The sequence below is a fragment of the Pseudoduganella aquatica genome, assembly GCF_020865585.1.
In the GTDB taxonomy this organism is placed as follows: domain Bacteria; phylum Pseudomonadota; class Gammaproteobacteria; order Burkholderiales; family Burkholderiaceae_D; genus Rugamonas; species Rugamonas aquatica_A.
This window is the reverse complement of sequence record NZ_CP086370.1, coordinates 287,129-740,909: the sequence shown is the minus strand read 5'-3', so window position 1 is coordinate 740,909 and position 453,781 is coordinate 287,129. Positions and strand designations below refer to the sequence as shown.

The window sequence follows — 453,781 nt, the reverse complement described above, 5'->3', positions numbered from 1 at the left end:
CATCACCTTGCCGTTCGGCAGCTTGGCCCAGGCGTCGGCGCCATGCTCGCGGTGGTCCGGCGGCCCCCAGCGTTCAAACTGCACGCCATGCACGGCCGACATCAGGCTGCGGCTCAGGCAGTCGAAGTCCTGCCAGCTGGCAGGCTTGGCAAATTCAGCGGCGATACGGCCCATGTTAATCCCTGGAAGAAACTGTCATTTTTATCATGTGAAAATGACATTTTTCCTACAGGAAGTCAAGAATGGCCGGGCACCGCCGGCCTGCGGCGTCGCTTATTTGTCTATCTTCACCAGCGGCTGGTCTTTCGCCACCAGGTAGGTGGCCAGTTCGCCGGCGTTGCCCTTGCCGACATTGGTGGCCACATGCATGGCGCCGGCCGGGATGAAGACCGCGTCGCCGGCCTTCAGCGTGACGTTCGGGCGGCCTTCGATCTCGTATTCCAGCGTGCCTTCCAGCACAAACGCGATTTCCTCGCCCGGATGCGCATGGCGGGGCGAGCGCGCGCCCTCGGCGAAGTCCACGCGCACCTGCAGCACTTCGCGGCCGGGAACGCTCAGGTCGCTTTTCAGGATGTCGCTGCGTTTCAAGCCCTGCATCTGCGCCTGCGCCGGCAGCGCCAGCAGCGCGCTGCCGGCGATCATTGCTGCGGCCATCATGGTTGGTAAGGTTTTCATTTGACTGTCCTTTTGCGGTTGACTGGATCGGAATCGATGCCATGCCGCATTAGACCGCTGCCGTGTATCGGCCTTGTGTCGCGAAAAGAGGCCGGAGAAGTCGCAGTGTATCAATGGCCGTGGCCGACACACGGCGATACACTGCGGGACGAAATGCGATCAAGGCTGCTTGTTTGAGCAAGGTCCGGAATGCAAAAAGCCCAGCCATATAGGCTGGGCTTTTTCGTTTATGGTGCCGACTGCCGGTTTCGAACTGGCCACCTGATGATTACAAATCAACTGCTCTACCAAATGAGCTAAGTCGGCGTTGCGCGAGGATTATACGCTATTTGATACGCGTGAGGGTGGGGCGTCCGCCGCCTTTTTTGGGCGGTTCGCCGCCGTCGTCGGGACCGTCTTCGCCATCAAGCGCAGCCGGGCGGGCCTGCGGCGCCGGGGTCGGCACCGGGGCCAGCGTGGGCACGCTGGAGACCGGCGCCAGCGGCGCCGGCGCCGGTGCGGCCGGGGCCGCTGGCGCGTCGTCGTAGCCGCCCAGTTGCGGCTCGAAGGCCATGCCCTGGCCGTTTTCGTTGGCGTAGATGGCCATCACGTTGTTGACCGGCACGTAGATCTCGCGCGACACGCCGCCGAAGCGGGCGTGGAAGCGGATGCTGTCATTGTCCATCTTCAGCCCGGAGGTGGCGCCGAAGCTGATGTTGAGCACAATCTCGCCCTTCTTGACGTATTCCATCGGCACCGTGGTGGTGGCGTCGACTTTTACCGCCAGGTAGGGCGTGTAGCCGCTGTCGGTGCACCATTCGTAAATGGCGCGCAGCATGTAGGGCTTGGTGGAAATCTCGGACATGATCAGCGGCGCATCACCTTCTCGGACGGCGTCAGCGCTTCGATGTAGGCCGGACGCGAGAAGATGCGCTCGGCGTACTTCATCAGCGGCGCGGCGGTCTTCGACAGCTCGATGCCGTAGTGGTCCAGGCGCCACAGCAGCGGGGCCACGGCAACGTCCAGCATGGAGAACTCGTCGCCCAGCATGTACTTGTTCTTCAGGAACAGCGGCGCCAGTGTGGTCAGGCGGTCGCGGATTTCCGCGCGCGCCTTGTCGTGGCTCTTGTCGTTGGCCTTGGCGCGCTCGCTTTCCAGCGTGTGCACGTGCACGAACAGTTCTTTTTCGAAGTTGAACAGCATCAGGCGGGCGCGCGCGCGCATCAGCGGATCGGCCGGCATCAGCTGCGGGTGCGGGAAGCGCTCGTCGATGTACTCGTTGATGATGTTCGATTCGTACAGGATCAGTTCGCGTTCGACCAGGATGGGCACCTGGCCGTAGGGGTTCATGGTCGAAATGTCTTCCGGCTTGTTGAACAGGTCGACGTCGCGCACTTCGAAGTCCATGCCTTTTTCAAACAGGACCAGGCGGCAGCGTTGCGAGAATGGGCAGGTAGTACCCGAGTAGAGAACCATCATTTTTGTAGTTCCTTAGAAACAAAATGGGATGCAGCCGAAAACGGCTCACCCCAGAACGCGCCCGCCACGCGGGCGGCGCACAAAACACATAGCCGGCCCAGGGCCGGCATGCTCACTTATTTGACTTCCTTCCAGTACGATGCGTTCAGTCGCCAGGCCAGCAGCGCGAAGCCCGTCAGGAAAATCAGCACCCACACGCCGAGGCGTTTGCGGGTCTGCGCGGCAGGCTCGGCCATCCACTCCATGTAACCGACCAGGTCCGCCACTTGCGTGTCGAACTCCAGTTTGTTCAGAGTGCCGGGCTTGACCTGCTCGAAGCCGACGAATTTATGCACGCTCTTGCTTGGATCGTGCGGATCTTTTTCTTCCGCGAACTTGGCCACCTGCACGCCTTGCAATTCATGCAATACGTGCGGCATCGCCACGTTGGCCACCATCAGGTTGTTCCAGCCGTTCGGGCGGGTGTCATCCTTGTAGAAGGTGCGCAGATAGGTGTACAGATAGTCGCCGCCGGTGCCGCCCGGGCCGGCTTTGGCCCGCGCGATGACCGACAAATCAGGCGGCACCACGCCGAACCAGGCCTTGGCATCCTTGGCCGGCATGGCCGTGGTCATCATTTCGCCCACTTTTTCGCCGGTAAACAACAGGTTGCCCTTGATCTGCTCCTCCGTCAGGCCGAGGTCCTTCAGGCGGTTGTAACGCATCGAAGACGCATTATGGCAGTTCAGGCAGTAGTTCACAAACAGCTTGGCGCCATTTTGCAGCGCCGCCATGTTGGTGGAGCGGTCCGGCGCCTTGTCCAGCGGGTGGCCGCCTTCGTTGGCCAGGGCCAGGCCTGGCACCAGCGCCAGGATCGCGAGCAGTTTCTTTGCAAAATTCATATTCTTGTCCTTTTGTGCTGTGGTCGGCGGATCAGTGCGGATGGAAAGTCACGCGGGATGGCACAGTCTTGAACTGGCCCATCGCGCTCCACCACGGCATCAGCAGGAAGAAGGCAAAGTAGTACAGGGTGCAGCACTGGGACACAATGGTGCCGACCGTGCTGGGCGGCTGGGTGCCCAGATAGCCCAGGGTGATGAAGGACAGGCCGAACACCAGGTACACGTATTTGTGCCAGTCCGGACGGTAGCGGATGGACTTCACCGGCGAGTGGTCCAGCCACGGCAGGAAGGCCAGGATCACGACGGAACCGCCGAAGAACACCACGCCCCAGAATTTCGCGTCCAGCACCGACGGCAGCATGCCGACGATGGCCACCAGCGCAATCACGGCGATAACCGCCTTGGTCATGAAGGCCAGGCGCGATTTCAGCCACAGGAAGGCCACGTAGGCGGCCACGGCCACCATCAGCACCCACATGAAGTCGGCCGTGGTGGCGCGCAGCACCGAGTAGAACGGCGTGAAGTACCAGGTCGGCGCGATGTGCAGCGGGGTCTTCAGCGAGTCGCCCGGCAGGAAGTTGTTGTATTCCAGGAAATAGCCGCCCATCTCAGGCGCGAAGAACACCACGGTCGAGAAGATCAGCAGGAAGACCGACACGCCGAACAGGTCGTGCACGGTGTAGTAAGGGTGCGATGGAATCGAGTCGACCGGGTGGCCGTCCGGACCCAGGTTCTCTTTGACTTCGATGCCGTCCGGATTGGACGAGCCCACTTCGTGCAGCGCGATCAGGTGGGCGGCAACCAGGCCCAGCAGGACCAGCGGAATGGCGATCACGTGGAAGGCGAAGAAGCGGTTCAGGGTGGCGTCGGACACCACGTAGTCGCCGCGTATCCACAGCGACAGGTCGGGGCCGATCAGCGGAATGGCGCCGAACAGGTTGACGATCACCTGCGCGCCCCAGTAGGACATCTGGCCCCATGGCAGCAGGTAGCCGAAGAAGGCCTCGGCCATCAGGCACAGGAAGATGGCGAAACCGAACAGCCAGATCAGTTCGCGGGGCTTGCGGTAGGAACCGTACAGCAGGCCGCGCGTCATGTGCAGGTAGACGATGATGAAGAAGGCGGAGGCGCCGGTCGAGTGCATATAGCGCACCAGCCAGCCCCACGGCACTTCGCGCATGATGTATTCCACCGAGCCGAAGGCCAGGTTGGCGTCCGGCTTGTAGTGCATGGTCAGGAAGATGCCGGTGACGATCTGCAGCACCAGCACCAGCATGGCCAGCGAGCCGAAGATGTACCAGAAGTTGAAGTTTTTCGGGGCGTAGTACTTGCCCCACTGGTCATTCCACAGCTTGCTCAGCGGAAAGCGGTCATCGACCCAGCCCAGCGCTTTTTGCGCGGCCGGAGCGTTGGCGGGGAGTTTCGTCTCTTTGAAAGCAGCCATGGTTTATGCCTCGCCTTTCTCGTCTTTGCCGATCACCAGCTTGGTGTCGCCCATATACATATGGCGTGGAACCTGCAGATTGTCCGGCGCCGGCTTGTTCTTGTAGACGCGGCCGGCCATGTCGAAGGTCGAACCGTGGCATGGGCACAGGAAGCCGCCTTCCCAGTCGTCCGGCAGCGAAGGCTGCGGTCCCGGGGTGAATTTCGACGACGGCGAGCAGCCGAGGTGGGTGCAAATGCCCACGGCGACCAGGATTTCGGGTTTGATGGAGCGGTGTTCGTTGCGGCAGTATTCCGGGGTGAACTCCTCGGGATTGCGCTTGGAGTCGGCGTCGGCCACTTTGCCGTCGGTCTTTTTCAGCGACGCCACCATTTCCGGCGTGCGCTTGAGGATCCAGACCGGCTTGCCGCGCCACTCGACAGTGCGCATTTCGCCCGGCTGCAGCGTGGAGATATCGACTTCGACAGGTGCGCCGGCCGCTTTCGCTCGCTCGGACGGCTGGAAAGTGCTTACCAGTACACCGGCGGTGGACAGTCCAACCACGCCACCTGCCGCGCATGTTGCGGCGATCAAGCCACGACGGCCAGAATCGACCTGCTTATCGTTACTCATACCAAACCCCAATCATCAAATTGCGAAATAGTTATTATGCGTTAACCAAGCTTCCAGCAACCTTCGATTATAGGTGAAGCCAAAACCGTTTTAAAGCGAAACGTTGCATTTGTCTAAATTCCGCCCCAACACGATCGCCTTAGACTATCGACCAGTTGCTAAAAAACACGTTATGATCAGCCACACAACATAGCAAGGAGTACACCATGGGCATGATGCAGGAATTCAAAGACTTCGCCATGAAGGGCAATGTGGTCGACCTGGCGGTCGGCGTGATCGTCGGCGCGGCCTTCAGCAAGATCGTCGACTCGCTGGTGCAGGACATCATCATGCCGCCGATCGGCAAGCTGATCGGCGGACTGGACTTCGCCAACTACTACCTGCCGCTGAACGGCCAGGCCGCCAGCCTGAGCCTGGCCGAAGCCAAGAAACTGGGCGCCGTGCTGGCGTACGGTAACTTTCTGACCATCCTGTTAAACTTTGTCATCCTGGCGTTCATCATCTTCCAGATGGTGCGCCTGCTGCAGAAAGCCCGCAAAGCCGAACCCGTCGCGGTGGAGGCGCCGGCGCCGACCGCCGAGGACATCCTGCTGCTGCGCGAAATCCGCGACGCACTGAAAAAATAAGCCGGACGGCACGCAGACCGTCCCGGCGGCAACCCCAAGGGCGGTGACATGCGACGACTGTGGTTATTGTTTGCTCAGGTGGTGACCGTGGTCCTGGCGCTGTACTTCGTGCACAGCGCCATGCGGCCGGACTGGCCCGGCCTGCCCGGATGGTCCGGACTATCCGGCGGCGCGGCCCCGGCGCCGCAGTCTGGCGCCGCCCGCAGCGCCTTACTCGGCGGCAATTCCCCGCCCTCCCCCGGTTCCTACCGCGCGGCCGCCGCGCTGGCCATGCCGGCGGTGGTCAACGTGCTCACCACCAAGGCCCCGCGCCGCAAGCATCCGCTGACGCGCGACCCCTTCTTCAAAAAATTCTTCGGCGACCGCGACCGTGACGGCGACGAGGACGACCAGTCCAGCCTGGGCTCGGGCGTCATCGTCAGCGCCCAGGGCTACATCCTCACCAACAACCACGTGGTGGACGCCGCCGACGAGATCCAGGTGGTGCTGGCCGACGGCCGCAAGGCCGCCGCCAAGGTGGTGGGCACCGACCCGGAAACCGACCTGGCCGTGATCAAGGTGGACCTCGACAAGCTGCCGGTAATCGTACTGGGCCAGGCCGACCAGGCACGCGTGGGCGACGTGGTGCTGGCCATCGGCAACCCCTTCGGCGTGGGCCAGACCGTGACCATGGGCATTATTTCCGCCCTGGGGCGCAACAATCTGCACATCAACAACTTTGAAAACTTCATCCAGACCGACGCCGCCATCAATTTCGGCAACTCGGGCGGCGCGCTGATCGACACCAGCGGCAAGCTGCTGGGCATCAACTCGGCGATTTACTCGCAGACCGGCGGCTCGGTCGGCATCGGCTTCGCCATCCCGGTCTCCACCGCGAAAACCGTGATGGATGCCATCATCGCCTCCGGCCACGTGGTGCGCGGCTGGATAGGGGTGGAGTCGCAGGAGATCACACCCGAGCTGGCCGACAGCTTCGGCCTCAAGGTGCAGACCGGCGCCATCATCGCCGGCGTGGTGCGCAACGGCCCGGCCGACAAGGGCGGCATGAAGCCGGGCGACATCCTGCTGTCGGTCGAAGGCAAGACCGTGGCCGACACCAACGACATGCTGAACCTGATCGCCCAGCTGCCGCCGGGCGAAAAAGCTACAATGCGGGTGCTGCGCAAGAGCCGCGAGACGGAGCTTGCCATCACCGTGGGCAAGCGCCCTGTTTCACGCTAACCATCCCTATCCCCTATGCACCTGCGCGACCTGAAGAACTACCTCACCGAACTGGCCGACAACAACAACCGCCCCTGGTTCATCATGAACAAGCCGCGCTACGACATCCTGCGCGAAGAATTCCTGGAGGTGGTCACCCAGGTCATCGCCGAGCTGGGCAAGTTCGACCCGGCGGTGAAGTTCTGCAATCCGAAGAAGGCCATGTTCCGCATCAACCGCGACGTGCGCTTCGCCCACGACAAGAGCCCGTACAAGACGCGCTTCTCGGCCGCCATCGCGCCCAACGACATGCGCCGCCCGTCCAAGGCGGGCGGCCCGACCTATTACTTCCAGCTGGACGGCGAAGGCCGTTTGCTGTTCGGCGCCGGCGAGTACATGCCGCCGCCGGAGCGCACCAAGGCGCTGCGCCGCCACATGGTGGAAGACGCGGCCGGCTTTTCCAAGGCGCTGAAGAACAAGGCGCTGAAGGCGCGCTACGGCACCATCCAGGACGAAGGCAAGCTGCAGCGCCCGCCCAAGGGCTTCGACGCGGACCATGAGCACATCGAGTTCATCAAGCTGAAAAGCTTCTTCGTGTGGACCGAGATGCAGCTGGACCTGAACAAGCCGGACCTGCTGCTGCCACTGATCGCCAACGGCCTGAAGGACGCCTACCCCCTGGTGACCTGGATGCGCTCGGCCAAGGTGGAAGAAGAAGAAACCGAAGCCTGAGCGGCTTCCCGCGCCAGCCACTGCTCGATAAACTCCACGCACACCCGCACCTTGGCCGAGGTGGACAGCCGCGACGCGAACACGGCCCACACGTCGGCCGGCTGCGCGTAGGCCGGCAGCACCCGTTGCAGCTCGCCGCGCGCCAGCGCCGGCCCCACGTCCCACACCGAACGCAGGATGATGCCGTGGCCGTCCAGCGCCCACTGGTGCACGATCTCGCCGTTATTGGCCGATAGCGCCCCCGCCACCTTCACCGCTTCCACGCCGTCCGGGCCGGCCAGCAGCCAGCGTCCAACGTCCTGGTCGCGCTCGCGGATGACGATGCAGCGGTGCTGCGCCAGCTCGGCCAGCGTGGCCGGCGCGCCGTGCCGCGCCAGGTAGGACGGCGCCGCGCACAGCACCCGCTGGTTGGCGGCGATGCGGCGCGCCATCAGGTGGGGCTCGTGCGCCTCGCCCACGCGGATATCAAGATGGAAGCCTTCGCCTATCAGGTCCACCGGACGGTCCAGCAGTTCCAGTTGCACCTCCAGCGCAGGATAGCGCAGCGCCAGCGCCGAGATGGCGGGCGCCACGCGGTTGCGGCCGAAACCGGAGCTGGTGCAGATGCGCAGCAGGCCGCTGGGCGCGCTCTGCCCGCTCGAGACCGCGTCGCGCATCTGGTCCACGTCCTCCAGTATCCGCAGCGCCCACTGCAGCACCACGCCGCCCTGCTCCGTCACGGCCACGCTGCGCGTGGTCCGGTGCAGCAGCTTCACCTGCAGCGACTGCTCCAGCAGCGCGATGCGCTTGCTGACATAGGCATTCGACACGCCCAGGGAGCGGGCGGCGGCGGCAAAGCCGCGCTCGCGCACCAAGGTGGAAAACAGGCGCAGATCGGCCAGCAGGGGTTGATTGTTCACGATGTGTGCACGCCGGGATTACGAATCAGCCGATTATAGCGCTGCCGATTAACGCTATGCTGGATCCCACATCAACCGGAGGATCCATGAAAACGCACCGCATCGCAGTCATCGCCGGCGACGGCATAGGCCAGGAAGTCATGCCGGAAGGCCTGCGCGCCGTCCAGGCCGCAGCGCGCAAGCACAAGCTCGCGCTGGAATTCACCACCTTTGAATGGGCCGACTGCAGCTACTACGCCCGGCACGGCAAGATGATGCCGGACGACTGGTTCGCCCAGCTGAAGGACTTCGACGCCATCTACTTCGGCGCCGTCGGCTGGCCGGACACGGTGCCCGACCATGTTTCGCTGTGGGGCTCGCTCATCAAGTTCCGCCGCGAGTTCGACCAGTATGTGAACCTGCGCCCGGTGCGCCTGATGCCGGGCGTGCCCTGCCCGCTGGCCAACAAGCAGCCCGGCGACATCGATTTCTACGTGGTGCGCGAGAACACCGAGGGCGAATACTCGTCCGTGGGCGGCCGCATCTTCGAAGGCACGGAGCGCGAAACGGTGCTGCAGGAGGCGGTGTTCACGCGCAAGGGCGTGGACCGCATCCTGAAGTACGCCTTCGAGCTGGCGCAGAGCCGCCCGAAAAAACACCTGACCTCGGCCACCAAGTCCAACGGCATCGCCATCAGCATGCCTTACTGGGACGAGCGGGTGAAGAAAATGGCGGGCGAGTACCCCGAGGTGCGCTGGGACCAGTACCACATCGACATCCTGGCGGCGCGCTTCGTGCTCAGCCCCGAGCGCTTCGACGTGGTGGTGGCCTCCAACCTGTTCGGCGACATCCTGTCCGACCTGGGGCCGGCCTGCACCGGCACCATAGGCATAGCGCCGTCGGCCAACCTGAACCCGGAGCGCGTGTTCCCCTCGCTGTTCGAGCCGGTGCACGGCTCGGCGCCCGACATCGCGGGCAAGAACATCGCCAACCCCGTGGCCATGATCTGGTCCGGCGCGCTGATGCTGGACTTCCTCGGCCAAGGCGACGCCGCCCAGCAGGCCACCTTCCAGGCCGCGCAGGGCGACATCATGCGCGCCATCGAGACCGTGCTGGTGGATGGCCCGCGCACGCCCGACATGGGCGGCACGGCCAGCACCACCGACATGGGAAAGGCGGTGGCCGCGCTGATTTAAGTGCCTTAATTTGCAGTTCATGTCGCCGAATTGGCAGTTCGTCGCACTCCGGTGGAGTGCCGCCGTGTGTTTATCTATAGTTCACTCAACGCAAACGCAAACACACACGCAGCACCCACCAGACAAGGAGAAACATCATGAACATCGCTAAAAACATGGAAGCCATCTTCATCGCCGCAGTAGCCCTGGCCAGCGTCGCCAGCTTCGCTACCGCCGCCGTGCCGGTGACCGCACCGGCCGCTCCCGCCGCCGTGGTGGCCAAGGCTCCCGCCGCCGCCATGCCCGTGGTGACGATTACCGCCAAACGGCTGAGCGCCGCCGAAAAAGCAGCGCTCGCCAACTAACGCAGTATCTGCCCAGCAGGCAGCACACCACTTCCACGGAGCACGCAATGAACAACTTTATCAGCGCAACGATGATGGCAGCCACCCTGTACGCGGCGCACGGCGCCACCATCGCACAGGAGATGGCCAGCGAAAGCCGCCGCATCGATGCGCGTGCCGTGAAGGTGGTGCTCGACGGCGTCATCAGCCTCAATGTCAAGCAGGGCGCGACCGCCTCGCTGGTGGTCAGCGGCGACAAGCGCTACCTGACCAAGGTGACTGTGGTGCAGAACGGCGACACGCTGCGCATCGGCACGGAACTGAACGGCGTGCAGCTGCACAACCACCAGCTGCGCGCTGAACTGACGCTGCCCAATCTGCGCGAACTGGTGTCGGCCGGCGTGGGCTCGGCCGACGTGAGCGGCTTCACCGGCGACGAAATGCGCCTGGCGCTCGAAGGCGCGGGCGCCGTCAACGTCACCTCGCGCTACCGCAACGTGAACGCCAGACTGACCGGCGTGGGCAGCATGCACCTGAACGCCGGCGAGGCTGAAACAGTCGGCCTGGATTTGCGCGGCGCGGGGCAGATCGTGGTCAGCGGCCAAAGCAAAAGCCTGAACGCCAAGCTGGGCGGCATCGGCAGCCTGGACGCGCAGCAGCTGCGCGCCGACAGCGTGGACGTGGACCTGAGCGGCCTGGGCGGCGCCACGGTGTACGCCAAGACCAGCGCCAATCTGCGCCTGACCGGCCTGGGTTCGGCCACCGTGTACGGCAAGCCCGCCAACCGCAGCGCCAGCGCGCGCGGCCTGGGCAGCGTGGCCTGGAACTAGTGCGCGCCGGCGGCCGGCAGCATCACTTTACCCAGCTGTATCAGGGCCGGCCCGAGCAGCACCATCATCAGCGTGGGGAAGATGCAGAAGATCAGCGGGAACAGCATCTTCAGCGCGATCTTCGCCGCCGCCTCTTCCGCCATCATGCTGCGCTTGCCGCGCAAATTCTCCGCATGCACCCGCAGCGAGTCGCCCATGCTGGTGCCGAAGCGCTCGGACTGGATCAGCATGGCCACCAGCGTGTCCACGTCCTCCACGCCGCTGCGCAGCGCCAGGTTGCGCAAGGCCCGCTCCTTGCTGAAGCCGGCCCGCATTTCCATCAGCACCAGCTGCAGCTCCTGCGCCAGCACCACGCTCTTGAGGTGCACCTCGCCGGCCACCTTGGCCAGCGCGCGCTCCAGGCTCAGGCCCGCCTCCACGCACACCGTCAGCAAGTCCAGCGCGTCCGGCAGATGCTCGAAGATGTCGCGCTGGCGCGCGGCGGCGGTGCGCGCCAGCAGCACGTTGGGCAGGTAGTAGCCCAGCGCCGCTGAACCCAGCAGCGCGGCCAGCCAGCCGCGCCCCACGGCGCCGCCCGGCGCGTCCGCCGACAAGGCCCAGGCCAGCACGGCCAGCAGCGCCGGCAACAGCAGCGACAGCAGCGTCTTGGCCGCGAAGTACAGCGTGGGCGCCGAGGCGTGGCGCCAGCCTGCCGTCATGAAGCGGGTGCGCAGCGGCGAACGCTCCCAGCCCTCCTCCGGCAGCGACAGCCGCACAAAGGGCTGCGCCACCTTGGCCGCCTTCTCCACCCAGCCGGACGGCGCGTCCACGCGGCTCTCCGGCAGCGCGTGCGCAGCCAGGCGCTGGCGCAGCGCGCCGGGGACCAGCAGCGCCATGGCCGCCAGCGCCACCAGCGCCACCACCACGAAGACCACCAGCAGGAACAGCAGGTGGTTCAGGTCCAGTGCCGGCGCGTTCACAGGCGTATCCTGATCAGCTGGCGCATCCACAGCAGCCCGGCCAGCATGGCCCCGGCGCCGTACCACAGCATTTTCACGCCGCCCGGGTCGGTCCACAGCACGCTGATGTACTCGTAGCTGGTGAGCGACATCATGGCGATGGCGCCCAGCGGCAGCAAGCCCAGTATCCAGGCCGACATGCGGCCCTCGGCCGTGAGCACGCGGATCTGCCCCAGCAGGCGCAGGCGGGCGCGCACCATGCGCGCGATATTGCCCAGCAATTCAGCCAGATTGCCGCCCGACTCGCGCTGGATCAGCACCGCGATCACCAGGTAGCGCAGATCGGTCAGCGGAATGCGCGCGCCCAGGTTGTGCAAGGCTTCGTTCATCGGCACGCCGTAGTTGATCTCCTCGTAGGCGGTGCGGAATTCGCTGCCTATGGGCTCCGGCATCTCGTTGCCCACCATGTGCAGCACGTTGGCGAAGGAGTGGCCGGCGCGCAGAGCGCGGCTGAGGAAGTCCGCCGCCTCGGGCAACTGCTCCTGCAGCCTGGCCAGGCGCGCGCTGCGCGCCCGGTATAGCAGCAGCGCCGGCGCCAGCAAGGCCGCCGCGAGGGCCAGCAGGTGCGCGGGGCGCGGCAGGCCGGCCAGCGGCGGCGCCACGGCGGCGGCCAGCAGCAGCCCGGCCTGCACACCCAGCAGGCGCGCCACGCTCCAGCCCATTCCCGCCTGCAGCAGCAGCCGGTCCAGCAGCACCGCCAGCGGCAGCAGCCGGGGACGCCGCAGCAGCGCTTCCAGCCAGGGCGCGGCGCTGTAGCGGCGCTGCTTGAGGATGGTGACGCGCGGCGCCAGGGCGCCGTCCTCGCCGCGCGCGGCCATCAGCTCCAGGCGGCGCGCTATGCGGCGCGCGCCGCCGCCGTGCGTGCCGGACCACCAGAGCCAGGCGCCCTCGATCAGCAGGATCACGGCGGCGAACAGCAGCACGGCAAATGCGGAAAAGACCAGGTCCATGGCAGCTCCTGTGAAGGGACGGACGGCGTGCTTACTCGTAAATCTTGTCCGGGTCGAAGGCGCTGTCCGGCACGGCCGCGCCGAACATGCGCAGCCGGTCCGCAAAGCGCGGCCGCACGCCGGTGGCGCGGAACTGGCCCTGCACCTTGCCCTCGGCGTCCACGCCGGTTTGCTCGTAGCGGAAAATCTCGTGCATGGCGATCATGTCGCCCTCCATGCCGGTGATCTCCTGCAGGCTGACCAGCTTGCGCGCGCCGTCGGTCAGGCGCGACACCTGCATCACCACCGTCAACGCCGAGCAGATCTGCTGGCGGGTGGCGCGCGGCGTGAGCGTGAGCCCCGCCATGCCGACCATATTCTCCAGCCGCGACAAGGCGTCGCGCGGCGAATTGGAGTGGATGGTGGCCAGCGAGCCCTCGTGGCCGGTGTTCATGGCCTGCAGCATGTCGACCGCCTCGGCGCCGCGCACCTCTCCCAGGACGATGCGGTCCGGCCGCATGCGCAGCGCGTTGCGCACCAGCGCGCGCTGCGTGACCTCGCCCTTGCCCTCGATATTGGGCGGCCGCGTTTCCAGCCGCACCACGTGCGGCTGGCGCAGCTGCAGCTCGGCCGCGTCCTCGATGGTGACCACGCGCTCGCTGCCGGGAATGAAGCCGGACAGCACGTTGAGCAAGGTGGTCTTGCCGCTGCCGGTGCCGCCCGAAATAAGGATGTTGATCTTGGCGTGGCCCAGCGCCTCCAGCACCTGGACCATGGGCGGGGTGACGCTCTTGTAGGCCAGCAGATTGGCCATCGTCAGCGGCTGCACGGCGAAGCGGCGGATCGACAGCATGGGACCGTCGATCGCCAGCGGCGGGATGATGGCGTTCACGCGCGAGCCGTCCGGCAGGCGCGCGTCCACCATGGGGCTCGATTCGTCGATGCGGCGCCCCACGCGCGAGACGATCTTCTCGATGATCTTCATCAGGTGGGCGTTGTCGTGGAAGGTCACGCCGCTCAGTTCAAGCCGGCCTCCCCGCTCCACATACACTTTGGCCCAGGTGTTGACCAGGATGTCGGACACGCCGGCGTCCGCCAGCAGCGGCTCGAGCGGGCCGAAGCCCAGCATCTCGTGCTGGATGTCGAGCACCAGGCGGTGCCGCTCCTGCTGGTTCAGAACGATGCGCTCGTCCTCGATCACGCGCTGCACCAGCAGCGCCAGCTCGTGCTTGAACTGCTCCGGCGTGAGCCGCTTCAGGCGCTCCAGGTCGATGCGGTCCAGGATGGTCTGGTGCATGGTCTTGCGCAGCGCCTGGTAGGCCGCGTCGGGCAGGCTGCCCATGGCCCCCGGATGCAGGCCGACCACGCCGGCGCTGCCCCTTGTTTCGTCGCCACTGGCCAGGCGTTCGCGCAAACTCATGATCTTCTCCTCGTATGGGTTACAGGTCGAACTAGAGTTCAGACTCGCTGCGGCCGAACAGGCGGTCGAACAGGCCCTTGCTTTCCGGGACGCGGCGCGCCGTCACCACTTCCACCAGGTCGGCCAGGCTGCGCGCCACCGGGCTGCTGCGCGAGAGCTGCAGCAGCGGCACGCCCTGGTTGACCGAATCGGTGGCGGACAGGTAGTCGTTCGGCACCGTGTGCATCACCTCCGCGCCCAGCGCCTGTTCCAGGTCGGCCAGGCGCAGCTTGCCGCCGCGCTCGTAGCGGTTGACGATCAGGCGGATGCGTTCGCCCGGATAGCCGAGCGAGCGGAAGATGTCGAGCAGGCGGCGGCCGTCGCGGATGTCCGGCAGCGCCAGTTGCAGCACCGGATAGATGGCGTCCGCGCTGTCGAGCGCGCGCAGCGAGATGGCGTCGATCTGGCGCCCCACGTCCAGCACGATGTAGTCGTAGTGCTGGCGCGCCACGCGCATGATGGCGTCCATGTGCTCCGGCTTCATGGTCCCGGCCTGGTGCGGATCGTCGGCCGCCGCCAGCACGCCGAAATTGGGCGTGACGTGCACCAGGCAGGAATCGAGGAAGGCGCCGTCCATGCGCGCGATCTGCGCGCAGATGTCGGACAGCGTCATGGCCGGCTTCTGGTCCGACACGTACAGGGTGGCGTCGCCGAACTGGCCGTGCAGGTCGATCAGCAGCACCTTGCGCTCGGCCAGCACCGCCAGCGCGTAGCCGAAATTGGTGGCCAGGAAGGTGGCGCCGCTGCCGCCCTTGCAGGAGATGAAGGCCAGCGCCTTGCCGTCGCGCATATGGGCCACGCCGGTCTCCACCTCGATGCGGTCCATCGCCTCGTGGAAGGCGCGGTGCACCAGCGGCAGCGGCAGCACCTCGCGCATGCCGGCGCGCATGGCGCGTATCAGCAGCTCCTGCTGCGGCCCGCGCGTGAGCAGCATGCAGCAGGCGCGCGGATAGTGCTTGACCAGGCGCTCGACCAGCTCGGCCTCCTCCGGCTGCACCTCGCTGGCGTCGAGTATCACCAGTTCGGGCGCCTCGGCCAGCACGCGCTCGACCGCGTCGCGCAGGCCCAGGCGCGAGGCCACCAGCTGCACCGCTGGCATGCGCGCCGATCCCTGCGCCGCCACTTCGGCGTGCAGCAGATTGTCGCGGCTTATGATCAAGGCTTTCATGGTCATTCCTTCCTCAAATGGTGCGCCGTGTCAGGGAGGCGGCGGGGCAGGCGCGGCGCACAGCGCGCTGCCCGGCTGGTATCCCAGCGCGCCGGCGCGCGCCGTGGAATCCGAGGGCGGCAAGGCCAGGCCTTGCCAGTCCATGCGCGGCAAAGGCGGCAGCAGCGGCTGGAACGGCACCGGCTGGCAGCTGGCTGCGTCGGCCGGGCTGCAGATGCGGGCGCGCACAAAGCGGATGCAGTCGCTGCCGTTCGGGTTGCGCAGGCAGTACAGCAGGTTCAGCGCCGGGCACGGCGCGCGCGCGCCCTGCGCTACCGGCTGCAGCGCGCCGGCTGCGTCCTGCCACAGGTACTCGATGCGCAGATAGCTGCCGTCGACCGGCGCTCCCATCGCCAGCGCACCGGCGCCGGCGCGCAGCAGCGCGCGCTGGCGCAGCTGTTCCATCGCCGCCGCGTCGTTGTAGTCGGTGACGGCGGCGGCGCGCACGGCGGCGCGCGTGACTGCCTGCAGCGTGTTCCACAGATAGACCAGGCGGGCGCACTCCAGCAGACCGTACATCACCACCAGGAACAGCGGCAGCGCGAGCACCAGCTCGACCAGCACGGCGCCGGCCGCACGGCGTTCAGTTTTCATAGCGCAGCACCACGTCCGTCCGCAGCAGCAAGCCGTCGTGGCCCAGCAGAAAGCCGCTCAGGCCATCCCACTGGGCGGCGCGCACGGTCAGCAGCATGCTCACCCTGATACGCTGCGGCAAACTGGCGGCGACGCCGCAGGCGGCATCGCACACCACGGCCAGGCTCAGATCCGAGGTGTCGACATGCTCGCTCTCCAGCTGCGCCAGGACCTGGGCGCGCACCGCCGCCTCCGCCTGCTGATAACTGGCCACCTTGCCCATCTGCAGGCGCGGCAGCGACGCCATCCGGCTCGCCGCCGCGTAGGCCGCTTTTTCCAGCAGCATCTGCTGGCGCATGGCGCGCCCCACCGTCAGCACGCAAGGCGCGACCCAATACGTCAGCAGCAGGATCAGCGCCAGCTCCACCAGGATGGCGCCGCGCGCGCGGCCCCTGCGCAGCGCCGTCTTCATCGGTACAGCTCCACACTGCCGCCCAGATCGTTTTCATCGGCCACGCCGATAAATTCGCCGTACACGCCGGCCGGGCCGGCTTGCGCCGTCATCAGGAAGCGGCCCAGCGCCAGGGCCGGCGCCTGCGTGTCGGCGCCGGGCGCCACCGGGCATTGCAGCAGCGGGATCGTCAGCACGCGCCGCCCAGCGAGGGCCGGCTGGGACGGCGCCAGGAAATAGCTGCCGCTGGTGCGGAAATACGGCGCCGTCGCCGTGTATGCGGGGGCCGAGGGCACCGGGCCGGCAGTCACCGGATACAGGAAGGGCCACTGGCTGCGGAGGATGGCCGCGCCGCCCGCAGCCTGTTTGGCGGGGCCGTATGTCCACAGCGGGCCATACGCGGCCGCATCGGCCGGGCCGGTGGCGCGGTCGGCCACGGTGTTGTATTTCTGGCCGGCCGCTGCCACGGCCGGCTGCGCGCTGGGGCCGGTGGGCGCCGGCACCATCCAGGTCGCGGCGCTGGCCGTGCCGAATTCGCGCACATTGGTGTCCGGCGGCGCGCTGGCCGGCACGCAGGCCAGCGCGCCGCCGCCATACACGCCGAAGCGCGAATTGAGCTGCTCGCCCAGCGTGAAGCCGGCCGGCCGGCGCAGCCTGAGCGTGGCGCCCGTGACGCGCGGCAACTGCACCGTGCCGCTGCACATAAAAGGCGCCAGCACCGCGTCGCCGGTCTGCTGCACCGGCCCCGGTGCGGGGCCGGCATATTGGAAAGGATCGACCAGGAAGTATTCCGCCGTGGTGGTGTTCGCCTCGGCGTTCAGCTTGAGCAGGTTGTAGGACACGCCGTAGCGAAAGCCGTATGTCAGCAGCTCCTGCGCGCCGGCGCCCGCACCGCTGGAGGCGGCGCCGGGATTGATGCGCGTGGTGCTGGCGCCCCCCATGGCGCAGATGGCCAGCGGCGTCACCTGCGCCCGCGCGCGCCCGGCCACGGCGCGGCCCGCCATGGTCAGCTGCCCGGCAACGCCGGCCATGCGCAGGAAGACGGTACCGACCGCGCCAGCGTCCAGCTCCCTGGTGTCCACCTTGGCGTAGGCCACGCCGGCCGGCGCGGCGGCGGCGCCGGCCGCGTCCAGCCAGGCCGCGTCCGGCGCATCCGGGGTGGCGCTGAATCTGAGCGCGGCCGGCTTCCATGACAGCGCCCCTCCCTGATAGCTCTGCTGTTCGGCCACGATGCGGGCCTGGTCGGCGGCAGTGTCCACGCCGGCCGCCGTGCCGTCCAGCGAGCGCGCGGCGGCCAGCGCCGCCGCATCCGCCAGATTTTGCAGGCGGCTCTTCTGCTGGTACAGCAAGGACAGGTCCAGCGCCATGCCGATCACGCACAGCAGTACCGGCAGCAGCAGCGCGAACAGCATGGACAGCACGCCGCGCTGACGCGCCTGGCTGCAGTGGACGGCGCGGCGCATCACTTGGCTCCGCTCACGCCGATGGTGAAGCTGCCCTGCTGCGGCGCCGCTTCGGTGAAACTCTTTTGGTAGCGTCCCTGCGCGTGGGCGGCGGCGCCACCGTCCATGCCGGCCGCCGCCTGGCCGCGCGCGTGGGCCTGGCGGGCCGCGTCCGGGTTGGCGATCTGCAGCGCCAGCGTGGCGCGAGTGGCCTCGCCGAACGGCAGCGGCGCCGCGCCAGCGCCGGACTGCTGCGTGCGCCCGGCCGCACAGCCCGACAGCAGCACGGACAGCAGCACGGACAGCAGCAGCGGCAGCGCGGACCGCTGGCCTGGCAGGAATCGGCGTGGCGTCATGGTTGTCCTCCTTGCGGGCGCGCGCCCAGAAACAGTTCGCCGCGCGCCGGCGGCGCCATGCTGCCGGTGGGCAGCGCCGGTTCGCCCGGCGGCAAGGGCTTGACCAGGTGGGCGGTGATAACAAACAGCAGTTCGCTGCGGTCATGCTGGAAGTCGGTGCTGCGGAACAGCGCACCCAGCACCGGCAGTTCGCCCAGCAGCGGCAAGCCCTTGACGGTGGTGTTCTGGGTGTTGCGTATCAGGCCGCCGATGGCGAAGCTCTGGCCGTCGTACAGCTGCACCGTGGTGGTGGCGCGGCGCGTGGTGATCAGCGGCAGGATGGCGCTGCCGGCAAAGCCGGTGGCGGAAATGCCTATGCCCTCGCGCGCCAGCTCCGACACTTCCGGCGCCACCTTCAGGTTGATGCGCCCGCCGGCCAGCACCGTGGGCGTGAAGCGCAGGCCCACGCCGAACTCCTTTTCCTCCAGCGTGACCTTGTCCTTGTCCTGCGCCACCGGGATGAAGATCTTGCCGCCGGCCAGGAAGCTGCCCTCCTGGCCGCTGATGGCCATCACCGTGGGCTCGGCCAGGATGCGCACCAGGCCGTCCTTGCGCTCGGCGTCCAGCGTGATGCGCTTGCTGTCGCCCTTGCTCAGGTCGAGCCGGCCGCCCGGCAGGCCGGACAGGAAATTGGACAGCACGGTGGCGGCCCAGCCGCCGCCGGCGTAGTGCAGCATCACGCCCGCCTCCAGTTTGTCGAGCAGGTTCTTGGACACCTCGGCGATTTTCACTTCCAGCATCACCTGCTGCGGCGCCGTCACGGCCAGCAGGTTGACCACGCGGCTCAGGTTCGGGCCGGCCGCCGCTGCGGGAGCGCCCGGCGCGGCGGCCGGCGCGGACTGCGCCCCCTTTTCCTCAGCCGCGCGCGCGACGGCCAGCGGCTGCACCGGCCGGCGCACATAGGCCTGCGCCAGCTCCAGCACCTGCACCAGCGTGGCGCCGTCGTCCACCGTGCCGCTCAGCACCAGCGCGTCGCCGGCCGCCGTCACGCGGATGTATTTCTCCTGCGGCAGCAGCTCGGCAAGCGCGCCTTTCAGGCCGGCCACGTCCATGCCCACCACCAGGTCGATCAGGCTGCATTTGCCGCTCTTGCCCTGCACCACCATATTGGTGCTGCCGATATCCACGCCGGCCAGGTAGAGCGTGTCCGGCGCCACCAGCATGGCTTGCGCCACCGCCGGGTTGCCTATGCTGCGGCTGGCCACCGGCTCGGGCAGGCGCAGCAGGGTGGACTTGCCCGGCTGCAGCGCCAGGCTGTGCTGGGCCGGCGTCTCGCCCGAGCAGCGCGGCCCTTCGCCGGCGGGCGCCGCCAGCGCCTGCTGGAAGCAGCAGGCCAGCGTCAGGATGGACAAGGTCTTCATGGCGGGCCTCACAGGCATTCCCGGCTGCTGTGCAGGCCGTTGATGACGCTGATGCAATGGCGCGCCGGCGCGGCCGACGCCAGCTGCGGGCGCGGCGCGGCGGCGGCCGGGCGGGCCGGCGCGGCCGGCGCGGCGGTCTCGGCGGCCGGCTCGTGCAGGCCCAGCAGCGTGCCCTTGGTGGCGCCGCCGGTCACGCCCGGCCGCGGGTCGATCTGGTTGCGCAGCGCCAGCGACAGGCTGCCCACGCTGCGCGCCAGGTCCAAATGCTCGGCCTGCTCCGGCGTCACCTCCAGCGTGACGGCGTTCACCACGCGCGGCTTGGTGTCGTCGCGGCTCACTTCCTGCGCCACCGCCAGCACCAGGATGCGCTCGAGCACGATCTTGGAAATGTCGCGCTGCTGTTGCTGCTCGCCGGCCTGGGTGTGCACGATGATGTCGACAAAATTTCCCGGCAGCGCAAAGCCTGCCACGCCCACCACGTCGTTCACACGCACGGTGATGGCGCGCTTGCCCTCGGCGATCAGCGCCGACAGGCCGCCCAGCGTGCCGGCCGGGGCCAGCTTGGCCTCGCTCAGCGGTTCGCCGCGCAGCACGCTGGTCTTCAGCACCCGGCCGCTGAGCCGGGCCGGATCGCGCAGCGCGCCCGGCGGCAGCGCGTCGGCCGGCCAGTCCGCCAGCTTGAACATGTCCGGCGCCAGGCGCTGGCCCAGGTTGACGTCGGCGGCGGCCACCACGATGCGGCCGGCCGCGCCCGGCGTTTGCCGCAGCAGCCAGCGCGAGGCCAGCAGCACCGCCGCCAGCCCCAGCACTGCCGCCAGCCCCAGCATCAGGTAAGCGCGCCGGTTTTTCATGCCGCCCTCGCCCGCAAGCAGGCCTGCTCCGCATCCGCCTGGGCCTGCACTTCGGCCGGCCAGCAGGCGGCGAACATGCTGGACCAGGCCTGGTCCAGCGCCGCCACCGACAGGCGCGGCGCCTGGCCCGCGTAGCCGGCGAAGTCGGCGATGCGGCCCAAGATCTCGCGCGGATAGCTGGCCAGCAGCGGCTGGCCGCTGCCCCGGTGCAGCTCCTCGATCAGGTAGCGCAGGCCGGCGTCGTCCAGCGCCACGCCGGCGGCGCGGCACTGCAGGCGGAACAGGCTGCGGTAGCTGGCCTCGCTGAGCGCGCCCACATGGATCTTGTAGCCCAGCCGGCGCAGCGCCGAGCCGTCCAGCAGCGCCTGCGGCGCCAGGTTGGTGGCGAACACCAGCATGGCCTGGAAAGGCATGGAGAATTTGTGGCCGCCCTGCAGCGACAGCTGGTCCTGGCCCGCGTCCAGCGGCTGGATCAGGCGGTTCAGCAGGGCCGGCGCGCTCAGGCGCTGGCGGCCCAGGTCGTCGATAATGAACAGGCCGTGGCTGGCCTTGCAATGCGGCGGCGCCTGGTAGCAGCCGGAAAAGGCGTCATGGCGCAGCTCCAGCATGGACTCGTCCAGCTCCGCGCCCAGCTGCACCACCGGCCGCTGGCACAGCACCCAGCGCGCGTCGGTGCTGCGCCGTTCCAGCGGCTGGCGCCCCGCCGCGCCCGGCGGCAGCGACGGCGGCAGGTGCACCGCCGGATCGTACAGCTGGATAATCTCCTGCCCCACCGCCACCGCGTGCGGCACCAGCACCGTGCCCTGCAGCAGCCGGCCCAGCCTGCGCGCCAGCGTGCTCTTGCCGCTGCCGGGCGGACCGTACAGCAGCATCGAGCGCCCGGCGTGCATGGCCGCGCCGATCAGGTTGCGCACCGCCGGCTCCAGCCCGGCCTCGCCGAACACCGCCTCCACGTCCTCGGCGCTGGGCACGGGCAGCTGGGCCGCCTGGCGCGCGGCCATGGCGCGCCAGGCCTCCAGCGTCACCGGCGCCGGCCCCTGGTAGGGCGAGCGCTCCAGCCAGCCGGCCGCGCGCAGCTTGCCGGCCGCCGTCAGCTGGTATTGCACATCGATGTCGGCGTCGCCGCGCCAGGCCACTTCGGCCAGCTGCTCGGCCACCATGAAATCGAGCGCCTCGCGCAAGACATTGATCGACAGCCGCAACCGCGTGGCCAGGATGGGCAAATGGGTGCGCCCGGCCACATAAATGGCCTTGGCGGCCAGCTCGACGATCAGCTGCAGCTCCAGTCCCGTCTCGCGCACGCACTTGGGCTGCGGCGGCAGCAGCGCGCCTTGGATGTCCTCCTCGCTACGGCTAGCGGGCAGTGCGGTGGCAAACTCCATCATGCGATTCTCCTGATAAATGTTGCGATGAGGAATCGATACTAGCAAGGGCGAACGGGGACGATATTGAGCTACAGCAAAGGCTAAGCGCGGCAGTGCGGCGCCAGCACCACGCCCGCCGTACCCAGCGCCACGGCCACGCCGTAAGGCATGCCGCCGACGCTGTGGCCAGGCTGCAAGGGCACCGGCTGCAGGGGTACGCCCGCCAGGCGCAGCAGGGCCGGCAGCAGCATGGCGCGCAGATTGGCCAGGCCGCGCCGCCACTGGCCGCTGGCCGCCATCAGCAGCAAGCCCAGCACGCCGCCGGCCGCAAAGCTCAGCAAGGCGATATCGACCGCCTGCAGCGGACCGCTGAAAGCGCCCACCATGGCCATCAGCTTGACGTCGCCGGCGGCCATGCCGCGCAGCAAGTACAGCGGCAGAAAGAGAAAGAAGCCGGCCAGCAGCCCCGCCAGCCACTGCGTCAGCAGCGCGTGCGGCGGCCCGGCCAGGCCGTGCAGCACCAGCGCCAGCAGCAAACCGCCGAGCACCAGGGCGTTGGGAATCTTGCGCAGCGCCAGATCAGTGGCGGCCGCTTGCAGCACCAGCCACAGCAACAGCACCTCGGTCGCGGTCCACATCGGGTCCTCCCAGTGGTAGTGGGCGCGCCGCACCGGATCAGCGGCGCGCCCGGCAGCGCGTCAGACCACGTTCATGGCGGTGATGATCTCGCCGAACGCCGCCACGATGGCCGCCCTGAGCGGCGTGAACGCGACCGCGATCACGCCGGCCATGGCCGCCGCGATCAGGCCATACTCGATCGCGGTAATCCCTTCTTCATCCCTGGCAAAGTCCCGGGCTGCCTGCATAAAACTGTTCATGATGGTCCCCTTGAAAAGAAATCAAAGCTACGCCCTGGCGCAGCCGGTCTGCAGTCCGGCGGCCATTGAATGCACTATATTCCTGCCAGTTTCGGCGGCGTTGATTGAGCGCAAGTTTTCCGCACGGAATCATTCGAAACGCGCGTGCAGGGCCAGTGTGGTAAGAAGGAAACTGTTTTAAATCAAACTTTCGAGGGATGGTGGCGCTAGCACGCGCTTGTGTCCGTCATTGAGGGGTAGAATCGTGGCGTTTCAGCAGAAATATCGCACGCTGGAATTGCCTATCTTACAAAAAGCGATTATTCTGCTTAGCTGTCTTTTGGAAAGGCCTCGTGCTTATGAGCACTGTGCGCCTTGGTGCCGTGATCAGAGAACGACGATGGATTCCCTACTGAAACACATGGTGGATATGACTGGCCACCGCGACCACACGATGCTGGACGTCTCGGTGATATCGGCCGTCCAGGAGCTAGCCGGTGCGCGCCAGACCCGCGTGCTGACGCTGACGTCGGTGCGCGGCCAGCTGTTCGTGCGTCCGCGCGCCATCATCGTGTGCGGCAGCCCGGCGCGCATGGAGGATCACGCCGATCCGTCCTGCGCCGGCGATCCCATCAGCCTGTTCCCCGCGCTCGCGGCCTGCATCGCGCGCCACGAACAGTCGGCCGACCAGGTCGACGCCGACGGCAACCACACGCTCTGGCTGCCCATATGGCTGGGCGACAAGGCCAACACCTGCCTGGAAATCGTCAATCCCACGCCCTACACCAGCGAAACCATCCACGTGGTGGGCGGCATCGTCAGCGTGTACCGCAACTTCCAGAACCTGCTCGACTACAGCGAGCGCGACTCGCTGACCGGCCTGCTCAACCGCAAGACCTTCGACGACCAGCTGGCCAAGATGCTGCAGGCCAGCACCGCCGAGCAGGACGCGCTGGCGCTGCCGCCGGGCGAGCTGGAGCGGCGCCGCCACAACGACGAGGAACGGCAATGGCTGGCCGTGGTCGACGTGGACCACTTCAAGCACGTCAACGACAAATTCGGCCACCTGTACGGCGACGAAGTGCTGATTCTGATCGCCAACCTGCTGACCTCCTCCTTCCGCGCGCAGGACCGCGTGTTCCGCTTCGGCGGCGAGGAGTTCGTGGTGCTGCTGCGCTCGACCTCGCAGGCCAACGCGGCGCGCATCATCGACCGCTTCCGCAGCAATGTGGAAACGCACGAATTCCCGCAGGTGGGCAAGGTGACGGTCAGCATAGGCTATGTCAGCATCAGCGCCTACCAGGCGCCGGTAATCATCCTCGGCCAGGCCGACCAGGCGCTGTACTACGCCAAAAGCCATGGCCGCAACAAGGTCTGCCACTATGACGAACTGGTCAGCGGCGGCCTGCTGCAGCTGATCGAATCGAACGACGAGGCCGAGTTCTTCTAGCCCGCCAGGGTGAGGAAACGCATCGGATCGACATTCCACTTGGCGGGCGATTCGTGGCCGACGATCTTGTCGCCGCCGCCAAAGCCCACCCCGCGCGCCAGATCCACCGTCTCCGGCTTGATGTAGACATTCTTCTTGGTGTGGAAGAACACATTCACCTTGGGCGCCAGCAGATTGGTCTCGTGCGGCTCGATCACCACGCCCAGGCGGCCCGACTCCAGCATCACCATGGTGCCCACCGGATAGATGCCCACGCAGCGCATGAATTCCTGCGCATACTGCGGATTGAAGTGGAACTTGCTCCACTCGTAGATCTTGCGCAGCGCGGCCGCCGCCGACATGCCCTTGTGGTAGCAGCGATCGGCGGTGATGGCGTCATATACGTCCACGATGGCGGCCATTTGCGCCAGTTCGCTGATGGCGTCGCCGGACAGCTTGTTCGGGTAGCCGCTGCCGTCGCGCCGCTCGTGGTGGTGCAGCGTGATGTCGAGCGCGATGTCGTTCACCTCCGGCGACTGGCGCAGGATGTCGAAACCGTCCTGCGGATGCTTGCGGATAATGGCGAACTCCTCGTCCGTCAGCGCGGCCGGCTTGTTCAGCACCTCGTCCGGCACCAGCGCCTTGCCGGTATCGTGCAGCAGGCCGCCCAGGCCGGCCTGGCGCGTGATTTCCGCGTCCATGCCGCGCGAATTGCAGAATGCCACCAGCAGCGCGCACACGCTGACCGAATGCAGAAAGGTGTAGTCGTCCTTGTTCTTGATGCGCAACAGCCCCACCAGCGCGCCCGGATTGCGCAGGATGGATTCGGTGATGTTTTGCACCACCGGCTGAACCTGGCCGATCTCGATGGCCTTGCCCAGGCGCGCGTCGCGCATCACCGTGCGCACCAGCGTGGAGGCCTGGTGGCGGATCTGCGCCGCGCGCGACAGCTCCTCGCCCAGCGACACCCGGGTCACCACCACCGGCTTGGCGGCCAGCTCGGTCAGCTCGCGCTCGGTGGCCTGGTTGGCTTCCTCCAGCGTGGGCGCGTCCTGCACGTCCAGGCCCTTCGAGCTGTCGATTACCACGTCGTGGATGCCGGCCTTGAGAATCTTGCGGATCTCGTCTTCGCTTGTAATGACGAAGCGGTTGCGGATAAACGGATGGGTCATCCAATCGCAACTCAGGTCATGAATGAACATACCCACGGTCAACTGGGACGAATCAACTTTCTTGAGCATACGCGGGCCTGCGGGAGCTGGAGAGATCGGGAGGGGTTAGAATCAGTATAACAAATAGTTTCTCCCCGGATTCATACTTTTGTCCTAAACATTGCACCCGAGCCACATGGAATTACGCCAACTCCGCTATTTCGTCGCCATCGTCGACCACGGTTCGCTGTCGCGCGCGGCCACGGTGCTGCACGTGGCGCAGCCGGCGCTGACCCAGCAGCTGCGCCAGCTGGAAGAAGAACTGGGCGCCCAGCTGCTGCACCGCTCCGCCCAAGGCGTGCTCAGCACGGACGCCGGAAAAGTCTTTTACGAACACGCGCAAGCCATCCTCAAGCAGGTGGCGGACGCCAAATCGGCCGTTACCCAGTCGGCCGAGCGTCCCAGCGGCAGCGTCACGCTGGGCCTGCCCCACAGCATATCGGGCGCCTTGGCGCTGCCGCTGCTGTCGGCCGCGCGCGCGCAGTTCCCCGAAATTACGCTGCAATTGACCGAAGAACTGACCGGCAACCTGGCCGAGCAGCTCAAATCCGGGCGCGTCAACCTGGCGGTGCTGTTCGACGACGGCCAGCTCTCGCCCTTCGTCTGCACCCCGCTGGTGGAAGAAGAACTGCGCTTCATCTGCCGCGCCGGCTCGTCCTGGGCCGAAGGACGCACCAGCGTCACGCTGGAACAGGCGCTGGCGGCGCAATTGATACTGCCCGGCCCGCAGCATGGCGTGCGGCCGCGGATTGAAAGCGTGGCCCGCAGCGCCGGCCTGGCCACCGCCAACGTCATCGAAATCAACTCCATCGCCATACTAAAATCCGCCATCCTCGCCGACATGGGCGCCACCATCCTGCCGGTGGCGCCGGTGCTGGCCGAAATCGAGCGTGGCGCCATGGTGGCGCTGCCGATAGAACAGCCCGCGATCTCGCGCACGGTGGTGCTGTGCGGCTCCAAAAATATCCCCCTCACCAACGCCGGCGCCGCCGTCAGCCGCCTCGCCTGCCAGGTCGCCGCCGACCTCTGCCACAGCCACTACTGGCTAGGCGCCCGCCTGCTCTAACCCTGCCCCCTTTTTTGATGGGGGCCATCATTTTTTCTTATACCTCCATTGGCATTCCGTATTTCCGTATACGTCAACTAAGCCCTACACTGAAATATTGGTAATGCCGCCCACCGGCGGCATTACGGCTGGACCTGCTTGCGCTTACCCGGCGCGGCGATGGAACGGCAAACCACCCGAACACCATTTGGAGACATCACCATGGCCGAAAATACGGCACTCGCGCCCTCGCGCCTCAGCACCGTCACGCTCGACGACAAATACACCGCCACCTCCGGCAGCATCTTCCTCTCCGGCATCCAGGCCCTGGTACGCCTGCCCATGGTGCAGCAGATCCGCGACGCCGCCGCCGGCCTGGACACCGCCGGCTTTATCTCCGGCTACCGCGGCTCGCCGCTGGGCGGCCTGGACGAGACGCTGTGGAAGGCCCAGCCGCATCTGCAGGCGCACAAGGTGCAGTTCATCCCCGGCGTGAACGAGGACCTGGCCGCGACCGCCGTGTGGGGCTCGCAGCAGGTGGACCTGATCGGCGAGGCCAAGTACGACGGCGTGTTCGCCATGTGGTACGGCAAGGGCCCCGGCGTGGACCGCTGCGGCGATGTCTTCAAGCATATGAACCATGCCGGCACCGCCAAGCACGGCGGCGTGCTGCTGGTGGCCGGCGACGACCACGGCGCCTATTCGTCCACCCTGCCGCACCAGTCCGACCATATCTTCTCGGCCTGCATGATCCCCGTGCTCTATCCCTGCAATGTGCAGGAATACCTGGACCTGGGCGTGCACGGCTGGGCCATGTCGCGCTTCTCCGGCTGCGCGGTGGCCTTCAAGGCGCTGGCCGACACCGTCGAGTCCTCCGCCTCGGTCGACGCCAACCCCTTCCGCGTGGAAGTGAAGCTGCCGAAGGAATTCGTCATGCCGGAAGGCGGCCTGAACGCCCGCCTGTCGTCCATTCCGCTGGGCCAGCAGGCGCGCAACCAGGAAGCGCTGATGCAGGACTATAAGATCTACGCCGCCCTGGCCTATGCCCGCGAAAACAAGCTGAACCACACCACCATCGACTCCAAGGACGCCAAGCTGGGCATCATCGCCTCCGGCAAGTCCTACCTGGACGTGCTGGAAGCGCTGGAGGAGCTGGGCATCGACGAAGCCATGGCCGCCACCGTCGGCCTGCGCCTGTTCAAGGTGGCCATGCCGTGGCCGCTGGAGCCGGACAGCGTGCGCGAATTCGCGCAGGGCCTGGACGAGATCCTGGTGGTGGAGGAAAAACGCCAGTTCGTGGAATACCAGCTCAAGGAGCAACTGTACAACTGGCGCGACGACGTGCGCCCGCGCGTGATCGGCAAGTTCGACGACAAGGGCGAATGGGTGGCCCCGCGCGGCGAATGGCTGCTGCCGCCCAAGGCCGACTTCTCGGTCTCGCAGGTGGCGCGCGTGATCGCTTCCCGCGTCAAGCAGTACATCACCGACACCAATATCCAGGACCAGATCAAGGCCCGCCTGACCTTCCTGGACGCCAAGGACGCCGTGCTGAAGAAAGCCATCAGCACCCCGTTCCGCCCGGCCTTCTACTGCTCCGGCTGCCCGCACAACACCTCCACCAAAGTGCCGGACGGCAGCTTCGCGCTGGCCGGCATCGGCTGCCACGTGATGGCCACCTCGATCTACCCCGAGTACAACAAGCTGACCACCCACATGGGCGGCGAAGGCGCGCCGTGGATAGGCCAGGCCGCGTTCTCGAAAGTGCCGCACGTGTTCCAGAACCTGGGCGACGGCACCTATTTCCACTCCGGCTACCTGGCCATCCGCGCCGCCGTCGCGGCCAAGGTCAACATCACCTACAAGATCCTGTACAACGACGCCGTGGCCATGACGGGCGGCCAGCCGGTGGACGGCACCGTGTCCGTGCCGATGATCGCGCAGCAGATGGCCGCCGAAGGCATCAAGCGCATCGCCCTGGTGACCGAAGACCTGAGCCGCTACACCGACCGCTCCGCCCTGCCGTCCATCGTCTCCCTGCATGACCGCAAGGAGATCGACGCGGTGCAGCGCGAACTGCGCGAGATCGAAGGCGCGACGGTGCTGATCTACGACCAGACCTGCGCCGCCGAGAAGCGCCGCCGCCGCAAGAAAAACGAATTCCCGGACCCGGCCAAGCGCATGGTCATCAACGAAGCCGTGTGCGAAGGCTGCGGCGACTGCGGCATCCAGTCCAACTGCGTGTCCATCCTGCCGAAGGAGACCGATTTCGGCCGCAAGCGCACCATCGACCAGTCGTCCTGCAATAAGGACTACTCCTGCGTGAAAGGCTTCTGCCCGTCCTTCGTGACGGTGGAAGGCGGCGCGCTGAAGAAATCGAAAACCGGCGTCAGCAAGGACAAATCAGCCGACGGCTGGGACGCGCTGCCGCAGCCTGTGCTGCCGGCATGCGAGCAGCCGTACAACATCCTGATCAACGGCATCGGCGGCACCGGCGTGATCACCGTCGGCGCGCTGATGGGCATGGCCGCGCACCTGGAAGGCAAAGGCGCGTCGGTGCTGGACATGACGGGCATGTCGCAGAAGAACGGCTCCGTCACCTCGCACGTGAAGGTGGCCAGCTCGCCGGCCCACCTGCGCGCGCAGCGCATCGCCACCGGCGAGGCGGACCTGGTCCTGGGCTGCGACATGCTGACCGCCGGCGCCGCCGACGCGGTGTCGAAGATGCGCCCGGGCCGCACGCTGGCCGTGGTCAATCTGCACGAGCAGCCGCCCGGCACCTTCGCGCAGCAGGCCGACTGGCAGTACCCGGCCGCCGAAGTGCGCGCGCTGATCGAGGAGTCGGTGGGCGCCGCGCAATACGGCAGCGCCGACTTCATCGACGCCACCAAGCTGGCCACCGCGCTGATGGGCGACTCCATCGCCGCCAACCTGTTCATGCTGGGCTACGCGTGGCAGAAGGGCCGCATCCCGCTGACCGAAGCGTCGCTGCTGCGCGCCATTGAGCTGAACGGCGTGGGCGTGGAAGCGAACAAGAAGAGCTTCCTGTGGGGCCGCCGCGCCGCTGTGGACCTGAAGCGCGTGGAGAAGACCGCCATTCCGGGCCAGGCCATCGTGGTGCAGATGCCGCAAAGCCTGGAGTCGGTGATCAAGAAGCGCGTCGAGTTCCTGACCGGCTATCAGGACGCCGCCTACGCCGCTTCCTACGAGGAGCTGGTGCAGCAGGTGCGCGCCAAGGATGCGGGCCTCAACCTGGGCAACAAGCTGTCGATGGCGGTGGCCAAGTCGCTGTCCAAGCTGATGGCCTACAAGGACGAATATGAAGTGGCGCGCCTGTACACCGACGGCCGCTTCGTCGAGCAGCTGCAGTCCCAGTTCGAGGGCAACTTCTCGCTGAAGTTCAACCTGGCGCCGCCGCTGCTGGCCAAGAAGGACGCCAAGGGCCATCTGGTGAAAGCCGAATTCGGTTCGTGGATGTGGAGCGCGTTCAAGATGCTGGCCAAGCTGAAAGGCCTGCGCGGCGGCGCGTTCGACATCTTCGGCTACACGGATGAGCGTAAGATGGAACGCGCACTGATAGTCGAATACCGCGAGCTGGTGGGCGCCGTGCTGGCGCAGTTGAATGCCGGCAACTACGACACGGCAGTGGCGCTGGCGCAACTGCCGGAGAAGATCCGCGGCTTCGGCCATGTGAAGGAAAAAGCCGTGGCCGAGTTCCACGCCGAGAAGGCGCGCCTGCTGGCGGCGCTGGGCGGCGGGCACCAGCACGCCGCGTAAAGCTGGCGGGTTACGCGGGGCACGCCCCGCTAACCCGCCCTACGCAAGGACGCAACGCCTGCGGCGTGGCCGCAATTTCGCTTGACTTGACGTTAACGTAAACGTCATATAATCAGCTACTCCCGTTCCAGAACGACAAGGACACCCATGAACGACCTCTCCGCTCCGAAACTCGCCGCCGTGCCCGAGCAGGCCAAGCTGGCCAACAAGGTACGCTTCGTCACCGCCGCCTCCCTGTTCGACGGCCATGACGCCTCGATCAACATCATGCGCCGCATCCTGCAGTCGAACGGCGTGGAAGTGGTCCACCTGGGCCACAACCGTTCGGTGGACGAAGTGGTCACCGCCGCGCTGGCAGAGGACGTGCAAGGCATCGCCATCTCCAGCTACCAGGGCGGCCACGTTGAATACTTCAAATACATGCTGGACCTGCTGCGCCAGCGCGGCGGCGCGCACATCAAGGTGTTCGGCGGCGGCGGCGGCGTGATCGTGCCGGAAGAGATCGCGGACCTGCATGCCTACGGCGTGACGCGCATCTTCAGCCCCGAAGACGGCCAGCGCATGGGCCTGGCCGGCATGATCCAGTGGATGGTGCAGCAGTGCGATATCGACCTGTCCACCTACTCCCCCACCACCCTGGCGCCGCTGCGCGAGGGCAGCATGGCCGACCGCCACCGCCCGCTGGCGCAGCTGGTCACCGCGCTGGAGAACGAGAAAGCATCCCCGGAGCTGCGCGCCGAACTGCGCGCCGCCGCCGAGAACCTGCCGGTGCCCACGCTGGGCATCACCGGCACCGGTGGCGCGGGCAAATCCTCGCTGACCGATGAACTGATACGCCGCATCCGCCTGGACCAGGGCGACGCGCTCAACATCGCCGTCATCTCCATCGACCCGTCGCGCCGCAAATCCGGCGGCGCGCTGCTGGGCGACCGCATCCGCATGAACGCCATCGCGCCGTGGGCCGGCCAAAGCCGCGTGTTCATGCGCTCGCTGGCCACGCGCGAAGCGGGCTCCGAAATCTCGCAGGCGCTGCCGGACGTGATCGCCGCCTGCAAAGTGGCGGGCTTTGACCTGGTGATCGTCGAGACCTCCGGCATCGGCCAGGGCGACGCGGCCATCGTGCCGCACGTGGACGTGTCCATGTATGTGATGACGCCCGAATTCGGCGCCGCCTCGCAGCTGGAAAAAATCGACATGCTCGATTTCGCCGACTTCATCGCCATCAACAAATTCGACCGCAAGGGCGCGCTCGATGCGCTGCGCGACGTGGCCAAGCAATACCAGCGCAACCGCGAACTGTGGAGCAAGCGTCCGGAAGAAATGCCGGTGTACGGCACACAGGCCTCGCGCTTCAACGACGACGGCGTGACCTCGCTGTACCAGGGCCTGGTGGGCAAGCTGGCCGAATTCGGCATGAAGACCGTGGCGGGCAAGCTGCCGGCTGTGGACGTGCGTTTCAGCAGCGGCAAGAACGTGATCGTGCCGCCGGCCCGCGCGCGCTACCTGGCCGAGATTTCGGACACCGTGCGCGGCTACCACAAGAACACCGCCAAGCAGGTCAAGCTGGCGCGCGAACGCCAGCAGCTGCGAGAGTCCAAGCGCATGCTGGCCGAAGCTAAAGGTATGGACCTGGGCGCCGACTTCGACACCCTGATCGCGGACCGCGACAGCGCCATGGAAGCGGGCGCCAAGAAGCTGCTGGCGCAATGGCCGGACATGCAGGCCGCCTACGCGGGCGACGACTATGTGGTGAAAATCCGCGACAAGGAAATCCGCACCCGTTTGATCTCGCACACGCTGTCCGGCACCAAGGTGCGCAAGGTGGCGCTGCCGCGCTATGAAGACGACGGCGAAGTGCTGCGCTTCCTGATGTCCGAGAACGTGCCGGGCTCCTTCCCCTTCACCGCCGGCGTGTTCGCCTTCAAGCGCGAGGGCGAGGATCCAACCCGCATGTTCGCCGGCGAAGGCGACGCCTTCCGCACCAACCGCCGCTTCAAGCTGGTCTCCACCGGCATGGACGCCAAGCGCTTGTCCACCGCCTTCGACTCGGTCACGCTGTACGGCGCCGACCCGGCCATCCGTCCCGACATCTACGGCAAGGTGGGCAACTCCGGCGTGTCGATTGCCACGCTGGACGACATGAAAGTGCTGTACGACGGCTTCAACCTGTGCAGCCCGAGCACCTCGGTATCGATGACCATCAACGGCCCGGCGCCGACCATCCTGGCCATGTTCATGAACACCGCCATCGACCAGCAGGTGGAAAAATTCGTTGAAGAAAACCACCGCCAGCCCAGCGCCGACGAAGCGGCCAAGATCAAGGACTGGGTGCTGCAGAACGTGCGCGGCACCGTGCAGGCCGACATCCTGAAGGAAGACCAGGGCCAGAACACCTGCATCTTCTCGACCGAGTTCTCGCTCAAGGTGATGGGCGACATCCAGGAGTACTTCGTGCACCACCAGGTGCGCAATTTCTACTCCGTGTCCATCTCCGGCTACCACATCGCCGAAGCGGGCGCGAACCCGATCTCGCAGCTGGCGTTCACGCTGTCGAACGGCTTCACCTTCGTGGAAGCCTACCTGGCGCGCGGCATGCACATCGACGACTTCGCGCCCAACCTGTCCTTCTTCTTCTCGAACGGCATGGACCCGGAATACACGGTGCTGGGCCGCGTCGCCCGCCGCATCTGGGCCGTGGCGATGCGCGACAAGTACGGCGCGAACGACCGCTCGCAGAAGCTGAAGTACCACGTGCAGACCTCGGGCCGTTCGCTGCACGCGCAGGAGATCGACTTCAACGACATCCGCACTACCTTGCAGGCGCTGATCGCGATCTACGACAACTGCAACTCGCTGCACACCAACGCCTACGACGAAGCCATCACCACGCCGACCGACGAATCCGTGCGCAGGGCTTTGGCAATTCAATTGATCATCAACCGCGAATGGGGCCTGGCCAAGAACGAGAACCCGAACCAGGGCTCCTTCATCATGGACGAGCTGACCGACATGGTGGAAGAAGCGGTGCTGCAGGAGTTCGAGCGCATCGCCGAGCGCGGCGGCGTGCTGGGCGCGATGGAGACCGGCTACCAGCGCGGCAAGATCCAGGAAGAGTCCATGCTGTACGAGCACCAGAAGCACGACGGCACGCTGCCCATCATCGGCGTGAACACCTTCCGCAATCCGAAGGCCACCGACGTGCCGGCGCCGATCGAACTGGCGCGCTCCACCGACGACGAGAAGCAGTCGCAGCTCAAGCGCCTGGAAGACTTCCACACGCGCCACGCAGCGGAAGCCCCGGCCGCACTGGCCGCACTGCAAAAAGCCGCCATCGACAACGAGAACGTGTTCGGCAAGCTGATGGACGCGGTGCGCGTCTGCTCGCTGGGCCAGATCACGGCCGCGCTGTTCGAAGTCGGCGGCCAGTACCGCCGCAATATGTAATACTCCCCTGGCGCCGCAGCAACCCGCTGCGGTGCCATCCAGTCAAGGGAGCATCATGCAACTCTCTGCAGCCATCCCCATCCTGCGCAGTTTTTCCGAGGCCAAGGCCAAGGAGTTCTATGTCGATTTTCTCGGCTTTGACATCGCGTGGGAGCACCGCTTCGAGCCGGACACACCGCTCTACATGGAACTTCGGCTCGGGGCGCTAACGCTGCACTTGAGCGAGCATCACGGCGACGGCTCGCCTGGCATGGCGCTGATGGTGCATGTGGACGACCTGGATGCGCTGCATGCCGAGCTGAACGCCAAGCAGTACCGGCACATGCGGCCCGGCATCGAGGCGCGCGACTGGGGGCGCGAGATGACGGTGTGGGATCCTTTCGGCAACCGCATCCGCTTCACGGCGCTGTCGGCCTGAACGGCTAAGTGAGCTCAGCTGAAGAAAAATCAATATCTCCGCCATGCCTTCCCCTATGCTGGGTCAAACCGGAGGGACCATGACGACCATACACATCTCCTTGCCCGACCAGCTGGTGCACGACGCCGGTGAACTCGGCCTGCTCGATCCTGTCACCCTGGCCGAGCTGCTGCAAAACGAAATCCGCCGCCGCACCTTCACGGACATCTTCGCCGTCTCGCACCGGCTGGCAACGGAATCCGAACCCGAACAAGACCCCGAACCGCCACAGCGCCACCGCAAGTAGTGGGCTGCCTTAGGCGGGGCAGCGGCCGACTGTGGCGCCTGGGAGGAGGATGGGCTGCCACAGCACTTGCAGTTCGCCGGCCGGGGTGCCGGTGGACAGGGCCAGCAGCATTTCTATCATCTTCTTGCCGGCGCCCGCCGGGTCGGGCTGGTCTATCGTGGTGACGTTGGCGCCGGCCAGCGTGTCGGCCAGGCTGCCCCAGACGATAATCGACATCTCCTTGCCGATCTCCACACCCGCGTCGAGCAGCGCACGCACCGCCCCCACGCCGGACAAATGGTTGTCCACGATGACGGCGGTAGGGCGCGGCGAGCAGGCCAGCAGCTGCTGCATGGCCTGGTAGCCGCTGCGGCGGTCTATGGTGTCCGAAATCAGGTAGCGCGGATCGGCACGCAAGCCGGCGCCCGACAGCGCGGCCAGGAAGGCGTCCTTGCGCTGGCAGGCGAAGTTCATTTCCAGCGGGGCGCTCAGCAGCGCGATGCGCTGATGCCCCTGCTCCAGCAAACAGGCCGCCGCCATGCGGATGCCCGCCTCGTTGTCGTAGTCGAACCAGGCATACGGCGTGTCCAGCGCGGTGCGGCCGTGCGCCACGAAGGGAAAGCCCGCCTTGCTCAGAAAGGCGATGCGCTCGTCGCGCACCAGCGTGCGGCTGACCACCAGGCCGTCCACGCGCCGTCCGCGCACGATCTGCTCGTAGGAGGCCAGCTCGTTGCCGGCCGATACGGGGCCGATGATGAAGTTCATCTTGCGCGCCTCCAGCGCCTCCGTCATGCCGCCCACCGTGTGCAGGAACATGGGGTCGCCCAGGTCCGCCGGCAACAGCGGGTAGATAATGCCGAACACATTGGTGCGCCCCACCGCCAGCCCGCGCGCCATGGGATTGGCTTCGTAGCCCGCCTCGCGCGCAGCCGCCAGCACGCGCTCGCGCGTGCGCACGTTCACTTCCGGGTACCCGTTCAGTGCCCGGCTCACGGTGGTTTTGGACATGCCGAGCAAGTCGGCAAGACTCTTGAGGTTCATGGCGGAAGCTTCAATGCTGACCGCTGATTATAGCCGAGCCGTCATAGCCGTCCGCCCCGGCATCCACCGATTTTTTGAAAAAATACAACATAATCAAGATGATAGAGATGGGCGCCAGCGTCAGATAGAAGGCAAAGTGGCCGCTGAAATTGCCGAACACATAGCCGGTGATCAGCGAGCCGGTGGTGCCGCCCAGCGCGGAAAAAATCACCAGCAGGCCGGTCATGGCCGAGTGCTGGTTCTTGGGCAGGGAGCTGAGCATGACGGAGTTGATGCCGGGGTAGATGGGCGCCATGAACAGGCCGATCAGCGGGAACAAGAAGGCCGCCACCGGCGCGGTGGACCAGCTGACGTTGGGGTTGTGCGCAATGTCGTGCGTGAGCGGCAGGGCCAGCAGCACCATGGCGCCCATGCCCAGCACGCAGGCGTTCATCACCGGATACCAGTTCAGGCGCCGCATCAGCACGCCCGCCGACAAGCGCCCCACCGCCAGGCAGGCCGCGTAGATGCTGGTCACCTGTACGCTCATGGCGGCCGGCAGCTTGAGGATTTCGTTGTTGAAGGTGGGCAGCCAGGTGCCCACGCTCTGCTCGATCAACACGTACAGGAAGGCGGTGATGACGAACACGCACACCAGCGGCTTGAAGAACAGCTTGAGCATGGCGGCGAAGTCCTGCGCCAGGCTGCGCTCGGCCGGCAGCGCGGCGGTGCTTTCGTCGAACTCCGTGGTGAGCACCAGCGCGAAGGTCATGGCGCACAAGGCGGCCAGCACCCAGTAGACCTGCAGCCAGCTTTGCGACTGCGGATTGTCGGAGTCGATGAAGTAGCCGAACACCCAGTAGGCACTGAGCACGCCCACCATGAAGAAGCCCTCCAGCGTGTTCATGATGCTGGCGTGCTGCTTGCGGTCCGCCGCGATCAGGCCCAGCGTGGAATACACCGACACCTTCACCAGCGCAAAGGCCACGCCCACGCACAGGAACAGCAGCTTGGTGGTGAGGAAGGCGGGCGACAGCGGCATGGCCACGCAGGCCAGGGTCACCAGCGCCAGCCCGGCCAGCATGGCCTTCTTGTAGCCGATGCGCGGCAGGAAGGACGCCACCAGGAAGGACACGATGGCGATGGGCAGGTCCTTGAAGCCTTCCAGCACGCTGGCGCCGGATTTGCTCACGCCGTAGTTGGCGATGACCTGCAGGATCACCGTGCCCACGCTGTTGAGCAGGATGGCGAAAACGAAGTAAATCAAAAACAGGGCGAACAGGATGCGCTGCTTGTTCATGTTGTCTCCGGTATTTTTATGATTGTAGTTTTATACGGCGAGGCTGAAGCGGTCCAGGCCGGGTATCACGCGGTCGGCCTGGGTAAGCACCGCCGGATCGCCCACGCCCAGCGCCGTCATGCCCGCCGCCTTGATGGAGGCCACGCCGGCCACCGCGTCCTCCACGCCCAGGCAGCGCTCCGGCGCCACGCCCAGTTCCGACGCGGCCTTCAGGAAGATTTCCGGGTCCGGCTTGCCTTTCGCGATCTTCGCCGCGTCCACCACGTAGTCGAACTTGCCGGTAATGCCCAGCATCTCCAGCACGGCAAAGGCATTCTTGCTCACGGAGGCCAGGCCTATCTTCAGGCCGGCGGCGCGGCAGGCGTCCAGCGCGGGCACGGCGCCGGGCAGCAGGTCGGCCGGGGACATGGTGGAAATCAGCTGCACGTAGTGGCGGTTCTTCTCGTCGGCCAGCGCCAGCCTCTCCTCCTGCGTGTAGCTGCGCGCGGCCGACGCCAGGATCAGGTCCAGCGATCCCATGCGGTCTATGCCTTTCAGGTGCTCGTTGAAGGCTTCGTCGAAGGGCACGCCCTGCGTCTCGGCCAGGCGCTTCCAGGCCAGGTAATGGTAGCGCGCGGTGTCGGTGATGACGCCGTCCAGGTCGAAGATCACTGCGTCGAACTTGTTCATGCGAGTTCCTTTACGTTGGCGGCGGCGCTGAGCGCGACCGGCTGGCCGCGGTGGCTGAAGGCCAGCGCGTCCCCTTGCAGCAGGGTGTACTCCGTACGGCCGGCCTCCACGCGCACCTGCAGCAGGCAGCCTTGCAGGTGCAGCTTGAACTGGTAGTGCCGCCACTGCTTCGGCAGCGTGGGGGCGAAACGCACCGCGCCGTCCACCACGCGCATGCCGGCAAAGCCGTAGGCCACGCCCATCCAGGTGCCGGCCATGGCGGCGGTGTGCACGCCGTAGTGCGTGTTGCCGTGCGTGTCGTCCAGGTCCAGGCGCGCGGTCTCCATGAAGTAATCGTAGGCCTTGTCCTGGTAGCCCACTTCCGCCGCGATGATGCTGAAGATGCAGGACGACAGCGAAGAATCGTGCGTGGTCACCTTCTCGTAGTAGTCGAAGTCGCGCCGCTTGTCTTCCGGCTTGAACTCGTCGCTCAGCAGCAGCAGGGCCAGCACCACGTCGGCCTGCTTGCATACCTGGTGACGGTAGATCACCAGCGGGTGGTAGTTCAGCAGCAGCGGATAGTGCTCCTTCGGCGTGCCGGCGAAGTCCCATACTTTCTTGTCGAGGAAGCTGTCGTCCTGCGCGTGGATCTGCAGCGCTTCGTCATATGGCAGCAGCATCTGCGCGGCGGCGCGGCGCCATTGCGGTACTTCGTCCGCATCCAGCTGCACCAGCGCGGCGATGCGCGCGAACGCCTCCGGCTGTTCCTGCGCCAGGCGCTCGGCGATGGAGGCGGCGAAATTCAGATGCATGCGCGCCATGGCGTTGGTGTAGTAGTTGTTGTTGACCAGCGCCGTGTATTCGTCCGGCCCCGTCACCTCGTTGATGCAGTAGCGGCCGGCGCGGTCGTAGGCGCCTATGCCCATCCAGATGCGCGCCGTCTCCAGCACGATCTCGGCGCCGTACTGCAGCAGGTAGTCCTCGTCACGCGTCGCTTCCATGTACAGCTTGATGGAGTAGGCGATGTCCGCATTGATGTGATATTGCGCGGTGCCCGCCGGATAGTAGGCCGAGCATTCCACGCCGGCGATGGTGCGCCACGGGTACAGCGCGCCTTTGGCGTGCGACATCTGGCGCGCCCGCTCGCGCGCCAGCGGCAGGCCGGCGTAGCGGTACTCCAGCAGCTTCTTGGCGATCTCCGGCTTGGAGTACAGGAAGAAGGGGAAGATGTAGATTTCCGTGTCCCAGAAATAGTGGCCCTCGTAGCCTTCGCCGGTCACGCCCTTGGCCGAGATATTGGTCTTGCCGTCGCGCCCCGCCGATTGCAGCAGGTGGAACTGGTTGAAGCGCATGCCCTGCTGCAGCGCGTCGTCGCCGCTGATCTCCACGTCGGCGTGCTGCCAGAAGTCGGCCAGGTAGTGCTCCTGTTCCTGCGCCAGCGCGCGGAAGCCTTTGTCCGCAGCGGCGACCAGCGTGGCCCTGGCGCGCGGCAGCAGCTCGGCTTCCGGATAGTCGCGCGAGCTGTGGTAGCTGCCGTATTTTTTCAGGCGGATGGCTTCGCCCTGCATGGCGGCCACGGTGTAGACCTGTTCCAGGCGCTGATCCTGCCTGCGCTGCGCCAGCTCGAACACGCCGCGCATCTCGGTCTGCACCGCGCTCACCAGGTGGAAGCCGCTGTTGACGGTGCGCTGCGTGAGCACGGAGAAATGCGGCGCCTGTTCGGCGTCCACCAGCGCCAGCGACTGGCCGCTGATGGCCGAGCCCACGCGCGGGTCGTCGCCCGCCTCCAGGTTCTTCACCGCGCCGTCCACGCTGGACACCAGCACCACCTTGCCGGAGAAGTTCAGCGGCGTCACTTCGTATTCGATGGCGAACAAGTGCTTGTCCGTCATGCTGACCAGGCGGCGGCTGGCGATGGCCACCCGGCGGCCCTGCGGCGAGGTCCATTCCAGCACGCGGCGCAGCACGCCGGTGCGGAAATCCAGCATGCGTTCGTAACTGTTGAGGGTGCCTTGCAGCGGATCGAAGCGCTCGTCCTCCAGCCACAGCGCAATGCCCTTGGCGTTGGGCACGTTCAGCATGAACTGGTTGGTCTTAGCCAGGCCGTAGGCCGCTTCCGGATAGTGGATGGCTTCCGATTCGTAGAAGCCGTTGAGGTAAGTGCCGTCCAGCGAGGTGCCGGCCGGCCCGGTGTAGCCCTCTTCGTGCGTGCCGCGCAGGCCGATATAGCCATTGCCCAGCGCGAACAGGGTCTCGTCCAGGAAATGGGAGCCGGTGTCGAAGGCGGTCTCGCGGATGCACCACGGTTCCAGCGGGTAAGTGTGTTTAGAGGGCACGATACTCGTCCTTTCGATGATTCAAACCGGTTTGGATTTCGGTTTTTAAAAAACCAGCGGCTAAGGCTGGGGTCGGACCCGCCGGGGTCCGACCCCGGCGGGTTATCACTGCTCTTAAGTCTGCCGCACCATCAGCATGGTCGGCAGCATTTCGGACTGCACAGGCTGGGACTCGATCAGGCCCAGCATTTTTTTCGCCAGCAGCACGCCGCCGTCGCGCAGGTACTGGTGCACGCTGGTCAGCGGCGGCACGAAGCTGGCGGCGCTGGGCGTGTCGTCGTAGCCGATGACGGACACCGACTCCGGCACCCGCATATTCTTTTCCGCCAGCGCCCGGATGGCGCCCATGGCCAGCGAGTCGCTGGCGGCAAACACGCCGTCGAACACCGGCCCCTTCTTCTTCAGCAGCGAGGAAATGCAGTCAAAGCCGGCCTCGAAAGTGAAGGCCTTGGGCCGCATGATGTGCACCGTGCCCTGCCCGCCCAGCGCGTCGATAAAGCCGGCGCAGCGCTCCTGCACCTCGGCGTGGTCCACGTCGCCCAGGAACACCAGCTTGCGGCGGCCCAGGTCGATAAAACGCTGCGCGGCGCTGACGCCGCCGGCCCGGTTGTCCGAGCCGACCACGATATAGTCGCCACCCGGCTCCGGCGCGCCCCATACCACCAGCGGCAGGCCGGTCTTCTGCAGCGCGTGCACCGCCTCGCCGTGCGAGCCCTGGCCCAGCAATATCATGCCGTCCGCGCCCTGCACCGGCGCCGTGTCCAACAGCTGCTTGGAGGTCAGCACCACGCTGTAGCCGGCCGTCGTCAATTCCTGCGTAATGCCGCCCAGCAGCTCCAGCGGATATGGGTCCGACATCGGCCGCCCCTTCACGGGCGTCATTTCCACCACCACCGCCACCGAATAGCTGCGGCGCATGCGCAGGTTGCGCGCGCTCACGTTCAAGCGGTAGCCCTGCTCGCTGGCAATCTGGCGCACCTTGTCGCGGGTCTCCTGCGTGACCAGCGGGCTGTCGCGCAGCGCACGCGACACGGTAATCTTCGATACCCCCGCCAGCTTGGCCAGGTCCTCCATGGTCTTAGGTGCAGGCATGCATTACTTTCTTGTCTTCTTTTCAGTACTTGCGACGCATTATGACAGATTTTTTGACACGCAACACACCAAATGACATCGATAACAATTTTATTGACATCGATATCATTTGTGGATTTAATGGCTACACTGTCGCAGCAATGACCTCTGCGAAGCGTGTGGACAGTGGCATCATGTCCGTGAGACAGCACGATTACCTCGATAAGAAAGAGAAGCATATGAACAGCTCGAAACAGTTTCTGTTGTCGTCAGTGACGCTGGCCGTCCTGACCCTGATGAACCAGGCGGCACAGGCGCAGGACGCCACACCGCCCGCCGCCCCGGCCAAGGACTCCGTGGCCGCCGAACTGCAGCAAGTGGTGGTGACCGGCGTGGCCGCCTCGCGCGGCGTGCGCAAGCTCGACTCGGCGTTTTCCATCACCACCGCCAGCGAAGAACAGCTGAAACAGGCCTCGCCCAGCAGCACCGCCGACGTGATGAAGCTGGTGCCCGGCGTGTACGCCGAAGCCACCGGCGGCCAGTCCGGCGCCAATATCGAAGTGCGCGGCTTCCCCTCCGGCTCCGATTCGCCCTTCGTCTCGGTGCAAATGCAGGGCAACCCCATCTATCCGGTGCCCACCCTGTCCTTCTTCGAGGGCTCGTCCGCCTTCCGCCTGGACGACACCATCGAGCGCGTGGAAGTGCTGCGCGGCGGCCCGAGCACCATCTTCTCCAGCGGCCAGCCGGGCGCGACCATGAACTTCATCCTGAAAAAGGGCACGGACACGCCGGAAGGCAGCATCCGCTTCACGGCCGGCACCGGCGAACTGCGCCGCGTGGACCTGTACTACGGCGGCAAGATCGGCGACGGCTGGTACGGCAGCGTGGGCGGCTTCTACCGCACCGCGCACGGCGTGCGCGACGCCGGCTTCCCGGCCGACGACGGCCACCAGATCACCGCCACGCTGACCCGCAAGCTGGACCAGGGCGAACTGACCCTGTACACCCGCAGCACCAGCGACAAGAACGCCTTCTACACCGGCGTGCCGCTGATCTCGGCCAACGAAGGCCGCAGCATCAGCGCCTTCCCCGGCTTCGACCCGCTCAAGGGCACCTTGATGAGCGGCGAAATGCGCCGCTTCACGCTGGAAGCGGCGCCCGGCAAGACCCTGACCTACGACCTGGGCGACGGGCGCGGCCTGAAAGGCAACGTCTTCGGCGCCGAGTTCGACCAGACCTTCAGCGGCTGGACCGTATCGAACAAGTTCAACCGCTTCGACGCGGACATGAACACCATCGCCATGTTCACCGGCAACAATCCGCTCACCATGGGCGCCTACAAGGCGGCGGCCATCGCCTCGGCCAACGGCAACGCGGCCACGCTGGCGGCGGCGGGACGTCCGGCCACGTCGGCCACGGCCACCTTCACCAACGGCGGCGGCGCGGTGTCGGACAGCACCCAGGTGGTGCAGGCCGGCCTGTGGGCGGTGGAGAAAAAGCTGAAATCGTTCACGGACGAGCTGCGCGTCAGCCGCGAATGGATGCAGGGCAACACCGTCACCGTGGGCGCCTATTTCGCCAGCTACTCCTCGGACGACGTCTGGTACCTGGGCAACAGCCATCTGATGACGGCCGTGCCAAACGCCAGCCTGATCAACGTCAAGCTCAACAACGGCGTGGTGGTGTCCAACAACGGCACCGACGGCAATGTGTTCTACGCGCCGAACGCGTCCTACGACGGCAGCAACACCGCCTTCTACGTGAGCAATGAATGGAAGGTGAACGAGCGCATCAAGGTCGACGCCGGCGCGCGCCGCGAGCGGCAGAAGATCGACGGCTCGGTCTCCAACCTGGTCTCGGCCGACACCGACAACAACCCGCTCACCGTGTACAACAACGGCACCTCGATGCCCAACGGCGCCTACACCGCGCTGGGCCGCAAGGACACGGCCAGCTCCTTCACCATCGGCGGCAACTACAAGCTGAGCAAGGACGCCAGCGTGTTCGCGCGCGCCAACACCGGCCACACCTTCATCACCTTCGACGACCTGCGCAACGCAGGCAGCCAGAAGGCGGTGGACGACCGCAGCGGCCTGCCGACGCCGAAAATCAAGCAGCTGGAAGTGGGCTTCAAGACGGTGGGCGAGCTGTACAGCGCTTACATCAACGCCTTCCACACCGAGTTCGACGGCATCGCCTTCCAGCAAATCCTGTCCAACGGCAGCATTCTGAATTCCACCAGCGGCTCCAAGGGCAACGGCCTGGAGTGGGAAGTATCGGTACGCCCGGTGCGCAACCTGACGCTGACCTTGACGGGCGACTACCAGAAGTCCGAATACAAGGACAATCCGGCCACCGAAGGCAAGACGGTGCAGCGCCAGCCCAAGCTGCAGTTCCGCTTCACGCCGACGTACAAGATTCCGCTGGGCGAGGACAACTCGGTCAAGCTGTATGGCACCTACACCAAGATCGGCGAGCGCTGGGCCGACCAGGCCAATCTGCAATACCTGCCGTCCTACCGCACGCTGGACCTGGGCGCGCTGTTCTCGCTGGGCGACAAGATCGAGCTGCGGCTGGCCGCCACCAACGTCAACAACGAGCTGGGGCTAACGGAAGGCAACTCGCGCCTGAGCAGTGGCAACAGCGGCCCGATCAATGCGCGTCCGCTGTTCGGCCGGGCGGTGGAAGGATCGCTGCTGTACCGTTTCTAAACGGAACTCCCCTGTAGGCTTGGGCAAGGCCGTCCCCTTCCGGCCTTGCCTTTTTTTGTATTGCAACCTCGCCAATTTTGGCCTACGCTTGAGATACAGTCCGCTCTGAGGGTGCACCGTGGTTACCGTCACGTCCGTCAATACGCTGCGCAATGCGGTTGCGATTGCTGAACGTAAAGTCCAGCAGGACCAGACGCGTGTGGACCAGGACGCCAGCCGGCTGCAGGACAGCCGCGCGCAGCTGGCAAAAGACCAGGAGCAGCTCAGCACCCGGCAAAAAGCAAGCCGCGCGGCCGAGAGCGCCAACACCCCCACGCCGGCCCCCGTCCGGCTCGACAGCACGATCACGAAACCAGTCCCCGCCAGCCTCGACGGCCTGCCCCGCGCCCCCCAAGTCAACGCCCAAGGCCAGACGGTCGGCCGCCTCATCAACGTCACAGTCTGACACGCCTCACCCGCCTCTTACAAGCGCTCCCAGCCGCATTCCCCTCCCCCCGGGGTCAGACCCCGAAATGCTTACAGTGCGGCTCAGTTTGCTTTGTTCCCAGAGCCTAGCCGCCACCAAATCGCCTTCAATTAGGACAAATCCTCTATGCCCCATCCCGAAAGCCGAAGCACTCAGCGGACTCCTACAAGCGAGCTGAGCCGCATTTTTCCGCATTCGGGGTCTGACCCCGGTGTGGGGGGAATGCGGCTCGGCTTGCTTTGCCTTAGAGGGATTGCAGCCACCATTTGCCGGTGGCGGGGATGTGGCGCAGGTTGAGCTGCTGGCCGATCTCGGGGGTGGCGAGCACTTGGCCGCGCTGCTCGGCCAGGGCGCTGATGCGGTCGAACGGTTCGTTCCACGCATGCATGGCCAGGTCGAAGGTGCCGTTGTGGATCGGCATGAGCAGCTTGCCACGCAGGTCGATATGGGCCTGCATCGTTTCTTCGGGCTGCATGTGGATGTCCGGCCATTGCGGGTCGTACGCGCCCGTCTCCAGCATCGTCAGGTCGAAGGGGCCGTATTTGTCGCCGATCTCTTTAAAACCCTTGAAGTAGCCGGTGTCGCCGCTGAAGAAGATGCGCTGCCCGCCGGCCCGGATCACCCACGAGGCCCACAGCGTCTTGTTGCCGTCGCTTAGCCCCCGGCCCGAAAAATGCTGCGCCGGCGTCGCCGTCAGGCGCACGCCGTCCACGGCGGTCGATTGCCACCAGTCCAGCTGCTGCATCTTGGCGGCTGGCACGCCCCACTTGACCAGCGTGTCGCCCACGCCCAGCGGGGCGAGGAAGTGCTCGGTCTTGGCCGCCAGCGCCAGCACGGCGGCGTGGTCCAGGTGGTCGTAGTGGTCGTGCGACAGGATCACGCCCTTCAGCGCCGGCAATTCCTCTATGCTGATCGGCGGCTGGTGGAAACGCTGCGGTCCCAGCCATTGGAACGGCGAAGCACGCTCGGAGAACACCGGGTCGGTCAGCCAGAACCCGCCGTCGAGCTTGAGCAGGATGGTCGAGTGGCCCAGCCGGAATACGCTGTTGTTGGGCGCCACCAGCAGCTGCTCGCGCGTGATGGCGTGCACCGGCACCGCCTTGGCCGGCGCGGTATCGGCGGGCTTTTCGAAGGCTATGCGGTACAGGATGCGCAGCGTGCCCATGAAGCCGGCCTTGTGCATCTGCACCGGGTTGCGGAATTTGCCGTCGCGGTACTGCGGCGAGGCGTGGTCGAGTTCTTGCGGGGACAGGGTGCAGTAAGCCATGGTCAGGATTCCCATTAGAAAGGTGAGCGATGCGAGGCGTTTCATCGGCAGGCCAAAAAGTACACTGCACAGTGTAGTTTCATTTTTTGAGAAAGTAAACTACCCGGTGTAAAATACCTGCATGGACACTACCCGCCTCACCGACCGCAAGCACCAGGCCATCGTCGGCGCCGCCGTGGCCGAATTCCGCGCCAACGGCTTCGACGCCACCAGCATGGACAAGATCGCCGCCACTGCCGGCGTGTCCAAGCGCACCGTCTACAACCATTTCCCCAGCAAGGACGCGCTGTTCGCCCATATCCTGCAGCAGCTGTGGGACAGCAGCGCGGCCCTGCAGGCCTTGCGCTACCGCGCGGACCAGCCGCTGCGCGCGCAACTGCTGGAGCTGATGGGAACCAAGATGGCGCTGCTGCGCGACGGCTATTTCCTCGACCTGGCGCGGGTCGCCATCGCCGAGGGCATCCACCACCCGGAGCGGGCGCAGGAAATGGTGGCCAGGCTGGCCGACAAGGAGGAAGGCGTGGCGGCCTGGCTGCGCGCGGCGCAGGCCGACGGCAAGCTCAAGCCGCTGGACCCGGTGTTCGCCTCGCATCTGCTGCAAGGCCAGCTGAAGGCCTTCGCCTTCTGGCCGCAGGTGACCATGGGCCAGCCGGTGCTGGAGCCGGCCGCCGAAGCCGCCCTGATCGCGACGGCGGCCGATATATTCCTGGCCTATTACGCGGCGTAGCCGGCCAACTCAGCCAAACCGGACCGCGTACACCGGCGGCATATTGCTGGAGATGGTCTGCCAGTAGTCGCCGCCGTTGGCCGACAGCCACACGCCGCCGGTGGTGGAGCCCATCAGCAGCGTTTTGCCGTCCTCGGCCACCGCCAGCCCGTGCCGGTAGACCAGGTCGTAGCAGTGTTCCTGCGGCAGGCCGTTGCGCTGCGCCGTGAAGCTGGCGCCGCCGTCGGTGCTGCGCGTGGTGGCCATGGCCGCGTCCACCGGGATGCGCTGCTGGTCGGCCACGCCGGGCGCGAACCAGGCCGTGTCGCCGTCGCGCGGGTGCACCGCCACCGCGAAGCCGAAGCTGGACGGCTGCACGTCCTTCACTTCCGTCCAGCGCGCGCCGTTGTCCACGCTGCGCCAGATGCCGCTGTGGTGCTGGCACCATAATTTATCCGGCTCGCCTTCGCAGCGCACGATGCGGTGCGGGTCCTGGGCCACGCCGTCTTCGGCCAGCTCGGGCGGCATATAGCCGGCCACCATGCCGCTGGCGCGCAGGCGCCAGCTGGCGCCGCCGTCCGTGGTGAGCCACACGCCGCCCACCGACACGCCGACCAGGATGCTGCGGCTGTCGCGCGGATCGACGCAGATGCTGTGGATGCCCGCCACGTCGTAGCCGCCGCCCATCCACTGCCGGCGCTCGGGCAGGTTCCACAGGGATTCCACCAGCTGCCAGCTGTCGCCCCGGTCGCTGGACTTGAACAGGCCGCCCGGCAAGGTGCCGGCCCACAGCACGCCCGGCTCGTCCTTGCCGCCCGCTTCCAGGCACCAGATCTGGCGCAGCGTCCAGTCCACCGTGTCGTCGCTGCCTTCCGGCTTGGGCGGATAGACCGGCACGCCCACTTCGGTCCAGCCGTCGCTGCCGGCGTCGCGCCGGTGCAGCTTGGTGCCGAAGTGGCCCAGGTTGAGCGCGGCGTACAGCGTGCCGTCGCGCTCGTCCGCCAGCACCTGGCTGACCGGCTCGCCAAGGAAATGGTGGCCCTCCAGCTGCCACACGCCGTTCCGCGGCGCCAGTTCGAACAGGCCCTTGCGGGTTGCGAGGTATGCGCGGTCTGCCATGGTCAGCCTCCTGAAAGTGCTTGCAAGATATAGATCTGGGAATCGGGCCGCAGCGGGTCGTCCAGCCGCTTGCGGTCGCGGCTGCGCTGGCCGTCGATGAAGATGACGACGTTTTCGCGCAGGCAGCCCTGGTCGTCGAGCACGTAGCCGCGCAGGCGCTCCTTGCCCTCGAAGGCGGCGGCCAGCGCGGCGCGCAGGTCGGCGGCCTGCACCTCGATCCGGGGTACGGGCAGGAAGCGGGCTAGTTGCTGCGTAAAGATAATCTGCGCCATGCGTGGCTCCACCAGGCTCCTGGACCGGAAATTCTAGCGCGTATCGGGGGCGCTTGGGACTAAAATGCAATCAGGGCAACCACAGGAGCAACACATGTCGATCACGCGTGCGGAACTGGAAACGCTGATGCTGGAGGTGGAGCAGGAGGACCCGATCGATTTCGCCGACCTGCCTTTCGACGAACAGGATTTGCGCGGCCTGGTGGCCAGCCACCTGGTCGACATGGCCGACGCCATGGAGTCGTTCAGCGAGGAGGACCGCCGCCTGACCTTGATGGCGGTGGCGGCCAAGCTGGTGCTGGAGAATCTGGTGCTGCACATCCAGATGCTGCGCCAGCACGGCTTGCCGCTGAGCGGCACGGCCGATGCGCTGCTGGGCAGGCTGCGCCGGGGCGATCTGGGCGATATGGGCGGCGGCGAGCCCGATTGACCCCGCCTTAGGCCGCGTCGATGCGGCGCGCGGCCGGCACCGCCAGTTCCAGGTCGGACTGGGCCACGGCCACGCAGGGCAGGATGTGGCCTTCGCGCTTTTCGTCGGCGCTCAGGCCCGGCCATTCGACCAGGTAGCGCACGCTGCCGCTGCCCATGTGGCAGATGCAGGTGCGGCAGGTGCCGTTGCGGCAGGAGCTGGGCAGGCGGATGCCGGCCTGCTGCGCCGCCATCAGCACGGTGGCGGCGCCGTCGGTCTCGAACTGCCAGCCCTGCATGCTCAGGCTGACCTTCATTTCACCTGGCAGGCGCTGCGCGCGGCGGCCAGGCGCTCGTCCTTCTTGCGGTCGATGGCGGCGGACTGGCCGTTGTTCATCAGTTCTTCCACTTCGGCTTGCGGCACGCTGTCCCAGTAGTGGCTGGACACGCACTCGCAGTATTTCGGCACCAGCTTGAGGTTGCGCGGCGCGCCCGGCCCCGTGTTGCCGGCGCGTACGCAGGCGTTGCGCTCGATTTGCTTCACGCCGTCCAGGCGCGGGTTGGCGGCGGGCGCGCTGGAAGCCGGCGCGGCGGCGGCATGGGCGGCGGCCAGCAGGGCCGCCAGGATGATGGTCAGACGCATAAAAGTTTCCCGGATGAATTACTCCGTGCATCTTACACCGACTTGGCCCGCGCCCCTTGCCCGCTGCGCCGTCAGGCCAGCTGGCGCACCCTGGCGGCGCCGGCCAGTTCCTTGAGCTTGAACACCGCCATCGCCTGCGCCACGCATTCGGTCTGGTGGGCCAGGCTGGTGGCGGCGGCCGCCGCCTGCTCCACCAGCGCCGCGTTCTGCTGCGTGATGTCGTCTATCTGTATCACCGCCTGGTTGACCTGCACGATGCCGTTGCCCTGCTCCTTGGTGGCGGTGGAGATCTCGTCCATCACGCTGGTCACGCGGCTGACGGACTTGATCACCTCGCTCATGGTGGCGCCCGCGCTGCCGGTCAGCACCGATCCGGCGCTCACCTTCTCGATCGACAAATCGATCAGCTCCTTGACCTCCTTGGCCGCGCTGGCCGAGCGGTGCGCCAGGTTGCGCACCTCGCTGGCCACCACGGCGAAGCCCCGCCCCTGCTCGCCGGCCCGCGCCGCCTCCACCGCCGCGTTCAGGGCCAGGATATTGGTCTGGAAGGCGATGCCGTCGATCAGGCCGATAATGTCCAGGATCTTGCGCGAGGAGCTGCTGATGTCGTCCATCGTCGTCACCACTTGCGACACGATGTTGCCGCCCTGCTCGGCGATGTGCGAGGCCGCTTCGGCCAGTTCGTTGGCGCTGGCCACGCTGGTGGCGCTCTGCTGCACATTGGTGGTGAGCTGCTCCATGCTGGCGGCGGTCTGCTGCAGGCTGCTGGCCTGCGACTCGGTGCGGCCGGACAGGTCCTGGTTGCCGCTGGCGATCTCGGTGGTGGCCTGCTTGATCTCGTCGAAATTGCTGCGCACGTCGCCGATAATGCTGTGCAGGTTCACATTCATCTGGCGCAGCGCGGCCAGCAGCTGGCCCATGTCGTCGTCGCGCGGCACGTCGATCACGCCGGTCAGGTCGCCGCCCGCCATCTTGCGCGCCGCCGCCGTGGCGCGCGCCAGCGGCGCGACGATGGCGCGGTGCAGGCTGTACCAGAAATACAGCACGATGGCCGCCGCCAGCAGCGCGGCGCCGCCCAGCCAGCCGCCGTAGGCGCCGTCCATGCTCCAGAAGGCCGCCGCGAACACCAGCATGCTGGCGCTGAGCCAGGCGCAGTTGATGCCGAGGTGGCTGGCCACGGACAGCTTGCGCAGTTCATTGAAGCGCGCCAGCACGCCGCTGCGCAGCACGCGGCCGTTGCGGATGCGCAGGCCGTTCGGGTTGCCGTTGCGGATCTCGCGGTACAGCTCGGATGCCTGCGCCACCTGCTCGCGGCTGGGCTTGGTGCGCACCGACATATAGCCCACCGGGCGGCCGTTTTCCACCACCGGCGTCACATTCGCCAGCACCCAGTAGTAGTCGCCGTTCTTGCAGCGGTTCTTCACCATGCCGGTCCACGGCATGCCGCCCTTGATGGTGGTCCACAGGTCGGCGAAGGCTTCGGCCGGCATGTCCGGGTGGCGCAGGATGTTCTGCGGCGCGCCCAGCAGCTCGGCTTCCAGGAAGCCGCTTACTTCGATGAAATAGGGATTCGCATAGTTGATATTGCCCTGCAAATCGGTGGTCGAGACGATGGTCTTGCCGTCCTCGAGGACGTATTCGTTCTGGGTGACAGGGGTGTTCTGGCGCATCGCATATCCTCGCTGGAGTGGGGCGGTCGATACGCGAGGCGGGGTCAGGGGCTCGCTGGGGAAGTTTCAGTATAGCCAGCGATTTGCCCCGAATTATCTCCAATTGTTGCAATCGTGAATTTTTTTAGCGCCCGGCGTCGATGCTGCGGTTGATGATGGGCAGGTCCAGCTTGCGCGGCCCGGCGCGGCGGCCGGACGGCGCCGTGTTGCGGTAGACCACCAGTTCCTTCTCGTAGGCCTTGACGTTGTTCGGCGTGGGGATGCGCGCCACCACCTCGAACCGGGCCTGCGCCAGCACGCGCTCGAAACGCTGCATCACGGCCAGGTCGTTCCAGAAGCCGGGCTGCACCACCAGGTAGCTCACGTTCAGGTCCTGGATCTGGCGCAGGATGTCGTCCTCGCTCAGGTCGTGCTCCGTCACGCCCAGCTCGCGCCGCACGGCCACGTTCAGCAGGATCTTGTCCGCGCGCACCACGGTCAGGTCGCGGCGCTCCTCGTGGGTGCGCATATTGAACACGAAGGAACCGTCGCGGTAGCCGGAGAAGAGCACGCTGCTGTCCCTGGGCGCCTGCGCGGCGACCAGGCGCGCGGCCTCGGCGAAGCCGCGCACATAGGGCACGGGACGCAGCAGCGTGGTCTGCAGCAGCGCCGCGCCGGCCAGCGCGGCCAGCGCAGCCAGCTGCCAGGACGGCCGTGGCAGGCGCGCCAGCAGCAGCGCGGCGGCCAGCACCAGCGGCGGCAGGATGAAGACGCTATGGCGCGCTTCCTTCAGGTCGATGGCGGAGAAGAACAGATAGCCTGCCAGCAGCCAGAGCAGCCAGAACACCAGGTCGCCACGGCTCAGGCCGCCCTCCCCTCCGGCACTGTCCAGGCCGCGCCGGCGCACTGCCGCCACGGCGCCGGCCAGCAGTCCGGCGGCGGCGGCCGCCAGCACGGCCCAGCCCATCTGGCCGGGGAACTGGCGCAGATACCACAGCCAGCCGCCCAGCGAATTGCGCGACACCAGCGAGTCGTTGATGCCGGACGCGGACTGGATGTTGGCCTGGCCGAACTTCACCGTCAGCACCAGCAGCGGCACCAGGCCGATGCAGGCCAGCAGCGCGGCCAGCCACAGGTGGCGGTCTTTCAGCATGGCGGCGCGGCGTTCGTACAGCAGGGTGCCGGCGTAGGCCAGCGCCAGGAAGCCGGCCGTCAGCTTGGTGTACATGGCCAGCAGCAGCAAGGCGGCCGCGCAGTACAGCAGCAGCGGACGCGCCGTGCGCCGGTAGCGCGTAAACAGCACCGCGCTCCAGATGAAGAAGGCCAGGCTGGGCACTTCCAGCATCACCTGGCGGCCCCAGAAGGCGATCTCCGGCAGCGCCGCCAGCGCGGCGGCGGCCAGCGCCGCGTGCCAGGCCGGCAGCCAGTTGCGGAACAGCGCCCACGCGCCCCAGGCGAAGGCCACGTAGTGCAGCGCCACCACCAGCAGCGCGGTCGCTTCGGACACGCCGAACAGGGCGTAGAACGGCGCGCTGATGGCGTAGAACAGCGGCGGGTAGAACAGGATGGTGAGCGCCGGGTACTGGGCGTAGTAGTCGTAGGCGTAGCGCGACGGGTCGGACCAGGGTGCAGCGGCCACCAGGTCCTTGACGAAGACGCCGTTCAGGGCGTGGCGCGGCGCGTCGCTCCACCAGTAGGAGCCGTCCGCGTGCGCGCCCATGAACAGCAGGCCCACCAGCGCGGCCAGCAGCAGGTGGATGGCCAGGGTGCTGCGCGGGCTGCTGCTCGAGATGCTGCGCGGCGCCGTCATGCGCGCTTCCCGGCGCTGTCGTACACCGCCATATAGTTGTTGACCATGGCAGCCATGCTGAATTCCTCCACTGCGATATGGCGCGCCGCCGCGCCGTGCGCGCCGCGCAGCCCGGCGTCGCCGCCGTAGGCCGCCAGCAGGCCGCTCAGCGCGTCCACGTCGCCGGGGGGGAAGAAGCGGCCGCATACGCCGTCCTTCACCAGTTCCAGGTTGCCGCCCACGCCGGTGGCCAGCACCGGCAGGCCGCAGGCCATGGCTTCCAGGATGGTGTTGGAGATGCCCTCGGACAGCGAGGGCAGCACGAACACGTCGAAGCTGGCAAGGATGGCGGGCACGTCGTCGCGCGCGCCGGACAGCCACACTTGCGCGCCCACGTCCAGTTCCGCCACCAGCGCCTGCAGCTCCGCTTCCAGCGGTCCGCCGCCGACGATGGCCAGGCGCAGGCGCGGCCACAGCGCCGGCTGCGTTTCGCGCAGGCGGGCGAAGGCGCGCAGCAGCGTGGCCTGGTCCTTCACCGGCTGCAGGCGGCCGACGGTGCCGATCAAAATATCGTCCGGGCCGGCAAAGCCGTCCGGCAGTGCGGGGCGCGGCGCGCCGGGCGTGCGCGGGGCGAAGCGCGCGGTGTCCACGCCGTTGTAGACCTGGCGGATGCGCGGCTGCGCCACGCCGACGCGGCGCGCCAGGTAGCGCGCCAGGTCCTGCGACACGGTGATGTAGCGGTCCACCAGCGGCGCGTGCAGGCGGCGCAGCAGCGCCGGCTTCCACTGGCTGCCGTCCAGGTCGCCCACGTCCCAGCCGTGCTCGCCGTGCACGCAGGTGCGCACCCCGGCCAGGCGCGCCGGCAGCAGCGCGTCCAGTCCCGACATATTGCGCGAATGGACGATGGCCGGCCGCAGGCGGCGGAACAGGCGCAGCATTTCCAGCCGCATGCGCCAGATGCCGATGCGCGAGCGGTGCAGCGCAATCACTTCCACGTCGGCGCGCGCGATGCGCAGGCGGAAGTCGTTGTAGTTCTCCACGCACACAATGGCGTGGCGGTAGCGTTCCGGCGGCATGGTGTTGATCAGGTTGACCAGGCCGTTCTCCAGCCCGCCCATCACCAGGTGGTGGATCACGTGCAGCACCAGCGGACGGGTATCGGCCTGCGCGCCCGGCGGCGGGCTCAACGGTGCGCTCAAGGACGCACTCCGCTCGGCTGCCACACGGGCGAGCTGCGGCCCTGCAGGATGTCGCGGAACAGGCGCAGCTGGCCCTCGGTGGTGGCGTCCCAGCTGAACAGCTCGGCGTAGCGGCGGGTGTCGGCGCGCTCGGGCGGGGCGGCGCGCAGCGCCTTGACCGCGTCGGCCACGCCCAGCGGCGTGCGTTCGCGCATCAGCACGCCGGCCGCCGGCGCGGCCACCACTTCCGGCGTGCCCCACACATTGCTGGCCACCACCGGCGTGCCGCAGGCCATGGCCTCCAGCAGCACATTGGCCCAGCCTTCGCGGCTGGAGGCCAGCACCATGGCGTCGGCCGCGTTGTAATAGCGCTTCAGTTCCGGCTGCGCCACCGGGCCGAGGAAGCGCACCCGGTCGGACACGCCCAGCTGCGCCGCCAGCGCTTCCAGCTTGGCCCGGTCCGGGCCGCTGCCGGCGATCAGCAGTTCCGCGTCCGGCAAGGCCGGCAAGGCCGCGATAATCAGTTCGTGGCCCTTGCGCTCGATCAGGTAGCCGACCGACAGCAGGGTGTAGCGGTCCAGGCCCAGTTCGCTGCGCACCGCGTCGCGTTCCGGCAACGGTGCGAAACGCTGCAAATCCACGCCGTTGCGCAGCGGCGTCACGCGGTCCGCCGCCACCCCGAGCTGCACCATTTCATCTTTTAAGGCCTGGCACACGGTAATCATGCCCTGGGCGTTGCGCGCAGCCCACAAAATCATGCGTTTAGGCAAAGAATATTGCGGGATCAAATTAATGTCCGTGCCGCGCGCGGTGATCACCACCGGCTTGTTGAAGTACTTGCCCAGCATGACCGCCGCCACGCCGTCCGGATAAAAATAGTGCGCGTCGATCAAATCGAAGTCATAGCCTTCGTCCAGGATGCGGCCGATCTCGGCTTTGGCGGCGCGCGCCAGCAGCAGCGGCGCCACCCGCATGCCCACCTTGGGCAGGCTGACATAGCGCGGATGGCTCACCTGTATGCCGTGCCGCTCCTCGTGCCGCGGCACTTTGGCATAGGTGGCGTACTGGCCGAAACGCGGATTGCTGGACGGGAACCACGGCACCGGCGCGACCACGCGCGAGGTGGCCTGGCCGCTGGCCAGCAGATAGCGCAGCCGGGTTTCGACAAAGATACCGTGGCCGGGTTGTTGCTCGTTGGGAAATAAGGTGCTGAAGGTAAGTAGCTTCATTTTATGGGTAGCGGACGGTGGGCAGACGGTGGGCGTTTACGCCGCACTGCGGCACGTTTACTGATAATAAAATTGAAAGTACAATTACGCAAGAGCTACGCTTGGACGGCCAAGCACATTCCTCCCCTCGCCTCCCCCGGCGTTCCAGTCTACGGGCACACTATATGAATATTTCTGTGATAGGTTCGGGCTATGTCGGTCTCGTGACCGGCGCCTGTTTCGCCGATGTTGGCAACACTGTGCTGTGCCTGGACGTGGACGAGCGCAAGATCGCTCTCCTGAACAGCGGCGGCATCCCCATCCATGAACCCGGCCTCGATACGCTGGTGGCGCGCAACGCCGCCGCCGGCCGGCTGCTGTTCTCCACCAGCTACGACGACGCGGTGGCGCATGCCGACGTGATCTTCCTGGCGGTGGGCACGCCGCCGGACGAGGACGGCAGCGCCGACCTGCAGTACATCCTGGCCGCCGCGCGCAGCATAGGCCAGCGCATCACCCGCCCGGTGATCGTGGTCGACAAGTCCACCGTGCCGGTCGGCACCGGCGACAAGGTGCGCGACGCCATCGCCGGCGAGCTGGCCAAGCGCGGCGCCGAGGTGCAGTTCGACGTGGTGAGCAATCCCGAGTTCCTGAAGGAAGGCGCGGCGCTGGAGGACTTCACGCGCCCGGACCGCATTATCGTCGGCAGCGACAACCCGGCCGCGCTCAAGCAGATGCGCCTGCTGTACGCGCCGTTCAGCCGCCAGCACGAGAAATTCATCGAGATGGACGTGCGCAGCGCCGAGCTGACCAAGTACGCCGCCAACGCCATGCTGGCCACCCGCATCAGCTTTATGAACGAGCTGGCCAACCTGGCCGAGCTGCTGGGCGCGGACATCGAGTCGGTGCGCCTGGGCATGGGCAAGGACCCGCGCATCGGCCCGCAGTTCCTGTACGCCGGCATGGGCTACGGCGGCTCCTGCTTCCCGAAAGACGTGAAGGCGCTGATACGCACCGGCGCCGACCATGACCAGCCGCTGCGCATCCTGCAGGCCACCGAGGACGTCAACGAGCGCCAGAAGAATGTGCTGTTCGACAAGCTGGTGCGCCATTACGGCAGCGCCGGCGCGCTGCACGGCAAGACCATCGCGCTGTGGGGCCTGGCCTTCAAGCCCAACACCGACGACATGCGCGAAGCGCCCAGCCTGGTGCTGATACGCGCGCTGTTCGCGGCCGGCTGCAAGGTGCGCGCCTACGATCCGGTGGCCAGCGCCGAGGCCGAGCGCCTGCTGCTGGCCGAGCACGGCCAGGCGCGCTGCGCCGACCTGCTGTTCCTGGCCGCCTCGGCCAAGGAGGCGGCCGCCGGCGCCGACGCGCTGGTGCTGGTGACCGAGTGGAAGGAATTCCGTTCGCCGGACTTCCGCTACCTGGCCGAGCAGCTGCGCGACAAGGCGGTGTTCGACGGCCGCAACATCTACGACCTGGAAGCGGTCAGCGCTGCCGGCCTGTCCTATGAAGGCATAGGACGCATCAACCACGCCGTCCATCCATGAACGCCCCGCAAAAAGTGCTGGTGACCGGCGCGGCCGGCTTTGTCGGCAGCGCCGTGGCGGCGCGCCTGGCCGCCATGGGCCACGCCGTGGTCGGCTGCGACAACTTCAACGACTATTACGATCCGCGCCTGAAAACCGGCCGCGTGCAAACGCTGCTGGCCCCGGCCGGCGTGGCCTGCCACAACGTGGAGCTGGCCGACGGCGTGCAGGTGCAGGCGCTGTTCGAGCGCGAGCAGCCGGCGCTGGTGGTGCACCTGGCCGCGCAGGCCGGCGTGCGCTACTCGCTGGACAATCCGGCCGCCTATGTGCAGTCCAACCTGGTGGCCTTCGGCCATATGCTGGAAGCGTGCCGCCACCACAAGGTGCAGCACCTGCTGTACGCCAGCAGCAGCAGCGTGTACGGCGCCAACGCCAGCCTGCCGTTCAGCGAGGACGACCGCTGCGACGGCCCGGTGTCCATGTACGCCGCCACCAAGAAGGCCAACGAGCTGATGGCGCATTCCTACAGCCACCTGTTTGGCCTGCCCGCCACCGGCCTGCGCTTCTTCACCGTCTACGGACCCTGGGGCCGGCCGGACATGGCCTACTTCAGCTTTGCCGAGAAGATGATGCGCGGCGAAGCGATACCCGTGTTCGCCGAAGGCAAATTGAGCCGCGACTTCACCTATATCGACGACATCGTGGAAGGCGTGGTGCGGCTGCTGCACAAGCCGCAGCCGGCCGGCGAAGGCGCGGTGCCGCACGCCGTGTTCAACATCGGCAACCACCAGCCGGTGCGCGTGCTGGAGTTCATCCAGACGCTGGAGAAGGTGCTGGGCGTGGAAGCGAAAATGAATTTCCTGCCGATGCAGCCGGGCGACGTGCCCGCCACCTATGCCGCCATCGACAAGCTGCGCGGCTGGGTGGGCTTCGCGCCCACCACCACGCTGGAAACGGGCTTGTCCCGCTTCCGCGACTGGTATCTGCCGTGGCGCGCGCAGCGCGACGCGGCAGCGCCAACGACAGCCGGCTGACGCGCCGGCTGCGTCAACCCCGCTGGCTCAGCGCGGCGTAGACCGGCTTGTAGCGCGCCACGCTGGCGCGCCAGTTGCGTTCCGTTTCCACGTAATTGCGTCCGCTGGCGCGCAGCGCGGCCCAGCGCTGCGGCTCGGCCAGCAGCGCCAGCACCTTCTGCGCCAGCGCCTGCGGATCGCCGGCGCGGAACAGCACCCCGGTCTCGCCGTCGATAATCAGCTCCTTGTGGCCGCCCACGTCGGACGCGGCCAGCAGCCTGCCCTGCGCCATGGCTTCGAGCGGCTTGAGCGGCGTGACCAGGTCGGTCAGCCGCATTTTCAGGCGCGGATACACCAGCACGTCGATCAGGTCATAGTAGCGCTGCACTTCGCTGTGCGGCACGCGCCCGGTGAACACCACCTGGCCGGATATGCCCAGCGCCTCGGCCTGCGCCTTGAGCGCGGCGTCCTGCGGGCCGCCGCCCACCAGCAGCACGCGGATGTCCGGATTGGCCGCCAGCATGGCCGGCACGGCCTGCAGCAGCACGTCCAGCCCCTCGTAGGCGTAGAAGGAGCCGATGAAGCCCAGCACCACCTTGCCGTCCATGCCCAGCGACGCGGCCAGCGCGGCATCGCGCTGCCCGCCTATGCTGAAGTCCTCGATGTTGACGGCGTTCGGTATCACGGTCAGCTTCTGCGCCGGGATGCCGCGCGTGATGATTTCGCCGCGCAGGCCTTCGCAGATGGTGGTGGCCGCGTCCACCCGCTTGAGCGCATAGGTTTCCATGGCGCGCGTGAAGCGGTAGCGCATGCCCCATTCGCTGGCCGTGCCGTGGTCCACCGCCGCGTCCTCCCAGAAGGCGCGGATCTCGTACACCACGGGGATGCCCAGCTTCTTGCCCACCCTGAGCGCCGCCACCGCGTTCAGCGCCGGCGAATGCGCGTGCAGGATGTCCGGCCGCACCTGGCGCGCCACCTCCAGCAGGCGCGCGGCCAGCGTGTCGATCACGGCCAGCTGGCTGAACACCGGCAGGCGCGCCAGCATGCCGGTGGACGGCGCGGTGCGGTAGAACTCCAGCCCGTCCACGCTTTCCTTGGCGGGGCCGGCGGCGCCCTGCTTGGAACTGGTGATGTGGCAGGTTTCCCAGCCCAGCGCGCGCTGCTGCTGCAGGATGGAGCGGGTGCGGAAGGTGTAGCCGCTGTGCAGCGGAATGGAATGGTCCAGCACATGCAGGATGCGCAGCGGTGCGCCGTCGGCGGCGGCCGTGGCGGTGGTGGTGGTAGCTTGGTTCACAGTTGCATTCATGGTTAAGCCGCCATTTCCTTGCGCAGGAAGGCCTCGAACATCAGCACGGTCCAGATGGAGGCGCTGTAGTCGCGGCGGCCGGACTGGTGGTGTTCCACCAGCTCGTGCAGGAAGGCTTTGTTGAAGATGCCGGTGTCGGCCAGCAGGGGGCCGAGCAGCGCGTCGCGCACGCGCTGGGCCAGCGGTCCGCGGAACCAGGCCGCCAGCGGCACGGAGAAGCCCATCTTCTTGCGGTACAGGATGTCGTGCGGCAGATGGGCCTCCAGGCTTTTCTTGAACACGTATTTGCCCTCGCTGCCGCGCAGCTTCATGTCGGACGGCAGGCCGGAGATCCATTCCACCAGCTGGTGGTCCAGCAGCGGCACGCGCACTTCCAGCGCATGCGCCATCGAGGCGCGGTCCACCTTGGTCAGGATGTCGCCCGGCAGATAGGTCTTCATGTCGATGTACTGTATCAGCGACAGCGGATCGTCGGTCGGCGACTTGGCCGCGTGGCCGCGCATCACGTCGATGGCGCGGTAGCCTTGCAGGCCGGCGCGGAAGCCGGGGCTGAACAGCTTGTCGCGCATGGCGTCCGACATCACCGTCACGCCGTGGAAATAGCCTTCCACCGTGTCGCGCGCCAGCGCCTCGAAGGTGGTCTTGGCGCGGAACACGCGCGGCGCCCAGTCGGCCTTGGGATACAGGCGGCCCAGCGTGCCGAACACCGGCTTGCGCAGACTGAGCGGAATGCGGCCGCGCACGTTCTGCTCGGCCATGGCGTAGCGGTAGCGGCGGTAGCCGGCCAGGTTCTCGTCGCCGCCGTCGCCCGACAGCGCCACCGTGACGCGCTTGCGCGCCAGCTGGCACACGCGGTAGGTCGGAATCGCCGAGCTGTCGGCGAAGGGCTCGTCGTACAGGTGGGCCAGGGTGTCGATCAGGCCGTAGTCGTCGGTGTCCACGGTCTCGGTGTAGTGGTCGGTCTTGTACTGCGCGGCCACCATGGAGGCGTATTCGGATTCGTCGTAGGCCTTGTCGTTGAAGGCGATCGAGCAGGTGTGCACCGGGCCTTCATTCAGGCCGGCCATCATGGCCACCACCGCGCTCGAGTCCACGCCGCCGGACAGGAAGGCGCCCAGCGGCACCTCGGCCACCAGGCGTATCTTCACCGCTTCGCGGATGCGGGTCAGCAGCTCTTCCTGCGCGTCCTGCTCCGACATGGCGCCGTGCAGCTTGAACGGCACGTCCCAGAACTGCTTGGGCACGGCCTGCGGCGCGCCCACTTTCTGCAGCAGCGTGAAGCCGGGCGAGAGCTTGAGCGCGCCCTTGAAGATGGTCTTCGGCTCCGGCACGTAGCCGTAGGCGAAATAATCCTCCACCGCCTGCGGGTCGATCTCGCGGTTCAGCTGCGGCAGGGTGCGCAGCGCTTTCAGCTCGGAGCTGAAGGCGAAGAAGCCGTCCGGCAGCATGGCGTAGTACAGCGGCTTGACGCCCATGCGGTCGCGGCCCAGGAACATCACCTGCTGGTTGCGGTCCCACAGGCCGAAGGCAAACATGCCGCGGAAGCGGTGCACGCAGGCCTCGCCCCACTCCTCCCACGCGTGCACGATCACTTCGGTGTCGCAGCGGGTGCGGAAGGTGTGGCCTAGGGCTTTCAGCTCCTCGGTCAGCTCGCGGTAGTTGTAGATCTCGCCGTTGTAGCAGACCATCACGCTGCCGTCCTCGTTGCCGAGCGGCTGCAGGCCGGCCGCCACGTCGATCACCGACAGGCGGCGGTGGCCGAAGCCCACGCCCGGCTCGATGTACAGGTCGGCCTCGTCGGGGCCGCGATGGTGCTGTGTTTCGTTCATGCGCGACAGCAGCGCGCGGTCGATTTCGCGCGTGCCGCGCGTATCAAAGATTCCGACTATTCCACACATGATGTCCCGCGCTTTCCCAGTTTCAGTATTTATTTATGCCGATTCGCATCGAGCGCGGCATCCACCCGCGCCAGGTTCTCCGCCAGGAAGGCGCGCATGGCGGCGCGCGCCACTTCCGGCTTCTCCTCGTAGGGCGAGAAGACCATGACGGCGGCGCCGTCGTCGCTGCCCTGGAGCGCCTTCTGCTTCACCTGCAGCACCTTGCCCAGATAGTCGTTGGCGGTGTAGCGCCCGTCCACCCAGTACCAGTTCCACACCAGCATGCGGCTGCCGGCGCCGGACAGCGTGCTTTCGCGCACGGCCAGCACGCGCCCGCCCAGGTTTTCCTCGCGCAGCTCGGACGCCACGCTGCGCCAGTTCGGGTCTTTTTCCGCCGCCATGCGGTTCACCGAGCTGATCAGCTTGGTGTTGTGGTCCTGCTTGCGGTAGTAGAGCAGATTCAGGCCGACCGGATGGCCGGCTTGGCCGGCGTAGAACTGCTGCAGCTCGGCATTGGCGGCCGGGTAGCTCGGCTTCCACTGCGCGAACGGCGCGGCCGGCTGCCAGGTGCTGGCGAAGCCGGACAGGCTGGCCGGCGCCGCCGCGCTTTCGCGCTGCTCCAGCCAGGCCGCATAGGCCGGCCAGGCGCCCACGCATACGGCGATCGCCAGCAGGGCGGCGGCGAAGCTGCGCATGGGCGCATTGCCCGCCGAGGCGGCCGCTTCGGCGGCGGCGCGGTCCGGCGCGGCCTGCTCGTCGGCCGGCGCGTCCTCGCGCCACAGGCTGCCCAGCCAGAACAGCAAGAACATCACCAGGCCGAAAAACAGCCAGCCGTAGATCAGGTGGTCGACGCCGACCGCCAGCGTCATGCCGCTCAGATGGCCCAGCATGACAATCATATAGGCGCGCAGGCCGTTGGCGACAATCGGCACCAGCATGGAGGCTACGATGAACAGCGCGCGCCGCCGGGTGCTGCGGAAAGTGAGGTAGGCGTACAGGCAGCCCAGCGTGATGGAGGCGATCAGGTAGCGCACGCCGCTGCATGCTTCCACCACCGACCAGTTGCCGGTCGGGATGGAGAAGCTGGTGCCGTCGCGCAGCACCGGGATGCCGGTGGCACGCAGCGCCCACACCGTGAAGTCGGCGGTGACGCCGATCAGCGGATTGATGAAGACGTCGCCGAAGGGCACGGCAAACAGCACGAAGGCCAGCGGGAAGGCCAGCGCCCAGGCGATGCGTTTGCCCAGCAGCGCCAGGACCACCAGCGGCAGCATCGCGACGAAGGCGTAATGGCGCACGATCTGCACGTCGCCGAATTCGCCCAGCAGCCAGGCGGCCCCGCAGGCGGCCAGCGCCAGCAGCGCGGGCCAGCAGGGCGCGGCGCTCAGCTGCGCGATGGCGGCGCGGCGCTGCCAAGCCAGCCACAGGCTGATGGGCAGGATCACGTAGCCGTGGGTGAAGGTGCCGGAGCTGTCCCAGATCTCGACGATGGAGCGCGCCGTGGAAAAATAGGCGAGCACGGGTAGCAGCAGCGCCGCCACGGCCAGCAGCAGCAAGGCCTTCTGGCTCTTGCCGGCCTTGGGTGCAGGGCCGGGAGGGGATGCGGTTGCAGATGCAGGTGCGGATGCGGGCGCGCCGGCATCGGCCGCTGGCAGGGAACTGGATGTCATGCTTCTTTCCTCACGGGGCGGCCGGCCTCCAGCAGGGCGCAGACCTGGGCCAGATGGCTGTTCCAGCCATACAGGTGTTCGACGGTGGCGCGCGCGGCGCGGCCGATGGCGGCATCGGGCTGGTCCAGCGCGGCGTTGACGGTGGCGATGAAGGCCGGCGCATCGGCCGCCAGCAGCAGCGAGCGGCCCGGTTCGGCCTCGATGCCCTCCAGCGCCTGCGGCGACACCACCACGGTGCGCGCCATGGCCATCGCTTCCAATACTTTGTTCTGGATGCCGCGCGCGATGCGCAGCGGCGCCACGCACAGCGCGGCGTGCGCCACATAGGGCCGCACGTCCGGCACGGTGCCGGTGACCACCACGCCGGGCAAGCCGGCCAGTTCCTGCACCTCGGACGCGGGCCGCGCGCCGACGATGTAGAACACCGCCTGCGGATGGCGCGCGCGCACCGCCGGCAGCACGTCCCGCGCGAACCAGGTCACGGCGTCGATATTCGGCCAGTAGTCCATGGCGCCGGTGAACACCAGCGGCAGCTCCTGCGCCGTATACGGATGGTCATGCGGCTGGCCCTGCGGGCCTTCGGGCGAAAAATAGGCCGTGTCCACGCCGTTGCTGAAGTGGCCGGTGCGCGCCGCGCTCTCCGGCGCCAGCGTACGAAACAGCTCAGCCTCGGGCGCGGACACGAACAGCGCCGCGTCGCACTCCAGCGCCACGCGGCGCTCGTAGGCCAGCAGCTGGCGCGCCTCGTGCGCGTACAGCATGCTCATGGGCCAGGACTTCTTCTCGGCGTACTGGCGCCACTTGTCGGAATCGACGTCGACGAAATCGACCACCCGGGTGGCGTCCGGATAGGCCTCGGCGTACTGCGCCATGGCCGACGAGAACACCACGATGCGCGTGATGCCCTCGCGCCGCACGGTCTCGTCCACCCAGCGCCGCAGGCCGGCGTCGCGGTAGTAGTCCAGCGACAGCGAACGGTTGCCCAGCAGCGCGCCCAGGCTGCGCACGCGCGCCTTCTTTGGATTCAGTGGCGCGAAGTGCGCGCTGGCCGTCATGGCCTGCAGGCGCGGCACGTGCTGCCAGTCGTCCTGGTCGTCCACAAAGGTGGCCAGGTGCACGCGGTAATGTTCGGCCAGGTGTTTCAGCAAATGGTAGGAGCGGATCTTGTCGCCCTTGTTGGGCGGGTACGGTATCCGGTGCACCAGCAGCAGCAAGTTGTCCATGGCGCTATCCCAGGCTGCGGACGATGTGCGGCCCAAGCAGATTGGCCAGCGGCAGCGGCAGTCGCTTCCACAGCTTGATGAACAGCTGGTACTTGGGATTGAGCGGATTGTTGTCCGGAAGCTCGGTAGCCGCGTGCATCTGGTACTCGTAGGCGAGCGGCGTGGCGGTGAAGCCCCAGTTCTTCTTGAAGTCGTAGGCGCCGGTGCCGATCTTGCTGCGGCCGAAGTCGAACAGGCGCACGCCGCGTTCGACCGACGCTTCCATCAGGTTCCAGTACATGAAGTCGTTGCCGGCCACGTCGCGCGCGATGGGCATGCTGCCGCCGTAGTAGGGCAGCACTTCGTCGCGCCAGAAGAAGCTCATCACGCCGGCCACCGGCTCGCCGTCCTTGACGATGATGCGGATTTCGCACTGCTCGCCGAACAGCTCCTTGATCAGCGCGAAGTATTTTTTCGGGAACACCGGCGTGCCCAGGCGCAGCACGCTGGTGGCGTAGATGTGGAAGAAACGGTCCACGGTCTGGTCGATTTCCGCCGCGAGGCCGCACTTGATGCCCTTGCGTACCATGGCGCGCTGCTTGCGCGGGATGGCGTTCATGTTTTCTTCGTGGTTCTCGCTGATGGCCTTGCGGAAGGTGACGTACAAGTCCTTCACGTGCCAGCCCGGCTTGCCGGTCGGCTCGATGTTGCGGTATTCCAGGTGGCCCGCGCCGAGGTCATCGGCCAGCTTGCTCGCGGCCGCGTCCAGCATGGCGCGCGCGCCGTCGTTCAGCGCCACCACGCCGCCGTGCACGCAGAACGGCAGGGAACTGAGCGAGTGGCCGAACAGGCGGCTCTTGATTTCGCACAGGCCCAGGATGCCCTGGATCCGGCCGTCCTGCTCCACGTAGTAGAACCAGGTCTTGTGGCCGTAGCAGCGCTGTATCAGCGTCTGCCAGGCGGCCAGGTGGAAAAAGGTGGCCTGCGGCGCGGCGCGCACGAAGGCGTCCCAGCGGCCGTGGTCGGCCGGCGTGAGCAGCTTCAGGGTGGCCACGGCAGGCGCCGCATCGACGACGGAGCTCATGCCTTGCCCAGGAAAATGCGGTCCATACGGTCCCACGCGAAGTCGCGCGTGAGCGCCTGGATGCGGCCGTCCATGCGCGCCAGGTTGACATAGTGGCGGAAGCGCGTCTTCAGGTTGATGCCGTCCGGACGGGGCTGGCCGGGGTCGATCTCCCAAGGGTGGAAGTAGAAGATCGCGGGCTGGCCGTCGTCCTGGTTCACCTTGCGCATCATCCAGCGCGACAGCGAATACGGCAGCAGACGGAAATAGCCGCCGCCGCCGGCCGGCAGGTTGCGCGCGCCCATGCGCACGGTGGTGATGGGCACTTCCAGAAGGCCGCCGGCGTTTTCCGGATGCCAGGCGAAGCGCGGCGCGTCCGGCATGCCGTAGTGGTCGTGCTGCACCGGGTAGATGCTGGAACTGTAGCGGTAGCCCGCCTCGCTCAGCGCGTCCAGCGCCCACAGGTTGCCGTGGCCGATGGAGAAGCTGGGCGCGCGGTAGCCCAGCACGGCCTGGCCGCCCAGGTCTTCCAGGATGGCCTTGCTGCTGCTGATGTCCTGCATGAAGGCGGCGCGGTCCTGGTCGGAGGCGCGCAGGTGGCCGTAGCCGTGGCTGGCCAGCTCATGGCCGCCGGCCACGATGCGCTTGACCATGGCCGGATAGCGCTCGGCGATCCAGCCCAGCGTGAAGAAGGTGGCGTGCACATTGCCCGCCTCCAGGATGGCCAGGATGCGGTCGATATTCGCTTCGACGCGGCACTCGCGCTCGGGCCAGCTGTCGCGCGCGATATAGGGCGCGAAGGCGGAGACCTGGAAGTAGTCTTCCACGTCGATGGTCATGGCGTTGCGGATGGCGCTGCCGGGTACGGCCGGATGGTTCATGATGTCTGGCATCCGTTCTGCATCCAGGCCTGCAGCGCGGCGGCGATGCGCACGGCGGCCTGGCCGTCCCAGAAGCGCGGCACGCGGCCGGCCTTGCCGCCGCCGCCCATCACTTCCTCGTAGATGGCGAGGATGCGGGCCGGATCCTGTCCGGCGATGGTGTTGGTGCCCTGCTCCACGGTGATGGGGCGTTCGGTATTGTTGCGCAGGGTGATGCAGGGCACGCCCAGCGCGGTGGTCTCTTCCTGGATGCCGCCGGAATCGGTCAGCACCACGCGCGCCTGCTTCATCAGTCCCAGCATCTCCAGGTAGCCCATGGGCGGCAGCAGCAGCACGTTGGGGCCTTCCACCAGGTGGTTCAGGCCGGCCTTCTCTATCATGCCGCGCGTGCGCGGATGCAGCGGGAAGATCACCGGCGTGCGCCGGGCAATGGCGGCCGCCGTTTCCAGCAGCGTGCGCAGCACGGCCGGGTCGTCCACATTGGACGGACGGTGCAGGGTCAGCACGGCGTAGCCTTGGGCGCCGTCGGCCAGGCCGGGACGGCCCGCGTCGGCAACGATGGTGGCGGCCGGAATGGCGCGCGGCAGGTTGCGCACCAGCGTGTCGATCATCACATTGCCGACGAACTGGATGCGGTGCGCCGCCACGCCTTCGCGCAGCAGGTTTTCCTCGCCGCTTTCCTCGGTGGTGAACAGCAGGTCCGAGATCTGGTCGGTCAGCACGCGGTTGATTTCTTCCGGCATGGCGCGGTCGAAGCTGCGCAGGCCCGCCTCCACGTGGATCACCGGCACGCCCTTCTTGGCCGCCACCAGCGCGCAGGCGATGGTGGAGTTGACGTCGCCCACCACCAGCACGGCGGTCGGCTGCACCTCGTCCAGCGCGGGCTCGAACTTCTTCATCACCTCGGCGGTCTGCTGCGCGTGGCTGCCGGAGCCGACTTCCAGGTTGATGTCCGGCGACGGAATGCCCAGCGCTTCGAAGTACTGGTGGTTCATGGCCACGTCGTAGTGCTGGCCGGTGTGCACCAGCTTGACGTCGACGTGCGGGCGCAGCGCGGACAGCGCCGCCATGATGGGCGCCATCTTCATGAAATTGGGCCGGGCGCCCACTACGCACAGGATGCGGAAAGCGGAACTCATTCTATATTGTCCTGTTTGGCATTGTTGTTGGCCGTGGCGGGGGCCGGCGCGGCGACGATTTTCTTCAGTATATTGAGCACGGACACCACGGATTTCTCCAGGCGCATCATGCGCTCGTCCATGCCGTCCGGGTAGGCGGCGTTGACGGCGGCCATGTCGGCCTCGTCCACCACCACCTTGGCCGGACCGGCCGGCTCCTGGAACTCGGTGGCGATGTCCTTGACCACCTCTTCGACGTGCTCGCCGGTGAATTCATGCAGCTCTTCGAGGAAACCCATCAGCAGCAGGCGGTCGCACAGCGCGTTGGTCATGCGCGGAATGCCGCCGCTGTAGGCGTAGATGCCGGCGTGCGCCTCGGGCGTGAAGGCCGGGTCGTTGTTCCAGCCCACCGTGTGCAGGCGGTGTTCGATATAGGCCTGGGTTTCCTGCGCGTCCATCGGCCCCAGGTGGTAGGTGGCGATCACGCGCTGGCGCAGCTGCTGCATGTCCTGGCTGTGCAGCGTGGCGCGGAACTCCGGCTGGCCCAGCAGGAAAGTCTGCAGCAGCGACTTGTCGTCGGTCTGGAAGTTCGACAGCATGCGCAGCTCTTCCACCGTGCGCGGCGTGAGGTTCTGCGCCTCGTCCACCACCAGCAGCGCGCGGCGGCCCTGCTGGTCGCAGGCGCGCAGGAAGGCTTCGAGCCGCGTCAGCAGCGTGCTCTTGCTGGCGTCCTCGCTGGGCAGGCCGAAGGCCGACAGCACCATGCGCAGCGTGTCTTCCGAATTGAGCGCGGTGTTGACGATGTGCGCCGCCACGATCTGCTGCGACGACAGGGTGTTGAGCATATTGCGCACCAGCGTGGTCTTGCCCGCCCCCACTTCGCCGGTGATGACGATAAAGCCCTCGCCCTGCGACAGGCCGTACTCCAGGTAAGCCATGGCCCGCTTGTGGCCCTTGCTGCCGAAGAAGAAATGCGGATCCGGCCGCAGCCGGAACGGTTTGGCGCTAAGGCCGTAGTAACTTTCGTACATCCTTGCCAGACTCCACTAGAACTGCTTGCTCAAGGACGCCGATATGGCGTTCTCGGTGTAGTCGCGTCCGGCGACCGCGGTGGCTCCCTTGGTACGGCGCAGCTCCAGATTGCCGTTCAGCTTGCGGGCGAACTGGCGCGTCAGGTTCAGCCGCACGGAGCGGTTGTTGTCGCGGCGGGCCAGCGACAGGGATTCGGAGCGGTTGTAGTTGGCCGACAGGTTCATGCTGGTGAACGGCGATATGCGCCAGTTGTAGGTGGCGGTGCCGCCGCTCTGGCGCGTATTGTCGTTCAGCGCGCTGGAGCTGCCGCCCAGCAGGCCGGCGTCCACGTCCAGCAGCGACAGGCCGCTGCGGCGCGAGCTGGTCAGGGCCAGGATCAGCGTGCTGCGCACGCCGTTGAAGGCGGCCGTGGCCTGCAGCTGCTTCTGCAGCATGTAGCGGTTGCTCAGGTAGTTGATGCTGTTGGCCAGCGTCGGCGGCAGCCCGGCCGCGATGATGTAGGCCTCCACCGCCTGGCGGCGCGCCACCGGATCGGGAATCTGGGCCTGGAACAGCTGGTCCAGCATGGACGCCGTGTTGACGGCGGACGGCAGCTGGAACTGCGCGCGCGTGGTGGTCACCGCGTCGCTGTAGTTCAGGCTCCAGACGCTGAGCCTGGTGCGGTGCGAGGCGGCCAGGAAGTAGCTGTCGCCGAAGTAGCGCTTGCCCACGTTGAGCTGGACCGAGGTGCGGTTGCTGGGGCGCCAGCTGCCGCCCACCGACCAGTTCGCGCCCTTGGTCACGCCGCCGGGCGACTGGTAGTCGTAGCTGTCGTAGCCGCCCGTCACGGTCAGGGTCAGCTGCGGCGAATACAGGTAGTTCAGCGTGCCCATCATATTCTGGCTGCTGGAGCTTTGCGAGATCGTGTCCTGCAGGTTCTGGCGCATGTAGTACAGGTTCCAGCCTATGGTGCGGTAGGCCGGGCCGCTGGCCAGGTTGACCGAGAACTGGTCGCTGGTGCTGCTGCCGAAGTTGAGCTGGTCGGAACTGACCTTGTCGCGCGCGTAGCGCACTTCGGCGCTGGCCTGCTCGCCGAAGCGGTGCAGCAGATAGGGGCTGACGCGCCAGGTCTTGACCTCGCTGGTCAGGCCCGGGGCGAAGGGGTTGGACGGATTGACGGTGGCCGACGGGCCGAAGGCGGACACGCCCTGCTCGCTGATGCTGGCGGTGCTGTCCAGGAACAGCTTCTCGCTGATCAGCTTGGCGTGCAGCTGGGCCTGCAGATTCTGGTGGCCGCTGTTGGCGGCCTGGCCGTCCGGTCCGCGCACGTCGTTGTCGGCGTACTTGTAGAAATTCTTGGTGTAGTTCAGGCTGAAGTCCACGCGCGGGCCGTGGTTGCGCACCACCAGGCCGGGCGTGGCCTCGGAAATGAACTGGCCCTGCTCCAGGCCCTTGGGGGCCAGCACCACGTTGTCGGACCAGGTTTCGCGCAGGCTCAGGCTGGGCGTCACGCTCCAGTCGGCGCGGCTGGGTTGCGCCAGCGCCAGCGCCGCCAGGCCCACCGCCGCCGCCAAGGCTTTGCGGCGCGGTTTAGCCATAGTGATAATCATAGGTTTCAGTGCCGGGGAATTCGCGGGTCTTGTTGTAGATCAGGTTAACATTGCTCAGGCCCTCGAGCTGGGACAGCGCTTCCTTGACCGCGTGCTGCGTGGTGCGCTCGGCTTCCACCACCACCACGATCTGGCCCATGTGGGCCGCCAGCACATGCGCTTCGCTGGTCAGCAGCAGCGGCGGCGAGTCGAAGATGACGATACGGTCCGGATAGCGGTTGGCGATCTCGTAGACCAAGGTGGTCATGGTCTGGCTGGCCAGCAGTTCGGTGGCGCGCGGGTTGCTGGTGCCGGCCGGCAGCAGGGTCAGCGTGTCGACGTTGGTGCGCAGCATCACGTCGGCCATGTCGATCTTCTCGTCCAGCAGCAAGTCCATCAGGCCGCGCTGGGCCGGCAGGCCCAGGGTGCGCAGCACCGACGGGCGCGCCACGTCGGCGTCCACCAGCAGCACCGTGTGGTCCAGCTCCATGGCGATGCTCATGGCCAGGTTGATCGAGCAGAAGGTCTTGCCTTCTCCCGGCAGCGAACTGGTGATCATGATCAGGTTGCCCGGCTTTTCGTCGGGCGGGCGCGGACCGAAGGCGCGCTTGATCAGCGGGCGCTTGATGACGCGGAAGTCCTCCACCAGCGTGGTGCGGCCGCCGGCGGCGGTAACCAGGCCGATGTCCTGCATATGCTTGAGGTCCAGCTCCACCCGGCGCGGACCGCGGCGCTGCGCACCGCCGTCGGCTTCAGCGGGGGCGGCCTGGCCATAGTCGGCCGGCGCGGCAGCGGGGGCCGCCACGGCGGCGGCGGCGACGGTCGCGGCGGCAGCCTCGACGGGCGCGGCGGCCATGGCGGCGGCCACCGCGGCCGCGTGCCCGGCGTCGGCCACCGGCGGCGCGCTCTCGGCGGCGTGCGCGTCCGGCTGCGTGGTCTCGGTTTCAGCGCCGGCCGGCGCGTCCTTCGGATGCTCTATGCGGCTGGCCGCGCGTTCAATAATGCTCATCGGATTCCCCGTGAATCGGTCAGGTAGGTTTTATCAGCAAGGCGGCCATCACGCCGCCGTAGGCGGTGAACAGCACGGCCACGGCGGCGCTGAAGGCGTACAGGCGGCGCCGGCGGCGGATTTTCTGCTGGTCGGTCCAGTTCATGCTGATGGTGCCCAGGATAGGGAAACCGGTGGCGCTGCGCAGCGAGGCCTGGCTGACAAAGGTCGGGCGGATCTGGCTCATCAGCAGCGCCACGCCCAGGCCCAGCGCCAGCGCGGCGCCGAACACCACGGACATCAGGCGCGGCCGGTTCGGACCGATAGGCGCGTTGGACGCGGTGGGCGGATCGATCACGCGGAAACTCAGCATGTCGGTGGCCGAGGTCAGGTCGCCGGACAGGCGGGCCGCTTCGCGGCGCTCCACCAGCTTGCCGTAGTTTTCCTTGTTGACCTGGTAGTCGCGGTTCAGCTGGGACAGCTGGGCCTCCACTTCCGGCGCCGCCGTGCTCTGGCTGCGCAAGCGCCCCAGGCGCGCATTGTATTCATCCACGCGCGCCTTGAGCGAGGCCACGCGCGCCTCCTCCACCGACAAGGCCACATTCATCTGCTGCATCATGGGGCTGTAGTTGATGCCGGGATCGGCGCTGCGCACCCGCTTCTTGGCTTCTTCCTTCTTGCGCTGCTGCAGCTGGCCCAGCAGGCGCTTGTTGGACACGATGTCCGGATGCTCCTCGGTGAACTGCAGGCGCAGCGCGTCCAGGCTCTTCTCGACCGCCTGGATGCGGCCGTCCAGCTCGGGGTTGATGCTGTCATCCTGCTGCGGCGCGGCCTGGGTCAGCGGGGCCGGCTCCTCGCCGCCCATCTGGCGCTTGATGGCGTTGCGGGCCTGCTCGGCCTCGGCCAGCTCCAGGCGCGCCTGGCTCAGCTTGTCGGCCATGTCGGCCAGCGTGGTGCTGTAGTCGGCGCCCTGGCGCGGCAGCAAGCCCATGTTCTGGATCTTGAAGTCCTTCAGCGCGTTTTCGCCGGCGGCCAGCTTTTCCTCGTAGCTCTTGATCTGCTCCTCGATGAACTGCACCGCCTTGTCCGACTCCTGCTTCTTGCCGCCGAAGCTGCCCTCGACGAAGATGGTCAGCAGCGACTGCACGATCTGCTTGCCCAGCTTGGGATTCGGGTTGTTATACGAGATGGTGTAGATGTCGTCGCGCTCGGTGCCGGTGACCTTGATCTGCGCGGTCAGCTCGTCGACCAGCTTCTCGTGCTCCTGCACCGACTTGGTCTTGATGTCCAGGTCGACCATGCGCATGACGGTTTCGACGTTGGGCCGGCTGATCAGCGTGCGGCGCATGAACTGCACCTGCTGCTCGACGTTGGGCACGGTGGTCATGCCCGACAGCAAGGGCCGCAATATGCTCTGGGTGTCGACATAGACGCGCGCCGACGCCTGGTAATCGTCCGGCAGCTTGTACACCACTGCCCAGCCGACCACCGCTACCACCCAGGAAATGGCCACGGCGTACCAGCGGTACTTGCCGATGGCTTTTAGAAAGGTTAAGAGCAGTGCCTGTAATTCCGCCATATCGTCTATCTCGCCTATGAATTGGTGCGCGCTTTGAACTTGCTTAAAATGCATCAATCGCAACTATGATACATGAGTTTGCAAGCCATGTTACTACTAAATGGCGGCAGCTCCGCCCCTCTGATGCAGCCGTGGACAGCCCGTGTCGCGTATTTAACTCTGTGAAATAATTATTTCCAAAGATGCAAGCATAATTGTGACACATGCGCGTTGATATTTGTTGTGCGAAAGACAGCTAATTCCCGCAAAAATCTGCTATCGTTGTTGCGCCGAGACTACAAGCACCGCTATGCATTTCCGCCTGTCACTAATATTGCTTTTCAGCATGCTCTGCGGCGGTGCCGCCGCCGCCGACCTGCCCGCCGTGATTGCGGCCGTCAAGCCCTCGGTGGTGGGCATCGGCAGCTACCAGCGCCTGCGCAGCCCCTCCACCGTCTTCAACGGCACCGGGGTGGTGCTGGGCGACGGCCTGAGCGTGATCACCAACGCCCACGTGGTGCCCGACTTCGCCGACAGCGAGCAAACCCTGGGCGTGCTGGTGGCCGGCGAAGGCACGGCCTTCACCTTCCGCCCGGCCACCGTGGCGGCCATCGACAAGGAACACGACCTGGCCCACCTGCGCCTGAGCGGCGCGCCGCTGCCGGCGCTGCGCCTGGGCGACTCGGGCACGCTGCGCGAGGGGCGCGACCTGGCCTTCACCGGCTTCCCGCTGGGCATGGTGCTGGGCCTGCACCACGCCACCCACCGCGCCACGCTGGCCGCCGTCACGCCCATCATCCTGCCCTCGGCCAGCGCGCGCCAGCTGGACGCGCGCGCGGTGGCGGCGCTGCAGCGCCCGCCCTTCAACATCTTCCAGCTCGACGGCACCGCCTATCCGGGCAACAGCGGCAGCCCGGTGTACGACCCGGCCGACGGCGTCGTCTACGCCATCATCAATATGGTGTTTGTCAAGGGCCTGAAGGAAACCGCGATCACCGCCCCCAGCGGCATCACCTACGCGATTCCGGGGCGTTACGTGCAGGAATTGTTGCAAAGAAAAGTGCCAGAATAAAAATATTCCCCCTGCCCCGGCTCCCGCCAGCGGGGGCTGGTATACAATTGGGCATGCAAAAATGCTACATAAAATGCCATGCATATTGCCTAGAAGAATTTCACCCTAACAAGAGGACATGCACGTGAATACTCCCCTGATGAAATGGCTGGCCTGCGGCGCGCTGGCGCTGGGCGCGCTGACCCTGGGCGGCTGCGCCACCAAGCAGGTGCTGCCGCAAGAGGCGGCGCCGGCCACCGACTACCTGATCGGCCCGGGCGACAACCTGAGCATCGTGGTGTGGCGTAATCCGGAAGTGTCCCAGGGCGTGCCGGTGCGGCCGGACGGCAAGATCACCACCCCGCTGGTGGAAGACCTGCAGGCCAGCGGCAAGACCTCGACCGAACTGGCGCGCGACATTGAAAAAGCGCTGTCCAAATTCATCCAGCAGCCGGTGGTGACGGTCATCGTGACCGGCTTTGTCGGCGTGTACAGCGAGCAGATCAAGGTGATCGGCCAGGCCGCGCGGCCGCAGGCGCTGCCCTACCGCCGCGACATGTCGCTGCTGGACGTGATGATCGCCGTCGGCGGCGTCACCGACTTCGCCGCCGGCAACCGCGCCATCCTGCTGCGCACCGTGGACGGCAAGCAGCAGAAGCTGACCGTGCGCCTGAACGACCTGATCAAGGACGGCGACATCTCGGCCAACCTGCCGATGCGCCCGGGCGATGTGCTGGTGGTGCCGGAGAGCTACTTCTAAACAATGTCGAGAATTCTTACAGTTTTTGCGCTAGACTAATCTAGTGAGCAAAAGATGCGCAGAAAGTTCCGCTAAGTCCTTGATTTTTATCAAGGCTCCTGCGCCCTGCACGGATGGGAACGAATATTGCTTCGTTTCCATTCATCACTAAAGATTACGGCCACCGGCCGAGCGCTAACCGAGGATACAGACGTGGCCAACCAAGACCAGCACGACGGGGACAACGGCACCCCGCAGCTGCCCCCCGCAGCCCCCAGCACGGCCGTCGATGGCGCTGCCAAGCCGGCCTTCGCCGGCGCCGCGCGCCGCCGCTTCGCCACCAAGGGCGCGGCGGCTGTCGGCGCCATCCTGACCGTCAAGAGCCAGCCCGGCATGGCGTGCAGCATCTGCCATTCGCCGTCCGGCTTCGCGTCCGGCAACCTGAACAGCCACAACCCGCACGTGGTGGTGTGCCAGGGCCTGTCGCCCGGCTACTGGAAGACCCACACCAGCGCCTGGCATAGCAGCTGCGTCAGCACCACCAAGTTCAACAAGAAGTTCAACTGCTCGACCACCAGCGGCTTCTACGGCAAGGAGATGCAGTTCTTGCTGGACCACCAGAGCTACGACCAGGACAACGTCGCCATGCATTGCATCGCGGCCTACCAGAACGCGCTCAAGGGCTACACCTCCTTCCTCAAGCCGGACCGCGTGCAGGCGATCTGGAACGAGTATTGGCGCACCGGCGGCTCCGGGCGGGGCTACTACACCCCCATGGCCGGCAAAAAATGGTATGGCGCGGAAATCGTCGAGTACCTCAAAGGCACCATGGACTGACACGGGCCGTATGCTGACTGAAGCCGTTTTGCCATGTGGCGCCTGAGGCCGGGCCAGCGGCTGCGTAGCCGCAGCTGGGACGGCGAGGACTTTGTGCTCTATAACAACCTGTCGGGCGATACCCATCTGCTCGACGCCGCCGCCATCGAAATCCTGAGCGCGCTGCAGCGCGGCGCGGCCACCACGGCCGGGCTGGCGGCCGCCTTGCAGATAGCCGACGGCGCCCCCGCCGAGCCGGACCAGCTGGCCGAACTGGAGGAGTTGCTCGGCCAGCTGCGCGCCATGGCCCTGGTCGACACGCAAGCCGCCTCCGCATGCTGAGCCCGCAGACGACCGTGTCCTCGCTGGCGCCGGCCGAGCTGGCGCGGCGCCTGGCGCGCGGCGGCATCGTGCTGCAGACCGGCGCCTACACCACCCACCTCGAAAGCAGCGTGCCCAGCGTGGCGCAAGGACTGGCCCTGCTGTACGGCGGCTACGCGCTGCGCGGCGCGGACGCCTTTGCCGACTTCCACCTGCGCGTGGTGCAGCCGGCCGGCCTGCGGCGCTGGTGGCGGCCGCAAGTGATGCTGATGCACAACGGCGCCAGCATGTTCAAGCCGCTGCCGCTGGCGCAAGCCTTCCCCATGTTCGAATGGGGCTTGAACTGGTGCGTGTCGAGCCGCGCGCACGACTGCCTGATCGTCCACGCGGCGGTGCTGGAACGCCACGGCCGCGCGCTGATCCTGCCGGCCCCGCCCGGCTCGGGCAAGAGCACCCTGTGCGCGGCGCTGGCGCACCGCGGCTGGCGTTTGCTGTCGGACGAACTGGCGCTGATACAGCTGGCCGACGGCCGGCTGCAGCCGCTGCCGCGCCCCATCAGCCTGAAGAACGCCTCCATCCCGCTGATGCAGCGCTACCTGGCGGCGGATGGCGCCGTGTTCAGCCCGCCCGTGGCCGACACCGTCAAAGGCACGGTGGCGCATCTGCAGGCGCCGCCCGCCAGCGTGGCGCGCAGCGCCGAGACCGCCGCGCCGGGCTGGATCGTGTTCCCGCGCTACCAGGCCGGCGCCGCCACCGAGCTGGCGCCGCTGCCGAAAGCCGGCACCGTGCTGCGCGTGGCGGAAAACTCCTTCAACTACAGCCTGCTGGCCGAGCGCGGCTTCGACGCCCTGGCCGGCCTGGTGGACGCCGCGCACTGCCACAGCTTCGTGTACAGCCAGCTGGACGAGGCGGTCGCGCTGTTCGAGCGCCTGGCGCAGCAGCCATGAGCGGCGCCGCCCTGTCCGCCCCCGCCACCGCCTCGGCGCCGCCCGGCGTGCCGCTGGCCGTGCTGGCCTTCCGCCAGCCGGCGCTGCTGGCCGGCTTCAGCGAGGCCGAGTGGAATGTGCTGCTGCGCCAGTGCGCCAGCGCCAATCTGCAGCCGCGCCTGTACTACCTGCTGCGCGAACGCGGCGAACTCGAGCGCATACCGGCGCCGGCCCGGCGCCATCTCGACTGGTCGCGCACGGTGGCCGAGCGGCACAGCCAGGCGGTGCGCTGGGAAGTGGCGCAGATCCAGCAGGCGCTGGCCGGCCTGGACGCGCCGCTGATACTGCTCAAGGGCGCGGCCTATGCGCTGGCCGGGCTGCCGCCGGCCAGCGGCCGGCTGTTCTCGGACATCGACATCCTGGTGCCCAGGGAAAAACTGGACGACGCCGAGGCGGCGCTGATGCTGCACGGCTGGGCCAGCACCCACCTGGACGCCTACGACCAGCGCTACTACCGCGAGTGGATGCACGAGCTGCCGCCGATGGAGCACGTCAAGCGCCGCACCGCCATCGATGTGCACCACGCCATCCTGCCGCTGACGGCGCCGGTCCACCCCGACCCGGCCCAGCTGCGCGCGTCCGCGCGCGCCATTCCCGGCCAGCCCGGCCTGCATGTGCTGGCGCCGCCCGACCTGGTGCTGCACAGCGCCACGCATTTATTCTTCGACGGCGAACTGGAGCACGGCCTGCGCGACCTGGTGGACCTGGACGGCCTGCTGCGCCACTACGGCGGCCAGCCCGGCTTCTGGGACGCGCTGCGCGCGCACGCGGCGCGTTTGCAGCTGCAGCGTCCGCTGTTCTACGCGCTGCGCTACACGGCGCTGCTGCTGCACACGCCGCTGCCGCCGGAGGCCCACGCCGCCGCCGCAGAAGGCCGTCCCGGCGCGCCGCTGCTGCGGCTGATGGACGCGCTGTACCGCCGCGCCCTGCTGCCGGTCCACGCCAGCTGCGGCGACGCCTACACGCCGGCCGCCCGCTTTGCGCTCTACATCCGCGCCAACTGGCTGCGCATGCCGCCGCTGCTGCTGGCGCGCCACCTGTTCCACAAAGCTTTCCTCTCGCCCAAAGACAAAGATCAGGCCGAACAGCCCTGACTGCTCTACAATTAAGCATCGTCGGGCAGCGCAAAGGTGCAGCATGCAGCGATCCATTTTCCGGCATACCAGGGCCGCGCGCGCAGGCGCGCTGGCGGCGCTGCTGTCGGCCCAGCTGGCGGCGCTGGCGGCCGAGCCGGCCGCCGAACTGCTGGCCGCCGCCGCGCGCCTCGAGCATGGCGAAGGCGTGCCGCGCGACCTGCCGCAGGCGCTGGCCCTGTATTGCCGCGCCGCCCGCCTGGGCGACGCGCAAGCGCAGTACGCGCTGGGCTGGATGCTGGCCAACGGGCGCGGCGCGCCGCGCGACGACGGCGCGGCATCCCAGCTGTTCGCGCTGGCCGCCGCGCAAGGCCATCCGCAGGCGCAGGCCATGCTGCACATGACCAATACCGCGCCAGGCACGCCGCTGCCCGCCTGCCTGCTGCCGGACACGCCCCTGGTCGCCATGCCGCCCGAACCGCGCGTGCTCTACACCCATGCCGCCAGCAAGCAGATCGGCGCGCTGGTGGAGGTGCTGGCGCCGCAGTTCGACGTCGATCCCCGGCTGGCGATGGCCATCATCGCCATCGAGTCCGGTTTCAACGCGCGCGCCGTCTCACCCAAGAACGCGCAGGGATTGATGCAGCTGATACCGGAAACGGCCGAGCGCTTCCGCGTCAAGGACGCCTTCGATCCGGAACAGAACATCCGCGGCGGCCTGGCCTATCTGCGCTGGCTGCTGGCCTACTTCCGCGGCGACGTGCAGCTGGTGGCGGCGGCCTACAACGCCGGCGAGAAGGCGGTCGACCAGTACAAGGGCGTGCCGCCGTATGCGGAAACGCAGGAATACGTGAAACGGCTGGCGCGCCTGTACAAGCACGCCGTCCATCCCTATCCGGCCGGCTCCGCCGCAAGCGGTGCGCTGCGCAAACCTTGAGACGAAAAAAAACCGCCTGGCTGGCGCCAGGCGGCTGATCGCTGAACTGCTGTATCAAGCCTGACGGCGGCGGCGCAGACCAGCCAGGCCGGCCAGGCCCAGGCCGAAGATGGCCAAGGTGCCAGGTTCTGGAATCTTGTTTGCGCGGATCGGATCGTTGATCAGGCCGGTGAAGCACACGCCGGTGGTGACCTCTACGTCGGTGCAAGTGCCGGAGCCCTGCGAGGCGCCGTTGGTGCTCAGCGTGAACTTGCCGTCGAAATCGTGGCCGAACAGGCCGTTGGTGTTCCACTGCGTGGCACTGGTGCCGCCAGTCACATCGGCGAAGAAGGAGCCTTTACCGTCAGCTGGCAGGTTGGTGTTGGTCACTTGCTGGACCAGCGTGGCCTGGGTTTCGTCGGCGCTGGCGTCGCATACATACGGCTCCAAGCCGGTGCACGAGTTGGCCACGTCTACCAGCTGCTTGCCGGTGCCGAAGGTCACGGTCAGGTAAGCCGGGCCCAGGCTGCTCAGCAGCGAGTGCATGGCGTAGCCGGTGCGGCCGGAGGGGGCGGCGTCGAAGTTCGAATCCAGCGCGGCGATCGGGGTGTTGGTGCGGTAGATGTCCAGATGGATCTTGTTGTCGGCCACGCCGCCGCTGGCGCCGATATTGTAGATGTCGAAGTTCGAACCGTTCTGCACGATGTTTTGGTCGGCGATACCGTAGATCATATAGTACAGGTAGCTGCCGTCCGACAGGCCGGCCGACCAGCTCGCGCCGCCCGTGCCCTGGATCTGGGTAATCGCACCCAGGCCCCAGGTGCTTTCATTGGTGCCGGCTTGCGTGTTGGTTTCGGTGGTCAGACCAACCAGTTTGATGTTCAGGTTGCCGACCAGGGCATCCAGCGGCGTGGCGGATGCGCTGAACGCTGCCAGACCCAGGGAGGTTGCTGCCAGCAATTTTTTGAGTTTCATGTTCGATCTCCAGTATGTTGAGGGCGCTGTCAGTGTTAGCGTCACATCCCTATTAAGCAAGCGGTGTGCCAGGCGCGGGAAAATGGGGCGGATTACCCCGTTCCTCCTGCAACGGCTGGACATGCGGGCTTTGCTGACCGCCATAAACTTTGGCCATTTTTACCTAAGCTGTAAAGAATCTCGACAGCTTGTGTGACAATTGTTGCCGTGTGGTTAGTACGTGCGGCGCAAAGGCGGGGCTGGCACATTCCGGCGCTGTTTTGGGCTCCTCCGTGGGCGCGAACGGTCGATTTCCCGCAGCAAAGCGGTCCCGGTTGTAAAATATTCCGACAAGCGGCCTCCTGTGCAGCGGCGGCAGTTTGCGCTACTATAGTCTTGCCAATCTGGAATTAATTCAGCCGCACCGGCCGCCTGCGGGCGCCACCTTCTCCTCCACACTTGCTAAGGTTTTGCTATGACTACAGAATTCGACTATGACCGCTTCGTCATGCGCAATGATGGCTATATCAACAAGGCCACCCAGGCCAAGATCCGCAACACGCGGGTGGTGGTGGTCGGGGCAGGCCTGGGCAGCGCGCTGCCGGTGGCGGCCACGCGCATGGGCTTCCAGCACTTCGTGCTGGTGGATGGCGACACCGTGGACATGCACAACCTGAACCGCCAGTTCTTCGATTTCGAGGACATCGGGCGTCCCAAGGTGGAAGCGCTGAAGAAGCAGATTCTGCGCATCAACCCGACCGCCCAGGTGGAAACCATCCAGGCCAATCTGGACAAGGACAATGTGGCCGACTTGGTGGCCAAAGCAGACTTCATCTTCGACACCATCGACTTCCTCGACCTGGAAGCGATCCTGCACCTGCACGCCACCGCCAAGGCGATGGGCAAGCACATCTTCACCGCGCTATCCATCGGCCCGGGGGGCGGGGTGCTGTACTTCCCGCCGGACGCGCCGGAGTCGCTGGCCGACATCATCCAAAAGGACGTGGCGAGCGCCACGGCGGAGGGCGACGTCAGCTATTCCAACGTGTTCGGCAAGATCATGGGGCGCATCGGCGTGCACCTCGATGCGCAGGTGGTGGAGCAGGTCGCGCGCGCGCTGACCATCATGGAAGACGGCCGGCCCTGCCCTGCCTCGCAGATTTCGGTCGGCAGCTTCACGGTCGGCTCGATGGGCTTGTCCATGATGCACGACGTACTGGCCGGCCTGGAGGTGCCGACCGCGCCTTACATGGTGGTGCACAGCTTCCGCAACCACACCAGCAAAAAGATCAAGATCAGCGCCGACTAGTTCAGGACCTGGCGCGCGTGAGCGCGCGCGTCAGGCCGCGCGCCGGATTCTGCTGCCAGGACAGGCGCGGCAACAGCGCGTGCGGCCGCTCCTGCATCCAGGCCGACAGCGCCGGATTCTCGGCCGCCAGCTTGGCCTCCATGGCGTGCAGGTCCAGCACATAAGGCATCACCGCACCGTAGTAGTCCGCCTGCGGCCCGATCGCCTGGAAGCCGAAGCCCATCCGCGTCAGCGACTGTGCCAGCGCACGCTCCATGGCGGCAAACCAATACCGGATGCCGGCCTGGCGGCTGTGGCGGTACATCTCGCGGTACATGCCGAACAGCAGCATGGGCGACTCGCGGCGGCGCTCGCCATGCCGGCGCTCGGCCTCGGGCACCTGGGCCGGCAGGCCGGGAACGCCGGCCAGGCTGTCGGCGCGGCGGCGGCGATGCTCCTTGCGCACCACCAGGCGCGAAATTTCGCAGGACAGCGCCCGCGGCGGCAGCTCGACATGCTCGAACACGGCGCAGTGGCGCTCGAACGGATAGGGCTGCTCGGCCTGCGGCTGCACCAGGCGAACGGTCCCGATCAGCGTCTCGTCCATCGAATAGGCGGCGATATGCACGGCATTGGTCTCGTACTCGTCGACCTCCATGCCGCCAGCCTGCTCGGTGTGCGGCAGGAAGGCGCATTCGATGCAGTACACGTCGTAACGCAGCTTGAAAATATCGTGCGGCACCTTGCCATGCTGGTCGCCGCGGAAGGAGCGGAAAATATTGCGGTTGGCGCGGTCCACGGTTTCGAAATGGGCCTGGTATTCCTGGCAGGTGAGCACGCTGCGGTAACCGGGATTGTCAAATACGTGCGCCATACAGCCAATTCTCCTACGAGGTTTATTTCTTCCTGCTGCGCCCTATCATGAACGTGCCGACCATGGTTTTCACCACGACCCAGAACGGGATGGGTTCATCGTTGAACCATGCAGCCAGGAAACGGTTTTCTTGCTTTAATCGGTCGTTCAATTCGTACAGGTCGACCATATGGGGCGTGACCGGTCCATAGTAGTCCACCTGCGGCCCGATGGGGACGAAGCGGAACCCCATCTTTTCCAGGGAGCGCGCCAGCGAGCGCTCCATGGCGGCATACCAGTAACGGATGCCGTTCTTGCGGCTGTAGCGGTACATCTCGCGGTACAGCCCCAGCAGCAGCAACGGGCTGTTGGTGCGCTGCTCCTTGCCGCTGGGCGGCTTGATCATGGCCGGGCCGCCCTTTTGCTCCATAAAATCCTTCGACACGCCTTCCATCGAATCGCCGCGCCGGCGGCGGTGCGTCTTCTTCACCACCAGCCGCGACACCTCGCCGGCCTGCGCGCGCGCCGGCATGGTGAAGTCCTCGAACACCGTGCAGTGCGACTCGAAGGGATAGACCTGCCCATCCTTGGGCTGCACCAGGCGCACCGTGCCCACCATGGCCTGGTCCCGCGTGGCGTAGGCGGCGAAGTGGATGGAGCAGTCGTCGTACTCGTCGGTCTCCTTGCCTTCGTCAAACTCGGCCGCGTCCAGGTAATGGCACTCCAGGCAGTACACCTCGTAGCGCAGGCGATAAATCTCGGCCAGCACGGCCGAATCCATCATGCCCTTCATCACACTGGCGAAGTCGAAATATGGGATCAGAATGTCGCGTTTGCCGAAAAAACGCTCGAACAGATCGAACAGCATGTCGCGTTCCTTGTCTGTACATCAGTCGGGCGCCGGCACTGGCTCACGTCATGCAAGCCAGCACACAGGCGCAAAGATAACCTATTTCCGGTCAGCACGCACAGGCGAATTCAACCGTGCGCGGCTCCGCAAGCCGCTGTCCATGCGGCTTGGCGGCCGGAGCGTAGCCGGATCAGAGCTGTTTCAGCAGCGCGCGGGCGTCGTCCTGCTGCGGGAAAGAATTTCCCTTTGCCAACAACTGTTCCAGTTCCTTGCGCGCGCCGGCCTTGTCGCCCGACTTGCTCAGCGCGGCGGCATAATGGTAGCGGATCTCGCCGTTGCCTTCGGCCGCCGCGGCCGCCTTTTGCAGCAGCGGCAAGCCGCGCGCCACATCGCCCTGCTCCACCAGCACCCAGCCCAGCGTATCCATAATGGCCGGATGGTTGGGCACCAGCTTGGCGGCCTGCTCCGCCGATGCCAGTGCGCGCTTGTCCTTCAGCTGCAAATACGCTTGCGCCAGATTGTTGTGGGCCACCGCGTTTTTCGGGTTGGCTTTTAGAATAGCCTCGAATTGCTCAATTGCAATGGGGTATTGCTTGGCCGCCAGGCTGGACTCGGCCTGGTACATGGCCACCATCGGTTCGGCCGGGTTCTCCTTGCGCCACTGCGCCACGCGCTGCTCGGCTTCTTTTGCCTTGCCGCCGCGCCGCATCGCGTCCACCAGCTTGAGCAGCGCGCCGGGCGCCTTGGACAGCGCCAGCGCCTTCTCGTATGCCGGCACGGCCTGCGCCGGCTTGCCCTGCAGGCTCAGGATGTCGCCTTCCAGCAAATAGCCGGCCGGCATCTTGTCATGCTGCTTCTGCAACTGGCGCGCTTGCGCCAGCGCGGCGTCCGGCTTGCCCTGGCGTACAGACAACTCGGCCTGCAGCAGCTGCGCCTGGGCCAAGTCCGGTTGCAACTGCAAGGCTTTTTTCAGATCCTCGGCGGCGGCGGCCTCGTTTTTCAGCTGCAGATGCACTTCCGCCAGGTGCAGTTGCGCCAGGCCGGACTTGGGCAGCAGGCCGGCGATCTTGCTGTACGACTCCAGCGCGCCGCCGGGGTCCTTGGCGGCCAGCTGGCTTTGCGCCTGCAGTTCCAGCAGATCGGTGTTGGATGGCAACGCCACCAGCATCTTGCGGGCCAGTGCCAGCGCTTGCGGGGCCTTGCTGCTGCGCAAATATTGTATGCCCAAGCGCATGGCCGGCAGCACCGCGTCGGGCTGCTCGGCGTGCGCTTTTTCCAGCCAGGTCAGCGCCTCGTCGGGCTGCTCTCGCACCACCGCCAGGCCGGCCAGCGCGGTCATCGCGTCCACGCTCTTTTTGTCCTTCTCCAGGAAGGCCAGCAGGCGCGCGCGCGCGGCGTCCGTTTTTTTCTCGTACACGTCCAGCTGCACCAGGCTGGAGACGGCGGGGAAATAGGTGGCCTGCTGCGACAGCGCGCGTTCGAAGCTGGCGCGCGCGGCCGCGGCGTCGCCCTTGCCGAGCGCGGCCACGCCGGCCAGTTGCGACAGCTCCGGATTGGTCGGCTGGCTCTTGGCCAGCTGCGCCGCCGCCGCCAGCGCCTTGTCGAAGTTGCGCTGGCCGATTTCGGCGCGGATCAGCGCGATGCCGGACTGCAGCGACTTGCTGTCGAGCGCGGTGGCCGCCTCCAGGTCGCTCAGGCCCTGCGCCTTGTCGCCCTTGCCCAGCTTGCTCAGGCCGAGCGAGGTGCGCAGCGAGGCCGCTTTCGGCTCCAGCGCGGTGGCCTTCTCGAAGTATTCGGTGGCCTTGTTGAAGTCGCGCGCCTGCATGTAGGACTCGCCGGCCAGCGCCAGCAGCTGCACGTCGGCCGGTTCGCCGCCCTTGAGCGCGGGCGCCAGCACCGCCAGCGCGTCCGGCGTCTGGCCGCCGCGCAGCAGGCTGGTGGCCAGCATCTTGCGGGCGTACAGATTGTCCGGGTTTTTCTCCAGGTATTTGCGCAAATGCTGTCCGGCCTGCTGGGTCGAGCCCAGGTTCAGGTTGACCGCGCCGGCCAGCAGGATGCTGGGCATGTGCTCGGGCGCGGCGCGCAGCACTTTCTGCAGCGACTCCAGCGCGGCGGCGTTCTTGCCCTGGGTGAAGTCCAGCAAGGCCTGGGTGTAAGTCACCATCATGCTGCCCGGCGTGATCTTCTTGGCCGCCACCAGATCGGCCTGGGCCAGCTCATACTTGCCCGAGGCGATTTCCAGATAGGCTTTCTCGATATGGGCCGAACGGTGCGCCGGATTGGCCACCAGCACCTGGGCATAGGCTTCCAGCGCCTGCTCCGGCTTGCCCTGGGCGCGCAGCAGGTCGGCCTTGAACATCAGCGCGTCGGCGTCCTTGGGGCCGGCCGCCACGGCCTGGTCGGCATAGCTCATGGCGGCAGCGGCATTGCGCTCCAGGAAGGCCACGCGGCCCAGGCCCACCAGCGCGGCGGCATGCTGGGGCTGGGCTTGCAGCACGGAGGTGAACAAGGCCTTGGCCTCGTCGCGCTTGTTCAGCGCCAGCAGGGCGTCGGCGCGCGCGCACAGCAGCTCGGCGCCGCCGGCCTTGGCGGCGGCCTCGGTGTCGTCCAGCGCGTTCTGGAATTTGCCCTGCATCAACAGCGCGCGCGCCAGCACCGGCATGGTCTGCGCGTCCGGATACTTGAGCGAGATGGCCTTGCGGATTTCCTTGTCGGCCGCCAGCACGTCGCCGCCTTCGAGCGACAGCTTGGCCAACAAATAACGCGCCTCGGCGTCCTCCGGATTGGCCGCCAGCGCGTTCTTCAGTTGTATCATGGCGGCGGTGCTGTCGCCTTTTTGCTGGAACTGCTTGGCCTGCGCCACCAGGGTGGCCGCCGACTCCTCTTTCTTGCATCCGCCCAGCACCGCCAGCAACAGGACGCTGCTTGCCATTGCAACGCCCACCAAGCGCTTACTTCCTTTACCAGCCATCGCGAGGACTTCCTTATGATTGTGTCGACTTGAACGGGCCGCCTGCGCATGCGGCAGCGGCCCCCGTTACTACCCGATAATATACTAAGACGGTTCCATTTCGTTAACAAAATGCCGCGCAGAGCCCGGCGGCCGTCCAGCACCGAGATATCCTGCAACATTCCCTTTCAGGAGGTCGAAATGAAGCCAGCGCATACCATTCTTGTGGACAGCTACCGCGTGGCGGCCAGCCATACCGGCGCCGACAGCCTGGCCTACAAAGGCCTGCACATCCACGCCCTGCCCGGCCTGCACGAGTTCACGTTTTCCGTGCTGCAGCAACATTGCCGGGCCGGCGCCGCCGTGCTGGACCTGGCGGCCGGCAGCGGGGCCATGAGCATGCGCCTGCACGACGCCGGCTACCGCGTGGCCGCCACCGACTACGTCACGGAAAACTTCCGCCTGCACGGCCAGATCGACTTCTTCCAAAGCGACCTGAACGACGATTTTTCCCAGGGGCGCGAGGGCAGTTTCGACACCGTGTTCGCCTCGGAAATCATCGAGCACCTGGAAAACCCGCGCCATTTCGCGCGCCAGTGCCATGCGCTGCTCAAGCCGGGCGGCAGCGTCGTCCTGTCGACCCCGAATGTGGACTCCTCCGCCTCGGTCGCCAGCCTGCTGCGCGACGGCACCTTCCAGTGGTTCAACGACGCGCATTACCGGTCCGACGGCCACATCACGCCGCTGACCCAGTGGCAGCTGAAAAAATGCTGGCAGGAGGCCGGTTTCAGCATCGCCTGGCAGGGCTCCTACGGCGACCGCTACGGCATGGTGGCCGGCTCGCCGCGCATGCGCTGGCTGGCGCGCCTGCTCGATCGGCTGAGCGGATTGGACCCGGCGCTGCGCAACCAGATCTATGTGGCCGTGCTGCGCAAGCCGGACCAGGCCGGCGCGGCCGGCGCTTAGCGCTTCAGCAGCACGCCCACCGCCAGCAGCGGCGCGTACAGGAAGGACTGCGGGTCGATGCGCCACTGCCCGCGCAGCACCGCGCCGTCCAGCCGCTTGCGGTGCGACAGCCGGTGCAGCAGGTCGGCCACGAAACTGCGGCGCAGGCCGCGCACGTCGGCGCCGTTCTGGCGCAGCTGGGCGGGCGACAGGCTGAACAGGCGTGGCAGCGCCTTCTTGAACTTCATCTCGTAGTGCAGCCGTATCAGCGAATTCTCCGTGCCCCAGCCCGAGCCGGCGAAAATATTCACGCCCTCGCCGTAAGTGCATTCGCACAGCGCGGAAAACGCCACCCGGCCCGAGCGCTGCGCCAGCTCCAGCCAGAACAGGTAGTCCTCGCCGGCGTACACGAACTCTTCGCGGAAACGCAGCTCGGGGCCGGCCGCGTGGCGGTACACCACGGTCGAGGTGCCGACGATGTTGCCGGTCAGGATCTGGTTGAACATGTCGCCGCGGTAGCTGTGCAGGTAGGGGCTGGCGCCGATGGCGGGATGGTCGCCCACCTCGATGCGGCGCGCGCGCTTGAAGGCGGTGACGGTCTGGTTCAGCTGGTAATGGTCGGAGAAATAGAAGTCGTGGCCGGCCTCCAGCGCGGCGACCGCGTTGGCCACGTGGGCCGGTATCCACTCGTCGTCCGAATCGAGGAAGGCCACGTACTCGGTGCCGGGCGCCACCAGGCCCAGCGCGCGGTTGCGCGCCGCCGCCGGGCCGGCGTTGGGCTGCTCGACGATGCGCAGCGCGTGCGGCGCCGGGATGTCGATGCCGGCCAGCTCGCCGCGCGCCGGCACCGGCGAGCTGTCGTCGATCACGATGATGTCGAGCGCCACGCCGCCCTCCTGGGCCAGCGCCGAACGGATCGCCTTGGCCAGGATGCCGGGCCGCTTCTGGTAGTAGGGAATGACCACCGCCACTGTCTTGTTCATGCCGTCTCTCCTGTGCAGCTCAATGCGCGCGCTGGCGGAACCACTGCTCCAGCATCATCAGCACCCACACCATGGTGCCGTGGTAGCTGGCGTGCTCGGCCAGGTGCTGGCCCAGCAGCAGGTCGATGAAGTCGGCGCGCACGATGCCGCGCCGCTTCAGGTCGCTCAAGCTGTCGGCCGCCAGCGCCTGCAGCTGCGGTGTCTGCTGCAGCCACACGCCGAAGGGCAGGCCGAAGCCGTGCTTCTGCTTGGTGATGATCTCGTTGGGCAGGAAGTCGCGCAGCGCCTCCTTGAAGAAGTAGCGCAGCTGGGTGCCGTTCAGCTTCTGCTGCGGCGTCAGGCCGGCCGAGAAGGCCACCATCTGCTCGCTCAGGAAGGGAAACGCCACTTCCATGCCGGCCAGTTCGCAGGCCCGCATCACTTTCGGCAAGTCGTTGTCGGCCAGCGTCACTTTCAGGTCCAGCGCCAGCATGCGGTTGATCAGGCTGGGCGCGTCGCTCAGGCCGTAGGTGGCGCTCAGGCCGGCCAGCGGCTGGCCGGTGTCGGCGCCGGCCAGGAAATCGTCGGTGAAGACCTGGGCGGGGCCGTAGCGGCCCAGCAGGTTGTAGGTTTCCAGCCGCGCCGGCATGGGCACCGAGGCCTGCTCGATATAGCTGCGCGCCTTGCGCAGCAGCTGGACCCGGCCGCCGCCGGGGAAGTTGAACACGGCCGGCTCGAGCAGCGCCTTGCGCAGCAGCTCGGGCACGCGCTCGTACAGCGCAAACACCTGCTGCTTGGAATAGCGCTCGTTGCCGCCGAACAGTTCGTCGCCGCCGTCGCCGCCGAACATGCGCGCCACGCCGTCGGCGCGCGCCATCCTGGCGCAGTAGTAGGCCGGCACCGCCGAGGCGTTGCCGAAGGGCTGGTCGAAGGCCTGCGCCATGTGCGGAATGGCGTCGGCCACGTCGGCCGGCGTCACATAGTATTCATGGTGCTCGGTGCCGAAATGGCGCGAGGCGATGCGCGCGTATTCCATCTCGTCGTAGCCCTGGGCCTCGAAGCCGATCGAATACGTCTTGGCCGGTTTGCCGCCCACTTCGCACAGGATGCCGGCCAGGGTCGAGCTGTCGGTGCCGCCGGACAGGAAGGCGCCCACCGGCTGCGTGCCGCAGGCGTCGCGCACGCTGCTGCGCAGCACCTCGCGGAATTCGTCCTTCAGCTCGGCGAACGGGCGCTTGCCGTCTTCCTGGAACTGCATGCGCCAGTAGGTCTGCTGCTCGACGCGGCCCTGCCGGTAACGCAGATAAGTGCCCGGCAGCAGCCGCTGCTGGCCCTGGTAGACCGTGCCCGGCGCCGGCACCATGTGGAAGTACACATAGTTGTACAGGCCTTGCGGGTCCAGCCTGGCTGGCGTGAGCGGGTGGCGCACCAGGCTGTCGGCCGAGGAGCCGAACACCAGGGTTTCGCCGGCCAGCTGCCAGGCCAGCGGATGCGTGCCCATGCGGTCGATGGCCAGCAGCGCCTCGCCTGCGCGCTCGTCCACCACGGCCAGCGCGAAAGCGCCCACCAGGCCGTTGCACAGCGCCTCGGCGCCCTGCTTCCACAGGGACAGCAAGGCCGCGCCCATGCCCTCGGCCGCGGCCTGCTCGCGCCGCGCCGCGTCGCGCAGGCGCACATCGCCCCACAGCGCGATGGCCACGCCGTCGCGCTGCAGGCTGTGGGCGCAATCGACGCCCGCCGCCAGCGCCAGCGCGCTGGCGTTGCCCGCCATGGCCTGCACGGCGCTGCCGTCGAAGCGCGCCAGCGGCGCCGCCATGGCCTCGACCAGGGCGCGGTTTTCCGCCGCGCCGTGGCCATGCCCTATCCAACCGCAAATACCGCTCATACACCGCCTCCTGCTGGTTCATCACTGCCGACTAAGACTTCCACCGCGCCGGGATGGCTGAGGAAGGCGCCGGGGCTGGCCGTGAGGCCGTAGGCGCCCGACTGGAACACCACCGCCAGGTCGCCCGGGCCGGCTTGCGCCAGCTCCATCTGGTCGGCCAGCAGGTCCAGCGGCGTGCACAGCGGCCCCACCACGGACGCCGTCTCGCGTTCGCCACCGCGCACGCGGTTGCCGATCACGACGGGATAATTCTTGCGTATCACCTGGCCGAAGTTGCCCGAGGCCGACAGGTGGTGGTGCAGGCCGCCGTCCGTCACCAGGTAGACCTGGCCGCGCGAGACCTTGCGCTCGATCACCTTGCTGACGTAGACGCCGGCCTCGCCCACCAGGTAGCGGCCCAGCTCGATCACGATATGGGCTTCCGGCAGCGCGCGCTTGACGTCGGGCAGCAAGCGCTTCAGGTTCTCGCCCACGGCCGCCAGGTCCAGCCTGCCTTCGCCGGGGAAATACGGAATGCCGAAGCCGCCGCCGATATTGAGCATGCGCAGCGGACGCGGCGCGTGCGCGGCCAGGCGCAGCGCCAGCGCGAAGGTCTTTTCATGCGCTTCCTGGATCGCCTCGGCCTTCAGGTTCTGCGAGCCGCTGAAGATGTGGAAGCCGTGGAAGTCCAGCGCCAGCCGGCCCAGGCGCGCCAGCAGTTCCGGCACCTGTTCGGCGTCCACGCCGAACTGCTTGGGGCCGCCGCCCATCTTCATGCCGGACGATTTCAGCTCGAAGTCCGGGTTGACGCGCACCGCCACCTGCGGCCGCACGCCGAGCCGTTCGCCGATGGCGGCGATGCGCTCCATCTCGCCGGCCGACTCCATGTTCAGCACGATGCCGGCCGCCACCGCGCAGGCCAGGTCGGCGTCGCTCTTGCCGGGGCCGGCGAAGCTGATGTTGAGCGGCGCCATGGTGGTGTCCAGCGCCACCCGCAGCTCGCCGCCGGAGGCCACGTCGATGCCGTCCACCAGGCCGGCCATATGCTGCACCACGGCCGGCATGGGATTGGCCTTCATGGCGTAGTGCAGCTCGATTTCCGGCGGCAGGTGGCGGCGCAGCTCGGCCACGCGGGCCGTCATGGCGGCGCGGTCGTAGGCGTAGAACGGGGTCTGGCCGACGCGCGCGGCCAGCCGGGTCAGCGGCATGCCGCCTATCTGCAGGCAGTCGTCGACGACGGGAAATTGCACCAGGGGCGCATGCTGGGGGCGCACTGCGCTCATAGTGTGTTCTCCGTAAAACAGTGTTCGTATTGCTGGCTGAGCAGCTTGCGGTCTATCTTGCCGTTCGGATTGCGCGGCAGGCCGGCCTCGGCCATGATGATTTTCTGCGGCAGCATATAGGCCGGCAGGTGGGGCTTGCAGGCGGCCAGCAGTTCGGCCGCCGTCAGTTCCCGGCCGGGTTTGCACAGCGCCACCACCACGATGGCCTGGCCCAGCGCCGGATGCGCCACGCCCAGCGCGGCCGCCTCGGCCACCTGCTCGCGCGCGTAGACCACTTCCTCGACCTCGCTCGGGCTGACGCGGTAGCCGGAGGTCTTGATCATCTCGTCGTTGCGGCTGATAAAGTAGAGATAGCCCTCCTCGTCCCGGCGCACGGTGTCGCCCGACCACACGGCCATCTCGGCCAGCACGATGCCGGACTCGGCGCGGTAAGGCTTGAAGCGCTCTGCCGTCTTGGCCGGGTCGTTCCAGTAGCCCAGCGAGACCAGTGCGCCGCGGTGCACCAGCTCGCCCGGCTCGTGCGCGTCGCATTCCGTGCCGTCCGGGCGCAGCACCATCACTTCCGCGTTGGGAATGGCCTTGCCCATGGAATCGGGACGGCGCTCGAGCTGATCGGGCGGCAGATAGGTGGAGCGGAAAGCCTCGGTCAGGCCGTACATCAGGAAGGGGCGCGCGTTCGGCAGCGCCTTGCGCAGCGCGTCCAGCGTGGGGCGCTGCATGGCGCCGCCGGAATTGGTCAGATAGCGCAGGGTGCAGTCGGCCGGCCAGTCCAGGCCGGCGATCTGCAGCCACAGCGGCGGCACGGCGGCCAGGCCGGTGATGCGCTCGGCCAGCACGGCTTTCAGGATGTCGCGCGGCAGCAGGTGGTTGATCAGCACGGCGGTGGCGCCCACGCGGAAGGCAGTCGACAGCTGGCTCAGGCCGTAGTCGAAGGACAGCGGCAGCACCGCCAGCAGGCGGTCGGCCGCCGTGTTTTCCAGATAAGTGGAGACGCTGACGGCGCCGGCCACCATGTTGCGGTGCGATAAAACAACACCTTTGGGCTTGCCGGTGCTGCCCGAGGTGTACAGGATGGCGGCCACGTCGGTGTCGATGGCGCCGGACGGGGCCGCATGCGGCGCCGCGGCGCCGTCCCAGGCCAGCACCGCCACGCCCGGCACGTCGGGCAGCGCCTGCTCGCCGGGGTTGACCGCGAACACCACGCGCAGGTCCGGGCACTGCGCCAGGCTGGCCGCCAGCAGGCGCAGGCGGTCGGCCGAGGTGACCAGCACGCGCACATTGCAGTCGGCCATGATATAGGCCACCTGCTCCGGTTTCAGCAGCGGATTGACCGGCACGAACACGCCGCCGGCGGCCGCCGCGCCATACATGGCGGCCACATTCTCCACATTCTTTTCCATGTACACGGCGACGCGCTCGCCCCGCCCCAGGCCGGCCGCCAGCAGCGCGCCGGCCGCGCCGCGCACGGCCTGCGCCAGCGCCGCGTAGTCGAGCCGGCGCTGGCCGTACACCAGGGCCTCGGCGCCGGGCGTGCGCGCCGCGCTGGCGAAAATGAATTCGTGGAGAAGGTCGCTCATGATTTCCAACAATATGTTTGAATTAACAATGTGACACAATGCAACATGGTACGCGCGGCCCCCCGCCGTGTCTATCGCCGGGGCCGCAACAATTGACCGTCAAAAAGCTTGCCCAGGCGGACTACAATGGTCCAGGCCGGGTTATACTACGGCGATATATAAATGGAAACAAGCAATTGCAGTATTACAACAGTATTTGCTTGATAATGCCACCCCTACAGGACGCTGCATGAGAGATATCGTCATTACGCTGATCGTGTTCGCTTCGCTGCCGTACACTTTCAAGAAACCGTATATCGGCGCCCTGATGTGGATCTGGATCAGCGTGATGAACCCCCACCGCCTGAGCTGGGGCTTCGCCTACGATTTTCCCTTCGCCGCCATCATCGCCGCCACCACCCTGCTGGCCCTGCTGGTCGCGCCCGGCCAGAAGCGGCCGCCGTCCTCGCCGGCCGTGGCCGTCATGATCATGTTCACGGTGTGGATGGCGATTTCCACCCTGTTCGCCATCCACCCCGGCGAATCCACGGTGATGCTGCAGCGCGTCATAAAAATCATGCTGATGAATCTGGTGGTCATGATGGCGGTGCGCAACAAGGAGCAGCTGCACTGGATGCTGTGGGCGCTGGCCGGCTCGCTGGGCTACTACGGCATCAAAGGCGGCCTGTTCACCATCGCCACCGGCGGCAGCTTCCGCGTCTGGGGCCCCGAGGGCAGCTTTATTTTCGGCAATAACGAAGTGGCGCTGGCCTTCGTGGTGATTATCCCCATCTTCTACTACCTGTACCTGATCTCGGACAAGAAATGGCTGAAATACGGCATGGTGGGCGCCATCGGCCTGTGCGCGCTGGCCTCGCTGGGCTCGTATTCGCGCGGCGCCCTGCTGGCCCTGCTGGGCATGTTCGGCTTCCTGTGGCTGAAAAGCCCGAAGAAAGCCGCGCTCGGCGTCGGCATGGCGCTGCTGCTGCCCATGATTATCCTGTTTATGCCGGCCAAGTGGACCGAGCGCATGGACACCATCGACAACTACCAGGAAGACGGTTCGGCCATGGGCCGCATCAATGCCTGGCAGATGGCCACCAATCTGGCGATCGACCGCCCGCTGACGGGCGGCGGCTTTGAAATCTACGACGCCTATGTGTTCGCGCGCTACGCGCCGGTGCCGAACGACATCCACGCCGCCCACAGCATTTATTTCCAGTGTCTGGGCGAGCACGGCTTCGTCGGCCTGGGGCTGTACCTGACCTTCGCCATCCTGTGCTGGCGGCGCGCCAACTGGATTATCAGGCAGACCAAGAAGCGCGCCGACCTGAAATGGGCCGGCCAGCTGGCCGGCATGATACAGGTGAGCATGATAGGTTTCGGCGTGGGCGGCGCCTTCCTCAGCCTGCTGTATTTCGACATGCCGTACTACCTGATGGGCGCGCTGCTGATCACCGGCCAGATCGTGCAGGACAGCCTGCGGCAGCCGGCCGCCGGCCAGCCCGGCGCAACGCCGGCCGAAGCGGCCGATCCTGCCGCCACCGCCGCCGCGCAGGCGCCGCGGAACGGCGCGCGCGCCGCCAAGCAAGGGTCCATATGAATGCACAACACCATCCCCGTCCCACCCTGGCCACGCTGGCGCGCCGCGCCCTGCTGCGCCTGGGCGCGCTGGGCCGCGCGCGCCGCAGCCTGAGCATCCTGATCTACCACCGCGTGCTGCCGCAGGCCGACCCGCTATTCCCGGACGAGGTGGACGCGGCGCGCTTCGAGCAGCAAATGGCCTGGCTCAAGCAGGGCTTCCACGTGATGCCGCTGGCCGAGGCGGCGCGCCGCCTGCGCGCCGGCACCCTGCCGCCGCGCGCGGCCTGCGTGACCTTCGACGACGGCTATGCCGACAATGCCGAGATCGCGCTGCCCATCCTGCAGCGCCACGGCCTGGCGGCCACCTTCTTTGTCGCCACCGGCTTCCTGAACGGCGGGCGCATGTGGAACGACACCGTGATCGAGCTGGTGCGGCGCGCGCCCGGCCCGCGCCTGGAGCTGGCCGCGCTGGGCTATGGCAGCCACGCCATCGGCAGCGACGCCGAGCGCAGCGCCGCCATCCACGCGCTGCTGGACCAGCTCAAATACCTGGAACCCGAGCTGCGCCTGGCCGAGGTCGACAAGCTGCGCGGCGCGCTGGGCCTGGCGCTGCCGGACGACCTGATGATGAACACCGAGCAGGTGCGCCAGCTGCACGCGGCCGGCATGGAAATCGGCGCGCACACGGTGCACCACCCCATCCTGGCCAGCATGGACGAGCATGGCGCGCGGCAGGAGATCGCGCGCGGCAAGGCGGTGCTGGAGGAAATGACCGGCGCGCCGGTGCGCCTGTTCGCCTACCCGAACGGCAAGCCGGGGCGCGACTACCACGCCGCCCACGTGGCGCTGGCGCGCGAGCTCGGTTTCGAGGCGGCCGTGTGCACCGCCTGGGGCGCGGCCGGGCCGGAAACCGACCCGTTCCAGCTGCCGCGCTTCACGCCCTGGGACCGCAAGCCGCTCGGTTTCACGCTGCGCCTGCTGCACAATTTGTACCGGCCGGGCCAGACTGTGTGAATCCGGCCATAAATCGGCGCCGGCGCGATTGTGTGAAATTGTTGCAACAGTTATACTACTTGATGTATTAATTGAAACAAGCGGAGATTCACCCCGATGGCCCAGAGCGCAGACCGCGTGCAGCACTTCCCCCCGGCCCCGGCCGGCCAGCAGGCCGCGCCCGGTACGCCGCAGGCCGGCCATCCGCCGCCCCTGCCGGACTACCCGCGCGCGCGCATTCCGACCAAGCCGGTGTTGTCGCGCGCCACCTTCCGCGCCGGCGGCGGCCACGCGCCGTCCATCCTGGACGTGCGCGAAGCGCGCCTGGTCACCAGCGGCCGGGTCGCCATCGCGCTGGCGCTGCGCCAGATGGGCGTGGGTCCGGGCGACCGCGTGCTGGTGCCGTCCTACCATTGCGCCTCGATGATAGAGCCGGTGGTGTGGCTGGGCGCCACGCCGGTGTTCTACCGCATCCACCGCGACACCCAGGTCGACCTGGACGACGTGGCGGCCAAGCTGGCCGGCGCCAAGGTATTGCTGGCCACCAACTATTTCGGCTTTCCGCAGAACCTGTCGCGCCTGCGCGCGTTCTGCGACCAGCACGGCCTGATGCTGCTGGAAGACTGCGCGCACTGCTTCCTGGGCGAGCACGAGGGCCAGCCGGTGGGCTCCTTCGGCGACTACGCCATCGCCAGCACCATGAAATTCTTCCCCATCTACGAAGGCGGCTGCCTGGTGTCGGCGCGCCACTCGCTGGCGCCGGTGCGGCTCGAGGCGGGCGGCTTCCGCTTCGAAGCCAAGATGGCCGTCAACGCGCTCGAGGATGGCTTTGAATACCAGCGCCTGCGCACCGTGCAGCGCCTGCTGGCGCTGCCGCTGGGGCTGAAGAATTTCCTGCTGCGCCAGCTCAAGCGCAGCGGCAACGCGCCGCAGCCCATGGCGCCGCGCTCGTCCGAAGGCGGGTTCGGCTTCGATCCGGACTGGCTGGGCAAGCGCGGTTCGCTGTTCTCGCGCCTGACCTTGCGCCTGGTCTCGCGCGGCCGCATGGGCGCGCTGCGCCGCAGCCACTACCAGCGCCTGCAGGCCGCGCTGGACGGCATGCCCGGCTGCCGCCCGCTGCACGCGGTGCTGCCGGAACGGGTCTACCCCTGGGTCTTCCCGCTGTATGTGGAGCAGCCCGAAGCGGTATTCGATACGCTCAAGCGGGATGGCGTGCCCATCATCCGCTTTGCCGAATATCTGTGGGAAGGCGTGGATGCCACCGTCTGCGGCGCCAGCGCGGAGCTGTCGCGCCATGTGCTGCAGTTTCCCTGCCATCAGGAACTACAAGAACAGGAACTGGACTGGATGATAGACAAGATCAAGACCGCCTTGCTGGCGGCGCGCGCGCCATGAAGTGGACCCTGCTGCCGGCCAGCGACTATCCCGCCCACGCCACGCGCTGGCATGAACTGAACCACGCCAGCGTCGATTCGCCGCTGCTGGAACCGGCCTTTGTGCAGCCGCTGCTGACCGAATTCGGCGAAGGCCGCGAATGGCTGGCCGTGTGCGAGGACGGCGGGCGCACGCTGGCCATGGCGCTGCTGCAAAAGAGCCGCCAGGGAGCCTGGCAGACCTTCCAGCCCTCGCAGCAGCCGCTGGGCATGTGGCTGCACCTGCCGGGCGAGAACCTGCCGGCGCTGATGGACAGCCTGCTGCGCAGCCTGCCCGGCATGCCGCTGGTGCTGGGCCTGACCCAGTTCGACAGCTGGCTGCATCCGCGCCCGGCCGACGGCGCCCAGCTGCGCACGGCCGACTACATCAACACGGCCCGCATCACCATTGCCGGCACCTTCGACGAATACTGGGCCTCGCGCGGCAAAAACCTGCGCGCCAACCTGAAGAAACAGCGCGCCAAGCTGGCCAAGGAAGGCATCGCTACCCGCATGGACGTGCTGCGCGCGCCGGCCGACATGGCGCAGGCGGTGGCCGACTACGGCGTGATGGAAAGCGCCGGCTGGAAGGCCGGCGGCGGCACCGCCATCCACCCGGACAACGACCAGGGCCGCTTCTACCGCAGCATGCTGGAGAACTTCGCCCAGCGCGGCGAAGCCAGCGTATACCGCTACTGGTTCGACGACCGGCTGGTGGCGCTGAACCTGTGCATCGAAGGCGGCGGCGCCAAGATCGTGCTGAAAACCACCTATGACGAGAGCCTGAGCAGCCAGTATTCGCCGGCCTTCCTGATGCGCGAGGAGACCTGCCACGTCATGTTCCGCGAACGCCTGTTCGAGCGCCTGGAGTTCTACGGCAAGGTGATGGAGTGGCACCTGCGATGGACTGACGAGGTGCGCAGCATGTACCATATCACCCACTACCGGTGGCCGGCCCTGAAAAGCCTGCACACCCTGGTCAATAAGCTCAGGCGCGGCAGCGCGGGCCAGCCGGCGCCCGCCGCCGAGCCGGTCCCGTCCGCCGCCGCCCGCCATACCGAACCATCCACGGAGTAAGCAATGTATCTGCAAGAAGTAAAAACCATCCTGGCCGACGTCCTCGGCCTGGGCGCCGGCGCCGACGCGCTGACCGAACAGTCCGCGCTGCTGGGCGCCATCCCCGAACTCGATTCCATGGCCGTGGTGCAGCTGATCGCCGCCATGGAGGAACAATTCGGCTTCAGCGTGGACGACGACGAGATCGACGCCGCCACCTTCGCCAGCGTCGGCAGCCTGACCGCCTTCGTGGCGCGCAAGCTGACCGCCTGAGGCGCCCTCCGAGCATGAGCTTGTTCTCCCTTGCCGCGCACGCCCAGCCCTTCTTCCTGAAGGCCGCTGCGGGGGAGCGCTACTGCCTGTTCCACCCGGCCGTCGGCGCCTGCCGCGGCGGCCTGGTCTATGTCCCGCCGTTCGGCGAGGAAATGAATAAAGCCCGCCGCATGGCCGCGCTGCAGGCGCGCTCGCTGGCCGCGCAAGGCATCGCCGTGCTGCAGATCGACCTGCACGGCACCGGCGACAGCAGCGGCGACTTCGCCGACGCGCGCTGGGAGCAGTGGCTGGCCGACGTGGCGCTGGGCTGCCAGTGGCTGTCCGCCCGCCTGGGCCGCCCGGTCGGCCTGTGGGGCTTGCGCCTGGGCGCGCTGCTCGCGCTCGACTACGCGCGCTCGCCCTACGCCCAGGGCGCGGCCGCGCCCACCCGCATGCTGCTGTGGCAGCCGGTGCACAGCGGCGGCGCCCACCTGACCCAGTTCCTGCGCCTGCGCATGGCCAACGACATGCTGGGCGCCGGTGGCGGCCAGAAAACCGGCACCGCCGCGCTGCGCGAGCAGCTGCACGGCGGCGCGGCGCTGGAAGTGGCCGGCTACGAGCTGGCGCCCGAGCTGGCCAACGCGCTCGACGCGCTCGACCTGGCCAAGATGGCGCCCCCGGCCTGCCCGCTGCACTGGATAGACGTAGTGGCGGCGGAAGGCCGGCCGCTCACGCCGGCCTCGGCCAAGCTGGTGGCGGCCTGGCGCGCGCAAGGCGCCGAGCTGGACGCGCAAGTGGTGGCCGGCCCGCAATTCTGGGGCACCCAGGAAATTGCCACCTGCCCGGCGCTGCTGGCAGCGAGCAGCGCCCTGTTCCAGGAGGCCGCCCATGCAGTTTGAAGAACGCGCCCTCAGTTTCGACTGCGGCGGCGACTGCCTGTTCGGCGTGGCCAGCGTGCCGGCCCAGCCGGCCGAGCGCGGCGTGGTGGTGGTGGTGGGCGGCCCGCAATACCGGGGCGGCAGCCACCGCCAGTTCACCCTGCTGGCGCGCCACCTGGCCGCGCAGGGCATCGCGGTGCTGCGCTTCGACTACCGCGGCATGGGCGACGCCGAGGGCGAGCAGCGCGACTTTGAAATGGTGGCCGAGGATTTGCGCAGCGCCATCGGCCAGTTCCAGGCCACGGTGCCGGCCGTGCGCGAGGTGGTGCTGTGGGGCTTGTGCGACGGCGCCTCGGCGGCCCTGTTCTACGCCGCGCACGACGCGCGCGTGCAGGGCGTGGTGCTGCTCAATCCCTGGGTGCGCACCGAAGGCGGACTGGCCAAGGCCACGCTGAAGCACTACTACCGCGACCGCCTGCTGCAGCCGGCGCTGTGGAAGAAGATCTTCACCGGGCAGTTCAACTACGGCGCCGCGCTGCGCTCCTTCACCGGCCTGCTGGGCGCCGCGTCCGGCAAGCCGGCGCCGCAGCACGCCGCGGCCGCGCCCACGGCCGCGCCGTCCAGCCCCCCGCCTGTGGTGCACGCCGAACCGAAGCCGCGCATCTCGGACCCGGACCTGCCGCCCCTGCCCGGGCGCATGCACGACAGCCTGGCCGCCTTCCAGGGCAAGGTGCTGCTGATACTGAGCGGCGCCGACCTGACGGCGCAGGAATTCCGCGACGCGGTGAAAGCGTCGCGCCCGTGGCAAAAACTGCTGGCCGCGCCGCGCGTGACCCACAGGGAACTGGCGCAAGCCGACCACACTTTCTCGCGCCGTGCCTGGCGCGACCAAGTAGCAGACTGGACCGGAGAATGGATGCGTTCATGGTAAACAAACGCGTGCTGATGATCGCCTACCACTACCCGCCCATGCGCGGCAGCAGCGGCATCCAGCGCACCCTGAAGTTTTCGCAATACCTGCCGCAGTCGGGCTGGGGCCCGGTCATGCTGTCGGCCCATCCGCGCGCCTACAGCAATCCGGGCGACGACCAGATGGCCGACATTCCGGCCAGCGTGCCGGTCACGCGCGCCTTCGCGCTCGACACCGCGCGCCACCTGTCCGTGGGCGGGCGCTACGCCGGCTTCATGGCGCTGCCGGACCGCTGGGCCAGCTGGTGCCTGGGCGCCATCCCGGCCGGCTGGCGGCTGATACGCCGCCACCGCCCGGCCGTGATCTGGTCCACCTACCCCATCGCCAGCGCCCACCTGATCGGCCTGGTGCTGCGGCGCCTGACCGGCCTGCCCTGGGTGGCCGACCTGCGCGACCCGATGACCGACGTCAGCTATCCGGAAGACCCGCGCACGCGCCGCGTGTTCCAGTGGATAGAACGCAAGACCATCGAGCACTGCACGGTGGCCGTGTGCACCACGCCGGGCGCCATCAAGACCTACGAGGCGCGCTTCCCGGCCATCCCGCGCGAGCGCTACCGCCTGATCGAGAACGCCTACGACGAGGAAAACTTCGCCGACGCCGAACGCGGCGGCGCGGCGGCCGCGCCGGGCGCGCACGGCGGCCCGCTGACCTTGGTGCACAGCGGCATCATCTACCCCTCCGAGCGCGACCCGGTGCCGCTGTTCCAGGCGCTGGCCGCGCTCAAGCGGCAGGGCGCCGTCAGCGCCGCCAGCGTGCGCGTGGTGCTGCGCGCCACCGCCCACGACGACTACCTGGGCGACCTGATCGCCGAGCACGGCATTGCCGACCTGGTGCAGCTGGCGCCGCACGTGCCCTACCGCGACGCCCTGGCCGAGATGCTGAACGCCGACGGCCTGCTGATCTTGCAGGCGAGCAACTGCAACCACCAGGTGCCGGCCAAGCTGTACGAATACCTGCGCGCGCGCCGTCCCATCCTGGCCCTGACCGACAGCGACGGCGACACCGCCGCCACCTTGCGCCAGGCCGGCATCGACAGCATCGCCCCGCTGGACCAGAAAGATGCGATCATCGCCATACTGCCGCGCTTCCTGGAGCAGGTGCGCAGCGGCACCGCGCCGCTGGCCTCGGCCGCCGTGATCGCCGCCCATTCGCGCCGCGCGCGCACCGAACAACTGGCGCTGCTGCTGGACCAGGTCAGCGCCAGCCACGCTCAATGAAGATGGGGAGATGGACAACATGAAGCACAAGCAACGCATCCTGGCGGCCGGCCTGCTGGCCGTGGCCGCCGCCGCCGCCGCGCTGCCCGCGCGCGCCGCCGAACGCAAGGCCACGCCGTTCTGCGGCAACCTGGCCAACGCCTACGGTCCCTACGACTACCGCAAGGGCACCACCGAGTTCGCGCACCACCTGAAGCTGGTGGAAGGCGCCCACTTCACCGACGAGGTGGAAAACGGCATCAAAGGCAACGCCAGCACGCTGGGCGGCGACATCGACTACACGCTGCGCGCCTTCCCCAACCACCCCGGCGCGCTCAACACCGTGATACGGGTGGCGGCGCGCAACCCGAAAAACCTCTATCTGCCGGGTGGCAACCGGCCGGTGGAATGCTTTTTCGACCGCGCGGTGCGTTTCGCGCCGGACGATCCGGCCGCCCACACACTGTACGGCAGCTACCTGCTGTCGGTCGGCCGCGAGGCCGACGCCCGGCCCCATTATCTGATGGCGGTGGAGCTGGACCCGGACAATCCCAGCACCAACTACAACATGGGCCTGGTTTATTTCAAGAACAAGGACATGGTCAACGCCAACAAATACGCGCAGAAAGCCTATGCGCTGGGCTTCCCGCTGCCGGGCCTGAAGAATATGCTGGTCCAGGCCGGCAAATGGGACGTGTCCGCCGCGCCGCCGCCTGAGGCCGCCAGGAAGAAACCGGCCGACGGCGAGCCGGCGGAAGCCGGCGAGGCCGCGCCCGCCGCACCCGCCGCCAGCCAGGATGCGCCGCCGCCGGCCAAGCCGGACGCCGGCACGGCCGGACGCTGATACGCTAAGCGGTGGCCGGCTGCGGGTGCGCCAGCACCCACTCCTCCACCAGCCACGGCGCGCACCAGCCGGCGCAGGCCAGCATCACCTGGGTGATGTCGGCCGAACGGCCCGGCAGGGAAAGCTGCGCCCACTCCAGCGCGAACATGGCCGCGCCCACCGCCACCCCGCCCGCCAGGGCGATGCGGTGGTGGCGCGCCGGCGCCGACACCTGCCGCGCCAGCCAGGCCATGGCCATGAAGGGCCACAGGAATTCCAGGATATTGGTATAGCCCTGCAGGCTGCGCATATGGCCGCGGAACGGTATCCAGTTGAAGCCGCCGCCCAGCCAGCCGCCGCGCACCGGGGTCAGCTCGCCCAGCGCCATCGCCAGGGCCAGCAGCACGATGGCGGCGCAGGCGGACGGACCGGCCGCGCTGGTGGAGGGGGAACGGCACAGCCGCGCCAGCAGCGGCAGCGACAGCGCCGCGCCCGCCACCTCCTCCAGCCGTAGCGTGTGGCCGTCGATCAGCACCTGGCAGGCCAGCACCGCCAGCAGCAGCGCGCCGTACAGCCGCCACCACGGCCGCCCCGGCCGTATCAGCGCGCGCAGCAGCAGGCCCAGCGCGGCGAACTGGCAGGCCAGGCAGATCATGGCAGGCAGGCTCACCGGCATGGCCGCCTGCAGCTGGAAATACAGCGGCGCCAGCGCGCGCCGCCAGCGCCACAGGCCGAACACCGGCATGAGCGGACTGGTCTGGGATAAAAACCACAGCGCCACCACCACCAGGCCGGTGTTGGCGATGGCCCCGCGCGCAAACCAGCCGTCGCGCCAGGCTTGCAGGCGGGCGCCGCTGAAGGTGTCGCGCCGCAGCAGGCCGGCCATCAGGGCGCCGCACAGCGTGCCCAGCACATTCATGGCCACATCCGCCGCCGACGAGACCCGCGCTGGCAGCCATTCCTGCGCCACCTCGGCGGCCACGCTGAAACCGGCGCCCACCAGCACCGCCAGCGGCAGCGCCAGCCAGTAGCGGTGGCGCCGCGCCCACCAGGCCGCCAGCAGCAGGCCGAAGGGCATGTACACCAGCACGTTCTGCAGCAGGTCGCCGCGCTCCAGGTAGGCCGCGCCCGGATGCAGCAGGAAGCCGAACAGCGGCTCGGTGCGCGCCGCCCACTGGAAGGGATAGAGGCTGCCGTAAAACAGCAGCAAGACGTAGACGGCGACGGCCTGGCGCATGGCGCGCCCCGGTCAGGAACCGGATTTGATGGCGTGCCGGCTCATCAGGTCGTACAGCGTGGGGCGGCTCACGCCCAGCAGCTCGGAGGCCTTGACGATGTTGCCGTCGACCCGGGCCAGCACCTTGACGATGGCCTTGTACTCGGCCTCGTCGCGCACCTGGCGCAAATTCAGCGGCTCCTCCGGCAGCAGCGCGCCGGACAGGCCCAGGTCCTCGGCCACGATGTGCGGCCCGTCGGCCATGATGACGGCGCGCTTGATGCAGTTTTCCATCTCGCGCACATTGCCCGGCCAGGGGTAGGCCTCGATCACATTCATGGCCTCCTGGCTGAAATGCAGCGCGGGGCGCGACTCGGCGGCGCAGAATTTGTTCTTGAAGTGGTGCGCCAGCAGCGCCGCGTCGCCCACGCGGTTGCGCAGCGGCGGAATGGTGACCACGATTTCGGACAGGCGGTAGTACAAGTCCTCGCGGAAGCGGCCGGCCACCGCCAGCTCCTTCAGGTTCTGGTGGGTGGCGCAGACGATGCGCACGTCGACCGGGATTTCCTCGTGGCCGCCGATGCGCTCGATCACGCGCTCCTGCAGGAAGCGCAGCAGCTTGGCCTGCAGCGGCATGGGCAGGTCGCCCACCTCGTCGAGGAAGAAGGTGCCGCCGTGCGCCAGCTCGACCTTGCCCTTGGTCTGCTTGGCCGCGCCGGTGAACGCGCCCTTCTCGTAGCCGAACAGCTCGGACTCGAGCAGGTTTTCCGGGATGGCGGCGCAGTTGATGGCCATGAAGCGCTCTTTCGAGCGCGGGCTGAGCTGGTGCAGCGCGCGCGCCAGCACTTCCTTGCCGGTGCCGCTCTCGCCCAGCAGCATCACCGAGGCCGAGGTGGGCGCCACTTTTTCGATGCTGCGGCAGATCTTCTGCAAGCCGGCGTCGCGGCTGATCACGCCGGCCAGCGGCGAATCGGCCTGGGCCTGCTGCATGCGGCGGTTCTCGCGCTGCAGCGCGTGCAGGTAGAAGGCGCGCTGCACCACCAGGCCCAGCAGGTCGGGGTCGGCCGGCTTCTGGTGGAAGTCGTAGGCGCCCAGGCCGATGGCCGACACCGCGTGCGCATGGTCCTGGTTGCCGGTCAGCACCACCACCTTGGTTTCCGGCGCCAGCGCCAGGATCTGCTGCAAGGTGGCCAGGCCCTCGGTGGCGCCGTCCGGATCGGGCGGCAGGCCCAGGTCGGTGATCACCACTTCCGGCTCGTGGCGGCGCACCTGCGCCAGCGCCGCCTCGCGGTCGCCCGCCACCAGCACTTCGTATTGGTCAAAGCTCCAGCGCAGCTGCTTTTGCAGGCCGGGGTCGTCTTCGATAATCAGCAGCTTCGCTTTGCTCACGGTATTCCTCTATGTTCAGTCTGGCGGCCGGAAATCTCAGGCCGCGCGCTCCACGGAACCGGCGTCCTGCCGGTACAGCGGCAGGGTGACGCGGAAGGTCGTGCCCTGCCGCGGACTGCTGCTGACCTCCAGCTCGCCGCCCAGTTCATGGATGTATTCCCGGCTCTCGAACGCGCCTATGCCCATGCCGGCCGGCTTGGTCGATTCGAAGGGCTTGTACAGCCGCTCGCGGATGAATTCCTCGGTCATGCCGGCGCCGCTGTCGCTGATCTCCACCAGCACCGCGTCATGCTCGCCGCGCAGCGCGATGCGCACCTGGCCGTCCAGCGGCGTGGCCTCGATCGCGTTCTGTATCAAATGCCCCAGCACCCGCTCCAGCCGTTCCCAGTCGGCCAGCACCCGCAGGCCGGGCGTTTCCACCCGCAATTGCGGACGCGGTTCGAACGCCGCCTTCAAGGATACGGCCTGTTGCAACAGTTGGTCAATAAACAATGGCAGCGGACGGGCCGGCGCGTCGTTGCGGCTCAGCTTTTGCAGCATCAGCTTCATTTTCTGCACCGAATGGGTGACGGTGTCGAGCATGTCCTGCTGGAATTCCGGGTTGTTGCGGTGCTTGTGCGCGTTGGGGATCAGCAGCGACAGCTGGGCCACCAGGTTTTTCAGGTCGTGCACCACGAAGGTGGACATGCGGTTGAAGGACTCGAACTGGCGCGCCACCATCAGGGCCATGGCGGCGTCCTGCTGCGCCAGATAGCTGGCGGCCTGGCTGCAGGCGATCTTCAGCAGGTCGATCACCTCCCAGTTCAGCTGGATGGCGCTGCGCGGCTGCTGCAGCAGCATGAAGCCGGACAGGCGGCCCTGCATAATCAGCGGCAGCACCAGCCACACGCGCGGGTAGCGGCAGATCCAGTCCGGCATGGCGATGTCGCCGTACAGGCCGGGGTTGCGCTGGTACTCCTGCATGTCGATGACCCACTGCTTGCTCTCGAGAAACTGGCAGAGTTCCGAGTCGGCCGCCTCCGACTCGCTGGCCAGCGGCACGTGCCACTGCGCCACCGGCTCGTGGCGGCCGGACTCGCGCAGCAGCCACAGCGCGCCGCCCGGGCTTTCCACCAGCCCGGCCACGGCCTGCACCGCGCGCTCGGCCAGCTTGGGGCCGTCGGCCGACAGCATGCGGGTAAAGCCCATCCATTCTTCGCGGTAGTCGTAGTTGTAGCTGTAGAAATGCTTGCTGATAAAGACCTTGAGCCAGGCGCGGAAGGTGCCGGAGAACAGCACCCCGGCCAGCAGCACGGTGGCGCCGAACAGGAAGGCCACCTGCATCACCGAGCCCCAGCTGCCGCCGAAGAAGCGCAGATAGTAGCCGGCCGAGCTCATCACCAGCAGATAGCCGGCCGAGCCGGCCAGCGCGGCCGAATGGAACAGCACCCGGCGCGACACCGACAGCTGGTTGGACCAGGCCGCGCTGCGCGACACCGCCAGCGCGATCAGCGGCATGGTCAGCGCCTGCACGAAGCCGCGCGCGGCCCAGATGTCGCCGTTGACCTGGCGGAACAGCATGGTGTCGCTGTACAGGTAGAAGTCGTAGGCGTACATGCCGCCTATGCCCAGGCAGGCGTATTTCAGCGCCCAGCGCTCCTGCAGCGGCTTGTTGCGGTAGAGCTGCTCGACCAGGATCATGCCCAGCACCGCCGCGCCGGCGCGCAGCATGGCCAGCGGCAGCAGGCCGCCCAGGCTGGCCAGCACGCCCGGCGCCCAGTTGGCCAGCAGCTCGGCCGCGAGCAGCAGGGCGTAGAAGCCGGCCACCAGGCGCAGCAGGCGGTTGTGGCGCAGCAAGCGCCAGCCGGCGCCCTGCTGGAACAGGCCCATCAGGAACAACAGAAAGGCCGACCAGGCCGCGTTGCGGGCAATGTCGAGCGCGTCGTTCAGGGTGGACGGGCCAGGCGCGTGGACCGCCTCCCAGGCGTTCAGGCCGGCCCACAGCGCCGTCACGAGCGCGGCCGCCGCCAGCACGGCAGCGTGCGCGCGGGCGCGCCATATGCTCAGCAGCAAGCCGCACAGCAGCGCAAAGGCCAGCGCGGCGGCGCCGTAGCTGTACGCGGCGACGCTGCTCAGCATGGCAGCTCCGGCACCCTGGCCAAGGGCAGCGCCATCAGCGGCCGCTGCCGAACAACACCACCTTGAGGGTATCGATCAGCACCAGCAGGTCGAGGAACAGGCTGTTGTTCTTCACGTAATACAGGTCGTACTGCAGCTTCTGCACCGCGTCCTCCACCGAGGCGCCGTAGCCGTAGCGCACCTGCGCCCAGCCGGTGATGCCCGGCTTGATGCTGTGGCGCACGTTGTAGTAGGGGATGTCTGCGCTCAGCTGCTCGACGAAATAGGGCCGCTCCGGGCGCGGGCCGACAAAGCTCATCTCGCCCTTGAACACATTCCACAGCTGCGGCAGCTCGTCGACGCGCAGCTTGCGGATAATGCCGCCCACGCGCGTCACGCGCGGGTCGTTCTGCGCGGCCCACTGCGGCTTGCCGCCTTTTTCCGCGTCCGTGCCCATGCTGCGGAATTTCAGCACCTTGAAGCTGCGCCCGCCCTTGCCCACCCGTTCCTGGCTGTAGATCAGCGCGCCGCCGTCCTCGAGCTTGATGCACACCGCCGTAAACAGCATGACCGGCAGCGCCAGCAGCAGGATGATGATGGACACGATCAGGTCGAAGCCGCGCTTCATGAAGGTGCGCATAAAGCTCTGGTCGAAGCCGCCGCCGAAGACCAGCCAGCTCGGCTGCAGGGACTCGACCCGGATCTGGCAGGTTTCGCGCTCGAAGAAGGTGGCGGCGTCGGTCACCTTGATGCCGAACAATTTGCACTCGAGCAACTCCCGGATCGGGAAGGTGCCGCCGCGCCGGTTCTGCACCGACACCACGATTTCGCGCACATTGTATTTCTGCGCCAGGGCCACCAGCGACATGCCGGGCTCCATGGCCAGCACCGAATTGGCGGCCACGCGCGACTCCTCCTCCGGCATGGCCACATAGCCGGCCACGTCGTACTTGTGGTAGCTGTTCGAATGCAGGGCCAGGTCGCCGCACTCCTTGGCCAGCGCGCCGTTGCCCAGGAAGATGATGCGCGACTCCAGGAAGCGGAACTTGGAGCTGGTGAAGAAGATGGCGCGCGCCATCAGGATGCCGGCCGCCGAGATGGCGAACACCAGCAGCAGGATGCCGCGCCCGAAATACAGCTCCGGCGCCACGTAGAACACCAGCGTCAGGATGCCGAAGGCCATGGCGAACGAGGGCACCAGCTGCAGGAAGAAGGGATTGCGCAGGCCTTCGCTGAAATTGAGCTGGTACATGCCCAGCGCGCTCATCGAGAACACGATGGCGGCGGTGAACACGCAGGCCGACATCAGGAAATGGTCGAGCCGGGGCAGCAGGAAGTCGTCGCCGTCGAAAAAGCGGATGGCCGAACCGGCGTAGAAGGCGCCGATCAGGATGAGGATTTCCACGAACAGCAAGCTGAACGCGACCTTGGACACGTAGTGATTGGCAATTTTTAACATGTTGTTGTTCCTTCCCCAGTGCGCGCACCTCGCGGCGATGGATGACGGCGCCGGCCGCGCGCAGGCCGGGCTCGTTCTATTTGTGCTACCTGGCTGTCAGGCTACCGACATACCAGTCCATCGCCACGGCCAAGCCTTCTTCTATGCGGTGCGTGGGCGCATACCCGAGCAGCTGCGCCGCCTTGCCGATGTCCGCCTGCGAGTGGCGCACATCGCCGGCCCGGAAGCCGGCATACTGCGGCCGGTGCTGGTCCAGGTGCGGGAAACGCTCCCGCAGCAGGGCCACCATCAAGCCGTACAGCTGGTTCAAACTGGTGCGCTGGTTCAGCGCCACGTTGTAGACCTGGTTGACCGCGTCCGGCGCGGTGGCGGTGGCGGCCAGCACATTGGCTTGCACCACATTGTCGATAAAGCAGAAATCGCGGCTGGTCTCGCCGTCGCCGTTGATGAACAGCGGCCGGTCGGCGATCAGCGCGGCCACCCACTGCGGGATCACGGCGGCGTAGGCGCCGTTCGGATCCTGGCGCGGGCCGAACACATTGAAATAGCGCAGCCCGACCGACTCGGCGCCGTAGCAGCGCGCGTACACGCCGGCGTACAGCTCGTTGACGTATTTGGTGACCGCGTAGGGCGACAGCGGATTGCCGATCTGGCCCTCCACCTTGGGCAGGTCCGGATGGTCGCCATAGGTGGAGCTGGAGGCGGCGTACACGAAGCGGCGCACCTTGGCGTCGCGCGCGGCCGTCAGCATGTTCAGGAAGCCGGTGATGTTGACGTCGTTGGTGGTGTGCGGGTCTTCGATCGAGCGCGACACCGAACCGAGCGCGGCCTGGTGCAGCGCGTAGTCCACGCCCTCGCAGGCCTGGGCGCAGTCGGCCGGCTGGCGGATGTCGCCGCGCAGGAAGCGGAATTGCGCCCACTGCGCCTCGCCCACCGCGGCGCGCACCTGGTCCAGATTGTGCTGGTGGCCGGTGGCGAAGTTGTCCAGCCCGGTAACCCGCTGGCCCAGCTTGAGCAGCGCCTCGACCAGGTTGGAACCGATGAAGCCGGCCGCGCCGGTCACCAGCCAGTGGCGCGGCTGGGCGCGCAGCTGCCGCTGCCGCTCCAGGTAGGCCGCCGGCGCCGGCGTCATCACAGCCTCCAAACCGCGTGGCCGGCGGCGCTGATGGGCGCCAGGTCGAAGGCCGACTTGACGTCGATAAAGCAGCCCATCGGGGTCAGCTTGGCGCACAGCTCGCCGAACGGGATCGCCAGCAGTTCCTTGTGCGGCACCGCCGCCACGATGGCGTCGGCGCGCGGCAGGTCTTCCCAGCGCTCCAGTTCCACGCCGTATTCATGCAGGGCCTCGTCCGCTTCGGCCACCGGATCGTGCACATGCACTTCCACGCCGTAGGATTTCAGCTCGGCGATAATGTCGGCCACCTTGGAATTGCGCAGGTCGGGGCAGTTTTCCTTGAAGGTCAGGCCGATCACGTTGACGCGCGAGCCCTTCACGTGGCAGCCGGCCGCGATCATGGTCTTCACGGTTTTCTCGGCCACGAACTTGGCCATGCCGTCGTTGATGCGGCGCCCGGCCAGGATCACCTGCGGGTGGTAGCCGACCATGTCGGCCTTGTGCGTCAGGTAGTAGGGGTCGACGCCGATGCAGTGGCCGCCCACCAGGCCCGGACGGAAGGGCAGGAAGTTCCACTTGGTGCCGGCCGCCTGCAGCACTTCCAGCGTGTCGATGCCGATCTTGTCGAAGATCAGCGCCAGCTCGTTCATCAGGGCGATGTTCAGGTCGCGCTGGGTGTTCTCGATCACCTTGGCGGCCTCGGCCACCTTGACGCTGGAGGCGCGGTACACGCCGGCGGTGACGATGGATTCGTACAGCGCGGCCACCTCGTCCAGCGTGGCGGCGTCGTCGCCGGACACCACTTTCAGGATGGTGGTCAGGGTGTGCAGCTTGTCGCCCGGGTTGATGCGCTCGGGCGAATAGCCGACGTGGAAGTCTTCCTTCCATTTCAGGCCCGATTCGCGCTCCAGGATGGGCACACACACTTCCTCGGTGGCGCCCGGGTAGACGGTGGACTCGAACACCACGATGGCGCCCTTTTTCAGGTTGCGGCCGACCGTGATGCTGGCGCCGATCAGCGGCGTGAAATCGGGATTGTGGGCCTGGTCGACCGGGGTCGGCACGGCCACCACCAGGTAGTCGGCGCCGGCCAGGTCGGCCGGGTCGCTGGTGACGCGCAGCTGGGTGGCGGCAGCCAGTTGCTCGGACGACACTTCACCGGTCGGATCGCAATGGCGCCGGTAGCTGTCGATCTTGCGTTCGGACAAGTCAAAACCGATGGTGGGCCGCTTCTTCCCGAATTCCACCGCCAGCGGCAAGCCCACATAGCCCAAACCGACAACCGCAACTACCTTGGCATTGTTCATTTCAATTCCATACTAGAAATAAAATTCATTGCAAAAAAATCAGCATGCTTCACTACAATTCTTGCAACATCGTGTCGCGGCGCGCGGGCCAGCCAGGGCGGGCATCCATTTTAGCGCTACTGCGCGGCCGTGGTTCATGCCGCCGCTGGATGCGGCCTGAACTGTTGGGCACGCACCACAGAGTTTCAATCGAGAATTAACAATTGAAAACTATGGCGAATCGTGTACTAGAATACAATACATGTTGCAATTTTCATAGCGATATTTCCTCATGATAGCACCTGTCGGCCCATATCGACAGGAAATAAATCACGGCAAAAACCGGTCCCGGGCGTGGCGGGCGGGAGCCCTAGCGCGGCAGGAAGCGCGCCGCCAGCGCCAGCGCCACGATGGCCAGGATGGCCACCCGGCTGCCGTTGTCGCGCATGGCGTAGACCACCGGATCGTCGTGCATCTCGCCGCGCGAGGTCTTGATCCACAGCCGGCCCAGCCAGTAGATCATGCCGAAGGCGGCCAGCCACAGCAGGTCCGGACTGCGGTAGCGCGCCTGCGTCTCGGGCGCGCTGATGAACAGCCCCAGCACCACCACCGCGCTCAGCGCCGCCCCCACGCCCAGCGGCCACAGCACCACCAGGTCGTCCACCCGGTAGTCGCGCCCGCGCGTGGCGGTGCGGCCGTCCTGCTGCAGCGACACCAGCTCGGAGCAGCGCTTGATCAGCGCCAGGCTGAGGAAGACGAACACCGAGAAGGCCAGCAGCCAGGAGCTGGCCGTGATGCCGGTGGCCACCGCGCCGGCCTGGATGCGCAGGGTGTAGAGCAGCGACAGCATCAGCACGTCGACCAGCATGTACTCCTTGAGCACCCAGCTGTAGGCGCTGGTCAGCGCCAGGTAGAGCAGCAGCGCCAGGAAAAAGCCGGGCGACACCAGCGCGGCCAGCGCCAGCGCCGTGGCCAGCGCCGCGCCGGCCACGGCCAGCCCGTGCAGGATGGGCAGCTGGGCGCTGGCGAAGGGCCGCAGCCGCTTGCGCGGATGGGCGCGGTCCGACTCCAGGTCCCACAAATCGTTCACCACATAGGTGGCCGAGGCGGCCAGCGAGAAGGCCACGAAAGCCAGCGCAAGGTGGCCCAGCTTGGCCAGGTCCAGGAAGGAGAAGGCGGCGAACAGGGGCACGAACAGCAGCAGGTTCTTGAGCCACTGGTGGACCCGCAGCGCGCGCAGCCAGACCTTGAGCGAGCGGCTGTGGCCGGGGAACTCGCGCTCCACCGGCACCGCGCCGGCGCGCACGATGCCGCTGGTGCGCGCGCTGGCGCCCACCAGGATGGCCCCGCGCGCGCCCTGCCACACCGGCAGGTCGGCCCGGCTGTCGCCGGCGTAGACGAAGTCGGCGCCCACTTCGCGCCGGATGGCGTCCAGTTTGGCCGCGCCCTTCAGGTTGCCGGCGTCGCCGGTGGCCAGCACCTGGTCGAACAGCTGCAGGTGGCCGGCCACTTCGGCGGCGATGCTGCCGTGGGCGGCGGTGGCCAGCACAATGCGGCGACCGCGCGCCTTTTCCGCGCGCAGGTAGTCCAGCAGCGGCTGGTGGTAGGGCAGGCTGGGCGCGGCCACGCCGCAGCGCGCGGCGATGGCGCGCTTGAAGCCGGCGCGTCCGGACAGCAGCCAGAACGGCATGCTCAGCAGCGCGGCCGGCGAACGCCGGATCAGCTTGAGGCCGGATTCAACCAGGGTGTCGGTCGGCGTCAGCGTGCCGTCCAGATCGACCACCAGCGTATGGTTTACAGGGTCCATTAAACTTCCATGCGTGTATCACAGTTTGTCATTATATTAAAGTTTTCCAGCCCGGCCGCATACGGAAACCAATAATAAAAAGTAATTGAAAATTTACACACATGGCGTTTTATAATGTCCGGGCAACAAGCCGGAGCCCGCAGGGCTCCTTGTGATAAGAGGAATGTATTGGCCACCCTACCCGAACGCGGCGCCGTCCCCGTCTATCTTTTTGTACTGCCCTGGTCGCTCTCCGGCGTGGGCGGGGTGAACCAGGTGGTCATCAACCTGGCGCGCGAGATGCAGCAGCAAGGCCATTTCCAGCCCCTGATCCTGGTCACCGAGTGGAACGCCACCGAAGCGGCCGAGACCGTCGAGTGCGGCCTGCCCACGCTGCGCTGGCGCGTGCGCCCCTACCATGCCGGCATGGGCCTGCGCGAAAAGCTCGCCTACCGGCTGTGGGAGCGCCGCTTCCGCGTGCAGTTCGAGCAGCTGTGCCGCGCGCGCGGCGTGGCCGCCGTCAATGTGCACTACCCGGGCGCGGGCGCGCTGGCCCTGCAGCGTTGCGTGGCCGCCATGGCGCGGCCGGTGCCGCTGATCCTGTCCTTCCACGGCGCCGACCTGGGCGCGCTGCGGCGCGCGCCGGCGCCGGAGCGCGCGCTGTGGAGCGCCGCCCTGCCGCGCATGGACGCGCTGGTGACCTGCTCGCGCGACCTGCGGCGCGAACTGCTCGACATTTTCGGCGCGCAGCTGCGCGTGACCGTGATCCACAACGGCCTGGACGCGGCCGGCTTCGCCGCCATGGCCGGCCGCGCGGACCGGCCGGCCGGGCGCAGCATCCTGAACGTGGCCAAGTTCGAGCACAAGAAGGGCCAGGATGTGCTGCTGGACGCCTTCGCCAGCCTGGCCGCCGACTTCCCCGACCTGACCCTGACGCTGGCCGGCGCCAGCGACCACGCGCTGCCCGGACTGGAGCAGCAGGCGGCGCGGCTGGGCGTGGCCGGACGGGTGCGCCTGCTGCGCGACGTGCCGCACGCCCAGGTTGCCGCGCTGTTCGGCGCCGCCACCGTGTTCGCGCTGCCCAGCCGCCAGGAACCCTTCGGCATCGTGCTGCTGGAAGCGGGCGCGCTGGGCCTGCCCGTGGTGGCCTCGGCGGTCGGCGGGGTGCCCGAAATCCTGGACGACGGCGTGACCGCGCACCTGGTGCCGCCGGACGACGCGGCCAGCCTGGCCCGGGCGCTGCGCGCCGTGCTGAGCGACGCCGGCGGGGCGCAGGCCATGGGCGCGCGCCTGCGCGAGCATGTCAGCCGCCATTTTTCCTGGCACGCCAGCACCGCCGGCTATGCCGCGCTGCTGCCGTCCGCCCCCCTTTCCCCTCCACTGAGAACAGGCTGATCTTGTGCCGCATACGCAAACCGGGCTGCCCATGCCCACGCTGAACCGCCGCATGGCCAATGGCATCGTCTGGATGGTGCTGGCGCGCCTGATCGACCGCGGCATCGGCATCGTCAGCACCCTGATCCTGGCGCGCCTGCTGGTGCCGGGCGACTTCGGCCTGGTGGCCATGGCCACCGCCGTGGGCGGCGTGCTGGACCTGATGAGCGCCTTCAGCTTCGACCTGGCGCTGATCCAGAACGCCAACGCCACCCGCCGCCACTACGACACGGTGTGGACCTTCAACGTCATCTTCGGCCTGGTGTGCGGCTGCGCGCTGCTGGCCCTGGCCGGGCCGGCCGCCGCCTTCTACAGCGAACCGCGGCTGGCCATGGTGATGTGCGTGCTGTCGCTGTCCTACTTCGTGGGCGGCTTCGGCAACGTGGGCGTGGTGGCCTTCCGCAAGGAGCTCAACTTCCGCCAGGAATTCAACTTCGTGCTGGCGCGCCGCGTGGTCACCTTCGTGGTCACCATAGGCGCGGCCTTCGTGCTGTACTCCTACTGGGCGCTGCTGATCGGCATGACGGTGGGCCGCATCGTCGGCGTGGCCATCAGCTACCGCATGAACAGCTACCGGCCGCGCCTGGACCTGTCGGCGGCCAGCGAGCTGTTCCATTTTTCCAAGTGGCTGCTGGTCAACAACGTGCTGTTTTTCCTGCTGCACGACGGCTGCACCTTTATTATCGGCCGCCTGTTCGGCGCCAACGAGCTGGGCATCTACGCCATCTCCTACGAGATTTCCAACCTGCCCTCGACCGAGCTGGTGGCGCCCATCAACCGCGCCACCCTGCCCGGCTTTTCCAAGATGCAGGACGCGGCCGAAATCAGCCTGTCCTACCTCAAGCTGCTGGGCACCATCTCGACCATCATCCTGCCGGTCGGCTTGGGCATCGCGGCGGTGGCGCAGCCGCTGGTGCTGGCCCTGCTGGGCGCCAAGTGGATGGACGCGATACCGCTGATACAGCTGATGGCCATCCACGGCGCCATCGGCGCCACCCAGGGCAACAACAGCACCGTCTGGATGGCGCTGGGCAAGCCGCGCAACACCACGCTGCTGGCCGGCGGCTTCCTGCTGGTGCTGTTCCCGGCGCTGTATTTCCTGCTCAAGGCGGTGGGCATCGTCGGCGCCGGCTACGCCTACCTGCTGGCCACGGCCTGCACGCTGCCCTACACCATCGTGGTGACCAAGCGTTTGCTGGGCTTTTCCTGGTCCGCCTGGCTGACCCGGCTGTGGCGTCCGGCCGCCAGCGTGGCGCTGATGTACGCCGGCGTGCAGCTGCTCGACAGCACGCTGCACGCCGCCGCGCCCCTGCTGCGCCTGATGATAGACGCCGGCGCCGGCGCGCTGCTGTACGTGCTGCTGCTGCTGGCCATGTGGCAACTGGCCGGACGGCCTGACGGCGCCGAGCGCTACCTGCTGGACAAGGCCCTGCGCCGCTAGCGGCCCAGCAGCTGCAGCAGCCAGCTCTTGCCGATGCCGCGCAGCGCGCGCAGCGACGGGCCGGCGCGCAGCATGTCGCGGTACACCGTGCGGGCGTCGGCATAGCGGCCGGCCCGGTTCAGGCCATAGGCCAGGGAATTGCGGTAGGACAGGATTTTTTTCCGGTAGGCCGCCATCTCCGGCTTGCGCAGCCGGGCGCGCGCGCGCAGGTAATTATCCTCGTGCAGCTCGACGGCGTTCTGCGTCATCGCCACATTGTCCGAACTGAGGTTGGAGCCGTGCTGGCGGTAAAAAGCCAGCACCTGGTCCAGATAGCCCAGCCGGCCCTGGAAGCCCACGCGCAGCCACAGGTCGGTATCGTCCGAGCCGCGGAAGCGCGCGCGGAAGCTCACCGGATCCTGCAGCAAACGGCCCGGCGCCAGTATCACCGAGATGGTGTGGATGGCGGCGTAGCGCAGCGACATGAATTCATAGAACCGTTCGCCGCAGTCATACCAGTCCTGCCCCAGCGGCGCGAGGTGGGCCGCCGCGATCTGCTTGAAGTCGGCGTTCGACAGATAGGTGCCGCTGTGCGGCTTGCCGTCCTCCTCCACCAGCTGCACGTCGTGGAAGGCGCCCACCCATTCCGGGTGCGCGTCCATGCCCGCGCACAGCTGCGCCAGTTTCTCAGGATGAAAATAGTCGTCGTGGTCCAGAAAGCAGACATAGGGCGCGCTGGCCATGGCCAGCGCCAGGTTCTTGGGCACCGTCGGCCCGCCGGACGCGGTGGGGCGGTGCACCAGGCGGATGCGCGGATCGCGCGCGGCATACTCCTGCAGCAAGGCCGCGGTGCCGTCGGTCGAGCCGTCATTGATGATGATGTACTCGAAATCGGCCAGCGACTGGGCCAGCACGGAATCGATGGCGGCGCTGAGATAGCGGGTGCCGTTGTAAGTGGCGGTGATGACGGTGACGCGCGGCATGGCTGCTCTATCCTTGAAGGAGTGGTTTCCTGCCAGAGCCTAGTTGATATAAAACCAAGTGTCAACGCGCAGCGCTGATTGCACAAGGTTTGACGCAGGCCAGAACGGCCGCGCCGCCCCCTTGCTATGGTGGTTTTTTGTAGCCACGCGAGGGAGTAGCCATGAGCGACGCCGCACCCGGCCCCGGCCATCCTGCGCCCTACGCCTGCCCGGTGCACAAGACCGCGCTGGCCGACTGGCACTGCGCGCAATGCGGCCGCAGCTACCCCACGGTGGACGGCATCCCGATCCTGCTGCATCACAGCAACAGCGTGTTCCGCGAGGCCGATTACCTGCCGCGGCAGGGCCGGGGCGGCTACGACGGCGCCAGCGGCTACGCCGGCAGCCTGGACCGCAGCAGCGGGCTGCGCCGCCTGTACCGCCGCGCCGTGATCCGCCTGATGGACGCCGGCGCCCCACGGCGCGACTTCGGCCTGGCCGACGCGCTGGCCGCCATCCTGCGCGAGCAGCCGCAGGCGCGCATCCTGGTGATCGGCGCCGGCGAGCGCACGGTGGCCGGCGGCGCGGTCTACACCGACGTGGCCTTCGGCAAGCACGTCAGCTGCATCGCCGACGCGCACGACCTGCCCTTCGAGGCCGCCAGCTTCGACGCCTGCGTGGCCTGCGCCGTGCTCGAGCATGTGCTCGACCCCTACCGCTGCGTGGACGAAATCCGCCGCGTGCTGCGCCCGGGCGGCTACGTCTACGCCGAGACGCCCTTCATGCAGCCGGTGCATATGCGCGAATACGACTTCACCCGCTTCACCCACCTGGGCCACCGCCGCCTGTTCCGCCACTTCGCCGAACTGCGCAGCGGCACCACCGCCGGCACCGGCGTCAGCGCCGGCCAGATGCTGCGCTACGCGCTGGCCGCGCTGTCGGACCGGCCCGGCCCGCGCCGCTGGCTCAAGCTGGCCGGCCTGCTGGCGGCCTGGCCGCTGCGCTGGCTGGACTACGCGGTGCACGCCAAGCGCGGCAACTACGACGCCGCCTCCGGCTTTTATTTCTTCGGCCGGCTGCAGGGCGAGCCCCTGTCCGACCGGGAATTGCTGCGCGGCTTCCGGGGCTCGGTTTGCTAAAAAAACCGTATCAATTTATTATCGCCGCTGGAAAGCACTCATCCCGGGCATGTTATGAAAATTCTGGTTACTGGCGGACTCGGCTATATCGGCTCGCACACCTGTGTCGAACTGCTGGCCGAAGGCCACGACATCGTCGTCTACGACAACCTGAGCAACGCGCAGCTGGCGGTGCAGCAGCGCGTCGAGCGCATCGCCGGGCGCAGCTTTCCCGTGGTGCAGGCCGACATCCGCGACCGCGCCGCGCTGCGCGCCGTGTTCCGCGAGCACGCCATCGGCGCGGTGATCCATTTCGCCGGCCTGAAGGCGGTGGGCGAATCGGTCGGCAAGCCGCTGGCGTATTACGACAACAACGTGGCCGGCAGCCTGGTGCTGTTCGAGACCATGGCCGAGGCCGGCGTGCGCACGCTGGTGTTCAGCTCGTCCGCCACGGTCTACGGCGACCCGGCCAGCGTGCCCATCACCGAGGACTTCCCGCTGTCGGCCACCAATCCCTACGGCCGCAGCAAGCTCATCATTGAAGACATGCTGCGCGACCTGTGCCATGCCGAGCCGCAGTGGCGGGTGGCGCTGCTGCGCTATTTCAACCCGGTGGGCGCGCACGAAAGCGGGCTGATAGGCGAAACGCCGAACGGCGTCCCCAACAATCTGCTGCCCTATGTGGCGCAGGTGGCGGCCGGGCAGCGCGCGCAGCTGGCGGTGCACGGCAACGACTATCCCACTCCGGACGGCACCGGCGTGCGCGACTACATCCACGTCACCGACCTGGCGCTGGGCCATGTGCGCACGCTGGCGCGGCTGGCGCAAGGGCCGGGCCTGCTGACCTACAACCTGGGCACCGGGCGCGGCTACAGCGTGCTGGAAATGGTGCGGGCCTTCGCCGCCGCCAGCGGCCGTCCCGTGCCCTACCAGATCGGCCCGCGCCGCGCGGGCGACGTGGCGCAGTGCTACGCCGACCCCACGCGCGCCGAGCGCGAGCTGGGCTGGAAAGCCGAGCGCGCCATCGACCAGATGTGCCGCGACGCCTGGCGCTACCAGAGCGCCGATTCGTGAGCAGGGCGGATTAGCGGGGGGCGCCGAGCCAGCGTAATCCGCCGTGCGGGGCCGCTGGACTCAAGCGCCGTAAAAGGTCTTGCCCGACTGCGCCATGGCGCGCAGCAGCGCGGGCGGCGCAAAGCGCTCGCCGTGGCTGGCGGCCAGCCGTTCGCAGCGCGCCAGGAAGGCCGCCGCGCCGTCCCTGTCCACCTCGCTCAGCGGACCGCCCCGGAAAGCCGGGAAGCCCCAGCCCAGTATCGCGCCCACGTCCGCGTCGCGCGCGGTGGTCAGCACGCCCTCCTCCATGCAGCGCACGGCTTCCACCGCCTGCACCGCGATCAGGCGCTCCACCAGCTGCGCCGGGTCCGGCTGCGCGGCCGCGCGCGGGAAGTGCTCGGCCAGCCCCGGCCACAAGCGCTTCTTGCCCGCCTCCGGATAATCGTAGTACCCCTGCCCCGCCTTCTTGCCGATGCGCCCCAGCTCCACCATGCGCGCCGCCACCGCGTGGCCGGGACGGCCCTGGTAGGCCGCGCCCAGGTCCAGCCGCGTCTGGCGGTCGATCTTGTGTATCAGCTCGCTCGACACCTCGTCCGTCAGCGCCAGCGGCCCCACCGGCATGCCCGCCTGCAGGCCGGCGTTGTCGATCAGCGCCGGCGCCACGCCCTCGGCCAGCATGGCCAGGCCTTCCAGCACATAGGTGGAAAACACGCGGCTGGTGTAGAAGCCGCGCGCGTCGTTGACGACGATGGGCGTCATGCCCAGCGCCTGCACCAGGTCCAGCGAGCGGGCCAAGGTGGCCGCGCTGGTCTGCTTGCCGACGATGACTTCCACCAGCGGCATCTTGTCCACCGGCGAGAAGAAATGCAGGCCGATAAACTGCGCCGGCCGCGCGCTCGCCTCCGCCAGTCCGCTGATCGGCAGGGTGGACGTGTTGGACGCATAGATGGCGTCCGCCCCCAGCACCGCCTCCGCCCGCGCGTTGACGGCCGCTTTCAGCGCGCGGTCCTCGAACACGGCTTCGATGACGATATCGCAGCCCGCCAGCTGCGCGTAATCCGTGGTGGGGGTAATGCGCGCCAATAACGCCGCGGCCTGCTCCGGCGTGCCCTGCCCGTGCGCCGCCTGCTTCTCCAGCAGCGCCTGCGAGTAAGCCTTGCCCTTGTCCGCATCGGCCTGCGCGCGGTCGATCAGCACCACCTGCAAGCCCGCCTGCGCCGCCTTGTAAGCAATGCCCGCGCCCATCATGCCCGCGCCCAGCACGCCCACCTTGGTGTACTTCTGCTGCGGCACGCCGGCCGGGCGCGCGGCCAGTTTATTCGCCTCGCCCATGCTGAAGAACAGGGTGCGTATCATGGCTTTCGCTTCCGGCGACAGCACCGTCTGCACAAAGTAGCGCGCCTCCGTCATCAGGCCGGTGTCGATATCGGTGATCAGGCCCTCGTAGACGCAGGACAGGATGTTGTGCGGCGCCGGGTAATTGCCCCAGGTCCTGGCGTGCACCAGGGCGTTGGCCGCCATGATGGCCTGCTGCACCGCCGGCGACGCCACCGCGCCGCCCGGCACCTTGTAGCCCTTCACGTCCCACGGCTGCTGCACGCGCTCGGACGGCGCGGCCAGCATCGCGTCGTGCAGCCAGGCGCGCGCGGCCTCCTGTTCGCCGCCCGGCGCCACCACGGCGTGCAGGATGCCGGCCTTGAGCGTGTCCGCCGCCTTCAGGCGCTTGCCCTCCAGCAGCAGCGGCAAGGCCTTCTGGATGCCGATCAAACGCGGCAAACGCTGCGTGCCGCCGCCGCCCGGCAGCAGGCCCAGCGTCACTTCCGGCAGGCCGAAGCGCGCCTTGGGATTGTCCGCCGCCACCCGGTAGTGGCCCGCCAGCGCCAGCTCCAGGCCGCCGCCCAGCGCCGAGCCGGGCAAGGCCATGGCCACCGGCTTGCCGCAGTTCTCCAGCTTGCGCAGCGCGCGGTGCAAGCGCATCACGCGTTCGAACAGCACCGCCGCGTCGTCCGTAGCGCTCAGCCATTCCAGGTCGCCGCCGGCGATGAAGTCCCGCTTGGCCGACGTCATCAATATGCCTTTCACGGCGCCGTCCGCCGCCGCCTCGTCTATCAGGTCGCACAGCATCTGGCAGCTTTCGGCGTTCAGCACATTCTGGCTGCGGCCCGCCATGTCCCAGCTCAGCACCGCGATGCCGCTGGCCTCTACAGTTACGCTTATCATGCGCAGCTCCTCAAATGCGTTCAATAATGGTGGCCGTGCCCATGCCCGCGCCCACGCACAGCGTGGCCAGGCCGGTGGACACGCCGCGGCGTTCCATTTCGTCCAGCAGCGTGCCCAGTATCATGGCGCCGGTCGCGCCCAGCGGGTGGCCCATGGCGATGGCGCCGCCGTTCACATTGATCCTGTCGTGCGGCACCGACAGCACGTCCATAAAGCGCAGCACCACCGAGGCGAAGGCTTCGTTCAGTTCCCACAGATCGATGTCGGCCGCTGTCATGCCGGCGCGCCTGAGCGCCTTCTCGGCCGCGTAGCTCGGGCCGGTGAGCATGATGGACGGCTCTGAGCCGATGGACGCGAAGGCACGGATGCGCGCGCGCGGCTTCAGGCCCGCCCGCTCGCCCGCCGCGCGGCTGCCGATCAACACCGCCGCCGCGCCGTCCACGATGCCGGAACTGTTGCCCGCATGGTGGATGTGCTGCATCTGTTCGATTTCCGGATAGCGCTTGCGGATCACGGCGTCGAAGCCGAACTGCTCGCCCATGTCGGCAAAGGCGGGCTTGAGCGCGGCCAGCGTGGCGGCCGTGGTGTCCGGCTTGATGAATTCGTCGCGCGCCAGGATGGTCAGGCCGTTGCGGTCCACTACCGGCACCACGCTGCCGTTGAACCAGCCCTGCTGCTGCGCGTGGTGGGCGCGGCGCTGGCTTTCGGCGGCGTAGGCGTCCGCGTCGGCGCGGCTGTAGCCGTGCAGGGTGGCGATGGCGTCCGCCGAGATCCCCTGCGGCACGAAGTGGGTCTTGAACGCCACTTGCGGGTCCACCGGCCAGGCCCAGCCGCTCGCGCCCATGGGCACGCGCGACATGGCTTCCACGCCGCCGCCAATGGCCATGTCGGACTGGCCCGCCATCACCTGCGCGGCGGCCATGTTGACCGCCTCCAGGCCGGAGGCGCAGAAGCGGTTGATCTGCACGCCCGCCACGCTCTGCGCGTAGTCCGCCGCCAGCACCGCGATGCGGCCTATGCAGGCGCCCTGCTCGCCCACCGGCTCCACGCAGCCCAGCACCACGTCGTCCACCAGCGCGGTGTCGAGCGCGTTGCGCGCCGCGATAGCGCGCAGCGCCGTTTCGGCCAGCCGTATCGGCGTCACGCCGTGCAGCGAGCCGTCCTTCTTGCCCTTGCCGCGCGGCGTGCGCACGGCGTCGTAGATGTATGCTTCCATGCTGGTCTCCAGTGCTGGTATCTTGCTTACAGGCTGCGGCTGATCAGCTCTTTCATGATCTCGCTGGTGCCGCCGTAGACGCGCTGCACGCGGGCGTCGGCCCAGGCGCGCGTGATCGGGTATTCCCACATATAGCCGTAGCCGCCGTGCAGCTGCACGCAGCGGTCCAGCACCTTGAACTGCATCTCGGTGGCGGCCAGCTTGGCCATGGAGGCGGTGGCCGCGTCCAGCTGCTTCTCCAGCAGCAGCTCGATGCAGCGGTCCACGAACACGCGCATGCAGCTGATCTCGGTCTTGATCTCGGCCAGCGTGTGCGCCACGGTCTGGAACTCGGCCAGCGCGCGCTTGAAGGCCTTGCGCTCGCGCGTGTACTGCAGCGTCCAGTCCAGGCCCGCCTCGGCCGACGTCACCGCCATGATGGCGATCTGCAGGCGCTCCCACGGCAGCTCCTGCATCAGGTAGGCGAAGCCGCGCCCCTCCTCGCCCAGCAGCCTGGCGGCCGGCACGCGCAGATTGTCGAAGAACAGTTCGGAGGTGTCCTGCGCCTTCATGCCGGCCTTCTTCAGGCGCTTGCCTTTCGAGAAGCCCGCCATGCCGGTATCGACCACGAACAGGCTGATGCCTTTCGCGCCGGCCGCCGGGTCGGTCTTGGCCACCACGATCACCACGTCCGCATGCCAGCCGTTGGTGATAAAGGTCTTGGAGCCGTTCAGGATGTAATGGTCGCCGTCGCGGATCGCCGTGCTCTGCACGCCCTGCAGGTCGGAGCCGGTGCCCGGCTCCGTCATGGCGATGGCGCCCACCATCTCGCCGCTGGCCAGCCTGGGCAGGTAGTGCGACTTCAGCTGCTCGCTGCCGTAGTGCAGGAGGTAGGGCGCCACGATTTCCGAATGCAGGCCGAAGCCCAGGCCGGTGGCGTTGACGCGCGCCTGCTCCTCGATCAGCACCACGCTGTAGAGCTGGTCCGCGCCGGCGCCGCCGTACTGCTCCGGCATGCTGGCGCACAGGAAGCCGGCGGCGCCCGCCTTGCGCCACACTTCGCGGTCCACATAGCCCTGCTCCTCCCAGCGCTCGTGGTGGGGCAGCACCTCGGTTTCCATAAAGCGGCGCGCGGACTGGCGCAGCATCTCGTGTTCTTCCGTGAACAGGGTGCGGGGAATCACTGTCGTCTCCTTTGTTTTAGGTCATATGACCTATATTTTCAGCTATGTTGACCTGTTTTCAGGAAAAGCGCAATCCGGCGTGGCCCGGCCTGCCTTCGCAGGCCTGGAGGGAAATGATATATTGATAATTTTGAATTCAAGAGGCAAAGATGAGAGAAGAACCGAGCTTGGGCTCCGTGGAAGGGCTGGCTGCCAGCCAGCGCTGGCCGGCAGCGGCGGCCTGGCTGCGCGGCGGCGCCTTCACCTGGAAGGAGCTGCTGGTGCTGCTCGTGCTCGGGGCGATTGCCAACCTGTATTTCCTGTCCACGCTGTCGGTGTCCATCGACGACGAGCTGGCCGCCGTGCGCAGCAACCACGGGGTCTGGCTGGCGCAAGGCCGCTACACCATCTATCTCATCGAATCCTGGCTGGTGCCGCAGCCGGCCGTGCCGTTTTCGCCCTACTTGCTGCTGGTGCTATGCCTCGCCCTCAGCCATATGCTGCTGGTGCGGGCGCACGGCTACGCGGTCTCGTGGAAGACTTACGCCGCATTTCCGGCCTTCGTCACCTCGCCGGTGCTGTGGCTGATCTCCGAATTCGCCGCCAATGTACCGGCCCTCGGCCTGGGGCTGCTGGCCGTGGCGCTGGCCGTCCATGTGCTGTGCGACCACTCCCCGCGCATCTTCGCGCCGGCCGGCTGGCGCCGCACGGCATGCGCTGCCTTGCTGCTGACCTTTGCCGCCGGCGCCTACCAGTCGCTGCTGGTCCTGTTCGTCACCGCCATGGCCGGCGTCGCCCTGGTGCATTGCCAGCGCTCGGAACTGGCCAGCCGGGAGCTGCTGCGGCCGCTGCTGCGGGGCGCGGTGCAAACCGTGCTGTGCGCCTGCGTGGCCGGCGTGCTCTACCTGCTGATCAACAAGACCGCCCTGGCGCTGCTCGATACCGGCTCCAGCAAGTATGTGGAAAAATTCTTCCAGCCGCACAACCTGACCGCCCCCTTGTGGCTGGCGCACGCGCTGCTCATGTCGGCGCTGAAAATCTATGCCGGCTCGGCCACCGTGTTTGGCGCCACGCTGTGGGCGGCCGGCCCCTTGCTGGCGGTGGCCTGCGCCTGCGTGCTGGCCACCGCGCGCCGCAAGCTCCTGCCGCTGGCCGCCCTGCTGGTGCTGGTGCTGGGCGCGCCCTTCCTGCTGCACCTGGCCGCCGCCACGCCGGACCTGCCCATGCGCACCGTGGTCGCCCTGCCCTACATCGCCTGGCTCACCGCCCTGCTGGTGCTGCACGCCCGGCAATCCCAGCTGGCGGCGGCCGGCGCCCTCCTGCTCGCGCTGTACCAGCTGCAGGTCATCAACCTGACGTCCCAGTACACCGCCGCCGCCACCATCGCCCAGGCGGCCGAACGCCACACCGCGCTGGCGCTGGGCGCGCGCCTGGCCGAACTCGCCCCTCCCGGCGAGACGCCGCCCGCCATCATCCTCGACACCTACGGCCATCTGCTGGAATCGCACCAGACCGTTTATGCGACGGCGCCCACCAACACCACCGCCGGCTCGCACTTCGGCTGGGACAAGGGCAATCTGCAGCGTGTGGTCGCCTTCATGAAGATCATGGGCCATCCCGGCATCCAGGCCATGCCGCCGGAGCAGCGCGGCGCCAACACCGCGCAGTTCGAGCAAATGCCGGTGTGGCCGCGCGCGGGCTCGGTCGTGCGCGACGGCGACCGCTACCTGGTCAAGCTTGGCCCGTCGGCGGACGCGGCCCATGGCGGCCCGGCCACGCCTCCGCACTGAAGGCTAAGGGGCGGCGCGGTCCTTCCAAACTGCCGCTTGCGTTTCTAGGTCATATGACCTATATTTCCCGGTAGGCAAAACCACCCAGGAAAAGCGCAAGCGGCCATGACCATGCAACGCAAGGAATCGAACACCACCACCAAGGGCCAGGAACGGGCCAGCGCCATCCTGTCGGCCGCCCACGAGATCCTCGGCACCGAGGGCTATGCGGCGCTGTCCATGCGCAGCGTGGCGCTGCGGGTGGGCGTCAGCCTGTCCAATGTGCAGCACTACTATCCCAGCCGCGAAGTGCTGCTGGAAGCGCTGCTGAACCAGACTTTCAACGGCTACCAGGCCGCCGTCGATGAACGCCTGTCGCAGCAAGGCGACAAGTCCGGCATGGCCGTGTTCCAGTCCATCATCGATTACTTCCTGGACGACTTGCGCGACCAGATTTCCAGCGGCCTGTTCTTCGAAATCGCCGCGCTGGCCAACCGCCATCCTTATGCCGCGCAGATGTTCGACGGCATGCTCACGCGCGCGCGCCGCACCACGCGCAACCTGATCCGCGACATTGCGCCCCAGCTCACGCCGGCCCAGGCCGAGATCCGCGGCGCGCTGATCGTGTCGCAAATTATCGGGCTGATGATCTTCCTGTCCGACACCCGCCCCAAGCATGAGGAACTGGCCGAGCTGCAAAGGGAAGCCACTGCCGCCATCATGCGCATCGCCTTCAACTAAACCACGGAGTCCCCATGAGCACTGCCCCGCGCCGCAAACTCAGCGAGCTGTTCAGCCGCGACGACATCGCCGCGCTCACCGCGCGTTCCGACTGGGCCGGCGCGCGCGCCGTGCTGTTCACCTGGGGCGTGATCGCGCTGTGCTTCGCGCTGCTGGCCTGGCAGCCGCATCCGCTGATGTGGCTGGCGGTGCTGGTGGTGCTGGGCGGACGCCAGCTCAGCCTGGCCATCCTGATGCACGACGCCGCGCACGGCACGCTGTTCCAGCGCCGCTGGCTCAACGAGGTGCTGGCGGACTACCTGTGCGGCAGCCCGGTCGGCGTGGATATCCAGCGCTACAAGCGCCACCACCTGGTCCACCACGGCAAGACCGGCACCGGGGAGGATCCGGACCGCAGCCTGTCCGCGCCCTTCCCCGCCACGCGCGCCTCGCTGGCGCGCAAATTCCTGCGCGACCTGAGCGGCGTGTCCGGCCTGAAGCGCGAATACGGCCTGCTGCTGATGAACCTGGGCCTGCTGCGCTGGACCGTGGCCAGCGACGTGCAATGGCTGCCGCGGCAAGGCCGCCGCTGGCGCGACTATGCGCGCGACGGCGTCCGCAACAGCTGGAAATACCTGGCCTTCCACGCCCTGCTGCTGGGCCTGCTGGCCGCCGCCGGCCACGCCTGGCTCTACCAGGCCTGGCTGGGCGCCTACCTCAGCACCTACAGCCTGTTCATGCGCATCCGCTCGATGGCCGAACACGCGTGCACCGCGCCCGGCAGCGACATGCTGCGCAACACGCGCACCACCCGCGCCGGCCTGCTGGCGCGCGCCACGGTGGCGCCGCTGCGCGTGAACTTCCATATCGAGCACCACCTGATGCCGGCCGTGCCCTACCACCGCCTGCCCGCCATGCACGCCATGCTGCGCGCGCGCGGCGCGGTGGACGCGCCGCCCGGCTACCTGGACGTGCTGCGCCTGGTGTCCACACCGGGCCGCGCCGCGGGCGCCTGAACCGGGCGCGCTAAGGCTGGGCCGGCGGGGCCAGCGCGATGCAGTTCTTGCCTTGCCGCTTGGCGCCGTACATGGCGTGGTCGGCGCGCGACAGCAGGCCCTCCAGGGTCTCCGTGTCGTGCGGCTGGTGCAGCGCCACGCCGATGCTGGCGCTGAGCGCGACCTCGGTGGTCCGCAGCGTGTACGGCGCGCGCAGCAGCGGCATGATCTTGGCCGCCGTTTCCTCCGCGTCCGGCGGATAGGCCAGCAGTTCAAGCAGCACCACGAATTCATCGCCGGCCAGGCGGGCCACCATGTCGGTCTTGCGCACGCAGGCCAGGATGCGCGCGCCGACCTGGCGCAGCAGCTCGTCGCCTTCGTCGTGGCCGTGGGTATCGTTGACGCCCTTGAAGCCGTCCAGGTCCAGGAACAGCACCGCGCAGGCCTTGCCGGTGCGGCGGGAACGGTTGAGGGCGGCCTGCAGCGCCGCCATCAGCGCGCGCCGGTTCGGCAGGCCGGTCAGCATGTCGCGCATGGCGATCGCCTCCAGTTCGGCGGTGCGCGCCGCCACCTTGGCCTCCAGTTCCTCGTTCATGGTCTGCAGCGCGGACAGATGCTGCTCCTCGGCTTGCAGCAGGTGGCGCATGGCGCGCGACAGCACGCCGGCCTCGCGGAAGCCGTCCAGCACCGGCACGTCGGCAGCGGCGGTGCCGCCGGCGCCGGCCGCGCGCGCCTCCATCAGTTCGCTCAAGGCATTCATGGGCCGCGCCAGGCGGCGCGCCAGCCAGGCCGCCGTGCCCGCCAGCGCCAGGCCCAGCGCCAGGCTGAGCCACAAAATGCGGCGCTCCAGCTTGTGCCAGTCCGCCATCGCGGCATGCTCCGGCTGGCGCACCAGCACCACCCATTGCAGCGAAGCCAGATCCTGCGCGCGGCCGGTGCGGCTGTAGCCGGTCACGTAGCGGCGCCCGTCCGGCCACACCTCCTGCAGGAAGCCGGTCTGGCCGTCCAGCGCCAGCGCCAGGCTGGCGGTGGCCAGCTTCTGCTCCTCCATGCCTTGCGGGCCGAGCAGCACGGTGCCGTCGTCGCGCAGCACGATGATTTCCGCGCCGTACTCGCGCAGCGCCGGCGTGATCAGGGTGCGGGCCAGGCGGCGCGCCCAGTCCCAGCTCAGGTGCACGCCCAGCACGCCGCGCGCGTCGCCGTTGGCCTGCGTGACGGGCGCGGCCACGTCGACAAAGCGCCAGGGATCGGCGGACTGCGGCAGCAGTTTGCCCAGCAGCACGGCCGGGTGGTAGTCGGCGGCGCGCAGGCCCGCCTTGCCCTTCTGGAACCAGGGCCGTGCGCTGACGTTGGCGCCCTCCAGCATGCCGCCGGTGGCGGCGTACACCACGCCGCCGTTGTCGGCCATGCCTATCCAGGCATAGTCGGGGAAGGTCTTCTGCAGGCTGTCGAGCGCCGCGCGCACCTCGGCCGGCGCGCGCGCCTCGCGCACCTGCTGCAGTTCGGACAGCTGCTGCACGTCGCCGGCGGCCTGGGCCACCACGCGGTCGAGCGAATCGCGCATCTGCCAGGACAGCTGCTGCAGCCGCAGCCCGGCTTCCTTGCCGGCATAGCGGATGGCGTAGTGGTTGATCAGCCCCAGCAGCAGCAACACGGTCGCCGCCACAATGGCGGCCGTGCCCAGGGTAACCAGGGTGGCCAAACGGGGCGGCGCCATCTTGCTTGGCTCGGGCATGCCTGCGTCCTTATTCCGATAAACGTGCCCGACAGCTTACACCTTGCAAGCCTCTGCTGGCCAGCGCCTCAGCAGCAGCAGGCAAATAATGGCCAGCAGCGCGAAAATGGCGCCGCTCAGCAAGGTGAGGCGGTAGTCGTGGCCGGACAGGTCCAGGATCGGGCCTTGCGCGCTGCTGACCAGGATATTGCCGAACACCACCATCAAATCCTTGGTGGAGTTGTACTGCACGAAGCGGGCGCGCGGAAACAGCGCCATCGGCATGGACGAGGCCGCCGTAAAATAGGCGCCGGAAATAATGATATGCGCCATGTAGAACACGCGGAAGCTGTCTGCGCCGCGCACGGCCAGGTAGCCCAGCGCGGCGGCGGCGCAGTACAGGCCCATGAACACGGCCGACACGCGCACCGCGCCGTAGCGGTCCGCCAGCCAGCCCACGCCGAAGGCGGAGGCGATGGAGAAGGCGTAGCCGTAGGCCGTCATGCCGCCCAGCGCGGCCTTGGAGATGCCCATCATCTGCGCGTAGTACTGGCAGAAGGTGTTGAAGGGGCTGAAGGTGACGCAGGCGAATATGAAGGCCGCCACCATCCAAAGATAGGGCCGGTAGCTAAAGCATTCCAGGATATGGGCGCGCGGCACGAGCAGCGTGCAGCGGCCGCGCGGCCCGCCCGGAGGCGGCGCCGCCTGGCCCGGCGGGCACACTTCCTTGACGGTGGCGCACATGACCAGGATGGCCAGCGCGAACACCACGCCGATGGCGGCCAGGATCTCGGCCAGGTAGTGGTCGGTCAGCGCGAACACCCAGGTGTTGTAGACGATGCCCAGGCTGAGCCCGACGATGCGGAAGCCGGCGAAGAAGCGCCCCAGCAGCCCCTGCGGCACCACGTCGTTGACCAGGCCGGTAAACAGCGAGGCGGCGCTGATGGCGGCGCATTCGAACACGGTCCAGAACAGGCAGAACCAGCCCAGGTTGCACACCCGCGCGCCGGGCGAGGCGGCGCCCAGCGCGGCGTCGGTCCAGGCGCCCAGCACGGGCGAGAGCGCCAGGCCCAGCATGGCCGCGCAGCCTATCGGCGCGATCGCCAGCAGGAAGGGACGGCGCCGGCCCCAGGCGCTGCGGAAGCGGTCCGAGTGGTAGCCGATAAAGGGCACCAGCAGCACGCTCAGCACGGCCGGAATGGTGGCCAGCAGCAACGAGGTGGTGGTGTCCGAGGCGGCGTTGCGGCGCAGCAGCTCCAGGCCGCTGGGCAAGGCCACGCGCTCGCGCATGGCGATGCCCAGGTCGCCCAGCATCAACCAGCAGCCGATGGCGAACAGGCCGGCGGCGGTCAGCGGCAAGGCGGCGGAAGCCCTGCCACTGGACAGCGCGGCGCCGTCGGCGGACATCAGGCCGCCGGGGCCGGGCCGGTGGAATTGCGCACCACCAGCTCCATCGGGAAGGCCAGCTTCTTGGAAGCCACGGGCGCGCCGTCTATCATCGCCACCAGCTCGTCCACCGCGCAGGCCGCCATCTGGGCCAGCGGCTGGCGCATGGTGCTCAAGGTGGGGAACACGCCGCTGGCGGTGGGGATGTCGTCGAAGCCGATGACCGAGATCTGGGCCGGCACTTCCAGCCCCCGGCTGTGGATGGCGTCGATGGCGCCGAAGGCCATTTCGTCGTTGGCGGCGAAGATGGCGGTGGGCAGCTGCTCCAGCGCCAGCAGCTGCTCGGTGGCCGCGTAGCCGCCGGCCTGCACGAAGCGGCCTTCCACCATCAGCTCCGGCAGCACCGGCAGGCCGGCGGCGGCCAGCGCGTCGGCATAGCCCTTCTGGCGCTGCCCGCTCTGGCCGGTGGCGCGCGAGCCGCCGATAAAGGCGATGCGCCGGTGGCCCAGGCCGATCAGGTGCTCGACGGCGGCGCGCGCCGCCTCGCGGTTCTCCACCGCCACCACGGGCACGCTCACGTCGCGCGCGTCGAAGCTGAAGAACACGGCCGGGATGCGCTGCCGCTCGATCACCTCCAGGTAGCCGTCCTCGCCGTTGGGCAGCAGCAGCACCAGCCCGTCGCACAGCTTGCTCAGCATGTCGCAGGTGGGCGCGCGGCCGGGGCCGTCGAAACGCTCGGCGTTGAAGATCAGGATGTCGTAGCCGATGTTGCGCGCTTCCTGGCTGATGGCCTTGGCGATCTCGTGCACCACCAGCGAGCCGTAATTGTTGACGAACACGCCGATCAGCTTGCTCTTGTCGCCGCGCATGCGGCGCGCCAGCATGTCGGGCGTGTAGTTGAGCTGGGCCGCCGCCGCCAGCACGCGCTCGCGCGCCGCCTCGGACACATAGCCGTTGCCCCGGATCGCGCGCGAGGCCGTGATCGGCGACACGCCGGCGATCTTGGCCACTTCACTCAGTTTGCTGGCTTTGCCCATGCTTGTTTCCACCGCTGATATGCAATGTGGTCACGATACCACATCCACCGCCGTCCTTCCAATAATCAATTCGTCATAAAAATCAACGGCTTAAAAGATTGCTCAAAAAGATGAGCAATGCGCATGGCATGCCGTTCCGGATAGGGTGGTAACGTGACCATACGGTACTGACAACAATATCAAAGGTACTGGGGAGATGGATTGAATGTCGTTCACTTGGAGGAGCACATGAAGAAAACAATATTGGCCACCCTGCTGCCGGCCGCCCTGGCCGCCGCTTACGGCGGGTCCGCCCTGGCGCAGGAAGCCGCGGCATCGGCAGCGGCCGCGCCGGAAAACACCGTGGTGATCACCGGTTTCCGTTCCAGCCTGCAAAAAGCGCTGAACCTGAAGATGCAGGCCATCGGCGTGCGCGATTCCATCGTGGCGGAGGACATCGGCAAATTCCCCGAGGCCAATGTGGCCGAATCGCTGCAGCGCGTGCCGGGCGTGATACTGAACCGCGACGAAAGCTCGGCCGAAGGCCAGCGCATTTCCATCCGCGGCCTGCCCACCGAGTATTCGGTCACCACGCTGAACGGCGCGCCGGTCAACACCACCTCCACCAGCACCATCGGCTCGGCCGCGCGCGGCTTCAACTACGACGTGTTCGCCTCCGAGCTGTTCGGCCGCGTGGACTTCTACAAATCGCCGCTGGCCGAGCTGACCGAAGGCGGCCTGGGCGGCATCGTCGACCTGCAGACGCCGCGCCCCTTCGACAATCCCAAGCGCACCGTGCGCTATGCGCTGTCCGAGTCCTACAACACCACCTCCAAGCACGCCGACCCGAGCGGCTTCGCGCTGTACTCCAACACCTGGAACGAGTTCGGCTTCCTGATCGGCGGCTCGCACGGCTCCAGCGTGAACAACCGCTCCGGCTTCGAAGCCACCGGCGGCTACAACAGCTCGGCGCGCGGCAGCCAGAGCCCGGTCAAGGGCAACTTCGCCGTCACGCTGGACTATGACGATCCGCGCGCCAACCTGGGCGCCTACACCCGCGCCCAGGTCGACAACGCGCTGCTGCCGCGCATCTACCGCTTCTACGGCTCGGCCAACGACCGCACGCGCGACGGCCTGGTGTCCTCGCTGCAATACAAGAGCGGCGGCCTGAACCTGAGCCTGGACACGCTGTACTCGAAACTGAAAAACACGCGCGACGAGATGTACTTCGGCCTACTGGTACGCAACAGCAAGACCACCAACCCCGCCGCGCCCGCCGGCCAGGCCGGCCACAACGGCTTCGTGCCGATGAACGTGAAGATCGATCCCGAGTCCAATCTGTTGACCGGCACCTTCGGCAACACCTCCTACAGCAGCGGCGTCACCTACAGCCAGGACGAAACCAAGTTCGGCTATGTCTCGCTGAACGGGCGCTGGGCCGCCAGCGACACCCTGGTGCTGAGCGGCCAGCTGAGCAGCAACGACAGCAAGGCCCTGAGCTACCAGGACACCCTGTCCGGCCAGATCTTCGGCGTCACCTCCACCATCGACTACGGCTCGGACCACGTCTACCCCTCGCTGTCGTCGACCTCCAGCTACACCGACCTGAACAACTACCAGGGCTTCGACATCGGCACCGGCTGGACCCGCGAAACCGACAAGGCCAAGCAGGGCCGCCTGATCGCCGACTGGGACTACCAGCTGCCCGGCGAATGGAAGGGCCACCTGAAAGCCGGCGTGAGCTATGTGGACACCACCAAGGGCATCAACAAGCGCAACGGCACCGCGCTGGCCAAGGCCACCATGAACCAGCTGGGCACGGCCGGCATCCGCAGCGGCATGACCACGCAGCTGCCGATCGGCAACCTGGACATGGGCGCCGGCTGGCCGCACGCCTGGGGCACGTTCACGCGCGACTACGCCTATTCCACCTTCAATCCGCTGGTCAACAACGCCGAGTCCACCTTCACCCCGGCGCAGAGCTTCACGGCGGGCGAGAAAGTCACCACCGGCTTCGTGCAGTCCGACTTCAGCGGCAAGGTGTTCGAGCACGACCTGCGCTTCAACGCCGGCCTGCGCTACTCGCGCACCGAGACCGATATCGACAACTACAAGCAGCAAGGCGCCAGCCTGGTGTACGCACCCAACACCGAGTCCGGCTCCTACCACAACCTGCTGCCCGCCTTCAGCGCCGCCTTCGACGTGAGCGACAACCTGATGTGGCGCGCGTCCTGGGGCAAGACCATCAGCCGCGCCTCGCTGTCCATCATCGCCGCGCAGACCGTGATCCCGAATCCCTTCGACAACTCGGCCACGGCCGGCAATCCCAACCTGCGTCCGCAGCAGTCGAAGAACCTGGACACCAGCCTGGAGTGGTACTTCCAGCCGGGCAGCCTGCTGTCTGCCGCCTACTTCAAGAAGGACCTGACCGACGCCACCGTGGCCAACACCAGCAACACCACCTTCGGCGCGCTTGGCCTGCCGGACACGGCGCTGGGCGCCATCTTCCAGAACGCGCAAGGCAAGGTCGACCCCAACCTGCCGATGACCTTGCGCAGCTACACCAACGCCGGCCAGCAGACGCTGAAAGGCTACGAGCTGGCCTACCAGCAGGCCTTCAGCTTCCTGCCGGAACCGTTCAAGGGCTTCGGCGCGCTGGCCAGCTATACCCACATCAATCCCTTCAACAGCGCCAAGTGGATCACCAACGCGGGCAAGGAGATCGAGGTGAACTCGGTGCCGAAGTACGCCTACAGCACCACGGCCTATTATGAAAACGGCCCGCTGGCGGTGCGCCTGTCCTACAACTACAAGGGCCGCTCCCTGCACGGCGACAACCCTCGCAACCTGGGCGACGACCTGATACGCTGGCGCGCAGCGCGCGGCTACCTGGACGGCAACATCAGCTACAAGATCAATGACATGCTGGAACTGCGCATTGATGCGATGAACCTGTCCAACACGCTGAGCTACGACTACTTCGAAGACGCCTCCGGCCAGTTCGGCAGCGGCAAGAAGACCCGCATGGACTACGCCAAGTACGACGGCCGCACCATCAAGTTCGGCATACGCGGCAAACTGTAAAGGAAAGCAAGCAATGACCCTGACCACCCGCCTTGCCGCCGCCGCCTTTGCCGCCTTTGCCGTCCTCACCGCGCCCGCGCGCGCCGGCGGTGACAGCCCGGTGCGCATTGTCGACGTCGCGCCTGGCTGGGCAGGCAACTCGGTCAATGCGGTCGTGTTCCGCAAAAACTCCCTGGTCACGCATGGCGGCACGCAGTACATCGCCTTCTACGACCAGGAAGCCTGGCTGGTGCTGGGCAAGCGCCAGCTGGGCAGCGAACAGTGGCAGCTGCAGCGCACCCAGTACCAGGGCCGGGTGCGCGACGCCCACAACAGCATCAGCCTCATGGTGGACGGCGCCGGCTTTCTGCACCTGGCCTGGGACCTGCACAACCAGCCGCTGCGCTACGCGCGCTCCACCGCCCCCGGCGCGCTGACGCTGGGCGACACCACGGCCATGACGGGGCAGCAGGAAAACTCCGTCTCCTACCCCGAGTTCTACCGCCAGCCGGACGGCAAGCTGCTGTTCCTGTACCGCGACGGCGGCTCCGGGCGCGGCGACCTGGTGATGAACCGCTACGACCCGGCCGCAGTCTCCGGTTCCGGCTGGACCCGGCTGCACAGCAAACTCATCAGCGGCGAGGGCCGGCGCAGCGCCTACACCCAGGCCTTCCTGGACCACCGGGGCACGCTGCACCTGTCCTGGGTCTGGCGCGAATCGCCGGACGTGGCCAGCAACCACGACATGGCCTACGCCCGCTCGCGCGACGGCGGCGCGACCTGGGAAAAGTCGACCGGCGAGCGCTACACGCTGCCGATTACGGTAGCCACCGCCGAGTATGCGGCACGCATCCCGCAAAACAGCGAGCTGATCAACCAAACCTCGATGTCGGCCGACAAGGACGGCAATCCCTACATCGCCAGCTACTGGCGCGACGCGGCCTCGCCCGCGCCGCAATACCGCGTGCTCTACCTGGACGGCGGCGCATGGAAGCAACTGGCCCTGGACTTCCGCAAGCAGCCCTTCTCGCTGAGCGGCATGGGCACCAAGGCCATCCCGATTGCGCGGCCGCAGATCATGGTCAACATCCAGCACGGCAAGCCGTCCGGCCTGCTGATCTTCCGCGACGCCGAGCGCGGCAGCAAAGTGTCGGCCGTGCGCATCAGCGACTTCGGCCGGGCGCACTGGAACGTGCTCGACCTCGACAGCGCCACTGTGGGCGCCTGGGAACCCAGCTTCGACACCGAGCTGTGGCAGCGCAGCGGCGAACTGAACCTGTTTTTGCAAACCGTGCAGCAAGTCGACGGCGAAGGCGTGGCCCAGGCCGCCCCCTCCACCGTGCGCGTGCTGCAATGGACACCGAACTTCTGACTCCCCATCCACGCAAGGATCACGACATGATGAGAAGACGACTTTGTTTGAAAGCGGCGCTGGCCAGCGTGGCGGCCCTTTCCGCGGGCTGCACGCTGGGCGGCGTGGCTGCGCCTGCCCCCGCCGGCGCAGTAAAAAAAGCCGACGTGCTGGCCGCGCTGCGCCTGGCAAACGACTACTGGCAGCGCAACAACAGCCCCGCGCTGTGGTCGTTCTGGGACGTGGCCGCCTACCACACCGGCAATATGGAGGCCTACTACCTCACCGGCGAGGAGCGCTACCGCCAATACTCCACCGCCTGGGCCGAGCACAACCAATGGAGTTCGGCCCGCTCGGACGTGAAGGCCGCGTGGAAATACACCTACGGCGAAACCAGCGAGCACGTGCTGTTCGGCGACTGGCAGGTCTGCTTCCAGACCTATATCGACCTGTACAACCTGGACCCGGCCAAAGACCCGCGCAAGATCGCCCGCGCGCGCGAAGTGCTGGAATACCAGACCGGCACGCCCAACAACGATTACTGGTGGTGGGCGGACGGCCTGTACATGGTGATGCCGGCCATGGCCAAGCTCTACAAGGTAACCGGCGAGCGGCGCTACCTGGACAAGCTGCACGACTACTTCCTGTTCGCCGACCAGCTAATGTATGACCAGGAAGCCGGCCTGTACTACCGCGACGCCAAATACATCTACCCCAAGCACAAGAGCAGCAACGGCGGCAAGGACTTCTGGGCGCGCGGCGACGGCTGGGTGTTCGCCGCGCTGGCCAAGACCCTGCCCTACATTCCGCAGGACCACCCCTCCCGCCCGCTGCTGGTGGCGCGCTTCCAGCGCATGGCCCAGGCCCTGAAACCGGCGCAGCAGGAGCAAGGCTACTGGACCCGCAGCCTGCTCGACCCGGCGCACGCGCCCGGCCCGGAAACCAGCGGCACCGCCTTCTTCACCTATGCCTACCTGTGGGGCATGAACCAGGGCCTGCTGAGCCAGGCGGAGTACGCGCCGGTGGTCAAGCGCGCCTGGACCTATTTGAGCCGCACCGCGCTGCAGCCGGACGGCAAGCTGGGCTACGTGCAGCCCATCGGCGAGCGCGCCATTCCGGGCCAGGTGGTGGACCAGAACGCCACCGCCTCCTTCGGCGTGGGCGCCTTCCTGCTGGCCGCCGCCGAACTGGCGCGCTTCCTCGACAAGCAAACTTTGAGCTAATCCATGACACTACAGTTCTCTCGCCGCCGCCACCTGCAAGGGGCGGCGGTTGCAGCAGCCACCACGCTGCTGCCTTTTTCTTCCAGCGCCCAGGCCGCCGCGCGCTTCGCCATCGGCCCGGACGACTTCCTGCTCGACGGCAAACCGCTGCAGATCCGCTGCGGCGAAATGCACTTTGCCCGCGTGCCGCGCGAGTACTGGCGCCACCGCCTGCAAGCCATCAAGGCCATGGGCCTGAACACCGTGTGCGCCTACCTGTTCTGGAACTACCATGAATGGCGCGAGGGCAAGTACGACTGGAGCGGCCAGCGCGACGCGGCCGAATTCTGCCGCCTGGCGCAGCAGGAAGGCCTGTGGGTGATACTGCGCCCCGGCCCCTACGCCTGCGCCGAATGGGAAATGGGCGGCCTGCCGTGGTGGCTGCTGAAACAGCCCGGCGACGCCTTCCTGCGCACCCGCAGCGACGCCTTTGTGCAGCCGGCGCGGCGCTGGCTGCGCGAGGTGGGCCGCGCGCTGGCGCCCATGCAGATCACGCAGGGCGGCCCCATCCTCATGGTGCAGGTGGAGAACGAATACGGATTCTTCGGCGAAGACCTGGACTACCTGCGCGTGATGCGCCAGGCGCTGCTGGACGCGCGCTTCGACGTGCCGCTGTTCCAGTGCAACCCCACCAACGCGGTGGCGAAGTCGCATATCCCCGAGCTGTTCTCGGTGGCCAATTTCGGCAGCGATCCGGCCACCGGCTTCAAGACGCTGGCCCAGGTGCAGCGCGGCCCGCTCATGTGCGGCGAATACTATTCCGGCTGGTTCGACACCTGGGGCGCGCCGCACCGGCGCGGCTCGGCCGACAAGGCCGTGGCCGACATCCAGGCCATGCTCAAGGCCAACGGCTCCTTCAGCCTCTACATGGCGCACGGCGGCACCACCTTCGGCCTGTGGGGCGGCTGCGACCGTCCCTTCCGCCCGGACACCAGCAGCTACGACTACGACGCGCCCATAGGCGAAGCCGGCTGGACCGGCGACAAGTTCACGGCCTACCGCGACGGCATCACGCCGCTGCTGCCGGCCGGCGAAACGCTGCCGGACGCGCCGGCGCGCATGCCCGTCATCACCATCCCCGCCTTCGCACTGCAGGAAAGCGCCGCCGTGATGGCCAACCTGCCCGCGCGCGCCATCAGCGACGTGTCGCCCAAGCCTATCGAGCAGTACGACATCAGCCGTGGCCTGGTGGCCTACCGCGCCACCCTGCCCGCAGGACCGGCCGGCGTGCTGGCGGCGGCCAAGGTGCGCGACCTGGCCTGGGTCTTCGTGGACGGCAAGCAGCTGGGCACCATGGACACGCGCCACCGCCGCTTCAAGGTGGCGCTGCCTGCGCGCGGCAAGCCGGTCACGGTCGACATCCTGCTGTACACGATAGCGCGCGTGAACTTCGGCGTGGAGATCCACGACCGCAAGGGCCTGCACGGTCCGGTCACGTTCACGCCGCAGGAGGGTGAAGCTCAGGCAGTGGAAAACTGGACCATCCGCGCCATCGACTTCGACGCGGACGGCGTGCTGCCGCCGCTGGCATGGAAGCGCAGCCGCGCGCAAGGCCCGGCCTTCTGGCGCGGCAGCTTCAGCGTGGACAAGACCGGCGACACCTTTCTCGACATGGCCGGCTGGGGCCAGGGCGTGGTGTGGATCAACGGCCGCTGCCTGGGCCGCTACTGGAGCATAGGGCCGACGCAGACCATGTATCTGCCCGGCCCGTGGATCAAGCGCGGCCGCAACGAAGTGGTGGTGCTGGACCTGACCGGCCCGCGCAGCGCGCGCATCGCCGGACTGGCCGTGCCGGTGCTGGACCAGCTGCGCCCCGAGCTGGACCTGGCCCGCCCGCCCAGCACCGCCAGGCTGCAGCTGGACGGCGCCGCGCCGGTGCATGCGGCCGAGTTCGCGCCCGGCTCCGCCACGCAGCAGGTGATGTTCGCCGCGCCCGCCAGCGGCCGCCAGTTCTGCCTGGAATCGCTGAGCGCCTTCGACGGCAAGAGCTACGCCGCCGTGGCCGAGATCGCCCTGCTGGACAAGGCGGGCAAGCCGCTCAACCAGTCGAGCTGGACCATCGCCTACGCCAGCAGCGAGGAGGCGCGCAAGGAGGACGGCTCGGCGCTCAACGCCATCAACGGCCAGAACACCGACTACTGGCACACGGCCTACACCGGCGCGGCGGCCAGCACTCCGCATCCGCACCGCATCGTGATCGACCTGGGCAAGACGGTGGACGTGGCGGGCCTGCGCTATGTGCCGCGCCAGGGCACGGCCGAAGTCACCGGGCGCATCAAGCAATACCGCATCTATATCGGCGACCAGCTCGTCACGGGCAACTAGGAGAAACCATGGAACGACGCAACTTCATGCGCACGCTGGCGGCCGGCACCGCCGGCTCGGCAATGACCGGCCTGATGGGCGCCAGCGGCAACGCGGCCGCTGCGGCCCCAGCCAGCGCGGCCGCCGGCAGCGACCGCGCCTACCTGCTGGGCCTGCTGCAAAAAATGTCGGACCCGGTGCTCGGCCCCATGTCCCAGGGCCAGCTTCACAAAAAATTCGCGCTGGAACTGAGCCCCACCTGGGACGGCCGCGATACGGCCGTGGCCTACCTGGAATGCTATGGCCGCCTTATCGCCGGCATTGCACCCTGGCTGGCCCTGCCTGCCGACGCCACGCCGGAAGGCCGCTACCGCCAGCGCATGCAGCAGATGGCGCTGCAAAGCTACGTCCACTCGGTCGATCCGGCCAGCCCGGACTGCCTGCTGTGGAAAGGCCCCGGCCAGATCCTGGTGGACTCCGCCTACTACACCAACGCCCTGATGCGCGCGCCCAAGACGCTGTGGGAGCCGCTCGACAGCACCACCAAGCAGCGCATCATCGCCGCCATCAAGGGGCTGCGGCGCATCGAACCGCCCTACATCAACTGGATGCTGTTCGCCGCCATGAACGAAGCCTGGCTGATGTCCATCGGCGAGGAATACGACCCCATGCGCATGAACGTGGCGATCCGAAAAATCAACGAATGGTATGTGGGCGACGGCTGGATCAAGGACGGCGAAGCCTTCCACTTCGACTACTACAATTCCTACGTGATGTACCCGATGCTGGTGGAAATCCTGGACGTGCTGGCCAAGTTCAAGGGACCGTTCTGGAACGGCAAGCCGGAGGAGCTGCAGGCCCAGGCCGTGAAGCGCATGCAGCGCTACAGCGAGCACCTGGAACGCTTTATCGGCACCGACGGCAGCTACCCGCCCATAGGCCGTTCGCTCACCTACCGCACCGCCGCTTTCCAGCCGCTGGCCCTGCTGGCCTGGCGCAAGCAGCTGCCGCCGTCGCTGCCCGAAGGCCAGGTGCGCGCCGCCCTGCACGCGGCGCACAAAGCCATCTGGACCGAGCCCAGCAACTTCACCAAGGACGGCTACCTGACCATAGGCTTCGTCGGCCACCAGCCGGAGCTGGGCGACTGGTACTCCAACAACGGCAGCATGTACATCGCCTCCGCCACGCTGCTGCCGCTAGGCCTGCCGGAAAGCGATTCCTACTGGACCGCGCCGGCGCAGGACTGGACACAGAAGAAAGCCTTTGCCGGCAAGAAGTTCCCCAAGGACTACCACGTGAGCTTCTAGGCGGCTAGTAAGTCTCCTTGTTGATCATGAAGTGCATGCGGAAGGCGATATCCAGTATGGTCCTGGCCGTCGCCGACGCTTCCTCCGCAGGCATGCGCAGCTGGCGCGCGTAGTGCTGCGCCAGCGCGCGCTCGGCCACGTCATATTGCGCCAGGATGGACGCGTAGAGTTTCTTGTTGGCCTTGTCCTGCTGCGACCATTCCAGCAAGTTGTCGTCCACCTCGGTGCGGGTGTTGTAAGGCGTTTCCGTCACCCAGGGCCGCAGCACGGCGTTGGCCCAGGCCTGCTGCACGCTGGCGCGCACCCGCGCGGTGGGCTGCCAGGGGCCGTCGTCCTTGCCGCTGCCCAGCGTGCGGTCGAGCAGCGCCGCCAGCTTTTGCAGCGCCGGCGGGAGCAACTGCTCCGCGCGCTTCACCTGAGGACGGAACTGGACTTCGCAAGCCAGCTTGGGTTGGCCCGAGGCGGTCAGATACACCTTCCAGTTGCCCGAGAAGCCGCCCGGCTCGGCGATATACATCATCCACAGGCCGCCGCTTTCGTTGCTGAAGATAAAGGGCGCGCGCCAGCCGTCGCTGAAGGGTACGCCCAGCCTGGCGTTGCGCTCGTCCAGCGAAGCGCCGAAGTAGTCCTTCACGCTCATGGCCTGGTCCACCACGCGTACCCTGTGCATATCCCCGCGCCAGCCGAAAGGCACTTCCTCCACCACCAGCCGCTTGCCGTTGGCGGGCGCGGTCTGCCAGTAGATGCTGCGCGGCTTGTATTCGGGCAAGGGCACCTGGGTGAAGACTTCGGCATCGAATTCGAGCACATCGCCGGCGGTCACGCTGGTGCTCTTGGGGGCCAGCACCAGGTCGCTGCTGAAATCGTCCGGGATCGCGTCCGGATGCGTCCACGGCAGCACGCTGCCGGACTGATGCGCCAGCTTGGCCAGCTGCAGGGCAGCCTGGCACTCGGCCACGTTTTTTCCATTTTCCAGCCGAGGCCATTCCTGGGCCGCGGCGCCGGCCGACGCCAGCGCCAAAGCCAGCGTGGCCGCCGTACCGTAATACAATTTATCCAGATTCATGGCATTCCATTTGATTCAGACATGCCCATCTTACAACGGAAGCGAATCCGGACCGTCCCCGCTGCCTACTGTTCCGCTTCCGGGAAGGCGTTGGTGGCGCGCGCGCCCCACAGCGCGTAGAACAGCACGTACAGTTCGCATGCCGCAGTCAGCAGGAAAGAGGTCTGCAGGCCGTAGATGTCGGCCAGCCAGCCCTGCACCACCACCAGCGCGCCGCCGGCGATGGCCATGATCAGCAGGCCCGCGCCTTCCTCGGTCAGCGGACCCAGGCCTTTGATGCCCAGCGTGAAGATGGTGGGGAACATAATGGAATGGAACAGGCCCACGGAAATCAACGCCCACATGGCGGTCGGGCCGGTGCTGAAGGTGGCCACCAGCATCACGATGCAGGCGCCCACGCTGGCGGCGGCCAGCACGTGTTCGGCGGAAATGGAACGCATCAGCACGCTGCCGATGAAGCGGCCCACCATCATGCCGCCCCACAGCAGGAACAGGTAGTGCGACGCCTGCTCATGGTTGACATTGCCGATGTCGGGCTGCGAGACGAAGTTGATGAACAGATTGGCCACGCCGATTTCGGCGATCAGGTAGATGAAGATGGCCGGCACGCCGAACACCAGGTTGCGGTGGCGCCACAGCGAGTGCGAGGCGCGCTCGGCCTTGGACACGCGGCTGGTGGCCGCGCCCATTTCCGGCAGCGGGAAGCGCGCGATGATGACGGCCAGCACCACCAGCACGCCCGCCACGATCAGGTAAGGCAGCTGCACCGCCTGTGCGTCCGCCAGGCGCTCGGCCTGGGTCAGCACCTGGTCCGCGCCCGCCGTACCGGCGTTGGAGCGGCCCAGGATCAGGTAGCCGCCGAACAGCGGCGCGAACATGGTGCCCAGCGAGTTGAAGGCCTGCACCAGGTTCAGGCGCGAGGACGCGGTCTGCGGCGTTCCCACCACGGCCACGTAGGGATTGGCCGCCACTTGCAGCAGCGTGATGCCGCAGGCGATGACGAACAGCGCCACCAGCGTGACGATGTAGGACGGCAGGCGCGCGGCCGGTATCATCATCAGCGCGCCCAGCGCCATGATGGACAGGCCCACCACCAGCGACTTCTTGTAGCCGACGCGCTCGATCAGGCGCGCGGCCGGGATGGAGGCGACAAAGTAGGCAATGAACCAGACCGACTCGATCAGCGTGGTCTGCGTGTAGTTCAGCTCGAACACGCTGCGCAGGTGCGGCAGCAGCGTGTTGTTGATGACGGTGATAAAGCCCCAGGTGAAGAACAGGCTGGCAAGCAGCGACATGGCCGACTTGTAGCTGGCGGTGGCGGGCGCTTGCCCGGTGGAATTGGTACTAACGGAAGCAATCGGCGCAGCCACGGAACGTCCCCTGGAATCTTATTTTGGAGCCGTCCATGCTAGAGGGTTCTGCTATTCAATACCAATAACTAAATTGCGAGGATCTATATCGATTTTGATATTAGTCGCGGTCCGGCGCACCCAGCGGAAACAGCGGCCGGAACACGCGCGCCTCGTCCACCGCGCGGGCCACGGAGGGCCGGGCCAGCAGGCGCGCGCGATAGGCGCGCAGCAGCGGGTACTGCTCGCCTATCCTGTGGGTCCAGTCCGCGTAGAACAGCGACGGGGCGGCCGCGCAGTCGGCCAGCGTGAACGCCTCGCCGGCGGCCCAGGTCTGTCCCGCCAGATGGCTTTCCAGCCAGGCATAGGCCAGTTCCAGCTTGCCGGTGGCAAAGGCCAGCGCCTCTTCCCGCTTGGCCGCCACGCCGGTCAGCGCGCCGCCCACCGCATGCTGCATGGGGCTCATGACGTGCAGGTCGAAGAAGCGGTCCAGGAAACGCACGTCCAGCGCGGCCATGGGCTCGGCGGGCAGCAGCAGCACGGGTCCGGCATGCGCCAGCTGCAGATACTCGATGATGATGCTGCTCTCCGCCACCTGGCGCTCGCCGTCCAGCAGCAGCGGGAACTTCTGCAAGGGCCAGCGCCGCAGCCACTCCGCCGCATGCTGCGGCGTATCCGGCCCCAGGGTGCGGAAGTCAAACGACAGGCCGTTTTCGTACAGGGCGATCAACACCTTCTGCGTGTAGGAGGAAAACGGATGGCCATACAGTGCGAGCTCGCTCAAGATTCATCTCCTTGTTGTTGTACTTTTCCCATGGCTAGAGTACCACCGCTGGGGGCGATCGGCACGCCCCGCAGATATTTCAGACATTTTTGACTAACATGTTGCACATTCAGACAAATCAGTCTAAGATTCAGTCATCGATGCCTAGCGAGGGACTGGAATGAACACTGAAACCCTGGAAGAGCAGCTCAAGGCCTTCCTCATTGCCAAACGCGACGAAGCAGGCTTGTCGCAAAGCGACGTCGCAGCCCGGTCGGAAGTGTTCGGCATGGGACGCCTGCTGGACCAGCGCGCCGTGTCGCGCATCGAGCAGGCGCCCCTGTCCTCGGACGCGCTGAAGATCGCAGCCTACATGACGGCGGTGGGATGCACGCCCACCGACTACTTCAACGAATTGTCCCGATTAACCATTCAAGAAGAAACGGACCCGAACATGGCCACCACCCAACACAGCGGCATCCACGAAAAACTGGCCCAGGCGCATGCCAGGCTCGAGCAGGCGCAGGCCATCATCGCCGCTGCGAAGGACACGTATATCAGCTCCCTGCAGCTGGGCGAGACCTTCGAGCGCAGCCACGCACTGCTCAACGGCCTGCAGCGCAAACCCGTGATCGGCTGCTTCGGCCACTTCGACGCCGGCAAGTCCACCCTGCTGAACACGCTCATCAGCGAATCGGTGCTGCCCACCAAGTACCAGCCCGCCACTTCGGTCATCAACCTGCTGATGCATACGTCCGACCGCCCCGCCGCCCTGGTCGGCAACGTGGCCGTCTTCAGCAAGGGCTTTATGCCGCACATGATCCACGACGCGGCCCTGGTTGAGCAGCACCTGATCGAGCAAGGCGACGGCGAGCTGCTGCGCCGCTACGGCATGCACCAGCAAGACAACGAACAGGCGCAGCAGGCTTACGTGGCGGTGGTGTTCTCGGCGGCGGATATCCTGAACCAGGTTTGGCTGCTCGACACGCCGGGCCAGCTGGGCGACGGCGACGACTCCGACACCGACAAGGCGCTGGCCGGCGTGGAGCTGACCGACGGCATCGTGTTCATGTCCAACCACACCGGCTTCCTCAAGGACAGCGACCTCGGCTTTGCCGCCAACGTTATCCGCGCACGCCCGCCGGCCAAAGGAAGCGACAGCCTGGAGCACCTGCTGTTCGTGCAGTCGCACTGCCATGGCGAGATTCCCGCAGCGGACGTCGACGGCGTTGGCCTGAGCGCCTTCCGCCGCGTGAAGCGCCAGCTGGACAATATGATCTTCGGCGCGTGGATGGAAGAACGGCACATCGATACGCTGCCAAGCGCGGAGCAGCTTGCCTCACGCGTCCAGCCCTTCTGGCGCGAGAACGACCTGTACCGCAGCGCCACCTTGCGCCGCGTCCGCGACATGGCCACGAAGCTGACCGCCAGCTACGACGCGATTGTCGACCAGCGCATAGCCCAGACCATGGAGCAGATGGTGGCGGCGCTGCAAACGGCCGTCGATCAGCTGGCCTTCCGCAAGGAAGACACGATCAAGCGCGTGAAGGAGGTGGAGGAGCAGGAGGCCCGATTTCGCGGCGAGGCTGGCGAGCTTGTAGCCAAGTTCCAGGCGCTGATCGCCTCGTGCCCGCAGCGCAAGAAACAAGACCTGGAAAGCATAGGCGACTACTACCGCGTGCAGGCCTCCGCCGAGAGCATCGAAAAGCTGATCCACGACACCTACACGGACAAGAAGGAAGCCCAGGGCGAAGTGGTGAACTACCTGTCCCAGCTGTTTACCGCCAAGCTGGAAAGCGTGCTCAAGGCCAGCGGCCGTTCGATTTCCGCCGAGGTCGACAACCTGCTGCAGCGCTGGCAAACGGCCGCGCCGGCAATGGCGGCGGGGACCGCGTCCGCGCCGGGCGCCAAGCTGGAGATGGACCTGTCCGCGTTCAACTCGCGCGCCGCCTTCGTTGGCGGCATGGCGGGCCTCGGCAGCCTGGGCGCCATGTCGCTCTACGTGGGAACCATCGCCAGCAACCTGGGCGCCTATCTCATGGTCGGCAAGGCCGCCGGCGTGATGGCCTCGCTCGGCATGGTGGGCAGCGTCACCTCGGTCACGTCCTTCGTTGCCGCGATTGGCGGCCCCATCACGATCGGCATCGCGATCGCGGCCGCCATCGGCTATATGTTCTACCGCCTGCTCGGCGGCTCCTGGCAGAAAAGCCTGGCCGGCAAAGTGGCCGACGGGCTGCGCGAGAACAAGCTGCTGAGCCGCCTCGAACAGCCTGTCGATGCGTTCTGGGCCAGCACGGAACAGGCCATGGGCGCAGGCCTGAAAGAGCTGATCCAGCAGACCGACGCGCATATCGACGGCCTCAAGCGCGATGCGGCAATGGCCTACGATCCCGCCCAGCTCGACCAGTCGGTGCACACCGTCGCGGCAGCGCTCGCATCCATGCGCGCCGGCGAGACCAGCCGGGCGGCGTGATATGGCCCGGTCCCTGTTGCCGCACCTGGCGGCAGCCTACGGCGTCAAGCAACTCTACGATGCCTTGACGGAACCGGAGCAGCCGTCCCCGCCCCGGCCTGCGCTCAGCCGGGCAAAGGACGAACGGCGCCGTGTGCGCAAGAAAGCCATCAAGGACAGCTTCCTTGCGCTGTGCACGCGGGTCGGAACGGGGATAGGCCAGGCGCGGCTGGCAAGCGGCCTGGGGCCGGTGACGCTGGACACCGAAACCCCGGGCGTCATCAAAGCAGACTTCGAAGGCTACGACCAGGCGCTGGCCGTCCTCAACGATGCCCGTCAGTGCCTCGACGGCGGCCGCTTCAACATCGAGCCTGGCCTGCGCCTGGAGCTCAACGTTCCCACGTGGGAAGACTGGCGCTGCACGCTGCTCGGCAAATCGGAAACCGACTACGGCGGCATGGCCGGCATCACGTCCAGCAACACTTACGACAGGGAACAAGACCCTTTCCTGGCGGCCCTGCGGAAGGTATAGCGGCGCGTGCCTGAAACTGCACGCCTGTGTTTGGATGCATTATCCTTGCCAACGGCAGGCTATGGTTCCAGCTTCATACGTTTCCTAAACCGCCCAAGGCGCAGCGCTCCATTCTACCGGCTAGGAGTCCGATATGAATCGCGCAAGACTATTTGTAAAACTGGCTGTTACGCTCGATTTTAGGATACGGAATGGAACAACGACCCACAATTTTCGCTTCGCGCACTATTCATGCAAGGACGAGGACACCAAGTGGCTTCGGTGAATGGCATACCTCTACCATCAAGGTTGGCGTGGTTGAATTATGCGAGCATTCTGACCCTTACTTTAGATACTGCGCCATATTAAACTTGGATAACCAGTTTGGCGATATGCCAATTTTTGGCCATGACCAGATAAGTACATTGATATCGGTAATGTCTCGTATTTCTACTTACTGTGATGCGCTTGCTGAACTGGGCGAGGTCAAACTCGAATCCGGGAAAATGTACGATCCAGAGCTGCACGGAATAGCAGGCCAATGTAAAAGGCTTGCTAGCTTGGCGGCATCTGGTCCACTGTTAAAGACCTCATGAATGCTGCTAAACCGTAGTCACTTGCAAACGGATGAGAAACAGTAGACCACGGGTACGCGCAAAGATTTGACGGTAGTAATGACGGCATGCGCTCCGCCTGAAAGCGGCAAAGTGAGTGCCCATGCGGCACCCAACACAACCCGCATGTCTTATGGCAGTGCGGGTTTTTTGTTGCATTTTTTTAGGGCAACGATGTAGGATTGCATTCTGATAAATTGTTATCAAAAAGGAGTGCAAATGAAGCAACAACCATTACTGTCCGCGCTGATACTCGCCACCTGCTCCGCCCTGTGCGGCTGCGCCACCGATGCCGACATCGCGGGCAAACCTGCCTACCAGGAAGAATATGCGCAGACTGGCAGCCGCCTCCCGCGACGCGACGCGACAGTGAAAGTGACCAGTAAGGAACGCCTCGAGCACGATATGCAGACCATCACCAGCGGCAGCGCAGCCAGCCCGGAAGCGTCTACCCGCTAAGCCTAGTGGTCCGCCGGCCATGCCGGCCTGCTGGTCGGCTTGGGCATCGCCGCCATGCCCTACGCTGGCATCCTTACAACGCCCCCGTGATGTATCGAATCACAAAATCTGTGCCTAGAACCATAATTTTGCCGTCACCGGAAGCATAAATTTGCCGGGCGGACCTCTGTAGCGGAGCGCTCTGCTGGGGGAGGGGGTGTCACGGATTTGCTCAAAACTGGGGGCCGGAACCATAATTTGGCCACTGTGAGGTTTTGGAACCATATCCTTGCCAATAACCTTCGCAATCCCCGCTTTATAGGCATCCTGCCACGACTGTGGCGGTGGCTAGATCAGTGAACCTCGTCAAGCACTCGCTGATCAGTAATTTGCCTGTAGCTTCCCTAACAAGCGCGACGAGCCACGGCCTTATCGTCGGTATTTTTCGGAGTGAGCAGTGCGACTTGCGTCGGGTAGAAGGCACGTCCATGCGCACTCATCGTTCTCTCCCGTCGCCCCCCCCTCCTTTGATGGCCGATAAGCTTCACTTGCAAAAGCGGATGGCTTCCTTTCTTTTCTTGTGTTGCCATGCGGAAAACTCTTTGAGACAATTAGCCTGTAAATGCAGCTCGTGCTTGCAGTTGAGATTTTTGGAGGAGGGTATATGTTGGGAAAATTTTGGGAGAGCTTCGCCGCGTACTGCTTGGGTGTCACGAACGTCGGCGCAACTGTAACCGAGCGCGTGTCTGACTTTGCACCAGATTGGGCCATATTGCTCGGTTTCATGGTTATCCTAGCGGCTATGAAATTTTGGTTGCCATTGTGGGTTTTCAAAGCAGTTTTCATATTAGCCATTGCACCTTCCTTTGCCGGAATGTTTATCTTGGTCGCGACGGCTTGGATGCTTTCTCGTAAGCGATAGTCAACTCAGATATGAAATCACTCCCGAACGCCGAAACTCAATGGCGTCTTGCCTTTGATACTGTTGTGCAAGCAGGCCGGCCGGCCACCAGCAGTGAATTGTTGGGCATCATTCGGCAGACAGTTCCTAACTACCGGATGAGTCAACTGAGCCCCAATCTATGCACCCTATCTGTCAATGACTACAATCGGGGACATTATCAGCCTCACGCGGCACCACGGCGCTCCGACGGCGGCCACAGGTATGACTTGCTGTTCAAGACGACCGCCAGCGGTCTAGTACGGTACGAACCTTATCGATCAGTTGTCCACGGAGTGTTCGAACTCTTCGAGGATCCAAGCCTTACAACGAATTCGAAGATGCGCGCGCGCCCCCTGACAACCGGACAGCTGGAAGACGCTATTCTGGAGGCTCAAGCCGATGCGGATAGAGGGGCAAGATTTGACGCGACGGATCAAATTGACGCGCGCACCCGTGTGAGCCTATCTATTGTCATACGCCGCGGTCAGCCGGCATTTCGTGCTGCACTACTCAATGCCTACGGCGGCGCTTGCGCAATCACCGGCACACAGGACGCTGACGTCTTAGAGGCGGCGCATATCATGCCGTACATGGGCGATCACACGAACCACGTTACCAATGGCTTGTTGCTGCGAGCGGATGTGCACACGCTGTTCGACTTGGGAAAAATATGGATTGAGGGGCATATGGTGTGCGTAGCGCCGCAAATATCCGCCCCCGAATACCGGAATCTGCATGGTCGCCCACTGCGACTACCTCATGATGCTAAGTTGCATCCTTCACTGAAAGCACTTACGCACCATGCTGTGCTGGCTAGGGGCACGTAAGGGTACAGCGCCGCCCTCAGGTGAAGGCACGGTGAACTGTGACAAATAGTGAGAATGTAGCGTCTTACTTCAGGTATTGTTCAGCATGGCAACTTTTCGAAAACTCTCATGAGCTTTTTTGTTCCCGAACAGCACTATGGACTCTTTGACGACGTCACCCAACGCTTCAGGGGCCTGATACGCAAACAGGTCATCTCCAGCATTGACGAAATTCGCCTGGATGCTTGGCTCGGAAATTTCGTGTCGGATGAAGATCGATACCTTGCGGCGCATATACTCAATGGTTTGATCTTCCGGTCGAAGGCAATGATAGAGAGTTCATTCGACCAGCTACTCCAGTGCGTGCTGCCGAGACAACTTAGGCAATGGGACTGCTACAGCCATAAGTATATCGAGGACTTTCTCGAGTCGTTGCGAGATGGCGATGTCGATCATCCGCTGCGATTCGTAGCGGTTGATCTCGCCTCTGCGAACGACGAGCCTGGGAAAAGCGGCGTGCACCTTATCCGTCAATTGCGCCAGCATGTTCGAATTTCCAAGAAGCTATTGTGCCGACCAGAAAATGTGGCAGCACTTCCCTCCACTGTAAAGGTACTGGTCTTTATTGACGACATCGTGGGCACGGGAAAGCAGTTCGCCAAGTTCACAAAATTTCATGCTCTAGAAGGCCAAGCCGTCAATCGCAAATTATTTTTCAGTCCGTTAATTGCGTATCGCGACGGGGTCGATAAGCTTTCTTCTGCCCATCCATGGCTTACGATTAAGGCGATCGAGATATTCAATTCGGAACATGGGTTTTGCTGCCCCTGCAGTAGTAATCCAACACTATGGGCTTTAGACGAGCAAAATTGTGTTGCTGACGTACGGGCGCACATCCAGAAGATTGCGCAGGCCGGCGGAATTCCAAAGTCGACGCAATATGGATTAGACCTACTAATCGGGTTCGAGCACGCCACGCCAAACAACACGCTGCCGATGCTCTGGGCAGACTCAGATACATGGCGCCCGTTATTCAATCGTTAAGGAAAATCGATGCCGGTCATAGCTGATGCATTTCTCAATACGCGTGCAGATAATCTGCCAAATGACTTGTTTGATAAATTCATTGTACCGCCGTTTTTCCAGCGGATAAGCATCTTTGAAGATAAACGATCGGTACGTATCCTTGGTGGCCGCGGATGTGGAAAGACCATGTTCATCCGCTACTTCTGCCATGGCACGACGTTCAGCGTGAATAAGGACAACATTCCTGATACTGAGCTTGCTGGCATTGGACTTTACTTCCGCCCCGATACCGGTTTTTGCGCCTTGATGAGCCCAGGCTGGCTAGGGGAGCACGATGCACGGCTAGCGTTCTCCCACTATGTTGCACTTAGCCTTTTACTCGAAGCCAGCCGCGCGCTTGAATCACTGGAAAATGCAAAATTAGCAAATGGCCCGCTCCCCCTTGCTAATGGAGATTTGGGGCGCTCCCTTGTCAACTTGCTCGTACTGCAGACTCCAACTATTTCAGCACTGGAAGAGCGAGTTAATGATCTGCTGGATGAACTTGAGTTATGGGTACGGAATCCCAAGCAGCATCCTAAGCCGACCTTTCTCTCCTTTGCATCAATGATTCCGAAGCTGGCACAAAACCTGTCTACCTGGTCTCCTCGCATGGAAGGCATCGCATTCCGCACATTTATTGATGAGTTTGAGAACCTGCAGCCATCACACCGAGAGATCATTTGTGATGCTATCAAACATCCACATGAACGGTTGCGCGTGCACATTGCTCATAAACGTGACGCCGTGACAGACTTTAAAACAAGCAGCGACGAACGTATCGTTCTATTGCATGACCTGAGAGTTATCGATTTAGAAGAAGAGCTCTCAAAGGGGACCGACTTCGAACTATTGGCTGCCGAGCTGTTTTTGCTGCGACTGCATGAGGCCAAAGTAGAATTTAACTGTCCAGCATTTTTCCCTAAGAAACTGCATGATCCAGTCCATTTAGAGTATCGCCTTTCCAGTGAGTATCGCAAGGAAGTGACAAGTTGTGTTCGACAAATTTTGCCGACTCTCACAAGTAAAGAAATTTCGCAGGCAGTGATCAATGACGCCCCATTACGCCGACGTCTAGGCGAGTACATCCAAAAAGGCTTGCAACTTCAGAAAGCAGAAGACAGATATAAAGCAAACGATTTAATCAGCGACACTCGTCCGGAGGCCAGCATAGTTTTAGGTGCTTTGCTCAATCGCAAGACCCAGAAAGCAGATGACGTCATTGCACAGTTCAAAGCGTCGCACGCTAGTGATTGCGATGACTCTGTCGACCCGTTCTTTAAGACCGGAGGCTGGGTCGATAACAATCTGTATGGCTGTCTGTTTCACCTATTTGCAGGCCTACCGCGCAGACCGAATATCCTCTACGCGGGCTTCGAGCGTTACTGTTTCTTGGCAAGTCCTAATTTGCGCTTTTTCCAGGAGCTATGTCACACGGCCCTTCTGCTCGCATTCAACCGACAGCACGCGAACAAGATAGAGGGCCAACTGCGGGTGGACCATGACAAGCAAGCTTTAGCGGCCAAGCAAGTTTCCGATGCGTTGTTTCACGATATTTTAGAACTTGGTAGTCATGGTACTCGGCTTCTTGAGATAGCAAATCGGCTGGGCCGCGTTTTTGAAGCTTTCAACCGGCGACGCAGTCAGAGCGAAACTGAGATCAATCACTTCTCGATTGACCAAGCCGACCGAAAAGATCTATCAGAGGCTTCGCAGATACTGTTGCGAGAAGCAAAGGTATGGTCCGTGCTATATGAAGAGAAAGATACGAAAGGCAAAAGCAACCACGATATTTCGCAATCTGACTTGGTACTTAATCGTATCTACTCACCGCACTTTAGTATCAGCTACCGAAAACGCAAGAAGATCACGCTTCGCGCTGGCGAAGTCGATGTTATTTTTTCGCAATCGTCGGCGCAGTTTGAAATGCTTCTGAAAAAACTGGTGGAACCCGACGACGACGCTCGGCCGCATACCACGAACTCGCTATTTTGAGAGGAACGGTATGCAATTTATCAGCCAAGACGTTCTGACGGAACAAGAGATAACATCCCTGCAAGGGTTTGATATCGCATTTCACGGTCAGCCTGACATTGATGATCGAAGCGAATTCTCCGCGACTCTCTCGCAAAAAGCTGCGCGTGCCGCTCACCTTGTTTCGTATAACTCGGACACGTTTACACTAACGGTCGGTGGTAAAAATTTCAAGACCGATTCATTGGTTGATCTTCCGGCCGAGTTTCGCGCTAGCTCAATTCTTATCGATGCAACGACGATGGAGTTTCCTGAAATCGTGTTGATATTAACCGCTTACTACAGCCGACCGAGAGGTAGTAAACCGCGTTGTGCATTTATTTATACCGAGCCCTTGGGCTATACGAAGAAAACCAAGGAGGAGGCTGTATCACTGGGTGCCACGTTCAACTTAAGCTCTGGGTTCAAGGCTCGAAATCCCATTCCGCCGTACGCAATGATGTTCCGAACAGGAAATCGCGTGCGTCTGGTTGCATTCCTCGGCTTTGAAGGCGGCAGACTCAGTCAGATCCTGAACGATGAGGATGGTCAATACTATGAACAGGTAACGATTGTCTTTGGCATGCCACCATTTCAGGCGACTTGGGATCTGCATGCCCTCATGGCGAATCACCGACTGCTGCAACGAGATATGACATCGGTGCGGTATTGCTCGGCAAATAATCCACGCGCTGCTTACGAACTACTAAGGCAGGCACATCACGCCACTGGAGGTGGCGCTACAAATCGCCTGGCGGTAGCGCCGTTTGGCACGAAGCCTATGGCAGTTGGAACTGCCTTGTACTGTGTGGAAAATCCATCGCTGCATGTTGTGTATGACCACCCCATGCGCGTAAAGGGCCGCTCGCATGGCGTAAACTGTACGCACCTCTACGAGGTTGATCTCAACAGCTAACGCGCAGGTACAGGCATTTGCATCAGTGCTGAAACCGTCAGGTGCTTCGCGCACGCTCCCTTCGCCGCTGAACGACGCCATTCAGTTCCGGCGTCGCTGCCGATCCAGGCGGATACACGTTTGGCCTGGGCAGTCGGTAAGCGAAGACGGTAGACCGCTTCTGTGTATGGTCGCTGACCGTCAGTAACGAGGGCGTGCCGATCAAGACAGCGCGTGCCGACGCGCGGCACGAGGATGTCGCCAGTACAGGCCAGCTGAAAGTCCGATATGCCGGCATTGTCAAATCTCACACGACCACCCTCGCGTGGGAAATCGCTAGTGTGGAAGTGCGGAATGTTGAGTTCAACAAACTGCAAGTGTGAGCGACTGCCGCGGACGATTTGCGCGCCGAGCTCGCCCAACGTGCGAGTACCGGATTTGCTTTTAAGCGTGTTGTTAAGGTCGAGGAATTTGTGATAGCCCAGATCCAGGCGTGCAATGGCCGCCTCGGCTGAAATGGTGCGCTCTTCCGCAACAACGAAATCTTCCCCAACGAGGCGTCCCACCGTCACAGTCGCGCTACCGCGCATTCTTCGGAACCGTGCGATAAGTAAGTACGACTGCACCTCCGCTTCATTGCCGAACACACCCGCCGGCAACGTGTAGCACTGAACCTGGGAAGCGCTTTCAATGAGGATTTTCCTGAATGGAGTTAACCTGACATCCTCGGCCAAAGTCGCGCTGACAATGAACGCTGCCTCACCTGGTCTTTGCAGCCTGGAGAGGGACTCAAGTACAAAATACAAGTCCAAGTGGCCCCACCCTTTGACGATCTCAATTCCCGGGCAAAGTTCTTTGAGCCGCTTTTGCGCCGCTAGGCTTAGTGCAGCACAGCCATACGGCGGGTTACCTGCCGCGCGGGAGAACCGTGCCTCCCCCAATGCTCGGGAGAGGCGTGCAGGGTCAAGGACATCGGCTTGTACCAGTCCGCTCAGGCCTTTTCCTTTGCATTGCGAAAGCAGTGCCCGGTCTACCTCTACGCCGGTATAACTGGCTGGTCGAACCTGCCGTAAGCAAGCGTCTGCAATCCTGCCAGTACCCACGCCCAATTCCAGCCAATGCTCGTCTCGTCCTCCTAAGAGCTCGACAAGACGACCTGCCAACGGCGCAGGAGTGAATACCTGACCATGCTTTTGTTGGTGTGTACTGGGCAGCCTGTATCTCAAACGGTCCTCCGGCAAGTGCGCTTCTTGTGTTGGTATGCTACACATGATAATGTATGCCATTATGCCAAGAATAGCAACCAATCTCTCACTCGATGTTCTCGCCGCAAGAGACAAACTGAGACTCTATCTGAGCCAGAAGGATCGCTCAGAATCTCAGCTTGCTCGTCAATGCGGCATTCCTCAATATACGATTTCGCGATTCCTCAGCGGCAGAACAAAGACCGTGACACCAAGTGTATCGGTTGTGCTAAGTTATGCCAATATTGGCATAAACGAAGGTGTAGATCAGCTGTATAGCGAGCCCGTTATCAAGGCGGCACTCAGCAACGCCTGGGATGGGACCACGCAAGGTATGGAGCGTATTGCATCGACTTTGAACGCCTTGGCTCCCTTGCTACGCAGCGGCGCAAAAGCGTAGCTTTGTGCGGCACTGCATCGCAAAGATGCACTGACGGCAAGTATGTTATTTCGCAATCCGGCTATTGAATTCGGTTAAGTAATCCCCAGTTGCAAAATTGACCACGGGAACGCTCCCCTCCTCACAGGCAACAATCACACAACTATGATTGCTCCACAAGACCACGAATATTCAATTATGGGCGGCGCCAACCGCGCCAGCGTAGGACGGCTCCTAACCCTGGCAGCCAGTGCGATCTCCGGCCTGTTGGTCTTCGGGGTGCTCCATCTGGTCGATCTGGCCAAGCAGCTGGAATGGAACGTCAATGTTCCGCCCACTGTGCTCTCCCTATTGGGTGCTGGGGCTGTTTTCGGTGTGCTTTATTTGATCTTGAACAAGTGGGCCTGGAAATGGCCCGGCATCGGCACTTACCTGAAAGTCCCTGATGTGTCTGGAGTATGGGACTGCGAGGGAAAAACCCTCAATCCGGACGGAACCATAAAATTTGAGTGGGCAGGGGAAATTACCATCGTTCAGTGCTGGGACAAGCTGCGCATTCGCCTGACAACTCAAACATCAGGTTCGAGCAGCATATCAGCTGCGCTGGCGCAAGACAGTGTCGATGGCTTTGTCCTGCTCTACCACTATCGCAATGATCCCCGCCCACAAGCTGTTGAGCTTAAGTCTCATACCGGATGTGCTGTGATAACCATCGCCGAGGATCTCAAATCCGCTGAAGGCGAATATTTTAACGGCCGAGGGCGCATGACTTTCGGCACAATGACTTGGACGAAGAGGAATCCATGAGCACCGATATCAGTAAGCGCTTGAGCCAGCTACGCGCACGCCGCACGGGTATATCGTCCACGGCGAGGGAAACCATCGCAAAAGCGCATCCCGCCTTTGAGAGCATCGCGGAAGATGTTGCAGGCCCCGAATCCTGGGAGTCGCGGGGAACTGACAATCAGCAGTGGACCAAATATGCGATCGGGTCCATGCAAGCTGTGGGGAAAAAGTACACCGAAGTCAGTGTCAACACTGCAAATCGCGTGGCCGACCAGTTGCGTGATCGACTTGCGACGGTCGGCATCAGCGCCGAGTTCAAAATCCAAGGCTCGGTGCCCCTGGATGTACATATCAAAAGGGTCAGCGACGTGGACCTGCTGACCATCGACAAAAGTTTTTACACCTACGAGACCGATGGAGTGAAAGCAAAAAATGGACACTATGGCACCCCGAGTGGCCAAACAAGTGAAAGCGTGTTGGCGGAACTGCGCCGTCAGGTGGAGAGCGTTTTGCCCCCGGCCTTTCCTATGGCCGAAGTAGATTTCTCTGGCGCGAAAGCTGTAAAGGTCTCCGGAGGATCGTTGGCACGGTCGGTCGATGTAGTTCCCGCTCATTGGCTCGATACTGTCCAATACCAGAGCAGCGGACGCATCGAGGATCGTGCGGTGCGTATCTACGATAAGAAGAAACATGAAACGATCAAGAACCGACCGTTCTTGCATATCCATCTCGTGGGCGCCCGTTGCGACAGCATCCAGGGTGGCCTGCGCAAGGCGATCCGGCTGTGCAAAAACGTCAAAGCGGACTCCGATCACGACATCAAACTGTCAAGCTTTGATATTACTTCGATCATGTACCATGCTGATATGGCTGCGCTACGCGCCGGGCAATATACCGATCTGGCCGTCCTGGCGGAAACGCAGCGGTATCTGGACTACCTTTGGCGCAATGAGAGCATTGCCAATGAGTTGCTCGTTCCTGACCGTAGCCGACGCATCTTCGATATGTCAGAAAAACGAGCTTGGCTGGGCATGCTGTCGCGGGAGATCGATTTGTTGCTGACCAACGTCTATAACGAAATCAGCCCGGGCCAACGTGTTCCTAACCAGACTTTGGACGCCCAACGCACGCTGGTGCGTGCGGCCGCCATCTAATCTTCGCTTAGGACTGGCGAGAATATCCGCCCGGCAGCTCCGCCAAAAGCGATATGAACCGCAGCCAGTTTCGACGTTTGGCAATGGCGCGTACGCGGAGCGGCAGTTAACGTCAGGCGGACACGAGGAAGTTGCATGGCAACCATTTAATGTTTGAGCGGGCGTAGAATGCCTGCGGAGCATTGCCGACGCCCCGCTAAGATCGACACTCCAGCTGGCATGTTGCTGTCTGGCTGCTGTAACTAGACAGTAAGCGTCCAGCCGCGCCACCTATGCAGCGCACGCAGGTTTGGATACAGTACAGAACCGGCGGCAGCTAATCTATCTGGCTGTTGGGGAACGTCGGGAGACTTTGAATACGTCGGCCGGCGAGCGCACACGGCTTGAGGCGACCGCGAGCCCGGATGATGTCTCGCCACGAAACCCGGTTGCGGGGCGCGCTGGCGCATATCACCGAAATGCCAGCAGTCGTTTGAGATGACGCCGCTTCCCAGCGGTGTGGCGCCATCTCGATCCAATCTCTCTAGCACTCAAGATGGCGCTGAGCGAACACTTACGTCGCAAAATGCTACTCCGATCAGTCGAAGCAGTTTAATCGGCAGCGCTCAGGATTTCTGCCGCCGCAGCGAAATCGAGCTGCTGTGTAAAGCCCAAAATTTTCTCCATTTGATCTCGCTGCGCCGGAGGTGCCGCAGCGGCCAAGTTCTGGACAGCGTCCAGCGCCTGCATATCTGCTGACCGGAGCAATTTCAATGTGTCGGCGCGCAGTGCCTGCCACGCATTGTGGTTAAGATTTCCCACCGGCGCGGCGGCGGGCAACAGGGGCGCCAGCGCTGCCCGCAGTTGCGCTGCACATACTGCCCCGATAGACTGCAGCGCAGCGCTGTCTTTGATAGTTAGCGCCGGTTCTTCCGCTTCATCGCGTATGCGGTTTTCCAATAGTGCAGCATGCTGCGCCAGCGAGTGGGCCCCTAACGTTGCTGCCAAGCCCTTAATGGTATGCAATGTCGCCACCACCACCGAGTAATCATCTTCAACTATTTGCTGCTCCAAAACTACGCACAACCGACGCACTTCGCTATCGAAAGCTGCTAACGCGTTCGCATACGCACGCTGATTGCCACCAAACCGCTGGAGCACATTGCTCATCGGCTCAATGTCTCCGTTGGCTACACTTGGCGCTTTGTTTTCACTTGAGAGAGCCATCTCTGCTCGTCCGCACAACTGCTGCACCTTAACAATCAGCTCTGCCATTTCGAACGGCTTGCCGATGTGGGAATTCATTCCTGCTTGCAAACAGCGATCTTGTTCCGCGATCGAGACATTGGCTGTCATGGCCAGGATGGGGAGCCGTTGGTAGCGCCCATCGGCACGGATCCGCCGGCTGGCCTCAAGTCCGTCGATATCTGGCATCTGTACATCCATCACGACAAGGTCATATGCCACAGTTCCGGACAGTACCAGACTGACGCCCTGCAAACCACCCTCGGCCAAGTCGACCTGCGCGCCTTCATGACTCAATAACTCAAACGCTACCTGCCGATTCACGGCATTGTCTTCAACCACCAGCAGGCGCAGGCCGGCCAGCGGTTGCCTTGCGCCACCATCATGGCGCCGCTGAACGGTTGGCAATGCCTCCGCCCGCACTGCTCTAGCCACCACCTCCTTCAGTTGGCCTGGCGTGATTGGCTTGGTGAGATAGTCTGAAAAGGGGGCATCGGCCATCTTCGCGGCCTCTTGCAATACTTCTTGGCCGTATGCGGTCACCATGATCACCGGTGGCGTCGATGCGCCGCCAACGCTACGCAGCATTGCTGCAGTTTGTAAGCCATCCAAGTCTGGCAGCTGCCAATCCATCAATACTGCATCGTAAGCTGCCGCTCGCGCCATCGCCAGCGCTTGCTCGGCATTGGTAGCGAGCTGCGCCGTCCACCCAAGCGATTCGATCATCTGTAGCATAATTTCCGCAGCGACCGGATTGTCCTCGACGACTAGCAGCCGCACTTGTGCAGGCACTGTCATCTGCAGTTTCTGCGAACCGTCAGCCGTAATGCCGAATGGCAGATCGAACCAAAAACACGAGCCCACTCCCAGCGTACTCTCGACATGAAGCTCACCACCCATCAAAGCAACTAGCCGCTGGCTGATAGCTAGTCCGAGTCCCGTCCCTCCAAAGCGACGGCTGATCGACGATTCGCCTTGGCTAAAACCCTCGAAGATGGCTTGTAGCTGTTCCGGATGGATGCCTATGCCGCTGTCACGCACACTGATCCGAAGCACCACATGATCAGCAGTAGTCGCCCGTTGCGTCAGGCTCAACACGACGCTGCCGCTCTCGGTAAACTTCAGCGCATTTCCCGCAAGATTGATCAGCACTTGCTGTAAGCGCAGCCTGTCACCTTGCACCCAGTGCGTCATCATCGCCGACACCGAAAACAAGACCTCGACCGGTTTACCCGAATGGTTACCGGCCATTACCGCGCCTAGATCGCGTAGCAAGGTCTCAATATCAAAGTCCATCTTTTCCAGCGTCATTTTGCCGGCATCAATCTTGGAGAAATCCAGAATATCATTGAGGATCGCCAAAAGTGCCCTGCTGGCAGCATACGATTTGTCGATATAGTCTTGTTGACGCGCAGTCAGTTCGGTCTTGCGTAGCAATTGCAGCATCCCCAATACGGCATTCATCGGCGTACGAATTTCATGACTCATATTGGCCAGGAATTGGCCTTTTGCGTTGCTGGCGTCTTCCGCAGTCTGGCGCGCCTTCACCAGACTCGTTTCAAACGCACGGCGCTGGCTTACGTCGCTTGCCATTCCCAGATAACCGGTGATCTGGCCATCCTCGTCACGCATGGTAGTTACAACCAGCTCGACCGGTAAGCGGCTGCCGTCACGCCTGATATAAGTCCACTCACGCTTTTCTGCGCCAAGTTGCTCGGACAACTGAACGAAGACACGGAAGCCGGCGACCTCGTAACCGGCCTCCAAGCTTAGTTCCCGCCCCCTCGCTTCCACTTCCTCACGCACGTGCAGGCAACCAGGATCGCGTTGACCGACCATGTCTTCCGCGCGATAGTCCAGCATAAGTTCCGCACCGCGATTAAACACGGTGATAAGGCCCACATGGTCGGTGGCAATAATGGCAATCTCCGACGACGCGCGCAACACGTTTTCCAGCAACAAATTCAGGCGGGAGAGTTGATGGCGCCCGTCCACGAGCTCGGTAACATCATGGACCACGACATAAAAGCCACGCACTTCATCATCCACATCATCGGGCAGATAGCTGGCTAACGAGTGCCGCAGCTTGCCGTCTGGGCCACTGATACTGCGTTCAAAATGCTGAGGCTCACCGCGCAACACCGCTTCGACGTAGGGGAGATTGGCCTGAAGCAGTTCATCGCCAAGCAACTCGCGCATGTGTAAGCCGGGAATACTGTCAGGATTGACGCCGAACCAATCATGGTAGGCCCGGTTGGCCACACGATTGATGAGCTGACGATCCCAATAGCCAATCATCGAGGGGACCGCATCGAGCACTGTGCGCAGCGTCTTGCGCGCCGCAATCAGCTCGCCAGTACGTTGTTCGATTTCTGCCTCAAGTCCCGTATTCAGTTCACGAATGCGCCGATGCGCGGCCTGTAACTCGGAGATGTCCCGCACCGTCTTCGAGGCCCCTACCACCCGTCCGGCCGTATCCCGTATCGGCGCTACCGATACCGACACGTCGATTAGACTGCCATCTTTGTGACGCCTGGTCGTCTGGAAATGCGCCACTTCTTGGCCGGAGGCAATGCGTGACAGGAAGTCACGCTCCTCCTGCGCTATTCCCTCAGGGACGATGAGCTCCATCAGAGGGCGCCCCAGCGCCTCCCCGCTGGTATATCCGAAAATCCGTTGTGCGCCACCATTCCAGCTGCGTACGATTCCGTTGAGATCTTTGCCAATAATCCCATCAAGGGAACTCTCGACGATCGCCGCCAAGCGTTGTTGTTCGTCGAGCAAGCGTCTGCGTCCCAGATCATGGGCTCGCTTGACGCCGAAGGCAATAGCTATGGCAAGACTTAGTCCTGAGCCTAACGCCAGCACAAGCCAAGGGTTCCAAAAACGTAGCGCCGTCACGAATACTGGCAAAGGTTCGAAGCGCAATTGCCAACGCCTGCCATAGACGGTCCGTTCCGCCATCGCGCCAGCAGCCACCGCCTCGCCAGCTTGGTTGGTGCGGAAAAACTGTACGCCGGGGAAGCCGCTGGTCACGTCGTACAGCGTGATGATGCCTGTGCCGCCCCCCAGTCTTGCAGCATCGAGAATGTCCCGAGTCATCAAGGGGGCATAGGTCCACCCGACCAGCGCAGCCGCCCTGGCCGCCGCATCGGATGGCATGACATAGCCGCGATAGACCGGCAGCAACATCAGGAACGATTGCGCTGGATAGCCTGTCGCCTGTACCAGCGTGATAGGCGCCGTCAACTGCACTGTGCCGGACTGCATTGCCGCATCAGCCGCCATACGGCGTCCGGGCTCTGAGGCAATGTCGAGTCCGATAGCGGCCATATTGATACCAGCAGGTTCTATGTACTGGATGATGTAACGATCGCCATCATGTGGCTTGAGTTGCTTGACCGCGAAGTCGGGCTTACCGTCGGCGCTTGCTGCTGCGACAAACGCCGGCGTATCGGCCTGCGCGACTCTGTGAATGTAGCCGAATCCTCTGGCACCGGGAAACTCGGTTGTAATGTCGCGTGTAAGGCTGTAATCATGAAACCCGGCACGCTTGTCACTCTGCTTTTCCAGCATAATTATGGCGCCGCGCGCTCCACGCAGGCCGTATTGATAACGCCGAAGCGCCTCCGCCACGCCGTTCATGGCGATTTCCGCCGCCTTAGACGTCGCTTGCGCCAGCGTCCGCGCGTTATGCCAATGCGTGTAGTAGGCCAGCCCGGCACTGAGCACCAGCAATCCGCCAGCCAGCACCGATGCTGGGCGGACCAGCGTTAGATTGAAAAAATGTCGTTTCATTCGCTGTTCCTGTCAGTGGCCCTAATCGACGTAGTCAGTGGTGCCAAGCATGCCAATGCGGATGTAAAATCAAAGCACTGCATGGCCTGTTGAAGTTGCTCGCCGGTCCGCTGTGGCAGTTGGCTTGACAGCACCGTTTTTAGCTGCTCGTACATTTCGTAAGCCTCCATATCCTGCGACTCGAGCAGCGCTATCCAACGCGCAAGCAGAGCGGGGTTCAAGTCGAGCTGTTCTGTCAAGCTGACAGGTTGTTGCGTTGCCAACCAGCGCCGCGCCGCCTCCAGTGTGAGCGATAGCGTCTGGTCGGCGCTATCGAACAACTTGGCGATCTCACCTCCGGCCTGCTGCTGCAAGGCTTGCTCGAGTCGCAGCGCCACGACGCTAAACTGTTGCGCACCAATCGAAGCCAGCGCGCCACGTAAACCATGCAAACTGAGCGCCGCCAGGATTACTTCGTCATTCCGCCAGTGATCCAGTGCAATCGCTAATTTGTCAGGAGCTTCAGCCACAAGCTGGTTGACCATGTTCAGTAGCATATTGTGCTGTACGGGTTTCCCTGCACAGAGCGAGGCTACCGGTAGGATGTCTAGTATTATTTCACCCGCGCTAGTGGGCGGCGCGATCGGCGTAGTCTGCGTGTGGGGTTGCCAGCCGGTGTACTTCGTCAGCGTACTACTTAGGCGCTCCAGCGCCACCGGCTTGGACAGGAAATCGTCCATGCCCGCGTCCAGACAAAGTGTGCGTTCATATTCGGTAACGCCTGCCGTCATCGCCACCACAGGTAGCGTCAGCCTTAGCTCGCTGCGGATTAGTCGTGTCGCTTCAAATCCATCCATGACCGGCATATGGATATCCATCAGCACCAAGTCGTAGTCGCATGGCCCTGCTTGCAGCATGGCCAATGCCTGAGCGCCGTCCACAGCCACTGTCACCGTTGCACCTAGTTGCTCGAGCATGCGAACGCCCACAAATTGGTTCATTGGGTTATCTTCCGCGAGCAGCACGCGCAACGACAACAACGCTGTCCGCGCCGTCGGTGCCGCGACTGGCGCTGCTGACATCAGCAATGCCGTCAAGGCAGCAGGGGTGACTGGTTTGAAAAGCCTGCGCTGCACGTCCCGCTCGCTTGGATGGGGGCTAAAGGCCCCCATCCAGATCACAGGCGGCTTGACTGACGGTGGCGACACACTCAGCGCCTGCTCCAGAACTTGCCGCTGCGGCAGGTCGGATGCAGCCAGCAACACATCATAGGCTTCGTTGGACTGCTCCAGTTGTCGCACCGCCTGTTCACTACTGCTGCAGGCGTCTGTGTGCCAGCGGGGCCCACTAAAACTCAAACTCAGCATGGCTAGACTACCGGGGTGCGAATCCACTAGCAGCACGCGCTGAGATGAGGCCAGCGAACTCTGATCCGGAGCAGGAGGCAAAACAGACGTAGGCAAGAGAAGGCTGAACACACTACCGTGTCCCAGCCTGCTCTCAAGCTCTAAGCGCCCCCCCATGAGATTGACAAGCCGCTGACAGATAACCAGTCCAAGACCCGCTCCCCCATGGCTGCGGGTGCTGCTGCTATCGACCTGCATAAATGGCCTAAACAGCCGGCTCCGCTGCGCATCTGCGAGGCCGATGCCGGTATCGTGCACCGCAAATCGTAGCGCCATATTGCCGTCGTCGCTTTGCATGCTGACCTGTAGTCGAACTTCTCCATGGTCGGTAAATTTGATGGCATTGCTGACTAATTGCTCCAGCACCTGTTGCAGGCGCTGGGCGTCACCGACGATCTGCGATGGTACATCCGGCGCTACGCCGATCGATAGATCGATCGCTTTATCTCCCAAGCCGGCCGCCATAGTCGCGGCCACAGCGTCAAACACAGGCGACAATTCAAAGGTAGTGGACTTTACGGTGATGCCACCTGCTTCAAGGGTGGAATAGTCTAAAATTGCGTTCAACACAGTAAGCAAAGATGCGCTCGATGAATTGATCAGTTGCAGATACTCACGCTGCGGATCGGTCAGAAGTGAGTCACGTAGCAGTTGAGTTGCCCCCAGCACGACATTCAGCGGCGTACGCAATTCGTGGCTCATGTTAGCGATAAAGGCATCTTTCGCGCGGTTGGCGGATTCCGCCTCTGTGCGCGCTCGCTCAAGCGCCGCCTCGACCAACTTACGTGCGGCAATATCATCGGCCAGCTGTGTCGCGTGGCGACGTAGTTCCTCCTGCGATTGGTCGTAATCCTCGATCTTGCGCTGCAAAGTCTGGATAGTTTGTTGCAAGTGCGTAGTCATGCCATTGAATGTGTTGGTCAGCATGCCGAATTCATTTCGGACGTTGAACTCGACGCGGTGCTCAAGATTGCCGGCACCAACCAGTTCCGCCCCTCGCTGGAACTGGTGCAAGGGACGCAGAACCCAACGTTGCACAAAGCCGGCGAACAGCACGGCGAACAATGCGAGCAGAGCCAATCCGGCGATACTGTAGTGCTGTCTCAGTGCCAAAAGCCTACTAATCTCCCGATCATTGAGACGGCCGATCGATGTTGCGTCATCCAACATTTCTTGGGTCGATACCAAAAGCGCGGCGACCACGCGCGCCGTGAGCTCCAGCTGCGCGCCACTTGTGCTGCTGATCACTGCCGCAGAACGTGGCATGCGCAACAATTCCGCATGCAGTTGTGCGGCACTGACCGCTTCCTGCAAGATCCCCGCTTCCAGTGCATTCTGCTCGGCGAGGCTATACGCGTAGAGTAAGCGCTGCGCACGCATCTGATCGAGTTTGCGCTGCCATAGCTGAGCTGCACGCTGTTCTCGGTATAACACTGATTCGGTCACGATGAACCGCAGATCGGAGATGTCGCTTATCAACGCCTTCACCTCCGCCGCGTCTCGCCCATGACGCGCCAGTTGGGACTGCGAATAATATAAGGCAGCGATGGCTGCCGCCAGCAGCAGTATTAGCACTGTCAGCAGCAATTTTAGTTGTGTCCTCAGCAGCATGGTTTAGCGAATCATTGTGACGGCTGTAGGATCGACTGCCTCCAACGCATCAAAATAGATGTACTCGAGATAGTCGGGTACTGTCTTGCGCTTCACCAGGTCGCTGCGGATAGCCCAGCGCGACTGGTCATCGAGGGCAAGCAAAATCGCCTGATCCAGCTTGAGGTCGAAATCGGCGGGGTCATAGATGCGCGCCAGGGCTTTCAAGTCGATACCCATATATCGTGCAGTGATGGCGCGCGCGACATCCGGTTGCTGATCCATGAACTTCGTCGCCATAGCCAGCGCTGCAACGACCCTCTTAACAGCATCCGCGTGATGCTCTAGATAGTCACGCCGCGCGACCAGATGGAAGCGGTGACGAAACAGTCGTTCGCCAAAAAAGAATTGAGTGCCGGACGGCGCGCTCTCCTGTAGTTGCGCCAGATTACTTTGCCATGCAGTCACAGCATCGACCTGGCCACTGCGCAAAGCAGTGGCGATTTGGTCGGGCGCGAGATTGACCAGCTTGACGCTCCCCTCGGGAACGCGATCTTGCAGCAACATCACACTCAGAAAAAACTGCATATTTGTCCCCAATGGTAAGCCGACGCTATGCCCAGCGAGGTCTGCAAGCGAGTTTATCGCTTTACCAGGGGCGACCACGATGGCTGCTGCGCGACGGCCACTGGAAATAGCACAGACAATCGCGATCTGCTCACCAGCCATGGCCTTGAACATGAAGGGGGTATCAGCAACGACTGTCAGATCAGCCTGATGATCGAGCAGTGACTTTAACCCCTGCGCACCCAGCTCATGTTGCTGATGGACTACATCCAATCCCTGATCTTTGAAAAAACCCTTCTCGATCGCCACAAACATCGGTGCAGTAGATGCCTGCCGTGGCAGGGCAATGGTTACCGTTTCAAGCGCAGCTGGAGCGGCCGCTGGGGAACGGTAATGGCTGGCAATAGTGGCGAGTAGAACCACACCAACGGCCAACGTTAAGGGCAAGGCTTTCCTAAAGCGGGGTGACATTATTGCAGGCTCCTACTAGGCAAACGCGATCGCTCAGTGGCTCTAAAACGCCTAACCCGGGTATTCGGTGTCATGATGTCCCTCATCTTCGAATGTCAGCGGCACCCTTGCCGTTCGTGCGGAATCACTATAGCCTAAACACGCTCCCTAGGAAATGCCAACGGGAAACTACTAAGGCGGCAGTCACTATTTTCCTTTTCGCAACATGTTTGAGACACAACCGCATCGTTACGTTAAGATTTGTCCGTATCTTAAACCGCATCCCGTCTATCGTTCCCCTCATTTATCGACAAGAACCGAAAATGACTATGACCCCGTCTCCACTCAACGATGAAACCGCCCCTGCTATAGAACCACACCGGGCCTGCCTGCTTGTAGTGGATGACCAACCAGCAAATATTCAAGCGGTTTATCAGATCTTTTCAGGTCAGCATCAGGTACTGATGGCCACCAACGGTGAGCAAGCCCTGACCCTATGCCTTAAGACACCGCCCGATCTCATCTTGCTGGACGTCGTCATGCCTGGTATGGATGGGTTGGAAACCTGCAGAAGGTTGAAGGCACTTGATATCACGCGCAACATACCGGTGATTTTTGTGACAGGTGGCAGCCGGGTGGAAGAGGAAAATGAATGCTGGGAGGTGGGTGCAATTGACTTCGTTTCCAAGCCGATCAATCCAGCAACGCTGCGCAATCGGGTGCGGGCTCACCTGATACTAAAACAGCAAACCGACCTTCTTAGGTTAATGGCATTTCGCGACGGCCTCACGGGCGTTTCGAACCGCCGTTACTTCGATGATCGCTACAACGTTGAATGGCGCAGGGCACAAAGGGCAGGCAGTGCTTTGTCTGTCATCATGATCGACGTAGACCATTTTAAGTTGTATAACGACCACTACGGACACGCCGAAGGCGATAAATGTCTGCGAATGGTGGCCAGCGAGCTTAACGCACAACTAAATCGGCCAGCTGACTTGCTCGCACGGTATGGTGGTGAAGAGTTTGTGTGTATTTTGCCAGATACCGACTTAAACGGCGCTAGGATAACCGCTGAGCGAATGCGACTGTCGGTGGAGAAGATCGCACTGCCACATGCCGCGTCTCTGACGTCCAGCTGCGTGACGATCAGCATCGGCATTGCGACCATGGAAGATAAAGTCAGTGAGGACCTGGCACCGGTTCTGGTTGATAAGGCTGACGAGCAGTTATATATCGCAAAACGCTCGGGGCGAAATCGTATTAGTTCAGAATGTCTGGTGAGCAGTGAATTATGAAACAGTCGCTAGCTCATTGCCATAACGGGGAGAATCAATGAACTCTATTCCCTCAGCCGCTACGATCCTGGTGGTGGACGACGACCCCATACAAATGCGGCTCATTTGCGATACTCTACAAGATTGCGGTTACGTCACTGACGGTTTTACCGATCCGCTCGTAGCGTTAGAATCGTTAAAGAAAGTACATTATGAACTGATGATGATCGATCTGGTCATGCCTGTCATGAACGGGATCGAGTTGATGCAGGCGGTCCATCGGTGCGATCCGGATATTGGGTGCTTAATACTGACCGGCGTTGCGTCGATAGCGACTGCAATCGAAGCATTGAAGCTGGGGGCAGTCGACTATGTAGTGAAGCCGTTTGACTTGCGCGTGCTACAACCAGCTCTTCAGCGCGCGGCGCACTTGCGGCAGGCGAAGATCGATAAGACTGTCGCCACACTTGCACTAAAGGCAAGTCATGAGTCACTTGCTGAATTGAACCAGCAGCTGAGGGTCGCCCAAAAGGCCGCCGACCAAGCCAATAGAGCTAAGACCCAATTTCTTGCTCAGTTAAGTCACGAAATACGCACCCCACTAAATTCCATCCTTGGCTTCGCCCATATTCTGAATTCAGAGTCAATGCCGACGACGGCACCACAGAAAAAACAGTTCGCTAAAAATATTCTTAGCTCCTCACGCCATCTACTCAATCTGGCCGACGAGATCTTGGACCTTGCCAGCGTTGAGTCGGGAAAGCTGAAGCTATCCATGGACAGGCAGCAACTTAAACCCATCGTCGACGAATGCGCTGGCGTAATTGCGCCCCTCTGTGCCAAGGACCAGATCACCTTAATGGTTGATGTACCAGACGCCCTGCACATTTTCGCAGATGCCAAACGACTCAAACAAATTCTGATAAATCTGCTGTCTAACGCAGTAAAGTACAACCATTCAACCGGTACTATTCATCTTACCTGTTATGCTAATGCAAATAACTTGGTGACAATCGACGTCGCTGATAGTGGTGACGGCATTCCCAAATCTCAATTGAAGAGGCTTTTCAGACCATTCGAACGCCTAGGCCAAGAGCAGGGGCGGATACCCGGTACGGGCCTGGGGTTGGTTATGGTGAAACGCCTAACTGAGCAGATGGGGGGGCAGGTGACCGTCACCAGTGAACCGTCTAAAGGGAGCACTTTCTCAATTTCCTTATGCAGTAGCTAGCCGTCCAACATCGTCTGTACATAAACTCGTTTCACAAGTGGCTCTTGCTTCTGCCACTGCCGTTCTTGTGGGAAGCAGCGAATCTATCTGGCTGTTAGGGCACGTCGGAAGGCGCTCCAATACATCGGCCAGCCAGCGTGCTGGATCAAGTCCGTTTAGCTTGGCGGTAGCGAACAGACTCTGGATGGCTGCGGCGCGGCGGCCGGCGCGTTCCGATCCGGTAAACAGCCAGTTCTTTTTGCCGATGGCAATTGGACGTATGGCGTTCTCGATCGGGTTGTTATCAATCGGAAGCAAGCCCGAACCGGCATAGCGCTCGAGCGCCGGCCAGCGCTTAAGCGCGTGTTCGACGGCCTTTGCCGTGCCGCTGCCGGCGGCGACGGCGTTTTTGGTTGCCAGCAACCATACGCGTAGCTCGACCAGCGCCGGCACCGCCAAGCGCTGGCGTAGCGTCAGCCGGCGCGGTGGATCGAGGCCCGCGCCTTGCTGCTCAATCACATACAGTGCCGCGATACGCTGTAGCGCCTCGTCCGCGACAGGGCTGCCATTAGCGGAGTACACGTCGAAGAATTTGCGCCGGATATGGGCGAGGCAAGCCAATTCTATGCGACCGTCGGAGAACAGCGACTTGTAGCCCGCGTAATCGTCCACCATCAGATGGCCGCGCCAGCCCTGCAAGAAGGCGCGTGAATGGACGCCGGCACGGCTGGTCTGGTAGTCGAACACGACGATAGGAGGGCCGTCGTCGTGTACACCGGAACGATAGGCCCACAGATAGGCGTGGCGCGTCTTCCCGCTGCCAGGAGCGAGTTGGCGAACGGGTGTTTCGTCGGCGTGCAAGCACGCGCGCTGCCGCAACAGTTCGGTGAGCCGGTCTGCAAGCGGCTGCAAAGCCACCCCAATGCGGCCGATCCACTCGGTCAGCGTTGACCGCGCCAGTGGCACGCCCTGGCGCGCAGCGATCTGCTCGATCCTGTACAACGGCAGATGGTCAAGATATTTGCAGGAGGCGATCCACGCCAGCAGGCCCACTGCGGCCATGCCACCATCGATGACGGCCGGTGGGATCGGTGCGGCCGTCACTGTCTCGCACGGACGGCAAGCGTACTGGGGGCGAATGTGGCGATGTACGAAGAAGCGTGCCGGCTCCACGTCCAGCTGCTCGCTGACGTCCTCGCCGATTTTAACCAGGTCGGCGCCGCATTTCCCGCACTGGCACGACTCGGGCTCGTGGCGGTGCTCGATGCGCGGCAGTTCAGGCGGCAGCGCCTGGCGGCCGGCGCGCCGGCGTTGGCGCTTGGCCGGCGCCTGGCCTTTGAGCTCCTCCTCGATGGCGGCCAGGTCCGTGTCTACCGTCTCCTCGAACAGAAGGCGTTGCACGCCGACGAGCGCCTCGCTGGCCTTGCCGAAGCGGATACGGCGGCAATAGGCTAGCTCGTGGGTCAGCGCGGTGATCTTGAAATCCTTCTCTGCCAGCAGCGCGTCGCGACGCGTCAAGCCGGCTTGCTGCTGCGCGAACAGCGCCTGCACCTGCGCCAGCAGGGCCGGGTCGATGTCGGTGCGGGCGAGTTCGTTGAGCGGGTCCATGGCGCGACAGTTTACCCGGCGTGGTCGACGTTTACAAGGGAAACAGTTTACGTCGTCACAAGCGCCCCTGGGCCGGTGCTGGTGCCGACAGGCGCTGCCAGTCCACGCCGGCGACCAGCCAGCGCCATTGTTCCGTGCTCATCTGCAAGCACGCATCGTCCGCCTGTGGCCAGACGAATTGGCCACGGTGCAGACGGCGCAAACACATCCACACGCCGGTGCCGTCCCAGCACACCAGCTTGAGGCGCGTGCGGCGGCGGTTGGCGAACACGTAGGCCGTGCCGTCGCACGGCGGTCGCCCAAGCACCTGCTGTACATGCAACGACAAGCCGTCAATGCCGGTGCGCATGTCCACCGCCGCCGTCGCCAGCCAGATCGCATCGGCCGACAGCTCCATCACAGCGCGCGCATCAGTTCGGCCAGCCAGCCGGCCGGCACGTCGCCCGGCAGACTCAACGTCCAGCCGCGCTCGTTGCGCAGGCTGATCGCCGCAGGTGCCGGCGCAGCGGGCGCCAACCGCACCGGCAACAAGCCCGGCATGGGCGGCGACTTGGCCAGTCGCCGCACCCAATAGCCTACCTGCCGAATCGGAAAGCCTTGCTCGGTGGCGTATGCACGCTGCGATAGCCCGCTGACCCGCCACTGCGCCACGCGCTCTTCCCACATCTTTTTCCGGTCCTTGTTTGACACCTTCCACCTCCTGCAGTGATCTAGGCGATAGTTTGGTGGTACCGATTAGGAATTCATAGATGGGACGGCTGGACGCTTACACTAGACATTCCTGCAGGACGGAATGGACGAAATGCAGTGCGCAGTTTGAACGTAAGCGTCTGCTCAACGCCGTCTTGATTGCTGCAGAAACTTGAATCGGTGACCGCATCACACCGCTGGGATAGGGATCCGACGCGCCATCTCATGTGGGCCATTTTCGATATAATTTGCTATACATCAAGATGAGCTAGGCAGCCAAAGTTGGAGAGCGCATGGGACGAATGGCCGAAGAGTATGAAGAGCAAATGCAGGTTGAGAGCCGCGTGGCGTTCGAGCGCGCGGAATCTGCGTATTTTGCTTTGGAGGACGTAGGGCTTACTGAAGTCGCTGACTTTCTCAGCCGAGGGGGGACGCTGGCCCAACTCGACAAATCCGACCTGCTCTCTGTAGTTGAGCGTCTAGTGGCCGAACCGAAGCTCGGGCAAGCGCTTCGCCTAACGCAGGTTCAAGCCGAAGACATCACGGAGTTGAACCGCCGCAAACTTGCACTGGCAGATTTCGAGAAACTTCTAACAGACAAGACTTATTTCGATTCTCGTCAGGACAAGCTGAAGGCAAACGCTCGACCGGAAGACGTCTGGCAGGACTTCGTCGAGAGCAACACATGGGTTCTTGGATATGGCCTCAACTACGTGCTCAATGCTCCGCTGGAAGGACAAAGGCTAGAGCAGGTGGTCAAAGGATATGACATTGCCACCTCTGGTAAGCGAGTGGATGCCTTACTGAAGTCGCAGGGCCTGGTAAGCAGTCTGTCGTTCGGCGAAATCAAGACGCACAAAACGCCGTTATTAAAGAAGGTTGTTGACCCGTATCGGTCAGAGGCTTGGCAAGTGTCAGACGAGGTAACGGGCGCAATTGCTCAGTTGCAACGGGGCGTGCAGAAAGCGCTTTATTCGTTGAGCGAAAGACTAGAACCCAAGGACCGTTCCGGAGAGCGCACTGGCGAGAAGCTGTATCTCTATAGACCGCGCTCCTTCCTGCTGATCGGTTCGCTGTCAGAGTTCCAAGGGGAAGTGGACATTAACGAGGATAAATTCTCATCGTTTGAGCTCTTTCGGCGCAGCCTCTCGAGCCCGGAAATTTTGACCTTCGACGAGTTGTTTGAGCGTGCGAAGCACATCGTCGCAGTCTCGAGCTAAAACAGGATCGCCGCCGCCGTGTCGGACTTGCGCGACAACGTGTCGAGCGTGGTGCGTACCGAACCGTTGCTGGCCTGCAGCCAGATGAAGCGGCCACGCTCGCGCCGCTTGGCCAGCAGGCACAAGCCATCGCCGGTCCACCACAGCAATTTAATGAGGTCACCGCGCCAGCCACAGAATACAAACACGTGCCCGCTGAACGGATCCCCTCTAACGCCGTCTGCGCCTTTGCAGCCAGGCCATTGAAGCCGGACCGCATGTCGGTGGTGTCGCCGGCGAGCCAGACCTTGGTGCCGGAGGGCAACCCAATCATCGCAGCACCCGATCCAACACTTGCGCCAGCGTAGATGCATTCGGCTGGCCTTCGATCCGCAACTGTACCTCGCCCTGCTCCAGCACAATAGTGCCGTCGGCCTCGGAAGTGGCGCTACCCGGAGCGGGCGTCGCTGGCGCCAGGACCACTGGCAACAGACCATCGTCAAGCATCAACGCAGACACGCCAAGCCGCCCCTGCTCATAAAGTCGGCGCCAGCTAAATACTTGGCTGGCGTTGACGCCGTGATTGCGCGCAATGCGCGCGGCTGAGGCGGCCGGTTCCAGCGACAGCGCCACCAATGCATGCTTGAACTCCAGCGGGTGCTGGCGGTAGTGGCCGCGTGCATTCTTGGAAGTGATCGGTTGAAAAATTGTGTCTATAATCGAAATTTGTGGGCACAAATGCTGTGCCAAAATTTCATCATGGATGACGCTGCTCAGGCAGTCCAGACGGCCTTGATCAGACACTTACGTTTGAACCAAGGATGGCCCTGGAGTGTCGTGGGTCAAGTACACTTTTAGGGGAATAGATTATGGAAATGCCAGTTGTGAGTACTGGGCAGTGGGTAAAGGTCGGTGATATTGACGGACTAGTTTTAGCAGTTTCCGCTGATGGTTTAGAAGTCGGTTATTATCAAAATAAAATAAAAACAATCAAAGAATCAGTCGTTTGGCGGGATGGTCAATGGTGCTTTAAATATTCTGGCCCTTGTGGTAGCTATTTACGGGGCGAGGAAGAGGATAAAGTGAAACGTGGTCCAAGGGGTTAGGGTGCGGAAGTTGGTGATTCAACACGCAAACAAACGCCCTTTCTCCTCGCAGCCCACCAGGCTGCACTTGTAGTCGTTGTGAACTATTAGTACATGACCAGGTTTTTTCGACATCGACAAGGCGGTCGAGCTGATCCGCCGCGCTGGGGCGAGAGGCCGCGCGAGACCAGCGTAGAATCAGGACCGGCGGAAACGCCGGCCCCCACGCTCCTGATCCTTCCTCGTAACTTCTAGCAATCCTTTTCGGCGCTAAATAGCAGCGCATTACTATATCATAGCCAACAGACTCCATTTGATGCATAAACGTTTTATCCGTCGCAGATTTTTTACAGCGAGCCATTAATTAACTCATTCGTTGCTCTCAAAATCTCTTTTAAGTATCGCGATTCTTCGGCAGAGCCGTCAAAACATGGAGCCATCAAACATGCCAGCCCGGCAGCAGCGTCAAGCAAGAGTTCAAAACGGCTTCCATCAAAATCTTGAAACCTGACTTCGATTAAATTTTTATGCAAACGGCGAATACTCACTTTACGGCACAGTTTTCCGCTACGCAGCAAAGTTGTTACCGCAGGCTGATTTCCCAAAGCGCGTTCGATCAGCTCGTAGTTTTCCACAGGGTAGGACTGTTTCATATGAATTCCAATAATAGAAGATTTTTCACTATCTCATGGAATTCCGTTAGCGCAAGTCCATATCCCAACGGCCTAGCGATAAATTCTAAAGATCCAGCCCAGCATTCCCTTCAATAATTCCCAAATGCTTGATATAGCTAATATATCGAGCTCTTTCATGACGGTCGTATTTAACTAATCGATCAAGAACTTCCTGTTCCAAGGGAACGAAATCAAAAAACAGGCTGATACAATGCAAACCGTCAAAGTCCAGTGGACTTGGGTTTTTCCCCGCATAATAGCGTTGCAAATATGTTTTTAGGAATCGAACCCAGCATTCGTTGCTATTATTACTACTGAAGGTTACTTCCTGCAGGGGGCTAGCGACTCTGGTAAATGCCGGATCAGAAATGTATGAGATGATCGGATGACACATCCTATTTTCATTGGCCTGCGCCCATGATTTAAGCGCCATGACGTACTGCCGTTCATCTTGAACCAATTCGGCTTCACGTATTAGTATCAATATGACTGCCATCCCATAAATACCATTGTTCGGATCGGATATCATTTCCACTGCTTCTTGCAAGAACTGGGCACTTTTCCCCGACCCGCCTATACGACCGAACTTTGCCGTGCGCCGCAAACTCGGAAACACCCAAGGCGGCAATGTGTCAATCGTCCTGTCTAATTCTTCCCAACTATAGGCCCGGTTCTCGAGCAACTGCCAAAACCCTGCATAAAAGTACTTCGCCGCGCCTGGCACCATCATTTCAATTCGCCCAATTCGTTTACCCGACGGCACAACTAAGCCACGCGCGTAGCGATCCCACATTCCCTCCCACTTGCCGTCGTCGCCCAACCTTGCCTCCAGGTCTCTCAGGGATCTAACGCCAGCTCGAACTCCAACGGCCGCCGCCCAGAGACAAACCTGCCAGCGTGCAAGTGTCCACTTCTCTGGCCGTCCAGGCCCCCTGTTTTTCTTCAAAATTTTCACTATTTGTTTTTAAAATCAATGGTTTAAGCAAGATATTATATCCCTACTTGCAACCGCAAGTTGGCAGGTTACCTTGTAACTGTGACTAACACAGGAAAAACCGTGTGCGGCAAGGTACCGGACGGTTGGGAGGAAAAATATGTTAAACGAAGAGCAATTGAACCGACTCATGGACAAGCTAGACGTGCCCGCTAGAGGCCGAGCGATCATTCAGGAAATTCGCAGCGGCAACCCGTCACGCAACGTGGAGGGTAAAGCTGGAAACGTTGCGTGCCGATTTCCCAGCAAGAAGATGGGCTGCACCATCCAGGCGGAGAGCCACCGGAATGAACTTGCCGCCATTTACCTCTGGGAGCACGATCCTGAGACTTATGAGTATTACGACCAACCACCGCAACTGAAGATGAGCTACGTGAAGGCCAACGGCAAACGCGGTGCCCACATCACTACACCAGACTTCTTTGTAATTCAGGAAGACTTCATTGGCTGGGTCGAGTGCAAGACAGAAGAATGGCTGCTAGAAAAGGAAGCTGATCAGTCATCGCTATTCATCCGCGGGGACTCGATGACGTGGCAATGCCCGCCCGCAGCCGAGTACGCAGCTCTCTTTGGCCTCGGCTTCCAGCTGCGTTCATCAGCACAAAATCCGCAGCTCTACATTCGCAATCTGTCGTACTTATCAGACTATTGGGGCGCCGCCCCGTCAAAGGACGCCTTAAAGGCACTGCCGGAGCTCAAGTCCCTTCTCGCTACAGAAAAGCGCCTGCGAATTGTAGAGCTCCTTGATGAGCATCGGGTCGATGCTGATCTTTTGAACTATGCCGTCGCGAACGACGAGCTCTATGTAGACCTGTTCAATGAACTTATGTCAGAGCCCGACCGTACGTACGTGTATGCATCCCATGAAACGGCAACAGTTTTCAAGGCCAGCAGAGCACCGACGCTGGCGGGCCTTGTGCTACCGAGTGTAAAAGCGTTGCATCTGGCCCCTGGCGCGACCTTAACGTGGGCGGGCGCGGCGTTTTCAGTAAGGACTGTTAGCCCAGATCATGTAATTCTTCAATCATCTGATGGAGAAGCCATGAGCATGAAGCGTGAGCAGCTGGAGCGATTGTCGAAAGCCGGAGAAATTCGCGCGGACCAAATGCTGGTAGACACTGCATGCATTCTTTCCGACCTGTATCGCAAGGCCAGTTTAGGCGACCTAACCGAGGCGGCAAATCGCTCGAGCATACTGGATCCTGTTGCTGCGCATCCGCCGCCAAACAGAGTCAGTGGGCGAACGCTTCGCAATTGGAAGCAGCGGCAGCGTGAAGGCGAACTGAAGTACAACGACCCGGTCATCGGCTTGGTGCCGAGGATATCCGCGCGTGGAAATCGCCAACGCAAACTGTGCGACCGCGTCATCGAAATAATGCGCGACGTAATCTCGACCGAGTATGCCAGCGCTGACGCAAAGAGCGTCACTGTCTGCTGGGGGCACGCCCGCAATCGATGCGAGGAGGAGAATCTGATACCTCCGAGCGAAAAGTCGTTCCGTCGAGAGATCAAGCTTTCTATGTCCGGATATGACCTTACCCTTGCTCGCGAGGGCCAGCGAGCCGCCTATTCCCAAGAGCCAGTGCAGTTCCACTTGGATCGTTCAAGCCCGAGACACGGTGAGCGCCCCTTCGAAATCGCTCACATCGATCACACACAACTCGACCTCCAATTTGTGGGATCTCAGTTCGGGGAGCTACTGGCAAAGCCTTGGTTGTCCGTAATGCTTGACGCCTACTCCAGGACAGTACTTGCCTTCGTTTTGATGTTTGATCCGCCCAGCTATCGCACATGCATGGTGTTAATGAGGGAATGCTTACGTCGGCACAGCAGAGTACCATCGACCATCGTTGTTGACCGCGGGTCCGAATTTGTCAGCATCTACTTTGACGTCTTCTTGGCTCGCTTCGGCATTACCAAGAAAAGTCGCCCACCGCAAAAAGCCCGCTTCGGATCGGTCATGGAACGCTTTTTCGGCGTCAACAACACCCAGCTCGTGCACAACCTTCGCGGCAACAATAAAGCCCTGCAAAAACCTCGGCAGATGGCAGACACGCACGATCCCCGAAAGCGCGCAGTATGGACCCTTGGAGAATTTCTGCCAAAATTCTCGGACTATGTCTATCGGCTCTATGGTGAACTGGAACATCCTGCGCTAGGTGTTAGCCCTAACCAGGCCTTTTCCGTGAGCATGGCACGTACAGGGCTCCGCTCCATGCGCCTGATCCCCATCACAGACGAGATCGAAATGGCCTGCCTACCGTCAACCAAGACTGGCTACGCCACGATTATTCCCGGTAAAGGGGTGAAAATTGGCTATCTGTACTACCGCCATGCCTTAATGCGAAATCCGGCAAACGCGCACGCTAAAGTGTCCGTACGGTACGACCCATTTAATCTCGCCACTGGTTACGCGTTTATAGAAGGTCAGTGGAGGCTTTGTGAGTCTGAATACGCCGGCCTCTTCGAAGGAAGAACCGAGCGTGAAATCATGATTCTTGCGTCCGAAATCAATGGAAAGAATCGACGTACCGACGAGCGCCGTGCGACCAACGCTCAGCAGATAGCAAGATTTTTGCAGAGCATGGATCAGACTCAGGCCAGCCTGTTCCAGCAACGTAAGGATGCAGAGCAACGCAACGCTTCGGAACAGCGACAACAAACCCATACAGATGCTGGCGCAAAGGAAGACGAAGATGCGCAGGCCCCGTGGCCCGACGACGCCCAGGATATGTCATGGGCATCGATCAAAACCGTTCAGCTAGGAGAATTCGAATGACTAACACCCAGCATTTTCCAAGTGAACTACTGACAGCACCTATCGCTGACCGCATCGCCTATTTCGAGAATTGCACTATCAAACATGCGATGCTCGAAGATGTATCGAAACAGACTGAGCAAGCTCTGTACGGTCATGCCTCTCCGAAGGTCATTATGCTTGCCGGCCCGACGGGCGTAGGCAAGACCACGTTGGCCTCCACTCTGTACCGCCGAATCAGCAAACAATTCGAGGAACAGATGAACAACGAGAGAGATTTCATGCCCATCCTACAAGTGAACGCGATCGCGCCTACAGCGGCATCGTTCAGCTGGAAGGACTTCTACGTTCGAATTCTTGAGCGGGCGCGCGAGCCATTGATTGATCGTAAAGTTACCGCCCCTCATCAGCTGAGCCTCTTTCCGGACGAGAGGCAAAATGTGGTTAGCGATAGAGCCGTCGCTGACACCCTGCGCCGTGCGGTTGAACTTTGCCTACTCCGACGCCGGACACGGTACCTCATCATCGACGAGGCGCACCACATCCTCATGGTTAATAACCCCAAGCGCCTTGAGTTTCAGTTCGAAGCACTGAAATCATTGGCCATTGAAACCAAGGCGACGATCGTGCTGGTCGGGACATATCGACTACTCGATATCCGCGATCAAAGCGGTCAGCTGGTACGCAGAAGTGAAATCATCCATTTCCCTCGCTACGATCACCGGAAGCAAAAAGAAAAAGTCGGTTTTGTCCAGGCGCTGAATACCTTGGCAGGACGGCTACCGCTAAGCGAATTCCCTGATCTTCAAGCGAACGCAGACGAGTTCTATATACGAAGCGTTGGCTGTGTAGGCATCCTGAAAGACTGGCTGTCACGCGCATATGCGCGACACCTGGAACTGAACAACAAGCTTTTCAACTGGGACTTCATCCAAGGCTTCGCGCAGCCCGTCAAAGCTCTGGAAACTATTACCGCAGAAGCGCTGCTTGGCGAGGAAAAGGTTCGGGACAAGCCTATAGCTGACCTGATGAACTTGCTCCACTTCGGGGTTCCGCCCGAAGGTGAAAAGAAACCTAAAAAGCGCGGGACAGTGGTCGGAAAGCGCTTGCCTGTACGCGATCCGGTGGGAGAGGCATATGCGAGCGCCTAATCCTCCACCCATTGCAGAGGCTGAGTTCAAAATCTGTGAGCGCAGTGTGCTCTACAATCTGGAGCCCAAAGACGTCGGCACGCAGCATCAGGAATCTCTCCTATCCTACCTGGTCAGGCTTGCGCGCGCTCACTCCCTGAGCCCACGCGACCTCGTCAAACACGTGCTTGCGGCCCAAGACGGACAGATCAAGGGCCTCGTCTATAACAGCTTCTATGCTGAGTACTCGGGCCCGATTAACGGGTTAGGGACTTACGCTGAACTGTTCGCGCGGATCCTCAATGCACTCACCTCCAGGGGCGATCTTCAAAATCTTACGATGCTTCCATGGGACGGAATCATTCCGGCGCAAAGTGAGGGCTTTATTGCTAGGTGCCCGCGCTGGTGCCCGTTCTGCTACGGAGATCAACTGCGAAAGGACCGCGAGACGCATACGCCACTGCTATGGTCGTTGGCGCCATACAAGCGCTGCGTCGTGCACGGTTGTCGCCTCGAAGATCGGTGCCCTGAATGTGACAAAGTGCAGCCATTCATTCCGCGCATCGCCGAGGCGGCCATGTGCAGCAAATGCGGCGCCTCGCTGGCTCGACGCAGCGTAGAGACAGATGTAAAGGAAAGGCACCCTGTCGCGCCAGACAGCGAATCTCTGAGCTGCGAAGGTCTCCTTGCGGCAATGATGAATCGCCATGCCAATATCTCGTCAGTAGTAACCCACGAGCGGCTTTGCCGGTCTCTTAGAAGCATCCTCGACGAGGTTTATCTAGGAAACCGTGCACGTCTATGCCAGTCCTTGGGCTGGAACGCCTGGGCATTAAACGGATGGCTCAACAAAGGGCAAAAGGTGAGCCTTCCAAAGCTCCTCCAGTTGAGCCAGTGCTTTGACGTCGACGTGGTTGATCTCTGCAGTGGAAACTTGGATCCAGGAAGCTTGCGATTGGCCAAACTTGATCGCCCCGTCGTCCGTGTCGTTTCTCGCGCACCTCGTCCGCAGCTAACGGCCCAACAACGGAAAGAATACAGCGCGGCCATGGAAAAACGGATTGCAAATTGCACGGCCCCGCCGCCACTTCACAACGTTGGGCACCCGTATGGGCTTGGACGCAGCGCACTGCGATACTGGTTTCCCGACCTAAGCAGACGCATTTGCGAACAACGTATCAATGGGCGAAGAATCAACGCTGAAATCGCTGCCGCCGGCCGCGCCAAAATTGTTGCCGACGCGGTCAGCGTCCTGGTTAAAAGCGGCCAGCATCCAGCGCGACGAAAGGTAGATGCCGAGATCAGGAAATATGGCCTAGCGCTTGCGAGACCCGAAGTCTTTCGCGAATACAGCCGGGCGATAAACGGCCAGGCAGAATGATGTGTACGACCATTCCAACGGCGCGCGTTCAAGGTCACGCGCCGTAGTTCTGGTGCTGAAATTGACCGTTGTCTACCGAGTACCCTTTATCTTCGCGATGAGCCAGCCGAGCTGGTTGTAGCTTGCGCGAACGATCCTCCATAGAACATATGCCAAGTAGCCTGCAAAGGCCCATTGAAACCAGTTCTCGTGGAATTTGAATGCATTGGCCAGCGATGCTGCGACGAGGAACATTACAGTCAGCCAGACGTGCCCACTCCAGTGCATCTCCCCGCCGGTGACGTACATGCAACATCCGCAAATGGGACACAGATGCTGCGTTTTCATATACCTGAAGGGGATGCTGGACTTGTAATGCCACAGCCTAGGGGTAACACGGGAGTGGCAGCCTCCACATTTGACGGTAGTAGCCATATTTGATGATGTCGCGGGCGCCGACGGCCCCAAATCTAGTCGATATTGCCAATATACAAGTCAAGCGGATAAATGTCACTTATAGTTTACTTTTAGACTCTCATAGTTTGTAGACTGTATAGTCTGTGTGACGGATGCTTAAAGGCTATGAAAAAGCCCGCCGCACACCTGTCTCCACGTGAAATCTTCGGTGGAAACCTGCGTCGGCTCCGACGTTTAAAGGACTTGTCGCAAGAAGACTTGGCACTCGCCGCTGACCTGAGTCGCGTCTATGTAAGCGAAGTGGAGCGCGGCCTTAGAAACGTTTCGATCGACAACATGGCCCAACTAGCAGATGCGCTGGAAGTAGAGTTGAAGGAACTCGTTGATCCCGACATGTTCCAGGCAATGCAGAAGAAGATAGGCTAAGAGCCCGCTGGTCTAACGGCCATAGACCTTAGAGATCAAGCAGCGGTCCATGGCCGGCGGCAATTGGAAGCATAACTTTGCCACTGCTTTTTGGAAGCATATCCTTGCCAAACGGCTAGGTTATGGTTCCAGTTACAAAATCATTGATTTATATAGAAAAAACTGGTGCGGCTGGCGGGGATCGAACCCACAACCCTTGGCTTCGGAGGCCAATACTCTATCCATTGAGCTACAGCCGCGTAGGAGGGAACTTCGGAGGTGACAGAAGGATACCGGGTTTCGTCTTGTGCGTCCATGAAAAGTGTCGCTTTTGCACCGTTCTGCCTCCACAGGCAATCTTTTGAGACTATAATCGCCCGTTTGGCGAGCAATTGCGCTTCTACACCTGCATGCAAAACCGATAACGTAACGCCGACGCAAGTTTCGACATTTGTTTGTTATTAAGGAAATCATGAGCGACGCACACAACCACGAATCCGCCATCAGAACGCCAAAACAGCTCGCAGCAGCAGTGATCGGCTTCTTCCTCATCACTGTGCTCGGCATCGCCTTGCTGGTGCAATTCGTTACCGCAACTAAACTAACCGGCGCCGGGACGGAAAGCCAGTCGGCCGAGGCCATTGGCAAGCGACTGCAGCCTGTGGCCGACGTGGGCTTTACGCTGAAGGATGCGAACGCGCCTAAGGTGCTGCAGACCGGCGAAGCCATCTACTCCTCGACTTGCGCGGCTTGCCATGGCGCCGGCGTGGCCGGTGCGCCTAAAGTGGGCGACAACGCAGCCTGGGGCGCCCGCCTGGCCCAGGGCCAGGATACGGTGGTGAAGCATGCGCTGGAAGGCCTGCGCGCCATGCCTGCAAAAGGCGGCAACCCGGATCTGGATGACGTGGAAGTGGCGCGCGCCGTGGTGTTTATGGCGAATAAGTCGGGCGGCAAGCTGAAGGAGCCTGAAGTGCCGGCGGCTCCGGCTGCGGCGGCTCCTGCCGCTGCGCCCAAGGGCTGACAGGCGGCGGGTTACGCTGCGCTAACCCGCCCTACGATCGATACGATACGCCGGGGGTTTGGTACCGCCCCCCAAAAAAAACCGCTCGAATCATCGAGCGGTTTTTTTTCGTGCTTGCTTACCAGATGATGACGCGCTCTTTGGGAGCCAGGTACATCTTGTCGCCCTGCTTGACCTTGAAGGCTTCGTAGAAGCCCGGCTGGTTGCGCATGGTGCCGTTGGCGCGGAACTGGCCCGGCGAGTGCGGGTCGGTCTTGATGCGGCTGATCATTTCCGGATCGCGCATCTTGCTGCGCCATACTTGCGCAAAGCCCATGAAGAAGCGCTGGTCGCCCGTCAGGCCGTCGATCACCGGCGCCGGCTTGCCTTTCAGCGACAGCTTGTAGGCCTTGTAGGCAATCGCCACGCCGGAATTGTCGGCGATGTTCTCGCCCAGCGTCAGCTCGCCGTTCACGTTGTAGCCAGGCAGCGGGCTGAAGGCGTTGTATTGCGCCACCAGGGCCTTGGTCTTGGCTTCGAAGTTCTTGTGGTCGGCTGCGCTCCACCAGTCGCGCAGGTTGCCGTCGCCGTCGTACTGGGCGCCCTGGTCGTCGAAGCCGTGGCTGATCTCGTGGCCGATCACGGCGCCGATGCCGCCGTAGTTCACCGCGTCGTCCGCGTTGGCGTCAAAGAACGGCGGCTGCAGGATGGCGGCCGGGAACACGATCTCGTTCATCTCCGGGTTGTAGTAGGCGTTCACGGTCTGCGGCGTCATGCCCCATTCGTCGCGGTCGATCGGCTTGCCCAGCTTGCTGATTTCCTTGTCGTAGTCGGCCTGGCGCGAACGCTGCACGTTGCCCACCAGGTCGTCGCGCGTGACCACCAGCGCGGAATAGTCGCGCCATTTGTTCGGGTAGCCGATCTTGGTGGTGAACTTGGCCAGCTTGGCTTGCGCCTGCTTCTTGGTGGCCGGGCTCATCCAGTCCAGCTTGTCGATGCTTTGCTTGTAGGCCACCAGCAGGTTCTTCACCAGCGCTTCCATGCGCGCCTTGCGCTCGGCCGGGAAGTGCTGCTCGACGTAGACCTTGCCGACCGACTCGCCCAGCGCGTTTTCAATCACCGACACGCCGCGCTTCCAGCGCGGACGCATTTCCTTGGCGCCGCTCAGCACGGTGCCGTAGAAGGCGAAGTTTTCGTCGACGAAGGCTTTCGACAGGTAGGTCGCGTTGGCGCGCACGGTGTGCCATTGGAAGTAGGCTTTCCAGGTCTCCAGCGGGGTGGCCGCCAGCAGTTCACTGAAGCCTTTCAGGTAGCTAGGCTGGCTGACAATGACGTAGTTCACCTTGCCGGTGATTTTCAGCGCGTCCAGGTAGGCGTTCCAGTCGTAGCCCGGGGTCAGTTCGCCCAGCTTGGCGACCTCGACCTTGTTGTAGGCTTTCACCGGGTCGCGCAGTTCCACTTTGCTCCACTGGATCTTGGCCAGCTCGGTTTCCAGCGCAATGATGGCCTTGGCCTTGGCGGCGCCGTCGGCGTCGCCGGCCAGCGTCAGCATCTTGGCGATGTGCAGCTGGTACTTGGCCAGCGTGTCGGCCAGCTTGGCGTCGTCTTTTTTCAGGTAGTAGTCGCGGTCCGGCAGGCCCAGGCCGCTCTGGCTGAAGTCCACCACGTATTTGGTGGAGTCCTTGTTGTCCTGGTGGATGCCGAGGTCGATGGGGGCGCTGGCGCCGGTCTGGTTGTTGTGGGCGATCAGCGCAGGCAGCTGCTTCTTGTCGCTCAGCGCGGCGATGCGGGCCAGCTGGGCTTGCAGCGGCGCGGCGCCCAGCTGCTCCAGCCTGGCTTCGTCCATATACGACGCGTAGTAGGCGCCGATGCGCTGCTCGTCCGCGCCGGCGTTCTGCTTGGCGGCGGCCTGCTCAATGATGGCGCGCAGCTGCGGCTGGATGTCGTCGTGCAGCTTGGCGAAGGCGCCCCAGTTGGACTTGTCGGCCGGGATCTCGGTGGTGGCCAGCCACTTGCCGCTCAGGTGGGTGAAGAAGTCGTCCTGCGCGCGCACGGCGGGATCGATGTATTCCACGGCAATGCCGGAGGTCAGCTTGCCGCCGGTCGGGCTTTTGGCGGCGTCGGCGGCGCCGGCCAGGCCGGTTGCGCTGGCCAGCAGGGCCAGGGTTAATGCACTCAACAAATGTCGTTTCACAGCGATGCTTCCTCTCGAATAGGTCTGGTTTTATGTCCGGCTCGTGACCGGGATTTTTACTCTAGCACAGAGCCTTGCGGCAGATGACAAAATGACCACAAGTAGTGGCCATTTTGTCGTTTCCGATTACTGAAGATTTACCAGATGATCACGCGCTGCGCCGGCGCCAGGTACATCGGGTCGCCTTCCTTCACGCCGAACGCTTCGTAGAAGCCGGGCTGGTTCTTCATGGTGCCGTTGGCGCGGAACTGGCCGGGCGAGTGCGGGTCGGTCTTGACCTGCTTGATCTGCGCTTCTTCGCGCATCTTGCTGCGCCATACCTGGCCGAAGCCCATGTAGAAGCGCTGCTCGCCGGTCAGCTTGTCGATCACCGGCGCAGGCTTGCCGCCCAGCGACAGCTTGTAGGCCTTGTAGGCCACGGCCACGCCGGAGTTGTCGGCAATGTTCTCGCCCAGGGTCAGCGCGCCATTGACGAAGTAGCCCGGCAGCGGGCTGTAGCTGTCGTACTGCTTGGTCAGCGCGTCGGCCTTGGCCTGGAAGTTGGCGCGGTCACTGGCGCTCCACCAGTCGCGCAGGTTGCCGTCGCCGTCGGACTGGCTGCCCTTGTCGTCGAAGCCGTGGCTGATCTCGTGGCCGATGACGGCGCCGATGCCGCCATAGTTCACCGCGTCGTCAGCGCGCGCGTCGAAGAACGGCGGCTGCAGGATGGCGGCCGGGAACACGATCTCATTGGTGGTGGAACGGTAGTAGGCGTTCACGGTCTGCGGCGTCATGCCCCATTCCTCGCGGTCCACCGGCGCGCCCAGCTTGGCCAGGTTGCGCTTGTAGCCGAACTCGGCGGCGCGGCGCATATTGCCGGCCAGGTCGCCCGAGACGATGGACAGGCCGCTGTAGTCGCGCCATTTGTTCGGGTAGCCGATCTTGGTGGTGAACTTGGCCAGCTTGGCTTGCGCCTCGCGCTTGGTCTCGGGGCTCATCCAGTCCAGGTTGTCGATGCTGTCCTTGTAGGCCGCCATCAGGTTTTTCACCAGCGCTTCCATGCGCGCCTTGCGGTCGGCCGGGAAGTACTGCGCTACGTAGAGCTTGCCCAGGCCTTCGCCGATGGCGCCTTCCACCACGCGCACGCCGCTTTTCCAGCGCGGCTCCTGCACCGTCACGCCGTTGATGACGCCGCTGTAGAAGGCGAAGTCGGCGTCCGAGAAGGCCTTGCTCAGGTAAGGCGAGGCGTCGCGCAGCAGCTGCCACTCGAAGTAGGCCTTCCAGGTGTTCAGGTCGGTCGCTTCGGCCACTTTGGCAAAGCCGGCCAGGTAGCTCGGCTGGTTGACGATGATGGTGTCGGTCTTGGTGGCGATGCCGGCCTTGCCCAGCGCGTCCTTCCAGTCATAGCCCGGCGCCAGCTCGGCCAGCTTGGCGATCTCGGTCTTGTTGTAGCGCTTGACCGGATCGCGGTTGTCGACCTTGGTCCACTGCACTTCGGCCAGCGCGGTTTCCAGCGCCATGATGGCTTTCGCGTCCTCGGCGGCGTTCTTGTGGCCGGCCAGGGTCAGCAGTTTTTCGATGTGGGCGACGTATTTTTCGCGCACGGCGGCCAGGCGGGCGTCGTCCTTCTTCAGGTAGTAGTCGCGGTCCGGCAGGCCCAGGCCGCTCTGCGCGATGCTGGCGGCGTGCTGGGTGGAGTTGCGCGCGTCCTGGCTGATGTAGACGCCGTACGGCACCGCCACGCCGATGCGGGTCAGGTGGGCGATCATGCCCGGCAGGGCCTTCTTGTCCTTCAGGCCGCGAATGGCGCTCAGCTCGCCGGCCAGGGGCTTGGTGCCCAGCTTTTCCAGCGCCGCTTCGTTCATATAGCTGGTGTAAAGGTCGGCGATCTTCTGCGCCTCGGTGCCCTGCTTCTGCTTGGTCTTCTGCGCGTCTTCGATCAGGCCGCGCAGCTGCGGCAGCGTGTCGTCGCGCAGCTTGGCGAAGGAGCCCCAGCTCGACTTGTCGTCCGGGATCTTGGTCGCTTTCAGCCAGCCGCCGTTCAGGTGGGTGAAGAAGTCGTCCTGCGCGCGCACGCCGGCGTCGATGTACTGGGTGTCGATGCCCGAGATCGGGGCCGACGACGGCGCAGGGTGGTCGCCCTCATGCGCGTAAGCTTGGGTTGCCATCAGACCGATGACCAGGGTGCTCAGCAAAGTACGTTTCATCAACTGCTCTCTCCTCGTTAGAATTTGGTTTCCAGGCGCGCAGTCCACACTCGGTAAGTGGGGTTGAGCGTCGTGGAACGTTGCGACAGGCCATTAGTGTAGACCAGGTTGCTGCCGGTGGCGTCGTCGGCCAGCAGGTTCGCCGCCGCCAGGCGCAGCTGCGTCAGCGGCGTCATCTTCCACAGCACATGCGCATCCACCACACGCTTGCGGCTGCTTTCCACCGTCTGGCTCAGGCTGCTTTGCACACGGATCGCCGGGGTCCAGTTGTAGCTGGCGCCCATGGACAGCGGCAAATCCTTCATGCGGTAGTCCAGGCCCAGGTTGGCGGTCTGTTTCGGCTGCTGGTCCAGGCGGTTGTCCGGGCCGGGCACGCCGTCCACGCGCGACCAGAAGCGGCTGTAGTTGCTGCGGAAATCAATCGCGGGCGCGTCGTCCATCAGCTCGGCGAGCTGGAACTTGGCCTCCAGCTCCACGCCCTTGGTGCGCGCGTGCGCCACATTGCCCGGCGTGGACACCCAGCGCGGGCCGGCGCTGCCGGGCTTCAGGCTCAGCTCGCGGCGGATCAGGTTGTCGATGTCGCGCACGAAGCCGCTGGCGCTGACGATGCCGCTGCGGCCCAGGTAGTGTTCGAAGGCCATGTCCAGGCCGGTGGCCAGTTCGGGCTTCAGTTCCGGATTGCCGGTGCGGTCCGGGCGCGTGGCGCTGTTCAGGCGCGACAGCACGGGCAAGGCGATCAGGTCCTGCACATTGGGCGACTTGTAGCTCTTGGTCAGGCTCATGCGCAGCTGGTCCTTGCCGGCGCCGGGAATGCGGTAGACACCGTGCAGCAGCGGGCTGAACACGGAGCTGGTGTTGCTGACCGTGCCGGCGCTGCGATCGCTGGTGGTGCGGATGCCTTCCCAGCGCGCGCCCATGTACACGCCCCACTGCGGCGTGATGTCCCATTCGTCCTGCGCAAACACGGCCACGCGGCGGGTGTCGGCGGTCAGGTTGTCGCCCGAATCGTCGAACTGCGCGTTGCCGTTCTTGTCGGTGCCCACCTTGGTCTGCTCGCGGCGGCTGGTTTCCACGTCCCAGCCGGCCGCCAGCAGATGGCCTTCGCCCAGCGGCGAGCTGTATTTGCCGCCGGTGTTGAAGCCGCGGTCGCGCGTGCTGTCGGTGTCGTGGAAGCGGTCCAGCAAGACGCCGGCGGCGTTGAACTGGTTGCGCACCGCGTCGCTGTCGCGCTTTGCCAGGCCCAGGCCGAACTTCACGTCCAGCTTGGCCGCGCCCTGCAGCTTGTGCAGCCAGTTGCCGAAGCCGCGCATCATGGTGGAACTGGCGTGGGTCTGCGACAGCGCCAGGTTGTATTCCGGCGGCACCGCGCCGGCCAGCTGCGCCAGGTTGCTGCGCGCATCGGTGTCGCCCCGGCTGGCCATGATGAAGGGCTGGAAGTTCAGCGTGTCGCCATTGTCGAACTTGTAGGACAGGCGCGGCGTCAGGTGCAGGTTCTCGCTGCTGCCGCTGCTGTGCTCTTCCACGTTCTGCAGCTTGGTCACGTCGCCGTCGTCCTCGGTGTCGCGGATGACGGACTCGCCCAGGTCCTTCTGGCGGTTCTTGCTCAGGCTGGCGGACAGGGTGTAAGTCAGGCTGCCCGCCTTGCCCGGCAAGGTGAGGGACACATTGGGCGTGTGCAGATTGCGCTCGTAGCTGTCGGCCAGCTTGAGCTGAATGTCGCGCTGCTGGTAGCCGTCGCGCAGGATCACGTTGATGGTGCCGGCGATGGCGCGGGTGCTGTTCTCGGCCACCGGGCCGCGCATCACTTCCACGCGCTCCACCTGGTCCGGCGACAGCGACTCCAGCGAAAAGCCGGCCGGCGCGCGCTCGCCGTTGAGCAGGATCTGCGTGTAGCCGCTGCCCAGGCCGCGCATGCGCACGTCGCCGCCCCGGCCGGGACGCCCGCCGCCCAGCGTGACGCCGGGCAGGCGCTTGAGCACTTCGCCCAGGGTGGTGTCGCCGTTGCGGTCCAGCTCCTCGCGGCCGAAGACCTGCTTGCCGGCGGTGGAGTTGCGGCGCTCGGCCATGTCGTCCTGGCGGCCGCCGCTGATGGTGACTTTCTGGATGTCCTTGCTGTCTTCCTTGGCGGGCTGGACTTTTTCCTGGGTTTTTTCCTGCGCGCTGGCGTTGAGGTGGGCGCCGATTAAAGCCAGGCAGGCGAGAGGAATCAATTTACGCATGCCTGCATTTTAAGCGGCGGAAACCGCAGCCGTCCCCGCCGGCGGCCGCTTTTTACTTTTCGATACAAGCCATACAACAGCAGGACCGGCCCTAGCGGCCGCCGGGACCGCCCTGCCCGCCCATGCCGCCTCCCATCCCGCCGCCCATGCCGCCCTTGCCCTTGTGGCCGCCGCGCCCTTCGCCGCCGCCCTCTTTCGGACGCTCGCCGCGTTCGCCGCCGCCTTCCACGCGCTGCATCTGCTCGGCCAGGAACACCGCCACCTGCCTGCGCTGGGTTTCATCCAGGGCATCATTGACATCCAGCCACCATGCGCGCAGCTGCTTCTCCTCCGCCGCCGACGCGGCCGCCTCCGCCTCCAGGCCGCCCGCCAGGTCGCGCAATTCCACGTCCTTGCCGTCCAGCGCCGGGCGCAGCGCGGCCTGCATGCGTTCACGGCGCGACTTGCGCTCGCGCAGCAAGGCCTTGGTGCGGCTCTCGGTCTGCTGCCACAGCGTGGCCTGGTTGGTGGTCAGGTTCAGCTCCTTGCGGAAGTCCGTCGCCATGGCCAGCAAATCCTCGGCGCGCATATCCATGACCGGCACGGCGAAAGAAGGCACAGCGAAAGCCAGCGCGGTGGTGAACAGCAGGCCGCGCGCGTATTGGGAAATCAGGTTGCGTGTCATCGGGTCTCCGGACAAAAAAAAGCCCACGCAGGGTGCGCAGGCCAAAAAACCACTACAGGGTTGAGAAGAACTACCAACCCAGTGTAGGGCGCGGATTTGCGCTCTTCCCGGACTCTTACAATTCCTTACGGTCGTGAACGCGGCCTTAACAGAAGGGATAAAAGCGCAATATTGGCGGCCTATCATGCTGTGGTGTAAAACGCCGTAAAGACGAGATAAATTACGGACGAGCTACGCAGCTTGCCGGAAATCAGGTTTATACTGTTTTTGCGCGCAGTAGGATGACTGCGGCAGCTAGACACAGGTGAAACATGGGCAAGAAACTCAAAAATACCGGGCTGGTTGGCCTGGGTGTCGTCGCCGGCATTGCTGTCTCCCTGCAATTCTCCGCCATGGCCCAACGGCCTGCCGACCCGGCCCTGCCGCTGGAAGAACTGCGCCAGCTGGCCGACGTGTTCGGCCTGATCAAGTCCGACTACGTGGAAGCGGTGGAGGACAAAAAGCTGCTGACCGAAGCCATTACCGGCATGGTCGCCTCGCTCGATCCGCACTCCGCCTACCTCGATAAAAAGGCCTACGCCGAACTGCGCGAAGGCTCGCAGGGCAAGTTCGTCGGCCTGGGCATCGAGATCGGCCAAAGCGAAGACGGCTACATCAAGATCGTGGCCCCGATCGAGGATTCGCCGGCCTACCGCGCCGGCATCAAGGCGGGCGACCTGATCACCCGGCTCGACACCACCCCGGTCAAGGGCCTGAGCCTGGACGACTCGGTGAAGAAGATGCGCGGCGAGCCGCACACCAAGGTGTCGCTGACCATCCTGCGCAAGGACGAACCGGAACCGCTGGTGTTCCACATCACGCGCGAAGAAATCGTGCAGAAAAGCGTGAAGGCGAAAATCGTCGAACCGGGCTACGCCTGGCTGCGCGTGGCGCAGTTCCAGGAGCCCACGGTGGACGACCTGGCCGCCAAGATCACCGAACTGTATAAGCAAGACCCCCATATCAAAGGCCTGGTGCTGGACCTGCGCAACGACCCGGGCGGCGTGCTGCAAGGCGCCATCGGCGTGGCGGCGGCCTTCCTGCCCAGGGACGCGGCCATCGTCTCGACCAACGGCCAGCTGCCGGACTCGCGCCAGACCTTCTACGGCCGTCCCGAGTTCTACGCGCTGCGCAGCGAAGGCGACGCGCTGTCCAAGCTGCCGGCGGCGATCAAGAACGTGCCGATGGCCGTGCTGGTCAACACTGGTTCCGCCTCCGCCTCCGAAATCGTGGCCGGCGCGCTGCAGGACTACAAGCGCGCCACCATCATCGGCAGCCAGACCTTCGGCAAGGGTTCGGTGCAGACCATACGCCAGCTCACGGCCGACACCGCCGTCAAGCTGACCACGGCGCGCTACTACACGCCGAACGGCCGCTCCATCCAGGCCAAGGGCATCACGCCGGAACTGCTGGTGGACGAAAACGCCGACGGCGACGGCCTGAACGCGCTGCGCATGCGCGAAGCGGACCTGGTCAAGCACCTGTCCAACGACCGCGAGCAGGAAGCGGCCAAGACCAAGCGCGACGAAGCCGAAGAACAGCTGCGCATCCTGGCGGCCGAGCGCAAGCGCAAGCCACTGGAATACGGCAGCGGCGAGGACTTCCAGCTGCAGCAGGCGCTGAACCATCTGAAAGGCCTGCCGGTGCAGCTGGCCAAGCAGGAATCGAAGCTGGTGCAGGTGGTGGACCCCGCCGCCAAGGACCCTATGCGAAAATAAAGTCCGTTTCCACGGCAATCCGGCAAGCTGCGGCGTCCTTGGGGCGCCGTTCTTCATTTTTAGTACGAGCGTTCGTGTAGAATTTCTCCAATAAAAAGGCGACAGCCCTATCCACGAGAGAAAGATTGAAGAATATGAAACAAGTCGTCATCAGCGGCACCGGCCTGTACACGCCACCGAACTCCATCAGCAACGAAGAACTGGTGGCCTGCTTCAACGCCTACGCCGACCAGTTCAACGCGGACAACGCTGGCGCCATCGAAGCGGGCACGGTGACGGCGCTGGAACCGTCCAGCGTGGCCTTCATTGAAAAAGCGTCCGGCATCAAGTCGCGCTACGTGATGGAAAAGGAAGGCATACTCGATCCGAAGCGCATGGTGTCGCGCATCGCCGAGCGCGCCGATGACGAGCTGTCGCTGCAGGCCGAGATCTGCGTGGCCGCCGCGCAGCAGGCGCTGGACCGCGCCGGGCGCAGCGCCGCCGACATCGACATGGTGCTGGTGGCATGCTCGAATATGCAGCGCGCCTACCCGGCCATGGCGGTCGAAGTGCAGCAGGCGCTGAACATCGACGGCTACGGCTTCGACATGAACGTGGCCTGCTCCTCGGCCACCTTCGGCATCCAGCAGGCGGTGGCGGCGGTGCAGAGCGGCCAGGCGCGCGCGGTGCTGGTGCTCAACCCCGAGATCACCAGCGGCCACCTGAACTGGCGCGACCGCGACAGCCACTTCATCTTCGGCGACGCCTGCACGGCCATCGTGATCGAAGCCAAGGACGCGGCGGTGTCGCAGCACCAGTTCGAGATCCTGGACACCAAGCTCAAGACCAGCTTCTCCAACAACATCCGCAACAACTTCGGCTTCCTGAACCGTTTCGACGAAGCGGGCGCGGGCCAGCCGGACAAGCTGTTCAAGCAGCAGGGCCGCAAGGTATTCAAGGACGTGTGCCCGATGGCGGCCGAGATGATCAAGGAAAGCATCGCGCGCGCCGGGCTGGAAGTGCCGCAGGTGAGCCGCTACTGGCTGCACCAGGCCAACCTGAACATGAATCTGCTGATCAGCAAATTGATTCTGGGCCGCGAAGCCGAGCCGGGCGAAGCGCCGGTGATACTGGACAGCTACGCCAACACCTCGTCGGCCGGCTCCATCATCGCCTTCCACAAGCACCAGGACGACCTGCCGACCGGCGCGCTGGGCGTGATCTGCTCCTTCGGCGCCGGCTACTCCATCGGCGCCGTCGTGGTCCGCAAGCTGTAATCCCACACTTCTAGTCCTCCTCCTACAGGCAAGCTGAGCCGCATTCCTTCCATTTCGGGGTCAGACCCCGGATTTGGAAAATGCGGCTCAGCCTGCTTGGGCGCCGGCATGTGCTACCCTTGGGTTGATCATTCACCCTCACAGGAGCCCCGCACGCATGCCCCACGACATTCCCCTGATCACCACCATCGCCGCCGCCCTCGGATTCGGGCTGGTATTCGGCTTCATCGCCACGCGCTTGAAATTGCCCGCGCTGGTGGGTTACCTGGCCGCCGGCATCCTGATTGGCCCCGCCACGCCGGGCTTCGCGGCCGATACGGTGCTGGCCGGGCAGCTGGCGGAGATCGGCGTGATGCTGATGATGTTCGGGGTCGGCCTGCATTTTTCGCTGGACGATTTGTGGGAGGTCAGGCGCATCGCCTTGCCGGGCGCCGTGCTGCAGATCGCCGCAGCCACCGGCATGGGCATGGCGCTGTCGCACTGGTGGGGCTGGAGCATAGGCGGCGGGCTGGTGTTCGGCCTGGCGCTGTCCGTGGCCAGCACGGTGGTGCTGCTGCGCGCGCTGGAGGAGCGCGGCATCCTCGATTCCTTCAACGGCCGCATCGCGGTCGGCTGGCTGGTGGTGGAGGACCTGGTCACCGTGCTGGTGCTGGTGCTGCTGCCGCCGCTGGCGTCCTCGCTGGGCGGCGCCGCGCCCGACGACGGCCACGGCGTGGCCGATGCCGCCGTGCCGCTGTGGCAGACGCTGGCCATCACCTTCGGCAAGGTGGGCGGCTTCATCGCCTTCATGATGCTGATCGGCCGCAAGCTCTTCCCCTGGCTGCTGTGGCAGGTGGCGCGCACCAATTCGCGCGAGCTGTTCACGCTGTGCGTGATCGCGGCCGCCGTCGGCATCGCCTACGGCGCCACCAAGCTGTTCGGCATCTCCTTCGCGCTGGGCGCCTTCTTCGCCGGCATGGTGCTGCGCGAGTCGGAACTGAGCCACCGCGCGGCCGAGGAGTCGCTGCCGCTGCGCGACGCGTTCGCCGTGCTGTTCTTTGTTTCGGTGGGCATGCTGTTCGAGCCGTCCATCGTCACCGGGCAGCCACTGAAGCTGCTGGCGGTGGTGGCCATCATCGTGTTCGGCAAATCGATTGCCGCCTACTTGCTGGTGATCGTGCTGCGCTATCCGCTGCGCACGGCGCTGACGGTGTCGGCCAGCCTGGCGCAGATCGGCGAGTTCTCTTTCATCCTGGCGGCGCTGGGTATTTCGCTCAAGCTGATGCCGCACGAGGGCCAGAGCCTGATACTGGCCGGCGCCATCATCTCCATCGCGCTCAACCCGCTGGTGTTCGCGGCGGTGAAACCGCTGGAGCGCTGGTTCGGCCGCAACGCCGGCCTGGCCGCCAAATTCGACCGCAGCGCCGATCCGCTGGCCGAACTGCCGATGTCGGTGCCGCAGGAGCATCTGCATGACCAGGTGGTGCTGGTGGGCTACGGCCGCGTGGGCCGGCGCATCGCCGCCACGCTGGCTGCCAAGGGCATTCCCTATGTGGTGGCGGAGCAGAACCGCGAAGTGGTGGACCAGCTGCGCAAGGACGGCATTCCTGCCGTGGCGGGCAACGCGGGCGAGCCGGCGGTGCTGATCCAGGCCCACATCGCGCGCGCGCGCATGCTGGTGATCGCCACGCCGGACACCTTCCACGTGCGCAGCATGGTGGAGACGGCGCGCGCGCTCAACCCCGGCATCAAGACCGTGGTGCGCACGCACAGCGAGGAGGAAGCGGAGTTGCTGCGCACGGAACGCGCCGGCGAGATCTTCATCGGCGAGCAGGAACTGGCCAAGGGCATGGCCGAATTCGTGAGCGAGGAATTTGCACATGCGCAGAAGGGCGCTGCGCATTAAGGTTACGGGCGGCGCTTTGGCGGGTTACGCGTTCCGCTAACCCGCCCTACGGGTTCTCGCGCGTTCACGGTTTGATCGTTGATCGTAGGTCGGGTTAGCCGGCGCCGGCCGGCGTAACCCGCCGCTTCACAGGCTCACGGCCAGCTCGGCGCCTTCCTTGATGGCGCGCTTGGCGTCCAGCTCGGAGGCCAGGGCGGCGCCGCCGATTTTGTGGAAGCGCGGGGTGCCGCCGGCCGGCGATGCGTCCCCGCTGCCTTCCGGCGACATCAGTTCGGCCAGGCTGTCCTGCCCGGCGCAGATGACCACGTTGTCCACCGCCAGCAGGCGCTCGCCGCCGTCGACCGTGATGTGCAGGCCTTGGTCGTCGATCTTGTTGTACTGCACGCCCGCCAGCATCACCACGCCGTTGCGCGCCAGGACCGCGCGGTGCACCCAGCCCGAGGTCTTGCCCAGGCCTGCGCCCAGCTTGCTGGTCTTGCGCTGCAGCAGGTAGAGCTGGCGCACCGGTTCTTCTGCGTGCGGCGCGACCAGGCCGCCGCCGGTGGTGGCTTTCAGGTCCACGCCCCATTCCTGGGTCCACCTTTCCACCGCCAGCGGCAGCGGCTTGCGCGTGTCGTGCAGCAGGTATTCGCCGACGTCGAAGCCGATGCCGCCCGCGCCGATAATGGCGACCCGCTTGCCGACCGGCTTTTTGTGCGCCAGCACGTCCAGGTAGGACAGCACTTTCGGATGGTCTATGCCGTCGATCGGCGGCTTGCGCACCTGGATGCCGGTGGCGACGATCACGTCGTCATAGCCGCCCGCCAGCAGCGCTTCGCGCGCGACGCGCTGGCCCAGGCGCAAGGTCACGCCGGTCAGCTCGAGCTTGCGCTTGAAGTAGCGTATGGTCTCGGCGAATTCTTCCTTGCCCGGGATCTGCATGGCGACCTTGAACTGCCCGCCTATGCTGTCGCTGGAGTCGAACAGGGTGACGTCGTGGCCGCATTCGGCGGCCACCGTGGCGGCCGACAGGCCGGCCGGGCCGGCGCCCACCACGGCCACCTTGCGGCGCTTGGCGGCGGGCTTGTAGACCAGCTCCGTCTCGTGGCAGGCGCGCGGGTTGACCAGGCAGCTGGCGCGCTTGTTGGAGAAGGTGTGGTCCAGGCAGGCCTGGTTGCAGCCGATGCAGGTGTTGATTTCGTCGGTGCGCCCGGCCGCTGCTTTCACGACGAACTCGGGGTCGGCCAGGAAGGGGCGCGCCATCGAGACCATGTCGGCGTCGCCGCGCGCGATGATGTCTTCCGCTTCGCCCGGCATGTTGATGCGGTTCGAGGCCACCACCGGAATGCTCACTTCGCGCCGCAGCCGGCCCGCCACGCTGGCGAAGGCGGCGCGCGGCACCGAAGTGACAATGGTGGGCACGCGCGCTTCGTGCCAGCCTATGCCGGTGTTCAAGATGGTCACGCCGGCGTGCTGCAGTTCCTTGGCCACGGCCAGCACGTCGTCCCAGGTGTTGCCGCCGTCGACCAGGTCGAGCAGCGAGTGGCGGTACATGATGATGAAGTCCGGCCCCACGGCGGCGCGGATGCGCTTGACGATTTCCACCGGCAGCCGCATGCGGTTCTCGATGCTGCCGCCCCAGCGGTCGGTGCGCAGATTGGTGCGCGCGCACAGGAACTGGTTCAGCAGATAGCCTTCGCTGCCCATCACTTCCACACCGTCGTAGCCGGCCTTCTTGGCCAGCTTGGCGCAGCGCGCGTAGTCGCGGATGGTGGCCTGGATGCCGGCCTCGCTCAGCGCGCGCGGCTTGAACGGCGAGATCGGCGATTTGCGGTCGGAGGCGGACACCACGAAGGGCTGGTAGCCGTAGCGGCCCGCGTGCAGGATCTGCATCAGGATCTTGCCGCCCTCTTCGTGCACCGCGCGGGTGACCTTGCGGTGGTTGGGCACGTCGCCCAGGAAATTGAGCGTGCCGCCGAAGGGCAGCAGCCAGCCGGAGCGGTTGGGCGAGATGCCGCCGGTGACGATCAGCCCCACGCCGCCCTTGGCGCGCTCCCTGTAGAAGGCGGCCAGCTTGCCGTAATTAAAGAAGCGGTCTTCCAGGCCGGTGTGCATCGATCCCATGATGACGCGGTTGCGCAGCGTGGTGAAACCGAGGTCGAGCGGAGCCAGCAGGTGGGGGTAGCTTGGAGTTGTCATTGTGATTATTGGTAGCGTTGACCGTTGCGTGCAGGATAGTCTTGCATTAGAGCGGTTTTCTTTAGACCAATGTTACTAAAATGCCCTCCGGCCCCACGTAAATACTTATTTTGTAAGCGTATTGTGCCGTGCTTGTATTCTGCCATTACTTCCCTTACGCTGGAACAATGAAGTCATTGTTTGCCATTTTGCTATTCAGCATTTCTGCGCCGCTACTCGCGCAGGCGCCCAAACTTGAGCTGCCGAAACTGGAAGTTTCCGTGGCGCGGGTGACGCAGGACGCGCTGCACCTGTACGAGGTGGACGCCAGCGGCACCGTGCAGGCGCCCATCGCCACCGTCTGGAAGACGCTGACCACCTATGAGCGGATGAATGAGTTCGTGCCGGACATGGCGTCCTGCCGGGTGCTGTCGCGCAATGGGAACGAGGTCATCATCGAACAGTTCGGCACGGCGCGCTTCCTGTTCATGTCCAAGTCCATCCACCTGATCGTGCGCGCCACGGAAACGCCGATGTCGAGCATAGACATCGCCCTGATTTCGGGCGATATGAAGCATTATGAGTCGCGCTGGGAACTGTTCCCGCTGCCGGACGGCGGGACCAAGGTGGTCTACAGCGGCAAGCTGGTGCCGAATTTCTACGTGCCCGGGCTGCTGGGCACGAATATCATCCGCGGCGACATCGAGCGCATGATGGGCGCCGTGCTGGCGCGCATCGACAAGCCCGATGCGGCGGCCACCCGCAACTAGGCGGGCTGCCGCGCTAGCGGGCGCTTACTGCGCCGCGTAGTCCGGGCCGCGCAGTTCGGCGAACTGCTCGATGCTGCCGATCTTGATCATCACCGAATTGAGGCTCAGATTGGCCTGCATGGCGCGCCAGGCGAATTGCCATTCGCGCTCGTGCTTCTCGGCCGCCGTCTTGGTGAAGGCCGCGCCCAGGGCGGCGCGGTGGCCGTATTCCACGGCGCCGTCGATGCCGGCCCAGCTGGGCAGCGCGCGCTGCACCGCGCGGTGGATGCGCTCGCCGAATTCTTCGGTGTTGTGTATCACCAGGCAGGCGTCCGCCGTGAACAGGTCGAACAGCTTGCGGTCCCAGGCCTTGGAGAAGCTCAGCGTCAAACAGTTCGAGGCCGGGTGCAGGATGAACTGGCCTTGCGTCAGGGCCAGTTCCAGGTCGCTGCGCTCGCCGTAGCGGTACAGGGTGGGGGGGCGTTGATAGTCGTGCATGGTGCTCTATTTCTATGTTGGTGGGCGCATGTGGCGGTGCGCGCGCATGGAGGCGGAAGCGATGAAGATCTCCCGCAGCAGGTAGACGAAGCTGGTGATCAGGCCCAGCATGGCCAGCACGAACAGGCCGGCGATGTATTTGTCCAGCGTGACGTTGGTGGTGTCGCCGATGAAGAGCATGGCGATGACCAGGCAAATCAGCAGGCCGCAGCCGGTGGAGGAGCCGATCGACACGTTGATCAGGTGCGAGCGCCGGTATAGCACGTCCAGCTCATTGAGGTAGCTGTCGTTGTAGCCGACGTCGAGCCGGTCTTCCAGCACGCGCGAGCGGTCTATGATGCGCGCCAGGCGGTTGGTCAGCACCATCAGGTTGGTGCAGACGCCCGTGAGCAGGAAGACCGGCGCAATCGCCAGTTGGATGATGTGTCCTATATCGCCGACTTGTATATTCATTGCGTGTGTGTGCGCTTGCAGGGTCCAGACGCTAGTGTAACAGGCCGGGCGGCCTTACTCGAAGCCGCGCAGGCGCTTGAACTGCTCGGTGGCGCCCACCAGCGCGGCTGAAATGCCGCGCTCCATGGCGCCGTGGCCGGCGTCCGGTATCATCTTTATCACCGAGCCGGGCCAGGCTTTATGCAGCTTCCAGGCCGACACCGGCGGGCAGATGACGTCGTAGCGGCCCTGCACGATCACCGCCGGCAGGTGGGCGATCTTGTCCACATTGCGCAGCAGCTGCTCGTCCTCGAAGAAGCCCAGGTTGGCCATGTAGTGCGATTCCAGGCGGCCCACGCCCAGGTCCATCGCGTCCGACGCGGCTTCCTCGGGCTGCGGCAGCAGGAACACGCGGCGGCCTTCGAAGCGGCTCCAGGCGCGCGCCGCCGGCCAGTACACGGCCGGATCGTCGCTCATGATGCGCTTCACGTAGGCTTGCAGCAGGTCGCCGCGCTCTTCGGCCGGGATGGGCGCCACGAATTCGTCGTACACGTCCGGGTGGAACCAGCGCGAGCCTTCCAGGAAGAAGTCGATCTCGGGCTGGGTGCACAGGAAGATCCCGCGCAGCACGAAGCCCAGGCAGCGTTCGGGGTGCGCCTGGCCGTAAGCCAGCGCCAGCGTGGAGCCCCAGGAGCCGCCGAACACCAGCCATTGCTCGATGCTGAACATGGCGCGCAGGCGCTCGATGTCCTCGATCAGCAGCTGGGTGGTGTTGTTGCGGCATTCGCCCACCGGGGTAGACTTGCCCGCGCCGCGCTGGTCGAACAGGATGACGCGGTATTGCTGCGGGTCGAAGAAGCGGCGGTGCGCGGGCGACAGGCCGGCGCCCGGGCCGCCGTGCAGGAACAGCACCGGTATGCCGTTGGGATTGCCCACCTCCTCCCAGTAGATGGTGTGCAGCGCGTCGACGGCCAGCATGCCGTGGCGCAGCGGGGCGATGGCGGGGAACAGGGAGGGATTCGAATCAGGCATGGCTGTCTTTCAAAAGAAGGTGTTGACCGCGTAGCGCACAGTATAGGCGTCGTCGGCCACCAGCAGCAGGGGCCATTTGTCGAAGGTGGTGCAGGGGTGGGAAATGCCGCAGCCGACCAGGTCGCCCACTTTCAGCTCCCGGCACAGCGCGTCGCCTTCGGGCAGGCGCAGATAGGCGTGCTGGTCGTTCATTTTTTCGATGCGGCAGCCGGGCGGCAAGGTGGCGGGTTCAGTGCCGCCGTCCGCCGCGGGGCGGTGATGGTACAGCGGGATGGGCAGTTCCTGGTCATACGAGGCGTCGCGCTTGCCCATGCTGAGGATGGCCAGCGTGGGCTCGGGACGCGAGGTGACCATGCTCCACACTTCCAGCGCTGGGCGCAGGCCGTCGGCGGCGTGTTCGCGCGCGCTGATGTCGTGGGTCAGGTCCTGGTAGGAGCCGTGGTCGTTGGTCAGGTAGCAGCCGCTGCGCAGCACCGGCAGCACGGGGCGCGACAGGCCGGTCAGCCCGGCGAAGCCGTGCGCCACCAGGTCGAAATAGGCGGAGCCGCCGGCCGAGAGCAGGATCTGCGCGCCGCCGAACAGCTTTTTGCCGTCCGCCTGGCGCACCAGGGCGGCCAGCTGGGACACGAAGGCGCGCACCGCTTCCACGCTGGCGGCGCGGTCGTGCCCTTGCAGCAGGCCTTCGTAGCCTTCGATGCCGGCCAGCTGCAGGCCGGGAGCGCGCGCCACTTTCTGCGCCACGGCCATCGCTTCGGCGGGCGTGCGGCAGCCGGCGCGCTTGCCGGGCAGGCCCAGTTCCACCAGCAGCGGCAAGGGGCGCGCCAGCTTGGCCTCGGCCACGCCGCGCGACAGGCGCTGCACGCCCTCCTCGGAATCGACCAGGGCGTAGAACTCGAAGGCGGGATCGTCCCTCATCAGCGCCAGCATGGCGCGGATGTCGGCCGGTGCCACCAGCTGGTTGGCCAGCAGCACGCGCCGCACGCCGTAGCGGTAGGCGATTTGCACCTGGGCGGCGGTGGCCAGCGTCATGCCCCAGGCGCCGTTGGCCAGCTGGGCGCCGAACAGCTGCGGACTCATGGTGGTCTTGCCGTGCGGCGCCAGCACCGCGCCGTAGCGGTCGCAGAAGCGGCGCATCCAGTCCAGGTTGTGCAGCAGCGCGGATTCCTTCAGCAGCGCCACGGGATAGCTGGTGTCGCCGCGCAGCACATTCCAGCGCTGCACGGGGATGGCGCCCTGGCGCAGGGGTTCGGTCAGCGGCAGCCCTTTGACGCCGGGCTGCAGCATTTGTTCGGCCAGGCTGTCCAGCGCCAGGCCGCCTTCGGGCAAGTGTCGGTCCATGATGATTCTCCTCCTGCCGTATTGTCCTACTTTTCTAAAAAAATTCTTGAAAGAATTCTGAATAAATTGGCAATTATGAGAAAATATTGCCTAACAGAACATGCATGGCATATTGATAAGTTAGGGGAATATGGGAATTCAGCATCGACGCCGCACCGGCATGGCGATACTCGCCGCCGTGCTGCTGGCGGGCTGCGCAGTGCAGCCGAACGGCCGAGGCGGCGTGGTGGTGGGGATGGACAGCGCACAGCTGTTCGGCACCACCCTCGCCACCTTTCAGTTGCAGGACGGCACCGAAGGGGCACTGCGCCGCGAGCAGAACAACGGCGCTTTCTCGATCAAGCTGAACGGCAGCATGCGCGTGGTGCCGCTGCCCAAGGCGGTGACGGCGCGCGTGGCGCGCGTTACGCCCATGGGTACGCGCACGGTGCTGGTGCTGGAGACGCAGGAACGCAACTGCCCCTACAAATACGAGGTGCTGTCGATCCAGGGCAGCGACGTGCTGCACTGGAGCCTGGGCAATTGCAACGACAGGCCACGGGTGTTCCTGGCCGAGGGCGGACAGGCGCTGTACTTCGACTTTCCTGCGCGCGACAGGCTGCAGCGCAATATCTACACGGACGGACGCATGCTCAACGCCGCTACGCTGCCTGCCAGCGGCATCGACCTGAACACGCGCCCCTTCGCCGACGCCGGCCTGAACCCGCCGCCCGGTGCGGCGCTCTCCCCTGCCCGCCCGGCGCCCGGCCTGGACGCGCAGCAGACCGGCACGGCACAGCGCGACGCGCAAGCCGGCGCGCCGTCCGGCGACATCGTCCGCGTGATCCCGGCGCCGCCGCACAAGGCCGGCAGCGCCGCTGGCGGGGCTGCTCCGGCGCCGGCATCGGCCACGACATCGGGCACATCAGCCACCTCGTCCGCTTCGGCCACGTCGGCGGCGGCCAGCCAGCCCGCGCCGCGGCGCAGCGCCAGCAGCAGCGCGGGCAACAGCGCCCAGGCGCGTGCCGCCACGCCGGCGCCCATGTCCTTCCCGGCGCAGGAAGTCGCGCCCATCCATCTCGATTTGCGGAAATAATTCATGCGCGCATTCCGCTTCAAACAAACGCTGTTCCTGATCGTCATCACCCTGCTGTACCTGTGCTTTGAACTGGGCTTCAACGCCCGGCTGCTGGATGTGGTGGGCGGCAACGCCACGCCGGACGACGTCGACCATATCGAGTTCTATGGCCGCTCGCTGTCCGGCATCGCCGCCGCGCTGGTGCTGCTGCAGCTGATGCTGCGGCGGCGCACGCCGCAGGGCGGCGGTCCTTCGCGGCTCAAGATCGCGCTGTGCTGCGCGGCGACGGCGCTGGTGGTGTACGGCGCCATCAAGACGCTGGTGGACGTGATGGTGGCCACGCGCGACGCCGAGTTCCGCCGCACCGCCTACAACTCCATGCTGCTGCAGCGCTCGCTGGTCAACGGCCGCCTGACGCTGGACGGCCTGGTCGAGGACCAGAACCTGTTCGCCCAGCCCGAAGGCAAGGCCTTCCTGGCGCTGTTTCCCTTCCTGGCGGTATCGGTGGAGCAGCTCGACGACCGCATCAAGGGCGTGAAGGACCAGCTGATCGACGCCGCCATCCGCAAGGAAGGCAACGGCACCCAGGGCTACTACGATTCCTACACCAAGGTGATGAAGGAATTCCACGGCAACTGGCAGAAGTACGCGCGCATTCCCACCGCCTCGGACGAGGGCCTGCTGCGCGAGCAGGACAAGGCCTGGAACGACTATCTGCGCACGCTTTCGCGCCACGGCTGGACGCCGTCCACGGTGCCGGCCAACCGGCGCGGCACGGTGCAGGCCAAGGTGCGCAAGAGCGTGCCTGTGCCGCCCGACTGGGATCCGTCCGACGAGGCCACCTTCCGCGACGCGGTGGAGCAGCGCTACCGCAAAGCCATGTCGGGCACGGCGCGCGCGGTGACGGTGGGCGGCGAGCGCATTCCGCCCGGCCTGTCCTATCCGGAATTCATCGCCCGCGCCGGGGTGCAGCGCGAGCTGCGCACCCAGCTGCATTTGCCGCCCGGCGCCCAGGTGGCGGCCAGCTACGGCAGCCCGCGCGAATTTTCCCGCCTGTACGAACAAATGGTGGGGCAGGAAGTGCGCGTGCGGCGTGCCATCTACGATGCGCCGGCGGCGCGCTTCGAACAGGGCGGCAGCGCCTACCGCGACGGAGACAAGGCGGCGCGCGCCGTCATCGTGCCGCCGGTGGCGCTGTTCTTCTCGCTGCTGGGCGCCATCGGCCACTTCTCGAAACTGCTGTACCTGGTCGCCACCCTGCTGTTCCTGCTGCGCAGCGGCCCGGACGGGCAGCTGAGCCGGCGCGCCGCGCTGGGCGCGTTCGGCGTGCTGCTGCTGGCCTTCAGCGGCGTCTGGAGCAGCCTGGCGCTGGCCGACAACCGCGTCACGCGCAGCGAGCTGTTCCAGCTGATGATAGGCTGGGCGCGCGCGCCGGCGGCCGGCGACAGCGGCTGGCAGCAGGCCGGCAAAGGCGCGCTGGCCAATATCGCCCACGTGGTGGCGGTGGGCCAGGGCCACGGCTATCCCGTCAACGAAGCAATCCGCACCCATTTATTGAACGGCATGGACTATGGCTATCAACCGCAAGACAAATAAACTGCCGGGACGGCGCGCCGCCGGCCTGCTGGCCACGGCCCTGATGCTGGCCGCCGCCGCGCCCGCCATGGGTTCGGCCTGCCTGGGCATGCAGGTGCACGCCCACCGTGGCGCAGCCAGCGCGCCGGAGAACTCGCTCAGCGCCCTGCGCGCCGCCTACGAGGCCGGCGCCGACGGCGTGGAAACCGATCTGCAGATGCTGGGCGACCAGCGCTGGGTGGTGCACCACGACCTGAACACCGGCCGCGTGGTGCAGGCCGGCGCGCCACGCCCGGTGCGCCAGCTCGCCAGCGCCGACTGGAGCGCGGCGCGCATGAAGCTGCGCGGCGTGCTGACCGACGAGGCGCCGCCCTTCGCCGTCGACCTGGCGGACCTGGCCGCGGACTATCCGCAGCAAACCCTGAACGCGGAAATCAAGGATCTGGCGCCCTGCGGCCAGGTGCAGGCGCTGGTGGGCCAGCTGCGCAGCGCGATGGGCCACGGCAACTGGTTCATGACCTCGGGCGCGGCAGGCAATCTGCGCTGCGCGCGCCAAGCCGACAGCGCCGGCTACCTGGGCCTGGTCGTGTTCGACGGCCGCAATGCCGAGGCGGCCGGCGCCAACGGCCTGACGCGGCTGATCGCCAGCAAGGCCAAGGCGCCCAAGCTGGACCAGGCCTGGCTGGCGCGGGTCAAGCAGGACATCGGCATGCCGGTGGGCGTGCATGTGGACGCGCGCACCCTGGACGCCAACCCGGCGCTGCTGTCGGATGCGGCACTGATGAAAATGCCGGTGTTCGTGTACGCCGTCGATGGCGACGCCGCGCTCGCGGCTGCGCTGCAGCGCTCGCGCCAGCACAGCGGCCGCTGGCCCAGCGGCGTGATCGTGGACGAGAGCGCGGCCGGCTTCTGCGCGCGGCTGCGCTAGGCGCAAAAAAAAAGCACCGCGCGCGGCGGTGCTTTTCGGCAAACAGACAGCGCTGTCTTAGGACATGTGCTGGCCGCCGTTGATGGCGATGTTGGCGCCGGTGACGAACGCTGCCTCTTCGGACGACAGGTAAGCCACCAGGCCCGCCACTTCTTCCGGCTTGCCCAGGCGGGACATCGGAATCTGCGGCAGGATCTTCGAATCCAGCACGTCCTGCGGAATCTCCATCACCATCTTGGTGCCGATGTAGCCCGGCGAGATGGTGTTGACGGTGACGCCCTTGCGCGCCACTTCCAGCGCCAGCGCCTTGGTGAAACCGTGCACGCCGGCCTTGGCGGCCGAGTAGTTGGTCTGGCCGAAGGCGCCCTTCTGGCCGTTCACCGACGAGATGTTGATGATACGGCCCCAGCCGCGCTCCACCATGCCATCGGCGACCGGCTTGGTCATGTTGAACACGGAATCGAGGTTGGTGCTCATCACCGCGTCCCAGTTCAGCTTGTCCATCTTCTTGAAAGTCATGTCGCGCGTGATGCCGGCATTGTTGACCAGCACATCGATCGGACCGATATCCTTCACGATGGCGGCGACACAGGCTTGCGCCGAGTCGTAGTCCGCCACGTCGCACGGATAAGCCTTGAAATCAAAGCCCATGTCGCGCGTCGTGGCCAGCCATTCTTCAACTTTCTTGTTGCTAGGGGAATATGTGGTCACTACCTTATAGCCCAGCGCGGCGAGCTTGATGCACACCGCTTCGCCCAGACCACCCATACCACCTGTTACCAATGCGATTCTTGCCATTTGTCATCCCCTCTTATTGTCTCAAACACTAAAAGAACTGAACTGCCTGCTGCGGTACTGCTGATACCTTGCTTACGCGCGCTCAACCGCCAGCGCCACGCCCATGCCGCCGCCGATGCACAGCGAAGCCAGGCCTTTCTTGGCGTCGCGGCGCACCATTTCGTGCAGCAGCGTGACCAGGATGCGGGCGCCCGACGCGCCGATCGGGTGGCCGATGGCGATGGCGCCGCCGTTCACGTTGATCTTGCTGGTGTCCCAGCCCATTTCCTTGTTCACGGCCAGGGCCTGGGCGGCGAAGGCTTCGTTGATTTCCATCAGGTCCAGGTCGTCCGGCGTCCAGCCGGCTTTTTTCAGGCACAGCTTGGCGGCCGAGACCGGGCCCATGCCCATGTAGGCCGGGTCGATGCCGGACGAGGCGTAGGCTTTCACCTTGGCCAGCGGGGTCAGGCCCAGCTCGCGCGCCTGGCTGGCGGACATCATGATGACGGCGGCAGCGCCGTCGTTCAGGCCGGAGGCGTTGCCGGCGGTGACCGTGCCTTCCTTGTTGAAAGCGGGACGCAGGCCGGCCAGCGCTTCCAGCGTGGAGCCCGGCTTGATGTATTCGTCGGCGTCGAACAGGAAGGTGCCCTTCTTCTGCGCGATTTCCAGCGGAATGATCTCGTCCTTGAACTTGCCTTCCTTCTGCGCCGCTTCGGCCTTCAGCTGCGACTGCAGGGCGAACTCGTCCTGCGCTGCGCGGGAAATGTCATACTTTTTCGCCACGTTTTCAGCGGTCACGCCCATGTGGTACTGGTTGTACACATCCCACAGGCCGTCGACGATCATGGTGTCGGTCATCTTCACGTCGCCCATGCGGAAGCCGTCGCGCGAGCCGTTCAGCACGTGCGGCGAGGCGCTCATGTTTTCCTGGCCGCCGGCGATGATGATGTTGGCGTCACCGCACCTGATGGCCTGGGTGGCCAGGTGGGTGGCTTTCAGGCCCGAACCGCACACCTTGTTGATGGTGTAGGCCGGGATGCTGGTCGGCAGGCCGGCCTTGATCACAGCCTGGCGCGCCGGGTTCTGGCCCACGCCGGCGGTCAGCACCTGGCCCAGGATGGCTTCGTTGATCAGGTTCGCGTCCAGGCCGGTCTTGGCCAGCAGGCCCTTGATGACATGCGCGCCCAGTTCGGCTGCGGGAATCTTGGCCAGGCTGCCGCCGAATTTGCCTACGGCGGTACGGCCCGCCGCTACGATAACTACATCATCCATTTAATTCTCCAGAAGATCCAACCGAATGGTCAGGTGATTAAGATTGACGGTGCTTTCATTCTAACGATTTGTGGAGCGCGCGGTTGAATAACCCTTGTATTTGCTCGGTTGCTTCAACGAACAGCACGCTCGTGCCATTTAAGGCATTGCACAATTGACGGGTAATGACGATGGAGTTGGCGAGCGCGGCGTTAACAATATCGTGCTGAAAATCGGCCAGGTCGGAGAGGCTGCGGAAGTGGTCTTGATCGTGCTTGAACATGGATTCCTTCAGGATGCAGGGCCTGTGGCGAAAAACACCATCCTAGCGGTCCCCGCGCGCACTGGCTTTGATATTCGTCAATGCTAACAACTGCTGCCCCACTGAAAGCTCACCAATTGTCACGATAAAACATCACGACAATAACTTGATTCCATCCAGCGTGGCCGCGCACTGTTCCCGTATCACATTAACGAAGTCGAGCACATAGGCTTTCTCGCGTAATGCTTCCGGTACGGAAACAAATAAGTCGCTCCATAAACCTTGCTCGCCGATAGGACGAGCGCTCACATAATCGTAATCAACATAGTTTTTTATTGCCCAATTCGGCAAAGCGGCCAGGCCGCGGCGGCTGGCCACCAATTGCAAAATAGCCACAGTCAGTTCGGCCGTGCGGCGTTCGAAGCCGATGCCGGCCGGGCGCAACACTTCGCGGATCAGGTCGATGCGCGCTTCCGGCACCGGATAGGTGATCAGGGTTTCGCCTTCAAAGTCGGCGGCTTGCAGGCGGCGCTGCGCTTGCAGGCGGTGCTTCAGCGCCATCACCACCAGGATTTCAAAGCGGAACAGCGGGAAGGTGGCGAAGTCGGCGCTGTAATCGGAGCCGATGACGAGGTCGGCATTGCCGGCGCGCAGCAGCTCGGCCGGCTCGCTGTGGAAGCCGGACACCAGGTCGATTTCCACGTCCGGCCAGCGCTTGCGGAACTCGTCCATGACGGGCATCAGCCAGTCGAAACAGGTGTGGCACTCGAGCGCCACGCGCAGCTGGCCCTGGTCGCCTTGCGACAGGCGCGCCACGTCGCGTTCGGCCTGCTCGATTTCCGGCAGCAGGGTGTCGGCCAGGCGCAGCAGCCGGGCGCCGGTGGCGGTGAAGCCGATCGGCACCGATTTTCGCTCAAACAGCGGGCTCCCGTAGCGATCTTCCAGCAATTTAATCTGGTGCGACAGCGCTGACTGGGTCAGGTTGAGCAACTGGGCTGCACGCACCAGGCTACCTGCGGAACGCAGGGCGCTAAGGGTACGGAGGTGGCGGATTTCCAGCATGACGGGCCTTGTATTAATTTATTTCACGTTGACGCGCAAAATCTTTCGTTTTGATTATAAACGTCTTTGCCGCACACTTTACCTCACCAATATTTAATGCGGATGACAACAATCATGAAATCAATTCAGACACATATTCCCGGTTTTCCACGCATAGGCGCGGCACGCGAACTCAAGTTTGCGCTGGAAAAACACTGGCGCGGCGAGAGTACCGAGGCCGAACTGGAAGCGGCCGGCGCGGCATTGCGCGCCCGCCACTGGGCGCAGCAGCGCGACGCGGGCCTGGACCTGGTATCGGTGGGCGACTTCGCTTTTTACGACCAAGTGGCCAACCATATCCAGCTGCTGGGCTGCGAGCCGGCGCGCTTCGGTTTCCACGCGGAGCAGGGCCAGCTGGCGCGCTATTTCGCCATGGCGCGCGGCGTTTCCCATGCGGAGCATGAGCACCACGCCAGCTGCACGCATCAGCACGGCAACGAGCACGGCAGCCAGCACAGCGCGCAGGCGCTGGAAATGACCAAGTGGTTCGACACCAATTACCACTACCTGGTGCCGGAGTTCTCGCCGGAAACCGAGTTCTCGCTTGCCTGCGAGCGCCTGTTTGCCGAAGTGGCCGAGGCGCAGGCGCTGGGCCACGCGGTCAAGGCGGTGCTGATCGGGCCGCTGACTTTCCTGTGGCTGGGCAAGGAGCGCAGCGCCGGCTTTGACCGCCTCTCGTTGCTGGACAAGCTGCTGCCGGTGTACGGCGCGGTGCTGGACCGCCTGAAGCAGCAAGGCGTAAGCTGGGTGCAGATTGACGAACCCATCCTTGGCCTGGACCTGCCGCCGGCCTGGCGCAATGCTTTCGAGAACACCTACTGGCAGCTGAACCAGGTGGGCGTGCCGCTGCTGCTGGCCACCTACTTCTCGCCGCTGGAAGAAAACGTCAGCCTGGCGTGCCGCCTGCCGGTGGCGGGCCTGCATGTGGACGGCGTGCGCGCCGCGCATGAGCTGACCAGCGTGGCGGACTGGCTGCCGGTGCACAAGGTGCTCTCGGTGGGCATCGTGGACGGCCGCAATATCTGGCGCACGGACCTGGACCTGGCGCTGGCGCAGCTCGCGCCCATCGCGGCCAAGCGCGGCGGCAAGCTGTGGCTGTCCACCTCGTGCTCGCTGCTGCACACGCCGTTCAGCCTGGAGAACGAAACCGCGCTGGACGCCGAGGTCAAAAGCTGGCTGGCCTTCGCCGGCGAGAAGCTGGGCGAACTGGCGCTGCTGAGGACCGCGCTGCTGCGGGCCGGCGCCGCCGGCGAAGGGCCGGCGCAGGTGCAGGCACTGGACACGGCCGGCGACGGCGCGGCATTCGACGCCGCCTGGGCAACGTCCCGCGCCGCCTGCGCCAGCCGCCGCGCCAGCCCGCGCGTGCACAACCCTGCCGTGGCGGCGCGCATCGCCGCCCTGCCGGTCCACGCCGACCGCCGCGCCGCGCCCTTCCCTGCCCGCCAGGCGGTGCAGCGCGCGCGCTTCCAGCTGCCATCCTTCCCCACCACCACCATAGGCTCCTTCCCGCAGACGCCGGCCATCCGCGCCGCGCGCGCCGGCTTCAAGCGCGGCGAACTCGGCGCGGCGGCCTACGAGCAAAGCATGCGCGAGGAAATCGCCTACGCCATCGCGCGCCAGGAGGAACTGGGCCTGGACGTGCTGGTGCACGGCGAAGCGGAGCGCAACGACATGGTGGAATACTTCGGCGAACAACTGGACGGCTTCACCTTCACCCAGCTGGGCTGGGTGCAATCCTACGGCTCGCGCTGCGTGAAGCCGCCCATCATTTACGGCGACGTGGCCCGTCCGCAAGCAATGACCGTGGACTGGACCGTACACGCCCAATCGCTGACCGGCAAACCGGTGAAAGGCATGCTCACCGGCCCGGTCACCATCCTGCAATGGTCCTTCGTGCGCGACGACCAGCCGCGCGCCCAGACCACGCTGCAAATCGCGCTATCCATCCGCGACGAGGTGGCGGACCTGGAACAGGCCGGCATCGGCATTATCCAGATCGACGAACCCGCCGTGCGCGAAGGCTTGCCGCTGCGCCGCAGCCGCTGGGGCGAATACCTGGACTGGGCCACGCGCGCCTTCCGCGTGTCGGCCAGCGTGGCGCGCGATGAAACGCAGATCCACACCCATATGTGCTACGCCGAGTTCAACGACATCCTGCCGCAGATCGCCGCCATGGACGCGGACGTCATCACCATCGAAACCAGCCGCTCGGCGATGGAACTGCTGGCCGGCTTCGGCGCCTTCCGCTATCCGAACGAGATCGGTCCCGGCGTGTACGACATCCACTCGCCGCGCGTGCCGGAAACGGCGGAAATGGTGCGCCTGCTGAAAAAGGCCAGCGCGGTGATCCCGGCGGCGCAGCTGTGGGTGAATCCGGACTGCGGCCTGAAGACCCGTGGCTGGAAGGAAACGGAAGCCGCGCTGCGCAATATGGTGGCGGCGGCGCGCGAATTGCGGGCCGCCTGAAGCGCGCGCATCCCGCCTGCCGCCCAGGCCCAGAGCCGTTTCACGCGTGAGACGGCTCTCCCATTTCCGGCCCAACCACAGTAAAATGCTTGAGCCTTTGGCAAATCCTGGCCGATGGGCCGCCAAGCTGACTCTTTTACTGATCGTTTATGTCCAAAAGCTCGTTCCAAAAGCCCATCGAAATCAAAATTTCCACCGTCGTTGCCGTTTCCGCCATCCTGAACACTTCGGATGGCATCGCACTCGACGCCGCCCTCAACGAAATGACCGGCGGCACGCCCGACTTCTTTGAAGGCGACCTGACCGTCATCGACGTCGGCTCGCTGGCGCCAGGCTGCGCGCGCATCGACTGGGGCAGCATTATTGCCCTGCTGAAAAAATACCGCTTGAATCCGGTGGCCGTGCGCAATGCCGCGCCGGACATGATAGACGACATCCTGGCCCAGGGCCTGTCGCTCGACAGCGGCAAGCGCGACGAAGAAAAACCGGCGGCGCCGGCAGCAGCGCCAGCACCCGCGCCGGTGGCCGAAGCCGCCCCGGCAGCCGCGCCCGCCGTCGGCGCCGCCGGCACCATGATTATCGACACCCCGGTGCGCGCCGGCCAGCGCATCTACGCGCGCGGCGGCGACCTGATCGTGACGGCTGTGGTCAACAACGGCGCCGAAATCATCGCCGACGGCAGCATCCACGTCTACAACACCCTCAACGGCCGCGCGCTGGCGGGCGCTTCCGGCAATGCCGACGCGCGCATCTTCGCCCTGTCCATGTCGCCGGAATTGGTGTCGATTGCGGGCGTGTACAGCACTTTTGAAGACGGTTTCCCTGCCGAGCACGCACGCAAACCCACACAAATCAGCCTGGTGGGCGACCGAATCGATATACTATCTGTCAATTCCCCTACTCGCGCTTAATGCTCAACCGCGGCTAGACTGCGGTTCAGCTTTCTGAAAAGGACACTTTTGTGGCAAGAATTATCGTTGTAACGTCCGGCAAGGGCGGTGTCGGCAAGACGACGTCCAGCGCCAGCTTCTCCTCCGGCCTGGCCTTGCGCGGGCACAAAACCGTGGTGATCGACTTCGACGTCGGCCTGCGCAACCTCGACCTGATCATGGGCTGCGAACGCCGCGTGGTGTACGACCTGATCAACGTGATCAACAAGGAAGCCACGCTGAACCAGGCCCTGATCAAGGACAAGCACTGCGACAACCTGTTCATCCTGCCCGCTTCGCAGACGCGCGACAAAGACGCGCTGTCGGAAGAAGGCGTGGAAGCGGTGCTGCACGAGCTGATCAACATGGGCTTCGAATACATCATCTGCGACTCGCCGGCCGGCATCGAGCACGGCGCGCTGATGGCGCTGACCTTCGCCGACGAGGCGCTGGTGGTGACCAATCCGGAAGTGTCGTCGGTACGCGACTCGGACCGCATCCTGGGCATCATCCAGGCCAAGTCGCGCCGCGCGCAATCGGGCGGCGAGCCGGTCAAGGAACACCTGCTGATCACCCGCTACTCGCCGAAACGCGTGGAAGCGGACGAAATGCTGTCCTACCAGGACGTGCAGGAAATCCTGCGCATCCCGCTGATCGGCATCATTCCGGAATCGGAATCGGTGCTGCACGCATCCAACCAGGGCAATCCCGCCATCCACTTCAAGGGCACCGACGTCGCCGACGCCTATGAAGACGTGGTGTCGCGCTTCCTGGGCGAAGACCTGCCGCTGCGTTTCACGACCTACGAAAAGCCCGGCCTGCTGCAGCGTATCTTCGGAGGGAAGTAATATGGCCCTGCTGTCATTCCTGTTCCCGAGCAAGCCCAAGACGGCCACCGCCGCCAAGGAGCGCCTGCAAATCATCATCGCGCGCGAACGCAATGGCCGCGCCGGTCCGGACTTCCTGCCTGCCCTGCACAAGGAACTGATCGAGGTGATTTCCAAGTACACCAAGGTGAACGCCGACGACATCAAGATCTCGCTGGACCGCCAGGGCAACCTGGAGGTGCTCGACGTCAACGTGGTGCTGCCGGACGCCTGAGTCCGGCTAGGGCGCAGCGTCGCGCTGCGCCAGCATGACCTCCTGCGCCACCCTGGCGCAGGCTTCCACGTGCTGGTAGCCAATCTGGCGGAAGGCGAAAAAGCCGATCGCCGCCGCAGCGGCCTGGCCGGCCAGCGGTACAAAACGGGTAGCCTGCCTGGCCACCAGCCCGGCGCCGGCCCGCTGCATCATCCGCAGCACCACTTCCCTGGTCACATATTTGCCCACCATGGTGCCGCCCACGTTGACGGCGGCCTGGTAGGCCAGCAGCCGGAAACGCGGCTGCAAGCGCCCCACCTGCTCCGGCGTCAGGCCGAATTCCCGGTTCACGTCCTCGATCAGCTCGGAAAACAGGCGCAAGTCGGACACCACGTCCAATCCCGGAATCGGCACCGCCGACATGCCGGCCGACACGGCGGCACGCCGCTGCACCAGGCGCCGGCAGCGCGCGCGCACCTCGTCAAGCTCCTGTTCAGAGGCCGGTATCAACGTCCATTTCACGTCTTTCTTTGTAAACATGATGACTTTTCGTGTTACGCAATTGTACCAAAGGCCATTGAAAAGCTACTTTTAAGGGAGTACCGTGTAATCATACGACGAGTTTGCATAAGAACATTTTTGATTCTCACAGGAAAAATTTCATTCCTGAAGTGATACACTCTGTCGGCCGCCCGTGTAACTATATTCCAACTTCCTCGGCGAACGCCTTGCATCGCCGGACTTGAACCGCCCTATCATGAGAATCGTAGTACTAGACAATGACCGCAGCCAAGCCGACGTGATCTGCCAGGTGCTCACCTCGGCGGGTCACATTTGCCACGGCTTCCAGACCGCCAAGGACCTGCTCGGCCACTTGCGCAAGGACAGCTATGACATGCTGATCCTGGACTGGCAGGTGGCGGACATGAGCGGCGCCGAAGTGGTGCGCCGCGCCCGCGAAAAAATGCCTGAACAGGCGCCGGTGCTGTTCCTGACCACCGCCTCCGGCGAAGACGACATCGTGGCCGGCCTGGCTGCCGGCTGCGACGATTATATGATCAAGCCGCTGCGCCGCAGCGAACTGGTGGCGCGCGTGCAAGCCCTGCTGCGCCGCGCCTATCCTACGCAGAACGGCGCCGAACAGCTGCAATTTGGCCAGTACGTCTTCGAAACCCGCCCGGGCCGCCTGCTGATGGACGGCGCCGTGCTGGACGTGACGCACAAGGAGTTCTACCTGGCGCTGCTGTTTTTCCGCAACATCGGCCGTCCGCTGTCGCGCGCCTACATCCATGAAGCCGTGTGGATACGCGAAACCGCCATTCCTTCGCGCACCATGGACACCCACGTCTCGCGCGTGCGCAACAAGCTGCAGCTGAAGCCGGAAAACGGTTTCCGCCTGGTGCCGGTGTACAGCTACGGCTACCGCCTGGAAAAGCTGGGCGCCTGAGCCGCGCCTCAAGCAAATAGCGGCTATCGGCCCCGGCCGCCGGTGAGGCCGGACGCATCACGGTATAATGACCGGTAACGTTCCTATCCCGCCGCATACTGTCAAAAATGCAACTGCTTGCCGTCGGCCTCAACCATACCACCGCTCCAGTGTCGCTGCGCGAACAACTGGCGTTCGCCCCTGAGCAACTGGGTCAGGCGGTGACGGCGGCGCGCGCGTGGTTCGAGCGCATCGACCCGCGCGGCGGCGACGAGGCGGCCATCCTGTCGACCTGCAACCGCACCGAGCTGTACGCGGCCAGCCACGGCGTCAATCCGCTCGACGCGGGCGCCCATTTCCTGGCCGACTTCCACAAGCTCAACTACGGCGAACTGCGCCCGCATTTGTACATGCTGCCGCAACACGACGCGGTGCGCCACACTTTCCGCGTCGCTTCCGGGCTGGATTCCATGGTGCTGGGCGAAACCCAGATCCTGGGCCAGATCAAGGACGCCATCCGCACCGCCGAGGAAGTCGGCGGCTTGGGCACCTATCTGCACCAATTGTTCCAGCGCAGTTTCTCCGTGGCCAAGGAAGTGCGCAGCACCACCGAGATCGGCGCGCACAGCGTGTCGATGGCGGCGGCCGCCGTGCGCCTGTCGCAGCGCATCTTCGACAAGATTTCCGAGCAAAACGTGCTGTTCATCGGCGCCGGCGAAATGATAGAACTGTGCGCCACGCACTTCGCGGCGCAGAATCCGAAAAGCATCACCATCGCCAACCGCACCATGGAGCGCGGCGAGCAGCTGGCGCACCGCTTCGGCGCCAAGGCCATGCGCCTGGCCGATTTGCAGGACCGCCTGCAGCACTACGACATCGTCATTTCCTGCACCGCCTCCTCGCTGCCGCTGATCGGCCTGGGCATGGTGGAGCGCGCCATCAAGGCGCGCCGCCACAAGCCCATGTTCATGGTGGACCTGGCGGTGCCGCGCGACATCGAACCCGAAGTGGGCCGCCTCAGCGACGTCTTCCTGTACACCGTGGACGACCTCGGCAAAGTGGTGCAGACCGGCATGGAAAACCGCCAGGCGGCGGTGGCGCAGGCCGAAGCCATTATCGAAACCCGGGTGCAGTCCTTTATGCACTGGATAGACGACCGCGCCGTGGTGCCCGTGATCCAGAGCCTGCAGGAAAGCGGCGAAGCGCTGCGCCAGATGGAACTGGAGCGCGCCCGCAAGATGCTGGCCAAGGGCGAAGACATCGACGCGGTGCTGGAAGCCCTGTCCAAGGGCCTGACCGCCAAGTTCATGCACGGCCCGCAGCAGGCGCTGCACCGCGCCCAGGGCGACGAGCGCGCCCAGCTGGCCACCTTGCTGCCCCAGATGTTCCGCGGCCGCCGTTAGCGCAGCCAGCTTCCCCCCTGGCGTCCGCGCCGCAGCAGTACCGCACTCCCCATTCCACGTATTTCACAGAGCACCCATGAAACCATCAATGCTGGCCAAGCTGGACCAATTGGCAAACCGACTCGACGAACTGGACGAACTGCTGATGTCCGAGGGCGCCACCTCCAATATGGACAGCTACCGCAAGATGACGCGCGAACACGCCGAACTCGGTCCGCTGGTGGCGCTGTACAAGGACTACCAGGGCGCGCTGGGCGACATCGCCGAGGCGCAGGCCATGCTGTCCGATCCGGAGATGAAGGAGTTCGCGCAGGAAGAAATCGAAGCGGGCAAGGGCCGCCTGGCCGAGCTGGAACTGGCGCTGCAGAAAATGCTGTTGCCCAAGGACGCCAACGACGAGCGCAACATCTTCCTCGAGATCCGCGCCGGCACCGGTGGCGACGAATCGGCGCTGTTCGCGGGCGACCTGCTGCGCATGTACACCCGCTTCGCCGAGCGCAACCGCTGGCAGGTTGAGATGGTGTCGGAGTCGGCCTCCGACCTGGGCGGCTACCGCGAGGTCATCGTGCGCCTGGTGGGCAACGGCGTGTACTCCAAGCTGAAATTCGAATCGGGCGGCCACCGCGTGCAGCGCGTGCCGGCCACCGAGACCCAGGGCCGCATCCACACCTCGGCCTGCACCGTGGCGGTGATGCCGGAAGCGGACGAGGTGGAGGACGTGCACATCAATCCGGCCGACCTGCGCATCGACACCTTCCGCGCCTCGGGCGCGGGCGGCCAGCACATCAACAAGACCGACTCGGCCGTGCGCCTGACCCACTTGCCCACCGGCATCGTGGTGGAGTGCCAGGACGACCGTTCGCAGCACAAGAACAAGGCCCAGGCCATGAAAGTGCTGGCGGCGCGCATCAAGGACGTGCAGCTGCGCGAGCAGCAGTCGAAGGAGGCCGCCACCCGCAAGAGCCTGATCGGCTCGGGCGACCGCAGCGAGCGCATCCGCACCTACAACTACCCGCAGGGCCGCATGACGGACCACCGCATCAACCTGACCTTGTACAAGCTGGACTTCATCATGGACGGCGACCTGGCGGAGCTGACCAACGCCCTGGCCGCCGAACACCAGGCCGAGCTGCTGGCCGCGCTGGGTGATTAATTGAGACTTAAGGCGCGGGCGCGCCGCTTTGTGCGAAAATTGCCCCGCCTATAATCTTTCCATACCATGATGAATCCACGTTCCCTGCTCCTGTCCATCGCCCTGGCCTGCTTCGGCCTGATCGGCGTCGCCCTGTATCTGCAGCACGTGGTGGATCTGCTGCCCTGCCCGCTGTGCGTGATCCAGCGCTATCTGTTCCTGCTGATCGGCTTCGCCTGCCTGGCCGGCTACTTCATGAAGAACACCGCCATCGGCACCGGCATCGGCCTGCTGGGCGCGCTGGGCGGCCTGGGCGTGGCGGGCAAGCACCTGTATGTGCTGGCCCACCCCGGCTTGTCTTGCGGCATCGATCCTATGGAAACCATGCTCAACAAGATCCCCACCGCGACCTATCTGCCCTTCCTGTTCCAGGCCGACGGCCTGTGCGAGAACGCCACCGACGGCCTGCTCGGCATGTCGATCCCGCAGTGGGCCTTTGTCTGGTTCGGCCTGTTCGCGGTAGCCCTGGGCTGGTCGCTGCTGCGCCGCCGCGCGCGATGATCGCTGCCGGCGCCACCATCGCCGCCGTGCAGGCGCAAACGCACTACGCGCAGCGCCTGGACCCGCTCGACAACCGCATCCTGATCTGCCACGCGCTCGGCCTGACGCGCGTGGCCCTGATCACCCAGTCCGAACGCGCGCTCACGGCGGACGAGGCGGCCCGCCTGTCCGCGCTGCTGCAGCGCCGCCTGGACGGCGAACCCATCGCCTACATCGTCGGCGAGCGCGAGTTCTTCGGGCTGCCCTTCAAGGTCAGCCCCTCGGTGCTGATACCGCGCCCGGACACCGAACTGCTGGTGGAGCTGGCCATCGAGCGCCTGCCGCCGTCCGGCCGCGTGCTCGACATGGGCACAGGCAGCGGCGCCATCGCCGTGGCGCTGGCCCATACCCGGCGCGACGCCGACGTCACCGCGCTGGACGTGAGCCCGGCCGCGCTGGAGGTGGCGCGCGGCAACGCCGAACTGAACGGCGCCCGCGTGCGCTTCCTGGAAAGCGACTGGTACAGCGCCGCCGCCGGCCAGCGCTACCAGCTCATCGTCTCCAACCCGCCCTATATCGCCGACGGCGACCGCCACCTGTCCGAGGGCGACCTGCGCTTCGAGCCGGGCGGCGCGCTGACCGACTACGCCGACGGCCTGAGCGCGCTGCGCACCATCATCGCGGGCGCGCCGGCGCACCTGGAAGCCGGCTGCTGGCTGCTGATGGAGCACGGCTACGACCAGGCCGAGGCCGTGCGCGCACTGCTGGCCGCGCAGGGGTACACTGAGGTGCAAAGCTGGCGCGACCTGGCCGGCATCGAGCGCGTCAGCGGCGGCATCGCGCCCACCACGGCGGCCTGAAACCGCGCCGTGGCGCGGGCCGCGCGCCTTTTGATAAAATAGCAATCCGAGCTTTTTGGGCGGTCGCCGACGCGCTTGGCCGTTTTCGGTTAATCTCGCACCAATCTTACATTGCTGCACCAGAAAGGAAGCCCAAATTGTCCAACCTATTGACGCGCCGCCTGGCCTTGTTGGCCGATGACAAGCACCGCGCGGTGCTGGGCGGCGGCTTGCGCGGCATAGAGCGGGAAACCCTGCGCGTGGACCCCGCCGGCCATCTGGCGGCCACCTCCCACCCGGTCGCGCTGGGCTCGGCGCTCACGCACCCGGAAATCACCACCGACTACGCGGAAACCTTGCTCGAGTTCATCACTCCGGCCGAGCACGACATCGCCATCACGCTGAACAAGCTGGACGCCATCCACCGCTACAGCTACAGCAAGCTGGGCAGCGAAATGCTGTGGAGCCAGTCCATGCCCTGCCAGTTGCCGGCCGAGGAAGACATCGAAATCGCCTGGTACGGCAAGTCGAATATGGGCATGCTCAAGCATGTGTACCGGCGCGGCCTGGCCGTGCGCTACGGCAAGGCCATGCAGTGCATCGCCGGCATCCACTACAACTACTCGCTGGACGAGCGGCTGTGGGCGCTGCTGCACGACAGCGAAGCGGACGATCGCAAGCTCTCGGCCAAGGCCTACCAGTCCGAGCGCTACTTCGCCACCATCCGCAACTTCCGCCGCTACAGCTGGCTGCTGATGTATCTGTTCGGCGCCTCGCCGGCGCTGTCGGCCAGCTTCCTGCGCGGCCGTCCGCACAAGCTCGAGCAGCTTTCGGACGACACGCTTTACCTGCCCTACGCCACCAGCCTGCGCATGAGCGACCTGGGCTACCAGAACGACGCCCAGTCCGGCCTGAGCCCGCACGAGAACTGCCTGGACAGCTATGTGGCCACGCTCACCAAGGCGGTGAACCAGCCCTACGCGCCCTACGCGGAAATCGGCACCAAGAAGGATGGCGAATGGGTGCAGCTGTCCACCAATGTGATCCAGATCGAGAACGAGTATTACTCGACGATACGCCCCAAGCGCGTGATCCGCAGCGGCGAGCGCCCCATCCAGGCGCTGTGCTCGCGCGGCGTGCAGTACATCGAAGTGCGCTGCATGGACGTGGACCCGTTCGAGCCGGTCGGCATCAGCCTGGAAACGGGCCGCTTCCTGGACGCCTTCCTGCTGTTCTGCGCGCTGGAGGAAAGCCCCGCCATCTCCGAGGAGCAGGGCCGCATCTACACCGAGAACTTTGCGCGCACCGTGAAGGAAGGCCGCCGTCCTGGCCTGACGCTGCAGCACAACGGCGCCGAAGTGACGCTGCAGGCCTGGGGCCGCGAGCTGCTGGACCGCATCCGCCCCGTGGCCGAACTGCTGGACCGCCAGCGCGGCGGCAGCGTGCATGCCGAGGCTATGGCCGTGCAGGCCGCCAAGCTGGACGATCCGGACCGCACGCCGTCCGCGCGCGTGCTGCGCGAACTGCGCGCCAACGGCGGCTCGTTTGCCGCCTTCGGCCTGCACCAGAGCGAACGCCACGCGGCCTACTTCCGCAGCCATCCGCCCACCGCCGAGGAAGCCGCCTACTTCGACGCGCAGGCAGCCGCCTCGCTGGCCGAACAGGACGCGATGGAAGCGGCCAACACCGGCAGCTTCGACGACTTCGTGGCCGCCTACCGCAACAGCAACCTGTGTAAAAACGTCGGCTAAGCCACCGTGCTGACCTTCTACAACGAGCAGCACGGCCAGCACCAGGGCCGCTACGAAATCTTCCGTGGCGAAATGGTGCCCTGCTTCGAGAAGGCGGAGCGGGTCGACTCCGTGCTGGCCGAACTGGGCCGGCGCGGCCTGGGGCAGATCGTCACGCCGCACGGCGTGCCGCTGATGACGCTGGAGCGCGTGCACAGCCCGCGCTATCTGCAGTTCCTGCGCGGCGCCTGGAACGAATGGCTGGCGCTCGATCCGGCCAACGCCGGCAAGGACGCCTTCCCCGCCGTGTGGCCGGTGCGCTCGCTGCGCTCGGACATCGAACCGGATAATTTCTGCGCCAGGCTGGGCCTGTATTCCATGGACAGCGGCACGCCCATCACGGCCGGCACCTGGACCGCCGCCAAGACCGGCGCCGACTGCGCCGTCAACGCGGCGCACGCGCTGCGCCTGGGCGAGCGCAGCACCTTCGCGCTGACGCGCCCTCCCGGCCACCACGCCGGGGCCGACTTCTACGGCGGCTACTGCTTCCTGAACAACGCCGCGCTGGCGGCCCAGCACCTGCTGGACGACGGCGCGCGCAAAGTCGCCATCCTGGACATCGACTACCACCACGGCAACGGCACGCAGAGCATCTTCTACGACCGCAGCGACGTGCTGTTCGTCTCCATCCACGCCGACCCGCGCCAGGAATATCCCTTCTACCTGGGCCACGCCGACGAAACCGGCGCGGGCGCGGGTCTGGGCTTCAACGTCAACCTGCCGCTGCCCCACGGCACCGGCACGCAAGCCTGGTTCGCCGCGCTGGAGACCGCCTGCGTGCGCCTGCAGATGTATGCGCCGGAAGCGCTGGTGGTGTCGCTGGGCGTGGACACCTTCGCCGGCGACCCGCTGTCGCACTTCGCGCTGCAAAGCGCGGACTACCTGCGCATCGGCGAGCGCCTGGCCTGGCTCGGCCTGCCCACCGCCTTCGTGTTCGAGGGCGGCTACGCGGTGAAGGAACTGGGCGTGAACGTGGTCAATGTGCTGGAAGGCTTCGAGACAGCCTTGTAAGCGCTGTACGCGCGCGCTCACGCCGATGCCGCAACAGCAGGCCCACGTTGCCGCCACCCTGCTAGACTAGGCGCCTCATTCCCTCACGACAGGAGACGCCATGAAATTCAGCAGCAAACTGTTTGCAATCGCAGCCCTGGCCAGCGGCATGGCCAGCAATGGGGCCACTGCGGCGCCGGTCAGCTACGACGTCGATCCGCACCACACCTTCCCCAGCTTCGAAGCCGACCACATGGGCATCTCCTTCTGGCGCGGGAAGATCAACAAGAACAGCGGCAAGATCGTGCTGGACCGCGAAGCCGGGCAAGGCACGGTCGATATCGCCATCGACCTGTCCAGCATCGATTTCGGCGAAGACCTGCTCAACAAATGGGCGCTCGGCAAAGACTTCTTCGACGTGAAAAAGCACGGCAAAACCGCGCGCTACAGCGGCAAGCTCAATCTCGCCAACGGCGACCCCACCGAAGTGCAGGGCCAGCTCACGCTGATGGGCGTGACCAAGCCGCTCACGCTCAAGCTGAACCGCTTCAAATGCATACCGCACCCCATGCTCAAGCGCGAACTGTGCGGAGCGGACGCCGCCGCCACCTTCAACCGCGAGGAGTTCGGCCTCGCGGCGGGCAAGGACTATGGCTTCTCGATGGATGTGGCCTTGCGCATCCAGGTGGAAGCGGTGGCGGCGAAGTAAGGCGCAGGCACCCGGCTCAGCGGTGCAGCTCGCCGGCGCGCTCCGGCTGGTACAGCACGTCCAGCACGGTGAGCTTGAAGGCGGCGCCGTCGGGACGCGTCCAGTCGATGGAGTCGCCGGCCGACAGGCCGATCAGGGCGTTGCCCACCGGCGCCAGCACCGAGATGCGGTCGTCGCCGGGACGCATGTCCTTGGGATAGGCCAGCGTGAGCGTGAATTCCTCGGCCGGCTGGTCCAGCGCAAAACGCACGCGCGAATTCATGGTGACGACGTCCGGCGGCATGTCGGCCGGTTCCACCAGCTCGGCGCGCGACAGTTCTTCCAGCAGTGCATGGCGGGCGGCCGACTGCGCGGACGGCAGCGCGTCCAGCAGCGTCTCAAGGCGGTCCATGTCGACGGACGACACAACGATATTGGGTCTCATGATGTAACTCCACAAATGTCAGGAAAAAGGCAAGGCAGTTGGAGAGCGGCCCGGAGGGAGGGAAGACGGCGTCTTCCTGGCGTTCCCGCCGGGCCTCAGGAAAGGCCGGCGAGATCACGCGCGTGCGCGCGCCAGCCTTCGTCGCACAGGGGCGAAGGGGCGCAGCAATACGGGCGGTTACTCGGCAGGGTCATGAGGATCAGGATATCGGGACTGTCCCGAGTATAACCGCTTTGTTCAGACGCGGGCCGGCGCCGGCCAGGCGCCCATGGCCAGCGCCACCACTTCCAGCAGTTTCTTGCGGCCGGCGCCGTCGCGCGCCTGCAAGGTCATGCCTTCGATCACCGTGTAGTAGAAGCGCGCCAGCGCCGCCGCGCCGGTGTCGGCCGGCAGTTCGCCGGCGTCGATGCCGCGCGCGATCCAGCGGCCGATACCGGCCTCCACTTCGGCGCGGCGCCCGCGCAACAGTTCCTGCACTTTGGCCGCCGCCGGCGAGCCGTTGACGGCGGACGCGATCACCATGCATCCCGGGGGTTGTCCGGCGCGCGTCAGCTCGATGGCGTTGCTCTTCAGGAGCTGCTCCACCGTGCTGCGCGCGCTCTGGCCCTGCGCGAACACCGCCTCCGCATTGCCCGGACCGGCCGCGTAGCGTTCCACCGCCTCCAGGAACAGGCGCTCCTTGTCGCCGAAGGCCGAGTACAGGCTGGGCGGCGTGATCCCCATGGCCTGCGTGAGGTCGCTGATGGACGTGGATTCATAGCCATGCCGCCAGAACAGCAGCATGGCTTTTTCCAGGGCGGCGTCGCGGTCGAAGGACAGCGGACGCCCGCGAACGCGGACCGGCGGGGTGGCGGGAGCGGTTTCTTTTTTCATAGTGATCGATATTAAATACATTGACAGCGCATTGCAAGCGGAATATATTTCATCTAATTACATAGTGATCGCTATGTATATCAAGTCAATCGACCCGGAGAAACCCATGAAATCCCCTATCGGCGCCCTGCGCGCCATCGCCATTGCCGCCGCCATCGCCGCTACCGGCACGCTGGCCCCGCCTGCCGCCCACGCTGCGCAACCAGCCAAGATCAGCAAGGCCGAACTGAGCGACACCGCACTGGTGAAATCCCTGCCCGGCTTCAGCAACGGCTACGCCGAAGTGAACGGCACCCGCCTGCACTACGTGGAAGGCGGCAAGGGCGAAACGCTAGTGCTGCTGCCGGGCTGGCCGCAGACCTGGTGGGCCTTCCATAAAATCATGCCGGAGCTGTCCAAACACTACCGTGTGATCGCGCTGGACCTGCGCGGCATGGGCGGCTCGGCCAAGCCTGAAGGCGGCTACGACAAGAAGAACATGGCCAAGGACGTACTGGAACTGCTGAAGAAGAAAGGCATCGAGAAAGCCCACATCGCGGGCCACGACATCGGCGCGCAAGTGGCGTGGAGCTACGCCGCCAACTTCCCGCAAGCGACCGGCAAGCTGGTGCTGATGGATGTGCCGCATCCGGACCAGGGCCTGTACAGCTGGCCCATCCTGCCGGGCGTGGGCACCTTCAACGAGAAGATCGACGAGCGCGCGCCTTTCGCCTGGTGGTTCGCCTTCCATCAGGTAAAAGGCCTGCCAGAAAAACTGCTGGCCGGCCGCGTGCACCTGGAGCAGGAATGGTTCTTCACCTATCTGCTGAAGGATGAAGCGGCGCTGTCGCCGAAAGACCGCGCCATCTACGCCAGCGCCTACAACAGCGCGGACGCCATCCGCGCCGGCAACGCCTGGTACCAGGCCTTCCCGCAGGACATCGTGGATGAGAAGGAATACAAGAAGCTGGAGATGCCGGTGCTGGGCATTGCCGGTCCGGGCTACGGCTGGCTGAGCTCCACGCTGGCGGCCAAGGCCAGCAACGCGCGCACCATCCGCCTGGAAAACAGCGGCCACTTCGTGCAGGAAGAAGCGCCCGCCGACACCACCAGGCACATGATTGAATTCCTGAAGTAAGGGGAGCACCATGGACCGCAACCACTCGGTGCCGGCCAATCCACAACGGCGCCTTTTGCTGCGCGCTGTAGGCGCGGTTGCCGGCATGTCCGGCGCCTTCGCTGCGCTGGGCAGCAGCATGCTGGCAGCGCCGCTGGCGGCCGAGCTGGCGGATGGCGCCAGGACCGGCGCAGGCAGCGACGCCATCGTGCCATTCCGGATTGCGGTCCCACAGCAGCAGCTGGACGACCTGAAACAGCGGCTGGCGCGCACGCGCTGGCCGGATGCGGAAACCTCCGGCGACTGGCGCCAGGGCGTGCCGCTGGCGACCGCCCAGGCGCTGGCGGCGTACTGGCAAGGCGAGTACGACTGGCGCAGCTTCGAGCGCCGGCTGAACGCCTTCCCGCAATTCCGCACCGAAATCGACGGCCTGGGCATCCACTTCCTGCACGTGCGCTCGAAGCACGCCGGCGCGCTGCCACTGCTGCTCACGCACGGCTGGCCGGGATCCATCGTCGAATTCCTGAAGATCATTCCCATGCTGACTGACCCGGAAGCGCACGGCGGCAAGGCCGAAGACGCCTTCCACGTCATCATTCCTTCCTTGCCCGGCTTCGGCTTCTCCGACAAGCCGCGCGGCGCAGGCTGGAACCTGATGCGCACCGGCCAGGCCTGGGCCACGCTGATGGCGCGCCTGGGCTACAAGAAGTGGGTGGCGCAAGGCGGCGACTGGGGCGCTGGCGTGACCACGGTGCTGGGTCATCTGCGCCCGCCCGGCCTGGCCGGCATCCACCTGAACTGGCAGTTCGTTTTCCCCGAGAAGATGCCCGAGGTGCTGAGCAAGGAAGAGCAGCGCGCAGTCGATGGCGCCAATCGCTTCCTCCACGAAGGCTCGGGCTATTTCCGCATGCAGGCCACGCGCCCGCAAACCATAGGCTACGCGCTGGACGATTCGCCGGTGGCGCTGATGACCTTCATCTACGACAAATTCCGCGACTGGACCGGCCCGGCCTCCACGCTCACGCGCGACGAGTTGCTGGACAATATCAGCCTGTACTGGCTGACCGGCACCGGCGCCTCATCGGCGCGCATCTACTGGGAGAACGCGAACGGCAGCTTCTCGGGCGGCAAGCTGTCGCTGCCGGTGGCGGCGTCCGTGTTCCAGCACGAGATCTACCGCGCGCCGGAAAGCTGGGCGCGGCAGACCTATTCGCAGCTGGTGTACTGGAACGAGGTGGGCAAAGGCGGCCATTTCGCCGCCTTCGAACAGCCCGCGCTGTTTGTGCGGGAACTGCGCGCGGGCTTCAGTCCCATGCGCTAGGCGGCGGCCGGCTGGCGCCGCAATGTAGGCGCCCAGGCCAGCAGTCCGGCCAGCGCCAGCAGCATCTGTCCGGCAGCCAGCGCCAGCATCGAATGCTCCAGCGCGGGCGCCAGCACCGCCGTCACCGCGGCGGCCAGCATCACCATCGAGAAGGACTGCATGGATGCCGCCACGCCGCGCGTGTTCGGGAACAGGTCCAGCACCATCAGCGTCAGTCCCGGCGATGCCAGCGACATGCCGAAACCATAGAAGAAGATGGGCATCACGCTCCACGGCAGGGACGGCGGGAACGCGGCGTGGTAGGCCACGTTGGCAACCGTGGCGGCCAGCAGGATGGCGTAGCCGGCGGCGATCTGCCCGCGTAGGCTCAATTTTTCCGCCAGCCGTCCGGCCGCATACTAGCCAAGGAAGATGCCGCCGACCATGGGAATGAACTGCCAGCCGAACTGGCTCGCGCCCAGGCCCAGGTGCCGGCCCACAATGGCAGGCGCCGCCGCCACGAACAGGAACAGGCCGCCGAAGTTGAAGGCGATGGCGGCCGAGCCGCGCTGGAAGTCCACCGAGCGGAATACCGCCAGATAGCTGCGCAGCATGCCGGCCGCCTGCAAGGGCTGGCGCTGCGCCGCCGGCAGCGTCTCGGGCAGATGGCGGTAGCAATACCACAGCAGCACCACGGTGTAGGCGCTCAGGAAGGCAAAGATGGCGCGCCACTGGAAGGCCGTCACGATCCAGCCGCCCAGTACCGGCGCCAGGGCCGGGGACAGCGAGAAGATCATGCTCACCAGCGCAAGCATGCGGGCGGCCCGCGTCCCTTCATACAGGTCGCGCACCATGGCGCGGCCCACCACCGTGCCGGCGCCCGCCGCTACACCCTGCAAGGTCCGGAACGCGGTCAGCCAGCCGATGTCCGGCGCCAGCGCGCTGCCCAGCGAGGCGGCGCCGAATACCACCAGCGAAGCGAGTATCACCTTGCGGCGGCCCAGCGCGTCGGCCAGCGCACCATGCCACAAGCTCATGGCGGCAAAGAAGAACAGGTAGGCGCTCAGCGTGAACTGCACCTGCTGCGTTCCGGTGTGCAGGGAGCTGCGGATATTGTCGAATGCGGGCAAATAGGCATCCACCGAGAGCGGCCCCAGCAAGGCGAGGCCGCCCAGCAGGAAGGCGATGGTGCGCGGATGGCTGCTCATCGCATGCCACGCTGCACGGCGGGACGACTGCCCACCAGTTCCATCCAGCGCAGCAGCGCAGGCTTGGTGCCGATGCGCTCGGCCAGCACTTCGGCCAGGAAGGTGGATGCGGTGACGGCCCACGGGTAGGCGGCGATGTCGGCGATGCTGTATTCGTCACCCGCCAGGTAGCGGCTTTCCGCCAGGCGCTTGTCCATGACCGACAGCAGGCGGTCGGCCTCGGCGAGGAAGCGCGCGCTGGCGGAGGCCGACTTCTCCTGGGCGAATTTCTCGAAGTAGCCCAGCTGGCCCAGCATGGGACCCAGGCCGCCCATTTGCCAGTTCAGCCATTCCAGCGTCTTGTAGCGCGCAGCGCCGGCGGCGGGCAGGAAGCGCCCGTGGCGCTCGGCCAGATAGGTGAGGATGGCGCCGCTTTCAAACACGGACAGCGGCCCGCCCTCCGCGCCGTGGTCGACGATGGCGGGAATCTTGTTGTTGGGGGAAATGGCTAGGAAGCCCGGCGTGAACTGCTCGTTGCGGCCAAGGTTGACCGAAATGGTCTCGTAGGCGAGGCCCAGTTCTTCCAGCAGGATGGCGACTTTGCGGCCATTCGGCGTGGTCCAGGTGTAGAAGGAAATCATGGTGTGCTCCGGAAGGCAGGACAAGAAAAAGGGCCGGCACTGCCGGCCCCGTGGGGATCAGACGGAAAGAGGCGCGATCAGATCTGCGCGATGCCGCCGTCGACGAACAGCTCGATGCCGTTGATGAAGCTGCTGTCGTCCGACGCCAGGAAGGTCACGGCCTTGGCCACTTCGGCAGGCTGGCCCAGGCGGCCGATCGGCACCAGCGTGGCCAGGTGTCCCAGCAAACCGGATTGATGCTCTTCCGGCACCAGGCCGGCCAGGCCGGGCGTATGCACCGGACCAGGGCTGACGGCGTTGACACGGATATTGCGCGGTTTCAGGTCCAGCAGCCAGTTGCGGGCGAAGTTGCGCACGGCGGCCTTGCTGGCGCTGTACACGCTGAAGTTCTCGGTGCCCTGCACCGAGGTGGTGGAGGCGGTCAGTATCACCGAGCTGCCATCCTTCAGCAGGCGCAGCGCTTTTTGCACGGTGAACAGCGTGCCCTTGACGTTGACGTCGAAGATGCGGTCGAAGTGCTCTTCGGTGACGTCGGCCAGCGGCATCATGTCGCCGCCGCCGGCGTTGGCGAACAGCACGTCAAGGTGGCCGCTGCGCGCTTCGATTTCAGCGTAGATGCGGTCCAGGTCTTCCAGCTTGGCGACGTCGCCCTGGATGCCGTAAGCGGCGGCGCCGGTGGCGGTGATGGTGGCCACGGCTGCATCCAGCTCGGCCTGGCGGCGGCCAGTGATGTAGACGGTCGCGCCTTGCGCTGCGAAGTCCTGTGCCGAAGCCAGGCCGATGCCGGTGGTGCCGCCGGTGACCAGTGCGATTTTGCCTGCCAGTTTCTGTGCGTTGCTCATTTCAGTGCTCCTTTAAGTGGATGAATGTGTTTGACGACGGAATCCACTTTACGCTCGCTGGATTATTGAATAAAGTAGCAATAACAGAATACTTTATTCCCCCATGTGAATAATAAGGACGCACGATGGACCAGTTGCAGGCAATCCGGGCCTTTGCCCGCGTGGTCGAAGCGGGCAGCTTCACCAAGGCGGCGGACACGCTGGGCATGCCCAACGCCACACTGACCAAGTCGGTGCAGGCGCTGGAGGCGCACCTGCGCATCAAGCTTTTGCAGCGCACTACGCGGCGCGTTTCGGTCACGCCCGAGGGCGCGCAGTACTACGAGAAAACGCAGCGGCTATTGAAGGAACTGGACGACGTGGACGCCAGCTTCAGCGCGGCGCAGTCGCGCCCGCGCGGCCATCTGCGGGTGGACGCCGGCAGCTCCATCGCCAGCCAGGTGCTGCTGCCCGCGCTGCCGGCCTTCCTGGCCCGCTATCCGGACATCCGCATCGACATGGGCGTATCGGACAAGCATGTGAACCTGATCGGCGATAACGTCGACTGCGTGATACGGGGTGGGGAACTGACCGACCTGTCGCTGATCGGCCGCCAGGTGGGCAGCGCCTCCTGGGTTACCTGCGCCACGCCTGCCTATCTGCGCGATCACGGCACGCCGAAGCATCCATCCGAGCTGGAACAGGGCCACACTGTCACGCACTACCTGTCCACGCGCACCGGGCGCGGCATGCCGCTCAATTTCGCCAAGCAGGGAGAGAAGCTGGAGATACTGGGCGAGCGTTCAGTGGGGGTCAACGAGAGCAACGCCCACGTCGCGGCCGGCCTGGCCGGCCTGGGCGTGCTGCAGACCTTCCGCTACGGGGCCGCGCCGCATATCGCCAGCGGCGCGCTGGTGCCCATCCTGGAGGACTGGCGGCCGGCGCCCTACCCCTTCTACGTGGTTTATCCGTCCAACCGCTATGTGAGCAACCGGCTGCGGGTCTTTATCGACTGGACCGCTGACCTGTTCGCCGCGCTGGAGTAAGCGCAACGCTGCTGCCGGACGATGGAGGCAGTCCAGCAGCGCTTATTTCGCTTTTGCAGGCTCGATCAGCACGAGCCGGCCGGTCTTGGGGTCGCGGAATACTTCGCCGACGCGGTCGTAGCCGCTGCCGTCCTGGGTAACGCCGGAGGCGGGGCGCTCGATCTGGCGGCCCTTTTCCACCGGCTTGGGCGCTTTCAGCGCGCCCTGCGTGCCGGCGATGGCGGCGATCAGGCCGCAGGCGAAGACCAGCATCACGTCGACCAAGTTGACCAGGCTGGCGCGCGGGTCTTCGTCGCCGTCGTCAAAGCGGGCGTCGAGGCGGGAGTAGAGGCGCAGACGCTGGCGCGCGGGCTGGGCGCTCACGCCGCTTGCTCCAGAGAGTGCTCCATGGCTTCCAGCGTTTCCTCGTACCAGCGGCGGCGCAGCTTGCCGATCACCAGGCCGCCGATGCCGGCGACGAGGCCGAGCACCGTGGCGTCGAAGGCCACCGTCACGGCGCTGGCGAGTTTGGCGGGGTCGCCCTGGCCTAGCGCGGCCAGGCCGGGTCCGAGCGGAATGATGGTGGCCATCAGGCCCAGCATGGGCGGGATGCGCGCCAGCAGGTCGGCGCGTTCCAGGCGGTGGCGGGCGATGGCCTGCACTTGCGCCAGGTTGCCGCTGGCGCCCAGCTTGGCCAGGCCGTGGAAGCGCTCGCCGACGGCAATACCCGCTTCCACCACCGCGATCGCACAGGCGATCAGCAGGGCGGCCAGGGCGGGCGCGAGCAGCCAGCGGACTGCGTCGTGCAGCCAGGCGAAGGACAGAATTTCGGTCATGGGGAACTCCTTACAGGTTGAGATACGTAACGGCCGCGCCACAGGCCCAGCGAGAACAAGGCCAGCACGGCGGCCAGCGCGCCAAGCAGCTTGGCGGCGCGCAGGGCGGGCGCTTCGGGCGGCTCGGCCTTCTGGTGCAATTCATAGGCGCGCGGGGCAGGCTGGGTGGGCTGCGCGGACGCCTCGGCGCCGGCGGCAGGTGCCGCCTGCGCTGTCTTTGCGGCTGCGGCGTCCGCAGGCGGCGCGGACAGCATGTCGCCGCGCGCCTTGGCCAGCGTGACGCCCAGCGCGCCCGCGTCGGCGCTTTCCAGCTGCGGCGCAAGCCACTCCCACATGGGATGGTTGGGCGCGGCGTGGCCGCTGCCAGGCAAGCCGTTCCTGGCCACCAGGCGCGCCAGCTCGCCGCCCATCTGCTTGATGGTGGCGGGGTCGGTTTTCCAGTAGCCCTTCTCCGCAGCCACCATGAAGATGGCCAGCATGTGCGCCTTCACATGCGCGTTGTGCTGCTGGCCGAGAAACTGCGGCAGGCCCAGTTTGTGCGCGTCGTCGAAGTAGACCGACTTCACCTCGTCCCAGGCCCAGTTCTTCACCAGGTCCGGCCGCGTAACCTGCCAGCCCCAGAGGTTCTCCAGGAACTCCTGGCCCATGGTGCGCGCACCGGCGTAGCCGTGGCCCATCAGCGGCTTGAGCCAGGCGGGGTTGAGGAAGCGGCCGCGCAGTTCGCCCAGCAGGGCGGACGCCAGCGGCTCCACGTCGGCGCGGCCGGGCTGCGCGTGCTGCAAGATCATCGCTTCCGGCACGCGGCCGGTGCGGCCTTCGATGGCCAGCGACAGGCCGCCCAGGTAGTCGAAGGCGTCGTTGTTGTCCAGCAGGCCGTACAGATTGCTGGCGCGGCCATGATAGGTGCGCGTGATGCCGTCCAGCGCCACGTCGAAGGCGGCGTGGTTGGCTTCGCCGCTCGCGTCCAGGCCGTAGGCATGGCCCATGCGGTTGCGGTAGGCGCGGCCGATTTCGTCGCGCTCGCGCCAGGCGCCCGAGCGCTCGGTCAGGCGGTTGACGCCGGTGCCGTAGGCGCCCGGCGCGTCGCCGAACACGCGCTGCGCGGCGGCGCGGCCCGCGTCCGCTGCCGGCATGCCGCCGGCGGCGAGCGCACGCTGGCGCACCAGCCATTCGCGCGCCACGCGGTTCTGCGCGGGGTCTTCGCTGCCCCAGGCCGCAGCGGGCACCGGTTCCAGCGCCGCCTGCAAGGCTTCTTTCAAGGCCGGGTCTTTCGCGGCCAGGCCGGCAGCCGATGCGGCCAGCGCCATGCGGCCGGCGCGGTCTATCAGGCGGATCAGGTTGGGATACAGGTCGCGGAACAGGCCGGAGGTGGTCACCAGCGCGTCGCGCCGAACCGCGCCCGGCTTGAGCCGCACGTCGGTGACGATGCCGCGCGCGTTCCACACCGGCTCCGCGCCCATCATGGCCAGCGCGAACGCCACCATCACGCCCTCGTCGCGCACCGCGTCGGAGGCCCACAGGATGATGCCTTCGCTGCCCTTATCCGTGCCGTTGCGCGCATTGGCCTTGTCCGCCATGCGCTCGCCCAGCTGGTAACCCAGGCGGGTGGGCAAAATGTCGCCGTCGACCGCGTGGAAATTGCGGCCGGTGGGCAGCGCTTCGGGCGAACGCAAAGGGTCGTTGCCCTTGCCGGGTTCGATGTAGTGGCCATCCAGCCCGGCCAGCAGCGCCAGCATTTCGCGGCGCGGCGAATCGGCCAGCTTCGCGGCGACGTCCGGGCCTTCGATGCCGCCCTTCTTCATCGAGTCGAGCATCAGGTCTATCGATTCCTGCTTCCACGGGCGGCCGAATATATGCAGGCCGTGCGGCATGAATTTTTCCTGCAGCTTGGTCAGGTAGTGGCCCACTTCGTGCGCCAGCAGGTCGTCATCGGCCGCGTCGAAACCGATGCCGCGCACTTCCAGAACGTCCGCCATCGACGCTTCCAATTCGGCCTTCAGGTTCAGCGCGTTGACGCGCTCGCGCATCAGCTTCGCGGCCTGCGCCTTGAGCGTTTCGGAACTGGCGGCTTCAAAGCTCTCCACCACCTGGCGCAGGGCCAGCAAGTCGTCATACAGCGGCGTGGCGGCCAGCGGCGGCGTCAAGTGGTCGACGATAACGGCCAGGCCACGGCGCTTGGCCTGCGTGCCTTCGCCCACGCCGTCCACGATGTAGGGATAGATGCCGGGCAGGTCGCCAGCGATCAGGCTGGGGTAGTCGTCGGAACTCAGGCCAACCGCTTTGCCGGGCAGGAATTCATAGGTGGAGTGGCGGCCGACGTGCACCAGCGCGTCCGCCTTGAAGCGGTCGCGCACCCAGTGGTAGAAGCCCAGGTACTGGTGCGGCGGCGTGATGCTGGTGTTCGCGTGCAGCAGTTCCTCGTCCACTTCCCATCCGCGTGGCGGCTGCGGGCCGATGAAGACATTGCCGAACACCAGGCCGGGCACCAGCAGCTTGCCGCTGTCGACCATGATTTTTCCGGGCGCAGCGCCCCAGCCTTTCAGGCCTTCGATGCCGTAGCCGGACAGGCGCTTGCTGAGCGGCGCCAGTGCGCCGCAGCCGCTCTTGCCTGCATTGCCGGCCTTGGCTGCCTTGGCTGCCTTGCCATCCTTGGCGCCAGCCAGCTCCAGGCAGGCGTGGTAGCCCTCCAGCAGTTCGGCCAGGCCTGCAATAGCCGCTTCGCGCTGCGGATGGTCCGCGCCTTCCACCAAATGCTGCAGTTCCTTGATAATGACCTCGGCCTGCTTGCGGCCCAGCGCGCGTTCGCCGTTCGCTTCGGCCTCCAGCACGTCGGCATGCAGGCGGCCCAGCAGGCCGCCGGTCATTTCGCCCTGCACGCGCGGCGGCAGCGTGGCGAACCAGCGGCCATAATCGGCCGCGCTCACGCTGTTCACGGTGCCGCTCAGTTCACGCAGGGCGGCGCGATCCTCCGGCAGGTTCACGCCGTGCGCCATGATCATGTCCAGCAGCGCCTGCGGCGATTCCGGCAGCGGGCCGGTGCTGTAGCCCGCCGCCTTCATCGCATTGAGCATGTCGAACAGCGAGGCCGGCACGTCCAGATTATCCGCGCCGATGTTCTGGCGGCCCGGCGGGTGGTTGTAATAGATCAGCGCCACGCGCTTGTCGCGGTTGGCCTTCACGCGCAGCGCCAGCCAGCGGCTCACGCGCGCGCCCAGGCGCCCGGCTTCGTCGGCCAGCACCACCGGCGGACGGTTTTCTATGCCGGTCTGCTTGTCGCGCTGCGGCTGGCCCAGGGCCGCCACCACGATGGGCTGGCCTATGCCCTGCAGCTCCGGCAGCGCCACGCGGTACTGCACCGAGTCCGGCGGCAGGCCGTCCGGCGACAAGCGCCATTGCACGGCGCTACGGTCGGACAGGCGGATGGCCTTGAAGACCGGCACATTGAGCCGCTTGAACGCTTCGGTGACCGCTTCTCGCCCTTCGGCCGCGCCCACCACAAAGTCCTGCAACACCACCAGCGCCGCCGGCTGGGCCGGTGCGACCAGCTCGGGCAGGCGCTCCAGCGCCTCGCGCGAGGCGCCGCCCCAGCGCGTGAGCACCTGCACGCAGGGCTGGCCGCGCTGTTCAATCTGCCGGCACACGGCGGCGGGAACCACGCTATCCATATTGGACAGGTCCAGCACCACCACGGTGGGCTGCGCCTTCAGGCCGAGCTGCGCAGCCTTGCCCCAGGCCTGCGCATCGGTCAGCTCGCGCTGGCCCACGCGCACGCGCAGCGTTGGTTCAGGCTGCGGGTCCGCAAGCTTCATGGCCGGATTGAGAAGATGCGCGAACAGCGCCGCCGTGTTGTCCACGCCGCCCGCCTGCCAAACCTGGCGCGCCGCCAGCCAGCGGCTCGCGGCGGGGTCGGCCTGCGCGGCTTTCAGGGCGGCGGGCGGCGGCGCTTCGGAGGACAGTTCGCGCAGCGTGTCCGGCGAAAAGGCCTGCAGGCTGGCACGCCCGTCGCGGCTCATCAGGCTCAGGCTCGCTTCGCCATTGAAGGCCAGCACGGCGGTCTGCGCGCGGAGGTTGCGCGGCAAGGCGTCCTTCAGGCGGCGCGCGGGGTCGCCGAACAAGGACACGGCCAGCACGCTGTCGGCCTGCTTGATCCAGAGGCCGGCGTCTCGTTCGCTGGCGGCCATCCACTGGGCCGGCGTGCGCAGCACGATGCGGTCGCCGGGATGGCTGGCCAGATGGCGGTGCGCGGCCTCGATGGCGGCCGGCGCGGCGCGCTCGGTGACGATGGCGAACAGATTGGCCGCAGGCGCGTGCGCACAAGCGCAGGCGCACAGCAGCGCTGCGGCTAGCCGCAGGAGTATGGAAGTGCCCAATTTGAACTTTAGCAGTGACTGCGCGCCAGGCGCGCAGGAAAACAGGAAAAACCACACCCCGGGTTTTGCACAATCTTCGTGACTGGCCGGTCTTCTGGCTGGCCTTCATCCTTCCCTGACCCTGCCTTCCCGTGCAATGCACAGTGGCGTTCGGTCAAAGTCGTCAGGCTTACAGCAGCGGGGGCTGCGCCGGACTGGCCCGCAATGAAAATCGCGCGCGTCACCGGCTTCCCGTTTCACCCTCCAGCCGACAAGCGGGAGGGCACCATTCACGTAATGCCGCGATTCTACCGTACCCGGCGTCTACATTGAACAAATTTGAGCAAGGTCATGAAACCCCTTCGTCGCGCTGGACGCGCGCGACCATGCGCATTATGGTTTTTGCACCGCATGGAAAAGGTAGGCCATGAAACCGTCCACTTGCAGCGCCATCGCCCCGCCCGGGGCGGAGATTGAACCGGCCGCAAACTGGCCCACCCTGCTGGCGGTGGCCGTGTTTTGGCCGTCCTGCTACAGGGCCACTGGCTGGCCCTGGGCCTGCTGCGCAGCTATCCTTCCGCCACGCTGCTGGCGCTCTTGGCCGTGCTGGCCTTCTGCATTGCGGCGTCCGGCATGACCTACGAAGCGGCGCCCCGGCCGCTGCGCACGCTCATGCGCGGCCTGGGCATTGCCTGCGGCCTTTACAGCATCCTGCTCTACCCTTCGGTCCCGGCGATTGCGCATGACTTCAATGGCTGGAGCCAGTTCATGCTGTCCGCCGCATGGCTAAGCGCGGGACTGGCGGCGCTGCTGGCCATGCAACGCCCGGCCTGGCTGCTGTACTGCGGCTTCTACGTCTACTGGATCAAGCATGCGGCGGGCTATATCACCGGCTTTCCCTACGAGACGCTGCTCGACGTCTATCCGCTGATACAGCTGCCGGCCTACCTGGCCGTATCGCTGCTTGCGCTGGAGCTGGTCAAGCGCGCATGGCCTGCGTGCCGCAAGCACCTGGCTGGCGCGGCGCCCTACTGGACCGTGCTGTTCATCGCCATCGCCATGCAGGCCGCGAACTATTTCTATTCCTCGCTGGCCAAGGGCAACCTGGATGGCGGTGTGCTGGACTGGGTGCTGAACAACGAAAACCGCAACATCTATCACATCGCGCTGCATAACAAGCAGCTGCTATGGGGCGACTGGACGGCGCTTACCGGTGCGGTGTCCAGCCTGCTGCAGCTGGTGGGGCGGCCGTTCGCGGTGGGCGTTTTCCTGATCCAGCTGTCGGCCATACTGGTGTTCTCCAACCGGCGCCTGCTGCTGCTGCAGTTCGCCTTGTTCGACCTGATGCATCTCGGGATTTTTGTCCTGGTCGGCGCGAATTTCTGGACCTGGTTCATGGTGAACCTGTCCATCATCGCTGCGGCGTCGCAGCTGCCGCGCAGCGCGTTCAACTGGCGCACGGGCGCCGCGGGCGCGCTCGCCATTGCGCTGTCGCCGCTGTTCGCGCATGTCGCCAGGCTGGGCTGGTATGACAGCCTGGCCGTCAACGAAGTGTATTTTGAAGTGATGCAGAAGGACGGCGGCACAGCGCGGGTGCCGTCGACCGCGTTCGGCTTTTATTCCTATCCGATAGCGCACATGAGCTTTGGCCTGCCGCCGGGGAACTACCTGCCCACGGCCACCAACGGCGGCACCTTGTCCTCCGCCGTGTTGCGCCAGTCCTACCGCTGCGATTTCAGCAGTTCGGCGCCCGCTGCAGGCGCGGCCTGGAACGGCGCGGCGCTGTCGGCCTTTATCCGGGGCTTTCACCGCCAGGTGCTCGGCAAGACGGGGCCGGACGGGCGCTGGTCGAACCAGCTCTACCCCCATCATTTCTGGAGCGCGCCGTCGGTGGAGCATGCATTTGCGGGCGTCGACATGCGCAGCGTGGACGCGTATCGGCTGGTGGTAGAGTCGGTATGTCTCGACCCGGACAGCGGCGCCCTGAAGCGAAAGGTCTATCACAATGAATATCGTATCGGCCTTGCAGGCTGAGTATCCCGGCGGCCTGGTGATTGTGTACGACGGCGAGTGCCCGTTCTGTGCCAGCTATGTGCAGGTGCTCAAGCTGCGCGAGTCCGCCGGTCCGGTGCACCTGGTCGATGCGCGCGCCCGGCCTGTACTCGCCGGCATGCTGCGGGAAAGCGGCTATGACCTGAACCAGGGCATGGCCGCGCTGTACGGAGGACGCATCTACTACGGCGCCGAGTGCGTGCATATGCTTGCGCTGCTGAGCACCGAGTCCGGCGCGTTCAACCGCATCAACAGCGCCGTGTTCCGCTCGCGCGCCCTGTCCCGCGTGCTGTACCCGGTGCTGCGCTGCGGACGCAACTTCACGCTCAGGCTGATGGGACGCAAGAAGCTGCCGGAATAGACCTCTTTGCTACAGGCCCGCTTCGAGTATGCGGCGGCTCGTCTCCAGCGTCACGTCCTGGCGTTCGCCCAGGGCCGTCATGCCATGCGCTTCCAGCTGGCTTATCACCGTTTCGATATGGTGGGCGCCGATATCGTGATCGCGCAGCCGCGTCGGCACGCCCAGGCTTTCAAAGAAGGCGCGGGTGCGGGCTATGGCCTCATCGATGCGCTGATCCTCGCTGCCTTCGGTGATGCGCCACACGCGCTCGGCGTACTGCAGCAGCTTGGCGCGCTTGGCTTCTCGGCGCACCTGCATATTGGCAGGCAGCACGATGGCCAGCGTGCGCGCATGGTCGACGCCGTGCAGCGCGGTCAGCTCGTGGCCTATCATGTGCGTGGACCAGTCCTCCGGCACACCAGCCGCGATCAGGCCGTTGAGGGCCATCGTGGCCGCCCACATCAGGTTGGCGCGCGCGTCGTAGTTGGAGGGCTCCGCCAGCACCTGCGGGCCGATCTCGACCAGGGTTTGCAGCAGCCCTTCGGCAAAGCGGTCCTGCACGCGGGCGTCGGCCGGATAGGTCATGTACTGTTCCATGACGTGGGTGAAGGCGTCCACCACGCCATTCGCCACCTGTGTCAGCGGCAGGCTGAAGGTTTTGGTTGGGTCGAGCACCGAGAAGCGCGGGAACACGTGGGGGCTGGAAAACACCAGCTTGGCCTTGGTCGACTTTTTGGACACGACGGAACCGCTGTTCATCTCAGAGCCCGTGGCCGGCAGGGTCAGCACCGCGCCGAAGGCCATGGCGCGGCGCACCGTGGCGCCGTGCGTTTCCATGATCTCCCACGGATCGCCCTGGTAACCCACTGCCGCCGCCACGAACTTGGTGCCGTCGATGACGGAACCGCCGCCCACGGCCAGCAGGAAGTCCAGGCCTTCCAGGCGTATCTGTTCTACGGCGCGCATCAGCGTTCCGTAGCTGGGATTGGGTTCGATGCCGCCGAACTCGCGCACGTCGCGCTGGCCAAGGGCGGCCCGCACTTCAGCCAGCGTGCCGTTGCGGCGCGCGCTCTCGCCGCCGTAAAGTATCAGCACGCGCGCAGTGGCGGGCACCAGTTCGTCGAGGCGGCTGATGGTGTTCGCACCGAACACGATGCGGGTGGGGTTATGCAGATCAAAATTGTTCATGTCGCTGTTCTCAATTTAAAAATTTACTGTGCGGCGGCCAGCATGCGGCGGCGCGCTTCGATGGCTTCGCCGAAGACGCGCTTGGCCTGGCCGCGCACCTGCACGAATTCCAGCTGCTCGCCTTCCGGGCCCTTCGCATAGATCAGCGTCCAGCCGTCGGACTTGCCGCTGGTGATGCGGTTGGTCATGGTGTTGAGCGGCGCCTTCAGGCGTTCCTGATCGCTGCGCGAGGAGATGATGCGATTGGCGCGCACATTGCTCATGCCGCGCTTGGCCGATTCGGCCTCCAGGTCGCGCACGAACTCGTTGAAATCGACGTCCTCGCGGATGTAGAAGCAGATGTGCATGGAACGAGGATAGGCCGGACTGGTATTCTCGGTGGGCGGCGCGAAGCTGGCGCCGCTGCCTTGCGGCTGGCTGCTGTCGCGGTACTGCAGCAGCTCGATCACCACGTTGTCGAACTGGATAAAGCGCACGTCCAGGCGCTGCGCGCCGCTGCGCAGGTCGGGTATACCGACGGTGTGCGGATTCACCTGGCGCTGGGCTGCGTCCAGCTCCTCGGTCAGCAGCAGCGTGTTGTGGATCAGGTCACCCTGGAAGTCGCCGTCGCGCATGATCTCGGTGCCGCCCAGTACTTCGGTGTAAAACGCGAAGGCGCGGTCCATGTTTTGCACGGTCACGCCGAAATGCTGCACGCCCTGCAGCCGGGCGCCGAGCGCGCTGCGGCTTGCCGAGACGGGCGCCGCCTCCACTGCGGCTGGAACGAAGGCCGTCACGGCGGCCGCGCCGGCGGCGAGCATCAGTTCGCGGCGGCCTGGATTATCGATAGACATGGTGTAGCTCTCCAAAATTGAATTGAACGCGTCCACTTTAGCGAGCAGGCATATGGCGCACCAGTTAAGACCGGTAAATTTTGGTAAAGCGGCGCCGCGCCGCCACAACCACGCAGGGTGAACCGGTGCAGCAGGCAAAGGCCGGCGTGCCGGCCGTTTTCACCAACCTGTCCGACAACGGCATCGACGTGCTGACCAAGCGCGGCGAGCTGCGTCCGCTGGTGCGCGATGCCCGCTTCCTGTGGCCGGACAACGTCCATTTCGGCCAGGACTCGTGGCTCTACGTCGCCATCAACCAGCTGCACCGCAATCCCATCTTCACCAATGCGGCCGACCAGGGCAAGCCGCCCTACCTCATTGCGCGCGTGTGGACCGGCACGCGCGGCCAGCCCGGACGCTAAACATCGCCCGGCGCTTGGAAGCGCGGTCCGGTCTGTGAGATCATGGCGGGGCACGCCAGGATTTCCCACTCACCAGCGCCGGACCCCATGACGACCAGCGACCAGCCCAGCTCCAGCGCGGAGCGCGAGTACAGCTTCGCGCCGTTCCGTTTTATCCCGGGACAGCAGTTGCTGCTGCACGGCGACACCCCTGTGCGGCTGGGCAACCGCGCGCTGGATATTCTGGCCGAGCTGGTGGAGCGCCCCGGAGAGCTGGTGAGCAAGCGGGAGCTGATGGCGCGCGCCTGGCCCACCAGCGTGGTCGAAGAAAGCAACCTCAAAGTGCACGTGGCGGCCCTGCGCCGCGCATTGTGCGACGACGGGCGGGAGCACCGCTACGTCGCCACCGTGAGCGGACGCGGCTACCGCTTCGTCGCGCCGGTCACGTCGCAAGCGCGTGCGGCGGCACCGCCTGCCGCCCTCCCCTTTCCGCTTCCGCCGGCAGCCGGCGAGCCGCCGCGCCGGCTGCCGTCACCGGCCGGCGTTCTTGCCGGGCGCAGCGAAACCATCGCCGCCCTGCTGCGCATCATGGAGCAGCGCCGCTGCGTCAACATCGTCGGGCCGGGCGGCATAGGCAAGTCCACGGTGGCCCTGCCGGTGGCCGAAAGCTGCGCGGCCCAGGCCGGCCTGGAACTATGTTTCGTGGACCTGAGCCCCATTTCGGACGCACAGTTTCTGGCGGGCGCAGTGGCGGCCGCCATCGGCGTCACCATCCAGACCGGGGACGCCGCGCAGCCGCTGCTGGCCGCCCTGCGCGGGCGCCCGCTGCTGCTGGTGCTCGACAGCTGCGAGCACCTGATCGATGCGGCGGCCGCACTGGCGGAACGGCTGATCCAGGGCGCGCCCGAGCTGCGCATCCTGGCCACCAGCCGCGAACCGCTGCGCATCGCCGGCGAGTATGTCTACCGCCTGATGCCGCTGGCCTATCCCGCCGCCGGCAGCACCCTGACCGCCGCCTCGGCGCTCGCCTTTTCCGCCATCCAGCTGTTCGCCCTGCGCGCCGCCGACTGCCAGGACGGCTATCAGCTCAGCGACGCCGACGCGCAGCCCGTGGCGGAAATCTGCCGCCGGCTGGAAGGCATTCCGCTCGCCATCGAGCTGGCCGCCACGCGCATGGACGCCCTCGGCGCGGCCGGGCTGGCGGCCCGCCTGGGCGACCGCTTCCAGCTGCTCAAGCGCGGCCGCCGCAGCATGCTGGAACGCCACCGCACACTGGAAGCGGCCCTGGACTGGAGCTACGAACTGCTGTCCGCACGCCAGCAGGCGCTGCTGCGCGCGCTGTCCGTCTTTGCCGGCGGCTTCACGCTGGACGACGCCACCGGCTTGTGCCAGGACGCGCAGTTCGACGCTGCCACCATCGTCGACGGCGTGGCCAACCTGGTGGACAAGTCGCTGCTGTCGGCCGACACCTCCCAGCCCTGCGTCCACTACCGCCTGCTCGACACCACCAAGGCCTACGCCCAGGAAAAGCTCGACCAGTGCGGCGAAACCGGCTACAAGCGGCGGCGCCATCTCGAATACCACCGCGCGCTGCTGGAACGCGCCTCGGTTGAATGGGACACCATACCCGGCGCGGACTGGCTGGCCAGGTACGGCCGCTGCCTGGACGACGTGCGCGCCGCGCTGGCCTGGGCTTTTGCACCCGGCGGCGACGCCGCGCTGGGCACCTGTTTGACCGTATCGGCCATACCAATGTGGATGCAGCTCTCGCTGCTGGAGGAAGGCCGGCGCTGCGCCGAGCGCGCGCTGGCCGGCGCCGGTGGCACGCTGCCCGAGGCCTGCGCCGAAATGAAGCTGCGCGCCGCGTGGGCAGCAGCCACGCTGTACGCCAACGGCCCGATACCAGCGACCGAGGCTGCCTGGACGCGCGTCCTGGCGCTGGCCGACGGGCTGGAAAACAAGGAATACCAGTTGATGGCGCTGTGGGGCATGGCGGTATGCCGCAGCTATGCCGGCGAGCCGCAGGCCGTGCAGGTGCTGCATGAACGCTTCCGCGCCGTTGCGCCGGACGCAGGCGCCGCACCGGTCAGCATGGAAAGGCTGCTCGGCACCGCACTGTACTACGCGGGCGACCAGGCGGGCGCCAGGCGCCATCTGCAATGCATGCTGGACCACTACGCGCCGCCGGTGCGCGGCTCGCGCCTGGCGCGCTTCCAGCTCAACCAGCGCGCAGCGGCGCTCGGCACGCTGGCCTGCGTGCTATGGCTGCAAGGCTACCCCGAACAGGCGGTGGACGCCGCGCAGGCCGCCCTGCAGGAAGCGCGCGCCTCCGGCCACGCACAGTCCATGATGTACACCATCAGCAACGCGGCCTTCCCGCTCATGCTGATGACCGGCGACCACGCGGCCGCCGAGGCGCATCTGGCCGAACTGTCCTGCTATATGAAAACGCACGCGCTCACGCAATGGGAGACCCTGTGGCGCTGCATGCAGGCCACCTTGCAAGTGGCGCGCGGTGTCGCCGCCGCTCTGCCGGTGCTGCAGCAAACCGTGATGGAGTTGCAGGAAGCGGGCTACCGCATGCATTTGATCAGCCATCTCGGCACGCTGGCCGAGGCGCTGGGGACGCAGGACCAACGCGCCGCCGGCCTGGCGCTGGCAAACGGCGCGCTGGCGGCGTGCGAGGCCGGGGAAGACCGCTGGTATCACGCGGAACTGCTGCGGATTAAAGGCGCACTGCTGGAACCGGCCGATGCCGGCGCGGCCGAACAGCTGTACCGGCAGGCGCTGGCCCTCTCCGCCGAACAAGGAGCGCTGTCCTGGCAACTGCGTGCGGCCGCCAGCCTGGCCCGGCTGAAGATGCGCCACGGAGCGCAGCAAGAGGGCCGGCAGCTGCTGGAAGACGTGCTGCGCCAGTTCAGCGAAGGCCACGGCACGGCCGACTTGCTGGCCGCGCGCGCCTTGCTGGACCAGGCGCCTTAGCCCAGCGCCGGGTAGTCGGTGTAGCCGCCGGCGCCGCCGCCGTAGAAGGTGTTGCGGTCCGCTTCGGCCAGCGGCACATTGCGGCGCAGGCGCTCCACCAGGTCCGGATTGGAGATGAAGGGACGGCCGAAGGCCACCATGTCCGCATGCCCCGAATCCACCGCTTCGATGGCCATCTGACGATCATAGCTGTTGTTGGCGATGTACTTGCCGCCGAAGGCCACATGCAGGCGCTTGAAGTCGAACTCGCCGGCGGCGTTGTCGCCGCGCGTCTGGCCTTCCACGCAATGCAGATAGGCCAGACCCAGCTTGCCCAGCTGTTCAGCCAGGTAGAAATAGGTGCCTTCCGGATCGCTGTCCAGCGGCGTGTCGCCCACGGCGCGGGTGATCGGCGACAGGCGCACGCCGACGCGGTCCGCACCCCACACACCGGCCACCGCCGTCACCACGTCGATAGGGAAACGGGTGCGGTTTTGCACCGATCCGCCGTATTCGTCGGAGCGCTGGTTGGTGCTGTCGCGGATGAACTGGTCCAGCAGATAGCAATTGGCCGCGTGCACTTCCACGCCGTCAAAGCCCGCGTCCTTGGCGCACTGCGCGGCGTGGCGGTAGTCCTCGACGATGCGGGCGATTTCCGCCGTCTCCAGCGCGCGCGGCATGGACGGACGGTCGAAGCCTTCGCTCTCCAGGAACACCTGCTCGTTGGCCTGGATGGCGGAAGGCGCCACCGGCGCGGCGCCGCCGGCCTGCAGGCTCACATGCGACATGCGGCCCACGTGCCACAGCTGGCAGACGATCTTGCCGCCGGCTTCATGCACCGCGTCGGTGATGCGGCGCCAGGCCGCCACCTGCGTTTGCGTGTAAATACCGGGCGTGAAAGCATAGCCGCGCCCTTCGCGCGTGATGTTGGTGGCTTCGCTGATAATCAGGCCGGCGCTGGCGCCGATGGCGGTGGGGGAGAACAGTTTTGCCTGGATGATGGTGGTCATGGTCTTTACGCTTTTGCTGTAGCAGTTGATCGGATACCGTGAAAACAGCTTAGCACCGGCACCGGCCGCAACAGGGTTAAGCCTGGTAAAGCCTGGTAGCGTCCGCAGCGCGCCGGGATTTACCAAAATTTACCGCCGGCGAACCGTGACAGAATTTCTGTAAGGAATCCTCTAGCCGTTTGACCAAGCAAGATCTCCCTCACAGGCACGGCGTAAAATGACACCTTCAAACTTGAAAATTAAGCATCGCCTCGGGGCCGGATTCGGTGTGCTGCTCCTGCTCATGTCTGTCATGATCTTTGTCGGCATCGGCCAGTTCAACACGATTAGCGCCAGCATACGCGGCATTGTGGAGCGCGATTGGCCGGGCGCGGCTGCGGCCAGCAGCATCGACTCGGCCGCCCGCGAGGACGCGCGCCGAACCCTGGCGTTGTTCATACTGACCGACCGTGAGCAGCGGACCAAGAGTTACCAGCAGATAGACCGGGACAAGCTGATCATCGACGCAGCCCTGCTAACGCTGGAACAGCAGGCCAGTTCGCCCGAAGAGAAGGCGTTGATCAAGGAAATCCAGGCCGCCCGCACCGCCTATACGACTTCCTTCCTGGAAGTTGCCGACCTGGTGGAAGGAGATGCGCTGGCAAACGCCTCCGCACGCATGAATAGCGAGACCTTTCCTCGCCTCGACGCCCTGCTCGATTTAATCAAGAAGATGGTCGCTTTGCACCAGGCCCAGATTACCGCTGGCGGTCAGCAGGCCGCCAGCAGTGTCGATTTTTCGCGCCAGGTGATGCTGGCGATCGGTGGCACGGCCTTGCTGGTGTCGCTGGCGCTCGCCATGTGGATTACCGCATCCATTACGCGGCCACTGGGCCATGCCGTATCGATTGCCAAGGCCGTGGCGAACGGAAATTTGGCGACCGATATCACCGTGCGCTCGCAAGACGAGATGGGGCAATTGCTGGGCGCGCTCGGAGAGATGAATCACAGTCTGGTGCAGACCGTGAGCGAAGTGCGGCAAAGCACGATACGCATCACCGCAAGCTCCACCGAGATTGCTGAAGGCAATCTGCACTTGTCCGGCCGCACCGAGCTGCAAGCGAGCTCGCTGGAGGAAACGGTGCGCTCCATCGAGCAGGTAACGGCGACAGTGAAACAGAACGCCGACAATGCCGCCCGCGCCAATGAGCTGGCCATCAGTGCTTCGTCGGTCGCCAAGCAGGGCGGCAATCTGGTTGCGCAGGTGGTGAGCACCATGGGCGCAATCAAATCCAGTTCCAGCAAGATCGTGGATATTATCAACGTGATCGATAGCATTGCCTTCCAGACTAACATCCTGGCGCTGAATGCGGCAGTCGAGGCAGCCCGCGCAGGCGAACAAGGACGCGGATTTGCCGTGGTGGCAGCCGAAGTCAGAGGACTGGCCCAGCGCTCCGCCGTTGCAGCAAAAGAAATCAAAGGGCTGATTGATGACTCGGTTCGCCGCGTCGACGATGGCAGCGAGCTGGTTGACAAGGCCGGCCACACCATGGAGCTGATCGTGGTGTCTGTGCATCAGGTGACGGACATCATGTCCGACATTACGGCAGCCAGCCGGGCGCAAAGCATGGAAATTGACTCCGTCAATGCGGCCATTGCGCAAATGGACCAGATAACCCAGCAAAACGCCGCGTTGGTCGACAAGGCCGCCGTCTCCGCGCAGCGCATGCTGAACGAAGCCAATTCACTCTCGTCCTCTGTCAGCGCATTCGATCTGGGTGATCGTGGGCAGCGGCTGCCGCCCGCCCATCGGATAGGCGCGTGATGAAATTATTTTTTTCGCAGCATGTAAGGATTAGCCATCCCGGCCCGACTATCGTAGTGAGTCAGGGCCCTGACGGATCACCACACTAAACCAATATCCTGGAGCATAGTATGAACTCATCGATCAAATCGTTTGCAGCATTGGCCGCTACCGTCGCCACCATGGCCATGTCCGCATCGGCAATCGCCGCCACCAGCAGCATCAGCGCCGACGACACCGTGCATTGCGCAGGCATCAACAGTTGCAAGGGCCAGAGCGACTGCGCGACTGCGACAAATGCCTGCAAAGGCCAAAATAGCTGCAAGGGCCACGGCTTCAAAGCCACCAAAGCCGGCGCCTGCTTGGCCGCCAAAGGCAAGATCGTCGACCTGGACAAGTAATCCCGATTGACCGCTAGTGTCATGCGCCGGGCTGGTCCCGGCGCCTATCCCCCTCACGAGCCGAACGCCATGCCCCTCCCTTTGCTACAGCCGTCACCAGGCTACGGCCTGGGCTTGCGCCCCGCCCATTACCACGCCATCGTCGGCACGGCACCGGCGGAAAGCGGCGTGGACTGGTTCGAAATCTTGTCCGAGAACTACTTGGTACCTGGCGGCAAGCCGCTCGCCATGCTGGACCGTATCCGCCAGGATTACCCGCTGGCGATGCACGGCGTGTCGATGTCGATCGGTAGCCCGCAAGGACCATCGGACGACTATTTGCGCGCCCTGAAGCAACTCATCGATCGTGTGCAACCATTGTGGGTCTCGGACCACTTGTGCTGGACCGGCATCCACGGCAACAACTTGCACGACCTGCTGCCCTTGCCCTACACGGACGAGGCCGTGGCCACCGTGGTGGCCAATGTGCGCCGCGTACAGGACTTTCTGGAACGTCCGCTACTGCTGGAAAACGTGTCCAGCTATCTGTCCTACGCAGCGGACAGTCTTCAGGAATGGGATTTCGTTGCGACCGTGGCCGAAGAGTCCGACAGCCTGATCCTTCTGGACGTCAACAACATCTATGTCAGCAGTGTCAATCACGGCTTTGATCCGCAAGTATATTTGCGCGCGCTCCCCGCAAACAGGGTTCAGCAGATTCACCTGGCAGGACATAGCGCGCAGCAGGGCTGCATCATCGACACGCACGACCAGGCCGTCGCCGAGGCCGTGTGGGCGCTCTACGCCGATGCGCTGCGCCGCTTCGGACGCGTTGCCACGATGATAGAGCGCGACGACAACATTCCCCCGCTGCCCGAACTGGTCACCGAGCTGCAGCGTGCCCGCCAGCTGGGCTGCGCGGTGCTTGCCGAGCAGGAGGCTGCATGAGTGCGCTGCAAACGCTACAGCATCAATTTCAAGACTACATACTCAATGCGCCGCCGAACGCAGGGGCGCCGGAAATCGCCGCCGCTATAAACGCAGGGTCTGGTTTATCGGCGACCGAGCGACTGGCGATTTATCACCGAGCCTATCGGGGCCGCTTGCGCGAAGCGCTGTGCGAGGCCTACGACAAGACCTGGTCCTACATCGGCGATGAGATGTTCTCCGAGCTGGCCGACACCTATCTGACGACGCACCCTTCGGTCCATCGCAATTTGCGCTGGTTTGGCGGCGGACTGGCTGACCACGCGGCGCAACTGTATCGGGAATACCCTTTTATCGCCGAACTGGCACGCCTCGAGTGGGCGCTGGGACTGGCCTTCGACGCTGCGGATGCAACCGCGCTGACACACGCGGACCTGGCGGCAGTGGCGCCGGAACAATGGGGCGAACTGGTCTTGGCCCTGCATCCCTCGCTTCAGATCGTGGCGTTCGAGTGGAACGCCGTCGCGCTATGGCAGGCCATGGCCGCCGGGCTGGACGCCCCTGAGCCGCAGCAGCTTGCCACGCCAACACACTGGCTGGTATGGCGCCAGTCCGGCCAGCCGCATTTCCGTTCACTGACTGCGCTCGAGACCAGGGCCTTGCATGGGCTCGCCGATGGCCTGGCATTTGGCGCCATGTGCGGCGCCGTTTGCCAGCCGCCGGCCGATGCGGATGCCACGATGCTGGCGCTGGCGGGGTTCCTGCAGCATTGGCTGTCCCAGGAAATACTCGTGCGCAGCTGATGATGTCCCCCGGTTTGTTGACGCTGGCTTCGAAATGCCCCCTGTCGCTGGAATTTTTTGCCATTGATGTTCTGGCCAAATATAGTCGCGAACAACTGGCAGATCTCGTGCATTGCGCGGCGCGGAACGCTAGTGGCGTCGTTGCCAAACGAGCGAACGGTCGGCCGAAGCAGTTTGCAGAACAATTTCTAACACCAGACTCCAGTCCGGTTTCGTACCAAGTTAGTTAGCAGGTCAAACCCTGTGGCTGCCATTTTTGCATTTCAGTTCCCCTCGCTATAATTTCGCATTGAGGGCGCGGTCTGCGCCACTAAGCTGAAAGCCTGCCCACTCGCGCGCTGGCGCGCCCTTGGAGTACGCCCCCAGTTTGGCGGCGCGCAGCGCGGCGCCGCATGAGTCACCATGTGCCAGACGCTGATAAAACGCCGCCATCAAGCTGCTGGTCGGAGCACTGGGGACCTGCCACAGTGCCGTCACTGCGCTATGGGCACCCGCCATTTCCACCGCACTGCGCAGGCTGGCGATGCCTTCGCCTGCGGCGATGTCACCATTGGCGGTGTTGCACGCCGACAGAACCACCAGAGCCGTTCCCTGCAAGCGCAGCCGCGCGACATCCTTTGCCAACATGACGTCTGGCCGGCCGTCGCGTGAGAGGACCAAGCCGGACTGGCGTCCCGGCAGCAGAAGATCCATCGCCCCTTCGGCGTTGCTGCCGGCGCCAGCGCCGCCGTCCAGTGCTGAGCGTAGAACGGCATGTGAGGCGATATGCAGTACGGCTGGCTGGCGGACCTGAGACAGAGTCTGCGCCGTGGCGCGCTTGCCCAGCAATACTTCGCTGGGAATGCCGATCTGGCCGAGTGCCCGTGCGGCTTGGCGGACTTCCGCACGGGTCTCCGGCAGGGCCGCAACCGGACCGAGCGCGATCGCCCCACTTGCCCAGCGCAGGGAGATATCCGGCTTTGCCGGGCCTTGGCCCTGTTGATAGTCGGGATCAGCAATGAGGACGGCGGGTCGGCGCATGGTCGGCGGCAACCGTGTTTCGAGCAATTGCCAGAGCGACGTGAGTACCCGGAATTTGTGCGTGCAGAGCAGCGGCTTTCCGTCCTGATCGGGCAAGGCGTCGAAAGGCAGCAGATGCAGGGCGCCGTCTGCTTCGATCAGCCACTCCTCAGCGTCTTGTACTGATGGCGCCAACCCATCCAGTAATTTCAGGGACAGTGCTGCTGCCGCGCGCGACTGGCTCGCGCCGCGCAGAAAATCGGTACGGCAGGTATGGACCAGGCGCTCGATCACTTCCTGCTGGTCCAGCATGTCCAGTTGAGTTTCCTGGGCGGTGACACAATAGCGCAGATAGTAGCGTTGACCTGGCCTGCCGTTGATTCCGGGGCTGTCAGTGAGCAGCATGAATCCAATCGCTGCCGATCCGGCCAGTTGCGATTGCATCGCTTCGAGACGTGTACGGTCTGCGTCCAATACCCCCAACTGCTCGGGCGGAAGCATCCACATGGCCGAGCTCGATATGAGGTCATGCTGAGCCAGTAGCCGAAGAAATGGCTGTACATCGGTGACCGTTGCCGGGGTGTTTGCCAGCGCGTCTTCCAATGTCTGAAGCAGCTCGGCGGTGATGGGGCTCTGTGTGGCGATGCCCGCCTGCGCTGCTTCCCGATAGCGTCGCCCGGCTGACTTGGTTTGCAGGATAGTCAGCAGCTTGTCTTCGGCTCGCTGGTTGAGCTGCCCATTGGCATGCTCGGCAAGCAAGCGCGATGACAGCAGGACGCGCCGCATGGTGCACGCGGCAAAGACCGAGTGCGGTGCGCCTTTCCGTTGCAGTAGGCGCAGACGGCTGGTATTCGCATCCAGCGCACGACGCCACGCATCACTGGCAGCTTCGTGAGCGCCTGCTTGGCCCAAGGCCTGGCCAAAAGCGTACAAGCGATATTCGTGGGCGACCAGCAATGGCAGATTGCTTGGTGCGGGCGACATGTCCACCACGCGCTGCGTGTATAGCTGGATCAGTGGCGCGGTCATGCCGCCCGCCCGCATGGCCGCTGCCAACAGAATCCAGAGCTCGGTCATTTCCATGGCAGCGTGCATTGCCAGGTCTTCGCCGGTGCGTATGGTCATGCTGGTCCGGATTATGGCGGTCAGTTCCCTGCCATACTCGACCCGCATGATTTCCATGCCCATCTTCTCGTCCTGGGACGACTGCAGTTCGCAAAAGCGCGGCATGCATTCGGTGACAATGCGATCCCTGGCCCGCAAAGCTTGTTCCAGCATGGAGACCGCTGCCACCGCGCGCTCTTGTCGCAGCAGGCTGAGTGCGTAGGGCGGCAATACATACGGCCGGAATGGCCAGTATGCTTCAGGATCTTGTTCAATCAGGGCGTTTGCCTGCGCCAGCAGCGCCTCCGCTTCGCTGTAGCGGCCGGCCTTGAGATGCAAGCGAGCGGGTCTGACCAATTGCGCCAGTCTTGCCTGCATGCCGCCGAGCTCTTCCCGCTCCTTGGCCGATGCCAGTGCCGGGGCTGCTGCTAGAGTGCAAGCCGCTTGTAGCCAGCGGCGACGGCCGCGATGCACGGAGCGGGCTTGGTCTGCCTTCACTGCTGGCCCATCTTGATGGCGCGTGCAATGCGTTCCCATTGCGCCGGCGGAGTCACCTCCGGACGGCGCAAGGCCTGGCATGATGCCGGCACGGGTGCGGACGGGGGCAGGCCGGCGCAGGTCCGCAACTGCGCGAGACGGGCTTCAAGGGCACGTTGATGCGCCACTTGCTTTTCCATCGCCTGGCGGATGGCCTTGGCTGCGCGGCTGGTCTCGGCAGGCGAGGTCACGCATTGTTCCTGCGCCTCCCTGGCCTGACTGAGCATGTGCCGCCACTGCTGCGGCGATGGCTGGTCCGCACGCGGCCAGCGGTTGGCCAGCAAGTCGTCCATGCACGACGCAGTGTCGAAGGGTAGCGTACTGCCCAGCAGGCTTTCGTACTCCAGCAAGCGCATCGCCTGCTGCCGCTGGGCGGGAGGCAGGTCCTCATCCACGGCTGCGGCAGAGGAGGGAAGAATGGTTGCGACCAGGCTGAATGTTGCGAGGAGGCCTGCGTAGAGTTCCGTTATGCGCATGGGGACTGTGATCAAGAAGAATGGCGACAGTAGCAGCACTATTACTTGCTGTAAAGAATTTAGTTGTCGTCTTTGCTTCCGCAGGTGACCCGTTTCATTCTGGATAAACCCGGGTTCGTCGCAATCCGGATGACGGCACGGAGCCTTGCGGTCACGATGAGGCCATCATCAACCACACGAGGTATCCATGAAAAATTCACAGCAATGCCTGCCCCTTTGCTGCTCTGCACTGATTCTGGTCGCCACGGCAACTTTGCTGCCGGGTTGCGGCGGCGGTGCTGGCGGTCCGGAGCAGCAACAGGCCGGGGTGGCCGCGAGCGATGTGGCGGCCTATGCGGCTACCTTGGCTTATTGCGGCAGCCAGGAGCCAGGTGGCAGTGGCGCGTCGGCCGATAGCTTTGAAGTCACCTGGCCGACACATTCCGGTCCCACCGACTACGACGTTAATGCCATTGTGTCGCCGGCAGGGTATATCAATCCGACCGGGCCAGCGCAACGCCTGCAAGTGGATATTCATGATTACCGCGGCGCCAAGGACACGGTCCTCAAGGCGGCCTATATCGAGCCAGCCTGGAAAATGGGTATCGCTTTCCAGCCTGCCCTGGCGCCGAAATCGGTTGCCTGCGTGGCCAGCCTGGGCAAGCTCACGCCGATCCCGAAGGGCGGGTACACGCTGGCCTGGCGCAGTAAATGGGCAAGCGCGGTTCCGGTCGAACGTGTGCCGGGAGCGGTGTTCGATGGTTTCGAATTGGTCAGCAACTTCAGCCCGGCCAATGCCACCGTGTTCTTCGTCATGGCGAAGAGCCGCATGGCAAGTACGGCGGGCGCGTCGATCTGCTATCTCGCACCCACATCGCAGCAATGGGATTGCGCGGCCGCGAGCGTCAACGATCTCGGTACCAACTGGAGTTTCAATCGTCTGAGTAGCCAGGCGGGCGTCTATGTCCTGACCGTGCCGGGAATTGGCTGAAACTTAACGATTGGAAATTCATAATATATCGCTTACCATTGCCCAATAGCAATTACCAAATTCTACATGATCCAAACAGCCATCATTGCCGATGACGAACCCCACATGCGGGAGATGTTGCGCGAACAGCTTAACGCCTTGTGGCCGGAGCTGCGGATTGTGGGCGAGGCTGAAGATGGCCTCGCCGCTACCGCCTTGATCCACGCGCTCAAACCTACCTTTGCTTTCCTCGACATTCGCATGCCGGGTATGACCGGGCTGGAGGTGGCCAGTGGCAAGACGGCCGACACCCGCGTGGTGTTCGTGACCGCCTTTGACGCACACGCCGTCGAAGCCTTCGAAGTGCAGGCCTTGGATTATCTGCTTAAGCCGGTTGAAGCGGGGCGCCTGGCGAAATTGGTCGCCAGACTCCGCACCTTGCAGCCTGCGGCAACGGTCGACCTGGCGCGCCTGGCTGAATCGCTGGCCAGCTTGAGCACGATGACACAGGCCGTGTCCCGGCTGCAATGGTTGCAGGTGGCGGTGGGGCAGCAGGTGCGCATGCTGCATATCGATGAGGTGTGCTTTTTCGAGTCCGATCTGAAGTACACCCGGGTGGTGGGCGAAAACGTGGACGGCATCATTCGCTTTTCGCTCAAGCAACTCAGTGAGCAGCTTGATTCCGCGCTGTTTGTGCAGACCCATCGGGGCACAGTCGTCAACCGCCGCTTCATCCATGCCGTCCATCGTCACGGCGAGACCATGGAGCTTGAGCTCAAGGGAGTCGGCGAGCGCCTCAAGGTGTCGCAGCCAAATCACCATTTGTTCCGGGCGATGTAAATGTTTTTGCTCTCCCGTTTTCACCGCGTGGCGCTGGCGGTCATGGCAGCCGTTGTCTGCGTGGTCTTTGCAGGCCTGGAATGGTTGACCAATATCGCCTTTGGCAATGGCATTTCGACTTGGGGGATGGCGCTGGGGATAGCTTGCTCCAGTCTGCTGTTTTTGGGGATTGCCGGCTTGCAGCGTGCTCACGCGCCGCTGCGTCAGGCCGCCTGGGCCGCGCTGGCCAAGTCGATGGAGATGGCGTTGGGCGCCACCTTTCTGTTTGTGCTGGTGGCTGCGGCGTCGTTCCTGCCGGTCTCGCTGACCAGCCGCTTCATGCTGGGCGATCGTGCGACCGACACCATCATCTATCTCGCGCTCGGTCTAGGCATATTGTTGGCCGTGAATGCCAGTATTGGTGCGCTAGTGCAGCGCAAGCTTGATCAGGCCGAGGCGCGTGCCGAGATCGCCGAGCGCGATCATCAGTTACTGCAGGCGGAAATGGCCGTGCTGCGCGCCCAGATCGAGCCGCATTTTCTTTGGAATACATTGGCGCATGTGCAGTTCCTGGCCCGGAAGAGTCCCGACGAGGCGGCCGACATGACAGGCAACCTGATTACTTATCTGAGGGCAGCCGTGCCAGGCGCGCGCCGCGACGCCAACACGCTGGGCAGCGAACTGGCGTCGGTGCGCGCCTATCTGGACATCATGCGCATCCGCATGGGGCAGCGGTTGCAGGTTGAGGTCGAAATGGAGTCGAAGCTGGCCGGTCTGCCTTTCCCGCCGCTGATTGTGCAAACCCTGGTGGAGAACGCCATCAAGCATGGCGTTGAGCCTAAGCCTGGTCCGGTTTCTGTGAGGGTGTTAGCCCAGATCGTGCAGGAAGGCGCACAGCGGCAGATGGTGCTCTGTGTAAGCGACACGGGTGTTGGCTTGCGGTCCGATGCCGCCACGGTCGGAACGGGATTGGGTCTGGTTAGTGTGCGTACACGCTTACAAGGATTGTATGCCGGACAGGCAGTGTTCACCTTGGCCGAGCGCGCCGGTGGCGGCGTCGAGGCCCGAGTCGTCATCGCGCTCTAATATGGGTTAGTGACCATAAAGCAGGGATTCATTCCCGGATTCCCCGCTTTGGTCAGATGTTAGCTGTGATGGGGCGCATGCGGCGGCAAGATGTGCACATACTTTTAAGGGGAGCAGTCAATGCAGAATACTGAGTGCAAGATACCTGAAATGCGCAATCGCATCAGTGGGAAAGTGCTGTACATACTATAAATCAACGGGGTGACTATTTTGAAATCTATACTCGCCTTTTCTATTATTTCATCGATTGGCTTGTTCGCTGTAGCGGCCGAGCCATCTTTTTCTGAATTCAAAAATTCTTGGATTTGGGTAACTAATGTCGAAAAACATCCGGCTAAGGATGTGACTATAGAGCTAGGTCTTTTTGTGCAGCCAGGCAGCAAATATTCGAAGATCTTTCATCTGTTAACCGTTAATTGGGATGGGGTTGGACAGTCTACGGTTCGGAATGGAATTATCCAAGGATGCGATTCTCATCAAGGAACGTATACTCTTTATCTTCCTGAAGAGTCTGGCACTTGGAATGCAAATGGTCAGAAGATAATTGACAAAATAGCGTCAGTCGCATGTGGGAACAAAAAGCAATAAGTTGCGCCTGTCACCTTTGTCGCATGGCGGCTGCGATGGTAAAAAGCGACAGCAGGCGATATACGAAATTACTGAGTTTTTTAATGAGGCATAATCAATGATGGACAGCGAGTATAAAATTCCTGAAATGCGCAATAGCATGAGTGGAAAATCATTATATATATTTTTAATCGTTCCGCTCCTAGTTTTTTTCTATATCTACGTAGAAACCATGAATAGTGCCACACCCATTAAATGGGTAGATTATATTTTTAGCGGTATCTTTTTGAGCTTCATTGGAAATATTCCTGTGCTCATCGTGTTTAATATCGTGAATGAAATTATTGCCGGACCCGGCAGCAATCGTCGCTTGAAACAGCACTGGGCCAAACATTCCTACGTCTGGTATCGTTCCACCTTCCCTGGCCATGCGCACGCCAATGGCAGAGTGAGTTGCCGTCACTGTGGTGGGGATAAACTGCGGGTGACAAATTTGATGAAGCAAACTTATATGCGTGTCCATAATTGTGCGCAATGCGGTGAACCTCTCTACTTCACGCCTGAAAAAATCTGATCGATATTTTTTACAACAAGGTTAAATAATGATTAAAGAAGAAAATAAAATGTCCCTGAAGAAGAACAAATTTTTTTTAAACCTTGGCTTAGCATTGATCTCGGCAGCCTATGCATCGCAGTCTGTTGCCGCAGATTTGTATGCCCAGCTTGAGCGTGATGGCAATACCTTCAAGATCGCAAGCAATTTTTCCATGACTCCTCCTGCACCATCTTCGGAGAAGGGGTTTCTTCTTTCTTCCTGGCCGTTCAAAGCCAGTAACTTGGATCCAGCGTTCGACACGAAAAGGTTTGAATGCGTAATAAATAGCGCAACGAAATCAGATGGTTGTGAAAAATACAGGAACAATGAAAATAGCTTCGTCTACGTAAATACACTGTCAAGCTTTTATGGAAAGACGCCGGATGAACGGCGGAACATAGAAAGCAGGGGTGGGAGCGCTGCCGGTGAAAATGCGAAGGCGGTCGCGGGGGGCGTGCTTGCATTGCCATTCCTGGTTGTTGCATCGCCCCTTCTTTTACTTGGCCAGGCGACGAAAACTGAGACTAAAAAATGGGTTGAGTTTAATCATGAAGAGTTCATGAAGGCCCAAGAAACAGGGATAAAAAACTCGGGTTTTTCCAGCAAAGAGGATTTTTTTAAGTTTCAGGTTAACGCATCAAAAGTGTTTGACAATCTTAATAAGACCAATCTTGACCAATTGGCTTGGCTTAACGGGGCGGTAAAAAAGGAACGTGAGGCGTTACGTGACTACGTTAATGTTGGGATCGAGGTGAATTCGTATTCTTTTTCACCGAGCAAATTTGTTATCCCGCAGCTGGAAATCAAGCAAGATCTTGTAGCGTTTGAATCTAGTAATGGTGCAGCCATCAAGCAGTACTATGATGATCAATATCGGGATTTCGCGGCAAGTCTGGAGGCTGACAGGATCAAATTGCGGCCTGCATATGAGGCGAAACTCAAGCAAATTGAAGCAGCAGAGAAAGAGCGTCTGGCGCAAGAAATAGTTGCCGAGAAGGAACGTATTAAACAGGAGAAGATTGCAAACGAGCAGAGGCGCCTTGCTCTTGCAAAAGAAGCTGCGCGGCTTGAGTCTTTCCGCAAAACGTTGAAAGTTGGAGAAGACACCTTCTGCGGTCCCGTCATTGAAGTTAAGTACCCAATGATTAAAGTGGCGATCAGTGCACCATTGCCTGGATTCGCGTCGGAGACATGGCTCAAAAGCAACCAGGTCTTCCCTTCAGAGTATGGCTGCCGGAACGTGAACGGGAAACTCTCTCCGCTGCACTATTTCTAGATCGTTTTTTACGTTGGCGGGAACTACGAGGTCACGGACAGTCTCCGCCAGCTCAAACCACGGCGTTCTCAAGAACCAAGTGCAACACCCACTTGCTGTAAGGTGCTGCCATGCCGAGAAACTATTTTCACCTAACTCCACAAGATCGTGCGGTGGTCATGCTCATGCGCGACGACCAGTGCAGCATCCGTTCCATCGCTAAACGCCTTGGCCGCGCCCCCAGTTCAATCAGTCGGGAGATTAGGCGCGCGCCGCCCGGAACCGGCGCTTACGATGCCAATCTTGCTCATTTGCAGCGCGGCGCCCGCCGCGTTGCGCCGCGCCGCGCCACCAAGTTGCATCCCGACAGCGTTTTGTTTATGGTCGTCCGGCATTATTTGACGGAGCTCTGGTCGCCGCAGCAAATTGCGAACATACTGCGCCTCATGTGGCCCGACGAATCCGACAAAACGGTCTCTCACGGGACGATCTACAACGCGATCTACCTGCACCCGCGAGGCGAACTCAAGCGCGAGATGATCGCCTGCCTGCGCCATCACAACCAAGCGCGCAAACCGCGCAGCAGGGGCGTCGACGGGCGCGGCCAAATCAAGGATATGCGAAGCATCCATATACGGCCGCCGGAGATCGAGGACCGCCTGATTCCGCAGCACTGGGAAGGTGACCTCATCAAGGGCGAGGGCAACCTTTCCTCGGTCGGTACGCTCGTTGAGCGCACGACCCGCTTCGTGGTACTGGCCAAGATGGACAACTCGGGCACGCGCTCCGTTGTCGACAGCTTCTCTGCAGTGCTCAATCGCCAGCCGGCGGCGATGCGCAAGTCGATGACATATGACCAAGGCCGCGAAATGCTCGGCCACAAGATCCTGCCTGGCGAACGCCGCCACGCGGTCGTATGACCCCTCGTAACCCAGCTCTTTCAGGTCCTCGTGGATCTGCTTCAAATTGCGTCGCTGCTTGCGCGGCTTGACCGTTTCGGCCTTGAGCCACCCCGACAACTGCAATGAGTATTTGTCCAGCGCGCTGGACGCTCGCCGCTCCGCATAGGAGGGCTCAGTGATTTCCGAGCGCAGATAGCGTCGGACGGTGTTCCTCGAGATGCCCAGTCGCCTGGCGATCTCCCTGAGGGGGACCTGGTCACGCAAGTGCCAGCGTCGAATTATGCCTAGCAATGCCACGTCGATCACTCCGTTCTCCTGCCGATGAGACAGGTGGATTGTGCTTCAAACGTAGGTCAGATTCGTTTGCAAATTACTGGGGAAACTGGGTCAATTTTCGACACAAATCAACATGTAGAGACTTTCACCAGGCAACCAGTTGAGGACGGGGCCTGATAAGGGACGAAGCTGGGCTCGCCAATCCTCCAGATTTCTGTGCGCTGGAGTCATCAGTGCTTGTTCTCGACTATTTTTCGTTGTTCGCGACTTCATTTCAAAAGAACATTCCCCTTGGACCAATTCGGCCCATTCAAAAAATTTTAAAAATATCGCTTGCTATTCTGTAGTGCACGATATAAAGTACACACATCGGCGCTGCAAACACAGCGAAGAGCAGCAAAAATATAGTGCGCTACTTAGTAGCAAGCAACTTAAATTAACCCACAGCAAAGGAAATCATCATGTCGATCAAACAAGTTCTGTACCGCGCAAACGCTAAAGCAACCGGTGGCCGCGAAGGCCGTGCTGTCTCCTCCGACGGCGTGCTGGACGTCAAACTGACCACCCCGAAAGAACTGGGCGGCGCCGGTGCGGTGGGCACCAATCCTGAACAGCTGTTCGCCGCCGGCTACTCGGCTTGCTTCCTGGGCGCCATGAAATTCGTCGGCGGCCGCGACAAGATCGCCGTGCCTGCGGACGTGTCGGTGGAAGGCACCGTCGGTATCGGCGCCATCGAAACCGGCTTCGGCATCGAAGTGGAACTGAAAATCTCGCTGCCGGGCCTGGACCGCGCCACCGCTGAAAAACTGGTCGCCGCCGCCCACATCGTCTGCCCTTACTCGAACGCCACCCGCGGCAACATCGACGTAACGCTGACCATCGTCTAAGCACGGTTTGCTGCTACCGCCAAGGCGGTAGCGGCGGCCTGGAAGTCCACCAAAAAAGTAGTGCACGATTTAATCGATAGTAACTAAACTTAGGAGCAATATCATGAAAGCATCCATCCTGTCCGTCGCCGCCGCCGTCATCGCCCTGACCTCGAGCGCCTATGCCGCCGACCCCGTGAACAGCGGCGAAGGCTACCAGGCCAACATCAGCGCCGTGTCCACCCGCACCCGCGCCGAAGTGAAAGCAGAAACCGTCGCCGCGCTGCGCAACGGCCAGATCCTGAACGGCGAAGCCTATCCAGCCAGCTTCACCACCGCCGCACCGGGCAAAACCCGCCAGGAAGTGCGCGCCGAACTGGCCCAGGCCATCAAAGCCGGTACCCTGCCGCACTATGAATAAAGCCCCTACAATGGTTGCTTCTATCCCTGTAGAGGCAACCATGATTGAGTGGCAATGGCTTGAGTTTGAACACCTTCCACGCGAAGACCTGTATGAAGTGATGCGCCAGCGGCAAGAGGTCTTCGTGCTGGAACAGAAGTGCCTGTATCCCGACCTCGACGGCTACGACCAGGCGGCGCATCACTTGATGGCCTGGCATGCGGTTGACGGCAAACGCCAGCTGGCGGCCTATCTGCGCTGCATAGCGCCCGGCGTGAAATTCCCTGAAATGTCCCTCGGCCGCGTTTTGACGGCAACATCCGCGCGCGGCAGCGGCATTGGCCGCCAGTTGCTGGACGAAGGCATACGCCGCGCCGAAGCGCTGCATCCCGGCCACCGCATCCGCATCGGCGCCCAGCTCTACCTGGAAAAATTCTACAGCAGCTTCGGCTTCGTCCGCGTGAGCGAACCGTATGACGAAGACGGCATCATGCACATCGATATGCTGCGCTAAAACGCCGGGCTTAAAACGCGATGATGAAGCGTGCGCCGGCGCCTACCGGTTTGGCGTAGCGCACCATACCGCCGTTGGCGTGCACCAGGTGGCGCACCATGGCGAGGCCGATGCCGCGCCCCTGTTTCTTGGTCGAGAAAAACGGCGTGAACACTTGCGCGGCCAGCTCCTGCGGCACGCCGGGGCCGTTGTCGGCCACTTCGATGCGCAGCCGTCCGCCGCGGCTCAGGCGCGCGCTCAGCTGCACTTCCGGCTGCAGCGTGGCGGCGGTGGCTTCGGCCGCGTTCTTCAGCAAATTGATCAGGGCCTGTTCCAGCTGGCCTGGGTCCACCATCACGTCCAGCGAGGCCGGTTCGACGGAGAAGACGGCGCGGCCGCCGCGCGCCAGCCATTGCGGCGCCATCAGCATGGACAGGCGCGCGAACAGCTCGCCCAGGTGCACCAGCTCGGGCTGCGCCTGCGGTACGCTGGACAGGCTGCGGTAGCTGGCCACGAACTCCACCAGGCTGGCGGCGCGGCGGGCGATGGCGTCCAGCGCGGTGCCCAGGTCGCCGCTGACGTCGGGCGCCAGGTCGGCCTGCACTTCGGCCAGCAGGTCGCAGGCGGTGCGCGACAGCGACGCCACCGGCGTGAGCGAATTCATGATCTCGTGGGTGAGCACCTGCACCAGCTGGCGCCAGGCGTTCATCGCTTCCGCTTCCAGTTCGCTTTCCACCGGCATCAGCGCGGCCAGGCGCTGGCCAGCGCCCTGCACTGTCAGCGCTGTAACGGAGGCCAGGGCGCGCTCGGTGCCGCGTTCCGTTTCAAAGCTCACCAGTTCGCGGCGCTCGGCCGTCTGCGCGGCCAGCACGTCGGCCAGCTGCAGGGGATCGCTGGCGCGGCCCGGCGCAAGCAGGCGGCGCGCGCTGGCGTTGAGCGGCGTCAGCGCACCGGGGCCGCTCAGGGCGGCGATGGAGAACAGCGCGATCGGGGCGTGTTCGAGGCGCGCTTCCAGCAACTGCGCCGCGTCGAGCAGTGCGCGCCGGTCCGGCGTGAGCGACCACGGCATGCCCGCTGCCACCGCAGGCATCTCTGCCGCAGGCGCGGCTTGCGCTACCTGGGCTTTGAAGGACAGGCGTCGCTGGAGCAGCCAGGCGGGAACAACGGCGGCGAGCACGCACAGCACTTGCAGGCGCGGCGACCCGGCGGTGCCGGCGGCGGCATAGCTCAGCGCCATGAGCGCGGCCACGCAGGCGTAGGCTACATAGGTGGAAGCTTGGCGTGGCCGTTCAGATGCCATGCTTGCCCAGCTTGCGGTATAGCGCGGCGCGGCTCACGCCCAGCATGCGGGCGGTATGGCTGATGTTGCCCTTGGCGGCGGCCAGCGCGGCAGAGATGGCGTCCCGTTCGAGCGCGTTCAGGGTCAGGTCGTCGCTCGCTGAGGATGGCGCGAGGACAGGCATGAGCGCCGATGCTGGCGCCGGCATCGCAGCGCCGCCCGCCGCAGTACTCTCGGCGGGTGCTGCGAGGCCGAAGTCTGCGGCCAGGTATTCGCTGTCGCTGCCGAGGATGACGGCGCGCTCGCAGGCGTGGCGCAGCGCGCGCACGTTGCCCGGCCACGGATAGGCCTCCAGCCAGGCCAGCGCGGCGGACGACAAGGCGCGCGCGGGGCGCTGGTACTGGCGCTCGTAGGCGTCCAGATAGTGCCGCAGCAGGCCGGGTATGTCTTCTCGCCGTTCGCGCAGCGGCGGCACGCGGATCACGATGGTGTTGAGCCGGAACAGCAGGTCGGGACGGAATTCGGCTGGATCGAACAGCCGCACTTCGTCCAGGTTGGTGGCGCTGATGATGCGCACGTCGATCGCTTCCGGCTTGTCGGCGCCGATCGGCGTCACTTCGCGCCGTTCCAGCACCGTCAGCAGCTTGGCTTGCGCGGCCAGCGGCATGTTGCCGATTTCGTCGAGGAACAGCGAACCGCCGCGCGCGGCCTGGAAGCGTCCGGCGCGGTCGGCCTTGGCGTCGGTGAACGAGCCTTTGCGGTGGCCGAACAATTCGCTTTCAAAGGTGGACTCGGGCAAGGCGCCCATGTCCACCGCCAGGAAGGTGCCGCCGGCGCGCTGCGAGGACAAATGGATGGCGCGCGCCACAAGTTCTTTGCCGACGCCGTTTTCGCCCAGCACCATCACGTTGGCGCCGGTGGGGCCAACGCTGGCGATCATGGCTTTCACGCTGCGCATGGCGGGCGAGTCGCCCATCAGGGCGGCGGTGGCGTCGTCGGACGACTGCGACGGCGCGCGGGCGGGCACTTCGGCCGCGCGGCGCGCCAGTGCGGCGTCCACAGCGGCCACCAGGCGCGCGTTGTCCCACGGCTTGGTGATGAAGTCGCACGCGCCGCGCTTGAGCGCCTCCACCGCGAGCGGCACGTCGGCATAGGCCGTCAGCGCGATCACGGCACAGCGTTCGGCGCGCAGCGTGTCCAGCAGCGCAAGGCCTTCCGCGCCGTCGATACGGCCGGGAGTGAAATTAAAATCGAGCAGCACCACGTCCGGCACGCCGCGCGCGAGATAGGCGGGCAGCCCGGCGGGATCGTTCAGGGTGGCGACGGTGCCGTAGCGGCGGCGCAGCAAAAGCTGGGCGGCGCAGGCCACGTCGGTGTCGTCGTCGAGGATCAGGATGTGTGCTGTGGTGTGGGCCATGTGGCGCATTCTAGCAGCACGGATAGCCTTGCGGAGCATGGGTTTCCGCCGTTTTTTCGCAGTGGCCGCGCACTGTCCGGATCCGAACACTTGGCCCTGTCCGCATGCGGACAACCACCCTCGCCAGCAGCCCAAAAGCGCCCAAAAAAGCGCTGCCGGATGCCTGGCACGGCGCTTGCAATGTGACGGCTATCGCTCACTGCAAGCAAACAACAACATGAACACTCCCCATCCCAAACTGGTCACCGGCGCCGCCATGGACACCATCGTGCCCAAGCGGCGCGGCAAGACCATCGCGCTCGCCGTCGCCGGCACTGCAGCAGTGGCGGCCTTCGCTTTCGCGCTGTGGCACTGGATGCCGCGCGGCCTGCAAGTGGCGGCAGGCGAACTGCGCATCGCCGCCGTGGAGCGCGGCGTGTTCCGAGACGATGTCGTGGTGCGCGCCACCGCCCAGCCGCTGCAGTCGGTGATGCTGGACTCTGTGGAGTCGGGCCGCATCGAAGAAGTGTACGCACGCGACGGCGACCTGGTGAAACAGGGCCAGCTGCTGTTCCGCATCTCCAACCCGCAGCGCAACCTGGAGCTGCTGGCGCGCCAGGGTGAACGTGCGCAGCAGATCTCCAACCTGTCCAATCTGCGCGTGGCGCAGGAGGCCAGCCGCAGCGAACACCAGCGCCGCCTGGACGACCTCAGTTTCGCCATGGACCAGGCGCAGAAGCGCTATGCGCGCGACGAGAAGCTGGCCGCGCAAGGCTTCCTGTCCTCGGTGGCGCTGGAAGAATCGGCCGACCGCGTGGCGCAGCAATGGCGCGTGCTGGCGCAGGCGCAGGCCAGCAACGATACCGACCAGCGCGTGCGCGCCACCGCGCTGGAGCAGCTGGACAAGGCACTGGACGGCTTGCAGTCCGGCCTGAAGCTGGTCAGCGCCACGGTGGATGCGCTGGCCGTGCGCGCGCCCAGCGACGGCAGGCTGACCGACTTCCGCCTGCAGGTGGGCGAGTCCATCACCACCGGCAAGCATGTCGGCCGCATCGACGATCCGGCGCGCTTCAAGCTGTCCGCCGAAGTGGACGAGTACTACCTCAAGCGCGTGGCCGTCGGCCGCCACGGCAGCGTGCAGATGGACGGCCGCAGCTACGCGGTGGACGTGTCCACCATCTACCCGCAGATCAAGGAAGGCCGCTTCACCGTGGAGCTGGTCTTCAGCGCGGGCCAGCCGGATGCGCTCAGCCCCGGCCAGAGCGTGGACGCCACCATCACGCTGGGCGAACCCGCGCCCGCGCTGCTTCTGCCGAACGGCGCCTTCCTGAACGACAGCGGCGGCACCTGGGTGTACGCCGTGGCGCCGGACGGCGGCGTGGCCGAACGGCGCGCCATCCGCAGCGGCCGGCGCAACAACGCGCAGCTGGAGGTGCTGTCCGGCCTGGCCGTGGGCGAGCGCGTGATCGTCTCCGGCTATACGGCCTACGGCAACGCCCCCAGGCTGCAAATTTCCAAGTAAGCTCACCACCAACGACAAAAGGAGTCACTATGCTCAAGCTACACGGCGTCAGCAAAACCCACCTGGCAGGCGAAGTACAGACCACCGCCCTGGACCGTATCGACCTGCAGATCGACGCCGGCGAGTACGTGGCCATCACCGGCCCCTCGGGCTGCGGCAAGTCCACTTTGCTCAGCCTCCTGGGCTTGCTGGATGTGCCCAGCAGCGGCGAGTACTGGTTCGAAGGCCAGAACGTGGCGGGATGGAGCGAAGGGAAGCTGAACGAACTGCGGCGCGGCCGCATCGGCTTCATCTTCCAGAGCTTCAACCTGATCGAGGAACTGAGCGTGTTCGAGAACGTGGAACTGGCGCTGGAATACACCGGCATGGCCAAGGCCGAACGCAAGGCCAAGGTGACGGCCATGCTGAACAAGCTGGGCGTGCTGCACCGCGCCGGACACCGTCCGTCCCAGCTGTCCGGGGGCCAGCAGCAGCGCGTGGCGATCGCGCGCGCGCTGGTGTCCGGCCCTGCCCTGCTGCTGGCCGATGAACCGACCGGCAACCTGGACACGGCGCACGGCGACGAGGTGATGCGCCTGCTGCGCACCATCAATGCCGAGGGCACCACGGTGGTGATGGTGACGCACTCGCCGTCGCACGCCGCGCAGGCTTCGCGCACGCTGAACCTGCTCGATGGACGCATCATGGTTGACGCACTGCGCGCAGCATGAAAACGTCCGACTTCCGCATCGGCTGGCGCCTGCTGCTGCAGGAGCGCGCCTATTCCGCCGTCACCATCCTCGGCCTGGCGCTGGGCTTCACCGCCTGCTTCCTGCTGATGGCCTATGTGCGTTTCAGCTTCAGCTACGACAGCCATGTGCCGCAGGCGGACCGGGTGTACGTGGCGAAGAACCGCATCAACATCCTCGAGCACGGCGGCTGGTTCGACAACACGCCGATCAATCTGCTGGCCGTGGCGGAAGCCAGTCCGCTGGCGGAGGCGGCTGCCGTGGCCTTGCCCGGCTCGTCCACGCTGAGCCAGAACGGCACGCTCAGCACCATCGAGATCCTGCTGGCCAGTCCCGCCCTGCCCAAGGTGCTTGGCCTGCGTGCGCTGGAAGGCGACCTGGCCGCAGCGCTGGAGCGTCCCGAGGGCATCGCCCTCACCGAGAGCAAGGCGCGCCAGCTGCTGGGCGCCGCGCGCGGCGTGCTGGGCAAGACCATCACCATGGAGGGCAAGCAGTACCAGGTGCTGGCCGTGCTGCCCGACCCGCCGGCCGCCTCCACGCTGCACTATGCACTCCTGGCCGGCACCAGCAGCCAGCTGGTGCCCAAGAATATGCGCAAAAGCCTGGACAAGAACGATAGCTCCAACTGGGGCGGCATCATCTCGCGCCTGTATGTGCGCCTGGCGCCCGGCGCGACGCCGCAGGCGCTGCAGCGCGTGCTGCAGGAAGCGCACGACCACTCGCCCCTGATCGCCACCCTGCCGCCGGACGTGCTGCAGCGCCTGAACGGCCGCAAGGTATCGGACATCGCCCTGACTGCACTGCGCGACTGGTATTTCGACCCCGAACTGGCCAGCAACAGCAGCAGCGCCAAGCACGGCGACGCCAGGCTGGTGCTGGGCGTGGCCGCCATCGGCGCGCTGATCCTGCTGCTGGCCGCCATCAACTACGTCAACCTGGCCACCGTGCGCGTGATGCGCCGGCGCGCCGAAATCGCCATGCGCAAGGTGCTGGGCGCCAGCCACGCCAGGGTGGCGGCCATGCTGATGGCCGAGTCGCTGCTGGCCAGCATGCTGGCGGCCGGCTGCGGCCTGCTGCTGGCCTGGCTGCTGCTGCCCGGCTGGGCGCAGCTGCTGAACCGGCCTCTGGCCACCGTCATGGGACCGGGCGCAGTGCTGGCGGCGCTGGCCGTGGGCCTGTTCTCCGGCGTGCTGGCCGGCCTGCATCCGGCCTGGCTGGCGCTGCGCGTGCGGCCCGTGCAGGCGCTGGCGGCGCGCGGCGGGCAGGAAACCTACGGCACCACCTGGCTAAGGCGCGGCGTGACCGTGTTCCAGATGACTTGCGCCATGGCCCTGGTGGCCAGCACGCTGGCCGTGGCCTGGCAAACGCGCTACGCCAGCAGTGCCAATCCCGGCTTCGACGCGCAACCCTTGCTGGTGCTGGAACTGCCCTCGCTGATGTGGCAGGGCCAGGCGCCGCGCCAGATGCGCGACGCCTTGCTCCGGGTGCCGGGCGTGGAAGGCGTGGCCGCGTCGCCGTCGCCGGCGGGACGCTACTACCTGGGCCTGAACAATCCGGTGCGTACCAGTACCGGCGTCTCCGCCACGCTGCAGCAGCGCTCCGTGTCGCCCAGCTTCTTCCAGGTGTACGGCGTGGCGCCGCTGGCCGGGCGCAGCTTCGATCCGCAGCGCGAGCAGGAGAACAACGACGACGTTGTGGTGCTCAACGCCGCCGCCGCCAAGGTGCTGGGTTTCGCGTCGCCGCAGGCGGCGGTGGGCCAGAGCGTGGCGCTGGAGAGCCGAGGCAGCGAAGTGCGGCCGGTGGTCATCGGCGTGGTGCCGGACCTGCGCTACCAGTCGCTGCGCGAAACGCCGGCGCCCGTCCTGTACCGCAACAACCTGCACGCGTCCGTGCTGACGGTGCGCTACCACGGCGACATGGCGGATCTGGAACGCGCCGTCGACGCCCTGTGGCGGCAGTACTTCCCGGACACCATCCCCGAGATGCGCCGCGCCGCCAGCTACTTCGCCGAGAACTACGACGACGACGCGCGCCTGGCGGCCATGCTGGCGGCGGGCAGCGCCATGGCCCTGCTGCTGTCGGCCTTCGGCATCTACGTGCTGGCCGCGTACAACGTGCAGCGGCGCGCGCGTGAGATCGTGCTGCGCAAGCTGTACGGCGCGCGGCGCGGGGCCGTGGCGCGCCTGCTGGGCAAGGAGTTCGCCTGGATGCTGGGCTGCGCCGCGCTGCTTGGCCTGCCGCCAGCCGCACTGGCGATACAGCGCTACCTGTCCGAGTTCGCCGAGCGCGCGCCGGTCGGCCACTGGACGTTGCTGGCGGCGCTGGGCGCCGTGCTGGCCGTCGCGCTGGGCGCCACCATCCGCCATACCCTGGCCGCGCTGCGCATGTCGCCGGCGCTGGCATTGCGCAGCTAAGGAGCCCACATGCAAATACAAGACTTCCGTATCGGCTGGCGCCTGCTGCTGCAGGAGCGCGCTTATTCCGCCGTGTCCATCCTGGGCCTGGCGGTCGGCTTCGCGGCCTGCTTCCTGCTGCTCGGCTTCGTGCACTACTGCCTGAGCTACAACAGCCACGTGCCGGACGCGGCGCGCGTGTACTCGGTGAAGCAACGCATCAACGTGTTCCCGCGCCCGGACTGGGGCGAGTATGCCTACCTGCCCCTGCAGGCCGCAGCCGACGCCAGTGGCATGGTGGAAGCATCCAGCATCGCCAAGCAGCTGGACCTGCCGCTGTGGAACGGCGCCCAGCGCCACCAGGCGGAGCTGCGCGTGGTCGATCCGGCGTTCGAAGCCATGTTCGGCTTGCGCGCGCTGGAAGGCGACGTGCAGGCCGCGTTGACGCGGCCGGACGGCATCGCCCTGACGGCCACCACCGCGCGCAAGATCTTCGGCGCGGCATCCGCGCTCAACCAGTATCTGCGCGTGCGCAAAGAGACGCTGCAGGTGCTGGCGGTGCTTGCCGATCCGCCGGCCAACGCCACGCTGCGCTACGACGGCCTGCTCGGCAGCGCCAGCGCGGCGTGGCCTGAACCGGAACGCGGCGACCACCGCAGCAACTTCCAGCGGCGCGGCGGCGTCTACCTGAAGCTCAAGCCGGACACGGATGCGGCACAGGTGGCGCGCCTGCTGCAAAGCGCCGTCAACGCCGATCCGCGCGACGCGGTGATACGCAACGGCCCCATGGGCAAGAAGCTCAACGGCCGCAACGTGACCGACGTGGCCATGGCGGCGATGCCCGACGTCTACTTCGATGAAGACCTGGCCTCCGGCCGTAACAGCGGCGACTACGGCCAGCGCGGCAGCGTGTTCGCGCTGGCCGGCATTGCGCTGCTGATCCTGCTGCTGGCGGCCAGCAACTACGTCAACCTGGCCACGGTGCGCACCCTGCGCCGCCAGCGAGAGATCGGCATGCGCAAGCTGCTGGGCGCCAGCCATGCGCGGCTGGTGGCGCAGTTCCTCACCGAGTCCTCGGTGGTGGCGCTGCTGGCCACGGTGCTGGGCCTGGGCCTGGCCTGGCTGTGCCTGCCCATGTTCAGCGGCCTGGTGGCGCGCCAGCTGGACGGCCTGTTCTCGCCGGCCAGCTGCATACTGGCCCTGCTGGGCGGGCTGCTGGCCGGCCTGTGCGCGGGCGTCTACCCGGCCGTGCTGGCCCTGCGGGTGCGCCCTGCAGCGGCGCTGGCCGGACGCGGCGACCATGAAACGGCGGGCGGCCTGTGGCTGCGGCGCGTGCTGACGGTGCTGCAGTTCGCCACCGCCATGGCGCTCAGCGGCGCCACGCTGGCCATCGCCTGGCAGGCCGACTACGCCGCCAAGGCCGACCGCGGCTTCGACCCCGCCGGCATGCTGGTGCTGGACCTGCCGCAGGAAACCGGCAAACCCGCTGCGGACGGCTTTGTGCAGGCGCTGGCGCGCATGCCGAATGTGCGCGGCGTGGCCGCCATGTCCGAAGCGGCGGGCCGCGACGGCATGAAAATGGTAGCGACGCTGCCGGGCCGCACCGGGGAAATGGTCAGCATGGAATACCGCACGGTCAGCCCCGAGTTCTTCCAGGTCTACGGCCTGAAGGCGCTGCACGGCCGCCTGTTCGACCCGGCCCGCGACCAGGCCAATTCCCAGTCGCGCGTGATCAACGCGGCGGCGGCGCTTGCGCTGGGCTTTGCCACGCCCGAAGCGGCCGTCGGCCAGTTCCTCACCAATGGCGACCGCACGGTGCAGATCGTCGGCATTGCGCCCGAAGTGCGCTACCAGAGCCTGAAGCAGACGGCCCAGCCGCTGGCCTACCGCATCGCACCGGCCCAAGTGCTGGCGGTGCGCACCAGTGAGGACGCGGCCACGGCGCACGCCAGCATCGCGCCGCTGTTCAAGCAGTATTTCCCGGACAGCGTGCTGGAACTGCAATCGGCCGCCAGCCTATTCGGCCTGGCTTATGCGGACGACGTGCGGCTGGCGCGCATGCTGGCCTCGTCCAGCCTGATCGCGGTGGTGCTGGCGGCGTGCGGCATCTACGTGCTGTCGGCCTACAGCGTGCAGCGCAGCCGCAAGGAAATCGTGCTGCGCAAGCTGCACGGCGCGGGGCGCGCCGCCATCGCCCGCCTGGTCGGACGCGAGTTCGCGGTGCTGATCGCGGCAGGCGCCGTACTCGGCCTGCCGCTGGCGGCGCTGGCCATCCGGCGCTACCTGGCCGGCTACGTGGAGCACGCGCCCATGGGCGCCTGGCCGCTGCTGGCGGCACTGCTGCTGGCAGCCCTGGTGGCGCTGCTGGCCACCGCACGCCACACCCTGGCCGCGCTGCGCATCTCCCCCGCCCTCGCCTTGCGCGGATAAAAAAAGGGCGGCCAGGTGGCCGCCCCTTCATTTGGCGCGAACGATTACTTCACGCTCAGCAGTTCGATGTCGAAGATCAGCGTGGAACCGGCCGGGATGGCGGTCTGCACGGTGAAGCCGTAGCCCAGCTCAGGCGGGATGATCAAGGTGCGCTTGCCGCCCACTTTCATGCCGACCAAGCCACGTTTCCAGCCTTCGATCACGGAACCGGTGATCACGAAGTCGAACGGCGTGCCCTTGTCGACCGAGCTGTCGAACTTGGCGCCGTGCTGGTCGGCTGCCGTTGGGTCGTAGATCCAGCCGGTGTAGTGCACGGTCAGGGTCTTGGTGGCGCTGACTTCGGCGCCGGTGCCCACCACTTTGTCGATAATCGTGACCTGGGCCGACGGCGACGGCTTGCTGATGCTCAGCACGGTGATTTCCATGACCAGCGGGGTGTTGGCTGCCACCTTGGCGGTGTAGGCCGGGTTGGTGTAGCTGTACACGCCGTAGGCCAGGTTGGCCGGCAGCACCAGCTGCACGGTGCCGCCCTTGCGCATGCCCAGCACGCCCTGCTCGGCGCCCGGCAGCCAGCGGCCGGTGCCGATGGCGTACACGGCCGACGGCGAACCGTCCACCTGGGCGCCGCGCGAATTGGGCTTGGTGCTGTCGTACAGGAAGGTCGAATAGCTCACTTGCACCAGGTCGTTGGCCACCACCTCGTCGCCGCTGCCGGCGGCCAGTACGGTTTTCAGGTAGGCGGGCTGCGGCGCCACGTCTTCAGTCTTGGTGGTGCTGGCTGGCGCGCCGCAGGCGGTCAGCGCCGCCACACAGGCGAGCGACGCGATCAATTGGAACATCGATTTCATGATTACCTTTGTATTGTTGAACATGTAACTGGCACTGCGCTGGCGCCGCCATCCGGGCACCGTCGGAGCAGAAGTGTAGCAGACTGCCACAACGCCCTTTCGGGCAGAACATTCAGTTACAAATTGGCTGTCTCAAATTTCCACCTGCGTGCCCAGTTCGATCACCCGGTTGGGCGGAATCTGGTAATAATCGGCCGCCGCGCGCGCATTGCGCGACATGGTGACGAACAGGCTCTCGCGCCAGGACGCCATGCCGGCGCCCGGGGTGGAGATCACGGTCTGGCGGGCGATGAAGAAGGAAGTTTCCATCATCTCGAACTCCAGTCCATGCTTCCCGCACAGCGCCAGCACGTTGGGGATGTCAGGTTCGTCCTTGAAGCCGTAGTGCACATTGACCTGGTAGCACTGGTGGCCCAGGTCGACGATCTTGACCTGCTCCTCCGGCGCCACCCACGGCTCCTCCACGATATGCACGGTGATGAACACCACGCGCTCGTGCAGCACCTTGTTGTGCGACAGGTTGTGCAGCAGCGCATGCGGCACGCCGTCGCTCTCGCCGCGCAGGAAGATGGCGGTGCCGTACACGCGCCCCGGCGGCGCCATGAACAGCGAGGACAGGAAGGCTTCCAGCGGAATGGCGTGCTTTTCCAGGTTCTTGAAGACCAGGTCGCGCCCTTCGCGCCAGGTCAGCATGATGGTCAGCAGCACGGTGCCCAGCAGCAGCGGGAACCAGCCGCCGTGCAGCAGCTTGAGCGTGGAGGCCGAGAACAGCATGATGTCGATCACGATGAAGAAGCCGGTGGCGCCGAAGCACAGCGCCAGCGGCAGGTGCCAGCGGTAGCGGATCACGAAGAAGGTCAGTATGGTGGTGCACAGCATGGTGGCGGTAACGGCAATGCCGTAGGCGCCGGCCAGCTTGTCGGACGAACCGAAGCCCACCACGGCGATCAGCACCACCACCAGCTGCAGCCAGTTCACGGCCGGGATGTAGATCTGGCCGATTTCGCTTTCCGAGGTGTGGGTGACGCGCATGCGCGGCAGCAGGCCCAGTGCGATGGCCTGCTTGGTCATGGAGAAAGTGCCGGAGATGGTGGCCTGCGAGGCGATCACCGCCGCCATGGTGGACAGGATCACCAGCGGATACACGCTCCAGCTGCCGAGCTGCTGGAAGAAGGGATTCGAGATGGCGTCCGGACGGGCGATCAGCAGCGCGCCCTGGCCCAGGTAGTTCAGCGCCAGCGCCGGCATGGTGATCAGGAACCAGGCCGCGCGGATGGGCTTTTTGCCGAAGTGGCCCATGTCGGCGTACAGCGCCTCGGCGCCGGTGAAGGCCAGCACCACGGCGCCCAGCGCGACGAAGCCGCTGTATTTGTTCTCCAGCATGAAGCGGAAGGCGTGCAGCGGGTTGAGCGCGGCCAGGATCTGCGGCGCTTCAACGATGTTGATCAGGCCCATGACGGCCAGCGCGGCGAACCACACCACCATGACGGGGCCGAAGAAGCGGCCGATACCGGCCGTGCCGTGGCGCTGCACCGCGTACAGCGACACCAGCACGATAATGGTCAGCGGCACCACGTACTGCTCCAGCGCGGGCGCGGCCACTTCCAGGCCTTCGATCGCGCCCAGCACCGAAATGGCGGGGGTGACCACGCTGTCGCCGTAGAACATGGTGGCGCCGAACACGCCCAGCAGCAGCAGCGGGCCGTGCCAGCCGGAGCGCTTGCTGACCGAATTGAGCGCCAGCGCCATCAGCGCCATGATGCCGCCTTCGCCGCGGTTGTCCGCGCGCAGCACCAGCGTGACGTATTTGAGCGAGACGATCATGGTCAGCCCCCAGAAGATCAGGGAGATGATGCCGAGCAGGTTGGGCGTGTTCAGCGCGAGCCCGTGTTCCGGGTCGAAGATGGTTTTGAGAGTGTACAGAGGGCTGGTGCCGATATCGCCATAGACGATGCCGACGGCAGCTAGCGTCAGTGCGACGAGGCTGCTTTTCTTATGTTCCGACGTCAAGATTGCACCTGAGTTTGTTCTGGTGCGTTGCACAATAGGCCAACTATCGGCAATTTGCAAGTGCATTCTGGCATGGCCGCGCTCCGCTGTTTTCGGCCCCCATTCTACCGCCGCCAGCGGCCCGGGCCGTTTTCCCGGATAATGGCAGACCCGCCGCACCTTATTCAAACAACACCATGAACACAGGCATCCTGTACGCCGCCCTCGCGTTTTTCTGCTGGGGCCTGTTCCCCCTTTATTTCCACGCCATCGGCGAGGTGCCGCCGATTGAAATCCTGGCCCACCGCATGCTGTGGTCGCTGCTCTTCCTGGCCCTGGTGCTGACCGCGCGCGGCCAGTGGCGCTGGCTGCCGGACGTGCTGCGCAAGCCGCACGTGATGGCCAGTTTTGTCGCCAGCGCTATATTGCTGACCGCAAACTGGTTCGTCTACATCTGGGCCGTGAACAATGGCCACGTGATCGACGCCAGCCTGGGCTATTTCATCAATCCCCTGGTCAATGTGCTGCTGGGCCTGCTGGTGCTGAAGGAAAAGATGCGGCGCGGGCAGTGGATCGCCATTGCCATCGCCGCCTGCGGCGTGGCCTGGCTGACCTGGCAGGCCGGACAGCCGCCGTATATCGCGCTCATCCTGGGCATCACCTTCGGCGGCTACGGCCTGCTGCGCAAGACGGCCGCGCTGGCGGCGCTGGAGGGGCTGTCCTTCGAGACCATCATCCTGTTCCCGCTGGCGCTGGCCTATGTGATCTGGCTGAGCGTGCACGGCCAGAACACCTTTATCAACTCGCCGCACGACAGCACGCGCTGGCTGCTGGCCGCCGCCGGCCCCATCACCGCGATTCCGCTGCTGATGTTCGCCGCCGGCGCGCGCCGCATCCCCATGGCCGTGCTGGGCATGCTGCAATACCTGTCGCCCACCATGCAGATGCTGCTGGGGGTGTGGATCTTCCACGAGGCCTTCTCGCCGGAACGCCTGGCCGGCTTCGTGGTGATCTGGAGCGCGCTGGCGCTGTACGTGGCGGAGGGGCTGTGGGCCACGCGCCGCGCGGCCGCCGCCATATAATAAGCACCCCGACAGACTAGCCAGACAGCCCATGACCAGCACACCACCGTTTGATCCGCCCTACAAAGCCAGCACCGTACTGGAAGACGGCAGCGTGAAATGGATGGAGGTCCGCGCGGACGGCTCCATGGTGGAGACCAGCGCGCCGGCCGCCGCCATGCCGGAGGCGGGCTCGGCCCCGGCGCCCCGGTCAGGCCAGCCCGCTCCATCCAGCCAGTCCGGACGCGCGGTGACGGTGCTGAACGTGCCCTTCGCGGAAAAGGAAGAGGCCAAGCAGCTGGGCGCGCGCTGGGACCCCAAGCGCCGCAAATGGTATGTGCCGGCCGGCGTTGACGCGGCCCCGTTCGCCCGCTGGACCGCCTGAAAAGTCCGCCAAATCACCGCTGAACGCCGCCCAAACCCGCTGAAACTAGCTGGAACGCGGCGTTTGGCGTATCCTTGTTGACCTTCGTAACATATCGAGAATTTCCTAATGGCAAACTACGTCTACACCATGAACCGCGTGGGCAAAATCGTCCCGCCCAAGCGCCAGATCCTCAAAGATATTTCGCTGTCCTTCTTCCCGGGCGCAAAGATCGGCGTGCTGGGCCTGAACGGCTCCGGTAAGTCGACCTTGCTGAAAATTATGGCCGGCATCGACACCGACATCCAGGGCGAAGCGCGCCCGATGCCGGGTCTGAACATCGGCTACCTGCCGCAGGAACCGCAGCTGGACCCGAACAAGACCGTGCGCCAGGAAGTGGAATCCGGCCTGGGCGAAGCGTTCGAGGCGCAAGCCAAGCTGGACGCCGTGTACGCCGCCTACGCCGAAGAAGACGCGGACTTCGACGCGCTGGCCGCCGAACAGGCGCGCCTGGAAGCGATCATCTCCTCGTCCGACGGCGGCAACCTGAACCTGCAGCTGGAAATGGCCGCCGACGCGCTGCGCCTGCCGCCCTGGGACCAGCAGATCAGCGTGCTGTCCGGTGGTGAAAAGCGCCGCGTGGCGCTGTGCAAGCTGCTGCTGTCCAAGCCGGACATGCTGCTGCTCGACGAACCAACCAACCACCTGGACGCGGAATCGGTGGAATGGCTGGAACAGTTCCTGGTGCGCTTCCCGGGCACCGTGGTCGGCATCACCCACGATCGCTACTTCCTGGACAACGCGGCAGAGTGGATTCTGGAACTGGACCGCGGCAGCGGCATTCCATGGAAAGGCAACTACAGCTCCTGGCTGGACCAGAAACAGGCCCGCCTGAAGCAGGAAGAAGCCACCGAATCGGCACGCCAGAAGGCGCTGCAGAAGGAATTGGAATGGTCGCGCCAGAATCCGAAAGCGCGCCAGGCCAAGTCCAAGGCCCGCATGGCCCGCTTCAACGAGCTGAGCGAGCACGAATACCAGAAGCGCAACGAGACCCAGGAGATCTTCATCCCTGTGGCCGAGCGCCTGGGCAATGAAGTGATCGAGTTCAAGAACGTGTCGAAATCCTTCGGCGACCGCATGCTGATCGACAACCTGAGCTTCACAATTCCCGCCGGCGCCATCGTCGGCATTATCGGCCCCAACGGCGCAGGTAAGTCGACGCTGTTCAAGATGATCACCGGCAAGGAAACGCCGGACAGCGGCGAAGTCATCATCGGCAAGACCGCCAAGGTCTCCATCGTCGACCAGCACCGCGACGCACTGTCCGACAGCAAGACCGTGTTCGAGGACGTGACCGGCGGCGCCGACATGCTGAGCGTGGGCCGCTTCGAAATGCCGTCGCGCGCCTACCTGGGCCGCTTCAACTTCAAGGGCGGCGACCAGCAAAAGATCGTCGGCAACCTGTCCGGCGGCGAGCGCGGCCGTCTGCACCTGGCGAAAACCCTGCTGATGGGCGGCAACGTCCTGCTGCTGGATGAACCGTCGAACGATCTGGACGTGGAAACCCTGCGCGCGCTGGAAGATGCGCTGCTGGAATTCGCCGGCTCCGTGATGGTGATCTCCCACGATCGCTGGTTCCTGGACCGTATCGCGACCCACATCCTGGCCTTCGAAGGCAACTCGCAAGTGACCTTCTTCGACGGCAACTATCAGGAATACGAAGCCGACAAGAAGAAACGCCTGGGTGAAGAAGGCGCCAAGCCCAAGCGTATCCGCTACAAGCCACTGACGACTTAATCAGGTGTAACATCAAAGGGCACGGTTTTTACCGTGCCTTTTTTTATTTGGGGAGAAAAAAATGCACAAGACCCTCATTGCAGCAGCAGCCCTGATCGCCGGCGGCGCCGGCGCCGCCCCCCTGAATGCAGAAGCCATAGGCCAGCTCGGCTGGCTGTCCGGCTGCTGGGCCGCCGTGGGCGCGGAAGCGGGCTCGGTCGAGCAATGGACTGCGCCGGCCGGCGGCACGCTGCTCGGCATGAGCCGCACGGTGAAGAACGGCAAGACCTCGGCCTGGGAATTCCTGCAGATACGCGAAGTCGACGGCCAGCTGGTCTACGTGGCCAAGCCGCACAGCCAGCCGGAGGCGTCGTTCAAGCTGGTGAGCCTGGAAGGCACGAGCGCGGTGTTCGAGAACCCGCAGCACGACTTCCCCCAGCGCATCATCTACAAGCGCGAAGGCGACAAGCTGCAAGCCCGCATCGAGGGCACCATGGGCGGCAAAGCGAGAGGAAAAGACTTCCCCTTGCAGCGTGTCGGCTGCGAGGGGAAGTAAGGGGGATCGAGGAGATAAAGCGGATTAAGCGAGCGGCGGCTTAGAAGTTGTAGCGCGCGCCCAGGGTGACGGCGCCTTTCTTGCGGCCTTGCTCGATGTCGTTCTTGCCGTAGTGTTCATACTCCAGCGACAGCGACACTTTCTGGTTGATCGCGTACTCGGCGCCGACGGAGGCGTACAGATTGGTGCGGTTGCTGTCGCCCAGTGCATACGGTGCGGCCAGGCCGGTGCCGTGCACTTCATTCTTGTTGTAGGCCACGCCCAGCTTGCCGAAGGCGGACAGCTGGTCGTTGATCGGGTAGCTGCCCTTGCCTGCCACGTAGAAGGAGTGCGACTTGCTGTCGATGGCGCCGTTGTTCGCGCCTACCGAGTATTTGTAATTGGAGCTGCCGAAATCGGTGTAGCCGCCTTCAACCGCCCAGGTCTTGTCGATCTGGTAGCCGCCGTAGATCTTGCCGGACCATTCGTCGCTCTTGCGGTCGCCCGTGCTGGTGTCGTTGGACAGGTTGTACTTGTGCTGGCTTGCCACAACGCCGGCGCCGACATAAGCGGTGCCTGGTTCAGCAGCCTGGGCTGCGGAGATGCCGCCCAGGGCGGTAGCGGAGGTAATCAGTGCAAACAGAATTTTTTTCATGTTAGTGATCTTTCAGCAAAAAGTAAGGGACTTGCTTGGGATCGCAGTTCGTCTTGAAGCGCGATGTAAGGACGATAGCATTGGCAAAGCCGCCATGTCCCACGGAAATCCGTAAGAATTGTGAGAAGTTGTAATCACTATTGAAACGCCGAAGATCGCCACAAAATGACGGAACTTAGCTTAAGAAGCGCTTAAGGAAGGTTTTAAACGAGGATTTGGCGGAACGTCAGGTTGACGCGCGGCCCGCAGGCGGTTTTTTCCTTGTTGATGCCGTGCCGCCAGTGGTGCTGCAAGGCGCCCGCCATGACCAGCAAGCTGCCGTCGCCCAGCGCCAGCTTCACGGTTTTCGGCAGCCGCTTGTGCTTGAGGATGAAGGTGCGCGGGTCGCCGAAGCTGACCGAGGCAATGACGGGATTGCGGCCCAGCTCTTTTTCGTCGTCGCTGTGGAAGCCCATGCTGTCCTGCCCGTCGCGGTAGTAGTTCAGCAGCACGCTGTTGAAACGCTGGCCGCTGGCCTGCTCGACGGCCTGCTTGATCTCCAGCTGCAGCGGCGTGAAGGGCTGCGGTTCCAGCGTCATGCCGGAATAGCTGTAGCGCGCGTCGCCGTACCACGCGCTCAGGCGCGGCTGCAGCATCTGCTTGCCCCATAAGGTGATGGCTTCTGCGCGCCAGGCGGTTTCCGCCAGCAGGCGCTCGAGCACGGCGGCGCCGTCCTGCTGGGACGGCAGGGGCAGGCGGGGCATGAAGTACAGCTCGCCGTCTTCGATGGTTATGGCGTCCAGCACGCCGGAATGCTCGGAAAAAAGGTCCATACCCGCTATCATAACCGGATGAAAAAACGACTCTTCCTCGGGACGCTGGCCGCTGCGGCCACGCTGCCCACCATGCAATTCGCCCGCGCCGCGACTCCCGCGCGCGGCCCCGCCCTGCTGACGGTCACTGGCGCCATTTCCAAGCCGAACCGCGGCCCTTTCGAACCGGTGCGCGACCAGATGATGCACAAGCAAAAGCTGAGCTTCGACAAGGCGCACGCCTTCGACTTTGCCGAGCTGTCCGCCCTGCCCGCCATCGCCATCAAGCCCACGCTGGAATATGACGGCAAAGCGCATGCGCTGCGCGGCCCGCTGCTGCTGGACGTGCTGAAAGCGGCCGGCGCCACGCTGGCAGACAGCGGCAAGATCGTGCTGCGCGCGGTGGATGGCTACGCGGCCACCATCACCGTGGCGCAGGCGCGCGCGCAGCGCTACATCGTGGCAACGCAGATGGACGGCGCGCCGATGGCGCTGGGCGGCCTGGGACCGCTGTGGGCGGTGTACGACGCGGACAAGGTGGCGGAAATGGCGGGCAGGCCCGTGCAGGAACGTTTCGGTTCCTGCCCATGGGCCTTGTACCATATTGAAGTGCAGGCCTGAGCGGCCTGCCGGGTGAAGCTAGCGTTTAAGCGTAGGCTTCGGCCAGCGACATGACGCGCGGCGCGATGGCGATGCCAACGTCGGCGAAGATCTTGGTGATCTGGGCCATGTTGGCTTCGTTTTCTTCCGGCTTCCAGCCCTTGAACAGGTCGGTGCCGTCTTTTTGGAAATGCAGATCCAGCACCTTGCCGCGGTCTTTGTGGGTATAGCCCGAGCTGTGGGTGTTCTGGAAACCGGCAGCTGCCAGCGCGGTCAGCACGTCGGCAGGCGGATTGTCCGGATCGGTGGCCAGGTAGACGCCATAAGTCTTGCCGGGTGGCTTGGCGGCGATATCCACTTCGTAGATGCCGGGCGCCTTCGTTACGGTCGTGCTCTTCAGAAATAACATGTTCTTGCCCCTATCTTGGCCGCCGCACCACGGAGGCCGGCATGCTCTTGTTTTCCAGTAATTAAGCTTATTGCTTCTGCCGATGTTTTACAAGGAAATCGGCAGTGAAGACGAGCAACTCACTCTATTTGTTGTGCTTTCGGCTCGCAAGTTTCTCCGTCGGCGCAACCAGCGCCTGATATAGCTCTCCCGTGGGCGCGTCCCATAGGGCAACGGCCTGCTGCTGGCGGGCCACGGTGGCCATGTCGCCGCGCGCGATGGGACCGCTCAACGCGGGCGCGGCGCCTAGCCTGAACACATTGGCCACGGTCTCCGTCACCAGCGGCTGGGCCAGCTCGCGCGCCGTCGCCTCGGGGATGCCGGCGGCCTGGTAGGCCCGCAGCGCGGCGTCCAGCACCGTGGTCAGGTAGTTGCTCGCGAACACGGCAGCGGCGTGGTAGACCGTCTTGGCGGCGGCGTTGATGGCAACCGGCCGCGCGCCCATGGCCAGCAGCGCCGGTTCCAGCACGGCCAGCGCTTGCGGGTCGCCTTCCACGCCGCAGAAAGTGCCGGAGAAGGCGGCGGCCACGGCGCCGGGGTCGGCGAAGCTGCGGATGGGGTGGACGCTGGCCACGTAAGCGCCCGCGTCGCGCGCGGCCTGCAGGCGGTCGGAGGCCAGCGCGCCGCTGCAGTGGAACACAATGGCGCCTTGCAGCGGCACGGCCGCCGCCAGCGCAGCGCAGGCCGGCAAGATCTGGTCGTCGCCGACGGACAGCATGTAGACGGCAGCCGGGCGCAGGCCGGCGTAGCCGCCAGCGGCCGTGCCTGCGCCGATGAAGTCCACCGCGTTCTGCGCAGACTCGGGCGAGCGCGCCAGCACGTCCAGCACTGCAAAGCCCTGCTGCGCGAACAGGCGGCCCAGCGCGCGGCCCACGTGGCCGCCGCCGATCACGCTCAGGCTGATCATCAGAACCCCGATCCCGGCTGCTTGAGGAACTCGGTTTCCTCCGCCGTCGACGCGCGGCCGAGAATGGCGTTGCGGTGCGGGAAGCGGCCGAAGCGGCGTATCACTTCGTAGTGGCGCTTGGCGTAATCATAGGTGCCGTCGAAGCCGGTGGCCGAGGCGCGCAGCATGTCGAACAGGTCCAGCGAGCGCAGCTGCATGGACAGGTTTTCCGCATGCTCGAAAGGCAGGTAGGCAAACACGCGCTGCACCGGCGGCAAGGTCTGGTTGGCGCCGCTGTCGTCCAGCGCCAGCGCCGCCTCCAGCGCCAGGCTGTCGCCGGCGAAGGCCAGCGGCGTGCCGCGATGGATATTACGCGTGAACTGGTCCAGCACCACGATGCGCGCCAGCGTGCCTTGCGTGCCCTCGTCGTCCCAGTGCCGCAGGCCGCCATGCAGGGCCTGCGCCACCAGGTCGCCGAACTGTTCGCGGATCTGCGCGTCGAAGGCGTCGTCCTTGCGGAACCATTCGGCACGCTGGGTGTTGTGACCCTTCACGCCTATCGGCAGGAACCAGAAATCCAGTACGTCCTGTGCTGTCGTCAAAACCATCTAGCTCTTCCTCAAACTCAATTGCGCGCGTGGGAAACCTGGAACCCTTCCAGGCCCTCGAACTGCGCCATTTCCGCCGCCAGTTCGGACATGGACGCGCCTGAACGCTTGCTCAGCGCAATGGCGACAAAGCGCCATTCCTGCATGCCCTTGTCGCTGGCGATCATCATGGATCCGCCCGCGATTTCATAGCCGCGCTTGAGCGCGATATCGCGCAGCGCGGCCTCGTTGGGCACATAGCCCGCCCTGAAGCGCATGGTGAGCGCCACCGCGTGGCGCGACGGCAGCCACGCCTCCAGCTTGGACAGATAAATCATCGACATCGAACACATAAAGGCCAGGCCCATGGCGCCGAGGTAGAAGCCCACCCCTATCATCACGCCGATGGCCGACGAGGCCCAGATGGACGCGGCCGTGGTCAACCCGCTGATGTTGAAGCCCTCGCGCATGATGACGCCCGCGCCCAGGAAGCCGATGCCGGTGACGATGCCCTGGATCACGCGGGTTGGATCGGTGCCGATCACGCTGCCCACATGCGCCATATGCCCGCCGTACCAGAACGAGGGATAACCGGAGATCACCGTCAGCGCGCAGGAGGCCATGCACACCAGGCCGTAGGTGCGCATGCCCGCCGCGCGGCCATGATAGGAGCGTTCGTAGCCGACCAGCAGCCCCAGCAGGAGGGCGCCAAGGATATTCAACAAGACGATGCAGTTGGTGGCCAGTTCACTGGCGGACCAGTAGGCGTCTAGCAAGGCGTTGGAAGGCATGGCCGTCCCCTGGTTATTGTTCGGTTTTTTTGGTCAGCTGTTTTTCAAACGCGACGTCCAGCTTGCTCATGCGCTGCACTTTCTGCGGCCCCTGCGCGTTGACGAAGGCGACAAACTCGTCCAGCTCCATCGGCGCGCACAGCGGCGGCTGGCCGGGGCCGGCGGTGAGGAAGAAATGGCCGCTGCCGGTGCGCGACATGGTGTACAGCTTGTTGCCGCTGCGCTCTTTCAAACGGTCGAGCGCATTGCTGGCACGGGTGGAACGGGACGAACTCATACTGCCTCCGTGCGGGTGTGCAGCCAGGCCAGCGCATCGCCGGACAGGTGCGGGGCCAGGCGCTGGCGCACCGTGGCGTGATAGTCGTTGAGCCAGGCGCGCTCGTCCTCGCGCAGCAGCGCGTGGTCCAGGCAGCGCGTGTCGATGGGGCACAGGGTCAAGGTTTCGAAGCGCAGGAAGGGGCCGAATTCACCGCTTTCCGCCGGCTGGTTCAGCACCAGGTTCTCGATGCGGATGCCCCAGCTGCCCGGCCGGTAAATGCCGGGTTCGATGGAGGTGATCATGCCGCTCTCCATGGCCGTGTGCGGCTCCGGCATGGCGGACGGCGAAATCGACTGCGGGCCTTCATGCACGTTCAAGAAGAAGCCCACGCCGTGGCCGGTGCCGTGGCCGAAATCGATGCCGGCAGCCCAGATCGGCGCGCGCGCAATCGCGTCCAGCATGGGCGACTTGGTGCCTTGCGGGAACCTGGTGGCGGACAGCGCGATCATGCCCTTGAGCACCAGCGTGAAGTCGCGCCTGTGCTCGGCCGTGATGGCGCCCACCGGCACCACGCGCGTGATGTCCGTGGTGCCGCCCAGGTACTGGCCGCCGGAATCGATCAGCAGCAGGCCGTCGCCCTCGATCACCGCATGGCTGGCCTCGGTGGCACGGTAGTGCATGATGGCGCCGTTGGACTTGAAGCCGGCGATGGTGCCGAAGCTGGGGCTGACAAAATGCGGACGGCGCGCGCGGGCGGCGGTGATGTGGGTGTTGATGGCCACTTCGGTCAACGGTTCGCGCTGCGGATCGGCCAGGGTGTGCTCCAGCCAGCAGAAGAATTCGCACAGCGCCGCACCGTCCTGCTCCATGGTGGCGCGCACGTGCGCGGCTTCGGCGTCGGACTTGCGGGACTTGGCCAGCGTGGTGGGATTCACCGCTTCCAGCACCGCCACTTTTGCGGGCAGCGCCTGGCGCGTGCCGTGGGTGACGCGGCGCGGATCGAGCAGCACAGTGCCGTCCGCAGGCAGCGCGGCCAGCGCGGCGGCGAACGCGCCGTAAGGGGCCAGATCCACGCCTTCCTCCGCCAGACACGCGGCCAGCCCGGGCGGCACCTTGCCTTCGGCCACGAATAATGTGGCGCGTACCGGACCGATGAGGGCGTGTGCCAGGAAAACCGGGTTGTAATTCACGTCCGCGCCGCGCAGATTGAACAGCCAGGCGATGTCGTCCAGCGTGGAGATCACGTGGTGGCGGGCGCCGAGGCGCGACATGGCCGCGCGCAGGTCGGCCAGCTTGCCGGTGCGGCTCTTGGTGGCGTAGGGCGGCAGCAATTCATAGACTTCCGCCGTTGGCAAGCTGGGCCGGCCGTGCCAGATGTCGTTCAGCAGGTCGCGGTCCGTGCGCAGCGCGACTTTCTTGGGCGCCAGTGCCTGCTCCAGCAGGCGCGCCACGGCCAGGCCGAGCACCGCGCCGTCCACCGCCACGGTCTGGCCGGGTTTCATGTTCTCGGCCAGCCAGTCCACATACTGCACGCTGGCGCCGGACGCAATTTTCATCAGCTGTATGGTGGAGCCAGCCAGCTCGGTCTCGGCCTGGGTCCAGTAGCGGCCGTCGGTCCACACGCCGGCAAAATCGGCCGTGATGATGAAGGTGCCGACCGAGCCGGTAAAGCCCGACAGCCATTCGCGGCCCTGCCAGTGCTGCGGCAAATATTCGGAGAGGTGCGGATCGGCGGACGGCACCATGAAGGCGTCTATCCGCCGGTCGCGCATGGCCGCGCGCAATGCGGCAAGGCGGCCAGCGATGGTGGAAAGGTCTGAGTTGGGCATGAGCAAAGTGAAGCTGTCGACTTGGCTCTATCATACTCCGCAGCAAGCTTTGATGTAGACCTCAATGCAAGGTACGGCGCTCGCCCGGATAAGTCATGCCGGGCTCAAGTTCGGGGGCGCGGCGGCGGTCCTCGCCGGGCCAGCCGCTCAGCTCGCTGCGCCCGGTCGCATCCGGGGCTGGCAGCAGACGGGGCGTCTCTTTATGATGGGAGAGGAGGTAGTAGCCAGCCAGCGCCAGCCCGGCCACGCCCACCACGCGCATCACCCCCCACCGCGCCACGGCCGCCGTAGCGCCGCGCAACAACATCATTTCGCCGATCCGGCGTGCCAGGGTATCCATGCTCTTGCCCTCCCATAACAGGTGAGTGATACCCACAGCTTATACCAAGTGTCCGCAATGCAGTGTTATGCCACTAACACTGCCGGCAGCCCGAACAGCTGGCAGCGGAGGATTTCTGTCGCGGGGAATGTTGTCAAATGATAATATCGTGGCATGCACAAATCTAAGAAATTCCTCCTCGCCGGTATCACCCTGCTGCTGATAGGCGCAATTTTTGATCTGTTTTCGGGACTGAGCAGCGGCAATATCACGGAGCTGCTGACCAGCGCCGGATTTTTCGCCATGGCGGGTTCGTATGTGTTGAACTGGCCCAAGGCGCAGCCTGCCGGGCAGCCGCTCGCGCTGCACAAGCCGAACAAGGCCTCTCTCGCGCTGTCGCTGCTCGGAACAGTGCTGCTGGTGGTGGCCTTCGGCCTGCGGCGCGGCTGGTTTTAAGCCTCGGGCGCTTCGAAGCGCCGCAGCCCTTCCAGGTCGAGGATGCGGATGCCGCCGTAGTCCAGGCGCAGCAGGCCCTGCTTCTCCAGCACCTGCAAAGCCTGGTTGGCGCGCTGGCGCGATGCGCCCGACAGCAGGCCGATTTCCTCCTGGGAAATCTGCACCAGCTTCTCGATCCCCGGATACAGCAGCGAGTTGAACAGCCCCGCCAGGCAGCGCGCCACGCGCGTGTCGATGTCGAGCAGGCGGTCGTTTTCCACCATGCCGATGAACTGCCCCAGCCGCTCATTGAGCTGCATCAATAAAAAGCGTGTAAACGGTAGACTCGTTTCCAGCAGCCAGTTAAAAGTATCGGCCGGCATGCGTGCGATGCGGCTGTCGCGCAGCGCCATGGCGTCGTATTTGCGTGGCTCGTTCTTCAGCAGGGAGCCTTCGCCGAACCAGCCTCCGGGCGGTACGCCGGTGAAGGTGACGCTTTTGCCGGACGGCGAAAAATTGTTCATCTTCACCATGCCGGCAATGATGCCCACCCAGTTGTCGACCACCTCGCCTTTTCGGCACACAAAGCCGCCTTTCGGCACGAACGTCTCGTAAGTGTCAGCTTCCACCCGCGCCATTTGCTCGGGCGTGAGCGCCTGCGCCCAGATGGCCGAGCGCAGCGCTTCTTTAAGGGTGGGTGGCTTGTTTGTCATTGTTGCATAGCAACATCAAAATATGGATGAATTGTCACCGAAAAGACAACCTGTGTATAAAACGCGAGCTACTATCATCACACACATCGAAGAAAAGGCACACCCCTCGCTCGCAACGAGTCACGAAGGAGACAAAGGTGCAAAAAGATCTGGACACATTCCCGCGCCGCTTGCTGCAGCATGGGAAAGCGAGAGCGCACAAGCCTGCGTTCCGCGAAAAGTACTTGGGCATCTGGCAGACCTGGACCTGGGGCCAGGTCAACGAGGAAGTGCGCGCCCTGGCCTGCGGCCTGGCTGCGCTCGGCTTTGAACGCGGCATGAACCTGGCCGTGATCGGCGACAACCGTCCGCGCCTGTACTGGTCCATGCTGGCGGCCCAATGCCTGGGCGGCGTGCCGGTGCCGCTGTACCAGGACGCGCCGGCCGCCGACATGGCCTATGTGCTGGAAAACGCCGAAATCCACTACGCCATCGTGGAAGACCAGGAGCAGGTCGACAAGCTGCACGAGCTGGCCGAACTCTATCCCCACATCGAGCACATCGCCTACGACGACGAACGCGGCATGCGCCACTACACGCACAAGGAGCTGATCTCCTTCGCCAAGCTGCAGGAGCTGGGCCGCGACTACGACAAGGCCCACCCCGGCTTCTTCGACGCCGCCGTGCAGGCCGGCCAGTCCGGCGACACCGCCATCATCCTGTACACCTCCGGCACCACCGGCCGCCCCAAAGGCGTGTGCCAGACCCACGCGGCCTTTATCGAGGCAGGCGAAGGCGGCGTGACGTTCGAGAACCTCACCGACGACGAAAACGTGCTGTCCTACCTGCCCATGGCCTGGGTGGGCGACTGCCTGTTCTCGGTGGCGCAGGCCATGGTGGCCGGCTTCACCGTGAACTGCCCCGAATCGGGCGACACCGTGATGACGGACATGCGCGAGATCGGCCCCACCTTCTACTTCGCCCCGCCGCGCGTGTTCGAGAACATGCTGACCACGGTGATGATACGGATGGAGGACGCGGGCGCCCTCAAGCAGCGCATGTTCCACTACTTTATGGACGTGGCGCGCCGCAGCGGCGCCGACATCCTGGACGGCAAGCCCGTGCCCACGGGCGAGCGCATCAAGTACGCGCTGGGCCGCTTCTTCGTCTACGGCCCGCTGAAAAATGTGCTGGGCATGTCGCGCGTGCGCGTGGCCTACACGGCAGGCGCCGCCATCGGCCCCGACCTGTTCCGCTTCTACCGCTCCATCGGCGTGAACCTGAAGCAGTTCTACGGCTCCACCGAGACCTGCGCCTACATCTGCCTGCAGCCGGACCGCAACATCAAGTTCGACAGCGTGGGCCTGCCCGCGCCCGGCGTGGAAGTGAAACTGGCATCCAACGGCGAGGTGCTGGTGAAGTCCGCCTCCACCATGCACTGCTACTACAAGCGCCCCGACGCCACCGCCGAAGCGCTGGACGAGCAAGGCTATTTCCACACCGGCGACGCGGGCGTGTTCGACAGCGAAGGCCACCTGAAGATCATCGACCGCGCGGCCGACGTGGGCAAGATGCAGTGCGGGACCATCTTCGCGCCCAACTACATCGAGAACAAGCTCAAGTTCTTCCCCTTCATCAAGGAGGCGGTGGCCTTCGGCCATGAACGCGGCCATGTGTGCGCCTTCATCAACATCGACATGGAAGCGGTGGGCAACTGGGCCGAACGGCGCGGCATCGCCTACTCGGGCTACACCGACCTTGCCGGGCTGCCGCAGACCTATGAGCTGGTGCAGGAGTGCATCGAGAAGGTCAACGCCGACCTGGCCACCGAAGCGCTGATGGGCAACACGCAGATCAAGCGCTTCCTGGTGCTGCACAAGGAGCTGGACCCGGACGACGACGAGCTGACCCGCACCCGCAAAGTGCGCCGCAAATTCGTGGCCGAGAAGTACGCGGTGCTGATCGACGCGCTCTACTCCGGCAAGCCATCGCAATACATCGAGACGCAAGTCAAATTCGAGGACGGCCGCGTGGGCACGGCGGCCGCCGACCTGCGCATCCAGGACAGCAAGACTTACCCGGTCGTGGGTAAAGCCGCGTGATCGAGGAGACCTCCATGCAAATGAACGAACCCGACGCGCTGCTGCGCGCCACGCGCCGTATCGGCCCCGTGATCCTGGACCTGAAGAACATCTCGCTGTCCTTCGGCGGCGTGAAGGCGCTCACCGACATCTCCTTCGACGTGCGCCAGCATGAGATCCGCGCCATCATCGGCCCCAACGGCGCGGGCAAAAGCTCCATGCTGAACGTGATCAACGGCGTGTACCGCCCGCAGCAGGGCGCCATTATCCACAAGGGCCAGCAGCGCAAGGGCATGGATTGCTACGGCGCCGCCAAGTCCGGCATCGCGCGCACCTTCCAGAACATTGCCCTGTTCAAGGGCATGACGGTGCTGGACAACATCATGACCGGCCGTAACCTCAAGATGAAGTCCAACTTCCTGATGCAGGCCCTGTACTGGGGACCGGCGCGGCGCGAGGAAATTGCGCACCGCGTGAAAGCCGAGGAGATCATCGACTTCCTGGAGATCCAGGCCATCCGCAAAACACCGGTGGGCCGCCTGCCCTACGGCCTGCAGAAGCGCGTGGAGCTGGGCCGGGCGCTGGCCGCCGAACCCGAGATCCTGCTGCTGGACGAACCCATGGCCGGCATGAACGTGGAGGAAAAGCAGGACATGTGCCGCTTCATCCTCGACGTGAACGACCAGTTCGGCACCACCATCGTGCTGATCGAGCACGACATGGGCGTGGTGATGGACATCTCGGACCGCGTGGTGGTGCTGGACTACGGCAAAAAAATCGGCGACGGCACGCCGGACGAAGTGCGCAGCAACCAGGACGTGATCAACGCTTATCTCGGCACGCATTAAGGGGCTGCACCATGAATATCAGTTTTTTCTTTGAAGTGCTGATCGGCGGCCTGCTGTCCGGCGTGATGTATGCGCTGGTGGCGATCGGCTTTGTGCTGATCTACAAGGCTTCCGGCGTGTTCAACTTCGCGCAGGGCGCCATGGTGTTCTTCGCCGCGCTCACCTGCGTGGGCCTGATGGACAAATTCGGCTTCTCGCTATGGCTGGCGATACCGGCCACGGTGGTGGCCATGATCATCCTCGGCCTGCTGATCGAGCGCGTGGTGCTGCGGCCTTTGGTGAACCAGCCCGAGATCACGCTGTTCATGGCCACCATAGGCCTGGCGTTCTTCATCGAGGGCCTGGCGCAGCTGATGTGGGGATCGCAGGTGCACCGCCTGGAACTGCCCATCGAGGACGTGCCGCTGCAGTTCCTGCTCGATAAATTCAACATCATCGTGTCGCAGTTCGACGTGACGGCGGCCATGGTGTGCGGCGTGATGGTGCTGGTGCTGTCGCTGGTGTTCTCCAAGACCAAGGTGGGCCGCGCGCTGCGCGCCGTGGCGGACGACCACCAGGCCGCGCTGGCGGTGGGCATCCCGCTGCAACGCATCTGGGGCATCCTGTGGGCAGTGGCGGGCATGGTGGCGCTGGTGGCGGGCCTGCTCTGGGGCGCGCGCAACGGCGTGCAGTTCGCGCTCACCTTCATCGCGCTGAAAGCCTTGCCGGTGCTGATACTGGGCGGCTTCACCTCGGTGCCGGGCGCCATCGTCGGCGGGCTGATTATCGGCGCGTCCGAAAAACTGGCCGAGGTCTATATCGGCCCCATGGTGGGCGGCGGCATCGAGGGCTGGTTCCCTTACGTGCTGGCCCTGCTGTTCCTGCTGGTGCGGCCCGAGGGCCTGTTCGGCGAAAAAATCATCCGCAGGATCTGAAAGGACACGCCATGTTCTACCGTGAAGCAGGACAATTCAAGACGAGCTACCAGGCCGACGGCCAGATCTTCCCCATCCGCCAGGACCGCCTTGCGCTGGGCGCCACGCTGATCGTGGCGGTGGTGGCGCTGCCGCTGCTGGCCTCGCCCTATATGCTGTCCGCCATCCTGATCCCCTTCCTGATTTTCGCGCTGGCCGCGCTGGGGCTCAACATCCTCACCGGCTACGCGGGCCAGCTCTCGCTGGGCACCGCCGCCTTCATGGCGGTGGGCGCCTTCGCCTCCTACAACTTCATCCTGCGCATTCCCGGCATCCCGGTGCTGCTGGCCTTCGTGCTGGGCGGCCTGTGCGCGGCCATGGTGGGCATCGCCTTCGGCCTGCCCTCGCTGCGCATACGCGGCTTCTACCTGGCCGCGTCCACGCTGGCGACGCAGTTCTTCGTGGTGTGGTGCCTCACCAAGATAGGCTGGCTGACGAATTACAGCTCCTCCGGCGTGATCACCGCGCAGAAAATGGAAATCCTGGGCTACGCCTTCGACACGCCGGCGCGCAAATACCTGCTGGTGCTGTTCGTGGTCGCCATCATGGCGCTGCTGGCCAAGAACATGGTGCGCTCCAACGTCGGCCGCTCCTGGATGGCGATCCGCGACATGGACGTGGCGGCCGAAGTGATCGGCTTCCGCCCGCTGCGCACCAAGCTGATGGCCTTTGCCGTCAGCTCCTTCTACTGCGGCGTGGCCGGCGCGCTGTACGCCTTCGCCTACCTCGGCACGGTGGAGCCGGAAGCGTACAACCTGGACCTGTCGTTCCGCATCCTGTTCATGATCATCATCGGCGGCGTGGGCTCGATACTGGGCTCCTTCCTCGGCTCGGCCTTCATCGTGCTGCTGCCTGTGTTCCTGAATATCCTGGCGCACGGACTGGGGCTGCCCACCAGCGTGGCGTCCAATCTCGAGTTGATGGTGTTCGGCGCCCTCATCATCTTTTTCCTGATCGTGGAGCCCCACGGTCTGGCGCGTTTGTGGCAAATCGGTAAAGAGAAACTGCGCCTGTGGCCTTTCCCGCACTGAGCGCTTCCTACAACAATTGGAGGAGACAAAACAATGAAATCGATTAAATCCCTGGTAATAGGCGCCACCCTGCTCGCATCCATGGGCGGCGCGTTCGCCCAGACCGAGCAATTCATCGCCCTGCCTTCCTACCGCGTAGGCCCTTATGCGGCGGGCGGTTCGGGCTTCTACGGCGGCATCATCGACTACTTCAACCTGGTCAACGCCAACGGCGGCATCAACGGCACCAAGATCTCGTGGGAAGAATGCGAGACCGAATACAACCCTTCGCGCGGCATCGAGTGCTATGAGCGCCTGAAAACCAAGAACGGCGGCGCCACCCTGGTCGAGCCGCTGTCGACCGGCATCGCCTACGGCATCCTGGACCGCGTGGCGAAAGACAAGGTGCCGATGACCACCCTGGGCTACGGCCGCTCGGACGCCGCCAACGGCAAGGTCTTCCCCTATGTGTTCCCGCTGATTACCAGCTACTGGAACCAGGCCGCCGCCATGATCAAATACCTGGGCGACAAGAACGGCGGCATGGCCAAGCTGAAAGGCAAGAAGATCGTGCACCTGTACCACGACTCGGCCTTCGGCAAGGAACCCTTGCCGGTGCTGGAGGAACTGGCCAAGCAGCACGGCTTTGAACTGATCAAGATCGCGGTGGCGCCGCCGGGCAGCGAGCAGCAGTCGCAATGGCTGCAAATACGCCAGGCCAATCCGGACCACGTGATCCTGTGGGGCTGGGGCGTGATGAATTCGGTCGCCATCAAGACCGCGCAGCGCAACGGCTTCCCGCGCGAGAAAATGCTGGGCGTGTGGTGGGCGGGCTCGGAAGAAGACACCATCGCATCCGGCGACGCGGCCAAGGGCTACACCTCGATGACCTTCAACACGCCGGGCAACTACCCGCTGCTCGACGAGCTGCGCAAGAAGGTGTACGCGGCCGGCAAAGGCAATCTGGCCGACCAGAGCCGCATCGGTTCCGTGTACCACATGCGCGGCGTCACGGCCGGCATCCTGTACGCGGAAGCGATCCGCCACGCGCAGGAGAAATTCGGCAAGGGCAAGGTCATGACCGGGGACCAGATCCGCTGGGGCCTGGAGAACATGGACATCGACGAAGCGCGCCAGAAAGCGCTGGGCGCGCTGGGCATGTTCCCGCCGGTGAAAACCACCTGCGACGACCACGAAGGCTCGGGCGCCGTGAAAGTGCAGCAATGGGACGGCAAGAAATGGGTAGCCATCACGCCGAACTGGGTGGTGGGCGACAAGGCGCTCACCCGCAAGCTGGTGGAAGAATCGTCCGCCAAGTACGCGGCTGAAAAAGGCATTACGCCAGCCTGCGCCAAGTAACAGCCGTGGGCGGGCCTCCGGTCCGCCCATCGAACAATTTTTGGAAAAGCCGCCATGGACACTGCAACCGCCGCCGCACCTCCGCCCTACCTCTCGGTGAACAACATCGAGGTGATCTACGACCATGTGATCCTGGTCCTGAAAGGGGTGTCGCTGCAAGTCCCACAAGGGAAGATCGTGGCGCTGCTGGGCGCCAACGGCGCGGGCAAGTCGACCACGCTGAAAACCATCTCCACGCTGCTGCGCGGCGAACGCGGCGACGTCACCAAGGGCGAAGTCCAGTTCAAGGGCGAGCGCGTGGACCAGCTTACGCCCAACGAACTGGTGAAACGCGGCCTGTCGCAAGTGATGGAAGGCCGCCACTGCTTCGGCCACCTGACCATAGAGGAAAACCTGCTCACCGGCGCCTACACCCGCAACCTGGGCCGCGCCGAACTGAAGGAGTCGCTGGACAAGGTGTACCACTACTTCCCGCGCCTGAAGGAGCGCCGCGCCAGCCAGGCCGGCTACACCTCGGGCGGCGAGCAGCAGATGTGCGCCATAGGCCGTGCACTGATGGCCAAACCTTCCATGATTTTGCTCGATGAACCGTCGATGGGCATCGCGCCGCAGATCGTGGACGAAATCTTCGGCATCGTGAAGGACTTGAACCACAAGGAAAACGTCTCCTTCCTGCTGGCCGAGCAGAACACCAACGTGGCACTGCGCTACGCGGACTTCGGCTACATCCTGGAGAACGGCCGCGTGGTGATGGAAGGCGAGGCCACCGAACTGGCCAACAACGAGGACGTGAAAGAGTTCTACCTGGGCATGTCCGGCGCCGGCCGCAAGAGCTTCCGCGACATGAAGTTTTACCGCCGCCGCAAACGCTGGCTGGCTTGAGGAATTTATGAAACTGGAAAAAGCCATTGCAGTCTGCCGCGCCCTGCCCGGCGCCACCGAAGACATCAAATGGGGCGCCGACCTGGTGTTCTCGGTCGGCGAAAAAATGTTCGCCGTCACCGGCAACTGCGCGGACGCGGAAGGCATCAGCTTCAAGGTGGACGACGAGCGCTTCCTGGAGCTGACCGACCGCCCCGGCATCATCGCCGCGCCCTACCTGGCGCGCGCCAAGTGGGTGAAGATCGTGGACTTCAAGGCGGTGAGCGACGCCGAAGCGGCCGAGCTGCTGACACGTTCCCACGCCATCATCTTCAGCAAACTGACCAAGAAACTGCAGCGCGAAATCGGAGAGAAATGATGAGCGACACCCTGGACAGCCTGGAAACGCGCGCCCCCGAGCAGCGCGAACGCGAACTGCTGGCGCGCCTGCCCGGCCTGGTCGCGCGCGCGCAGAGCGCGCCGGGCTGGGGCCGCATCCTGGCCGGCGTGGACGCCAACGCCGTCAACAGCCGCGCCGCGCTGGCCGCGCTGCCGGTCACGCGCAAGTCCGACCTGAAGACGCTGCAGCAGCAGCTCCAGCCCTTCGGCGGCCTGAACGCCACGCCGGTGGGCCAGCTGTCGCGCGTGTTCATGTCGCCCGGCCCCATCTTCGACCCCGAGGGGCGCGGCGCCGACTGGTGGCGCTTTTCGCGGCCCATGTACGCGGCCGGCGTGCGCGCCGGCGGCCTGCTGCAAAACTGCTTCGCCTACCACTTCACGCCCGCCGCCTTCATGGTGGAAGGCGGCGCGGCGCGCATCGGCTGCGCGGTGATCCCGGCCGGCAGCGGCCAGACCGAGCTGCAGGTGCAAGCCATGCAGGCGCTCAGGCCGGACACCTATATCGGCACGCCGTCCTTCCTCAAGATCATTATCGAAAAAGCGCGCGAGATGGGAGCGGACATCAGCAGCGTGAAACAGGCCATGATGGGCGCTGAAGCGCTGCCCGAATCGCTGCGGCGCTGGTTCGCCGAGAACGGCGTGCCGCACGTGCTGCAAACCTACGCCTCGGCCGACATCGGCAGCATCGCCTACGAAACCCGCAGCGGCGACACCGTCCATCCCGGCATGGTGCTGGACGAGGACGTGCTGCTGGAAATCGTCCGCCCCGGCAGCGGCGAGCCGGTGCCGCCCGGCGAAGCGGGGGAAGTGCTGGTCACGCTGTTCAACCCGGACTATCCGCTGATACGCTTCGCCACCGGCGACCTGTCCGCCATCCTGACCGACGCCCTGCCCTCGCCCTGCGGCCGCACGAATATCCGCATCCGCGGCTGGATGGGCCGCGCCGACCAGACCACCAAGGTGCGCGCCATGTTCGTCCACCCCTCGCAGGTGAACGAAATTACGCGCCGCCACCCGGAGATACTGAAGGCGCGGCTGGTCGTTTCCGGCAAGATGGCGAACGATGTGATGACCTTGCATTGCGAAGTCGACAATCCGGCGCTTGTACAGGCTAATTCCATCATAGAAACTATTCGCGACCTGACCAAGCTGCGCGGCGAAGTCGCTTTCGCAGTTAAAGGCAGTTTGCCCAACGATGGCAAGGTGATCGACGACGTAAGGGACTATTCCTGACTTTGTAGCGTGGGAGCAACGCTGGAGCGGGCAGGCGGGATATGGCGGATAATAAAGACCATTCCTACCAAGGTCAGAAGAAGACGAAGATCATGCAAGACTTTCATCATAACCGCGCCCGCGACCTGCTGAAAAACGCAGAAGAAATTTTCGACCAGGAAGCCGTCCAGACCGCCGTGGCCCGCATGGCAGGCGAGCTGAACGCCCGCTTCGACCACCCGGAAAACCAGGAATTTCCGCTGGTGCTGGGCGTGATGGGCGGCGCGGTGGTGTTCACCGGCAACCTGCTGCCGCAACTGACCTTCCCGCTCGAGTTCGACTACATCCACGTGAGCCGCTACGGCGACGAGGACAAGGGAGGCGCCGTGGTGTGGAAGGTGATACCGCGCTCCAACGTGGTGGGCCGCACCGTGATCGTGCTGGACGACATCCTGGACGAAGGCGAAACCCTGGCCCACGTGAAGCAGCGCCTGCTGGACATGGGCGCGGCTGAGGTGATCCTCGCGGTGTTCTGCGACAAGGCCATCGGCAAGGCCAAGCCGGTGACGGCGGACATTATCGGCATCACCATCCCGAACCGCTTCGTGGTCGGCTACGGCATGGACGCCTACGGCTACTGGCGCAATCTGCCGGGCCTGTGGGCCATCCGGACCGAAGACCTGAACTCCTAGCGTTTATTGCTCTGGCGAACTAATATACCCCATGGGTATCTTCGCCGACGTATTATTCACCAAGACGCAGCAGCGTGTGCTGGCCGTACTGTATGGCCAGCCCAGCCGCTCTTTCTACGCCAATGAAATCATCGCCCTGGCCGCCTGCGGCTCGGGCGCGGTGCAGCGCGAGCTGGCCAGCCTGGAAGAATCGGGCCTGGTGCACAGCTGGCGCGCCGGCAACCAGAAGCACTACCAGGTCGACCGCGACGCCGGCATCTTCGAGGAACTGCACAGCATCGTCGTCAAAACCTTTGGCGCCGGCGACCTGATACGGGCCGCCCTGCAGGCCCAGCTGCCCCAGCTGGACGCGGCCTTCATCCATGGCGACGCCGTGGCCGGTACGGTGCACGCCAGCAGCGGCATCGACTTGATGGTAATCGCGCCCAAAGCGCCGCAGCCAGAGCTGCGCCTGGCGCTGGGCGAGCTGACGGGCGAACTGGGCCGCGAAGTGCGCCCGTCCTTCTACACCTCAGAGGAATTCGGCCAGCTGTGGCGCACCGGCGACACCGCGCTGCGCGCCGTGCTGGAACAACCCAAGATTTTCGTCAAAGGCTCCGAACCCGAACTGATCAAACTTGCCCAGCTTCCCTGACTAGGGGTGCAACAGTGTGTTGACAACAGCTATACGCTCACCTACGCTGGCTATATCTACTGTTGTCTGCATTAGGAGGGTTCCATGCGTGACGCCGCCATCAATTTGCGGGCTTTGCCCGAGCAGCGGGACTTGATTGATCGCGCCGCAAACCTGTTGGGCAAGAACCGTTCGGATTTTATGCTTGAAGCCGCCTGTGAAAAAGCCCAGGAGGTCGTACTCGATCAGGTTTTTTTCAGCATGGATACAGACAAATTCAAGCACTTCAATGCCCTCCTCGATGCACCGCCTAGCCACAATCCCGGACTTGAACGACTAATGGCCGTTGCCGCTCCTTGGATTACTGCCAAGAAATGAGTTTGCGGCTCACCCCGCCCGTGCCGCTCGCGGCCACCCACCTTTTGGATGGATTCGAGTGCGGCGAAGCAGCACTAGACGGGTGGCTCAAGCGACGCGCAATGGCCAACCAAGTGAGCAATGCCAGCCGCACATTTGTCGTAGCGGATCAGGATGGCCATGTCTATGGCTACTATGCCATGGCCGCGGGCGCAGTCGCTCACCAAATGGCAACCGGCTCGGTCCGCCGGAACATGCCGGACCCCGTCCCAGTATTGGTCCTGGCGCGGCTAGCGGTTGATCGCCGTGCCCAAGGCATGAAGATTGGTGCCGCCCTACTGCAGGACGCTGTCAACAGGGCGGTGACGGTTTCCCGGCATGCCGGCGTCCGAGCCCTGCTGGTACATGCGCTTAACGACACCGCCAAGAAGTTCTACGAACACTATGGCTTCCAGGAGTCGCCGCAACATCCGATGACGCTGATGTTACGCTTGAATGCCGTCAAGGAATGACAGGGGCTGCGCTACCCAAATAACGGGCAATCGCTTCTTTGCGCAGCGCCTGCAGCTGGCCGTCCGCCTGCATTTTTTCCAGCACGGCGGTGATGCGCGGCACAAGGTCTGCGTGTTTTTTATGCAGGTAGTGGAACAGGCGAAACTTGACCAGGGGCGGCTCCAGCGGCGCGATGCCGCGCAGGCCTGCCAGTTGCAGCTGCCACAGGCCTGAGAGCCGGGCTTCAACCACCACGTCCACGCGGCCGGCGGCCAGCTTGGCGAACGATTGTTCCACGGTCGATACGCTTTCGACGCTCATGCCGGCCGTGCCCTGCTCCGCGAATTTCAGTCCTATCCTGGTGCCTATCCGGTACGGACGCAGGCTATCCCAGCCGGTGACGGGAAAGTTCAGTCCTTTGGTGAACACCACGCCTTCCATCTGGCCGATGGCGACGGGCACGCGTATCAGGTTGGGATAGAGCTTCTCCATCCCTTCGATGCGGTTGATTTCGCCGTCCAGCACGCCGTCGTTGGACAGCGCCAGCGCGCGTGCGGCCGGCAACTCCTTGCCGTTGATGGCGATACCCAGTTTCGCGTATGCCACGCGCAACACCTCTGCGCCGATACGCGTATCCAGGTCGGTGACTGCCGCAAACGTCAGCTGTTCCTGCGCGCGTGCCGGCGCTGCGCACATTGCCAGCGCCAGCCCACAGGCCAGGAAACGGAGGCTCCACGCAGTCATGTGCACTCTCGGAATAAGGGTGCTAGGTAGTATGCCGCGACTGCGGCGAAAACACTACTACAGGCTCAGGCGCGCCCGCGCAGCAGCGTATTCGGCCTTCAGGCGCTCCACCATCTCGGCCACGGTAGGCACGTCGTCCATCATGCCCACGCCCTGGCCCGCGCCCCAGATGTCTCGCCAGGCTTTGGCGGTGCCGGAGCCGAAGCTCATCTTGCTCTTGTCCGATTCCGGCAGCGCGTCCGGGTCCAGGCCCGCGTTGAGGATGGATTTCTTCAGGTAGTTGCCGTGCACGCCGGTGAACAGATTGGTGTAGACGATGTCCGCCGCCGCCGATTCCACGATGGCGTTGCGGTATTCGTCCGTCACATTGGATTCCTCGGTGGCCAGCCAGCGCGAGCCGATATAGGCGAAGTCCGCGCCCATGGCCTGCGCCGCCAGGATGGCGTCGCCGGTGGCGATGGAGCCGGACAGGGCGATCGGCCCTTTGAAGAACTTGCGCACTTCCCCCACCAGCGCAAACGGCGACAGGGTGCCCGCATGGCCGCCGGCGCCGCTGGCCACCAGGATCAGGCCGTCCACGCCCGCTTCCAGCGCCTTTTCGGCGTGGCGGATGTTCACCACGTCGTGCAGCACGATGCCGCCGTAGCTGTGGATGGCGTCCATCATCTCTTTCGGCGGCGCGCGCAGCGAGGAAATGATGATGGGCACCTGGTGCTTCACGCAGACTTCCACGTCATGCGCCAGGCGGTCATTCGACTGGTGCACGATCTGGTTCACGGCGATGGGACCGACGCGCTTGCCGGGGTTGGCGGCCTGGAAGGCGGCCAGTTCGGCTTGCAGCTCGGTCAGCCAGGTGTCCAGCAGCTCGGCCGGGCGCGCGTTCAGCGCCGGGAAGGAGCCGACGATGCCGGCCTTGCACTGCGCCGCCACCAGCTTGGGGCCGCTGGCGATGAACATCGGCGAGGCGATGACGGGAAGGGACAGGTTTTGCAGCACGGTGGGCAGGGCCATGGCGGACTCCGAGTTAAATGATCAAACCATTATAAGTCGAAAATAGTACGATCGTGCTCTAAACTGTGTCCCGCTGTCGCTTACCCTACGCTTAGCCGTCGTTGAGTAAGTACCCACTCTCAATGCGGGCGCTGCAGGCGCGCACCAGCTGCTTGATGGTCCACTCGGCGGTTTCTTCCGGGGTCTTGCCCAGATAGCGCTGGGACGCGGCCGCCACGATGGGCAGCGCGGCGAACATGGCCGGCACCTCGTCCAGCTTCATGCGCTGGCGCTCCAGCAACAGGAACTTGAGCAGCACTTTGACGGCGTACTCGGCGTTGCGCACCGGGTTGCCGGACAGGAAATCGAGCCGGGTGCGGGCGCGTTTCAGCGCCGCCGCCACGTCGGTGAACACGGCGCCGTGGCCGGGGATGACCACGCGCGCGTCCAGCGTGGCGATCAGATCCAGCGTGGCGCGCTCCTCGATAAAGCCGGACTCGCCGTCCAGCTCGGGGAAGATCACGCCGAAGCCGTTCTGCCACAGCGCATCGGCCGAAATCAACATGCCTTCCTGGGCGCAGAACAGCATCAGCGAATGCACGTCGTGGCCGGGCGCGCCCAGCACCTGCCATTCCAGGTCGGCCATGGTCAGCTTGTCGCCCGGCGAGAGCGGGCCGTCGGCGCTGAAGCGCTGGCATTGCTGGCCGGTGGCCTTGAAGCTGAGCTTGTCCTCGTCCCAGTGGCGCACGTGTTCCAGCTCGGACACCGGCACCAGCGTTTCGCTGCCGTAGTGCGCCTGCAGGATGGCGTTGCCGCCGCAATGGTCGGAATGCATATGCGTATTGACGATGCGGTCCAGGCGGCGGCCCTTGAGCGCGTGGCGCACCAGGTCCAGCGTTTGCGGCGCGTGGATCATATAGCCGCTATCGACCAGCGTGACCTCGTGGCGGCCCAGCATCAGCACATTGTTGGACGAGAGCCAGCCACGTTCAAAGACGTGGATGTTGTCTGGTAAAGCGTTCATTGTTACGTCTATTCAAAATCGATCAGCTGCTCGCGGCGGCGGATTTCGGCCCACACGGTGCGCTTGAAATCGTCGTCGGCGCGCGACCATTGCACGATTTCAGCTATCGTGCGCATGCAGCCCTCGCAATAACCGGTCTCACGGTTCATTTTGCAAAGGCTGACGCAGGGGGATGGCACCGGGGAGGCCAGTTCGGGCGTGCCGGTGGGATTTTCAATGCTCATTGCGCTGTTTTACAGGAAGAATGCGCGCATTTTACCGCGCCAGGCGTTCGACCAGTTCAATCCGGTTGCCGAAAGGGTCAAAGATGGTGGCGCGCAGGGCGCCCGGCACCGGCTCGTCGAAGCCGCCGTCCAGGCCGCGCTGCTTCAGTTCGGCGAGGTAGCCAGCCAGGTCGTCGACCAGCAGCGCCGGGTGGGCTTTCTTGGCTGGCAAGAAATTACTTTCGCCGCCGATATGGATTTGCTGGTTGCCCGACGCAAACCAGCAGCCGCCTCGCACCGCCAGCTTGGCCGGTTTTTGCAGTTCCTGCATGCCCAGCACCTTGCCGTAAAACGCGCGCGCCGTGTCTTCCGCGCCAACGGGGATGGCCACTTGCACGTGGTCGAGTCCGATTATTTTTGCCATGGTTTTACCTATGAGAACAGGCCTCCACCATACTCCAAGCACAAAGAAAGCGCTTGTCCTTGCCGAATTCGTCCCTATACTACCATCCATACAGATGGTGTATGGATGGAGACAATGACTACACAACAAGAACTGAGACTGAAAACGAGCGAGTCGGAAAAGATCACGATCAACCTGGGGCCTATCGACCTCGGGCAGATCGATTTGCTGGTGCAGGAGGGCTTTTACGCCAACCGCACCGATCTGATCCGCACCGCAATCCGCAACCAGCTGGCGCAGCATGCCGACGTGGTGAAACAGACCGTGGCGCGCAAAAGCCTGGTGCTGGGGATGCAGCATTACACCCGGCAAGACTTGGAGCAGTTGCAGGCGGCCGGCGAACGCTTGCGTATCCATGTGCTGGGACTGGCGAGCATCGCCAATGACGTGTCGGTGGAACTGGCGCTGGCGACCATAGAATCCATCTTCGTGCTGGGTGCTTTGCACGCCAGCGCCGTATTGAAAACCGCGCTTGCAGGGCGCATACATTAGCGTGCAGTCGGCGCTTGAGGGGCAGGACATGAAATTGAATCACAAGCTATTCAGCCAGATGCGAGCGGCGACGCAAAATTTGTTGGGCAAGGGACCGGCTGCGGCCACCGCGGCGATCCAGCAGGCGCTGGCCGGCCTGCATCTGGGAGGCCGGCCGCAGCCGCACGCCGCTCCCGGCATGCCGCCGGAAGCGCCGCCGATGCGGGACATCAATCCGCCACCCGGCGCCGCGCCGCGCACCGCCACGGCGCCGCAGCCGGAGGCGGAAGCTTTCAGGGAAGCGCCGGGCGCGGCACGTGCACAACATGCACAAAAAGCACCAGACGCACCGGATGCCTCCGCCGCGCCGGATACGCCGCAGGCGCCGCCCAGCGCGCAAGCTTTCGTGGAGGACCTGCTGGGTCAGCTGGGCATCCAGGCCGGCAAGCTGCCGGCGGGGCTGGATCTCGGCAAATTCGAGATGCCGCAGTTCGACATGCCCGACCTTGGCGGCGTGCCCGGCATGCCGGGCAAAAGCAAGCAGGCGCCGGTGCCGGAGGGCGCGCAGTTTGTCAGCGGCAGCTACACCAACCACGCCGGCACGCGCAGCTACAAGCTGTACATTCCGAGCAGCTACCACGGCCAGGCCATGCCGCTGCTGGTAATGCTGCACGGCTGCACGCAGGACCCGGACGATTTCGCAGCGGGCACGCAAATGAACGCGGTGGCCGAGGAGAAGCAATGCTTCGTGGTCTATCCGGCGCAATCGCAGCAGGCCAACAACCACAAGTGCTGGAACTGGTTCAATGCGCTCGACCAGCAGCGCGGCCAGGGCGAGCCGTCCATTATCGCGGGCATTGCGCAGCAGGTGATCGCGGAGCATCCGGTTGATGAACGCCAGGTGTATGTCGCCGGGCTGTCGGCGGGCGGCGCCATGGCCGTGATTGTCGGCACGCTGTATCCGGATCTGTTCGCGGCGGTGGGCGTGCATTCGGGCTTGCCGTATGCGTCGGCACAGGATCTGCCGTCGGCGCTGAGCGCCATGAAACGCGGCGCATCCGGCAATGTGGCGAAGGCCCCGCACGCGGAGGGCGCGAGCCCGCCGATTATCGTGTTCCACGGCGACCAGGACCACACGGTGCATCCGCGCAACGGGGAGCAGGTGATCGAGCAGAAGCTGCGCGCGCACGGCGCCACGCAGGCCAGGGCGGAAGCCGATGCGGGCAGCGTGCCGAATGGGCACCGCTACACCGTCACCACGCACCGCCACGAGGACGGCACGCCGCTGGGCGAGCATTGGGTGGTGCATGGCGCGGGACACGCGTGGTCGGGCGGCAGCGCGGCGGGCAGTTATACCGACGGCAAGGGGCCGGATGCGAGCAGGGAGATGATGCGCTTCTTCCGCACCGTGGCGGGTTAGGTTTTTTTCAGGGCGCCGATGCAGGGCGCTCGCGCTCGGCGATGTGCTGCTTGAGGCAGGCCGGGCACCAGCAGGTGAGGTCGGTGGCGGGGCCGGGCACGGGGACGGCGGGGGGCATGGCGGTGCACCAGCACGGGCCGCCGTCGCCTTCGCCTGGGATCATGGCGCAGCTGAACTCCGCGCCGCAGCGCTTGCACACGCTCATGGCTCGTCGCCCGGGAAGACGCGCATGGCTTTGCGCAAGGTGTCCATCTGGTTATTGAAGCGCGTGCAGGCGCCGCACACCATCAGGTGCAAACGCATGCGGGTGCGCTCGGCCAGCGACAACTCGCGGTCCATGCCTTCTGAAACAAGGCGGTGCACTTCTTTGCAGGTTGGTTTCAAGCCGCTCATAATCTTCTTCCTCTGCCTTTATCCGCGTGCGCCGAACCAGTTCAGGTCCAGGCATTCGCGCAGGCGCAAACGCGCGCGGTACAGCAGCACCCAGGCATTAGCCGAAGTAATCGCCAATTCCTTACAAATTTCTTCCGTCTCCAGCTCCAGCCATTCGCGCATCATGAACACGCGCGCATTCTTGGCGGGCAGTTTTTCCAGGCACAGCTCCAGCACCTTGAAGAAATCCTTCTGCTCCAGCGTGCGGTCCGGGTCGCCCCACTGGCGCGGCATGTCCACGGTGTGGCCGTCGGCCGCGAACAGCGCGTCGATGGCGTCGTCCTCGGACTGGTCGCCAACGGTGTCGATCTGGCGCTCGCGGGTGGCGGCGCGCAGATTGTCGATGATTTTGTACTTCAGAATCCCGGTCACATAGGTGCGCAGCGAGGACTGGCCCTGGAAACGCTCGGGCTGTTCCAGCACGGCGATCAGGGTGTCCTGCACCGCGTCCTGCGCCAGGGCGTCATTCCGCAATTGCAATGATGCGAATCGGACAAGCTGCGGCCGCATGGCCTCAAGCTGGCTGTGGAGGGATGGCGAGGTAGGCATATCCGGCGAGCCTAGCGGAACATCCCGGAAATTACAACCGCAAAAAGCCCTATAATGCGTGCTGGAAGCCAGCCTTTGACTTAACATCGCTCACCTTTTTACCGGATTCGCCATGACCCAACTCACCAATTTGACCCTGGCCGTACCTTCTGATGACCTGACCTCGGTGTCCCCCGCGATCAAGGCGCAGATTCTGGCCGAGGCGCTGCCCTACATCCGCAATTTCCATGGCAAGACCATCGTCATCAAATACGGCGGCAACGCCATGACCGACGAGCGCCTGAAACATGGCTTCGCGCGTGATGTGATTTTGCTGAAACTGGTGGGCATGAATCCGGTGGTGGTGCACGGCGGCGGTCCGCAGATCGACAACGCGCTGAAGAAAATTGGCAAGCAGGGCACGTTCGTGCAGGGCATGCGCATCACCGACGAAGAGACCATGGAAGTGGTGGAGTGGGTGCTGGGCGGCGAAGTGCAGCAGGATATCGTGATGCTGATTAACCACTACGGCGGCCAGGCCGTGGGCCTGACCGGCAAGGACGGCGGCTTGATCCGCGCGCGCAAAATGGCGATGCCGGACCGCGAGAACCCGGGCCAGTTCCTGGACATCGGCTTCGTCGGCGAGATCGACGCGATCAACCCGGCCGTGGTGAAAGCGCTGCAGGACGACGCCTTCATTCCGATTATTTCGCCTATCGGTTTCGGCCAGGACGGCCAGGCCTACAACATCAACGCGGACGTGGTGGCGGGCAAGATCGCGGAAATCCTGAAAGCCGAAAAGCTGATCATGATGACCAATATCGCCGGCGTGCAGGACAAGACCGGCAACCTGGTTACCGACCTGTCGGCGCGCGAGATCGACGAGATGTTCGCCGACGGCACCATTTCGGGCGGCATGCTGCCTAAAATTTCGTCAGCGCTGGACGCGGCGAAATCCGGCGTCAACACCGTTCACATCATCGACGGCCGAATTGAGCATTCTTTGTTGCTGGAAGTCTTGACGGAACAGGCTTTTGGCACTATGATCCGGTCTCACTAAATGTTTGGCGGTGCTAAAGACCACTTGCATCGCCGATGTGTATGCCCTTGTAGCTCAGTGGTAGAGCACTCCCTTGGTAAGGGAGAGGCCACGTGTTCAATCCACGTCAAGGGCACCATCCTTCCTGCAGTACCCTCCAGCAGCACCCTTCCCTAGTAAATACGCTCCACCGCAACGCCGCGCTGCTTCAGCAATTCCGGTACGCTATTCGTCCCCACCAGATGCAGCACGCCGATCGCCACCAGGCTGTTTTTTTCGCGCGCCAGCAGTTTCACGATATTGTCCGCCAGTGCGGGATTGCGCCCGTCCAGCAGCACCTGCTGCACGAAGCGGCCCGAGAAGGTGCCGTCATCGGCCGCCTTGCGCGCCAGCGCTTCCAGCGCAGCCGCATCCGCCTTGCGCCACGCGTCGGTGATTTCGCGCGCCTGCGCGGCCTGCTCCTGGTCCTCGATGGCGGCGATGCCCTCTTGCAGGAACAGCGCCTGCTCGGCCGCGCTCATGCCGCTGAACAGCGCCATCTGGCCTCCCACCGATTCCAGCTCCAGCACCGGCAGCTTGCGCTTGCGCGCCTGCTGCGACAGCCAGGAGTCCACCGCCAGGCTGGCCTGGTAGCCCTGGGCGGCGAATTCGCTGACGGTGAGCAGGCTGGCCAGCATCCACGGCTTCATGGCCGCCACGGCGCCGTCGTCGATGGCGTAGCGGCGCAGCAGGCGCGCCAGGCGCGGCCGGTATTCCGCCGGCAGCTCGGCCGAGGCGGGGCCGCCTCCGCGCGCGTACAGGCCGTGCTGGCGCACCGCCTGCACAATTTTCGCCTGGTCGCCCAGCGGGTCCACTTCCAGCGCCAGCACCGTGGCGCGCTGCAAGGCCTGCATCACGCGCGGCTCCAGCGGATAGAAATCGGCCGCACCGACATGGATGGTGCCAAACAGATAAGCGGTATGCCCGCCCTGCTCCAGCTTGAACAGCGCGCCGCGGTCGACGGCGGTCCCGCCCTGGGCCGCGCCGGACAGCAGCAAGAACAGACTGCAAAACATCACTATAATTTGGCGTCGCATGTTTTCCTTTTGACTGAAGCTGCCGTGAATAATAAACCCTCCGCCCGCGCGCCTGTCTGGCTGTTTGATCTGGACAATACGCTGCACAACGCCTCGCATGCCATATTCCCGGCCATTACCGCGAATATGAACGCCTATATTGCGCGCGTGCTGGGCCAGGAAGGCGCGCCCGCCGGGGCGGACGAAGTGAACGCGGCGCGCAGGCTGTACTGGCAGCGCTACGGCGCCACGCTGCTGGGGCTGGTGAAGCACCACGGCGTGCGCTCCGAGCATTTCCTGCACGAGACACACAGCATGCCCAACCTGGCGCGGATGATACGGGCCGAAAAAGGCCTGGGCCGCCTGCTGCGCGCCCTGCCCGGCCGCAAGGTCCTGCTCACCAACGCGCCGCACCGCTACTCCACCATGGTGTTGCGGCATATGGGCTTGCACCGCCACTTCTCGCACCACATCGCCATCGAGTCGATGCGCATCCACCGCCAGCTGCGGCCCAAGCCCTCCAAGCTCATGCTGCGCAAGCTGATGCGCAAGCAGGGCGTGACGCCCGGGCGCTGCATCCTGGTGGAGGACACGCTGGCCAATCTGCGCACCGCGCACGGCCTGGGCATGCGCACAGCCTGGGTGACGCAGTACCTGAAAGTGGCCGATCCCATCGGCGCGGCCCATGTGCCGAAAAGACTAATTCGCCCCGCTTGGGTCGATGTCAAAGTAAAATCTGTCCGGCATCTGCCAGCGCGCCTGTCCCGGCTGCGCTGAGTTTCTTTTTCATCCACACGTCGAGATCCCATGGCAAGCACACCGCCAGGCCAACGCAGGCAACAAATTCTGGAAGCTCTGGCCGAGATGCTGGAACAGCCCAAAGGCGACAAGATCACCACCGCCGCGCTGGCCCGCAAGCTGGAGTTTTCCGAAGCGGCCCTGTACCGCCATTTCGCCAGCAAGGCGCAGATGTTCGAGGGCCTGATCGAGTTCATCGAGACCACCGTGTTCGGCCTGATCAACCAGATCGCCGAGCGCGAGGAAGACGGCCTGGCCCAGACGCGCGGCATCGTCGGCATGCTGCTGCAGTTCGCCAGCAGCAATCCGGGCATGACGCGGGTGCTGATCGGCGACGCGCTGGTGAACGAGGACGAGCGCCTGCAACAGCGCATGAACCAGTTCTACGACCGCGTGGAGCTGGCGCTCAAGCAGGCCTTGCGCCAGGCCGCCAGCACCGGCCACGGCCACGAGGCGGACGTGGCGCCGCGCGCCGCCATGCTGGTAAGCTATGTGGCGGGCCGCTGGCACCGCTACGCCAAGAGCGGCTTCAAGCTGAACCCCGCGCAGGACGCGGCGATCCAGATCGCCCTGCTGTTGAACTGAACCAGGCCATGAACACAGAACCGAGTGTGCAGTGCTTCGCATTGCTGGACGACGCCAGCCCGGACGGCATGGCCACGGCGCGCTCGCGCCTGTACACCGGCCACGCGGCCACGCTGCGCTGCACCGACCTGGCGGGCTGGCGCCGCATCCTCGAACAGATGGAAACGGCGCTGGCCAGCGGCCAGCACGCGGTCACGCTGTGCGCCTATGAACTGGGCGCGCATATCGCGGGCATGCCCGCGCCCGTGGTGCCAGCGGGCGCGCCGCTGGCGCAGATACTGATCTTCAACCGCTGCGACCTGCTGTCGCAGGCGGAAGTGGCCACGTGGCTGGCCGCGTGCTCCGCCGCCGACCCGGCGCCGGCCGGCATTGCGGACGTGCGCGCCAATGTCGACCAGGCGCAGTTCACCAGCGCCATCGGCCGCATCCGCGACTACATCGCGGCGGGCGACACCTACCAGGTGAACTACACCTACCGTTTGCGCTTCGAAGCATTCGGTTCCATCTTCGCCCTGTACGAGCGCCTGCGCGCACGCCAGCCGGTACCTTACGGCGCGCTGGTGGCGCTGGACGACGGCACGGCGGTGCTGTCGCTGTCGCCGGAACTGTTCGCGCGCCACGAGAACGGCGAGCTGACCGCGCGGCCCATGAAGGGCACGGCGCCTGCAGCGGCGGGCGGCGACGAAGCGGAGAACGCGAAGCGCGCCGCCGCGCTGGCGGCCGACACCAAGAACCGCGCAGAAAACCTGATGATCGTGGACTTGCTGCGCAACGACATCGGCCGCATCGCGCAGACCGGCACGGTGGAAGTGCCTGCGCTGTTCGAGGTGCGGCGCTACAGCAGCGTGCTGCAAATGACGTCCACCGTGCGCGCCAAGCTGCGCGGGGACGTGGACATGGCCGGCATCTTCGACGCGCTCTATCCCTGCGGCTCCATCACCGGCGCGCCCAAGCGGCGCACCATGGAAATCATCAGCGAGCTTGAACCTGCGCCGCGCGGCCTGTACACCGGCGCCATCGGCTGGTTCCAGCCTTCGGACCACGGCGTGGGCGATTTCTGCATGTCGGTGCCCATCCGCACGCTGGCGCTGCAAGCGCCGCGGAACGGCACGCGGCGCGGCGAAATGGGCGTGGGCGCGGGCATCGTCTACGACAGCGAAGCCAATGACGAATTCGCCGAATGCCAGCTCAAGGCGCGCTTCCTCACCGGCCTGTCCAACGACTTCGACCTGTTCGAAACCATGTACGCCACGCGCGAGCAAGGCCCGCGCAACCTGGAGCGGCATTTGCAGCGCCTGTCCGCGTCGGCGCGCTATTTCGGCTTTGCCTACGACGACAAGGCGGCGCGCGCCTACATCGCCATGGCCTGCAACACCATGGCGCCCGCCACGCCAACGCGCTTGCGCCTGGCGCTGAACCAGGCCGGCGCCTTTGCTGTGCAGCAGGGCGCGCTGGCGCCGCTGGCCGAACCGGTGCGGGTGCTGCTGGCGGAAGACACGGTCAGCAGCGGCGATCTGTTCCTGCGCCACAAGACCAGCCTGCGCGCAGGCTACGACGCGGCGTGGAAAGCGGCCGAAGCGCAAGGCGCGTTCGACACGCTGTTCTTCAACGAGCGCGGCGAACTGGCCGAAGGTGGACGCAGCAGCGTGTTCGTGAAACTGGAAGGCCGCTGGTACACGCCGCCGCTGGCCGGTGGCCTGCTGCCCGGCGTGATGCGCGCCGCCATGCTGGACGATCCGGCCTGGAACGCCAGCGAGCGCGTGATCACGCGCGCCATGCTGGAGCACGCGGAGGACATCGTGGTCTGCAACGCGCTGCGCGGCGCCATGCGCGCGCAGCTTGCGGCGCAGCCTACTGGTCGATAATCATCTCGAAGCCGCCAAAGAACATGCGCTTGCCGTCGAAGGGCATATTCTCGGGCTTCACCCATTCGGCCAGGCGCGGATCCTTCATCACTTTCTCGTTGATCTCATCGCGCTTGGCGCGCGACTCGTAGATTATCCACGAGAACACCACCGTTTCGCCCTCCTCCAGCAGGACGGCTTGCGGGAAGGAAGTGTGCTTGCCGGGCTTCACATCGTCGGCCACGCACTCGCGGTATTCCAGCGCACCGAACTCGCGCCAGATGGCGGCGCCGGCAGTGGCCATTCTTTTGTACGCATCAAGGTTCTTGATGGGAACCGGCAAAACAAATCCGTCGACATAAGGCATGGCTGTCTCCTTCGCATTTGTGAGTCTCCCAGATTAGGCCATCCATGCGCCCAGAACAAGCGGCGCACGATAACATCTGGATTACTTGGGGAAAGGATTGTGCAACGCAATTCCCAAACGCCCGAAATCCTTGACATTGCGCGTAGCCAAAATAGCTGAATGGACTTGGCATATCGCTGCTATCTGGCCGTCTGCCATGCTGACAGGATGGCCGGAGCGTTCGCCCGCAGCGACCAGTGCAGCGTATCGCACGGCTGCCGCGCCATCAAACGCAAGGACACGGCCATCAAGATCTTCCACCAGCATACTGGAGAGCGCTCGGGCCAATGATGCCTTGCGCTTTCCAGCCGGAAGCCGTTCCACACCATACAGGCACTCGGCGACTGTAATAGCGATAAGAAAAATTTCACGCGCTGGCAAACTGTCTATCCATGCCAGCACAGATGGATCCGGCGCAGACCGCATCAACTCCGACAAAATATTAGTATCAAGAATTATCATTCCGAAAGATTGGCTGCGCGTGGCTTATCCTGGCGAACGGGAAGAGCAAGTTCAGGTAAATCAAGCTGTGCAAAACGCCTGCTGATTTTGCTGCCTAAACCCTCGGAGATCTGCTCTGCACCTAGCGCTTGCTTGAGAATTTGCAAGGCCTCATTCTCGACAGACCGCTTATTCCTGGCCGCATTGCTTCGCAACCTTGCTCGTAATTCATCATCAAGATTTCGTATCGTCAGCGTATTCATTTCGCCTCCTTGGACACCCCATGCTTCAATACTAGCACTGCGCGGCGAACTGGCGGCGGTAGGCGCCGGGGCTGGTGGCGGCGAGGCGGCGGAAGTGGTGGCGCAGTGACTCTTCCGAACCGAAGCCGGCGCGCTCGGCCACTTGCGCGAGCGGAATGTCCGGCGATTCCAGCAGGTCCTTGGCGATGGCGATGCGCTCGCGCGTGAGCCATTCCACCGGTCCCATGCCGGTTGCGTCCTGGAACTGCCGCTGCAAGGTGCGCGCGCTCATGGCGGCGCGCTCGGCCATGGATTTGACGGTGTGCGGCAGCGCCGGATTGGCGCGCAGCCAGTCCAGCAGGCGCGCCAGCCGGCCCTGTTCGTCGTGCGCCATGGGGCGCGGCAGGAACTGGGCCTGGCCGCCTTCGCGGTGCGGCGCCACCACCAGGCGCTGCGCCACCAGGTTGCCGACGCGCGCGCCGTAGTCGCGCCGCACCAGGTGCAGCAGCATGTCGATGCCGGCCGCCGAGCCGGCCGAGGTGATGACCTGGCCCTGGTCCACATACAGGTCGTCCGCCTGCACCATCACGCGCGGGTGGCGGCGCGCCAGGCGTTCGGTGTAGCGCCAGTGGGTGGTGGCGCGCAAGCCGTCCAGCACGCCGGCGGCGGCCAGCACGAAGACGCCGGAGCAGATCGAGCACAGGCGCGCGCCGCGCGCGTGGGCGGCGCGGAGGGCCTCCAGCAGGGCCGGCGGCGGGGCTTCGTCGGCGTCGCGCCAGCCGGGGATGACGATGGTGTCGGCCAGCGCCAGCAGCTCGGGCCGGTATGGCGCTTGCACGGTGATGCCGCCCGCCGCGCGGATGGGACCGGGCTCGACGGCGCAGACCTGGAAGTCGTACCAGTCCACGCCCAGCTCGGGGCGTTCCAGCGCGAACAGTTCCACCACGCAGCCGAACTCGAAGGTGCAGAGCCGGTCGTAGGCCAGGGCGACGACTAGGTGCTTTTTCATGGCGTAATCTTACCGCATATTGGCATATGCGCCACTGCCGCCTGAGGGCGGGGACTTTGATAATGGCCATACCGCAACCAACAACAGGAGTTGACCATGTCGCACGTCACCGCAACCGCCGCCGCCCCCAGCCCGCTCGCGCTGGCGCATTTCGAGGCCGAATTCACGTTTGAGACCGACTGCTGGGACGTGCATGACGCCCTCAGCAGCGGCCAGCAGGATTTTGTGCTGCTGGACGTGCGCGGCACGGAGAAATACGCGGCCGGCCATGTGCCGGGCGCGGTGGATCTGGCGCACCGGAAAATTATCGGCTCGAAGATGGCGGCATATCCGCAGGGGACGCTGTTCGTGGTCTATTGCGCCGGGCCGCACTGCAACGGCGCCGCCCGCGCCGCCGTCCGCCTGGCGAAGCTGGGCCTGCCCGTCAAGCTGATGGCGGGCGGCATTACCGGCTGGCTGGACGAGGGATTCGAGCTGGAGCGCGCTGCCCTCGCGGCTGCCTGACTCAGCTGCTTCCCGCGCCGCCGCTTACAGCCAGGCAAGCAGGTGCTGGGCCACTTGCGGCGAGTCCAGCAGCACCATGTGGTTGACGCCGTAGACGGTGGCCTGGTGCGCGACGGGGATGGCGAGGCTGCGCAGCGGGTCCGGGTGCTGGCCGAGCGCGCTGGCCAGAGGCACCAGGCCGTCGCCCGCCATCCGGCCGCTGAGCTGGCTTGCGTCCTTGCCTATGGTGCCGGCCACCGCGTAGCAGGCGACGCCTTCCGGCAGCGGCACCGGCGCGGGCAGCGCGGCGCCGTGGGCGAAACGATCGCGGCCCACCCAGTCGCTGTCCAGCAGGCTGCCGTGCCGCAAATCGGTGATGCCGGCGCTGCGCAACTTGGCCAGGCGGGTGAAGGGCGCCGTGTAGGGCGTGAAATCGGTCAGCAGGTGGACCCAGTTGCCGCCGCGCTCCAGCGGCGCGCCTTGATGCGGCGAACCGAGGAACACCAGTTTGCTCAGATGCGCCAGCCAGCGGTGCCCGGCCTGCGCGCCGTAATGGCAGGCGCTGCGTGCGAGCAGGCCGCCCATGCTGTGGCCGACGATGACCAGCTCTTCCACCGGCACCGGCCAGCCGGCGAGCAGCGCTTCCAGCTTGTGGGCGAAGTCGTCGCCGTTTTCTGAGATGTGGCGGCCCGTGTTGTAGTGCAGGTAGACCGGCGTGTAGCCGCGTTCGCGTTCCAGCATGGCGCCGTGGTCGTGGCCGTTGCGCTGCCATTGCAGGTCGTTCATGCAGAGGCCGTGCGCCAGCACGAGGACGCGGCCACCCGGGGCCGCTGATGGCGGCGTAAACGCCAGCGGCTGGCCGTTGCGCCGGAACTGCATCGGTATGGCCAGGGGATTGTTGTCCTGCGCGAGCCGGTCGCCCAGCACGCCGTTCAGCGCGGCGAGGACGGCCTCGCGGCCCGCCCAGCCGCTGCGCTCGCCCAGCAAGGGCTGCAGGCGCGCCAGGCTGTGCTCCAGCCCGCCGCCCGCCAGTCCCGCCACGCCGCGCACGCTGCGGTAGACCAGCGAGGTGGCCAGCGCCAGCGGCCGTCCCACAGGCGCAGGAACGTGGCCCAATATGGCCATGTGGACAGCCTGCGCCAGATCGGCCACGCCGCCCACCGCACCGGTGGCCAGGCGCGCGGCGCCGATCAGGTCAGCCACGCGGGACTGCCCCGGCTGGATGGCAAGCTTGGTGGCCATGGCGCGGGGCGCTTAGCCGCCCAGCGCTTTTTCCACCGCGCCAACCAGCTGCTTGTCTTCCGGCGTGACCTTGCTCGGGAAGCTCTCCACCACCTTGCCGTTGCGGTCGATCAGGTATTTATGGAAGTTCCAGGCCGGGGTCTTGCCGGTGGCCTTGATCAGGCTGGCGTAGAAAGGATTGGCCGCCGTGCCGGACACCACGGTCTTGGCGAACATCGGGAATTTCACGCCGTAGGTGTTGTAGCACAGGTCGGCGATTTCCTTGGCCGAGCCCGGCTCCTGCTTGCCGAAGTCGTTCGACGGGAAGCCCAGCACCACCAGGCCCTTGCCGCTGTACTTGCCGTACAGCGCCTCCAGCCCTTCGTACTGCTTGGTGTAGCCGCAGTAGCTGGCGGTGTTCACCACCAGGATCACCTTGCCCGCGTACTGGCACAAGTCCTGCGGCGCTTCGTCCTGCAGGCGGTTGAACGACTGCTTCAGGATGGCCGGGCAGCTGGCGGCGGCCGGTGCGGCGGCCGGGGCACCCGATTGCGCATAGGCAGGGGCGTTGCCCAGCAGACCCAGCGAGGACACGATAGCGAGAGCGGCAATTTTCTTGGACATGGCGGTAGGGGCAATCAGGTTAAAAAAACCATTCTATGCCAAACACTTAACTGCCGCACTATTGATGCAGATTAAACCCCGCCCACCGCCGCGCCAGCAAAATGGCAGCTTACCTCACTCAAGCTGAGTATCCCCATGCGCCGCCATCCCCGTTCCCACCGCCTGCTGCACACCGTCATCCTGTTGGCGCTGATCGCCATCGCCCTGCTGCTGTTGCCGATGCCCTCGGCTCTTTCCCCGTAGCTACTTATCCCTAGGAGGTCGCCATGTTTCCCCTGTTCTGGAATTGGTCGCCGCAGTTTTTCCTGCCCTGGAGCGGCAGCGTGAGGCAGGACATCGAGCTGGACCGGTTTTTCAACGCCATCCCGCGTGCGGCGGGCGACGGCGTGATCGAGCAGGCGGCGTTCAAGCGCGCCTCCTACGGCAGCCAGCTGGGCTGGATCACGGAAGTGCTGCTGGAAGCGATGAAGGACGTGCCGGCGGACGAGAACAGTCCGCTGGGCAAGCTGCGCCTGGCCAACGCCGACATCCAGCGCATGAAGCTGGAGCGGCACTACCTGGCGGCGGGCGATATCAGCGGGGAAAGGATCGCGGACTACCTGCGCACGCTGCGCCAGCAGGACGGCGCGCGCTATGAACAGCTGAGCCAGCAGCTGCTGCACCTGCTGCAGCCGCCGGCCAAGAGCGATTAAATTCCGCCCAGGCAGATGTACTTGATGACCAGATAGTCTTCCATGCCGTAAATCGACCCTTCGCGGCCCAGGCCGGACTGCTTGACGCCGCCGAAGGGCGCGATTTCGTTGGAAATCAGGCCCGTGTTCACGCCCACCATGCCCGACTCCAGCCCTTCGGACACGCGCCAGATGCGGCCGATGTCGCGCGAATAGAAGTAGCTGGCCAGGCCGAACTCGGTATTGTTGGCCAGGGCCACGGCTTCCTCGTCCGTATGGAAGCGGAACAGCGGCGCCAGCGGGCCGAAGGTTTCCTCGTCCGACACGCGCATGGCCGGCGTCACGTCGGCGATCACGGTGGGCTCGAAGAAGCTGTGGCCCAGCGCGTGGCGCTTGCCGCCAAGCAGCAAACGGCCGCCCTTGGCCAGCGCGTCGGCCACGTGCTCCTCCACCTTCAGCACCGCCTTGGCGTCGATCAGCGGCCCCTGCGTCACGCCCGGCTCGGTGCCGTCGCCCACTTTCAGCTTGGACACCGCCGCCACGAACTTCTGGGCAAACGCTTCATACACGCCGTCCTGCACATAGATGCGGTTGGCGCACACGCAGGTCTGGCCCGCGTTGCGGTACTTGGAGGCGATGGCGCCCTCCACCGCCGCGTCCAGGTCGGCGTCGTCGAACACGATGAAGGGCGCGTTGCCGCCCAGTTCCAGCGACAGCTTCTTGATAGTGGGCGCGCATTGCTCCATCAGCAGGCGGCCCACGCCGGTGGAGCCGGTGAAGGTGAGCTTGCGCACGATGGGATTGCTGGTCATTTCGCCGCCGATGGCCTTGGGCGAACCGGTGACCACGCTGAACACGCCCGGCGGCACGCCCGCGCGCTCGGCCAGCACGGCCAGCGCCAGCGCCGAGAACGGCGTGGCCTCGGCCGGTTTCAGCACCATGGGGCAGCCCGCCGCCAGCGCCGGGCCGGCTTTACGGGTGATCATGGCAGTCGGGAAATTCCACGGCGTGATGGCGGCGCATACGCCGATCGGCTCCTTGGTCACGATCAGGCGGCGGTCCGGCCAGGGCGAAGCCAGCGTGTCGCCCGCGACGCGCTTGCCCTCTTCCGCGAACCACTCGATGAAGGACGCGCCGAACACCACTTCGCCCTTGGCTTCGGCCAGCGGCTTGCCCTGTTCGGTGGTCATCAGCAGCGCCAGGTCGTCCGTGTTCTCCACGATCAGGTCGGCCCACTTGCGCAGCACGGCGGCGCGCTCCTTGGCGGTTTTCTTGCGCCAGGCAGGCCAGGCGGCGTTGGCGGCCTCGATGGCGCGGCGCGTTTCAGCGGCGCCGCAGTCCGGCATGGTGCCGACCAGTTCACCCGTGGCGGGGTTGTGTACAGCGTGCGTTTTGCCGTTGTCGGCATCGGTCCAGACGCCGTTGATATAGGCTTGCTGGCGCAGCAGGGTGGGATCTTTCAATTGCATAGGAGGCTCCGTGCATAGTGATTACCGTCGCTTACTATGCCACAGAGGCGGCACGCTTGCAGGGCGCCTGAATTTACCTGATCTTGATTGCCAGCAGGGCCGGATCGGGCTTGGGCCATTTCAGTTTCAGGCCTTCCAGGGTCTCCAGCAGGATGGAGGCGATGGCCAGGTCGCGGTGCGGCTTGGAGTCGGCCGGCACCACGTACCAGGGCGCGTGATCCGAGTCGGTTTCCCGCAGGGCGTCCTCGTAGGCGCGCTCGAAGGCGCGCCATTTCTTGCGCAGCTCGAAGTCCGCCGGGTCCAGCTTCCACTGCTTGGCAGGATCGTCCAGGCGCGCCTGCAAACGGGTGCGCTGTTCATCCCTGGAGATGTGCAGGAAGACCTTGATGATAGTGGTGCCGGTCTCCGCCAGCATGCGCTCGAAATCGCGGATATGGGCGTAGCGGCGCTTGCACTCCTTGGCGTCAACCATGCCCTGCACGCGGGTAATCAGCACGTCCTCGTAATGGCTGCGGTTGAACACCGTCAGCTCCCCTTTGGCGGGCACTTCGCGGTGCACGCGCCACAGGTAGTCATGGGCCAGTTCGATTTCGGTGGGCGCCTTGAACGACACCGCCCGCAGGCCAACCGGGTTGATGGCGCCGAACAGGCTGCGCACCGCGCCGTCCTTGCCCGACGCGTCCATGCCCTGCAGCACCAGCAGCACCTTGTGCTTGCGCTGGGCGTTCAGCATGGGCTGCAGCGCCGCGACGCGTTCGAGCAGCGCCGCGGTAGCGTCCTTGTGGTCCCCCTTGTCGCAGTCCCCCAGCGGCTGGCGGGACGCGTCCGCGTCGCGCAGCGTGAAATCGTCGGGAAGGCGGAACAGCTCCAGGGCTTTGGTGGGGGATTTCATCCGGGCTTTCAGGAGCGCGCCGGGTAGCGCATGGCGGCCACTTCGCGCAAGGTGGAGAGCATGGCTTCCGCGCCGGGCGACAGCTGGTGCTGGCGGCGCGTGACAATGCCGTACAAATCCATGCGCAGGCCAAGGTCATAGGGCAGCACCACCAGCAGGCCCGCGTCCAGGTAGGGCCGCACCAGCTCCTCCGGCAGCGCCGCCACCATGCGGCTGCCGCTCAGCAGATTGGTCACCACCGGCAGCGCCAGCGTTTCCACGGTTTCCGACGGCGGCTCCAGGCCTTGCGACAGGAACAGCGCGGTCAGGCGGTCGCGCAGGATGCTGCCGGCAGGAGGCAGTACCCAGCCTTCGCGCGACAAATCGGCCAGCTGCAGGTCGGTGCGTCCGGCCAGGGGGTGGCCGGCGCCGGCGATCACGCTGTGCGGCTCGTCGGTCAGCGGTTCGAAATTCAGTTCGGCGGTCAGCGCGGTGTCGAGAATGCGGCCGATCACCAGATCCAGCTCGCCCGCGCGCAGGCGCTCGGCCAGCACCTTGCTGGTGTCCACGGTGATGGCCACCTGCAGGCGCGCGTTGCGGCGCTTGAGGAGTTTCACGGCGTCCGTCACCAGCCCGGCGGACGGCGTGAGCACCGTGCCCAGCGACACACGGCCGCTCAGGCCGGACAGCAGCTCCATCACTTCCTGGTGGGCCGCGTCCATTTCCGCCAGCGCCGCGCTGGCGCGCCGTATCATCACCTCGCCGTACCAGGTCGGCACCACGCCGCGCGGCAGGCGCTCGAACAGCTGCACGTTCAGGGCGTGTTCCAGCTCGCCCAGCAGCTTGGAAGCGGCGGGCTGGGTCAGGTTGGCGGCTTGCGCGGCGTGCAGAATGGAGCCGTGCCGGCCCAGTTCTACCAGCAGAACCAGGTGGCGCGTCTTCAGGTGTGAACGGACAAAACGGTCGGAACGTGGGTCGGGCATGCAGGCCTATGCGGCTAAAAGTCGTTACTCATGATAGAGCTGCGACCTGCCACCGTCAATCAGGATGTCCGTTGCGTTGATAAATCGGGCTTCGTCGCTGGCCAGGAACAGCGCCGTATAGGCCACTTCGCTGGGCTCGCCGATGCGGCGCGGCGGCAGCAAAGCGGCCTGCCGGGCGCGTTCGGCCTCCGGATCGGGGCTGGACGCGAGCCAGGCTTCCACGTTTTCGGTCATGATCAGGCCGGGCGAAATCGAGTTCACGCGGATGCCGCGCGCCGCGTATTCGATGCCCAGAGAGCGGGTCAGGCCGATCAGCGCGTGCTTGGCCACCGGGTAGGGGAAGGTGCCGGGGATGATCTTGTGACCGTGCACGGAGGCGATATTGACCACGCTGCCCGCGCCCTGCGCCAGCATGTGCGGCAGCGCCGCGCGCGTGACGTTCCAGGCGCCGTCCAGGTCGACCGCGAAGCAGCGGTGCCATTGCTCGTCCGTCATCTCCAGCGGATCGGTGAACATGTTCACGCCCGCGTTGTTGACCACGATATCGATGCGGCCGAAGCGGGCCACGGCCTGCTCGGCCAGCGCCTGCACGGCGGCCTTGTCGGCGATATCGCCCTGCACGAACAGCGTGCGGGCGGGATCGAGTTCCGCGCGCATGGCGGCGGCCGCCTCGTCGTCGCGGTGGCTGTTGAGCACCACGAAGGCGCCCTCCTGCGCGAACAGGCGCGCCACCGCCGCGCCTATGCCCAGCGTGGAGCCGGTGACGATGGCGACCTTGTCTTTGATTCTGCCTGGCATATGCATTCCTTCCTTGCAGCGCCTGGCGGGTTACGGCTGCGCCTAACCCGCCCTACGCATCCGTACACCGTAGGGCGGGTTAGCGCCTGGCGCGTAACCCGCCGGAACCGCCGCGATCAGTCGCGGTGGCCGCCGGCGCCGCGCGTCTTGAGCTGGTCCAGCAGCACGGCGGCCAGCAGGATCAGGCCGCGCACCAGGTACTGGTAGAACGCATCAACGTTCATCAGGTTCATCACGTTTTCCACGGTGCCCATGATCAGCACGCCCACCAGCACGCCGATGATGCGCGCCTTGCCGCCTTGCAGCGACACGCCGCCGAGCACGCAGGCCGAAATCACGTCCAGCTCAAAGCCCTGCGCCGCATTCGGCTGGCCGCTGGTGATGCGCGAAGCCAGGATCAGGCCCGCCATGGCGGTGACCAGACCTTGCAGCAGGAAGATCCACACGCGCAGCCTTTCCACCTTCACGCCGGCCAGGCGCGCGGCCTCCGGGTTGCCGCCCACGGCCAGCGTGTTGCGGCCGAAGACCGTGTGGTTAAGCAGCACGCCGAACACCAGGAAGCACACCGCCACCACGATCACCGGCAGCGGCAGGCCGAACACGCGCGCGTCGCCGAAGCTGATGAAGGCGTCGTTGGCGATGCCCACAGCCTGGCCCTGCGAGGCGATGAAGGCCAGGCCGCGCACCATCAGCATGGTGGCCAGCGTGGCGATCAGCGCATTGATGCGCAGGTAGGCGATCAGCACGCCGTTGCCGGCGCCGATCAGCGCGCCGGCAGCCAGGCCGCCGATCACGGCCACCGTCACGCTGCCGGTGCGTTCCAGCAGCATGGCGCCCAGCACGCCGGAGAAGGCGATGGTGGAGCCGACCGACAGGTCGAAGTCGCGCGAGGCCAGGCACAGCATCATGGTGCAGGCGACCATGCCGATCTGCGCCACCGACAGCATCAGGCCGACCACGTTACCGGCCGAGAAGAAGTTTTCCACCGTCAGGGCCAGCACCGTGAACAGGGCGATGTACAGCAGCGGCATGCTGTAGTCGGCCAGCCAGGCGTGCTTGCGCTGGGCCGTGGCAGCAGGGGCGGACGCCGGCGCTTCCGGCGCGGCGGATGGATTGGAACTCAGGCTGTTCATTGCAAACTCCGGGATGGGGTGTGTTCGGTCGTGGTAGGGGGCGCCGCAGCGGCGGCGGCGTCCGGCAGCGCCAGGCGCAGCACGGCGGTTTCGCTGGCGTCCGCGCGGGACAGTTCGCCGCTGATGCGGCCTTCGCGCATGACCAGCACGCGGTCGGCCACGCCCAGCACTTCCGGCAGGTCGCTGGAGATGACGATGACGCAGCAGCCGCGTTCGGCCACTTCATGGATGATGCGATAGATCTCGTTGCGCGCGCCGACGTCGATGCCGCGCGTGGGCTCGTCGAGTATCAGCACTTTCAAGTCCGGTTCGGCCAGCCAGCGCGCCAGGATGACCTTCTGCTGGTTGCCGCCGGAGAGCAGCCGGATTTCCTGCTCGCGGTTCGGGGTCTTGATGCGCAGGCGGCGGATGAAGTCATCGGCGCGCGCGGCTTCCTCCTTGTGGCGCAGGAACAGCCCGCCCAGCAGGCTGTTGCGGCGGCAGCTGATGTTGATGTTCTCGGCCACCGAGGCGCGCGCCAGGATGCCCTGCTCCTTGCGGTCCTCCGGGCACAGCACGATGCCGGCCGCGATGGCGGCGGACGGGCCGCTGGCGGAGACGGCTTTCCCGTCCAGCAGCACCTGGCCGGCGCTGCGGCGGTCGGCGCCGTACAGGAGGCGCATCAATTCGCTGCGGCCGGCGCCCACCAGGCCGAAGAAGCCCAGCACTTCGCCGCCGCGCACGCTGAAGCTGGTGGGGCCGTCCAGCGCCGCGCCGTCCAGGCCGCGCACCGACAGGCGCTCGCCGTGCGCGGGGCGGGTGCGGTAGTCGTAAATGTCGTTCACTTCGCGGCCGACCATGTCGGCGATCAGGCGCTCGCGCGGCACGTCCGCCATCACCGGATGGGTGACGATCTTGCGGCCGTCGCGGAAGATGGTGCAGGTGTCGCACAGCGCGTACAGCTCTTCCAGGCGGTGCGAGATGTAGATGATGGTGCGGCCGTCGGCGCGCAGCTCGCGCACCAGGCGGAACAGCACTTCGCTTTCGCGGTGCGACAGGCTGCTGGTGGGTTCGTCGAAGGCGATCACTTGCGCGTCCTGCATCAGCGCCTTGCAGATCTCCACCATCTGGCGCTGCGCGATGGACAGGTCGGCCAGGCGCGCGGCCGGATCGAGGTCCACGCCCAGTTCGGCCAGGCGGCGCGTGACCAGCTGCTGCGCGGCCTTGTGGTCCACCAGGCCGAAGCGCGTGGGCAGGCGGCCCAGCAGCACGTTCTCGGCCACGGTCAGCTCAGGCACGTATTGCAGCTCCTGGTGGATCACCGCCACGCCGGCGGCAATCGCATCGGCCGCAGACGTGAAGTGGCGCTCCTTGCCGGCCACCACCAGGCGGCCGCCGTCCGGCTTGTACTGGCCGCCGAGGATTTTCAGCAGCGTGGACTTGCCGGCGCCGTTTTCGCCCAGCAGGCCGTGCACGGTGCCGGCGTGCGCTTCGAAGCTCACGCCGTTCAGCGCTTTCACGCCGGGGAAGACTTTGCTGACGTCTTCAAATTGCAGGTACGCGGACACTTTTAGCCTCCGGCTTTCACCAGTTCGGCCTGATTCTTGCGCGTCATCAGCGTGCCCTTGGTCAGCGTGACGGCAGCAGGCGCCTGGTTGGCGGTGATCCACTGGTGCATCATCAGCGAGGATTCATAGCCGTGGCGCTTGGGGCTGATCTGCACGGTGCCGTAGAAGCCGGTGGCGGCAGGCTTGGCGAATTCGTTCAGCGCGGTCTTGCTGCCGCCGATGCCGATGCCGATCACCGAGTCGGCGCGCAGGCCGCGTCCTTCGGCGGCGCGCACCGCGCCCAGCACTGCCTCGTCGTTCAGGCCGAAGGCCACCCAGCGCTTGAAGCGGGCCTGCTTGGTGAGCGCGATATTCGCGGCGTTGAAGGCGCTTTCGGTGTCGGTACGGCTTTGCGGCGCATCGACGATGTTCGCCAGCGGGAAGCCGGATTCCTTCAGCGCGTCCACCGCGCCCTGGGTGCGTTCCTTGGCGGTAGGCAGCTGGTCGTAAGCGATGCGCAGCGCGCCCACTTCTTCCGGCTTCCAGCCGCGCGCTTTCATTTCCTCGGCCAGGCCCAGGCCGACCTGGCGGCCGATCTCGTAGCCCGAAATGCCCATGTGCGGAATGCTGGCGATAGGCTTGCCCGCGCCGTCCACCAGGCGGTCGTCGACCGACATCACTTTCAGGTTCTGGCGCTTGGCCTGGCGCTCGACGGCCGCGCCCAGTTTCACGTCCGGCGCGCAGATGACGAAGCCCTGCGCTTTTTGCGCGGCCAGGTTGTCGATCGCGGCCATCATTTTTTCGCCGTTCGGCACACCGATTTTCACCAGCGTGAAGCCCTTCTCCTTGGCGGCCTGCTCGGCAAAGCGCCACTCGTCCTGGAACCACGGCTCCTCGGCCTGCTTGACCAGGAAGCCGATCTTGACCGGGTCTGCCGCCTGCGCGGTATGGGTGGTGAACGCGGCGGCGGCCAGGGTGGCCGTCAGCGCTGCTGCAAGTAGCTTGATCTTCATGCTTGTCTCCAGTGAGTTATTCTTGGGGGCTATTCTTCGGGGCTATTCTTTTATATCGTTAAACAGGGTGCAGGCCAGGCCGCTGGCGCCCGCGCCGTCCATCAAATGCAAACCGGCGGCGCTGCCCACCATCAGCTGCTCCAGGCCGGGACCGCCGAAAGCGGGCCGGGTCGGCTGGGCTGCGGGAAGCAGCTCGCTGCGCAGCGCGGCGCCGTCCGGCGCGTAGCGCACCACGCGGCAGTGGCCGTCCGCGTCCAGCGCCTGCGCGCTCCATACGCAGCCGGCGCTATCGACGGCTGCGCCGCGCGGGCGGGCGTCCTGCGCGTCGGCGAACAGGCGCACATTGGCCACGCGCGCCGCCTCCGCATCATAATCGCACTGCTGGATGCGGCGGGTGGCGGCGTCGCTGAAATACATGATGCGGCCGTCCGGACTGAAACAAATGCTGTTCGCTGCGGCCACCGTGGGCAGCGCCAGCCTGCGCAAGCCATGGCGCGCCGAATACTGGTAAAAACTGCCGATGGCCGGCGCAAAGCCGGCCGTGCCGGCGGCGCTGCCAGGCGATGCCGCGCCAGGCGTCCCGGCGGCGGTACCCGTGCCGAAAACAAAATTGCCTGCGCGGTCGGTGCTGCCGTCGCTGATGGCGGTGCGCGGCTCGGCCGGGTCCACGGCCATGGCGGGCTGCGGCGGACGCCGTCCCAGGCCTTGCAGCGGCGGCGCGGCCAGGTCGGCGAAGCACAGCCACTTGGCCTGCGCCAGCAGCACCCGGCCGGAGCGGCAGAATGCGAAAGCGCTTACCGAATCCGGCAGGCGGCTGCGCAGCGGCGCACTGCCGGGCGACCACAGATAAAGCGCAACGCTATCGGGATCGGTCCACCACCAGCGGTCCGCGTGCCAGCGCAGACCGTCCACGCCGGCGTCCGGCGCAAGCGCCTGCGCCGCCGTGGGGGCCGTGTCCTGGCGCGCAGCGCGGTCCATCAGCCACGCCACGCGCGCACAAAGGCGCGGGCACGTTCACCGACTTCGGCCGCGCTCAGGCCGGGCTGGTACAGCGCGCCGCCCAGGCCGAAGCCCGCCACGCCTGCCGCGCGGTAGACCGCCATGCCTTCCGGCGTGATGCCGCCCACCGGCAGCAAGCGCAGCGCAGGCGGCAGCACGGCACGCATGGCGCGCACCAGCGTCGGCGTGACCAGTTCGGCCGGGAACAGCTTGACCGCGTCCGCACCCGCGTGCAGGGCGGCGAAGGCTTCGGTGGGAGTGGCGGCGCCGGGCACGCAGAACATGCCGGCCGCCTTGGCGGCGCGGATGACTTCCGTGTCCGCGTGCGGCATCACGATCAGCTGGCCGCCGGCCTTTTTCACGTCGTGCACCGCTTCCACGCCCAGCACCGTGCCCGCGCCCAGCAGGGCGTCCGCAGGCAAGCTGCGCGACAGGCGCGCGATGGACTCGAGCGGCTGCGGCGAATTGAGCGGCACTTCAATCATGCGGAAGCCCGCGTCATAGAGGGCGGCGCCCACGCCTTCGGCTTCCTCCGGGCGCAGGCCGCGCAGGATGGCAACCAGGGGGAGCGCGTCGAAAGCGCTGTCGAATAGTGATGGGTTCATGCTGAATTCTCCTTCGCGCCTCAGGCAGGGATCACGCCTGCGGCTTGCGCCAGGCTGAGTAATCCCGCCGGCGCGGTGTTGTCCAATACCAGGGCTTGCACGCCACTGTAACGCTTGAGCGCCAGCTGGTAGCGCACGCACAGCGCCGGGCTGCCGACCAGCGCCAGCGGCGCGTGGTCCAGTTTCGCATCGGCGCGCCATTCCAGGCCGGCGCGCAGTTCATGGCCGATCAGCAGGCCGGAAAGATAGTCGCCCAGCGCCGGCGCCGGCATACGGCCGGTGACGCCCAGGCTGCGGGCAGAAAAAATCTGGTGGCTCATGCCGAGGTGGCCCGCGTCGCGCGCCATTTCCACGCCTTCGCAGTAGGCCGCTTCGTCGAAGCCGCCGCTATCCTGCATCAGGCGGCCCAGCACGGAATGCTGGCGCAGCACGGCGTACAGTTCGCCCGTCATGTGGGTGGCGAAGCGCTCCACGCGGCCGCCGCGCACCTGCGCCCATTTCGAGTGGGTGCCGGGCAGGACGATGCACGCCTGTTCGCGCAGTTCGGGCCGCATCTGCAGGGCGCCGACGATTTGGGTTTCCTCGCCGCGCATCAGGTCCGGCGGCAGGCCGCCGCCATCCGTCAGCAGGCCGGGAATGATGAGTGCCGTGCCGTCCGGCGTGCGGCGCATGCCGGAAGCCAGCGCGCGCGCATCCGCCGGGCAGGTGGCGTAAGGCACGTCCACCCAGCCGTACTGGCTGCCCACCATGCCGCAGGCCAGCACCGGCAATTCGGGACGGGCGCGCATCCAGTCGCCCGCCGCCTGGTCCAGCACCGCCGCGTAGGCGTCCGCGCCGGACAGCGTGGCCGCGCCCTGCGCAGTCGCCCGTTCCACCAGCGCCAGCCCGTCGGCGCCGACCAGGAAGGCGCGCAGGCCGCTGCTGCCCCAGTCGATGCCGATCAGCCGCGCCGCAGCCAGGGCGTCGGCAGGGCTGGAGGCGCCGCTTACCATTCCGCCACGCTGCCGTCGAAGTGGCGCCACAGGGGATTGCGCCAGTCAGGCGCGTTCTTGCTGGCCTCGATCACGCGCTTCTCGTCGATTTCCACGCCCAGGCCCGGTTTCGGCAGCGGCTTGATGTAGCCGTTTTCGAGGTGGAAGTCCTCTTTGTTGGTGACGTAGTCCAGTACTTCGGCGCCCTTGTTGTAGTGGATGCCCATGCTCTGCTCCTGCAGCACGGCGTTGTGCGACACGAAGTCCACTTGCAGGCAGGCCGCCAGCGCGACGGGACCCAGCGGGCAGTGCGGCGCCAGCGCGATGTCATACGCCTCGGCCATGGCCGCGATCTTCACGCATTCGGTAATGCCGCCCGCGTGCGACAGGTCCGGCTGCACGATGGACAGACCGCCGGCATGGAACACATTCTTGAATTCGAAACGCGAGTACATGCGCTCGCCGGCCGCCAGCGGGATCGACGTCATTTCGGCCAGGCGCGGATAGTATTCGGCCTGCTCGGCCAGCACCGGCTCTTCCACGAACAGGGGGCGGTAGGGCTCCAGCGCGCGCAGCAGCACTTTGGCCATGGGCGCGGCCACGCGGCCGTGGAAGTCGATGCCGAATTCGATTTCGTTGCCGAAGGCGCTGCGGATCTCGGCGATGCGGCCCACTGCCGCGTCGACGGCGGCGGCGCTGTCGATAATGCCGAATTCCTCGGTGCCGTTCATTTTGAAGGTGTCGAAGCCCGCTTCGCGCAGGGTGCGGATGCCTTCGATCACGTCCGCCGGGCGGTCGCCGCCTACCCAGCTATAGGTTTTCATGCGGTCGCGCACCAGGCCGCCCAGCAGTTCGTACACCGGCACGCCCAGGGCCTTGCCCTTGATGTCCCACAGCGCCTGGTCGATACCGGCCATGGCGCTCATCAGGATGGCGCCACCGCGGTAGAAGCCGCCGCGGTACATGACTTGCCACAGGTCGTTGATGCGGCGCGGATCCTGGCCGATCAGGTAGGGCTCGAACTCCTGTACCGCCGTTTCCACGGTGCGGGCCTTGCCCTCGATGACAGGTTCGCCCCAGCCGACGATGCCCTCGTCGGTTTCGATTTTGAGCAGCATCCAGCGCGGTGGCACACGGTACGTAGTCAGCTTGGTAATTTTCATGGCGGTCAAAAGAGATGGTGTGATGGCAGTCTAGCGCGCCTACCTAACACGGAAATATGCAATGTTTGCGCAAACCTATGCGGATTTGGCATATCGGCGGCAATGATCGTATCGTTGCATTGCCGTAGGGCGGGTTAGGCGCGAAGCGCCGTAACCCGCCGCAGGGGTCAGAACTTATAGGTCAAACCCAGGTTATAGCGCCGCCCAAACTCCGTCACTTCCTGCTGGTACGGGTTATTGGCGCTGGTATAAACCACTTTCTGGTTGGTCAGGTTCTCGATGCCGAAGCGCAGCTGCAACTGCGGCGTGAGCTGCTTGGCCAGGTTCATGGACACAAAAGTCTCGGCCTCGTTCTCGATCAGCTGTCCCGCGCTCCAGGTTGGGTTGCGCACGAAGGCGCTGTGGTAGTTGGCCGACAGGCGCGCCTCGTAGCCATCGCGTTCGTACCACACGGTGGCGCCGCCGTTATGCCGCATCAGGCCTTCGATCGGGAATGGGTGGCCGGCCGGGAAGTTCTCCTTGATGTCGCTGGCGGTGTACGAGTAGTTGCTGGAGATGCCGAAGCCGTTGGCGAAGGACTGCTGGTAGATCAGCTCCAGCCCGCGCACATTGCCGCCCTCGCCGTTCACCGAACGCGTGATGACTGCGCTGCGGCCGTTGATGGTGGTGGTGTCGCCGGTGATGCCGATGTAGCCGCTGATCTGCTTGTAGAACAGGCCTGCGGACAGCAGCGAACCCTTCTCGAAATACCACTGGTAAGCCAGGTCCACCTGGTTGGCCATCATCGGTTTCAGGCCGGGGTTGCCGGCGCTGCCGGTGAGCGGCTGCGCGGGGTTCGAGTCCACGTTCAGGTTGCGCGAACCGCGCATTTCATCCAGCGGCGCGCGCGACATGGCGCGGGCCAGGCTGAAACGCACCTGGCGCTCCTGCTTTTCGTCCAGGCCGAAGATCAGGTTCAGGCTGGGCAGGAACTCGGTGTAGCTGCTGCCTTCGCTGACGGCGGTGGGTGCGGCGCCGTTCAGCGACTGCATGCCCTCGCCGGTCTGGCGGGTGCGCACCACGCGCAGGCCCACATTGCCGCGATAGTTCTCGCCTTCCAGCTCGCCCTGGCCGTACAGCGAGGTGCTGCGCTCGGTGACCTTCCAGCCGGACAGCAGGTCGTTCTGCGTTTTCACGCGGCCGGTTGGATCAAAGGCGCTGGCGCCGAACACCTTGGTGGTGGTGCCCATGAAGTCCTTCAGCGCGATATACGGCGCAAAGCCTTTCACGACCACGCGTTCGTAGTCGGAATCGGCGATGGTGCCGCTCGGAGACAGGTTCCAGGTGGTCTGGCCGTAGCTCTTTTCGCGGTCGGTGGCGCGCGCGCCCATCTTGATGCGTTTCAGCGGGCCGGCGTCCAGGTCGCGCGAGGCGTTCAGGTGCAGCGCGGTGAGCTTGTCGTTCAGGTGGCCGTCGGTGTCCACGTACAGCGTGGCCGCGCCGAAGGCGGCGGGGTTGCCGGTGTCCTGGCCGAAGGAGTAGTCCTGGCGCTCGTTGCCGGTGAAGGCCCAGCTGATGGTACCGTTGTTCTTGCTGAACTGGCGCAGGTCGCGCCACTGGCTGTCGCGGCCGGAGCGGGAGCTCGACAGGTCGCCTTCCAGCTTCCATGCGCCAGCGTTGAACTTGCCGTTCAGGCCCAGGGCCAGCGTGTCCATGTCCTGCGTCCACAGCGTATCGTTGGTGGTCAGGCCCACGTCCTTCACGCTGGCGCCCACGACGTAGCCGTTGCGGATGTCCACATTGCTGTAGTTGCCCTTCTGCCAGCCGTCCCAGTTGCCCACGTCGCCGCTCCAGTGCGACAGGCCCGGCTCGCGGATCTTCGCCTGCGAGTAGTAGGCGTCGGCCGTGATGAAGGCGTCCGGGCTGGCCTTGAATTCGACCTTGCCCAATACGCTGGAGCGCTTGTCGTTGCCGCGCTTGACGCCGTCCTCGAAGCCCCATGGCGACTTGTCCACCTTGCCGTCGCCATTCAGGTCGCCGGAGTGGTCTTCGTTAAAACCCCAGTGCTTGATGTTCTTCTGCACCGAAGGCTGGTCCTGGTAGCTGAAGGCCAGCGCCACGCCCACGGTGCGGTCGTTGAACTGGTCGATATAGACGCCGCCCACGCGCGGGGCGGTCTTGTCTGCGCCCGGCACGTCCTTGGAGATGGGGTAGTACAGTGCGTCGGCGCGCAGCGTGGCCTGGCGGCCGCTGTACTTCAGCGGCTGCACTGTCTGCAGGTCGATGGTGGTGGCCACGCCGCCTTCCACCAGCTCGGCGGATTGCGTTTTATAGACGGTGGCGCCGCTCAGCGACTCGGACGGGAACTGCTCGAAGCGCACCGCGCGCGCCGGTTCGGACGAGGCCAGCTCGCGGCCGTTCAGCGTGGCGCCGATGAAGCGCGGGCCGAGGCCGCGCGCCACGATCTGGCTGGCGTTGCCCCGGTCCAGGCCGGACGACAGGCCGGGCAGGCGCGCCAGCGATTCGGCGATGGTGGTGTCCGGCAGCTTGCCGATGTCCTCGGAGGCGATTACCTCCACCATGCTGTTGGAGGCTTCCTTGACCGCCAGCGCATTGCGCACCGAGCTGCGGATGCCGGACACGGTGACTTGCTGCACCGCTTCCGCCGCTGGCTGCGACTGGGCCATCGCTTCCGTACAGGCGAGCGGCATCGTGAACAGACTGGCGATCAGCCAGCTGAGCTTCTTTTGTTTCATGTGAACTCCCTCTCCGTTTATGATTTTTTTATGGTTGTACTGCCAGCGTGTAGACCGGCGTGATTTTCACGCCGCGCAGCTGCGCTACCTGCTGCTTGCCGCCGAAATCGGGGCGGCCTTCCTTGGGAAGATAGATGGGCGCGTCGGCGCGCAGCGGCAGCACCGACAAGGCCAGCGGGCCTTTGCCTGCATGCTCCACGGCGAACTGCCAGCCGTAGCCGCTGTAATACCAGTCGTCCAGCATGCGGGTGCCGTTGAACAGGCGGCCGATGTCGCCCACGAAGTCCAGTTCCACCAGCGCGTTCTTCTCGCCTTGCGGCAGGTCGATGCGCCAGGCGGCGGCGTTGCGGAAGGATTCGGGGATAGGCTGCACGGCGGCATGCGCCAGGCCGCCCACCACCACCGGTCCGATATTCTTCGCTTCGCGCACCGGCGTGATCTTCGCTTCCAGGCGGCGCTCAGGCAGCTTGGCATCGAAGGCCTGGAACACGCCGTCCGTGCTGGCGCGCAGCGCCACGCTGGACTTGGGCGCCTTCGGCAGCGCCGGGTAGACGGCGAAGCGGAACGCGGCGTCGCCGTCCGAGCGCATGCGCAGCGCGCCGTTGTCGAACCAGGTCTGCTGCGCGCTCAGCACCAGGCGGCGCTGGCCGGCGAACTGCTCCACCGTCATGCTTTCTGCCTGCTGCGGCGTGAGCACCAGCAGCGTGACGGGCGGCTTTTGCCCGCGCTGTATGGTGACGGCCGCGCCGGTGCCGGGGGTGATGCCCTCGACCACGACATCGCCATCGGCTTCGCTGCCGGCCTTTGCGATACGCGCGCCGGGCGCGGACAGGCGATTCGCTGCTGCGCCTTCAAACGCCAGCTCCACCGGCACGCCGGCGTTGGCGGCGAACACATAGGTGATGCCTGCCTTGCCGTTGTCCAGGCGCGCCACCGGCTGCACGGTGGCGTAGGACAGGCGGGTGCCGTCCAGGTCCATATTCACAGGCCAGATGAAGTAGCTGCCATTGGCCACATCCACCGGCTGGCGCGGGAAGGTCTTGGTACTACCGGGCAGCTGTACCGAAAAACGCAGCTGCTTTTGCGCCGGCATGGCGTACTGGCGCACGTGGTTGCTGACAAAAAGGAAACCGCTGTCGCCCTTGCTGCGCAAGGCGAAACGCGGCGTGGCCAGGTCTTCCGGGCCGGCCGGCGTCACATCCGGCTTGCGCACCGTCATGGGCGCCAGGCGGTCGCCGAAATCGCGCATGAACAGATGGTAGGGGCGCAGCTTGGCCAGCACGGGACGCTGCTGGCCGTCCGGGCCGAGCGGCGCCTGGAAGTCGTAGCTGATCATCGGCGTGTCGTTGTAGCCGCCGGACAGCGAGCTTTCTTCCAGCGAGGTCAGGTCCATGGGATTGCGGCCGCCGTGGAACATGTAGTAGCCGATCAGGTTCACGCCGGAGCCCAACTGCACCGGCAGCATGGACGCGATATCGTCCGGCGACACCACGGTGCGGCGGCGGTACATGAACGGCAGGCCCGCGCCGTATTCCGCGCCCAGGAAGGGTGTGCTTTCCATGTCGGTGTCGGCCGTGCCCTTGCCCTTGCGCGAGGTCTGCGCGCCCAGGTCGCCGCTCACGCGGCTGTCGAAGCGGAAGGCGTAGGTTTCCTTGGGCGGCAGTTCCTTGGTGCTCTTGGCCCAGGGTTCGTCCGGGTAGCCGCCGAACACCGGCGTTACTTCGCCGGACGGGTAAACGGTCTGGTCCCAGCCGGTGACGGTGTACAGCGGCACATCCACGCCGGCCTTGCGCGCGAGCGCCTTGAGCGCGCTGATGTGCGCGGCGCCCTCGCCCGGGCCGTCCAGGTTGTATTCGTTCTCCAGCTGCACGCCGATCACCGGGCCGCCGTCCTTCCACAGCAAGCCCTTGATCTGCGCGGCGGTCTGCTGGTACAGGCGCTCCGCATGGCTCATGTATTGCGGGTCGTTGCTGCGGGTGGGCATGGCGTTCACCACCCAGTCGGGGATGCCGCCGTAGCGCACTTCGGCATGCACCCACGGCCCCATGCGCACCACAACTTCCAGCCCGGCCTTGGCGGCCAGCTGCACGAAGCGGCGCAGGTCGCGCTGGCCCTTCCAGTCGAACTGGCCGTCGCGCTGTTCGTGGTGGGACCAGATCACGTAGGTGGCGACAACGTCGATGCCGGCCGCCTTCATTTTGCGCAGCTCCGTTTCCCATTCGGCGGCGGGAGTGCGGGTGTAGTGGAACTCGCCCATCACCGGCAGCCACGGCTTGCCGCCGCGGGTCAGGTACTGGCTGTTGACGCCCAGCTTGACGCCGGCAGGCGACACGGATGCGCCCATTTGCAGCTGGTTTTCAAGCGGGGTTTTGGCGGGGGCGCTGGCGTCGATGCGCAGCAGTGTTTCAGCGTTGGCCATGCCTGCGGCCAGCAACACGCCTAGTGCGTATGCTTTGTTCATTACTCTCTCCGGGAATCTAGTTATGGTTATTGCCAGCGAGTGTAAGTTCCGCAGCTACTATGGAAATATGAATAATCACGCAAGATCTATACAATAATCACATAGGTGATTATTTCGCCGCCAGCTGCGCGGCGCGGCAGCCCCACCACGCGGCCTCCTCGAAAACGGAAAAGCCCGACAGGTCGGCATGCGCAAAGAGGATGGGGCCATCGATTTCGCGCAGCGCTTTCAGGCCGGAATTGCTGCGGAAGCCGGGCAGCGGCGCCGCCATGGCGTGTCCGCGCAGCGTGATGTCCACGCGTTCAACGCAGGACGCGAACTGGGCGCCGTAGGCCATCTTCAGATCGGCGCTGGCCAGCTCCAGCAGCTCGGCCGGCGTGGCCGTCACCATCCAGCGGCGCGCGCTCACTGGCGTGCGGTGGGACAGCGCCACGTAGGCGCTGAACACGGTTTTCTCCGGCGGCGTAACGCGGATGTCCTGATGCGTGGACACCACAAACCCCAGTCCCGGCTCCTGGTAGACCACGTTGTCCCACGCCAGCGGCGCGCGCGGCAGTTCCTCCGGAAAGCGCTTGAGCAGGAAATTGGCCACCATCCACGGCGAATAGACGGGCGTGTCGCGCTGCGGCTCGTAGCCCATTTCGCGTATGCCTTCCACCACGCGCTCGGCCACGTACAGCGGCATGGCGCAAATCGCCTTGCGCGCTTTCATCAGGTAGCTGCGGGGCTTGCCGTTTTCAAGACGGAAGCACAGCGCTTCGATGCCTGCGTTCGTGCGCTTCAGCGACACCACGGTGCCGCCCACGCGCTTCACGCCGGAAGCGCGCTCCATGCCGGAAGCCAGCGGCTGCAAGCCGCCCGGCCAGGTGAGCCAGGTGCCGTTTTCCGCATTGGCGGCGTGGCCCCAGCGGCTGCAGTAGTAGTGCAGGCCTGCCCAAGCGGACACCTGGTCGTAGCGCGCGCCGTAGTCGTCGCGGCAGCAGTAGTTCAGATACCAGTGCAGCGTGGGCGACTGGTAGCCGTTCCGCTCCAGCCACTGCTTGAGCGTGATGCCATCCAGCTTGCGCCACTCGGGATCCTCCGAGGACTGCACGGTGGGGAAGACGAAAATCCGGCGCCCGTCGCTGCCGCGCGTCTGGCGCAGGCGCTCCACTTCGGCGAAAAAGCGCTTGTGCTCCGCCAGTTCCCCGGGCGGCACGCCTTCGGTGGGAATAAAGCCCTCTTGCCATTTTCCCTTGTACAGCAGGCGTTCTTCCGGCGCGTGCAGCAGGAAACGCTCGTCGTAGTACGGCTTTTCACCAAAGGGATCGCGCTGGATCACGCCCAGGTCCGCCAGGATTTCGCGCACATGGACGGACTCCGGCGAGGGCAGCGGCAGGTAGTGGCCGCCGGTGGGATATTCAAGGTCGCCGAAGCGGCCGCCGGCCGCGTTGCCATAGGGCTGGGGGCCATCCACCATCAGGAAGTCCTTGTTCCCCAGCTTGTTCAGCTTCCACGCAGCCGACATGCCGCCGATGCCGGAACCGAAGATGGCGACGTCCGTTTCCAGCACCTCGGACGGCGGCGGCAAGGCGTGCCGGTCGCGCATAAAGTGGCCTTCGTCGCGGCCGGGGAAATGCAGCGTGGGCGTGATCTCCTGCCAGCGCTGGAAGGCCGCCACGCTGCCTGCGGCGGCGAGCCCGCTGGCGCCGGCCCAGACCAGGAAGGAACGGCGCAGCATCAGCGTATCACCTGACGCCAGTCCTGCTCGAATTCATGCACGAGGGACTGCGTGTTGAGGCGGTTGGGCTCCATCTTCAGTGGCTTCATATCCGGCGGGAAGATGAACATTTCGCGCGTGGTGTCCGCGTTCAGGTAGCGCATTGGCAGCTTGTAGGAAGTGGGTGGCATGTATTCCAGCTGCGGCGACGCCAGGATGAAGCCCCATTCGCCGAACGAAGGAACGTAGGCGTGGTAAGGGTGGGTTGCGAGACCCACCTCGTTCAGCGTGGAATTGACGGTCCAGTAGGCATGCGGCGCGAAGAACGGCGAGGTGGACTGCACCACCACCAGGCCCTTGGCCGCCAGGTGCTTCTTGACCAGGCCGTAGAAGGGCACCGAGTACAGCTTGCCCAGCGCGAAGCTGGATGGATCGGGGAAGTCGATGATGACGGCGTCGAACATCTCGGTGGAGTTCTGCAGCCACACCGCCGCGTCGGCGTTGATGACGCGGGCGCGCTTGTCGCGGAAGGAGCCGCCGTTCAGTTTCACCAGCTCCTCGCGCGTGGTGAAGGCGCCTGTCATGGCCGGGTCCAGGTCTACCACGGTGGCCTGCTCGACGTTGGGGTAGCGCAGGATTTCGCGCAGCGCCAGGCCGTCGCCGCCGCCCAGCACCAGCACGCGCCTGGCCCACGGCAGCGCCTCCATCACCGGGTGCACCAGGGCCTCGTGATAGCGGTACTCGTCGCGCGAGGAGAATTGCAGGTTGCCGTTGATGTAGAGGCGCAGGTCGTCCTTCCAGCGCGTGATGACCAGGCGCTGGTAGGGCGTGGTGGTGGAGTAGACGATTTCGTCGCCGAACAGGCCGTGCTCGCCCCAGTGCGTCATGCGGTCCGCCGAGGCGAAGCCGAACAGCAGCACGCACATCACCACGGAGGCCCGCAGCACGCGGCCGGTGACGTTGGCCAGCTCCGCGCGGAACACGTAGATGGTCCACAAGCCAACGCCGACATTGAGCATGCCGAACAGGAAGCCGGTGCGCACCAGCCCCAGGTAAGGCGCCAGCACCAGCGGAAACAGCAGCGACACGGCCAGCGCGCCCAGGTAGTCGAAGGTCAGCACGCGGCTGACCAGTTCACTGAATTCGGTATTGCGCTCGTTCAGCGCGCGCATCACCAGCGGCACTTCCATGCCCACCATGCAGCCGATCATGAACACGGTGGTGTACAGCAGGCCTCGGAACGGCGCGGTCATCCACGAGAAGGTGAGGAACAGCAGCGCGGCAGAAACGCCGCCGATCAGGCCCACGGCCAGTTCGATGTCGACGAAGCGCGCCAGCACGTCCTCGTCCTTCACGTATTTGGACAGGTGGGCGCCCACGCCCATGGCAAACAGGTAGCAGCCGATGATGGTGGAGAATTGCAGGATGGAGTCGCCCAGCAGATAGCTGGACAGCGCGCCGGCGATCAGTTCGTAAGCCAGGCCGCAGGATGCCACCACGAAGACGGACAGGATCAGAATCTTTTTTGTCATGTGGGTGCGAATGTCTTATGATGAACAATTATCAGGATAGCCACTTTAACCGAGGAACGCCGTGCCGCCCATCCTAAACTATGTGATACACCTGTTTTTGGCCGCTTTGCTGCTGGTGATGTTCTTTATGATCTACACCCGCCTCACGCCCTACAACGAGGTGCTGCTGATCAGGCAGGGGAACAACGCGGCGGCGCTGTCGCTGGGCGGCGCGCTGCTCGGCTTCTCGATGACCATCGCTTCCAGCCTGATGCACACGGCTGACTACCAGCAGTTTTTCCTGTGGGCCTTCGGCGCCATGGCGGTGCAGATCCTGGCGTACTTCTGCACCACGCGCGCGCTGCGCATGGCGCAAGACCATATTGAATCGGGCAACACCGCGTTTGGCGGCCTGCTGGGCGCCATCTCGCTGTCCATCGGCGCCATCAACGCCGCCTGCATTTCCTGACACCGCACTTTAAGGACGACTATCATGGGCCTCGGCAGCTTTATCAAGAAGCAGTTTATCGACGTTCTGCAATGGACGGAAGACACGGAAGGCGTGCTGGCCTGGCGCTTCCCCATGACGGACATGGAGATCCAGAACGGCGGCGTGCTGGTGGTGCGCGAATCGCAGGTGGCGGTGTTCGTCAACGAAGGCCAGATCGCCGACGTTTTCGGCCCCGGCACCCACACGCTGACCACGCAGACCCTGCCCCTGCTGACCAACCTGAAAAACTGGGACAAGCTGTTCGACTCGCCGTTCAAGTCGGACGTGTACTTCTTCAGCACCCGCGTGCAGACCGGCCGCAAGTGGGGCACGCAGCAGCCCATCACCATCCGCGACAAGGACTTCGACATGATACGGGTGCGCGCCTTCGGCATGTACTCGTACCGCGTGGCCGACCCGCGCAAGTTCTACACCGAATTGAGCGGCACACGAGAGGAATACACGCGCGACAACGTGGAAGAACAGCTGCGCGGCATCCTGATGGCCACCATGGCCAGCTCGCTGGGCGGCGCCAAGGTGGCCTTCCTGGACATGGCCGCCAACCAGGCGCTGATGGCGCAGGAAGTGCGCGGCGACCTGGCCGACGCCTTCGCACGCTACGGCATAGGCCTGGATGAATTCAACGTGGCCAGCGTGAGCCTGCCGGAAGAACTGCAAGCCGCGCTGGACGAGCGCATCTCGGCCGGCATGAAGGGCGGCCTGAGCGCGGACAAACTGAGCGGCTTCACCAAGTTCCAGACCGCCACCGCCATTCCGCTGGCGGCGCAGAACGAAGGCGGGATCGCCGGCATAGGCGCGGGCCTGGGCGCGGGCGTGATGCTGGGGCAGGCCATGGGACAGGCGGTCGGTTCCACGCTGGCGCCGGCCAGCTCGCATCCCGCAACGGCGGCCGCGCCGGCCGCCGCAGCGCCGGCCGAAGACGGCATCGAAGCGCGCCTGGAAAAACTCAAAGGCCTGCTGGACAAAGGCCTGATCTCGGCCGCCGACTACGACAGCGCCAAGTCCGAGCTGCTCAAGAAACTGATAGGCTAAGACCGCGTACATGCAAATCGTTTCCTGTCCCAGCTGCGGCGCGGAAGTCAAATTCCGCTCGCACGCCTCGGTCATGGCCGTGTGCGAGTACTGCAATACCCGCGTGCTGAAGGATGCGGACGCGGTCAAGGACCTGGGCAAGATCTCCTCCGTGCTGGAGGACTATTCGCCGCTGCAGATCGGCACCTCCGGGGTGCTCGGCGGACGCGCGTTCAGCGTGATCGGTCGCATCCAGCTGCGCTATTCGGCCGGCATGTGGAACGAGTGGTATCTGCTGTTCGACGACGGCGCCACCTCCTGGCTGGGCGATTCGTCCGGCCTGTACACCGTCACCACGGCGCGCGAAACGCCGCCGCCGCTGCCCGCCTTCGGCGACCTGCAGGCGGGCGAGATGGTGCGCGTGGGCGGCGAACGGCTGATGGTGTCCGAGGTACGCGTGGCCGACTGCATAGGCGGCCAGGGCGAATTGCCTTTCAAAGTGGGCGAAGGCTGGCAGGCCAGGGTGGCCGACTTCCGGCGCGGCGCCAGCTTCGTCACGCTCGATTATTCGGACGGCGACGAGCCCGTGGTGTACACCGGCGTGTCGGTCACGCTGGAGGCCATGCAATGCCAGCTGCTGCGCGACGAGGACCAGATCGAGCGCAGCGCCGGGCGCTATCGCGGCAAGCTGTCCGCGCTGGACTGCCCTGCCTGCGGCAACGCCATCAACTACCTGCCCGGCCAGACCGCCAACCTGCTGTGCCCCGCCTGCCATGCGCAGATCGACGCGGCCAGCCCCAAGGCGCAGGTGCTGGCGGCCGGCGAACAGGTGGACGCCATGCGCCCCACCCTGCCGCTGGGCGCCGAGGCCGACATCAACAAGCAGCGCTACCGCGTGATCGGCTTCATGCTGCGCGAGGACGACGAGGGCGCGCGCTGGACCGAGTACCTGATCTCCAATCCGCGCGCGGGATTCAGCTGGCTGGTGGAAACCGACGAAGGCTGGTGGCGCGCCGGCGTGCTGCCCGAGTGGCCGGCGTGGGAGCGCACCAGCGCGGACAGCGTGGTGCTGGACAAGGTTACCTTCGACAAGCTGTACGACTACGGCGCCACCGTGGTGTACGCGGCGGGCGCCTTCAACTGGCGCGTGCAGGTGGGCGACCATACCCATGTATACGAATTTGAACGCGGCCAGACCCGGCTGGCGGCGGAACTGACGGGCGAGGAGCTGACCTGGTCGCGCTCGACCCGCGTGGCCAACGACCAGATCAACGCCTGGTTCGGGCTCAAGACCAAAGGCAAACCGCCCGGCGCGCCGCCGCAAAAAGGCCGCTATGCCAGCGCCGCCAAAAAATTCATCATGGTGATGCTGGCCGTGAACGCCATTCCGCTGCTGGTGAACTTCGGCGGTTCGCTGGTCTTCAACCTGCTCGGCGCGCTGGCCATCTACCTGCCGGCGCTGTTCCTGGACTCCATCGATAAAGGGGACAAGTCTTGAACCGCTATCTGGTTTACGCACTGGTGGTGTTCACCATGACCAGCTGCAGCAGCTGGGCGCGCATGTTCGGCTCGTCGAGTTCGGGCTACAGCGGCGGCTCGGGCTGGAGTTCGCACACGGGCGGCGGCGGCGGCAGCTACGGCGGCGGCTCGGGCGGTGGCGGAGGCCACAAGTGAGCGAAGCCGATCCACAGGCGGTCCACCTCGCGGCCGGCAGCCATTTGCTGGCAGACCTGTCCGGCATCGAGGCCAGCCGCCTGGGCGACTGCGACGAGCTGGAAGCGCTGCTGCGCTCTGCCGCGGCGGCGGCCGGCGCGCGCGTGCTGCACAGCCATTTCCACGGTTTCGGCGCCGGCATGGGCGTAACCGGGGTGGTTTTACTCGCCGAATCCCACATTTCCATCCATACCTGGCCGGAAAACGGCTTCGCGGCAGTGGATATCTTCATGTGCGGCGCCAGCCAGCCGCGCAAGGCGCTGGACGTGATCCAGGCGGCGCTGGCCCCGCATTCCTGCGTGCTGCACACGGTGCGCCGCGCCGCCGCGCCCGAATAACAATCGGTTTTAAATAAAATGCAATAATAGGCCTTTTTTTCCACTAGGAAACTCAAATGGCCTATCAATTCTGGACTGCGGCAGCTACCGCAGCGCTCCTGCTGAGCGCCTGCGGCGGCGGCACGTCCGATACCGCCGAGGCCCCGGCCGCCAGGCAGCGCCTGGGCGGCGCCGTGGCCGGCACGGCGGCGGCCAGCACGCTGAGCATCTACGGTCCCAGCACCAATTACAGCATCACGCAGCAAAATGGCGTCTACACGGTGACCCACCTGGCCGGTGCCGAGCCGGTACGCACGCTGGCGGACGGCAGCCGCATCCAGTTCAGCGACACCAGCATCGCGCTCGACACGGGCGGTATACCGGGCCAGGTGTACCGCATCTACCAGGCTGCGTTCAACCGCACGCCGGACGCCGCCGGCCTGGGCTACTGGATGAGCCAGATGGACCAGGGCGCCAGCCAGATCGACGTGGCTTCGGCCTTCATCCGCAGCGGCGAATTCATCGCGCTGTACGGCGCCGATCCCGACCCGCAAACCCTGGTCTCCAAGATCTATTTCAACGTGCTGCACCGCGCCCCGGAAAAGGCCGGCCTCGACTACTGGGTCGGCGTGCTGCTGGCGGGCGCCGCGCGCGGCGACGTGCTGTCGGCCATCGCGCAGAGCAAGGAGAACCAGGACCTGCTGGCGCCCGCCATGGCGAACGGCATCCGCTACACCGCCTCCTATCCGGCCAGCATCTCGCTGCTGGCCGGCGACGGCGTGTCGGCGGGCGACGAGGACGGCGCGCTGGGTTCGGCGCGCTTCATCGGCCTGACGGCGCTGGGCGCCGATGCGGCCGGCAATATCGCCTTCATCGACGGCAACCGCATCCGCAAGCTCAGCGCGCAAGGCCAGATCACCACGGTGGCCGGAAACACCAGCCGGGGCTTTGCCGACGGCACCGGCAGCGCCGCCAGCTTCTCCGTTCCGTCCGACGTGGAACTGGACGCGGCGGGCAATATGTACGTCAGCGACACGCAGAACAAGGCCATCCGCAAGATCACGCCGGCCGGCGTGGTCACCACCCTGGCCGGCGGCGTGGCCGCGGCCCAGCCGGTGGACGGCCCGGCCGCCCAGGCGCGCTTCACCAGCCCGGGGGCGATGGAAGTGACGCCGGACGGCACGGTATTCGTGCTGTCCGGACACGCGCTGCGCAAAATCACGCCGCAGGGCGTGGTCTCCACGCTGGCCGGCAGCGAGCTTGAGACCGGCAGCAGCGACGGCCAGGGCAGCGCCGCGCGCTTCTCCACCCCGAAAGGCCTGGCGCTGGACAGCGCCGGCAATATCTACGTGGCCGACGCCGGCAACTACACGATACGCAAGGTCACGCCGGCGGGCCTGGTCAGCACCATACTCGGCCTGGCGGGCGCGCGCGGCCGCACCGACGGCAGCCGCAGCGACGCGCGCCTGTGGCTGCCCTGGTCGGTGGCCGTAACCGGTGACGGCACCGTGTATGTGGCCGAACTGACCGGCGGCGCGCTGCGCAAGATGACGCCGGACGGCCAGGTCACCAGCCCCATCAGCCGCGCCCCCGAGCTGGGCGAGTTCGACGAATCCACCCAGGTGGACGGCCCCCTGGGCCAGGCGCGCGCCAAGCTGCCCTCCGATCTGGTGCTCGATGCCGCCGGCAACCTGACCTTCCTCGACGTCAGCCTGATACGCAAAATCAGCAACGGCGTGCTCGCCACGGTGGCGGGCAGCGCGCGCGAGACCATCAGCGTCAACGGCACGCGCCAGCAAGCCCGCTTCCGCGAGATCTCGGCCTTGCAGCCGGACAAAAAGGGCAATGTCTACGTGGCCGACAGCTACAGCGCGGTGCGCAAGATTGCGGCCGACGGCACGGTCAGCACCGTGGCCGGCGCCCTGAACCAGCTGGGCAAGGTGGATGGCCCGGCTGAGACGGCGCGCTTTTACTTCGCGATGGGCCTGGCGCTGGACCCGTCCGACAATCTGTATGTGTCGGACTGGAGCTATAAAGTGCGCAAGATCACGCCAGCCGGCGTGGTCAGCAGCCACAGCGGCACCGGCGCCGCCGGCAAGCTGGACGGCGCGGGCGGCAGCATAGGCCAGACGCGCGGCCTGGTCTGGAACGCCGCTACCGGGACGCTGGCCCTGGCCGACACCAGCAACCACATGCTGCGCGAAGTCAACGGCGCCACGCTGTCGACCATCCTCGCCTATCCCGAGCCCGAACTCGGCCCGACGCTGGACACGCCGACCGACGTGGCGGTGGTCGGCAAGAGCTACTACATCGTGGACCAGCGCAGCAGCGAAGTCCGCCGGGTGGAGAAGGGCGGGCGCAGCCAGCTGTTTGCCGGCGCGACCAATGTGCCGGGCTACGCGGACGGCAAAGGCAATGCGGCGCGCTTCAACGGCCCGACCGGCATCGCCGCCGACAGCCAAGGCAATCTGTATGTGGCCGACAGCGGCAACCACGTGATCCGCAAGATCACGCCGGACGGCACCGTCAGCACGGTGGCGGGCACCTACGGCCGCTCCGGCCTGCGGACCGGCAGCCTGCCAGGCGGCCTCTACCTCCCGCGCGCCATCCGCCTGATCGATGACAAGACGCTGGTGGTCGATTCCGACCGCAACGTGGTCAAAATCTCTCTGCCATAAGAGCACAGGGCGCCGCCTGCTTCAGGCGGCGCCAATTGACCAGGCTAGCCAGCCGTGCCACACTGGCACTTCCCTTCACCGCCACAGGAGAAAACCATGCGCCAAGTTGACATTGCCCTCCTGCCGGCTGCCTGATCTTCCACCGCCCTCCTCCGCTTTAACCGAGCTGGTGTTGCGCCGCGCCCGATCACGCGCCGGCCTATCCCTGATTTTTCGCGCCTCCGCACTTCGCGGATGGCTGTGCTCGCGCGCGCCGCGAGCGGCCTCGAATACAGGAACACCACTCATCATGATCGAATTCAATTTCGAAGTTTTACGCCGCATCGGATTTAATCAATTCACCGCCAGCCAATTGGCCGGACTGGAACCCGCAGCGGAAGGCGCCCGCCTGATGCGTTTGACGGAAGTCCAGCGCGACTGGCTTACCGTCCACGACGGCAACGCCGAATATAAAGCCCGCGCCCTGCCGCGATTAATTGCTGAATGCACGCTGTCCGTTGGCGACTGGCTCGTTTTGGAAAACAACAGCCACAATGAGCTGTGGATAAGCCAGCAGTTACCCCCAGCCAATCACATTTCCCGCCGTTCGGCCGACGGCCACAGGCAATCCATCGCCAGCAATATCGATACAGCATTGCTGGTAATGGGACTGGATCAAGATTTTAATCTCCGGCGGCTGGAGCGATATATTGCGATGGTGCAATCGGCAGAAATCTCTCCTGTAATCGTATTGACCAAAGCGGATATAGCCGTAGATATTAATGAGCATTTATATGATATCCGTAGGCGGATTCCTTCCCATATTCCAGTGACCTGCATAAATGCATTAAGCCGGGATGCAATAAACGAACTGGCTCCGTGGTTAGGCGCCGGACAAACTTTATGCCTGCTTGGTTCATCGGGAGCAGGAAAATCCACCCTCACAAATACATTAAGCGCATCGCATCAGGAAACGGGAGGTATTAGAAAAGGCGATGGCCGGGGACGCCATACCACAACGGCGCGTTCCCTGCATTTATGCGCCGATGGCACGTGTATTATCGATACGCCGGGATTGCGCACCTGGTGTCCGGATGCGGACGAAGAAACTCTGGCTTCCGTATTTACCGATATCGAATTGCTCGCCTCCGATTGCCAATTCCGTGACTGCCGCCACGAATCTGAACCGGGATGCGCAGTGCGGGGGAATATCCATGCCGACCGGCTATTAAATTATCACAAGCTGTTGCGGGATGCCCAGCGCAGCCAGCAAACGCCTCTGGAACGCATTGCTGAAAAAGCGAAGTGGAAAGTGATAAACAAGGCCGGAACCGCCCGCAGCCGCGACAAGCGGAACTAAGCGGGCTGAGGGGCGGATTTCCGCCCCTTTTTGCCTTTTTTCGCCATTTTCATGCCAGCTTCTAGCTTGATCGTGCTCGAAGTGTGCATACCGGCCGCAGCACGCTTGAATGCGCGGCCCAATGAGCCTACGCTATAGAGATCAACTCAGCTTGGGAGGCGGCGATGGCTTTATTGAAGGTGGGACAAATTGCGATGTCGGTATCCGATGCGGACCGGGCCGAAAAGTTTTATGGCGAGACGCTGGGATTACACAAGCTCTACCGTTTTGGCGAGCGGTTGTTTTTCAGCTGTGATGGCGTGCGGCTAATGCTGGAAGGCACAAGCCGCAAGGTCGAACCGGCGCAAGGAACGTGTATTTACTTCACAGTGAAAGACATAGACGCGGTGGCGGACAAATTGAAATCAAAATCCGTTCCTTTCGACGGAACGCCGCATTTAGTGGCAAAGATGTCGGACCACGAATTATGGATGGCATTTTTCCGGGATCCGGACGGCCATTTATTGGCTCTAATGGAGGAAAAGCGCTGATTTCTGGTACCATGCGGGTAGTTCAAACATTTACCGGTCTCGCTTATGCGCCGCTACGCTCCATTATCCCTGCTATTTGCCCTTGCCGCTTGCGGCGATAATTACACGCCTGTCGATTTGTACCAGGCCAAGACGCCGGATTGCAAGAATTGGGCGGATGAATCGCGCTTTGATCTGCCCAAGGGTATCTCCGTTACTGCGACTGCGCCGGCTGCGTTGCCGGAAGGCGGTGTGGAGATAGGCCTGGTATATATGTTGCCCAGAAATACGCAAACGCAATTTACCAGCCGGGCGTTCAAGATCTCCCAGCCCAAAGGCGCGCCTTTGGCAACGGCGGAAATCGCCAGCATTTACCAGCGCGGCACCAGTGCGCGGCCGGAAATAGTGGAGGTCATTAAGGAAATGCCTGTGCTGATGGTGGCCACCGCGACATCGGACGCCACGCAAGTCCGCTTCAGGCTGCAATTCAAAGGCAAGCTGCCGGAGCGCTTCGATTTTACGCCACCGGTCATGGTGATTAACCGCGACCGGTATCCGGTCCGCACCTTTACCTACCGTTATTTCGAAGACCGCAAAGCCTACGGCATGTGTTCCTGACCGCCGCGCGCAGTCGGGCTTTATTTAGGCAGCCGGCTCAAGCAGTTGCCGCGGGCACTCGCCATTGATAACCTGATCCACCCATTGCTGCAGCAACTCCGGCTTGGCCGCTTCGATCTTTGCGGCCGCCTCCGGCGCCAGCGGTCCGGCCTGCCGTTCCAGCAAGCGCAGCAAAACATCCCTTAGCGCCATGGCGCGCCCAGACTGAACGCCCTGTTCAAGACCCTGTTCAAGACCCTGTTCGAGACCCTGTTCACGCCCTTGTTCAAGGCCCTGTTCGCGCCCCTGTTCGATGCCTTCCTGCAGGGTCTCGTAGCGCAATGCGTCGATAAACGTATCAAACTGTTTGCCGTGCATGGTGCGTACCTCCTCCAGCGTGCTGTCCACATGTATGGTAATCCCCTTGAAGCGCCGCCGCAAATGCGCTGTCACCCATTGCGTTATTGTGCGGCGCAGGCTCTCGCCGGGATGCAAGTCCAGCCAGCTCGCAATGCTGGCCAGCGCTGATGGCAGGCGGTGCGCCGTCCCCAAGTGCGTGCACTCGAACAATGCTGTCAGCACATTGGTGGGCTTGCCGCTCTCCACCAGCGCCAGGCGCCGCACAAGATCCAGGAGCAAGTATGGCTGCTCGCGCTGATAGCGCCTCAACCCGGCGGGCCGCAGCCGTCTTCCCACGCCGGGCGGCCAGGCAGGAACACCGCCATACACTACCAACGGCAACACTGGCGGCAATGGCACGCTGGGCCGCAAACGTCCCTGCTTGAACAAGTCCTGATACAGCAGGCCTATATAGACTTGCATGCGCTCGGCCATCCAGCGGTCCGGCTGGGACTGGAATTCGAGCACAAGATAAAAATCGTCCTCGCCGCCCGGTGCTTGAATGTGCCACACCATATCGTCGTGGCGCTGACGGCCGCCGTCGCTGGCATAGCTGGCGTTGACGCGCTCGCAGGCCTGTGTTTTCAGCCGCCGGGACCAGCGCCGCGGCAAACACAGGGCCAGCAACTCGCACACCAGTTCAGGATGGGCGAACAATTGCTTGTAACTCGTGTCGTGGTCGAGCCGCATCCGGAAATTGTAGCGGCCGCCCACGCTGGCGAAACGCCTCCCGGCGTAGACAGTTTGATCCGCCTCAACAGTGCCGTATGTTTGCTACGGCGTCTTCAGCTGGCCGCTCGCGGGGGTGGCTTGCCGCTTCAGTTCGCCGATGGCGGCCTTGATCAGCGGCCGCGCCTGCGCGCAGCTCAGCCTGGCGAGCTGGGATGGCGTGCGGGTCTTGCCGATTTCCTGGGCCACCAGGTAGCCCAGCATATAGCCGCGCCGGGGCGGCAAACCGTCCACGCTGGCGCCGTCCATGTGGAACAGGCTGCCAAGCTGCTTTTCGTCGCCGCTGTCGAGCACCTGCTCCAGTTGCGCCAGGCTGGTATAAAGCTGGCCCCGGACGCGGGCGGCGCTGCCTTCCGGCAAGTCAAGCAGCATTTCTTTGTCGTTCGCCTGCGGGTTCAGTACCTTGGAGACATAAGTGGCGAGGCCTTCGGTCCACAGGCGCTGCCACAGCACGCTGTCGTCGCAATCGGGCGCCTGCGCCTGGTGGTGAACGTGGAACAGCTCGTGGTGGAAGAACGCGGCCTCGTTGCCGTTGCCGTGGTAGCGCACCATGCCGTCGGCGCCGAAGACCAGGTAGCGCCGGCCGCCGAATTCGCGCAGGCCACCATCCATTTCGCCCAGCGAATGAAGGAAGTAAGTGGTCACTTCCGGCTTAAATTCCGGAAACGCGCTGGTGAAGGTGGCGATATGGCGCGGCAGGTCGGCGTCGAACTGGCTCACCTTGTCCAGATAGGCCTGGCGCTGCTTGCCGAACACCGCGATATTCCGGCGGATGATCTCGTCGTGCTCGGCCTCGCTGCGGCTGCCGGCATAACGCGCCACGTCGTAAAACTCCGGAAACTTCGCGCCCACCTGCGTCTTGAAGGCCTGTACCCGCTCGGACTCGGACAAGCCTTGCGTGCCGTCCCAGAACGCCACAAACTCGCGCGCCAGGCTGTGCACCTCCATCCTGGGCGCCACCGGCGCATCGGCCGCATGGCAAGACAAGGCGGCGCTCAGGCCGAGGCAGGCAAGTATGGATCGCTTCATATGCGTATTTCAAATTTGAAACGAACATTTTGCCATAAAAGCAACATCCGTAAACGTAAAAAAGGCAGCCGAAGCTGCCTTTTTAGCGTCTGCAGGCCGAACTTAGTGTTTGGCGCGCAGTTTGGCGATGGCGGCAAGTTGGCCGATCGCGGAAGCCAGCTCTGCCTGCGCTTTCGCGTAGTCGATGCTGCCAGTGTTGTTGGCCAGCGCTTCTTCCGCCAGTTTCTTGGCGGCCGAGGCTTTGGCTTCATCCAGGTCTGCACCACGGATCGCGGTGTCAGCCAGTACCGTAACGGCGTTCGGCTGCACTTCCAGCAGGCCGCCGGCGACGAAGACGAACTCTTCTTCAGCCTTGCCTGCTACCTTGATGCGTACCGCGCCTGGACGAATACGGGTGATCAGCGGGGTGTGCTTGGGATAGATACCCAGCTCGCCCTGCTCGCCCGGCAACGCGACGAATTCGGCTTCGCCCGAGAAGATCTGCTCTTCCGCGGAAACCACGTCTACGTGTATGGTATTTGCCATGTCTGTCCTATCGGGATGGTGACGGCCCCGCCTTGCAGCGGGGCCGAAGCAAACTCAGCGATTAGCCGAGTTTTTTGGCTTTTTCGATTGCTTCTTCGATCGTGCCGACCATGTAGAACGCTTGCTCCGGCAGGTGATCCAGTTCGCCCGATGCGATCATCTTGAAGCCTTTGATCGTGTCTTTCAGCGAAACGTATTTACCTGGGGAACCGGTGAACACTTCAGCAACGTGGAACGGCTGCGACAGGAAACGCTGCATCTTACGAGCGCGCGATACCAGCAGCTTGTCTTCCGGCGCCAGTTCGTCCATGCCCAGAATCGCGATAATGTCGCGCAGTTCCTTGTAGCGCTGCAGGGTGCCCTGTACGGCACGGGCGGTGTCGTAGTGGTCCTGGCCCACGACCAGCGGGTCCAGCTGGCGCGAGGTCGAATCCAGTGGATCCACTGCAGGGTAGATACCCAGCGAGGCGATGTCACGGGACAGAACAACGGTCGAATCCAGGTGACCAAAGGTGGTCGCTGGCGACGGGTCGGTCAAGTCATCCGCTGGAACGTACACGGCCTGGATCGAGGTGATCGAACCGGTCTTGGTGGAGGTGATACGCTCTTGCAGGCGGCCCATTTCTTCGGCCAGGGTAGGCTGGTAGCCCACTGCGGAAGGCATACGGCCCAGCAGTGCGGATACTTCGGTACCGGCCAGGGTGAAGCGGTAGATGTTGTCCACGAAGAACAGAACGTCTTTGCCTTCGTCACGGAACGCTTCCGCCATGGTCAGACCGGTCAGCGCGACGCGCAGACGGTTGCCTGGTGGTTCATTCATCTGACCGTAGACCATCGCTACTTTGGAGTTCTCCGGGTTTTCCAGGTCAACTACCTTGGCATCGGCCATCTCGTGATAGAAGTCGTTACCTTCGCGGGTACGCTCGCCCACGCCAGCAAACACGGACAGACCCGAGTGCGCTTTGGCGATGTTGTTGATCAGTTCCATCATGTTCACGGTCTTGCCTACACCTGCACCGCCGAACAGACCGACTTTACCGCCTTTGGCGAACGGGCACACCAGGTCGATCACCTTGATGCCGGTTTCCAGCAGGTCTTGCGATGGCGACAGTTCGTCGTATGCAGGCGCCGTGCGGTGGATCGAAGCGATCTGGTCATGGGCCACTGGGCCGCATTCGTCGATCGGGTTGCCCAGCACGTCCATGATACGGCCCAGGGTGGCTTTGCCAACTGGAACCATGATCGGTTTGCCGGTGTTCTGGATCATCATGCCGCGGCGCAGGCCGTCGGACGAACCCAGAGCAATGGTACGGACCACACCGTCGCCCAGCTGTTGTTGTACTTCCAGGGTCAGCTCGGAGCCTTCCATTTTCAAGGCATCAAATACCTTAGGCATCGCGTTGCGTGGAAACTCTACGTCCACCACAGCGCCGATACACTGAACGATTTTGCCATCAGCCATGTTCGTTCCTTCTATATTTAGTTGTTTCGTTAAACCGCAGCCGCACCGGCAACGATTTCGGAGAGTTCTTTGGTAATCGCAGCCTGACGCGTCTTGTTATAGATCAGCTTCAGTTCACCGATGACGCTACCTGCGTTGTCGCTGGCGGCTTTCATCGCCACCATGCGGGCCGATTGCTCGGACGCCAGGTTTTCCGCCACCGCCTGGTATACCAGCGCTTCTACATAGCGCTCCAGCAGTTCATCGATCACGGTTTGCGCATCCGGCTCGTAGATGTAGTCCCACTTGTGGCTACCCTTGTCGGCCTTGATGTTGTCCGCCGTCAGCGGCAGCAGCTGCTGCACTTGCGGCTCTTGCTTCATCGTGTTGATGAACTTGGTATAGCACAGGTACACTGCGTCGAGCTTGCCTTCAGTGAACTTCTCGAGCATGACCTTCACAGGTCCGATCAATTTGTCCAGATGCGGCGTGTCGCCGATCTGCGTTGCTTGCGCAACGACAGGAACGCCAACCCGATTCAAGAACCCCAAACCTTTGTTACCGATGGCGACCGCCTCAACCTTGACGCCGGCCGTTTCCAGCTCGCGCGTTTTCGCCGTCACCATGCGCAGCACGTTGGTGTTCAGGCCACCGCACAGACCCTTGTCGGTCGTGACGATGATGAAACCCACTGCTTTCGCTTCGGTTCCCTGGGCTTGCGCCAGGAACGGGTGCGTGTATTCAGGGTTGGCGCTCGCCAGATTAGCGGCGATATTACGAACCTTGTCACTGTAGGGACGGGCGGCGCGCATGCGATCCTGCGCCTTGCGCATTTTCGATGCGGCGACCATTTCCATCGCCTTGGTGATCTTTTTCGTATTCTCTACGCTTTTGATCTTGCCACGTATCTCTTTGCCTACTGCCATGAGTCCTTACTCCTTCTGCGCTGAGGGCGGTCCGGGCTGTACGCCCGCACCGCCGTGCCGCTTAAAATGCGCCGGATTTCTTGAAATCAGCAATGGCGGCCGACAGGGCAGCTTCGCCGTCTTTGTCCAGTTGCTTGGTTTCTTCGATCTTGGCCAGCAGAGCAGCTTGCTTGGTCTTCAGGTAGGCGTGCAGGCCGGCTTCGAATGGCAGCACTTTCTTCACTGCCACGTCGTCCAGGAAGCCCTTGTTCACTGCGAACAGGGATGCGCCCATCAGGGAAATCGACAGCGGCGAGTACTGAGCCTGCTTCAGCAGTTCGGTCACGCGTGCGCCGCGGTCCAGCTGTTTGCGGGTCGATTCGTCCAGGTCGGAAGCGAACTGCGCGAACGCAGCCAGTTCACGGTACTGCGCCAAGTCGGTACGGATACCGCCGGACAGGTTTTTGATGACCTTGGTCTGGGCGGCGCCACCAACGCGCGATACCGAGATACCTGCGTTAATCGCAGGACGGATACCGGAGTTGAACAGCGAGGTTTCCAGGAAGATCTGGCCGTCGGTAATCGAAATCACGTTGGTTGGCACGAACGCCGAAACGTCGCCAGCCTGGGTTTCAATGATAGGCAGCGCGGTCAGCGAACCGGTCTTGCCCTTGACGGCGCCGCCGGTGAAGGCTTCGACGTAGTCGGCGTTCACGCGTGCTGCGCGTTCCAGCAGGCGGCTGTGCAGGTAGAACACGTCGCCTGGGTACGCTTCGCGGCCTGGTGGGCGGCGCAGCAGCAGGGAGATCTGACGGTAGGCAACGGCTTGCTTGGACAGGTCATCGTACACGATCAGGGCGTCTTCGCCGCGGTCGCGGAAGTATTCGCCCATGGTGCAGCCGGAGTACGCCGAGATGTACTGCATGGCGGCCGATTCGGACGCGGTGGCAGCGACAACAATGGTGTATTCCATCGCGCCGTGCGTTTCCAGCGAGCGCACGATGTTCTTGATGGTGGAAGCTTTCTGGCCGATTGCAACGTAGATGCAAGTCATGCCCTGGCCTTTTTGGTTGATGATCGCATCAACCGCCACCGCCGACTTACCAGTCTGGCGGTCGCCAATGATCAGCTCACGCTGGCCACGGCCGATAGGTACCATCGCGTCGATCGACTTCAGGCCGGTCTGCATAGGCTGCGACACGGATTCGCGGGCGATCACGCCCGGTGCGATCTTTTCGATAGGCGAGGTCAGCTTGGCATCGACCGGACCTTTGCCGTCGATAGGCTGGCCCAGGGCGTTGACCACGCGGCCGCGCAGTTCAGGACCGACTGGCACTTCCAGGATGCGGCCGGTGCACTTGACCGTGTCGCCTTCCGAGATGTGCTCGTAAGCACCCAGAATCACGGCGCCGACGGAGTCGCGCTCCAGGTTCATGGCCAGGCCGAAGGTATTGCCTGGGAATTCCAGCATCTCGCCTTGCATTACGTCCGACAGACCGTGGATGCGGCAGATACCATCGGCTACGGAAATCACCGTGCCTTGATTGCGCACTTCAGCGCCGCCATCAATGCCTTGGATCCGGCTCTTGATCAGCTCGCTGATTTCAGATGGGTTGAGTTGCATACTAACTCCTAAATGTAGTTCTCTCCGCTTGCGCGAGGGTATATTTGGTCTGCCGTAGCTGCCTGCGGGTCTTAAGCGACCAGCGCGACACGCATCTGCTGCAGCTTGGCGCGGACCGAAGTGTCGAGCACTTCGTCACCGACTACCACGCGCACGCCACCGATCAACGATGGGTCTACGGTTACGCTCGGGTTGAGCTTGCGGCTGAATTTCTTTTCCAGCGTGGCGATCAGCTCGGAAACCTGGGCGGCGCTCATGTCGAACGCGCTCGTGATCTCGGCATCCGCCGCACCTTCCGCACTGTTTTTCAACAGCTGGAATTGGGCGCCGATTTCCGGCAGCAATTCGATACGGCCGTTGGCGACCAGCATGACGAGGAAGTTATTGGCTTCCGCATTCAGCGGCGTTTTCAGCAGCGACTGGATGGTGGCGGCGACATCGCTTTCCGAAACTTTCGGATTGCGGGCATAGTCCAGCACTTCGGCGTTGCCGCCGATCTGGGCCAGTTCGGACACCAGATCGGACCACTGCGCGAGGTTGCCGGCTTGGGCTACGCGAAAGAGGGCTTCCGCGTAGGGACGGGCGACGGTTGCGAGTTCAGCCATGATTACAGCTCAGTCGCGAGGCGGGCCAGCAGGTCGGCGTGGGCCGACGCGGTGACTTCGCGCTTCAGGATCTGCTCGGCGCCTTTGACCGCCAGGTCGGCTACCTGGGCGCGCAGTGCTTCGCGGGCTTGGGTAACTTGCTGGTCGGCTTCCGCTTTGGCTTGCGCAATAATGCGGTCCGCTTCGGCTTTGGCGTTGGCCTTGATTTCTTCGGCAACCAGTTGCGCACGCTTTTCCGCGTCCGAGACGCGCTGGGCAGCTTCGTCACGGGCGGAGGACAGGGCTTCGGCGGCGCGCTTTTCAGCGATTTCCATCGAAGCCTTGCCTTGGTCGGCCGCAGCCAGACCATCGGCGATACGCTTGGCACGCTCGTCCAGCGTTGCATTCAACGCTGGGAATACGAATTTCATCGAGAACCATACGAGCACCCCGAAGGTGATCATCTGGCCGATGAGCGACATATTAATGTCCATACCTTGCTCCTAAAAAGTTTCCCCGCTTGGAGCGAAGATTAGTGAGCAGCCAGAACAGCGGTCAGGAATGGGTTGTTGAACGTGAACAGCAGAGCAACACCAACACCGATCATCGAGATCGCATCCAGCAGACCAGCGATAACGAACAGCTTGGTTTGCAGTTGTGGCATCAGTTCAGGTTGACGTGCCGACGCTTCCAGGAATTTGCCGCCCAGAATGGCGAAGCCCAGTGCGGTGCCGATAGCGGCCAGACCAACGATGATAGCCACGGCCAGAACGGTCATACCTTGTACTTGTGCGATCAGAGCTTGCATGTAATTCTCCTAATTTAAAAAAAACGAAAGATACTAAAAAAACAAATATAAAGTTGCTGATTAGTGCTTCTCAACCGCGAGGGCCAGATACACAACCGTCAACGCCATAAACACAAAAGCTTGCAGAGTTACAATCAGAATGTGGAAGATTGCCCATGGACCACCCAACAGCCACTGCGCCCACCAAGGCAACAACGCGATCAGAATGAAAATCAGTTCGCCGGCGTACATATTGCCGAACAGTCGCAGCGCCAGCGAGATAGGCTTGGCCACCAGCTCAATCATCTGGAACACAAAGTTCACGGGGGCCAGCACGATGGCCATGGCGCCGTGGGCGTGGAATGGCGCGGTGAACAGTTCCTTGGTCCAGCCGCCCACGCCTTTGGCCTTGATGGAGAAGGCGATAATGCACAGCAGTACCGAGAAGGACATGCCGAAGGTGTGGTTCACGTCGGCGGTCGGCACCACGCGCAGCTTGTAGACGCCGAAGAATTCCAGCACTTTCGGCAGCAGGTCAACCGGCAGGAAGTCCATCGCGTTCATCAGCCAGACCCAGACGAAGATGGTGATGGCCAGCGGGGCGATCACCTTGCTCTTGGCGTGGAAGGCCGAGTTGACGGTGTCGTTGACCAGTTCCATGACCCATTCAACGAAGTTCTGCAGCTTGCCCGGCACGCCGGCGGTGGCGCGCTTGGACGCCATGTAGAAGATGCCCAGGAACACCAGGCCCAGAAGCGCCGAAACCCAGAACGTGTCCAGGTTGATGGTGTTGTCCGCATTGCGCAGGTGCGACAAGTGGTGCTGAATATACTCTGTGGCGTTAGCCGGAGCCGCGTGGCCCCCGTGTTCAGTGGTCATAATGTTTGTCAGATTTTGTTAATTAAACTGCTAGCAGTGCGAACCAGTATGCGAGGGTCGCCACCGCGAAACCTATGATCAGCCATAACCAAGCGGCCGACGGAAACAGCACCAGCGCGGCAATAAACAGCGCTGCCGTGATAAAAACCTTAGTCATTTCAGCGCGGAAGTGCCGCTGAAACGCTTTTTTCGCGTCATTCGTTCCGCCCGCGACGATGATCGCGTACACCAGGCTCCCGATGACTGCGATCATTCCGCCCAAAGCGGCAGACCAGCCTCTCTCAACGCTGCCAAAGTAAGCTGTGGCGGCGGAAAAAAACGTGGCGATTGTGAACTGCAAGGCAACAACTTTAAACACGGGGGAGGCAATGTTCTGCGTAAAATCACTCACTTGCCAGGTTCCCAGAGAAAGCGTATACACCTAAAGACACGGGATTATATTAGGATTTGCTTAGTTTGGTCAAACATGGTGCGCTGCAACATGGCCGTTTGGGCAAGAAAGATACGGTTTTTGGGGGGATGCACCAAGTTGGCGCATGCTGTGCGCGCTACCAGGCAAAGGGCCGGGGTCAGACCCTTTGGGTCTGACCCCAGATGTCGAGTCCAGCTATCAGCCGCGCAAACGGCTTAACAAACCATCAAGCACATCCAGGTCGGCGAAGTCGATCACCATCTGGCCGCGGCCCTTGCTTCCCATCTTGAACACCACCGGCGTGGCCAGCAGGTCGGCCAGCTCTTCCTCCAGGCGCAGGATGTCGCCGGATTTTTCCTTCTGCTTGCGCTCGGACTGTTCGGATTGCTCCTCCTGCGCCCGCTGCACCAGCTTTTCCGTCTCGCGCACCGACAAACGTTTTGCCACAACAACATTGGCCAGCGTGATCTGCGTGGCGGCATCGACCGCCAGCAGGGCGCGCGCATGGCCCATGTCGATATCGCCCGCCATCAGCATGGTCTGCACCGGCGCCGCCAGGTTGATCAGCCTTAGCAGATTGGAAACGGCGCTGCGCGAGCGGCCGACGGCGGTGGCCGCCTGCTCGTGGGTGAAATCGAATTCCGAGATCAGGCGCGAGATGCCCTGCGCCTCTTCCAGCGGATTCAGGTCCTCGCGCTGCATGTTCTCGATCAGCGCCATGGCGGCGGCGGTCTTGTCGTCCACCTCGCGCACCAGCACCGGCACCTGCTCCAGGCCGGCCAGCTGGGCCGCGCGGAAACGGCGCTCGCCGGCGATGATTTCATATTTTACAAGGCCGGACTTGTCCTTGCCGACAGGACGCACCAGGATGGGCTGCATGATGCCCTGGGTCTTGATCGAGGCGGCCAGCTCGGCCAGGCCGCCCTCGTCCATGCGCGTGCGCGGCTGGTATTTGCCCGCTTGCATTTGTGTTACCGCCAGCTCGCTCGGCGCGCTGCCGTTCGAAGCCGGGTTGGATGGATCGCCGTCGCCGCCCAGCAGGGCGTCCAGGCCGCGTCCCAGGCCTTTCAGTTTCTTGGTTGCCATTTTTGATTAGTCCGTCCGGTTACATCTTCTTGATACGCTTGACCATCTCCGCGCCGAAGGCGATGTAGGCTTGCGCGCCCTTGGAGGATGGATCGAAGGTCACGCCGGGCATGCCGTAGGACGGCGCTTCGGCCAGGCGCACGTTGCGCGGGATGATGGTCTTGAAGACCTTGTCGCCGAAGTGCTGCTCCAGCTGCGCCGACACCTGCTGCGACAGCGTCATGCGCGGATCGAACATCACGCGCAGCAGGCCGATGATCTTCAGGTCCGGGTTCAGGTTGGCGTGCACCTTCTTGATGGTGTTCACCAGGTCGGACAAGCCTTCCAGCGCGTAGTACTCGCACTGCATGGGAATGATCACGCCGTGCGCGGCGCACAGGCCGTTCAGCGTCAGCATGGACAGCGCGGGCGGACAGTCGATCAGGATGAAGTCGTACTCCTTGTCGACGGCGGCCAGCGCATCCTTCAGGCGGCGTTCGCGGTTGTCCAGCTCCACCATCTCCACTTCCGCGCCGGCCAGCTCGCGGTTGGACGGCAGCACGTCGAAGCGCCCTGCTTCCGAACGCTGGCGCGCCGTGGCCACGTCGGTCTGGCCCAGCAGCACCTCATAGGTCGAGGCGGTCAGCCCGGCCTTGTTCACGCCCGCGCCCATGGTGGCGTTGCCCTGCGGGTCCAGGTCCACCAGCAGCACGCGCTGGTTCAGTTTGGCCAGTCCGGCGGAGAGGTTGACCGTGGTGGTGGTTTTTCCCACGCCGCCCTTTTGATTCGCTACACAAAAAATTTTGGCCATGTACTCTTCTTATTCGCTATATCGTTTATACGGTATAAATCGTTTATATTGTTTATTTCATTTATACGGTATAAATGGTTTATACCGTATAAATTATTAAGCCTTGTTGATGAAGACCAGGTGGCGCTCCGCCTCCAGCCCCGGCACTTTCAAGGCCTGCAGCCGCTCCACTTTCCACGGCTCCGGCAGGCGCTCGCGCTCGTCCTGCGGCGCCGTGCCTTTCAGCGCGATAAAGCGGCCACCCTCGGCCAGCAGGTGCCCGGACCAGTTCACGAAGTCGCTCAGGTCCGCGAAGGCGCGCGACGTGATCACGTCGAAGGGTTGCTTCACTTCCAGATCCTGCACCTTCTTGGTGTACACCGTCACGTTGGCCAGGCCCAGCTCCGCCTTCACCTGCGTCAGGAAGGCGGTTTTCTTGTGCACCGTATCGATCATGGACAGCTTCATGTCCGGCTTGGAGATCGCCAGCACCACGCCAGGCAAGCCACCGCCCGCGCCCACGTCCAGCACGTTCTGCGCATCCTGGAAGGCCGGCACGGCGGCCAGCGAGTCCAGCAAATGCAGCGTCATCATCTGCATCGGATCGCGCACCGAGGTCAGGTTGTAGACGCTGTTCCACTTGTTCAGCAGCGCCAGGTAATCCAGCAGCTGCTCCTGCTGCGCGGCGGACAGCTCCAACGCCAGCTCCGCCACCCCCTGCTTCAACACTTCGGCCAATGCTACCCGGTCGAATACCTTCATTGCACAGCCTCATCTTTCAAGTTCACGAAACCGCCGAAACCGGTCTTTTTCAAGTGCACCAGCAGCAGCGAAATCGCCGCCGGGGTCACGCCCGAGATGCGCGAAGCCTGGCCCAGGGTTTCCGGGCGCTGCGCATGCAGTTTTTGGCGCACTTCCACCGACAGCGCGGTGATCTCCAGGTAGTTGAAACCTTCCGGCAGTTTCAGGTTTTCGTAGTGCTCGTGGCGCTCCACTTCCTTGCTCTGGCGGTCGATATAGCCCGAATATTTGAGCTGGATTTCCACCTGTTCCTGCACCGCCGCGTCGTTCACGCCGGGGCCGGCCAGGGCCTGCCCTTCCAGGCCGGACATGGTCATCAGCTTGTCGTAGGCCACGCCCGGACGGCGCAGCAGATCGGCCAGCGAATACTCGCGTTCGATGGCCTGGCCGATCACGCGTTCGGACTCGTCCGCCGCCAGGATGCGCGGGTTCACCCACGTGGAACGCAGGCGCTCCAGCTCCTTGGCCACGGCTTCGCGCTTGCGGTCGAAGGCTTCCCACTGCGCATCGCCGACCACGCCCAGCTTGCGGCCGATCTCGGTCAAACGCATGTCCGCGTTGTCTTCGCGCAGGCTCAGGCGGTACTCGGCGCGGCTGGTGAACATGCGGTACGGCTCCTGCACGCCCTGCGTGACCAGGTCGTCCACCAGCACGCCCAGGTAGGCTTCCGAGCGGGCAGGGGTCCAGGACTCCTTGCCCTGGGTCTGCAGCGCAGCGTTGATGCCGGCCAGCATGCCCTGCGCGGCCGCTTCCTCGTAGCCCGTGGTGCCGTTGATCTGGCCCGCGAAATACAGGCCGCCAACGGCCTTGGTTTCCAGCGACGCCTTCAGGCCGCGCGGGTCGAAATAGTCGTATTCGATGGCGTAGCCGGGACGCAGGATGTGCGCGTTTTCCATGCCCTTCATCGAGCGCACCAGTTCAATCTGCACGTCGAATGGCAGGCTGGTGGAGATGCCGTTCGGGTAGAACTCGTTGGTGGTCAGGCCTTCCGGCTCCAGGAAAATCTGGTGCGATTCCTTGGACGAGAAGCGGTGGATCTTGTCCTCGATGGACGGGCAATAGCGCGGCCCGACACCCTCGATCACGCCGGTGTACATGGGGCTGCGGTCCAGGCCGGCACGGATAATGTCGTGCGTCTTGGTGTTGGTGTGCGTGACCCAGCACGGCATCTGGCGCGGGTGCATGGCGGTGTTGCCCATCACGGAAAACACCGGCACAGGATCCAGGTCGCCCGGCTGTTCGGTCATGGCCGACAGGTCGATGCTGCGGCCATCGATGCGCGGCGGCGTGCCGGTTTTCAGGCGGCCCTGCGGCAGCTTCAGCTCCTTCAGGCGGGCCGACAGCGAGATCGCAGGCGGGTCGCCGGCGCGGCCGGCCGAGTAGTTCTGCAGGCCGACATGGATCTTCCCGTCCAGGAAAGTGCCGGCGGTCAGCACCACGGCCGGGGCCAGGAACTTCAGGCCGATCTGGGTGACGGCGCCAACCACGCGGTCGCCCTCCACCATCAGGTCGTCCACGGCCTGCTGGAACAGCCACAGATTGGGCTGGTTTTCCAGGCGCGAGCGGATGGCCTGCTTGTACAGAATGCGGTCGGCCTGGGCGCGGGTGGCGCGCACGGCAGGGCCCTTGGAGGAATTCAGGATGCGGAACTGGATGCCCGACTCGTCCGTGGCAATCGCCATGGCGCCGCCCATCGCGTCGACTTCTTTGACCAGATGGCCTTTGCCGATGCCGCCGATGGATGGGTTGCACGACATCTGGCCCAGCGTCTCTATGTTATGCGTGAGCAAGAGCGTCTTCTGGCCCATGCGGGCAGAAGCGAGGGCCGCCTCGGTGCCGGCATGACCGCCGCCGACAACGATGACGTCGAATTGGGTAGGAAATAACATTTTGGTAATGGGGTAAGTGCGAGGGATGAGACCAGATTATAGAGTCTTTTTGCTGCTGCGACTTTTTTAGGCAAAAATTTAGGCATGGAATGGCCCATTGTTTCACGTGGAACATTCGCCTTTGTTGAGCTGGGGACGTAAAAAAGGGCGCCGAAGCGCCCTCATCCACTGTTCCACGTGAAACAATCACTTCAGGAAAGCGTCATAACCCGACTTGAAGATCAGTATCGTCACCACCACCAGGAACAGGCGGCGCACGAAACCGCTGCCGTGCTTGAGCGCCAGCTTGGTGCCCAGGATGGAGCCGCAGACCTGGCACACCGCCATCATCAAACCCAGCTGCCAGATCAGGTGGCCGCTGTAGCCAAACCACACCAGCGCGGCAAAGTTGCACGCCACATTGACCACCTTGGCCACGGCGGACGCCGCCAGGAAGTCGAAGCCGAAGAAGCGCACGAACAGGAACACCAGGAAGCTGCCGGTGCCCGGGCCGAAGAAGCCGTCGTAGAAGCCGATCGCCGCGCCAATGATCACCGCCCACACCTGCTCGCGCACGCCGCTGTGCAGCGGCGCGTGCACGCTGCCCAGGTCTTTCTTCCAGAAGGTGTAGGCCGCGACCGCGATCAGCACCACCGGCAGCAGGCCGCGCATAAAGTCGGCCGGAATGCGGGTGACAGTGTAAGCACCGAGAAAGGCAAACACCAGCGCCGAGACGGAAGCCGGCGCGGCGGTCGACCAGGCGATGCGCACGCGGCGCGCGTAGTTGACAGCGGCGGCGGCGGTGCCGAAGATGGAAGCCAGTTTGTTCGTGCCCAGCAAGGTAGCCGGCGCCGTCCCCTGGAACACCGAGAAGATCACCGGGATCTGTATCAGCCCGCCCCCGCCCACCACCGCATCCACCAGACCCGCCGAAAAAGCCGCCACACCCAACACCAGATATTCAACCATCACACCCACCAGACACCCGCTCGCGCGGAAACAAAGAGGCCATCATTGTACGGAAGAAAGCGCGCCGCCGCCCGCCTCGGCCCGGCAGGTTTTGGTGTAAGCTGGAATGCCAACATTCCACGCCGACCACGATCACGCCATGAATGATTTCCCCGCCTTCGCTTTCAGCACCGTAGCCCACATCGTTTCAGAACTGGGCGCGACCCGCAAACTGGGCGAGCTGGTGCGCGCCCGCTTTCCGTCGGCGCAGCGCGTGCTGCTGGTGACGGACCCCGGCTTCCTGAAAACCGGCCTGGTGCAAGCGCCCGCCGACAGCCTGGCGGCCGCAGGATTTCACGTGAAAATCTATTCGGACGTGGTGGCCGATCCGCCCGAGGCCGTGGTGCTGGCCGCCGTGGCCGCAGCGCGCGGGCACGCGTCCGATGTGGTGATCGGCCTGGGCGGCGGCAGCTCGATGGACGTGGCCAAGCTGATCGCCGTGCTGGCGGGCAGCGAGCAGCCGCTGTCAGCCATCTACGGCATCGGCAATGTGCAGGGCCAGCGCCTGCCGCTGGTGCAGATCCCCACCACCGCCGGCACCGGTTCAGAGGTCACCAATATCGCCATCGTCACCACCGGCGAGACCACCAAGATGGGCGTGGTGGCGCCGCAGCTGTATGCCGACCTCGCCATCCTGGACGCGGAACTGACGACGGGTCTGCCCCCCATGGTGACCGCCGCCACCGGCATCGACGCCATGGTGCACGCCATTGAGGCCTACACCAGCCGCCATAAAAAGAACCCCCTGTCGGACATGCTGGCGCGCCAGGCGCTGGGGCTGCTGTCGCGCAACCTGATCCCGGCCTGCGAGAACGGCGGCAACCTGGCCGCGCGCCAGGCCATGCTGCTGGGCGCCATGCTGGCGGGACAGGCGTTTTCCAACGCGCCGGTGGCGGCCGTGCACGCGCTGGCCTATCCGATAGGCGGCATCTTCCATGTGCCGCACGGCTTGTCGAATTCGCTGGTGCTGCCGCATGTGATGCGCTTCAACGCACCGGCGGCCGCGCCACTGTACGCGGAGCTGGCCGCCATCGTGGTGCCGCATGCGGAAGGTTCGGTGGAGGCAAGATCGGAAGCGCTGATTGTTGCCATGCAGCAAATTGCGATCATCTCGGGGATAGAGCGCAGCCTGCAGCAGGTCGGCATCGCCGAGAGCGACCTGGACCGCTTGGCCGACGACGCCATGCTGCAAACCCGTCTGCTGGGTAATAATCCGCGCGACGTGAGCCGCGCGGATGCCAGGGCGATCTACGCCGCAGCGCTGTAAAGCTTACGCTGTAGAGCTTAGTTGGGCACGTCCACCGTGCTGTTGCCCACCGTAATGGCGTTGTTGCCGGCGGAAGCGGCAATCGGCGGCAGGTTGGCCACGGTGATCGGCACCGCGTTGCTGGCGCGCGTGGTGGTGCGCACCACTTGCGACGGCGGCAGCGGCGCCCCCGTCGGATTACGCAGATTGGCGTACACCGCATCGAGCGCGCGGAACAGGTAGACGTGCAGCGGCACCACGTTGGCCGGCAGCGCGTTGGCGAAGGAATCGAAGTGATTGGCGTTGGTCACTTCGATATAGCGCAGCTTGCTGGCACTGCCCTCCGCCGTCGCGTTCAGGCCCAGGTAGGCGCGCGAGGCATGGTTGACCGGGATCAGCGCGTCGCTGCGGCCGGCCACGATAATCGCCGGTTTGCCCTTCAGGTTGCCGCTCGCCAGTACTTCCGCCACGCCCGCCTTCACGCGCGCGCTCTGGTCCGCCAGCGTGCCGCTGAGCGCGGCGCCCGTCACGGGATTGGTGCCGGTGGCCAGCGAGCGCAGGCACAGGAAGCCGTCCAGCGACTGGTCGGCCGCATTGGTCGACGGCGACACGCCCAGGTTGTAGGCCTTGGCCCCACCCACCGAGTTCTCGTAAATGACGCTGCCGATAATGCCGTTCTGCGTGGCGAAGCTGGACGCCTTCACGGCGGCCGTCAGGGCCGCCGGCGCGCCGGTGGCGTCCACGCCCGCGAAGGTGAAGCCGCATACCTTGTCGAGCGCGCTGAACTTGCCGTAGGCGTAGGCATACGTGACCGCCACCAGGATGTTGGTGCCCGCGTGCGAGGCCTGCAGCACCTCGGCATCCGCGTTCCAGCCGTAGGCTTTCAGGCGCGCCTTGGCGTCGTTCTGCTGGTCCAGCAGGCTGGCGCCGGTGAGCAGGCCCTTCGCCGCCAGCGCGCTGCAGCGTCCGCCCGACGCGACTTCGGCCAGGCAAGGCTGGTACAGCGCGGCAAAGGTCGAATAGTCGAACAGGGCTTTCCCCTGGGAAGGCACAGCAGCCCCGCCAAGGCGCACAACGTAGCCGGTGGCTACCTTGGGCTGGATTTGCGGCTCCGTGGCCGCCACGGCGCTGATAAGGCCCTTGGTGTCCTGCTCTGCGGCAAGCAAAGCCGAGCCGGCGCCGTTCGAGATGCTGGAAGCGATCGCCACGCTATTCTTCGGCGTCAGGCGCACCAGGTGGCTTTTGCCGTCCGAGGCCACCTGGCCGTAGCGCTCGTTAAGCACGTAGTAGGCGAACTCCACCGCTTGCAGCGTGATCTTGCCCCAGTCCTTTTCCGGATTCTGCTGCGAGTGCGCATGCTTGAAGGCGACGCGGCCCGGGTTGCTGGCGGCAAAGGCGGCGCGTTCCGCCTCGGTGTAGGCCGGGGAGAAATTGGCGCTCTTGCCGGCCGCCGCGCGCGTGGCGCGCTGGCCGTTCTGCAGGTTCACGCTGTCGTCCTCGAAGGTATACAGGCCGGTGCCGCTGCCCTTGTCCGCGTAGGCCACGGCGCAGTTGTTCTTCAGGCCCCACTCGCCCGCGCTGCCGATGGCGCCGTAGATGCCGCGCGAGCCGCTGGAGGTGCCGGTGACGATGCAGGGATTGATGGGGTCGAAGGTGGCCGGCACCTGCACCAGCAGGGTCACGTTCTGCTTGCCAGTGCCGTCGTCGGCGTAGGCGATGTATTCGGTACCGGCCACCTTGCCCTCGCCTGTTCCCGCCACGCCGGCCGCGCTGACGTTGGGGCCGTACATGGTGCCCCAGCCGCTGTTGGCACTGATGTCGAGCACGGCGCGGTAGTTGGCGTAGATGGCGTTGCGGCGCAGTTCCGCCGGGGTGGGTTTCAGTGGGTCCGCGTAGGCGGGCGCGGCGGCGGCGGCCAGGCCGGTGCGGCCCAAGCCGGCCGTCAGCAAGTCGTCCGAGCTGCCGTCGTAGCTGATGCTGCTGACCGCGCTCAGGTAGGACGGCAGCACGTTCAGTTCCTCCGGCGTGTTGCTGTTGTCGCCGCAGGACGCGAGCGTGCCGACGGCGGCGGCGATCAGGGTAAGCTTGCTGGCGATGCGGATTGTATTTTTCATTGGGTCTCCTCCATCTTGCAGATTGGTAGTCAAAAAAAACGCCGGACGAGTCCGGCGTTCTTGCTCATTCAGGCTAGCTTCTTCTGACCGAAGCGCGCCACGATTTCCCCTATTATTCCGCGCCGGAACAGCAGCACGCAGGCCACGAAAATCAAGCCGGTCACCATGCTGACCGCCTCGCCCAGCGTGTTGAACCATTCCACGCCGGTGTTGCGGGCCAGGAAGGTGCCAATGTCGCCCAGCTTGTTTTCCAGCATGATGATGATGACGGCGCCCAGCATCGGGCCGGCCAGCGTGCCCATGCCGCCAACCAGGGTCATCAGGATCACCAGGCCGGACATGGTCCAGTGCACGTCGGTCAGCGTTTCAAAGCCCAGCACCACGGTCTTGGTGGCGCCGGCCAGGCCGGCCAGCGCGGCCGACAGCACAAAGGCCATCAGCTTGTAGCGGTCCACGTCGTAGCCCAGGGAGATGGCGCGCGGCTCGTTTTCCTTGATGGCTTTGAGCACCTGGCCGAACGGCGAATGCACGGTGCGCACGATGAGCGCAAAGCCGGCCACGCAGATGGCCAGCACCACGAAATACAAGGTGGTGTCGTTGCCCAGGTCGATGGCGCCAAACAGCTTTCCACGTGGAACGCCCTGCAGGCCGTCCTCGCCGCCGGTGAACGGCGAGCGCAGCGCAACGTAGGACACCAGCTGCGCCAGCGCCAGCGTAATCATGGAGAAGTAGATGCCCTGGCGGCGGATTGCCAGGCTGCCCATCACCAGGCCGATCAGCGCCGCGCCCGCCACGCCGGCCAGCACGCCCAGCTCGAAGGGCCAGCCCAGGTCGCGCAGCACATAGCCGGCCATATAGCCCGCGCCGCCGAAGAAGGCGGCGTGGCCGAAGGACAGCAGGCCGGTAAAGCCGATCAGCAGGTTGAACGCGCAAGCGAACAGCGAGAAGCACAGCAGCTTCATCAGGAACACCGGATAGCCCACAAAGGGCGCGGCCAGGGCAATGGCTAGAACGATGGCATAGCCAATTTTCTTATTCATGGATGTTCCCTTATTTCTCTTTGCCGAACAGGCCGGCAGGACGCAGCAGCAGCACGATGACCATGACCACAAACACCACCACGGCCGAGCCCTCGGGGTAGAACACGCGGGTCATGCCCTCGATCACGCCCAGCGCCAGGCCGGTCAGGATGGAGCCCATGATGGAGCCCATGCCGCCGATCACCACCACCGCGAACACCACGATAATGAGGTTGGAGCCCATCAGCGGCGACACCTGGATAATCGGCGCGGCCAGCACGCCGGCGAAGCCCGCCAGCGCCACGCCGAAGCCGTAGGTCAGGGTCACCATCAGCGGCACGTTGATGCCGAACGCTTCCACCAGCTTGGGGTTTTCGGTACCGGCGCGCAGATAGGAGCCGAGCTTGGTTTTCTCGATCACATACCAGGTGGCCAGGCACACCGTGAGCGAGGCGACCACCACGAAGCCGCGGTAATTCGGCAGGAACATAAAGCCCAGGTCGGTTGCGCCCTGCAGCAGCGCCGGCGTTTCAAACGGCTGGCCGGACACGCCGTAGAAGGAGCGGAACACGCCCTCCACCACCAGCGTGATGCCGAAGGTCAGCAGCAGGCCGTACAGGTGGTCCAGCTTGTAGAGCCAGCGCAGCATGGTCTTCTCGATGATGATGCCGAAGATGCCGACCACGATGGGCGCCAGCGCCAGCATGGCCCAGTAGTTCAGGCCGAAATACGTCATGCCTATCCAGGCCAGGAAAGCGCCCATCATGTACAGGGCGCCGTGGGAAAAATTGATCACGTTCAGCAAGCCGAAGATCACGGCCAGGCCGAGCGACAGCATGGCATAGAAGGAGCCGTTGACGAGGCCCAGCAGCAGCTGGCTCATCATTGCAGGCAGGGGGACGCCGAATATATCCATATCTACACATTTTCCAAAGGGAGTAGGGCGGGTTAGGCGCACAGCGCCGTAACCCGCCACGCACGCGGCGCGGGCGCGCTACTGGATTACTTCCAGAGCGCGCACTTGGTTTCGGCCTTGGTCACATAAGCCTGGTCGCCCGGAATGGTGGCCACCACCTTGTAGTAGTCCCAAGGATATTTCGATTCCGACTGCTTCTTCACTTCCATCAGATACATATCGTGCACCATGCGGCCGTCCTGGCGGATCACGCCGCCCTTGGCGAACATGTCGTTGATCGGCGTTTTCTTCAGCTGCGCCATCACCTTGTCCGAATCGTCGGTGCCGACCGCTTTCACGGCCTTCAGGTAGTTGGCGGTGGCCGAGTAGTCGGCCGCCTGCAGCATGGACGGCTCCTTCTTCATCTTCTCGAAGTAGCGCTTGGACCAGGCGCGGGTGTCGGGATTCAGGTCCCAGTACCAGCCGTCGGTCAGATACATGCCCTGGGTGGTGTTCAGGCCCAGCGAGTGGATGTCGTTGATGAAGATCAGCAGGCCGGCCAGCTTCATCTTCTTGGTGATGCCGAACTCGTTGGCCGCCTTGATGGAGTTGATGGCGTCGCCGCCGGCGTTGGCCAGGCCCAGGATCTGCGCGCCGGACGACTGCGCCTGCAGCAGGAAGGACGAGAAGTCCGACGCCGACAGCGGATGCTTGACGCTGCCCAGCACCTTGCCGCCGGCCGCCTTCACCACGTCCGCCGTGTCCTTTTCCAGCGACGCGCCGAAGGCGTAGTCGGCGGTCATGAAGTACCAGTTCTTGCCGCCCTGCTTGGAGATGGCGCCGCCGGTGCCGCGCGCCAGCGCCACGGTGTCATAGGCGTAGTGCACGGTGTAAGGCGTGCATTCCTCGTTGGTCAGGCGGGCCGAGCCCGCGCCGATGGAGATGAAGATCTTCTTCTTCTCGCCCGCCACCTTGGCCATGGCCAGGTTGGCGCCCGAGTTGGTGCCGCCGATCAGCAGGTCCACGCCCTGCTGGTCGAACCATTCGCGCGCCTTGGACGCGGCGATGTCGGCCTTGTTCTGGTGGTCGGCGGAGATGAATTCAACTTTCTTGCCGGCGATAACCACGCCGGCATCGGCGATGGCCATCTTGATCGCTTCCGCGCCGCCCAGGCCGTCGATATCGGAATACAGGCCGGACATGTCGGTAATGAAGCCGATCTTGATGGTGTCGCCGGACACCTGGGCTTGCGCGCCGCAGGCCAGGCCCAGGGCGCAAACTGCTGCGGTTGCGGTGGCGATAGTTTTGAGTTTCATTTTTGTCTCCGTCCTTAAGGGTTTTGTTGTGGTACGGTAAAAATCAGACACCGAGCAGTTCGGTCAACACCGGCATCTTGGCGCTCAACTCCGATGCAGCAAAAGTCTCAACAATCTGACCATGCTCCATCACGTAAAACCGGTCCGCCAACGGAGCGGCGAAGCGGAAATTCTGTTCCACCATGACGATGGTGTAGCCCTTGGCTTTCAGGGTGGTAATCATGCGCGCCAGGCCCTGCACGATGACCGGCGCCAGGCCTTCCGAGATCTCGTCCAGCAGCAGCAGGCGCGCGCCGGTGCGCAGGATGCGCGCCACCGCCAGCATCTGCTGCTCGCCGCCGGACAAGCGGGTGCCCTGGCTGTGCTTGCGTTCCTCCAGGTTGGGGAACATGGCGTAGATTTCCTCGATCGGCATGCCCTTCTCGCCGGTCGCCAATTGCGGCGGCAGCAGCAGGTTTTCCTCGGTCGACAGCGAGGCGAAAATGCCGCGCTCCTCGGGACAATAGCCTATGCCCAGGTGGGCCACTTTATGCGTCGGCAGATCGATGGCTTCCACGCCATTGACCTTGATGGAACCTTTGCGCACGCCGGTCAAACCCATAATGGCGCGCAAGGTGGTGGTGCGGCCTGCGCCGTTGCGGCCCAGCAGTGTCACCACTTCGCCCGGCTGCACCGTGATGTTGACGTTGTGCAGGATGTGCGATTCGCCGTACCACGCCTGCAGATTGCTGATTTCCAGTGCGGCCGCCATCAGTGCGCCCCCGCCAGTTCGGCCGCTTCGGTGCCCATATACGCTTCCATCACCTGCGGATTCTTCGACACCTCGGCATAGCTGCCCTCGGCCAGCATGGCGCCGCGCTGCAGCACCGAAATCTTGTCGCAAATACCAGACACCACGTTCATATTGTGTTCCACCATCAAAATAGTGCGGCCGGCCGATACCTTCTTGATCAGCTCGGTTACGCGGTGCACGTCCTCGTGGCCCATGCCCTGCGTGGGCTCGTCGAGCAGCATCAGTTCCGGCTCCATGGCCAGCGTGGTGGCGATCTCCAGCGCGCGCTTGCGGCCGTAGGGCATGTCCACCGTGACGGTGTCGGCGAACTCGGTCAGGTCCACCTCGGCCAGCAGCTCCATGGCGCGCGCGTTGAGCTGGTTCAGCGAAGTTTCGCTGCGCCAGAAATGGAAGGTGGTGCCGAGCTGGCGCTGCAGGCCGATGCGCACGTTCTGCAGCACGGTCAGGTGGGGGAAAACAGCGGAAATCTGGAATGAGCGTATCACCCCCATGCGCGCGATATGGGCGGGCTTGGCGGCGGTGATGTCCTTGCCATTGAAGAGGATCTGGCCCGAGGTCGGCACCAGGAATTTGGTCAGCAAGTTGAAGCAGGTGGTTTTACCGGCGCCGTTGGGGCCGATCAATGCGTGTATGTGGCCGCGCTGGACCTTCAAATTCACGTCGTTTACAGCAGTGAAACCTTTGAATTCCTTGGTCAAATTTCTTGTTTCCAAGATGAAGTTTGACATCGTATCTCCTGGTTATTCTTTATAAACTGCCAAATTTTCAACCGATCATACACACAAAAAAAATCATGAACAATACAGTATAAATACCATCAAGCTAGCAAGTTTGGCTACAAACCAGCTGGCTTGATCTGGCTCAAAATATCAGGTCCGATTCCACGCGGAATGTATCATCTGCGCGGCCTTCTCCGCGATCATGATGGTCGGCGAATTGGTGTTGCCGGAGGTAATAAATGGCATCACGGAGGCGTCCGCCACCCGTAGTCCTGCTACACCGCGCACCCGCAATTGGCTGTCGACCACGGCCAGAGTGTCGTTTTTTTGCCCCATGCGGCAGGTGCCGACCGGGTGGAAGATGGTGGTGCCGATGGCGCTGGCCGCCGCCGCCAGTTCCTCGTCGCTCTGGAACTCGGGGCCGGGCTTGAATTCCTGCGGCCGGTACGGCGCCAGCGCGGGCGCGGCGGCGATGCGGCGCGTCAGTTTCAGCGCGTCCGCCGCCACCTGGCAGTCCTCCGGCGTGCTCAGATACATGGGCGTGATCTTGGGCGGCGCATAGGAATCGGCGCTGGCGATGCGGATATGGCCGCGCGAAGTGGGCCGCAGATTGCACACGCTGGCGGTGAAGGCCGGGAAAGCGTGCAGCGGGTCGCCGAACTTTTCGAGCGACAGCGGCTGCACGTGGTATTGCAGATTGGGCGTGGCCTGGGCGGCGTCCGAGCGGGCGAAAGCGCCCAGCTGCGACGGCGCCATCGACATCGGGCCGCTCTGGAACAGCGCGTACTCCATGCCGATGCGCATCTTGCCCAGCCAGTTCCCCGCCAGCACATTCAGCGTCTTCACGCCATCCACCTTGAACACCATGCGCAGCTGCAAATGGTCCTGCAGATTGGCGCCCACGCCGGACAAATCCGCCACCGGCGCCACGCCCAGTTCGTGCAGCATGCCCGCAGGACCGATGCCGGACAGCTGCAGCAAGGCCGGCGAGCCCACCGAACCGGCCGCCAGGATGGTTTCCCGCCTGACGTCCGCCCGCCACTGCGTGCCGCCGCCGGTGAAGACCACGCCCTTGCAGACCGGCCCCTGCTCTCCCTGCTCCACCAGCAACTTTTCCACATGACAGCCCGTCATCAAGGTGAAATTGGGCCGCGCCGATGCCTGTTTCAAAAAGGCCTTGGCCGTGTTCCAGCGTATGCCGCGCTTCTGGTTGACTTCAAAATAGGCGCAGCCCAGGTTGTCGCCCCGGTTGAAATCGTCCACTTTCGGGATGCCGGTCTGCTCGGCCGCATCGCGGAAAGCATCCAGTATCTGCCAAGACAGGCGCTGCTTTTCCACCCGCCACTCGCCGCCGGCGCCGTGAAACTCGCTGGCGCCGCCGTGGTGGTCCTCGCTCTGGCGGAACAGCGGCAGCACCGCGTCCCAGCGCCAGCTATCGTCGCCGCAGGCCTCGGCCCAGCGGTCGTAGTCGCCGGCCTGGCCGCGCATATAAATCATGCCGTTGATGGAAGAACTGCCGCCCAGCACTTTGCCGCGCGGATAAATCAGGCTGCGCCCGCCCAGGCCGGCGTCGGCCTCGGTGCGGTACAGCCAGTCGGTGCGGGGATTGTTGATGCAATGCAGATAACCGACCGGGATATGTATCCACAGGTAGTCGTCCCTGCCGCCCGCCTCGATCAGCAGGACTTGTACGTTTTTATCGCGCGTAAGGCGGTTGGCCAGCACACAGCCGGCAGTGCCGGCACCGATGATGATGTAGTCGAACTGTCCTGCAGATTCCAAAGACCACTCCTTAAGCTGTGTTGGACTGCTTAGCCTGCTTTCATTTCCTTCAGCAAGGTTTCCACCAATCGCGCCGCCGGCATGCCGCGCGCGCGGTTCACGCTGCTGCCGCACCACAGCGACATCCATTCCGTGTCGCCGCGCCGCGCCGCTTCCGCGCGGATGCTGCCGGTCAGCGCGTTTTGCACCGGATAGGCCGGCACCTGCAGCTCCACATCCGCCATCACCCGCATGAAGCGGTTTTCCAGGCCGCGCGCGTAGCGGCCGGAAAAGGCGCGCGTCTGCCGCGTAGGACGGTCGCCCGCCGTCAGCAGCGCCTGTTTATAGGCCGGATGGATGCCGGATTCATTGGTCACCAGGAAAGCCGTGCCCATTTGCACAGCCTTAGCGCCGGCCGCCAGTGCGCGCTGGATATCCTTGCCGTCCATAATGCCGCCGGCCGCAATCACCGGGATGCGCACCGCCGCCGCCACCGAGGGCAGCAGTTCGAAAGTGGTCAGCGTGGCGTCCTTCTGCGCGCCGATGAAGGTGCCGCGATGGCCGCCCGCCTCCACTCCCGACGCCACCACCGCATCCGCGCCCGCCGCCTGCCAGGCCAGCGCCTCGGCTATCGTCGTCACGGTGCCGATCACGGCAATGCCGGCCGCATGCAAGCTGGCCACCTGCACCGGGCTGAGGATGTCGAAAGTAAAGCTCGCCACGGCAGGCCGCAATTCCAGCAAAGTGGCAAATTGGGCCGCGAAATCCTCGCACCACTTGGCGGGCGTGGGCAATTCACTCCAGCCCAACTCCTGGTAAACCGGTTTCAGCAGCGTTTTCGCAGCTTCCACGCTGGCGGCATCCGGCGACGGCGTTCCCTGGACGAAGAAATTGATCAAAAAAGGGCGGTCCGTCAGCGCGCGGATGGCCGCCACCTGGCTGCGCAGCGCATCCGGCGACAGCAACGAACCAGCCAGCGAACCCAGCGCGCCGGCATTCGACACCGCCGCAACCTGCTCGGGCGTATTGCTGCCGCCAGCCATGGGGCCCTGGATGATGGGATGGGAAAACAGGGACAGCAACTCCATTACAGCCTCCTGGCGCCTGTTGATAACTATCTGGATATCCACAGGCATGGTTTGTGAGTAAGCAAACGGTAAACCTGGGCGCGAAAAATTGTCCAGATACAGTCCTTCCGCCGTACACCGTATACCCGCCGTGTTGTACAGCGTGCAAACGACTGATTCTAATCCAGTTAACCCGGTTATCCACAGAAAAGTGGCGACGTTAACAACTACTACTATTTTGTATACCTACCTTTAAAGTAAACCAAAGGCTTCTTACCCGGCGCTAACGGAAAGAAACCACAACTGCAACGCTGCAACTGCAACGCTTTACCCTTATACTGAACTTGCAGCATTCAACCAGCCTAGAGCCGGAGTTGCCGTGGCCTATCAGCGCAAAACAACGGAAATTGTCCGCTCACTAGCCTACCTGCGCTTCCGCAGGCGTCTGCTATCCGGCTTGCTGACCATGGCGGCGATTGCTATCGTGGTAGTCGCCTGGCAATTGCATACTTCCTATATCGACCGAGAAGCAGGTCTACGCCGCCAGACCCAGCACTTCGCGCGCGCCATGGAAGCCCATGTGCTCTACGCCATCCAGTTTGCCGACTTGTCGCTGATCGGCTTTTCCAACGCCATCAAAGTCCTGCCTCCTGAAAGCTCGGCCGACACCATCTCCACCCTGCTTTCCTCGCGCAGTTCCTCCTTCACCCACGATTTCTGGATCAGTTTTATCGACGCCAACGGAAAAGGCGTCGCCACGTCCAACCAGTTGCCGATTACCGGCGTGGACTACACTGACCGCGACTATTTCCTGTTCCACAAAAATGGCGCCGGCACTTCTCCCTATCAGCTCTACATCAGCGGCCCCTCGCTAGGGAAAGTGTCAAACCAAAAACTGCTATTTATCAGCCGTAGAGTAGAAGACAAGCAAGGCCGCTTCCTGGGTATCATTGTCGCGCCACTGGATATCACCCGTTTTGCCGCCGTCTTTGAAAATTCCCGCATTACCGACGATGTGTCAATCAGCTTGATCCATCGCAACGGCCGCTTGATCGCTCGCGCGCCGCATGTCGAGGCAGCCTTCAATCTGGACCTCTCCGATAGCATTCTGTTCGCCTATTTGAAAAAAACTCCGACCGGTACTTTCCGCGCCGCCAGCAAGGTGGACCAGATATCCCGCGTGTTCAGCTACCGCGCGCTGGATCCTCTGCCGCTCATCATTACGGTGGGAGGCACCGACAAGGACGCGGTGTGGTTCGCCAGTCCCACCTTCATCATCAGCAGTATCGGACTGGCCCTGCTATTGCTGTTGATACTGCTGAGCGGCATGTTTGCGCTGAAATCCTATGCAAAACTGGAGGAACGCGAACTGCGCTACCGTCAGCTCTACAGCTCCAGCCGCGAAATGGAGGCCAAGCTCTCCGCCAGCGAAGAAAGATTGCGGCTGATTGCCGACAATCTGCCCATCATGATCACCTACGTCGACTGCAAGGAACGCTACACCTTCACCAACCGGCTATTCGACCAGGTGTTTGAAATCAGCGAGCAGGCGGCGCTGGGGAAAAGCGTCGAAGAAGTGGTCGGCCCGGCCGCCTACGCCATCTCCCGGCCGCACTTGCACAAGGCGCTGACCGGCCAGATGGTCTATTTCGAGCGTCCGCTCGAGACCAGCAAGGGCGTGCGTTGGGACGGCATCAGCTATGTGCCGGATTTCAGCCCCGTCGGCCAGGTGCGCGGCCTGTTCGTCATGGCGGAAGACATCACGGCCCGCCGCGCCAGCGAAGCCACCATGAAACTGGCAACCTTGATGTATGAAAACAGCAGCGAAGGCATGATGGTGACGGATGCCGACGGCAAGATCCTGTCCGTCAACCCGGCTTTTTCCCGCCTGAGCGGCTATACCGAAGACGAAGTGAAAGGCCATTGGGCCTACGAACTGACCTCTGGCCGGCAAGACCAGGACTTTTTCCGCCGCATGCAGAACGCGCTGCGCAACACCGGCGAGTGGGAAGGCGAAGTCTGGCATCAGAACAAACAGGGCGAGCACTACCTGGTATCGCTGCGCTTCAACGCGGTATTCGATGAAAATGGCCAGGCATACCGGCGCGTGGCCCTGTTCTGCGATATCACCAAGAAAAAGGCCACCGAAGAACTGATCTGGCGCCAGGCCAACTTCGACGCCCTGACCGGATTGCCCAACCGCCGCATGTTCCAGGAGAGGATGCGGCAGGAAATTAAGAAAGCTGGACGCTCCGGCCTGCCCATGGCCCTGGTATTCATCGATCTGGACGGCTTCAAAGCCGTCAACGACACTTTAGGCCACTCCATGGGCGACCAGTTGCTGAAAGAGGCGGCAAACAGGCTCATTCACTGCATGCGCGGCACCGACGTCGTGTCCCGGCTGGGCGGTGACGAGTTCACCGTTATCGCTGGCGAGCTCAAAGACAATGGCGATGTCCAGCGTATAGCCCAGGAAATCCTGTCCAGCCTGGCCGCTCCCTTCCAGCTGGGGCAGGAAACCGCCCATATTTCCGCCAGCATAGGCATAGCCCTGTTCCCGGACGACGCGACAGACCCCGAAATCCTGCTCAAAAACGCAGATCAGGCCATGTATTTCGCCAAACAGCATGGGCGCAACTGCTATCACTACTTCGGAAGCTCCCAGCCTGTTGATAAGTCTATGGATATCCACAGGGCGAGATGTGAGTAAGGAAGTGGAAAGTCCACAGAGCAAAATTTATCCAAGTTTTGCCCCCGAACTGATACAACGCTTGTCCTGCCGCTTATCTTTTCCGTAAATCCATGATTTTTATGCTCTTAAGGCAGTTATCCACAGCAAAGTGCGCGTTTACTATTACTATCATTTTATATAAAAGCTTTAGTTAACAAACTAAGGAAGACGCGGATTTCGCATGCTTTGCACTGCAGACCAAAAAACAAGCAAAAACAGCGATTGTGGATAAGGTGATGGATATCCACAGGATGACTTGTGGGAAAACCAGCTACTTATGCACCTCGAAAATCTTGTCCAGAAGTCCTCCTGCGTAGATACAATGCTTGTTCATGTGCTTGTAAACGCTGTAAACGCTTGATTTTTCACTTGTTAACAGACTTATCCACAAAAAAACGGCGGTTTACTATCTACTACTATTTTTTATATATATTTTTGTTGTAAACCTATAAAAGAACGCGAAGCGGAAAAAACGGAGGAAAAATGCGTCTTGGCATCATCAGTGCTCTCGCAGAAGAACAAAACGGGCTGATAGAAGCCATGGAAAACGCCGCCAAGGTCACCCACGGCATGCGCGACTACACTGCGGGCAGGCTTTGGGGTGTAGACAGCGTCTGTGTGCTGTCCAGAATCGGGAAAGTAGCCGCTGCAATGACGGCCAGCATCCTTGTGGAAAAGTTCGGAGTTACCCACATCGTCTTTACAGGCGTGGCTGGCAGTGGAGACCTGGGCGTCAGAGTGGGAGATGTGGTTGTTGCAGACAGCCTGGTTCAGCACGACATGGACGCCAGCCCGCTCTTTCCCAGGTTCGAAATCCCGCTGACAGGCCAATCGCGTATCGCCAGCGACCGAGAACTGACGCGCCGGCTATCCACTGCAGCGCGCGATTTCCTGCAAAACGAACCCGGCAGCCCCCAATTCCACCGCGGCCTGATAGCCAGCGGCGACCAATTCATCAACAAACGAGCCCAGCTGAACGCCTTGAAAGACGCCTTGCCTGAATTATTGGCAGTGGAAATGGAAGGTGCAGCGGTTGCGCAAGTGTGTTTCGAGCTCGGTATCCCCTTCGGCATCATCCGCACCATCTCCGACAACGCCAACGAAGACGCGGCTGTGGATTTCATGCACTTTGTCCACACCGTAGCCTCCCGCTACGCCTACAACATCCTGAAACACTTCTGCCAACCCCAATAAAGGGGTCAGGGTTAATTATTTTTCAAGCGAGGTCGACCCGGTGGGTTGATCTGGCACTGCAAATTGGTCAATTCCTCGACCTTGTGGATAAATTCGGAATTGCCCACAGGCTTGTTGTAGTTCCAGCGCCACGCCCAGCCAATGGAGGTAAAAACTCAAGAATGTTGCCCGATTAATTAACCCTGACCCCTTTTTGAGGGGCGGAAATAAAAAAAGCCAGGCGGGGTGCCTGGCTTGGGGATGGGACGGGGGTACTTAGACGCTGAGGGTCATCAGGCTGGCGTTGCCGCCGGCGGCGGTGGTGTTGACGCACAGGGCGCGCTCGGCTACCAGGCGCCACAGCGGGAGGGCTTCGTCCGCCAGGGTGTCGATAAGGGCCACCAGAGCCCCGTCACGGGCCGCCAGCTGCTCGCGCACACCCGGGACCAGGGCAGACTCAACCAAGGCCACCTGGAAGCTGCAATCGATGCTGCCGAGGCTGCTTACTTGCTGGATCTGGTCCAGCACGGCCGCAGGCAGGTCCGCAGGCAGGGTTTTGCAGACGGCGATGGCGCGGTTGCCCGTGGCCAAGGTGGCGGCGAGCTGGTTCAGCAGCACGTCTTCCGCGTCGGCCAGGCATACCACCGTGCCGCGCGGGGCAAAGCGCAGGGTGTTGCGCTCGCCGGTAGGACCAGGCAGCTCGATGGTGCTGCCCAGGGCGGTGCTGTGGGCGTACTGGTCCGCCAGGGCGACCACGGTTTGCTTACCTTTGCCTTTGGCCCAGACTTGCAGCGCGTCCAGTGCCGGGGTGGACAGGCGGGCGTGCTGGGCCGGCGTGACGGCGCCGCGCTGCAGGCGCTTCAGGTAGAGCGGGCCGCCGGCTTTCGGGCCGGTGCCGGACTTGCCTTCGCCGCCGAAGGGCTGCACGCCCACCACAGCGCCCACGATGTTGCGGTTGATGTAGATGTTGCCCACATGCGCACGCGCCGTGATGAAGTCGATGGTTTCGTCGATGCGCGAGTGCACGCCCAGGGTCAGGCCGTAGCCGCTGGTGTTGATCTGCTCGACGATCTTGCCCAGGTCGGCGCGCTTGTAGCGGATCACGTGCATGACGGGGCCGAAGACTTCCTTGCTCAGCTCGTCCAGCGAGCGGATTTCCAGCACGGTGGGCGGCACGAAGGTGCCGGCCGCGCCCACGGGCACGTTGAGCGAGAAGTGGTTCACGGCGGACTTCTTCATCGCTTCAATGTGGCTCAGCAGGTTTTGCTGCGCTTCGCTGTCGATGACGGGGCCGATGTCGGTGATCAGGCGGTCCGGGCTGCCGATGTTCAGCTCGCCCATCGCGCCTTTCAGCATTTTGATGGTCTTGTCGGCAATGTCTTCTTGCAGGAACAGCACGCGCAGCGCCGAGCAGCGCTGGCCGGCGCTGTCGAAGGCGGAGGAAATCGCGTCCTGCACCACCTGCTCGGGCAGCGCGGAGGAGTCGACGATCATGGCGTTCTGGCCGCCGGTTTCGGCGATCAGCGGGATGTCGGCGCCTTCGGCCACCGCGCGCTTGGCCAGGGTGCGGTTGATCAGCTGCGCCACTTCGGTGGAGCCGGTGAAGATCACGCCTTTGACGCGCGCGTCGTTGCACAGGCCGGTGCCGACCACTTCGCCGCGGCCGGGCAGGAATTGCAGCGCGGCGCGCGGCACGCCCGCTTCATGCATCAGCTGTACTGCGCGGTGGGCGATCAGCGGGGTCTGTTCGGCCGGCTTGGCCAGCACCACATTGCCTGCCGCCAGCGCGGCGGCGGCCTGGCCGGTGAAGATGGCCAGCGGGAAGTTCCACGGGCTGATGCAAGTCACGGGACCGAGCGCCAGCGTGTTGGCCGACGAGCCCACCTGCTGCGCGTAGTAGCGCAGGAAGTCGACCGCTTCGCGGATCTCGGCGATGGCGTTCGGCAGCGATTTGCCTGCTTCGCGGATGGCCAGCGCCATCAGTTCCAGCATGTTCTGTTCGAACAGGTCGGCCGCGCGCATCAGGGCGGCGGCGCGCAGCGAGGGTTCGGTGGTCTGCCAGTCCATGGCGAATTCGCTGGCGCTGGCCAGCGCGCTGTCGACGTCGGCGGCGGTGGCTTCGGTCACGGTGCCGACCGTGTCGCTGCGCTGGGCCGGGTTCACTACCGGCAGCGAGGGCTGGCCTATGGTCAGCGCGCCCGCCAGCAGCGGACCGGCGCTCCAGCTGCGCGGCTCGGCCAGCGTGGCGGCCACCTGGCGCAGCACGTCTTCATTGGACAGGTCGAGGCCGGCGGAATTGCGGCGCTCGGCGCCGAACAGGTCCAGTGGCAGGCGGATGGATGGATGCGGGGCGCCGCCCTGCTCGCGCGCGGCGTCGATCGGGTTCTTGATCAGCGATTCCACCGGAATGGCTTCGTCCACAATCTGGTTCACGAAGGACGAGTTGGCGCCGTTTTCCAGCAGGCGGCGCACCAGGTAGGCCAGCAGCGTTTCATGCGAACCCACCGGGGCGTAGATGCGGCAGGCCTTGTCCAGGTTGTCCTTGCCCACCACCTGATCGTACAGCGACTCGCCCATGCCGTGCAGGCACTGGAATTCGTAGTTGGTCACGCCCGCTTCCTTGGCCCAGGTGTGGATGGTGGCCAGGGTTTGCGCGTTGTGGGTGGCGAACTGCGCGAAGATGCGGTCGGTGGCGCCCAGCAGCTTCTGCGCGCACACCAGGTAGGACACGTCGGTGTAGACCTTGCGCGTGTAGACCGGATAGCCGGGCATGCCGTCCACCTGGGCGCGCTTGATCTCGGCGTCCCAGTAGGCACCCTTCACCAGGCGCACCATGAAGTTGCGGCCGCTGCGCTTGGCCAGGTCGATCAGGTAGTCGATCACGAAGGGGCAGCGTTTCTGGTAAGCCTGCACCACGAAGCCGATGCCGTCGAAGCCTTCCAGCGCCGGGTTGAAGGCCATCGCCTCCATCAGGTCCAGCGACAGTTCCAGGCGGTCGGCTTCCTCGGCGTCGATGTTCAGGCCGATGTTGTACTGCTTGGCCAGCAGCACCAAGGCGGTCAGGCGCGGCAGCAGCTCGTCCATCACGCGGGCGTGCTGGGCGCGCGAGTAGCGCGGGTGCAGCGCCGACAGCTTCACGGAGATGCCGGGGCCGTCCTTGATGCCACGGCCGTTCGAGGCGCGGCCGATGGCGTGGATGGCCGATTCGTAGGCGCTGTAATAGTGGGCGGCGTCGGCCTCGGTCAGCGCGGCTTCGCCCAGCATGTCGTAGGAATAGCGGTAGCCGCGCGCCTCGTTCGGCTCGCCGTTCTTGATCGCTTCGGCGATGGTCTGGCCGGTCACGAACTGGTTGCCCAGCATGCGCATGGCCAGGTCCACGCCCTTGCGGATCAGCGGCTCGCCGCCCTTGGCGATCAGGCGGGTGATGGCCGAACCCAGGCCCTGCTCGCTGCTCGAGCCGACCAGCTTGCCGGTCACCAGCAAGCCCCAGGTGGCGGCGTTGACGAACATGGACGGCGATTCGCCCAGGTGCTTGCGCCAGTCGCCCTTGCTGATCTTGTCGGCGATCAGGCGGTCGGCGGTGGCGCTGTCGGGGATGCGCAACAGTGCTTCGGCCAGGCACATCAGCGCCACGCCTTCCTCGGACGACAGCGAAAACTCATGCATCAGCGCGTCCACGCCGGAGGCGCGGGTGCGCTCCTTGCGTACGGACGACACCAGGCGGTGCGCCAGCGCCTGCGCTTCGGCGGCGCCGCTTTCGCGGACCTGGCCCAGCAGCCACTGCACGGCGCCGGCTTCGTCGCGGCGGTAGGCGGCGGTGATGGCGGCGCGTTGCGGGCTGGGCTCGCGCAGGATTTCGGCTTGCAGGGTGGAGAACGGAGCGGCCGAAGCCGGATTGACTGCTTGCATGGGAAGGCTTTCTACAATGGGAATTCAGGGCGCGCGCATGGAAAAAACGCCCGTCCGGCACACGGCTGGGCGAGCGTAATCTGGGCGCTACTAATGTTTCGATTGTAGAGGGATTTGTATCGGATTAATTCTGGTATTACTAAAGACTAGCAATACATTGTTTTTGATGAGAGAATTTAACCAAATATAATTTGAGGGGAATAACTCATGCTCGACAAGATCAGCAAGAAGATACTGATGGAGCTGCAAAGTGACGGTCGCATCAGCAACGTCGAGCTTGCCGCGCGTGTCAACCTGTCGCCTGCTGCCTGCCTGGAGCGCGTGCGCAAGCTGCACGAGTCCGGCTATATCATGGGCTACACCGCCCAGCTCAACCCGCAATTGCTGGACGTATCGCTGCTGGTGTTTATTGAAGTGGTGCTAGATCGTACCACGCCGGAAGTGTTTGATGCATTCAAACATAGCGTCCAGGTAATCCCCGAAGTGCTGGAGTGCCATATGGTGGCCGGCGGCTTCGACTACCTGGTGAAGGCGCGCGTGAAGGACATGGCGGCCTACCGCGAATTCCTGGGCAAGACGCTGCTGCAAAAAGGCGTGCGCGAAACCCATACCTATGCTGTGATGGAAGAAGTAAAAAATACGAGCAAGCTGCCGATCAAATAGTGATCGGCAAGCCTAAGCCGCTACGGAGACGGAGGTCAAATGAAGTTGCAGCACAAGCAGGTGCGACAAGTTTTATGGATACTCGGGGCAACGGCGGCAGGCGCTGGCGCTGCTTGGCTGGCGCAAATGGCTGGCGCTGGTTCGCTGTGGCAAGCCACGCTGGCGGGCCTGGTGGCGGCGCTCACGGCCCAGCTGGCGCAGGCGGCCGGCGGCGGCGGCGAGGACGGCACGCGCCGCTTTGCCCACACCGTGGGCGAGGAAATCGACGCCATCATGATAGGCGCGGCGGAAACCTCGTATTTTGTGGACTCCGTCAAAAAGAAAATTGAAAGCGACGTGCGCACGGCCAGCGGCATCGTCTCCAGCTCCGTGCAGAACGCGCGCGCCACCGAGCAGATCGCCGCCAACGCCGAGCGCGCAGCCCGGGTGGCGGCCCAGGTGCGCGCCGAAACCGAAACCGGCCGCGCCGAAGTGGACCAGGGCCTGGCCCGCATCAGCCGCGCCCGCGGCGACGCGCAGCAGGCCGCCGCCACCATGGCCAGCCTGCAGGAAAAAGCCAAGCGCATCTACGGCTTCACCGAAGCCATTACTGAAATCTCCGCGCGCACCAATCTGCTGGCGCTGAACGCCGCCATCGAAGCGGCGCGCGCCGGCGAACAGGGACGCGGCTTTGCCGTGGTGGCCGGCGAAGTGCGCCAGCTGGCGCAGCGCACCAAGGAAGCCACCGACGAGATCAGCGCCATGGTGCGCGCCATCAACGAGCAGGCGGTGTCGGCCACGGCCGGCATGGATTCGCTGGCCGGCATGGTCAGCGAGGCGGCCGGCAACGTGGAAACGGTGCACGGGCTGCTGAGCAGCATCCAGCAGTCGTCCGGCGTATCGGAAAAGGAAATTGGCGAAATCGCACAGGCTGCGCGGGAGCACGTGGAAACCACGCGCGTGATCGCGGACGCCATCACGCAGATCCGCGACAGCATGCTGTCCACCGACAAGGAACTGCCGCGCGCGGCCGGCTCGGCGATGGCGCTGGCCGAGCGCGCCGAAGTGATCACGGCCGCGCTGGGCATGTCCGATATTGAAACCGCGCACGACGAGATCCGGCTGGCGGCGCAGACGGCGGCCCGGGAAGTGGGCAAGATCTTCGAAGCGGCCATCGCCGGCGGCAAGATCACGCAAGCGGCGCTGTTCGACCGCCAGTACAAGGCCATCCCCAACACCGACCCGCCCAAGCACAATACCAAGTTCGACGCGTTTACCGACCGCGTGCTGCCGGACCTGCAGGAAGGCCTGCTGGCGCGCATGCCGCACCTGGCCTATGCGGGCGCGGTGGACAATAACGGCTACTTCCCCACCCACAACAAGAAATTCTCGCAGCCGCTGACGGGCGATTACGACGTGGACATCGTCAACAACCGCACCAAGCGCATCTTCAGCGACCGCACTGGCAAGCGTTGCGGCGCCAACACCCAGCCCTTCCTGCTGCAGACCTACAAGCGCGACACGGGCGAAGTGATGCACGACCTGTCGGCGCCCATTTACGTCAACGGCCAGCACTGGGGCGGCTTCCGCATCGGCTACCGCTCCGCCGCACATTGATTGGCGGGTTACGCGCCTTTGGCGCTAACCCGCCCTTGTATTATTCCATCTGCCCCGAAAACGGAACGTCGGGGCAGAGCAACTGGATGCCGTACCCGCCCTTGGTCGCCAAGATCGTGATGTAGATTTCGCAGCAGTTGCTCTTATTCCATTAAAGATCGAACAGTATCTTTGGCCCGGCGTGCCGTGAGCCCGCATTTGCAAGGTTGATCAGGAGAAGAGTAATGTTGTGTCTTGGTATAGATGTCGCCAAATTGAAGGTCGATTGCGCACTGCGCCTGGAAACGGGCAAACACCGTGCGAAAGTTGTAGAAAACACCCAGGCTGGCTTTGCCAAACTGGAAGCGTGGCTGCAGAGTCATACGGACGGGTTGCCCCATATCTGCATGGAGGCCACTGGCGTCTATTGGGAGGCGATCGCGGAGTTCTTTGCCCGTCGGGGCTACCGCGTCAGTGTCGTCAATCCGGCCCAGATCAAGGCGTTTTCCCAGGCGCAGCTGGTGCGCACCAAGACCGACCAGGTCGACGCCAAGGTCATTGCCGAGTTCTGCGCCAAGCATGGTCCGGAAGCATGGCAGCCGCCGCCGCTGAGCGAACAGGAATTGAAAGCGATGGTGCTGCGCCTGGATGCGCTGCTGGCCATGCAGACGCAGGAAACGAACCGCCTGGACGTGGCGCGCGAATCGGTCCGGGCCGATATCGAACAGCATATTGCCTGGCTCGGCGAGCAGATTAAACAGCTGCGCAAGCGCGTACGTGATCACATCAACGACGATCCCGACATGCGCGGCAGACGCGACTTACTCGATACCATTCCCGGTGTCGGGGACAATACCATTGCGTTACTGCTGGCCTATGGCATGCATGCCGGGCGCTTCGACAACGGCCGGCAGGCTGCCGCCTTTGCAGGCCTCGATCCGCGCCAACATGAGTCCGGATCAAGCGTGAAGCAGCGGCCCCGGATGTCCAAGATCGGCCACGCGCATCTGCGCAAAAATCTGTACATGCCGGCTATGGTGGCGCTGTACCGCACCGACTGGGGGCGCCAGTTCCGCACCCGCCTGGAAGCAGCAGGCAAGCCGGCCAAGCTGGTGATCGGCGCCATGATGCGCAAGCTCGTCCACGTTGCTTTCGGCGTCTTAAAATCTGGCAAACCATTCAATCAGGAGCTTCAAAACGCTTGACCGGCATAACAGTATCTACGATACCGCGACACCGCGATGCCACGATACCGTGATACCGTGATACCGTGATGCCACGATGCCACGATGCCACGATGCCACGATGCCACGTAGGGCGGGTTAGCGCGGAGCGCGTAACCCGCCATTGCGCCGCCAGCTCAGTAGGTATCGCTGCGCGGCGTAGTGCCCGGTGCAGTGCGCTGGGCCACGCTGTTCATGCCTTCGAGGTTGGAGCGCAGCCATTTGTGCGCCGGGCTGCGCGCGTCGCGTTCGTGCCAGAGCATGTCCAGGTGCACCGCCGGCAGCGTGAACGGCAGCTCCTTGTGGATCAGCGCGTCCGTCATGCCGGTGGAGGCGATCAGGTGCTTGGGCAGCACGGTGATCAGATCCGAATTGGCCACCACCCGCCCCGCCGTGAAGAACTGGTTCACGGTCAGCAGAATGCGCCGTTCGCGCTGGATCTGCGCCAGCGCCTCGTCCACCAGGCCGTGCGCGCGTCCGGAGAAGCTCACCAGCAGGTGGTTGGCGGTGCAGTAGTTTTCCAGCGTCAGGTCGACCTTTGCCAGCGGATGGTCGCGCCGCATCACGCATACATAGTGGCCGGAATACAAACGTTCATGGCGTATCGGCGAACTGGTGTCGCTCGATAACTGCGCCGCCACGCCGGGGAAGAAGCCCACCGCCAGGTCCACGTCGCCGCGCAGCAGCATGGGGCGCGGTTCGCGGGTGGTCAGCGGCACCATGCGCACGTTCACGCCCGGCGCTTCGCGCTCGATCGAGCGCATCAAGGACGGCAGCCAGAAGGCGGCGGTGGCGTCGGCCATGGCCAGGCGGAAGGTGGCGTGCGCCTTGGAGACGTCGAAGGTTTCCGGCGTCACCGCCGCTTCCAGGCTGGCCAGCGCGCTGCGCACGGACGGCCACAGCGCTTCGGCGCGCGGGGTGGGTTTGACGCCGTAGGCGGTGCGTATCAGCAGCTCGTCGCCCAGGCTTTCGCGCAGGCGTTTGATGGCGTTGGAGACGGCCGGCTGGGTCATGGCCAGGTGGCCGGCGGCGCGGGTGAGGTTTTGCTCGGTCATCACCGCGTCGAAAACACGCAGCAAATTCAAGTCCAGCGTCAGGAAGCTCATAAATACTCGGCTCGGTGGTTAGGACTGATATTCACGTTTCACATGGTTGTTATCGGGAAACGGAATTGGATTTATATGTTGCGGCGCACTATAGTTACACTTGATTGTAATTGCACCTGAACTTCAATGTCTACCTTCATTTCTGCTGTACAAGCTCTGACCTCCGGAATCTCCATCATGGACGCGATTCAAATCCTGCTGGGCGCTGTGCTGGCGCTGGCCATGCTGCTGCTGTTCAAGCCCCTGCTGCGCGGCATTGCGCGCGCGCTGCTGCTGGTGGTGAAACCCAAGCTGAACAAGGAACAGCGCCTGCAGCGCCGCCTGATGCAGGACGCCATGATGCTGAACCGCATGCTCAATTCCATGGACAGCGCCCCCAGCCATGCGGCCGAGCTGCGCGCCATGGCCGCGCGCGCCTAAGCTTTAAGCAGCACTGCGCGGCAAGACGGTGAAAACCGCCTGCCGCGCCGCAACAACTTTATTTTTCACCCAGCAGCTGAGGCTTCAGCGAGCTGTCCACCGGCTTGTCGCCAAGCCAGATCCGCAGGATCGCATTGTAGAAGGCCAGGTCCGGCAGCACACCGCCGACATTCTTGCCGTTCAACATAACTTGCGAGCCCGAGCCGGGTACCCAATCCACCGTCAGCACGTCGCCCTTCTTCAGGGCGGGGAACATGGCGAACATTTCACCGAACTGCTTGGTTTGCGGCACCAGCTTGGCGCGCTCGGCCGCGTCGGTGTTGTCATTCAGGCCAGTCATAAAGGCTTTCCCGAACTCCTCGGACGTCAGCTCGCGCAGCACCACGATGCGCACGCGGCGCGGCCCATCGGCGGCCAGGATCTCCGGCACGGTGGATTTCTTTTCAGTGAGATACAGGCCCAGCGCGTAGACCTTGAAGATGACTTTGGTGCGCAGGCCGGCGCCATTGAGCTTCAGCGTGGCGCCGTTGACGGTGGCCGTCTCATCGAACTTCACGCCCGCCACTTCGGCGGCGAAGGCCGGCAGCGCAGACAGGGAGGCCAGCGCCAGCAGGCTAGCTGCGGCAGCGCTTTTCAGTACAGTCCGGCGGGGGAAAATCATGCAAAGTCTCCATAGTGGTATTTGTGTAGGGCAAATATACCACTATAGAAAAATGGGGTCAGGGTTAGTTATTTGGGCGCCTGGCCTGCCGTTAGGCGCTCGTATTTAGCCATCAGCTGTTCTTTGCTCTCAACCCAGGCCGGGTTGAGGGGAATGCACTCCACCGGGCAGATCGCCACGCACTGCGGCTCGTCGAAGTGGCCCACGCATTCGGTGCACTTGTTGGGGTCGATCTCGTAGATCTCGGCCCCCATGTAGATGGCGTCGTTCGGGCACTCGGGCTCGCACACGTCGCAGTTGATGCATTCGTCGGTAATCAGTAAAGCCATGGTTATTCCTTATTCCGCCGCCGGCGCGCCCTTGATGGCGGCAATTTTCTTTTGCAGCCAGCGGTCGACGGAGGGGAAGACAAACTTGGACACGTCGCCGCCCAGCATGGCGATTTCGCGCACGATGGTGCCGGAAATGAACTGGTACTGGTCGGACGGGGTCAGGAACAGCGTTTCGACGTCCGGCAGCAGGTAGCGGTTCATGCCCGCCATCTGGAACTCGTACTCGAAGTCGGACACGGCGCGCAGGCCGCGCACGATCACGCGCGCATCATGCTGGCGCACGAAGTCTTTCAGCAGGCCGGAGAAGCTCTCCACCTTCACGTTCGGATAATGGCCCAGCACCTCGTTGGCGATTTCCAGGCGTTCTTCCAGCGAGAAGAAGGGGTTTTTGTTCTGGCTGTCGGCCACGCCCACGACCAGCGTGTCGAACAGGCCGGATGCGCGGCGCACCAAATCTTCATGCCCGCGCGTCAGCGGATCGAACGTTCCCGGATATACGGCTACTACCATTGCGGCTCCCTTGCGTCGCACCATAGAACGCGCATTATGCCTGAAAATCAGGCGGCCGCTCAGGGCCGGGGGGCCGCCTGCTTAGCCGGTGTACTGCAGTAAATGATAGAACACCATGCCAGCCTTGTCAGCCCGGACCACTTGCCAGCCCGTCATCCACTCGGGCGGCTCGCCTTCTTCGAAGGTCAGCGGCAGGCCGGATTCGGCGTACACCAGGCCGTTTTCCTTCAGCAATTTGCTGCACAGCGGCAAAGCGCGCGCCAAAAAATCCTGCTGGTAGGGCGGATCGAGGAAGATCAGGTCGAATTTCTGGCCGCGCACGGCCAGCGACTGGGCGGTGGCCAGCGCGTCGCTGCGCAGCAGCTGCACATTGCTGGCGTTGAGCTTGGCCTTGATGGCGTCCAGCTGGCGCACCACGGCGGTATTGGTGTCGGCCATGATGACGCTGGCCGCGCCGCGGCTGGCCGCCTCGAAGCCGAGCGCGCCGCTGCCGGCGAACAGGTCCAGCACGTGGGCGCTGGCCCATTCGCCGTCGCGCAGGTGGCTGATCCAGTTGAAGGCGGTTTCGCGCACGCGGTCCGGCGTGGGACGCAGGCCCAGCGCTTCGAGCACGGGCAAAGGGGTGCGTTTCCAGGCGCCGCCGATAATGCGGACCTGGTTGCTGTGTTTCGGCCCGTGGACGGGCACTTTGGCGGGTTTGGCGGGCTTCTTTTGCATGGCGGCACTATACCATGCGGCCGACTGCCGCTACTTTGCCTGGGCCGCCAGCGCGTTCAAATCCTCTATCCAGTCCTGCATGCGTTTATTGGCGTGCGCCTTCTGCGCCGGGGTGGCTATCCGCACCACCGTCAGCACCAGTTCCATGGTGCCCTTGGTGTAGGCGTCGAAGAAGGGCTTGCGGTCGGACGGCTGCTCGGTGCGCTCGAAATTCTCCTGGATCAGTTCGCGTACCATGGCCTCGGCCGCCGCCTGCGACGGCTTCTCCTGCTGGATGCGGCGCGCCAGCGCCAGGATGCCCTTCTGGCGCCGTAGGCGCTCGTCCAGCCACAGTTCATTGTCCAGCGGGCGCGCGTCGGACGCTTTGCGTATCACGGCTTCCTGCTCGCTGCTGAAATCACCGAACCACAGCTCGAACTGCTCCATGGATTTCTTGTAGCGGAACTTGAGCTGCTCCTCGCGCCCGCCTTTCATGTTCTTTTTACGGAAGTCGCTATTGTTCTTGGCGAATTTCTTCTCCATCTGCTCCAGCTGCGCCGGTTTCAGCGCCAGTGCCAGCTCGGCGATGTCGGGCGCGGCCTTCAGCAGCATGGTCTGGGTGCGCGCGCGGATGTCCTTGTAGTCCTCCTGCAGGTCGGCCAGCGTGGGGTTGCCCTGCAGCTGCTGCTGGGCATGGTGCAGCACCTGGGCGTAATCCTGCAGCTGGGTCTTACGGTGCCAATGGAAAAAGTCGCCGATATCGGACTTGACCGGCGGCTTTTGCGCCGCCTCCAGGTCCACATAGGCGTCCAGCCACCAGAACAGTAGCGTGTCGCCGTTGTTATAGGCCAGGCGCAGCGAACTGCAGGCGGCCAGCAGCGCCAGCATCATGGCCAGGAAAATGTAGCGTGCGCCCCGGCTGGCGCGGCCCTGCATGTTAAACTTTTCCATATTCTTAACTTTTTGAGTAGGCCTATGAACGTCGTTATTCTCGCCGCAGGCATGGGCAAACGCATGCAGTCCGCCCTGCCCAAAGTCTTGCATCCGCTGGCCGGCAAGCCGCTGTTGTCGCACGTGATAGACACCGCGCGCGGCCTGTCTCCAGCTAAATTATGCGTTATTTACGGACACGGCGGCGCAGCCGTGCTGGAGCAGCTGGAAAAGGAGAAAAAGGTGCCCGGCGCCGACATCTCCGCCGCGCTGCAGGAACCGCAGCTGGGCACCGGCCACGCCGTCATGCAGGCGCTGCCGGTGCTGGACGAAGCCCGCCCTACCCTGATCCTGTACGGCGACGTGCCGCTGACCACCGCCGCCTCGCTGCAGCGCCTGGTGGACGCGGCCGGCACGGACAAGCTGGGCATTCTCACCGTGGTGCAGGATGATCCCTTCGGCCTGGGCCGCATCGTGCGCGAAGGCGGCCAGGCGGGCGGCAACATTGTCCGCATCGTGGAGGAGAAAGACGCCAGCGCCGAAGAACGCGCCATCAAGGAAATCAACAGCGGCATCATGGTGGCGCCGACCGCGCACCTGAAGAAGTGGCTCGGCGCGCTGCAAAACAATAACGCCCAGAGCGAGTACTACCTGACCGACATCGTGGCCCAGGCCGTGGCGGACGGCGTGCCGGTGGTGTCGGCCAATCCCGGCGGCGTGTGGGAAGTGGCGGGCGTCAATTCCAAGGTGCAGCTGGCCCAGCTGGAACGCATCCACCAGCTCAATATCGCCCAGGCGCTGCTGGAGCGCGGCGTAACGGTGATGGACCCGGCCCGCCTCGACGTGCGCGGCGAACTTATTTGCGGCCGCGACGTGACCATCGACGTGGGCTGCGTGTTCGAAGGCAAGGTTGAACTGGCGGACGGCGTTACCGTGGGCGCGCACAGCGTGCTGGTGAACGCCCGCATCGCCGAAGGCGTGCAGATCAAGCCCTTCTGCCATATCGAAGACGCGGTGGTGGGCGCCAAGTCCATCCTCGGCCCATATGCGCGCCTGCGCCCTGGCACCGTGCTGGCGGAAGATGTCCACATCGGCAACTTCGTGGAAGTGAAGAACAGCCAGATCGCCGCGCACAGCAAGGCCAACCACCTGGCCTACGTGGGCGACGCCACCGTGGGTTCGCGCGTGAACGTGGGCGCGGGCGTGATCACCTGCAATTACGACGGCGCCAACAAGTTCCGCACCGTGATCGAGGATGACGCCTTTATCGGCAGCGACAGCCAGCTGGTGGCCCCGGTGACCGTGGGCCGTGGCGCAACCATAGGCGCGGGTACCACGCTGACCAAGGACGCCCCGGCGGACCAGCTGACCATCTCGCGGCCCAAGCAGCTGACGATTCCGGGCTGGAAGCGTCCGGTGAAGATCAAGAAGTAAAACTGCCCTGTGTTTCTACGACGGCGCCGTGAGGCGCCGTTTTTTTATGCCCTCAGCCTGTGGATAAAGATGTGGGCAAGCTTGAGGAGAACAGGCTGACAAGCTTGGGGCAACTGGAGGATAACTTGCCAACAACTTCCTTGTATTCAAGTACATACCGGTTTTGAACATTTCTACTGTGTAAACAAACAGGTTTACCAAAAAATGTGGACAACTTTGTTGGTAAGTGCCGGAATAAGGCTGGGATAAGCGTTGCAAAACCCGGGATAAGGGCGGAGGGCATGTGAATAAAGCTGTGGGCAAGGCTGTTGAAATAGCGGGATAACTTTGGCGCAAGGCCGAAATCAGCCCGAGGCGCAATCCGGCCTGTTCCGCGATGTTGATAAGCCTGTGAAAAACCATTGGAAAAGCGGCGGATAAGCCCCGTATAACCACGTGGAAAACCCATGGACAAGGCTGTATAACTCACACCGCTATGCGCGTCTCGAACTTGCTGCGCAGAGTGGAAAAATAGGTTTTCACGTTGCGTACATTGGTGTGCGCCGCGAACAGGCGGTGCGCCAGCGCGTTGTAGGCCGGCATGTCGGCCACCTGTATTACCAGCACAAAGTCCGGCCCGGGCGACACCCGGTAGCATTGCAGGACCGCCTCGTCGCCCGCCACGTGCTGCTCGAACTCCACCATGCGTTCGGCCGCCTGCACATCCAGCGTAATCTCCACGATGGCAGTAAGGCGCGCGCCTACCGCCTCCGGTGCTACGATAGCGACCTGCCGCAGTATCACGCCGCTCTCCGTCAGTTGCTTCACGCGCCGCAGGCAGGTGGGGGGCGACACGTGCACCGCCTGTGCCAGCTCCGCATTGGTAAGGGCCGCGTTCTCCTGCAGCGCGTTCAGAATGCGGCGGTCCACCTCGTCCAGCTCCGGATTTGGAATATTCATAAAAAATTCATCATGGTTTGAAATTTAATTTCACAATCATACACGCATGAAATAATATTTCATGCACGATTGAATTTAGACAGCTTATTTCAACACCTCTGCTCTAGTATGGATTCATCAACCATTCATCCAGCAAAGAGGTTTTTATGTGCGGCATCGTCGGCGCGGTAGCGCAGCGTAATATCACCCCCATCCTGCTCGAAGGCCTGAAGCGCCTGGAATACCGCGGCTACGACTCCTGCGGCGTCGCGCTGCACGTCGATGGCGCCCTGCAGCGCTCGCGCAGCACCTCGCGCGTGGCCGACCTGGAAAAACAGGTGGATGAAACCGGTCTCAAAGGCTTCACCGGCATTGCCCACACCCGCTGGGCCACGCACGGCGCGCCCGCCTCGCACAATGCCCACCCGCACTTTTCGCCGAGTTCGGACAACGCGCGCATCGCCCTGGTCCACAACGGCATCATCGAAAACCACGACGAGCTGCGCGCCGAACTGACCGCGCTGGGCTACGTGTTCCAGAGCCAGACCGACACCGAAGTGATCGCCCACCTGGTCGACCACATGTACAACGGCGACCTGTTCGACACCGTGCAGCAAGCCGTCAAGCGCCTGCACGGCGCCTACGCCATCGCCGTGTTCGCGCGCGAAGAGCCGCACCGCGTGGTGGCCGCGCGCCAGGGCTCGCCGCTCATCGTCGGCGTGGGCCAGGGCGAAAACTTTGTCGCCTCCGACGCCATGGCGCTGGCCGGCACCAGCGACCAGATCATCTATCTGGAAGAAGGCGACGTGGTCGACCTGCAGCTGGGCAAAGTGTGGATCGTTGACGTGAACGGCAAGTCGGTAGAACGCGAAGTGAAAACCGTGCACGCGCACACCGGCGCGGCCGAGCTGGGACCGTACCGCCACTACATGCAGAAGGAAATCTTCGAGCAGCCGCGCGTCATCGGCGACACGCTGGAAGGCATCACCGGCGTCATGCCCGAGCTGTTCGGCGATGGCGCCTACAAAGTGTTCAAGGAAATCGACCGCGTGCTGATCCTTGCCTGCGGCACCAGTTACTATGCCGGCTCCACCGCCAAGTACTGGATCGAATCCATCGCCAAGGTGCCGGTCAACGTGGAAATCGCCAGCGAATACCGCTACCGCGACTCCGTGCCCGACCCGCGCACCCTGGTCGTCACCATCTCCCAGTCCGGCGAAACCGCCGACACCCTGGCCGCGCTCAAGCATGCACGCGCGCTGGGCATGGAACACACGCTCACCATCTGCAACGTGGCCACCAGCGCCATGGTGCGCGAATGCAAACTGGCCTACATCACCCGCGCCGGCGTGGAAGTGGGCGTGGCCTCGACCAAGGCCTTCACGACCCAGCTGGCCGCGCTGTTCCTGCTCGCGCTGACCCTGGCGCAAGTGAACGGCCGCCTGACTGACGAAGAGGAAGCCGCGCACCTGAAAGCCATGCGCCACCTGCCGTCGGCGATCACCTCGGTGCTGGCGCTGGAGCCCCAGATCATCGCCTGGGCCGACGAATTCGCGCGCAAGGAAAACGCACTGTTCCTGGGCCGTGGCCTGCACTACCCGATCGCGCTGGAAGGCGCGCTCAAGCTCAAGGAGATTTCCTACATCCACGCCGAGGCCTATCCTGCGGGCGAGCTGAAGCACGGTCCGCTGGCGCTGGTGACCGAGGAAATGCCGGTCGTCACCATCGCGCCCAACGACACGCTGATCGAGAAGCTGAAATCGAATATGCAGGAAGTGCGCGCACGCGGCGGCCAGCTGTTCGTGTTCGCCGACGTGGACTCGCGCATCACCTCCGGCGACGGCGTGCACGTCATCCGCATGCCCGAGCACTACGGCCAGCTGTCGCCCATCCTGCACGTGGTCTCGCTGCAGCTGCTGGCCTACCACTCCGCCCTGGCGCGCGGCACCGACGTGGACAAGCCGCGCAACCTGGCCAAGTCGGTGACCGTCGAATAAGAGTGCGGGACTTTTTCCAGGGCAGCGATACCAGCACAGGCGCCAAGGCGCGCATTGAAGCGGGCACGCTGCTCCGCCCCGAAGGGCTGCGCCACTTTTTGAAGGCAACGCCTGTCGGTGCCGCTGCGGGCAAGCGGCCGCTGGTTATTTTGCTGCACGGCGCCGGTTCCTCCGCCGCACAGCTGCTGGGCCTGCGCTTCCCGCCATCGCCCTTGTCGCTGTGGCTGGAGATCGCCGAGCGCGAGCATCTGGTGGTCATCGCCCTGGACGGCAGCAAGCGCCGTGGCGAACGCGCCTGGAACGACAGCTACGCCGGCGTGACCGCCAACCCCCAAACCGACGATACCGGCTTTATCAGCGCCGTGATCGACCGCGCCATCGCCGAGGATGAAGTTGATCCAGCGCGTATCTACCTCATGGGCGTCTCCAAAGGCGGCATGATGGCCTACCGCGCCGCAACCGAGATGGCACCGCGTCTGGCGGCCTTTTCGGTGGCGCTGGCCGCCATGCCTGTGGACAGCAATTGCGGCCCGCCCCGGACGCCGCTGCCGGTGCTGTTCATGGCGGGCACGGCCGATCCCTTCATCCCCTACACCGGGCGCAAGTTCCTTTACCAGTTCCCCATTTTTTCCTCGCTCGCCGCGCCGATGACCAGCGTGGAAGAATCCGTCGCCGTCTGGCGCGAGCTGGCCGGCTTGCACGGTGAACCCGCCGTCGCCGCCATCCCGCAGCGGCATCCGGGCGCGGCCACGCGCGTCACCCGCTACACTTGGGGAGGCGACCCCGCCGCGCTGCAAGTCTGCCTGCTGAAGATAGACGGCGGCGGCCACGCCGAGCCCAGCATGGTGAAGCGCTACCCCGGCCTGTTCTCCCGCTTCCCCGGCGCCCAGAACGGCGACATCGAGGCGGCCGAGGAGGCCTGGGCCTTCTTCAAGGACAAGCGCACCGTGCTTGAATAAGGGGTGGACCTTATACGCTTATCGCATTACCTTATGTGATAACGATATCTTCAAACTGGCATAAAAATGTGGTTTCGATGCCGAATTGGACACCCAGAGAATTTCCGCTTTCGCTTGATAAAGCATGAAAAAAAATCGAAAGACTATGAACAAAATATGACAATTAAGTGATAACGTTATCTCATACTTTGCACATATGGAGAACGTAGTGAAGAGCCAAATCCGACGTCGAGCCAACTTACACGCCAAACCCATCACCATCGCCGTTATCGCGGCTCTCTACGGCGCATCCGCGTTCGCGCAAAATGCTGCTCCCAAAGTCGACCGCATCGAAATCACCGGATCCAAGATCAAGGGCGTCGACATGGAATCCTCTGTGCCCATCCAGTCGATTTCGCGCGCGCAAATCGACGCCACCGGAGTCACCGGACTGGATGAAGTGCTGCAGACGATGGCCATCTCCGGCGATGCAAGGAATCGCACCTCGAATGCCGACCAGAACTCCTTTGCCAACCTGCGCGGCATCGGCTTTGGCCGCACCCTGGTGCTGGTCAACGGCCATCGATGGGTGGGCAGCTCCGACCTGAACGGCACGGTGGATTTGAGCTCCATCCCGCTGGCATCGGTGGAACGCATTGACGTGCTGAAAGATGGCGGCTCGGTGCTGTACGGCGGTGATGCGATGGTGGGCCTGATCAACATCATCCTGAAAGACCACTACGACGGTGTTGACGCCCGTGCCTATTACGGCACCAACCAGCACGGCGGCGGCGACCAGAGGAAGGTCGAACTGACCGCCGGCACCTCCGGCGAAAACTACTCCGGCCTGCTGTCGCTCCAGATCAACAAAGGCGACGGCATCCACAACAGCGACTACGCGCGTACCAGGGAGCGTTCCCCGTTCGGCTCCGGCTCCCAGAACTACACCGACAACACGCCGGCCGGCCGCTTCCAGCTGTGCAAGGGCGCGCTGCTGGCGTCGGGCGGCTGTGCCGCCAGCACGCTTGCCGACCCAAGCGGCAACAAGAACAATTTCATCACCTACACCACGCCCTACAATCCAGCCCTGGGCGCGGCGGGCAACCAGTACCGTACTTACAACCGTCCAAGCGATAGCTACAACAGCCAGGTCTTCAACAGCCTGATCACCCCGCTGACCCAGAAGTCGCTGGTCGGCGATATGACCTACCGTTTCAGCGATCACATGAAGCTCCGCGTGACCGCGCAAATCATGGAGACGGACTCGATTGCCGACACCCCGCCAGTCGACTTCAACCTCGGCCCGGGCGGCCTGGCCAACGGCGCCAATATCTTCATCGCCAAGAACAGCTACTACAACCCGTTTGGCGTGGCGATCGGACGCGTCCAGCGCGCGGCGACGGAGCTGGGGCCGGAGCAGCGCGTCGCCAACACCAAGACGCGGGCCATTTCGCCTGTCCTGTCCGGCGACTTCCAGTTCGCGGGCCGCAGCTTCGACTGGGAAGCCGGCATGGAGTACGGTTCCACCCATCAGCTCGCCCATCGCGATAACGAAATCAGCGTCAGCCGCCTGACCGCCGCCCTTGGCCCATCGTTCAAGGACGCCAGCGGCAATATCGTCTGCGGCACGCCTGGCAATACGATCGCCGGCTGCGTGCCGGTCAACCTGTTGGGCGCAGGCACCCTCACCCCGGAGATGATCAACTACATCCGTCTCAGCTCCGACGAAGCCAGCTGGTTCAACAACTTCTGGGACCACGACTACTTCGCCCAGGTCAGCTCTCCGGAACTGTTCAAGCTGCCGGCCGGATCGGTAGGCTTTGCGAGTGGTTTCGAACGCCATATCGTGTACGGCAACACCGGCAATGGCGTGGGCTATGCCAATGGCGATGTGCTGGCCGGCACGCGCGGCAACACTGGCGGCGGCTATGGTTCCAAGGATGTCTACGCTGAATTCTATGTGCCGATGCTGAAGAACCTGCCACTCATGAAGATGCTGGACCTGAGCCTGGCATTCCGCCACTCCAGCTACGACAGCGGCGCCAGCGTCAACAACAAGAAATTTGGCCTGAAATGGCGCGTGGCCGATGACCTGGCGCTGCGCGCCAGCTTCAGCACCGGCTACCGCCTGGACCTGTCGGGCATCATCCAGAACACCCAGACATCGGCCGTCACGGTGACCGACCCGTGCTCGTTCACCACCAACTCGAACGGCACCATTGCCAGCAACCGCTACGCGCAGCTGACGCCGGAGCAGCAGACGCAATGCCGTGCAGCCGGCGTGCCTTCCGGCGGCTACGACACCCGCACCACCCTGCCCGCACAGGCAACCCAGTTAAGCACCGGCAATCAAGAGCTCGGCCCGGAGCGCGACATCTTCCGCACCGCCGGCTTCGTGTACAGCCCGCATTACGTGCCCGGCCTGGACCTGACCGTCGATTATTGGGACGTGCTGTTCCACGACAGTATCCTGAAGCCGAACGCGAACCAGATGGTGCTCAACTGCCTGTCCGACCCCGGCAATCCCGGCCTGTGCCCGGATGGCTGGCTGGTGCGCGGCGCCAACGGCGCAGTGAACAACATTCGCATTAGCGCGATGAACGGCCCAGGCGGCGAACGCTTCTCGGGAGTGGACGTCAACCTGCGCTACCGTCCCAAGACCACCAGCTACGGCAAATTTGCCTTTGAACTCAACAACGCCTTCCTGACGAGAGTCATTGATACGCCTTCCGCGCCTATCGACAAGGTTGGCGTGTTTACGACTGCCACCACTTCCAGCGGATCGCACTACCGCTTGCGTTCGAATTTCAACCTGGACTGGAGCCTGGGCAAACTGAGCGCGCGCTGGGGCGCCCGCTATTTCTCGCATCAGACGGAAAATTGCATCCTGAGCGGCACGGCAGCGGTCGGCCTGTGCAACGACCTTGGCCCGCTGCAGTCCCAGAGCGATGCGAGCAATCCCGCCACCGCCAAATACCTGCCGTTCCTGGCCGGCGGCAGCGCCAACCGCATAGCCGGATACACGCTGCACGACCTCAGCGTGGCCTACCTGCCTTGGGCGAAGAGCCGCATCAAGGTCGGCGTCAACAACGTGTTCAACAAGGTGCCGCCATTGGCGATCAATTCCAACCGCAGCTATCCGCTCAACTTCGGCATGCCCGACCGCTATTTCTACGTTGAATTCAACCAGAAGTTCTGATCGGCGCAGGCACAGGCTGCACGCCGCCATTCGTGCGTCCTGTGTTCGTCCGTGTGGTTCTCATCCCGATGAACTGCTCCGGTCGAACGGCTTTGAAGGAGTAGTTCATGTCCAATCCCTTGATCCATGATGTTGTCATCGCCGGAGCCGGCCCGGTCGGGCTGTTTCTCGCCTGCGAGCTGCGCAGCGCCGGTGTTTCCGTGCTGGTCCTCGAAAAATCCGCACATCCGGATTCACCCCTGAAAGCACTCCCCTTCGGCATGCGCGGCCTTTCCGCGCCCAGCATCGAAGCCTTTTACCGTCGCGGCTTGCTCGCTGCATTGACGCCGCCGAAAGGCCCGGCCGCCCATTGGGAGATGCAGGCCCGGCGCCCCGGCGGCCACTTTGCCGGTATCCAGTTCTTTCACGACAAAATCGATACGGCCAAATGGCCTTATCGCATCGCCGGCCCAGTTCCCACCAGCCTGGCGACCACCATGCAGCAGGTCGAATCCATCCTCGCCGAACGCGCCCTGGCAATGGGTGTTGAGATCCGGTGCGGCCTGGGCGTGGAGAGTCTTGAGCAGTCGGACGACATGGTGACCATCCGCGCCGGTGGCGACTCCCTGCGCGCGCGCTGGCTGGTAGGCTGCGATGGCGGCCGCAGCACCGTGCGCAAGGCGGCCGGGTTCGAGTTCGCGGGCACGGATCCCGAGTTCACAGGCTACTCGATTCAAGTTGTGCTGGAAGATCCCGCCCAGCTCGCCGTGGGCCGCCACTACACGGCGGCCGGTATGTACACCTACCAGCAGCCCGGCACCATTGCGATGGTGGACTTTGACGGGGGCGCCTGCCATCGCTCCGAGGCCATCACGCTGGAGCATGTGCAGGAAGTGCTGCGGCGCATCTCCGGCACCGCTGTGACCGTGGCCAGCCTTGAACTGGCGACAACGTGGACGGACCGTGCTGCCAGGCAACCGCCTACCGCCAAGGCCGCGTGCTGCTCGCCGGGGATGCCGCGCACATCCACTCGCCGCTCGGCGGCCAGGGCTTGAACCTCGGGCTGGGCGACGCGATGAATCTCGGATGGAAACTGGCGGCGACGATACAGGGGCACGCGCCGGACGGACTGCTGGACAGCTACGCCACGGAACGCCATCCGGTGGGCGCGCAGGTGCTGGACTGGTCGCGCGCGCAGGTGGCGGTGATGCGGCCCAGCCGCAGTTCACGCGCGCTTGAAGCCATCATCCGCGATCTCGTCGATACGGCCGATGGCGCCACCTACTGTGCGGAGCGCGTGTGGAGCGTATCCATCGCCTACGACCTTGGCGGCAAGCCCCCGCTGGTCGGCCGCAGCGTGCCGGACTTCGAGCTGGCCGACGGCACGCGCTGCGGCCAGCACTTCAGCAGCGGCAAAGGGCTCCTGCTCGATTTCTCCCTCGGCAAGCCGCTGCAGGCGCTCTCCCAGCGCTGGGCTGGCCGCATTGCCTACGTGGCGGCCCAGGCCTGCGCGCAGCTGGGGCTGAGCGCCGTGCTGGTGCGTCCGGACGGCATCGTCGCCTGGGTGGATGAGGCCAGTCTGGACGAGGAAGGCGCGGCGGCGGCGGCAAGCCGCTGGTTCGGTCACCAGATATGAACGCGCTCCGCAGGGGCGAGATAGAAAGCGTCGCCGCGCTGGACATTGAAGGCGCGGTACCAGGCGTCCACATTGCGCAGTGTGCCGTTGACCCGGAACAGCGACGGCGCATGCGTATCGATCACCAATAGCTGGCGCATTGCCGCCTCGTTGACCTTGGCGCGCCGGCCCTGCGCAAAGGCCATGAAGAAGCGCTGTTCGCCGCTCAGGCCCGCGAGCACCTTGGCTTTGCCATGCCGCTTCTGGTACGACTGGTAGGCTGCGTAGGCTGCCTCGACCCCGCTCAAGTCGGCGATGTTTTCGCCCAGCGTAAGCTTGCCGTTGACCTGTGCGCCGGGCAGCGGCTGGTAGTGGTCGTACTGCGCGGCCAGCGCATCGGCGCGCCGCTGGAAGGACTGCGCCGACGCTTCCGTCCACCAGTTTTCGCGGGTGCCGTCCGCGCCGTACTGACGCCCCTGGTCGTCGAAGCCGTGGCCCATTTCATGGCCGATAAGCGCGCCTATGGTGCCGTAGTTGACGGCCGCGTCGGCGCGCGGGTCAAAGAACGGCGCTTGCAGCATCGCAGCCGGGAACACGATGGCGTTCGAGTGATAGTCGTAGTACGCGTTCATGGTCTGCGGCGTCACCAGCCATTCGGCCGGATCGACCGGCTTGTGCAAGCGCTCGGCGCCGCGCTTTCTTGCCGCTGCATCGGCGCGCACCAGGTTGCCCAGCAAATCATCTTTTTCGATGGCCCCCGCCGCGCGGCCGGGATAGCTGTCCGGCCCGCCGATCAGGGCCTTGAGCGCCGACAGCTTGGCCAGCGCCTTCTGCCTGGTTGCGCTGTCCATCCAGGAAGAGGCGCTGATGCGGTCCCGGTACGCGGCGCGCACATCTTCCACCAGTTCCCGCATCTGCCGGCTTGCCGCTTGCGGGTAGTGGCGTTCCACATAAATGCGTCCGACCTCCTCGCCAAAGATGCTGTTGACCAGCTGGACGCCGCGCTTCCACCGTTCCGGCCGGGACTGCAGGCCGGCCAGCGTCCGTCCGTAGAGTTCAAACCTGGCGTTGGCGAAGGACGCCGGCAGGCTTTCCGCATGGTCGCTGATGAAGCGGTACGCCAGGTAGTCCTTCCAGTCCTGCACCGGCGTGGCGGCCACGATGCGGCCAATCTCCTTCACGGCGCTCTCCTGCATCACCAGCACCTCCGCAGCGGGCGGCAAGGCGTAGCTTGCCAGCAGCCTGGTCCAGTCGAATTCCGCGTACTTGGCCTCCAGGCTGGCGCGGGTTTCGATATTGCTGGTCTTCGACTGCTCGCGCGAATCCGCCATCGTCCAGTGGACTTTTGCCAGCGCGGTTTCCAGCGCGATGATGGCGTCCGCCTTGGCCTCGGCGCCGTCCATGCCGGCCAGTTCCTGCACCTGGCGCACGTAGGCGCGGTAGGCGCTGCGCACGCGCGCGTACTCTCCGCCCTCTTTCAGGTAGTAGTCGCGTGGGAGGCCGAGTTCGCCTTGCGCGATGTTGAGGATATAGCGGCGCGGATCGGCAGGGTGTACATCCGGCTCTATCGCGAGCGGCGAGGCATAGCCGGCTTCGGCAAACAGGGCTTGCACTGCAGCGTGGCTGCTGGCGGACTGGATGCGTGCCAGGTAAGGCTGAAGCGCCGCTGGGCCGCGCGCCTCGATCGCGGCTTCGTTCATCCAGCTCAGGTAGAGCTTGCCGATCTGCTGGCCGGCAGTTCCATAGGCAGGCTGCCGGGCCATGTCTTCCACGATGCGGCGCACGTTGCTGCTTGCGTTTTCGTGCATCAGCACCGTCACCCCGGCCGCGTCCATGGTGGGGCCGATCTGCGTGCGCTGCGCCCAGCCGCCGTTGGCGTAGGACCAGAAGTCATTGCCGGGTTTGACTGCTGTGCTTCGGGCATCAAGGTCGAGGCCGAAGGTTCCGTATTCAGGCAGGCCGACAGCGGTGGCGGGTGCGGCTGCGGCGAGCGAAAGGGCAGCCAGGGCGAGCTGGGAAAGACGGGTTCTCATGCATGTCCTTGTAGGATTTGAAGGCGGAGCGTTGCCAGCATTATCAAAGCCTTACGGGACATGACACAATTACCCGTCCATCATATTTTGTTACTAATAGTAAAATCCCGCCCGGAGTAAGCTGATTATTTGCCGCCTGTTGACAGGCGGCTGTTTCGCTACTCGATGTAATCGCCCACCAGCGCCAGGTTCTGGATCGCCGCCAGGCCCCACTGCGCGGTGTCGTTGGTGCTGATCCACGCCACCTCGTCCACCGGATTGAGCACCGCCGGGCCGCTGATGCGCACGGTGCGCACCGGCTTGGCCGGCGGATGGCTGAACTCGCGCCAGGCGCGCTTGGCCAGCGCCGCGTCCTTGCTGCGCCAGGCCGCGTAGGCGGTCAGGCGCGAATGGCCCACCTGCAGCGCATTGGTGCCGTTGTGCGCCTTGCCCAGCACCTTGGCCTGCTCGGCTTTCGGCGCGTTGTACATGGCGCAGTACTGCACCCAGGCTTTTTCGAAGGCGGCGTCGCCGGTCAGCGAAATCAGCTCGGCAAAAATCTCCACCGCGCCGAACACCGCGTTCAGGTGCGACGCTTTCACGTCATCGCCGATCAGGTTGTGCAAGCGGCCGGTGTCCGGCTCGTAGCCGGCGCGCTCGGCGTTGAAGAAACCCTTGGGCATGGCGCCGATGTCGTGCATGCCGGCCAGCAGCTTGTCGCGGTAGCGCTGCTTGCCGCCGCGCTCCCACTCGGTCAGCCAGTTGCCCGCCAGCGAGCCCCAGTCCGTGCCGAAGGCGGCGCGCACCGGGAACTTGCCCGGCGGCGGTGCGTCCTTCAGCTTGCGCACCGGGTCCACGGCGGCCAGTTTGCTGTCCGCGTCCAGCAGCTCGCGCATGATGTCGCCCACGCGCTCGTCGGCGGTCAGGTAGTAGTAGAAGCGGCGGTACACGGCCGCGCTGATGCGCACCTGCTTGGCGCTGCAGCCCCAGTGCTGCACATTGTGGCGCGTGCCCAGCCCGGCGAACTGGCCCAGGTGGTACATGTCCACTTCGCTGGTGTGGCGCACCATGGCTTCGGACAGGCGGAAGATGTCGGCGCGGCCGGTGCGCAGGAAGGAATACCACAGCCACAGGTCGGGCGACAGTTCCGAGTTGTCCCAGGCGTAGCCGCCCACGTCGTAGCGCCAGCTGTGGCGGTCCTCGTCGTAGGTGTGCATCAGGTCGCCGTAGTTCCAGAAGCCGTACCAGTGGTGCTGTTCGATCTGGCTGCGGTAGTAGTCGAAGCGGCGGTCCAGCTCGTCCTCGATGCGGGCCTTGAGCGGATGCGAACGGTCCGGCAGCGACCACATGCCGCCGAACACATTGCAGGCCAGGTAGTGGGCCGGCGTGCTCACCAGCTGCGGCGGCAGCTGCACCGCTTCGGCCAGCTGCGCCATGCGCTCGCGCGACGGCGTGGCGGCCAGCGCGTACAGCGTGATCTCGCTGCTGCGTGCCACGCCCACCGGGCTGCCGTAGCCTTTTTCGTAGTCCTCGTAGGTGATCTCCAGGCCTTCGCGCTCCTGCTCGTGGGTCTCCATGCCCATGCCGTCGTGGTAGAAGCGCATGTCCATCGCGGGCGCGTCGGGCGACCACATCCACAGCGTCACTTCGGCCGCGTCGGTGTGGGCATTGCGAATGTCGAGCTGGGTCGGGTGGCGCTGCCAGAAGTCGCGCAGGCCGAAGGCCACGCCGCCGGAGATGCCGCCGATGTAGCCGGAGCCGGCCGCGCGGCGGCCCCAGCTGGCGTCGATCCAGCCGTGGCCCGGCTTGGTGCGCTTGCGGATCTGGAAGCCGTCGGCCGACAGCTGCGACAAGGTGAAGTCGCCCCAGGCCGGGATCAGGTTCAGGCGGCTGCTGACCTGCTTGTTCATCTGTTCCAGCGGCGGCACCGGCACGCCGGCCACCTGGGCCTTGCGGAAGGCTTCGCCGGGATCGCGCCGCAAGCCGGTCAGCGTGCGCACGCCCTCGCCCCAGACGCCCTTGTTCTCGCCGGCGAAACGCACGTGGCGGTTGTGCATCTCGTCCGTGAGCGGCACGGCGAAGCGCACGCCGATGCCGCGCAGGTAGTCCTTGTGCTCGTCGCCGTCGAAGACGAAGGTGTGCATGATGCGCACCGATTCGGCGCCGGCGTAGAAGTACAGGCGCACGGTGAAGGGCAGCCATTCGCGCTGGCCGCTGCGGTGCTTGCCTTCTATCCGCAGCACGGCGCGCACCGGGCCGTTCTGTTCCAAGGTGACGGACTTGACGGTGCTCTCGTAGCTGGTCTGGCGCACGGCGCCGGCCGAGGCGTCCGGCTGGTCGTCGGTGAGGGCCACCAGGCGGCCGCCGCGCGCAATGTCGCGGCCGTCGCGGCGGATGGCGGAAATCAGCTCGACGCCCTTGCGCGGGATGGTGGCGCGGATCACGCCGGTGTCCACTTCAACCGCGTTCGGGCCTTCCTGCACGCGCACGGCCATGGCGGCGGCAGCCGCCTTGCCGGGCTTGATGGCCAGCTCTTTAGACAGGCCCGCGCCTGCCGGCAGGGCGTGGCCGGTCCATTTCAGCGAGCCGTCCGGCCAGTAGGCCAGTGGCCAGGTCTGCACCGCCACCTCGCCGGCGGCGCCGGCCAGCACGAAGGACTGCTCTTTAGGAAACGCGCCCTTGGGCCAAGGCAGGCCCACCGTGGCGCCGTTGGACAGCGCAGGAACGCTGCCTTCCAGCCATTGCAGGGCGGCGCCTTTGGTGGGCTGGATGGCGGGCGCGGCAGGCCCGGAGGCTGGCGTGGCGGCAGGCGGTTGCGCCTTGGCGGTGGCGAGCGGCAGCGATGCGAGCATCGAGGCCTGGAGGAAGGAACGGCGGCTGAAAGGAGTGGTCATGGCTTGGCTTGGGAAAAACGGAAGTAGTCAAAGTCCGCGTAACCGACGCGGGTAGCGGTAAAGGACGGCGTGCCGGACGGCGCTTGCGCAAACAGGCCGACCTGCGTGCCTACCCAGCGGCCCGGCTGGGTGGTGAACGCGGGGCCGAGCGGGTGGAAAGTGGCGCCGTCGAGGCTGTAGCTGAACGTCACTTTGGCGTGCGTGGCGCGCAGCATGGACGGCCAGTAGAGGCGTTCCGCCGGCGGCAGCGCGGCCACTTCCACCGGCGCAAAGCTGAGCCGCACGTGCACCGGTCCCTTCACGGCCACCGGCGCGGTCACCACCGTTTCCGAGCTTTGCTGCAGCGCCCCCAGGTGCAGGCCGAGATTGGACTTGAGGCGCGCCGTCTGCACCAGGCGCAGGCCGTCCACCGTGTTTTCCAGGCCTATCCACGCATAATCGTAGCCCATCACCAGCAGGCCGGCGCGTTCGCCGATGGCGCCGGGGCGCAGCTCCACGCTGGAGGTCACGGAGAAGGCCATGCCGGGCAGTTTCTGGGTCAGCAGATTGCCCGCCTCCCACAGGTTGGCGGACGAAGACACCGCCTTCAGCCGCAACTGGCCACGGACGGAGCCGTCCACCCAGTCCTGGGCGGGATTGGCGGCCCACTGCCAGCCCAGGTGGTAGCCCGCGTCGAATTCGTCGCTGTTGGCGGGCACCGCGACGGGCTGCGCCGCCACCTTGGGCTTGGCGTGCCGGCTGACCGGCGCGCCGTAGCTTTGCTTGCCCTGCTGTGCGCCGATCACCGGCCAGCCGTCGGCGTTCCAGCGCATGGGCTGCAGGAACACGCGGCGGCCGTAGGAATCGGTGTCGGAAAAGTGCAGGAACCAGTCTTCGCCGGACGGCGTGTCCACCCAGGCGCCCTGGTGCGGGCCGTTGATGGCGGTGTCGCCCTGGTCCATCACATTGCGCGCTTCGTAGGGGCCGTCTATGCGCTTGGCGCGGAACACGCCCTGCCAGCCGCCCTTGACGGAGCCGGACGGCGCAAACACGTAGTAGTAGCCGCCGCGCTTGTACAGCTTGGGGCCTTCGGTGGTGAACCACGGCATCGGACCTTGCGAGGTCATGGCCTTGGGCAGCTTGTCGCCTTCGATGATGCGCACGCCGGCGTCCAGCGTCTGCGTGCCGTCCGTCTTCATTTTCTTCAGCGTGATCACGTTGGCGAAGCCGGCGCGCGAGGCGGCGTAGCCGTGCACCAGCCAGGCCTGGCCATCGTCGTCCCAGAACGGCGCGGGGTCGATGGCGCCCTTGGTGCTGTCCACCATCACCGGGGCCGTCCATGGTCCCTTGGGATCGGTCGCGCTCACCATGTAGATGCCGAAATCGGGGTCGGGGTAGTAGATGTAGAACTTGCCGCCGTGGTGGCGTATCGCCGGCGCCCATACGCCGCCGCCGTGCCGGGGCGCCGCGTGGTGGGCGGCGGGCACGTTCCTGTCCAGCGCGTAGCCTATCAGCGTCCAGTTGACCAGGTCTTTGGAATGCAGCACCGGCAGGCCGGGGATATTGGTGAAGCTGGAAGCGGTCAGGTAGAAATCATCGCCAACGCGGACCACGTCGGGATCGGAGTAATCGCCGTTGAGCACGGGATTGATGTAGCTGCCGTCGCCCTGGTCCGGCACCCACACGCCGGGCGGCATGGGGGCTGCCGCCGGTGCGGCATGCGATGGAACGGCGATGGCGCAGCCGGCGGCGAACAGCAGGAAGGCAAAGTTGGTTCTCAAAGAGGTCTCGCGTCCAGGGGTACATGATGGCAAAAATCATGATATGCGCAATCTTTCCCCCAGAACTCTCAACTTGATGACCAATTTGCCGCTGATCCCTTACATGCGGGGCACGCCGTCGCGGTTTACGGGGATGTATTCGCCGGGGGCGGCGGCGAGCTGGGTGCGGTGTTCCACGCCACGGTATTCATACGTCACGTCCCAGTACTGCGGCGTGGCGTTGGCCACGTTTTCGCAGCGGCGCACGTCCTGGCCGTAGGTGTTGTTGCTGCGTCCGGCGTTCGCGCCGACCGCGCCACCGGCCAGTGCGCCGCCCACGGTTGCAATGTCGCGCCCGGTGCCGCCGCCGATCTGGTGGCCCAGCACGCCGCCCAGGATGGCGCCGGCCAGCATGCCACCGGTATTGGGTCGGCTGTCCTGCACCTGCTGGCGTTCAACCCAGCAGCGCTGCTCGGGCGGTCCCACCACGGCGCGCACCGAGGTCACGCGCGCCTCGTAAGTGCGTTCGTTCGGGCGCTGGCGGTATTCGTAGCTGGCTTGCGGCAGCGGTGGCGGCGCTTCGTTTTGCGAGTAGCGGTTGCCGCGCACGGCGCGCACCGACGACACGCGGTCGTTCAGGCCCATGCCGGCCAGCGATTCGTAGCTGCCGCGCTTGAGGATGCGGCACTGGCCGCGGAAGCCGGCGTCTTCGCACACTTCCCAGCGGCCCTTCTCCACCACCACCGACGAGGCGCGGTCATTGAAGCCAACCCGGCGCAAGTCGTCCGAAGTGCTGGAGATGGACACTGCGCGGCCGCGCCAGCCCTCGTTCTGGTACAGCGTGATTTGAGCCATTGCTTGCCCGCCAAGCAGTAAGGTGCATGCCGCGAGCGTTGTTTTTAGTGGGAATTTCATGATGGTCTCCAGGTCGGCGGACTGAACAGTCCGATCTCATCAAAGTACGCGCTAACAAACAGTTGGTCTGTGCGGCAACGCTCTCTTGCCGTCAAAGGGGAATGCGTTATAGTGGTGAACGTAAAAAAACACCCCAGACAGTTCCCGTTTAATGACTTCCCGCCTCCTGCGCTGCCTGGCACTCGTGCCCATGGCTGCGCTGCACTTGTACTGCCACGCCGCAGCGACTTCGGCCCCCCTCCTCTCGGACTACACGCACAGCGCCTGGGGCGCCCTGCAAGGCGCACCGGTGGACGTGCTGAAGTTTGCCCAGGGCAAGGACGGCTGGCTTTGGATCGCCACCGCCACCGGCCTGTTCCGCTATGACGGCGCGCGCTTCGAGCGCACCGGCAGCGTGTACGGCCATCCTCTGCCTTCCAGCAATGTGCTCGGCCTGGCGGTCACCGGCGACGGCGCGGTGTGGGTGGGCTACCGCCTGGGCGGCGTGAGCGTATTCCGCAAAGGCGGCACGCGCACTTACACGGAGGCCGACGGGCTGCCGGCCGGCGCGGTGTTCCATATCGAGGCGGCGCCGGACGGCGCCATGTGGGTAGGCACGCGCGACGGCGCGGCGCGCCTGGCGCCGGGGGCGGACCGCTTCGAGCCCATGGGGGCCAATGTCAATCTGCCGACCCGGCGCGTGTACCAGATCCTGTTTGCCCGCGACGGCACGCAGTGGATGGGCACCATGTACGGCGCCTACTTCCGGCGGCCCGGCGAAAGCCGTTTCAGCCACGCCTGGCCGCGCACCATGCTCACCAGCATGGACGAAGGGCCGGACGGCAGCATCTGGGCGGTCGACACCGAGGCCAACTATTACAGGGTACGCACCAGCGAGCCCGCGCCGGGCGAGTCCATCAAGCCCGAGGCGAAGGGCATCAGCATGCGTTTCGGCCGCGACGGCGGCATGTGGCTGCTGCAGCCGGACGGCGTGGAGCGCAAGCTGCAGCCGTCCGGACCCAGCGTGCCTGCGCAGCGCCTGACGCAGCAGAACGGCATCAGCGGCCCCTTGCCGCAGTCGACCTTCCAGGACCGCGAGGGCAATCTGTGGATAGGCACGTCCACCGGGCTGGACCGGCTGCGTCCCAATCGCCTGAAGATCTTGCAGGTGGAGGGGCAGTTCGACCATCCCGGCTTGCTGCCGGGACCGGACGGCGATGTCTGGATCGGCGACTACGTCGGCGACGTGCGCAGCTTCACCGCAGAGGGGATGAAGAAAGTCGAGCTGAAAGCCATGCTATCGGCCAGCCACTGGGCGCCGGACGGCGTGCTCTGGCTGGGCAACGAAAAAGGCCTGCACCGCCGCGCGCCGGACGGCAGCATGACGCAGCTCGCGCCGCCCGACGGCGTGGCCGGGCTGGACCCGCAAGCCCTGCAGCAGGACCGCAGCGGCGCGCTGTGGGCGTCGTTCTCCGGCGGCGGCCTGTTCAAGCGCGTGGGCGGGCAGTGGATCAGGGAAGGCGGCTTGCGCGGCTTTCCCAAGGAGCTGACGACGGCCATGGCCATGGACGGCCAGGGTACGCTGTGGTTCGGCCATGCGCGCAACAGCATCAGCCTGGTGGCGGAGCGGCAGCAGGACGGCGCGGTGCGGCGCCTGGGCGCGGAGCAAGGCCTGGAGCTGGGCACGGTGCTGCAGCTGTACCGCGACGGCGAGCTGATGTGGGCCGGCGGCGAAGACGGCGTGGCCCTGTACCGTGCCGGCCGCTTCGCAGCGCTGCGCGGGGAGCGGGGCGAGACATTCCGGGGCGTCTCCGGCATCGTCCGCCTGCCCGGCGGCGACCTGTGGCTGCACGGCGCCGACGGCCTCTACCATGTGACCGCCGCCAGCGTCGCGGCCTGGCTGAATCAGCCGGAGCAGGCCGTGAGTTTCGAGCGCTTCGACGCGCTGGACGGCCTGCAAGGCCACGCCGCCCAGCTGCGCCCCGTTCCGTCGCTGATACGCGGGCCGGACGGCCTGCTGTGGCTGGCCACTTCCGGCGCCATCGCCACGCTGGACCCGGCGCACATCCGCCGCAATCCCTTGCCGCCGCCGGTGCAGGTGCACACGCTGGTGGCGGACGGCGTGCGCTACGCCACCGATGGCGCGGGCTCGGCTCCGGTGCGCCTGCCGCAGGGCAGCAAAAGCCTGCAGATCGCCTTCACGGCGCTGAGCCTGTCCATGCCGGAGCGCGTGCGCTTCCGCTACCGCCTGGCCGGCGTGGACGACGGCTGGCAGGAACCGGTGGGCCGGCGCGAGGCCTACTACACCAACCTGGCCCCCGGCAACTACCGCTTCGAGGTCACGGCCGCCAACGAGGACGGCGTCTGGAACAAGGACGGCGCCGCGCTGGAGATCCATATTCCGCCTGGCTTCCTGCAAACGCCGTGGTTCAAGCTGCTGCTGGCGCTGGGCGCCGGCCTGCTGCTGTATGGCGCCTACGTGCTGCGCATCCGCAACCTGACGCAGCGCATGAAGGAGCGCTTGCAGGAGCGGCTGGCGGAACGTTCGCGCATCGCCAGATCGCTGCACGACACGCTGCTCCAGAGCGTGCAGGGCCTGATCATGTCCTTCCACGCCCATGCCCACCTGCTGCCGCAGGGCACGCGTGAGCGCGAGCGCCTGGACCAGACGCTCAACCTGGCGGACCAGCTGCTGGTGGAGGGCCGCGACCAGATCATGGACCTGCGCGCATCGGCCTCGCCGGAAGAATTGGGCCTGGCCCTGGAGCAGTTCGGCAAAGGCCTGGCCGAACACCGCGCGCACCGTTTCGAGGCGCGCGTGAGCGAGAAATGCCGGCCCTTGCAGCTGCGCGTGCACGACGAGATTTATGCCATCGCGCGCGAGGCGCTGTTCAACGCCTCGCGTTATGCGGAGGCGGCGAACATTGTGCTGGAGCTGGACTATGCGCCGCAGGCCCTTACGCTGCGCGTACGCGACGACGGGCGCGGCCTGGATGAGGACGTGGCGAAAGCCGGCCACCGCCCCGGCCACTGGGGCCTGGTCGGCATGCGCGAACGCGCCGCCAGCATCGGCGCCGCGCTGCGCATCGACAGCAGCCCCGGCGGCGGGACCGTGATCGAAGTGACCGTGCCGGCGAAACTGGCATACTAGGGAAATTAACCGGAGGCAGCCATGAGCGCATCGACAGAATACATTCCCGTCAGCTGCGAGTTCCACGACAGGCTGGAGGATCTGGCCACCTTGCGCAAGCAGGCCAGCATCAGCTTTGTCGACGACGGCGGTGCGCAGCAGCAGCGCAGCGCCGTCATCAAGGACGTCTTCGCCCGCGAAGGCGCCGACTACCTGACGCTGAGTTCGGGCGAAACGGTCCGGCTGGACCGCCTGGTCGAAGTCGACGGCTACAAGCTGGCCGACTTCCCTCCGGACTGCGCAATTTAGTCCGCTAGCGCCCGCGCACATCAAGTCGCCTGAGCCGTTATTAAACGAAGTAGCAGTTTGGAATCGGTACAACTGAGTATTTGTAGGAATATACAAAATCTTGTATATTTGTGCCATGGCAGATTCGACAAAACTTGCGCCCAAGCCAGTAGAGTTTCGTGGCAGTTCTCTTGATGATTTGCGCGCATTCCCAACCGCCGCCAAACGTGAGGCCGGCCACCAGATTGACCTCGTGCAGAACGGAAAGGAGCCAGATGACTGGAAGCCCATGGCAACCACCGTCGGACCTGGCGCCAAGGAAATACGCATTCGAGATGAAGCTGGGGCATTCCGGGTGATTTATGTGGCAAAGTTCGACGACGCTATCTACGTGCTGCACTGCTTCCAGAAGAAAACTGAACAAACCAGTAAGCACGATATTGCTTTGGCCGAGAAACGCTACCGTGATTTGAAGAAGGAGTTGGGGAAATGACCACTAATCGTTTTGCAAGCGTCTGGGATGCAATTGAAGACACGCCGGAAGATGCTGAGAACATGAAGGTTCGTTCTCAATTGATGGTGCAGCTGAAAAGCTACATCACTAAATCCGGACTGAATCAAAGCGACGCTGCTAAGGTTTTTGGCATCACTCAGCCTCGGGTATCCGATCTGATGCGCGGCAAGATCAATCTGTTCGGGATAGATGCGTTGGTGAATATGGCTGCCAAAGCGGGTCTGCGCGTCGAATTCCAACTGCGGGACGCAGCGTAAAAAGCGCATCAGATTGAATCCGATACGCTTTTTATCACATCTTACTTCCGCAGCGAACGGAAGGCGGCGCGCACTTCCTCGGTGAACAGCGCCGGCTGTTCCCAGGCTGCGAAGTGGCCGCCCTTGTCCAGCTTGTTGTAGTAGACCAGGTTCGGGTAGGCGCGCTCGGCCCAGCTTTTCGGCGGCTGGTACAGCTCGTCCGGGAACACGCTCACCGCCGCCGGGATCTTCACGCCCTTGACGGCGAAGAAGGGATGCTTGTTTTCCCAGTAGTAGCGGGACGCGGACACGGCCGTGTTGGTCAGCCAGTACAGCGTGATGTTGTCCAGCACGTCGTCGCGGCTCAGGCCTTCGGTCTGGCCGTTGAACACGCGGGCGATCAGCTTCTGGCTCGGCACGTCGTGGTCCAGCAGGAAGGCCGCCAGGCCCACCGGCGAGTCCGTCAGGCCGGTCAGGGTCTGCGGGCGGGACGCCATCAGGCGGGCGTAGCCCACGTGGTCGTACACAAAGCTCAGCTGCTCGGTGGCGGCTTTTTCTTCCGCCGTCAGGGGCTGGCCGGCCGGCAGCGGGTTGCCCGCCCACAGCGCCTTGTCGATATCGACCGGCACCGCGCCGGCCATATTGGTGTGGATGCCGATCAGTCCCGCCGGTGCTTGCACCGCCATCAGGTCGGTCACGATGGCGCCCCAGTCGCCGCCCTGCGCCGCGTATTTCTTGTAGTCCAGGCGCTTCATCAGTTCAGCCCAGGCTTTCGCGGTGCGGTCCGGACCCCAGCCCGTTTCGGTCGGCTTGCCCGAGTAGCCGTGCCCCGGAAGCGAAGGAATGACCACGTCGAACGCGTCTTCCGCCTTGCCGCCGTGCGCGGTTGGATTGACCAGCGGATCGATGATCTTCAGCTGTTCCACCACCGAACCGGGCCAGCCGTGCGTGATAATCAGCGGCAGCGCGTTCTTGTGCTTGGAGCGCACGTGGATGAAGTGGATGTCCACGCCGTCTATCCTGGTCACGTACTGCGGCAGCGCGTTCAGCCGGGCTTCGACCTTGCGCCAGTCGTAGCTGTTGGCCCAGTAGGTGGCCAGCGACTGGACGGTGGCCAGCTGCACGCCTTGCGTGTTGTCCGGCACGGTTTCGCGGTCCGGCCAGCGGGTGGCTTTGATGCGCTCGCGCAGGTCGGCCAGCTGGGCTTCCGGCACGTCGATATGGAAGGGGCGGATTTCGCTGCCGCCGGTGGCGGCGCGGGCGAAGCCGGGCGTGATGGAGAAGGCTGCTGCGACGGCGAGGCTGGCGGCGGCGGCCTGGATAAAGTTGCGGCGGTTGCTCATGAGGTTCTCCACTTAAGCGGTAATGGCGGTCAGCACGACGTCGATATTGCCCTTGGTGGCTTTCGAGTAAGGGCACATTGCGTCTGCGCCGTGGGCGATCTGGTCGGCCAGGTCCTGGGCGATGCCGGGTGCGAACAGGGTGATGCGGGCCTGGATGAAGTACTCATTGCCGCCCAGGCCCAGGTCCACTTCGATTTCCACTGCGGTGTCGGCCGGCAGGGCCACTTTCAGCTGCTTGGCGACGATGCCGACAGCGCCGCTGTAGCAAGCGGACCAGGCGCCGGCGAACAGCTGCTCGGCGGTCGGATGGGCTTCGATGGCTGCGAAGCGGTGTTCGCGGACGCCCGGGCTGCCGGGGGCGGTCAGGTGGATGTCCAGCTGGCCTTCGTGGTTGCCGGAGAAGATGGCGGCGTCGGTGCCGGTGGTGCGGGTTTTGCCGGTCATCAGGACTTTAGTGATGTTGCTCATGATATTTCCTTTTAAGATTGTTTGGCGTATACGTTTTTATCGTATGCGATATTTAAGATAAAGTATTAAGCGGTAATAACGTTCACAGCCACGTCGATATTGCCTTTGGTGGCCTTGGAGTAAGGGCACATGGCGTCGGCGCCGTGGGCGATTTTGGTCGCCAGCTCGGCGTCCACGCCGGGTACGATGAGGTTGATGCGCGCCTGGATGAAGTAGGCGTTGCCGCCCAGGCCCAGGTCCACTTCGATTTCCACTGCGGTGTTGGCTGGCAGCGCCACTTTCAGCTGCTTGGCGACGATGCCGACGGCGGCGCTGTAGCAGGCGGACCAGGCGCCGGCGAACAGCTGCTCGGCGGTCGGGTGGGCTTCGATGGCGGCGAAATGGTGTTCGCGGCCGGCCGGGTTGCCCGGGGTGGTCAGATGGATGTCCAGCTGGCCTTCGTGGTTGCCGGAGAAGATGGCGGAGTCGGTGCCGGTGGTGCGGGTTTTGCCGGTGGCCAGGACTTTGGTGATGTTGCTCATGATGGTTCCTCTATAAAATGGGTGGAGAGTTTCTTCTCGCACTCGCTTATGTCGTATGCGATGTATGTATCTTGGGTCATGGAGGCCCAAGAGTCAAGAACTATTTTCGTATGCGATTAAAGCGATTCCGATTTAATTTCGGAACGCCGGCTGTCAGGCAGCCTGCACGAAGCCCTGCACGTTCTCGGTTTTCACCGGGGCTTCCAGCACCTTGGCCACGGTGATGGCGCGCAGCGACACGTTTTTCACCGGCATCTCCGCCTCGCCCTGGATGCGGCAGACGAAGGCCGCCTCGCCCACCGTCACATTGCTCACGTGCAGGCCTTCGATGGGCGTCAGGCGCCGCTCATAGGTGGGCACCAGGTCGCGCCACTGGTAGAGCACGTCCGTTTCCACGCTCAGCACGCCGCCGGCGATCTTGGTCGCGCTGACATTGGACACGTGGATATTCTTCACATAGCCGCCGCGCCGCTCGTTGGTTTTCACGAACAGGATGTTGTTGATGGTGCTGCGTGCGCCGGAGCCGGCGTTGTCGAAGTGGCAGTTGTCCACGAACACGTTCTCCACGCCGCCGGACAGTTCGCTGCCGATGGCCATCAGCTGGTGGCCGTTCTTGATGCGGCAGTTGCGCATGATGATGTTGCGCGACGGGACGTTGATGCGCCAGGCGTCCTGGTCGCGGCCGGATTTCACCGAGATGGCGTCGTCGCCCTGGTCGAACACGCAGTCCTCCACCAGTACGTTCTGGCTCATTTCCGGGTCCACGCCGTCGTTGTTGTGGCCGTGCGCGCGCACGTTCACGCGGCGTATCACCACGTCGCGGCTCAGGTAGGGGTGCAGCACCCAGAACGGGCTGTCGATAATGTTCACGTCCTCCACCAGCACATTGCGGCAGCGGTTGAACTGCACGAAATGCGGGCGGAGGTGGGCCTCGCCGGTGGCCATCTGGCGCTCCGCCACCGGCACCTTCCTGGCCGCCATGTGGTACAGCGCCACCAGCGCGTCCATATGCGGCTTGGGCCGCGCGTACCAGACCTTCCACACGTCCAGTTTCGCCTTCAGCGTGCCCTGGCCCGTAATCGCTACGTTGTCGCATTCGAAGGCGTAGACCAGCGGCGAGTAGTTGTAGCACTCCAGGCCTTCCCAGCTCGTCATGACGGCGGGCATATAGTCTTCCGGGCGCTCGGAAAACAGCAGCGTGGCGCCCTTGGCCACGTGCAGGTTCACATTGCTCTTGAGATGGATTTTCGCCGTCGGCCATACGCCTTCCGGCACCACCACCACGCCGCCCCCGGCCGCGTTGGCCGCCGCAATGGCCTGGGCGATGGCGCTGCTGGTTTTCCGCTGGTCGCCCTGGTCGGCGCCGAAATCGGTGATGGGGAAGCGCTGGCTGGCCGAAAAATCGGGTACGCTGATGTCCGGCATGGGGAAGGGCGCGGCGGCGCGCACGCGCTCCTGGGGCAGCTGGCGCTGCTGTGCCGCGCGCGGCAGCGGGGCGCAGCCGGTGGCGGCCAGGGCCAGTCCGGCCAGCAGGAGGTGGCGGCGTGCATTCGGATGATGTGGATGGCGGGGCAAGGCGGTCTCCAGAGAGTTTTTTCCATGGTAAACCGCCTTGCCGCCGCGCAGCACCCGCGCCGCCCAATCACTCACGCAGTTGATCCGCCGCCGAAAAAAATATTTTGCAGGAAGTGTCGAAGCGCGGCGGCGCCAGCCGTCGTAGTACAGCAAGCCACCCAACCTTCTTATCCGGAGACATTATGAACAAGCAAATTTTCGTCAACCTGCCCGTCAAAGACCTGCCGCGCTCGAAAGACTTTTTCGCCGCCCTGGGCTACAGCTTCAACCCGCAGTTCACCAATGAGCTGGCGGCTTGCATGGTGATTTCGGAAAACATTTTCACCATGCTGCTGACCGAGGACTTCTTCAAGGGCTTCCTGAACCGTCCCATGTCGTCAGCGCACGAATCGGCGCAGGTGATCAACTGCCTGTCCTGCGAGAGCCGCGAGGAAGTGGACGCCACCGTGGCCAAGGCGCTGGCCGCAGGCGGCGCCCCGCTGCGCGAGCCGCAGGACATGGGCTTCATGTACAGCCACGGCTTCTCCGACCTCGACGGCCACCTGTGGGAGCTGGTGTATATGGACCCGGACGCCACCCCGCCGCAGGCCTGAGCGCAATCATCTAGGCCTGGCTGCGCAGCGCGTCCGCCGGCTTCATGCGCATGGCCAGCCAGGCATGGCGGGCCACGGCTCCGGCGGCGATGGCCAGCGTGGCGGCCAGCGCCAGCAGCAGGGTCCAGCCGCCGATCGGCGCGTGCTCCACATAGCCGGCCAGGTAGCGCTGGATGGCGAGCGCCGCCGGCGGCAGGCCGATCAGCGCGGCCAGCAGCGCCAGCGCGCCGATTTCCTTCACCACCAGCACGCCGATGGCGCTGCGGCCCGCGCCGTACAGTTTGCGCAGCACGATCTCGCGCGCGCGCCGCTGCACCGTGTGCGCCGACAGCACATAGGTGCCGAAGGCGGCGATCGCCAGCGCAATGCCGGTGGCCAGCGCCAGCAAACGGGCCATGCGCGCGTCGTCCGCATAGTTGACGGCCAGGATGTCGGCGGCGGAGCGGGTTTTCAGTATCGCGTCCGGAAAGTACTTGGGCCACAGCGCGCGCACCGTGGGCTCCAGCACGGCGGCCGGCGTGTCCTCGCCTGCGGCGCGCACGCTGAGGGTGATGCCGGCGGTCCACAATTCATAGGCCACCGCGCGCGGCGCCGCGCGCAGCGAGTGGAAGCGCAGCTCGGGCGCGATGCCCACCACGCGGCGCTGGATCACCTTGTTGTCGAAGCCGCTGAACAGCAGGACCTGGCCGATGGCGGCGGCTGGATCGGCAAAGCCCAGCTCGCGCGCGGCGATGGCGTTCAGCACCAGCGGCACCGGGTCGTCCTCCTTGTCCTGGCGCGGGTCGAACACCCGTCCCGCCAGCGCCGGGATGCGGTACTGCTCGAAGAAATTCGCGCTCACGGATTTGATTTCGGTGGCGGCGCTGCGGCCGTCCAGGCGCTTCAGGTCGCGGAACCAGGACACATTGCTGCGCCCCACCGCGTCCTCGGAAATGGCCACGCCCGCCACGCCGGGCTGGGCTTTCAGCGCGGCCACGAAACTTTGCGCCGCCGGACTCATGCGCACCGGTTCGGGCAGGTCCACGATCAGCAGCGGCGCCGGGTCGAAGCCGGGCGAGGCGCGCATGGCGAAGGCGGTTTGCCAGGCGATGGCCACGGCCACGCTGGCCAGGCCCATGGCAGTGGCCACTTGCAGCACCGTCAGCACGCGCCGCATGCGCAGGCCGCCGGCGGATTCCGTGCCGCCCCGCCCTGCCAGCACCTGGCCGGGCCGCACGCGCAGCGCAATCCAGGCCGGGTAGACCGCCGTGGCCACACCCAGCAGGCAGCCCAGCAGCAGCGCCGCCGCCACGTGGCCGGGCGAGAGCACGCTGTCGAGCTTGCGGTTGACCAGCTCGGAGAACAGCGGCAGCGCCAGCCAGGCCAGCAGCAGGCCGATGGCGGTGGCCAGCAGCGCCACCAGCATGGACTCGGCTAGCAGCTGCAGCGCAATCTGGCGCGCGCCGGCGCCCAGCACCTTGCGCATGGCCACTTCGCGCTGGCGCCGCAGCACCCGCACCGCCGCCAGGTTGACGTAGTTCACGGCGGCCAGCAGCAGTATCAGCAGCGCCACGCCGCCCAGCCCGGCAATCACGGCCGGATGGGCGCGCGGACCGGGCGCGGCCACGAAATTCTGCGCCACGTCCTGGTCGAAATAGGCGTCCTTCAGGGGCGCCAGCGCCACGTCCATCACCTTGCGCCCGGCCAGGCGCTGGCGCACTTCGGGCGGCTGCTCCTGCAGGCCGGGCGTGCTGTCCACGGCGCGCTGCAGCGCCTCCGTAATGGCGGGCAGGGAGGCGCCCGGCTGCACGCGCAGCAGCATCTTGCCCCACCAGCCGCGCGAGCCGGTCACCAGTTCGTCGCGCACCTCGGGTTCCACCAGCGCCGAGCGGATGCCGAGCAGGGTTTCAAACGGGATGGTGCTGCTGGCCGGCGGCGTGCGCAGCACCGCGCCCACGCGCAGCAGCTTGCCCTCGGCCAGCATGGTCAGTCCCAGCGCGTTGGCGGTGCCGAACAGGCGCTGCGCGGCCTCCTCGGTGATGGCGAAGCTGTCCGGGCGCTCCAGCGCGGCGGCCAGGTCGCCCTGCACCGCCCGCAGGCCCAGCATGGCGGCGAAGTCCGGCAGCACGGTCAGGCCGTCCACCTTGTGCAGCCGGCCGGCGATGCGCACCGTCAGGCCCAGCGTTTCGGCGCGCGACGGCAGGTAGCCGGTGGCGGCGGCCACGCCCGGCATGCCGGCCGCCTTGGCGCGCAGCAGCAGCGGCGCCTGGTCGAACCACGGCGCTTTCGGGTCGACGTTGTAGCGCTGCTTGACCACGTAGACCTGGTCCACGTCCGGCACGTGGCGGTTGTACTGCCAGGAGTGGCGCACCAGGCCCAGCAGCAGCAGCGCGGCGGCCAGGCCTATGCCCAGGCCGGAGATGACGACGAAGGAATACACCGGGTCTTGCAGCAAGGTGCGCCAGCCGATACGGAAGTCCCGCAGTTTCATAATGAGCGATGGGTAGTGGATCTGGCTGGAGAATCGCAACTTTCATGCCACGCACGGCCGGGGGGCATGGCCGCGTGGCCGGCATGGCGCACTGCCGCGCAGGCGTCCGGAAGCGGACGCTGGCGGTGTGCGCTTCCGGACAGTGTCCGCTATGGAAGCGGCGTCAGCAGCGGCTGGCCGGCGAAGTGGGCCAGCAGGTTGTCCACCGCCAGCTGGCCCATGGCGTGGCGGGTTTCCACCGTCAGGCTGCCGATATGGGGCGTGAGCACCACGTTGTCCAGCGCGCGCAGCGCGGGCGGCACCTCCGGCTCGTGCTCGAACACGTCCAGCGCTGCGGCGCCCAGCTGGCCGGTTTGCAGCGCCGCGATCAGCGCGTGCTCGTCCACCAGCGCGCCGCGCGCGATGTTCACCAGCGTGCCTTCCGGCCCCAGCGCGTCCAGCACGGCGGCGTTCACCGCGTGCCGCGTGGCGGCGTTGGCGGGGGCGCTCAGCACCAGGTAGTCGCTTTGCTGCGCAAGTTCCAGCAGCGAGCCGGCGCGCTGGGCGGCCACGCCGGGAACCGGGCGCGGCTGGTAGTAGCGTATCTCCATGCCCAGCACGGATAGCCGCGCGGCAATCGCCTGGCCGATGCGGCCGTAGCCGAAGATGCCGGCCACCTTGCCGCGTACGCTGCGCGACGGCGCCAGCGGCAGGCGCGCGCTCCAGTCGCCGTTGCGCACGTAGCGGTCCATGGCGGGCAGGCGGCGCGCGGCGGACAGCAGCAGCAGCAGGGCCAGGTCGGCCACGTCCTCGGTCAGCACGCCGGGCGTGTTGGTGACGGGAATGCCGCGCGCGCGCAGCGCGTCCAGGTCCACCTTGTCATAGCCCACGCTGTTCAGGCTCACCATTTCCAGCCGGGGCAGGCGTGCGGCCAGCGCCGCGCTCACGCCCTGCGGCCCGGTGGTGACGATGGCGCGCACCCGGGCGGCCACGCTGTCCACATAGGCGTCCTGCTCGGCGGGCGGCACGCGCCAGACGTGGTGGCAGTGGAACTGTTCGTCGAGCTGCCGCATGACGGCGGCGGAAGGGCTGGCGGCGAACACGAGGATTTCTGGTTTCATGGTGCTTTCTCTGGTGAGCCCAGGCCGTATTTGGCGAGGATGCGGCGGCTGCTGCCGTCGGCGGTGATGGCGGCCATGGTGCGCTGGAACTCCTGCACGTCGTCCGTGCCGAAGTCCAGCGAACCGGCCAGCCAGGCGGTGGTGCTGCGCACGGGCGGGCTCAGCGCGAAATCGGCCTCCTCTCCCCGGCTGCGCAGCGAGGCGCGGATGATGTTGTATTCGCCGAAGGCGGCGTCGGCGATGCCTTTCAGCAGGAAGCGGTGGACTTCGTCGATACTGGCGGCCTCGACCAGGTTCCCATAGCCCAGTTCCTTCAGGATGGCGGCCTGGCCCGCGCCGCGCAGCAGCGCGATGCGGCGCGCTTTCATGTCCAGCGGATGGCGGATATCGAAGCGGCTGCTGTGCGGGGCCGTGAACACATAGTGCTCGTCGTACAGCGGCGCCAGCCAGCGGTACTGCGCTTCGCGCGCGGGCTGGCGCGTGAGCGGGAAGATGGCGGTGGCGGGCAGTGTGGTGGCCAGGAAGATGGCGCGCCGCCACGGCACGAACCGGGTCTGCGGCGCCAGCTGCATGCGCTGGCACAGCTCGTTCACCAGCTCCATCAGCGCGCCGGGCCGGGCGCCGCCGTGTTCCAGCACCAGCGGCGGCAAGTGCGCGGTCACCAGGCGCATGCGCGCAGCCACGCCCGCCTGCGCCGGGACGCATGCCAGGCTGGCGCCCAGCGTGGCTCCCAGGGCCGCAATTGCTCGTCGTCTGTCCATGGCGGCTAGTTTTGCACATTTCGGTAATGTTGTAGTATATTTCGATAATCGTTGAAATATCGAATTGGAGCAGAAATGGACACCAGGCAAGCATTGGCGGCGCTGGCGGCGCTGGCGCAGGAATCCCGGCTGGCGGCCTTCCGCCTGCTGGTGCAGGCCGGGCCGGACGGACTGGCCGCCAGCCGGATCGCCGAGCAGCTCGACATTGCGCCCTCGTCGCTGTCCTTCCACCTGAAGGAGCTGGCCCACGCCGGCCTGATCGCGGCGCGCCAGGACGGCCGCTTCGTCATCTACAGCGCCAGCTTCGGCGCCATGAACGGCCTGCTGGCCTTCCTCACGGAAAACTGCTGCGGCGGCGTGCCCTGCGCGCCCGCCGGCCCGGACTGCTGCCCCCCAGCCACCACCACCACCAAGGAAGCTTGAATGAACGTTTTAGTACTGTGCACCGGCAATTCCTGCCGCTCCATCCTGGGCGAAGCCACCTTCAACCACCTGGCGCCGGCGGGCTGGCACGCTGTCAGCGCGGGCAGCAAGCCGGCCGGCTATGTGCACCCGCGCTCGCTGGCGCTGCTGGCCCGCGAAGGCATCTCCACCGAGGGCTACCACAGCAAGTCCTGGGACAGCCTGCCGGTCACGCCGGACATCGTCATCACCGTCTGCGGCAGCGCGGCGGGTGAAACCTGCCCGGCCTACCTGGGACCGGTGCTGCGCGCGCACTGGGGCGTGAAAGACCCGGCCCACGCCACCGGCACCGAGGAGGAAATCGACGCCGCCTTCATGCACGCCTACCGCGTGCTGCGCGCGCGCATCGAAGCCTTCTTCGCGCTGCCGCTGGAGCAGCTGGTCAACAATCCCATCCGCCTGAAAGCCGAGCTGGACCGCATCGGCACGCTGCTGCCATGACCCCGGCGCGCCGCTACGTGGCCGAAGGCCTGGGCACGGCGCTGCTGCTGGCGGTGGTGGTGGGTTCCGGCATCATGGCCGAGCGCCTGGCGGGCGGCAATGCCGCCATCGCCCTGCTGGCCAACGCGCTGGCCACCGGCGCCGGGCTGGTGGCGCTGATTTTGATGTTCGGCCCGGTCTCCGGCGCGCACTTCAACCCCGTGGTGACGCTGTCGGCCGCCTGGCAGGGCCGGCATCCGGCGCGCGAAGTGCTGCCCTACCTGGCGGCGCAGCTGGCGGGCGCCTTCGCGGGCGTGGCCGCCGCGCACGCCATGTTCGGGCTGGACGCCTACACCGCCTCGGCCCATGCGCGCACCGGCGCGGCCCAGTGGTGGAGCGAATTCGTGGCCACCTTCGGGCTGCTGGGCGTCATCATCGGCTGCACGCGCAGCCGGCCGGGCGCCACGCCGTTCGCGGTGGCGGCCTATATCACCGCCGCCTACTGGTTCACCGCCTCCACCTCGTTCGCCAATCCCGCCGTCACGCTGGCGCGCAGCGTCAGCGACACCTTCGCCGGCATCCGTCCCCTGGACGCGCCCGGCTTCATCGCGGCGCAGCTGCTGGGCGCGGCCGCCGCCACCGTCTTGTTCCGCTGGCTGTACGCGGAGAATAAGGAGTCTTTATGAGCATCCCCAACCTGCCCAACATCAAGCCGGACCTGTTGGACACCCCCACCCTCGCCAAGCTGGCGCCGGTGGGCGAGCTGGACCATCCGCCCCGCATCCTCATGCTGTACGGCTCGCTGCGCGAGCGCTCTTTCAGCCGCTTCCTGGTCTACGAGGCGGCCCGCATCCTGGAGCACTTTGGGGCCGAGGTGAAGATATTCGATCCGATGGAGCTGCCCATGGCCGGCAGCGTGCCCGAGACGCATCCCAAGGTGGTGGAGCTGCGCGAACTGAGCTTGTGGTCCGAAGGCCAGGTGTGGTGCAGCCCCGAGCGCCACGGCGCCATCACGGCGGTGATGAAGAACCAGATCGACTGGATCCCGCTGGAACAGGGCGCGCTGCGGCCCAGCCAGGGGCGCACGCTGGCGGTGATGCAGGTGTGCGGCGGATCGCAGTCGTTCAACGTGGTCAACACGCTGCGCCTGCTGGGGCGCTGGATGCGCATGTTCACCATTCCCAACCAGTCCTCGGTGCCGATGGCCTACAAGGAATTCGATGAGGATGGCCGCATGCGTCCCTCAGCCTACTACGAGCGGGTGGTGGACGTGATGGAGGAGCTGTTCAAGATGACGCTGCTGCTGCGCGGCCGGACCGCATACCTGACCGACCGCTACAGCGAGCGCAATGAACGGGCGGTCAAGGCCATCGACCGCCAGATAGGGAAGATCTGATCAGGCCTGGCCGGTGGCCTTGCGGCGGCGCGCGGCGAGCAGGCCCAGCAGGCCAACGCCGGCCAGCGCCAGGCTGCCTGGTTCCGGCACGCGGGAGAAGTTGGCGGCGGTAATGCCAGGGCTGGACGCCCACGAACCCTGGAAAATGCTGACGTAGGTGTTGGAGCCGGCGATATACAGGTCGTTCGAGGTCCAGCCATGCGTGGCGTCAATGAACCAGTCGCTGGCGGCGAAGTTGGTAAAGCTCATCGAGATGGTGAAGGCATTGGTGGTGATCACGTTGTCGAAGTGGTTGTAGCCGTCCTGGAACATCCACTTGATGCCGCTGTTGATGCCGTTCGAGCTGGTGGTGATGGTGCCCGTGCCTTGCGCGTTCAGCAGGCTGGAATCGAACGACACATAGCCGGTGATGCGGTCCGACGTGGTGTACGGGCCGCTGACCGAGGTGAAGGTCGGGCCGTTGAAGGCGTAGGTCATCGGGGTGGCTTGCACGGCTGCGCAGGTGGCCAGGGTAGCGAGGGCGATTGCCAGTTTGGAGATCAGTTTCATGGGTGCGAAAAGTTGTTGATTGATATTGATTTTTATCTTAAAGCAATTATTGTTCCATCCATGTAAGATCAATAACTTAGGCGAAGTCCATGTATTATTTGATGCTAAATATTCCATCACTGTAAAATTTTCCGACACTGCCATGAGCCTTATCCGCCCAGCCACCGCCGCCGATGCGCCCGCCATTGCCGCCATCTACAACCACTACGTCGCCACCACCACCATCTCCTTCGAGGAGGAGCCGGTCTCCGCCGGGGAAATGGCGGGCCGCATCGAGAGCGTGGGCGCCAAGCTGCCGTGGCTGGTGTGCGAGCAGGACGGCGTCGTCCTGGGTTACGCCTACGCCACCCCTTGGCGTGTGCGCAGCGCCTATCGCTTTTCCGTGGAGAGCAGCGTCTACGTGTCGCCGGAGCATCCGCGCAAGGGCGTGGGCACCCGCCTGTACCGCGAGCTGCTCGACCAGCTGCGCGCGCGCGGCCTGCACATGGTGATAGGCGGTATCGCCCAGCCCAACGAGGCCAGCGTGGCGCTGCACGAATCCATGGGCTTCAGGAAGGTGGCGCACTTTTCCGAGGTCGGCATGAAGTTCGGCCGCTGGGTCGACGTTGGCTACTGGGAGCTGAAGCTGGCCTAGCTTTCAGCACAGCGCCGCCAGGCTGGCGAAGGACAGCACATTATCCGGCCGCAGCAGCGCCAGCCAGGACCAGGCGCACACCGCCGCCAGCACCGCCCACAGCAGCAGGTTGTGCAGCGGCTTCATGCGGGCGCCATCTGCTGCGCCGCCAGGGCGCGGTCGTCGATGGGCCAGTGCAGCAGCGCCGCCACCAGTCCCACGCCCACCGACGCCGCCCACACCAGGTCGTAGGAGTGCGTGGCGTCGAACACGGCGCCGCCCAGCCACACGCCGAGGAAGCCGCCCAGCTGGTGGCCCACGAACACCAGGCCGAACAGCGTGGAGATGTATTTCACGCCGAATACCTGCGACACCAGCCCGTTGGTCAGCGGCACCGTGCCCAGCCACGTCAGTCCCATGGCGCAGGAGAACAAATAGATGCTGGCCGTGCTGATGGGCGCGGCGATGAACAGCAGCATGGCCGCCGAGCGCGCGCAGTACAGCCAGGCCAGCAGGTGCTTGCGCCGGTAGATATTGCCCAGCTTGCCGCACCAGTAGGTGCCCGCCACATTCGCCAGCGCCACGATGGCCAGCGCCATCACGCCGGTGTTGGCGGAAAAGCCCTGGTCCAGCAGGTAGGCCGGGAAATGCCCGGCGATAAAGGCCAGCTGGAAGCCGCAGGCGAAAAATCCCAGGTTCAGCAGCCAGAAGCCCCGGTGCGACAAGGCCTCCGCAATCGCGCGCCGCATCGACTGGCCGGGCTGCTGCGGCGCGCTGGCGGCGGCGCTGTCGTCCATGGGGAAGGCCAGCGGCGCGGCCAGCGCCAGCAGCAGCGCTATGATGGCGAGCGCGGCCATCCAGCCTGCGCCGGAAATCAGTCCCTGCGCGGCGGGCACCATGGCGAACTGGCCCACGCCGCCCACCGCGCCCGCCAGCCCCAGCGCCCAGCTGCGCCGCTGCGGCGGCACGATGCGGCTCAGCGCGCCGTACACGGTGCCGAAGGCGGTGCCGGACAAGGCCATGCCGATCAGCAGGCCGCCCGTCAGCAGCAGCTGCATATTGGTGGCCGCGTGCGCCATCAGGACCAGGCCGAGCGCGTACAGCAGGCAGGCTGCGGCCAGCACGCGGCGCGAGCCGTAGCGGTCCGCGATCATGCCGGTGAAGGGCTGGGCCAGACCCCAGACCAGGTTTTGCAGGGCGATGGCCAACGCGAACTCCTCCCTGCCCCAGCCGCGCGCGGACGTCATGGGCAGCATGAACAGGCCCTGCACATGGCGCATGCCCAGCGCCAGGCCCATGATGATGCCGCCGCACAGCACGGCCGCCAACGGTGTTTTCAGGTATTTCATCGGGTTCTCCTCGCCAGTCCGTGCTGCAAGCATAGCCAGGACGGCGGGGCGCGCGCCAACGGTAAATCGGCATGGCATCCATGCGTACAGCGCATGGATGGCATGCCGGGATAACGTTTGTCCGCAGCGCGCCTGGGAGCAACAATGCAGGCGTCAACCCTCGAAGGAGAACACCATGCAGATCACCCTGCAACCCAGAGAAGGCGCCACCATGGCGCCGGGCAACGCCGTGCGCGTGCATTGCCTGGCCGGCGTGCTGTGGATTACCAACCATGGCGACAGCAAGGACCGCGTGCTGAAGGCGGGCGACAGCGCGGAGCTGTGCGCGGCGCAGCGGCGCTATCTGTCCAGCGTGGGCCGCAACGAGGCGGTGTCGTTCGAGGTGAGCGGCCCGGCCGCCAGCATCAGCCTGCACAAGGTGGGCGGCGGCGCGGTCTCAGGCGGCGCCGGCGAGCGCCTGCGCCAGGTCTTGCGCGGTCTGCGCCGCCTGCTCGATTAGCCAGTCGCGGAAGGCCGCCACTTCGGCGCGCTGCTGGCCGGGCGCCTCCATCAGCCAGTAGCGGTAGTCATCCACTTGCAGGCTCAGGTCCAGCCGCGCGGCCAGGGTGCCGTCCCTGAGCATGGGCAGCAGCAGGGGCAGGCGTCCCAGCGCCACGCCGTGGCCGCCGGCCGCCGCATTGATCAGCTGGTCGTATTGATTGAAATGCAGCCTTCCCTTGGGCCGCCGCGCGGGCGTCTGCTCCAGCCCTTGCGCCTTGAGCCAGTATTCCCAGTGCAGCCACGGGCCGACGCGTTCGTCCAGGTCCAGCAACACTTGTTCCAGCAGCGCCGCCGGTTTGCGGAAGGCGCTGGCCGCCAGCGCGGGACTGGCCACCGGCGCCACCACCTCGTCGAACAGCTTCAGCCCTCCCTGCGTGGCGGGCGAGGCGGGGCTGTAGCGGATGGCGAGGTCGACGCCGTCCCGCTCCAGGTCCAGCAGGCGGTTGCTGGTCGCCACGCGCACGTCGATATGCGGATGGGCCGCCTGGAACTCGCCCAGGCGCGGCAGCATCCACAGCGAGGCCACGCCTATGCTGGCGGACACTGTCACCGGGCGCACGCGCCGGTCCTGCCGCAGCGTATCGGCCAGGTCCAGCAGCTTGTCCATCCAAGGCGAGGCAAGCTGGAACAGCTGCTCGCCGGCCGGCGTCAGCGCAATGGCGCGGTTGCGGCGCGTGAACAGCGGCGTGCCCAGCCTCTCCTCCAGCGCCTGGATCTGGCGGCTGACGGCCGATTGCGTCAGGCACAAATCGTCCGCCGCAGCGGTGATGCTCATGCGCCGCGCCGCCGCGACAAAACCGCGCAGCGCATCGAGCGGCGGCAGCGTAACAAGGCGGTTCTGCATGGCGTCTCCTGTATCGGCGATACATGATTCTAGCGCATGCTTACGCTACAGCGGCTGCTCGTACTGGAGGCGCACGCCCCGGCTGCCGGGCGCGCTGGCGCCGCGGGCGGTGCTGCCGGCGGCGTCGGCGTAATACTGGGCGCTGCGGCGGTCCTGGCGCAGCGCGTTGGCCACTGACAGGCGCAGCTGGCTGGCTTTGCCGGTCTTCCACAGGGCGTAGGCGTCCAGCGTGCGCACCGGGCCGCTGTCGCTGGACAGCGCAGCCGTGATGCGGGCCGGACCGCCGCCCAGGTAGTTGAAATTGAAGCCGCTGCTCCACGCGGCGGACATGCGGTAGTCCAGGCCGAGGTTGGCCGTCAGCGGCGTCTGTTCGGCCAGGCGGTTGTGCGGGCCGGGCACGCTGTCCATGCGCGACCAGTTGCGGCTGGCGTTGGCGCGCAGGTCGATGGACGGCGCGCCCGCGTACAGCGCGGCCAGCGGGAATTTGGCGTCGAACTCCACGCCGCGCGCGCTGGCCTTGCCGCCGTTGGCGAAGGTGCTGACCCACGTGGCGCCGTCCTGGAACAGGCGCTGCACCGTCACCCCGCTGATGCGGCGCGCGTAGGCCGATACGCTGAACATGCCGCCCTTGCCGAAGTAGGATTCGTAGCCCGCGTCCACGCCCCAGGCCAGCTCCGGCTGCAGATAGGGATTGCCCTCCACGTCCGGATTGGTGGGGCCGTTGCCGTTGTTGATGGTGTAGCGGCGCGGCACCAGGTTGCGCGTCAGCGGCGCCTTGTAGGTACGCGACAGGGCCAGGCGCAGCTGGTCCCGTTCGCGTCCGCTGTCCTTCAGCTTCCACAGCGTTTGCAGCACGGGGCTCCACACGCTGGAGCGGCTTTGCACCTTGTCCATGGCGCGGCCCACGGTGCCGGTGACCAGCCCTTCCCAGCGCAGGCCGAGATAGGCTTGCAGGCCGGGCGCCACGTCCCATTCGTCTTGCGCATACAGGGCCAGGCGCTTGACGTCGGCGGTGTAGTCCTGGTCCAGCGTGTAGAGCGGCGCGCCCTGCGGCGTGCTGTCGCGCTGCAAACGGTTTTCGCTGCGGCGCGTAAAGCTGCCGTCCCAGCCTGCGCCGAAGCCGTGGCCGGGCCACAGCGGCGTTTGATATTTGCCGCTGCTGGTGGCGCTGTTGTCGCTGGCGCTGGAATTCACTTCGCGCCGCAGCCAGGGGGCGCCGCCCGCGTCCGCGCCGTTGAAGACGTAGGCTATCTCGCGCTGGTTGACGTTCACGCCCGCCTTGACGGTGAGCCTGCCGTCCCCGCCGGTCTTGCGCGACCAGCTTACGTCGCTGCGCAGCGCGTCGTTGTGGATACGGGAGCCGTAGCTGCTGATGGGCGACGGCGTGGCGCTTCCCAGCAGCGTGGTTTCGCGGGAGCCGCCGTGGTTGTTGATGCGCGCGATATCGATCAGGCTTTGCCAGGCGATGGTGTCGCCGCCGTCCAGCGTCCAGTTCAGGCGCGGCGCCAGGCTGGCCTTGCTGATGCCGCCGAGGTAGCGTTCATCGAACAAACGCCGCGTGGTGGGCGCGCCGGCGGCGTTGGCGAGGATTTCGCTGATCTGCGCGCCGTTGTCGTAGCCGGTGCGCGACAGCGTGCCAGCCACCGAGTACGAGTAGGCGCCGTCGCGGTTGGCCAGCTGCATGGTGGCGCTGGGGTTCCAGCGCTGGTCGTGCTCGATTTGCAGTTTCAGGTCGCGCTGCGCACGGCTGGCGCCCTTGCGCAGCACGATGTTGATGCTGCCCGCCACCGCCTGCGCGCTGAATTCGGCCGAGGCGGTGCGCATGATTTCTATGCGTTCGATCACCTCCGGCGCCAGCGTGTCGATGGCGAAGCCGGGCGGCGCAGGATCGCCGTTGATGAGAATTTGCGTGTAGCCCGTGCCCAGTCCGCGCATGCGCACTTCGCTGCCGGCCATGAACAAGCCGGGCAGGCGTTTCAGCACGCCGGACAGGGAGCTGTCGCCGTACTGGAGTAGTTCGTCCCTTCCCACCACGAGCTTACCGGCCGTGCCGTTGCGGCGCAGGGCGTCCGCACCGGGGCCGCTCACCTCCACGCGCGCCATCTCCGCCGGGGCGGTATTGTCGGCCGCGAAGGCAACAGCGTGCAGCGCACCGGCCAGGGCGCAGAGTGTGAGACGGCGTGACGTTTTCATGTTCGAAGCCTGTAATGTTGATCGAGGCTCCGAGTCTAGTGACGCCGCCGCCAGCGCGCATTGCCCATGTGACGAAGCAGGCAAGGCGCGGGACGGATTCTGCGGCGGCGCCGCAGTTTTGTACAGCGCTCTATCAGGCCGTGTAGCGCGGGGCTGCCTTGCTGCGCGACAGATTGGGGCCCATGGCCAGGCGGGCCGCTTCGAACTTGTCCCAGTCGGCGCGGTCCGGCAGGGACGGTATGGTCACCACTTCGCCCAGGTCCAGGCCCGCCAGCGCGGCGTCGACCAGGTCGTCCACGCTCATCACGATCTCGCTGGGCAGGTGGGCCACCGGCACGCCGGCATGGTCCCAGAACTCGGTGCCGGTGGCGCCGGGCAGCACGGCCTGCACGCGCACGCCCTTGGCGCCCAGCTCGTGCTGCAGCGACTGCGTGAACGCCAGCACATAGGCCTTGGTGCCGCCGTAGGTGCCGTTCAGTACTTCCGGCGCCACCGCCACGATGGAGGCGATGTTGATAATGGCGCCATGGCCGCGCGCTGCGAAGCCCGGCGCCACGGCGCGCGTGAGGCGGGTGAGCGCGTGAACGTTCAGGAAGATCATGCGGTCCAGGTCTTCCTGCTTCGAGTCGACCAGCGGTGCGGTGGCGCCCAGGCCGGCGTTATTCACCAGCATGGTGATGCCGACGTCGTTCGCCAGGCGGTGCTGCACCAGCGCCAGGCCGGCTTCCTGCGTCAGGTCGGCGGGCAGGATCTCCACTTTGCGGCCGGTGCTGGCGCTGACGCCGTCGGCCACCGCTTGCAGGCGTTCGCGGTTGCGGGCGACCAGGATCAGGTCGTAGCCGCGTTCGGCCAGGCGCTGCGCATAGCGCGCGCCGATGCCGGTGGAAGCGCCGGTGATGAGGGCGATGCCGGACTCGGTGCTGTTGTTGGTCTTCATGTTTGCTGTCCTTGAAAGTGGTTGACAAGAGCAGTGTAGGCTTCTAAATTGAGTCCCGTATGCCTTATATACCTCGTTTTGGGACATCATGACACGCAAAATAGCCCTGCTGCTCTTCCCCCGCTTCCAGGTGCTGGACCTGGTGGCCACCACCGTGTTCGAGGTGGCCAATGAACTTAAGGGCGAAGCCTGCTATGAAGTGGCGCTGCTGTCCGAGCACGGCGGCGCGGTATCCAGCTCCTCCGGCGTGCCGGTGCTGACGCAGGCGTTCGGCGGCCATAGCTTCGACACCGTGCTGGTGGCGGGTGCCATGGAGCAGATCGTGTCGACGCCGGGCTTCGTCGGCTTTCTGCGCGCGGCCAGCGCGCTGTCGCGCCGCACGGCCAGCATCTGCACCGGCGCCTTCCTGCTGGCGGAAGCGGGCCTGCTGGACGGCCGCCGCGCCACCACGCACTGGTGCCAGGCGCGCGATCTGCAGCGCATGTATCCGAAAGTGAAGGTGGAGGAAGACCGCATCTATATCCACGACGGGCGGGTCTGGACTTCGGCCGGCATGACGGCCTGCATAGACCTGTGCCTGGCCATGGTGGAGGCGGATCACGGCGCGGAGCTGGCGAAGGCCGTGGCGCGCAAGATGGTGGTGTACCACCGGCGCAGCGGCGGGCAGTCGCAGTTCTCCGCGCTGCTGGAGCTGGAGCCGAAGTCGGACCGTATCCAGGTGGCGCTGACCTACGCCAAGAGCAATCTGCGCAAGCCGTTGTCGGTCGACGAGCTGGCGGACGCGGCGCACCTGAGCCGGCGCCAGTTCAGCCGCACCTTCCGCATGGAGACCGGGCAGTCGCCTGCGCGCGCGGTGGAGGGGTTGAGGGTGGAGGCGGCGCGCGCGCTGATCGAGGCGGGCGGCCATGCCATAGACGTGGTGGCGCGCGAGACCGGCTTTGCGGATCCGGAGCGCATGCGGCGCGCTTTCCTGCGCGCTTACGGCCAGCCGCCGCAGGCCATCAAGCGCGCCGCGCGCGGGCAGGCCTAGACGCTGTTTTCCTCGCGCTCCAGCCAGTCGGCCGCCTGCTGCAGCGTGGCTTCGAGCACGCCGCGCACGCCGGCGAAGATGGCGGGCAGTTCATCGGTGCGTTGCTGCACGATAGCGTTTTCCGCATCCAGCGTGGCCCGCACCAGGCGCTTGGCGCCCAGCACGCCGACGGCACCGCGCAGGCTGTGTAGCAGCCTTGCCGCCTCATTGGCGCGGCCTTCGCTCAGCGCCAGATCGGCTTCGTCCAGCGGCTGCATGCCGCTGTCCAGCGCGCCGCGCACCATCTTGAACATGACCTGGCGGCCCCTGGGATCCTGGCCCATGACGCGCATCAGGCTGTCCATGCTGAATAGCGGTTCGGCCGGTTCGGCGGCGGGGGATGCGACGGTGGCCTCAGGCGTGGCTGGTGGTACGCTCTGCTGCGCACTGAGCCCATCCGGCAGGTGGCGCTGTATCACCGCAAGCATTTCCTCCACCACCACCGGCTTGGGGATGAAGTCGGTAATGCCCGCCTCCAGGCAGCGGTCGCGCTCAGAGGCCAGCACGCCGGCCGTCATCGCGATGACGGGCAAGTCCAGCTTCAATTCGCGGCGCAGCATGGCGGTGGCGCTGAAGCCGTCCAGCACCGGCATCTGCATGTCCATCAGCACGATGTCGTAGCGGCCGGCGTCCGTGCGCAGCATATTGAGCGCCTGCTGGCCGTCGTCCGCCACCTCCAGCGTGGCGCCGGCCAGCTCCAGTATGCCGCGCGCCACGGCCTGGTTCAGCAGGTTGTCTTCCACCAGCAGGAAATGCCTGCCCTTCAGGCGGTTGGCGATGCCCTCCGCCTGCACGCTGTGTTCATCGCCGCCCTTGGCCACCAGCGCCTGGTGCAAGGCGTCGAACAGGCTGGAACTGGTGATGGGCTTGACCAGCACGACGTCCGCCTCCGGTGCGCCGGAAATCTCCTCCAGCTTGCCGCGCGCGAAGGCGTTCACCATCACCACGATGGGCTGCGCCTGCGGCCCTGCCGCCGCGCGTATGGCCTTGGCCACCGCCACGCCGTCCAGGCCCGGCATATGCCAGTCGGCCAGCACCACGCTGTAAGGCTGGCCGGCCTCCTGCTGCGCGCGGAAGCGCGCGACGGCCTCGGCGCCGGACGCCACCTCGTCCGCCTCCCAGCCCCAGGCGCGTATCAGCTTGCCCACCAGGCTGCGCGTGGTGCCGTTGTCGTCCGCCACCAGCAGGCGCTGAGGACCGAGCGCGGGCTGGCGCTTTTCGGGCGCCGGCAGCACCGCGAACGGGAGGCTGAACCAGAAGCGGCTGCCCTCGCCTTCGACCGTGTGCACGGCGATCTTGCCGCCCATGAGTTCTATCAGCCGCTTGGTGATGGCCAGCCCCAGGCCGGTGCCGCCGAAGCGCCGCGTGATGCTCTCGTCGCCCTGCGAGAAGGCGCTGAACAGCTGCCCCAGCTGCGCCTCGCCCATGCCGATGCCGGTGTCGCTCACTTCGAAGCGCAGCATGGCGTAGTCCGCCGCGGCCTGTTCCAGGCTCACCCGCACCACCACCTCGCCCTGCTGCGTGAACTTGATGGCGTTGCCGGCCAGGTTGACCAGGATCTGCTGCAGCCGCAGCGCGTCGCCGTGCAGCAGGCGCGGCACGTCCGGCTCCACGGCGATGGCCAACTCCAGTTCCTTCTCGCCGGCGTTCATGGTCATGGTGGTGGCCAGGGTGCCGATCACGTCGCCCAGGTCGAAATCGGTGGGAGCCAGTTCCATGCGTCGCGCCTCGATCTTGGAGAAGTCCAGCACGTCGTTGAGGATGCCGAGCAGGGTCTGGCCCGAAGCCTGCACCATGGTCAGGTATTTGCGCTGCTGCGCGGTCAGCGAAGTATTGCCGAGCAGGTAAGCCATGCCCAGCACCGCGTTCATCGGCGTGCGGATTTCGTGGCTCATATTGGCCACGAAGTCGCTCTTGGCGCGGTTGGCCGCCTCGGCGCGGTCGCGCGCCTGTTCCAGCTCCAGCGCGCGCGCCTGCACCTCGCCCTGCAGGCGGTGGCGCTCGGTGATGTCGGAGATCATGGCCAGCACCTTGGTGCCTTCGCCGGTCTGGATCGCGCTCAGGTTGATCTCGACCGGGAAGCGGCTGCCGTCCTTGCGCTGGCCGAACAGCGCGCGGCCGTCGCCCATGCGCACCGGTTCGGGCGTCAGCCGCGTCGATGAAAAGCCCACGCGCAGGCGTCCGTGTTCCTCGCGCTGCGCCGACGGCAGCAGCACTTCCACTTTCTGCCCCAGCACGTCCGCGCGCTGGTAGCCGAAGTAGCGCTCTGCCTGGCGGTTGAAGGTTTCGATGCGGCCGTCCGCATCCACCACCACATAGGCGTTGGGCGCCAGCTCGATCAAATCATTCAGGCGCGCATCGGCGGCCTGGCGCTCCTGCATCAGGCTATTGAAGGCCGCCGTCAGGTCGCCGATCTCGTCCTCCTGCCGCACCGGGATGGGCGTGAAACCGGCGGCGTTGCCGTGCATGCGCTGGATGGCGCCGCGCAGCTGCGCCAGCGGCGACATCAAACGCATGGTCAGCCAGCCTATCAGCGCGGCCGCCGCCAGCGAGGCCAGGCAGCTCCACGCGGCCAGCCGCAGCAGCATGCCCTCGAAGGGCTCGAAGGCCTCGTCCACCGGCAGCGAAGCGGCCAGCACCCAGTCCACCGACTTGAGCGTCTTGAAGCTGTTCAGCGCGCGCATACCCCCGCTGTTGGTGCTGATCACCGTGCCCTCGAAGCCTTCGTTGAGTGCGCGCGTGGTGGCCGGGTTGGCATTGGCGGGGCGCGGCTTGAGCAGGCGGTTCAGGTCCGGATACAGCACGTACAGCGGCACCTCGGCGCGCGTGACGGCGAAGTAGTAGCCGGTGCGGCCCACCTTGGCGGTGCGCAGGTGGCCCAGCACGTTGTCCTTGTACAGCCGCAGCACGCCGATCAGCACGGCCTGCACTTCGCCCTTCTGGTCCAGGATGGGCGCGGCCATCTGCACGATGGGCTGCTTGCCGGCGCGGCCTACCACCGGCTCGGCGATGAGGGGCTGGCGGGTGGCCATCACACGCTTGAAATAGGCGCGGTCGCTGGCGTCCACGCCCACGCGGCCGCTCACTACCGGCAGGTCGGAGATGACATGGCCTTGCGGGTCGAGCACCAGCACGTCGTCGAACAGGGACAGCACGGCGCGGTCGGCGTAGTAGGCGCGCAGCGCGGCGGGGTCATGGGAGATGCCCAGCGGCTGGTTTTTCGCCGACAGGGCGATAATCCCCAGCAGCATGTTCAGCTTGTCGTCCAGCTCCTCGGCGGTGCGGTTGATCAGCGCCGTCTGCTGGGCGAACAGCACGCGCGTGAAGTCGGCCTCCATGCGCTGCATCTGCGCCACGGTCACGAGCGCCACCATGACCACCGAGGTGAGGCTGGTGGCCAGTGCAACCTTGACTTTGATGCCGAGAGGTTTCATGTCTTCCTTGGACGGGGGCGCTGGGGAATTCTCCTATCAAAGTGACGTTTTGGCAAGGTGCGCGGCGTGGTCTTTCAGGAAAGATTGCCGTTCAGTTTATCCAGCCCGCTCGCCAGCTGCTCCACGTCCTGGTGGGTGATGGCGCAGGCGTGGGCGAACTGCTCGCTCACGCGCAGGCCGGCGGCGCGCAGCTCCCGCCCCTTGGCGGTCAGGGTCAGCACGCGGTTGCGCTCATCCAGCGGATCGCGCCCGCGCAGCAGATAGCCTTCCGCTTCCAGCCGCTTCACCAGCGGCGTGATGGAGCCGGAATCCTGCTGCAGGCGCTGGGCGATGTCCTTGATGCCCAGCCCTTCCTGCTCCCACAGCACCACCATCACCAGGTATTGCGGGTAGGTGAGGTTGAGGGCGGCCAGCAGGGGCTTGTAGTGCTGCGTCATTTTCAGCGACGTGGAATACAGCTTGAAGCACAGGTGCTGGTCCAGCGTGGGCGGCTTGGGTGGGTGTTTAGGGGCGCTCATGTGGCGTAGCCTAACAAAATATTTTTGAATCCGCGAATCCAAATGCGGTTTGCCCGCCTCTTAGTAGCCGAGGGACTTCCTCATGTTGGCAATCTGTTAGCAATCTACTCAAAAGGAGAGCAAAATGTTCTATGTTAAAAATGTACCAAATGGTGAGCGCGTGCTGCGCGTGGTGGCCGGCCTGCTGGCGGTGGCTTTCAGCCTGGTGAGCGTGGGCGGCGTGCTGGGCGCGGTGCTGGCGGCGTCGGCGGGCGGCATCGTCGCCTCCGGCCTGTTCGGCTTCTGCCCCATGTGCGCCATGGTGGGCCGCCGCCTCGATAAAGCGAAAAAGAATGGCACTCTCTGAAACACACTTGCCGGTGCTGGACGCCGCCCACCGCGGCGATCCGGCGGCACTGGCCCAGCTGCTGCGCCTGTGCCAGCCCGATATCCGCCGCTACGCCCAGCGTTCCTGCCTGATCAGCGACGTGGACGACGCGGTGCAGGAGGCGCTGCTGGTGCTGTCGCGCCGGCTCGAGGCGGTGCGCGTGCTGGCGGCCTTCTCCGGCTGGCTGTTCAAGGTGGTGCAGCGCGAATGCCGCCGCCTGGGGCGCGTGGCGCTCAACTTCGATCCGTATGACGAGGCGCGCGCCGAGCAATGGCTGGCCGCGCAGGACACGGCGGGACTGCGCGCGGACCTGGTGAACGCGCTCGAGTCGCTGCCCGTCGATTACCGCCAGGTGATTTTGCTGCGCGACTTTGCTGAAATGAGCATCGCCGAAATCGCGGAGGAACTGGCCTTGACGGTGCCTGCCGCCAAAAGCCGCTTGCACCGCGCGCGCCAGATGGCGCGCGAATATTTGATTGCCTGATTGGCCGGTGGCGGGGATGGAGAGCTGCGGCTGATCCGGCGGGTTACGCTGCGCTAACCCGCCCTTGTATTATTCCATCTGCCCCGAAAACGGAACGTCGGGGCAGAGCAACTGGATGCCGTACCCGCCCTTGGTCGCCAAGATCGTGATGTAGATTTCGCAGCAGTTGCTCTTATTCCATTAAAGATCGAACAGTATCTTTGGCCCGGCGTGCCGTGAGCCCGCATTTGCAAGGTTGATCAGGAGAAGAGTAATGTTGTGTCTTGGTATAGATGTCGCCAAATTGAAGGTCGATTGCGCACTGCGCCTGGAAACGGGCAAACACCGTGCGAAAGTTGTAGAAAACACCCAGGCTGGCTTTGCCAAACTGGAAGCGTGGCTGCAGAGTCATACGGACGGGTTGCCCCATATCTGCATGGAGGCCACTGGCGTCTATTGGGAGGCGATCGCGGAGTTCTTTGCCCGTCGGGGCTACCGCGTCAGTGTCGTCAATCCGGCCCAGATCAAGGCGTTTTCCCAGGCGCAGCTGGTGCGCACCAAGACCGACCAGGTCGACGCCAAGGTCATTGCCGAGTTCTGCGCCAAGCATGGTCCGGAAGCATGGCAGCCGCCGCCGCTGAGCGAACAGGAATTGAAAGCGATGGTGCTGCGCCTGGATGCGCTGCTGGCCATGCAGACGCAGGAAACGAACCGCCTGGACGTGGCGCGCGAATCGGTCCGGGCCGATATCGAACAGCATATTGCCTGGCTCGGCGAGCAGATTAAACAGCTGCGCAAGCGCGTACGTGATCACATCAACGACGATCCCGACATGCGCGGCAGACGCGACTTACTCGATACCATTCCCGGTGTCGGGGACAATACCATTGCGTTACTGCTGGCCTATGGCATGCATGCCGGGCGCTTCGACAACGGCCGGCAGGCTGCCGCCTTTGCAGGCCTCGATCCGCGCCAACATGAGTCCGGATCAAGCGTGAAGCAGCGGCCCCGGATGTCCAAGATCGGCCACGCGCATCTGCGCAAAAATCTGTACATGCCGGCTATGGTGGCGCTGTACCGCACCGACTGGGGGCGCCAGTTCCGCACCCGCCTGGAAGCAGCAGGCAAGCCGGCCAAGCTGGTGATCGGCGCCATGATGCGCAAGCTCGTCCACGTTGCTTTCGGCGTCTTAAAATCTGGCAAACCATTCAATCAGGAGCTTCAAAACGCTTGACCGGCATAACAGTATCTACGCGGAGCACGGTGGCGGATGAAGATTGTAGGGCGGGTTAGCGGCGCAGCCGCGTAACCCGCCATGCTCAATCCGCCCGCACCGTCACTTCGCGCTGCGCCGGCCACTGCCAGCTGCCTTCCAGGCGCCAGCTGCGGCCTTCGTCCTCCAGCAGCACTTGCCAGCGGCTGCGTTCCAGCATGGGCAGCGGCGCTTCGAAACTGCCGTCGGCCGCCGGCGCCAGTTCCAGCTTGATGTCGCGTTCCGGCTGCGTGGCGTGCGCCAGGTGCAGCAGCACGCGCGGCGGCCTGGCCTGGTCCGCGCCGTCCACGCGGCCGGACAGCACGCCGCGCGCCACGTCGTAGCGCAGCTCGGCCGACAGCCCGAGCGCGCTGGCCGCGCGGTCGCGCCGCAAGTCCTGGTTGATGGCCTTGCCGCGCTTGTAGTAGTCGCCCACCACCAGCGAGTCCGGCTGCGAGAAGGCCAGCCAGCCCGTGTACAGGCCGCCCACCAGCGCCAGGCACGGCCCCAGCATCAGCAGCCACGGCCAGCGCTGCGACCACCACGGCTGCGCCGCCGGCAGATTGAGTTGATGGCTTTGCATAATCCTCTCCTTCACGAGCGCGGCACGATGAACACCGCGTTTTCCCTGACCTTCAGCGCAGGATCGTCCAGCGCCGTCAGCTCGATGGTGATCTTGTTCGAGCCCTTGGCGCCGTCGCCGTGGGCGGCGCGCAGGCGTACCGGCACGGCACGCGTTTCGGTGCCGGCCAGCGTCACCTGCTGCTCCGTCACCAGCTCCAGCGACGGCATGCCGGACACGCGGATGCGGTAGCTGTGCGCCTGCTCGGACGTGTTCATGATCTGCAGGCGGTAGACGTTTTCTATCATGCCGTCCTCCACCTCGCGTCCCATGGCGCCGCGGTCGCGTATCACGTCCATTTTCAGCGGCGTGCGCAGCCACAGCGCCGTGCCGACCGCGCAGATGATCGCCAGCAGGATGGCGCTGTAGATCAGCACGCGCGGCCGCAGCGCATGCTGGCGGATCTGCCTGTGTGTGTAGCCTTCCGCCAGCGCGTGGTCGGTGCTGTACAGCACCAGGCCGCGCGGCTGGCCTATCTTGTCCATCACGCTGTCGCAGGCGTCCACGCAGGCGGCGCAGCCTATGCACTCGTACTGCAGGCCCTTGCGGATGTCGATGCCCACCGGGCACACCTGCACGCACATGGAGCAGTCGATGCAGGAGCCGCCGGTGTTTTTATTCAGTGCGCCGCGCGGCTCGCCGCGTTTCGCGTTGTAGGTGATGATCAGCGTGTCGCGGTCGAACATCGAACTTTGGAAGCGGGCGTAGGGGCACATGTATTTGCACACCTGCTCGCGCAGCCAGCCCGCGTTGCCGTAGGTGGCCAGGCTGTAGAACAGCACCCAGAACCATTCCCACGGGCCGAAACTCAGATGCAGCGCTTCCAGCGCCAGCGACTTGATGGGCGTGAAGTAGCCGACGAAGGTGTAGCCGGTCCACAGCGCCACCGTGCCCCAGGCCAGGTGCTTGCCGCCCTTGCGCCACATCTTGTTGAAGGTGAGGCCTTCCTTGGCCAGGCGCATGCGCGCGCTGCGCGTGCCTTCGAATTTGCGCTCTATCCACAGGAAGATTTCGGTGTACACCGTCTGCGGGCAGGAGAAGCCGCACCACACGCGCCCGGCGATGGCGGTGGCCAGGAACAGCAGGTAGGCGCAGATGATGAGCAGCGCCGCCAGGTAGATGAAGTCCTGCGGCCACAGCACCAGGCCGAAGATGTAGAACTTGCGCGCCGCCAGGTCGAACAGCAAGGCCTGGCGGCCGTTCCATGTGAGCCAGGGCGTGCCGTAGAAGGCCAGCTGCGTGAGCCAGACGAAGACCCAGCGCAGGCTGGCGTAGCGGCCCGCCGTCTCGCGAGGATAGATCTCCTCGCGGGCGGCGTACATCTTAATGACTTGTTCCGGCGCGTTCATTGCTGTTGCCTTGTGCTGGAGCGGCTGCCACAGCCGGTTGATTCGACAAGCCCCATACGTAGGCGGCCAGTACATGCACCTTGCCTTCGCCGAGGAAGTCCGCGAAGGCCGGCATGGTGTTGTTGCGGCCCTTGCGTATGGTTTCCATGATGGTTTCGGCGCTGCCGCCGTACAGCCAGACCTTGTCCGTCAGGTTGGGCGCGCCCAGGGCCTGGTTGCCGGTGCCGGCGCCGGTGTGGCAGCCCATGCAGGCGTTGAACTTGCTCTTGCCGAACACGGACTTGATCGGATCGGCCGCGCCGCCGGAGAGGCTCAGCACATAGTGCGCCACGTTTTCCACGTCCTTGTCCGAACCGAGCGCCGCGCCCATGGGCGGCATCACGCCGTGGCGGCCGTTCATGATGGTGGTCTTGATCACGTCCGGCGCGCCGCCGTACAGCCAGTCCTTGTCGGTCAGGTTGGGGAAGCCCTTGTTGCCGCGCGCGTCCGAACCGTGGCACTGCGCGCAGTAGGTCAGGAACAGGCGCTCGCCTATGGCCTGCGCTTTCGGATCAGCGGCCACCGCCGTCAGCTCCTGCTTCAGGTACTGGTTGAACAGCGGGCCGTATTCGGCCTCGGCCTGTTTCAGTTCGGCGCCGTACTGGCCGCTCGATTTCCATCCCAGCTTGCCGGCGTAGTCGCCCAGGCCGGGGTACAGGAACAGATAGGCCAGGCCGAACACGATGGTGATGTAGAACAGCCACATCCACCAGCGCGGCATGGGCGTATTCAGTTCGGTCAGGTCCTCGTCCCAGATATGGCCGGTGGTGCCGACCGGTGCGTTCACGTCTTTCAGCGCCTTGACCTTGTGCTTGGACTGCGAATACAGCAGCACCGCGCAGCCGAACACGCCAAGCATGGTGAGCGTGATGATGTAGTAGTTCCAGAAGCCGCTGGTGAAGTCAGACATGGTCGTTCTCCTCGTCCGCGAACGGCAGTTGCGCCGCTTGCGCAAAGCCGGCCTGGTTGCGGCGCGCGTATGCCCACGCGACGATGCCGATGAAGGTGATGAATGAGATGACGGTCATCACGCGGCTGGCGTTGTCAAACAGGTTTTCCATGTCAGTTCCTCGTCTTGATCTGGGTGCCCAGGCCTTGCAGATAGGCGATCAGGGCGTCTTCCTCGGTCTTGCCTTCCAGCTCGGCCGGGGCGGCGGCGATTTCCGCGTCCGTGTACGGGTCGCCCAGGCGCTGCAGCGCGCGCAGGTGCGGCACGATGTCGGCCGGCTTGAGCGCGGACTTGGCCAGCCAGGGGTAGTTCGGCATATTCGATTCCGGCACCACGTCGCGCGGGTTGGCCAGGTGGGTCTTGTGCCATTCGTCGCTATAGCGGCCGCCCACGCGCGCCAGGTCCGGGCCGGTGCGCTTGGAACCCCACTGGAAGGGGCGGTCGTAGACGAATTCGCCGGCCACCGAGTAGTGGCCATAGCGCTCGGTCTCGGCGCGGAAGGGGCGCACCATTTGCGAGTGGCAGTTGTAGCAGCCTTCGCGCACGTACACGTCGCGGCCGGCCAGGCGCAGCGGGCTGTATGGCTTCAGGCCCGCCACCGGTTCGGTGGTCGATTTCTGGAAGAACAGCGGAACTATCTCCACCGCTCCGCCCACCGACACCACCAGCGTCACCAGCACGATCAGCAGCCAGGGGTTCTTCTCTATCCATTCATGCGAAAATTTCATTTGATAGCTCCGTAGTGGTTGTCCTGAAACTCAGGCGGCTTTGAGTTCGGGGATGCGGGCGGTGGCGGTGTCGCGGCCGCGCAACGTCATCCAGGTGTTGTAGCCCATCACGCACATGCCGCCCAGGTACAGCAGGCCGCCGCTGAAGCGCACCACGTAGTAGGGGTAGGTCGCCTTCACGCTTTCAACGAAGGTGTAGGTCAGCGTGCCGTCGGGATTGACCGCGCGCCACATCAGGCCCTGCATCACGCCGGCGATCCACATGGCGGCGATGTACAGCACGATGCCGATGGTGGCGACCCAGAAGTGCAGGTCGATCAGCTTGACGCTCCACATCTCCTTGCGGCCGGCCAGGCGCGGCAGCAGGTAGTAGATCGAGCCCATGGTGATGAAGCCCACCCAGCCCAGCGCGCCGCCGTGCACGTGGGCGATGCCCCAGTCGGTGTAGTGCGACAGCGCGTTGACGGTCTTGATCGACATCATCGGGCCTTCGAAGGTGGCCATGCCGTAGAACGACAGCGACACGATCATGAACTTGAGGATAGGGTCGGTGCGCAGCTTGTGCCATGCGCCGGAGAGCGTCATCATGCCGTTGATCATGCCGCCCCACGACGGCGCCAGCAGGATCAGCGAGAACACCATGCCCAGCGACTGGGTCCAGTCCGGCAGCGCGGTGTAGTGCAGGTGGTGCGGACCGGCCCACATATAGGTGAAGATCAGCGCCCAGAAGTGGACGATGGACAGGCGGTAGGAGTACACCGGCTTCTCGGCCTGCTTGGGAATGAAGTAGTACACCATGCCCAGGTAGCCGGCGGTCAGGATGAAGCCCACCGCGTTGTGGCCGTACCACCACTGGATCATGGCGTCCTGCACGCCGGTGTACATGGAGTAGGACTTGGTCAGCGAGGCGGGCATGCTCATGCCGTTCACCACGTGCAGCAGGGTCACGGCCAGGATGTAGCCGCCGAAGAACCAGTTGGCCACGTAGATGTGCTCCACCTTGCGCTTGATGACGGTGCCGAAGAACACTACCGCGTAGGCGATCCATACCAGCGCGATCAGGATGGTGATGGGCCATTCCAGCTCGGCGTATTCCTTGCCGCGCGTGAGGCCCATGGGCAGCGTGACCACGGCGCTCAGGATCACGGCTTGCCAGCCCCAGAAGGTGAAGGCGGCCAGCTTGTCCGAGAACAGCCGCACCTGGCAGGTGCGCTGCACCACGTAGTAGGACGTGGCGAACAGGCCGGAAATGCCGAACGCGAAAATGACGGCGTTGGTGTGCAGCGGACGCAAACGCCCGTAGGTAAGCCAGGCGATGTCCAGGTTCAGGCTGGGCCAGGCCAGCTGGGCGGCGATGATGACGCCAACCAGCATGCCGACTATGCCCCAGACTACCGTGGCGATCGCGAATTGCTTCACGATCTTGTAGTTGTAGTTCAGAGTGTGATCCACTTTGTGTTCTCCCAAGAACGCTTTGATGATGTATGTCAAAGGTTACGTGGGTGGACTTCAAAAAACTTTGATGTGGATCAAAATTGGCCGAACCAGGAGGGGTCAGGAATCCTGCGCCGCGTCGTCGTCCTGCAGCACGCGCAGGCCGGGGCCGACCAGGTCGTCGAACTGGCCGCTGTCGGACGCTTTGAAAAACACCCACAGCGCGCCGAAGACCAGGGCCACGCTCAAGGGAACCAGCAGATACAAGGCTTCCATAGTCTATCCTTTTTCATTACGCAGCCGCAGCGCGTTGAGGACCACCACGGCGGAACTGAGGGCCATGCCCGCGCCGGACAGCCAGGGGTTCAGATAGCCCAGCGCGGCGGCCGGGATGGCCGTGAGGTTGTACAGCGTGGCCCAGGCCAGGTTCTGGCGCATCACGGCCATGGTGCGCGCGGCGGTGCGCGCGGTGTCGGCCACGGCGCCGAGCTGGCCGTTCATCAGCACCGTGTCTGCGTGGGCTTGCGCCAGCGCCGCGCCGCTGCCCATGGCGAAGGAGACGTCGGCCGCGCTCAGCACGGCGGCGTCGTTGATGCCGTCGCCCACCATCGCCACCACCGCCCCCTCCTGCTGCAGCTCCTGTACATAGGCCAGCTTTTGCTGCGGCAGGAATTCGCCGCTGGCCAAGGGGATGTCCAGGCTGCGCGCTACGCGCAGCGTCAGCGCTTCGCCGTCGCCGCTGAGCAGCACCAGCTGCTTGCCCTGCGCGCGGAAATAGTCGACGGTGGCTTGCGCGTCCGGTCGCAGCGCGTCGCAGAGCAGGAAGCGCGCAATCCACGCGCCGCCGCTGCCCAGGTACACGGGAGTGCCGTCGCCGTCGCTGTCGCCAGGGGGCGTGGCCAGCATGGCGGCGCCCGCAATGCCGGCCACAAAGGTTGCGTTGCCCAGCCGGTAGCGTATGCCTTGCACCGTGCCTTCCAGGCCCTGGCCCGGCAACTCCTGCACGTCTGTGGCGTTCCAGCGCGCCATGACGGCCGCTTCGCCCGCCGCCGCCAGCAGCGCACGGCCGATCGGGTGCACGCTGTTCGCTTCCAGCGCGGCGGCCACTTGCAGCGCGGCGCTGGCGGCGGTGCCGCCGAGCGCATCGATGCGCTGCACCGTGGGCCTGCCTTGCGTGAGCGTGCCGGTCTTGTCGAACACGATATGGGTGGCGCGGTGCAGCGTTTCCAGCACGTGGGGGCGCACGATCAGCACGCCCTTGCCCAGCAGGCGGCCGGTGGCGGCGGCCAGCGCGGACGGCGTGGCCAGCGACAGCGCGCAAGGGCAGGACACCACCAGCACCGCGATCGCCACGGGCCAGGCGCGAGCCGCGTCATGCCAGCTCCACCAGGCGAAGGCCGTCAGCGCGAACAGCAGCAGGCCAGCCACGAAGCGCGAGGCCGCGCGGTCCGCCCACTGCGCGAGCTGCGGCTTTTCAGCGCCCGCGCCTTCGATCAGCTTGAGCAGGCCCGAGAGCGTGCTGTCGCTGGCGGGTTTGTCCACGCGCGCCACCACCACGGCGCTGGCGTTGATGGCGCCGCCCGGCACGCTGGCGCCCGGCGCCCGGTGCTGCGGCGCGCTCTCGCCGGTCAGCAGCGACAGGTCGACCGAGGTCTGGCCTTCGACGATCTCGCAGTCGGCGGCAAAGGCTTCGCCGGGTTTGACCAGGATGAAATGGCCGGCGCGCAGCGCCGAGGCGGCCACGGTGCTGCCGCCGCGTCCGAGCGGCCAGTCCGGCAGGCGCGTGGCGGAAGCGGGCAGGCCGTGCTGCATGCGTTCCAGCGCGGCGGATGCCTTGCGCCGCGCAGCCAGTTCCAGGTAGCGGCTGCACAGCAGCAGGAAGATGAACATGGTCACGGAGTCGTAGTACACGTCGCCGTGTCCGCGCCAGGTGGCGATGCAGCTGGCGCCAAAGGCGGCGGCGATGCCCAGCGCCACCGGCAGGTCCATGCCGAGGGCGCGGGCGCGCAGGCTGTTCCACGCGCCACGGAAGAAGGGCAGCGCCGAGTAGCAAACGGCGGGCAGCGTGAGCAGCAGGCTGGCCCACTGCATCAGCGCGGCCATGCTGTCGTCCAGCGTGCCGTCTTCGGCCAGGTAGGCGGGGGCGACGTACATCATCACCTGCATCATGGACAGGCCGGCCACGAACAGCTGGCGGCCCAGCGTGCGGCCGGCCTGCTGCAATTGCTTGCTGTGGCGGGCCGCGTCGTAGGGCCAGGCCTGGTAGCCGATGGCGTGCAGCGCGCCGAGTATGTCGGCGGGCTGGCAGCGGTCCTTGTGCCATCGCACTTGCAGGCGCTCGGTGGCCACGTTCATGCTGGCGTGCTGCACGCCGGGCAGCTGCATCAGGCGGCGTTCGATCAGCCACACGCAGGCTGCGCAGCGTATGCCTTCCACCAGCAGGGTTGCTTCGGAGTCGGCCGGGTTGCCGTCGCGCGCGGCGAAGCGGGGATCGGCGTTGTCGTACAGAGCCAGTTCGGGCGGCGCAAGGCTGGCTTGCGCGGCGGTAGCTGCGTAGCCGCTGCGTTCGCGGTAGTAGGACGACTGGCCGGCGTCGGAGATGGCCTGGGCGACGGCGGCGCAGCCGGGGCAGCACATATCATGCTCAACCCCGTCTATCAGCGCCGGCCAGCGTTCGCCGCCACCCAGCGGCAGGCCGCAGTGGTAGCAGTGGGCGGGCTGGGGAGAAGTCCACGCGGCCGTTGTTGCGGTATGCGCTGCGGCATGCACAGGATGGGTCATGGCCGGGCTCCGACGCACAGGGCGTCCATCCAGCCGTGGGCCGCGATGGCATCCGGCATGCCGAGCGCCTGCAGCAGCGGCGATGCGGCGCCGCTGGCGCGCAGCAGGCCCAGTAGGCCGAAGGCGAGTACCAGCAGGCCGCAGGCGGTGCGAACCGCTGGCCGCTGCAGTCCTTGCCGCACTTGCGCGCCCAGCAGGCCAAGCGCCGTCAGCATGGGCAGGGTGCCGAGGCCGAAGGCCAGCATCACGGCGGCGCCCTGCACGGCCGAGCCGCTCAGGGCGGCGGTCAGCAGCATGCTGTAGACCATGGCGCAGGGCACCCAGCCCCACAGGCCGCCCAGGCAGAGGGCTTTCAGCGGCGTGTCCATCGGCATCAGGGGGCGCAGCAGCGGCTGTATGCGCCGCCACAATGCGCCGCCCGCGCTTTCCACGCGCGCCAGGCCGCGCCAGGCGTTCATCAGGTAAAGGCCGAGGGCGACCAGCATCAGGTTGGCCAGCCCGAAGGCGGCGTTCTGCCAGTGCGCGATTTGCGCCAGGCTGGCCGCGCCCCCGGCCAGTCCGCCCGCAACGGCGCCGGCCAGCATATAGCTGCCTATGCGCCCGGCGTTGTAGGCAGCCATGCGCAGCGCCGTGCCGTGCACGGCGGGCGCGATGGGAATCACGCGCCGGCCTGACGGCATGGCGGTCAGCGCGCTGACTATGCCGCCGCACATGCCGGCGCAATGCACGCTGCCGGCCAGGCCGACCAGGAATACCGGCAGCAGGTTCAAGCCGTTCATGGCAGTGTCATTTCCGCTTCAGATGGTCTTCGAGTAGCGCAGCGGCTGGACATTGGCGGCGCCCTGGTCCTGCGCGCGCGGCATGCCGAGGTAGCGGTCGAACACCATGCAGATATTGCGCACCACCAGGCGGCCTTTCAGCGTCACCGACAGCCATTCGCTGTCGATGGAGACCAGCCCCTCCTGCTCCAGCGCGCGCAGCTGTTCCAGCTCGGCGGCGAAGTAGTCCGCGAAGCGCAGCGGGTAGGCCAGTTCGATGGAGGCGATCGACAATTCAAAATTGCACATCAGCTTTTGAATCACCAGGCGCCTGAGCAGGTCGTCCGTATTGAGCTTGATGCCGCGCGCCACGGGCAAGCTGCCCTGGTCCAGTTTTTCGTAGTAGGCGTCCAGCGTTTTTTCGTTCTGGCTGTAGGTGCTGCCCACCGAGCCGATGGCCGATACGCCCACCGCCACCAGGTCCGCTTCCGCGTGCGTGGAATAGCCCTGGAAGTTGCGGTGCAAACGGCCCTGGCGCTGGGCCACGGCCAGGTCGTCGTCCGGCTTGGCGAAATGGTCCATGCCGATATACACGTAGCCGGCCGCGGTCAGTTCGCGGATGCACAGGGCCAGCATGTCCAGCTTGACGTTGGCCGGCGGCAGGTCGGCATCAAGGATGCGGCGCTGCGGCTTGAACAGGTGCGGCAGGTGCGCGTAGTTGTACAGCGCAATGCGGTCCGGGCCGGCCGCGATCACCTTGGCCATGGTCTGGCGCATGGTGTCCAGGGTCTGCTTCGGCAGGCCGTAGATCAGGTCTATGCTGATGGAGCGGAAGCCCGCGTCGCGCGCGGCCTGCATCACGGCCAGCGTTTCCGCTTCCGGCTGGATGCGGTTGACGGCCTTCTGCACGTCGGGGTCGAAGTCCTGCACGCCCAGGCTGACCCGGTTGAAGCCTTGCGCGCGCAGCGAGTGCACGCGATCGCGCGACACGGTGCGCGGATCGATCTCGATCGAATATTCGCCCTCCTCGTCCGGCGCGAACGCGAAGTTCTCGCGCAGGTGGGCCATCAGCTCCTCCATCTGGCGGTCGCTCAGATAGGTCGGCGTACCGCCGCCGAAGTGCAACTGGGCGAGCTGGTTCATGCCGGAGAACAGCTTGCCCTGCATGCCGATTTCCTGCTTCAGATAGCTCAGGTAGGTGGCCGCCTTGCTGCGGTCCTTGGTGACGATCTTGTTGCAGCCGCAGTAGTAGCAGACCGTGTCGCAGAACGGAATGTGCACGTACAGCGACAGCGGGCCGCGCCCGCCGCCGCGCATCTTCTGTCCCGCCACGGCTTCCAGGTAGCTGCCGTAGCCGAAGTCCGGGTTGAAGCGGTCGGCTGTCGGGTAGGAGGTGTAGCGCGGCCCGGAGGTGCTCAGCCGGGTGATGGTGGCGGCGTCGAACTGCAGCGGCATGGCGGCGGTGGTGAGTGGCATGGCTTCCACCTCGCTTATGCGGCCAGGCGCTTGGCGCCGCTGCCCTTGTTGCTGTTCCGCTCGCGGATCGGGCTGACCTTGCTGCGTTGTTCAGGCAGCGCGCGCTTGCCGAACTTGAACAGGCTCACCGCCTGTTTCAGGCCGCCCGCTTCCACCGCCAGGCTGTTGGCCGCCGCCGCCGCTTCCTCCACCAGCGCCGCGTTCTGCTGCGTCACCTGGTCCATATGGGCGATGGCCTGGTTCACCTGGTCCACGCCTATGCTTTGTTCGCGCGAGGCCACCGAGATCTCGTGCATGATGGCCGTCACCTGCTTGACCGAGCTGACCACCTGCTCCATGGTGGCGCCGGCGCGGTGCACCTGCGTCATGCCGGCGCTGACCTTGCCCACCGAAACGTCGATCAGCTGCTTGATGTCCTTGGCCGCCACCGACGAGCGCTGCGCCAGGTTGCGCACCTCGCCCGCCACCACGGCGAAGCCGCGTCCCTGCTCGCCGGCGCGGGCCGCTTCCACCGCCGCGTTCAGCGCCAGGATGTTGGTCTGGAAGGCGATGCCCTCGATCAGGCCGATAATGTCCACGATCTTGCGCGAGGAGGCGTTGATGTCGTCCATGGTGGCGATCACGTCGGCCACGATTTCGCCGCCCTCTTCCGCCACGTTGGAGGCGGCCAGCGCCAGCTCATTGGCCTGCACCGAGTTGTCGGCGTTCTGTTTCACGGTCGAGGCGAATTCCTCGATGCTGGAGGCGGTTTGCTCCAGGCTGGCGGCCTGCGCTTCGGTGCGGCCGGACAGGTCGGCGTTGCCGGCGGCGATCTGGCGCGTGGCCACGGCCATGGTCTCCACATTGACGCGAACGTCGCGGATGGTGGCGATCAGGTTGCTGTTCATTTGCTGCAGCGCGCGCAGCAGCTGGCCCACTTCGTCGGTGGCGTGGGTTTCAAAGGTGCTCGACAGGTCGCCCGCCGCAATCGAGCGCGCGCCTTGCAGCGCCTGCTTCAGCGGCTGTATCACGCTGGTGCGCAGGGTGTACCACAGGAAGACATTGACCAGCAGGCCGATGAAGGTGGCGCCGAAGATGCTGTAGCGCGTCAGCGCCGAGGCGCCCTCGCCGAACAGGCTGGCCAGGCAGACGAACAGCAGCAGCGTGTTGACGCCGCTGGTGGCGGCCCAGATGCGGGTGGCCAGCGAGGAATGGCTCAGGCGCGCCAGCCAGTGCGCCACGCCGGTGCGGATCAGCTGGCCGTTCTTGATCGTCAGGCCCGCCGTGGCGCCGCCCTCGCGGATCTGGCGGTAGGCCTGCTCCGCTTCCTGCACCTGGGCGCGGGTGGCGCGGGTGCGCACCGACATATAGCCCAGCGTCTGGCCGTCCTCGCGGATCGGCGTCACATTCGCCTTGACCCAGTAGTAGTCGCCGTTCTTGCAGCGGTTCTTCACCATGCCGGTCCACGGCATGCCTGCGCGGATCGAGCTCCACAGGTCGGCGAAGGCCTGCGGCGGCATGTCCGGATGGCGCACGATGTTCTGCGGCGCGCCGATCAGCTCCTGCTCGCTGAAACCGCTGATCTGGACGAAGTAGGGATTGACGTAGACGATATTGCCGCTCAGGTCGGTTTTCGAGACGATGGCCTGGTCGTCTGCAAGTTCGACTTCGCGGTTGGTGACGGGTAAATTGGTGCGCACGGTGCTCTCCTGCTGGCTGTTTTTCTTGCTGTATCGCAAGACATATAGCCAGTGTACGGAGAGCGGCGGACAAATTTATTGATGTAGATCAAAAATGGCCGGATTGCGCCGGGCTCACTTTCCCGGTAGGGACTTGAGCAGGCTGTCGCGCAGGGCCACCACGCTTTTTTGCATTTTTGGAAACTCCTGGGCCGACAGGCCGCAGGCCTGGAACAGGTTGTTGCCCTCGGCCGCCTTGCGCCGCAGCTGCCGCCCTTCCTCGGTCAGGTTGACGATGACCTGGCGCTCGTCGGCGGTGGCGCGCTGGCGCGTCAGATAGCCCATCGCCTCCAGTTTCTTCAGGATGGGGGTGAGCGTATTGGACTCCAGGAACAGCTTTTCGCCCAGGCCGCTGACGGTCTGGTTCTCTTGCTCGGACAGCGCAATCACGGTGATGTACTGGGTGTAGGTCAGCCCCAGTACGTCCAGGATGGGCTTGTAGGCCTTGCCGAACGCCAGGTTGGCCGAATACACGGCGAAGCACAGGTAGTCGGCCAGCGGCAGGTCGGCGACGGCAAGGTCGTCTGGGGCGGCGGCGGGGGCAGGGACGGTATCCATGGGCTTTCCTTATCGGTGGAAAACCCATTATACATCGCATCCGATTCAATTGGCGCCGGCCGGCAGCGGACGCAGCGTGCCCACCGCGTGGCCCTGGGCGTAATCCACGCCCAGGCGGCGCACCAGCGCCAGGGTTTCCTCGTCCTCCACGTATTCGGCCACGGTCAGCATGCCCATCACGTGACCGACCTCGTTGATCGCTTTCACCAGCGCGTAGTTGATGGTGTTCTGCTTGATGTCGCGGATAAACATGCCGTCGATTTTCAGGTAGTCCACCGGCAGCGCCTTCAGGTAGGCGAAGGAGGACAGGCCGCTGCCGAAGTCATCCAGCGAAAAGCGGCAGCCCAGCGTCTTCAGGCGCGCCATGAAGGCCTGCGCCTGCGGCAGGTTGGCGATGACGGCCGTTTCCGTGATTTCGAAGCAGATGGCGGCAGGATCGATGCCGAATTCGGAAAACTGATCGAGGATGTAGTCGTGCAGGCCCTCGTCGTTGAGCGAGGAGCCGGACAGGTTGACCGAATAGAGCGCCTCGGCTCGGTGGCCGGCCACGCGCCTGCCGTGGATATAGCGGCAGACGGCGCGTATCACCCAGCGGTCGATCGCCACCATCAAGTCGTAGCGCTCGGCGGCCGGGATGAAGGCGCCGGGCGGGATCAGCTCGCCTTCGTCGTTCTGGATGCGTATCAGCACTTCGTCGTGCGCCGCCTCCCCGGCCTGGCGCCGCTGGTCCGGCTGGCCGCCGGGCGCCGCCGCCAGGGGCACGATGGGCAGCGCGTACAGGCGGAAGGCGTCGTGCTCGAAGGCGTCGTTCAGGCGCGACACCCACTGCATTTCGCCCTGCCGCTGGGCCAGCTTGAGGTCCGATTCCATGTACAGGTGCACGCGGTTGCGGCCGTGCTCCTTGGCCAGGTAGCAAGCCTGGTCGGCCGCCATCAGCAGCTCCGTCATCGATTTGCTGTCGTGCGTCACTTCCACCAGGCCGATGCTGGCGCCGATGTCGAAGCTGCGGCTGTCCCATACGAAGCGGAAGTTCTTGATCGACTGGCGCAGCTGGTCCGCCACCAGCATGGCCTGGTCGGGCGGACAGTGCGGCAGCAGCACGCCCAGCTCGTCGCCGCCCAGGCGGGCCAGCACGTCGCTGTCGCGCAGCTGGGCCTGCAGCATTTTGGCCAGCAGCTGCAGCAGCACGTCGCCGGCGCTGTGGCCGCAGGTGTCGTTGACGATCTTGAACTGGTCCAGGTCGATGTACAGCAGCGCGTGCGAGTGGCCGTCGTGCTTGGCCGTGTGCAGCGCGGCGGCGATCTGCTGTTCGAACTCGCGCCGGTTGATCAGGCCGGTGAGCGGGTCGTGGCTGGCGTACCAGGAAAGCTGCTGGGTCAGCTTGCGCTCGTGGCTCACGTCGCGGAACACCAGCACCGCGCCCAGCATCTCGCCGCTTTCGGACCAGATCGGCGAGGCCGAGTCCTCGATGGGAATCTGGCGCCCGTCGCGCGTGATCAGCTGGGCGCCGTTGCTCACGCCGATGGACTGGCGCAGGCGCAGGCAGCGCCTGGCCGCGTGCTCGTCCTTGCCGGCCGGCTCGCGCACCTGGCTGTGCGCCAGCGGCGCCGCGCCGGGCGCCAGCGGCTCGTAGGCCAGCTTCAGCGTCTGCTCGATGGGCTTGCCGACGGCCAGCTCGCGGCTCCAGCCGGTGAGCTGCTCGGCCACGCGGTTCATGAAGCGCGTATTGCCCTGCGCGTCGGTGGTGGCCACGCCGTCGCCGATCGAGGCCAGCGTCACCTCCGCCAGTTCGCGCTGCGCCGCCGCCTCCAGTTCCCGCAGCTTGGCCTGGGTGACGTCCCAGACGACGCCCAGGGTGCGCACGGCCCGGCCGCGCTCGTCGCACTGCGCGCAGGCCTTGGCGGCCAGCCAGTGCATGCTGCCGTTCGGCCATTGCACGCGGTATTCGAGTTCATAGGGGGTGCAGCGGTCGGCGGCATCCTGCATGCGGTGGAACAGCTCGTCGCGGTCGGCGGGATGGACGAACTGCAGAAAAGCGGAGAATGGCTGCTCAAGCTTGATTTCAGGCAGACCCAGCAGAGTGGCGCCGTCGGCCGACCAGTACACCGTGCTGCCGGCCACGCTGCCATCGGCCAGCACCGAGTCCCAGACGGCCATATGCGCCGCCGACATGGCCAGGCCCAAACGTGTGTCTAAATCCGACATGATGGCCTCCTCGTCAGGTTACGAGGATGAGACTGCGAAACTGGTAAAAAGTTCCGGGAGCCGCTAGCATGGGCGCACGAGTATCGGGATGGAGAAGACGGCATGGCGTCGCAGCAAAGCACGGTGGATTTTCTGGTGGACCAGATGGCGGGCGCGGGCACGCTGGCGGCGCGCAAGATGTTCGGCGAGTACGCCATTTATTGCGACGGCAAGATGTTCGCCCTGGTGTGCGACGACCAGCTGTTCATCAAGCCGGTGGAGGCCAGCCGCGCCTGGATAGGCACGCCGCAGGAGGCCCAGCCCTACCCGCAGGCCAAGCCCTGGTTTCTGATTTCGGGGGATTACTGGGACGAGCGCGAATGGCTCACCGAACTGGCGCGGCGCACGGCGGCGGCCTTGCCGCTGCCGGCGCCGAAAAAGAAAAAGGCTGCCAAGGCAGCCTAGTTCCTGGCCCTGGCCCATCAGGCGTCGCCGGATTGCGGCGCGGCGCTGCCGCTGCCCGCGCTGTCGCGCACGTTTTTCTGCACCGCCACCGCCGCGAACAGGCTCAGCACGAAGGACATGGCGTAGAAGCCCTTCTCGCTGGAGGCCAGCGTGGCGTTCCACAGGCCCACCGACAACAGCAGCAGCACCAGCAGCAGCGAGATCCAGCACAGGCCGAAATACAGATTGGTCACCTGCACGCCCTCGAGCCGGTCGCGCACCGACTTTTGCAGCGACACGGCGGCGAACAGGCCGTAGGCCAGCAGCGTGAAGTAATAGCCCTTCTCGTTGAGCTGCATGGTGGCGTTCCACAGCCCGGCCAGATAGGTGATCACGCCCACCAGCAGGGCGGCCCACGAAGCGCCGACGAAGGCGGCGGTTGGACGTTGCGGTGCAATCTTGTTCATGTAGCCTCCTGGTGTATGACTTGGGTATGCCGTATCTAATCAGAAATTTCAGTGCGAGCGCTTGAACAAACGCAAGAAACGGCCCGCCATCGTCACGCCCGCCAGCACGATGGCGCCGGCCACCACGCCGGCCACCGCGTCCAGCAGCGACGGCGTGACCGCCTTGAGCAGCGCGCCGGCGCCCGGCGTGGCGCCCATGAACTCGGCCGCATGGTGGATCACGTCGTGCGCGCCGGGGATGCCGTGCGTCAGGATGCCGCCGCCCACCATGAACATGGCCAGCGTGCCGGCCACCGACAGGAACTTCATCAGCTTGGGCGCGGCCGACAGCAGGAAGCGGCCCAGGCCCACCGTGAAGGCGCCCGCGCCGGGGCGCTGCGCCAGGTACAGGCCGGCGTCGTCCATCTTGACGATGGCCGCCACGATGCCGTACACGCCCACCGTCATCGCCACCGCGATGCCGGCCAGCACCGTCACCTGCTGCGCGAACGGCGCGTCGGCCACCGTGCCCAGCGCAATCACGATGATCTCGGCCGACAGGATGAAGTCGGTGCGCACGGCGCCCTTGATCTTGTCCTTTTCCAGCGCCACCATGTCCACCGCCGGATTGGCCAGGGCGGCCGCCAGTTCTGCGTGGTGGTGCTCGTCCTCGTGGCCGCCGTGCAGCAGCGGGTGGGCGATTTTCTCGAAGCCCTCGAAGCACAGATAGGCGCCGCCCACCATCAGCAGCGGCGTGATGCCCCAGGGCGCGAACGCGCTGATGGCCAGTGCGGCAGGCACCAGGATGGCCTTGTTCCGCATCGAACCGAGCGCCACCGCCCACACCACCGGCAGTTCGCGGTCGGCGTTCACGCCCGCCACTTGCTGGGCGTTCAGCGCCAGGTCGTCGCCCAGTACGCCGGCGGTTTTCTTGGCCGCCACTTTGCTCATGGCGGCCACGTCATCGAGGATGGTGGTGATATCGTCGATCAGGGCCAGCAGACTGGTGCCGGCCATCTCAGCAGCCCTCCGGAGCGGCAGGGGCGAGGAATGCGGGAGCGGGAGTGTTCATGGCGCGGTAGTGTGAGTGGATGCAGCGCCAATCTTACCTCATAAGCAACTGTCCGTAAGCAAGTGTTCGCGCAGGCGCGCTACAATGGCCGCTCGCAAAATCAGCTCGGGAACTCAGCATGGCCTTCAGCACCTGGATCACCTTCGTTATCGCCGCCTCCATCATTGCCGTGTCGCCCGGTTCCGGCGCCGTGCTGTCCATGTCGCACGGCCTGTCCTACGGCGTGCGCAAGGCCAGCGGCACCATCCTCGGCCTGCAGGCGGGCTTGCTGCTGGTGCTGGCCATTGCCGGCGCGGGCGTGGGCTCGCTGCTGCTGGCGTCCGAACTGGCCTTCAATGTGGTGAAGACCGTGGGCGCGCTGTACCTGATCTGGCTCGGCTTCAGCCAGTGGCGCGCCAAGGTGCAGGCCGCGCCGGGCGGGGCGGACGCGGCGGCGGACGGCGCGCAGGCCAAGGCCGTGCTGCCTTCGCTGCAAAAGCGCGTGTTGACCGGCTTCCTGACCAATGCCACCAATCCCAAGGGCATCATTTTCATGGTGGCCGTGCTGCCGCAGTTTATCGCCCAGGATCACCCGCTCGTGCCGCAACTGCTGATTTTGGCCGCCACCATGTGCACCATCGACCTGGTGGTCATGCACAGCTACGCCTTCCTGGCCTCGTCCATGCAGCGCTTCTTCCGCGACGCCAAGTCCGTCAAGCGCCAGAACCGCGTTTTCGGCGGCCTGCTGATGGCGGTCGGCGCGGCGCTGTTCTTCGTCAAGCGCGGCGGCGCCCACGCCTGATGTGGAACGGATGTGAAAACATTTGTAACGGCCGTCGTCTGAACCGCAATTGCGGCGTTAAATAGACTCATTACATCCTGGAGTGCCGCCATGGGCCGCAAATTCGTACACCTGATCCTGTTGACCGCGCTGGTCGCCGTCAGTTCGCTGGCGCTGGCCGGCGACGATCCGCCTGCCCGCGTGGGCCGCATTTCCAGCGCCGAGGGCCAGGTTACGGTCGAGGCCGACGGCGAGCAGGCCAGCGGCAACCTGCTGAACTGGCCCGTGGCGGGCGGCAGCCGCGTGACGGCCGCGCCGGGTTCGCGGCTGGAGTTCCGCATCGGCTCGGCGGCCATCCGCCTGGACGGCGACTCCAGCCTGGAAGTGGAGGCGCTGGACGATGACAGCCTGCGCCTGCGCCTGAACTACGGCAGCGTCAGCGTGCGCCTGCGCAGCGGCGAACTGCTGGGCGACTTTGAACTGAACACGCCGCAAGCGCGCATCACCATGCTGGAGCCGGGCCTGGTGCGCGTGGACAGCGAGCGCCAGCCGGACACCAGCGTGATCTCGGTGCTGGCCGGCGCGGCCAGCGTGGACGGCGGCGGCGCCGCCCTCACGCTGCGCGCGGGAAAACGCGCCGTGGTGCAGGGCGAGCAGGTCAGCACCGGCCAGGCGCAGCGCGACCGCTTTGACGACTGGGTGCTGGCGCGCGACAAGCGCGACGAGAACTCGCAGTCGCTGCGCTATGTGACGGCGGACGTCACCGGCTACGAGGAACTGGACCAGTACGGCAGCTGGCGCGAGAGCGAGGACTACGGCCCGCTGTGGTCGCCCCGCTCGGTGCCGGTGGGCTGGGCGCCCTACCGCGACGGCCGCTGGACCTGGCTGGACCCGTGGGGCTGGACCTGGGTGGACGACGCGCCCTGGGGCTACGCGCCCTCGCACTACGGCCGCTGGGTGATGCTGGACGCGCGCTGGTACTGGGCGCCGGGCCGCATCACCTCGCGTCCTGTCTGGGCGCCGGCGCTGGTGGGCTGGGTGGGCGGCAGCAACTGGAGCGTCGCCTTTGCCGACCGCCGCAACGGCCCCGGCGTGGGCTGGTATCCGCTCACGCCGCGCGACCGCTTTGTGCCGAACTACCGCGTGTCGGCCGAGCATGAGCGCCGCCTGGGCTGGAGCCACCAGAACAGCGTGCACTGGAAGCCGCAGCGCGAAGTGCGCCGCGAAGGCGTGACCGTCTTGCCGCGCGAGCAGTTCGATGCGCGCCGCACCGTGAATGTGGGCAAGGCGCCGCGTATTTCGCTGGCGCCGAACGACGCGCGCAATGTGCCGCTGTCGACCGCGCCGATGCCGGCCAACCGCGTGTGGCCGGGCGCGGTGACGCCGGGCCGCGTGATCGAAACCCGCCGCGACCGCGATCATGAACGCGACAACGCCGCTGAGCGCCAGCCGCGCATGAGCATCAACCCCGGCCAGAACCGCGCGCCGGCGCAGCAGCAGGCCATGCCGTTCGCCCAGCCGCCGGCCGCCGCGCCGCAGGCGGCCGACCGGAATGGCGACGAGGACCGCCGCCGGGCGCGCGAGGAGAATGACCGCCGCGAAGCCGGCCAGCGCTGGAACCGCCAGTCGATCCAGGCGCAGCAGCAGGCCCAGCCGCAGCCGCAGCAGCAAGCCCAGCCGCAGCCACCGGCGCAGCATCCATTTGCGCAGCCGGCGCAAGCTGCGCCGTCGCCGGCGGCCCAGTTCCGCCAGCGCGACGACGGGGCCGAGCAGCGCATGCGCGAACAGCGGGAGCAACGCGATCAGCAGCGGGCGCAGCGCGAACAGCGCGATATGCAAGCCGCCCGGCCTGCGCCGGTGGCCCAGCCTCCGCAGCCACAGCCGCAGCAAGCCCAGCCGGCTCCCCGTCCGCAGCCGCCGCCGCAAATGCAGGCGCCGCAGCCGAGGCCGCAGCAGCAGCGCGACGACGATAACAACAATGGCCGCCGCAGGGGCGGTGACAAGGATGAGCACAGGCAGCGCGAATAATGTCGGGAACACACTGCGTTTCAGGCCGGGATTTTGCACTTCCAGGCCGCGAATTATGCAGTTCATCACATTTTGATGGCGACTAGGGGCCACTTTTCATACAGTGGCCTCGTCACAAGTTCCCGACTATTTTTTTTTCCGCTGTATAAAAAAATAGTTTTTCGAGCCGGCTACCCGCCGGCTCTTTTTTTATTTACCGTCCGCCAGATGCCGTATGCGCGCCCGCCATTCACCCAGCGCCGACAGCGCGTCGTGAAATTCGCGCTCTATCAAATCCGCCTCGCTTGGTGTAATCTTGCCATCTAGTAAAGATTGTGAAACGGCCTCCGCCACATCGCCCACCTGGCTCATCACCCTGCACACGGTTTGCGACAGGTCGTCCTTGGCCACTTGCTCCGGCACCGGCACCACGAAAGCGGCCATGCCATGCCGTGTCAGCAGGGCGTGCAGGGGCAGCAGGGCGTCCTTCACGCCGGCTTTCTGGCACAGTTCTATGATGGCCGACACCTCCTCGAAGGAGGGGTAATGCGATGCAATCGACGGGGACAATTTGTTACGCAGCACGTTCACGGAAATCCCCATGCTTTGCGACAAAGCGTCGATTCCACCCGGATAGCTGCGCGCCACGGTGTACAGCGCGTCGTGCTGGTTCATGTCTGAGTACTTGCGGGTCATGGTGAAGCGTGTCCTTTTTTACCGATGCATTTAAATGCCACGGTCATTATGCTGTTATTCATTCAACTAGAGAGGTTGGGGAAATGAAGAAGTCTCTCCGCACTGCAATAGCGCTGGCCTTGTCGATGGCCCTGGCCATGAACGGCGCCTATGCCGACACGCGCCCGGCCAAGAGTTCCGGCTCGTTCAAGAGCGGATTTTCGTCGCAAAAGAGCAGCACTGCAAGAAATAACACCGCCCCAAGTAACAAATCGGGCGGCGCGGACAGCGCGGCCAGCCGGGGCGGCAACACCTCGTTCGGCTCCTTCGGTTCGTCGCGCCGCGCGCCGGACAGCGCCGCCGGCACGCGCAACCAGTCCGCCATGTCGCAGGACTTGTCGAAGCGCCAGGCCGAGGAAAACGCGCTGCGCGCCATGGACAGCCGCCGCGCCGCCCGCGAAGCCCAGCAGCGCACTTTGCCGCCGCTGGACCCGGTGGTGCCGCGCCAGCCGCAAGGGCCGCAATACGGCCAGCAGGCGCCGCAGTATGACAACCGTGGCTACGACCAGCGCGGCTACGACAACCGGGGCTATGACCAGCGCGGTTACGACCGCAATGGCCGCCTGGCCACCGCCGGCGCCGCAGCGGCGGGCGCGGTGCTGGGCTCGATCCTGACCGCGCCGGCCCACGCCAACCGCGCCCCGGTCCAGGCACCCGCGCCGTCCAACGTGCCGGCAGATATCGGCGCCCTCGGCCCGGTGGACCCGGCCAGCGGGGACGGTTCGGCGGCGGGCACGGCGGCGGCTACCGCCACGGGCAACACCGCCGGCATGGACGCCGCCGAGGCAGCGCAAGCCCGGCAGGCAAAGAAGGAATCGGGCGGCCTGGGCTGGTTGGGCTGGGCGCTGCTGATCGGCCTGGGCTACGTCGGCTGGCGCCTGCTGCGCGGCAGGCTGATGAAGCCGAAAGCCGGCCGCAACTACACTTTGGGAGATTGAGATGGGCTGGAAAGATGCAATCGATTACGTTCGCGGCGCCGCCACCAGGCACGGCCTGGCCGAAGCGCCGGCCGACCAGCAGTTGCCGCTGGGCGCGCGCATCGGCAGCGTGGTGAACCTGCAGCAGTCGCCGCTGCTGCGCGCCAGCACCGCCGGTTCGCTGATACGCATGCCGAACGGCAGCGACACCCGCATCCTGGCCATCTCGCGCATCAAGCTGAACCTGTCCGGCAAGCTGTACCGCTACTACCTGGACAAGGGCGACGACGCGGACGACGAGAAGTTCCTGCAAGTGTATGTAAACGAGCAGGGCCAGGTGGCCGAGATCCTGTACTGCACCCAGCTGGCCCGCGTGATCCCGGAAACGGTGGAGGACCAGGAAGCCTACACCGGCGAAGCGGGCTACGGCCTGGGCGACGCCAGCTACACCCTGTGGCGCGGGCAGCTGGGCGATTGTGGCCTGGACCCGCGCGACCTGGAACTGGCCTTCGGCAGCGAGGAAGGCCTGGTCTACCAGCGCGACGCCGGCAGCCCGGACGCGGAATTCGTGGCGCCGTTCAACGGCACCGAAACCCGCATCGACGACGCCGGCGGCATGGGCGGCTTGCAGCAGCAGATGTATTTGATGCCCTATGTCCGCGAGCTGAACGGCGCGGGCCGGGAGTTTTTGCTGATTACGACGGAAATACTCGCCAGCGTGAACGGCGATGCAGGGAAACGCGGTATCCATGTCGACTTTGTCATCGGCATACCGGTTGAGCAGGAACGTGTCGTCATCCAGTAAGGACGGCGGCGCGCACACGGCAGTTCCATCTTAACGAAAGGAAGGACAACATGAGCAACTCGAATGGCTGGGGTTTAACCGCGCGTCTGATTACCAAACACTTCGGCGCCCTGGGCGACCGCGTCTCCGAAGCGATTGCCAATTTCGATCCCGAAACGGCAACCGAGGCCGACCGCGACCGCCTGGCCGACACCTTGCGCGCCACGGCCCAGAAGCTGGCCGCCGCCCGTTCCTCCTTTGAAAAGGAGCATGCGGACGTGGTCAAGCTGCAAGAGCTGATCGCCAACGACGAAAAAGCCGCCGAAACCCTGGGCGAACGCCTGGCCTCGGGCCGCATCTCGGAAGCGACCATCAACCTGTTCTGCGACGAGCTGGAGTCGAACAAGGCGCGCCTGCCGCTGGAAATCCAGGAGCAGGCCGACGCCGAGGAGTATATGAACGAGCTGCAGAAGATCGTCGACGCGCTGTCGCAGCAGCTGGCCGACTTCGACGCCGCCGCCAAGAAGGCGTTGCAAGCGCTGGCGCAAGCCAACGCCCAGCGCGACCTGCAGCAGGTGCGCAGCGAGCGCCAGGAGCAGCTCAACGGCCTGAAAGGCTTGCAGGGCAATTCCAGCGCCCTGAACGCGCTGACCCGCCGCGCCCAGGCCGTGAGCAATGAAGCGGCCGGCATGAAGATCGTGGCCGACATCGGCCAGCGCCCGCACGACCAGGCCGCCGAGCTGGACGCGATCCGCAAGTCCGTCAGCAACCCGGGCGCCGCCGGCGGCGAGTCCGCGCTGGCCCGCCTGCAGCGCCTGTCCGGTAAAACCGCCACGGCATAATCAGGCCATGCATGCCGCCGGTATTGTGACCGCGTTACAATACCGGCTGGCATTCATTTTCTGGAATTATCATGGCAACAGCGATCCCACCGGGCGAGTCCCTCATCGAATACCCGAGCGATTTCCCCATCAAAGTGATGGGGCCGACCCATATCGACTTCGCGGCGACCATCGTGGAAGTCGTCATCAAGCACGACCCGACCTTCCACAAAGGCAAAATGGAAGAGCGGCCGTCGGCCAAGGGCAACTACACCGGCCTGACCGTCACCGTGCGCGCCACCAGCCGCCCGCAGCTGGACGCGCTGTACACCGAACTGTCGGCTCACCCGATGGTAAAAATCGTTATGTAACCAGATGGCGCTGCCGCGCCGGAGCGCACCATGAGCCTCACCCTCTACGTCGACAGCCAGTTCACCAGCCCTTATGCCCTGTCCGTGTTCGTCACGCTGAAGGAAAAAGGCCTGCCCTTCGAACTGAAAACCGTGGACCTGGACGCCGGGGCCAACCTGGAGCCGCCCTTCCGCGACCTGGCGCTGACCGCGCGCGTGCCGGCGCTGGTGCATAACGGCTTCGTGCTCACCGAGTCCAGCGCCATCAGCGAATACCTGGACGAAGTGTTTCCTGCGCCCGAATACCACGCCGTGCTGCCGCGCAATGCGCAGCGCCGCGCGCTGGCGCGCCAGGTCCAGGCCTGGCTGCGCAGCGATCTGATGCCTATCCGTCAAGAACGCAGCACCATCACCGTGTTCTACGAGCCGGCCACGCAGCCGCTGTCGCCCGCAGCGCGCGCGGCGGCGGACAAGCTGGTACGCGCCGCAAGCAAGCTGGTGGACGGCCCCAGCCTGTTCACCCGCTGGTGCGTGGCGGACACCGACCTGGCCGTCATGCTGATGCGCCTGATCAAAAGCGGCGACGAGGTGCCGCAGAAGCTGAAAGACTACGCCGAGGCCCAGTGGCAGCGCGCGCCGGTGCAGGAGTGGCTGGCGCTGGTGCCGAAAAAATAGGCACGGCAAGAAAGTATTTCAGCACTGACTTATAATGGCGGCATGTCTATCGCCCCGGCACTGATACGCCACCTCGGACAAGCCGAGTACGAACCCACCTTCGCCGCCATGCGCGCCTTCACGGACGCGCGCACGCCCGAAACCCCAGACGAGCTGTGGATCGTCGAGCACCCGCCCGTGTTCACGCTGGGCCTGGGGGCGGACCGCGGCCACCTGCTGGCCGGTGCTGCCGCCATCCCGGTGGTGCAGACCGACCGCGGCGGCGAGGTCACTTACCACGGCCCCGGCCAGGTGGTGATTTACCTGATGATGGACCTGCGCCGCAACAAGCCGGGCGGCAAGCTGTATGCGCGCCAGTTTGTGTACAAAATCGAGCAAGCCATCATCAATGTGCTGCAGGCGTATAATCTCGGCGGTGAACGCGTCGAGGGCGCGCCCGGCATTTATATTGCCGCCGGCCCGAAAAAGGGCGCCAAAATCGCCGCGCTCGGCCTGAAAGTGCGCGGCAACGGCTGCACCTACCATGGGGTGTCGCTGAATGTGGGTATGGACCTGGCCCCGTTCACCTGGATTAACCCTTGCGGCTATTCTGGACTGGAAACCATCGACATGCGCTCCATGGGAGTGGAAGCGCCGCTTGCCGACGTGCAGCTGGCGCTGGCCAACGAACTGGTGCGGCTGCTGGAAGCAGCTGTTCCCGCCGAAGAAACTACTGTATCAATTTAAGCCTATGACCACCGAGACCCCTTCCAGCACCGCCCCCGCCGCCCCAGCTTACAACGCAAGCGAAAAGCAAAAAGGCGCCAGCAAGACCTCGCGCATTCCGATCAAGATCACGCCCATCGAGCAGATCGAGCGCCTGAAAAAGCCGGAGTGGATCCGCGTCAAGGCCGCCTCCGCATCGACCCGCTTCTACGAGATCAAGGACATCCTGCGCGAGAACAAGCTGGTGACCGTGTGTGAAGAGGCGAGCTGCCCGAACATCGGCGAATGCTTCGGCAAGGGCACGGCCACCTTCATGATCATGGGTGACAAATGCACCCGCCGCTGCCCGTTCTGCGACGTCGGCCACGGCCGTCCGGATCCGCTGGACGTGGACGAGCCGCAAAACCTGGCCAACACCATCGCCAAGCTGCGCCTGAGCTATGTGGTCATCACCTCGGTGGACCGCGACGACCTGCGCGACGGCGGCGCCCAGCACTTTGTCGAGTGCATCACCAAGACCAAGGAACTGTCGCCCAAGACCCAGATCGAAGTGCTGGTGCCGGACTTCCGCGGCCGCCTGCAGAAGGCGCTGGACATCTTCGCCAACGGCCTGCCGGACGTGATGAACCACAACCTGGAAACCGTGCCGCGCCTGTACAAGGAAGCGCGTCCGGGTTCGGACTATATGCATTCGCTGAAGCTGCTCAAGGACTTCAAGGCCATGTATCCCGGCGTGAAGACCAAGTCCGGCATCATGGTGGGCCTGGGCGAGACCGACGAGGAAATCCTGCAGGTGATGCGCGACATGCGCGAGCACGACATCGACATGCTGACCATCGGCCAGTACCTGGCGCCGTCCAACAGCCACCTGCCGGTGCGCCGCTACGTGCACCCGGACGTGTTCAAGATGTTCGAGGAAGAAGCGTACAAGATGGGCTTCAAGCACGCGGCCGTGGGCGCCATGGTGCGTTCCTCCTACCATGCGGACGAACAGGCGCATAACGTACTGGAAGCCGTGTAAGCATGGCCGCGCTGCGCCTCGCGCCCTCGTGGGAGGCGCAGCTGCAAGACCAGTTCGGGCAGCCCTACTGGGCGGCCCTGAACGCTTTCGTCAAGGATGAATACGCGGCCGGGCCATGCTGCCCGGACGACGCCAGCATCTTCCGCGCCTTTGAGCTGACACCCTTCGACGACGTCAAGGTGGTGATACTCGGGCAGGATCCTTACCACACGCCCGGCGCGGCGCAGGGCTTCTGCTTCTCCATCCCGGAAGGCAACCGCCCGCAGCCGAGCCTGCAGAACATCTTCAAGGAGTTGGGAGAGGACCTGGGCGTGGCGCGCAGCCGCACCGACCTGTCGGACTGGGCGGAGCAAGGCGTGTTCCTGCTCAACAGCGTGCTGACGGTGCGCGCCCACGAAGCGGGTTCGCACGCGCGCAAGGGCTGGGAACAGTTCACCGACAGCGCCATCCGCCGCCTGTCGCAGGAGCGCGAGCACCTGGTGTTCATGCTGTGGGGCAGCTACGCGATCGCCAAGCAGGCCCTGATCGACGGCAGCAAGCACCACATCATCACCTCGCCCCACCCCTCGCCGCTGTCCGCCTACCGCGGCTTCTTCGGCAGCAAACCCTTCTCCCGCGCCAACAGCTACCTCGCAGCCCAGGGCCAAACGCCGATCAGCTGGGCTTGAGTGGACGCTGTGTCACGGCCTCTTCTTTGCGGCATGTTTTACGCGGAGAATTTCGATACAGCCTTTGTGGATGCGGTAGATGACGAGATAGTTCGGGTGGACGACCATTTCGCGGGTGCCCGCTTTGCGGCCGATTCTGTACAGCGTCGGCTGAGTGGTTAGCTGATCAGTTTTCTTCTCGATGAGTTCATCCAGCTTGAGCGCCGCTGCAGGGTTGTCTCTGGCGATGAAGTCCATAATGCGCTCGCGGTCCGCCAATGCCATTGGCCTCCAGAGCAGCCTCAAGGCTAGTCGCCTTTGATGCGTTTTTTCAAAACTTCGCGCTTGGCTGCAAAATACCGCTTTACCTCGTCGTTAGGAATACTTGGACGAGGATCATGGATGGCATCGTCCACTTCGGCGGCCAGCCATTCGTCGTAGCTGGCGTCGGAGTCGGGCGGTACGGCAGGTGCAGCGCTATTTTTGCTTCCTGCAGTCATCAGTTTCTCGTAGAGTCGGATTGGCGATTACTAGAGTATCGTTCCGGCCGGGATGATTGCAAACCACTTTTCGCAAACAATGGCCCCAAAAATAGCTAGGCCTTGGCGGCGGACAGGGCGCGGTACATCTCGATGGCGCTCAAGGTGGTTTGCTTGCCGTCCTCCGCTGCCGTGACCAGTTCCGTCATGCGGTGGTTCACCGGGGCGTCCATGCCCACGGATGCGGCCAGCGCCGTGATGGCGCCGTTCAGGTAGTGCACCTCGGTCTTGCGGCCCGCCTGCAAGTCCTCCCACATGGAGGAGCGCGCCTCCGGATCTATTTTCAGCATGGACGCGGCCACGCGCGTGAACAGCGCGTCCGGCAGGCGCAGGATCAGCGAGAAGGCGCGCGGCCCCACGCTGACCACCTTGGCCGGCTGGATGCCCGCCCTGGCCAGCACGGCGCGGCCCTCGTCCACCATCAGCGCCAGCGAGCGCCGGTAGCCGCGCTGGCGCAGCTGCTGCACCAGCGGCACGCCGGACAGGGCGTTGACGGAATTGTTCAGGTTAATCAGCAGCTTGCCCCACTGGACGGCGTCGAAGTCCGCGCATTCGCCCAGCGGCAAATGAGCCGCCCGGAACGCCGCCCGCCAGGGCGCCAGCGCGGGCGACGCTTCCACCATCAGCTCGCCGGCCGTGCCCCGGTGCAGGCGGCCGTCCGGCATCTGCACCACGTTGAAGGGCACCATGCCGGCCAGCACGGTCCAGCCGGGCAGCAGGCGGCGCAGCGTGGCGGCGTTGCCGACGCCGTTTTGCAGGCTGAGCACCAGCGCCGACGGATGGGCGTGGGCGCGGATGGCCTCGGCGGCGGCGGCCGTATCGGCGCTCTTGACCGTCACCAGTATCAGCGCCGGTTGGGATAGCGCGGCCAGCATGGCCGGGTCGTCCGCATAGGGCACGCGGGCGCCGTCCAGCAGCAGTTCGCGGCCCTGCAGGTCGGTCAGGTGCAAGCCGTGTTCGGCGATGCGCTGGCGCATGCGCGCCCGGCCCAGCAGGGTCACGCCGGCGCCCGCGCCCAGCAGCGCGCCGCCCACGTAGGCGCCGATCGAACCGGCGCCGAAGACGGCGATGGCGCCGGGATGGAGGGGAGCTCGAGTATCCATGGTTTGCAAAAAAACTACTGTTGTGGGCCAGGCTTCAATATGGACGCAATTGGCGGAGCCGACAGTAAAAATAGCGACAATCCAGCCACCTTTCTCTATCATTCGTCTATGACAAGGCAAAATGGAACAGGCTATGGACGCACCAAAATTTAACATTGAGCAGCTCGACGCCTTCGGCGCGGGCAAACTGCCCGGCTACATGGGCATCCACTTCACCGCCGTCGCCCCGGGCGAGGCCAGCGCCGAACTGACTGTGGCGCAGCACCACCTGGCGCCGAACGGCTATCTGCACGCCGGCACCGTGGTCACGCTGGCCGACACCGCCTGCGGCTATGGCTGCATCGCCAGCCTGCCGGAAGGCGCCCTGAATTTCACCACGCTGGAACTGAAGTCGAACCACCTCGGCACAGCGCGCGAGGGCGTCATCACCGTGACCGCCAAGGCCGCCCACATGGGCCGCACCACGCAGGTGTGGGACGCCACCGTGGTGCACAAAGACACGGGCAAGACCATCGCCCTGTTCCGCTGCACGCAAATGATCTTGTACCCGAAGTAATCGCTCCAAGGACAAGCACATGATGAAACTCGCCACGGCCGCCACCCTCGGCCTGCTGCTCGCCTCCTCCCTGGCCTGCGCGCAGACGCCGTACACCGAAGACTCCACCTACCAGGGCATGGGAGGCAAGGAGGGCATCAAGAAGATTACCGATACCTTCGTCGCGCTGATCACCTCCGACCCCCGCATCAAGGAAAGCTTCAACGACTTCGACATCCCGCAGCTGAACCAGCGCCTGCAGGAGCAGTTCTGCGAATTCGCCGGCGGCCCGTGCAAGTACAGCGGCAAATACCGCGACAAGACCATGGACGGCGTGGGCACCGTGCGCGACATGAAGTCGGTGCACATCGACCTGAAGATCACCAACGCCCAGTTCAACGCGCTGGCGGAAGACCTGCAGATCGCCATGGAGCAGCACGGCGTGCCGAGCAGCGTGTCGAACAAGCTGATCGCCAAGCTGGCGCCCATGCAGCGCGACATCGTCACCGCCTCGCCCGGCGTGCAAAGCAAGCCGGACATGGGCAAATTCCTGGCCACCGGCGGCGTGAGCCAGCTGGAAGGCGCGGGCGGCGGCGGCCTCACGCCGTGGGCGCTGATCACCGGCTACGGCTCGCGCGACAGCTGGGCCGCGAACGCCCACTACACGCACGTGAAAACGCAGGATTATTCGCTGGGCACTTACGGCGTGGCGGTCGGCGTGGGCGACCGGCTGGAATTGTCGCTGGCGCGCCAGGACTTCAAGGGCAGCCTGGCGCCGCTGAACGCGCTGCAGATCAAGCAGGACATCGTCGGCCTCAAGGTGCGCCTGCTGGGCGACGCGGTCTACGAGCAGGACGTGTGGGTGCCGCAGGTGGCCGTGGGCATCATGTACAAGAAGAACAAGGGCATAGGCGGCCTGGGCGCGCTGGGCATCACCAGCGTCACGCAGCTGGGCGCCAAGGACGACAGCGGCTACGACTACTACGTGTCCGCCACCAAGGTGCTGTTCGAGCAGAGTTTGCTGGTCAACGGCACGCTGCGCGCCACCAAGGCCAACCAGATGGGCATACTGGGCTTTGGCGGCGACCAGGGCGACCACGCCAAGCTGATGCCGGAAGTGTCGGTGGCGTATTTAATCAACCGCAAGCTGGCGCTGGGCGCCGAATACCGGCACAAGCCGCACAACCTCGGCGTGGACCCGGAAAAAGCCTATTACGACGCCTTTGTGGCCTGGTTCCCGACGCGCAATGTGTCGGTCACGGCGGCCTACGCCCATCTGGGCGAGATCACCGTGTTCAACAAGAAGAAGCAGAAGGGCTGGTATTTGTCCGTACAGACAGGCTTCTGACGGTCAGACCTTGGGGGCAGACCCCAGGGTCCGACCCCAGCCTTTAGCGTACCGATTTGCGGCGCATTGCCGCCAGGCCGAACAGGCCGAGGCCGAGCAGCGCCAGGCTGCCAGGCTCAGGAACGGAATTCCTCAGCACCAGCACTTCCAGGTTTTTCACCGTGAACTGGCCCGCGTTGTAGGCGAAAGTCCAGTCGGGATTGCCCGATCCGCCCACCTGGGTGCCCAGGCCGATGTCGCTGTAGTTGCTCGAGCCGCCCCAGTTGTTGTAGTCCAGGATGGACTGGCCGGCGCCGTAGTTATGGATCTGCATGGAGCCGTAGTTGTTGGCAAAGTCCGAGCGGTCGCCGAAATCGTAGTTGTTGTTGGTCGCGCCGGGCACGTTGGCGCTGTTGGCGGTGCCGTAATTGTATTGCCAGAATTCGATATTGCCCGTGCCGATACCGGTGCCGGTGGTAATGCCGGCCACGTTGGAGAACACGTTCATATTGCTCACGTTCTGCTGGAAGAAGGCGCCGGACGCCGCATTCGGCACGCCGATCTTGCCCGCATCATTGGTGAACGCGTCCATGGAAACGTAGGCATACATGAGCTGGCCGCCGGCGCGCTGCAGTTCCAGGTAGTAAGCGATGCGGCTGAACGAGCCGTTGGCGATGCTGGCGTGGTTGTCCACCGTGTAAGGGATGCTGTTGAAGTTGAAGCTGGCGACATTGGGCACGGCCAGCGAGTAGGCCAGCGTGTATTTGCTCGCTTCGGCTACTTGCGAGATGGCGCTGGCTTGGGCCAGCAGGGGCATGGCCAGGGCCAGCAGCAGGGACAGTCGCTTCATCGGTAAGATTCCTTGGTGTAAGATATATTAATTCAAAGCAAGTTACATGCCACGAATAAACATTCTTGAGAATCAAGGACTTACGATTTGACGTGGAAACTCCGCGCGGAAACTGTAAAGTTTTCCGACGCGGATGGGAGGCGGGGTTTTAGCCTTGCAGCGCTTTTTCAAG

413 protein-coding genes, 3 tRNA genes, 3 pseudogenes and 1 riboswitch (2 of these 420 cut by a window edge) are annotated in these 453,781 nt (G+C 64.9%); of the genes and pseudogenes, 188 read left to right on the top strand and 231 right to left on the bottom strand.

Annotated features, from left to right (window positions below; all coding sequences use genetic code 11):
• The 8 genes from KT882_RS03280 to petA form a co-directional block, all read right to left on the bottom strand.
• Positions 1-174, bottom strand: partial view of a hypothetical protein gene (locus KT882_RS03280; protein WP_161074578.1) — the start only. 372 nt of this gene lie to the left of the window's left edge; only the first 174 of its 546 coding nucleotides appear in the window; its start codon is at positions 172-174; its stop codon lies beyond the left edge, outside the window.
• 99 nt (positions 175-273) lie between these two features.
• The gene (locus KT882_RS03275) at positions 274-675 is read right to left on the bottom strand and encodes a cupin domain-containing protein (RefSeq protein ID WP_161074579.1); all 402 of its coding nucleotides are present in this window, start codon (positions 673-675) and stop codon (positions 274-276) included.
• A 230-nt stretch (positions 676-905) separates the two neighbouring features.
• Positions 906-981 (bottom strand) — tRNA-Thr (locus KT882_RS03270).
• Between the two features lie 19 nt (positions 982-1,000).
• A complete protein-coding gene (locus tag KT882_RS03265; RefSeq protein WP_161074595.1) occupies positions 1,001-1,519 on the bottom strand; it encodes a ClpXP protease specificity-enhancing factor in 519 nt (172 codons plus the stop codon).
• A 2-nt stretch (positions 1,520-1,521) separates the two neighbouring features.
• Positions 1,522-2,133 (bottom strand): glutathione S-transferase N-terminal domain-containing protein, encoded by a 612-nt coding sequence (locus KT882_RS03260; RefSeq protein WP_050409980.1) that lies wholly within the window; start codon positions 2,131-2,133, stop codon positions 1,522-1,524.
• Between the two features lie 116 nt (positions 2,134-2,249).
• On the bottom strand, positions 2,250-3,014 hold the full coding sequence (locus tag KT882_RS03255; protein ID WP_161074596.1) for a cytochrome c1: 765 nt from the start codon (positions 3,012-3,014) through the stop codon (positions 2,250-2,252).
• A 31-nt stretch (positions 3,015-3,045) separates the two neighbouring features.
• Positions 3,046-4,458: a cytochrome b gene (locus KT882_RS03250; RefSeq protein ID WP_161074597.1), complete on the bottom strand. Its 1,413-nt coding sequence runs from the start codon at positions 4,456-4,458 to the stop codon at positions 3,046-3,048.
• 3 nt (positions 4,459-4,461) lie between these two features.
• Positions 4,462-5,070 (bottom strand): ubiquinol-cytochrome c reductase iron-sulfur subunit, encoded by a 609-nt coding sequence (gene petA / locus KT882_RS03245; protein ID WP_161074598.1) that lies wholly within the window; start codon positions 5,068-5,070, stop codon positions 4,462-4,464.
• Between the two features lie 206 nt (positions 5,071-5,276).
• On the opposite strand from petA, the gene mscL reads away from it, so the two are divergent.
• The 3 genes from mscL to KT882_RS03230 are packed head-to-tail and all read left to right on the top strand — an operon-like array spanning position 5,277 to position 7,628.
• Positions 5,277-5,696 carry a large conductance mechanosensitive channel protein MscL gene (gene mscL, locus KT882_RS03240; RefSeq protein WP_161074599.1) on the top strand — a complete coding sequence of 140 codons (420 nt, stop codon included), beginning with the start codon at positions 5,277-5,279 and terminating at the stop codon, positions 5,694-5,696.
• Between the two features lie 48 nt (positions 5,697-5,744).
• A complete protein-coding gene (locus KT882_RS03235) occupies positions 5,745-6,917 on the top strand; it encodes a S1C family serine protease (RefSeq protein ID WP_161074600.1) in 1,173 nt (390 codons plus the stop codon).
• Positions 6,918-6,932: 15 nt separating this feature from the next.
• Entirely contained in the window at positions 6,933-7,628 is a 696-nt protein-coding gene (locus KT882_RS03230; protein ID WP_161074601.1) for a DUF2461 domain-containing protein, read from the top strand.
• Here the strand turns inward: KT882_RS03230 and KT882_RS03225 are convergent.
• Complete coding sequence (locus tag KT882_RS03225; protein WP_161074602.1) at positions 7,568-8,527, bottom strand: LysR family transcriptional regulator; 960 nt, start codon at positions 8,525-8,527, stop codon at positions 7,568-7,570. The genes KT882_RS03230 and KT882_RS03225 overlap by 61 nt on opposite strands.
• An 86-nt stretch (positions 8,528-8,613) precedes the next feature.
• Between KT882_RS03225 and KT882_RS03220 the strand changes: the two genes are divergently transcribed.
• The 3 genes from KT882_RS03220 to KT882_RS03210 all read left to right on the top strand — a co-directional run bounded on the left by KT882_RS03220 (position 8,614) and on the right by KT882_RS03210 (position 10,855).
• Positions 8,614-9,702, top strand: coding sequence for a tartrate dehydrogenase (locus tag KT882_RS03220; protein ID WP_228894401.1), 1,089 nt, complete (start codon positions 8,614-8,616; stop codon positions 9,700-9,702).
• 137 nt (positions 9,703-9,839) lie between these two features.
• On the top strand, positions 9,840-10,046 hold the full coding sequence (locus KT882_RS03215) for a hypothetical protein (RefSeq protein ID WP_161074604.1): 207 nt from the start codon (positions 9,840-9,842) through the stop codon (positions 10,044-10,046).
• Between the two features lie 47 nt (positions 10,047-10,093).
• Positions 10,094-10,855 (top strand): GIN domain-containing protein, encoded by a 762-nt coding sequence (locus tag KT882_RS03210; RefSeq protein WP_161074605.1) that lies wholly within the window; start codon positions 10,094-10,096, stop codon positions 10,853-10,855.
• Here KT882_RS03210 and KT882_RS03205 read toward each other — a convergent pair.
• From KT882_RS03205 to KT882_RS03145, 13 genes are all read right to left on the bottom strand, one after another.
• On the bottom strand, positions 10,852-11,799 hold the full coding sequence (locus KT882_RS03205) for a type II secretion system F family protein (RefSeq protein ID WP_187358824.1): 948 nt from the start codon (positions 11,797-11,799) through the stop codon (positions 10,852-10,854). The genes KT882_RS03210 and KT882_RS03205 overlap by 4 nt on opposite strands.
• A gap of 11 nt (positions 11,800-11,810) precedes the next feature.
• Positions 11,811-12,803, bottom strand: a complete 993-nt coding sequence (locus KT882_RS03200) for a type II secretion system F family protein (RefSeq protein ID WP_228894400.1) — start codon at positions 12,801-12,803, stop codon at positions 11,811-11,813.
• A gap of 31 nt (positions 12,804-12,834) precedes the next feature.
• The gene (locus KT882_RS03195; RefSeq protein WP_161074607.1) at positions 12,835-14,202 is read right to left on the bottom strand and encodes a CpaF family protein; all 1,368 of its coding nucleotides are present in this window, start codon (positions 14,200-14,202) and stop codon (positions 12,835-12,837) included.
• Between the two features lie 31 nt (positions 14,203-14,233).
• Positions 14,234-15,409, bottom strand: a complete 1,176-nt coding sequence (locus tag KT882_RS03190) for an AAA family ATPase (protein ID WP_228894399.1) — start codon at positions 15,407-15,409, stop codon at positions 14,234-14,236.
• Between the two features lie 30 nt (positions 15,410-15,439).
• Positions 15,440-16,042 carry a TadE family protein gene (locus KT882_RS03185; RefSeq protein WP_161074609.1) on the bottom strand — a complete coding sequence of 201 codons (603 nt, stop codon included), beginning with the start codon at positions 16,040-16,042 and terminating at the stop codon, positions 15,440-15,442.
• Positions 16,032-16,493, bottom strand: a complete 462-nt coding sequence (locus tag KT882_RS03180) for a hypothetical protein (protein WP_161074610.1) — start codon at positions 16,491-16,493, stop codon at positions 16,032-16,034. The genes KT882_RS03185 and KT882_RS03180 overlap by 11 nt, the downstream gene beginning before the upstream one ends.
• Positions 16,490-17,935 (bottom strand): pilus assembly protein TadG-related protein, encoded by a 1,446-nt coding sequence (locus KT882_RS03175; protein ID WP_228894398.1) that lies wholly within the window; start codon positions 17,933-17,935, stop codon positions 16,490-16,492. The genes KT882_RS03180 and KT882_RS03175 overlap by 4 nt, the downstream gene beginning before the upstream one ends.
• A complete protein-coding gene (locus tag KT882_RS03170; protein ID WP_228894397.1) occupies positions 17,935-18,270 on the bottom strand; it encodes a hypothetical protein in 336 nt (111 codons plus the stop codon). Before KT882_RS03170 ends, KT882_RS03175 begins: the two co-directional genes overlap by 1 nt.
• Entirely contained in the window at positions 18,267-19,670 is a 1,404-nt protein-coding gene (locus KT882_RS03165; RefSeq protein ID WP_228894396.1) for a type II and III secretion system protein family protein, read from the bottom strand. The genes KT882_RS03170 and KT882_RS03165 overlap by 4 nt, the downstream gene beginning before the upstream one ends.
• 8 nt (positions 19,671-19,678) lie before the next feature.
• Positions 19,679-20,521, bottom strand: coding sequence for a Flp pilus assembly protein CpaB (gene cpaB / locus KT882_RS03160; RefSeq protein ID WP_228894394.1), 843 nt, complete (start codon positions 20,519-20,521; stop codon positions 19,679-19,681).
• Entirely contained in the window at positions 20,518-21,906 is a 1,389-nt protein-coding gene (locus KT882_RS03155; RefSeq protein ID WP_228894392.1) for an ATP-binding protein, read from the bottom strand. The genes cpaB and KT882_RS03155 overlap by 4 nt, the downstream gene beginning before the upstream one ends.
• Positions 21,907-21,986: 80 nt before the next feature.
• Positions 21,987-22,523: a prepilin peptidase gene (locus KT882_RS03150; protein WP_228894390.1), complete on the bottom strand. Its 537-nt coding sequence runs from the start codon at positions 22,521-22,523 to the stop codon at positions 21,987-21,989.
• 60 nt (positions 22,524-22,583) lie between these two features.
• Positions 22,584-22,763: a Flp family type IVb pilin gene (locus KT882_RS03145; RefSeq protein WP_161074999.1), complete on the bottom strand. Its 180-nt coding sequence runs from the start codon at positions 22,761-22,763 to the stop codon at positions 22,584-22,586.
• A gap of 379 nt (positions 22,764-23,142) precedes the next feature.
• Between KT882_RS03145 and KT882_RS03140 the strand changes: the two genes are divergently transcribed.
• A complete protein-coding gene (locus KT882_RS03140) occupies positions 23,143-24,192 on the top strand; it encodes a GGDEF domain-containing protein (RefSeq protein ID WP_161074998.1) in 1,050 nt (349 codons plus the stop codon).
• Here the strand turns inward: KT882_RS03140 and KT882_RS03135 are convergent.
• Positions 24,189-25,412 carry an HD-GYP domain-containing protein gene (locus KT882_RS03135; protein WP_161074997.1) on the bottom strand — a complete coding sequence of 408 codons (1,224 nt, stop codon included), beginning with the start codon at positions 25,410-25,412 and terminating at the stop codon, positions 24,189-24,191. The two genes, KT882_RS03140 and KT882_RS03135, sit on opposite strands and share 4 nt — an antisense overlap.
• 106 nt (positions 25,413-25,518) lie before the next feature.
• Here KT882_RS03135 and KT882_RS03130 point away from each other — a divergent pair, with 106 nt between their 5' ends.
• From KT882_RS03130 to KT882_RS03110, 5 genes are all read left to right on the top strand, one after another.
• A complete protein-coding gene (locus tag KT882_RS03130; protein WP_161074996.1) occupies positions 25,519-26,448 on the top strand; it encodes a LysR substrate-binding domain-containing protein in 930 nt (309 codons plus the stop codon).
• Positions 26,449-26,649: 201 nt separating this feature from the next.
• The gene (locus KT882_RS03125; RefSeq protein ID WP_228894388.1) at positions 26,650-30,201 is read left to right on the top strand and encodes an indolepyruvate ferredoxin oxidoreductase family protein; all 3,552 of its coding nucleotides are present in this window, start codon (positions 26,650-26,652) and stop codon (positions 30,199-30,201) included.
• Between the two features lie 147 nt (positions 30,202-30,348).
• Positions 30,349-33,645, top strand: coding sequence for a fused isobutyryl-CoA mutase/GTPase IcmF (gene icmF / locus KT882_RS03120; RefSeq protein ID WP_228894386.1), 3,297 nt, complete (start codon positions 30,349-30,351; stop codon positions 33,643-33,645).
• 55 nt (positions 33,646-33,700) lie between these two features.
• Complete coding sequence (locus tag KT882_RS03115) at positions 33,701-34,063, top strand: glyoxalase superfamily protein (RefSeq protein WP_228894385.1); 363 nt, start codon at positions 33,701-33,703, stop codon at positions 34,061-34,063.
• 79 nt (positions 34,064-34,142) lie between these two features.
• Positions 34,143-34,349 (top strand): hypothetical protein, encoded by a 207-nt coding sequence (locus tag KT882_RS03110; RefSeq protein ID WP_161074992.1) that lies wholly within the window; start codon positions 34,143-34,145, stop codon positions 34,347-34,349.
• 9 nt (positions 34,350-34,358) lie between these two features.
• Here KT882_RS03110 and KT882_RS03105 read toward each other — a convergent pair whose 3' ends face one another.
• The 5 genes from KT882_RS03105 to KT882_RS03085 all read right to left on the bottom strand — a co-directional run bounded on the left by KT882_RS03105 (position 34,359) and on the right by KT882_RS03085 (position 40,724).
• Positions 34,359-35,369, bottom strand: coding sequence for a substrate-binding domain-containing protein (locus KT882_RS03105; RefSeq protein WP_228894384.1), 1,011 nt, complete (start codon positions 35,367-35,369; stop codon positions 34,359-34,361).
• Positions 35,370-35,379: 10 nt separating this feature from the next.
• Positions 35,380-36,648 carry an MFS transporter gene (locus KT882_RS03100; RefSeq protein WP_161074990.1) on the bottom strand — a complete coding sequence of 423 codons (1,269 nt, stop codon included), beginning with the start codon at positions 36,646-36,648 and terminating at the stop codon, positions 35,380-35,382.
• Positions 36,649-36,678: 30 nt separating this feature from the next.
• On the bottom strand, positions 36,679-37,317 hold the full coding sequence (pgmB, locus tag KT882_RS03095) for a beta-phosphoglucomutase (protein ID WP_228894382.1): 639 nt from the start codon (positions 37,315-37,317) through the stop codon (positions 36,679-36,681).
• Positions 37,314-39,632, bottom strand: a complete 2,319-nt coding sequence (locus tag KT882_RS03090) for a glycoside hydrolase family 65 protein (RefSeq protein ID WP_228894380.1) — start codon at positions 39,630-39,632, stop codon at positions 37,314-37,316. The genes pgmB and KT882_RS03090 overlap by 4 nt, the downstream gene beginning before the upstream one ends.
• A 114-nt stretch (positions 39,633-39,746) precedes the next feature.
• Positions 39,747-40,724, bottom strand: a complete 978-nt coding sequence (locus KT882_RS03085; protein WP_161074987.1) for a LacI family DNA-binding transcriptional regulator — start codon at positions 40,722-40,724, stop codon at positions 39,747-39,749.
• A gap of 218 nt (positions 40,725-40,942) precedes the next feature.
• Here KT882_RS03085 and KT882_RS03080 point away from each other — a divergent pair, with 218 nt between their 5' ends.
• Positions 40,943-43,414, top strand: coding sequence for a TonB-dependent receptor (locus tag KT882_RS03080; protein ID WP_228894377.1), 2,472 nt, complete (start codon positions 40,943-40,945; stop codon positions 43,412-43,414).
• A 118-nt stretch (positions 43,415-43,532) separates the two neighbouring features.
• Positions 43,533-43,859, top strand: a complete 327-nt coding sequence (locus KT882_RS03075; RefSeq protein WP_228894376.1) for a hypothetical protein — start codon at positions 43,533-43,535, stop codon at positions 43,857-43,859.
• Between the two features lie 265 nt (positions 43,860-44,124).
• On the opposite strand, the gene KT882_RS03070 is transcribed toward KT882_RS03075, so the two are convergent.
• The gene (locus KT882_RS03070) at positions 44,125-45,147 is read right to left on the bottom strand and encodes an MBL fold metallo-hydrolase (protein WP_228894374.1); all 1,023 of its coding nucleotides are present in this window, start codon (positions 45,145-45,147) and stop codon (positions 44,125-44,127) included.
• Between the two features lie 121 nt (positions 45,148-45,268).
• Here KT882_RS03070 and KT882_RS03065 point away from each other — a divergent pair, with 121 nt between their 5' ends.
• Positions 45,269-45,874, top strand: a complete 606-nt coding sequence (locus KT882_RS03065) for a TetR/AcrR family transcriptional regulator (RefSeq protein ID WP_161074983.1) — start codon at positions 45,269-45,271, stop codon at positions 45,872-45,874.
• A 9-nt stretch (positions 45,875-45,883) separates the two neighbouring features.
• On the opposite strand, the gene KT882_RS03060 is transcribed toward KT882_RS03065, so the two are convergent.
• Both KT882_RS03060 and KT882_RS03055 read right to left on the bottom strand, forming a co-directional pair.
• Positions 45,884-46,972, bottom strand: coding sequence for a WD40/YVTN/BNR-like repeat-containing protein (locus tag KT882_RS03060; RefSeq protein WP_161074982.1), 1,089 nt, complete (start codon positions 46,970-46,972; stop codon positions 45,884-45,886).
• A 2-nt stretch (positions 46,973-46,974) separates the two neighbouring features.
• Complete coding sequence (locus tag KT882_RS03055) at positions 46,975-47,244, bottom strand: MoaD/ThiS family protein (RefSeq protein WP_161074981.1); 270 nt, start codon at positions 47,242-47,244, stop codon at positions 46,975-46,977.
• Between the two features lie 94 nt (positions 47,245-47,338).
• Here KT882_RS03055 and KT882_RS03050 point away from each other — a divergent pair, with 94 nt between their 5' ends.
• Complete coding sequence (locus tag KT882_RS03050; protein ID WP_161074980.1) at positions 47,339-47,674, top strand: hypothetical protein; 336 nt, start codon at positions 47,339-47,341, stop codon at positions 47,672-47,674.
• Positions 47,675-47,681: 7 nt separating this feature from the next.
• Here KT882_RS03050 and KT882_RS03045 read toward each other — a convergent pair whose 3' ends face one another.
• The 6 genes from KT882_RS03045 to KT882_RS03020 form a co-directional block, all read right to left on the bottom strand.
• Positions 47,682-47,969: a 2Fe-2S iron-sulfur cluster-binding protein gene (locus KT882_RS03045; RefSeq protein WP_161074979.1), complete on the bottom strand. Its 288-nt coding sequence runs from the start codon at positions 47,967-47,969 to the stop codon at positions 47,682-47,684.
• Complete coding sequence (locus KT882_RS03040) at positions 47,966-48,295, bottom strand: hypothetical protein (RefSeq protein WP_161074978.1); 330 nt, start codon at positions 48,293-48,295, stop codon at positions 47,966-47,968. The genes KT882_RS03045 and KT882_RS03040 overlap by 4 nt, the downstream gene beginning before the upstream one ends.
• Positions 48,296-48,366: 71 nt before the next feature.
• Positions 48,367-49,965 (bottom strand): methyl-accepting chemotaxis protein, encoded by a 1,599-nt coding sequence (locus KT882_RS03035; RefSeq protein ID WP_228894372.1) that lies wholly within the window; start codon positions 49,963-49,965, stop codon positions 48,367-48,369.
• A gap of 124 nt (positions 49,966-50,089) precedes the next feature.
• Complete coding sequence (locus KT882_RS03030) at positions 50,090-51,754, bottom strand: glycosyltransferase family 39 protein (RefSeq protein ID WP_228894368.1); 1,665 nt, start codon at positions 51,752-51,754, stop codon at positions 50,090-50,092.
• Positions 51,751-52,932 carry a TIGR03088 family PEP-CTERM/XrtA system glycosyltransferase gene (locus KT882_RS03025; protein ID WP_228894367.1) on the bottom strand — a complete coding sequence of 394 codons (1,182 nt, stop codon included), beginning with the start codon at positions 52,930-52,932 and terminating at the stop codon, positions 51,751-51,753. The genes KT882_RS03030 and KT882_RS03025 overlap by 4 nt, the downstream gene beginning before the upstream one ends.
• Entirely contained in the window at positions 52,929-54,140 is a 1,212-nt protein-coding gene (locus KT882_RS03020; protein WP_161074975.1) for a glycosyltransferase family 4 protein, read from the bottom strand. The genes KT882_RS03025 and KT882_RS03020 overlap by 4 nt, the downstream gene beginning before the upstream one ends.
• A 164-nt stretch (positions 54,141-54,304) precedes the next feature.
• Here KT882_RS03020 and KT882_RS03015 point away from each other — a divergent pair, with 164 nt between their 5' ends.
• On the top strand, positions 54,305-55,672 hold the full coding sequence (locus KT882_RS03015) for a UDP-glucose dehydrogenase family protein (RefSeq protein ID WP_161074974.1): 1,368 nt from the start codon (positions 54,305-54,307) through the stop codon (positions 55,670-55,672).
• Complete coding sequence (locus KT882_RS03010) at positions 55,669-56,685, top strand: NAD-dependent epimerase/dehydratase family protein (protein ID WP_228894365.1); 1,017 nt, start codon at positions 55,669-55,671, stop codon at positions 56,683-56,685. Before KT882_RS03015 ends, KT882_RS03010 begins: the two co-directional genes overlap by 4 nt.
• A 13-nt stretch (positions 56,686-56,698) precedes the next feature.
• On the opposite strand, the gene KT882_RS03005 is transcribed toward KT882_RS03010, so the two are convergent.
• From KT882_RS03005 to KT882_RS02955, 11 genes are all read right to left on the bottom strand, one after another.
• On the bottom strand, positions 56,699-57,907 hold the full coding sequence (locus KT882_RS03005) for a TIGR04063 family PEP-CTERM/XrtA system glycosyltransferase (protein WP_161075004.1): 1,209 nt from the start codon (positions 57,905-57,907) through the stop codon (positions 56,699-56,701).
• 65 nt (positions 57,908-57,972) lie between these two features.
• The gene (locus KT882_RS03000) at positions 57,973-59,868 is read right to left on the bottom strand and encodes an XrtA/PEP-CTERM system amidotransferase (protein ID WP_228894364.1); all 1,896 of its coding nucleotides are present in this window, start codon (positions 59,866-59,868) and stop codon (positions 57,973-57,975) included.
• 29 nt (positions 59,869-59,897) lie between these two features.
• Positions 59,898-61,517 (bottom strand): exosortase A, encoded by a 1,620-nt coding sequence (gene xrtA / locus KT882_RS02995; RefSeq protein WP_228894363.1) that lies wholly within the window; start codon positions 61,515-61,517, stop codon positions 59,898-59,900.
• Positions 61,514-62,740, bottom strand: a complete 1,227-nt coding sequence (locus KT882_RS02990; RefSeq protein ID WP_228894362.1) for a TIGR03087 family PEP-CTERM/XrtA system glycosyltransferase — start codon at positions 62,738-62,740, stop codon at positions 61,514-61,516. The genes xrtA and KT882_RS02990 overlap by 4 nt, the downstream gene beginning before the upstream one ends.
• 4 nt (positions 62,741-62,744) lie before the next feature.
• On the bottom strand, positions 62,745-63,803 hold the full coding sequence (locus tag KT882_RS02985) for a FemAB family XrtA/PEP-CTERM system-associated protein (protein WP_228894361.1): 1,059 nt from the start codon (positions 63,801-63,803) through the stop codon (positions 62,745-62,747).
• Positions 63,800-64,675, bottom strand: a complete 876-nt coding sequence (locus tag KT882_RS02980; protein ID WP_228894360.1) for an XrtA system polysaccharide deacetylase — start codon at positions 64,673-64,675, stop codon at positions 63,800-63,802. Before KT882_RS02980 ends, KT882_RS02985 begins: the two co-directional genes overlap by 4 nt.
• Complete coding sequence (wecB, locus tag KT882_RS02975; protein WP_228894359.1) at positions 64,660-65,802, bottom strand: non-hydrolyzing UDP-N-acetylglucosamine 2-epimerase; 1,143 nt, start codon at positions 65,800-65,802, stop codon at positions 64,660-64,662. The genes KT882_RS02980 and wecB overlap by 16 nt, the downstream gene beginning before the upstream one ends.
• Positions 65,799-66,812 (bottom strand): XrtA/PEP-CTERM system-associated ATPase, encoded by a 1,014-nt coding sequence (locus KT882_RS02970; protein WP_161074967.1) that lies wholly within the window; start codon positions 66,810-66,812, stop codon positions 65,799-65,801. The genes wecB and KT882_RS02970 overlap by 4 nt, the downstream gene beginning before the upstream one ends.
• A gap of 15 nt (positions 66,813-66,827) precedes the next feature.
• Positions 66,828-68,390: a TIGR03016 family PEP-CTERM system-associated outer membrane protein gene (locus tag KT882_RS02965; protein ID WP_228894357.1), complete on the bottom strand. Its 1,563-nt coding sequence runs from the start codon at positions 68,388-68,390 to the stop codon at positions 66,828-66,830.
• Positions 68,383-69,390, bottom strand: coding sequence for an XrtA-associated tyrosine autokinase (locus KT882_RS02960; RefSeq protein WP_228894356.1), 1,008 nt, complete (start codon positions 69,388-69,390; stop codon positions 68,383-68,385). The genes KT882_RS02965 and KT882_RS02960 overlap by 8 nt, the downstream gene beginning before the upstream one ends.
• A gap of 19 nt (positions 69,391-69,409) precedes the next feature.
• Positions 69,410-70,948 (bottom strand): XrtA system polysaccharide chain length determinant, encoded by a 1,539-nt coding sequence (locus KT882_RS02955; protein ID WP_228894355.1) that lies wholly within the window; start codon positions 70,946-70,948, stop codon positions 69,410-69,412.
• A 325-nt stretch (positions 70,949-71,273) separates the two neighbouring features.
• Here KT882_RS02955 and KT882_RS02950 point away from each other — a divergent pair, with 325 nt between their 5' ends.
• The 7 genes from KT882_RS02950 (at position 71,274) to KT882_RS02920 (ending at position 76,850) form a co-directional block, all read left to right on the top strand.
• Complete coding sequence (locus tag KT882_RS02950; RefSeq protein WP_161075499.1) at positions 71,274-71,999, top strand: S1 family peptidase; 726 nt, start codon at positions 71,274-71,276, stop codon at positions 71,997-71,999.
• Between the two features lie 139 nt (positions 72,000-72,138).
• Positions 72,139-72,738 (top strand): XrtA/PEP-CTERM system exopolysaccharide export protein, encoded by a 600-nt coding sequence (locus KT882_RS02945; protein WP_407682041.1) that lies wholly within the window; start codon positions 72,139-72,141, stop codon positions 72,736-72,738.
• A gap of 192 nt (positions 72,739-72,930) precedes the next feature.
• Positions 72,931-73,554, top strand: a complete 624-nt coding sequence (locus KT882_RS02940) for a hypothetical protein (RefSeq protein WP_228894353.1) — start codon at positions 72,931-72,933, stop codon at positions 73,552-73,554.
• A gap of 33 nt (positions 73,555-73,587) precedes the next feature.
• Positions 73,588-73,875 carry an HPr-rel-A system PqqD family peptide chaperone gene (locus KT882_RS02935; protein ID WP_228894352.1) on the top strand — a complete coding sequence of 96 codons (288 nt, stop codon included), beginning with the start codon at positions 73,588-73,590 and terminating at the stop codon, positions 73,873-73,875.
• Entirely contained in the window at positions 73,869-74,801 is a 933-nt protein-coding gene (locus tag KT882_RS02930) for an HprK-related kinase A (protein WP_228894351.1), read from the top strand. Before KT882_RS02935 ends, KT882_RS02930 begins: the two co-directional genes overlap by 7 nt.
• A complete protein-coding gene (locus KT882_RS02925) occupies positions 74,798-75,934 on the top strand; it encodes a nucleotidyltransferase domain-containing protein (RefSeq protein ID WP_161075494.1) in 1,137 nt (378 codons plus the stop codon). The genes KT882_RS02930 and KT882_RS02925 overlap by 4 nt, the downstream gene beginning before the upstream one ends.
• Before the next feature lie 43 nt (positions 75,935-75,977).
• Positions 75,978-76,850, top strand: a complete 873-nt coding sequence (locus KT882_RS02920; RefSeq protein WP_228894350.1) for a lytic transglycosylase domain-containing protein — start codon at positions 75,978-75,980, stop codon at positions 76,848-76,850.
• A gap of 54 nt (positions 76,851-76,904) precedes the next feature.
• Here the strand turns inward: KT882_RS02920 and KT882_RS02915 are convergent, their stop codons facing one another.
• Positions 76,905-77,804 carry a PEP-CTERM sorting domain-containing protein gene (locus tag KT882_RS02915; RefSeq protein ID WP_228894349.1) on the bottom strand — a complete coding sequence of 300 codons (900 nt, stop codon included), beginning with the start codon at positions 77,802-77,804 and terminating at the stop codon, positions 76,905-76,907.
• Between the two features lie 454 nt (positions 77,805-78,258).
• Between KT882_RS02915 and KT882_RS02910 the strand changes: the two genes are divergently transcribed.
• Complete coding sequence (locus KT882_RS02910) at positions 78,259-79,092, top strand: ThiF family adenylyltransferase (protein ID WP_161075491.1); 834 nt, start codon at positions 78,259-78,261, stop codon at positions 79,090-79,092.
• 1 nt (position 79,093) lies between these two features.
• Here KT882_RS02910 and KT882_RS02905 read toward each other — a convergent pair whose 3' ends face one another.
• The 3 genes from KT882_RS02905 to prsT all read right to left on the bottom strand — a co-directional run bounded on the left by KT882_RS02905 (position 79,094) and on the right by prsT (position 83,706).
• Positions 79,094-79,945 carry a PEP-CTERM/exosortase system-associated acyltransferase gene (locus KT882_RS02905; protein WP_161075490.1) on the bottom strand — a complete coding sequence of 284 codons (852 nt, stop codon included), beginning with the start codon at positions 79,943-79,945 and terminating at the stop codon, positions 79,094-79,096.
• Between the two features lie 22 nt (positions 79,946-79,967).
• On the bottom strand, positions 79,968-80,792 hold the full coding sequence (locus KT882_RS02900; RefSeq protein ID WP_161075489.1) for a PEP-CTERM/exosortase system-associated acyltransferase: 825 nt from the start codon (positions 80,790-80,792) through the stop codon (positions 79,968-79,970).
• 172 nt (positions 80,793-80,964) lie between these two features.
• A complete protein-coding gene (gene prsT, locus KT882_RS02895) occupies positions 80,965-83,706 on the bottom strand; it encodes an XrtA/PEP-CTERM system TPR-repeat protein PrsT (protein WP_228894348.1) in 2,742 nt (913 codons plus the stop codon).
• A 219-nt stretch (positions 83,707-83,925) separates the two neighbouring features.
• Here prsT and KT882_RS02890 point away from each other — a divergent pair, with 219 nt between their 5' ends.
• Positions 83,926-84,690, top strand: a complete 765-nt coding sequence (locus KT882_RS02890) for a class I SAM-dependent methyltransferase (RefSeq protein ID WP_161075487.1) — start codon at positions 83,926-83,928, stop codon at positions 84,688-84,690.
• Here the strand turns inward: KT882_RS02890 and KT882_RS02885 are convergent.
• From KT882_RS02885 to KT882_RS02870, 4 genes are read right to left on the bottom strand one after another with little or no spacing between them, the layout of a single operon-like run.
• The gene (locus tag KT882_RS02885) at positions 84,687-85,652 is read right to left on the bottom strand and encodes a glycosyltransferase family 2 protein (protein WP_161075486.1); all 966 of its coding nucleotides are present in this window, start codon (positions 85,650-85,652) and stop codon (positions 84,687-84,689) included. The genes KT882_RS02890 and KT882_RS02885 overlap by 4 nt on opposite strands.
• Before the next feature lie 19 nt (positions 85,653-85,671).
• Positions 85,672-87,516 (bottom strand): asparagine synthetase B family protein, encoded by a 1,845-nt coding sequence (locus KT882_RS02880; RefSeq protein ID WP_161075485.1) that lies wholly within the window; start codon positions 87,514-87,516, stop codon positions 85,672-85,674.
• The gene (locus tag KT882_RS02875; RefSeq protein WP_161075484.1) at positions 87,513-88,778 is read right to left on the bottom strand and encodes a pyridoxal-dependent decarboxylase, exosortase A system-associated; all 1,266 of its coding nucleotides are present in this window, start codon (positions 88,776-88,778) and stop codon (positions 87,513-87,515) included. Before KT882_RS02875 ends, KT882_RS02880 begins: the two co-directional genes overlap by 4 nt.
• Positions 88,775-90,355 (bottom strand): acyl-CoA ligase (AMP-forming), exosortase A system-associated, encoded by a 1,581-nt coding sequence (locus KT882_RS02870; protein ID WP_228894347.1) that lies wholly within the window; start codon positions 90,353-90,355, stop codon positions 88,775-88,777. Before KT882_RS02870 ends, KT882_RS02875 begins: the two co-directional genes overlap by 4 nt.
• Before the next feature lie 229 nt (positions 90,356-90,584).
• On the opposite strand from KT882_RS02870, the gene KT882_RS02865 reads away from it, so the two are divergent.
• The 9 genes from KT882_RS02865 (at position 90,585) to KT882_RS02825 (ending at position 99,522) form a co-directional block, all read left to right on the top strand.
• Positions 90,585-91,937: a putative O-glycosylation ligase, exosortase A system-associated gene (locus tag KT882_RS02865; protein WP_161074371.1), complete on the top strand. Its 1,353-nt coding sequence runs from the start codon at positions 90,585-90,587 to the stop codon at positions 91,935-91,937.
• Positions 91,934-92,932, top strand: coding sequence for a polysaccharide deacetylase family protein (locus KT882_RS02860; RefSeq protein WP_161074372.1), 999 nt, complete (start codon positions 91,934-91,936; stop codon positions 92,930-92,932). Before KT882_RS02865 ends, KT882_RS02860 begins: the two co-directional genes overlap by 4 nt.
• Before the next feature lie 96 nt (positions 92,933-93,028).
• Entirely contained in the window at positions 93,029-94,306 is a 1,278-nt protein-coding gene (locus tag KT882_RS02855; protein ID WP_228894346.1) for an aminotransferase class I/II-fold pyridoxal phosphate-dependent enzyme, read from the top strand.
• Complete coding sequence (locus KT882_RS02850; protein ID WP_161074374.1) at positions 94,303-95,400, top strand: GNAT family N-acetyltransferase; 1,098 nt, start codon at positions 94,303-94,305, stop codon at positions 95,398-95,400. Before KT882_RS02855 ends, KT882_RS02850 begins: the two co-directional genes overlap by 4 nt.
• Before the next feature lie 3 nt (positions 95,401-95,403).
• Positions 95,404-95,652 carry an acyl carrier protein gene (locus KT882_RS02845; protein WP_161074375.1) on the top strand — a complete coding sequence of 83 codons (249 nt, stop codon included), beginning with the start codon at positions 95,404-95,406 and terminating at the stop codon, positions 95,650-95,652.
• 14 nt (positions 95,653-95,666) lie between these two features.
• Positions 95,667-96,530, top strand: coding sequence for a hydrolase 2, exosortase A system-associated (locus KT882_RS02840; protein ID WP_228894344.1), 864 nt, complete (start codon positions 95,667-95,669; stop codon positions 96,528-96,530).
• Positions 96,520-97,440 carry a hydrolase 1, exosortase A system-associated gene (locus KT882_RS02835; RefSeq protein ID WP_228894341.1) on the top strand — a complete coding sequence of 307 codons (921 nt, stop codon included), beginning with the start codon at positions 96,520-96,522 and terminating at the stop codon, positions 97,438-97,440. Before KT882_RS02840 ends, KT882_RS02835 begins: the two co-directional genes overlap by 11 nt.
• On the top strand, positions 97,434-98,699 hold the full coding sequence (locus KT882_RS02830; protein WP_228894334.1) for a glycosyltransferase: 1,266 nt from the start codon (positions 97,434-97,436) through the stop codon (positions 98,697-98,699). Before KT882_RS02835 ends, KT882_RS02830 begins: the two co-directional genes overlap by 7 nt.
• Before the next feature lie 19 nt (positions 98,700-98,718).
• Entirely contained in the window at positions 98,719-99,522 is an 804-nt protein-coding gene (locus KT882_RS02825) for a tetratricopeptide repeat protein (RefSeq protein ID WP_161074379.1), read from the top strand.
• A gap of 4 nt (positions 99,523-99,526) precedes the next feature.
• Here the strand turns inward: KT882_RS02825 and KT882_RS02820 are convergent, their stop codons facing one another.
• From KT882_RS02820 to KT882_RS02790, 7 genes are all read right to left on the bottom strand, one after another.
• Complete coding sequence (locus tag KT882_RS02820; protein WP_228894332.1) at positions 99,527-100,738, bottom strand: VanZ family protein; 1,212 nt, start codon at positions 100,736-100,738, stop codon at positions 99,527-99,529.
• A 12-nt stretch (positions 100,739-100,750) separates the two neighbouring features.
• Complete coding sequence (gene prsR / locus KT882_RS02815) at positions 100,751-102,106, bottom strand: PEP-CTERM-box response regulator transcription factor (protein WP_161074381.1); 1,356 nt, start codon at positions 102,104-102,106, stop codon at positions 100,751-100,753.
• A gap of 36 nt (positions 102,107-102,142) precedes the next feature.
• Positions 102,143-104,224 (bottom strand): XrtA/PEP-CTERM system histidine kinase PrsK, encoded by a 2,082-nt coding sequence (gene prsK / locus KT882_RS02810; protein WP_161074382.1) that lies wholly within the window; start codon positions 104,222-104,224, stop codon positions 102,143-102,145.
• 34 nt (positions 104,225-104,258) lie between these two features.
• A complete protein-coding gene (locus KT882_RS02805; protein WP_161074383.1) occupies positions 104,259-105,662 on the bottom strand; it encodes a TIGR03013 family XrtA/PEP-CTERM system glycosyltransferase in 1,404 nt (467 codons plus the stop codon).
• An 85-nt stretch (positions 105,663-105,747) separates the two neighbouring features.
• The gene (locus tag KT882_RS02800) at positions 105,748-106,794 is read right to left on the bottom strand and encodes an SDR family oxidoreductase (RefSeq protein ID WP_161074384.1); all 1,047 of its coding nucleotides are present in this window, start codon (positions 106,792-106,794) and stop codon (positions 105,748-105,750) included.
• A complete protein-coding gene (locus tag KT882_RS02795) occupies positions 106,794-108,083 on the bottom strand; it encodes a nucleotide sugar dehydrogenase (protein WP_161074385.1) in 1,290 nt (429 codons plus the stop codon). The genes KT882_RS02800 and KT882_RS02795 overlap by 1 nt, the downstream gene beginning before the upstream one ends.
• Before the next feature lie 349 nt (positions 108,084-108,432).
• The gene (locus tag KT882_RS02790; protein ID WP_161074386.1) at positions 108,433-109,869 is read right to left on the bottom strand and encodes a UbiA family prenyltransferase; all 1,437 of its coding nucleotides are present in this window, start codon (positions 109,867-109,869) and stop codon (positions 108,433-108,435) included.
• A 168-nt stretch (positions 109,870-110,037) separates the two neighbouring features.
• On the opposite strand from KT882_RS02790, the gene KT882_RS02785 reads away from it, so the two are divergent.
• Positions 110,038-111,243 (top strand): glycosyltransferase family 4 protein, encoded by a 1,206-nt coding sequence (locus KT882_RS02785; protein ID WP_228894330.1) that lies wholly within the window; start codon positions 110,038-110,040, stop codon positions 111,241-111,243.
• A 4-nt stretch (positions 111,244-111,247) separates the two neighbouring features.
• A complete protein-coding gene (locus KT882_RS02780; protein ID WP_228894328.1) occupies positions 111,248-112,723 on the top strand; it encodes a lipopolysaccharide biosynthesis protein in 1,476 nt (491 codons plus the stop codon).
• On the opposite strand, the gene KT882_RS02775 is transcribed toward KT882_RS02780, so the two are convergent.
• On the bottom strand, positions 112,720-113,685 hold the full coding sequence (locus KT882_RS02775; protein WP_161074389.1) for a glycosyltransferase: 966 nt from the start codon (positions 113,683-113,685) through the stop codon (positions 112,720-112,722). The genes KT882_RS02780 and KT882_RS02775 overlap by 4 nt on opposite strands.
• Positions 113,686-113,846: 161 nt before the next feature.
• On the opposite strand from KT882_RS02775, the gene KT882_RS30740 reads away from it, so the two are divergent.
• Positions 113,847-114,803, top strand: coding sequence for a methyltransferase domain-containing protein (locus KT882_RS30740; RefSeq protein ID WP_321170317.1), 957 nt, complete (start codon positions 113,847-113,849; stop codon positions 114,801-114,803).
• A 54-nt stretch (positions 114,804-114,857) separates the two neighbouring features.
• On the top strand, positions 114,858-115,856 hold the full coding sequence (galE, locus tag KT882_RS02765) for a UDP-glucose 4-epimerase GalE (protein WP_228894327.1): 999 nt from the start codon (positions 114,858-114,860) through the stop codon (positions 115,854-115,856).
• Positions 115,857-115,916: 60 nt separating this feature from the next.
• On the opposite strand, the gene KT882_RS02760 is transcribed toward galE, so the two are convergent.
• The 3 genes from KT882_RS02760 to KT882_RS02750 are packed head-to-tail and all read right to left on the bottom strand — an operon-like array spanning position 115,917 to position 120,434.
• A complete protein-coding gene (locus KT882_RS02760; protein WP_228894325.1) occupies positions 115,917-118,055 on the bottom strand; it encodes a 3-hydroxyacyl-CoA dehydrogenase NAD-binding domain-containing protein in 2,139 nt (712 codons plus the stop codon).
• A gap of 10 nt (positions 118,056-118,065) precedes the next feature.
• A complete protein-coding gene (locus KT882_RS02755; RefSeq protein WP_228894324.1) occupies positions 118,066-119,271 on the bottom strand; it encodes an acetyl-CoA C-acetyltransferase in 1,206 nt (401 codons plus the stop codon).
• A 26-nt stretch (positions 119,272-119,297) separates the two neighbouring features.
• On the bottom strand, positions 119,298-120,434 hold the full coding sequence (locus tag KT882_RS02750; RefSeq protein ID WP_228894322.1) for an acyl-CoA dehydrogenase family protein: 1,137 nt from the start codon (positions 120,432-120,434) through the stop codon (positions 119,298-119,300).
• A 149-nt stretch (positions 120,435-120,583) separates the two neighbouring features.
• Between KT882_RS02750 and KT882_RS02745 the strand changes: the two genes are divergently transcribed.
• The 3 genes from KT882_RS02745 to KT882_RS02735 all read left to right on the top strand — a co-directional run bounded on the left by KT882_RS02745 (position 120,584) and on the right by KT882_RS02735 (position 123,918).
• Positions 120,584-122,203, top strand: a complete 1,620-nt coding sequence (locus KT882_RS02745; protein WP_161074394.1) for a glucosyltransferase domain-containing protein — start codon at positions 120,584-120,586, stop codon at positions 122,201-122,203.
• 105 nt (positions 122,204-122,308) lie between these two features.
• Entirely contained in the window at positions 122,309-122,923 is a 615-nt protein-coding gene (locus KT882_RS02740; RefSeq protein ID WP_161074395.1) for a TetR/AcrR family transcriptional regulator, read from the top strand.
• A gap of 14 nt (positions 122,924-122,937) precedes the next feature.
• A complete protein-coding gene (locus KT882_RS02735) occupies positions 122,938-123,918 on the top strand; it encodes a fatty acid desaturase family protein (protein WP_161074396.1) in 981 nt (326 codons plus the stop codon).
• A gap of 10 nt (positions 123,919-123,928) precedes the next feature.
• Here KT882_RS02735 and KT882_RS02730 read toward each other — a convergent pair whose 3' ends face one another.
• The 3 genes from KT882_RS02730 to KT882_RS02720 are packed head-to-tail and all read right to left on the bottom strand — an operon-like array spanning position 123,929 to position 128,034.
• Positions 123,929-125,632, bottom strand: a complete 1,704-nt coding sequence (locus tag KT882_RS02730) for a sensor domain-containing diguanylate cyclase (protein ID WP_161074397.1) — start codon at positions 125,630-125,632, stop codon at positions 123,929-123,931.
• A 36-nt stretch (positions 125,633-125,668) separates the two neighbouring features.
• Complete coding sequence (locus KT882_RS02725) at positions 125,669-127,018, bottom strand: MFS transporter (RefSeq protein ID WP_228894320.1); 1,350 nt, start codon at positions 127,016-127,018, stop codon at positions 125,669-125,671.
• Positions 127,018-128,034, bottom strand: a complete 1,017-nt coding sequence (locus tag KT882_RS02720) for a LacI family DNA-binding transcriptional regulator (RefSeq protein ID WP_161074399.1) — start codon at positions 128,032-128,034, stop codon at positions 127,018-127,020. Before KT882_RS02720 ends, KT882_RS02725 begins: the two co-directional genes overlap by 1 nt.
• 228 nt (positions 128,035-128,262) lie before the next feature.
• Between KT882_RS02720 and KT882_RS02715 the strand changes: the two genes are divergently transcribed.
• The 5 genes from KT882_RS02715 to KT882_RS02695 are packed head-to-tail and all read left to right on the top strand — an operon-like array spanning position 128,263 to position 137,300.
• Positions 128,263-131,097 (top strand): TonB-dependent receptor, encoded by a 2,835-nt coding sequence (locus KT882_RS02715; RefSeq protein WP_161074400.1) that lies wholly within the window; start codon positions 128,263-128,265, stop codon positions 131,095-131,097.
• Between the two features lie 13 nt (positions 131,098-131,110).
• Positions 131,111-132,448, top strand: coding sequence for a BNR repeat-containing protein (locus tag KT882_RS02710; protein WP_228894317.1), 1,338 nt, complete (start codon positions 131,111-131,113; stop codon positions 132,446-132,448).
• A 26-nt stretch (positions 132,449-132,474) separates the two neighbouring features.
• On the top strand, positions 132,475-133,650 hold the full coding sequence (locus KT882_RS02705; protein ID WP_228894315.1) for a glycoside hydrolase family 88/105 protein: 1,176 nt from the start codon (positions 132,475-132,477) through the stop codon (positions 133,648-133,650).
• Between the two features lie 3 nt (positions 133,651-133,653).
• Complete coding sequence (locus KT882_RS02700; RefSeq protein ID WP_228894313.1) at positions 133,654-136,014, top strand: beta-galactosidase; 2,361 nt, start codon at positions 133,654-133,656, stop codon at positions 136,012-136,014.
• An 8-nt stretch (positions 136,015-136,022) separates the two neighbouring features.
• Positions 136,023-137,300, top strand: a complete 1,278-nt coding sequence (locus tag KT882_RS02695; protein WP_228894312.1) for a DUF2264 domain-containing protein — start codon at positions 136,023-136,025, stop codon at positions 137,298-137,300.
• A gap of 4 nt (positions 137,301-137,304) precedes the next feature.
• Here KT882_RS02695 and KT882_RS02690 read toward each other — a convergent pair whose 3' ends face one another.
• The 3 genes from KT882_RS02690 to KT882_RS02680 all read right to left on the bottom strand — a co-directional run bounded on the left by KT882_RS02690 (position 137,305) and on the right by KT882_RS02680 (position 140,499).
• A complete protein-coding gene (locus KT882_RS02690) occupies positions 137,305-138,366 on the bottom strand; it encodes a hypothetical protein (protein ID WP_228894308.1) in 1,062 nt (353 codons plus the stop codon).
• A gap of 65 nt (positions 138,367-138,431) precedes the next feature.
• A complete protein-coding gene (locus KT882_RS02685) occupies positions 138,432-139,736 on the bottom strand; it encodes a sugar MFS transporter (RefSeq protein WP_228894307.1) in 1,305 nt (434 codons plus the stop codon).
• 100 nt (positions 139,737-139,836) lie between these two features.
• Positions 139,837-140,499, bottom strand: a complete 663-nt coding sequence (locus tag KT882_RS02680) for a glutathione S-transferase family protein (RefSeq protein ID WP_161074405.1) — start codon at positions 140,497-140,499, stop codon at positions 139,837-139,839.
• A gap of 160 nt (positions 140,500-140,659) precedes the next feature.
• Here KT882_RS02680 and KT882_RS02675 point away from each other — a divergent pair, with 160 nt between their 5' ends.
• From KT882_RS02675 to KT882_RS02640, 8 genes are all read left to right on the top strand, one after another.
• Positions 140,660-142,951: a dynamin family protein gene (locus tag KT882_RS02675; protein WP_228894306.1), complete on the top strand. Its 2,292-nt coding sequence runs from the start codon at positions 140,660-140,662 to the stop codon at positions 142,949-142,951.
• A gap of 1 nt (position 142,952) precedes the next feature.
• The gene (locus tag KT882_RS02670) at positions 142,953-143,462 is read left to right on the top strand and encodes a hypothetical protein (RefSeq protein ID WP_228894304.1); all 510 of its coding nucleotides are present in this window, start codon (positions 142,953-142,955) and stop codon (positions 143,460-143,462) included.
• 191 nt (positions 143,463-143,653) lie between these two features.
• Complete coding sequence (locus tag KT882_RS02665) at positions 143,654-144,037, top strand: hypothetical protein (RefSeq protein WP_161074408.1); 384 nt, start codon at positions 143,654-143,656, stop codon at positions 144,035-144,037.
• Positions 144,038-144,274: 237 nt separating this feature from the next.
• Entirely contained in the window at positions 144,275-144,514 is a 240-nt protein-coding gene (locus KT882_RS02660; protein WP_161074409.1) for a hypothetical protein, read from the top strand.
• Positions 144,515-145,426: 912 nt separating this feature from the next.
• Positions 145,427-146,263, top strand: a complete 837-nt coding sequence (locus KT882_RS02655) for an HNH endonuclease (RefSeq protein WP_228894302.1) — start codon at positions 145,427-145,429, stop codon at positions 146,261-146,263.
• Between the two features lie 108 nt (positions 146,264-146,371).
• Positions 146,372-147,286 (top strand): phosphoribosyltransferase-like protein, encoded by a 915-nt coding sequence (locus tag KT882_RS02650; protein ID WP_228894300.1) that lies wholly within the window; start codon positions 146,372-146,374, stop codon positions 147,284-147,286.
• A gap of 9 nt (positions 147,287-147,295) precedes the next feature.
• Positions 147,296-149,302, top strand: coding sequence for an ORC-CDC6 family AAA ATPase (locus tag KT882_RS02645; RefSeq protein WP_228894298.1), 2,007 nt, complete (start codon positions 147,296-147,298; stop codon positions 149,300-149,302).
• Positions 149,303-149,312: 10 nt separating this feature from the next.
• Positions 149,313-150,236 carry a hypothetical protein gene (locus tag KT882_RS02640; RefSeq protein ID WP_228894296.1) on the top strand — a complete coding sequence of 308 codons (924 nt, stop codon included), beginning with the start codon at positions 149,313-149,315 and terminating at the stop codon, positions 150,234-150,236.
• Here the strand turns inward: KT882_RS02640 and KT882_RS02635 are convergent.
• Positions 150,233-151,027, bottom strand: coding sequence for a hypothetical protein (locus tag KT882_RS02635; protein ID WP_228894293.1), 795 nt, complete (start codon positions 151,025-151,027; stop codon positions 150,233-150,235). The genes KT882_RS02640 and KT882_RS02635 overlap by 4 nt on opposite strands.
• 457 nt (positions 151,028-151,484) lie before the next feature.
• Between KT882_RS02635 and KT882_RS02630 the strand changes: the two genes are divergently transcribed.
• From KT882_RS02630 to KT882_RS02620, 3 genes are all read left to right on the top strand, one after another.
• Positions 151,485-151,859, top strand: a complete 375-nt coding sequence (locus KT882_RS02630) for a helix-turn-helix domain-containing protein (protein ID WP_228894291.1) — start codon at positions 151,485-151,487, stop codon at positions 151,857-151,859.
• A 144-nt stretch (positions 151,860-152,003) separates the two neighbouring features.
• On the top strand, positions 152,004-152,645 hold the full coding sequence (locus KT882_RS02625) for a Cap15 family cyclic dinucleotide receptor domain-containing protein (RefSeq protein ID WP_228894290.1): 642 nt from the start codon (positions 152,004-152,006) through the stop codon (positions 152,643-152,645).
• Positions 152,642-153,778, top strand: coding sequence for a nucleotidyltransferase family protein (locus KT882_RS02620; RefSeq protein WP_228894288.1), 1,137 nt, complete (start codon positions 152,642-152,644; stop codon positions 153,776-153,778). Before KT882_RS02625 ends, KT882_RS02620 begins: the two co-directional genes overlap by 4 nt.
• Before the next feature lie 591 nt (positions 153,779-154,369).
• On the opposite strand, the gene KT882_RS02615 is transcribed toward KT882_RS02620, so the two are convergent.
• The 3 genes from KT882_RS02615 to KT882_RS02605 are packed head-to-tail and all read right to left on the bottom strand — an operon-like array spanning position 154,370 to position 162,813.
• The gene (locus KT882_RS02615; RefSeq protein ID WP_228894287.1) at positions 154,370-158,800 is read right to left on the bottom strand and encodes a PAS domain-containing hybrid sensor histidine kinase/response regulator; all 4,431 of its coding nucleotides are present in this window, start codon (positions 158,798-158,800) and stop codon (positions 154,370-154,372) included.
• Positions 158,797-161,796 carry a response regulator gene (locus KT882_RS02610; RefSeq protein ID WP_228894286.1) on the bottom strand — a complete coding sequence of 1,000 codons (3,000 nt, stop codon included), beginning with the start codon at positions 161,794-161,796 and terminating at the stop codon, positions 158,797-158,799. The genes KT882_RS02615 and KT882_RS02610 overlap by 4 nt, the downstream gene beginning before the upstream one ends.
• A 3-nt stretch (positions 161,797-161,799) precedes the next feature.
• Entirely contained in the window at positions 161,800-162,813 is a 1,014-nt protein-coding gene (locus KT882_RS02605) for an ABC transporter substrate-binding protein (RefSeq protein ID WP_228894285.1), read from the bottom strand.
• A gap of 302 nt (positions 162,814-163,115) precedes the next feature.
• Between KT882_RS02605 and KT882_RS02600 the strand changes: the two genes are divergently transcribed.
• Together KT882_RS02600 and KT882_RS02595 are read left to right on the top strand one after the other, a co-directional pair.
• Positions 163,116-164,087, top strand: a complete 972-nt coding sequence (locus KT882_RS02600) for a diguanylate cyclase (RefSeq protein ID WP_321170316.1) — start codon at positions 163,116-163,118, stop codon at positions 164,085-164,087.
• 37 nt (positions 164,088-164,124) lie between these two features.
• Positions 164,125-165,297: an ATP-binding response regulator gene (locus KT882_RS02595; protein ID WP_228894284.1), complete on the top strand. Its 1,173-nt coding sequence runs from the start codon at positions 164,125-164,127 to the stop codon at positions 165,295-165,297.
• Here the strand turns inward: KT882_RS02595 and tnpC are convergent.
• The 3 genes from tnpC to tnpA (KT882_RS02580) are packed head-to-tail and all read right to left on the bottom strand — an operon-like array spanning position 165,283 to position 167,574.
• Positions 165,283-166,884, bottom strand: coding sequence for an IS66 family transposase (gene tnpC / locus KT882_RS02590; RefSeq protein ID WP_228894283.1), 1,602 nt, complete (start codon positions 166,882-166,884; stop codon positions 165,283-165,285). The genes KT882_RS02595 and tnpC overlap by 15 nt on opposite strands.
• Before the next feature lie 55 nt (positions 166,885-166,939).
• Positions 166,940-167,281: an IS66 family insertion sequence element accessory protein TnpB gene (gene tnpB / locus KT882_RS02585; RefSeq protein ID WP_228896526.1), complete on the bottom strand. Its 342-nt coding sequence runs from the start codon at positions 167,279-167,281 to the stop codon at positions 166,940-166,942.
• Positions 167,281-167,574, bottom strand: coding sequence for an IS66 family insertion sequence element accessory protein TnpA (gene tnpA / locus KT882_RS02580; protein ID WP_228894280.1), 294 nt, complete (start codon positions 167,572-167,574; stop codon positions 167,281-167,283). Before tnpA (KT882_RS02580) ends, tnpB (KT882_RS02585) begins: the two co-directional genes overlap by 1 nt.
• A 293-nt stretch (positions 167,575-167,867) precedes the next feature.
• Between tnpA (KT882_RS02580) and KT882_RS02575 the strand changes: the two genes are divergently transcribed.
• Entirely contained in the window at positions 167,868-168,794 is a 927-nt protein-coding gene (locus KT882_RS02575; protein ID WP_228894278.1) for a Shedu immune nuclease family protein, read from the top strand.
• Here KT882_RS02575 and tnpB (KT882_RS02570) read toward each other — a convergent pair.
• Both tnpB (KT882_RS02570) and tnpA (KT882_RS02565) read right to left on the bottom strand, forming a co-directional pair.
• Entirely contained in the window at positions 168,791-169,147 is a 357-nt protein-coding gene (tnpB, locus tag KT882_RS02570; protein WP_407682032.1) for an IS66 family insertion sequence element accessory protein TnpB, read from the bottom strand. The genes KT882_RS02575 and tnpB (KT882_RS02570) overlap by 4 nt on opposite strands.
• Positions 169,104-169,577 (bottom strand): IS66-like element accessory protein TnpA, encoded by a 474-nt coding sequence (tnpA, locus tag KT882_RS02565; protein WP_228894277.1) that lies wholly within the window; start codon positions 169,575-169,577, stop codon positions 169,104-169,106. The genes tnpB (KT882_RS02570) and tnpA (KT882_RS02565) overlap by 44 nt, the downstream gene beginning before the upstream one ends.
• A gap of 65 nt (positions 169,578-169,642) precedes the next feature.
• Here tnpA (KT882_RS02565) and KT882_RS02560 point away from each other — a divergent pair, with 65 nt between their 5' ends.
• The gene (locus KT882_RS02560) at positions 169,643-169,879 is read left to right on the top strand and encodes a hypothetical protein (RefSeq protein ID WP_228894276.1); all 237 of its coding nucleotides are present in this window, start codon (positions 169,643-169,645) and stop codon (positions 169,877-169,879) included.
• A 326-nt stretch (positions 169,880-170,205) separates the two neighbouring features.
• Here the strand turns inward: KT882_RS02560 and KT882_RS02555 are convergent, their stop codons facing one another.
• Positions 170,206-170,511, bottom strand: coding sequence for a hypothetical protein (locus KT882_RS02555; protein WP_228894275.1), 306 nt, complete (start codon positions 170,509-170,511; stop codon positions 170,206-170,208).
• Positions 170,512-170,596: 85 nt separating this feature from the next.
• Complete coding sequence (locus KT882_RS02550) at positions 170,597-171,352, bottom strand: hypothetical protein (protein WP_228894274.1); 756 nt, start codon at positions 171,350-171,352, stop codon at positions 170,597-170,599.
• A gap of 274 nt (positions 171,353-171,626) precedes the next feature.
• On the opposite strand from KT882_RS02550, the gene KT882_RS02545 reads away from it, so the two are divergent.
• The 4 genes from KT882_RS02545 (at position 171,627) to KT882_RS02530 (ending at position 177,617) form a co-directional block, all read left to right on the top strand.
• The gene (locus KT882_RS02545; protein WP_228894272.1) at positions 171,627-174,305 is read left to right on the top strand and encodes a DDE-type integrase/transposase/recombinase; all 2,679 of its coding nucleotides are present in this window, start codon (positions 171,627-171,629) and stop codon (positions 174,303-174,305) included.
• Positions 174,302-175,435: a TniB family NTP-binding protein gene (locus KT882_RS02540; RefSeq protein ID WP_228894271.1), complete on the top strand. Its 1,134-nt coding sequence runs from the start codon at positions 174,302-174,304 to the stop codon at positions 175,433-175,435. The genes KT882_RS02545 and KT882_RS02540 overlap by 4 nt, the downstream gene beginning before the upstream one ends.
• Positions 175,422-176,795: a TniQ family protein gene (locus tag KT882_RS02535; RefSeq protein WP_228894268.1), complete on the top strand. Its 1,374-nt coding sequence runs from the start codon at positions 175,422-175,424 to the stop codon at positions 176,793-176,795. The genes KT882_RS02540 and KT882_RS02535 overlap by 14 nt, the downstream gene beginning before the upstream one ends.
• Positions 176,796-177,356: 561 nt before the next feature.
• The gene (locus KT882_RS02530) at positions 177,357-177,617 is read left to right on the top strand and encodes a helix-turn-helix domain-containing protein (RefSeq protein ID WP_228894266.1); all 261 of its coding nucleotides are present in this window, start codon (positions 177,357-177,359) and stop codon (positions 177,615-177,617) included.
• Between the two features lie 163 nt (positions 177,618-177,780).
• Here KT882_RS02530 and KT882_RS02525 read toward each other — a convergent pair.
• Positions 177,781-177,856 (bottom strand) — tRNA-Arg (locus KT882_RS02525).
• Between the two features lie 212 nt (positions 177,857-178,068).
• On the opposite strand from KT882_RS02525, the gene KT882_RS02520 reads away from it, so the two are divergent.
• Positions 178,069-178,617 carry a c-type cytochrome gene (locus KT882_RS02520; protein ID WP_161074410.1) on the top strand — a complete coding sequence of 183 codons (549 nt, stop codon included), beginning with the start codon at positions 178,069-178,071 and terminating at the stop codon, positions 178,615-178,617.
• Positions 178,618-178,735: 118 nt separating this feature from the next.
• Here KT882_RS02520 and KT882_RS02515 read toward each other — a convergent pair whose 3' ends face one another.
• From KT882_RS02515 to KT882_RS02500, 4 genes are all read right to left on the bottom strand, one after another.
• Positions 178,736-180,778 carry a M13 family metallopeptidase gene (locus KT882_RS02515; protein ID WP_407682040.1) on the bottom strand — a complete coding sequence of 681 codons (2,043 nt, stop codon included), beginning with the start codon at positions 180,776-180,778 and terminating at the stop codon, positions 178,736-178,738.
• A 149-nt stretch (positions 180,779-180,927) separates the two neighbouring features.
• Positions 180,928-182,976: a M13 family metallopeptidase gene (locus KT882_RS02510; protein WP_161074412.1), complete on the bottom strand. Its 2,049-nt coding sequence runs from the start codon at positions 182,974-182,976 to the stop codon at positions 180,928-180,930.
• Between the two features lie 17 nt (positions 182,977-182,993).
• The gene (locus KT882_RS02505; RefSeq protein WP_228894264.1) at positions 182,994-185,195 is read right to left on the bottom strand and encodes a TonB-dependent receptor plug domain-containing protein; all 2,202 of its coding nucleotides are present in this window, start codon (positions 185,193-185,195) and stop codon (positions 182,994-182,996) included.
• A gap of 91 nt (positions 185,196-185,286) precedes the next feature.
• A complete protein-coding gene (locus tag KT882_RS02500; protein ID WP_161074414.1) occupies positions 185,287-185,859 on the bottom strand; it encodes a hypothetical protein in 573 nt (190 codons plus the stop codon).
• 311 nt (positions 185,860-186,170) lie between these two features.
• Between KT882_RS02500 and KT882_RS02495 the strand changes: the two genes are divergently transcribed.
• The 3 genes from KT882_RS02495 to ybaL all read left to right on the top strand — a co-directional run bounded on the left by KT882_RS02495 (position 186,171) and on the right by ybaL (position 190,757).
• Positions 186,171-187,616, top strand: coding sequence for a S41 family peptidase (locus tag KT882_RS02495; protein WP_161074415.1), 1,446 nt, complete (start codon positions 186,171-186,173; stop codon positions 187,614-187,616).
• A gap of 134 nt (positions 187,617-187,750) precedes the next feature.
• Entirely contained in the window at positions 187,751-188,872 is a 1,122-nt protein-coding gene (locus KT882_RS02490) for a beta-ketoacyl-ACP synthase III (RefSeq protein WP_228894263.1), read from the top strand.
• Between the two features lie 157 nt (positions 188,873-189,029).
• Positions 189,030-190,757 carry a YbaL family putative K(+) efflux transporter gene (gene ybaL / locus KT882_RS02485; protein WP_228894262.1) on the top strand — a complete coding sequence of 576 codons (1,728 nt, stop codon included), beginning with the start codon at positions 189,030-189,032 and terminating at the stop codon, positions 190,755-190,757.
• A 126-nt stretch (positions 190,758-190,883) separates the two neighbouring features.
• On the opposite strand, the gene KT882_RS02480 is transcribed toward ybaL, so the two are convergent.
• On the bottom strand, positions 190,884-192,935 hold the full coding sequence (locus tag KT882_RS02480) for an NADPH-dependent 2,4-dienoyl-CoA reductase (RefSeq protein ID WP_161074418.1): 2,052 nt from the start codon (positions 192,933-192,935) through the stop codon (positions 190,884-190,886).
• Positions 192,936-193,102: 167 nt separating this feature from the next.
• On the opposite strand from KT882_RS02480, the gene KT882_RS02475 reads away from it, so the two are divergent.
• Entirely contained in the window at positions 193,103-193,684 is a 582-nt protein-coding gene (locus KT882_RS02475) for an SRPBCC family protein (RefSeq protein WP_161074419.1), read from the top strand.
• Positions 193,685-193,708: 24 nt separating this feature from the next.
• On the opposite strand, the gene KT882_RS02470 is transcribed toward KT882_RS02475, so the two are convergent.
• The 4 genes from KT882_RS02470 to KT882_RS02455 are packed head-to-tail and all read right to left on the bottom strand — an operon-like array spanning position 193,709 to position 196,963.
• Positions 193,709-194,161, bottom strand: coding sequence for a hypothetical protein (locus KT882_RS02470; RefSeq protein ID WP_161074420.1), 453 nt, complete (start codon positions 194,159-194,161; stop codon positions 193,709-193,711).
• Positions 194,162-194,173: 12 nt separating this feature from the next.
• Positions 194,174-194,614 carry a DUF2721 domain-containing protein gene (locus KT882_RS02465; RefSeq protein WP_161074421.1) on the bottom strand — a complete coding sequence of 147 codons (441 nt, stop codon included), beginning with the start codon at positions 194,612-194,614 and terminating at the stop codon, positions 194,174-194,176.
• Positions 194,615-194,668: 54 nt separating this feature from the next.
• Complete coding sequence (gene pip / locus KT882_RS02460; RefSeq protein WP_161074422.1) at positions 194,669-195,625, bottom strand: prolyl aminopeptidase; 957 nt, start codon at positions 195,623-195,625, stop codon at positions 194,669-194,671.
• A 9-nt stretch (positions 195,626-195,634) separates the two neighbouring features.
• Positions 195,635-196,963 carry an amino acid deaminase gene (locus KT882_RS02455; protein ID WP_161074423.1) on the bottom strand — a complete coding sequence of 443 codons (1,329 nt, stop codon included), beginning with the start codon at positions 196,961-196,963 and terminating at the stop codon, positions 195,635-195,637.
• Between the two features lie 130 nt (positions 196,964-197,093).
• On the opposite strand from KT882_RS02455, the gene KT882_RS02450 reads away from it, so the two are divergent.
• From KT882_RS02450 to KT882_RS02440, 3 genes are read left to right on the top strand one after another with little or no spacing between them, the layout of a single operon-like run.
• Positions 197,094-198,038: a hypothetical protein gene (locus KT882_RS02450; RefSeq protein WP_228894261.1), complete on the top strand. Its 945-nt coding sequence runs from the start codon at positions 197,094-197,096 to the stop codon at positions 198,036-198,038.
• A gap of 3 nt (positions 198,039-198,041) precedes the next feature.
• Entirely contained in the window at positions 198,042-199,616 is a 1,575-nt protein-coding gene (locus KT882_RS02445) for a hypothetical protein (RefSeq protein WP_161075660.1), read from the top strand.
• The gene (locus KT882_RS02440; RefSeq protein ID WP_228894260.1) at positions 199,591-200,523 is read left to right on the top strand and encodes a glycerophosphodiester phosphodiesterase; all 933 of its coding nucleotides are present in this window, start codon (positions 199,591-199,593) and stop codon (positions 200,521-200,523) included. The genes KT882_RS02445 and KT882_RS02440 overlap by 26 nt, the downstream gene beginning before the upstream one ends.
• A 57-nt stretch (positions 200,524-200,580) precedes the next feature.
• Here KT882_RS02440 and phbB read toward each other — a convergent pair whose 3' ends face one another.
• From phbB to KT882_RS02420, 4 genes are all read right to left on the bottom strand, one after another.
• Positions 200,581-201,321, bottom strand: a complete 741-nt coding sequence (gene phbB / locus KT882_RS02435) for an acetoacetyl-CoA reductase (protein ID WP_161075658.1) — start codon at positions 201,319-201,321, stop codon at positions 200,581-200,583.
• A 72-nt stretch (positions 201,322-201,393) separates the two neighbouring features.
• Positions 201,394-202,572, bottom strand: a complete 1,179-nt coding sequence (locus KT882_RS02430) for an acetyl-CoA C-acetyltransferase (protein ID WP_161075657.1) — start codon at positions 202,570-202,572, stop codon at positions 201,394-201,396.
• A gap of 55 nt (positions 202,573-202,627) precedes the next feature.
• Positions 202,628-202,834 carry a hypothetical protein gene (locus KT882_RS02425; protein ID WP_161075656.1) on the bottom strand — a complete coding sequence of 69 codons (207 nt, stop codon included), beginning with the start codon at positions 202,832-202,834 and terminating at the stop codon, positions 202,628-202,630.
• A 132-nt stretch (positions 202,835-202,966) separates the two neighbouring features.
• A complete protein-coding gene (locus tag KT882_RS02420) occupies positions 202,967-203,875 on the bottom strand; it encodes a LysR family transcriptional regulator (RefSeq protein WP_161075655.1) in 909 nt (302 codons plus the stop codon).
• Positions 203,876-203,989: 114 nt separating this feature from the next.
• Here KT882_RS02420 and metE point away from each other — a divergent pair, with 114 nt between their 5' ends.
• The 4 genes from metE (at position 203,990) to minE (ending at position 208,410) form a co-directional block, all read left to right on the top strand.
• Positions 203,990-206,380 carry a 5-methyltetrahydropteroyltriglutamate--homocysteine S-methyltransferase gene (gene metE / locus KT882_RS02415; RefSeq protein ID WP_407682031.1) on the top strand — a complete coding sequence of 797 codons (2,391 nt, stop codon included), beginning with the start codon at positions 203,990-203,992 and terminating at the stop codon, positions 206,378-206,380.
• A gap of 149 nt (positions 206,381-206,529) precedes the next feature.
• Entirely contained in the window at positions 206,530-207,291 is a 762-nt protein-coding gene (gene minC / locus KT882_RS02410) for a septum site-determining protein MinC (protein ID WP_228894258.1), read from the top strand.
• 50 nt (positions 207,292-207,341) lie between these two features.
• Positions 207,342-208,157, top strand: a complete 816-nt coding sequence (minD, locus tag KT882_RS02405) for a septum site-determining protein MinD (RefSeq protein WP_161070123.1) — start codon at positions 207,342-207,344, stop codon at positions 208,155-208,157.
• Position 208,158: 1 nt separating this feature from the next.
• Positions 208,159-208,410 (top strand): cell division topological specificity factor MinE, encoded by a 252-nt coding sequence (minE, locus tag KT882_RS02400; protein ID WP_056400827.1) that lies wholly within the window; start codon positions 208,159-208,161, stop codon positions 208,408-208,410.
• Positions 208,411-208,416: 6 nt separating this feature from the next.
• Here the strand turns inward: minE and KT882_RS02395 are convergent, their stop codons facing one another.
• The gene (locus KT882_RS02395; RefSeq protein WP_161070124.1) at positions 208,417-208,929 is read right to left on the bottom strand and encodes a hypothetical protein; all 513 of its coding nucleotides are present in this window, start codon (positions 208,927-208,929) and stop codon (positions 208,417-208,419) included.
• Positions 208,930-209,146: 217 nt separating this feature from the next.
• On the opposite strand from KT882_RS02395, the gene KT882_RS02390 reads away from it, so the two are divergent.
• The 8 genes from KT882_RS02390 (at position 209,147) to KT882_RS02355 (ending at position 217,218) form a co-directional block, all read left to right on the top strand.
• The gene (locus KT882_RS02390) at positions 209,147-209,836 is read left to right on the top strand and encodes a response regulator transcription factor (RefSeq protein ID WP_228894257.1); all 690 of its coding nucleotides are present in this window, start codon (positions 209,147-209,149) and stop codon (positions 209,834-209,836) included.
• A 107-nt stretch (positions 209,837-209,943) separates the two neighbouring features.
• Positions 209,944-211,218, top strand: coding sequence for a glutamyl-tRNA reductase (gene hemA, locus KT882_RS02385; protein ID WP_161070126.1), 1,275 nt, complete (start codon positions 209,944-209,946; stop codon positions 211,216-211,218).
• 76 nt (positions 211,219-211,294) lie between these two features.
• The gene (gene prfA, locus KT882_RS02380; protein ID WP_161070127.1) at positions 211,295-212,371 is read left to right on the top strand and encodes a peptide chain release factor 1; all 1,077 of its coding nucleotides are present in this window, start codon (positions 211,295-211,297) and stop codon (positions 212,369-212,371) included.
• Positions 212,372-212,437: 66 nt separating this feature from the next.
• Positions 212,438-212,911, top strand: coding sequence for a disulfide bond formation protein B (locus KT882_RS02375; RefSeq protein ID WP_228894256.1), 474 nt, complete (start codon positions 212,438-212,440; stop codon positions 212,909-212,911).
• On the top strand, positions 212,908-213,750 hold the full coding sequence (prmC, locus tag KT882_RS02370; RefSeq protein WP_161070129.1) for a peptide chain release factor N(5)-glutamine methyltransferase: 843 nt from the start codon (positions 212,908-212,910) through the stop codon (positions 213,748-213,750). Before KT882_RS02375 ends, prmC begins: the two co-directional genes overlap by 4 nt.
• Positions 213,751-213,887: 137 nt before the next feature.
• Positions 213,888-215,480 (top strand): glutamate--cysteine ligase, encoded by a 1,593-nt coding sequence (gene gshA / locus KT882_RS02365; RefSeq protein ID WP_161070130.1) that lies wholly within the window; start codon positions 213,888-213,890, stop codon positions 215,478-215,480.
• Between the two features lie 6 nt (positions 215,481-215,486).
• Positions 215,487-216,530 carry a histone deacetylase family protein gene (locus KT882_RS02360; RefSeq protein WP_161070131.1) on the top strand — a complete coding sequence of 348 codons (1,044 nt, stop codon included), beginning with the start codon at positions 215,487-215,489 and terminating at the stop codon, positions 216,528-216,530.
• A 100-nt stretch (positions 216,531-216,630) separates the two neighbouring features.
• Entirely contained in the window at positions 216,631-217,218 is a 588-nt protein-coding gene (locus KT882_RS02355) for a YceI family protein (protein WP_228894255.1), read from the top strand.
• 16 nt (positions 217,219-217,234) lie between these two features.
• Here KT882_RS02355 and rnk read toward each other — a convergent pair whose 3' ends face one another.
• Positions 217,235-217,642: a nucleoside diphosphate kinase regulator gene (gene rnk, locus KT882_RS02350; protein ID WP_228894254.1), complete on the bottom strand. Its 408-nt coding sequence runs from the start codon at positions 217,640-217,642 to the stop codon at positions 217,235-217,237.
• 237 nt (positions 217,643-217,879) lie between these two features.
• Complete coding sequence (locus KT882_RS02345; RefSeq protein WP_161070133.1) at positions 217,880-218,515, bottom strand: TetR/AcrR family transcriptional regulator; 636 nt, start codon at positions 218,513-218,515, stop codon at positions 217,880-217,882.
• A gap of 106 nt (positions 218,516-218,621) precedes the next feature.
• Between KT882_RS02345 and KT882_RS02340 the strand changes: the two genes are divergently transcribed.
• Positions 218,622-219,632: an alpha/beta fold hydrolase gene (locus KT882_RS02340; RefSeq protein WP_228894253.1), complete on the top strand. Its 1,011-nt coding sequence runs from the start codon at positions 218,622-218,624 to the stop codon at positions 219,630-219,632.
• Positions 219,633-219,642: 10 nt separating this feature from the next.
• On the top strand, positions 219,643-220,932 hold the full coding sequence (locus KT882_RS02335) for an epoxide hydrolase family protein (protein ID WP_228894252.1): 1,290 nt from the start codon (positions 219,643-219,645) through the stop codon (positions 220,930-220,932).
• On the opposite strand, the gene KT882_RS02330 is transcribed toward KT882_RS02335, so the two are convergent.
• The 4 genes from KT882_RS02330 to KT882_RS02315 all read right to left on the bottom strand — a co-directional run bounded on the left by KT882_RS02330 (position 220,929) and on the right by KT882_RS02315 (position 223,581).
• Positions 220,929-221,303: an MFS transporter gene (locus KT882_RS02330; protein WP_228894251.1), complete on the bottom strand. Its 375-nt coding sequence runs from the start codon at positions 221,301-221,303 to the stop codon at positions 220,929-220,931. The two genes, KT882_RS02335 and KT882_RS02330, sit on opposite strands and share 4 nt — an antisense overlap.
• 27 nt (positions 221,304-221,330) lie before the next feature.
• Complete coding sequence (locus KT882_RS02325; protein WP_228894250.1) at positions 221,331-222,119, bottom strand: Bcr/CflA family efflux MFS transporter; 789 nt, start codon at positions 222,117-222,119, stop codon at positions 221,331-221,333.
• A complete protein-coding gene (locus KT882_RS02320) occupies positions 222,116-222,739 on the bottom strand; it encodes a glutathione S-transferase N-terminal domain-containing protein (protein ID WP_228894249.1) in 624 nt (207 codons plus the stop codon). Before KT882_RS02320 ends, KT882_RS02325 begins: the two co-directional genes overlap by 4 nt.
• Positions 222,740-222,816: 77 nt before the next feature.
• On the bottom strand, positions 222,817-223,581 hold the full coding sequence (locus KT882_RS02315) for an SDR family NAD(P)-dependent oxidoreductase (RefSeq protein ID WP_161070138.1): 765 nt from the start codon (positions 223,579-223,581) through the stop codon (positions 222,817-222,819).
• Between the two features lie 125 nt (positions 223,582-223,706).
• Between KT882_RS02315 and KT882_RS02310 the strand changes: the two genes are divergently transcribed.
• Entirely contained in the window at positions 223,707-224,606 is a 900-nt protein-coding gene (locus KT882_RS02310; protein WP_228894248.1) for a LysR family transcriptional regulator, read from the top strand.
• Between the two features lie 42 nt (positions 224,607-224,648).
• Here KT882_RS02310 and KT882_RS02305 read toward each other — a convergent pair whose 3' ends face one another.
• From KT882_RS02305 to KT882_RS02295, 3 genes are read right to left on the bottom strand one after another with little or no spacing between them, the layout of a single operon-like run.
• A complete protein-coding gene (locus KT882_RS02305) occupies positions 224,649-224,969 on the bottom strand; it encodes a DUF2149 domain-containing protein (protein ID WP_161070140.1) in 321 nt (106 codons plus the stop codon).
• On the bottom strand, positions 224,966-225,421 hold the full coding sequence (locus KT882_RS02300; RefSeq protein ID WP_161070141.1) for a MotA/TolQ/ExbB proton channel family protein: 456 nt from the start codon (positions 225,419-225,421) through the stop codon (positions 224,966-224,968). The genes KT882_RS02305 and KT882_RS02300 overlap by 4 nt, the downstream gene beginning before the upstream one ends.
• Positions 225,418-229,791, bottom strand: a complete 4,374-nt coding sequence (locus tag KT882_RS02295; protein WP_228894247.1) for a cobaltochelatase subunit CobN — start codon at positions 229,789-229,791, stop codon at positions 225,418-225,420. Before KT882_RS02295 ends, KT882_RS02300 begins: the two co-directional genes overlap by 4 nt.
• 67 nt (positions 229,792-229,858) lie before the next feature.
• Positions 229,859-230,076, bottom strand: a riboswitch (cobalamin riboswitch).
• Between the two features lie 213 nt (positions 230,077-230,289).
• Between KT882_RS02295 and KT882_RS02290 the strand changes: the two genes are divergently transcribed.
• Both KT882_RS02290 and KT882_RS02285 read left to right on the top strand, forming a co-directional pair.
• On the top strand, positions 230,290-231,804 hold the full coding sequence (locus KT882_RS02290) for a hypothetical protein (RefSeq protein ID WP_228894246.1): 1,515 nt from the start codon (positions 230,290-230,292) through the stop codon (positions 231,802-231,804).
• Positions 231,776-232,183, top strand: coding sequence for a DCC1-like thiol-disulfide oxidoreductase family protein (locus KT882_RS02285; RefSeq protein WP_228894245.1), 408 nt, complete (start codon positions 231,776-231,778; stop codon positions 232,181-232,183). The genes KT882_RS02290 and KT882_RS02285 overlap by 29 nt, the downstream gene beginning before the upstream one ends.
• Positions 232,184-232,192: 9 nt before the next feature.
• Here KT882_RS02285 and KT882_RS02280 read toward each other — a convergent pair whose 3' ends face one another.
• On the bottom strand, positions 232,193-233,350 hold the full coding sequence (locus KT882_RS02280; RefSeq protein WP_228894244.1) for an iron-containing alcohol dehydrogenase: 1,158 nt from the start codon (positions 233,348-233,350) through the stop codon (positions 232,193-232,195).
• A 23-nt stretch (positions 233,351-233,373) separates the two neighbouring features.
• Entirely contained in the window at positions 233,374-234,183 is an 810-nt protein-coding gene (locus tag KT882_RS02275; protein ID WP_228894243.1) for a VOC family protein, read from the bottom strand.
• A gap of 125 nt (positions 234,184-234,308) precedes the next feature.
• Between KT882_RS02275 and KT882_RS02270 the strand changes: the two genes are divergently transcribed.
• Positions 234,309-234,584: a hypothetical protein gene (locus tag KT882_RS02270; RefSeq protein WP_228894242.1), complete on the top strand. Its 276-nt coding sequence runs from the start codon at positions 234,309-234,311 to the stop codon at positions 234,582-234,584.
• 87 nt (positions 234,585-234,671) lie between these two features.
• Entirely contained in the window at positions 234,672-237,545 is a 2,874-nt protein-coding gene (locus tag KT882_RS02265) for an ATP-binding protein (RefSeq protein ID WP_228894241.1), read from the top strand.
• On the opposite strand, the gene KT882_RS02260 is transcribed toward KT882_RS02265, so the two are convergent.
• Positions 237,542-238,534, bottom strand: coding sequence for an alkene reductase (locus KT882_RS02260; protein ID WP_161070147.1), 993 nt, complete (start codon positions 238,532-238,534; stop codon positions 237,542-237,544). The two genes, KT882_RS02265 and KT882_RS02260, sit on opposite strands and share 4 nt — an antisense overlap.
• Positions 238,535-238,751: 217 nt before the next feature.
• Here KT882_RS02260 and KT882_RS02255 point away from each other — a divergent pair, with 217 nt between their 5' ends.
• The 4 genes from KT882_RS02255 (at position 238,752) to KT882_RS02240 (ending at position 242,427) form a co-directional block, all read left to right on the top strand.
• Positions 238,752-240,338, top strand: coding sequence for a methyl-accepting chemotaxis protein (locus tag KT882_RS02255; protein ID WP_321170314.1), 1,587 nt, complete (start codon positions 238,752-238,754; stop codon positions 240,336-240,338).
• 110 nt (positions 240,339-240,448) lie between these two features.
• On the top strand, positions 240,449-240,718 hold the full coding sequence (gene bufA2 / locus KT882_RS02250) for a BufA2 family periplasmic bufferin-type metallophore (RefSeq protein ID WP_161070149.1): 270 nt from the start codon (positions 240,449-240,451) through the stop codon (positions 240,716-240,718).
• 69 nt (positions 240,719-240,787) lie between these two features.
• Complete coding sequence (gene bufB, locus KT882_RS02245) at positions 240,788-241,645, top strand: MNIO family bufferin maturase (RefSeq protein ID WP_161070150.1); 858 nt, start codon at positions 240,788-240,790, stop codon at positions 241,643-241,645.
• A complete protein-coding gene (locus KT882_RS02240) occupies positions 241,642-242,427 on the top strand; it encodes an HvfC/BufC N-terminal domain-containing protein (RefSeq protein ID WP_228894240.1) in 786 nt (261 codons plus the stop codon). Before bufB ends, KT882_RS02240 begins: the two co-directional genes overlap by 4 nt.
• A gap of 276 nt (positions 242,428-242,703) precedes the next feature.
• Here the strand turns inward: KT882_RS02240 and KT882_RS02235 are convergent, their stop codons facing one another.
• Together KT882_RS02235 and KT882_RS02230 are read right to left on the bottom strand one after the other, a co-directional pair.
• Positions 242,704-245,028 (bottom strand): CHAT domain-containing protein, encoded by a 2,325-nt coding sequence (locus KT882_RS02235; protein WP_228894239.1) that lies wholly within the window; start codon positions 245,026-245,028, stop codon positions 242,704-242,706.
• A complete protein-coding gene (locus KT882_RS02230; RefSeq protein ID WP_228894238.1) occupies positions 245,025-245,417 on the bottom strand; it encodes a hypothetical protein in 393 nt (130 codons plus the stop codon). Before KT882_RS02230 ends, KT882_RS02235 begins: the two co-directional genes overlap by 4 nt.
• 313 nt (positions 245,418-245,730) lie before the next feature.
• On the opposite strand from KT882_RS02230, the gene KT882_RS02225 reads away from it, so the two are divergent.
• The 7 genes and pseudogenes from KT882_RS02225 to KT882_RS02195 form a co-directional block, all read left to right on the top strand.
• Complete coding sequence (locus tag KT882_RS02225; protein ID WP_228894237.1) at positions 245,731-246,513, top strand: hypothetical protein; 783 nt, start codon at positions 245,731-245,733, stop codon at positions 246,511-246,513.
• A 66-nt stretch (positions 246,514-246,579) separates the two neighbouring features.
• Positions 246,580-247,332, top strand: coding sequence for a LytR/AlgR family response regulator transcription factor (locus KT882_RS02220; RefSeq protein ID WP_187358562.1), 753 nt, complete (start codon positions 246,580-246,582; stop codon positions 247,330-247,332).
• A complete protein-coding gene (locus KT882_RS02215) occupies positions 247,333-248,397 on the top strand; it encodes a sensor histidine kinase (RefSeq protein WP_228894236.1) in 1,065 nt (354 codons plus the stop codon).
• Positions 248,398-248,607: 210 nt separating this feature from the next.
• Entirely contained in the window at positions 248,608-248,985 is a 378-nt protein-coding gene (locus KT882_RS02210) for a hypothetical protein (protein WP_228894235.1), read from the top strand.
• 97 nt (positions 248,986-249,082) lie between these two features.
• Complete coding sequence (locus KT882_RS02205) at positions 249,083-249,538, top strand: hypothetical protein (RefSeq protein ID WP_161070156.1); 456 nt, start codon at positions 249,083-249,085, stop codon at positions 249,536-249,538.
• A gap of 28 nt (positions 249,539-249,566) precedes the next feature.
• Positions 249,567-250,835 carry a hypothetical protein gene (locus KT882_RS02200; RefSeq protein WP_228894234.1) on the top strand — a complete coding sequence of 423 codons (1,269 nt, stop codon included), beginning with the start codon at positions 249,567-249,569 and terminating at the stop codon, positions 250,833-250,835.
• Between the two features lie 110 nt (positions 250,836-250,945).
• Positions 250,946-251,704: pseudogene (locus KT882_RS02195) on the top strand (IS30 family transposase); the annotation flags it as partial.
• Here KT882_RS02195 and KT882_RS02190 read toward each other — a convergent pair.
• A pseudogene (locus KT882_RS02190) lies at positions 251,705-252,022 on the bottom strand (helix-turn-helix domain-containing protein); the annotation flags it as partial.
• 431 nt (positions 252,023-252,453) lie between these two features.
• On the opposite strand from KT882_RS02190, the gene KT882_RS02185 reads away from it, so the two are divergent.
• From KT882_RS02185 to KT882_RS02175, 3 genes are all read left to right on the top strand, one after another.
• A complete protein-coding gene (locus KT882_RS02185) occupies positions 252,454-252,879 on the top strand; it encodes an organic hydroperoxide resistance protein (RefSeq protein WP_161070158.1) in 426 nt (141 codons plus the stop codon).
• A 103-nt stretch (positions 252,880-252,982) separates the two neighbouring features.
• Positions 252,983-253,279 (top strand): DUF4148 domain-containing protein, encoded by a 297-nt coding sequence (locus KT882_RS02180; protein ID WP_161070464.1) that lies wholly within the window; start codon positions 252,983-252,985, stop codon positions 253,277-253,279.
• A gap of 40 nt (positions 253,280-253,319) precedes the next feature.
• A complete protein-coding gene (locus KT882_RS02175) occupies positions 253,320-253,772 on the top strand; it encodes a GNAT family N-acetyltransferase (protein WP_161070159.1) in 453 nt (150 codons plus the stop codon).
• A 10-nt stretch (positions 253,773-253,782) separates the two neighbouring features.
• Here KT882_RS02175 and KT882_RS02170 read toward each other — a convergent pair whose 3' ends face one another.
• Complete coding sequence (locus tag KT882_RS02170; protein ID WP_228894232.1) at positions 253,783-255,051, bottom strand: sensor histidine kinase; 1,269 nt, start codon at positions 255,049-255,051, stop codon at positions 253,783-253,785.
• Entirely contained in the window at positions 255,041-256,447 is a 1,407-nt protein-coding gene (locus KT882_RS02165; RefSeq protein ID WP_228894231.1) for a sigma-54-dependent transcriptional regulator, read from the bottom strand. The genes KT882_RS02170 and KT882_RS02165 overlap by 11 nt, the downstream gene beginning before the upstream one ends.
• A 217-nt stretch (positions 256,448-256,664) precedes the next feature.
• On the opposite strand from KT882_RS02165, the gene KT882_RS02160 reads away from it, so the two are divergent.
• Genes KT882_RS02160 through KT882_RS02145 form a run of 4 tightly spaced genes read left to right on the top strand, consistent with a single transcriptional unit; the run spans position 256,665 to position 263,499 of the window.
• Positions 256,665-257,948 (top strand): efflux RND transporter periplasmic adaptor subunit, encoded by a 1,284-nt coding sequence (locus KT882_RS02160; RefSeq protein ID WP_228894230.1) that lies wholly within the window; start codon positions 256,665-256,667, stop codon positions 257,946-257,948.
• A 29-nt stretch (positions 257,949-257,977) separates the two neighbouring features.
• The gene (locus KT882_RS02155) at positions 257,978-258,658 is read left to right on the top strand and encodes an ABC transporter ATP-binding protein (RefSeq protein ID WP_161070162.1); all 681 of its coding nucleotides are present in this window, start codon (positions 257,978-257,980) and stop codon (positions 258,656-258,658) included.
• On the top strand, positions 258,655-261,090 hold the full coding sequence (locus tag KT882_RS02150; protein ID WP_228894229.1) for an ABC transporter permease: 2,436 nt from the start codon (positions 258,655-258,657) through the stop codon (positions 261,088-261,090). Before KT882_RS02155 ends, KT882_RS02150 begins: the two co-directional genes overlap by 4 nt.
• Positions 261,091-261,099: 9 nt before the next feature.
• Positions 261,100-263,499, top strand: coding sequence for an ABC transporter permease (locus KT882_RS02145; RefSeq protein ID WP_228894228.1), 2,400 nt, complete (start codon positions 261,100-261,102; stop codon positions 263,497-263,499).
• A 44-nt stretch (positions 263,500-263,543) separates the two neighbouring features.
• Here KT882_RS02145 and KT882_RS02140 read toward each other — a convergent pair whose 3' ends face one another.
• Together KT882_RS02140 and KT882_RS02135 are read right to left on the bottom strand one after the other, a co-directional pair.
• Positions 263,544-264,347 carry an FKBP-type peptidyl-prolyl cis-trans isomerase gene (locus KT882_RS02140; RefSeq protein WP_228894227.1) on the bottom strand — a complete coding sequence of 268 codons (804 nt, stop codon included), beginning with the start codon at positions 264,345-264,347 and terminating at the stop codon, positions 263,544-263,546.
• 132 nt (positions 264,348-264,479) lie between these two features.
• Entirely contained in the window at positions 264,480-266,357 is a 1,878-nt protein-coding gene (locus KT882_RS02135) for a potassium transporter Kup (protein ID WP_228894226.1), read from the bottom strand.
• A 176-nt stretch (positions 266,358-266,533) separates the two neighbouring features.
• Between KT882_RS02135 and rarD the strand changes: the two genes are divergently transcribed.
• From rarD to KT882_RS02115, 4 genes are all read left to right on the top strand, one after another.
• Complete coding sequence (gene rarD / locus KT882_RS02130) at positions 266,534-267,418, top strand: EamA family transporter RarD (protein ID WP_228894225.1); 885 nt, start codon at positions 266,534-266,536, stop codon at positions 267,416-267,418.
• Positions 267,419-267,449: 31 nt separating this feature from the next.
• On the top strand, positions 267,450-267,782 hold the full coding sequence (locus KT882_RS30865) for a DUF5710 domain-containing protein (protein WP_187358584.1): 333 nt from the start codon (positions 267,450-267,452) through the stop codon (positions 267,780-267,782).
• 108 nt (positions 267,783-267,890) lie between these two features.
• Entirely contained in the window at positions 267,891-269,558 is a 1,668-nt protein-coding gene (gene ettA / locus KT882_RS02120; protein WP_161070168.1) for an energy-dependent translational throttle protein EttA, read from the top strand.
• 61 nt (positions 269,559-269,619) lie between these two features.
• Complete coding sequence (locus KT882_RS02115) at positions 269,620-270,093, top strand: DUF6265 family protein (protein ID WP_228894224.1); 474 nt, start codon at positions 269,620-269,622, stop codon at positions 270,091-270,093.
• A gap of 40 nt (positions 270,094-270,133) precedes the next feature.
• Here KT882_RS02115 and KT882_RS02110 read toward each other — a convergent pair whose 3' ends face one another.
• A complete protein-coding gene (locus KT882_RS02110; protein WP_161070170.1) occupies positions 270,134-270,727 on the bottom strand; it encodes an outer membrane beta-barrel protein in 594 nt (197 codons plus the stop codon).
• Positions 270,728-270,930: 203 nt separating this feature from the next.
• Positions 270,931-271,539 carry an alpha-ketoglutarate-dependent dioxygenase AlkB family protein gene (locus KT882_RS02105; protein ID WP_228894223.1) on the bottom strand — a complete coding sequence of 203 codons (609 nt, stop codon included), beginning with the start codon at positions 271,537-271,539 and terminating at the stop codon, positions 270,931-270,933.
• An 18-nt stretch (positions 271,540-271,557) separates the two neighbouring features.
• Between KT882_RS02105 and KT882_RS02100 the strand changes: the two genes are divergently transcribed.
• On the top strand, positions 271,558-272,139 hold the full coding sequence (locus KT882_RS02100; RefSeq protein WP_161070172.1) for a molybdopterin-dependent oxidoreductase: 582 nt from the start codon (positions 271,558-271,560) through the stop codon (positions 272,137-272,139).
• Positions 272,140-272,164: 25 nt separating this feature from the next.
• Here KT882_RS02100 and KT882_RS02095 read toward each other — a convergent pair whose 3' ends face one another.
• The 7 genes from KT882_RS02095 to KT882_RS02065 all read right to left on the bottom strand — a co-directional run bounded on the left by KT882_RS02095 (position 272,165) and on the right by KT882_RS02065 (position 277,258).
• Positions 272,165-272,527: a hypothetical protein gene (locus KT882_RS02095; protein WP_161070173.1), complete on the bottom strand. Its 363-nt coding sequence runs from the start codon at positions 272,525-272,527 to the stop codon at positions 272,165-272,167.
• Positions 272,528-272,651: 124 nt separating this feature from the next.
• Positions 272,652-273,473, bottom strand: a complete 822-nt coding sequence (locus tag KT882_RS02090; RefSeq protein ID WP_161070174.1) for a Rossmann-like and DUF2520 domain-containing protein — start codon at positions 273,471-273,473, stop codon at positions 272,652-272,654.
• Complete coding sequence (locus tag KT882_RS02085; protein ID WP_228894222.1) at positions 273,473-274,060, bottom strand: DUF924 family protein; 588 nt, start codon at positions 274,058-274,060, stop codon at positions 273,473-273,475. The genes KT882_RS02090 and KT882_RS02085 overlap by 1 nt, the downstream gene beginning before the upstream one ends.
• 17 nt (positions 274,061-274,077) lie before the next feature.
• Positions 274,078-274,830, bottom strand: a complete 753-nt coding sequence (locus KT882_RS02080; protein WP_161070176.1) for an MgtC/SapB family protein — start codon at positions 274,828-274,830, stop codon at positions 274,078-274,080.
• A gap of 13 nt (positions 274,831-274,843) precedes the next feature.
• Entirely contained in the window at positions 274,844-275,107 is a 264-nt protein-coding gene (locus KT882_RS02075) for a hypothetical protein (RefSeq protein WP_161070177.1), read from the bottom strand.
• On the bottom strand, positions 275,104-276,918 hold the full coding sequence (locus KT882_RS02070) for an aminopeptidase P family protein (RefSeq protein ID WP_161070178.1): 1,815 nt from the start codon (positions 276,916-276,918) through the stop codon (positions 275,104-275,106). Before KT882_RS02070 ends, KT882_RS02075 begins: the two co-directional genes overlap by 4 nt.
• A 61-nt stretch (positions 276,919-276,979) precedes the next feature.
• Positions 276,980-277,258: a hypothetical protein gene (locus KT882_RS02065; protein WP_161070179.1), complete on the bottom strand. Its 279-nt coding sequence runs from the start codon at positions 277,256-277,258 to the stop codon at positions 276,980-276,982.
• Positions 277,259-277,411: 153 nt separating this feature from the next.
• On the opposite strand from KT882_RS02065, the gene KT882_RS02060 reads away from it, so the two are divergent.
• On the top strand, positions 277,412-277,693 hold the full coding sequence (locus tag KT882_RS02060) for a hypothetical protein (RefSeq protein WP_228894221.1): 282 nt from the start codon (positions 277,412-277,414) through the stop codon (positions 277,691-277,693).
• On the opposite strand, the gene KT882_RS02055 is transcribed toward KT882_RS02060, so the two are convergent.
• Positions 277,690-278,385, bottom strand: coding sequence for a Crp/Fnr family transcriptional regulator (locus tag KT882_RS02055; protein ID WP_161070182.1), 696 nt, complete (start codon positions 278,383-278,385; stop codon positions 277,690-277,692). The two genes, KT882_RS02060 and KT882_RS02055, sit on opposite strands and share 4 nt — an antisense overlap.
• Positions 278,386-278,522: 137 nt before the next feature.
• On the opposite strand from KT882_RS02055, the gene KT882_RS02050 reads away from it, so the two are divergent.
• The 12 genes from KT882_RS02050 to KT882_RS01995 all read left to right on the top strand — a co-directional run bounded on the left by KT882_RS02050 (position 278,523) and on the right by KT882_RS01995 (position 289,261).
• A complete protein-coding gene (locus tag KT882_RS02050; protein ID WP_228894220.1) occupies positions 278,523-280,466 on the top strand; it encodes an AMP-binding protein in 1,944 nt (647 codons plus the stop codon).
• Positions 280,467-280,480: 14 nt separating this feature from the next.
• The gene (locus KT882_RS02045) at positions 280,481-281,293 is read left to right on the top strand and encodes an ABC transporter ATP-binding protein (protein ID WP_161070184.1); all 813 of its coding nucleotides are present in this window, start codon (positions 280,481-280,483) and stop codon (positions 281,291-281,293) included.
• Between the two features lie 17 nt (positions 281,294-281,310).
• Complete coding sequence (locus tag KT882_RS02040) at positions 281,311-282,207, top strand: branched-chain amino acid ABC transporter permease (RefSeq protein ID WP_228896831.1); 897 nt, start codon at positions 281,311-281,313, stop codon at positions 282,205-282,207.
• An 11-nt stretch (positions 282,208-282,218) separates the two neighbouring features.
• Positions 282,219-283,277, top strand: a complete 1,059-nt coding sequence (locus KT882_RS02035; RefSeq protein WP_161070186.1) for a branched-chain amino acid ABC transporter permease — start codon at positions 282,219-282,221, stop codon at positions 283,275-283,277.
• 33 nt (positions 283,278-283,310) lie between these two features.
• Entirely contained in the window at positions 283,311-284,615 is a 1,305-nt protein-coding gene (locus KT882_RS02030) for an ABC transporter substrate-binding protein (protein WP_161070187.1), read from the top strand.
• Between the two features lie 54 nt (positions 284,616-284,669).
• Positions 284,670-285,497 (top strand): ABC transporter ATP-binding protein, encoded by an 828-nt coding sequence (locus KT882_RS02025; RefSeq protein WP_161070188.1) that lies wholly within the window; start codon positions 284,670-284,672, stop codon positions 285,495-285,497.
• 7 nt (positions 285,498-285,504) lie between these two features.
• Positions 285,505-285,855 (top strand): MmcQ/YjbR family DNA-binding protein, encoded by a 351-nt coding sequence (locus tag KT882_RS02020; RefSeq protein ID WP_228894219.1) that lies wholly within the window; start codon positions 285,505-285,507, stop codon positions 285,853-285,855.
• Positions 285,855-287,108, top strand: a complete 1,254-nt coding sequence (locus KT882_RS02015) for a phenylacetate--CoA ligase family protein (RefSeq protein ID WP_228896829.1) — start codon at positions 285,855-285,857, stop codon at positions 287,106-287,108. The genes KT882_RS02020 and KT882_RS02015 overlap by 1 nt, the downstream gene beginning before the upstream one ends.
• Positions 287,109-287,200: 92 nt before the next feature.
• The gene (locus KT882_RS02010; protein WP_161070190.1) at positions 287,201-287,779 is read left to right on the top strand and encodes a hypoxanthine-guanine phosphoribosyltransferase; all 579 of its coding nucleotides are present in this window, start codon (positions 287,201-287,203) and stop codon (positions 287,777-287,779) included.
• A 31-nt stretch (positions 287,780-287,810) separates the two neighbouring features.
• Complete coding sequence (locus KT882_RS02005) at positions 287,811-288,413, top strand: transcriptional regulator (RefSeq protein ID WP_228894218.1); 603 nt, start codon at positions 287,811-287,813, stop codon at positions 288,411-288,413.
• Between the two features lie 84 nt (positions 288,414-288,497).
• Positions 288,498-288,770: a type II toxin-antitoxin system TacA family antitoxin gene (locus tag KT882_RS02000; protein WP_228894217.1), complete on the top strand. Its 273-nt coding sequence runs from the start codon at positions 288,498-288,500 to the stop codon at positions 288,768-288,770.
• Positions 288,767-289,261, top strand: a complete 495-nt coding sequence (locus KT882_RS01995) for a GNAT family N-acetyltransferase (RefSeq protein ID WP_161070193.1) — start codon at positions 288,767-288,769, stop codon at positions 289,259-289,261. Before KT882_RS02000 ends, KT882_RS01995 begins: the two co-directional genes overlap by 4 nt.
• Here KT882_RS01995 and KT882_RS01990 read toward each other — a convergent pair.
• The 5 genes from KT882_RS01990 to KT882_RS01970 all read right to left on the bottom strand — a co-directional run bounded on the left by KT882_RS01990 (position 289,251) and on the right by KT882_RS01970 (position 292,626).
• A complete protein-coding gene (locus KT882_RS01990; protein WP_228894216.1) occupies positions 289,251-289,985 on the bottom strand; it encodes a substrate-binding periplasmic protein in 735 nt (244 codons plus the stop codon). The two genes, KT882_RS01995 and KT882_RS01990, sit on opposite strands and share 11 nt — an antisense overlap.
• A 57-nt stretch (positions 289,986-290,042) precedes the next feature.
• Positions 290,043-290,996, bottom strand: a complete 954-nt coding sequence (locus KT882_RS01985; RefSeq protein ID WP_228894215.1) for an NAD(P)H-dependent flavin oxidoreductase — start codon at positions 290,994-290,996, stop codon at positions 290,043-290,045.
• Positions 290,997-291,087: 91 nt separating this feature from the next.
• Complete coding sequence (locus KT882_RS01980; RefSeq protein WP_228894214.1) at positions 291,088-291,999, bottom strand: MBL fold metallo-hydrolase; 912 nt, start codon at positions 291,997-291,999, stop codon at positions 291,088-291,090.
• Positions 292,000-292,007: 8 nt separating this feature from the next.
• Positions 292,008-292,223 (bottom strand): DUF1289 domain-containing protein, encoded by a 216-nt coding sequence (locus KT882_RS01975; protein WP_228894213.1) that lies wholly within the window; start codon positions 292,221-292,223, stop codon positions 292,008-292,010.
• 31 nt (positions 292,224-292,254) lie between these two features.
• Complete coding sequence (locus KT882_RS01970) at positions 292,255-292,626, bottom strand: VOC family protein (RefSeq protein WP_228894212.1); 372 nt, start codon at positions 292,624-292,626, stop codon at positions 292,255-292,257.
• A 114-nt stretch (positions 292,627-292,740) separates the two neighbouring features.
• Between KT882_RS01970 and KT882_RS01965 the strand changes: the two genes are divergently transcribed.
• Positions 292,741-293,157 (top strand): CopG family transcriptional regulator, encoded by a 417-nt coding sequence (locus KT882_RS01965; RefSeq protein ID WP_161070199.1) that lies wholly within the window; start codon positions 292,741-292,743, stop codon positions 293,155-293,157.
• A gap of 28 nt (positions 293,158-293,185) precedes the next feature.
• Positions 293,186-294,556 (top strand): extracellular catalytic domain type 1 short-chain-length polyhydroxyalkanoate depolymerase, encoded by a 1,371-nt coding sequence (locus KT882_RS01960; protein WP_228894211.1) that lies wholly within the window; start codon positions 293,186-293,188, stop codon positions 294,554-294,556.
• Positions 294,557-294,563: 7 nt separating this feature from the next.
• Here the strand turns inward: KT882_RS01960 and KT882_RS01955 are convergent, their stop codons facing one another.
• From KT882_RS01955 to KT882_RS01945, 3 genes are read right to left on the bottom strand one after another with little or no spacing between them, the layout of a single operon-like run.
• Complete coding sequence (locus KT882_RS01955) at positions 294,564-294,761, bottom strand: cysteine-rich CWC family protein (RefSeq protein ID WP_161070200.1); 198 nt, start codon at positions 294,759-294,761, stop codon at positions 294,564-294,566.
• Positions 294,758-294,949, bottom strand: a complete 192-nt coding sequence (locus tag KT882_RS01950) for a zf-HC2 domain-containing protein (RefSeq protein ID WP_161070201.1) — start codon at positions 294,947-294,949, stop codon at positions 294,758-294,760. The genes KT882_RS01955 and KT882_RS01950 overlap by 4 nt, the downstream gene beginning before the upstream one ends.
• Before the next feature lie 18 nt (positions 294,950-294,967).
• Positions 294,968-295,537 (bottom strand): sigma-70 family RNA polymerase sigma factor, encoded by a 570-nt coding sequence (locus KT882_RS01945; RefSeq protein ID WP_161070202.1) that lies wholly within the window; start codon positions 295,535-295,537, stop codon positions 294,968-294,970.
• 112 nt (positions 295,538-295,649) lie between these two features.
• Between KT882_RS01945 and argB the strand changes: the two genes are divergently transcribed.
• On the top strand, positions 295,650-296,576 hold the full coding sequence (gene argB, locus KT882_RS01940) for an acetylglutamate kinase (RefSeq protein WP_228894210.1): 927 nt from the start codon (positions 295,650-295,652) through the stop codon (positions 296,574-296,576).
• Positions 296,577-296,619: 43 nt separating this feature from the next.
• Positions 296,620-296,694 (top strand) — tRNA-Thr (locus tag KT882_RS01935).
• Positions 296,695-296,728: 34 nt separating this feature from the next.
• On the opposite strand, the gene KT882_RS01930 is transcribed toward KT882_RS01935, so the two are convergent.
• Positions 296,729-297,631 (bottom strand): TraB/GumN family protein, encoded by a 903-nt coding sequence (locus tag KT882_RS01930; RefSeq protein WP_228894209.1) that lies wholly within the window; start codon positions 297,629-297,631, stop codon positions 296,729-296,731.
• A gap of 24 nt (positions 297,632-297,655) precedes the next feature.
• Between KT882_RS01930 and KT882_RS01925 the strand changes: the two genes are divergently transcribed.
• The 3 genes from KT882_RS01925 to pabB are packed head-to-tail and all read left to right on the top strand — an operon-like array spanning position 297,656 to position 300,858.
• Positions 297,656-298,387 carry an HAD-IA family hydrolase gene (locus tag KT882_RS01925; RefSeq protein ID WP_228894208.1) on the top strand — a complete coding sequence of 244 codons (732 nt, stop codon included), beginning with the start codon at positions 297,656-297,658 and terminating at the stop codon, positions 298,385-298,387.
• A 30-nt stretch (positions 298,388-298,417) separates the two neighbouring features.
• Positions 298,418-298,993 carry a nucleoid occlusion factor SlmA gene (slmA, locus tag KT882_RS01920; RefSeq protein ID WP_161070205.1) on the top strand — a complete coding sequence of 192 codons (576 nt, stop codon included), beginning with the start codon at positions 298,418-298,420 and terminating at the stop codon, positions 298,991-298,993.
• Between the two features lie 8 nt (positions 298,994-299,001).
• Entirely contained in the window at positions 299,002-300,858 is a 1,857-nt protein-coding gene (gene pabB / locus KT882_RS01915) for an aminodeoxychorismate synthase component I (protein ID WP_161070206.1), read from the top strand.
• On the opposite strand, the gene KT882_RS01910 is transcribed toward pabB, so the two are convergent.
• The 4 genes from KT882_RS01910 to ftrA form a co-directional block, all read right to left on the bottom strand.
• Positions 300,845-301,204 carry a DUF1428 domain-containing protein gene (locus tag KT882_RS01910; protein WP_228894207.1) on the bottom strand — a complete coding sequence of 120 codons (360 nt, stop codon included), beginning with the start codon at positions 301,202-301,204 and terminating at the stop codon, positions 300,845-300,847. The genes pabB and KT882_RS01910 overlap by 14 nt on opposite strands.
• Before the next feature lie 81 nt (positions 301,205-301,285).
• Positions 301,286-301,705: a type II toxin-antitoxin system VapC family toxin gene (locus KT882_RS01905; RefSeq protein WP_161070208.1), complete on the bottom strand. Its 420-nt coding sequence runs from the start codon at positions 301,703-301,705 to the stop codon at positions 301,286-301,288.
• Positions 301,702-301,947 (bottom strand): FitA-like ribbon-helix-helix domain-containing protein, encoded by a 246-nt coding sequence (locus KT882_RS01900; RefSeq protein WP_161070209.1) that lies wholly within the window; start codon positions 301,945-301,947, stop codon positions 301,702-301,704. Before KT882_RS01900 ends, KT882_RS01905 begins: the two co-directional genes overlap by 4 nt.
• 31 nt (positions 301,948-301,978) lie before the next feature.
• Positions 301,979-302,935 carry a transcriptional regulator FtrA gene (ftrA, locus tag KT882_RS01895; RefSeq protein WP_228894206.1) on the bottom strand — a complete coding sequence of 319 codons (957 nt, stop codon included), beginning with the start codon at positions 302,933-302,935 and terminating at the stop codon, positions 301,979-301,981.
• 96 nt (positions 302,936-303,031) lie between these two features.
• Here ftrA and KT882_RS01890 point away from each other — a divergent pair, with 96 nt between their 5' ends.
• Entirely contained in the window at positions 303,032-303,439 is a 408-nt protein-coding gene (locus KT882_RS01890) for a rhodanese-like domain-containing protein (RefSeq protein WP_161070211.1), read from the top strand.
• Positions 303,440-303,463: 24 nt separating this feature from the next.
• On the opposite strand, the gene KT882_RS01885 is transcribed toward KT882_RS01890, so the two are convergent.
• On the bottom strand, positions 303,464-304,660 hold the full coding sequence (locus KT882_RS01885) for an esterase/lipase family protein (RefSeq protein WP_161070212.1): 1,197 nt from the start codon (positions 304,658-304,660) through the stop codon (positions 303,464-303,466).
• 12 nt (positions 304,661-304,672) lie between these two features.
• Complete coding sequence (locus KT882_RS01880; RefSeq protein ID WP_161070213.1) at positions 304,673-305,263, bottom strand: glutathione peroxidase; 591 nt, start codon at positions 305,261-305,263, stop codon at positions 304,673-304,675.
• A 266-nt stretch (positions 305,264-305,529) separates the two neighbouring features.
• Between KT882_RS01880 and KT882_RS01875 the strand changes: the two genes are divergently transcribed.
• Positions 305,530-305,955 (top strand): hypothetical protein, encoded by a 426-nt coding sequence (locus KT882_RS01875; RefSeq protein ID WP_161070214.1) that lies wholly within the window; start codon positions 305,530-305,532, stop codon positions 305,953-305,955.
• On the opposite strand, the gene gabD is transcribed toward KT882_RS01875, so the two are convergent.
• The 15 genes from gabD to KT882_RS01800 all read right to left on the bottom strand — a co-directional run bounded on the left by gabD (position 305,952) and on the right by KT882_RS01800 (position 325,892).
• On the bottom strand, positions 305,952-307,403 hold the full coding sequence (gene gabD / locus KT882_RS01870; protein ID WP_161070215.1) for an NADP-dependent succinate-semialdehyde dehydrogenase: 1,452 nt from the start codon (positions 307,401-307,403) through the stop codon (positions 305,952-305,954). The two genes, KT882_RS01875 and gabD, sit on opposite strands and share 4 nt — an antisense overlap.
• A 73-nt stretch (positions 307,404-307,476) precedes the next feature.
• Entirely contained in the window at positions 307,477-308,295 is an 819-nt protein-coding gene (locus KT882_RS01865; protein WP_161070216.1) for a PPK2 family polyphosphate kinase, read from the bottom strand.
• 8 nt (positions 308,296-308,303) lie between these two features.
• Positions 308,304-309,257: a LysR substrate-binding domain-containing protein gene (locus KT882_RS01860; RefSeq protein ID WP_161070217.1), complete on the bottom strand. Its 954-nt coding sequence runs from the start codon at positions 309,255-309,257 to the stop codon at positions 308,304-308,306.
• Positions 309,258-309,281: 24 nt separating this feature from the next.
• Positions 309,282-310,055 (bottom strand): SDR family oxidoreductase, encoded by a 774-nt coding sequence (locus KT882_RS01855; protein WP_161070218.1) that lies wholly within the window; start codon positions 310,053-310,055, stop codon positions 309,282-309,284.
• Positions 310,056-310,171: 116 nt separating this feature from the next.
• Positions 310,172-311,188: an L-arabinose ABC transporter permease AraH gene (gene araH / locus KT882_RS01850; protein ID WP_161070219.1), complete on the bottom strand. Its 1,017-nt coding sequence runs from the start codon at positions 311,186-311,188 to the stop codon at positions 310,172-310,174.
• Positions 311,185-312,735 (bottom strand): L-arabinose ABC transporter ATP-binding protein AraG, encoded by a 1,551-nt coding sequence (gene araG, locus KT882_RS01845; RefSeq protein ID WP_228894205.1) that lies wholly within the window; start codon positions 312,733-312,735, stop codon positions 311,185-311,187. Before araG ends, araH begins: the two co-directional genes overlap by 4 nt.
• Positions 312,736-312,737: 2 nt before the next feature.
• Positions 312,738-313,727, bottom strand: a complete 990-nt coding sequence (locus KT882_RS01840; protein WP_161070221.1) for an arabinose ABC transporter substrate-binding protein — start codon at positions 313,725-313,727, stop codon at positions 312,738-312,740.
• A gap of 42 nt (positions 313,728-313,769) precedes the next feature.
• The gene (locus KT882_RS01835; protein ID WP_161070222.1) at positions 313,770-314,705 is read right to left on the bottom strand and encodes an SMP-30/gluconolactonase/LRE family protein; all 936 of its coding nucleotides are present in this window, start codon (positions 314,703-314,705) and stop codon (positions 313,770-313,772) included.
• Complete coding sequence (locus KT882_RS01830) at positions 314,705-315,331, bottom strand: 2-dehydro-3-deoxy-6-phosphogalactonate aldolase (protein ID WP_161070223.1); 627 nt, start codon at positions 315,329-315,331, stop codon at positions 314,705-314,707. Before KT882_RS01830 ends, KT882_RS01835 begins: the two co-directional genes overlap by 1 nt.
• 20 nt (positions 315,332-315,351) lie before the next feature.
• Positions 315,352-316,323 (bottom strand): 2-dehydro-3-deoxygalactonokinase, encoded by a 972-nt coding sequence (locus KT882_RS01825; RefSeq protein WP_161070224.1) that lies wholly within the window; start codon positions 316,321-316,323, stop codon positions 315,352-315,354.
• Positions 316,317-317,465 carry a galactonate dehydratase gene (gene dgoD, locus KT882_RS01820; protein ID WP_161070225.1) on the bottom strand — a complete coding sequence of 383 codons (1,149 nt, stop codon included), beginning with the start codon at positions 317,463-317,465 and terminating at the stop codon, positions 316,317-316,319. Before dgoD ends, KT882_RS01825 begins: the two co-directional genes overlap by 7 nt.
• Before the next feature lie 167 nt (positions 317,466-317,632).
• On the bottom strand, positions 317,633-320,200 hold the full coding sequence (locus tag KT882_RS01815; protein ID WP_228894204.1) for a TonB-dependent receptor: 2,568 nt from the start codon (positions 320,198-320,200) through the stop codon (positions 317,633-317,635).
• A 28-nt stretch (positions 320,201-320,228) separates the two neighbouring features.
• Complete coding sequence (locus tag KT882_RS01810; RefSeq protein WP_228894203.1) at positions 320,229-322,661, bottom strand: beta-galactosidase; 2,433 nt, start codon at positions 322,659-322,661, stop codon at positions 320,229-320,231.
• Positions 322,662-322,770: 109 nt separating this feature from the next.
• Positions 322,771-324,381: an NAD(P)-binding protein gene (locus KT882_RS01805; RefSeq protein WP_228894202.1), complete on the bottom strand. Its 1,611-nt coding sequence runs from the start codon at positions 324,379-324,381 to the stop codon at positions 322,771-322,773.
• Positions 324,381-325,892, bottom strand: a complete 1,512-nt coding sequence (locus KT882_RS01800) for a polyamine aminopropyltransferase (protein ID WP_161070229.1) — start codon at positions 325,890-325,892, stop codon at positions 324,381-324,383. The genes KT882_RS01805 and KT882_RS01800 overlap by 1 nt, the downstream gene beginning before the upstream one ends.
• A 61-nt stretch (positions 325,893-325,953) precedes the next feature.
• On the opposite strand from KT882_RS01800, the gene KT882_RS01795 reads away from it, so the two are divergent.
• The 9 genes from KT882_RS01795 (at position 325,954) to KT882_RS01755 (ending at position 334,567) form a co-directional block, all read left to right on the top strand.
• On the top strand, positions 325,954-326,340 hold the full coding sequence (locus KT882_RS01795) for a DUF350 domain-containing protein (protein WP_228894201.1): 387 nt from the start codon (positions 325,954-325,956) through the stop codon (positions 326,338-326,340).
• A gap of 24 nt (positions 326,341-326,364) precedes the next feature.
• On the top strand, positions 326,365-327,414 hold the full coding sequence (locus KT882_RS01790; RefSeq protein ID WP_228894200.1) for an SPFH domain-containing protein: 1,050 nt from the start codon (positions 326,365-326,367) through the stop codon (positions 327,412-327,414).
• Positions 327,415-327,424: 10 nt separating this feature from the next.
• Positions 327,425-328,891, top strand: a complete 1,467-nt coding sequence (locus KT882_RS01785; protein ID WP_161070232.1) for a DUF4178 domain-containing protein — start codon at positions 327,425-327,427, stop codon at positions 328,889-328,891.
• On the top strand, positions 328,888-329,067 hold the full coding sequence (locus KT882_RS01780) for a hypothetical protein (RefSeq protein ID WP_161070233.1): 180 nt from the start codon (positions 328,888-328,890) through the stop codon (positions 329,065-329,067). Before KT882_RS01785 ends, KT882_RS01780 begins: the two co-directional genes overlap by 4 nt.
• On the top strand, positions 329,064-329,444 hold the full coding sequence (gene speD / locus KT882_RS01775; protein ID WP_161070234.1) for an adenosylmethionine decarboxylase: 381 nt from the start codon (positions 329,064-329,066) through the stop codon (positions 329,442-329,444). The genes KT882_RS01780 and speD overlap by 4 nt, the downstream gene beginning before the upstream one ends.
• Positions 329,445-329,500: 56 nt before the next feature.
• Entirely contained in the window at positions 329,501-332,101 is a 2,601-nt protein-coding gene (locus KT882_RS01770) for an NHL domain-containing protein (RefSeq protein ID WP_161070235.1), read from the top strand.
• Positions 332,102-332,390: 289 nt separating this feature from the next.
• Positions 332,391-333,440: a ribosome small subunit-dependent GTPase A gene (gene rsgA, locus KT882_RS01765; protein ID WP_161070236.1), complete on the top strand. Its 1,050-nt coding sequence runs from the start codon at positions 332,391-332,393 to the stop codon at positions 333,438-333,440.
• A 164-nt stretch (positions 333,441-333,604) separates the two neighbouring features.
• Positions 333,605-333,970 (top strand): VOC family protein, encoded by a 366-nt coding sequence (locus KT882_RS01760; RefSeq protein ID WP_161070237.1) that lies wholly within the window; start codon positions 333,605-333,607, stop codon positions 333,968-333,970.
• A 45-nt stretch (positions 333,971-334,015) separates the two neighbouring features.
• The gene (locus KT882_RS01755) at positions 334,016-334,567 is read left to right on the top strand and encodes a hypothetical protein (RefSeq protein WP_161070238.1); all 552 of its coding nucleotides are present in this window, start codon (positions 334,016-334,018) and stop codon (positions 334,565-334,567) included.
• Positions 334,568-334,591: 24 nt separating this feature from the next.
• On the opposite strand, the gene KT882_RS01750 is transcribed toward KT882_RS01755, so the two are convergent.
• The 16 genes from KT882_RS01750 to KT882_RS01675 form a co-directional block, all read right to left on the bottom strand.
• Positions 334,592-335,659 (bottom strand): Rpn family recombination-promoting nuclease/putative transposase, encoded by a 1,068-nt coding sequence (locus KT882_RS01750; protein WP_161070239.1) that lies wholly within the window; start codon positions 335,657-335,659, stop codon positions 334,592-334,594.
• A 60-nt stretch (positions 335,660-335,719) separates the two neighbouring features.
• On the bottom strand, positions 335,720-336,703 hold the full coding sequence (locus tag KT882_RS01745; protein ID WP_228894199.1) for a hypothetical protein: 984 nt from the start codon (positions 336,701-336,703) through the stop codon (positions 335,720-335,722).
• Positions 336,704-336,805: 102 nt separating this feature from the next.
• Complete coding sequence (locus KT882_RS01740) at positions 336,806-337,228, bottom strand: F0F1 ATP synthase subunit epsilon (protein WP_161070241.1); 423 nt, start codon at positions 337,226-337,228, stop codon at positions 336,806-336,808.
• Between the two features lie 61 nt (positions 337,229-337,289).
• Positions 337,290-338,690 carry a F0F1 ATP synthase subunit beta gene (gene atpD / locus KT882_RS01735; protein ID WP_161070242.1) on the bottom strand — a complete coding sequence of 467 codons (1,401 nt, stop codon included), beginning with the start codon at positions 338,688-338,690 and terminating at the stop codon, positions 337,290-337,292.
• A gap of 29 nt (positions 338,691-338,719) precedes the next feature.
• The gene (gene atpG, locus KT882_RS01730; RefSeq protein WP_161070243.1) at positions 338,720-339,595 is read right to left on the bottom strand and encodes a F0F1 ATP synthase subunit gamma; all 876 of its coding nucleotides are present in this window, start codon (positions 339,593-339,595) and stop codon (positions 338,720-338,722) included.
• Between the two features lie 61 nt (positions 339,596-339,656).
• On the bottom strand, positions 339,657-341,198 hold the full coding sequence (atpA, locus tag KT882_RS01725) for a F0F1 ATP synthase subunit alpha (RefSeq protein ID WP_161070244.1): 1,542 nt from the start codon (positions 341,196-341,198) through the stop codon (positions 339,657-339,659).
• A gap of 71 nt (positions 341,199-341,269) precedes the next feature.
• Entirely contained in the window at positions 341,270-341,803 is a 534-nt protein-coding gene (locus tag KT882_RS01720) for a F0F1 ATP synthase subunit delta (protein ID WP_161070245.1), read from the bottom strand.
• A 2-nt stretch (positions 341,804-341,805) separates the two neighbouring features.
• Entirely contained in the window at positions 341,806-342,276 is a 471-nt protein-coding gene (locus KT882_RS01715) for a F0F1 ATP synthase subunit B (protein ID WP_161070246.1), read from the bottom strand.
• Between the two features lie 38 nt (positions 342,277-342,314).
• Entirely contained in the window at positions 342,315-342,590 is a 276-nt protein-coding gene (atpE, locus tag KT882_RS01710) for a F0F1 ATP synthase subunit C (RefSeq protein WP_161070247.1), read from the bottom strand.
• Between the two features lie 60 nt (positions 342,591-342,650).
• On the bottom strand, positions 342,651-343,448 hold the full coding sequence (gene atpB, locus KT882_RS01705) for a F0F1 ATP synthase subunit A (protein ID WP_161070248.1): 798 nt from the start codon (positions 343,446-343,448) through the stop codon (positions 342,651-342,653).
• A gap of 22 nt (positions 343,449-343,470) precedes the next feature.
• The gene (locus KT882_RS01700; RefSeq protein ID WP_228894198.1) at positions 343,471-343,839 is read right to left on the bottom strand and encodes an ATP synthase subunit I; all 369 of its coding nucleotides are present in this window, start codon (positions 343,837-343,839) and stop codon (positions 343,471-343,473) included.
• Positions 343,840-344,058: 219 nt separating this feature from the next.
• Entirely contained in the window at positions 344,059-344,946 is an 888-nt protein-coding gene (locus tag KT882_RS01695; protein ID WP_161070249.1) for a ParB/RepB/Spo0J family partition protein, read from the bottom strand.
• 19 nt (positions 344,947-344,965) lie between these two features.
• Positions 344,966-345,736: a ParA family protein gene (locus KT882_RS01690; protein ID WP_161070250.1), complete on the bottom strand. Its 771-nt coding sequence runs from the start codon at positions 345,734-345,736 to the stop codon at positions 344,966-344,968.
• 96 nt (positions 345,737-345,832) lie between these two features.
• Positions 345,833-346,477 (bottom strand): 16S rRNA (guanine(527)-N(7))-methyltransferase RsmG, encoded by a 645-nt coding sequence (gene rsmG, locus KT882_RS01685; protein WP_161070251.1) that lies wholly within the window; start codon positions 346,475-346,477, stop codon positions 345,833-345,835.
• Complete coding sequence (gene mnmG, locus KT882_RS01680) at positions 346,474-348,405, bottom strand: tRNA uridine-5-carboxymethylaminomethyl(34) synthesis enzyme MnmG (protein WP_161070252.1); 1,932 nt, start codon at positions 348,403-348,405, stop codon at positions 346,474-346,476. Before mnmG ends, rsmG begins: the two co-directional genes overlap by 4 nt.
• Before the next feature lie 186 nt (positions 348,406-348,591).
• Positions 348,592-349,353 carry a sulfite exporter TauE/SafE family protein gene (locus tag KT882_RS01675; RefSeq protein ID WP_161070253.1) on the bottom strand — a complete coding sequence of 254 codons (762 nt, stop codon included), beginning with the start codon at positions 349,351-349,353 and terminating at the stop codon, positions 348,592-348,594.
• Positions 349,354-349,492: 139 nt separating this feature from the next.
• Between KT882_RS01675 and KT882_RS01670 the strand changes: the two genes are divergently transcribed.
• Entirely contained in the window at positions 349,493-350,659 is a 1,167-nt protein-coding gene (locus tag KT882_RS01670) for an iron-containing alcohol dehydrogenase (protein ID WP_228896825.1), read from the top strand.
• A gap of 17 nt (positions 350,660-350,676) precedes the next feature.
• Here the strand turns inward: KT882_RS01670 and KT882_RS01665 are convergent, their stop codons facing one another.
• The 8 genes from KT882_RS01665 to KT882_RS01630 form a co-directional block, all read right to left on the bottom strand.
• Positions 350,677-352,752, bottom strand: coding sequence for a D-(-)-3-hydroxybutyrate oligomer hydrolase (locus tag KT882_RS01665; RefSeq protein ID WP_228894197.1), 2,076 nt, complete (start codon positions 352,750-352,752; stop codon positions 350,677-350,679).
• Between the two features lie 68 nt (positions 352,753-352,820).
• Positions 352,821-353,792 carry a branched-chain amino acid ABC transporter permease gene (locus KT882_RS01660; RefSeq protein ID WP_161070255.1) on the bottom strand — a complete coding sequence of 324 codons (972 nt, stop codon included), beginning with the start codon at positions 353,790-353,792 and terminating at the stop codon, positions 352,821-352,823.
• A 10-nt stretch (positions 353,793-353,802) separates the two neighbouring features.
• On the bottom strand, positions 353,803-354,687 hold the full coding sequence (locus KT882_RS01655; protein WP_161070256.1) for a branched-chain amino acid ABC transporter permease: 885 nt from the start codon (positions 354,685-354,687) through the stop codon (positions 353,803-353,805).
• An 86-nt stretch (positions 354,688-354,773) separates the two neighbouring features.
• On the bottom strand, positions 354,774-355,982 hold the full coding sequence (locus tag KT882_RS01650) for an ABC transporter substrate-binding protein (RefSeq protein WP_161070257.1): 1,209 nt from the start codon (positions 355,980-355,982) through the stop codon (positions 354,774-354,776).
• 43 nt (positions 355,983-356,025) lie between these two features.
• Complete coding sequence (locus tag KT882_RS01645; RefSeq protein ID WP_228894196.1) at positions 356,026-356,733, bottom strand: ABC transporter ATP-binding protein; 708 nt, start codon at positions 356,731-356,733, stop codon at positions 356,026-356,028.
• A complete protein-coding gene (locus KT882_RS01640) occupies positions 356,733-357,503 on the bottom strand; it encodes an ABC transporter ATP-binding protein (RefSeq protein ID WP_161070259.1) in 771 nt (256 codons plus the stop codon). Before KT882_RS01640 ends, KT882_RS01645 begins: the two co-directional genes overlap by 1 nt.
• A 141-nt stretch (positions 357,504-357,644) precedes the next feature.
• Entirely contained in the window at positions 357,645-359,276 is a 1,632-nt protein-coding gene (locus KT882_RS01635; protein ID WP_228894195.1) for a GMC family oxidoreductase, read from the bottom strand.
• A gap of 29 nt (positions 359,277-359,305) precedes the next feature.
• Complete coding sequence (locus tag KT882_RS01630) at positions 359,306-360,343, bottom strand: NAD(P)H-dependent flavin oxidoreductase (protein ID WP_228894194.1); 1,038 nt, start codon at positions 360,341-360,343, stop codon at positions 359,306-359,308.
• Positions 360,344-360,701: 358 nt separating this feature from the next.
• On the opposite strand from KT882_RS01630, the gene KT882_RS01625 reads away from it, so the two are divergent.
• Both KT882_RS01625 and KT882_RS01620 read left to right on the top strand, forming a co-directional pair.
• Positions 360,702-363,032, top strand: a complete 2,331-nt coding sequence (locus KT882_RS01625) for a diguanylate cyclase domain-containing protein (protein ID WP_228894193.1) — start codon at positions 360,702-360,704, stop codon at positions 363,030-363,032.
• Positions 363,033-363,536: 504 nt separating this feature from the next.
• Positions 363,537-364,247: a 5'-methylthioadenosine/adenosylhomocysteine nucleosidase gene (locus KT882_RS01620; RefSeq protein WP_161070263.1), complete on the top strand. Its 711-nt coding sequence runs from the start codon at positions 363,537-363,539 to the stop codon at positions 364,245-364,247.
• Positions 364,248-364,502: 255 nt separating this feature from the next.
• On the opposite strand, the gene putA is transcribed toward KT882_RS01620, so the two are convergent.
• Entirely contained in the window at positions 364,503-368,135 is a 3,633-nt protein-coding gene (putA, locus tag KT882_RS01615; protein ID WP_161070264.1) for a trifunctional transcriptional regulator/proline dehydrogenase/L-glutamate gamma-semialdehyde dehydrogenase, read from the bottom strand.
• Positions 368,136-368,342: 207 nt separating this feature from the next.
• Here putA and KT882_RS01610 point away from each other — a divergent pair, with 207 nt between their 5' ends.
• The 3 genes from KT882_RS01610 (at position 368,343) to KT882_RS01600 (ending at position 371,578) form a co-directional block, all read left to right on the top strand.
• A complete protein-coding gene (locus KT882_RS01610; protein WP_028833852.1) occupies positions 368,343-368,798 on the top strand; it encodes an Lrp/AsnC ligand binding domain-containing protein in 456 nt (151 codons plus the stop codon).
• Between the two features lie 39 nt (positions 368,799-368,837).
• Positions 368,838-370,394: a methyl-accepting chemotaxis protein gene (locus tag KT882_RS01605; RefSeq protein WP_161070265.1), complete on the top strand. Its 1,557-nt coding sequence runs from the start codon at positions 368,838-368,840 to the stop codon at positions 370,392-370,394.
• Between the two features lie 224 nt (positions 370,395-370,618).
• Positions 370,619-371,578: an IS110 family RNA-guided transposase gene (locus KT882_RS01600; RefSeq protein WP_228893647.1), complete on the top strand. Its 960-nt coding sequence runs from the start codon at positions 370,619-370,621 to the stop codon at positions 371,576-371,578.
• Between the two features lie 155 nt (positions 371,579-371,733).
• Here KT882_RS01600 and KT882_RS01595 read toward each other — a convergent pair whose 3' ends face one another.
• Entirely contained in the window at positions 371,734-372,702 is a 969-nt protein-coding gene (locus KT882_RS01595) for a LysR family transcriptional regulator (RefSeq protein ID WP_161070266.1), read from the bottom strand.
• Positions 372,703-372,879: 177 nt separating this feature from the next.
• Between KT882_RS01595 and KT882_RS01590 the strand changes: the two genes are divergently transcribed.
• Positions 372,880-373,122: a hypothetical protein gene (locus KT882_RS01590; protein ID WP_228894191.1), complete on the top strand. Its 243-nt coding sequence runs from the start codon at positions 372,880-372,882 to the stop codon at positions 373,120-373,122.
• 58 nt (positions 373,123-373,180) lie between these two features.
• Here the strand turns inward: KT882_RS01590 and KT882_RS01585 are convergent, their stop codons facing one another.
• From KT882_RS01585 to KT882_RS01565, 5 genes are all read right to left on the bottom strand, one after another.
• A complete protein-coding gene (locus KT882_RS01585) occupies positions 373,181-373,783 on the bottom strand; it encodes a chalcone isomerase family protein (protein ID WP_161070268.1) in 603 nt (200 codons plus the stop codon).
• Positions 373,784-373,851: 68 nt separating this feature from the next.
• Entirely contained in the window at positions 373,852-374,112 is a 261-nt protein-coding gene (locus KT882_RS01580) for a YfhL family 4Fe-4S dicluster ferredoxin (RefSeq protein ID WP_161070269.1), read from the bottom strand.
• A 9-nt stretch (positions 374,113-374,121) separates the two neighbouring features.
• Positions 374,122-374,625, bottom strand: coding sequence for a pantetheine-phosphate adenylyltransferase (gene coaD, locus KT882_RS01575; protein ID WP_161070270.1), 504 nt, complete (start codon positions 374,623-374,625; stop codon positions 374,122-374,124).
• Between the two features lie 81 nt (positions 374,626-374,706).
• Positions 374,707-375,342, bottom strand: a complete 636-nt coding sequence (rsmD, locus tag KT882_RS01570) for a 16S rRNA (guanine(966)-N(2))-methyltransferase RsmD (protein ID WP_228894190.1) — start codon at positions 375,340-375,342, stop codon at positions 374,707-374,709.
• 30 nt (positions 375,343-375,372) lie between these two features.
• Entirely contained in the window at positions 375,373-376,272 is a 900-nt protein-coding gene (locus KT882_RS01565; RefSeq protein WP_228894189.1) for a DUF6279 family lipoprotein, read from the bottom strand.
• 24 nt (positions 376,273-376,296) lie between these two features.
• On the opposite strand from KT882_RS01565, the gene glmU reads away from it, so the two are divergent.
• The gene (gene glmU / locus KT882_RS01560; protein ID WP_161070272.1) at positions 376,297-377,685 is read left to right on the top strand and encodes a bifunctional UDP-N-acetylglucosamine diphosphorylase/glucosamine-1-phosphate N-acetyltransferase GlmU; all 1,389 of its coding nucleotides are present in this window, start codon (positions 376,297-376,299) and stop codon (positions 377,683-377,685) included.
• 52 nt (positions 377,686-377,737) lie between these two features.
• Here the strand turns inward: glmU and KT882_RS01555 are convergent, their stop codons facing one another.
• Both KT882_RS01555 and KT882_RS01550 read right to left on the bottom strand, forming a co-directional pair.
• Positions 377,738-378,133, bottom strand: coding sequence for a hypothetical protein (locus KT882_RS01555; RefSeq protein ID WP_161070273.1), 396 nt, complete (start codon positions 378,131-378,133; stop codon positions 377,738-377,740).
• Positions 378,134-378,150: 17 nt separating this feature from the next.
• On the bottom strand, positions 378,151-378,624 hold the full coding sequence (locus tag KT882_RS01550; RefSeq protein WP_228894188.1) for an Lrp/AsnC family transcriptional regulator: 474 nt from the start codon (positions 378,622-378,624) through the stop codon (positions 378,151-378,153).
• Between the two features lie 146 nt (positions 378,625-378,770).
• Here KT882_RS01550 and glmS point away from each other — a divergent pair, with 146 nt between their 5' ends.
• From glmS to KT882_RS01530, 4 genes and pseudogenes are all read left to right on the top strand, one after another.
• Entirely contained in the window at positions 378,771-380,600 is a 1,830-nt protein-coding gene (glmS, locus tag KT882_RS01545; protein WP_161070275.1) for a glutamine--fructose-6-phosphate transaminase (isomerizing), read from the top strand.
• Positions 380,601-380,602: 2 nt separating this feature from the next.
• Positions 380,603-381,559, top strand: a complete 957-nt coding sequence (locus KT882_RS01540) for an alpha/beta hydrolase family esterase (RefSeq protein ID WP_161070276.1) — start codon at positions 380,603-380,605, stop codon at positions 381,557-381,559.
• A gap of 208 nt (positions 381,560-381,767) precedes the next feature.
• A complete protein-coding gene (locus KT882_RS01535) occupies positions 381,768-384,737 on the top strand; it encodes a TonB-dependent receptor domain-containing protein (RefSeq protein ID WP_161070277.1) in 2,970 nt (989 codons plus the stop codon).
• A 107-nt stretch (positions 384,738-384,844) separates the two neighbouring features.
• Positions 384,845-386,352 (top strand): annotated as a pseudogene (locus tag KT882_RS01530) (FAD-dependent monooxygenase).
• On the opposite strand, the gene KT882_RS01525 reads toward KT882_RS01530, so the two are convergent.
• From KT882_RS01525 to KT882_RS30730, 4 genes are all read right to left on the bottom strand, one after another.
• On the bottom strand, positions 386,340-388,364 hold the full coding sequence (locus tag KT882_RS01525; protein ID WP_228894187.1) for a M13 family metallopeptidase: 2,025 nt from the start codon (positions 388,362-388,364) through the stop codon (positions 386,340-386,342). The pseudogene KT882_RS01530 and the gene KT882_RS01525 sit on opposite strands and share 13 nt — an antisense overlap.
• Before the next feature lie 158 nt (positions 388,365-388,522).
• Entirely contained in the window at positions 388,523-391,237 is a 2,715-nt protein-coding gene (locus KT882_RS01520) for an exo-rhamnogalacturonan lyase family protein (protein ID WP_228894186.1), read from the bottom strand.
• The gene (locus KT882_RS01515; RefSeq protein ID WP_223149281.1) at positions 391,234-392,997 is read right to left on the bottom strand and encodes a glycoside hydrolase family 43 protein; all 1,764 of its coding nucleotides are present in this window, start codon (positions 392,995-392,997) and stop codon (positions 391,234-391,236) included. The genes KT882_RS01520 and KT882_RS01515 overlap by 4 nt, the downstream gene beginning before the upstream one ends.
• A 99-nt stretch (positions 392,998-393,096) precedes the next feature.
• Positions 393,097-393,831 (bottom strand): beta/gamma crystallin-related protein, encoded by a 735-nt coding sequence (locus KT882_RS30730; RefSeq protein ID WP_308807679.1) that lies wholly within the window; start codon positions 393,829-393,831, stop codon positions 393,097-393,099.
• Between the two features lie 211 nt (positions 393,832-394,042).
• Between KT882_RS30730 and KT882_RS01500 the strand changes: the two genes are divergently transcribed.
• The 4 genes from KT882_RS01500 to KT882_RS01485 all read left to right on the top strand — a co-directional run bounded on the left by KT882_RS01500 (position 394,043) and on the right by KT882_RS01485 (position 398,059).
• Positions 394,043-397,021 (top strand): sensor histidine kinase, encoded by a 2,979-nt coding sequence (locus KT882_RS01500; RefSeq protein WP_228894185.1) that lies wholly within the window; start codon positions 394,043-394,045, stop codon positions 397,019-397,021.
• Between the two features lie 21 nt (positions 397,022-397,042).
• Positions 397,043-397,309, top strand: a complete 267-nt coding sequence (locus KT882_RS01495; RefSeq protein ID WP_161070281.1) for a hypothetical protein — start codon at positions 397,043-397,045, stop codon at positions 397,307-397,309.
• Positions 397,310-397,424: 115 nt separating this feature from the next.
• Complete coding sequence (locus tag KT882_RS01490) at positions 397,425-397,781, top strand: type II toxin-antitoxin system RelE/ParE family toxin (protein ID WP_228894184.1); 357 nt, start codon at positions 397,425-397,427, stop codon at positions 397,779-397,781.
• Positions 397,778-398,059, top strand: a complete 282-nt coding sequence (locus KT882_RS01485; RefSeq protein ID WP_161070283.1) for a helix-turn-helix domain-containing protein — start codon at positions 397,778-397,780, stop codon at positions 398,057-398,059. The genes KT882_RS01490 and KT882_RS01485 overlap by 4 nt, the downstream gene beginning before the upstream one ends.
• Positions 398,060-398,100: 41 nt before the next feature.
• Here KT882_RS01485 and KT882_RS01480 read toward each other — a convergent pair whose 3' ends face one another.
• The 4 genes from KT882_RS01480 to KT882_RS01465 all read right to left on the bottom strand — a co-directional run bounded on the left by KT882_RS01480 (position 398,101) and on the right by KT882_RS01465 (position 401,945).
• Positions 398,101-399,381, bottom strand: coding sequence for an epoxide hydrolase family protein (locus KT882_RS01480; protein WP_187358564.1), 1,281 nt, complete (start codon positions 399,379-399,381; stop codon positions 398,101-398,103).
• Positions 399,382-399,393: 12 nt separating this feature from the next.
• Positions 399,394-399,849 carry an Ohr family peroxiredoxin gene (locus KT882_RS01475; RefSeq protein ID WP_187358565.1) on the bottom strand — a complete coding sequence of 152 codons (456 nt, stop codon included), beginning with the start codon at positions 399,847-399,849 and terminating at the stop codon, positions 399,394-399,396.
• 65 nt (positions 399,850-399,914) lie between these two features.
• Complete coding sequence (locus KT882_RS01470) at positions 399,915-400,370, bottom strand: Ohr family peroxiredoxin (RefSeq protein WP_161070284.1); 456 nt, start codon at positions 400,368-400,370, stop codon at positions 399,915-399,917.
• A gap of 153 nt (positions 400,371-400,523) precedes the next feature.
• Complete coding sequence (locus KT882_RS01465) at positions 400,524-401,945, bottom strand: glycoside hydrolase family 28 protein (protein WP_228894183.1); 1,422 nt, start codon at positions 401,943-401,945, stop codon at positions 400,524-400,526.
• Positions 401,946-402,127: 182 nt separating this feature from the next.
• On the opposite strand from KT882_RS01465, the gene KT882_RS01460 reads away from it, so the two are divergent.
• The gene (locus KT882_RS01460) at positions 402,128-402,538 is read left to right on the top strand and encodes a VOC family protein (RefSeq protein WP_161070285.1); all 411 of its coding nucleotides are present in this window, start codon (positions 402,128-402,130) and stop codon (positions 402,536-402,538) included.
• A 10-nt stretch (positions 402,539-402,548) separates the two neighbouring features.
• On the opposite strand, the gene KT882_RS01455 is transcribed toward KT882_RS01460, so the two are convergent.
• The 3 genes from KT882_RS01455 to KT882_RS01445 form a co-directional block, all read right to left on the bottom strand.
• The gene (locus KT882_RS01455) at positions 402,549-405,047 is read right to left on the bottom strand and encodes an FtsX-like permease family protein (protein WP_228894182.1); all 2,499 of its coding nucleotides are present in this window, start codon (positions 405,045-405,047) and stop codon (positions 402,549-402,551) included.
• 110 nt (positions 405,048-405,157) lie between these two features.
• Positions 405,158-406,108 (bottom strand): 2-hydroxyacid dehydrogenase, encoded by a 951-nt coding sequence (locus KT882_RS01450; protein WP_228894181.1) that lies wholly within the window; start codon positions 406,106-406,108, stop codon positions 405,158-405,160.
• The gene (locus tag KT882_RS01445) at positions 406,105-406,869 is read right to left on the bottom strand and encodes a substrate-binding periplasmic protein (RefSeq protein WP_228894180.1); all 765 of its coding nucleotides are present in this window, start codon (positions 406,867-406,869) and stop codon (positions 406,105-406,107) included. The genes KT882_RS01450 and KT882_RS01445 overlap by 4 nt, the downstream gene beginning before the upstream one ends.
• Before the next feature lie 75 nt (positions 406,870-406,944).
• On the opposite strand from KT882_RS01445, the gene KT882_RS01440 reads away from it, so the two are divergent.
• From KT882_RS01440 to arsH, 4 genes are read left to right on the top strand one after another with little or no spacing between them, the layout of a single operon-like run.
• Positions 406,945-407,292, top strand: coding sequence for an ArsR/SmtB family transcription factor (locus KT882_RS01440; protein WP_228894179.1), 348 nt, complete (start codon positions 406,945-406,947; stop codon positions 407,290-407,292).
• Positions 407,293-407,772 (top strand): arsenate reductase ArsC, encoded by a 480-nt coding sequence (locus KT882_RS01435; protein ID WP_228894178.1) that lies wholly within the window; start codon positions 407,293-407,295, stop codon positions 407,770-407,772.
• Positions 407,769-408,437, top strand: coding sequence for an aquaporin (locus KT882_RS01430; RefSeq protein ID WP_228894177.1), 669 nt, complete (start codon positions 407,769-407,771; stop codon positions 408,435-408,437). The genes KT882_RS01435 and KT882_RS01430 overlap by 4 nt, the downstream gene beginning before the upstream one ends.
• Positions 408,434-409,147 (top strand): arsenical resistance protein ArsH, encoded by a 714-nt coding sequence (gene arsH / locus KT882_RS01425; protein WP_228894176.1) that lies wholly within the window; start codon positions 408,434-408,436, stop codon positions 409,145-409,147. Before KT882_RS01430 ends, arsH begins: the two co-directional genes overlap by 4 nt.
• Here arsH and KT882_RS01420 read toward each other — a convergent pair whose 3' ends face one another.
• Entirely contained in the window at positions 409,148-409,696 is a 549-nt protein-coding gene (locus KT882_RS01420) for a PEP-CTERM sorting domain-containing protein (protein ID WP_228894175.1), read from the bottom strand. It abuts the gene before it with no gap.
• A 142-nt stretch (positions 409,697-409,838) separates the two neighbouring features.
• Between KT882_RS01420 and KT882_RS01415 the strand changes: the two genes are divergently transcribed.
• Positions 409,839-410,330: an arsinothricin resistance N-acetyltransferase ArsN1 family B gene (locus KT882_RS01415; RefSeq protein ID WP_161070292.1), complete on the top strand. Its 492-nt coding sequence runs from the start codon at positions 409,839-409,841 to the stop codon at positions 410,328-410,330.
• A 3-nt stretch (positions 410,331-410,333) separates the two neighbouring features.
• On the opposite strand, the gene KT882_RS30630 is transcribed toward KT882_RS01415, so the two are convergent.
• Together KT882_RS30630 and KT882_RS01410 are read right to left on the bottom strand one after the other, a co-directional pair.
• Positions 410,334-410,456: a hypothetical protein gene (locus KT882_RS30630; protein WP_260048228.1), complete on the bottom strand. Its 123-nt coding sequence runs from the start codon at positions 410,454-410,456 to the stop codon at positions 410,334-410,336.
• Positions 410,453-411,658: an MFS transporter gene (locus KT882_RS01410; RefSeq protein ID WP_161070293.1), complete on the bottom strand. Its 1,206-nt coding sequence runs from the start codon at positions 411,656-411,658 to the stop codon at positions 410,453-410,455. Before KT882_RS01410 ends, KT882_RS30630 begins: the two co-directional genes overlap by 4 nt.
• 175 nt (positions 411,659-411,833) lie before the next feature.
• On the opposite strand from KT882_RS01410, the gene KT882_RS01405 reads away from it, so the two are divergent.
• Positions 411,834-412,157 (top strand): DUF2917 domain-containing protein, encoded by a 324-nt coding sequence (locus KT882_RS01405; protein ID WP_161070294.1) that lies wholly within the window; start codon positions 411,834-411,836, stop codon positions 412,155-412,157.
• Here the strand turns inward: KT882_RS01405 and KT882_RS01400 are convergent.
• From KT882_RS01400 to KT882_RS01390, 3 genes are all read right to left on the bottom strand, one after another.
• Positions 412,095-413,042 carry a LysR substrate-binding domain-containing protein gene (locus tag KT882_RS01400; protein ID WP_228894174.1) on the bottom strand — a complete coding sequence of 316 codons (948 nt, stop codon included), beginning with the start codon at positions 413,040-413,042 and terminating at the stop codon, positions 412,095-412,097. The two genes, KT882_RS01405 and KT882_RS01400, sit on opposite strands and share 63 nt — an antisense overlap.
• Before the next feature lie 45 nt (positions 413,043-413,087).
• Entirely contained in the window at positions 413,088-415,235 is a 2,148-nt protein-coding gene (locus tag KT882_RS01395; RefSeq protein ID WP_228894173.1) for a TonB-dependent receptor plug domain-containing protein, read from the bottom strand.
• Between the two features lie 133 nt (positions 415,236-415,368).
• Positions 415,369-416,172, bottom strand: coding sequence for an SDR family NAD(P)-dependent oxidoreductase (locus KT882_RS01390; protein WP_228894172.1), 804 nt, complete (start codon positions 416,170-416,172; stop codon positions 415,369-415,371).
• 88 nt (positions 416,173-416,260) lie between these two features.
• Here KT882_RS01390 and KT882_RS01385 point away from each other — a divergent pair, with 88 nt between their 5' ends.
• Positions 416,261-417,202 carry a GlxA family transcriptional regulator gene (locus KT882_RS01385; RefSeq protein ID WP_161070297.1) on the top strand — a complete coding sequence of 314 codons (942 nt, stop codon included), beginning with the start codon at positions 416,261-416,263 and terminating at the stop codon, positions 417,200-417,202.
• Here the strand turns inward: KT882_RS01385 and KT882_RS01380 are convergent.
• Positions 417,199-420,675 carry a response regulator gene (locus tag KT882_RS01380; RefSeq protein WP_228894171.1) on the bottom strand — a complete coding sequence of 1,159 codons (3,477 nt, stop codon included), beginning with the start codon at positions 420,673-420,675 and terminating at the stop codon, positions 417,199-417,201. The two genes, KT882_RS01385 and KT882_RS01380, sit on opposite strands and share 4 nt — an antisense overlap.
• A 74-nt stretch (positions 420,676-420,749) precedes the next feature.
• Positions 420,750-421,193 carry a MarR family winged helix-turn-helix transcriptional regulator gene (locus KT882_RS01375; protein ID WP_161070299.1) on the bottom strand — a complete coding sequence of 148 codons (444 nt, stop codon included), beginning with the start codon at positions 421,191-421,193 and terminating at the stop codon, positions 420,750-420,752.
• A gap of 124 nt (positions 421,194-421,317) precedes the next feature.
• Between KT882_RS01375 and KT882_RS01370 the strand changes: the two genes are divergently transcribed.
• The 3 genes from KT882_RS01370 to KT882_RS01360 all read left to right on the top strand — a co-directional run bounded on the left by KT882_RS01370 (position 421,318) and on the right by KT882_RS01360 (position 423,257).
• Complete coding sequence (locus KT882_RS01370) at positions 421,318-421,539, top strand: YgaP family membrane protein (RefSeq protein WP_161070300.1); 222 nt, start codon at positions 421,318-421,320, stop codon at positions 421,537-421,539.
• The gene (locus KT882_RS01365) at positions 421,526-422,044 is read left to right on the top strand and encodes an RNA polymerase sigma factor (RefSeq protein WP_228894170.1); all 519 of its coding nucleotides are present in this window, start codon (positions 421,526-421,528) and stop codon (positions 422,042-422,044) included. The genes KT882_RS01370 and KT882_RS01365 overlap by 14 nt, the downstream gene beginning before the upstream one ends.
• A 253-nt stretch (positions 422,045-422,297) precedes the next feature.
• Complete coding sequence (locus KT882_RS01360; protein WP_228893647.1) at positions 422,298-423,257, top strand: IS110 family RNA-guided transposase; 960 nt, start codon at positions 422,298-422,300, stop codon at positions 423,255-423,257.
• Between the two features lie 85 nt (positions 423,258-423,342).
• On the opposite strand, the gene KT882_RS01355 is transcribed toward KT882_RS01360, so the two are convergent.
• From KT882_RS01355 to KT882_RS01295, 13 genes are all read right to left on the bottom strand, one after another.
• On the bottom strand, positions 423,343-423,858 hold the full coding sequence (locus KT882_RS01355; RefSeq protein WP_228894169.1) for a FixH family protein: 516 nt from the start codon (positions 423,856-423,858) through the stop codon (positions 423,343-423,345).
• An 11-nt stretch (positions 423,859-423,869) separates the two neighbouring features.
• Positions 423,870-425,246, bottom strand: a complete 1,377-nt coding sequence (gene ccoG / locus KT882_RS01350; RefSeq protein WP_161070303.1) for a cytochrome c oxidase accessory protein CcoG — start codon at positions 425,244-425,246, stop codon at positions 423,870-423,872.
• Positions 425,221-426,195, bottom strand: a complete 975-nt coding sequence (gene ccoP, locus KT882_RS01345) for a cytochrome-c oxidase, cbb3-type subunit III (RefSeq protein ID WP_161070304.1) — start codon at positions 426,193-426,195, stop codon at positions 425,221-425,223. The genes ccoG and ccoP overlap by 26 nt, the downstream gene beginning before the upstream one ends.
• Positions 426,188-426,346: a cbb3-type cytochrome oxidase subunit 3 gene (locus KT882_RS01340; protein ID WP_161070305.1), complete on the bottom strand. Its 159-nt coding sequence runs from the start codon at positions 426,344-426,346 to the stop codon at positions 426,188-426,190. The genes ccoP and KT882_RS01340 overlap by 8 nt, the downstream gene beginning before the upstream one ends.
• Before the next feature lies 1 nt (position 426,347).
• Positions 426,348-426,962 (bottom strand): cytochrome-c oxidase, cbb3-type subunit II, encoded by a 615-nt coding sequence (ccoO, locus tag KT882_RS01335; RefSeq protein WP_161070306.1) that lies wholly within the window; start codon positions 426,960-426,962, stop codon positions 426,348-426,350.
• Between the two features lie 30 nt (positions 426,963-426,992).
• Entirely contained in the window at positions 426,993-428,414 is a 1,422-nt protein-coding gene (ccoN, locus tag KT882_RS01330) for a cytochrome-c oxidase, cbb3-type subunit I (protein ID WP_161070307.1), read from the bottom strand.
• 102 nt (positions 428,415-428,516) lie between these two features.
• Positions 428,517-428,672, bottom strand: a complete 156-nt coding sequence (gene ccoS, locus KT882_RS01325) for a cbb3-type cytochrome oxidase assembly protein CcoS (RefSeq protein WP_161070308.1) — start codon at positions 428,670-428,672, stop codon at positions 428,517-428,519.
• A gap of 3 nt (positions 428,673-428,675) precedes the next feature.
• Positions 428,676-431,177: a heavy metal translocating P-type ATPase gene (locus KT882_RS01320; RefSeq protein WP_228894168.1), complete on the bottom strand. Its 2,502-nt coding sequence runs from the start codon at positions 431,175-431,177 to the stop codon at positions 428,676-428,678.
• The gene (locus tag KT882_RS01315; RefSeq protein WP_228894167.1) at positions 431,174-431,956 is read right to left on the bottom strand and encodes a sulfite exporter TauE/SafE family protein; all 783 of its coding nucleotides are present in this window, start codon (positions 431,954-431,956) and stop codon (positions 431,174-431,176) included. Before KT882_RS01315 ends, KT882_RS01320 begins: the two co-directional genes overlap by 4 nt.
• An 18-nt stretch (positions 431,957-431,974) precedes the next feature.
• The gene (gene hemN, locus KT882_RS01310; protein WP_228894166.1) at positions 431,975-433,411 is read right to left on the bottom strand and encodes an oxygen-independent coproporphyrinogen III oxidase; all 1,437 of its coding nucleotides are present in this window, start codon (positions 433,409-433,411) and stop codon (positions 431,975-431,977) included.
• Positions 433,412-433,425: 14 nt separating this feature from the next.
• Positions 433,426-435,090: a methyl-accepting chemotaxis protein gene (locus KT882_RS01305; protein WP_161070312.1), complete on the bottom strand. Its 1,665-nt coding sequence runs from the start codon at positions 435,088-435,090 to the stop codon at positions 433,426-433,428.
• Between the two features lie 114 nt (positions 435,091-435,204).
• Positions 435,205-435,687 carry a MarR family winged helix-turn-helix transcriptional regulator gene (locus KT882_RS01300; RefSeq protein WP_161070313.1) on the bottom strand — a complete coding sequence of 161 codons (483 nt, stop codon included), beginning with the start codon at positions 435,685-435,687 and terminating at the stop codon, positions 435,205-435,207.
• Between the two features lie 45 nt (positions 435,688-435,732).
• Positions 435,733-437,892, bottom strand: coding sequence for an EAL domain-containing protein (locus KT882_RS01295; protein ID WP_228894165.1), 2,160 nt, complete (start codon positions 437,890-437,892; stop codon positions 435,733-435,735).
• 102 nt (positions 437,893-437,994) lie between these two features.
• Here KT882_RS01295 and KT882_RS01290 point away from each other — a divergent pair, with 102 nt between their 5' ends.
• Positions 437,995-438,336, top strand: a complete 342-nt coding sequence (locus tag KT882_RS01290; RefSeq protein ID WP_161070315.1) for a TfoX/Sxy family protein — start codon at positions 437,995-437,997, stop codon at positions 438,334-438,336.
• A gap of 17 nt (positions 438,337-438,353) precedes the next feature.
• Here the strand turns inward: KT882_RS01290 and yiaA are convergent, their stop codons facing one another.
• Positions 438,354-438,782, bottom strand: a complete 429-nt coding sequence (gene yiaA, locus KT882_RS01285) for an inner membrane protein YiaA (RefSeq protein ID WP_161070316.1) — start codon at positions 438,780-438,782, stop codon at positions 438,354-438,356.
• 48 nt (positions 438,783-438,830) lie between these two features.
• Positions 438,831-439,778, bottom strand: a complete 948-nt coding sequence (locus tag KT882_RS01280) for a DUF808 domain-containing protein (RefSeq protein ID WP_228894164.1) — start codon at positions 439,776-439,778, stop codon at positions 438,831-438,833.
• A gap of 173 nt (positions 439,779-439,951) precedes the next feature.
• On the opposite strand from KT882_RS01280, the gene KT882_RS01275 reads away from it, so the two are divergent.
• Both KT882_RS01275 and KT882_RS01270 read left to right on the top strand, forming a co-directional pair.
• Entirely contained in the window at positions 439,952-440,614 is a 663-nt protein-coding gene (locus KT882_RS01275; RefSeq protein ID WP_161070318.1) for a LysE family transporter, read from the top strand.
• 90 nt (positions 440,615-440,704) lie between these two features.
• On the top strand, positions 440,705-442,621 hold the full coding sequence (locus KT882_RS01270; protein ID WP_161070319.1) for a DUF6600 domain-containing protein: 1,917 nt from the start codon (positions 440,705-440,707) through the stop codon (positions 442,619-442,621).
• 189 nt (positions 442,622-442,810) lie between these two features.
• On the opposite strand, the gene KT882_RS01265 is transcribed toward KT882_RS01270, so the two are convergent.
• Positions 442,811-443,296 (bottom strand): phage regulatory CII family protein, encoded by a 486-nt coding sequence (locus KT882_RS01265; RefSeq protein ID WP_161070320.1) that lies wholly within the window; start codon positions 443,294-443,296, stop codon positions 442,811-442,813.
• 83 nt (positions 443,297-443,379) lie between these two features.
• On the opposite strand from KT882_RS01265, the gene KT882_RS01260 reads away from it, so the two are divergent.
• The 8 genes from KT882_RS01260 (at position 443,380) to KT882_RS01225 (ending at position 449,276) form a co-directional block, all read left to right on the top strand.
• Entirely contained in the window at positions 443,380-444,273 is an 894-nt protein-coding gene (locus tag KT882_RS01260) for a hypothetical protein (RefSeq protein WP_161070321.1), read from the top strand.
• A gap of 1 nt (position 444,274) precedes the next feature.
• On the top strand, positions 444,275-445,057 hold the full coding sequence (locus KT882_RS01255) for a DUF2491 family protein (protein ID WP_161070322.1): 783 nt from the start codon (positions 444,275-444,277) through the stop codon (positions 445,055-445,057).
• A gap of 50 nt (positions 445,058-445,107) precedes the next feature.
• Entirely contained in the window at positions 445,108-445,878 is a 771-nt protein-coding gene (locus KT882_RS01250; protein WP_161070323.1) for a hypothetical protein, read from the top strand.
• 71 nt (positions 445,879-445,949) lie between these two features.
• Positions 445,950-446,228, top strand: coding sequence for a DUF493 family protein (locus tag KT882_RS01245; RefSeq protein ID WP_161070324.1), 279 nt, complete (start codon positions 445,950-445,952; stop codon positions 446,226-446,228).
• A 30-nt stretch (positions 446,229-446,258) separates the two neighbouring features.
• Positions 446,259-446,882, top strand: coding sequence for a glutathione transferase (gene yfcF / locus KT882_RS01240; protein WP_228894163.1), 624 nt, complete (start codon positions 446,259-446,261; stop codon positions 446,880-446,882).
• Positions 446,883-446,924: 42 nt separating this feature from the next.
• Positions 446,925-447,608, top strand: coding sequence for a lipoyl(octanoyl) transferase LipB (gene lipB / locus KT882_RS01235; protein WP_161070326.1), 684 nt, complete (start codon positions 446,925-446,927; stop codon positions 447,606-447,608).
• Between the two features lie 4 nt (positions 447,609-447,612).
• Positions 447,613-448,608, top strand: a complete 996-nt coding sequence (gene lipA / locus KT882_RS01230) for a lipoyl synthase (RefSeq protein ID WP_161070327.1) — start codon at positions 447,613-447,615, stop codon at positions 448,606-448,608.
• Positions 448,609-448,610: 2 nt separating this feature from the next.
• Positions 448,611-449,276: a uracil-DNA glycosylase gene (locus KT882_RS01225; RefSeq protein WP_161070328.1), complete on the top strand. Its 666-nt coding sequence runs from the start codon at positions 448,611-448,613 to the stop codon at positions 449,274-449,276.
• Between the two features lie 12 nt (positions 449,277-449,288).
• On the opposite strand, the gene KT882_RS01220 is transcribed toward KT882_RS01225, so the two are convergent.
• The 3 genes from KT882_RS01220 to KT882_RS01210 form a co-directional block, all read right to left on the bottom strand.
• Positions 449,289-449,561, bottom strand: a complete 273-nt coding sequence (locus tag KT882_RS01220; RefSeq protein WP_260048236.1) for a type II toxin-antitoxin system RelE/ParE family toxin — start codon at positions 449,559-449,561, stop codon at positions 449,289-449,291.
• A gap of 2 nt (positions 449,562-449,563) precedes the next feature.
• Positions 449,564-449,755, bottom strand: a complete 192-nt coding sequence (locus KT882_RS01215) for an antitoxin PaaA2 family protein (protein ID WP_161070330.1) — start codon at positions 449,753-449,755, stop codon at positions 449,564-449,566.
• 95 nt (positions 449,756-449,850) lie between these two features.
• Complete coding sequence (locus tag KT882_RS01210; protein WP_228894162.1) at positions 449,851-450,897, bottom strand: 2-dehydropantoate 2-reductase; 1,047 nt, start codon at positions 450,895-450,897, stop codon at positions 449,851-449,853.
• A gap of 121 nt (positions 450,898-451,018) precedes the next feature.
• On the opposite strand from KT882_RS01210, the gene KT882_RS01205 reads away from it, so the two are divergent.
• Together KT882_RS01205 and KT882_RS01195 are read left to right on the top strand one after the other, a co-directional pair.
• Entirely contained in the window at positions 451,019-451,453 is a 435-nt protein-coding gene (locus tag KT882_RS01205) for a PaaI family thioesterase (protein WP_223149283.1), read from the top strand.
• Between the two features lie 19 nt (positions 451,454-451,472).
• Positions 451,473-452,780, top strand: coding sequence for a DUF3034 family protein (locus tag KT882_RS01195; protein WP_407682030.1), 1,308 nt, complete (start codon positions 451,473-451,475; stop codon positions 452,778-452,780).
• A gap of 43 nt (positions 452,781-452,823) precedes the next feature.
• On the opposite strand, the gene KT882_RS01190 is transcribed toward KT882_RS01195, so the two are convergent.
• Together KT882_RS01190 and KT882_RS01185 are read right to left on the bottom strand one after the other, a co-directional pair.
• Positions 452,824-453,609 (bottom strand): PEP-CTERM sorting domain-containing protein, encoded by a 786-nt coding sequence (locus tag KT882_RS01190; RefSeq protein WP_228894161.1) that lies wholly within the window; start codon positions 453,607-453,609, stop codon positions 452,824-452,826.
• Between the two features lie 148 nt (positions 453,610-453,757).
• Positions 453,758-453,781: the 3' portion of a TlpA disulfide reductase family protein gene (locus KT882_RS01185; RefSeq protein ID WP_161070333.1), read on the bottom strand. The gene runs 486 nt beyond the window's last position; only the last 24 of its 510 coding nucleotides appear in the window; its start codon lies beyond the right edge, outside the window; its stop codon occupies positions 453,758-453,760.

What these genes read in the sequence shown, in the direction of transcription:
- KT882_RS01665 (WP_228894197.1), bottom strand. Translation starts at nt 352,752, where the DNA reads ATGAAAAATACAATCCGCATCGCCAGCAAGCTTACCCTGATCGCCGCC.
- rsmD (WP_228894190.1), bottom strand. Translation starts at nt 375,342, where the DNA reads ATGCAAAAGAAGCCCGCCAAACCCGCCAAAGTGCCCGTCCACGGGCCG.
- ccoO (WP_161070306.1), bottom strand. Translation starts at nt 426,962, where the DNA reads ATGAAATTTTCGCATGAATGGATAGAGAAGAACCCCTGGCTGCTGATC.
- KT882_RS01640 (WP_161070259.1), bottom strand. Translation starts at nt 357,503, where the DNA reads ATGTCAAACTTCATCTTGGAAACAAGAAATTTGACCAAGGAATTCAAA.
- prsK (WP_161074382.1), bottom strand. Translation starts at nt 104,224, where the DNA reads ATGCTGAGCAGCGTCGCCGCGTACAGCTACGGCGCCGCCGCGCTGGCC.
- gabD (WP_161070215.1), bottom strand. Translation starts at nt 307,403, where the DNA reads ATGCAATTGAAAGATCCCACCCTGCTGCGCCAGCAAGCCTATATCAAC.
- KT882_RS01950 (WP_161070201.1), bottom strand. Translation starts at nt 294,949, where the DNA reads ATGAGCGGCTTGAAACCAACCTGCAAAGAAGTGCACCGCCTTGTTTCA.
- KT882_RS02705 (WP_228894315.1), top strand. Translation starts at nt 132,475, where the DNA reads ATGATGAGAAGACGACTTTGTTTGAAAGCGGCGCTGGCCAGCGTGGCG.
- KT882_RS02885 (WP_161075486.1), bottom strand. Translation starts at nt 85,652, where the DNA reads ATGAACAAGACAGTGGCGGTGGTCATTCCCTACTACCAGAAGCGGCCC.
- KT882_RS02395 (WP_161070124.1), bottom strand. Translation starts at nt 208,929, where the DNA reads ATGTTTACAAAGAAAGACGTGAAATGGACGTTGATACCGGCCTCTGAA.
- KT882_RS02600 (WP_321170316.1), top strand. Translation starts at nt 163,116, where the DNA reads ATGACTATGACCCCGTCTCCACTCAACGATGAAACCGCCCCTGCTATA.
- KT882_RS01480 (WP_187358564.1), bottom strand. Translation starts at nt 399,381, where the DNA reads ATGAGCAACCGCCGCAACTTTATCCAGGCCGCCGCCGCCAGCCTCGCC.
- KT882_RS03250 (WP_161074597.1), bottom strand. Translation starts at nt 4,458, where the DNA reads ATGGCTGCTTTCAAAGAGACGAAACTCCCCGCCAACGCTCCGGCCGCG.
- KT882_RS03080 (WP_228894377.1), top strand. Translation starts at nt 40,943, where the DNA reads ATGAACAGCTCGAAACAGTTTCTGTTGTCGTCAGTGACGCTGGCCGTC.
- pip (WP_161074422.1), bottom strand. Translation starts at nt 195,625, where the DNA reads ATGCCTGATTCGAATCCCTCCCTGTTCCCCGCCATCGCCCCGCTGCGC.
- KT882_RS02180 (WP_161070464.1), top strand. Translation starts at nt 252,983, where the DNA reads ATGAAAGCATCCATCCTGTCCGTCGCCGCCGCCGTCATCGCCCTGACC.
- KT882_RS02070 (WP_161070178.1), bottom strand. Translation starts at nt 276,918, where the DNA reads ATGCCCAACTCAGACCTTTCCACCATCGCTGGCCGCCTTGCCGCATTG.
- KT882_RS01270 (WP_161070319.1), top strand. Translation starts at nt 440,705, where the DNA reads ATGGGCCGCAAATTCGTACACCTGATCCTGTTGACCGCGCTGGTCGCC.
- KT882_RS02490 (WP_228894263.1), top strand. Translation starts at nt 187,751, where the DNA reads ATGAAACAAGTCGTCATCAGCGGCACCGGCCTGTACACGCCACCGAAC.
- KT882_RS02755 (WP_228894324.1), bottom strand. Translation starts at nt 119,271, where the DNA reads ATGGAAGCATACATCTACGACGCCGTGCGCACGCCGCGCGGCAAGGGC.
- pabB (WP_161070206.1), top strand. Translation starts at nt 299,002, where the DNA reads ATGAACACAGAACCGAGTGTGCAGTGCTTCGCATTGCTGGACGACGCC.
- KT882_RS02495 (WP_161074415.1), top strand. Translation starts at nt 186,171, where the DNA reads ATGGGCAAGAAACTCAAAAATACCGGGCTGGTTGGCCTGGGTGTCGTC.
- KT882_RS01300 (WP_161070313.1), bottom strand. Translation starts at nt 435,687, where the DNA reads ATGGATACCGTCCCTGCCCCCGCCGCCGCCCCAGACGACCTTGCCGTC.
- KT882_RS02655 (WP_228894302.1), top strand. Translation starts at nt 145,427, where the DNA reads ATGAAATCACTCCCGAACGCCGAAACTCAATGGCGTCTTGCCTTTGAT.
- KT882_RS02075 (WP_161070177.1), bottom strand. Translation starts at nt 275,107, where the DNA reads ATGAGTTCGTCCCGTTCCACCCGTGCCAGCAATGCGCTCGACCGTTTG.
- bufB (WP_161070150.1), top strand. Translation starts at nt 240,788, where the DNA reads ATGCCCCTCCCTTTGCTACAGCCGTCACCAGGCTACGGCCTGGGCTTG.
- prfA (WP_161070127.1), top strand. Translation starts at nt 211,295, where the DNA reads ATGAAACCATCAATGCTGGCCAAGCTGGACCAATTGGCAAACCGACTC.
- mnmG (WP_161070252.1), bottom strand. Translation starts at nt 348,405, where the DNA reads ATGTTATTTCCTACCCAATTCGACGTCATCGTTGTCGGCGGCGGTCAT.
- KT882_RS01340 (WP_161070305.1), bottom strand. Translation starts at nt 426,346, where the DNA reads ATGGAAAACCTGTTTGACAACGCCAGCCGCGTGATGACCGTCATCTCA.
- KT882_RS02145 (WP_228894228.1), top strand. Translation starts at nt 261,100, where the DNA reads ATGCAAATACAAGACTTCCGTATCGGCTGGCGCCTGCTGCTGCAGGAG.
- KT882_RS01905 (WP_161070208.1), bottom strand. Translation starts at nt 301,705, where the DNA reads ATGATAATTCTTGATACTAATATTTTGTCGGAGTTGATGCGGTCTGCG.
- tnpC (WP_228894283.1), bottom strand. Translation starts at nt 166,884, where the DNA reads ATGGACCCGCTCAACGAACTCGCCCGCACCGACATCGACCCGGCCCTG.
- KT882_RS01280 (WP_228894164.1), bottom strand. Translation starts at nt 439,778, where the DNA reads ATGGCCGGCACCAGTCTGCTGGCCCTGATCGACGATATCACCACCATC.
- KT882_RS02760 (WP_228894325.1), bottom strand. Translation starts at nt 118,055, where the DNA reads ATGATAAGCGTAACTGTAGAGGCCAGCGGCATCGCGGTGCTGAGCTGG.
- KT882_RS03040 (WP_161074978.1), bottom strand. Translation starts at nt 48,295, where the DNA reads ATGCGTCTGACCATCATCCTGGCGGCCCTGCTGGCCGCCGCCCATGCC.
- KT882_RS01995 (WP_161070193.1), top strand. Translation starts at nt 288,767, where the DNA reads ATGAGTTTGCGGCTCACCCCGCCCGTGCCGCTCGCGGCCACCCACCTT.
- KT882_RS01190 (WP_228894161.1), bottom strand. Translation starts at nt 453,609, where the DNA reads ATGAAGCGACTGTCCCTGCTGCTGGCCCTGGCCATGCCCCTGCTGGCC.
- KT882_RS01550 (WP_228894188.1), bottom strand. Translation starts at nt 378,624, where the DNA reads ATGAATATTCCAAATCCGGAGCTGGACGAGGTGGACCGCCGCATTCTG.
- KT882_RS02915 (WP_228894349.1), bottom strand. Translation starts at nt 77,804, where the DNA reads ATGAAACTCAAAAAATTGCTGGCAGCAACCTCCCTGGGTCTGGCAGCG.
- ccoS (WP_161070308.1), bottom strand. Translation starts at nt 428,672, where the DNA reads ATGGAAGCCTTGTATCTGCTGGTTCCCTTGAGCGTGGCCCTGGTCTTC.
- KT882_RS02450 (WP_228894261.1), top strand. Translation starts at nt 197,094, where the DNA reads ATGGGAATTCAGCATCGACGCCGCACCGGCATGGCGATACTCGCCGCC.
- KT882_RS01785 (WP_161070232.1), top strand. Translation starts at nt 327,425, where the DNA reads ATGCAAATCGTTTCCTGTCCCAGCTGCGGCGCGGAAGTCAAATTCCGC.
- KT882_RS02900 (WP_161075489.1), bottom strand. Translation starts at nt 80,792, where the DNA reads ATGCTGTTCGATCTGTTCGAGCGTTTTTTCGGCAAACGCGACATTCTG.
- KT882_RS02745 (WP_161074394.1), top strand. Translation starts at nt 120,584, where the DNA reads ATGAGAGAAGAACCGAGCTTGGGCTCCGTGGAAGGGCTGGCTGCCAGC.
- KT882_RS02695 (WP_228894312.1), top strand. Translation starts at nt 136,023, where the DNA reads ATGGAACGACGCAACTTCATGCGCACGCTGGCGGCCGGCACCGCCGGC.
- rnk (WP_228894254.1), bottom strand. Translation starts at nt 217,642, where the DNA reads ATGAGACCCAATATCGTTGTGTCGTCCGTCGACATGGACCGCCTTGAG.
- KT882_RS01720 (WP_161070245.1), bottom strand. Translation starts at nt 341,803, where the DNA reads ATGGCTGAACTCGCAACCGTCGCCCGTCCCTACGCGGAAGCCCTCTTT.
- KT882_RS01930 (WP_228894209.1), bottom strand. Translation starts at nt 297,631, where the DNA reads ATGCGACGCCAAATTATAGTGATGTTTTGCAGTCTGTTCTTGCTGCTG.
- KT882_RS01670 (WP_228896825.1), top strand. Translation starts at nt 349,493, where the DNA reads ATGAATGATTTCCCCGCCTTCGCTTTCAGCACCGTAGCCCACATCGTT.
- KT882_RS02185 (WP_161070158.1), top strand. Translation starts at nt 252,454, where the DNA reads ATGTCGATCAAACAAGTTCTGTACCGCGCAAACGCTAAAGCAACCGGT.
- KT882_RS03260 (WP_050409980.1), bottom strand. Translation starts at nt 2,133, where the DNA reads ATGATGGTTCTCTACTCGGGTACTACCTGCCCATTCTCGCAACGCTGC.
- KT882_RS02430 (WP_161075657.1), bottom strand. Translation starts at nt 202,572, where the DNA reads ATGGATGATGTAGTTATCGTAGCGGCGGGCCGTACCGCCGTAGGCAAA.
- KT882_RS03170 (WP_228894397.1), bottom strand. Translation starts at nt 18,270, where the DNA reads ATGACGCCACGCCGATTCCTGCCAGGCCAGCGGTCCGCGCTGCCGCTG.
- KT882_RS01370 (WP_161070300.1), top strand. Translation starts at nt 421,318, where the DNA reads ATGTTCTATGTTAAAAATGTACCAAATGGTGAGCGCGTGCTGCGCGTG.
- KT882_RS02220 (WP_187358562.1), top strand. Translation starts at nt 246,580, where the DNA reads ATGATCCAAACAGCCATCATTGCCGATGACGAACCCCACATGCGGGAG.
- ybaL (WP_228894262.1), top strand. Translation starts at nt 189,030, where the DNA reads ATGCCCCACGACATTCCCCTGATCACCACCATCGCCGCCGCCCTCGGA.
- ccoG (WP_161070303.1), bottom strand. Translation starts at nt 425,246, where the DNA reads ATGAACGCGCCGGAACAAGTCATTAAGATGTACGCCGCCCGCGAGGAG.
- KT882_RS02535 (WP_228894268.1), top strand. Translation starts at nt 175,422, where the DNA reads ATGCGAGCGCCTAATCCTCCACCCATTGCAGAGGCTGAGTTCAAAATC.
- KT882_RS01810 (WP_228894203.1), bottom strand. Translation starts at nt 322,661, where the DNA reads ATGAACAAAGCATACGCACTAGGCGTGTTGCTGGCCGCAGGCATGGCC.
- KT882_RS01375 (WP_161070299.1), bottom strand. Translation starts at nt 421,193, where the DNA reads ATGAGCGCCCCTAAACACCCACCCAAGCCGCCCACGCTGGACCAGCAC.
- KT882_RS01400 (WP_228894174.1), bottom strand. Translation starts at nt 413,042, where the DNA reads ATGCAGAACCGCCTTGTTACGCTGCCGCCGCTCGATGCGCTGCGCGGT.
- KT882_RS02140 (WP_228894227.1), bottom strand. Translation starts at nt 264,347, where the DNA reads ATGAAATCGATGTTCCAATTGATCGCGTCGCTCGCCTGTGTGGCGGCG.
- KT882_RS02320 (WP_228894249.1), bottom strand. Translation starts at nt 222,739, where the DNA reads ATGATTTCCTTCTACACCTGGACCACGCCGAATGGCCGCAAAGTCGCC.
- KT882_RS02420 (WP_161075655.1), bottom strand. Translation starts at nt 203,875, where the DNA reads ATGCTGGAAATCCGCCACCTCCGTACCCTTAGCGCCCTGCGTTCCGCA.
- KT882_RS01450 (WP_228894181.1), bottom strand. Translation starts at nt 406,108, where the DNA reads ATGAAACCAGAAATCCTCGTGTTCGCCGCCAGCCCTTCCGCCGCCGTC.
- KT882_RS02660 (WP_161074409.1), top strand. Translation starts at nt 144,275, where the DNA reads ATGAAGCAACAACCATTACTGTCCGCGCTGATACTCGCCACCTGCTCC.
- KT882_RS02095 (WP_161070173.1), bottom strand. Translation starts at nt 272,527, where the DNA reads ATGTTATTTCTGAAGAGCACGACCGTAACGAAGGCGCCCGGCATCTAC.
- pgmB (WP_228894382.1), bottom strand. Translation starts at nt 37,317, where the DNA reads ATGAACAAGTTCGACGCAGTGATCTTCGACCTGGACGGCGTCATCACC.
- KT882_RS01525 (WP_228894187.1), bottom strand. Translation starts at nt 388,364, where the DNA reads ATGAGAACCCGTCTTTCCCAGCTCGCCCTGGCTGCCCTTTCGCTCGCC.
- arsH (WP_228894176.1), top strand. Translation starts at nt 408,434, where the DNA reads ATGAGCATCCCCAACCTGCCCAACATCAAGCCGGACCTGTTGGACACC.
- KT882_RS01990 (WP_228894216.1), bottom strand. Translation starts at nt 289,985, where the DNA reads ATGACTGCGTGGAGCCTCCGTTTCCTGGCCTGTGGGCTGGCGCTGGCA.
- KT882_RS02950 (WP_161075499.1), top strand. Translation starts at nt 71,274, where the DNA reads ATGCTCTGCGGCGGTGCCGCCGCCGCCGACCTGCCCGCCGTGATTGCG.
- KT882_RS02540 (WP_228894271.1), top strand. Translation starts at nt 174,302, where the DNA reads ATGACTAACACCCAGCATTTTCCAAGTGAACTACTGACAGCACCTATC.
- bufA2 (WP_161070149.1), top strand. Translation starts at nt 240,449, where the DNA reads ATGAACTCATCGATCAAATCGTTTGCAGCATTGGCCGCTACCGTCGCC.
- KT882_RS03195 (WP_161074607.1), bottom strand. Translation starts at nt 14,202, where the DNA reads ATGAGTTTGCGCGAACGCCTGGCCAGTGGCGACGAAACAAGGGGCAGC.
- rsmG (WP_161070251.1), bottom strand. Translation starts at nt 346,477, where the DNA reads ATGAAGGTATTCGACCGGGTAGCATTGGCCGAAGTGTTGAAGCAGGGG.
- KT882_RS01800 (WP_161070229.1), bottom strand. Translation starts at nt 325,892, where the DNA reads ATGACAAAAAAGATTCTGATCCTGTCCGTCTTCGTGGTGGCATCCTGC.
- KT882_RS01495 (WP_161070281.1), top strand. Translation starts at nt 397,043, where the DNA reads ATGAGCGCATCGACAGAATACATTCCCGTCAGCTGCGAGTTCCACGAC.
- yiaA (WP_161070316.1), bottom strand. Translation starts at nt 438,782, where the DNA reads ATGAACAAGATTGCACCGCAACGTCCAACCGCCGCCTTCGTCGGCGCT.
- KT882_RS02690 (WP_228894308.1), bottom strand. Translation starts at nt 138,366, where the DNA reads ATGAATCTGGATAAATTGTATTACGGTACGGCGGCCACGCTGGCTTTG.
- KT882_RS02470 (WP_161074420.1), bottom strand. Translation starts at nt 194,161, where the DNA reads ATGCACGACTATCAACGCCCCCCCACCCTGTACCGCTACGGCGAGCGC.
- KT882_RS01860 (WP_161070217.1), bottom strand. Translation starts at nt 309,257, where the DNA reads ATGCCCGACCCACGTTCCGACCGTTTTGTCCGTTCACACCTGAAGACG.
- KT882_RS01620 (WP_161070263.1), top strand. Translation starts at nt 363,537, where the DNA reads ATGCGTCTTGGCATCATCAGTGCTCTCGCAGAAGAACAAAACGGGCTG.
- KT882_RS03105 (WP_228894384.1), bottom strand. Translation starts at nt 35,369, where the DNA reads ATGAACCTCAAGAGTCTTGCCGACTTGCTCGGCATGTCCAAAACCACC.
- ccoP (WP_161070304.1), bottom strand. Translation starts at nt 426,195, where the DNA reads ATGTCTGACTTCACCAGCGGCTTCTGGAACTACTACATCATCACGCTC.
- atpG (WP_161070243.1), bottom strand. Translation starts at nt 339,595, where the DNA reads ATGGCAGTAGGCAAAGAGATACGTGGCAAGATCAAAAGCGTAGAGAAT.
- KT882_RS01805 (WP_228894202.1), bottom strand. Translation starts at nt 324,381, where the DNA reads ATGCTGCGCCGTTCCTTCCTGGTCTGGGCCGGCGCCAGCGGGCTCGCC.
- KT882_RS02035 (WP_161070186.1), top strand. Translation starts at nt 282,219, where the DNA reads ATGTTCTACCGTGAAGCAGGACAATTCAAGACGAGCTACCAGGCCGAC.
- KT882_RS01420 (WP_228894175.1), bottom strand. Translation starts at nt 409,696, where the DNA reads ATGAAACTGATCTCCAAACTGGCAATCGCCCTCGCTACCCTGGCCACC.
- KT882_RS01440 (WP_228894179.1), top strand. Translation starts at nt 406,945, where the DNA reads ATGGACACCAGGCAAGCATTGGCGGCGCTGGCGGCGCTGGCGCAGGAA.
- KT882_RS03015 (WP_161074974.1), top strand. Translation starts at nt 54,305, where the DNA reads ATGAATATTTCTGTGATAGGTTCGGGCTATGTCGGTCTCGTGACCGGC.
- KT882_RS03275 (WP_161074579.1), bottom strand. Translation starts at nt 675, where the DNA reads ATGAAAACCTTACCAACCATGATGGCCGCAGCAATGATCGCCGGCAGC.
- KT882_RS02835 (WP_228894341.1), top strand. Translation starts at nt 96,520, where the DNA reads ATGCAGTTTGAAGAACGCGCCCTCAGTTTCGACTGCGGCGGCGACTGC.
- KT882_RS01600 (WP_228893647.1), top strand. Translation starts at nt 370,619, where the DNA reads ATGTTGTGTCTTGGTATAGATGTCGCCAAATTGAAGGTCGATTGCGCA.
- slmA (WP_161070205.1), top strand. Translation starts at nt 298,418, where the DNA reads ATGGCAAGCACACCGCCAGGCCAACGCAGGCAACAAATTCTGGAAGCT.
- KT882_RS02775 (WP_161074389.1), bottom strand. Translation starts at nt 113,685, where the DNA reads ATGCCGCGCGTCACCGTCATCACCGCCACTTACAACGGCACCCGCTAT.
- KT882_RS01605 (WP_161070265.1), top strand. Translation starts at nt 368,838, where the DNA reads ATGAAGTTGCAGCACAAGCAGGTGCGACAAGTTTTATGGATACTCGGG.
- dgoD (WP_161070225.1), bottom strand. Translation starts at nt 317,465, where the DNA reads ATGAAAATTACCAAGCTGACTACGTACCGTGTGCCACCGCGCTGGATG.
- KT882_RS01225 (WP_161070328.1), top strand. Translation starts at nt 448,611, where the DNA reads ATGGCCGCGCTGCGCCTCGCGCCCTCGTGGGAGGCGCAGCTGCAAGAC.
- KT882_RS02720 (WP_161074399.1), bottom strand. Translation starts at nt 128,034, where the DNA reads ATGGGCAAAGCCAGCAAACTGAGTGAAGTGGCCAAGATCGCCGGCGTG.
- KT882_RS01585 (WP_161070268.1), bottom strand. Translation starts at nt 373,783, where the DNA reads ATGATTTTCCCCCGCCGGACTGTACTGAAAAGCGCTGCCGCAGCTAGC.
- KT882_RS01485 (WP_161070283.1), top strand. Translation starts at nt 397,778, where the DNA reads ATGACCACTAATCGTTTTGCAAGCGTCTGGGATGCAATTGAAGACACG.
- KT882_RS02725 (WP_228894320.1), bottom strand. Translation starts at nt 127,018, where the DNA reads ATGTCCGCCGACGGCGCCGCGCTGTCCAGTGGCAGGGCTTCCGCCGCC.
- KT882_RS02990 (WP_228894362.1), bottom strand. Translation starts at nt 62,740, where the DNA reads ATGGACAACTTGCTGCTGCTGGTGCACCGGATACCGTACCCGCCCAAC.
- KT882_RS01490 (WP_228894184.1), top strand. Translation starts at nt 397,425, where the DNA reads ATGGCAGATTCGACAAAACTTGCGCCCAAGCCAGTAGAGTTTCGTGGC.
- KT882_RS01760 (WP_161070237.1), top strand. Translation starts at nt 333,605, where the DNA reads ATGGCTTTATTGAAGGTGGGACAAATTGCGATGTCGGTATCCGATGCG.
- KT882_RS01460 (WP_161070285.1), top strand. Translation starts at nt 402,128, where the DNA reads ATGAACAAGCAAATTTTCGTCAACCTGCCCGTCAAAGACCTGCCGCGC.
- KT882_RS02310 (WP_228894248.1), top strand. Translation starts at nt 223,707, where the DNA reads ATGGACCAGTTGCAGGCAATCCGGGCCTTTGCCCGCGTGGTCGAAGCG.
- KT882_RS01865 (WP_161070216.1), bottom strand. Translation starts at nt 308,295, where the DNA reads ATGAAATCCCCCACCAAAGCCCTGGAGCTGTTCCGCCTTCCCGACGAT.
- KT882_RS01435 (WP_228894178.1), top strand. Translation starts at nt 407,293, where the DNA reads ATGAACGTTTTAGTACTGTGCACCGGCAATTCCTGCCGCTCCATCCTG.
- KT882_RS02930 (WP_228894351.1), top strand. Translation starts at nt 73,869, where the DNA reads ATGCTGAGCCCGCAGACGACCGTGTCCTCGCTGGCGCCGGCCGAGCTG.
- KT882_RS01815 (WP_228894204.1), bottom strand. Translation starts at nt 320,200, where the DNA reads ATGAAACAAAAGAAGCTCAGCTGGCTGATCGCCAGTCTGTTCACGATG.
- KT882_RS03185 (WP_161074609.1), bottom strand. Translation starts at nt 16,042, where the DNA reads ATGAAAACTGAACGCCGTGCGGCCGGCGCCGTGCTGGTCGAGCTGGTG.
- KT882_RS02800 (WP_161074384.1), bottom strand. Translation starts at nt 106,794, where the DNA reads ATGACGCCGGCGCCGGCGGCCTACCTGGAGCGGCAGCGGCAGCTGCGC.
- KT882_RS02345 (WP_161070133.1), bottom strand. Translation starts at nt 218,515, where the DNA reads ATGAAAAAAGAAACCGCTCCCGCCACCCCGCCGGTCCGCGTTCGCGGG.
- KT882_RS01555 (WP_161070273.1), bottom strand. Translation starts at nt 378,133, where the DNA reads ATGGGTTTTCCACGTGGTTATACGGGGCTTATCCGCCGCTTTTCCAAT.
- KT882_RS01260 (WP_161070321.1), top strand. Translation starts at nt 443,380, where the DNA reads ATGAAGAAGTCTCTCCGCACTGCAATAGCGCTGGCCTTGTCGATGGCC.
- KT882_RS01410 (WP_161070293.1), bottom strand. Translation starts at nt 411,658, where the DNA reads ATGAAATACCTGAAAACACCGTTGGCGGCCGTGCTGTGCGGCGGCATC.
- petA (WP_161074598.1), bottom strand. Translation starts at nt 5,070, where the DNA reads ATGAGTAACGATAAGCAGGTCGATTCTGGCCGTCGTGGCTTGATCGCC.
- KT882_RS02085 (WP_228894222.1), bottom strand. Translation starts at nt 274,060, where the DNA reads ATGGTTTTGACGACAGCACAGGACGTACTGGATTTCTGGTTCCTGCCG.
- KT882_RS01610 (WP_028833852.1), top strand. Translation starts at nt 368,343, where the DNA reads ATGCTCGACAAGATCAGCAAGAAGATACTGATGGAGCTGCAAAGTGAC.
- KT882_RS02710 (WP_228894317.1), top strand. Translation starts at nt 131,111, where the DNA reads ATGACCCTGACCACCCGCCTTGCCGCCGCCGCCTTTGCCGCCTTTGCC.
- KT882_RS02945 (WP_407682041.1), top strand. Translation starts at nt 72,139, where the DNA reads ATGAAATGGCTGGCCTGCGGCGCGCTGGCGCTGGGCGCGCTGACCCTG.
- KT882_RS02955 (WP_228894355.1), bottom strand. Translation starts at nt 70,948, where the DNA reads ATGGCGGAATTACAGGCACTGCTCTTAACCTTTCTAAAAGCCATCGGC.
- KT882_RS03045 (WP_161074979.1), bottom strand. Translation starts at nt 47,969, where the DNA reads ATGAAGGTCAGCCTGAGCATGCAGGGCTGGCAGTTCGAGACCGACGGC.
- KT882_RS03140 (WP_161074998.1), top strand. Translation starts at nt 23,143, where the DNA reads ATGGATTCCCTACTGAAACACATGGTGGATATGACTGGCCACCGCGAC.
- KT882_RS01910 (WP_228894207.1), bottom strand. Translation starts at nt 301,204, where the DNA reads ATGCCTTATGTCGACGGATTTGTTTTGCCGGTTCCCATCAAGAACCTT.
- KT882_RS03000 (WP_228894364.1), bottom strand. Translation starts at nt 59,868, where the DNA reads ATGTGTGGAATAGTCGGAATCTTTGATACGCGCGGCACGCGCGAAATC.
- KT882_RS02650 (WP_228894300.1), top strand. Translation starts at nt 146,372, where the DNA reads ATGAGCTTTTTTGTTCCCGAACAGCACTATGGACTCTTTGACGACGTC.
- KT882_RS02455 (WP_161074423.1), bottom strand. Translation starts at nt 196,963, where the DNA reads ATGGACCGACACTTGCCCGAAGGCGGCCTGGCGCTGGACAGCCTGGCC.
- KT882_RS02215 (WP_228894236.1), top strand. Translation starts at nt 247,333, where the DNA reads ATGTTTTTGCTCTCCCGTTTTCACCGCGTGGCGCTGGCGGTCATGGCA.
- KT882_RS02610 (WP_228894286.1), bottom strand. Translation starts at nt 161,796, where the DNA reads ATGCTGCTGAGGACACAACTAAAATTGCTGCTGACAGTGCTAATACTG.
- KT882_RS02510 (WP_161074412.1), bottom strand. Translation starts at nt 182,976, where the DNA reads ATGAAACGTACTTTGCTGAGCACCCTGGTCATCGGTCTGATGGCAACC.
- KT882_RS02100 (WP_161070172.1), top strand. Translation starts at nt 271,558, where the DNA reads ATGAAAAAACGACTCTTCCTCGGGACGCTGGCCGCTGCGGCCACGCTG.
- KT882_RS01970 (WP_228894212.1), bottom strand. Translation starts at nt 292,626, where the DNA reads ATGGCAAAAATAATCGGACTCGACCACGTGCAAGTGGCCATCCCCGTT.
- KT882_RS03085 (WP_161074987.1), bottom strand. Translation starts at nt 40,724, where the DNA reads ATGCCTGCACCTAAGACCATGGAGGACCTGGCCAAGCTGGCGGGGGTA.
- KT882_RS02715 (WP_161074400.1), top strand. Translation starts at nt 128,263, where the DNA reads ATGAAGAAAACAATATTGGCCACCCTGCTGCCGGCCGCCCTGGCCGCC.
- KT882_RS02890 (WP_161075487.1), top strand. Translation starts at nt 83,926, where the DNA reads ATGAAGCCAGCGCATACCATTCTTGTGGACAGCTACCGCGTGGCGGCC.
- KT882_RS01740 (WP_161070241.1), bottom strand. Translation starts at nt 337,228, where the DNA reads ATGGCAAATACCATACACGTAGACGTGGTTTCCGCGGAAGAGCAGATC.
- KT882_RS30630 (WP_260048228.1), bottom strand. Translation starts at nt 410,456, where the DNA reads ATGAAGCCGCTGCACAACCTGCTGCTGTGGGCGGTGCTGGCGGCGGTG.
- KT882_RS01320 (WP_228894168.1), bottom strand. Translation starts at nt 431,177, where the DNA reads ATGACCCATCCTGTGCATGCCGCAGCGCATACCGCAACAACGGCCGCG.
- minE (WP_056400827.1), top strand. Translation starts at nt 208,159, where the DNA reads ATGGCCCTGCTGTCATTCCTGTTCCCGAGCAAGCCCAAGACGGCCACC.
- KT882_RS02030 (WP_161070187.1), top strand. Translation starts at nt 283,311, where the DNA reads ATGAAATCGATTAAATCCCTGGTAATAGGCGCCACCCTGCTCGCATCC.
- KT882_RS02855 (WP_228894346.1), top strand. Translation starts at nt 93,029, where the DNA reads ATGGCCCAGAGCGCAGACCGCGTGCAGCACTTCCCCCCGGCCCCGGCC.
- KT882_RS01500 (WP_228894185.1), top strand. Translation starts at nt 394,043, where the DNA reads ATGACTTCCCGCCTCCTGCGCTGCCTGGCACTCGTGCCCATGGCTGCG.
- KT882_RS01755 (WP_161070238.1), top strand. Translation starts at nt 334,016, where the DNA reads ATGCGCCGCTACGCTCCATTATCCCTGCTATTTGCCCTTGCCGCTTGC.
- KT882_RS01215 (WP_161070330.1), bottom strand. Translation starts at nt 449,755, where the DNA reads ATGACTGCAGGAAGCAAAAATAGCGCTGCACCTGCCGTACCGCCCGAC.
- KT882_RS02605 (WP_228894285.1), bottom strand. Translation starts at nt 162,813, where the DNA reads ATGTCACCCCGCTTTAGGAAAGCCTTGCCCTTAACGTTGGCCGTTGGT.
- KT882_RS01830 (WP_161070223.1), bottom strand. Translation starts at nt 315,331, where the DNA reads ATGAACCCATCACTATTCGACAGCGCTTTCGACGCGCTCCCCCTGGTT.
- KT882_RS01275 (WP_161070318.1), top strand. Translation starts at nt 439,952, where the DNA reads ATGGCCTTCAGCACCTGGATCACCTTCGTTATCGCCGCCTCCATCATT.
- KT882_RS03030 (WP_228894368.1), bottom strand. Translation starts at nt 51,754, where the DNA reads ATGACGGCGCCGCGCAGCATCTCGAGCAGCAGCCCGCGCAGCACCCTG.
- KT882_RS02335 (WP_228894252.1), top strand. Translation starts at nt 219,643, where the DNA reads ATGGACCGCAACCACTCGGTGCCGGCCAATCCACAACGGCGCCTTTTG.
- KT882_RS03215 (WP_161074604.1), top strand. Translation starts at nt 9,840, where the DNA reads ATGAACATCGCTAAAAACATGGAAGCCATCTTCATCGCCGCAGTAGCC.
- KT882_RS01695 (WP_161070249.1), bottom strand. Translation starts at nt 344,946, where the DNA reads ATGGCAACCAAGAAACTGAAAGGCCTGGGACGCGGCCTGGACGCCCTG.
- KT882_RS02790 (WP_161074386.1), bottom strand. Translation starts at nt 109,869, where the DNA reads ATGGACCCTGTAAACCATACGCTGGTGGTCGATCTGGACGGCACGCTG.
- KT882_RS01965 (WP_161070199.1), top strand. Translation starts at nt 292,741, where the DNA reads ATGACTACACAACAAGAACTGAGACTGAAAACGAGCGAGTCGGAAAAG.
- KT882_RS03200 (WP_228894400.1), bottom strand. Translation starts at nt 12,803, where the DNA reads ATGGACCTGGTCTTTTCCGCATTTGCCGTGCTGCTGTTCGCCGCCGTG.
- KT882_RS01365 (WP_228894170.1), top strand. Translation starts at nt 421,526, where the DNA reads ATGGCACTCTCTGAAACACACTTGCCGGTGCTGGACGCCGCCCACCGC.
- KT882_RS02200 (WP_228894234.1), top strand. Translation starts at nt 249,567, where the DNA reads ATGATTAAAGAAGAAAATAAAATGTCCCTGAAGAAGAACAAATTTTTT.
- KT882_RS01770 (WP_161070235.1), top strand. Translation starts at nt 329,501, where the DNA reads ATGGCCTATCAATTCTGGACTGCGGCAGCTACCGCAGCGCTCCTGCTG.
- KT882_RS02265 (WP_228894241.1), top strand. Translation starts at nt 234,672, where the DNA reads ATGACGACCAGCGACCAGCCCAGCTCCAGCGCGGAGCGCGAGTACAGC.
- KT882_RS01415 (WP_161070292.1), top strand. Translation starts at nt 409,839, where the DNA reads ATGAGCCTTATCCGCCCAGCCACCGCCGCCGATGCGCCCGCCATTGCC.
- KT882_RS01445 (WP_228894180.1), bottom strand. Translation starts at nt 406,869, where the DNA reads ATGGACAGACGACGAGCAATTGCGGCCCTGGGAGCCACGCTGGGCGCC.
- KT882_RS02575 (WP_228894278.1), top strand. Translation starts at nt 167,868, where the DNA reads ATGGGACGAATGGCCGAAGAGTATGAAGAGCAAATGCAGGTTGAGAGC.
- KT882_RS01975 (WP_228894213.1), bottom strand. Translation starts at nt 292,223, where the DNA reads ATGAGCATTGAAAATCCCACCGGCACGCCCGAACTGGCCTCCCCGGTG.
- KT882_RS02225 (WP_228894237.1), top strand. Translation starts at nt 245,731, where the DNA reads ATGAAAAATTCACAGCAATGCCTGCCCCTTTGCTGCTCTGCACTGATT.
- prsT (WP_228894348.1), bottom strand. Translation starts at nt 83,706, where the DNA reads ATGGCAAGCAGCGTCCTGTTGCTGGCGGTGCTGGGCGGATGCAAGAAA.
- KT882_RS01825 (WP_161070224.1), bottom strand. Translation starts at nt 316,323, where the DNA reads ATGGTAAGCGGCGCCTCCAGCCCTGCCGACGCCCTGGCTGCGGCGCGG.
- KT882_RS02640 (WP_228894296.1), top strand. Translation starts at nt 149,313, where the DNA reads ATGCAATTTATCAGCCAAGACGTTCTGACGGAACAAGAGATAACATCC.
- KT882_RS02675 (WP_228894306.1), top strand. Translation starts at nt 140,660, where the DNA reads ATGAACACTGAAACCCTGGAAGAGCAGCTCAAGGCCTTCCTCATTGCC.
- atpD (WP_161070242.1), bottom strand. Translation starts at nt 338,690, where the DNA reads ATGGCTGATGGCAAAATCGTTCAGTGTATCGGCGCTGTGGTGGACGTA.
- cpaB (WP_228894394.1), bottom strand. Translation starts at nt 20,521, where the DNA reads ATGAAAAACCGGCGCGCTTACCTGATGCTGGGGCTGGCGGCAGTGCTG.
- KT882_RS01980 (WP_228894214.1), bottom strand. Translation starts at nt 291,999, where the DNA reads ATGAACGCTTTACCAGACAACATCCACGTCTTTGAACGTGGCTGGCTC.
- KT882_RS01855 (WP_161070218.1), bottom strand. Translation starts at nt 310,055, where the DNA reads ATGCCAGGCAGAATCAAAGACAAGGTCGCCATCGTCACCGGCTCCACG.
- KT882_RS03065 (WP_161074983.1), top strand. Translation starts at nt 45,269, where the DNA reads ATGGACACTACCCGCCTCACCGACCGCAAGCACCAGGCCATCGTCGGC.
- KT882_RS02465 (WP_161074421.1), bottom strand. Translation starts at nt 194,614, where the DNA reads ATGAATATACAAGTCGGCGATATAGGACACATCATCCAACTGGCGATT.
- KT882_RS03010 (WP_228894365.1), top strand. Translation starts at nt 55,669, where the DNA reads ATGAACGCCCCGCAAAAAGTGCTGGTGACCGGCGCGGCCGGCTTTGTC.
- KT882_RS02665 (WP_161074408.1), top strand. Translation starts at nt 143,654, where the DNA reads ATGGAACAACGACCCACAATTTTCGCTTCGCGCACTATTCATGCAAGG.
- phbB (WP_161075658.1), bottom strand. Translation starts at nt 201,321, where the DNA reads ATGGCAAGAATCGCATTGGTAACAGGTGGTATGGGTGGTCTGGGCGAA.
- KT882_RS02260 (WP_161070147.1), bottom strand. Translation starts at nt 238,534, where the DNA reads ATGACCACCATCATCCAGGCAAAACTGTTCTCCCCCACCGCCATCGGC.
- glmU (WP_161070272.1), top strand. Translation starts at nt 376,297, where the DNA reads ATGAACGTCGTTATTCTCGCCGCAGGCATGGGCAAACGCATGCAGTCC.
- KT882_RS02615 (WP_228894287.1), bottom strand. Translation starts at nt 158,800, where the DNA reads ATGAAACGACATTTTTTCAATCTAACGCTGGTCCGCCCAGCATCGGTG.
- KT882_RS01355 (WP_228894169.1), bottom strand. Translation starts at nt 423,858, where the DNA reads ATGCAAAGCCATCAACTCAATCTGCCGGCGGCGCAGCCGTGGTGGTCG.
- KT882_RS03050 (WP_161074980.1), top strand. Translation starts at nt 47,339, where the DNA reads ATGTCGATCACGCGTGCGGAACTGGAAACGCTGATGCTGGAGGTGGAG.
- KT882_RS01210 (WP_228894162.1), bottom strand. Translation starts at nt 450,897, where the DNA reads ATGGATACTCGAGCTCCCCTCCATCCCGGCGCCATCGCCGTCTTCGGC.
- KT882_RS02160 (WP_228894230.1), top strand. Translation starts at nt 256,665, where the DNA reads ATGAACACTCCCCATCCCAAACTGGTCACCGGCGCCGCCATGGACACC.
- KT882_RS01245 (WP_161070324.1), top strand. Translation starts at nt 445,950, where the DNA reads ATGGCAACAGCGATCCCACCGGGCGAGTCCCTCATCGAATACCCGAGC.
- KT882_RS01205 (WP_223149283.1), top strand. Translation starts at nt 451,019, where the DNA reads ATGGAACAGGCTATGGACGCACCAAAATTTAACATTGAGCAGCTCGAC.
- KT882_RS02010 (WP_161070190.1), top strand. Translation starts at nt 287,201, where the DNA reads ATGCAAGACTTTCATCATAACCGCGCCCGCGACCTGCTGAAAAACGCA.
- KT882_RS02970 (WP_161074967.1), bottom strand. Translation starts at nt 66,812, where the DNA reads ATGTACGAAAGTTACTACGGCCTTAGCGCCAAACCGTTCCGGCTGCGG.
- KT882_RS02425 (WP_161075656.1), bottom strand. Translation starts at nt 202,834, where the DNA reads ATGTTCAAGCACGATCAAGACCACTTCCGCAGCCTCTCCGACCTGGCC.
- atpA (WP_161070244.1), bottom strand. Translation starts at nt 341,198, where the DNA reads ATGCAACTCAACCCATCTGAAATCAGCGAGCTGATCAAGAGCCGGATC.
- KT882_RS02440 (WP_228894260.1), top strand. Translation starts at nt 199,591, where the DNA reads ATGGCTATCAACCGCAAGACAAATAAACTGCCGGGACGGCGCGCCGCC.
- hemN (WP_228894166.1), bottom strand. Translation starts at nt 433,411, where the DNA reads ATGCCACTCACCACCGCCGCCATGCCGCTGCAGTTCGACGCCGCCACC.
- KT882_RS01395 (WP_228894173.1), bottom strand. Translation starts at nt 415,235, where the DNA reads ATGAAAACGTCACGCCGTCTCACACTCTGCGCCCTGGCCGGTGCGCTG.
- tnpB (WP_407682032.1), bottom strand. Translation starts at nt 169,147, where the DNA reads ATGCATCTACGCTGGCGCAAGTGTTGGATCGGGTGCTGCGATGATTGG.
- putA (WP_161070264.1), bottom strand. Translation starts at nt 368,135, where the DNA reads ATGCAAGCAGTCAATCCGGCTTCGGCCGCTCCGTTCTCCACCCTGCAA.
- KT882_RS02985 (WP_228894361.1), bottom strand. Translation starts at nt 63,803, where the DNA reads ATGAGCTCCGTCGTCGATGCGGCGCCTGCCGTGGCCACCCTGAAGCTG.
- KT882_RS01595 (WP_161070266.1), bottom strand. Translation starts at nt 372,702, where the DNA reads ATGAGCTTCCTGACGCTGGACTTGAATTTGCTGCGTGTTTTCGACGCG.
- KT882_RS02480 (WP_161074418.1), bottom strand. Translation starts at nt 192,935, where the DNA reads ATGACAACTCCAAGCTACCCCCACCTGCTGGCTCCGCTCGACCTCGGT.
- KT882_RS02850 (WP_161074374.1), top strand. Translation starts at nt 94,303, where the DNA reads ATGAAGTGGACCCTGCTGCCGGCCAGCGACTATCCCGCCCACGCCACG.
- KT882_RS01565 (WP_228894189.1), bottom strand. Translation starts at nt 376,272, where the DNA reads ATGGAAAAGTTTAACATGCAGGGCCGCGCCAGCCGGGGCGCACGCTAC.
- KT882_RS02045 (WP_161070184.1), top strand. Translation starts at nt 280,481, where the DNA reads ATGCAAATGAACGAACCCGACGCGCTGCTGCGCGCCACGCGCCGTATC.
- KT882_RS01660 (WP_161070255.1), bottom strand. Translation starts at nt 353,792, where the DNA reads ATGAATAAGAAAATTGGCTATGCCATCGTTCTAGCCATTGCCCTGGCC.
- KT882_RS03020 (WP_161074975.1), bottom strand. Translation starts at nt 54,140, where the DNA reads ATGAAGCTACTTACCTTCAGCACCTTATTTCCCAACGAGCAACAACCC.
- araH (WP_161070219.1), bottom strand. Translation starts at nt 311,188, where the DNA reads ATGAACAGCCTGAGTTCCAATCCATCCGCCGCGCCGGAAGCGCCGGCG.
- KT882_RS02315 (WP_161070138.1), bottom strand. Translation starts at nt 223,581, where the DNA reads ATGAGCAACGCACAGAAACTGGCAGGCAAAATCGCACTGGTCACCGGC.
- KT882_RS02865 (WP_161074371.1), top strand. Translation starts at nt 90,585, where the DNA reads ATGAGAGATATCGTCATTACGCTGATCGTGTTCGCTTCGCTGCCGTAC.
- KT882_RS02275 (WP_228894243.1), bottom strand. Translation starts at nt 234,183, where the DNA reads ATGTCTATCGATAATCCAGGCCGCCGCGAACTGATGCTCGCCGCCGGC.
- KT882_RS01195 (WP_407682030.1), top strand. Translation starts at nt 451,473, where the DNA reads ATGATGAAACTCGCCACGGCCGCCACCCTCGGCCTGCTGCTCGCCTCC.
- KT882_RS01385 (WP_161070297.1), top strand. Translation starts at nt 416,261, where the DNA reads ATGACACGCAAAATAGCCCTGCTGCTCTTCCCCCGCTTCCAGGTGCTG.
- KT882_RS01675 (WP_161070253.1), bottom strand. Translation starts at nt 349,353, where the DNA reads ATGGTTGAATATCTGGTGTTGGGTGTGGCGGCTTTTTCGGCGGGTCTG.
- KT882_RS02875 (WP_161075484.1), bottom strand. Translation starts at nt 88,778, where the DNA reads ATGAGCGCAGTGCGCCCCCAGCATGCGCCCCTGGTGCAATTTCCCGTC.
- KT882_RS02740 (WP_161074395.1), top strand. Translation starts at nt 122,309, where the DNA reads ATGACCATGCAACGCAAGGAATCGAACACCACCACCAAGGGCCAGGAA.
- KT882_RS02090 (WP_161070174.1), bottom strand. Translation starts at nt 273,473, where the DNA reads ATGATCAGCCTGAGCGTGATCGGCGGCGGCCACGTGGGCCGCGCGCTG.
- KT882_RS03100 (WP_161074990.1), bottom strand. Translation starts at nt 36,648, where the DNA reads ATGAACAAGCAGCGCATCCTGTTCGCCCTGTTTTTGATTTACTTCGTT.
- KT882_RS01690 (WP_161070250.1), bottom strand. Translation starts at nt 345,736, where the DNA reads ATGGCCAAAATTTTTTGTGTAGCGAATCAAAAGGGCGGCGTGGGAAAA.
- KT882_RS01430 (WP_228894177.1), top strand. Translation starts at nt 407,769, where the DNA reads ATGACCCCGGCGCGCCGCTACGTGGCCGAAGGCCTGGGCACGGCGCTG.
- KT882_RS02860 (WP_161074372.1), top strand. Translation starts at nt 91,934, where the DNA reads ATGAATGCACAACACCATCCCCGTCCCACCCTGGCCACGCTGGCGCGC.
- rarD (WP_228894225.1), top strand. Translation starts at nt 266,534, where the DNA reads ATGAACACAGGCATCCTGTACGCCGCCCTCGCGTTTTTCTGCTGGGGC.
- KT882_RS02390 (WP_228894257.1), top strand. Translation starts at nt 209,147, where the DNA reads ATGAGAATCGTAGTACTAGACAATGACCGCAGCCAAGCCGACGTGATC.
- KT882_RS02105 (WP_228894223.1), bottom strand. Translation starts at nt 271,539, where the DNA reads ATGGACCTTTTTTCCGAGCATTCCGGCGTGCTGGACGCCATAACCATC.
- KT882_RS02980 (WP_228894360.1), bottom strand. Translation starts at nt 64,675, where the DNA reads ATGCCAGACATCATGAACCATCCGGCCGTACCCGGCAGCGCCATCCGC.
- KT882_RS02840 (WP_228894344.1), top strand. Translation starts at nt 95,667, where the DNA reads ATGAGCTTGTTCTCCCTTGCCGCGCACGCCCAGCCCTTCTTCCTGAAG.
- KT882_RS02240 (WP_228894240.1), top strand. Translation starts at nt 241,642, where the DNA reads ATGAGTGCGCTGCAAACGCTACAGCATCAATTTCAAGACTACATACTC.
- KT882_RS02545 (WP_228894272.1), top strand. Translation starts at nt 171,627, where the DNA reads ATGTTAAACGAAGAGCAATTGAACCGACTCATGGACAAGCTAGACGTG.
- KT882_RS02500 (WP_161074414.1), bottom strand. Translation starts at nt 185,859, where the DNA reads ATGACACGCAACCTGATTTCCCAATACGCGCGCGGCCTGCTGTTCACC.
- KT882_RS02920 (WP_228894350.1), top strand. Translation starts at nt 75,978, where the DNA reads ATGCAGCGATCCATTTTCCGGCATACCAGGGCCGCGCGCGCAGGCGCG.
- KT882_RS01590 (WP_228894191.1), top strand. Translation starts at nt 372,880, where the DNA reads ATGGACGCGATTCAAATCCTGCTGGGCGCTGTGCTGGCGCTGGCCATG.
- KT882_RS02910 (WP_161075491.1), top strand. Translation starts at nt 78,259, where the DNA reads ATGACTACAGAATTCGACTATGACCGCTTCGTCATGCGCAATGATGGC.
- KT882_RS01380 (WP_228894171.1), bottom strand. Translation starts at nt 420,675, where the DNA reads ATGAAACCTCTCGGCATCAAAGTCAAGGTTGCACTGGCCACCAGCCTC.
- KT882_RS01315 (WP_228894167.1), bottom strand. Translation starts at nt 431,956, where the DNA reads ATGAACGGCTTGAACCTGCTGCCGGTATTCCTGGTCGGCCTGGCCGGC.
- KT882_RS03115 (WP_228894385.1), top strand. Translation starts at nt 33,701, where the DNA reads ATGCAACTCTCTGCAGCCATCCCCATCCTGCGCAGTTTTTCCGAGGCC.
- KT882_RS01360 (WP_228893647.1), top strand. Translation starts at nt 422,298, where the DNA reads ATGTTGTGTCTTGGTATAGATGTCGCCAAATTGAAGGTCGATTGCGCA.
- xrtA (WP_228894363.1), bottom strand. Translation starts at nt 61,517, where the DNA reads ATGACATCCAGTTCCCTGCCAGCGGCCGATGCCGGCGCGCCCGCATCC.
- KT882_RS02005 (WP_228894218.1), top strand. Translation starts at nt 287,811, where the DNA reads ATGGGTATCTTCGCCGACGTATTATTCACCAAGACGCAGCAGCGTGTG.
- ftrA (WP_228894206.1), bottom strand. Translation starts at nt 302,935, where the DNA reads ATGAAAAAGCACCTAGTCGTCGCCCTGGCCTACGACCGGCTCTGCACC.
- KT882_RS03150 (WP_228894390.1), bottom strand. Translation starts at nt 22,523, where the DNA reads ATGTGGACCGCGACCGAGGTGCTGTTGCTGTGGCTGGTGCTGCAAGCG.
- prmC (WP_161070129.1), top strand. Translation starts at nt 212,908, where the DNA reads ATGATCGCTGCCGGCGCCACCATCGCCGCCGTGCAGGCGCAAACGCAC.
- KT882_RS02935 (WP_228894352.1), top strand. Translation starts at nt 73,588, where the DNA reads ATGTGGCGCCTGAGGCCGGGCCAGCGGCTGCGTAGCCGCAGCTGGGAC.
- KT882_RS03235 (WP_161074600.1), top strand. Translation starts at nt 5,745, where the DNA reads ATGCGACGACTGTGGTTATTGTTTGCTCAGGTGGTGACCGTGGTCCTG.
- KT882_RS02960 (WP_228894356.1), bottom strand. Translation starts at nt 69,390, where the DNA reads ATGAGCATTATTGAACGCGCGGCCAGCCGCATAGAGCATCCGAAGGAC.
- KT882_RS03210 (WP_161074605.1), top strand. Translation starts at nt 10,094, where the DNA reads ATGAACAACTTTATCAGCGCAACGATGATGGCAGCCACCCTGTACGCG.
- KT882_RS01655 (WP_161070256.1), bottom strand. Translation starts at nt 354,687, where the DNA reads ATGGATATATTCGGCGTCCCCCTGCCTGCAATGATGAGCCAGCTGCTG.
- KT882_RS01630 (WP_228894194.1), bottom strand. Translation starts at nt 360,343, where the DNA reads ATGGAGTTGCTGTCCCTGTTTTCCCATCCCATCATCCAGGGCCCCATG.
- rsgA (WP_161070236.1), top strand. Translation starts at nt 332,391, where the DNA reads ATGATCGAATTCAATTTCGAAGTTTTACGCCGCATCGGATTTAATCAA.
- KT882_RS30740 (WP_321170317.1), top strand. Translation starts at nt 113,847, where the DNA reads ATGAGCGACGCCGCACCCGGCCCCGGCCATCCTGCGCCCTACGCCTGC.
- argB (WP_228894210.1), top strand. Translation starts at nt 295,650, where the DNA reads ATGACCCAACTCACCAATTTGACCCTGGCCGTACCTTCTGATGACCTG.
- KT882_RS02300 (WP_161070141.1), bottom strand. Translation starts at nt 225,421, where the DNA reads ATGACCGAAATTCTGTCCTTCGCCTGGCTGCACGACGCAGTCCGCTGG.
- KT882_RS02670 (WP_228894304.1), top strand. Translation starts at nt 142,953, where the DNA reads ATGGCCCGGTCCCTGTTGCCGCACCTGGCGGCAGCCTACGGCGTCAAG.
- KT882_RS02730 (WP_161074397.1), bottom strand. Translation starts at nt 125,632, where the DNA reads ATGCCCGAGCCAAGCAAGATGGCGCCGCCCCGTTTGGCCACCCTGGTT.
- KT882_RS01390 (WP_228894172.1), bottom strand. Translation starts at nt 416,172, where the DNA reads ATGAAGACCAACAACAGCACCGAGTCCGGCATCGCCCTCATCACCGGC.
- KT882_RS02620 (WP_228894288.1), top strand. Translation starts at nt 152,642, where the DNA reads ATGAGCACCGATATCAGTAAGCGCTTGAGCCAGCTACGCGCACGCCGC.
- minC (WP_228894258.1), top strand. Translation starts at nt 206,530, where the DNA reads ATGTCCAAAAGCTCGTTCCAAAAGCCCATCGAAATCAAAATTTCCACC.
- KT882_RS02110 (WP_161070170.1), bottom strand. Translation starts at nt 270,727, where the DNA reads ATGAAAAAAATTCTGTTTGCACTGATTACCTCCGCTACCGCCCTGGGC.
- KT882_RS30730 (WP_308807679.1), bottom strand. Translation starts at nt 393,831, where the DNA reads ATGGCTCAAATCACGCTGTACCAGAACGAGGGCTGGCGCGGCCGCGCA.
- KT882_RS02560 (WP_228894276.1), top strand. Translation starts at nt 169,643, where the DNA reads ATGGAAATGCCAGTTGTGAGTACTGGGCAGTGGGTAAAGGTCGGTGAT.
- KT882_RS02870 (WP_228894347.1), bottom strand. Translation starts at nt 90,355, where the DNA reads ATGAGCGACCTTCTCCACGAATTCATTTTCGCCAGCGCGGCGCGCACG.
- KT882_RS02595 (WP_228894284.1), top strand. Translation starts at nt 164,125, where the DNA reads ATGAACTCTATTCCCTCAGCCGCTACGATCCTGGTGGTGGACGACGAC.
- KT882_RS01650 (WP_161070257.1), bottom strand. Translation starts at nt 355,982, where the DNA reads ATGAAACTCAAAACTATCGCCACCGCAACCGCAGCAGTTTGCGCCCTG.
- KT882_RS01985 (WP_228894215.1), bottom strand. Translation starts at nt 290,996, where the DNA reads ATGGCCCTGCCCACCGTGCTGCAAAACCTGTCCCTTCCCGTCATCGCC.
- KT882_RS02060 (WP_228894221.1), top strand. Translation starts at nt 277,412, where the DNA reads ATGCACAAATCTAAGAAATTCCTCCTCGCCGGTATCACCCTGCTGCTG.
- KT882_RS02445 (WP_161075660.1), top strand. Translation starts at nt 198,042, where the DNA reads ATGCGCGCATTCCGCTTCAAACAAACGCTGTTCCTGATCGTCATCACC.
- KT882_RS02520 (WP_161074410.1), top strand. Translation starts at nt 178,069, where the DNA reads ATGAGCGACGCACACAACCACGAATCCGCCATCAGAACGCCAAAACAG.
- galE (WP_228894327.1), top strand. Translation starts at nt 114,858, where the DNA reads ATGAAAATTCTGGTTACTGGCGGACTCGGCTATATCGGCTCGCACACC.
- KT882_RS01265 (WP_161070320.1), bottom strand. Translation starts at nt 443,296, where the DNA reads ATGACCCGCAAGTACTCAGACATGAACCAGCACGACGCGCTGTACACC.
- KT882_RS01890 (WP_161070211.1), top strand. Translation starts at nt 303,032, where the DNA reads ATGTCGCACGTCACCGCAACCGCCGCCGCCCCCAGCCCGCTCGCGCTG.
- KT882_RS01875 (WP_161070214.1), top strand. Translation starts at nt 305,530, where the DNA reads ATGTTTCCCCTGTTCTGGAATTGGTCGCCGCAGTTTTTCCTGCCCTGG.
- KT882_RS01900 (WP_161070209.1), bottom strand. Translation starts at nt 301,947, where the DNA reads ATGAATACGCTGACGATACGAAATCTTGATGATGAATTACGAGCAAGG.
- KT882_RS01835 (WP_161070222.1), bottom strand. Translation starts at nt 314,705, where the DNA reads ATGGACCGCGCTGCGCGCCAGGACACGGCCCCCACGGCGGCGCAGGCG.
- KT882_RS03180 (WP_161074610.1), bottom strand. Translation starts at nt 16,493, where the DNA reads ATGAAGACGGCGCTGCGCAGGGGCCGCGCGCGCGGCGCCATCCTGGTG.
- KT882_RS01290 (WP_161070315.1), top strand. Translation starts at nt 437,995, where the DNA reads ATGGCGTCGCAGCAAAGCACGGTGGATTTTCTGGTGGACCAGATGGCG.
- KT882_RS02015 (WP_228896829.1), top strand. Translation starts at nt 285,855, where the DNA reads ATGAGCGACACCCTGGACAGCCTGGAAACGCGCGCCCCCGAGCAGCGC.
- KT882_RS02530 (WP_228894266.1), top strand. Translation starts at nt 177,357, where the DNA reads ATGAAAAAGCCCGCCGCACACCTGTCTCCACGTGAAATCTTCGGTGGA.
- KT882_RS01715 (WP_161070246.1), bottom strand. Translation starts at nt 342,276, where the DNA reads ATGGACATTAATATGTCGCTCATCGGCCAGATGATCACCTTCGGGGTG.
- KT882_RS02175 (WP_161070159.1), top strand. Translation starts at nt 253,320, where the DNA reads ATGATTGAGTGGCAATGGCTTGAGTTTGAACACCTTCCACGCGAAGAC.
- KT882_RS02625 (WP_228894290.1), top strand. Translation starts at nt 152,004, where the DNA reads ATGATTGCTCCACAAGACCACGAATATTCAATTATGGGCGGCGCCAAC.
- metE (WP_407682031.1), top strand. Translation starts at nt 203,990, where the DNA reads ATGAAATCAATTCAGACACATATTCCCGGTTTTCCACGCATAGGCGCG.
- KT882_RS02065 (WP_161070179.1), bottom strand. Translation starts at nt 277,258, where the DNA reads ATGGATACCCTGGCACGCCGGATCGGCGAAATGATGTTGTTGCGCGGC.
- KT882_RS02255 (WP_321170314.1), top strand. Translation starts at nt 238,752, where the DNA reads ATGACACCTTCAAACTTGAAAATTAAGCATCGCCTCGGGGCCGGATTC.
- KT882_RS03175 (WP_228894398.1), bottom strand. Translation starts at nt 17,935, where the DNA reads ATGCGCCGCGCCGTCCACTGCAGCCAGGCGCGTCAGCGCGGCGTGCTG.
- KT882_RS03230 (WP_161074601.1), top strand. Translation starts at nt 6,933, where the DNA reads ATGCACCTGCGCGACCTGAAGAACTACCTCACCGAACTGGCCGACAAC.
- KT882_RS02375 (WP_228894256.1), top strand. Translation starts at nt 212,438, where the DNA reads ATGATGAATCCACGTTCCCTGCTCCTGTCCATCGCCCTGGCCTGCTTC.
- KT882_RS01520 (WP_228894186.1), bottom strand. Translation starts at nt 391,237, where the DNA reads ATGACCACTCCTTTCAGCCGCCGTTCCTTCCTCCAGGCCTCGATGCTC.
- KT882_RS02555 (WP_228894275.1), bottom strand. Translation starts at nt 170,511, where the DNA reads ATGAAACAGTCCTACCCTGTGGAAAACTACGAGCTGATCGAACGCGCT.
- KT882_RS02340 (WP_228894253.1), top strand. Translation starts at nt 218,622, where the DNA reads ATGAAATCCCCTATCGGCGCCCTGCGCGCCATCGCCATTGCCGCCGCC.
- KT882_RS02965 (WP_228894357.1), bottom strand. Translation starts at nt 68,390, where the DNA reads ATGGCTAAACCGCGCCGCAAAGCCTTGGCGGCGGCGGTGGGCCTGGCG.
- coaD (WP_161070270.1), bottom strand. Translation starts at nt 374,625, where the DNA reads ATGGTAGTAGCCGTATATCCGGGAACGTTCGATCCGCTGACGCGCGGG.
- KT882_RS02925 (WP_161075494.1), top strand. Translation starts at nt 74,798, where the DNA reads ATGAGCGGCGCCGCCCTGTCCGCCCCCGCCACCGCCTCGGCGCCGCCC.
- KT882_RS03130 (WP_161074996.1), top strand. Translation starts at nt 25,519, where the DNA reads ATGGAATTACGCCAACTCCGCTATTTCGTCGCCATCGTCGACCACGGT.
- KT882_RS01790 (WP_228894200.1), top strand. Translation starts at nt 326,365, where the DNA reads ATGGGCCTCGGCAGCTTTATCAAGAAGCAGTTTATCGACGTTCTGCAA.
- KT882_RS03055 (WP_161074981.1), bottom strand. Translation starts at nt 47,244, where the DNA reads ATGGCGCAGATTATCTTTACGCAGCAACTAGCCCGCTTCCTGCCCGTA.
- KT882_RS02735 (WP_161074396.1), top strand. Translation starts at nt 122,938, where the DNA reads ATGAGCACTGCCCCGCGCCGCAAACTCAGCGAGCTGTTCAGCCGCGAC.
- KT882_RS03060 (WP_161074982.1), bottom strand. Translation starts at nt 46,972, where the DNA reads ATGGCAGACCGCGCATACCTCGCAACCCGCAAGGGCCTGTTCGAACTG.
- KT882_RS02170 (WP_228894232.1), bottom strand. Translation starts at nt 255,051, where the DNA reads ATGGCATCTGAACGGCCACGCCAAGCTTCCACCTATGTAGCCTACGCC.
- KT882_RS02150 (WP_228894229.1), top strand. Translation starts at nt 258,655, where the DNA reads ATGAAAACGTCCGACTTCCGCATCGGCTGGCGCCTGCTGCTGCAGGAG.
- KT882_RS02475 (WP_161074419.1), top strand. Translation starts at nt 193,103, where the DNA reads ATGAAGTCATTGTTTGCCATTTTGCTATTCAGCATTTCTGCGCCGCTA.
- KT882_RS01880 (WP_161070213.1), bottom strand. Translation starts at nt 305,263, where the DNA reads ATGTCCAAGAAAATTGCCGCTCTCGCTATCGTGTCCTCGCTGGGTCTG.
- KT882_RS02355 (WP_228894255.1), top strand. Translation starts at nt 216,631, where the DNA reads ATGAAATTCAGCAGCAAACTGTTTGCAATCGCAGCCCTGGCCAGCGGC.
- KT882_RS02805 (WP_161074383.1), bottom strand. Translation starts at nt 105,662, where the DNA reads ATGTTAAAAATTGCCAATCACTACGTGTCCAAGGTCGCGTTCAGCTTG.
- KT882_RS01250 (WP_161070323.1), top strand. Translation starts at nt 445,108, where the DNA reads ATGAGCAACTCGAATGGCTGGGGTTTAACCGCGCGTCTGATTACCAAA.
- KT882_RS02880 (WP_161075485.1), bottom strand. Translation starts at nt 87,516, where the DNA reads ATGAGCGGTATTTGCGGTTGGATAGGGCATGGCCACGGCGCGGCGGAA.
- atpE (WP_161070247.1), bottom strand. Translation starts at nt 342,590, where the DNA reads ATGCAAGCTCTGATCGCACAAGTACAAGGTATGACCGTTCTGGCCGTG.
- ettA (WP_161070168.1), top strand. Translation starts at nt 267,891, where the DNA reads ATGGCAAACTACGTCTACACCATGAACCGCGTGGGCAAAATCGTCCCG.
- KT882_RS01945 (WP_161070202.1), bottom strand. Translation starts at nt 295,537, where the DNA reads ATGCCTACCTCGCCATCCCTCCACAGCCAGCTTGAGGCCATGCGGCCG.
- KT882_RS02700 (WP_228894313.1), top strand. Translation starts at nt 133,654, where the DNA reads ATGACACTACAGTTCTCTCGCCGCCGCCACCTGCAAGGGGCGGCGGTT.
- KT882_RS01960 (WP_228894211.1), top strand. Translation starts at nt 293,186, where the DNA reads ATGAAATTGAATCACAAGCTATTCAGCCAGATGCGAGCGGCGACGCAA.
- KT882_RS02205 (WP_161070156.1), top strand. Translation starts at nt 249,083, where the DNA reads ATGATGGACAGCGAGTATAAAATTCCTGAAATGCGCAATAGCATGAGT.
- KT882_RS02905 (WP_161075490.1), bottom strand. Translation starts at nt 79,945, where the DNA reads ATGGCGCACGTATTTGACAATCCCGGTTACCGCAGCGTGCTCACCTGC.
- KT882_RS01745 (WP_228894199.1), bottom strand. Translation starts at nt 336,703, where the DNA reads ATGAAGCGATCCATACTTGCCTGCCTCGGCCTGAGCGCCGCCTTGTCT.
- KT882_RS03070 (WP_228894374.1), bottom strand. Translation starts at nt 45,147, where the DNA reads ATGGCTTACTGCACCCTGTCCCCGCAAGAACTCGACCACGCCTCGCCG.
- lipB (WP_161070326.1), top strand. Translation starts at nt 446,925, where the DNA reads ATGTCTATCGCCCCGGCACTGATACGCCACCTCGGACAAGCCGAGTAC.
- KT882_RS02505 (WP_228894264.1), bottom strand. Translation starts at nt 185,195, where the DNA reads ATGCGTAAATTGATTCCTCTCGCCTGCCTGGCTTTAATCGGCGCCCAC.
- KT882_RS02630 (WP_228894291.1), top strand. Translation starts at nt 151,485, where the DNA reads ATGATAATGTATGCCATTATGCCAAGAATAGCAACCAATCTCTCACTC.
- KT882_RS01840 (WP_161070221.1), bottom strand. Translation starts at nt 313,727, where the DNA reads ATGAAGATCAAGCTACTTGCAGCAGCGCTGACGGCCACCCTGGCCGCC.
- yfcF (WP_228894163.1), top strand. Translation starts at nt 446,259, where the DNA reads ATGAGCCTCACCCTCTACGTCGACAGCCAGTTCACCAGCCCTTATGCC.
- KT882_RS03265 (WP_161074595.1), bottom strand. Translation starts at nt 1,519, where the DNA reads ATGTCCGAGATTTCCACCAAGCCCTACATGCTGCGCGCCATTTACGAA.
- KT882_RS01955 (WP_161070200.1), bottom strand. Translation starts at nt 294,761, where the DNA reads ATGAGCGTGTGCAAGCGCTGCGGCGCGGAGTTCAGCTGCGCCATGATC.
- KT882_RS03135 (WP_161074997.1), bottom strand. Translation starts at nt 25,412, where the DNA reads ATGCTCAAGAAAGTTGATTCGTCCCAGTTGACCGTGGGTATGTTCATT.
- KT882_RS03110 (WP_161074992.1), top strand. Translation starts at nt 34,143, where the DNA reads ATGACGACCATACACATCTCCTTGCCCGACCAGCTGGTGCACGACGCC.
- KT882_RS03125 (WP_228894388.1), top strand. Translation starts at nt 26,650, where the DNA reads ATGGCCGAAAATACGGCACTCGCGCCCTCGCGCCTCAGCACCGTCACG.
- KT882_RS03220 (WP_228894401.1), top strand. Translation starts at nt 8,614, where the DNA reads ATGAAAACGCACCGCATCGCAGTCATCGCCGGCGACGGCATAGGCCAG.
- KT882_RS02000 (WP_228894217.1), top strand. Translation starts at nt 288,498, where the DNA reads ATGCGTGACGCCGCCATCAATTTGCGGGCTTTGCCCGAGCAGCGGGAC.
- KT882_RS02115 (WP_228894224.1), top strand. Translation starts at nt 269,620, where the DNA reads ATGCACAAGACCCTCATTGCAGCAGCAGCCCTGATCGCCGGCGGCGCC.
- KT882_RS02830 (WP_228894334.1), top strand. Translation starts at nt 97,434, where the DNA reads ATGGTAAACAAACGCGTGCTGATGATCGCCTACCACTACCCGCCCATG.
- KT882_RS02325 (WP_228894250.1), bottom strand. Translation starts at nt 222,119, where the DNA reads ATGAGCAGCCATCCGCGCACCATCGCCTTCCTGCTGGGCGGCCTCGCC.
- KT882_RS03035 (WP_228894372.1), bottom strand. Translation starts at nt 49,965, where the DNA reads ATGCGCCAGAACACCCCTGTCACCCAGAACGAATACGTCCTCGAGGAC.
- KT882_RS02020 (WP_228894219.1), top strand. Translation starts at nt 285,505, where the DNA reads ATGAAACTGGAAAAAGCCATTGCAGTCTGCCGCGCCCTGCCCGGCGCC.
- KT882_RS03145 (WP_161074999.1), bottom strand. Translation starts at nt 22,763, where the DNA reads ATGAACAGTTTTATGCAGGCAGCCCGGGACTTTGCCAGGGATGAAGAA.
- lipA (WP_161070327.1), top strand. Translation starts at nt 447,613, where the DNA reads ATGACCACCGAGACCCCTTCCAGCACCGCCCCCGCCGCCCCAGCTTAC.
- glmS (WP_161070275.1), top strand. Translation starts at nt 378,771, where the DNA reads ATGTGCGGCATCGTCGGCGCGGTAGCGCAGCGTAATATCACCCCCATC.
- wecB (WP_228894359.1), bottom strand. Translation starts at nt 65,802, where the DNA reads ATGAGTTCCGCTTTCCGCATCCTGTGCGTAGTGGGCGCCCGGCCCAAT.
- KT882_RS02055 (WP_161070182.1), bottom strand. Translation starts at nt 278,385, where the DNA reads ATGACAAACAAGCCACCCACCCTTAAAGAAGCGCTGCGCTCGGCCATC.
- KT882_RS02025 (WP_161070188.1), top strand. Translation starts at nt 284,670, where the DNA reads ATGGACACTGCAACCGCCGCCGCACCTCCGCCCTACCTCTCGGTGAAC.
- KT882_RS02645 (WP_228894298.1), top strand. Translation starts at nt 147,296, where the DNA reads ATGCCGGTCATAGCTGATGCATTTCTCAATACGCGTGCAGATAATCTG.
- KT882_RS01475 (WP_187358565.1), bottom strand. Translation starts at nt 399,849, where the DNA reads ATGAGCAACATCACTAAAGTCCTGATGACCGGCAAAACCCGCACCACC.
- KT882_RS01580 (WP_161070269.1), bottom strand. Translation starts at nt 374,112, where the DNA reads ATGGCTTTACTGATTACCGACGAATGCATCAACTGCGACGTGTGCGAG.
- tnpB (WP_228896526.1), bottom strand. Translation starts at nt 167,281, where the DNA reads ATGGAGCTGTCGGCCGATGCGATCTGGCTGGCGACGGCGGCGGTGGAC.
- KT882_RS03165 (WP_228894396.1), bottom strand. Translation starts at nt 19,670, where the DNA reads ATGAAGACCTTGTCCATCCTGACGCTGGCCTGCTGCTTCCAGCAGGCG.
- KT882_RS02080 (WP_161070176.1), bottom strand. Translation starts at nt 274,830, where the DNA reads ATGCCTTCCAACGCCTTGCTAGACGCCTACTGGTCCGCCAGTGAACTG.
- hemA (WP_161070126.1), top strand. Translation starts at nt 209,944, where the DNA reads ATGCAACTGCTTGCCGTCGGCCTCAACCATACCACCGCTCCAGTGTCG.
- KT882_RS02820 (WP_228894332.1), bottom strand. Translation starts at nt 100,738, where the DNA reads ATGCGCCAGGCCGTCGCCGTCTACGTCTTGCTGCTGTTTTACGGCAGC.
- KT882_RS01405 (WP_161070294.1), top strand. Translation starts at nt 411,834, where the DNA reads ATGCAGATCACCCTGCAACCCAGAGAAGGCGCCACCATGGCGCCGGGC.
- KT882_RS02165 (WP_228894231.1), bottom strand. Translation starts at nt 256,447, where the DNA reads ATGGCCCACACCACAGCACACATCCTGATCCTCGACGACGACACCGAC.
- KT882_RS02155 (WP_161070162.1), top strand. Translation starts at nt 257,978, where the DNA reads ATGCTCAAGCTACACGGCGTCAGCAAAACCCACCTGGCAGGCGAAGTA.
- atpB (WP_161070248.1), bottom strand. Translation starts at nt 343,448, where the DNA reads ATGACCACTGAACACGGGGGCCACGCGGCTCCGGCTAACGCCACAGAG.
- KT882_RS01645 (WP_228894196.1), bottom strand. Translation starts at nt 356,733, where the DNA reads ATGGCGGCCGCACTGGAAATCAGCAATCTGCAGGCGTGGTACGGCGAA.
- KT882_RS03190 (WP_228894399.1), bottom strand. Translation starts at nt 15,409, where the DNA reads ATGAAAGCCTTGATCATAAGCCGCGACAATCTGCTGCACGCCGAAGTG.
- KT882_RS01255 (WP_161070322.1), top strand. Translation starts at nt 444,275, where the DNA reads ATGGGCTGGAAAGATGCAATCGATTACGTTCGCGGCGCCGCCACCAGG.
- KT882_RS02280 (WP_228894244.1), bottom strand. Translation starts at nt 233,350, where the DNA reads ATGAACAATTTTGATCTGCATAACCCCACCCGCATCGTGTTCGGTGCG.
- KT882_RS30865 (WP_187358584.1), top strand. Translation starts at nt 267,450, where the DNA reads ATGACCAGCACACCACCGTTTGATCCGCCCTACAAAGCCAGCACCGTA.
- KT882_RS02795 (WP_161074385.1), bottom strand. Translation starts at nt 108,083, where the DNA reads ATGAACAATGCCAAGGTAGTTGCGGTTGTCGGTTTGGGCTATGTGGGC.
- KT882_RS01470 (WP_161070284.1), bottom strand. Translation starts at nt 400,370, where the DNA reads ATGAGCAACATCACCAAAGTCCTGGCCACCGGCAAAACCCGCACCACC.
- KT882_RS02285 (WP_228894245.1), top strand. Translation starts at nt 231,776, where the DNA reads ATGAATATCGTATCGGCCTTGCAGGCTGAGTATCCCGGCGGCCTGGTG.
- KT882_RS03155 (WP_228894392.1), bottom strand. Translation starts at nt 21,906, where the DNA reads ATGATGGAGTTTGCCACCGCACTGCCCGCTAGCCGTAGCGAGGAGGAC.
- KT882_RS02825 (WP_161074379.1), top strand. Translation starts at nt 98,719, where the DNA reads ATGAAGCACAAGCAACGCATCCTGGCGGCCGGCCTGCTGGCCGTGGCC.
- KT882_RS03255 (WP_161074596.1), bottom strand. Translation starts at nt 3,014, where the DNA reads ATGAATTTTGCAAAGAAACTGCTCGCGATCCTGGCGCTGGTGCCAGGC.
- KT882_RS01295 (WP_228894165.1), bottom strand. Translation starts at nt 437,892, where the DNA reads ATGTCGGATTTAGACACACGTTTGGGCCTGGCCATGTCGGCGGCGCAT.
- icmF (WP_228894386.1), top strand. Translation starts at nt 30,349, where the DNA reads ATGAACGACCTCTCCGCTCCGAAACTCGCCGCCGTGCCCGAGCAGGCC.
- mscL (WP_161074599.1), top strand. Translation starts at nt 5,277, where the DNA reads ATGGGCATGATGCAGGAATTCAAAGACTTCGCCATGAAGGGCAATGTG.
- KT882_RS02845 (WP_161074375.1), top strand. Translation starts at nt 95,404, where the DNA reads ATGTATCTGCAAGAAGTAAAAACCATCCTGGCCGACGTCCTCGGCCTG.
- KT882_RS01885 (WP_161070212.1), bottom strand. Translation starts at nt 304,660, where the DNA reads ATGGCCACCAAGCTTGCCATCCAGCCGGGGCAGTCCCGCGTGGCTGAC.